Origin of the sequence: Saccharothrix espanaensis DSM 44229, from assembly GCF_000328705.1 — a bacterium.
Lineage (GTDB): Bacteria > Actinomycetota > Actinomycetes > Mycobacteriales > Pseudonocardiaceae > Actinosynnema > Actinosynnema espanaense.
The window spans coordinates 8,925,735-9,360,653 of the sequence record NC_019673.1; the positions used below are offsets into that span (position 1 = coordinate 8,925,735).

A 434,919-nucleotide genomic window follows, 5' to 3' on the forward strand; every position below is an offset into this window, starting at 1 on the left:
ACACGAACGCCTCCACCACGACGGCGTGCCGGCCGACCACCAGCCAGCAGTTGGTCTGCAGCTTCTTCGTCCCCGGCAGCGTGACGAAGAACTTCCCCGGCTCGTCGTGGGTGTAGGTCAGCTCGCGTTCGTCCAAAGCGGACCCGATGACCTCGTCCAGGCTCAAGCGAAGACCTCCTCGCGGAACACGTCCCGTGCCCTGGCGTACCCCGCCAGCAGGGAATCAGTCGTCCGGTCCCAGGAGAACCGGCGGGCGTGCCCGACGGCGTTCACCGCCAGCTCCTCCCGGTGCGCGGGGTGCAGCACGACCGACTCCAGCGCCCGCGCCCACGCCACCGGGTCGTGCCCGTCGACCAGCACGCCGGACACCCCGTCCCGCACGGCCACCGGCAGCCCGCCGACCGCTGCCGCGACCACCGGCGTCCCGCACGCCTGCGCCTCCAGCGCGACCAGGCCGAACGACTCGTTGTGGCTGGGCACGGCGACCACGTCGGCCGCCCGGTACACCCGGGCCAGGTGCTCGCCGCCCTGCGGTGGCAGGAACCGGACCACGTCGGTGATGCCGAGCTCGCCGGCCAGCCGCTTGAGCTCCTCGGGGGTCTTCACGCCGGTCCCGGACGGCCCGCCGACCACCTGCACGACCAGCCGCTCGCGCAGGCCCGGCGCGCGGCGCAGCAGCTCGGCGGCCGAGTGCAGCAGCACGTCCGGGGCCTTCAGCGGCTGGATCCGGCCCACGAACGTGAGCACCAGGTCGTCCGGGCGCAGCCCCAGCGCCGCGCGCGCCGCGTCCCGGTCGCCCGGCGTGAACAGGTCGAGGTCCACGCCCGGCGGCACGACCTGGACCTTCGCCGGGTCGGCGTCGTAGAGCTTGACCAGCTCGGCGGCCTCCACGTCGGTGTTGGCGACCAGCATGTCGGCCTCGGCGACCACCTGCTCCTCGCCGATCACCCGCATCCGGGGCTCGGGGGTGTCGCGCAGCGCGAGGTTCGCGTTCTTCACCTTGGCCAGGGTGTGCGCGGTGTGCACCAGCGGCACGCCCCACCGCTCCCGGGCCAGCCAGCCGACCTGGCCGGACAGCCAGTAGTGCGAGTGCACCACGTCGTAGTGGCCCGGCTCGTGCCGCGCCTCGGCCCGCAGCACGCCCGCCGTGAACGCGCAGAGCTGGCCGGGCAGCTCCTCCTTGCCCAGGCCCTCGAACGGGCCGGCGACCACGTGCCGCACCTTCACGCCCGGCGCCAGCTCCGCCACCGGCGGCAGGTCCGACGACGTGGCCCGGGTGAAGATCTCCACCTCGATGCCGCGCCGGGCCATCCGGGTGGCGGTCTGCACGATGTAGACGTTCATGCCGCCCGCGTCGCCCGTGCCGGGCTGCTCCAGCGGCGAGGTGTGCACCGACAGCACCGCGACCCGCATCACGGCCCGACCTCCGCGACGAACGCGGCCAGGTCGGCGGCGAACCGCTCCGGTCGTTCCCGGAACGGCAGGTGGCCCACTGCCTCGTACCAGCGCATCTCCGCTCCGGGGACGGTCGCCGCGGCGTGCTCGGCCGCGGCCGGGTGGACCACCTCGTCGGCGGTCCCGTGCACCACCAGGGTCGGCCTGTCGACGGCTTTCAGCACCTCGGAGCCGTCCACGTCACGCCGGAACAGCTCGCGGCGCACCCGGGCGGGCACCCGCAGCGCGGTGCCGAGCATCCGCTGCACGTCCACGCCGGGCACCGCCCCGGGCGTCTGGGCGGCGCAGAACCTCAGCAGGGCGGGCACGGCCACCTCCGGGTCGTCGGACAGCGCGTCGGGCAGCGCCTCGCGCATCACCCGTCCGGTGGCACCGCCGGGCCGGTCCGGGCCGATCCCGGTGATCGCGCCCACCAGCACCAGGCCGCGCACCGCGGCCGTGCCGTGGTGGCGCAGGTAGTCGGTGAGCACCAGGCCGCCGTAGGACCAGCCGACCAGCACCGCGGGACCGGTGTGGTCCAGCACGGTGCGCAGGTCGCCGGCCCACGTCGCGGAGTCCCGGTAGCCGTCCGCCAGCACGTCCGACTCGCCGTGCCCGCGCAGGTCCGGCGCGTACGCGTGGAAGGACTCGGCGGGCGGCCACACCTCCCCGGACTGGGCCCAGCCGTGCACCAGCACCACGGCCGGGCCGTGCGCGGGGCCCGACTCGCGGACGGACAGCCGGACGCCCTCGTCGGTGAGGAGAGAAGTCAGCACGACCAGTCCCAACAACCGGACGAGTTCATCGCTTCCCGATGCAAGCCCGGATCACAGCGCCCAACCCGGCTAGCGCAGTGCCGATCCCGGGTTGCGCAGTGCCGATCCCGGGTTGCGCGGTGCCCATCCCGGACCGCGCGGTGCCGACCCCGGGCCCGGACGCGCGGCGGTTCCAGTGCCAAGACGTGCACCAACGCCCGGAAACACGGCGGACCCGGCGCCCGAGGGCGTCACGGGTCCGGTGTCGGGCGTGGTGGGCGACGCCCCGGAAGCGGGGCGGCTCCGGCACCCGAGGCCGGTGCCCGGCGGGATGGCGGGGCCGGTGCCCGGAGGGGTGGCGGTGCCGGTCAGAGGGCCGACATGGTCTGCCACTGCGTCCAGGGGATCTGCCAGTCGTACCAGTCGTACTGCGCCGGCAGGGTGGTGATCGCGCCGGTGACCTCCACCGGGTCGCCCACCATCGCGCTGTCGTAGTACGCCTTGGCGTCGGCTTCCAGCAGGTTCGCGCAACCGTGCGAGGTGTTGTTCTTGCCGATGTTGCCCGCGTTGTCGTTGTTCTCGTGGATGAACTCGCCGTGGTTGGAGAACCGGACGGCCCACTTCTTCAGCACGTTGGTGTAGCCGTAGCGCGGGTTGTCGAAGCTGAACTGCGGGTCCTTCTGCATCACCACGAACGTGCCGTTCGGGGTGGTCAGCTCCGGGTCCTCGTCGCGGCCGAACGAGGCCGGGTAGCTCGCCACGGTCTGCCCGTCGCGCTGCACCACGAGCTGGTGCGACGGGGTGTCGATCTTCACGACCTGGTTGCGGCCGATGGTGAAGTCGCTGGTCACGTCGGCCGTGCCGAACGCGCCGCCGCCGTAGGGCACGCCGTAGAGCTTGGCCTCGACGTGCACCTTGGTGTTGGCGGGCCAGTAGGTCTCCGGGCGGTAGTGCACCTCGCGGGAGTTCAGCCAGCCCCAACTGCCCTTGACGTTCGCGGAGTTGGTCACCGTCAGCGCCTTCTCGGCGCTGGCCCGGTCGGCCACGTCCGCGTCGAACTTGACCATGATCGGGACCGCGACGCCGACCGTCTGGTCGTCGCCGGGGAACAGCGTGGCCCGCACCTGCGCGCCGGCGGCCAGCGTGCTGAAGGCGCCCTTGAGGTCGACCTTCTTGCCGTCCGTGCCGGTGGCCCGGCCCTGGTAGCTGTAGCTCTTGCCGAAGCCCAGGGGCTCGGTGCTCGACCAGGTCCTCTTGTCCTCGGCGACCTTGCCCGCGACGGCCTTGCCCTCCGGGTTGGTCAGCGTGACCTCGTCGATCGTGCCCTCGGCCACGGTCACCTGGACCGGCTGGTTCACCGGGACGTCCTTCGCGCCGTCGGCCGGCGCGGTGGTGAACTTCGCCACGGGCGGGCGGTCACCGCCCTCCGCCTTGGGGGCACCCTGTTCCACCTGGGCGGAGCAACCCGCCAGGAAAACCGCACCGAGCAGCAGGGCCGTGATTCTCTTGCGCACTGTTCGACCTCCCGAACGAAGGACGCGCACTGGGGCTTTCGGTGCGAGTGATCTGCATCACACACCTAGGATCACCCTCGTGACCCGTCCTATCGCAGTCGTCACCGGAGCCAGCGCGGGTATCGGTGAGGCCACCGCCCGCAAGCTCGCCGCCGAGGGATTCCACGTGGTGCTGGGGGCCCGACGGCTCGACCGGCTCCAGACTATCGCGGATGAGCTGGGCGGCACGGCCATCGCGCTCGACGTGACCTCGCCCTCGTCGGTCGAGGCGTTCGTGGCGGCGGTCCCGCACGCCCGCGTCCTGGTGAACAACGCCGGCGGCGCCCGCGGCCTCGACCCGGTGCTCACCGCCGACGAGGACGACTGGCGCTGGATGTGGGAGACCAACGTGCTGGGCACGCTGCGGGTCACCAAGGCCCTGCTGCCCGCGCTGATCGACTCGGGCGACGGGCACGTGGTGACGGTGACCTCCGTGGCCGCGTACGAGGCGTACGACAACGGCTCGGGCTACACCTCGGCGAAGCACGCCCAGTCCGCCCTGCACCGCACGCTGCGCGGCGAACTGCTCGGACAGCCGGTCCGGGTGACCGAGGTCCTGCCGGGGATGGTGGAGACCGACTTCTCGGTCAACCGGTTCGACGGCGACGCCGAGCGGGCGGCGGCGGTCTACGCCGACGTGACCCCGCTCACCGCCGACGACGTGGCGGACGTCATCGCGTTCGCGGTGACCCGCCCGTCCCACGTGAACCTCGACCAGATCGTGCTCAAGCCCCGCGCGCAGGCGTCGGCGACCCGGGTCCACCGGGGCTGAGCCCCGAATCAGGTTCTGTGGCTGAGCCCCGAATCAAGCCCTGCGGCTGAGCCCCGAATCAGGTCCTGCGGCTGAGCCCTGGGTCAGCTTGGCGGCCAGGTCGGCTATCTCGTCGTCGGCAACGGCACGAGTTCCGCCGGCCGCCCAGCCAGTGCGGTGCGCCGGCCGTTGCAGCGCCGGGTCATCCTCCTCGGACCAGTTCGAGGTGGGACTCGTGGTTCGAGTGGGCGCGGGTCACGGTTCCACGGTCAGCAGGTCGACGTCGAGTTGGTCGAGGACGTTCGCGATCGGGTTGGCGAACCCCCGGTCGCGGCTGCCTCCGCAGTACAGGCCGACGACCCGGTTGGCGTCGTCGAGCAGTACCGCGCCCGAGTCGCCGTGGTCGGCGAACGGGCCTTCCACCCGGATCTGGTCGCGCAGCGTCCGCACGCCCAGGCCCGTGCCGAAGTCCAGCGTGATCGCCGCGTCCGTGGACGCCACCACCCCGGCGGTCAGCGCGGTGGTCCGGCCGCGTTTGCGCACGTGCTGCCCGACCAGCGCTTCCCCTTGCCCGGCAACGAGCCCGATCCCCGCCACCTCGGCCCGCGAGCGCGGTGTGGTGAGCAGGATCGCGGCCGCGTCCACGGTCCCGGACAGCGCCGCCCGCGCCAGCACGCCGATCTGGTCCCGGTACGGGTGGCCGCCGTCGACCCGGGACGGGTGCACCATCGGGTCGCCGACGGCCCACGCGTCGTCCACGCACGCGATGTGGAACGCCGTCAGCGCCATCGTCCGGCGCTTGGCGCGTGGTGTGACCAGCGCGCCGAGCGTCCCGGCGACCAGGTAGTCGTCGGCCTCCGGCACGTCCGGCGGCACGAACCGGACCGCGCGGCTCGGCCCGACCCCGATCCCGCCGATCAGCAGCTCGTGCCGCTCCGCGCCGCTCACGCCCTCCGGGGAGGCCAGCGTGTGGTGCGGGAAGAACGTGTCCTCGACCACGTCGGTCGGGATGCCCAGCACGTCCGGCGGGATGGTGAACTGCGCCGCGTTCCCCTTGCGCCGCACGTAGACCACGATCGACGGCACCCCGGTGCACCGCCCGCCGACGGCCTTGTGGCCGATGTCGACGCCGACCACGCCGGGCCGGCCCAGGAAATCGTCCTCCACCAGCCGTTTGATGGGCCGGATCACCGCGCGTCCGTCGCCTGCCATGACGACCTCCAACCACCCCTACCTCAATGAAACGCGAGGAGTGAGATTTCGTCACACGCAGTCACCCGAACGGCCGGTCGCCGGTTTGCGCCGGTCCGGTTCGGACGACCGTCGCGTCAGAACTCGCAGCCCACCAGCACGGGCTCCGGGCGCAGCTCCACGCCGAACGCCGAGCGCACCCCGTCGCGCACCTCGCGCGCGAGGTCGAGCAGGTCCTCCGTGGACGCGCCGCCCCGGTTGGTCAGCGCCAGGGTGTGCTTGCCGGACAACGCGACCCGCCCGCCGGGCCCGCGGTGGCCGCGGCTGAAGCCGGCGCGTTCGATCAGCCACGCGGCGGACAGCTTCCGGTGGCCGGGACCGGCCGGGTAGGTGGGCACCTCGACGTGCCGGCCGAGCCGTTCGGCGATCCGGATCAGCACGCCGGCCAGCGTCGAGTCGGCCAGCAGCGGGTTGGTGAAGAACGAGCCCGCGCTCCACGTGTCGTGGTCGGCCGGGTCGAGCACCATCCCCTTGCCGCGCCGCAGTTCCAGCACCGCCTTGCGGGCCGCGTCGGCGGGCACCCGGTCGCCCTGGGCCACGCCCAGCACCCGGGCCAGCTCGGCGTAGCGGATCGGCGCGGACTGGCCGCCGGAGGTCAGCGCGTACCGGGCACGCAGCACCACGGCCTGGTCGGTGCCCTTGAGCACGCTGGTGCGGTAGGCCAGGCCCAGCGCGTCGGCCGACATCTGGTTGACCCGGCCGGTGCGCCGGTCCAGCACGTCCACCGACGTGAGGACCTGGGAGATCTCGACGCCGTACGCGCCGACGTTCTGCACCGGCGTCGCGCCGACCAGGCCGGGGATGCCGGACAGGCACTCCAGCCCGCCCAGCCCCTGTGACACGGCCTCGGCGACGACGGAGTCCCAGTCCTCGCCCGCCTCGACGGTCAGCTGCACCAGGCCGTCGCCCAGCGGGTCGAGCCGGCGGCCCCGGGTGCCGACCCGCACGACGGTGCCGGCGAAGCCGGTGTCGGCGATCACCAGGTTGGAGCCGCCGCCGAGCAGCAGCACGGGGTCGCCGGCCGCGTCGAGCGCGCGCACGGCGTCGACCAGCTCGGCGGAGGTGGTGGCGCGGACGTACCGCGCGGCCGGGCCACCGAGCCGGAGCGTGGTGCGCTCGGCCAGCGGCACGCGGGAGCGCACCTGGGCACTGGACAGCGGGGTGGTCACGACTGTCAACGGTAGCCTCCGCGACATGGCACGCCGCATCGAGCACCTGACGACGTTCCCCCGGCCCGCGTCCGAGGTGTACGCAGCCCTGGTGGACGAGGGCCACCTGCGCGACCGGCTGGTCGCCCTGGGCGGGACCGACCCCGCGCTGGTCGCCTTCACCACCACCGACGCGACGACGTCGTACCAGCTCAAGCAGGGTGTGCCGGCGGACAAGCTGCCGTCGGTGGCGCGCGGGCTGCTGGGCGGCGACCTGGTGATCGAGCGGGCCGAGGTGTGGACCGAGGCGGGCCGCGCGGGGACGGTCGAGGTGACGCTCGACGGCGTCCCGGGGCGGCTGGACGGCACCTTCACGCTGGCCGACACCGCCGGCGGCGGGAGCGAACTCACCCTCGCGGGTCAGGTCAAGGTGGGCATCCCGCTGATGGGCGGCAAGCTGGAGAAGATGATCGCCGAGCAGGTGGCCGTGCTGCTGGACAAGGAAGCGGAGTTCACCACCGAATGGCTCGCGCGCCGCGCCTAGCGGCGGGCCGGGCCCGCGCGCTCGGCCTGCCGACCAGGGGCACGACCAACCCGAACCGCCTGCGCCGGGTCGACCGGTGGCTGGCGCACGCCTACCGCGACCTGCTGGCGGAGGCCGCCGACCCGCTGGTGGTCGACCTCGGCTACGGCTCGTCGCCGGTCACCACCGTCGAGCTGGCGGACCGGCTGCGCCCGCTCAACCCGGCGCTGCGCGTGCTGGGCCTGGAGCTGGACGCGGACCGGGTCGCGGCGGGCGAGGCCGCGGCCGACCCGCCCCGGCTGGAGTTCCGGCGCGGCGGGTTCGAGCTGGCCGGCCGCCGGCCGCTGCTGCTGCGCGCGTTCAACGTGCTGCGCCAGTACACCGAGGAGCAGGCGACCGGGGCGTGGGCCACCATGACCGGCCGGCTCGCGCCCGGCGGCGTGCTGGTCGAGGGGACGTGCGACGAGATCGGCCGGCGCTGCTCCTGGGTGGCGCTCGACGCCGCGGGACCGCGCACGTTCACCCTGTCCTGCCTGCCCGGCGACCTGGAGGCGCCCGGTGACCTGGCCGAACGCCTGCCCAAGGCGTTGATCCACCGCAACGTGCCCGGCGAGCGGGTGCACGCCCTGCTGGCCGAGCTGGACGGGTGCTGGGCGACCGCCGCGGCGTTCGCGCCGTTCGGGCCGCGCGCCCGCTGGGTGGAGGCGGTGCGGCTGCTGGCCGCGCGGTGGCCGGTGCTGGACGACCGGAAGCGGTGGCGGCTGGGCGAAGTGACCGTGCCGTGGGAGTCCGTGCGGCCGTAGCGCGCCGGTTCGCCACCGGGGAGCGCCGCCTCCCGGCGCACGATGTGCCGGTGGCCACACAGCGGGAACGCCGACGGGGGCTGGGGGCAGGTACCGGTGTGCGAAGCGACGTAGCGCCCATGGCGCCGACGAGGCCACCGGTCCGGGTGGCACTGGACGAGGGGTCGCTGTTGACGCTCTACGAGTCGACAGCGGCGCGGCTGCACCGGTACGTGGCCCGGCGGGTGGGGGCGGACACCGCGCAGGACGTGGTGTCCGAGGCGTTCCTGGCGCTCTGGGAGCAGCGGGCGGGCCAGGTGGTCGAGCAGGACACGCTGCGCGCCTGGCTGTACGGGGTGGCGACGAACCTGCTGCGCCGGCACGTGCGCTCCGAGGACCGCAAGCTGCGGGCGTGGAGCCGGGAGCACGCCGCGCGCACCGACGTGGCCGACGTCGGCGACCGGGCGGGCGACGCGGCCGACGCGGAAGCGCTGGCCGGACCGCTCACCCGGTGGCTGGCCGACCTGCGCCGCGAGGAGCGCGACGTGCTGCTGCTCACCGCGTGGGCCGACCTGGCCCCCGGCGAGATCGCGGTCGCGCTGGACGTTCCGGTCGCCACCGTCCGCACCCGCCTGCACCGGGCCCGCGCCCGGCTGCGCACCCGCCTGGCCGACCACCTCACCGACTCCGACCCGGGGGACGACGATGCGTGAGAACTCTCTTGACCTGCTGCTCGACCGCGCGCTGGACCGCGCCGTCGCCGACGAGCCCGGCCTGACCGGGGAGCAGCTCGACCAGGGCCGGCTCCGGCTGGCCGCCGACCTCCGGCGCACGTCGGACCAGGCCCCGACGGGTAAGGCCCCGGCGGGCCGCACGACGTCGTGGAAGCCGCGCCGGGTGCTCGCCGCGGCGGCGGCGCTGGCCGTGCTGACCGCGACCGGGCTGGTGTGGCAGGGGGTCGTGGACACCTCCGCGACCGCCGCCGCGGCCTCGCTCAACCGCGCGGCCGACCTCGCCGCCTCGGTGGTCGACCAGCCGGTCGGACCGGGTCAGTACCGCTACGTGCGCAGCCGCTACGTCGGCGTGACGGTGGCCCTCGGCGACGACACGGCCACCACGGCCGGGCTGGTCAACGAGCTGTGGATCCCGTCGGACCCGAAGCAGGAGTGGCTGGAGCGGCAGGCCGACGACGGCCCGGCCACCTGGTTCCCGGGCAAGGAGGGCCAGGGCACGCCGCCGGGCAACCCGGCGTCGCGCAACGGCGAGTTCCGCGCGCCCTGCGGCGACTTCTCCTACATGGCCGAGGGCACGCCCGACCGCTGCACCCGGATCGACTGGAGCAACCCGTCGCCCGAGTTCCTGGCGGGCCTGCCGACCGACCCGAAGGCGCTCCACGAACGCCTGGTCCGGGACGGCCGGGACTTCGTGCCGGCCGAGTGGGGCACCGACGCCGGCGTGCTGCGGGCGGTGCAGGCGGCGCTGGCCAGCGGTCGCGTGCCGGCCGCCGTGCGCGCCCAGCTCTACCGGGCCCTGGCGCACGTGCCCGGCCTCCAGGTCACCGACGACCGGGCCAACCTCGACGGCAAGGTCGGCACCGCGCTCGGCGTGCGGGTCGGCGACGAGTTCGTCGAGGTCGTCATCGACCCGGCCAACGGCGAGTTCATCGGGCGGCGCGACGTGACCGCGGTCGACGCGGAGCTGCCCGAGGGCACCGTCCGCCAGTCCAGCTCCACCACGATCGGGGTCGCCGACGCGCTGGGTGTCGCCCCCCGCTGACCCGGCCGGTCCTCCCGGCCCACCAACGGGTGCGGTCCACGCGTTCGGGGCGCGTGGACCGCACCCGGCCGCGTGCCTAGGCTCGACCGGGTGGAACACCAGGACCTCCTCGACCAGGCCCACGTCCAGTACCGCGCCCTGCGCGCGGCGGCGATCACCGCCGGACCCGGGACGCCCGTGCCCACCTGCCCCGGCTGGGACGTGGCCAAGCTGGTCCACCACCTCGCCGGGGTGAACTCGTGGGCGCTGGCCGCGCTGAACACCGCGCCGGACGGCGACCGGCCGGGCGCCGAGCCCCGTCCCGAGGGCTGGGAGGAGCTGCTGGCCTGGTGGGACGACCGGTTCACGGCGATGAACCGGGTGCTCGCCGACGCGGGCCCGGACGCGCCCGCGTGGACGTTCGCCGGCCCCCGGTCCACCGCCTTCTGGATCCGCCGGCAGGCGCACGAGATGGCCATCCACCGGCTGGACGTCGAGCACGCGCTGCACGGCCCGGAAGTGCCGTCGCTGCTGTTCGACCCGGAGTTCGCGGCCGACGGCGTGGACGAGTTCCTCACCGTCCTGCTGCCGCGCGCCGCGCAGCGCGACCCGGTCGACCGGGTCGGCCGGCTGCTGTGGCACGCCGCCGACGCGGGCCGCACCTGGGAGGTGGCCCTCGTGCCCGGCGAGCCGCCGGCGGCCGGACCCGCCGTCGGTGCGGCGACCGACCAGGACACGACCGCGGCGGGCACCGCGGACGCGCTGTACCGGTTGGCGTGGGACCGGCCGAGCGGCGCGATCGTGTCCGGGGACAGGTCGCTGGTGGACGCGCTGCCGCGACCGTAGATACTTCGGACCGTGCCCCAGCCTGAACGACGCTACGTGATCACCTTCGGGTGCCCGGACCGGACCGGCATCGTGGCCGGCATCTCCTCGTTCCTGGCCGAGCACGGCGGCTGGATCGTCGAGGCGGCCTACCACACCGACCCGGCGACCAACTGGTTCTTCACCCGCCAGGAGGTGCGGGCCGACTCGCTGCCGTTCGGCGTGGACGAGCTGCGCGAGCGGTTCGGGCGGGTGGCCCGGGACCTGGGCGCGCACACGAACTGGCGGGTCACCGACACCGGCGAGCGGCGGCGGGTGGTGCTGCTGGTGTCCAAGGAGGGGCACTGCCTCTACGACCTGCTCGGGCGGGTCGCGTCGCGCGAGCTGGACGTGGACGTGTCGGCGGTGATCGGCAACCACACCGACCTGGCGGGCATCACCCGCGCGCACGGCATCCCGTTCCACCACGTGCCGTTCCCGGTGAACGACCCGGAGGGCAGGCAGGCGGCGTGGGCGCAGCTCCGCCAGCTCGTGGACGTGCACCAGCCGCACGCGGTCGTGCTGGCCCGGTTCATGCAGATCCTGCCGACCGAGCTGTGCGCGGCGTGGACCGGGCGGACGCTGAACATCCACCACAGCTTCCTGCCGTCGTTCATCGGGGCGCGGCCGTACCACCAGGCGCACGGCCGGGGCGTGAAGCTGGTCGGCGCGACCTGCCACTACGTGACCGCCGAGCTGGACCAGGGCCCGATCGTCGAGCAGGACGTGATTCGGGTGGACCACACCGACTCGATCCCGGACATGGTGCGCAAGGGCCGGGACATCGAGAAGGTCGTGCTGGCGCGCGGCCTGCGCTGGCACCTGGAAGACCGGGTCCTGGTGCACGGCAACCAGACCGTCATCTTCTAGCCCGTCCCGCGACCGCCCAGGGGACGGTTGCCGGGCGAAACAAGACGCGCGAGAACTCTGGTGAACCGCTTGCGCGAGCGGCACGTGTGGTGGGTGCCGGCCGGTCGGGAAGACCGGCGAAACCACTTACACCACCTGGAGAAATCCCATGCTGCGCAAGCATGTCGTGCCCCTTGCCGCCCTGATGGCCGTCGGTGCCGTCGCGTTGTCCGCCTGCGGGACCGCGGGCTCGGCCCAGCCCGCGCCGCAGCCCGAGCGACAGCAGGAGCAGGCCGACACCGGGTCCGGCGGGACGGGCGGGCTGTCCCTGCTCACCGGCACCGCCCGGTCCAACAAGGCCGACGAGAAGTCCGGCGACCTGGCGCCCGCGAACGCCGCCCAGGACGTGAGGTCCAAGTGGGTGCAGTTGCGCGCCACCACGGCCGGCGACCTCGACCCCGTCGTGGTCAACGGCGCGGGAATGACGCTCTACCGCTTCGACCCGGACACCGCGAACCCGTCCAGGGCCACCTGCGACGGTGACTGCGCCAAGACCTGGCCACCGGTCACCATCGCCAAGGGCGGCAAGGTGTTCGTGGCCGGCGTGAAGAAGTCCGACGTGGGCGTGGTGAAGCGGGACGACGGTCGGTTGCAGGTCACCGTCAAGGGCTGGCCGGTCTACCTGTTCAGCAAGGACACCAAGCCCGGCGACACGCTCGGCCAGGGCGTCGGCGGCACGTGGTTCGGCGTCACCCCGGACGGGCAGAGGGCCGGCACCCCGCAGCCCACCCGACCCCAGCCCACCCGACCCCAGCCGACCCAGCCGACCGCGAAGCCCGCGACCTCGGTGACCCTGTTCACCGGCAAGAACTTCGACGACACCAGCGGCGACAACTTCGCCCGGGGCCTGGCCGGCAAGGGCTGCCAGAACACCGACGGCGACTTCCTGTCGCTGACCGTCGACGGCTCGCTCAAGGTCTGGTCCGAGCCGGACTGCAAGGGCACCGCGAAGGTCGTCACCGACGACGTGGCCGACCTGACCGCGCTCGGCTTCCCCACCGGCCCCAAGTCCGTGTTCTTCGGCTGATCCACCGGCCGGTGCGAGCGTCTGCGGTGAAGTACCGGTGACCACGCGGCGAACTGCGTCCGCGAGCAGGTACCGGAGTCACGCGAAAGGCGGTCCCGGCAGGCCCGTCCGGACGTAGGCTGCGCCGGTGCGTACCGAGATCAGGGACCTGGACCAGGTCCACGCGGCCGACGACCTGCGTGGCGCGGTGCTCATCGGGCTGGACCTCACCGGGGTGGACCTGCGGGTGCCGCTGGACGGCGCGCTGTTCCTGGGGTGCCTGCTGTCGCCCTCGGGCCAGCGCCGCGCCGACGCGGCGGGCGCGCTGGTGTTCCCGAACATCCCCGACGTGCCCTACCGGGTCTACCGGTCCGCGCTCTACACCCCGGCCGAGCTGTTCGCCGGGTTCGACCCGGGCCGGCCCGCGACCTACGCCGACACCCCCGACGCCCGGATCTACCGGCACAGCAAGCGGCAGGGCCACCACCCCGACCCGCTGCACGCGCTGGCCGAGCGGCTGCACGACCACGCGATCACCGAGGCGTTGGACGAGGCGCTGACCGGAACGCCGGTCGCCGTCATGGGCGGGCACGCGCTGGGCCGCGACACCGACGGCTACCGGCGCGCGGTGGCGCTGGGCGCGGCGCTCGGCGCGGCCGGGTTCACCGTGCTGACCGGCGGCGGGCCGGGCGCGATGGAGGCCGTGCCGCTGGGCGTGCGGGTCGGCGTGGACGCGGCCGTGCTGCGCGACCTGGCCAAGGTGCCGAGGTTCGGCGGCGACGCCAAGTCGATCGGCCGGTGGCTGGCGGCGTTCCCGACCGACCTGCCGGCCTCCGGGCGGGCGCGCACGATCGGCATCCCGACCTGGTTCTACGGCCACGAGCCGCCCAACCCGGCGTGCGAGCTGCACGCCAAGTACTTCGCGAACTCGGTGCGCGAGGAGGGCCTGCTCACCGTCGCGACCGGGGGCATCGTCTACACCCCCGGCAGCGCGGGCACCGTGCAGGAGGTGTTCCAGGACTACACCCAGAACCACTACGCCTCGGTCGGCCCGGCCGCGCCGATGGTGTTCCTGGGCAAGGACTTCTGGGTCACCGAGGTGCCCGCCGCGCCGCTGGTGCAGCGGTTGGCGCGCGGCCGGGAGGCCGAGCGCTGGATCCTGGTCACCGACGACGTGGCGGAGGCCGTGGAGTTCCTCGGCGAGTACGCCGCCCAGCTCCAGCCCGCCCAGCTCTAGCCGGCTCGGCTCCGGCCCGCTCGGCTCCGGCCCGCTCAGGTCCGGCCACTCAGGCCGGGCGGGCCAGCCCCTCGACCACCTCGGCGCCGGGCAGCTTGGCCAGCACCTCGCCGGGCACCAGCAGCTTGCTGCCCCGGATGCCGCTGCCGATCACCAGTTCCGGCGCGGCGGCGACCTCGGGAGAGAGCAGCACCGGCCAGTCGGCGGGCAGCCCGACCGGCGTGATGCCGCCGTACTCCATGCCGGTCAGCGCCACGGCGTCGTCCATCGGCGCGAACGACGCGCGCCGGGCGTCCAGCCGGCGGCGCACGACGCCGTTGACGTCGGCGCGGGTGGTCGCGAGCACGACGCACGCGGCGTACCGGATCGTGTCACCGCGCTTGCCGGCCACGATCACGCAGTTCGCGGACGCGTCGAGCGGCGAGCCGTAATGGGCGCAGAACTCGGCGGTGTCCGCCAGGGTCGCGTCGATCTCGGAGACCGCGAGGCGGTTCCCGTCGGGCAGCGCGCGCAGCGCGGCGGCCACCGGCCCGGCCACCAGGTCGAGGTGGTCGAGCACGGGCGCGGGGGTCAGCTTTCCGGCGATGGTCCACACACCGACCATCCTGCCGGCTCGCCTTGACGTTGACGCAGCGTCAACCTCTACCGTGGTGGACGCAGGGGAGGTGACGGGTCATGGCCTGGTCGATCGCGCAGGTCGCGCGGATGTCGAAGGTGACGTCCAGGACGTTGCGGCACTACGACTCGATCGGCCTGCTGCCGCCGGCCTGGATCGGCGGCAACGGCTACCGCTACTACGAGCGGGAGCAGTTGGTGCGGCTCCAGCAGATCCTGCTGCTGCGGGACCTCGGGCTGAACCTGGACACGGTGTCCGAGGTGCTCGACGGCCGGCACCGCACGGTGGACGTGCTGCGCAACCACCAGCGGTGGCTGCGGACCGAGCAGGACCGGCTGTCCCGGCTGGCCGACACCGTCGCCAAGACGATCACCGAACTGGAAGGGGGTGAGCACAACATGAAGATGGAAGAGCTGTTCGACGGCTTCGACGCCGACCGCCAGGCCCGCTACGAGGCGGAGCTGGTGCAGCGCTACGGCGACGGCATGCGGGAGCACGTCGACGCGAGCAAGAGCCGGATGCGCGGCTGGAGCAAGGCCGACGCCGACGGGTTCAAGGCGGAGTGGGCCGCCGTCGCGAAGGCGTACGGCGAGCTGTTCGACGCGGGCGTCGCGCCCGACGCGCCGCAGGCGCTGGAGGTGACCGACCGGCACTACCGGTGGATCTGCCTGAGCTGGACCCCGAACCGGGAGTCCTACACCGGGCTGGGCCGGCTGTACGTCGACGCGCCGGACTTCAAGGTGCAGTTCGACGCCCACGCCGAGGGTTTCGCCGAGTGGGTGCGTGAGGCGATCACGGCCTACGCGGACACCCGGCTCTAGCGGACCGCGGGGAGGTGCACATCCCCGCGGGCTACAACCCGAACGCCTTGATCAGCTCGCGGTCGAACGCGGGCAGGTCGTCGGGGTTGCGGCTGGTCACGAGCGTCCAGCCGTTCATGGTGCAGACCTGCACCTCCAGGTCGTCCCACTGCCCGCCGGCGTTGCGGATGTCGGTGGCCAGGCTCGGGAACGAGGTGAGCATCTTGCCGCGCACCACGTCGGCCTCGACCAGCAGCCACGGCCCGTGGCAGATCGACGCGATCGGCTTGCCGGCGGCGACGTGCGCCTTGACGAACGCCACGGCGTGCCGGTCCATCCGCAGGAAGTCGGCGTTGGCGACCCCGCCCGGGATGACGACGCCGTCGTAGTCCATCGGGTCGGCGTGCGCGAACGGCACGTCGACCTGGAAGGTGTCGGCCGGCGTGAGGTGGTTGAACCCCTGGACCTCGCCCAGCTTCGGCGCGAGCAGCCTTGGCACCGCGCCCGTCTTCTCGACGTGCTGCCACGGGTCGGTGAGCTCGACCTGCTCGATCCCCTCTTCGGCGACCAGGAATGCGATCTTCTTCGGTTCGGCCATGCCCTTCGGCTACCCGCCGAGGAAATCGCCCAACCACCCGCGCACGTCACTCCGATGGGTCAACCAGGAGGGCACGAGTTCGAGCCGGCCGGCGGGGAACGCGCCGGCGGTGGCCTTCGCGATCTCCTCCGGGTGCAGCGGGTCCCGGGTCGCGCCGACGACCAGCACCGGGACCTGCACCGCGGCCAGCAGCGCGCGGTCCGGGACGGCGACCTGGCCGGGCAGTTCGGCCAGCGCCCCGTCCAGCCGGGCGAACGCCCGCCGGCGCTCCGCCAGGTACTCCGGCGGCCCGCCGACGACGGTGATCGCGTACTCGCGGGCCAACAGCCGGCGCGGCTCGTCCAGCACGGCGGGCAGCAGCAGCGCGACCCGTTCGAACGCGTCCGGGTCGTCGGCCAGCAGCGCCATCAGCGCGCCGGCGGTGAGCGAGACGCCGATCGCCCGGGTCGCGCCCACCTCGCGGGCGACCAGGCGCAGGTCGGCGGCGATCCGCCGGTAGTTCCAGTACCCGGCGGGCGCGTCCGGGGCGTCGCCGTGCGACGGGAGGGTGACCACGACCTTCGTGCCGGGCAGCCCGGACGTGGGCAGCCGGGCCTCGCCGGGCGTCGCGCCCAGGCCGTGGCCGACCAGGGTGACCGGCGTCCCGGAGCCGAAGCTCCGGTAGGTCACCACCTCGGGCCGCGCTGCACCTCGATCAGCCGGGGGCGCACGTCCACCAGGTAGACCAGCACGGCGACCAGGCCGGCCAGCCAGAACATCGCGCCGGGGCTGTTGAGGCTGAACAGCAGCAGCGCGAACGTGCCGCCGCCGGTGATGCCCAGCCACGCGGGCTTGGTCAGCCGCTCGGCGGCGGTGTAGGCCTCGGCCTTCTGGGACAGCGCGTGCACGAACGCGAACACGCCGATGACGAGCCCGGCGTAGTACGCCAGGATCATGATCCACTGGTCGAGGTAGATCAGGTCCAAAGGCGGAAACGGGGAGAGCACACCCCCAGACTACGTGCGCGGCGCGTCCGGGGTACAGCCGAAACGGGACGTCCCGGACAGGACGCCCCGTGACGGTGGGCTCACCCGGCGGTGTCGCCGGCCTTCTTCGGGGTGGTCGGACGGGCCGCGGCGGGCTTGCGCGCGGCGGTCGTCTTGGGCGCGGCGGCGGTGCTGCGGGCGGACGCGGTCCGGTTGGCCGCCTTGCGGGCGGTGCTGCGCACGTCGTGCGCCACGTCGTCACCGGCCTCGGTCACCGCGGACGCGAGCTTCTCGCTGGTCTCGTCGACCTCGCGGGCGACCTTCTCGCCGACCGAGCGGGTCCGGCGGGTCACCTTGCCGAGCACGTCGTCGGCCAGGTCGCGGGCGTCGGAGGCGGCGGCGCCGGTGCGCTTCTGCGCGGTCTCGACGGCGGCCTCGACCTCGCTGAGCGCCTTCTGCACCTGCGGCTGGCTCTTGAGCCGGTCCAGCGCCTCCTGGCCGTGCTCGGCGAGGTACTGGTAGAGGTTGAGCGCGGACTGGGTGTAGGCGTCCACGATCTTGCGCAGCTCGGCCGGCTCGAACTTGTCGCGCAGGTCCTGGAGGTCGGCGGACTCGGCGGCGGTCTTGGCGGCCTCGGCGCGCTCCTTGGTCTTGTTCAGCGCGTCGATCACGGCCTTCGCGGCCAGGTCGCCGGCGCCCAGGGCGGCCAGCAGCGGCGTGCGGGCGGCGGCGACGACCTGCTCGCCCGCCTTGCGCAGCTCCTCGGTGGTGGGCAGGTTCGACATGGAGTTCACTCCTCGGGCTTCGGTTGGGACTCGGGCTTCGGGTGGGGCTCAGGCTTCGGTTGGTGCTGGGGCTGCCGGCCGGCGGTGTTCTCCCGCCGGAAGGACTCGTAGACGTCGAGCAGCACCTGCTTCTGCCGCTCGGTCAGGTCGGGGGCGGTGACGATGGCGTCGGCCAGCGCGCCGCCTTCGCGCTGCTCCAGGAACCCGGCCTCGACGTAGAGCGCCTCCGCCGAGATCCGCAGCCCCTTGGCGATCTGCTGGAGGATCTCCGCGCTGGGCTTGCGCAGCCCCCGCTCGATCTGGCTCAGGTAAGGGTTGGACACCCCGGCCAGCTTCGCCAGTTGGCGCAGCGAGATCTTGGCCGTGTTGCGCTGTTCGCGGATGTACTCGCCGAGGTCGGCGACGGCCCGGTCGATGGACTTCTTGTCCGGCACGTCCACTTCCGGCACCTCCTCGATCCGTTTTCGACGGTACGCCGAGGTGCTAGCTCCTGCAAGCGCCCTGCTAGCAATTCGGACGTGGGCTCGCCCACAGCGCTAACGTGGGGTGGGTGGACCTGGCCGCCAACCTGCGCGAAGAGCTGGTCGACTCGCTGGTCGCCGCCGGCGTGCTCGGCGACGACCGGTGGGCGACGGCGTTCCGCGAGGTGCCCCGGCACCTGTTCGTCCAGCGGTTCTTCGTGGCGACCACCGACGGCTGGACCCCGGTGACCGCCGAGCACCCGGACTTCCTGTCGCTGGTCTACCGCAACCAGGTCTGCGTCACCCAGCTCGACAACTCCGACGCCGCCTGGGAGCGGGCGGTCGCCGAAGGGGCCGTGGACGGGGTGCCGACCAGTTCCTCCAGCATGCCGACGATCATGGCGATCATGCTGGAGGCGCTCGACGCCGAGGGCACGGTGCTGGAGATCGGCACCGGCACCGGCTACAACGCCGCGCTGCTCGCGCACGTGCTCGGCGACGACGCGGTCACCTCGATCGACGTCGACCCCGACGTGCACGCCCGCGCGGCGGCGCGGCTCGCGGAAGCCGGCCTGCGGCCGTTCTGCGTGGTCGGCGACGGCGAGCGGGGCTACCCGGCGCGGGCCCCGTACTCGCGGATCCTCGGCACGTGCGCGGTGTCCCGCATCCCACCGGCGTGGCTGGGGCAGGTCGAGGACGGCGGCTTGATCGTCACCACGTTCAACCGGGCGCTGGGCGCGGGCCTGGTGCGGCTGGAGGTGCACGACGGTGTCGCGGCCGGGCGGGTGATGCTGGAGGACGGGCGGTTCATGCCGTTGCGCGCGCACCGGCAGGCGTGGGCGGACGAGGCGCTGCACCACGCGCTGCACGCCAAGGGCACGAGCCGCACCACCACGCTGGCCGCGCGGACCGTGGTCGACCCGGCGTCGGGCTTCGAGTTCTTCGCCGGCCTGGCGCTGCCCGACGTCGCGGTGGGCCTCGACCCGGTGCGCCTGGTGCACCCGGACGGTTCGTGGGCACGGCACCGGGGCGCGCTGGTGGACGAAGGCGGACCGCGCGCCCTGTGGCGCGAAGCCGAAGCCGCCCACCGCGAGTGGCACTCACTGGGCCGTCCCCGCCGCCACCGCTTCACGTTCACCGCGACCGCCGACGACCAGCACTTCGCCCTCGACGACACCGACCTCACCTGGCCGCTGTAACCCGCCGCCGCCACGACCCCGCACTCCGGTTAAGCGGCGCGGTCGGACGCTCCGATCGGAATACGCGGTCCGGCGGCGCGGTCCGGCAGCAAGATCCAGCGGCGCGGGCTCAGTCGAGCAGTTCCTCCAGGAAGCTGCGCCGGCGGTGGTGGCCGTGCGGGGCCTGGCCGTAGTAGCCGGGCGGGTACTGCTGCGGGTAGCCGGGCGCGGGCGTGCCGGGCGGCGGGGTGCCGGGCGGCGGTTGGTACGGCGGCGGCGACCCGGCCGCGGGCTGCGACGTGCCCGGGTAGGGCGGCGGCGCACCCTCCGACGTGCCGGGATAGGCCGGCGGAGCCCCCTCGGACGTGCCGGGGTACGGCGGCGGCGCACCCTCCGACGTGCCCGGGTAGGGCGGCGGAGCGCCGTCCGCCGCGGGCTGCGGGGTGCCGGCGTACGGCGGGGCCTGGGCGTAGTGGTCGCGCTCGGCCGCCAGGATCTGTTCCAGTTCGCCGCCGTCCAGGAAGACGCCCTTGCAGTTGTCGCACTGCTCGATGTGGACGGCTCCGCGCGTGATGGTCCGCATGAGGTCCTGGCACTTGGGGCAGATCACGTACCCGAGAGTACGCACGACACAGGGGTGACCGTGTCACCACCTGGCGTGACCGGTGGGCCATTATGCCCAGGTGTCCCGTTTTCGTCAGCGCGCCGTGCTCGTCGGTTGTGTCCTGGCCGCCCTGCTCGCGGCGGCCGGGTTGTTCGTCACCGACTACGGCATCGAGCCCGACCTGTGGCTGTCCGGCCTGGCAGTCGGCTTCCTGGCGTTCCTCGCCGCCGTCGACCCGTGGTTGCACCGCAGGCGCGCCGCCGGGCTCGCCACGGACGCCAACCTCGACGCGGCCGTGACGGCGCTCGCCACGTCGCTGCACTCGCAGTGGACGGAGGAGTGCCGTGCGCGCGGGCTCGCCGACGACCTCCTCGACCTGCACTGGAGTTCCGACGCCGGACGCCCCGGCCGCGGCGACGCCGTGGTGGGCGCGTTCGAACGCCACCCCCGCCTGGTGTTCCTCGGCGAGGCGGGGGCGGGCAAGAGCACCATCGCCATGCTGCTCACCATCGGCCTGCTCGACCGGCACGACGGCGGCCCGGTGCCGGTGCTGCTGTCGCTGTCGAGCTGGGACCCGGACACCGAGGACGTCCGCACGTGGATGACCCGGCGGCTCTACGAGGAGCACCCGGCGCTGCGCAACACCGAGCTGTACGGCAGCTACGCGGGCGACCTGCTGATCGAGCAGCGCCGGGTGTTCCCGGTGCTCGACGGCCTGGAGCGGATCGCCGAGCACAAGCGCGCGGACGCGCTGGACCGCATCAACCGCGCGTTCCCGGGCTCGTCGCCGCTGGTGCTCACCAGCCGCTCGGACGAGTTCGCGCGGGCGGGCGTGCCGGTCGCGGGCGCGGACGTGGCGCACCTGCACCCGTTGGACCACGAGGAGATCGCGGGCTACCTGCGGGCGCACGCCGACCCGGTGACCGCCGCCCGCTGGGAGCCGATCTTCCTGCACCTGCGCGACGAGCCGGACGGCCGGCTGGCGGACGCGCTGTCCACCCCGCTCGCGGTGTGGCTGGCGGGCCTGGTCTACGGCTACGGCGAGCCCAGCGAACTGCTGGACCGCACCCGGTTCCCGGACCGCCGGGCGATCGAGGACCACCTGGTGGACGAGCTGGTCGACGGCGCGTTCGGCGACCGGGGGGTGGCCAGCCAGGCGCGCGCCAGCCAGGTGTGGCCGCGTGACCGGGCCCGGCGCTGGCTGGCGTTCCTGGCGAGCGGGATGCACGCCCGGGGCATCACCGACCTGGCCTGGTGGGAGCTGCGCCGCTCGGTCGGCAGGCGCTGGCTGGCGGTGCTCGGCGCGCTCGTCCTGGGCACGATCGGCGGTCTGGGCGTGGGCTGGCTGATGGCGTACGCGAGCACGCCGAAACTGGCCCCGGCCACCGGGTTGGCCGCCGGGCTGGCCGTGGCGGTGGCCGCGCTGTTCGCCTCCCGGGACCGCGCGCCGAAGCCGAGGCTGGGCGTCTGGCGGAGCCTGGTGCTGGTCAGCGGGGTGCTCGGGATGGCGGTCGGCCTGGTGTTCGGCGCGCTCTACGGGCTGTCGGCCGGCCTGGTGGTCGGGCTCGGCCTGGCCGTGGCGGTGGCGCTGCGGTTCGCGCTGGGCAGCAGCGCCGAGCTGAGCCACCCGACCAGCCCGAAGTGGACGATGGCCCGCGACCGGATCGCAGTGTGGACCGGGTCGCTGGTGCTCGCGGTGGTGTTCGGCGCGGCGGCGGGGCTGGTGTTCGGTCCCCACCAGACCGGCATGGTCGGGCTGGGCCTGGCGTGCGGGCTGATGCTCGGGTTCACGCTGTCCGTGCTGCACCTGCGCTGGTGGTGGTTCACCGTGGCGCGGATCTGGCTGGCGGCGCGCGGCAAGCTGCCGTGGGAGCTGATGGTGTTCCTGGAGGACGCCCGCAAGCTCGGCGTGCTGCGCCTGTCGGGCGCGTCCTACCAGTTCCGGCACACCCTGGTGCAGGAGCGGCTGGCGGGCGCGCCCGTCCCGGTGCGCTCAGGCGCCTAGCTTCCGCAGCCGCACGATCGCCTCGTCCAGCACCTCGTCCTTCTTGCAGAACGCGAAGCGCACGAGGTGCTGCCACTGCTCGGGGTGGTCGGTGAACACCTGCACCGGCACGCCCGCGACGCCGATCCGCTCCGGCAGCTCGCGGCACAGCTGCGCGCCGTCGGTGAAGCCGAGCGGGCGGACGTCGGCGGTGATGAAGTAGGTGCCCTCGCTGGGCCGCACCGCGAACCCGGCGTCGGTCAGGCCCTCGGCCAGCCGCGAGCGCTTGTCCTGCAACGACGTGCGCAGCTCGGCCACCCAGTCCAGCTCGTGCCGCAGCGCGTGCGCCACGGCCGGCTGGAACGGCGCGCCGCCGACGAAGGTGAGGAACTGCTTGGCCGCGCGCACGGCGGCGACCAGCTCGGCGGGCCCGCACGCCCAGCCGATCTTCCAGCCGGTGCAGTTGAACGTCTTGCCCGCGCCGGAGATCGTCACGGTCCGCTCGGCCATGCCGGGCAGCGTGGCCAGCGGGACGTGGTCGCGGTCGTCGAACACCAGGTGCTCGTAGACCTCGTCGGTGATCGCGATCAGGTCGTGCTCGACGCACAGCCGGGCGACCTCGGTCAGCTCGGCCCGGTCGAGCACGGTCCCGGTCGGGTTGTGCGGCGAGTTCAGCAGCAGCGCCCGGGTCTTCGGCCCGATCGCGGCGCGCAGCGCGGCGACGTCCAGGCCGAGCCGCCCGGTGCCGGGTTCCTCGACCAGCCCCACGGCCTTGCGGGTCGCGCCCGCGAGCGCGACCGAGGCGGCGTACGAGTCGTAGTAGGGCTCGATCAGCACGACCTCGTCACCCGGTTCGACCAGCCCGAGCAGGCTCGCCGCGATGGCCTCGGTGGCGCCGACCGTGACCAGGATCTCGGTGTCCGGGTCGTAGTGCGTGCCGTACCGGGCGCGGTGCTCGGCGATCGCCTGCCGCAGCACCGGCATCCCGGGGCCGGGCGGGTACTGGTTGAGCCCGCCGTCGATGGACTGCTTGGCGACCGCGAGCATCCCGGCGGGCCCGTCGGTGTCCGGGAAGCCCTGCCCGAGGTTCACCGCCCCGGTGCGCGTCGCCAACGCGGTCATCTCCGCGAAGATCGTCGAGGTGAACGGCCGCATCCTGGTGACTAGCGCTGGTACCCGCACAACGCCGAATCTTCACGGACAATGGCGTCGTGGAGCAACTGACCGCCGCTGACCAGCTCAAGCGCCGAGACCTGCGCCGGATGAAGCTGGTCGCCACCGGCTTCTTCCTGGCCGCGACCGTGATCTTCCTGGTGGCGCTGCTGTTCGAGGCGGGCGGCCCCGCCTGGATCGGGTACCTGCGCGCCGCCGCCGAGGCCGGCATGGTCGGCGCGCTGGCCGACTGGTTCGCGGTGACCGCGCTGTTCCGCCGGCCGCTGGGCCTGCCGATCCCGCACACCGCGATCATCCCGACCAGGAAGAACACCTTCGGCGACGCGCTCGGCTCGTTCGTCGGGACGAACTTCCTGTCCGAGGACGTGGTGCGGGACAAGCTGCGCCGGGTCGGCGTGGCGCACCGGGTCGGCGCGTGGCTGAAGCAGCCGGACAACGCCGAACGGGTGACCGGGGAGCTGTCGAACGTCGTCAAGGGCGCGATCAGGGTGCTGCGGGACGAGGACGTGCAGGCGATCGTGGAGCAGGCCGTGGTGCGCCGGCTGACCGACCAGCCGTGGGGGCCGCCGCTGGGCAGGCTGCTGTCCCAGGTGCTCACCGACGGCGCGCACCACAAGCTGGTCGACCTGCTGTGCGACCGCGCCTACGACTGGGTGCGCGACAACTACGACAAGATCACCGGCCTGGTCACCGAGCGCTCGCCGGTGTGGTCGCCGAAGTTCATGGACTCGATGCTCGGCGACAAGGTCTACACCGAGCTGCTCAACTTCGCGTGGGCGGTGAAGACCGACGACAACCACCCGATGCGGCAGGCGCTGGACCAGTTCCTGATCGAGTTCGCCAAGGACCTCCAGACCGACCCGGACACCATGCAGCGGGCCGAGGCGGTCAAGCAGCAGGTCGTGGAGCACCCGGACGTGCAGCGGCTGATCGGGTCGGCCTGGGGCACGGCGAAGGGCATGCTGCTCTCCGCCGCCGAGGACCCGTCGTCCGAGCTGCGCAAGCGCATCCGCGCCGGGCTGGCCTCGTTCGGCGCCCGGCTGGTCTCCGACGACGCGATGCGCGCCAAGGTCGACGGGTGGCTCGAAGACGCGGCGGGGCACGTCGTGGGCAACTACCGCGCCGAGATCACCACGCTGATCACCGACACCGTCGAGCGGTGGGACGCCGAGGAGACCTCCCGCAAGATCGAGCTCCAGGTGGGGCGCGATCTCCAGTTCATCCGGATCAACGGCACGGTGGTGGGGGCCCTGGCGGGCCTGGTGATCTACACGATCGGGCAGCTCGTGGTGTGACCGCCCCGGTGCGCTCGCGCCGGGGCGGCCACCCGCCGGGCACCCGACCCGCTACGACACGCTGAGCGCGCGCCGCTCCCGGAAGTTGCGCGCCTTCTCGCGGTTCCCGCAGACCTGCATCGAGCACCACATCCGCGATCGGTTGCGGGAGCGGTCGAAGAACGCCCACAGGCAGCCGTCCGCCTGGCAGATCTTGAACCGCTCCCACGACCCCAGCACGGCCAGCCGGGCGGCCGCGCCCAGCACCGCGCCCAGCGCGTCCTCGCTGGACATGGTGGGCACGCCGTGGCTGAGGTCGACCCGGATCAGGCCCGCGGCGGGGGTGGGGTCGGGACCGTCGTGGCGTTCGCCCAGCGATGCCCGCAACGAGGTGCGGACGGCGCGGGCCTCGCCCAGGTCGCCGACATCACCCAGACCGCGCTCGGTGACCCACGCCCGCCACGCGGCGGTGTGGTCCAGCACGTCGGTGCCGAGTTCGAGATCTCGGGTGTTGAGGAAAGCGAGCAGCAGCTCCACATCGTGTTCCGCATCGCCGGCTCGACCCTGCGCGAGAGTCGCGTGGTCCCAGCCGGCCGCCAGACCAGTCACCCCACCACTGTAGGCGTCGGAGGGTGACGATGTGACGAAGTAACCGTCAAACCACGGTCACCGGTTAGCCCCGTTGCCCGTTCGGCTGACCGCCGATCGGGCTATGCACCTGGTGTATACCTCGTGTGTATAGTCGGACCCATGTCGATCGGACACACCCTGCTCGGCCTCTTGGAAAAGGGGCCACGGCACGGCTACGACCTCAAGAAGGCCTACGACGAGCGCTTCGGCCAGGACCGGCCGCTGCACTACGGGCAGGTCTACACAACGCTGTCCCGGCTCCTGCGCAACGGCCTGGTGGCCGAAGCCGGCGTCGAGTCCGGTGACGGCCCGGAGCGCAAGCGGTACGCGATCACCGACGCGGGCGTGACGGACGTGGAGCAGTGGCTGGGCACGGCCGAGAAGCCCGAGCCCTACCTGCAGAACACGCTCTACACCAAGGTCGTGCTGGCGCTGCTGTCCGGCCGCAGCGCGGACGACGTGCTCGACGTGCAGCGCGCCGCCCACCTGGCGACGATGCGCGAGCTGACCAGGCGCAAGGCGTCCGGCGAATTGGCCGACCAGCTGATCTGCGACCACGCCCTGTTCCACCTGGAAGCCGACCTGCGCTGGCTGGAGCTCACCGCCGCCCGGCTCGGCCAGCTGTCCGCGCAGCTCGCGGGGGTGCGCTCGTGAACGCCCTGCTGGAAGCGATCGACCTGCACAAGTCGTTCGGGCCGACCCCGGCGCTGGACGGTGCCGGCCTGCGCGTGCGTGCGGGCGAGGTGGTGGCCGTGATGGGGCCGTCGGGTTCGGGCAAGTCGACCCTGCTGCACTGCCTGGCGGGCATCCTCACCCCGGACTCGGGCGTGGTCCGCTACCGCGACGTCGAGCTGAGCGCGATGGGCGACGGCGAGCGCAGCGAACTGCGCCGCACGGAGTTCGGCTTCGTGTTCCAGTTCGGGCAGCTGGTGCCGGAGCTGAGCTGCCTGGAGAACGTGGCGCTGCCGCTGCGGCTGGGCGGCCTGAAGCGGCGCGAGGCGGAGTCTCGCGCCCTGGAGTGGCTGGAGCGGCTGGAGGTCGCCGACGTGGGCGACAAGCGCCCCGGCGAGACCTCCGGCGGCCAGGGCCAACGGGTCGCCGTGGCCCGCGCCCTGGTGACGAACCCGCGCGTGGTGTTCGCCGACGAGCCGACCGGTGCGCTCGACTCCCTCAACGGCGAGCGCGTGATGCAACTGCTCACCACCGCCGCCAGGGAGACCGACGCCGCCGTCGTCCTGGTGACCCACGAGGCCCGGGTGGCGGCCTACTCCGACCGCGAGGTCGTCGTCCGCGACGGCCGTTCCCGCGAGGTGGAACCGGTCCGATGAAGCCCCTGCTCGCCAGCGTGACGCGCTGGGTCCGCCACACCGTGGCCGACCACGCCGTCCGCCTACCCGCACCGCGCCCCCTTCTCGGTCCCCACGCCTCGGTCGACCCCGCCGCCGGCCAGGTGCCCGCCCAGGCTTCGGGCCGGTCCGCCGACCGAGCGCCTGACCTGGCGTTCGGCCCAACGCCCGCACCCCCGCCCCGAACCTTCGGCACCGCGCAGTCCGCCACCCCACCCCACCGCGCGCCCCGGACCCGTGCCACCGACAGCCGTCCTGTCGAAGGCCGTACCGCCGACAGCCATGCCGGCGACAGCGGCGCCGGCGATAGCCACGCCACCGACCGCCGTGCCGGCGAGGGCCATGCCATTGCCGGCCGCGCCCGCCGGGCGGAGCGGGTCCGATGAAGCGCTGGCTGAGCGACCTCGCCCTGGGCGTCCGGCTGGCCCTGGGCGGCGGCCGCACCTCGTGGGTCCGGCTCGCCCTGACCGGCCTGGGCATCGGCTTCGGCGTGGCCGTCCTGCTGGCCGCGTCGTCCGTGCCGAGCATGCTGTCCGGCCGCGCGGAGCGCGCCGCCGCGAGCAAGGGCGTGGTCGCCGGCGACACCAAGCCGACCTCGGACGTGCTCTACGTCGCCGAGTGGATGTCCAGCTATCGCGGCGAGTCGATCGTCGGCGACTTCGTCCTGCCGAGCGGCCCGGCCGCGCCGGTCCCGCCGGGCCTGACCGAGCTGCCCGGCGACGGCGAGATCGCGGTGTCGCCCGCCCTGGCGCGGCTGCTCGACTCCCCGGAGGGCGAGCTGCTCCGCGAGCGCTTCCCGCAGCACCGGGTCGGGCTGATCACCCAGCAGGGCCTCAACTCGCCGGAAGACCTGATGTTCGTGGCCGGCGACGCGACGGTGAAGCGCGACGACAAGGCGGCCGTCGTCTCCTACGGCGGCGAGCGGGAGGAGCGCACCCTCGATCCGGTGCTGTCGCTGCTGATCATGGTCGGCGTGGTGGCCCTGCTGTTCCCGGTCCTGGTGTTCGTCGGGATCAGCACCCGCCTCGCCGGCTCCGAGCGCGACCGGCGGCTGGCCGCGCTCCGGCTGGTCGGCGCGGGCGCGCGCCGGGTGCGCCGGATCGCCGCCGGCGAAGCGCTGCTCGGCGCGGTGACCGGACTGGTGGTCGGCGGGGTCCTGTTCCTGACCGCCCGTCAGTTCGTGGAGCACATCAGCCTGCTGGGCATCACCGTGTTCGTCTCCGACCTGACACCGACACCCTTGCTGACGGTGCTGATCCTGGTGCTGGTGCCGGTGCTGGCCGTGGTGACGTCGCTGATCTCCATGCGCCGCACGGTGATCGAGCCGCTGGGCGTGGTGCGCCGGAGCAAGCCGGTGCACCGGGTCATGTGGTGGCGGACGCTGCCGGTCTTCATCGGCACGGCGGCGCTGTGGAGCCAGTCCGGTCTGCTGGGCGGCTCGGAGAGCCAGGCGTCCGAGCCGATCGTGGTCGGCGGCATCCTGGTGCTGCTGCTCAGCATCCCGCTGCTGCTGCCGTGGGTGGTCGAACGCGCGGTGCGCAAGGTGCGCGGCGGCGCGCCGTCGTGGCAGCTCGCGATCCGCCGGCTGCAGATGGACAGCGGCACGGCGGCCCGGGTGGTCGGCGGCGTGTCGGTCGTGCTGGCCGGTGCCATCGCCGTCCAGTCGGTGCTGGCCAGCGCGGAGGCCAAGATCGTGGACCGCCCGGTCGACACCGCCGATCGCAGCCGCGTGGTGGTGAGCCTGATCGACTGGTCGGAGGAGAACGTCGAGCAGACCGTCGGCCTGCTGCGCCGGGCCGTCGACCCGAGCCGGGTCAACACGCTGCTCGGGTTCCAGTTCGAGTTCGACCCGACGAACCAGTACGGGGCGACGGTCGGCTCCTGCCAGGCGCTCAAGACCCAGGCGGACCTGGGCGACTGCCAGGACGGCGACGTCTTCTACGTCACCGGTCCCGCGGAGCTCGGCGCGGACGAGGCGGCGGAGCAGGCGAAGCTCCGGCCGGGCACGACCGTGACCGTGACCAAGGGGTACGACGACACCAAGGTCGTCGGTCCACAGTGGACCATCCCGCAGTACGAGGTGGTGAAGCAGCCCGAACGGCCCGGTGCCTACACCAACCGGGGCCTGCTGCTGACCCCGGCGGCGATGCGCGGGCTCGACATCGGGTTCAGCTACGGCACGATCATGGTCGACGTCGACCGGGGTGATCCGGACCTGGTCGACCGGGTGGGCAACGCGATCAGCCCGATGACCTGGCGCGCGTACTTCTTCTACTTCGGCCAGACCGACCCGGGCAAGCAGATCGAGCAGTTCCAGAGCATCCGGCAGGGCCTGCTGGCGGGCTCGCTGATCACCCTCCTGCTGGCCGGGGCCAGCCTGCTGATCCTGGCGCTGGAGCAGGTGCGGGAACGCCGCCGCCCGCTGGCGGTGCTGGCCGCGAGCGGCGTCCCGCGCGGAGCGCTGAGCCGGTCGTTGCTGTGGCAGAACGCGGTACCCCTGGTGCTGGCCCTGCTGGTGGCGGTGGCCATCGGCAGCGGTCTGGCGGTGTTGCTGCTGCGGATCATCGAGCAACCGATCGTCATCGACTGGTCGGGCGTCGCGATCCTGAGCACCACCTCCGCCCTCCTGGTGGTCGTCGTGACCGCCCTGACCCTGCCCTCGATGAGACGCGCGACCGGCGCCCTGGGCCTGCGCTCGGAGTGACCACCCCGCCCAGCGCCGCCGCCCCCTCCCCTTGGGCGGCGGCGCACCCTGCTCCACGCGCCGCCCGGTCCCACGCACGACTGCCCAGCCCGACTGCCCAGCCCGACTGCCCAGCCCGACTGCCCAGCCCGACTGCCCACCGTGGGCAGCACGGGGGCAATCGTGCCTGGGCCGCGGGCAGCGCTTCCCGATGCGGGCACCACCCCTGGGCGCGGGGTGGCGGCACACCCGTCGACGCCCGCACCCGGACCGCGCCCGAACCGTCCCCGGTGCGCTTTCCGCAGCCGATTCGGAAGACATGGCCGCCGATTCGGGAGTCGTAGCCACCGAACCGCCACCTGATCCGTCTTCATCAACGTGACCCCTGCATTCCGCTCTCCCCCACCCCGCACCCAGGACCGGGAGGTGCTCCGGTGAGCACCCGGTGGGTGGCGGACCTGGTCCTCGGGGTCCGGCTGGCCGTCGGGGGCAGCCGGACCTCGTGGGCCAGGTTGGCGCTGACCGCGGCCGGCGTCGGCCTGGGTGTCCTGGTGCTGCTGCTGGCCGCGTCGATCGGCCCGGCCCGGGAAGCCAAGTCCGAACGGGTCCAGGCCGCCGCGCTGGACCGGGCGGACACCCGACCGCCGCACGTCGGTCAGGCCACCGCGCCGCTGCGCGCCCGTGACGTGACAGTCTCCTGGCAGGGCCGCCGGATCCTCGGCGTGGAGCTGGCCGCGACCGGTGCCGACCGGCCGACGCCGCCCGGCGTCGGCCGGCTGCCCGCGCCGGGCGAGGTCGTGGTGTCGCCGGAGCTGCTCTACCTGATCCAGACCGACGACTCGGTGCGCGCCCGCTTCCCGGAGCGCGTGATCGGCGTCATCGCCGACGCGGGCCTGCCGAGACCGAAGTCGCTGCTCTTCTACTCGGGCCTGCCCGAGGCGCTCGTCGCGGACGCGACCCCGGCCGCGGGCTTCGGCGTCACCGGCGAGCAGCCCACGCTGCTGCCGGTCCACCGGCTGCTGATGGTCTCCGCGATCGGTGCGCTGCTGGTGCCGCTCGGCATCTTCGTCCTGGTCGCCACCCGGCTCGGCGCGACCGGCCGGGACCGCCGGCTCGCCACGATCCGGCTGGTCGGGGCGAGCCGCGAGCGGATCCGCTGGATCGCCAGCGGCGAGATCCTGACCGGCGCGGTGCTCGGGCTGTTCGTCGGCGTCGCGCTGTTCTTCGCGGCCCGCCCGCTGGCCCGGTTCATCGAGGTCGAGGGGGTCGGGTTCTTCCCCACCGACCTGCTGCCCGACCCGCTGCTCGGGGCGCTGATCGGGGTCGGTGTGCCGGTGGTGGCCGTGGTGGCGGCGCTGGTCGCGCTGCGCACCGTCGAGGTCGGCCCGTTGGGCCTGGTCAAGACGCTCGCCACGGCCGGTGACGTGCCGGTCCGCCGGGCGTGGTGGCGGTTCGCGCTGCTGGGGGCGGGCGCGGTGCTGCTGGTGGTGATCTCGGTCGCGGACAGCTTCCGCGAGGTGGTGGCGGACTCGACGGCGACGATCCTGCTGGGCGTGGGGATCGGCCTGGTGCTGGCCGGCACCGGTGCGGTGCTGCCGTGGCTGGTGGGCCGGGTCACGGCGGTGGTGCGGCCGGAGGGGGTCGCGCCGATGCTCGCGGTGCGCGGGCTGCGATCCGACGCGGGGATGCCGCGCGTGCTGGCCGGGGTGGTCGTGGTGCTGACCGGGTCGCTGGCGTTGCAGGTCCTGCTCGGTGTCGCGGCCCGGGGCACCGCCGAGTCCGCGCCGGCGACCGAGGCGGGCCGCTGGGTGCTGACCGTGTCCGCGCACACCCCGACCCGTTCACTGGAGGAGGCCATCGCGCTGATCGGCGGGGTGCGGCGGGTGAGCGAGGTGCGCACGTACGAGCAGCCCTCCCCGGTGCCGGCGCTAGTCGTGAGCACGGACTGCGCCGAACTGGCGGACCGCTTCGAGGTGACGGACTGCGCGCCGGGTATGGCCTACCGGACCGACGGCGGCCGCGAAGCGCCCGCACCCGGTTCCTCGTTCACCATCGACGGGCGCCCGTGGACGGTGCCGCAGGCGAAGGTGGTGCCCGGCCAGGCGAGCGGGCTGTTCGTCGCGGGCGGCTCGGACCCGGTGCTGACGTCCGCGCCGCCGTCCGAACTGGTCGTGGTCGGCAGCCCGGACCAGGCGTTCGCCGACCGCCTGCTGGCCGCGACCGGCCGTGTCGACCGGGGCGTGGCGCTGTCCACGGCGTACCACGACCTCCAGGTGGAGCTGTTCACGTCGCTGCGCGGCGGCGTGATCGGCGGGTCGGTGCTGCTGGTCCTGCTGGCCGTGGTCGGCCTGGCGGCGGCGGCCGTGGACCAGGTCTGGGAACGCCGTCGGCACACCGCCGTGCTGACCGCGAACGGCGTGCCGCGCCGGGTGCTCGCGGCGGCGGCGCTGTGGCAGTCGGCCATCCCCACCGCGCTGGGCATCTGCCTGGCCGTCCCGGTCGGGCTGGGCACGGCGTGGCTGGTGGTGCCGGCCGATCGCTTCCAGGTCGACTGGGTGGAACTGGCCACCACGGTCGGGCTGGCGGCGTTCGTGGTGCCGGCCGTGTCGCTGTGCACCCTGCCCGCCCTGCGCCACGCGATCCGACCGGAGAACCTGCGCACCGAATAACGCCATGTCGACAAAGCTCCCCCAGAACTCCACACCCCTGCGAAACCCACACACCCCTGCGAAACTCACACACCCCGGCAGAACGCCCATAGACGCACCGTCCACTGAGGACGTTCCGCGAACCACACCTTCGGGCGGCACCGGGATCCGGCCGGGCCGAGGAACCCTCACACCACCATGCAAGATCAACCAAACGCCGAGCTGCTGGCCCTCGCCCACGCCGGCGACCAGCACGCGTGGCAGGAGATCATCGACCGGCACATCCGGCTGGTGTGGGCGGTGGCCCGCTCGCACCGGCTGAGCCCGGAGGACGCGGCGGACGTCAACCAGGCGGTGTGGCTGATCCTGGCCGAGAACCTGACCACGATCCGGAACCCGGAGCGGCTCAGCGCGTGGCTCGCCACGACCGCCCGCCGCGAGTCGCTGGCGGTGCTCCGCCTGCGCGGCCGGGAACAACCGGTGGACCTGTGGGACTCGGTCGACGAGGACCCGACCCCGGAGGACCTGGTGGTCGACCTCGACACCGACTCCCACCTGTGGCGCGCCTACACCGGGCTCACCGACCGCTGCCGGCAGATCCTGCACCTGTTCGCCTTCGCGCCGGAGATGCCGTTCCAGCAGGTGGCGGCGGCCGTCGGCATCCCGTCGAACAGCCTGGGGCCGACCCGCGGCCGCTGCCTGGACGTCCTGCGCCGCCGGCTGGCGCGGATGGAGGTCGTCCGATGACCGACCGGCCCCTGCTGGACGCGCTCGCCGACCTGCTCGACCGCCTCGACCCGCCGCCGCACTCGCTGGCCGCGCTCGCCAGTGCCGCCCTCGCCGAACGCGCCGGAGCGGCCCTGACCCGGCTGATCACCGACTCCGCGCACACCGCCGACACCGGGATGCGCGGCACGTGCCGGGTCCGCACCCTGCGCTTCGCCGACCTCGACCTGCGGCTGGAACCCACCGGGACGGGCCTGCGCGCCACCGGCCTGGCCCGCACCGGCACGCACGCGGTGACCGCGTGGCCGGGCGGCTCGCGCACGACACCGGTCGACCCGACCGGCTGGTTCCACGTCGACCACGTCCCGCCGGGCCCGGTCCGGTTCGTGCTCCGCGACGAGGGCCGGCCCGACCTCTCGACCCGCTGGTTCGTCGCATGACCCCCGCGCCGCACCACGAACGCGCCCTGGCCCTGGTCGAGCAGGGCCGGCTGCGCGCCGCCCACCACCTCACCACCCGGACCCTGGCCGGCGGCGACGACCCGGAGGTCCACCTGACCGCCGCGTGGATCGCCCTCGACCGGGGCGACGCGGAGACCTGCGCCCGGCACCTCGACGCGACCGCGTTCACCGGGTTGGCCCGCGCGAGGGCGCAGTGCCTGCGCGGACTCCTGCTGTGCCAGCAGGAAGCCCCGCGCCGGGCCGCCGCTGGCCTCACCCTGGCGGTGCGCTCCCTGCGCCGCCACGGCGACCGCCGCTGGCTGGCCAACGCCCTGACCGGACGCGGCATCGCCCGAGCCCACGCCGGCGACCCGGTCGGGGCGGACGCCGACTTCACCGCCGCGCACGCCCTGCTGACCGCGCTGGACGAACCGGTGCGGGCCGCGATGTGCCTGCACAACAGGGGTTTCGCCGCGATGCTCGCCGGCCGCACCCCCACCGCGCTGCGGCACTACGAGCAGGCCGCCCGCGAGGGCCTGCGCACGTCGAGCCGCCCGGAGGCGTTGGTGGACCGCGCCCAGGCCCTCCTCGACATCGGCCTGGTCCGCGAGGCCAGGGACGTCCTGCATCCCGCGATCACCCTGCTCACCGGCTGCGACCGGGGCTCCCGACTGCCCGAGGCCCTGCTCTTGGCGGCCCGCTGTGCGGTGCGGGACAACGATTCCCGCGCCGCGCGCGGCTACGCCGACCACGCCGAGGCGCTGTTCACCGCCCAGGGCCGCACCCGGTGGATCCCCGCCGCCCAGGCCGCGGCGCTCCAGGCCGGACGGCCGGGCACGCCCGCCAGGACCGCCCGGACCTGCGCGGAGCAGGGCCACCACGACGAAGCCGCCGAACTGCACCTCACCACCGCACCGGACCGGATCCCCCGGCACCGCGGCACGCCGAGGTCACGCGCGATCGGCTGGCTGGCCCGCGCCCGCACCGCGACGACCAGGCGCGCGGCCGCGGCGGCGTGCCACGCGGGACTGCGCCTGCACACCGCCGACACGTGGCCCGGCACGGAACTCGCCGACACCGCCCTGGACCACGCCCTGAGCTGCCAGGACGCCCGCGCGGTCGTCCGCTGGGCAGAACGCCGGCACACCCAAACCCCCGCCCCGACCACCGACACCGCACGTCCGTTGACCGAGCTGAGATCGGCCAGGACCCGGGGCGACCACGCCCGGATCGTCGCGCTGGAACGGGAGGTCCGCCGGCTCTCCCTGGCCGCGGGCACCACCCAGCGGCCACCCGTTCGGCTCGACGAACTCGCGGACGCGTTGGACGAGAACGCGATGCTCGTGTTCGTCCACCACCGAAGCCGGCTCGTCGCGGTGTCGATCACCGCCGGCCGGTTCCGCCTGCACGACCTCGGCGACGCCCGGACCACCGCCGCCCACGCGACATCGTTGGAGCTGAAGGAGAACCGCCCCGCCGTCGACCACCTGAACGCGCTGCTGACCCCGGCCGGCGAGCGCCCGTTGGTTATCGTGCCCAGCCAGGAGGTGGCCCGGGTGCCGTGGGCCGCGCTGCCCGCCGCGCGCGGCCGCCCGGTCTCGGTCGCCCCGTCGGCGACCGACTGGCTGGCCGCGTCCCGGACACCGCTCGCCGTCGACCGCCGGCTCTGGGTGGCCGGCCCGAACCTCGGCTTCGCCGAACAGGAAATCGACGCGCTCCAGCGCGCACACGGCGGAGAACGGGCCGGGACCGCCGCTTCGGCATTGTCGGAAATGGCCCGCGCGGACGTCGTGCACATTGCCGCGCACGGCGTCCGGCGAACAGATCTGCCGTTGTTCTCGCACCTCGAACTCGAAGGCGGGCCACTGCACGGGTACGACTTCGACCACCTCCGGAACGCGCCTTCGGTGGTCGTGCTGTCGGCGTGCGATTCGGGCCTGGCGAACGCGTTGGTGCGGCGCGGCGTGCGGGCGGTGGTCGCGAGCGTGCGGCCGGTGCCCGACGATCGCGTCGTCGGGCTCATGCTCGACCTCCACGCCCACCTGGACACCCCGGCGCAAACGCTTGCCCAAGCCCAGGAGAAGCACGGCGACCTGGGCTTCACCTGCGTGGGCGCGGGCTAGCCGACCGCCCAGGCCGTTTCACCCAGTCACGGCCTGGGCGCTCACCGCCCGCTCGATGCCGGCCCGGCGGACAGCGTCAACGGCGTCGGCCTGGGAGACCCCTTCGTGCAACAGCCGCGCGAGGTCAGCCGCCACGCGCGGAGCGGCGAACGACGTCCCACTCCACCGCGCACAGCCATACTCCCGCCCCTCCGCACCCCGTCCCTCCGCACCCCGCCGCCTTCCCCCTGCCGTCAACCAGACAAAACTGCTGGTCACATCCACCCCCGGCGCGATCGCGTCGACCCACGGCCCGTGGTTGGAGAACGCCGCGTCCGCACCGACCGCCACCACCTCCGGCAGCGCCGCCGGCCACACCGGGCGCGAGGTGCCGCCGTTGCCCGCAGCGGCCACGACCACCCCGTCCAGCCTCCCGACCTCGTGCCGCAGCACGGGAGGGCAGCGGTCGTCGGCCGTGTGGCAGCCCGCCGTGAGCAGCACGACATCCGCCCCGCGCACCGCGCGCAGGCCGCGCGCGACGGTCAGATCGTCGGTCAGGCCGAGCGACGACAACACCCGCCGGGGCCGCACTTGGACGCCGGGCGCGTGACGCACCAGGACACCGGTCACGAACGTGCCGTGCCCCGCCTGCCGGTCCTGCCCCGGACGACCGTCCGCGTCGAGCACCTCGGGCACGGCGGCGAACCAGCTCCGGTCGGCGAACCACGGGTGCGGGTCCAACCCGGTGTCGAGCACGGCGACGGTGACGGGCCAGGTCTCGTCGGGCGGCGGGGGCGGCGCGTCGGCCGGTGCGGGCAGCGGGCGGGCGGTGCCGATCATGATGGGGCTGCCGACGTGCACGTGGTTGGGCGCGACGTCGAGCCCGCTGTCCGCGGCGATCCGCACCGGGTGCTCGCCGGCCCGCAACCGGATCCGGACGAAGCCCGGCTCCGCAGTTGCGTCCACCCGGTCCACCCAACGGCGCAACCGGTCCACGGCCACCGGAACGCCGTCCGATCGGATCAGCAGTTCACCTGAACGGACCAGGCACTCACCGGGCCCGCCGGGATCGTGCACCGCCAGGTCGGGGTGCTCGGCGCGCCAGGACTCGGCGAGTTCCGGCAGCGAGATGACGTCGGAGCTGTCCACACCGGACAACCTGCCCGCTGTCCACACCGGACGCTCGTTGTGGTCACCCGATGCGCTGAACACGACGGACGGTGTTCACGGACGGGCGCGGTTACCCGGACAGCCGCACGACACCGCCCTTACGGGTGGGTTCCGTGCCAGAACGTTCGAAAACGCGGTGACCAGTGCTAGACATGGCAGAACGTCGACCTCGAACGGTCCGTCCCGTTCGCCGTACCCGGAACGGTGGTGATCCCCAGTGGCAGTCCCCGACGCGGTGCGCCGCAGCGGATCTCTGCTGCTCCGGGCGCTGGCGGTGGGCGGATTGGCCACGACGGCCTGGCTGCTCGGCACGGGTGCCGCAGCGGCCGAGGATCAGAACCACCCGGACGAGGTGTCGACGACGCTCGACGTGGTGAACATCGCGATCGACCCACCGCGCACCGCGACCGCGGAGCTGCTGGACGTGATCTTCACCGAACACCTGGCGCAGCCCGTCGTCCTGGAGCCGTCGATGCTCGCGCCCGTCCCGGTGACGCCGACCGTGGACGCCGGCCAGGCGGTCCACATGGCATCCCCGGTGACGGTGGCGGCGGCGGTTCCCGACGACGAGCCGACCAGTTTCAGCGGCGGCACCGAAGCCCGCGCCGACACGAGGACGGGCACGGTGACCAACACCCTGCCCGCGCCGGTGTACGAGGCGAAGGTCGCCGCGAAGGTCGCGGCCCGCCAAGCCGCGCAACAACCCCAGGACGTCCCGCCCGCACCGGAACCGGCGCCGGCCCCCGTCCAGCCCGTCACCGTCCCGCAGTCCCCGGTGACCGCGATCCCCCAGTACGCACCGCCCCCGGCCCAGGCGACGTCGGACGACGAGCCCGCCGCCGAGCCGCTGGTGACGTGGGAGAACCCGGAACCCGCACCCACCGCCCCGGCACCGCAACAGGCCCCGGCACCGACCGCGCCGACCACGGCGTCGTCCTGTGGGCACGACAGCTCGAACGGCGGCCACCGCGGTGGCGTGATCGCGTCGGCGACCAGCCAGTCCGGCCTGATCCCGCCGTCGGTGTGGTCGGTCGAGCAGCGCGAGGACGGCCGTTCCCCGGGCAGCGTCCAAGGCCTGCCCAGCACGTCACCCGACTGAGCAGAACGGCACAGTCCTGCCCAGAAGCAGGACGAACACCGCCCGCTCCGTCACCTCTCCTCTCCTCGCACCACCCGCGTGACGCACCTTCCACGCACCCCCCGAAAAAGCTTCCCGTTCCTGCCGACCGCGCCCCAGCAGGAACGGGCACGATCCCGTCGCCACACTGCCCCTGTGCCGACGGGGTCCCACGGGAACCTGCGGTCGGGGATGTCCTCCCTGGAACGTCCCCGCCGCAGGTCCACGGACACCATCGGGCTCCGGCCCAACGAGGGGCTGCGCCGGAGCCCGATGGAGTTAATCCCCCTTCACCCGATCGAGCCTCGCGTAGTCAAAATCCACCCGATAGAGCGAACATCAAAGAAATCCCCGTACTCCGGGAACTTTCGAGATAACACATTTCGTTGCCGGACAGAAGGAAGGAGGCACCCACGGCCAAAGGCACACACCACAACCCACCCAGCCCCCGCTCACACCCTCAACGCACACAAGCCCGCGCCGCCGCCCCACCCGCCCAGCGCGCCGCCGCCCCACCCGCGTCACGCACCCGCGCCGCCCGCGCGGCCCGCGCCGGAGCTAGCCGCCCCCAGCCCACCTGCGGCCGCCCTCGGCACTCGCGCCCGCGCCCCGCGCCATCGCGCAACGGCCGCGCACCCACCGCCGCGCACCCACCGCCGCGCACCCACCGCCGCCCCCCGAGCGCCGCGCCGCGCCAGCGGCCCATCCCCTCCGAATCACCGCGCCCACGCGCTGGCCTGCCGGATCAGGTCGAATCGGGCCGGGCCGGGCCGGGTCGGATCCGGTCGGGTTGTGCGTACGGGGGCGGTCAGGCGACGGGCATGGTGGCGTCGGCTTCGCCGGTCAGGGTGGTGCCGTTGACGGACGCGGCTACCAGGCCCAGGCGGCGGACGGCTTCGCGCAGGACGTCGGCCGGCAGGACGTACGGGAGGCGCAGCCAGCGTTCGAAGCCGCCGTGTGCTCCGAAGCGGGCCCCCGGAGCCAGGCGGATCCCGTGGTTCTGGGCCACGACCGCGACTCGCGTGCTGATCGGCGCGTCGAGTTCGCACCACACGCTCAGCCCTCCCGCCGGTCGCCGGAACCGCCACTGTGGACAGTGCTCCCGCAACCCGGCCATCAGCACGTCCCGCTGCGTCGCCAGCAGCGCCCGCCGGCCCGCGAGTGCCGCGTTCGGGTCGGCCATCAGGTCCGCCAGCACCATCTGCTCGACCACCGCCGACCCCAGGTCCAGCGCGGTCCGGGTGGACACCAGGCGGTGCACGACCTCGGGTGTCGCCCGGATCCAGCCGATCCGCAGGCCGCCCCAGTACGCCTTGCTCGCCGAGCCCAGGGTGACCACCAGGTCTTCCGCGTACGACGCCATCGGCGGCGGCCCGTCGAGCGGGTCGCCGTCCAGGTCCAGTTCCACCACGGTCTCGTCGATCACCAGCGGGGTGCGCGCCCGCCGCGCGATGTCGGCCAGTTCCGCGCGGCCTTCCGCGTCGAGCCGGTGCGCGGTGGGGTTGTGGAAGTCGAGCACCAGGTACGCCATCCTCGGCGCGGCCTGGCGGAACGCCGCCGCGATGCCGGCCAGGTCCCACCCGGTCCGGGTCATGGCGACCGGCACCGGGATGGCGGACACGGCCTTGATCGCGTCCAGCGCGTTCGGGTAGCTGGGCTGCTCGACCAGCACCCGGTCGCCGGGTCCGGTGAGCAGCCGCAGCGCGAGGGCGAGGGCGTGCTGCGCCCCGCTGGTGATCACGATCTGGTCCGGTGACGTCGGCAGCCCGCGCGCCTCGTACCGGGCGGCGATCCGGCGGCGCAGTTCGGGCAGGCCGTGTTCGTAGTACCCGTGGTCCACGAGCTGCTCGGGCAGCCGCAGCCGGACCGAGTCGAACGCGGCGAGCATGCCGGGGATGGCGGGCGGCGCGGCGCGGGCGAAGTCGACCATGCTCTGCCCGACCAGCGGGGTGTCCGGCACGATGCCGAGCGACCCGGTGGGCAGGCTGATCCACGACCCGGCGCCGCGCCTGCTGGCGACGAGCCCCTCGGAGCGCAGCTGGTCCAGCGCCGCGGTGATCATGGTCCGGCTGACGGGCAGCGCGTCGGCCATCTCGCGCTCGGCGGGCAGGCGGGTGCCGGCGGGCAGCCGGCCGTCCAGGACGAGCATCCGGATCGCGGCGGCCAGGTCCGCGGAGCCCTGGCGGGCGCCGCGGCGTCGCCACTCGCCGAGCAGGCGGGCGAGCCGGAATCCGGATATACGTCCACCTGGTGGGACGTCGTGGTTCATAAGGCCAATTATTCAACTTTGGCTCTGGAAAACAAAGCCAATCCGGGCGGACGATGGGCCACATGCTCGCAGCGCTCACCCAGGTCCCCGTCTCCGTGTCACCCGTCCGCCGCGTCCCGCAGCTCGTGGCGGGGCTCTGGCTCTACGGCACGAGCATGGCGCTGCAAATCCGCGCGACGCTCGGCCTGGACCCCTGGGACGTGCTGCACGAGGGCCTGACCAAGCGCACCGGCTTGAGCTTCGGCACGATCACGATCCTCGTCGGCGCACTGGTCCTGCTCTGCTGGATCCCGCTCAGACAACGGCCCGGTGTGGGCACGATCGCGAACGTCTTCCTGATCGGCGTCGCCGTGGACGTGACGCTCGCGTTCCTGCCCACCCCGTCGGACCTGGTGGTCCGCATCGTGTTCCTGGTCTCGGGCATCGTGCTCAACGGCCTGGCCGCCGCCGTCTACATCGGCGCGCGCCTCGGTCCCGGCCCGCGCGACGGCCTGACCACGGGTTTCTGCGCGCGGACCGGCACCTCGCTGCGCCTGGTGCGGACGGTGGTGGAACTCACCGTGCTGGCGGGCGGCTGGCTGCTGGGCGGCACGATCGGCGTCGGCACGGTCCTGTACGCGTTGTCGATCGGGCCGCTGACCCAGGCGTTCCTGCCGCTGGTCACCTGGGCGGGTTCGCGACCCGCTTCCTGACCTCCGGGTACCGCACGCCCCGGGCCGCCAGCACCTCGGCCGGCAGCCCGTTCGCCGACAGCAGCGCCAGCACCAGGTGTTCCTTGCCGAGGGTCCCGTGGCCGAGGTCACGGGCTTCGGCGAGGCCGCGCACCAACGTCTGCTTGGCCGCCGCGTTGAACGGCAGGTGCCCCCCGAACGGCCACCGCTTGCGCTTGGCGCCGCCGGCCAGCGCGCCTTCGCCGAACGACCGCTCGACCGACGCGACGATCTCGTCCACGTCGATCCCCAGCCCGCGCAACGCCTCCGCGTCGGCGGAGCTGAGCCCGCCCTTGCGCCGGGCGTCGCGCAACGCGGTCTCGACCGCGTCGCGGGGCACGTCGAACGAGGCGAGAACCGGCGTGTCGAGCAGGGCGAGCAGCAGGTGCTCGGGCCCGATCTCGCCGGCGGACGCGTTCTGCGCCTCCTTGACCGCGTCGTGCACGGCCTGCCGGGCGTCCTTGGTAAACCGTTCGGCGATCATCGGCTTCCCCCGTGCTTCTTGTGGACGGCCTGTCGGCTCACGCCGAGTTCCGCCGCGATCTCCTGCCAGGACCAGCCCCGGACGCGGGCGTTGCGCACCTGGACCGCTTCGAGCTGTTCGAGCAGCCTGCGCAACGCGCTGACCGCCCGCAGCCCGACCCGGGGGTCCTGGTCGCCCGCCGCCGAGGCGAGTTCGGTTGCCTCCGTCATGGCGTCAACTCTGGTTGACAAACCCGAAGTTGTCAACCCACGTTGACGCTAGGCTCGAAGTCGATGCCCGAGATCACCACCGCCGAGCGCGCCGGGGTCGGCTTGGACGGCGCGCCGAGGCCCACCGAAGACCGGATCGTCGTGCTGGAGCACGCGGTCGTCCTCCTCGACGGCGCGACCTCGCCCACCCCGAGGGAGCGCGACGGCGGCTGGCACTCCGCGCACCTCGCCGCGCTGCTGCTCGACGGCGGGCTGCGCGGCGACCTGGCCGACGACCTGGCCGACGCCATCGCCCGGCTCGCCGCCGCGCACGACCTGACCCCCGGCGACGCGCCGTCGTCCACGGTCGCCATCGTGCGCTGGACCGACGACACCGTCGACGCGCTGGTGCTCGCGGACAGTCCAGTGGTCGTGTTCGGGGCGAAGACCGAAGTCGTGTCGGACGACCGGCTGCGGAACCTGCGCGGAAAAGTCACCGAGATCACCCGCTGGCGCAACCGCGAGGGCGGGTTCTGGGTCGCCGAGGCCGACCCGGCCGCCGCGCACCGGGCGGTCCGCCGGTCCTGGCCGCGTGACGAGGTGCACACCGTCCTGATGGCGACCGACGGCGTTTCGTGCGGGGTGGACGACTACGGACTCTTCCCGGATTGGCAGTCAGTGGTGGACATCACGTTCGCAAAAGGACCCGAGGCGGTGCTCGACGCGGTCCGGGAAGCCGAGGCGAATGACCCGGAACGGGTCCGGTGGCGGCGGTCGAAAGTGCACGACGACCAGGCGCTGGCGGTGCTGCGATTCGACCGGTGAAAAGCAGAAAAGCCACACAAGGTTCCTTGTGCGGCTTTTCCGTGAGCTGGTGGCCAGGGGCGGGGTCGAACCGCCGACCTACCGCTTTTCAGGCGGTCGCTCGTACCAACTGAGCTACCTGGCCAGGTAGCGGCCCGGCCGTGCAGCCGAACAGCCTTGCGACCCAGACGGGACTCGAACCCGCGACCTTCGCCGTGACAGGGCGACGCGCTAACCAACTGCGCCACTGGGCCTTGCTTACTGCGGTATTACCGTACTACGTGCCCCCAACGGGATTCGAACCCGCGCTACCGCCTTGAAAGGGCGGGGTCCTAGGCCGCTAGACGATGGGGACCCAGTTCCTCCAGCAGCCTCTCGGGCCACCTTCTTCCCAGGCCCTCCACGCTGTCCGGTGGAAGCATCGTAAGCATAGGGCACGGGTGCCATCTACTCCAAAACGGGGGGTGCCCGACGTTGTTGACCTGCGATTCCTTCCCCGTTCAGGCCGGCCCGCAGCCGCCGGACCGGCCGCGAACGCGCCCCGCGCGGCCTCCGGACCGGCCGTGAACCCGGCCCGCGCGGCCTCCGGCAAGCATGTCGAGCGCCTCAGCGGACCACTCGTCGGACCACTCGTCGGCCGAGGCTTGTCCCGCTGCGCCAGATCGTCCCGCCGCACAGAGCACAGGACGTACCCGAGGCGCGCGGGCCCGGAAGACGCAAATCCTCCGGTCAAACCCGGAGCGGCCGATCAGGGACGCGACGGCGGCGTGCTCACGGGCGGTGAGTTCGGCCGAGACCCGAATCGCCCCACCCGACCGGACCAGGGGTTCTGTTGACGTCGCAGCGGCGGAAACCGTCCCATAACACCGTCATAAAACGTCTGGGGCAGCGAACATCCGCTCTGCGGCGGCGCACCACTCCTCCGTGGTGAGCCCCGGCAGCAAGAACCGCCAGATCTCGCGCATCCGCTCCGGGTAATCCGCGCACCGGGAGGTCGCGGTCGAGATCAACCGGGCTCCCAGGGCCGCGGCGGTCACCGCGCGGGCCGCCGACTCCGGGTCGACGCCGGGCCGCAACTGGCCCTCGTCGCGGGCCGCGAACAGCAGGTCGGCGAGGACCTTCTCCCAGCGCAGGTGCGCGCTCGCCAGGCCCGGGTAGCCCAGTTCGCGGTCGGCGGCCAGCCGCACGCCGGCCCGCAGCACGACGTCGCGGGACAGCAGCACCACGGCCTCGTCGAACATCCCGACCATGGTCCGCAGCGGGTCCAGCCCCCGGCCCAGCCAGGCGCGCGCCAGCACCGGCCACGCGTCGTCCTGCACCTGGACGATGGTGGAGGCCAGCGCCTGCTTGGACGTGAAGTGGAAGTAGAACGCGCCCTTGGTCACGCCGCTGCGGTCCAGGATCACGCTCAGCGGCGCGCCCTCGTACCCCAGTCGGTCGAACTCCTCGGCCGCGGCCCGGAGGATCGCCTCACGGGTGGCCTGCGCGCGGTGCTGCTGCGGCATCACGGCTCCGGGCTGGTGTGCGGTCGATGCGCCGCCCAGCCTTCGCGCCCGCGCGTCGCCGCGCAAGGACCCGGACCGGACGGAAATGTGCCGTCCGGTCATTGCCCCGAAACAGACCGCTCGGTAGGTTCCGAAGTGGCCCACCCGAGACGCGCCTCCGGGGGGTGCGCGTCTCGGATGGGCCGCTCACCTGGCGCTCCTACCGTTGAACGGGTGGTGTGCCCCCGTCCTCACCCGGTGACAGCCCGAGCATGTCGAGCAGCAGCCGGCAGTCCTCGGCGCTGGTCGCGCCGCGGGCCACGGACAGCCGCGCGCGGTGGACCTGGTCGTCCGAGATCCGCGATGGTTCACCGGTCCGCTGCACGGGCACCCCACCGCCCGGCCTGGACATGACGTCGTCCTGGTTCCACAGGAACTGACGTACTTCAAGAGACCCGCTCATGACGCCTCCCCGACTTGAGGTTGGCGCGAGGCTAAGCGAGCCCGTCGAACCACCGCAGCCCCCCGCAGAGTGATTCCAAGGCAACGCAGTGTCACTTTCCGTGTAGACGACCTGGTGTCAAGCAGCCCGTGATGTGCTTGGCGCGAACAACGAGAGGGTGGACCCATGACCGACCCGGACTCCCGTCCGCAGCCCGCCGAGTCCCCCCGGGACGCATCCGCCGACCGCGCCGAGGCGGCACCGGCCGCCGACCCGCGGCCCGGAACCCCGGCCGACGCCACCACCGGCCCGACGGCCGTCCCGCACCCGGACCCCGCGCCCGAACCCGCGCCCGGCGACACCACCGAGCCCGCCGCCGACGCCACCGCCGACGCCACTGCGAGCACGACCGAGGGCACGACCGAGGGCACTGCGGCCGACACGCCGACCGACGCCGCCGACGCTCCCGGGCGGCCCGGCGCGGTCCCCCCGGTCGACCCGCAGCTGCTGTTCGGCAACCTGTCGCTGGCGTCGATCGAGGCGGACATCGACGCGATGATGAACGACAAGATGACCGAGCTGGACGGCATGCTGGCGGGCCTGGAGGAGCTGGTCGTGCGGCTGGAGGGCGAGATCACCTCGCTGGAGGTCCCGCCGGACGATAGCCCTACCCCCTAGGGGTATCATCGGTGGCGGCCGCACCTAGAGGAACGAGGGGCTCATGTCCGTCACCACCACCTACACCGTCAACGGCATGACCTGCGGGCACTGCGCGAGTTCGGTCACCGAGGAGCTGACCGCGGTGGCCGGCGTGACCGGGGTCGACGTGCAGCTCGCGACCGGCGCGGTCACCGTGACCAGCACCCGCGAGCTGACCGCCGACGAGGTCGGCGCGGCGGTCACCGAGGCGGGCTACGAGCTGGTCGGCTGATGCCCGCGGAGACCGCCCGCCGCGTCGAGCTGGCGATCACCGGCATGACGTGCGCGTCGTGCGCGAACCGGGTCGAGCGCAAGCTCAACAAGCTCGACGGCGTGACCGCCTCGGTCAACTACGCGACCGAGCGGGCCAGTGTCGAGTTCCCGGCCGGCACGGCGGTGGCCGACCTGGTCTCGGCGGTGGAGACGGCCGGCTACGGGGCGAGTCCGCAGCGGCCCGAGGAGGACCGCGCGGGCGAACTCGGGGAGCGGGTCGCGATCGCGGCCGCCCTGGGCGCCCCGGTGGTCGTGCTCAGCATGGTCCCGGCGTGGCAGTTCCCCGGCTGGCAGTGGTTCGCGCTGGCGCTGGCGTCCACGGTGGTGTGGGTGTGCGGCTGGCCGTTCCACCGGGCGGCCGCCGTGAACGCCCGGCACGGCGCGAGCACGATGGACACCCTGGTGTCGATGGGCGTGATCGTCTCCTACCTGTGGTCGCTCTACGCGTTGGTGTTCGGCGAGGCCGGCGCGCTGGGCATGCGGCACGAGTTCAGCCTGGTCCCGCGCCCGTCCACGACCGGTGACATCTACCTGGAGGTCGCCGTCGGCGTGACGGTGTTCCTGCTGCTGGGGCGCTGGTTGGAGGCCCGGTCGAAGCGCCGGGCGGGTGCCGCGCTGCGGGCGATGCTGGAGCTGGGCGCGAAGGACGTCGCGGTGGTCGAGGACGGCGTGGAGACGCGCGTCCCGATCAGCCGGCTCAGGTCGGGTCAGCGGTTCGTCATACGTCCGGGTGAGCGGATCGCCACGGACGGCCTAGTGGTCGACGGGTCGTCGGCGGTGGACCGGTCGCTGGTGACCGGTGAGTCGGTGCCGGTCGAGGTCGAACCGGGCGACCAGGTCGTCGGCGGCACGGTCAACGCGGGCGGCCGGCTGGTGGTCGAGGCGACCCGGGTCGGCCGGGACACCCAGCTGGCCCGGATGGCGCGGCTGGTCGAGCGGGCCCAGTCCGGCAAGGCCGAGGTGCAGCGGCTGGCGGACCGGATCTCGGCGGTGTTCGTGCCGGTGGTCCTGGGCGTCGCGGTGCTCACGCTGGCCGGCTGGCTGCTCGCCGGCCGGCCGCTGGAGTTCGCGGTCACCGCGGCGGTGGCGGTGCTGGTGATCGCGTGCCCGTGCGCGCTGGGCCTGGCGACGCCGACCGCGCTGCTGGTCGGCACGGGCCGGGGCGCGCAGCTGGGCATCCTGGTCAAGGGCCCCGAGGTGCTGGAGTCGACCCGGCGGGTGGACACGGTCGTGCTGGACAAGACCGGGACGGTCACCACGGGCCGGCTGGACCTGGTGGAGGTGCTGCCGGCGGCGGGCGTGACCCGCGCGGAGCTGCTGACCGTCGCGGGTGCGGTGGAGCTGGGGTCGGAGCACCCGATCGCTGCGGCCGTGGTGCGCGGCGCGCGGGCCGAGGTGCCGGTGCTGCCCGAGGTGACCGGGTTCGTCAACCGGGAGGGCCTGGGTGTCACCGCGGTCCTGGACGGCCGTCGCGTGACGGCCGGGCGGCCGAGCCTGGTGGCGTTGCCCGAGTCGTTGGACGAGCTGGCGGCGCAGGAGCGGCGCAAGGGCCGCACGGTGGTCGCGGTGGCCGTGGACGACGAGCCGCTGGGTCTGCTGTCGGTGACCGACGCGGTGAAGCCGACCAGCGCGCAGGCGGTCCGCGAGCTGCGCGCGCTCGGGTTGCGCCCGGTGCTGCTGACCGGCGACCACCAGGTGGTGGCCGAGGCGGTGGCGGCCGAGGTCGGCATCGACGAGGTGATCGCGGGCGTGCTGCCGGCGGAGAAGGTGGACGTGGTGCGGCGGCTTCAGGCCGAGGGCCGGGTGGTGGCGATGGTGGGCGACGGGGTGAACGACGCCCCCGCCCTGGCGACCGCCGATCTCGGGCTGGCGATGGGCACCGGGGCGGACGTGGCGATCGAGGCGGGCGACCTGACCCTGGTCCGCGGCGACCTGCGGGTGGCGGCGGACGCCATCCGGCTGGCCCGGCGGACCCTGCGCACCATCAAGGGAAATCTTTTCTGGGCGTTCGCCTACAACGTTATGGGTTTGCCACTGGCCGCCCTCGGATTGCTGAATCCCATGCTGGCGGGTGCCGCGATGGCCTTCTCCAGTGTCTTCGTGGTGACCAACAGCCTGCGCCTGCGCGGGTTCCACCCGTCGACTACCTGAAGATTTCGCGCCAACCCACTCCCCAGGCCCACGTGCACGTGCAACAATCCGAATTGCTGACACACCCCCGGTCAGCACCTGTGGAGATCCCCTCCGGCCCCCGCGTTCCTCCCCCTGGCGCGGGGGCCTCTCCATGCACACAGCTGTGACCCAAGCCACAGTTTGATGCGTTCCGCAACGCAACCGTTATCGTGGCGCGGTGCCTCTTGGATCGCTAGGTCGCAACAAGTCCGGCCGCCACCGCCCGTCCGGCAAGGAGCAGGAAGAATCCCTGCCCGACGAGGAGCTGACCTCGTACCTGGCGGCGCTCGCGCCCGAGACGGTGGACGCCGAGACCACGGCCGGCAACAGCTTCGGCAACGCGCAGGTCTACCAGCTCCGCCTCCAGCTCATGGCCAACGAACAGCTCAAGGAGCTGGCCGCCGAACGGCAGACCTCGCCGCAGGCACTCGCCACGGAGTGGGTCATGCAGCGCTTGGAGTGGGAAGCCCGCCAGCGCGGCTTCTAGACCCACGCCCGCCCGACACCGCCGGGCACGCCACGAGCAGTGCTCGACCGGGGCAGACCGCACTTCCCGCCCCGGGCGGGGCCGCCCTTTCCCACCGATGGGAACGCGCCGGGTCCGCCCGTCGCGCACCGGCCCGGAAACCCCGTGGCACCACTGGTCCCACCCGCGGCAGGCCCCCGACCGCACGCGGTCGGGGGCCTGCCGTCACGAAGGGAAGATCAGACCTTGCGCACGTTCTGGGCCTGCGGACCCTTGGTGCCCTGGCCGATCTCGAACTCGACCCGCTGGTTCTCCTCCAGGGTGCGGAAGCCCTGACCCTGGATCTCCGAGTAGTGGACGAACACGTCCGGCCCGCCGTTCTCCTGGGCGATGAAGCCGAAGCCCTTCTCGGAGTTGAACCACTTGACAGTGCCCAGTGCCATGTACCTGCCTCCATCGCAGGAAAGCTTGGGGCTACACCGTGCAACCCCGGCCGTCCCGCCGGCGTTTCCCCCGCCGCCACCGGCAGGGAACGCACGCCCGCGTGTCGTTCCGCGAGCGTGAGACACGAACACAGAAACCACGGCCTGCGCAGGCGAGCGTATCGGTTGACCACGCCCAGCACTACCACTGAACTACACCCGGGTGAACAACCGGGGCCTCACTTCTCGGTGACCTGCGGCGGGTCCGGCAGCTCGACCCCCGACTGGCCGATGTTGCGCTCCAGCGCCCGCCGCCACTCGCCCGAGGAGACCATCTTCTCGATCGCCGCGCTGACCGCGGACCGCCCCTCGGCGTCGGACTTGGCCAGCCCCACCCCGTACTTCTCGGTGGTGAACGGCTTGCCGACCAGCTTGAGCAGCTCCGGGTTCTCCGCGACGTAGCCCGCCAGGATCGCCTGGTCGGTGGTGACCGCGTCGACCTTGCCCGCGAGCAGCGCGATCACGCAGTCCGAGTACTGGCCGTACTCCACGAGCTGCGCGGCCTGCGCGAACTCGGACTTGACCTTCTGCGCGGAGGTCGAGGCGGTCACCGAGCAGAGCTTCTTGCCGTTCAACGCCTCCGGGCCGCTGATGTCGCCGTCGGTGTAGCGCACCAGCAGCCCCTGGCCGGTCTGGAAGTACGGCCCGGCGAAGGCCACCTGCTCCTTGCGCTTGTCGGTGATGGAGTAGGTGGCGACGACGAAGTCCACCTGGCCGTCGGCGATCAGCCTCTCCCGGTCGGCGGACCTGGCTTCCTTCCAGGTGATGCCGGACTCCGGCACCCCGAACTGCTGGGCCACGTACTTCGCCACGTCCACGTCGAAACCGACGTACTTGCCGTCGAGCCTGCGCTGCGCCATCCCGGGCTGGTCGAACCGGATGCCGATGGTGAGGCGGCCGTCCCCGGCCTTGCCCTCGATGGTGTCGTCGGAAGCGCCACCGCACGCGGCGGCGAAGGTCAGGGCGGCCACCGCCGCGGTCGCGGGCAGCAGTCGTCGGAACAGCATGGCTGCGAACCTCTCGGTGCTTCGGGGAAGCGGTGCGGATCGGCGCACCGGACGTTGCTCATGCTAGGCACCGGCCCGGGGTCCACCGGTGCGACGAACGTCTCATCGGCCCAATACGCTGAGCCGAACAGCCCAGGGGGAGCTGTGATGTCGAACAATCCCCGACCACCCCGCTCGGCCCGACGCTGCCACCCGCGTGGGCGGCGTCCGGCGCGCTGACCGGGCCGTCGTCACGCCGGGACGGCCTTGTCGGCGGTGCCGCGACCGATCGGCCGGCGAGCCCGCGCCCGCACCGGTTGAGATGGTGGAAACCGCGCCGCGTAACGCCTTCAGCGAGCCGAACGATTCCACGTGACCAACTGGGAGTGCCGTCTGGAGCGGGTGCAACGGGATGAGCAGGGTCGGCCGGATCGCGTTCGCCGGGATCACGGGTGTGCTGGCGACGGCGGCCGTCGTCACACTGGCGATCACGGTGAACGAGCCGCGCCCGGTCGACGTGCGCCGGGTCGACCTGAGCCCGGCGCAGCCGGGTGTGCTCAGCGCTACCTACACGACGAACGTGCCGGTCCTCACGTCACCGCCGCCCGTCCTGGTCGCCCCGCCGCCGCAACAGCCCGTGCCGCCGCCGCGCACCACGACCACCGAGGTGCCCGCCGCGCCGCCGCACACCGCGCCGCCCGAGCAGACCACGACGACGCGGCCGTCGCGCGGCCGTCCCGACTTCGAGGACTGCGACTTCGACCGCCTGCCCGACGGCAGCTGCCTGCCGTGGCGGTTCCCCACCTCGACGCGCGAGATGTGCGCGTGGCTGCGCGCGCACGGCATGCCCCGCATCGAGTTCCGGGACGTGCACGGGCGGCAGGTCGACTTCGACCACCGCATCTGCGACGACTAGCGCTCGGCCAGCCGGTCGATCGCGCCGCCCACGCGGTCCGCGAGCAGCCCGACCGCGCCGACGGCCCGGGTCACCGGGTCGTCGTCCGAGCCGCCGAGCGCGCGGGCCCGCAGGAACCCGGCTTTCACCTCGTCCCACCGCCGGCCCTGCTCGGGGGTGAGCGTGCCGCGCAGTTCGGCCAGCTTCAACAGGTTCGCCTCCGCGCCGGAGGTCAACGTCTGCGCCTCGCCCAGGTAGTGGTCGTCGATGACCGCCATCAGCTCGGCGTCGTTCATCACCGGCACGACCTTCTCCGCGAGCTTGTTCATGTTCCGGTAGGAGCCCTGGAGCTGGAACGGCGGCTCGGTGCGCGAGGCGTCGGACTGCGCGGCCGAGGCGATGTAGGTCTGGTTGTTGGCGAGCACGACTTCCTGCACCCGCACCAGTTTGCGCAGCACGCCGAGCACCTGCTCCAGCTCGACCGGCGTGTACGGGTGGACGAGCCGGTCGGCCCGCACCTGTTCGCCGCGGGCCATCCGGACCAGCAGGTCGATGTCGCCGCGGTCACGGGTGGACAGCGGGGCCAGCACGGCGTTGGAGGTCAGCGCGTTCTCGATGTAGCTCAACGCGAACAGGTCCTCGCGGCCGGACAGCACGTCGCCGAGGTTCCACACGTCGGCCCGGTTGGCGAGCATGTCGGGGATCCGGAACCGCTGCCCGGACTCGGTGTACGGGTTGCCCGCCATGCACACCGCGAACCGCTTGCCGCGCAGGTCGTAGGTGCGGGTCCGACCGTCCCACACGCCTTCCATCCGGCGCTGGGCGTCGCACAGCGAGATGAACTTCTGGAGCAGCTCGGGTGAGGTGTGCTGGATGTCGTCCAGGTACAGCAGCACGTTGTTGCCGCTCTCCAGCGCGAACGAGATCTTCTCCACCTCCTGGCGGGCGGTGGCGTTGGGCGCGTCCGCCGGGTCGACGCTGATGACGTCGTGGCCCAGCGACGGGCCGTTGACCTTCACGAACACCAGGCCCAGGCGGTTGGCGACGTACTCCACCAGGGTCGTCTTGCCGTAGCCGGGCGGGGAGATGAGCAGCAGCAGGCCCATCTGGTCGGTGCGCTTCGCGTCGCCGGCCGCACCGAGCTGCTTGGCCAGGTTGTCGCCGATCAGCGGCAGGTAGACCTCGTCCAGCAGCCGGTTGCGGACGAACGCGCTCATCACCTTGGGCTGGTACTCGTCCAGCCGCAGCCTGCGCTTCTCGGCGGCCACCAGCTCGTTGCGCAGCCGCTGGTAGTCGCGGTACGCGGGCACCCGCTCGGTCCGGAACCGCCGGGTGCGGGTCAGCACCTCGTCCAGCCGCAGCAGCAGCGACCGCCCGGTGATCCGGGGGTGGGCGCCCAGCAGTCCGTCTACAGTGGACTCCAGCTGCGCGGAGGACTCGTAGCGCGGCAGGTCGCGGCACAGCTCCAGGGCGATCGCCTCGGGCAGGTCGGGCTCCGCCCGGCCGCCCAGGAACGCCTCGTACCAGCCCTCGACCAGCGCCTTGCGGTCGTCGAGGTCCGGGAACGCGCGCAGGTCGTCCTCGAAGTCCTTGCGGTTGCCCAGCCCGCGGTGAAACTCGTCGGCCAGCGCCCGTGCGGCGGCGCTGGTGACGAACCCGGGCGGTGTGGCGCACAGCTCCTCGAACAGGTACTCCCCGGCCAGCGGATCCCCGGCCCGCTCGGCCAGTTCGGCGCACAGCTCGTCGATCGCCCCGGTGTGGCCGAAGATCGTGCGGGCCCGGCCCAGCGACACGGCCCTCCGCGTCCACCGGGTGCGGTCGTCCTCGTCGGCGCGCGCCCACAACACCTGCGCGGCGGCCCGCGCGGACGGCGGGAAGCGCAGCAGTCCCGCGCCGGCGTGCAGGCGCAGCAACGCGTCCAGGATCTTGGCGGCGTCGTGGTCGTGCACGCCGCGTTCGTAGCCCTCGTCCAGCCGGGTTTCCGCGACCCCGCGGACCACGTCGAGCAGCCGGCCGTCGGTGGCGGCGGCGTGCAGGCCGTCCACCGGCTGCTCGGCCAGCACCGCCGCGGCCAGGTGCTCGGCCCGGTACACCTCGGCGGTCTCGGACACCACGAGCTGGTCCCAGAACGGCCGGGTGGCGGCGAACCGCTCGTCGCGGACCGGCGCGCGGAAGTCGGTGCCGGTGACGGCGAAGGACAGGCCGCCGTCCTTGGGCACCAGGGTGAGGTCCAGCGGCTGGCTGTTGACCGCGAACCGGTGCCGGCCCAGCCGGATCGTGTCGCCGTCGAACAGGTCCAGCCGGTCGCGCAGCGCGCGGCCCGCCTCCTGCCGCGCGGCCAGCACCCGCCCGGCCAGCTCCTCGGCCCGCACCTGGTCGCCGAGCTCGCGCAGCTCGTCGGCGACCGCCCGGATCCGGGTCACCATCGGGTCGGTGGCGAAGTAGGTGTTGACCTCGTCCAGCGAGGCCAGTGACGCGACCCGGCGCACGACGCTGCCCAGGATCCGGTCGGCGGACGCGGCCAGTCGGTCCGCGCGCCGCGCCCGGTCGTCCAGCAGCGCCTGCTTGCGCGAGGAGAACGCCTCGTAGACGTCGGTGCGCTTGGTGCCCAGGCGGGTCAGGAAGTCGTCGAACTCGCCGAACCGGGATTCGAGGTTCTCCAGTTGCAGCAGCAGCTTGCCGAGCTGCTCGTCGCAGCGCTGCGGGGTGTCGGCGACGGCGAGCGCGCCGGTGACGGCCTGGCCGAGCAGCGCGAACTCGGCGGCGAACTCGGCACGTCCCTCCGTGGCCGCGAGGTCGCGCCGCCGACCGTCCACAGTGGCCCGTGCCCGGTTCAGGCCGCCGAGCACCTCGCCGATGCGCTCCAGGATCGACGTGCGCACGGTGGCGTCCGCGATGTCCAGCGAGCCGACGACCTCGGTCAGCACCTCCAGGCCCTGCCGGCGGTCGGCCAGCTCCTCGGTGACCGGGGCCGCCTCGGCGACCGTGCGGATCGCCTCCGCCTTGCCCATCAGGGCCTCGACCTGCTCGTGGAAACCGGCGAACGCGTCGTCGCGGCGCAGGTGCTCCACCGCGCGCTGCGCCGACGAGCCCAGCTCCTCCGACAACGTCGCCACCAGCGCGTCGATCCGGTCCAGGTCGACGTACCGCATCTCCCGCAAGGTGACCAGGTGCCCCTGCGCGGCCCGCAGGTCCGCCAACTGGCGCACCCACGCCTGCGCGCCGCCGGGCACCTCGCCGCGGGCGTGCCGGATCAGCGCCGCGACGTCGGCGTCCGCCTCGGCCAGCGCGGCGGCCGCCTGGTCGGTCAGCGCCTGCACCGTCTCGAACTCGTCGAGCACCTGCTCGGCGGTCGCCCGCACCTCGGTCAACGGGGTGCGCAGGTCGCCCAGGTCCGCCTCGCCCAGCCAGTGGTAGGCGTCGAACACCCTGGTGCAGGAGGCGATCAGGTCCTCGAACACCGGCGCGGACGCAGTCATCTCGCCGACCACCCGGGACACCGACAGGCAGTCGGAGATGCCGCGCACCAGGTCGGCGTTGCCGATCCGTTCCAGCGGACCGGTGCCCACCGGCTGGGCGGCGGCGTAGGTGTCGGACAGGTACGGCGTCTGCCAGACCTGCATCGGGTGCACGCGGGTCGGCTCGTCGTCCTCGGCGCGGAACACGACCATCGTGCCGTCGTCGAACAGCGAGTACCCGTGGCAGGACAGCGGGGTGGAGACTTCCTTGCGGATCACGTTGTAGGGCAGCAGGAGTGAACGGCCCTCGCGACGGGCGTGGAAGACGTAGAGCACGTCCTCGCCGTTGGTCGACCGGATGACCCGCTCGAACTCCAGCTCGTCCACGGCCGTGTCGAACGTCTTGCTGACGCCCGTGGCCAGGTAGTAGCCGCCCGGGAAGATCAGGCCCTGGTCCTCGGGGAGCCGCTGGCACGCCTGGCCGATGCCGTCCAGCCGCACGATGGTCTTGGTGCGGGTGTTGAACACCAGGTGCCGCCACGCGGTCTCGTTGTACGGGCGGATCCGCAGCAGTACCTGCGTGCCCACCCGCGCGTACTCGACGTCCGCGTCGGCCAGCGACTGCAACGGCTCGTCCACCGGTTCGCGGTAGATGCCCTCGCCGGTCTCGGTGTTGTTCTCCACCTTGATGGTGAGGTCGCCGCCGACCGTCTCCACGAAGACCTCGTCCTCGATGGAGATGTGCGGGTGGCGGCCCAGCACGTGGTGCTCGCGCGCGGTCGGCGTCCACTCGAAGTCGTGCGAGGGCGGGAAGACGTGGTCCCGCTCGCCCCGGTTGTCCAGGTACTTGACCGTGCCGTCGAGGCCGATCTGCCAGCGCAGCACCTTCGTGTCGCCGATCCGCGCGCCCGTCTGGAACACCGCGAGCAGCCTGCCCTCGACCCGGCGCAGCTGCACCAGCCTGGTGTCCCGGTAGTACCGGTACAGCTCGGCGAAGTCGCGCTGGAACTGCGGGTCGCGCAGCAGACCGGGCAGCTCGTCGTGGGCGTCCTCGAACCGGAACGCGTCACCGTCGCGGGTGAAGCGGTGCAGCGAGAACACGTCGTCGACCGTGGTCTCCGGCTTGAGGCCGATGAACACGTTGTAGCCGAACAACATCAGCCCGGACACCGCCGTGCCGTGCTCGTCCGCGGCGGACACCGACACGCAGTCGCGCGGCACGCAGTTGTTCCCGGTGCGGATCCGTTCGGTGCCCAGCAGCGTCAGCTCGGCGCTGCCGAACACCTCCAGCCGGCGCGCGTTCAACGCCTCCGCCCGGCGGGCGAGCCCGGCCGCCTGCTCGGCGAGCCGGGCCTTCAGCACCTCGTAGGTGCCCGCGTCCAGCGACGCGGACCCTGGAGCAGACCCTGGAGCAGACCCTGAAGCAGGCACTGTCGCGGACACCTCCGAAGCCGCCGCCACGGGAGGCGTCACGACTGGGCGGCCAGCGCGGCCACCGGCCGTTCGGCGACACCGAGCCGCTGCGCGGCGGCCAGCAGTTCACGCAGCTTGCCCTCGTCCGGGCCGCCCGCGTTGATCAGCTTGAGCAGCACCGCGGACACCGTGAGGTTCTTCAGGTCACCGGTGCCGAACGACCCGAGGATCTTGCCGATGTCCTGGGTGAAGTCCGAGGTTCCGTTGAGCCACGAGCCGCCCAGGGTCTTGGCGACCTCGGAGTGGTCCACGAACCCGTCGAGGCTCTTGCCGACCGAGATCGCGCCCACCACCCGGTCGAAGAACATGCTGTCCCCGCCCACGATGTCGATGTCGGCCTTCTCCAGACCCGCCGCGAGCACCTTGGCCTGCGACTCCGCGACCTGGCGCTGCACGTCGATGTCGGCCAGCCGGATCTCCTTCTCGGCCTCCAGCCGCAGCCGGTACTCCTCGTGCTCGCGGGTCGCGCCGTCCAGCGCGGCCATCGCGTTCGCCTTGTCGGCGAGACCTTCCGCCTCGCCCTTGAGCTTCTCGCGGATCGCCTCGGCGACCACCAGCGCCTTCTCCCGCTCCACCACGGCCTCGGCGCGGCCGATCTTCTCGATCGCCTCCGCGTCGCGCTCGCGCACCTGCACGTCGGCCAGGCCCGACGCGGCGGCCTCGGCCTGCTTGCCCTCGGCCAGCCGGATCATGGCGCGGGTGTCGAGCTCGGCGGCCTGCTGCCGGGCCTCGGCGAGCAGGAGCTCCTCGCGGGCCTTGAACTTCGCCGCCGCCTCGGCCGCCTCGGCCGCCTTGATGTCCTTGACCAGGTGCTCCTGCGCCTCGGCCTCGGCCTGGATGACCAGGGTCTGGCGCAGCCGCTCGGCCTCCTCGACCGCGCGCAGCCGCTTGATGTTCTCCTCCTGCTCGGCCACGGTCCTGTCCACCGCGATCCGCTCCCGGATCACCTCGGCGATGGCCCGCTTCTCGCCCTCGACCTCCTTGTCCTTGGAGATCCGGGACAGCTCGGTCTCCCGCTCGCGGCCGATGACCTCCAGCTGGCGGTCCTTCTCGATGCGCTCGGTCTCGATCGCGATCACCCGCTCGCGGTTCTTCTCCGCCACGGCGATCTCGCGCGTCTTGTTCTCGTGCTGGATGCCGACCTGCTCGTCGGTGCGGATGTTCGCGGCGGTGGCCTTGAGCCGCTCCTCGGCCTGCACCTTGGAGATCTCGGCCTCCTCGCGGGCCCGCATGGTCTCCACCTCGCGCTTCTGCTTGATCTCCGCGTCCGCCTGGCGGCGCTCGAGTTCGAGGATGGTTTCCCGCGCCTCCACGTTCTGGCGGGTGATCTCCTTCTCCTCGCCGCGCTGGAACTCGTTGGTGCGCACGTGCTCGATGGCGGTCAGCTCGGTGATCTTGCGGATGCCCTGCGCGTCCAGGATGTTCGACGGGTTGAGCTGCGCCATCGGCGTCTGCTCCAGGAAGTCGATGGCCGCGTCTTCCAGGCTGTAGCCGTTCAGGTCGGTGCCGATGACGGCGATGATCTGGTCGCGGAACTCGTTGCGCTTGGTGTAGAGGTCGACGAAGTCGAGCTGCTTGCCCACCGTCTTGAGCGCCTCGGAGAACTTGGCGTTGAACAGCTCCTGGAGGGTCGCCTCGTCGGAGGCGCGCGCGGTGCCGATCGCCTGCGCGACCTTGATGACGTCCTCGACGGTCTTGTTCACCCGCACGAAGAACGTGATCCGGATGTCGGCCCGGATGTTGTCCCGGCAGATCAGGCCCTCGGTGCCGGCCCGGCGGATCTCGATCGTCTTCACCGAGATGTCCATGATCTCGGCCCGGTGCAGCACCGGCAGCACGATCGCGCCGGTGAACGTCACGTCCACCTTGCGCACCTTGGAGATGATCAGCGCCTTGCCCTGCTCGATCTTGCGGAACAGCCGGCTGATCATGAACAGCAGCGCGACGACCACGACGAGGGCGACGGCGACCAGAATGCCGAACCCGGTGGTGATGACGTCCATCAGTGCTCCCCCAACGGATAGGTGGGTATCGGGGCGACCCAGAAGAACTCGCCGTCCTGGTCGTAGTCGAAGATCAGCGCGGTGACGCCCGCGGTCAGCGGGTCCTGCCCGGCCTGGCGGACCTGCACGATCGCCGACGAACCGTCGTCGGCGGTCACCTCGGCCTGGCCGAAGCTCGCGGTCACCGTGCCGGTGCGGATCACGCACACCTTGCCGACGAAGTCGTTGCGCGACGCGGATTCGACCGTGGGGTAGAGGTGCCGCAACGGGATCACGGCCAGCCGCGCGACGAGGTAGCCCACCGCGAGCGACCCGGCGAGGATCGCGATGTCGAAGCCGTCGACCAGGGTCGTGCCCGCCAGGCACGCGAACCACGCCACCGGCACCAGCAGGGAGACCACCACGCTGGTCGGCACGCCGCCCAGCCCGTAGGCGAGTTCGACCCCGCCGTCCAGGTCGACCCCGAACGCGGCCAAGAGCCAGAACAGCACCACGACGACGAGCGGGATCGAAAGGACGACGGTCGGGAAGGCGAGCGCGGCCGCGAAGAAGTCCCCCATGCACCCCCCTCTTGTCGCCGGGGACATTAACCCGTTAACTGCGGCTCCGACCGCGGAATGACGGAACGCGGTGGGTCGACTACGCAACCGTCATGAGGGGGTGTTTCCGTGCAGGAGCAGTCCCGACACCCTGGTGTCCGGGTTCCCGGCGAAGCTGACGACCGCGCCCGACTCGTGCGGCATGGACCGGATGCTCAGTCCGGCGAAGCCCTCCTCGGTGACGAACCACCCCCAGTTCGTGAGCCACGGGCGTTCGTCGCCGGGCACGACGTCCAGCGTCGGCCGCACCCGTTCCTGCACCACGTACGGCGCGCCGCGGGTGTCGTCGAGCAGCGCCCGCCACTGCCCGTCGTCGAGCAGCCAGCCGGCGTGCACGCCGGTGCCGGCGAACTCGTCAGACGCCTTGAGGATCAGGGTTTCGCGGTGTTCGCGCAGGTGGTCGAGCGGCACGTCGGCGGCGTAGCGGGTCCACGGCAGCAGCCGGTCGACCAACGCCAGTTCGTCCGGCTCGAACCGGTCGCGGTGCAGCGACAGCAGGGCGAGCGTGGCCTTGTTGCCGTACAGGTAGTTCTCCAGCGGCGTGCACACCTCGGTCTTGGTGGCTTTGAGGAACTCGTCCGCCTTTCCGACCGCTTGACGCGGTGAGAAGAACCGGACCACGGCGTCGAGCCGGGTGCCGTCCAAGTAGAGGTGGCCGTTGCGCTCGCTGATGTTCTCCAATTCGCCCAGGAGGACGTCCACGCCGAGCCGCGCGCACGATTCCTGGAGCGAGGCGAACCCCTTCTCGAACTTCCGCAGCATTCCGCCGGCTTCGAGGAACGCGACCGTACCGGAACCGGTGAGGCGCAACAGTTCCCGCACCGGGTGCACGTACGACAGGTCGTGCTCGCGGGCGAACCCCTGGAACAGCGGCACTTCGAGGGTCGCGCGGGAGATGTCGCCGAAGTCCCGGTTGCCGAGCTGGCTGCCGGAGTTGAGCTCCAGCAACCGGAACTCGTCGCCGACCCGGTAGAGGTCGGCCCGGCCGTGCAGCGCGGGCCGCTGCGCGGACATCAGCGCCACCTGCTCCGGCGGCACGCCCAGAGCGTCGGCGAACCGCGCGAGGCTGCCGTCGAAAAGCCTGTCCGGCAACGAGGTCAGCAGGTCGTAGAACGCCCGGATGTCGGCGGCGACCGTGTCGGCGGTGGTCCGGTCCAGGAAGAACGGGCGCGGCACCAGCCGGTGGCCGTAGTAGGCGTGCAGCGCCGGCGGCAGGTCCAGCCGCGCCATCACCCCGTGCAGGCTCTCGTCGGAGAGGAACGCCTGCGTCACGTGATCGATCACGACAGCTCCCTAGGACTGGTCGCCGCACATGATGTCGAAACCGCCGGCCGGGCACGCTGCGGAACCCCGCTGTCAGCCGTTCGGCGGCGGGAAGACCCCGCGCAGCACGGTCCGCACGGCGTCGGCGGGCGCGAAGTCGGGTTGCGGGTTGGCGAGCTGGTTGGTCAGCAGCCCGTCGATCACGGCGAGGAGCAGCCGCAGGTCCCGGACCGGGTCGTCGGAGCCGAGCGCGGCGAACAGCGGTGCCGCCCACTCCGCGATCCGCCCGTGCGCCTCGGCGATCCGGGCGCGGAGTTCCGGCCGCACGCTCGCCTCCACGAACACGGCGTGCCGCGCCAGCGTGATCAGCCGTTCCCGGGCCAGCTCGTCCACCAGCCGGCCCACGGCGACGGCCAGCGCCTCCGGCGTCGACACGTCGTCGGCGAGCCGGCCCCACAGCCGCGCCTCCAGCTCCAGCAACCGGCCCACCACGCCGTCGACCAGCGCGTCCCGCGTGCGGAAGTGGTTGGAGGTCGAGCCCTGCGGCAGTCCGGCGGCGGCGTCCACGGCCCGGTGGGTGAGGCCGCGCGGCCCGGCCGTGCCCAGCACCCGGATGGCCGCGTCGAGCACCTGCTCCCGCCTCGTCACGTCGTGACACTACACCCGTAGTGCCGGGCACTACATCTGTAGTACGGTCGGGGCATGAGAGCAGCAGTGATCGGCGGTGGGATCGGCGGCCTGACCGCCGCCATCGGCCTGCGCCGGATCGGCTGGGAGGTCACCGTCTTCGAGCGCGCGGACGGCCTCCCGACCACCGGCACCGGCCTCGGGATCTGGCGCGACGCCCTGGCCGCGCTGGACCGGATCGGCCTGGGCGACACCGTCCGCCGCGCCGGCCGCCCGCAACCGGACGGCTACCTGCGCAAACCGGACGGCACGCGGATCGGTGCCCTGCGCGCGGACGTCCACCTCGTGACCCGCCCCGCGCTGCTGGCCGCGCTGGCCGCCGCCCTGCCCGCCGGGACGGTCCGGTACGGCGCGCAGGCCCCGCCGGACCTCGACCACGACCTGGTCATCGGCGCGGACGGCATCAACAGCGCCACGCGGCGGGCGTTGTTCGGGGTGGACGTCCGGCGGTCCGGCGCGATCGGCTGGCGCGGCACCGTCGACCTGCCGGTCGAGGTCGGCGGCGAGACGTGGGGCCGAGGCGTGAAGTTCGGCCTCACCCCGCAGGCCGACGGCCGGACCAACTGGTACGCCATGACCGGCCCGGACGCCGACCTGGAGAGCACCTTCGGCACGTGGCACGACCCGATCCCGCAGGTCCTCGCGGCGTCGACCGACGTCCTGCGGCACTCGCTGGACTACCTGCCCCCGCTGCCGGCGTACTTCCGCGGCAACACCGTCCTGATCGGCGACGCCGCCCACGCGATGACACCCGACCTGGGCCAGGGCGCGTGCCAGGCGATGATCGACGCGGTGACCCTCGCCGACTGCCTGGCCACGACGCCCGACGACGCCCTCCGTGCCTACGACACGGCACGGCGCAAGCGGACCCAGCGCATGGCCAAGCAGTCCCTGACCCTCAACCGCCTGGCCCGTACCCGCCGCCTCACCGGCGTCCGCGACACCCTTCTGAAGACCGCCCTGGCCCTCGCGCCCAAACCCCGTGACAACTGGAGCGCCGACCTGGAACGCGACGAACTGGCCGGCTAACTCTGGGTCGGCCGGCTCTGGATCGGCTGGCTCTGGGTCGGCTAGCTCTGGGTCCGCTAGCTCTGGGGCAGCTTCACCGTCCGACGCGTCCGTGGTGCCGACGGCGGCGGCACCACGGGCCCGATGTCCCCGTCCGGCGCGGTGTCGAGATCCACGATCACCGGCGCGTGATCACTGGGCCCGGTCCCCTTGCGCGCCTTCCGATCCACCCACGCCGCCGCCACCCGCCCGGCCACCGCGTCCGAGGCCAGCACCAGGTCGATCCGCATCCCGAGATCCTGGTGGAACATCCCCGCGCGGTAGTCCCAGTACGTGAAGACCCGCTCCTCCGGCCACCGCTCGCGGACGACGTCGCGAAGCCCCAACGCTTCCACGGCAGCCCTTTCAGGCGCGGTGACGTGCGTGTGCCCCACGTAAGCGGCCGGGTCGAACACATCGGCGTCAGCGGGCGCGACGTTCACGTCCCCGCACACCAACACATTGTCCCCGTCCCCCTTCACCACCTCGCGCAACGCCTCCAGCCAAGCGAGCTTGTACCGGTAGTGGTCCGAATCCGGCTCACGCCCATTGGGCACGTACACGGAGTAGACCCGAACCCCGCCACACGTGGCCGCCACAGCCCGCGCCTCCGGGTGCGGAAACCCAGGCGCCCCAGCCACCCCGGTCACCACGTCCGCCAACCCGACCCGGGAGAGCAACGCGACCCCGTTCCACCGCGACTCGCCACAAGCCGCAACCTGGTACCCGCGTTCGGCGAGGGGCGCGGCCAACAGGGCGTCGAACGCGTCGTCGGTCAACTTCGTCTCCTGAAGGCAGACGACATCAGGAGCCCGCTCATCCAGCCAAGGCAACAACCGAGGCAACCGCTGCTTGACCGAGTTGACGTTCCAAGTAGCCACCCTCATCGCTCCACGGTAGCCCCGGACGACCCACCCCCGCCCGGCCGGCATACCGTGTGCACCAGTACCGCGACCGATGCGGGTACTGATTGCCGCGCTCGTAGGTTCGCTCCGCAACGCCGTCGCGTCCGCGGCGGATCCCGAGAGGAGTGGCTGCGAGATGAGCGAGAACACGAACCCGGTCCCGGACGCCGAACTGGCCGCGTTGGACCGCATGGTCGGCACGTGGAAGGTCACCGGCGGCGCGGAGGGCACCGTCACCTACCGCTGGCTGGAAGGCGGCCACTTCCTGGTCCAGGACATCGACCTGGAGCAGTACGGCGAGCGGATCCTGGGCATGGAGGTCATCGGCCGGGAGCGACCGTTCGGCGCCGAGCAGGCCAGTGTGGACATCAAGAGCCGGTACTACGGCCACAAGGGCGACACGCTGGACTACGTGTACGAGCTGGAGGGCGACGTCCTCACCATCTGGGGCGGGGAGAAGGGATCGCCCGCGTACATGCGGTCGACGTTCAACGAGACCGGCGACGTCCTGTCCGGTGCCTGGGTCTACCCGGGCGGAGGCGGCTACGAGACCACGAGCACGCGCATCACGCCCGCGGACCGCTGACCCCACCGCACAGTGTCGGACCTGCGTGACCACTGATCGGGTGGACCGCCCCGCCCGATCGAACACACAGGTCCGACACCGTGCGGGTTGTTACTCTGCACGGGTGATTTTCGGGCGGTCGGCCGAACGAGCCCGGATCGACGGCCTGCTGGCCGACGCCCGCCGAGGGGCCGGCGGGGCGCTGGTGATCCGGGGCGAGGCGGGGATCGGCAAGACCGCGCTGCTCGACCACGCCGCCGACGCCGGACTCCGGGTGCTGCGCGGCGTGGGGATCGAGTCCGAGGTCGAGGTGCCGTTCGCCGGCCTGCACCTGCTGCTGCACCCGTACCTGGACCACCTCGACGCGCTCCCGGGCCCGCAGGGCAACGCGCTGCGAGCCGCGTTCGGGCTGGTCGACAGCGAGACCGTCGAACGGTTCCTGATCGGTGCCGCCACCCTGTCGCTGCTGTCCGAACTGGCCGGCGACGGCCCGGTGTTGTGCCTGGTCGACGACGCCCAGTGGTTCGACCAGGCGTCCGCCGACGCGCTGCTGTTCGCCGCCCGGCGGCTGCGGCAGGAGCCGGTGGCCGTGCTGTTCGCCGTGCGTGACGGGTCCGCGCACTTCCCCGCGGAGGGCATCGACACGGTCGTGCTGCCGGCGTTGGACCGTGACAGCGCGATCGCCATGCTCAACGAGCGCGCGGGCGGCCTCGCCGACCCGACCAGGGCCCGCGTGCTGGCCGAGGCGAGGGGCAACCCGCTGGCCATCATCGAGTTCACCGCCGCGCTCACCGACCGTCAGCACGGCGGGTGGTCACTGCCCGTCGAACCGCTCCCCGTCGCCAAGCAGGTCCAGGACGCCTTCCGGGCCCGCATCGACGAACTGCCCCCGCCGACCAGGCACCTGCTGCTGCTGGCCGCGGCCGACGACACCGCCGACCTCGCGGTGCTCCTGCGCGCCGCCGAACGGCTCGGTCTGACGGCGGCCGACCTGGAACCGGCGGAGAACGCCCACCTGCTCGAACTGTCCGCGCACACCGTCACGTTCCGGCACCCGCTGATCCGGGCCGCCGCCCACCAAGGCGCGCCGCGCGCCCTGCGCCTGGCCGCGCACCAGGCGCTCGCCGACACCCTGACCGGCGACCAGTACGCCGACCGCCGTGCCTGGCACCTGGCCGCCGCGACCACGGCCCCGGACGAGGAGGTCGCGAACGCACTCGAACAAGCGGCCCGACGTGCGGGCCAACGAGGCGGGCAGGCCGCCGTGGCGAACGCGCTGGACCGTGCCGCCCAACTCAGCACCGACCCCGTCCTGCGCGCGCGCCGTCAGGTGGGTGCGGCGAGAGCCGCGTACGACGTGAGCCGCCTCGACCGTGCCGCCGAACTCGCCGCCGCGGCGGCGGACGTCACCACCGACGAGTCGCTGCTGGCGGAGGCAGCGTGGATCCAGGCGCAGGTCGCGTACGAACGTGACACCCCGGCCACCGCCGCCGCCCTGATGCTGGCCGGCACGGCCCCCATCGTCGGTTCCCACCCAGAACAGGCCGTGTCGATCCTGACCGACGCCATCGGCTGCGCCAAGGACGCCGGCGCCCACGACCTGATCCACCAAGCCGCCCACCTGCTAGCAACCGTGTCACTACCCCAGAACTCCCCCCTGCACCCAGTAGTAACCGGCATGATCGGCCTGAACACCCACCTAACCCCCACCTCTTCGTCCTCCCCCACCCTGTCGCCCTCCTCCTCCGGAATCACCCCCTCCTCCGGAATCTCCGACATGCGACGCCTGATCAGCGCCACCCAACAGGGCCAGATCACCGGCTTGGTGGAACGAGTGCTGGCCGGCTACCTGGCCCTGATCACGGCCGACGACGAGACAGCGCTGGGAATCCTGACCGCCCTGGCCGCCGACGCACGCCGGCAAGGCGCACTGGCCTGGCTCCCGTACGCACAGGAACCCCTCGCCATCGCCCAACTGCTCCAAGGCCGATTCCGCGACGCGGGCACCACCGCGGCCGAAGCGCAGGCCGTGTCCATTGACCTGGGCCAGGAAACGCAGGCGCTGATCATGAACGCCATCCCGGCCTGGCTGGCAGCGGTAGCCGACGACGAGGCCACCTGCCGTGCCCACGCCGAACCCATCCTCCGCAACGAGGCCAAACACCCCACCAACGCCGCACTGGCCACGTGGGCCCTGGGCCTACTGGTACTAGGCCAAGGCCACTTCGAGGTGGCGACCGAAATCCTCGACACGGTGTGCACAGGCCCCGCCCGCCAAGACTTCCTGATCCGAGCCATCCCAGACCACGTAGAAGCAGCAGTACGCAGCGGCAACCTTCCGCATGCCGCCCACCACCTACCCGCCCTGGACACCTGGGCAGACCAAACAGGCCAACCACACGCAGCCGCCCTGTCCCACCGCTGCCACGCCCTACTGGCGACCGGCCCCACCGCCCGTCACCACTACGAAACAGCGCTACGCCTGCACCACAACACAAACCACCCGTACGACCAGGCTCGGACGGCACTCCTATTCGGCTCATGGCTACGCCGCCAACGCCACCGAACCGAAGCGCACACCCACCTGGCGAACGCACTAGCCGATTTCGAACACCTGGAAGCCCACGCCTGGGCCGCAAGATCAAGGGCGGAACTGGCCACCCTGGGCACCCGCCCAACAGCCCGAATCCAAGCGCAAGACCCCGCAGCCCGCCTTACCCCCCAGGAACTCCAAGTAGCCCGCCTGGCAGCCGACGGCCTGAGCAACAGGGACATAGCAGCCCAACTCTTCCTGAGCCCCCGAACCGTAGGCCACCACCTCTACCGCACCTACCCGAAACTCGGCATAACCAAGCGAACCGAACTGACCCAGTTCACCCTCTGACCAACCCCACCCAGCACCCAAGCCAAAGCCACACCCCACCAGCGTCACCAGAAACAACAACTAGCGGCAACGAGGTACCCAGAGTAACTGAGGACGACTTCGACCAAGCGGACGTCGACCGATTCTGGCGCACCGTCGACGCCGCCGGACGGGACCGGAAGCGCCTGCACGCTGCTCTGATGTCGATGCCCAAGGAAGAAGTCCACCAGTTCCAGGACATCTTCATCGAGATGGCGGTGGAACTACGCGGCGAGCCGTACACGTCCCACGTCGCGCCCGACGAGTCCGAAGACGACATCGAAGACTCCTCCAACTGGGTGGTAAGCCAGGGCCGCGAGCAGTACGAGACGGTGCTCGCCGACCCCAGCCTGATGCCCGCCCAAGTCGAGGTGGACGATCCGACGATCCTCTTCCCGGTCGCCTTCGACGTCTACTGGCAGCGCTTCGGCGAGCAACTCGACGTGATGTGACCCAGCGGGTGATGCCGCGACCGGCTCAGCGAGCCGTCGATGACCCAGGACGTCTACATGGGGCGGCGCTCGCCTAGCCGCGCTGGTGCGGACGCGCTGGACACCGTGATCAGCAGAGACGCTGCGAAAAACGGGGACAACCCGGGGATGTGATCTTGAGACGCGGAAGCCCCAGGCCGGTGACCTGGGGCTTTGGTGGGCCGCCAGGGGCTCGAACCCTGAACCCGCGGATTAAAAGTCCGCTGCTCTGCCAGTTGAGCTAGCGGCCCGCTGTCCAGGTTAGTGGAAGACGGGCGGGTGGTTCGACGGTGGTGACATACGTGGTGTGCGCCACAGGGGTGTCAGGGGCGCGACAAGATGTCGGGGTTGGGTGTCAGGAGGGTGTCCGGGGGTGGGGCGCGGGTGGTTTGAGCAGGGGTGTTGTGGGGGCATGACGTTGACGGAGTTGTTGCCCTCGTTGGGGTGTTCGGTGTCCGCCCAGGCCGATCCCCGGTTGTGGCCCGGTGTGTCGGATCGGCGGTTGGGGTGGATCGCCGCCACGTTCGGGACGCCCACGTACGTGCTCGACGAGAACGTCGTGCGGGAGCAGTGCCGGCGCTTCCGGGACGCGTTGCCGGGTGCCCGGGTCGCCTTCGCGAGCAAGGCGCTCAGTTGCAAGGCCGTGGTGCGATGGGTGCTTGAGGAGGGGCTGTCCTTGGACGTGTGCTCCGCCGGGGAGCTCGCGGTGGCTCGGGCGGTCGGGTTTCCGGCGGAGCGGGTTCTGTTGCACGGCAACGCCAAGACGCCCGAGGACCTCAAGGCCGCCCAGGCCTACGGGGTGGGGCGGATCGTGGTCGACTCGCTGCACGAGATCGACCTGCTGACCGACCAGCGCGTGCTGCTCCGGGTGATGCCCGGGATCGCCGCCGACACCCACCCGTCGCTGGCCACCGGTGTCGACGGGCAGAAGTTCGGGCTCTCCGCGAGCGAGGTCGAGGAGGCCGTCCGGCGGATCGACGCACGTCCGGACCTCACCCTGGAGGGTCTGCACTGCCACGTCGGGTCGCAGATCCGGCACGTCGCCACGTTCGAGCAGGCCGCTCGGCGGATGGTGGCGCTGATCGCCCGGTTGGGGCGGTCGATCCGGGAGTTGGACCTCGGGGGTGGGTTCGCTGTCCCGTACACGAGCGCCGAACCCGATTTCGACCTGACGGGGTACGCCGATCGGGTCACGCGGGCGATTCGGTACGAGTGCGCGCGACACCGCGTGCCTGTTCCGGAGCTGATCATCGAGCCCGGTCGGGCGATTGTGGCGCGCGCTGGTGTGACCCTCTACCGGGTTACCAGCGTCAAGCACCCGTTCGTCGCGGTCGACGGCGGGATGAGCGACAACGCACGTCCCGCGCTCTACCAGGCCCGCTACCAGCCACGACTGCTGCGGATCGGGCCCACTGCGCCGATGACTTTGGTCGGGCGGCACTGCGAGGCCGGTGACGTGTTGGCGGCAGACGTCCCGCTTCCGAGGGACGTTCACCCTGGCGACGTGGTCGCGGTCCCGGTGACGGGTGCCTACCACCACTCGCTCGCGTCGAACTACAACCAGGTGGGCCGTCCCGCGCTCGTCGGAGTACGGGACGGCCTTACGCGTGTTCTGGTTCGAGCGGAGACAGAGGAAGATCTGCTTCGCCGGGACGTGGGGTAACGGGTGGGGCTAGCGGGTTACGGTGGGGGCGTCCACGGCCCAGTACCAGTTGTTTCCGGCGTCGTACAGGCGCCAGGACACGACCATGTTCCGTGCGCCGTTGGGCACTGAGACGTTCAATGACACGGTGCCCGCGAGCACATCGGCCGTCCCGGAGCCGTAAGACAACACAGTGCGTTCCGCGCCGCCGTCGAACGCCACGGTCACCGCAGCGCGCTGCGGGTTCTCGTGGCGGTAGTGGGAGCCGAACTTCAGCGTCACCGCTGACGCGCCGTCGACGTCGTAACCGGGCGACACGAGAGTCGAGTCGAACTTGCCGGACGACGACGGCGAGCCCTTGTCGTCCCACTCGTCGGGGTCTGCGACCGCGAACACGCCGCGCGCCCGCACGTTCGCCTCGCGCTGCTGGCCGGGCGCGGCCCTGGTCCAGAAGTCGTCCGTGGTGAACGACCAACCCTGCCATTCGGCCACGCCCTGCGGCGCGGTGGTCCGCACGCTCCACCCCGCCGGGCCCTGGTGGGTCCAGCCGAGCACGGACGCGGGCACGCCCGTCTCGTCCTGGCGCGGCTTCAACGTCACCGAGTCGAACGGGTCGGCCGGTGCGGACCTGAGCGCGTAGCCGTCCAACGACGCCGCGACACCGAGGTGCCGCAGCGCGGTCGCTGCGATGTCCACGATCTTCGGCTGTGCGTTAGGCGTCCCCGTGGGCACACCGCCGCCCGCGGCGATCACGTACGTCATGCGCTCTTCCGGCGTGTCCCCGCCGTGCCCACCGGACGCCGTGTGGCCGTGGTCGGTGGTGAGCATGATGAGCCAGTCTTCGTTGCTGTAAGACGGGCGCGACTCGATCGCGCGCAGCAGACGTCCGATCAGCGCGTCGTCGGTGCGCAGCGTCGCCTGGTACTGCGCGGAGTCCGCGCCGTGGTTGTGGCCCGCGATGTCCGTCTGGCCGAAGTAGACGAACGACGCGTCCGCCGGGTCGTTCGCGAGGTGCTTCTCGGCGTCCACGGCGACCTTCTCGTCCGAACCCTCGTAACCGGCGCTGTCGCCGTCGAGCACGAACTTGCGGTCTTGGCCGTCGCGGAGGATCCGGTCACCGATGGGCTTCCAGTCGACGGCCGCGTACGTGTCGAGTGCGGGCTTCGCGGTCTGGGCGCGCGCCAGCTAGCTCGGGAAGTTCGTGAGGACGTTGCCGGAGAAGGAGTTGTCCTTCACCTTGTGCTTGTCGGGCCACACGCCGGTCAGGATGCTTGACCAGCCGGGGCCGCTGAGCGTGGACGCCATGCCGGAGCCGTAGAGCGCGCTGCGGGACGAGAAACCCCGTTGTGCCAACGCGTGCACGTTAGGCGTGTCAGCGGCGAGCAGTTTGTCGTAACGCGCCCCGTCGAGGCCGATGAGGAGCACCTTCGGCACTATCGGTGCTGCGTTCGCGGCCGGCACGGCCACTACCGCCGCAGCTAGTGCCAGCACCAACGCGAGTTTGCCTCGCACCCTGCCTCCTTTTGGTAACAGGTATAGACCGGTCTACGGTCACATCGAAGGTAGGGGCGGGCGGTGAACTCCACCGGAACGCCCGACGAAGCGAGGTCGGCGATCATCCGGCGAGCTGTCGGCCAATCTCGATGAAATGCGCCCTGAGCTGGGGAAACAGTGCGAATGTCGTACCCCGCCGGCACAGTGCTCCCATGACCGCGAACATCCGCATCGAACCCTGGTCCGACGAGGGCCTGGAGCTGCTGCACCGGCTCAACACGCCGGAGATGACGACCCACCTCGGCGGACCGGAGTCCGAGGAAAAGGTCGCTTCCCGGCACCAGCGCTACCTCACGCTGGGCAACGGGCGGATGTACCGGGTCATGGTGACCGGCGAGGTGGACGGCACGACGGACGGCGGAGACGACGTGGCGGTGGGCTTGGCGGCCGGCGCTGTGGCGGGCAGCGTGGGGTTCTGGGAGAAGGAGTGGCAGGGCGCGACGGTGCACGAGGTCGGCTGGAGCGTGCTGCCGGAGTTCCAGGGCCGAGGGGTGGCCGTTGCGGCGGCTACGGCAGCTGTGGACCAGGCCCGGCGGGCCGCGCCGGACCGGTGGGTACGCGCGTTCCCGTCCGTCGACCACGGGGCGTCCAACGCGGTGTGCCGTCGGATCGGGCTCGTTCTCCAGGGCGAGGTCGAGTTCGAGTACCCGCCCGGCCGCTTCATGCGGTGCAACGACTGGGGGCTGGCGCCGTGACGGCGACGGAGAGGGGGCTGGGAGGACATTAACCGCGTCCAGGGCGAGCGTGAGTACCTACCGGTGCCGGCCCGCGTACCGGTGCCGGCCGGGTAACGGTGCCGGCCGCGTACCGGTGCCAGCCGGCACTACAGCCAGCACAGGCACGCACGCGGCGAGGGGCGGCGTGAGTGGACGGCGGTGGCGGTAGTGCACGGCGTGGCGTCGGTGGGTGTGCGTTCCGTGGGCGTGAGCCGCGGTCGACGTGGATGCCGCAGGTGTGGGTGCCGCAAGTCTGACGCGCCGTGGTTCTGACGCGCCTGGGTGTTGCCTGCGGTAGTCCCTGAGGGCGTGCCGACCGGGTTATCTCGGGTGGGGGGTCAGCGGGTGCTTGCCGCCTGGGTGCGGCGGGACGCTGTCGCGCGGGTGCGGCGGGTGGCCGTCGTGAAGGTGCGGCGGGTGGCTGTCGCGCGCAGCAACCGGAGGACGGTCAGCGCACGTTCTCCGCGCGGGCCGGGTACCAGCACGGCCGCGACACCGGCGACGAGGAACACCACGGCCGAAGGGCCGTACCGCAGCACGACGGCTGCGGTCGCGATCGGCACTGGTGCGTTGAGGAGCAGTTGGACGGCTGTGTGCATGGAGCGCTCTCCTTCGGAGGGCGTGGGAGGGCACGTCCGGCGCTGGGCCGGGCACGTCCTCCTCCGCCGTGCGGAAGAAAGAACGCCTGCGCCTCCACGGCCGGCCGGTCTCCTGGATCGGCCACCGAGTCAGGAGCAGACGAACTCGGACCTCTCCAGCCTGGCACCGGACCGCGGGCCGGCACGAGAGGCCGCTCGGGGGTTGTCCGCTCCCGGCCATCGTGGGCCTGGTCACACCGGCCTGTGACGTGCGCGGCTCGGCGGGTGGCGCCGCCGACGCGGCTGCGGCTTGATCGGAATAACGGCCACCTGGGCGGGCTACCCTGGAGGGCGTGCTCTCGGCAGCCCCCACGTTGAAGATCGGCCCGTACGCGGTCGATCCCGCCGTCGTGCTCGCGCCCATGGCGGGCATCACCAACGTGGCGTTCAGGCAGCTCTGCCGCGAGTTCGGCAGCCCCACCTCGCTCTACGTCTGCGAGATGATCACCGCCCGCGCCATCGTCGAGCGCGACTCCAAGACCATGGAGATGATCACGTTCGGCGAGCACGAGCACCCGCGCTCGTTGCAGCTCTACGGCGTCGAGCCCACCTCGATGAGCGAGGCGACCAAGCTGATCGTCGGCGAGGACCGCGCCGACCACATCGACATGAACTTCGGCTGCCCCGTCCCCAAGGTCACCCGCAAGGGTGGCGGGGCGGCGCTGCCGTACAAGCGGCAGTTGTTCCGGCAGATCGTGCGCGCCGCCGTCCGGGCCGCCGAGCCAGCCGGGGTGCCGGTCACCGTCAAGTTCCGGATCGGGATCGACGACGAGCACCTCACCTACCTGGACGCGGGGCGGATCGCCGAGGACGAGGGCGCGCGGGCCGTCGCGCTGCACGCCCGCACGGCCGCCCAGCGGTACTCGGGGCAGGCCGACTGGACCGCGATCGCCCGGCTCAAGGAGGCCGTGACGAGCGTCCCGGTGCTCGGCAACGGCGACATCTTCAGCGCCCAGGACGCCCTCGACATGGTCGCCCGGACGGGGTGCGACGGCGTCGTCGTCGGGCGCGGGTGCCTGGGTCGGCCCTGGCTGTTCGGGGAGCTCCAGGCGGCGTTCCGGGGCGAACCGGTCCCGGTCGGGCCGTCGCTCGGGCGGGTCGCGGAGATCCTCGGGCGGCACGGGCGGTTGCTCGCGGCGCACCTCGGTGAGGAGAAGGGGCTGCGGGACCTGCGCAAGCACATGGCCTGGTACCTGAAGGGGTTCCCGGTGGGCGCCGAGCTGCGGCGCAGCCTCGCCATGGTCTCGACGCTCACCGAGCTGGACGACCTGCTCGGCGGGCTCGACCCGGAGGCGGCGTTCCCGCCGGACGCCGAGGGGCCGCGCGGCCGGCAGGGGTCGCCCGCGAAGGTCGTGCTGCCGGAGGGCTGGCTGGACGACCCCGAGGACGCGATGACGCCGTCCGCCGAAGACATGCACTCGGGCGGCTGAGCCGGTGACGCGTGTGGTGACGGCGGTGCTCTGTGTCCTCGCGCTGGCCGGGTGCGGCTCGCGGGTGACCGGGACGGCCAAGGCGCTGCAGATCACCGACGTCGAGCACACCCTCGTGACCAGCTACTTCACCGCGCTCAACGAGGCTGGCACGCAGGGCGTGACCCAGCAGCGCGAGCTGCTCGCCGACACCCAGCACCCGGACTTCCGCGAGGGCGACTGCGAGCTGCCCGACGGCACGATCAGGGTGCAGCCGACGATGTCCACGCTCCGGCTGGACCCGGACTGGACGCCGCCCGGCCAGGACGAGCACCCGCGCGGTGTGGTGGTGGTCGTCGCGGTGACGCTGACCGTCGTGCAGGACGGCATCGAGATCGGCAGCCAGATCGGCTCCCAGCACCTCGTCCTGCTCAACGGCAAGACCTACGGCTTCGCGCCGTGCGCGACCTGACGGTCGGGCGCAGACTGGTCGTTCGACGCGGACCGCGGGCCGCCGCGCACTGCCGGCCCGACGACCACGCACGGCGCACGCTCCGGCTTGTTGATCACTGAACGTCACCAGTTCGGAGCAGTGCACGGTCAACCAGACGAGGGAAATCCCCCTCAGACGCGTCCCGCCGGCTCAAGCGCCGCCTCCTACGAGACGACACCTTGGCAAGTAGGGAGGTGAGCGCGATGACCGCACTGCGACCCGAAGTCGCCGATGTCGACAGCGATGGCGGCGCCGAACGGCCCCGGCCCGCGTCGGAGGGCAGCGGCTTGGTGCAGCTGCACGAGTCGATCGCCGCGCTGCTCGCCTCCCGGGGCCAGTGGCGGCAGGCGTACCAGCACCTGCGCTCGGCGTTCGACCTCGTCTACGCGGACCAGGACGAGCAGCCCCAGGTGCCCGAGCAGCTGCGCCGCGAGGTGGACCGGCTGCGCCGCGAGCACGCGGAGGCCCGCGAGCAGAGCCTGCGGGACAGCCTGACCGACAGCTACAACCGCCGCTACCTGGACCAGCGGCTGCTCGGCATGGTCACCGACCACGGCGCGACCGCGGCCGGCCTGGCGATCGCGCTGATCGACCTGGACTGGTTCAAGCAGGTCAACGACACGTTCGGGCACCTGCTCGGCGACCGGGTGTTGCAGCGCGTGGTGGAGCTGTTGCAGGAGGAGCTGCCGGAGGCCGGGTTCTGCGCCCGTTATGGCGGCGAGGAGTTCGTGCTGGTGCTGCCGGGCGTGGACGCGGCGGCGGGCGTGGACATCGCCGAGTCGGCGCGAACGCGTGTCGAGCGTCACGCCTGGGCTTCCCTGGCCCCCGGTTTGCGAGTGACCGTCAGTATCGGGTTGGCTTATGAGCCTCCGGCGGGGGACTCGCCGACGCGCCCTCCGGTCGCACCCGAACAGCAACTGCTCCGCGCGGACAGCCTGCTCTACACCGCCAAGCAGTCAGGACGGAACGCCGTCGCCTATCGGGAGAACGGCCGGGTGCGTCTCGCGGGTGCTGCCGCCGGACGACGTGGAATCGCCGAATCGCGGGTTGCCGGTTACTGAGGCGTAACGGTTGCTCATCCGTTCGGGCGTAGCATGCTGCGCACAATCGAGTATGCGCAACCCCTGTATCACCGGGAGTGGTCGTCAGGACTGGCACTCATCCGTAGTATCGCCAAGGCAAGTGACACGCCGTTGGTGCAACCAATGTGTCCTTGATGTCGTCAACTCGTGATGACGACCCGCTATTGACCAAGGTTGAAGGGAGACCGGGTGCCCGACGAGCCCCGCCGTGGCGGCCCCGGACCCCGAGGTGAGCAGCCCCCCCAGGACGACCAGCCGACCGGGCGTCGGCGCAGGTCCCTGGAGGGCGGCGGCGGACTGAGTGTTTCCGAGCTCCTCGAACAGCACAGCCGCACGAACCTCCCGCGCCCCGTGCCGCCGGACGGCCGCGGCTCCGAGCCGACGGGCCCGCAGCAGCCGACCGGACGCCGGGCCGCGCCACCCGAGGACACCAGCGCACCGTCCCCCGAGGACGGCCACCGGGGACCGGACTACTTCGCACCGTCCACCGACGTTCCGCAGAAGACCGGCCGCCGCGCGCGCCAGGAGTCCCCGGAGGACCCCGGGCGTCGCGCGAGGTCCGCACCCGAGGGCACCGGTCGCCGCGCGCGACCGTCCGCGCCGCCGCAGCCCCCGGTGACGCCGCCCACGGCAGCCCGGCCTCCGGCCACTCCGCCGCCGGTCGCGCCGCACGAGGACACCGGACGTCGAGCCAGGGCCACCCCTGAGGACACCGGACGTCGAGCACGGCCGGCTCCCGAGGAGACCGGACGCCGGGCACGGCCCGCCCCTGAGGACACCGGCCGCCGCGCCAGGTCCGAGGGCTTCGCCCCGGCCGCCGACGACGCCCGACGCGCTCCCGCCCGTGAGGACACCGGGCGGCGCGCGCTGCCCGACGCGTTCGCGCCGTCGTCGGAGAACACCGGCCGCCGCGCCGCGCCGTCCCCCGAGGACGCCGCGCGCCGGGGTGCGCCCGGGACTCCCGACACCCGCCGGCCCGGACCGGATGACCTGGCCCGGCCGGAAGGCACCGGCCGCCGTCCCAGGCCGGAGGCTCCCGGCCGGCGGTACGCGCCCGACGACCCGCGCCGCCCGGAGGCCACCGGCCGCCGCCCGATGCCGACCCCGCCGGTTCCCGGCGCGCCCGGCCCCACTGCTCCCGGCCCACACGGTCCAGGCCCGCACGCCCCCGGCCCACACGCTCCGGGGCCCCATGCTCCGGGCCCCCATGCTCCGGGCCCGAACGGCTCGGCCAACGGTCCGATGCCCGGCGGTCCCGCTCAGGACGTCCGACCGGCCGGTGGTCCCGACGGCAGCGGGCCGCGACGGCTCGCAGGGCCCGAAGGCGGTCGCCGGCCCGCTGACAGCACCGGACCGCGACGGCTGGCCGAAGGTCCACCCGACGGCGCCGCACCTCGACGGCCGGCCGAAGGCGGACCGGACAGTCCCGGGCCCCGCCGGCTCGCGGAAGGTGCTCCGGACGGCTCCGGGCCCCGTCGACTCGCCGAGGGCGGGCCGCGCAGGCTTGCCGATGGGCCCCCCAACGCTCCCCGACGTCCCGAGGGCGGGCCGGACGGTTCCGGGCCTCGCCGCTTGGCCGAAGGTGCGCCCAACGCGCCCCGACGTCCTGAAGGGGCGCCGGAAGGCACTGGTCCGCGCCGACTCGCCGCTGACGGTGGCCCCGGCATCCCGCGTCGCCCCGAGGGCGGTCCGGACGGCAGCGGGCCCCGCCGCTTGGCCGAGGGCGGGCCGGACGGCACCGGGTCGCGACGGCTTCCCGAGGGTGGGCCGGATGGTTCCGGGCCGCGACGGCTCGCTGAAGGTTCGCCTGGTGCCGCGCCCGGTGGTGCGGACATCTCCGGGCGGCTGGGTGTGCCCGGCGGACCCAGCGCGCCCGGCGGGTCCGGTGGGCCCGAGCACCGGGACCAGATCGACCCGGCCAGTCTCACCACCGAGATGGAGGCCATCAGCGACGACGTCAAGAAACGTCGCGAGGTCGACCACACGCTGGCCCGGTTCTCCGCCGTGCACGACGAGCTCGCCGAGCAGGAGCGCCAGCGCAAGGAGCGCCGGCAGAAGCTCATGCCGTGGAAGGTCGAGCACGACGAGGAAGCGACCGTCTACACGTCCTCTGTGGACGGTGACGAGGACTCCGACGCGCCGAGCCGACGGGTCCGCACCGTCAAGCACAGCAAGATCGTCCGCGTCGTCAAGGTGCTGTCGCTGACCGCCGCCGTGCTGGTGTTCGTCGCGACCGGCCTCGGCTGGGGCGCGATGCTCTACGTGGACAGCAAGATGACCGAGATCGACGCCCTCAACACCAACTCGGCCGCGGTGCACGAGGCCGAGAAGCAGTTGGGGGACGAGAACTTCCTCATCGTCGGGTCGGACACCCGGGCCGGCGCGAAGGCCGAGGACGGGGTCGGCGACGCCGACGCCGAGCCCGGCGCGCGCTCGGACGTGCTGATGCTGGCGCACATCCCGGCCGACCGGAAGCGGGTCGTCGTGGTGTCCGTGCCGCGCGACCTGGAGGTCACCCGGCCCGAGTGCGAGGGCTGGAACCCGGAGACCGCCGAGTACTCCGGCCAGAAGCTGGCCCCGGAGAAGGGCGTGAAGGCCAACCAGGTCTACTCCGACGGCGGGCCGCGGTGCGTGTCGACCTTCATGACCGAGCTGACCGGGTTGACCATCAACCACTTCATCTCCGTGGACTTCAACGGGTTCAAGGGGATGGTGGACGCGGTCGGCAAGATCAAGGTCTGCGTGCCGAAGGTGATGGACGACGGTGAGCTGGGCATGATCTTCGACAAGCCCGGCCAGTACGAAGTGGACGGTCAGAAGGCGCTCGACTACGTGCGCGCCCGCAAGGTGAAGAACGAGGACTTCGGCGACTACGACCGGATCACCCGGCAGCAGAAGTTCCTGTCCTCGTTGCTGCGCACGGCCTTGTCCACCGAGATGCTGCTGAACCCGGGCAAGCTCAACGGCTTCCTGAACGCGTTCGCGTCGTCCACCGTGGGCCAGAACGTCGGCGTCAAGGACATGCTGACGCTCGCCCAGTCGTTGCAGGGCATCGAAGCCGGCCGGGTCACGTTCGTGACGGTGCCGCACTACACCGACGAGGGCCCGACGCCGTCGCCCAACGACAACGTCGAGATGCTGAAGATGGACGCCACCAAGGCGTTGTTCCAGGCGATCATCGACGGCACCCCGCTGCCCGACGAGAAGCCGGCCGCCAACCCCGCCGACCAGGCCCAGCAGACCACCACGCCCGCGAAGCCCGCCGGCCCCAAGCAGGGCGCGGTCGTCGACCCCAAGGGCCTCAAGGTCCAGGTGTTCAACGGCGACGAGGACAACGACGGTGCCGCCGCCCGGACCAAGAACGCGTTGATCGAGCTGGGGTTCGACGTGGTCAACAGTGGCAACGGGACCGCGGCCGGCAAGACGGTCATCAAGTACGGCGTGGGCGGCGAGGACACGGCGTTCACGCTCGCGGCCGCGATCCCCGGTGCGACGCTGGAGGTCGACGAGTCCCAGGGCGGCGCGGTGACCCTGGTCATCGGACCCGGCTGGGACGAGAAGGTCGTCGCCCCGCAGGGGGGCGGGACCGCCGAGCCCGGCAAGACCGCTCCGCCGCCTGACCTGGCCGTGGTCAACGCGGGCAAGGACCCGTGCGCGCCGTAGGGTGACCATCTGGACGTCTTGGGTTCACCGCTGGTTCACCGGGGTAGGTCGCTACTGCGACAACCTGCACGTAGGCTGACGGCCATGCGTGAGGCCTACCACGACCAGCTCGGACAACTCGCCGACCAGCTCGCCGACATGTGCGGGATGGCCGGTGACGCCATGGAGCGCGCGACTTCGGCGCTGCTCCAGGCAGACCTCGGCTTGGCCGAGCAGGTGATCGGCGACGACGTCAAGATCGACGACGTGCGCGCCAGCATCGAGGAGCAGGCGTACGCACTGCTCGCACTCCAAGCGCCGGTCGCGACCGACCTGCGGATCGTGCTCGCGGTGATCCACGCCGCGGAGAGCGTCGAGCGCATGGGCGACTTGGCGCTGCACGTGGCGAAGGCCGCGCGCCGCCGGCACCCCAACCACGTGCTGTCGGACACCGTCGAGCCGTACTTCGCCGAGATGGGCCGCATCGCGGTCGAGCTCGCCCGGGAGGCGACCGACATCATCCGCACGCAGGACGTGGAGCGCGCGCGTTCGCTGGAAGACGCGGACGACGCGATGGACGACCTGCACCGGCACCTGTTCACGGTGATCATGGACAAGGACTGGCCGCACGGCGTGCCGTCCGCCGTGGACACCACGCTGCTGGGCCGGTTCTACGAGCGCTTCGCCGACCACGCGGTGTCGGTGGCCAAGCGGACCGTCTTCGTCGTCACCGGCCGGATGCCCGGCTACGGCGACGACATCGACGACTGACCGCTCCGGACGAAGTCGACCCCGGCCGGGTTCTCCTGGCCGGGGTCGATTCTTTTCGTCGGGTGCCGTCGCCGTGCGCTGGGGTTCGGGTTGTGGGTCGGCGTCAGTTGAGCAGGCCGTTCAGCTCCTGGGCGAGCTGGGCGGCGATGCGCGCGTTGTCGGCGGGCGCGTGGGTGAGCCACTTCTGGCCGTCCTGGCCCTGGCGCGTCTGCGACATGTAGCGGCCCTGGTCGTTGTCGAACCAGGCCACCTGCGGTGCGCGCTGTTCACGGCCGTGCCGTCCACGCACCGTGACGCCGAACTGCCCGGCGCGCAGCCGCGGCCGTTCGAACGTCGCCTCCAGCGCGCGGATCTGCGAGGTCGCGGCGGACCTCGGTGCCATGGCGCTGGTGAACATCGAGCCGCCGAAGTCGTCGTCGCGGCGCGGCGCGGGCGGCGGCGCGGCCGACGGCATCGGGACCGTGAGCGACTGGCCCGGACCGGGGCGCGACTGCGGGATCAGGTCCACCACCGCGCGCAGCAGCGCCGACGAGCGCATCGTGTCGATCTTCAGCTGCCGGTCGTCCAGCACCGCGAGGACCGCCAGCTCGCCCTTGGCCCCGGCGCGGGCCAGGAGCTGGCGCTCCACGTTCTTCGGGTCCAGCGACGCGATCGCGTTGAGCGAGTAGTCGAAGCGCACCAACAGGTTCAGCGCCTCCTCGACCTCGGCCGCGACCCGGCCACGCCGGGCCAGGCCACGCGACTCCAGGTCGTTGTAGACGGCGTTGCGGATGCCGCGCCGCTCGTCGAACGTCTGGCCGAGGTACGGGAAGTCGAACGGGTAGGGCCGGCTGCCGAGCTTCAGGTCTTCCCACAGCATGTCAGCGGCCGCGTACGACAGGGCGAACGAGAACACCGTCACCCGCCGATGACCGGGGGCGCGACCATCGTGCCGTCACCGAACACGTCCTCGGTCTCCACCAGGTAGGACGCGGACTTGTGCTCCTTGTCCTCCTCGCCCTGGCCGCCGTGCCCGCCGGCGCCACCCATGCCGCCCATGCCCGCGCCGGCACCGCGACCGCCGGCCGCGCCGGCACCGCCGAGACCACCCGCGCCACCGCCGGACGGCCCGAAGCCGCCCGCGCCCGCGCGTCCGGCCTCGCCGAGCACACCCGCACCGCCACCGGGGCCGAAGCCACCGCCGCGACCGGCCGCGGCCATGCCGCCGGGACCACCGCCCAGGCCACCCGCGCCGCCACCACGACCGCCACCAGCGCCACCGGAACCACCACCGGAACCGCCGCCACCGGGCAGACCACCGCGACCGCCACCGGGTCCGGGGATGCCGGGCGGCCGCTGGCCGGGACCGGGGATACCGGGCGGCCGGTTGCCACCGCCACCACCACCGCCGCCACCGGGTCCGGGGATCCAGCCACCGCCGGGCGGCAGACCTCCACCGCCACCACCACCGGTGCCGCCGCCACCTCCGCCGCCGCCACCACCGCCCGTGCCGCCGCCACCAGGGGTCCAGCCGGACTGGTTGGTGTTGCCGCCGCCGGTGCCACCCGTGCCGCCGGTACCGGGGATGCCGGTCACGCCCGTGCTGCCGCTACCGTTGCCCGGACTGTCCGGAATGGACGGTCGACCGCCGATGCCGGGGTCGTTGGGCTTGCCGGGCTGGCTCGGGTCGCCGCCGGAACCGTCCATGGGCGGCGGCGGGGAGAACGCGGGCATCGTCGAGCCGGACTCCTGGAACGAGGTCGACATGTTCGTCATGACCTCGGCCGCGCGCTCGTGCGCCTGCTGCTTCTCCTCGAACTTCGCCTCGATCTTGTCGATCGTCTCGGCCCACTTGAACGGGTTGGGCTCGGAGAAGAACATCTTGTAGGCGTCGGCCGTGCTGAACTTGACCGGCTCGGGCATGGCCGTCTTGGCCGTGTCGGCGGCCTGGCTCTGCTCGTAGAGCTTGTTGCCGGTCAGCTGCGCGCCCTGCGCCGCGTCGCCCGACCACGTGGCCATGTTCGTGAAGTAGCCCTGCGCGGACGACGCCGCGTTGCCCTGCCACGCGCCCTTGCTCGCCTCGGTCGCCTTGGACAGGTTGTTCTGCAGGTCGACCAGCGTGTTGCCGATCTTGGTCCACGCCTCGCCCTGCTCGTTGGCCGTGCTGGGCGCCATGTTGTCGGTGACCATCGACTTGAGCTCTTCGTGCGAGCGCCCCATGTAGAACGAACCCGACGGCGTCATCGGCGGCCGGTAGTTCTCGACCACCTGCTGCAGGTTGTCCTGCTGGGTCTGCTGGTTCTTGGCCGACTCCGCCTTCCAGCGGACGTAGTCGTCGATCGTGGCGAACGCGCCGAAGAAGCCCGGGTTCTCCCGGACCGCCTTGTCGTACTCCGCGCGCAACTCGGCGTCGGTCTGCCCGGCGTAGACGACCTTGGTCGCGTTGGGGTTCTGCTGCTGCGAGTTGGGCGGTGCCACGGCTGTACTCCTGACTTACTTGGGCAGCTTCGGTTCGACGGCGGTCGCGACCTGGGTGGCTGCGTCGCAGGCTTCGTCCGGCGACGTGGTGGACGCGGCGACGAAGTCGACCCGGGACTTGGCCGTGATCTCCACCGACACGACGCAGTCGGTGTCGGTCAGCGGCGTCTTGACGCGCTTGGCCTTGTGGGCACCGACCGGGATGTCGGAAGGCTGCGCCTTGGGGCCCGCGGACAGGTCGGCGATACCGAGCTGGGGGAACGCCTTGACGGTGACGATCGTGGTCGTCTGGCCGAAGCGCGCCTGACACGCCGTCCCGACGTCCTTCTGGATGCGGGAGAGCGAGAGCTTGCTCGCGACCTCGTTCAACTCCTTGCACGCGTCGAACGCCGCCAAGTCACCCCCACCGGAGGGCTCCGACGTCGTGGTGCCGCCGTCGGAGGTCTCAGTGGTGGAGGTGGCGGCACCGCTGGTCGGCGTCGCACCCCCCGGGGTCTTCGTCGTGCAGCCGGTCAGCACCAGGCCGATCACGGCGATCGGCAGCACCGACCGGACTACCAGGTTCCTGGTCAACTGCATCCCCATCTCAATGGCGCTTGAGGCTGTTGGCGGCAGCGTCGTCGACTTCGCGGTAGTTCTCGACGGCCTTTCGGAGGGCGGCCTTGGCGTCTGCCAGCGCGCTCTTCAGCTGGTTGATCGCGGGAATGATGCCCGTGGTCCCGCCGCCGCCGTTCGCGCTCTCGGAGTTGTAGCGGCTCATCGCCTGCGCGTCGGGGCTCGTGCCGAGCTTGGTCTCCTGCTGGAGCAGGTAGATGGTGTTGTTGAGGCCGTTGATCTCCATCTCGGCCTCTTCGATGGCCTTGATGTAGGCCTCGGCGCCCGACTGCTTGATGGCGAACGAGCCGGACTCCGCCGCCTGCTTGAGCCCCTGCATGTTGGCCGTCATGGCCTGCATGGACTGGGCGCTCCACGCTCCCTCTGCCGGCACCACTACCCCCTGCGATCACGCGATTCCTACCGAGCACGGTACCGCGCACGTCAGAACATGTCTTGACTATGACGAGGCCCGGGGGCGGGCGGTTCCAGGCGTCACACGTCGAGAGCAGTGGACCACCCGGTCGGGTGACGAGGGCCACAACGGCCGAGGGGCCTTCCCGCGGTTGGCGGGAAGGCCCCTCGGCCTGCGGTCGGGTCAGCCGAAGCGGCCCGAGATGTAGTCCTCGGTCGCCTTCTGGCTGGGGTTGGAGAAGATCTTCTCCGTGTCGTCCACCTCGATCAGCCGACCCGGCTGACCGACACCCAGCAGGTTGAAGAACGCGGTCTGGTCGCTGACCCGCGCCGCCTGCTGCATGTTGTGGGTCACGATGACGATCGTGTACTCCTTCTTCAGCTCCGTGATCAGGTCCTCGATCGCCAGCGTGGAGATCGGGTCCAGGGCCGAGCACGGCTCGTCCATCAGCAGCACGTCGGGCTGCACGGCGATCGCCCGCGCGATGCAGAGCCGCTGCTGCTGACCGCCGGACAGGCCGCCGCCGGGCCGGTCGAGGCGGTCCTTGACCTCGTTCCAGAGGTTCGCCCCGCGCAGCGAGCGCTCGGCCACCTCGTTGAGCTTGGTCCGGTTCCGCTCGCCGGCCAGCTTCAGGCCCGCGACCACGTTGTCCCGGATGGACATGGTGGGGAACGGGTTGGGGCGCTGGAACACCATGCCGATGGTGCGCCGCACCTGCACCGGGTCGATGGTCGAGGCGTAGATGTCCTCGCCGTCGAGGAGGACCTTGCCCTCCACCCGCGCGCCGGGGGCCACCTCGTGCATGCGGTTCAGCGACCGCAGCACGGTGGACTTGCCGCAACCGGACGGTCCGATGAACGCGGTCACGTTCTTCGGCGGCACGGCAAGCGAAACTCCGTCCACGGCGTGGAACTTGCCGTAGAAGAGGTTGAGGTCCTTCACGTCGATGCGCTTGGCCATAACCGCCCGCTCACTTGGTCTTCGGGGCCAGCCACCGCGAGATCACGGTCGCCAGCAGGTTGAACAGGGTGATGATCAGCACCAGGGTGATCGCCGCACCCCAGATCCGGTCGAAACCCGCCTGCGTCGGGTTGTTCCGCTCGGAGGCCATCAGCAGCGGCAGCGACGCCATCGGCCCGTCGAACAGGTTGTAGTTGATGAACGGCGCGTACGCGGCCAGCACCAGCACCGGCGCGGTCTCGCCCATGACGCGGGCCAGGGCGAGCATCACGCCGGTCAGGATGCCGGACAGCGCCGTCGGGATGACGATCTTGACGATGGTCTTCCACTTGGGGATGCCCAGCGCGTAGGACGCCTCGCGCAGCTCGTCCGGCACGATCTTGAGCATCTCCTCGGTGGTCCGCACGATCACCGGCACCATGAGCAGCACCAGTGCGAGGGACACCGCGAAGCCGCTGCGGCCGAAGCCGAACGTGGTGATCCACAGCGTGTAGACGAACAGCGCGGCCACGATCGACGGCACACCGGTCAGGATGTCGACCATGAACGTGGTCGCCTTGGCCAGCCGCGACCGGCTGCCGTACTCGACCAGGTAGATCGCCACGAACAGGCCGATCGGGACCGAGATCAGGCCGCAGACCAGCGCCTGCACCAGCGTGCCGTAGATGGCGTGGTAGACACCGCCGCCCTCCTGCCGCGAGAGCAGGCCGGACAGCGACTTCTGCCACCAGTCGAGGTCCAGCACGACCGGCAGGCCGCGCTGGACGACCGTCCACAGCACCCACACCAGGGGCACGATGGCGACCGCGAACGCCAGGTACACCAGCACCGTGGCGAAGCCGTTCTTGAACTTGCGGGCGCCGCTGACGCTCTGGAACGTCGGCGGCGTCGCGAGGCGGTTCAGGTCCGCCGTCTCGGTCGTCATTCGTACTCCTTGTGACCGGCGACGATGGACCGGGCGATGGCGTTGACCACGAAGGTCAGCGCGAACAGCACCAGGCCGGCGGCGATGAAGGCACCGGCGGACAGCGCGTCGTTGAACTCGGGCGCGGCCAGTGCGATCTTGGAGGCGAAGGTCGCGCCGCCGTCGAACAGGCTCCAGCCGAACGCCTCGTTGGTGGCGCTGAGGATGATCATCAGCGCGATGGTCTCGCCGAGCGCGCGGCCCAGGCCCAGCATCGAGGCGCTGACGTAGCCGGCCTTGCCGAACGGCAGGACGGTGGTCCGCACGACCTCCCACTTGGTCGCGCCCAGGGCGATGGCGCCCTCGACGTGGGCGGGCGGGGTGCGGTCGAACACCTCGCGGCTGACCGCCGTGATGATCGGCAGGATCATCACCGCGAGCACGATGCCGGCGGTGAAGATGGTGCCGCCCAGCTCGATGCTGACGTTGCCCTTGGCGAACAGCGGGATGAAGCCGAGCGTGCTGGTCAGCCACTCGCCGATCGGCGTCAGCACCGGTGCGAGCACCAGCAGGCCCCACAGGCCGTAGATGATCGACGGCACGGCGGAGAGCAGGTCGATGACGTACGCGAACGGCCGGGCGAGCCTGCGCGGCGCGTACTGGGTGAGGAACAGCGCGATGCCCAGCGCGATCGGCATCGCGATGACCAGGGCGAACGCGGCGGACACCACGGTGACCAGGAGCAGGTCGAGGATGCCGAACCGCAGGTTCTTGGAGTCGCCGGTGGCCCACTCGCGGCTGGTCAGGAAGTTGACGTGGTCCTGGGCGAGCGACGGGACGGCCTGGATCAGCAGGAACAGGCCGATGGCCCCGATGAGGACCACGATGAAGATGCCCGAACCGGTGGCGAGGCCGCGGAAGATCCGGTCGCCCGGCCGGACGTGGGGAGCGTTCAGTTCGGCTTCCGTGGTCGGGGGAATCGGAGCCTCCGAGTCGGATCGAGCGGCCGGAACGCCCTTGCGGGCACCGGTGTCACCGGTGCCCGCGGGGCGCTTGGCCACAGTGCGGTCGTTCATCGCTATGGCGTGAGCAGGGGGGTTGCCGGCCGGATCAGGCGATGGCCTTGATGGCGGCCAGCACCTTGTCCTGGAAGGCCTTGGGCAGCGGAGCGTAGCCCGCGTCCACGAGGCCCGCCTGACCGTCGGTGGCCGCGACCGTGAGGAAGGCGCGGATGGCCTTCGCGGTGTCGGCGTCGTAGCCCTTCGAGCAGACGATCTCGTAGGTGGCCAGCAGCAGCGGGTACGCGCCCGAGGCGGTGGTGCCGTAGATCGAGTCGAGGTCGAGGACCAGGTCGTTGCCCTCGCCCTTGAGCTTCGCGCCGTCGATGGCCTTGCCCACGGTCTCGTTGGTCAGCTCGACCGCACCCTGACCGGCGTCGATCTTCGCGATGGACAGCTTGTTGTCCTGGGCGAAGGAGAGCTCGACGTAGGTGATCGCGCCGTCGACGGAGCCGGCGGCCTGCGCGACACCGGCGGACTTCTCCTTGCCCTCGCCGACACCGCCCTTGAACTGCTTGCCGTCGCCCTGGGTCCAGGCACCCTTGGAGGCGATCTTCAGGTACTTCTGGAAGTTGTCCGTCGTGCCGGCCTCGTCGGACCGGTAGACGACCTTGATGTCCTTGTCCGGCAGGGTGGCGCCGGAGTTGAGCGCCTTGATCTCCGGGGCGTTCCACTTCTTGACGGTGCCGTTGAAGATCTTGGCGGTCACCTCGCCGTTGAGCACCAGGTCCTTGACGCCCTCGAGCTTGTAGCCCAGGGCGACGGGGCCGAAGACCAGCGGGAGGTGCCACGCCGGGCCGGTCGCGCAGCGCTTGGCGGCGGCCTCGACCTCGCCCTTGTCCTTGGACAGGGCCGAGTCGGAGCCGGCGAAGTCCACCTGGCCCGCGTTGAAGTTCTTCACGCCCGAGCCGGAGCCGGACGGGTTGTAGGCCAGGTCCGCGCCGGAGCACTTCGCCTTGTACGCCTGGATGAACGTGTCGATCGCGTTCTTCTGCGCGGAGGAACCCTCTGCGTTCAGCTTCGCCTTGCCACCGCACTCGACGGCCGTGCCGGACGCCGCAGCGCTCGACGTGCCACCGGTGCCGGCGTTGTTGTCGCTGCCACATGCGGTGAGCAGAAGCGCACCGGCCGCGATCAGGCCGACGACGGCGCCGTGCCGCTTGGTCTTCACCTGGGTCCTCCACCTAACGAAAGCGGAAATGACGCGACGGACCTCGCCGCTCGACACGGACGGTAGGCAGCGATGGTGGACAAGCGCCCAGTAAGAGATGAACGGGAGGTGAACTCCACACGGGAGGTGACCAGTGACACCGCCAATCGGGTGGCAGCGTGACCTGCACGTTTGCGTGACGTGATGGGTTTGTCACTACTTGGCGTATTGGGCGTCGGAATCCCACCGGGTGAATCCCAACCGCTCGTACACGGCCAATGCCGCAGCGTTGTCGGATTCGACGTACAGCATCACCTCGCTCGCCCCGGAACGCCGCAGGTGCGCCAGGCCCGCCAGGGTCAGCGCCTTGCCCAGCCCGCCGCCCTGCGCGTCCGGGTCGACGCCCACCACGTACACCTCGCCGAGGTCCGGCGTGTGGGCCTTGGTCCAGTGGAAGCCGAGCAACCGGTTCTCGCCGTCGACGGCGAGCAGGAACCCGGCCGGGTCGAACCAGCGCTCCTGCTCCTTGTCCCGGACGTCCTCGATGCTCATCGCGCCCTGCTCGGGGTGCCAGGCGAAGGCCCGGTGGTTGACGTACACCACGGCCGCCTCGTCCCGCCCCGGCTCGAACGGGCGCAGCGCCACCCCGTCGGGCAGGGTCGCGTCGGGCAGCGTGTCGTCCAGCGGGCGGCGCAGCCGCAACAGCTCGCGGACCTTCCGGTAGCCCAGCTTCCCGGCCAGCGCCGACGCCCCGGCGTGCCCGCCGTGCGACCAGATCCGCAACGGCTCGGCGCGCGCGGCGGCGGCCTCGACCAGCGCGGTGCCCACGCCCTGCCGCCGGTGCTCGGGGTGGACGGCCAGCTCGGCCACCTTGTTGTCGTCGGCGTCGCCGAGCAGGTCGAGGTGCAGGTAGCCCACCAGGGTGTCGCCGGAGTTGGCCAGCAGGTGGGCGCTGCCCCGCGCGCCGGGCCGCAGCCGCATCAGCACCTGCTCGCCCACGGCGGCCACGCCGTCCGCGCGGGCGGCCGCGTCGAGCAGGTCGGTCACGTCACGGAACTGCTCGGTGGACAGCTCTTCGAACCACGTCGATTCCACACCGGGGGAAACTACCGGGTAGGGACCGCTATTTCAGCGGTGCTGGAACCGCGGCTCCGCGTCGGCGGGCGGGGTGTCCGCGTCGAGCGACCCGACCCGGCGGGCGCTGCCCGGCCGCGGCGGGCGGACGAACTTGTAGCCGACGTTGCGCACGGTGCCGATCAGCGACTCGTGCTCGGGGCCGAGCTTGGCGCGCAGCCGCCGCACGTGGACGTCCACGGTGCGGGTGCCGCCGAAGAAGTCGTAGCCCCACACCTCTTGCAGGAGCTGGGCCCGGGTGAACACCCGGCCGGCGTGCTGTGCCAGGTACTTGAGCAGCTCGAACTCCTTGTAGGTCAGGTCGAGCGGCCGGCCGCGCAGGCGGGCCGTGTAGGTCGCCTCGTCGATGACCAGCTCGCCGAGCTGGATGGCGCCGTCGCCGCCGGGGGCGGTGGCGCCGCGCCGGGACCGCACCAGCCGCAGCCGGGCGTCCACCTCGGCCGGGCCGGAGGTCGGCAGCAGGATCTCGTCCACGCTCCAGTCCGCGTTCACCGCGACCAGGCCGCCCTCGGTGACCACCGCCACCACGGGCACGTCCACGCCGCTGGAGTCCAGCAGCCGGCACAGGCCGCGCGCCCCGGCCAGGTCCGCACGGGCGTCCACCAGCACGACGTCGTGCGGGCCGGCCTCCAGCAGCGCCGAGACCTCCGGGCGCAGCGGGCGCACCGCGTGCGGGAGCAGCGACAGCGCGGGGAGCACCGCCTCGGGGTCGGCGTCGGTGGTCAGCAGCAGCACGTCGATACTCATCGCGGCGCCCTCCTGTTCGGCCGGTGTCCGGTCACGAACCAGACACAGCGCCAAGTACGGTGACCGGGCCCCGTTGCCTGCGGATGACGGAGACGATACCGGTGCACACCACGAAAGACCCAGGTCAGCTGGACAGCGTCACAGTTGTTCCCCCGAACGTCACTCCCGTCACGTCCGTGTCGCACGACGCGGTGACCCTGCACGGACTGCACCTGACCTCGTCACCTTCCGTCACCGACCTCGCATTCGTCGTCGGTCACGGCTTCACCAACCACGTCCGCAAGCCGTTCGTCCTGCGCGTGCTGGAGCGGTTCGCCCGGCACGGCGGCGTCGTCGCGCTGGACTTCCGCGGCCACGGCCGGTCGCACGGGCTGTCCACGGTCGGCAACGACGAGGTGCACGACCTGGCGGCCGGGGTTTCGCTGGCCCGCGACCTCGGGTACCGACGCGTGGTGACCGTCGGGTTCTCCATGGGGGCCTCCATCGCGCTGCGCCACGCCGCCCTGCACGACGAGCGCCCGGCGGCCGTCGCGGCGGTGAGCACCCCGTCGCGCTGGTGGGTGCGCGACACCGTCGCCATGCGCCGGGTGCACTGGCTGCTGGAGCAGCCGCACGGCCGGCTCGCCGCCCGCGCGCTGGGCGTCCGGCTGGGACCGCCGTGGCGGATCACGCCGCCCAGCCCGCTGGAGGTGGTGCACCGGATCGCGCCCACCCCGCTGCTGATCGTGCACGGCGAGGAGGACCACTACTTCGGCCCGGCGCACGCGCGGGCGCTGCACCGGGCGGCGGGCGGCGGGGGCGAGCTGTGGCTGGAGCCGCGGATCCGCCACGCGGAGTCCGCCATGACGCCGGCTCTGGTAGACCGGATCGCGACCTGGCTCGACCACCGTTCGACCGACGAGGGAAGTCGATGACCGCCACACCGACCGCACGCCGCCCGACCAGGGGCCGCAAGCTGATCATCGCCGGACTGGTGCTGGTCGGCCTGCTGGTCGCGGCCGACTACGGGCTCGCCGCGGCGGGTGAGTACCAGGTCGCCCAGCGGATGCGGGACAAGTTCCGGCTGGCCGACGACCCGACCGTGCGGATCAACGGGTTCCCGTTCCTCTACCAGGCGCTGACCGGCGACTACCGGGACATCGAGATCACCGCGTCCGGCGTGCCGGTGCGCGACTCGCTGCGCGACCTGGAGATCCGGGCGAACCTCTACCACACCCGGATCGGCCTGTCGGACCTGTTGTCCGGCAACACCCGGGGCGCCCGGATCGACCAGGTCACGGGCAGCGTCAAGATCAAGGCGCAGGACCTCAACCGGCTGGTCAACAGCGTCACCCCGTTCACCGACATGGCGATCGAGCCGGACACCCGGCCGGAGGCGACGCCGACGCCCGCGCCCGCCAAGCCGGACCCGACCAAGGCCGCGGTCAAGCTCAGCGGCAGCACCACGGTCGCCGGCCGCAAGATCCGGATCACCGCGTACGGCGCGGTCACCCTGGTCGCGGACCACCAGGTCGCGGTGTCGGTGAACGACGTGGAGCTGGACGACACGTCGCTGGCCGGCCTGAACGAGGTGCTGGGCGTGGTGCGGCAGGCGTTGAGCGTGACCATCGACCCCGGTGTGCTGCCGTTCACCGTGACGCCGACCGCCGTCCGGGTGGAGAGCGGGGCGTTCACCGTCGAGGGCACCATCCACGACATCCCGCTCGACCAGGGCTGAGATCGCGATGACCGGGGTGTGGGCCCTGCTCGGCGTGGTCGCGGTGGTCGCCGCGGTCGGCGTGCTGCTGCGCGTGCGCGACGGGCGGGTCCGGACCGGGAAGGAGCAGCGGGTGGACCTGCCGCGAGAGGTGCGGGAACTGCTCGACCCGGGCACCCCGGTCACGCTGGTGCAGATCTCCACGACGTTCTGCGCGCCGTGCCGGCACACCCGCGTGCTGCTGGCCGACCTGGCCGAGCGCACCGAGGGTCTGCGGCACGTCGACCTGGACGTCACGAACCTGCCCGAGGTGGCCGCCGGGCTGGGCGTGCTGCGCACCCCGACGACCCTCGCGCTGGACGCCCGCGGCACCGAGCTGTTGCGGGTCGGCGGCGTGCCGAAACGGGATGCGCTTCTTGCGGCCCTGCGCGACTACCTGCCCCGCCCGAACGGGTGAACCTGGGAACTCCCACGTTGTGGACGCCACTCCCGACAGGAGAAACCAGCGGCTACCCTCGTCGGCATGAACACGCTGCTGACCAAGCGACTCGCGGTCGACCTGTGCCGCGTCCGCAGCAGCCTGTGTCGCGCGATGAGCTGACCGGGCGGGTTCACCCGGCAGTCTGATGCCTTGACCGGCGTGCGCGACTGCCTCTAACACCGCCTGAAGACGGACTGCCCCGTCATGTCACCGTCAGGAGGTCGTCGTGCCCAAGGATGTCCCCGTAGACCCGCGCGGGCCGCGCTTCAGCGCGTGGATCACCACCGCCATCCTCGCCGTCGTGCTCCTGACCGGGTCGTGGCGGCTGCTCGCCGCGCAGACCGTGCTGTTCGGGCTGTGCGCGTTCATCTCGCTCAAGCTCAACCCGTGGGGGCACGTCTACCGGTTCGCCGTCCAGCCGCGGATCAAGCCGACGACGGAACGCGAGGCCCCCGAGCCGCTGCGGTTCGCGCAGGGCGTCGGGTTCGTGTTCGCCCTGGTGGGGACCATCGGGTACGCCTCCGGCCTCACCGCGCTCGGGGTCGTCGCCACGTCCGCCGCGCTGGTCGCCGCGCTGCTCAACGCCGCGCTCGGCCTGTGCCTGGGCTGTGAGATGTTCCTGCTCCTGCGCCGCTACGCCCCAGCCCTCGCCCGCCCCCAGTAAGCCGAGAAACAAGAAACTGGAGCAGCTTCGATGAGCCGTGAAGACGTCCTGGTCTCCGCCGCCTGGTCCGAGGAGAACCTCAACACGCCCGGCGTGGTGTTCGTGGAGGTCGACGAGGACACCACCGCCTACGAGGGTGGCCACATCCCCGGCGCGGTGCGGATCGACTGGAAGACCGAGCTCCAGGACCAGGTCCGCCGCGACTTCGTGGACCGCGCGGGCTTCGAGAAGCTCCTGTCCGCCAAGGGCATCTCCAACGACGACACCGTGGTCCTCTACGGCGGCAACAACAACTGGTTCGCCGCCTACGCCTACTGGTACTTCAAGCTCTACGGCCACGACGCGGTGAAGCTGCTCGACGGCGGCCGCAAGAAGTGGGAGCTCGACGGCCGTCCGCTGGACAAGGACGCCGTCTCCCGCGAGGCCACGAACTACCAGGCGCAGGAGCAGGACCACTCGATCCGCGCGTTCCGCGACGAGGTCGTCGACGCCATCGGCAACAAGAACCTGGTCGACGTGCGCTCGCCCGACGAGTTCTCCGGCAAGCTGCTCGCCCCGGCGCACCTGCCGCAGGAGCAGGCGCAGCGCGGCGGCCACATCCCGTCCGCGATCAACGTGCCGTGGAGCAAGGCGGCCAACGAGGACGGCACCTTCAAGTCCGACGCGGAGCTGGCCGAGATCTACGGCGAGGCCGGGTTCGACGGCTCCCGCAAGACGATCGCGTACTGCCGCATCGGCGAGCGCTCGTCGCACACCTGGTTCGCGCTGCACGAGCTGCTCGGGCACCAGGACGTGAAGAACTACGACGGTTCCTGGACCGAGTACGGCTCGCTGGTCGGCGTGCCGGTGGAGCTCGGCAGCGGCAAGGAGGACTGATGAGCGACACCTGTGGTGCGCCGGTTCAGGGCGTGGACGTCGAGGTCGGCGCGGGCGAGGTCGTGCTGACCGGCAAGGTCAGCACGACGGACGGCCCGGTGGGCGGCGCGTTCGTGCGGCTGCTCGACTCGACCGGCGAGTTCACCGCCGAGGTCGTGTCCTCGCCGGAGGGCGACTTCCGGTTCTACGCGGCACCGGGCACGTGGACGATCCGCGCGCTGCACCGGTCGGGCAACGGCCAGGCGTCGGTGTCCGCCGACGGTCCGGGCGTGCACGCGGTCTCGGTGGCCGTGGCCTGACCCAGGCTCAGGACTCGGGAGTGCACGGGCTCGCGCCCGGCGCTACCCATCGGGATCCCCGGTGCGCACTGGCACCGGGGATCCCGTTTTTGTGTCACGTTGCCCACCGCGCCCGAGCCTCCGCGACGCCCCGGCTATAAACTTGACGGGTGGAACACTTCTTCACAGTCCTGATGATCGTGGTGGCGTTGGCCGTCGTCTGGTTCTCCGCGTACGTGGTCTACCGGCTGTACTCCGACCAGCGCTGATGACGGAGAACTCGCCCGTGCCGGGCAGCGGTGACGCGGCGGTGCGGGCCGCCGCCACGCGCGCCGAGACGACCGGTGCCCGCAACCTGCCGCAGTTCGACGACCTGCCGGTCCCGGCGGACACCGCGAACCTGCGCGAGGGCCCGTCGCTGCACGACGCGTGCCTGGCGCTGCTGCCGCTGGTCGGGATGTGGCGCGGCGAGGGCGAGGTCGTGTACCCGACGATCGACGGCCCGTACCGGTTCGGCCAGCAGGTCACGTTCGCGCACGACGGCCGCCCGTTCCTGTTCTACGAGGCCCGGTCCTGGCTGTTGGACGCCGACGGCGCCGTGATCCGCCAGGCCGCCCGCGAGACGGGTTTCTGGCGTCCGCAGCCGGACGACACGATCGAGGTGCTGCTGGCGCACAACACCGGGATCATGGAGCTGTACTACGGCAAGCCGCGCAGCCAGACGTCGTGGGAGCTGGGCACCGACGCGGTGGTCCGGACGACGACCGCGAAGGACGTCACGGGCGCGCAACGGCTCTACGGCATCGTGAACGGCGGCGACCTCGCGTACGTCGAGGAGCGCGCGATGGTGGGCCAGCCGCTCCAGCCGCACACGTCGGCGCACCTCAAGCGCGTGGTCGGCTGACCGGTCCGCTGTCGGCTCGATCCGAACCAGCCGACCTGGGGGCCGAACGTGCGCGTGCCGGAAAGTCCTCGGTTAGGATTGTTCAACAATCCAACTTGAGGACCTATCGTGGGTGCCATGCGGCTGCGGCGTTGCGGAACCGACGCGGTGCTGGTCGAGGTCGACTCGGCCGGTGAGGTGGAGGCGGTGCGCGCGGCGGTCCAGGCCGCGGCGCTGCCCGAGGTGGTGGAGCTGGTCCCGGCGGCCCGCACGGTCCTGGTGACGGCCCGTCCGGGCGGCCTGCCGGCGGTCCGACGGGTGCTGGCGGCCGTCCGGTCGACCGACCCGGTCGACGTGCCGACCCGCGAGGTGGAGATCCCGGCGGTCTACGACGGGCCGGACCTCGACCTGGTCGCGACCACCGCGGGCCTCACCCCGGACGAGGTCGTCGCCCTGCACACCGAGACCGTCTACTCGGTCGCGTTCTGCGGGTTCGCCCCCGGTTTCGCCTACCTGACCGGCCTGCCCGAACCGCTGCGCCAGCCCCGGCTGGACTCCCCGCGCACGAAGGTGCCGGCGGGCTCGGTGGGCCTGGCGGGCGAGTACACCGCCGCCTACCCGCGGTCCACGCCCGGCGGCTGGCGGCTCATCGGCCGCACCGACGCCCCGCTGTTCGACCCGCGCCACGACCCGCCCGCGCTGCTCTCGCCGGGCGACCGGGTGCGCTTCCGGGCGGTCCGGTGACGGCGCTCGACCAGGCGCGACCCGCCCGGTCCGTCACGGTCCTGCGCACCGGGCCCCAGGCGCTGGTCCAAGACCTCGGCCGGCCCGGCCACGCGCACCTCGGCGTGCCGCCGTCCGGCGCGCTGGACCCGCCGTCGCTGCGCCTGGCGAACCGGCTGGTCGGCAACCCCGAGGACGCCGCCGGGCTGGAACTCCTGCTCGGCGGCCTGGTGCTGCGCGCCGCCGCGTCGTGCACCGTCGCGGTCACCGGCCCGAGCACGCCCACCCTGGTCAACGGCCGGCTGCGGGACTGCCCGACCCACCTGCGCCCCGGCGACGAGCTGACCGTCGGCACCCCGCGCACCGGCCTGCGCTGCTACCTCGCGATCTCCGGGGGCATCGCCGTGCCGGCCGAGCTGGGCAGCCGCGCCGCGGACCTGCTCTCCGGCCTCGGCCCGCCGCCGCTGCGCCCCGGCGACGTGCTGCCGCTCGGCCCGCCGACGGGGGTGCCGACCGGGGCCGACGTGCTGCCGCCGCTGCGCGTCGCGGACGAGGTGGTGGTGCCGATCCTGCTCGGCCCCCGCGACGACTGGTTCGACGACCCGCTCGGACAGCTCCGCACCGGCCGGTGGTCCGCGTCCGAGCGGAGCAACCGGGTGGGGCTGCGCCTGGACGGCACGGCGCTGGCCCGGACCGCCGCCCACCGGGGTCGCGAGCTGCCCAGCGAGGGGCTGGTGACCGGGGCCGTCCAGGTGCCGGCGGACGGCCGACCTGTGGTGTTCCTGGCCGACCACCCGACGACCGGCGGTTACCCGGTGGTAGGCGTGGTGCCGCCGGACGCCCTGCCGCTGCTCGGCCAGGCGCGGCCGGGAACCCGGGTCCGGTTCCGGCCACACGGCTGAACGGACGCAATTGGTCTAGACCCATTGTCATTGGTGTGACGAAGACCTAGTTTCAAGTCTTGGCCGCCGTGGTTCTCGACTGTCCCTGTCAATCGAGAGGCACAACCGAAATGCGCCGACTAGCCATCGCGCTGGTGGCACTAGCCGCCACCGCCACCTTCGCCACGCCGGCAACCGCCGCAGCGGGCCTGACCGCCACGTTCAGCCGAACGGGCACCACAGCCAAGTTCGTGGTCAACAACCCGACCACAGCTGCCATCTCCGGCTGGTCGATCAAGTTCGACCTGCCCGCCGGCGTGACGGTGAGCGGTGCGCAGAACGCGACCACCACCCAGAACGGCACCAAGGTCACGCTCACCCCCGCCTACTACATCAGCACCATCCAGGCGGGCCGCAACACCGACCCGTTCAGCCCGACGTTCACGCTGAGCTCGGCGGTCGACCCGACGTCGTGCACGCTCAACGGCGCGAACTGCGACGGCACCGGCCCCGAGCCGCCACCGCCCGCACCGGTCACGGCCGACTTCAGCCTGACCGGCAGCACCGGCAAGTTCGTGGTCGCGAACAACACCACGACGACGCTGACCGAGTGGTCGATCACGTTCACGCTGCCCGCGGGCGTCACCGCGAGCAACGGGAACAACGCGACCGTCACCCAGAACGGCAACTCGGTCACCGTGGTCCCGGTGCACTACAACAAGTCGGTCGGTCCCAAGAAGACCACCGAGCCGTACAGCCCGACGTTCACGCTGAGCCGCGCGGTGGAACCCGTCACCTGCCGGATCAACAACGTGAACTGCGACGGTTCGCCGGACGTCCCGCCGACCGTCCCCGGTGACCTGCGCTCCCCGGTGAAGACCACGAAGTCCGTGTCGCTGCAGTGGAACGCGTCCAACGCGGGTTCGCTGCCGGTCGCGGGCTACGACGTCTACAACGGAACCGCGCTGGCCACCACGGTCACCGGCACCAGTGCCACGGTAACCGGTCTCACGCCGAACACCGCGTACTCGTTCACCGTGAAGGCCAAGGACACCAAGGGCACCCAGTCCGGGGCCAGCAACGCCATCAGCGTCACCACGAACAACCCGGCCGACGACACCCAGCCGCCGACCACCCCGACCAACCTGCGCAGCACCGCGAAGGACGCGGGCAGCGTCACGCTCGCGTGGAACGCGTCCACGGACAACAACAAGGTCGCGAACTACGACGTCTACCAGGGCGACGCGGTCCGCGCCACGGTCACCGAGACCACGGCGAAGATCGACGGCCTGTCGCCGTCCACCGAGTACACCTTCCAGGTGAAGGCCCGGGACATCTACGACAACGAGTCGGGCCTGAGCAGCGCCGTCAAGGTGACCACTTCGGACATCGTCGGCGGGTACGCGAAGGTCGGCTACTTCGTGCAGTGGGGCATCTACGGTCGCCAGTTCTTCGTGAAGAACCTGGACACCAACGGGTCCGCGGCGAAGCTGACGCACATCAACTACGCGTTCGGCAACATCGACCCGGTCAACCTGACCTGCCTGCACGGCGTCACCAAGGGCACCTCGCCCAACCCGCAGGACCCCAACCAGGGCGACGGCGCGGGTGACGCGGAAGCCGACTACAGCCGGCCGTTCAGCTCGGCGCAGTCGGTCGACGGCGTCGCGGACACCGGCTGGGAGCCGCTGCGCGGCAACTACAACCAGCTCAAGAAGCTCAAGGCGAAGCACCCGCACCTCAAGGTGCTGATCTCGCTGGGCGGCTGGACGTACTCGAAGTACTTCTCCGACGTCGCGGCCACCGACGCGGCGCGCAAGAAGTTCGTCGCGTCGTGCGTCGACATGTACCTGAAGGGCAACCTGCCGACCTACAACGCGGCGGGCGGTCCGGGCACGGCGGCCGGCATCTTCGACGGCATCGACCTCGACTGGGAGTGGCCCGGCGCCGAAGGCCACGCCGGCAACCACATCAGCCCGGACGACAAGCGGAACAACACCCTCCTGATCGAGGAGTTCCGCAAGCAGATGGACGAGCTGACCAAGACCTCCGGCAGGCGCTACCAGCTGACCGCGTTCACCCCGGCCGACCGGGGCAAGATCGACGCCGGCTGGGAGCTGGGCCGGGTGGCGCAGTCCATGGACATCTTCAACGTCCAGGGCTACGACTTCCACGGCTCGGGCAGCGACAACTCGTGGGAGCCGAACCGGACCGGCCACCAGGGCAACCTGTACGCCGACAAGGACGACCCGTACCCGTTCCACTTCAGCGTGGAGGACACGGTCAACGCCTACCTCGAAGCCGGGGTGCACCCGCGCAAGATCACGGTGGGCCTGGCGTTCTACGGCCGGGGCTGGCAGGGCGTCCAGGACGGCGGGAAGAAGGGCGAGTGGCAGTCGGCGACCGGTGCGGCACCGGGCCAGTTCGCCGAGGAGGCCGGCACCCGCGGCTACTCCAACCTGCTGGCCAGCGTCCCGAACTGCACCGTCGTGCACGACGAACCGGCGGTGGCCACCTCCTGCTTCACCGGCAACGGCGGGCAGTGGTGGACCTTCGACGACACGTGGTCGATCCAGAAGAAGACCGCGTGGATGAAGCAGCGCGGCCTGCTCGGCGCGATGATCTGGGAGATGTCCGGCGACACCGGCACGTTGATGAGTGCCGTTGACAACGGGCTGAAGTAATCCCTGCGGGAACGCGGCCCCCGGACTCCCGGGGGCCGCGTTTCCCGTCCCGCCCCGGCGCTCGGAACCTCAGTACTCGGCCTCGTAGAGCTCCACGAGCCGGGCGTGCAGGTCCGCGGAGTCGGGCAGCGGCTTGCCGTCCAGCGTGTGCACGCGGGTGATCTTGCGGACGCTGGACACCAGGAAGACGCCGTCCGCCGCGTGCAGCTCGTCCACCGCGATCGGCGCGACCTTGACCGTCCAACCCTCACGCGTGGCGGACCGGAACAGCGCGGCCTGCGTCGTGCCCGGCAGGATGCCCAAGGTCGAGGGCGGTGTGACCAGGTCCCGGTCGCGGGCCAGGACCAGCGTCGAGGTCGGGCCCTCCAGCACCGAGCCGGACGACGTGGTGAACACGACCTCCGCCGCGCCGCGCCGCTCGGCCTCGCGCAGGGCCGCCATGTTGACCGCGTAGGACAGCGACTTCGCGCCCAGCAGCAGCCACGGCGCGCGCTCGGCCAGCCCCGGCTCGATGCCCCGGTCCAGGGTGATCGCGGCGAGGCCGTCGGCCCGCTGGGCCCGCACCTTCGCCGAGATGTCCATGCCCAGCGTGAAGCCGGTCGCGGTGCCGTCACCGCCCTCGACGCCGCGGGTGTAGATCAGCTTGAGGGCGATCTCCCGGCCGCCGGTCCAGTTGTCCACCACCAGGCTGACCGTCCGCTCGAACGCGGCGCGGTCGGGTTCGGGCAGGTCCAGCAGGGCCGCCGAGCGGGCCAGCCGGTCCAGGTGCGGCCCCAGTTCACGGGGTTTGCCGTCCACGACGAGGACGGTCTCGAAGACGCCGTCGCCGCGCATCAGGCCGAGGTCGTCCACGCGGATCTGCGGGGCGTCGGGGTCGGCGAGGGTTCCATCCAGTAGAGCGAGCACGCGCATACAGTGAGACTACTCACGGCTTAACATCGGTTTCGTGGACACCGCGAGCGGCCCGAAGGCCCTGCGCAAGACGTTGCACGACCGCGGGATGCGGATGACGCCCCAGCGCCAACTGGTGCTGGACGCGGTGCGCGACCTCGGGCACGCGACACCCGAGCAGATCTGCCACCGCGTGCAGGTCACGGCCCCGACGGTGAACATCACCACGATCTACCGGACCCTCGACCTGCTGGAGCGGCTCGGGCTGATCCGGCACACCCACCTGGGCCACGGCGCGCCGAACTACTCGGCGGACGAGCACGAGCACGTCCACCTGGTGTGCCACCGGTGCGGCGGGGTCGACGAGGTGCCGTGTGATCTGCTGTCACCGCTGGGCGGAACACTCCGGGGTGAATTCGGGTTCGAACTGGATGCCAGCCACCTCGCGCTGTCCGGCACCTGCCGCGACTGCCTGAAGGAGAACTCGTGACCTCACCGCTGCTGACCGTGCCGGGCGCCGTCGCGCCGTTCGAGGGGTCCGCCGACCAGGGCGTGCCCTGGCACTTCGGCGACCCGTTCGCGGAGCAGCGCTCGGCGGCCCGGTCGGTCGCGGTGTTCGACCGGTCGAACCGGGCGGTGCTGGCGGTCTCCGGCGACGACCGGCTGACCTGGCTGCACTCGCTGACCAGCCAGCACTTCGAGGCGCTCGGCGAGGACCGGGGCAGCGAGATGCTGGTGCTGGACGTGCAGGGGCGGGTCGAGCACCACGCGGTGGTGGCCAACGTGGGCGGCGTGGTCTACCTCGACACCGAGGCGTCGACGGCGGGCGCGCTGCTGTCGTACCTGACGAAGATGGTGTTCTGGTCGAAGGTCGAGCCCCGCGACGCCACCGCCGAACTGGCCGTGCTGACCGTCGTCGGGCCGGAGCTCCCGGAGCTGTTCACCAGATCGGGTGTGGTGCTGCCCGAGCGGCTCGGTGTCGTGGAACTGCCCGGCGGCGGGTTCGTGCGGCGGATGCCGTGGCCCGGTCAGGACGCCGCCGACCTGGTCGTGCCGCGCGGGTTGCTGACCGACTGGTGGGCGAAGCTGACCGACGCGGGCGCGCGCCCGGCGGGCAGCTGGGCGTTCGAGGCGTTGCGGGTGGAGTCGCTGCGGCCCCGGCTGGGCGTGGACACCGACGAGAAGACCATCCCGCACGAGGTCAACTGGATCGGCTCGGCGGTCCACCTGGACAAGGGCTGCTACCGCGGCCAGGAGACGGTGTCGAAGGTGCACAACGTCGGCCGGCCGCCGCGGCGGATGCTGCTGCTGCACCTGGACGGGACCCGGGAGGTCCAGCCGGAGACCGGCGACCCGGTGGTGGTCGGCGAGAAGGTGGTCGGCCGGGTCGGGTCGGTGGCGCTGCACCACGAGCTGGGCACGATCGCGTTGGCGCTGGTCAAGCGCTCGGTGCCGGTCGAGGCCGAGCTGCTGGTGGGTGTCGACGACCGGGTCGTGCAGGCGTCGGTGGACCCCGATTCGGTGCCGCCGGACACCCCGGGCCTGGGCCGGGAAGCCGCCCGGAACCTGGGGCGGTAGTCGCCGGACGCGCCGGGTTCTGTGCCAGGATCACGGCATGTCCCGACCCGGTTCCCACGGCACGCTGCTCACCGTCGCCCCGACCGGGGCCGAGCACGCCAAGGCCGACGTCCCGCAGCTGCCGGTCACGCTGGACGAGCTGGTCGCCGCCGCGCAGGCGTGCGAGCAGGTCGGGGCCGCGATGGTGCACGTCCACATCCGCGGCGACGACACCCGCCCGACGCTCGACCTCGGGCGGCTCAAGGACACCGTGGGGGCGCTGCGCGAGCGGACGTCGCTGATCGTGCAGCTCTCCACCGGCGGGGCGGTCACCGACCCGGAGGCCGACCGGCTGCGCGTGCTCGACGCCCTGCCGGACTCGGCGTCCTGCACGATGGGGACGGTGAACTTCGGCGAGGACGTCTTCCTCAACCGGTGGGAGTTCGTGGTCTCGCTGCACAAGGCGATGCAGGAACGCGCGATCGTGCCGGAGTACGAGATCTTCGACCTCGGCCAGCTCGCGTCGCTGCGCCGGCTGCTCGACCAGCACGGCCTGCCGGCGGGCGGGAAGGTGCACGTCGACCTGGTGATGGGCGTGCCGGGCGGGATGCCCGGCGACGTGGAGACGCTGGTCGCCGCGCTGCGGCTGCTGCCGGACGGGGCGTCGTTCTCGGCGACCGGGATCGGCCGGACGTCGCTGCCGGTGATGCTCGCCGCGCTGAGCGCGGGCGGGCACCTGCGGGTCGGGATGGAGGACACCACCACCTACGCCAAAGGGCAGCCGGTGCGGGACAACGCCCAACTGGTGGCGCGCGCCGCGGGGCTCGCGAAGATCGCCCAGCGACCGCCGCTGTCACCCGTCGAGGCGCGTGACCTACTCGGCGTGCGCAGTCCGGTACAGGTTTGAAACAACTTTGGAAGCAGGTTTGTGTTGGCGGGTGGGCAGGAACTACCTCAGGATGAGTACGTGATCGAGGTGCGTCCTGGCGGGCGCCGCCGAATCGACCGGGTGCTCGCCCCCGACTACACCGAGGGGGTCGAGCGGCTCCCGCTCGCCGAGGTGCGCGCGCTGCGCGACGAAGCGGCCCAGGAGGAGACCGACCTGTCGTACCTGCGGCGGCTGTTGCACGCGCGGATCGACATCGTGCGGGCCGAGCAGGCGCGCCGGGCCGACGGCGGGTCGGCGGTGGTGGACCAGCTGGCCACGATCCTCGCCTCGAACGCGGTGGGGCCGGCGACCGGGCTGGGGCGCTACCAGACGCAGGAGCCCTCACGGGCGGAGGCGCACCGGCGGCACGTCGAGGCGCTGGTGTCGGACGTGGACCTGTCGGACGTGAGCTCGCTGACCGACGACAAGCTGGACCTGGCGCTGCGGACGTTCGTGAACGAGGAGGCCTCGGTCTCCGGGCGGCGGCGCGAGGTGCAGGTCGTGGTGGACCGGTTGAACGCGGAGATCGCGGGCCGGTACCAGAACGGGAGCGCCTCGGTGGACGAGCTGCTGGCCGCGGAACGCGGCTGGCCGACGAACCCGAACCGCGAGAAGGAATAGCCGACTGATCGCCGGGGTTCACCCTCCGCCACGACCCCCGGCCTTCGGCTCCTTCCGCTCCCTCGCACCTTCCGCTCCTCCGCACCTTCCACGTCTTCCACGTCTTCCGCGCCCCGCTCTCTCGGCGCCCTCCGCTGTCTGCCGGCAGCCCCTCACCTCTCCCACTTCTTCCTCCCTCCGCTCGCTTTTCGCGGCACACACCCTCCTTCCGGGTTCAGATCCCCACCCGATCGTGATCTTGCCCCGCTCGAACTCCTGTTCGAAAATAGACATCACAGGGCAGCGGAACAACGAACCCGGACACGGAGGTGATCAACCCTGGACGTACCAACAACTGGGATGAGTCTCCCAAATCCTGAACGGTCGCCCTAGCGTGCAGGCATGGGGTACCGCTGGGTGGTTCTCGCCGTCGGCGCGCTGGCACAGGGCACGAACGCCGCGGTGTTCCTCGGGCTCCCGGCGATCACCCCGCAGCTGCGCGAGCACTTCGACCTGACGCTGCCCCAGGTCGGGCTGCTGCTCGGCGCGGTGAACCTGGGCACGATGCTCACGCTGGTGCCGTGGGGTGCGGCGGCGGACCGCCGGGGTGAACGCGTCGTGATGACCATCGGCGGCGCGGGTGCCGCGGTGTCCCTGGCGATGGCGGCGGTGGACGGCCCGGTCGTGGCGGGCCTGGCGTTGGTGGTGGCGGGCCTGTTCGGGGCGAGCGTCAACGCGGCGAGCGGCCGCGCCGTGATGACGTGGTTCCCGGCGGACCGCCGCGGCCTGGCCATGGGCATCCGCCAGACGGCGACCCCGCTGGGAGCGGCACTGACGGCCGCAGTGCTCCCGGCGGTGGCGGTGGGCGCGGGCGTGCCCGCGGCGTTCGTGGCACTGGCGGCGTTCACGGGGTTCGTGGCGGTCGCGATCGCCGTCCTGGTCCGCGAACCCCCGTGGGCGTCCCGGGCCACCGACGCCAAGGGCGGCGCTTCCCTCGGGGTGATCCTGAAGGACCCGGCGTTGATCCGTCTCAGCGCCGCCGGCGCGCTCCTGGTGGTGCCCCAGTTCACCGCAGCGGCTCTGATGGTCGAGTTGCTGCACGGCCACCGAGGGGTCGCGGTGGGCACGGCAGCGGCGTTGTTGGCCGTGTCCCAGGTGCTCGGGGGCCTGGGGCGGCTGGGCACGGGGGCGTGGTCGGACCGGACCCAGGACCGGATCACCCCGCTGAAGACCATGAGCGTCGCCATCGCCGCGGGCTTCGCCCTGACCGCGGCCCTGGTCGACCAGGCCCCCACGCCGGTGCTGGCCGTCGCCCTGATCGCAACGGCGGCCCTGGCCCTGGCGTGGAACGGCCTGGCGCTCACCGCCACCGCCGAACTGGCACCCGAGGGCCGGAGCGGCACCGCCCTGGGAATGCAGAACACCGCCAACTACCTGAGCGCGACCATCACCCCACCGGTGGCGAGCTGGCTGGCCGCCACGACCGGCTGGCCCACCGCCCTCCTGCTGGCCGCCCTGGCAGCCGCCACCGCCCGCGTCCTCCTGACCCGAACTCCCACCCCGACCCGCACCTGAACCACCCCGACCACTCCCAGGTCCAGGCGCGAGCGGGCCGGGTTTGTCTGGTTCGGGCGGGTTTGTGGGGTTCGGGGTGGAGTCGAGGCCTAACCGTGACGTTCGCGGCGGGCCAGTTCGCCCCAGAACTCGCGGAGGTGTTCGTAGCGGAGGGCCACCTCTTCGGCGTTGCCCTCTTCCAGGGCGTCGACGATCGCGTTGACGTCCTGCGCCGAGGAGTCCTCCAGCAGGTCCTTGTCCTCGATCAACTGCACGAGGCCGCCGTAGTCCAGCTCCACCGCGGCGTCCGGCGAGAAGTGGTCGAGCCAGCGGGCTGTGTCGGACAACACCTTCGCCGGGCCTTCGTCGCCCAGGGACCTCGACACGACCTTCCGCGCCCGTGCCACCCGGTGCCGGGCGTCGCTCATCGCGACCCGCCACGACACCTGGCGCTCGGGGTCGTCGCGCGGGGCCAGGACGATCCGCCGGGCGTCCGGGTCCACCAGCGCGAACCACGGCAGCGGCACGGTCCACGTCGTGGAGATCACGTGCACCGCCCCGCCGGTCAGCTCGGCCATCACGGACGCGGCCCGCGCCCGGATCGCGTCCGGCCCCACCGACAGCGACAGCGCGGCGTCCTGCAACGGGCCGGTGGAGGTCGCCAGGAACCCGACCAGCGCCGCCGCCGACCTCGCGCGGAGGTCCAGCGGGCACACCAGGGGGCCGGGTCCGACCTCGCCGGGCACTTCGGCGGGGCTGATGGTCATCACGTCGAACGGGGCGTCGGGCGCGACACTCCCGTCCGACCGCTCGCCGGGGAGCAGGCGACGCGGCCGGGACAGTTGTGATCGCAACCACAGCTCCCGCTCGCGGGAACCGACGTCCGCCCGGCTCAGCACCCCGTTTTCCAGGGCTTTCCGCACCTGGTCGACCAGCGGTGCGTCCAGAGCCGACAGCGGTTCGTACACCCTGAGGTAGGCGACGAACGGTCGAGGCACGCGCGCATCCTCCCATGGGGAAGATTGGCGGCACGTGTCACGCCTACCGCGTCGCGAGGAACCCCTTCGACACGGTACGGTAGTTACCAGGAACTAGTTGTCGAGACGAGTGGGGCCGCCGTTCCCCCGGCCGCCCCCGTCCCTGTGCGAGGGGGTCGAGCCATGGGGCGCGGCCGAGCGAAGGCCAAGCAGACGAAGGTGGCGAGGGAGCTGAAGTACAGCTCTCACAACACCGACTTTGACGCCTTGCAACGCGAGCTGTCCGGCGATTCCGACAGCGGCGTACGCCGTAGCGATGAACGCTACGACGACGCCGCTTCGGACGACGAGTACGACGACTACCGTCGCTGACGCATCACACCCGCTGAGAAGGTTGGGCTGCCGGTTCCGCACCGGCAGCCCAACCTTTGACGCGGGCCCTACAACGCCCTGGCGTACTGCCTCGGCGGAGTTACCTGTGCCCCGAGTTCCCTGGCCGCGCGCAGCGGCCAGTTCGGGTCGCGCAGGAGCTCCCGCGCGAGCAGGACCAGGTCGGCCGATCCGTCGGTGACGATCTGCTCAGCCTGCCGGGCCTCGGTGGGCACGTCGGCCTTCCTCCGCACGGCCTCGGCGAACCGCACCTGGTAGCCGGGCCCGAGGGGGATGTCCGCGTGGGGCACGTTGCCGCCGGTGGAGACGTCGACCAGGTCGACGCCCAGGGCGGCGAGGTCGTGCGCGAGTTCGACGCTGTCCTCTTCCGCCCACCCGCCGCCGACCCAGTCGGTGGCCGAGATCCGGACGAACAGGGCCACGTCCTCGCCGACCGCCGCGCGCACCGCCGAGGTCACCTCGCGGGTCAGCCGGGTCCGATTTTCCCGGGAACCTCCGTATTCGTCGGTTCGTTTGTTGCTCAGCGGCGACAGGAACTGGTGCAAGAGGTAACCATGGGCGGCGTGGACCTCGACGACCTCGAAGCCGGCCGCGACGGCCCGGCGCGCGGCGGCGGCGAAGTCCGCCACGACCTGGTCGATGCCGGCCCGGTCGAGCGCCTCGGGCACCCGGTAGCCGGCGGCGAACGGCTCGGTGCCCGGCGCGACCGGGGTCCAGCCGCCGTCCTCGTCGGCCACGCCGCCGTTCCGGTCGTCGAAGGGCGGGTGGGTGGAGCCCTTGCGGCCCGCGTGGGCGAGTTGCACGCCGGGCACGGAGCCGTGCTCGCGGAGGAACCGGGTGATCGGCCGCCACGCCTCGACGTGCCGGTCGTCCCACAATCCGGTATCGGCCGGCGAGATGCGGCCCACCGCCTGGACGGCGGTCGCCTCGGTGAACACCAGCCCGGCGCCACCCAGCGCACGCGCGCCGAGGTGGACCAGGTGCCAATCGTCGGGGAAGCCGTCACGGGCGGAGTACTGGCACATCGGGCTGACCGCGATCCGGTTCTGGAGCGTGACGGAGCGGAGGGTCAGCGGGGTGAACAGCGCACTCACATGCGTCTCCTCGGGTGGTTCCGGTACGACAACGGGTCCTTCGGGGTACCTCGACAGGTCCAAGGTCCCGGATCGGACAGGTTGTTCCCGTCGGACCGGCCGTCCCACCGCACGGGAGCTGCGCAATTCCATTCGATTCGGTATTGCGCGTGCATTAGCACGTGATCTTGAATGGGGGGTCGGTACGCAAAACGCTCTACAGACAGGGCCAGTTACGCCCATTCGGGTGTACTGTCCGCAGCACGTTCGGGGAGACCATCACTTGCCGCCCGACGCAGGTCGGTTCGAATTCCAGTTCCCGCCGGTCACGACAGTAACAGGATCCACATGCTGCCCATGCCGACCACGATGACACAGGATCCAGGGTGGCCCAGCAACAGTCTGCTGGGTCGCCTCCGCGACAACACCCGACAAGAACTGCTGAACATCGGCACGGTCGTGCGGTACACGGCCGACCGGGAGGTCATCGAGCAGGACGCGAAAGACACTCACGTCCTTCTGCTGCTCGACGGCGTGGTGAAGGTGCAGACCACCGACGAGACGGGCGACACCGCCCTGCTCGCGATCCGGGTCGCGGGCGACCTGGTGGGCGAGATGGCGGCCCTGGACCAGAAACCGCGCTCGGCCACCGTCGTGACGTGCGGCGACGTGGTGGCGAAGCTGATCACCAGTGGTGAGCTGATGAGCTTCCTGCACCGGCGCAACGACGTGTTCGTGGAATTGATCGGGATGATCAACGACCGGCTGCGCTGGGCCAACCAGCGCCGCCGCGATTTCCTGTCCCACCCCGCCGCCGAACGGGTGGCCCGAGTGCTCGCCGAATTGGTGCAGACCTACGGCCGGGAAGAGGCCGCGGGCTGGACCCTCGGAATTCCGCTGACCAAGGTCGAGCTCGCCTCCATCGCCGGGATGAAGCCCCGCACGGCGGAGAAGGCGTTCAGCGACTTGCGGAAAGCGGGAGTCGTCGTCAGCCACCTGCGACGTGACGTGCTGGTGCCCGACCTGGAGAGCCTGCGGAAATTCGCGGGCATCTGAGGTCAGGCCGCAGTTTTGCGGTATTCGCCCCGGTGCAGTACTCCAGAGTGACTCTGCACTGCACGGTGACTACGCGCGGCTACACCTGCGCACCACGTCGAAAGGGCGAGTCGATGAGTCCTGCCACCTTCCGGCGCAGTCTGCTGGTCTGCTGTGACCTGAGGCGCTACGGCGCGGCAGACGACCAGCTCCAGCGCGAGCTGCAAGAACTGCTGGTCCGCTGCCTGGACCGGGCCGGTGCGGCGGCCGGTCTGGACCGGTCCACCTGGCACCGCCAGGCCAAGGGCGACGAGGAATGGGCGGTGTTGCCTCCGGAGAGCCCGGAACACGTCGTCGTCGACACCTACGTCCGCGGGCTGAACGCGGAACTGACGTCGGCGAACCGCTACCGGGTGCCGGAGGCGCGCGCCCGGATGCGCCTGGCCATCCACCACGGCGCGGTGGTGGAGGGCGCGAACGGATTCCCCGGCCAGGATTCCGTGCTGGTCTCACGGCTGCTCAACAGCAAACCGGCGCACGTCGCGCTGGAGGAGTTCCCGGACGCGGACCTGGTCGTGGTGCTCTCCGAGATCGTGTACTCCTCGCTGGTGCTGGCCGGGCACACGACCCTGCGCCCGACCGACTTCCGCCGGGTCGAAGTGGTGGAGAAGACCTTCCACGGGCACGGCTGGATGTGGATCCCGAACGGGGACGTCCACGCGTTGGACCTGGCGGACGGGCCGGTCGCGCGGCAGACGCCGGCGGTGAACCAGAACGCCGTCGCGAGCGGCGGTTCGACGGTGATCCAGGCCGGGCGGGACGCGAGCGTGCCGACCTTCCAGCGCGCCGACATGATCCAGAACTTCGACGGCAACGACCAGCGCGGCTCGCACTTCGGCCCGAGCTTCGGCAAGGGCGGGGAGGCCGACCCGACCCGATGAGAGGACGTGAGGTGCGCGAGGAACCGCTGCGCATGCTCGCCGGAGCCGTGGCCAGCGCGTTGGCCAAGGCGGTCGACACCGACCTGTGGGCGGACCTGCGGGCCCGGGTGGCGGCGGTGCTCGCGCCGACGCTGTTCGACCTCGTCAGCGCCCACCTCGACGAGGCCCGTGGCCGGGTGGTCGGCGCGCCGGCCGTGCGGCTGGAACTGGCGCGCGCCGAGTTCACCACGGAGTGGCGCGGCTCGATCCACACCATGCTCTGGCAGCACCCCGAGGCGGCCGGCCCGCTGCGCGCCGTGCTGCACGCGGTCAGCCCGGCGCTGCCGCGAGTGGCCGGCGAGAGCGGCGTCGTCCAACACTCCGGTGCGCACCACTCTGGTGCGCACCACTCTGGGGCGCACCACTCCGGCACGCACCACTCTGGGGCGCGCGACCCTGGGGTGCACCCGGCGGGATGGCCGGCCGGCTTCCGGTAGCGGAGCCAACCAGCTCGCCGTCGTGCTGGTCGCCCGGTCGTTCCTGCTGTCCACAGTGGACACGGCCAACGACGATGCGCTCCGGCGCGTCTCGCTGACCACGATCGACCAGCCGCGCAGCGAGTTCGGCCGGCTCGCCGCCAAGGCGCTGGTGCAACGCGTGCGCGGCGGGCGCGAGGGGGCCGGGGCTCGTGACGAGCCCCGCACCTCACCGGTTGGGCGGGCGGAGGTACGCGACGCCGAAGGCGGCGTCCGCCGGGCCGCCGGCCAGGTCGTGGCACCACACCTCGATCCGCACCTGGCCGGGCGTGGCGTAGGAGTTCAGCGCCGTCGCCCGGCACGTCCGGGGTTCCGCGCCCAACGCTGTGACCTGCACCGAATCGGCCGGCCAGACGATGCGGTTGCCCAGCGACGCGTACTCGACCACGTACCGGCCGGTCGCCGTCCGGGTGACGGTCGGCGCGGGCCCGTGCGCCCGCTCGACCAGCCCGGCCGCGTCGGCGGTCAGGTAGGCCGACGGCACGTCGTCCTCGTGCAGCCCGGTGCCCCGGACGTGGCTCAACTGCCAGCGCACGTCCCGGTCGCAGTGCACCAGGACCTCCGCCGCCAACTCCGCACGGCACCGGGCGAACTCCCCGCCCACGGGCGTGACCTGCACGTACCCGACGTCCGCCGCAGGCACCCGCCACACGCCGACGCCCAGCCGGGTCGCCTGTTCCGAGGTGACCGCGGCCGACCGGGGCACGCCCAGGTAGACGTGGAACGGCAGGTCCTTGGGCGTTCCGGCCGGGCCGAAGCAGTTCACGCCGACCAGGCCGTCCGGCCCGTCCACCCCCTGGTCGCGCACCACGCACGTGTCGGCGGTCTGCGCGATGGGCGTCACGTGGGCGACCGCGCCCGGCGCGCCGAGTCCGGGCATCCGCACGGTGTAGACGCCGGTTCCGGTGCGCAGCAACGCCATCTTGCGCGCCCACCACGGGTCGTTGCCGGGCAGCGTGCCGCCCCACGTCGACCACTGGTGGTTCGGATGCACCTGCACGGGGACGCCGAGCGCGTACCCGTGGTGGTGCACCTGCGCGTAGCCCCAGCCGGGCCGCGCCGGGCCGGGGTCGGCGGGCCGGAGCGGGCCGAGCCGCTCGTCCGGGCCGAGCGGCTTGCGGTAGACGGCGACGCCGAACGGCAGGTCCGCGGCACGGCCCGCGTCGTCGACGCACTGCACGTCCACCCACGCCTCGTTGAGCGGGTGGGCGAACGCGTTCCAGTTCGCGGTGTGGCACGTCCCGGTGCGGCTCGCGCCGGACAGCACGGTCCCGCCCGGCAGGCCGACGCCCTTCACCAGCACCCGGTACTGGCCCAGCCCCAGCCGGTGCAGGGTGAACGCGCCGCCCGTGCTGTTGTACGACCGCGCCGGGTCGATCCGCAGGTCCGGCGCGGTGCCGGTGGTCTGCGCGTACGCGCCGATCGGACCGGCCGGCGCGACGCCTTCGACGTAGGTCGCCGCCCACGTCGAGTCGGCCGTGCAGCGCACCCGCAGCACGCTGCCGTGGATGCCGCCGGACTGGCAGCGGACGTCGTCCGGGCCGTACGGGGTGATCTGCGCGTAGCCGGCCCCGGTCGCCGTGCCCAGGTCGGCTTCGTAGAGGCCGGGGCCGAGCCGCCGCACGGGCGCGTCGGGGCGGACCACGACCACGCCCTCGTCCGGTTCGGCGAGCACCAGGTCGAAGCGGGTGGTGAACGGCGTGCCGCCGTTGTGGCACGCCACCACGACCACCTGGTCCGGACCGACCGCCTGGTTCTCCCGCACCACGCAGCCGACCGGCTGGGCGGCCTGGTGGAACGTGACGGTGGCGTGCGCGACCGACTCGTCCGACGCCTGCCCCGGCACGCGCAGCCGGTACACGCCGACGTCCTGCCTGGTGACGGTGATCGGCTGCGGCGTGCCCCACTGCCACCCGGCGATCAGCTCGGTCTCCACGCCGATCGGCGAGTTCGCCGGTTCGACCCGGGCGTACGCCCACTTCGCCGGTGCCGCGACACCGGGTGGCGGGCTGGTCGGCGGGGTCGTGGGCTCCGATCGGGGCGGCGCGTGGGCGGGCGGGGCGGGTGACGACGGCGGCGCGACGGGCGGGGCCGTGCTCGGCGGGACCGGGACGGTGGTCGGCCGGGCGGTGGTCGGCGGGGCGATGGTCGGCCGGGCGGTGGCGGACTGCCGGGTGGTCGTGGCGACGGCGACGATCGGCACCACCTCCGGGGCCGGCGTGCGGGTCACGGTGGGCGGGAGGTCCGGCGCGGGCGCGTACGTGCCGCCGACCGGCGGGTCCGGCGGCAGCGCGGCGACGCCCGGCGGCTCCGGCTCGGTGGCGATGACGGCGATGATCGCCGCCGCCACCAGGCCCACCGCGCCGACGGCGACCCGCACCACGCCGGGGTTCTCCTGCACCGCGCGGGTCAGCGCGTCCACGCCGGGCAGGCCCGCCACGCGCGCGCCGATCGTGCCCAGCAGCCCGGCCTTCGGCGCGGCCACCTCCGGGCCGCGGCCGAGGAACGCGATCGCGGTGCGTCGGTTCTCGTCGTCGTCGGCGAACCCGACCAGGCCCGGACCGAGCGCCCAGCGCGCGTAGTCGTGGGCGTCCTGCCGGCGTCGGGCGCACTCCGCGCAGGTCTCCGCGTGCGACAGCACCAGGTCGCGCTGCTTGGGGTCGAACGGCTGGTCGGTGAGCGCGGCGAGCGCGGCGCAGTGCTGCCGCCCGATGCGGGCCACCACGTACGCCGCGATCGCCTTGCCGGCGGCCTCACGCGCCCGGCCCAGCTGCCGGTCGGCCTGGCTGCGCCGCACGCCGAGCGCCGCGGCGAGTTCGGCGCCCACCACCAGGTGGCCGGTGCCCACGGTGAGCCGGATGTGCGCGGCCATCACCGGCCGCAGCCCGTCCGGGACGCCGGCCAGCGAGTCGGCCAGCACGGCGAGCACCCGCTCGCGGGCCACCAGGTCGTCCACGTCCTCCGGCTCGGCCGCGAGGTCTTCGGGAACCTCGCGGTCGTCGCGAAATTTGTCCCGGCTGTAGTGGGCCTTGAGCACGTTGCGCGCGATGCCGATCAGCCACGCGTCCAGCTCGCGCGGCTCCTGCCCGTTGCGCAGGCCCTCCAGCGCCCGCACGACGACCTCGCCCGCCAGGTCGTCGGCGTCGTCGGCGTGGTCGACCCGGTTGCGCAGGAACGGTGTGACCTTGCTCTGGCAGCGCGCGAACAGCTCGTGCCGGGCGTCGTGGTCGCCGGCACGGAGTCGGTCCAGGAGGGGTAAGTCCTCGTCGGCCATCACTGACCTCATCTCCCGTCGCGGGGGAACCGTTACGACCCGGCGGACCGGTGGTCCGCCGGGGTGGACACGGTGCTACAGAACGAAGATCGACCAGTCGTCGAACTGGACGAAGGCGTCCCGGCCGTGCGCGACGTAACCCAGGAACGCGGTCACCACGGGGTTCTCGCCGGTGCTGAAGTCCAGCGAGTACTCGGTGTAGCCGTCGGTGCGCCCGAACGGCCGCTCGGTGAGCCAGGTGGTCGTGCCGCGGGCCCCGAAGTAGCCGGTGGGGAAGTCCGCCGTGGTGCGCAGGAAGACCCGCATCCGGTACTGGGTGAAGGGTTTCAGCGTCACCTGCTGGGTGACGGCGTTCCAGTTCCGGCTGTCGGTGCGGATGAACGCGTTGCTCCGACCGGTGTTGGCCAGTCCCAGCCCGATGTCGATCCCCTTGCCGTCCGGGCCCTCCACACCCCACGGCGCGGAGACGCCCCGGTGCGGTTGGTCCTCGAAACCGCTGTCGGACAACAGGTTTCGGTAGACCTTGACACTCACCGTGTAGCCGCCGACGTTGTCGCCGGGGTTCTCGTCGTTGATGCCGAAGTCGATCCGCTCGCCGACCCGGACCACCGGGAGGCGTTCGGGGATCAGGCAGCCGGTGCCGTCACCGACGAAGAACCGCCGGCCGGACTCGCGCAGCTTGCCGTACAGGCCGTACTGCCGGCCGCCCTGCACGGGCCAGCTGCCGCCCCACGTCAGGTCGGGCTTGCCGGCCGGGCCGTGCACGCCGGACCAGCCGCCGGTGCCGACCTGGCCGACGGCGGTCACGCTGACCACGTCACCGGGGCGCAGGTCGAGCGGCGACGGCGCGGCCCACGTCGAGCCGGGCACCCAGTGCGTGGTCGTCTCGGCCGGGGTGCGGTTGGCCAGGCACTGGGTGGTGGCGGTGGTCGGCGCGGGCGCGGCGGCGGCGGGCGCGGCCAGGGTGCCCAGGGCCACCGCCCCCGCGACGACGAGCGTCAGGACTGCCTTCATGTTTCCCTCCCGGGGTTCGGTCTTGCGGGAGGGACGTGGCGGCCGCGTCGGCGATCTCCCCGACAGCGGCCGCGGTTCACTCGTTCAGAGCAGCTTGAGCCCGACGACGCCGGCCACGATCAGCGCCAGGCACAGCAGCCGGGCCGGGGCCGCGCTCTCGCCGAGCGCGAGGATGCCGACCGCCGCGACGCCGGTCGCGCCGAGCCCCACCCACACCGCGTAGGCCGTGCCCAGCGGCAGGTCGCGCAGGGCCATCGTGAGCAGGACGAAGCCGGCGACGGCGGCGGTGATGCCGACGACCGAGGGCCAGGGCCTGCTGAACCCGGCGGAGCGTTCCAGCGCCGCCGCCCACACGACTTCGAGGACGGCCGCGCCGAGCAGCAGCAGCCACGCCACCTAGGCCACCGCCCCCGCGTCGACCAGGAACGCCGCCCCGGTGATGTTGTGCCCGCCGGGGCCGGCGAGGTGCGCGACCATCGCCGCCACGTCCTCCGGGTCGCAGTAGCGGTCCAGCGCGGTGAACGCGCGCTCGCCGGCCGCGTCCGGACCGTCGGCGGGGTTCATCTCGGTGTCGGTGGAGCCGGGGTGCACGAGGTTGACCGTGATGCCGCGCGGTCCGAGGTCGCGGGCCAGGCCCTTGGTCAGGCCGACCAGCGCGGCCTTGCTCATCGAGTACGCGGCCCAGCCGGGCACCGGCACCCGCTCGGCCAGGCTGCTGCCGATCGTGATGATCCGGCCTCCGGTCGGCAGGTGCGGCGACGCGGCCTTGGCCAGCACGAACGCCGCGCGGGCGTGCACCGCGAGGAGCCGGTCCACGTCGTCGTCGGAGGTTTCCTCGAACGGGCCCCAGACCGCGATGCCGGCGTTGTTGACCAGGATGTCGAGGCCGCCGAACGTCTCCACGGTCTCGGCCACGGCGGCGCGCAGGTCGGCGCTGTCGGACGCCTCCGCGCGGATCGCGATGGCGTTGCCGAGCGTGGCGACCACGGCGTCGGCCCGGTCCCGCGCGCTGGCGTAGGTGATGGCGACGTTCGCGCCGTCGTGCGCCAGCCGGGTGGCGACGGCCGCCCCGATCCCCCGGCTGCCACCGGTCACCAGCGCGGTCCTGCCGTCGAGCTGTCCCATCGTGATCTCCCCCAAATCCGGAACTGATTCCGCTTCCAGCCTAAGCGGAACTGGTTCCGTTTGTCCACGGCGGTTTAGGGTGACCGGGTGAGCGAGCGGGCCGACGCCGCCCGGAACCGGGCGAAGATCCTGGCCGCGGCGGCCGACATCGTGGCCACCCGGGGCATCGAGGGCCTCGGCATGGCCGAGGTCGCGGCGGCGTCCGGCGTCGGCGTGGGCACCCTGTACCGCCGCTTCGGCGACCGCTCGGGGCTCGCCCACGCGCTGATCGACGACTCGGAGCGCGAGTTCCAGCAGGCGTTCATCACCGGCCCCGCGCCACTGGGACCGGGCGCGCCGGCCGCCGCCCGGATCCGCGCGTTCCTGCACGGCCTGACCGACCGCACGCTCGCCCAGCTGGACCTGCTGCTGATGGCCGAGACCGCCGGCCCGCTGGCCCGCTTCGGCGGCGCGTACGACGTCTACCACCGGCACCTGACCGTGCTGGTGCACCAGGCCCGGCCCGAACTCGACCCGGCGTTCACCGCGGACGCCCTGCTCGGACCGCTCGCCGCCAACCTGGTGGCCCACCGCCGACTGGCCGGCCCGACGATCAAAGCCGGCCTGGACGCCCTGCTCGACAGCCTGTTCTGACAACGGAAGCCGCCGGCACGAACATCCACAGTGGACACTCCGACCGGCGCGGGAGAGCCCGCCGTCCGGGGGCGCTCACGGCGGACGAGTGCCGCTCCCGGCCCCGTCGGCCCGGCCGCTAGTCCCAGCCGCCGCTGCCGCTGCGGCCCTGCTTGGTCTGCGCGCGCCGCTTCTTCTCGGCGATCCGGCGCTCCTGCGAGCCCCTGGTCGGCTTGGTGGCCCGGCGGACCGGCGGCGGCGCGGCGGCGGCCTCGCGGAGCAGTCGGGCCAGCCGTTCCCGGGCCGCCGCGCGGTTCTGCAACTGCGCGCGGTGCTCGCTCGCGGCGATCGTCACCACGCCCGCCACCACGCGGTTCCCCAGCCGGCCGAGCATCCGGCGGCGCAGCCACTCGGGCACCGACGGCGAGGCGGCCAGGTCGAACGAGAGCTCGACCCGGCTGTCCGCGGTGTTCACGCCCTGCCCGCCGGGACCCGACGACCGGGAGAACCGCTCGCTCAACTCGGCCGCCGGCACCACCAGCGTCCGCGTCACGATCAAGTCCTCGGCCACACCGGACAGGTTAGAACGAGACCCCCGGCAAAGTCGCGACCTTTGCCAGCTCCCCGACCGTCAGCGGCGCGTCCGGCCCGGTGCTTTCGGCCCGGTCGTCGGTGTTCACGGCGGTCACCGAGAACACCGTGCCGTCGACCGCCCTGGTGGACGCCGTGACCGCGTGGGTCGGCCCGTTCCGGAAGTCCACCACCACGACCGCGACGCCGTCGAACCACCGCATCTCGCACGTGACGTGCTCGACGTTGCCCCCGCCGCAGCCGAAGTCCTGGGCGTAGAGGGTCACCAGCACCTGCCCCTTGCGTTCGCCGGTGAGCGCGGTCACCGCCTTGTACCCGCCCTGGCTGACGGCGAACTCCCACGCGCCACCGGGGTTGCCCGGCACTCCGGCGGCGGGCACGTCCGGCAGCACCCCCGACGTCGCCAGCAACTCCGTCAGCTCGGCGGCACGCGCGGCGGTGGCCGGCTTGGGCGGTGCCGGCGGCGTGACCCGGCTGGACGAGCCCGGTCCCGCCGACGGCGAGGTGGTCACCACCGCGCTCGACGGCTGCCCGCCCACCCGGACGTCCCCGCTGGACCCGCTGGACCCGCTGGACCCGAGCATGGCCGGGACGCACACCGCGGTCACCGCGGCGAGTGCGGCCACGGTGGTCAGCGAGCGGCGGACGGCCACCCGGCGGCGACCGGCCTCCCGGATGGCGGCGACGTCCAGGGTCAACGGCGGCTCGTCGTCGAACGCGGTCTCCAGGGTCTGCCTGATGTCGGTCATGTCCGCTCCTCGAATACGTGGCGGCCGAGCAGCTGCCGGAGGGCGGCGAGGCCCTTCGCCGCCTGGCTCTTCACGGTGCCTTCGGTCCGACCGAGGAGGCGGGCGGTCTCGGTGACGCTCAAGTCCTCCCAGTACCGGAGCACCACGACGGCGCGCTGCCCCGGAGGCAGTGCCGCGAGCGCGTCCCGCACGTCGAAGTCGGCGGGCGCGGTGTCCGGCGCGGCGCTGTCCGGCAACGACTCCACGACCGTCTCCCGGCTGCGGAACCCGCGCCGGGAATCGTCAATGGCGGCCCGTACCAGGATCTTGCGCACGTACGCGTCCACCGCACCGTCGCGGCGCACCCTCGGCCACGCGATGTACAGCTTCGTCAACGCGGTCTGCACGAGATCCTGCGCTCGGTGCCAGTCACCGCACAGCAGGTACGCGGTCCGCCTCAGCACCAACGCGCGGGCGTCCACGAACTCGCTGAACTCACGATCACGCTCCACTCACCCTCCCCAGTCGCCGCTTGATACGCGACGACCACCGCGGGAGGTTGCCCCGACCGGGGAACTCAGCCGAACGACACCAGCGGCCGCACGCGCAGGTCCACGTCGCACGTCCCACCGACCCGCTCGGCGTCCAGCACGAACTCGACCCCGCTGCGCACCGGGAACTCGGCGCGGGCCTCCTCCTCGCCGACCACACCGGACGCGGCGACCGCGCCGGCCACGGAGGCCGTCCACCGCACGGAACCGCCGCACCCCTGCGCCCGCAACGTCAACCGGGCTGTGCCGTCCTTCGGCTCCGGCCGCCGCACGCCCTCGTACCGCGCGGACACCTTGGCCCCGTCCGCCGGCAGCGCCCAGTGGTCGTCGAGCACGCACACGCTCGCCTCGCCGGCCGACGAGCAGTCCTGCGTGGTGCGGGGCAGGTCGCCGCCGACCACGCGCGGCTGCCGGGAGTCGGGCAGCAGCGCGAGCAACACGCCCAGCACCGCCCCCGTGGCACTCACCAGGAACGCGACCCCGGCCGTCACGAACACCCCGCGCACCCGCCGCCGCACGACCTCCGCCCGCCGTCGCGCGTCGGCCTCGACGGCTTCCAGCAACTCGGGTTTGTCGGTGGCGACGGACACGATCAGCGCGAGGTCGCGCATGGTCCCGCGGGCGGCGCGGGCGGCCATCCACGCGGCCGCGGCGGCGATCACCGCGCCGACGATCCCGGCCAGCCAGGACAGGCGCTCGATCAGTTCCCACGGCACCGCGCAATCAAAGCAAAAACGCGCGGCACGGAGATCGAGAACGGCGCAACGACCGAGCCCGCCCCACCATCACGCCGAGCCCACGATCACGCCAGACCCGCGCAATCACGCCGGACACCCGAAGACTCCGGACCCCCGAAGACGACGACGGGGGCGAGGCCGGTATCCCGCCCTCGCCCCCGTCGAGCAGGTGTCAGAACCTCGGGTGGTCGCCGACCAGGTGGGTTGTCGCGTCCGAGCGGCCGACCTCGCCCAGCACCCACGCGGGCACGTGGCGGGCGGTCAGCACGGCCAGCGAGCGGTCCACGTCCTCGGGCGAGACCACGGCCACCATGCCGATGCCCATGTTGAACGTCTTCTCCATCTCCTCGCGCTCGACCCGACCGCGCTGGGCGATCAGGGCGAACACCGGAGCCGGGGACCACGTGCCGCGGTCCAGCCGGGCGTGCAGGCCGGCGGGCAGCACCCGGGCCAGGTTCGCCGCCAGGCCGCCGCCGGTGATGTGCGCGAACGTGCGCACCTCGGCCTCGGCGGCCAGCGCCAGGCAGTCCTTGGCGTAGATGCGGGTCGGCTCCAGCAACTCCTCGCCCAGGGTGCGGCCGAACTCCTCGACGTGACCCGACAGCGGCATCCGGTTGATGTCCAGCAGCACGTGCCGGGCCAAGGAGTACCCGTTCGAGTGCAACCCGGACGAGCCCAGGGCGATCACCACGTCGCCGTCGCGCACCCGGTCCGGCCCGAGCATCGCGGCCGCCTCCACGACGCCCACGCCGGTGCCGGAGATGTCGTAGTCGTCGTCGCCCATCAGGCCGGGGTGCTCGGCGGTCTCGCCGCCCAGCAGGGCGCAGCCGGCCAGCACGCAGCCCTCGGCGATGCCCTTGACCAGCGCCGCGACCTTGTCCGGCACGACCCGGCCCACGGCGATGTAGTCCTGCAGGAACAGCGGCTCCGCGCCGCACACCACCAGGTCGTCCACCACCATCGCCACCAGGTCGATGCCGATCGTGTCGTGCTTGTCGAGGGCCTGCGCGACCGCGATCTTGGTGCCCACGCCGTCGGTGGAGGCCGCGAGCACCGGCTCCTTCCAGCGGTCCAGGCGCAGCTTGAACAGGCCCGCGAAGCCGCCGATGCCGCCGAGCACCTCCGGACGCCGCGCCTTCGCCGCCCACGGCTTGAGCTTCTCCACCGCCTCGTCACCTGCGGTGATGCTTACTCCGGCGGCGGCGTAGGTGGCCTTGGCGGTCTCGGTCACGTCACTGGCTTCCATTGTTCTGCGGGCATCCATTTCAGGGCCGTTGTAGGGCGTCCTCGGCACCGTACCCGTTCGCCAGGACGGGAGCGGCCGAGCCCGCGACACCCCGGATGCCCTCCAGCAGGTGCTTGCCGATCAGCGCGTCCTCGGGCAGCGGGATGGGGTACTCGCCGTCGAAGCACGCCGAGCACAGCCGCGTCTTGGGCTGCTCGGTGGCCGCGATCAGCTGCTCCAGCGACACGTAGCCCAGCGAGTCCGACCCGATCGACCGGCGGATGCCGTCGTCGTCCAGGCCGTTGGCGATGAGCTCGGCGCGCGAGGCGAAGTCGATGCCGTAGAAGCACGGCCACTTGACCGGCGGGGACGCGATCCGGACGTGCACCTCGACGGCGCCCGCCTCGCGCAGCATCCGGACCAGGGCGCGCTGGGTGTTGCCGCGCACGATCGAGTCGTCCACGACGACCAGCCGCTTGCCCCGGATCACGTCCTTCAGCGGGTTGAGCTTGAGCCGGATGCCCAGCTGCCGGATGGTCTGCGACGGCTGGATGAACGTCCGGCCCACGTAGGCGTTCTTGACCAGGCCGGACCCGTACGGGATGCCGCTGGCCTGGGCGTAGCCGATGGCGGCGGGCGTGCCGGACTCGGGCACCGGGATCACCAGGTCGGCGTCCACCGGGTGCTCGTGGGCGAGCCGGCGGCCGATCTCGACGCGGGTGGCGTGCACGCCGCGGCCGGCGATCGTGGTGTCCGGGCGGGCCAGGTAGACGTACTCGAAGATGCAGCCCTTGGGCTCGGGGTTGGCGAACCGGCTGGACCGCAGGCCGTTCTCGTCGATCGCGATCAGCTCGCCCGGCTCGACCTCGCGGACGAACGACGCGCCGACGATGTCCAGCGCGGCCGTCTCGCTGGCCACCACCCAGCCGCGTTCCAGCCGGCCCAGCACCAGCGGCCGGACGCCCTGCGGGTCGCGCGCCGCGTACAGCGTGGACTCGTCGGAGAAGGTGAGGCAGAACGCGCCGCGCAGCGTCGGCAGCAGTTCCAGCGCCGCCTGCTCGATGCCGATGTCGGCGGCGGTCACCGCGAGCAGCCCGCACACCAGGTCGGAGTCGGTGGTCGCGCCGTGCCGGGTGTCCACGCCCAGCTCGCGGGCGCGCGCCTGGAGTTCGGCGGTGTTGACCAGGTTGCCGTTGTGGCCCAGCGACAGGCCGGAGCCGGTGGCCGTGGTGCGGAACGTCGGCTGCGCGTTCTCCCAGGTCGTGGACCCGGTGGTGGAGTAGCGGCAGTGGCCGACGGCGACGTGGCCGCGCAGGCTGAGCAGGACCTGCTCGTCGAACACCTGGCTGACCAGACCGAGGTCCTTGAAGACCACCACCTGGCTGCCGTCGCCGACCGAGATGCCGGCGGCCTCCTGGCCGCGGTGCTGCAACGCGTACAGGCCGTAGTAGGTGAGCTTGGCGACCTCTTCACCGGGCGCCCAAACCCCGAAAACCCCGCACTCCTCCCGGGGCTCCCGCTCTTCGGTGTCGGTTCGGCCGGTTGCTGACGGGTCGGTGACCACCCAGATGCTCCCTAGCGACGAGGTCGGGCTGCGCCACCGAGTGTAAGGCGAACGGGGGGTGAACCACCCCCATCAGGCCCCGTCGGGAGTGACGAAACGCACCCCGGCTAGTCCAGCTTGAGCACGTTGAGCACGTTCTGGTCACCGGTTGTCTGCAACGGCAGCCGGCCCCACAGCCCGTAGTGCACGATCTGCGCCTCGCCGGTGATCCGCAGGTCGGTCTCCTCGCCGGGCCAAGCCGCCCGCAGCTCGGGGGCCAGCCCCGGCGCGAGGGTCACCACCCACGCCTCGGGCACGTCGGTCAGCTCGACCAGCGCGGTGCCCTTCGCGGTCGGCGGCACGTCGGCGGCGTACTTGGCGGCGACCAGCGAGCCCAGGGACTCCTCGATGCCGTCCACGGCGAAGTCGGTGTCGCCGACGACGAGCTGCCGCAACGCCGCCTGCGCGTCCCAGCGCCGCAGGTCCAGCTCGTGCGCGATCCTGCGGTGCCACACCCACGCGAGGTCCGGCGTGGCGGGCGAGAACGTCCACGCGGGCCGGTTGCCGGGCACCGCCGGGAGCACCTCGGCGGCCAGCGCGAGCTGCGCGTCCAGGTACTCCAGCGGGGTCACGCCGGCCGGCGGCGGGGGCAGCCGGAGCTGCACGGTGCTGCCGCTGCGCAGGTACTCCAGCGACGTCTGCAGGAACCGCCCGACGTGCAGGACGAGTTCGGTGAACGTCCAGCCGGGGCAGCTGGGCACCCTGGCCGCCGGGTCGGCCCCGCCGACCGCCGCCCGGAACATCGCCGCCTGCTCGGTGAACTTCTCGGTCCACTGCGGGGTGGTCCAACCTCCGGCCACGCTGCTGCCTCCTCAGGTCTGCCCGGCCATGGTGCCGTACTCCGGTGACTGCGGTACTTCGGTGCTCGCGGTACTTCGATGACTGCGGTACTTCGGTATCAGGGCTACTTCGGCGTCAGGGGAACGGGAACCGGTGGTGATCCCGGTGCGTCGCACTGTCCAGCGGCTAGCGGCACGAAGGGTGGGGAACCGTGTTCGGTGTGCGACCAGAGACGTTGCGCGCGGCGTCGAAGGAGTTCCACGACGGCGCGGACGCGGCCGGTGACGGCGCGGAACTCATCTCCATGCTCAGGCTTGACGCGGACGCCCTCGGCCAGGTTCCCGCCGCCGCCGAGTTCGTCGACGCGCTGGCCAGGTGGGCCGGCGAGCAGTCCGACGACCTGCGCCGGGGTGCCGCCTGGTACCGCGACGCCGGCGACGGCCTGACCGAGAACGCCGACGCCTACCAGCGCGCCGACGACGACTCGTCGGTGTCGTTCCGCGGCCTGGAAGGCGGACTCGCGTGAGCTACGTCGACCCGGAAGTCCTGTACGGCCAGTTGGCGTCCGGCGACGCGGGGCGGGTAGCCGCCGCGGCCGACCCGATCAGCGGCGCGATGAGCGCGGTGGGCCGCGCGGGCGACGCGGTGACGTCGGGCGGCGGCACGGCGACGTCGACGTGGAACGGCGGTTCGGCGGAGAAGTTCACCGCCCGCGCCGAGCTGTCCAGCCGGTCCGCGGTCGTCGCGGGCGAGCGGCTGGGCGTGGGCGTGGACGTGGTGCAGGCGGCGTCGCGGGCGTACGGCCAGATGCGCGGCAGCGCCGACCAGCTGATCGACTTCTGGCGCGGCCGGTCGCCGGCGCTGGACGAGGCGCAGACCCGTGATCTGGCGAACCGGGTCAACGAGCAGCTCAACAACGTCAAGACCGGGTACGAGAACGTGCTGCGCTCGTACGCGTCGGCGTTGACGAAGGTCCGCCCGGGTTTCGAGGAGACGGCGGGCAAGGACGCGGGGTGGGCCACCGCGATCCAGCAGATGCGCACCTCGGCGACCGTCCCGGGACCGGGCGCGGACCCGAAGCAGGTCGCGGCGTGGTGGAAGTCGCTGACCAAGGAGCAGCAGGACGAGCTGCTGCGCACCAAGTTCCAGGAACTCGGCCAGTTGCGCGGGCTGCCGTCCGGCGTGCTGGACCAGGCCAACCGGCTGCGCATCCAGGACGACAAGCAGCGCTTCGGCGCGCAGCGCGACCAGTTCCAGGCGGACATGGACGCCCGCGCCCGCGAACTCGGCTTGGACCCGAACAAGTCCGACGACCTGACCAAGCTGCTGAACGACCAGGAGTACGCGTCCCTGGCCGAGGGCCGGCAGGAAGCCGCGACCCGCGCCGACAACGCGGCCAAGGTCGAGAAGAGCATCGCCGAGGCCGAGGCGCTGGCGCTCAAGAACGGCTGGACCAACGCCCAGGGCGACCCGGACGTCCGGGTCATGGCGTGGGACCCGTACGGCCCGCGCGGCGATGGTGCGACCGCCATCGCCTACGGCAACCCGGACACCGCCAAGAACCTGGCGGTCTGCGTGCCGGGCACCGGGTCGACGCTGGACGGCTTCTCCGTGGGGCAGGCCGGCAACCTGCGCGAGGCCATGGGCGCCGAGGGCAGCGCGACGATCCAGTGGCTCGGCTACGACGCGCCTGGCTGGTCTCCCGGCGAGGTCGACAACCCTGCGCAGGCCCGGGAGGGCGGCGCGAACCTGGTGGCCGACGTCGACGGGTACCGCGCGGCGGGTGCGCCCGGCCAGCACCTGACGGTGATCGGCCACTCCTACGGCTCCACGACCGTCGGCTACGCGGGCATGAACGGCCTGGCGGCGGACGACATCGCGTTCGTCGGCTCGCCCGGGGTGGGCGCGTCGAACGCCGGCCAGCTGTCGGTCGGCCCCGGCCACGTCTACGCGGGCGCGACCGAGCACGACCCGGTCGTGCAGGGCACCAGCTCCGACTGGTTCACCCAGGACGGTTCGTCGATCGGTCCGTACGACGACCGGTTCGGGGCCAAGGTGTTCGGCACCTCCGACTCCGCGATGATCCACGAGGCCCACACCGCCTACTACGACAAGGGTTCCGAGTCGATCCAGAACCTGGCCCGGATCGCCAACGGCGACGGCGGCTCGGTGACCGGGCAGGAGTGGCACGAGTCGCCGCTGGGCCCGTCGCTGCCCGGATCGCACGTCCCGGTCGTCGGACCGGTGATCGACAGCGTGGGCGGCACCGTGGTGGGCGCGGTCGACCTGGTCGGCGACCTCGGGGGAGGTCTGTGGGACGCCGGGCGCGAGGCCGTGAACGGCAACTGGTCGGCGGCCGGGACCGAACTGCTCGACACCGGCAAGGAGGTCGTCAGCGACACCGTGGACGTGGTGGTCGGCGGTGTTGGTGACGCGGTCGAACTCGGCCGTGACGCCGTCGAGGGCGTGGGCGGCCTGTGGGACAAGACCGTCGGGTCCTGGTTCTGAGCGGGACGGAACGCTCCGGCGGCGCGGTCCGCCGCCGGGTCAGCGGGACTTGCAGGAGCCGACGTCGGTCCGCACGCCCTTCTGGTCGAACCCGCTCTCGTCGGTCTGGCGCACCTCGCAGGTGACCAGGTCGCCGGCCGCGACACCCTCGGGAAGCTGGTCCAGGTCGGCGACCCGGGTGCTGATCGGCTCGATCGACTTCGGCTCGTCCTGGTCGATCTCCAGGTTCGCGTAGGGCGGCCGGATCTGGCCCATCGACTCGTAGCCGGGGTTGACCTTGGTGACCTTGAAGGCGACGTCGCCCTCCCAGTCCTTGTTGCCGCAGCCGACGAGCAGCGATCCCGACACGGCAACGACCACCACGGCCTTCAGCGCCTTCACCCGGCCGAGCTTAGCCGGCTTCCGATCGGCAGGACGCGGGTTCGGGGTAGGACGCACGGTGGTCGTACCGGCGGTCACGCCCGGCGGCAGGGACCGACCGTCTGCTTCGCCTCGACGCCGTCGAGGCCGTTGTCGTCCGACCGGTGCAGCGTGCAGACCACCACGTCGCCGACCTTGATGTCGGCCGGGAACTGGTCGCTGTCGGCTCCCTCGGTGGTGATCTCCGGGATGCCGTCGGGCTGCTCCTGGTCGAGTTCCAGCACCACGAACGGCTTCTTCGCCTCGCCCATGCTCTCCCGGGCGGGTGCGATGCGGGTGACCTTGAACCGGACGTCCCCGGTCCAGTCGCTGCCGCAGCCGACGAGCAGCGATCCCGACACGGCAACGACCACCACGGCCTTCAGCGCCTTCACCCGGCCGAGCTTAGCCGGCTTCGACCGGCGGGACGCGGGTTCGGCGCGTTACGCGGTGGGTGGTTCGAAGCGCAGGACCGGCAGGTGGGCGGCGAGGTCGGCGCGGCTGCCGGACGCGATGACCCGACCGTCCTCCACCGCCGCCACCCAGGTCAGTCGGCCGGTGGCCAGTTCCAGCCACGTGCGGGGGTCGGTTTCCACGACGTTCGGGGGAGTGCCGCGGGTGTGCCGGGGGCCGGGGACGCACTGGACCGCCGCGAACGGGGGCACGCGCACTTCGACGCTGCGGCCGGGTGCCGCCTGTTCGAGGGTGCGCAGGCTCAGCCGGACCGCCGCCGCCAGGGTCTGCCGCGGCGGCTGGTCGGCGGTGCCCTCCAGCCAGGGCAGGACCTCGGCGACGGCGGCTCGGGTCTCGTGCGGGTCTACCGGTTTCGGCGGCATCCGGTCAGGTTAGCCGCCGACCGGACGCGGCGGTCGCCCTGCCGCTGGGTGTCCGAAGTGGACGGTCCCGTCCACTCGGCGGGCGGGCCGGTGCTAGATCTTGGCCGCCCGGACGGCTTCGGCCAGCAGCTCCTCGACCTGGTGGGTCAGCCGGCGGCCGTCGGTCGGGGTGAAGGTGCTCCACGGGGCGGTGCCGTTGGACGAGCGGCGCTGCTGGAGGTAGCGGCCGTCCTCGGTGTCGAAGAACGCCACCACCCGGTCCGGCCGGCAGCGCTTGCCGTACTTGTCGCGGGCCGCCGCGCCGAAGTTCCCGGTGTGCACCAGGCCGGTGAACATCTTCACCAGGGTCGTCGCGTCCTCCTGGCGCACGCCGTGGTCGCGCAGCGACGCCTCCAGGCTCTTCGGCGAGCCGTCCGAGTTCTTCACCGCCGCTTCCAGGTCGGCGCTGGGCATCGTGACCGAGTGGCCGTTGCCCGCCGGGTGGGCGGGCAGGGTGGCCAGGACGGCCGAGGGCAGGCCGCTGCCCGCCGCCCGCCGGAACGTCAGCTGGTTGTCCGCCAGGGTGGCCACGGCCCCCTGGTCGCCGTTCGCCACGCCGAGCACCCGCACGCTGCGGCCGATCCAGACCCGGCCGTCGACCTCGCGCTCCGGGCGGAAGAAGAGCTTGAGCAGGTAGTCCAGCTCCGGGTGCAGACCGGTCGGGCCGCCGAGCCCGCGCGCGCCGACGTGCTGCCACACCCGGCGTTCGAGGTCGGCCCGCTCCTGGTGGGACTTGCCCGGTGACGGCACCTTGATCACCAACGGCATGGGGCCCAGGTCCAGGCGCTCCCACAGCACGTCGAACTCCTCGCCGGAGAGGGTGATCGGTTCCCTCTCGGCCTGCCCCCCGAAATAGGTCACTGCGTGCTCCAGGTCGTGCCGAGGCGGGCCCCGCCGGCGACGGCGGGGCCTCCAGTGCCAGTCCAGGCCAGGTCCCCGCGCGGGAACCTGGCCTGGGCTCGGAAAACTCGAACCTACTGCGGCGACTCGCCGACCACCGGCGGGGCCACCAGGCGGTCGTCGCCGAACACGTCGTCGGTCTCGACCAGGTAGTCGGCCGACTTGTGCTCGATGTCGTCCTCGCCCTCGCCGGGCCGGCCACCGGGGGCGCCGGCACCGCCGGGCGCGCCGCCCGGACGTCCGCCCTGGGCACCGGGACCGCCCGGACCGCCGACACCGGGGCCGAAGCCGCCGACGCCCGACATGCCGCCGCGACCGGGGGCGTTGCTGCTCGGCGTGCCGCCGGGAACGCCCTGGCCACCGGGGACGCCCTGGCCGGGCAGGCCGCCGGGGCCGAACCCGCCGCGCCCCGGTCCGCCGGGACCACCAGGGCCGCCGGGGATCCGGGTGTTCGGGGGCAGGTTCGGGCGCGAGCCGGGGCCACCCGGGCCGCCGGGACCCCTGGGCGGCACCGGGCCGGGCGTGATCGGGGGCTTCCAGCCGCCACCGGGGGGCGGGTAGCCGCCCGGCGGGGGTGACGGGGGACCGACCGGCGGCGGCATGACCGGCGGCGGCGGCGGGGTCGGCGTGGGCGTCGGCGTGCCCCACGACGGGTGCGTGGTGCCGCCCGGCGGGACGATGGCCGGCGGCGGCGCGACCGGCGGGGTCGGCGTGGGCGGGGCCCAGCTCGTCCTCGTCGTGCCGCTGTCGCCCGGCGGCGTCCACGCGTGCTGCGGGCTGGTGTAGTTGGCGCTGCTCTGGTTGTAGCTGCCCGCGCCGCCCGGCGGCGGGGTGTCGATGACCACCTGCGGCGGCGGGACGAACTCGCCCAGCGTGCCGCTGTTCCACTCGCTGTTGGACTGGTAGGTGTTCATCACCTCGACGGCCTTGGCCTCGGCGTTGTCCTGCGCCGCTTCCTGGGCCTCGTGGTCCTTCTGCTGCTTGATGACGTGCATCATGCCGACCGGGCCGGTCAGCGCGCCGAGGATCTTGTCGCCCGTGGACGGGGCCTCGGTGGTGATCGGGAGCGGCTCGGGCATCGACTTGCGGGCGTCGGCGATGTAGTCGCCCTGCAGCTGCGCGGAGGTCTTCATCGTGTCCGAGCCCTGCTTGGCGTCGCCCGCCCACGCGGCCAGCGGCGACAGCGCGGCCTGCGTCTCCTCGGCGGTGGAGCCCTCCCACTTCGCGCCGAGCTTGCCCAGCGCGGCGTGGATGGTCTCGTCGACCTCCGCCAACGCGTCCGACAGGCCCTTCCAGCCGTCCTCGACCGGACGGGAGGCGGCCACGCCGGGGCCTTCGTTGATCATGCGGTGCAGATCGGGGTGGGCATACCCGCGCCAGCGGTGGTCACCCATCGTGCTCGCCCCCCTCGGGTACGTGGTGGTTCAAGGTCAGTCGTTGTGGATGCGGCCCCAGGCCGCGACGTTGTCACCCTCGACCCGGCGGTAGTCCGCCTCGATCGCGGTCAGCTGGTCCACGCAGCCCTTGAGCTGGTCGCGGTAGGCCAGGATGGCGTTGAGCGCCGCCGCGTCGCCCGCTTCGAACGTGTCGCGGTTGAACGCCTGCGCGGTCTCCTTGCTGACCGGGTCACCGGCCCAGGACCGCGCGCGCACCGCCGACATCGCGTTGTTGATCTCCGGCTCCAGCCGGTTCAGCGCGTCCTGGAACACCTTGCGGGCGTCCGGGATCGCCGTCGGGTCGACGCTGAGCTTCTGCGGCTTGCCGCTGTAGTCCGGCGGCGTGGAGCCCCCACCACCACCATCCGCGATGAACACGACACACCCTCCTCAGTGCTGCACACCTGCCCCTGCGCGTGCAATTGGGACGACTCTAGCTCTGATGCACGGCGCGGGTGCGCGGTTCCAGGGGCAAAGGGAGTAGTTCTACGCGTCTTATTTGGCCATGAGATTCGCCACAACGGCTCCCGCGACCTGCGGGACCAACCGGCACAGCTCCTCGATCGGGGCGTTGCCGAAGCTGCTCACGTTGGCGTCGACCATCTGGCCGTCGGACACGTCGACCGCGATCGTGCACTTGGGCAGCTTGCCCGGCTCCTTGATCAGCACCGCCGGGAAGCCCGCGACCTCGGTCTTCTCCGCCTGGTCGGCCTGGGCGCTGCCGGTGTAGAACCCGATGCCCTCGGTGCCGATCACGGTGGTCCCGACCAGGTACTCGCCGTCGGCCCGGTTGAAGTGGCAGGTGGCCCAGTCGAACCCCGGCACCTTGCCCTTCTGCGGGGGCTGGTCGGTGCCGAACTGGGTGCGCTGCGCCTCGGTGAGCAGCGTGCACGGGTCGACCTCACGCACGTTGATCGTCTTCGGGCGCTTGGCGGGCTCCGCGGTCGTGGAACCCGGCTTGCCGGAGGTGGTCGTGGCCTGCGGACCGCCGGTCTGCGACCCGCCGGTGTCGGACCCGCTCGGCGAGCCTGTCGTGGGCTGCGAGCACGCGGTCAGGACGAGCACGGCGGCGAGGATCGGCACGGCACGGCGCATGGCGACCAACGTATCGGATCAGTGCGCACGCAGCGTCGCGAACGGCGCACCCACGTCACCCGTCAGCGGCATTGCCGGCCGCCCCCGTTGACGGAAACCTCCCTTACCAAGAGCCGCCGCGCCCTCTTCCCTGGGAGGAGCAATGCGCTCACGGGCACTACCGCTCGTGGCGGTGCTGGCGCTCACGCTCGCCGTGCCGGCCGCCGTCGCCGAACCCGTCCCCGGTGGTGGTGCGCGGTTCGAGGTCGCCGCGGCACCCGGTGACGTCTCCACCGTCCCGGACTGGCGGATGCAGTCCGGCGCCCGCGCCACGCAGGGCGGGGCCGCCATCTCGACCACCTCCTACGCCGACACCGGGTGGCTGACCGTGCCCGCCCGGTCCACGGTGCTGGCCGGCCTGATCGCGAACGGCAAGTACCCCGACGTGAACCACGGCGAGAACCTCAAGCAGGTCGACCGGGCCGACTTCACCGTGCCCTGGTGGTACCGGAAGGTGTTCACGGCCTCGCCGCGCGCGGGCTCGCACACGTTCCTGCGGCTCGACGGCGGCGTCATCGCGCGCGGCGAGGTGTGGCTCAACGGCGCGCTGGTCGCCGACTCGAACACGGTCGTCGGCGCGTACCCGACGCACGAGTTCGACGTGACGCGGTTGCTGCGCGAGGGCGACAACGCCCTGGCGATCCGCGCGTCGTCGGCGGACCCGAAGACCGACCTGTCCATCCACTTCATCGACTGGGCCCAACTCCCGCCGGACTTCAACCAGGGCCTGTTCCGGGACGTGCGGTTCGCCACCGGCGGCCCGGTGTCGCTGCGGTTCCCGCGCGCCACCGCCGACCTGCCGCTGCCCAGCCTCGCGTCCGCGACCGTGACGGTGCAGGTGGACGCGCGCAACAACACCGACGCACCGGTGACGGCCGACGTGTCCGCGACCATCGGTCTCACGCCGTTGCGCCAACGGGTTTCGTTGGCGGCGAAGGAGACCAGGACCGTCACCTTCACCCAGGACGTCGACCGGCCGCGGGTGTGGTGGCCGTTCCAGATGGGCGAGCAGCCGCTCTACACCGCGGCGCTGGAGGCCGCGGTCGACGGCGTCGGGTCGGACGCGGCGGCCACTACGTTCGGCGTGCGCGAGGTGACGTCGGCGCTGGTGCAGGGCGCGCGGCAGTTCACCGTCAACGGCAAGCCGTTCCTGGTGCGCGGCGGCGGGTGGGCGTCGGACCTGTTCCTGCGCACCGACGTCCGCAAGATCGAGGACCAGCTCAAGCTCGTGCGCGGCATGGGCATGAACACGATCCGGCTGGAGGGCAAGCCGGAGAACGACGAGCTCTACGACCTCGCCGACCGGTACGGGATCATGCTGCTCACCGGCTGGGAGTGCTGCTCGAAGTGGGAGGACTACGCGTCGTTCGACGCCGAGGACAACCGGGTCGCCGGCGAGTCGGCGCACAGCGAGGCGCGGCGGATCCGCAACCACCCGTCGTTGCTGGGCTTCCTGATCGGCAGTGACGCCGCGCCGCCGGCCGCGCTGGAGAAGGTCTACCTCGACGCGCTGGAGCGGGCCGACTGGAACCTGCCGGTGATCTCGTCGGCCAAGGCGCTCGGATCGCCGAAGCTCGGCCCGCCGGGCCTGAAGATGGACGGGCCGTACTGGTGGGAGCCGCCGGACTACTGGTACACCAAGCGGCTCGGCGGGGCGTTCGGGTTCGCCTCGGAGATCGGACCCGGACCGACCGTGCCGGAGCTGGACGAGCTGAAGAAGTTCCTGCGGCCGGCCGACATCGCGAAGCTGACCGACTACAACGCGCCGCAGTACCACCTGTCCCCGTCGACCACGTTCACCAAGTTCTCGTTCTGGGGCACGGCGTTGGACGGGCGGTACGGCAGGCCGACGTCGCCGGAGCAGTTCGTGCGCAAGGCGCAGTTGGCGAACTACGAGACGAACCGCGCACAGTTCGAGGCGTTCGGGCGCAACTTCTCCGACGCGTCCAAGCCCGCGACGGGCGTCATCTACTGGATGCTCAACGACGCGTGGCCGAAGATGTACTGGCACCTGTACGACTACTACCTGGCCACCGCCGGGTCGTACTTCGGGGCGAAGACGGCGTTGCGGCCGTTGCACGTCCAGTACTCGTACGATGACCGGTCGCTGGCGGTCGTGAACACCGGGCTCTCGGACGTGCCGGGGTTGACGGTGCAGGCGACCGTGTTCAACCTCGACGGCACCGTGAAGGCGGACGAGACGCGCCCGGTCTCGGCGCGCGGCAACGGTTCCGTGCGCGCGGGCACGCTGCCGCAGCCGGGCGGGTTGTCCTCGACCTACTTCGTGCGGCTGTTGTTGAAGGACGCCAACGGTTCCGTGGTGGACCGGAACGTCTACTGGTTGTCCACCAAGGCGGACAAGCTGAACTACAACGCGTCGACCTGGTACCACACGCCGCAGACCGAGTACGCGGACCTGAAGGGGCTCGACAAGCTGCGGGCCGGGCAGGTGGCGGTGACGACGTCGTCGGCCGAGGGGTCGACGGACGTGACGTTGCGCAACACCGGGGCGTCGGTGGCGTTCTTCGTCCGGGCCACGATCCGGAAGGGCGTCGGCGGGCCGGAGGTGCTGCCGACGGACTGGAGCGACAACTACGTGACGCTGTGGCCCGGCGAGTCGCTGACCCTCCAGGCCCGGTACCGGGCGGCGGACCTGGGCGGCGCGACGCCCTCGGTGGAGGTGATCGGGCACAACGTCTCCCGCGTCGTGCGTTGAGCCCTCCCCGTCGTGCGGCGGGGCTTCCGCACCGTGCGGAGGGGGCTTGCACACCGTGCGGTGGGGCTTCCGGTCGTGCGTTGAACGTTCGGAACGTAGCCTCGCCCCGTGGGCGACACGGGGCGGGGCAGGGCGGCGCTGGTGGTTCCGGGCAAGCCGGACCAGGCACGCGTGGTGGATCTGCGGATCGTTGAACAACCCGGCGGCGTGGCCTCGCAGCCACCTTCCGAGGCCACGGCACGCGATCTGACCGCCGTGGACACCGCGCGGAACCTCACCGCCGCGAGGATTGTTGAACAACCCGCGGACCGCTGGGACGACGGGCCGTTCGCCGGCGTCCTCGACAGCCCGTACCACGGCATTGTTGAACGATCCGACGAGGTGCACGTCCAAGGTCTGCTCGCCGGGGTGTGCGGGACGGACGTCGAGATCGTCCGCGACGGGTTCGGCGAGCCGCCGGCCGGGCGGGACGCGCTCGTGCCGTTCCACGAGTCGCTGGGCCGGGTGGTCACCGCGCCCGCCGGGTCCGGGTTCACCCCCGGTGACCTGGTCGTGGGCGTGGTGCGCCGGCCCGACCCCGTGCCGTGCCCGGCGTGCGCGGTCGGCGCGTGGGACTTCTGCCGCAACGGCCGCTACCGGGAGCGCGGCATCAAGGAGCTCGACGGCTACGGGATGCAGCGGTGGAGCGTGCCGCCGGAGTTCGCCGTCCGGCTCGACCCGGCGCTGGGCGACCTCGGCGTGCTCACCGAGCCGGCGTCCGTGGTGGCCAAGGCGTGGACCCAGGCGGAGGCGATGTGCCGACGCGCGCACGTCGTGCCGACGTCGGTCCTGATCACCGGCGCGGGACCGATCGGCCTGCTCGCGGCGTTGCTCGGGGTGCAACGCGGCTTCGAGGTGCACGTCGTGGACCGGGTCACCGACGGCCCCAAACCGGACCTGGTCCGCGCGCTCGGGGCGCACTACCACCGCGAGCCGGGCGAGGTGTCCGCCGACGTCGCGATCGAGTGCACGGGCGTCGCGCCGCTGGTGTGGGAGGCGATCCGCCGCACGTCGGTCACCGTCCTCGCGGGCCTGACCGGCGACCACGACCCGGTGCCCCTGGACCCGGCGGTGTTCGACCAGATCGTGCTCGGCAACAAGGCCGTGGTCGGCACGGTCAACGCCGCCCTGATCGACTACCGCGCCGCCGCCGACGCCCTGGCCCACGCCGACCACTCGTGGCTGGCCGGCCTGATCACCCGCCGGGTCCCGCTGGAGCGCTTCACCGAGGCGTTCGACCGGCAGCAGGACGACGTGAAGGTCGTCGTCGACCTCTCCTGACCACCACCCCGCCGGCCGCACCCCGGTACCGGCCGCGCTCGACCCGCCGGGCCAGCCGCGCTGAGGGGCCGGCGGGCTTGGCCGCCGCCCTCGCCCGGGGTCGCCGGGCTAGCGGCGGAGCATCTCGTCGATGCTCTCGGGCTTCATCGGCTTGGCGAAGAACCAGCCCTGGCCGGTGTCGCAGCCGATCCGGTGCAGGCGCTTGGCCTGCGCGGGCGTCTCCACGCCCTCCGCCGTCACGCCCAGCTGCAACGCGTGCGCCAACTGCACCAGCGTGGACACGATCTGCGCGTCGACCGGGTCCTCCTCGTCGGCCGCGCGCAGCCCTTCCATGAACGACCCGGCGATCTTCAGCTCGTGCACCGGCAGGTGCTTGAGGTAGGCCAGGTTCGAGTAGCCGGTGCCGAAGTCGTCGATCGCGATCCGCACGCCCATGTCCGACAACGCCCGCAGTGCCTCCAGCGGCTCGTCCGCCGTGCCCATGATCGCGCTCTCGGTCAGCTCCAGCTGAAGGTGGTGCGGCGGCAGCGCGCACTCGTCGAGGATCCGCTTCACGTCCCGCACCAGCTCCGGGTCCCGCGACTGGCGGACCGCCAGGTTCACCGACACGAACGGCGCGGCGTCGCCGAACTCCTCCAGCCACCGGCGCCCCTGCTCGCACGCCCGGCGCAGCACCCACCGGCCCAGCGGCACGATCAGCCCGGTCTCCTCGGCCAGCTCGATGAACCGGTCCGGGGCGAGCCTGCCGAACTCGGGGTGCTGCCAGCGCACCAGCGCCTCCACACCCACCACCGTGCTGTCCTCCAACCGCACCAGCGGCTGGTAGTCCACGTAGAACTCGTCGCGCTCCAACGCCGCCGGCATGGTCGCGGACAGCGTGAACCGGGCGACCTCCTTGGCGTTGCGGTCCGGGTCGTACAACGCCCACCGCGACTTGCCGTCCGCCTTCGCCCAGTACAGCGTGATGTCGGCGTCCCGCATCAGGTCGGCCGCCGTCGTCCCGGACAGCGCCCGCTCCACGATCCCGATCGACGCCGACACCGTCAGCTCGTGCCCGCCGATCCGGATCGGCGACTCCAGCTCCCGTAAGACCCGGTCCGCCACGTTCACGATGTCCTGCGTGTCGCGCGAGCCCTCCACCAGGATCACGAACTCGTCGCCGCCCATCCGCGCGACCAGCTTGCCCTCGCCGGACACCGAGTGGTCCAGCCGCCGGCCGACCTCCACCAGCAGCTGGTCGCCGATGTCGTGCCCGAGGCTGTCGTTGATCACCTTGAACCCGTCGAGGTCCAGGTAGCAGAGCCCGGCCCGCCGCCGGTTGCGGTTGTTGAACACCCGGCCCAGCCGCTCCAGGAACAGCGCGCGGTTCGGCAGGCCCGTCAACGGGTCGTGCAACGCCTGGTAGCGCAGCCGGTTCTGCAGCAGGTGCCGGTCGGTGACGTCCTCGATCATCGCCACCTGGTACTGCGGGTCGCCGTGGTCGTCGCGTACCAGCGACAACGTCAGGTGCGTCCACACCTGCTCGCCGTCCGCCCGCCGGAACCGCTTCTCGGCCCGGTAGTGGTCGCACTCGCCCGCGGTGAGCTGGTCGTAGAGCCGCCAGACGCTCGACCCGTCCTCCGGGTGCATCAGGTCGCGGATGTTGTACTGCCGCATCTCCTCGACGCTGAACCCGAGCATGTCCTGCAACGCCTGGTTCACGTCGAGGATGCGGCCCTCGATGTCGGCGATGCCGATGCCGATCGCGGCCTCGGTGAACATCGCGCGGAACCGCGCCTCGGACGCCCGCAGCGCCGCTTCGGCCTGGTCACGGGCGTCCAGCACGGCCGCGCGGATCGCCTCCTGCTCGGCCAGCGTCCGCTCCCGCAGCGCCCGCGCGTACCCGGCGGCCAGTGCGCCCTGCAACGCCGCCAGGCGCGAGCGCATCACCTCGTCCGGGGCGATGCCCAGCTCGCCGAGCAGGTCGTCGCCGAGCAGCTGGACGGTGCGCCCGAGCGTGTCCGTGCCGGTGAAGTGGGCCTCGACCAGCCGCGCGCCGATCTCGTAGCCGGGCGCGGTGCGGAACGGGCTCGCGTGCAGCGCGTGCACCAGGACCTCGGTCAGCGCCTGGAGGTGCTCGGCGACCTCGGCCCGGGTCATCGGCACGTAGCTGCTGCCGATCACCGCCGTGGCCCAGGTCCGCGCGAAGGACTCGGCCCCGGCCAGTACGGCGGGGTCGAGGTTCGATCGGCCCGGTGCTGCCACCCGATGGTCAACCTGTTCCGTCATGTCCGCCGGCCTACCGCCACAACGCAGAGGATACGGCCGGTTGCCCGGCGAGGTCGACCGTCGAGGTGCGGACCATTTCGTACGACACCACCCTCACGGCTTGCGGCCCACCGCGCCGAAGCCCAGGAAGTTGGCCGAGTTCTCGTCCAGGTCGTCGGGGGACTCGGGGTGCCACAGCGGCAGCCGCTCCACCCCCGGCTCGACCAGTTCGAACTGCGCGAACAGCCGCTCGATCTCGCGCTTGCTGCGGTAGGTGATCTCGCTGACGCCCCGGTTGTAGACGCCCTTGGCGTCGTCCCACGCCGGGTCCCACTCGCCTTCCTCGTACCCGGCGTGCGACACGGCCAGGTAGCTGCCGGACGGGATGGCGTCGTGGTAGGCCCCGACGATGCCGTGCGGGTCGTCGCTGTCGGGCACGAAGTGCAGCAGCGCCACCATCAGCACCGCTACCGGCCGGTCGAAGTCCAGCAGGTTCTGCACCTCGGGCGACTTGAGCACGGCGGGCGCGTCCCGCACGTCGGTCTGCAGCACGGCGACCGACTCGTTGCCGGTCAGGATGGCGCGGCTGTGCGCGACGGCCACCGCGTCGATGTCGGCGTAGACGACCTTCGCGCCCGGGTCGACGGCCTGCGCGATCTCGTGCACGTTGCCCACGGTGGGGATGCCGGACCCGAGGTCGAGGAACTGCCGGATGCCCTGGGAGAGCAGGTGGCGCACGGCGCGGCGGAGGAACGACCGGTGGTTGAGGATGATCGTCTTGAGCATCGGCACGTCGGCCAGCACCTTGTCGCCGACGGCCCGGTCGACGGCGAAGTTGTGCGCGCCGCCCAGCCAGTAGTCGTAGACCCGCGCGATGCTCGGACGGCTCAGGTCGATGTCCCCTGGTGCCCAGGTAGGCCGGTCCACGCTGTCCACGGGGTTTCTCCTTCGGTTTCCACACCGTCTTCGCCGGCGAACCGGCCGGCGGTTCACGCCGTCGTCGGCTGCGCACCGTCGCGGTGACCCCCACATCATGGGCCAATCCGGTGAGTTAGCACACCGTCGGTTCGCTGTCCGTCCCGAATCGCCCACCACGGCCCCGCCCACCAGGAAGAATCCCCGGCTTGTGGACTACCTGTGGATCGCGGGCGCGGTGGGCGTGACCGCCGCCGCCGTGCTGTTCGTGGTTCAGCAGCGAAGGGCGAAGAGCCTCCTCGGGCCCACGCTGGTGGGCTCGATCGGCGCGTTCCTGCTGGTCGCGGGCTGGCTGTTCGTCATCGACCCGAACGCGCCGAAGAACGAGGCGATCAAGACCGGCGGACTCGCGGGCGGTGCGCTCGTCGCGCTCTACGCGTTGTGGCTCAACGACCGCCGGCGGCGCACCGACGAGGCCCGGCAGAAGATCGAGACCGCCCGGCACAAAATCGAGACCGCCCGGCAGAAGCTGGAGGACTCGCGGGCCGAACACGACCGGTCGCGGGTCGCCGACGAGCGGTTCGCCCGTTCGGTGGAACTCCTCGGGCACGACGCCGAACAGGTCCGGGTGGGTGCCATGCACGCGCTCGCCGGCCTGGCGCGCTCCCGCGCGGAGTACACCCAGACCGTGCTCGACGTGCTGTGCGCGTACCTGCGCCGGCCGTTCAGGCCGCGGTCGACCGACGACCCGACGCCCGTGCCCACCGAGGAGAGCGAGCGCGAGCTGGAGGTCCGGCTCAGCGCCCAGCGGCTGATCGCGGACCTGCTGCCGGCCGCAGACCAGGCCGACGCCGCGCTCTACGACCTCGACCTGACCCGGGCGTACCTGACCTACTTCGACCTCTCGCACCGCCAGATCGGCCAGTTGACCATGCGCGCGGCCCGGCTGGTCGAGTCGAACTCGTTGCACCACACCGTCGTGCACGGCGGCGCGTGGTTCACCGACTGCGAGAGCCGGGGCCGGCTCCACCTGCACGACGTGGTGTTCCGCGAGAAGGCCTGGTTCAGCCGGTTCGCCGGCGCGGAGAACACCGACTTCTCCCGCACGCGGTTCCTCGGCCCCAACAAGTTCGCGGGCGCCCGGTTCACCGGCCGGGTGAGCTTCGAGGACGCGGAGTTCGCCGAGCCGATCGACTTCGCCGGTGCCGAGTTCCGCGGCGCGTTCGACCTGCGGCTGGGCCGGGCGACGGTGGCCCGGACGCACGGCATGAAGGTGTCCCTGGAGCACGAGACGCTGCTGCCCGAGGGCTGGGTGGTCGACCCCCGCGACTCGGTGACCGGCCTGGTGAGGAGCTGACCCGCGTGCGCGGACGGTTGTTGCTCGCGGCGAGCGTGGTGGCCGCGGTGCTGGTGACGGTGGGGACCACCGCGGCGCTGCTGTGGGTCGAGCCCAAGCAGTCGGTGTCCGAGGCGATCAAGACCGGCGGGCTCGCGGGCGGTGCCGTCGTGGCGCTGTACGCGTTGTGGCTCAACGACCGGCGGCGGCGCACCGACGAGGCGCGGCACGAACTGGAGAGCGACAAGACCGCCGACGAGCGGTTCGCGCGGGCCGTGGAGATGCTGGGCAACGAGGCCGACCAGGTGCGGGTCGGGGCGATGCACGCGCTGGCCGGCCTGGCGCGGGCCACGCCCCGGTACCGGCAGACCGTGCTGGACGTGCTGTGCGCGTACCTGCGCCGGCCGTTCTCCCACCCGGCGTTCAAGCAGCGGCCCGCGGACCCCGACCAGGCGCGCTACCCGGAGGGCGAGGCCGTGGAGATGCCGACGTCGGAGGAGGACGGGGAGCGCACGGTCCGGCTGACCGCGCAACGCCTGATCACCGACCTGCTGCCGTGGGGCCAGAACACCGACCCGACCCTCTACCACCTGGACCTGACCGGCGCGAACATCGAGTACCTGCGCCTGGAGGGCCGGCGAGTCGGCCGGCTGACCGCGCGGCGCACCCGGTTCCACGGGATCACCGCGTTCCGCGAGGTCAGGTTCTCGAAGCCGGCGCTGTTCTCCGGCGCCAAGTTCCACGGCCGCGTCGACTTCCAGCAGGCCCGCTTCGCTGGCGGCTTGTCGTTGCAGGACGCGGAGTTCGGGCGGGAACTGGACGTCCGAGGCGCGGAGGCGGACCTGTTCGTCCACATGCCGCCGACACCGCCGACGCTGGTCGGCTCGCTCAAGGTGCTGCCGGGGACGAGGGTGAAGGAAGACCCGGCGGGCTGGGACCTGACCGGGATCGAGGAAGCCCGCCTGGTCGGCCGCGACGGCTAGCGCACGCCCGCCACGAACACCCGGAACGCCCGAGCCGGGAACACCAACACCGGCCCACCCGGCTGCTTGCTGTCCCGCACGGCCGTTTCCCGGTCCAGACGCGCGAGTTCGACGCACTGCGCGTCGCCGCCACCGTTGGTGTAGCTGCTCTTGCGCCACCGCGCGCCTTCGAGAGACATCGTCGCTCCTAGCCGTTCGCGAGCTCACTGATCCTGTCGTTCAGTATCCCGCTCGACCGTTGCGTGGAAGCAGCCATCTGCCAAGCCTGCTCGAACGCGAGGACGCACGGCTCGGTGGCCTTCCCGGGATTGCTGTTCTCGATCTTCGAGAACCCACTTCCGCTCCACCGCCGTGGCCGAAGGCGTGCCGTGAGAACGATCAGCCACTAGGCCACCTGATCGAGTGAACGTTCGAGCAGATGATCGGTGAGGCCGAGCGGGCGCTCGAAGAGCTGCGCCGAGCGCGCACCTGACCACCCGGCCGCCCTCTGATGGACAGCCCGCCGCACCTGGCGCAGGCTGGTGGACGCATCCAGACGAGAGGTGGGCACAGCATGCGGCAGCGCCGGATTGGGGACGTGCGGGTCAGTGCGATCGGACTGGGCGGGATGCCGATGTCCGGGCAGGGCCGGCCGCCGCGCGAACGGGCCGTCGCGACCGTCCGGGCCGCCGTCGAGGCCGGGGTGACGCTGATCGACACCGCCGACGCGTACTCGGCGGACGAGCACGACTTCGGGCACAACGAGACGTTGATCGCGGACGCCCTGAAAGGCGTCGACGGCGTCCTGGTCGCCACCAAGGGCGGCCACACCCGGACCGCCGGCGGCGGGTGGGGGCTCGACGGGCGGCCCGAGTACCTGAAGGCGGCGTGCGAGGCGTCGCTGCGCCGGCTCGGGGTCGAGGCGATCGACCTCTACCAGTTCCACCGGCCCGACCCGGAGGTGCCGATCGCCGAGTCCGTCGGCGCGCTGGCCGACCTGCTGGACGCGGGCAAGATCCGGCACGCCGGGGTGTCCAACTTCGACCCCGCGCAGATCCTGGAGGCCGACGAGGTGCTGGGCGGGCGGCTCGCCGCGGTGCAGAACCAGTTCTCGCCGGCCTACCGGTCCTCCGAGCCGGAACTGGAGCTGTGCGCGGAGCGCGGCATCGCGTTCCTGCCGTGGAGCCCGCTGGGCGGGATCGGCGCGGCCGGTGAGCTGGGGTCGCGGTTCGCGGTCTTCGCGGACGTGGCGCGGGCGCACGGCGTGAGCCCCCAGCAGGTGTGCCTCGCGTGGCTGCTCGCGAAGTCGCCGGCGGTCGTGCCGATCCCCGGTGCATCCCGGCCGGAGAGCATCCGCGACTCGGCCGCGGCGGTGCACCTGGAGCTGTCCGACGAGGAGCTCAAGCGGCTGGACGGGTGACAGCCCCCGGATGCGGAACCGGACGAAAGGCTCGAAGATCTAGTCCGGATGCACCAATCGCCTAGGCTCATTGGGGGCGTCGATGACCCATCGACTCCGCACCTTGACCGCACAACTCGGCGCGGTGGTGATCACGCTGGTGATCGCACCGGCGGCACACGCGCTGCCGGAAGGCGCCGCGGACCACTACGCCGGCTCGCAGATCGCCAAACACGAGGGGACGACGAGGTCACGCGCGGCGCGCCTGCCCGACGGCCGGGTGCCCGGCATGGACGTGAGCAGCCACCAGGGCGACGTGGACTGGCGGCGCGCCTGGGGTGACGGCGCGCGGTTCGCGTACGTGAAGGCCACCGAGGGCACCGGCTACCGCAACCCGCACTTCAGCCAGCAGTACGACGGCTCCTACCAGGTCGGCATGATCCGCGGCGCGTACCACTTCGCACTGCCCGACCGGTCCGCCGGCTGGGAGCAGGCCGACTTCTTCGTGAACAACGGCGGGGGCTGGTCGGCGGACGGCAAGACCCTGCCCGGTGCGCTGGACATGGAGTACAACCCCTACGGCGACACCTGCTACGGCATGAGCCAGGACTCGATGGGCGCGTGGGTGAAGGGGTTCAGCGACCGCGTCCGGGAGCGGACCGGCCGGTACCCGACGATCTACACGTCCACGAACTGGTGGAACCGGTGCGTCGGCTGGACGGCGACGTTCGGGTCGACCAACCCGCTGTGGGTGGCGCACTACGCCGACCAGCTCGGCGCCCTGCCGAACGGGTGGGACTACGAGACCATCTGGCAGTGGCAGGCCGCGGGCCTGTTCCCGGGTGACCAGAACCTGTTCAACGGCAACTACGACCAGTTGCTCCAGATAGCGCTGGGGTAACCCGTGCCACCCCGCGATGGTGAACAATTAACCGCAACACTGGCTATCCGGTTGGCACAGCGGCACACTGCGGTATCGAGTCGCCACCCTGCACTGACTCGAAAGGTGCCTTGCGATGAAAGCCCTGCTCACCGGAGCGACCGCGGTCGTCGCCGCCCTCGCCCTCGCCACCCCGGCCACCGCCGCGCCCGTCGTCCCCGAAGACCACGCCATGGGTTCGCAGATCGCCAAGCACGAAGGCGGCGGCGACCGGCGGATCGCCCTCGACGCCGACCCGTCGGCCCAGGCCGTCGTCTACGGCATCGACGTCAGCGGCCACCAGGGCAACGTCGACTGGGCCCACTGGTGGGGCCAGGGCAAGCGGTTCGCCTACGTGAAGGCCACCGAGAGCACCACGTACCGGAACCCGTACTTCGCCCAGCAGTACAACGGTTCCTACAACGTCGGCATGATCCGCGGCGCGTACCACTTCGCGCTGCCCGACAAGTCGTCCGGCGCGACCCAGGCGGACTACTTCGTGAACAACGGCGGCGGGTGGTCGCGCGACGGCAAGACCCTGCCCGGGGCGCTGGACATGGAGTACAACCCGTACGGGGCCACCTGCTACGGGTTGTCGAAGGCGTCGATGGTGGCGTGGATCCGCTCGTTCAGCGACCGCTACCAGGCCCGGACCGGGCGCTGGCCGGTCATCTACACGTCCACGAGCTGGTGGAACCAGTGCGCGTCCGGCGATTTCAGCTCGACCAACCCGTTGTGGGTGGCGCGCTACTCGTCCAGTGTCGGCACACTGCCCTACAACTGGGGCTACCACACGTTCTGGCAGTACTCGTCGGCACCGATCGACCAGAACCAGTTCAACGGGGCCGCCGACCGGCTCCGAGCGCTGGCCAACGGCTGAGGCGTCCGCCCGCACCGGAAAGGGGTGGTCGGGGAGCACTCCGCAAGCTCCCCGACCACCCGCCTCCACGTCGGTCGACCAGTGCCCAACCGAACAGGACTCAGTCGAACAAGACTTAGCCGAACAGGACTCGGTCGAACAGAACTCAGTCGAACAGGGCCGGGAGGGTGCCCTCCCAGGCCGCGCGCAGCTCGTCGAGGTCGAGCTGACCCAGCTCCTGGATCTCCAGCGAGCGCGACTCCGGGTCCACCACGCCGACCTTGCGCCACGGCAGACCGCGCGCCGTGCACATGTCGGTGAACCGCAGCTCCTCCGTGCGCGGCACGGCGACCAGCGCCCGGCCCGCGGACTCGCTGAACAGCTCGGTGAACAGGTCGCCCTCCAGGAACACCCGCGCGCCGGTCTCGCCGATCAGGCAGGTCTCCACCAGCGCCTGCGCCAAGCCGCCCTCGGCCAGGTCGTGCGCGGCGGAGAGCATCCCGTCCCGCGACCCGGCCACCAGCACCTCGCCGAGCAGCTTCTCGCGCGCCAGGTCGACCTTCGGCGGCACGCCGCCCAGGTGCCCGTGCACGACGTGCGCCCACTCCGAGCCGCCGAACTCCGCGTGCGTCTCACCGAGCAGGACCAGCGTCTCGCCGGCCTCCGCGCCCACCCCGGTCGGGATGCGGCGGCGCACGTCGTCGATCACGCCGAGCACGCCCACCACCGGCGTCGGCAGGATCGCCGTCGCGCCGGTCTGGTTGTAGAACGAGACGTTGCCGCCGGTCACCGGGATGCCCAGCGCGACGCAGCCGTCCGCGAGGCCCTTCACCGCCCGCTCGAACTGCCACATCACGCCCGGGTCCTCCGGCGAGCCGAAGTTCAGGCAGTTGGTGACCGCGACCGGCGTCGCACCGCTGGTCGCCACGTTCCGGTACGCCTCGGCCAGCGCGAGCTGCGCGCCCGCGTACGGGTCGAGCCGGGTGTAGCGGCCGTTGCAGTCCGTGGACAGCGCCACGCCCCGGTTGGTCTCCTCGTCGATCCGGATCATGCCCGAGTCCGACGGCTGCGCGAGCACCGTGCCGCCCCGCACGTACCGGTCGTACTGCTGGGTGACCCACTTCTTCGACGCCAGGTTCGGCGACGCGGCCATCGTCTTCACCAGGGCCAGCAGGTCCTCGCGGGCCGGCTTGGGCAGCGCGTCCGGGGTGTTCGCGACCAGCTCGTCCTGGTCCGCTGGGCGCTCGATCGGCCGGTTGTAGACCGGGCCCTCGTGCGCGACGGTGCGCGGCGGGACGTCCACCACGACCTCGTCGTGCCAGGTGATCACCAGCCGCTCGCCCTCGGTGACCTCGCCGATCTCGGTGGCGATGACGTCCCACTTGGCGCAGACCGCCATGAACGCGTCCACGTCCTCCGGCCGCACGACCGCGCACATGCGCTCCTGCGACTCGCTGGACAGGATCTCCGCCGGCGTCATGCCGGTGGCGCGCAGCGGGACCCGCTCCAGGTGCACGCGCATCCCGCCGTCACCGGCGGAGGCCAGCTCGCTGGTCGCGCAGGACAGGCCCGCGCCGCCGAGGTCCTGGATGCCGACCACGAGGCGCTCGCGGAACAGCTCCAGCGAGCACTCGATCAGCACCTTCTCCGTGAACGGGTCGCCGACCTGCACGCTGGGCAGCTTCTTGCGCTTGCCGGCCGTGTCGTCGAACGTCTCGCTGGCCAGCACGCTCACGCCGCCGATGCCGTCCAGGCCGGTGCGCGCGCCGTAGAGGATGATCTTGTTGCCGGTGCCCGACGCGTGCGCCAGGTGCAGGTCCTCGACCCGCATCGCGCCGACGCACAGCGCGTTCACCAGCGGGTTGCCCGCGTAGGTGGCGTCGAAGACGACCTCGCCGCCGATGTTGGGCAGGCCCAGGCAGTTGCCGTAGCCGCCGACGCCCGCCACGATCCCCGGCAGCACCCGCCGGGTGTCCGGCGCGTCGGCCGGCCCGAACCGCAGCGGGTCCATCACGGCCAGCGGGCGCGCGCCCATCGCCAGGATGTCCCGCACGATCCCGCCGACACCCGTCGCCGCGCCCTGGTAGGGCTCGACGTAGGACGGGTGGTTGTGCGACTCGGCCTTGAACGTGATCGCCCAGCCGTCGCCGATGTCCACCACGCCGGCGTTCTCGCCGATGCCCGCGAGCATCTTGGCGCGCATCTCGTCGGTGGTGGTGTCGCTGAAGTACTTCAGGTGCACCTTGGACGACTTGTAGGAGCAGTGCTCGCTCCACATCACCGAGTACATCGCCAGCTCGGCGTCCGTCGGGCGGCGGCCCAGGATATCCCGGATGCGGGTGTACTCGTCGTCCTTGAGGCCCAGCTCCTTGTACGGCTGGTCCTGGTCGGGCGTCGCCTCGGCGTTCTTGACGGTGTCGAGGCTCATGCGCCCACCACCGCGTCGAGCAGGGACAGGAACAGGCCCAGGCCGTCGTCGGTCGGACCGGTGAGGGCGTCGATCGCGTGCTCCGGGTGCGGCATGAGGCCGACGACCCGGCCGTTCGCGCTGGAGATGCCCGCGATGTCGTTGCGCGACCCGTTGGGGTTGCCGCCGACGTAGCGGAACACCACGCGGCCCTCGTCCTCCAGCTCGCGCAGCGTGTTCGCGTCGGCCTGGTAGCCGCCCTCGCCGGACTTCAGCGGGACCAGGACCTCGGCGCCCTTGTCGTAGCGCGAGGTCCACGCGGTCCGGTTGTTCTCGACCCGGAGCCACTGGTCGCGGCACACGAAGTGCAGCTTGTCGTTGCGGGTGAGCGCGCCCGGCAGCAGGTGCGCCTCGCACAGGATCTGGAACCCGTTGCAGATGCCCAGGACCGGCATCCCCTTGCGGGCGGCCTCGACCACTTCCTGCATGACGGGCGCGAACCGGGCGATGGCACCGGCCCGCAGGTAGTCCCCGTAGGAGAAACCGCCGGGCACGACGACCGCGTCGACGCCCTTCAGGTCGTGCTCGGCGTGCCAGAGCGGGACGGCCTCGCCGTCCGCGTACTTGACGGCACGGGCGGCGTCGACGTCGTCCAAGGTGCCGGGGAACGTGATGACCCCGACCCTCATGCGTCGAGCCGCCTGACGACGAAGTCCTCGATCACCGGGTTGGCGAGGAAGGTCTCGGCGATCTTGGCGAGAGCGGTGTCGTCGACGTCGTCGGCGACCTCCAACTCGAAGTGCTTGCCCTGGCGGACAGTGGTGATTCCGTCGAAACCCAGACGGGGCAGCGCGTTGGCCACCGCCTGTCCTTGCGGGTCGAGGATTTCGGGCTTCGGCATGACGTCGACGACGACTCGGGCCACGACAGGCTGCTCCCTGGTAGGAGGTGGCTGGCGGTACTGGCAGAGCCTACCTGAGCTGGGTGTTCATCGACTTCACAGGTGGCGGGAGGCACACGTTCACCTGCATTCACCCGATCGTGAAGCCCAGTCCTCCCAGCCCTTCTGCTAGCCTTTGGTCAGCTTCGGCCAGTAGGTCGGGGAAGTGAGCGCGGCACCCCTCCGGACGGTGGGCGGCCGCGCTTCGCGCTTTCCCGGGGCTACTTCACGTCGATCACGGCGCCGAGCACGGGCGCGGCCCGCCGGGCCCAGTCGCCGCCCGCCCCGAAGCACCACGCCGCGAGGTCCGCCGTCCACAGCAGCGGCTCGCTGGTGCTGTCCCAGTGCTCGTAGGCGACCTCGTCCCGGCGCGGCCGGTCGGCCAGGACGCGCTGGATCGTGAGCTGGTCGATCCGGTCGCGGCCGGAGCGGCTGTCCAGCACCAGCCGGCCCATCCTGAGGTCGAGCAGGTCCCCGGTCGCCCGCGCCAGGCACTTCTGCCGCGCTGCCTCCTCGCTCGACCGGCAACCCGACCGGTAGACGTCGACCCGGAAGTCGAACTTCACCACGCTCGCCAGGAGAAGTCGGCGACGCGCCGGCTTCTCCTTGTGGAAGCGCAGTTCCCGCTGCCCCGGCAACAACAGGCCGCGCAGGTGCTTGCGCAGCCGGGTGAGGTCTTGGGGCTGGATCACCGCCACCGCCAGCAGGTACGTGTCGTTGCGGCGGGATTCGTCTACGAACGCGTGCACTGTCACGTCGGTGCATCGGCATCCCACCACCCCTACCGGAGCACGGCCACTCGAACGTGTGTTCGTACGTTGCAGCAACGTCCGGCGCTTCCCGGCAATCCGGTGAGCGGCGTTCGCTGTGGGCGTACGGGCTGGCGGCAGGCGGCGATCCGGCCCACTGTGGGGATCATGCGGATCCTGGTGCTGGGCGGGACGGTGTTCCTCGGCAAGGCGATCGCCGCCGAGGCGGTGCGGCGGGGTCACGACGTGGTGTGCGCGGCGCGCGGCGAGGGCGGGCCGGTGCCCGAGGGCGCGACGCACGTGCCCGTCGACCGGAACGAGGGGCTCGGACCGCTGGTCGGCCAGTCGTTCGACGCGGTGGTCGACGTCGCCACGATGTCGGTCTCCTGGGTCCGCGACGCCTTGCGCAGCCTCGACGCCGGGCACTGGACGTTCGTCTCCAGCTGCTCGGTCTACGCCGACCACGCCACCCCGGGCGGCACCCGCACGCTCCCGCCGCTCGAGGACGACCCGACCGCCGAGAAGACCCCGGACCGGTACGGCTCGGTGAAGGTCGCCAGCGAGAACGCGGTGCGCGACGCCCACGACGGCGCGCTGATCGTCCGCGCGGGCCTGATCACCGGCCCCGGCGACAAGAGCGACCGGTTCGGGTACTGGGCGAACCGGCTGTCCCGGGGCGGCCGGGTGGCCGTGCCGGACGCGCCGGACCAGGCCACCCAGCACGTCGACGTGCGCGACCTGGCCGACTGGATCGTCGGCTGCGCCGAGAACGGCACCGGCGGCACGTTCGACGCGATCGGTCCGGCCAACCCGCTGAGCCTGGTGCTCGGCGAGATCGCGGGCGCGGTCGCGCCGCAGGGCACCGAGCTGGTGCGGGTGCCGGAGGCGGTCCTGCAGGAGCAGGAGATCGTGCCGTGGTCCGGCCCGCGCAGCCTGCCGCTGTGGCTGCCGGACTCGCACAAGGCGCTGATGTTCCGGGACGCCGGGCCGGTGCTGGCCGCGGGCCTGCGGCTGCGCCCGACCGCCGAGACCGCGCTCGCCTCGCTGGAGCACGAACGCGATCTCGGCCTCGACCGGCAGCGCCGGGCGGGCCTCTCCTCGGCCGAGGAGGAGTCCCTGCTCAGCGCCCTGGTCTGACTACCGCGACCTGGTCACAGCGGTCTGATCACAGCGTTTCGACTACCGCGGTCCGGTTGCCGCGGTCTGATCACAGCACCGGGTTGATCTGCGCGGCGATCAGGTCGATCCGGACGCCCTGGTTCGGGCAGCCGCCCCAGTGGTGCAGGCCGACCACCTTGTGGGTCTGCCGGGACAGCACCGGCGAGCCGGACGAGCCGCCCTCGGTGTCGCAGCGGTAGGCGATGTCGGACTGGGCGGAGTCGCCGTTGACCCGGACCGCCGAGACCTTGCAGTAGCCGCCGGCGTTCTGGTCGTCGCGCAGCGACAGCTTCTTGAGCTTGCCCGCCGGGTGGCCGATGACGTACATCTCCTCGCCCACCGCCGGCACCCGTGCGTCCAGCTCCAGGTAGCCGAACGAGCTGATGTCGGCGAAGTTGGTGACGCTGAACAGCGTGTAGTCCAGCGCCGTGCTGGTCTTGAGCACGGACTGCACCAGCACCTTCGTGACGGTCGCGGAGGTGGTGCTGCCGCACGTCGCGCACTGGTAGTTGAACCACACCTCGATGCCCGTGCCGCTGGTGAAGCAGTGGTTGTTGGTGAGCATCTTGTTGTTCGGGCCGACCCGCCACGCCGTGCACAGCGATCCGCCGTTGCGCAGCAGCTTGGCCACGGCCTTGGTGCGGCCGAACTCGGTCGGGTTGCTGGTCTGGTAGCAGACGGCGTCCTTGTAGTCGTTCGCGCCGCAGATGCTCTGCGGACCGACCGACGCCGCCAGCTCGGCCTCCGTGTAACCACGGGTGATCTTGTCGAGCTTCACGCGCGACGCCGGGTGCGCGCGTCCGCCGTCACGGCCCTTGATGGACACGACGGCCTGGTCACCGGTCACCGACATCGCCCAGAACCCGGTGGCGTCCTTGGACGCGGTGCCGGACGCCAGGACGTCCGAGGTGTACCGGTAGGACTCGGTGCCCGCCGGGTTGGCGACGGTCAGCACGTCGCCGCCGACCAGCCGGAGCCCGGTGAAGTGGGCTTTCAGGTACCACGAGCCGGGCCGGACGACGGTGGTCGACGTCGACGGGCCGCCCAGGACGGTCGAGACGACCTCGTCCTGACCGACCTTCTGCGTCTGCTCGAAGTGCTCCGCCGCGGTTGCGGTTCCGGCGAAGACGGGTACAACGAGCAGGGCGGCAGCAAAGAGGCGCAGGGTGCCTCGCACTGGTTCACCTCACGTTGTGAGCTGGGACAGTTACAACCAGTGATGCTCCCGGACGCCACCGGCGGGTGTCTGCCGCCGAACGTCGGAAAAACGCAACAAAGGGGACAAAGGGATGCGGATCGTCCACTTCGGACACTCCTGCCTGCTCGTGGACACCGGGACGGCCCGGCTGCTGTTCGACCCGGGCACCTGGTCGACCGGCTTCGAGGAGGTCACCGGCCTGGACGCGGTGCTCGTCACGCACCACCACCCCGACCACCTGGACACCGGGCGGCTGCCGGACCTGCTCGCGAACAACCCCGGCGCGCAGCTCTACTCGGCCGAGGAGCTGGAGGGCGCGACCCCGGCCCGGCCGGGTGACGTGCTGGCCATCGCCGGGGCGTCCGTGCACGTCGTCGACGCGCCGCACGAGCAGATCCACCCGACCGTCGAGGTGCCGGTGAACGTCGGCTACCTGGTCGACCACGGCGCGTTCTACCACCCCGGCGACTCGCTCACCGTGCCCGAGCAGAAGGTCGACGTGCTGGCCGCGCCCGCCGCCGCGCCGTGGATGAAGCTCTCCGACGCGACCGCGTTCGTGGCCGCCGTGGCACCCCGGGTCGCCGTGCCGATCCACGAGGCGATCCTGGCCCGGACGGACCTGTACTACCGGGTCCTGGCCGGCACCTCGCCCGAGGGCACCGAGTTCCTGGTGCTGCCGCGCGGCGAGTCCGTGGAGCTGTAGGTCACCGCCTCGGCCCCGTGGTGCAGGGCCAGCTCGACCGACTCCAGCACCATGTCCCGGACCCCGATCCGGTCGAGGTCGGCGGCGTCCACCCCGAGCCGCACGAACCCGCCGCGCCGGGCCGCCCGGCCCACGCTGAGCAGGTGGCTCCAGTGCTCACCGACCATCCGCACCCGGCCGGTCCGCACGTCCCCGGTGCGCAGGTCGCGCACGCCGGCCATGTCCGCGCACACCGCGAACCGGTGCCGGCGCAGCGCGACCACCGTGCCGGGCGACGCGAGCCAGCTCGGCGGCGCGAACACGTCCGTGGCCAGCCCGAGCCGGTGCACCGCGGCCCGCGCCGCGACCAGCCGCAACCCGGCCTCGTGCGCGGGGAGGGCGGAGAACTCGGCGCGCCGGCGCAGCGACACGGGCCGGTGGCACGGGTCGGTGCTGTGGTCGAAGCCGTGCAGGACCAGCGCGTCCCGCCCGCGCACGCGTTCCCGGACCCAGTCCAGCGCCGCACCCGGCACGAACTTGCGCGGGGCCAGCAGCAGCGACAACGGCACCGAGCGCCGGTCGAGCTCGGCACCGAGGTCGGCGCACCGGGCGAGCGTGCTCGGCCCGATGCCGGACAGCGAAACCACGAGGGTGGCGACCATGCCACCCAGTGCGCCGCACGGTCATGGCGAAGGCTTGACGGCCAGGTGACGTGCGGTGACCGATCGCGCGAACTTACGCGCCGATCCAGTCCGCGAACGACAGCCCGCTGATCCGCTCGTACGCCTCGACGTAACGGGCGCGCGTCGCCGCCACCACGTCGTCGGGCAGCGGCGGCGGGGGCGTGTCGGACGCCCGGTCCCAGCCGGATTCTGCCGAGGTCAGCCAGTCGCGCACGAACTGCTTGTCGAACGACGGCTGCACCCGGCCCGGCTCGTACCCGTCGACCGGCCAGTACCGCGACGAGTCCGGCGTGAGCACCTCGTCACCGAGCACCAGCGTGCCGGAAGCGTCCAGCCCGAACTCGAACTTGGTGTCGGCCAGGATCACCCCACGCGACCGCGCGAACTCCCGCGCCGCCGAGTAGACCGCCAGCGTCGCGTCCCGCAACCGCCCGGCCAGTTCGGCCCCGACCTCGCCGGCGACGTGCTCGAACGAGACGTTCTCGTCGTGCTCCCCGAGCGCCGCCTTCGTCGCGGGCGTGAAGATCGGCGAGGCCAGCTCCGATGCCTCCACCAGCCCGGCCGGCAGCGGCACACCGCAGACCGACCCCGTCGCCCGGTACTCGACGATCCCCGACCCGGTCAGGTAGCCGCGCGCGACGCACTCCACCTGCACCATGTCCAGCTTGCGCACCAGCAGCGCCCGCCCGCGCACCTCGGCCGGGATGCGCGGGTCGTCCCAGGCCACCACGTGGTGGGGGACCAGGTCGGCGAACTTCTCGAACCAGAACACGCTCATCGCGGTGAGCACGCGCCCCTTGTCGGGGATCTCCGAGCCCAGCACGTGGTCGAACGCGGAGATCCGGTCCGACGCCACCAGCAGCAGCAACTCCGCGTCCACCTCGTACAGGTGGCGGACTTTGCCGGCGGCAACGGGACGGTAGTCAGCAAGCTTCGACACGGCCCGCAGCCTACTGGCCACCCCCACCCGACCCACCCCACGGCCACCACCCACCCACACCCCCGGACCCGCCCCGATCCGCTCACACCCACGCCGCCGCCCCTCCTCCGCCCTCGCGCCGCCAGCGCCGCCGTCGGTCGGAGCCCGCATGGCCGGAGTTCGGTGGCCGGAGTTCGGTGGCCGAGGCCGGGCGGCCGGGGCCGGAGCTTGAGAGGCCATGACGGCAGGACGCGGCGCGGCGGCGGTCGCGCGGCAGGACGCGCCAGCAGGACGCGCCGGGAGGGCGGAGCCCGGGGGGTGCGACACCGGGCCGAAGGTGAGCTGTCCCAGGTCATGGGCGGGTCTTCCCACTTGCGGCAAGATTTCCCCCATGCGTGCACCCGCACTGATACTCACCGTGACCGCCGCCCTGTTCGCGGTCGCCTGCGCCCCTGCCGAGGACACACCGGTGGTACCGACCGCCGTCAACGGCGTCGCCTGCACCAAGGACAAACTGGCGACCCTGACGCCGGGCAAGATCACCTTCGGCACCGACCAACCCGCCTACGCGCCGTGGTTCGTCGACGACGACCCGACCAACGGGAAGGGCTTCGAGTCCGCCGTGGCCTACGCCGTCGCCGAGGAGCTCGGCTACGCCAAGGCCGACGTCGTCTGGACGCGGGTGCCGTTCAACGCGGCCATCCAGCCCGGCAAGAAGACCTACGACGCCGACATCAACGAGTTCTCCATCACCGAGGAGCGCCGGCAGGCCGTCGACTTCTCCGCGCCGTACTACGACGTGGACCAGGTCGCGATCACGTTGAAGTCGTCGAAGGCCGCCGAGGCGAAGACCCTCGCCGACCTGAAGCAGGTCAAGATCGGCGCGCAGGTCGGCACGACCTCGTTCGAGTCCGCCCAGCGGCTGTCCGCCGAGCAGGACGTCGCGGTGTACAACACCAACGACGACGCCAAGGCCGCCCTGCGGGCCGGGCAGATCGACGTGCTGGTGGTGGACCTGCCCACGGCGTTCCACATCACGTCGGCGGAGATGACGGACGGCCGGATCATCGGCCAGATCCCCGGTGCCGACCGGCGGCCCGAGCAGTTCGGCATCGTGCTGGACAAGGGCAGCGCGCTGACCGGGTGCGTGTCCAACGCCGTGGAGTCCCTGCGCTCCAAGGGCAAGCTCACCGCGATCGAGCAGGAGTGGCTCTCGGCGGCGGGCAGTGCACCCGAGCTGAAGTGACGATCAGCAACGTGCAGCGGGAACGCTTGGCGTACAAGCGTTCCCGCTCCCGACGCTCCACCCTGGTCGCCCTGGTCTCGACCCTGGTGTTCGCCGCCGTCGCCTACGTCACGGTCACCCGCGCGCCGGGCTGGCCGCGCGTCCAGGACTCCTTCTTCAACGTGGAGATCGCCTGGCGCTCGCTGCCCGCGGTGCTGGAGGGCCTGTGGCTGAACCTGCGGGTGCTGCTGGTCTGCGGTGCGCTGATCCTGGTGCTCGCGCTGGGCATCGCGGCCGTGCGCACGCTGCGCGGCCCGGTGTGGTTCCCGCTGCGCGTGCTGGCCACGGCGTACGTGGACGTGTTCCGCGGCCTGCCGTTGATCATCCTGCTGTACCTGGTGGGGTTCGGGCTGCCCGCGCTGCGGCTGACCGGCGTGCCCAACGACTACGTGGTCCTGGGGGGTGCCGCGCTGGTCCTGGCCTACACGGCGTACGTGGCGGAGGTGTTCCGGGCCGGGATTGAATCGGTCCACCCGTCCCAGGTGGCGGCGGCGCGGTCGCTCGGGCTCGGGCCGCGCAAGACCATGCGGCTGGTGGTGCTGCCGCAGGCGGTGCGCCGGGTCGCGCCCGCGCTGCTCAACGACTTCGTCGCGTTGCAGAAGGACTGCGGGCTGATCTCCGTGCTGGGCGCGGTCGACGCGGTGCGGGCCGCCCAGATCGAGCAGGCGAAGTCGTTCAACTTCACCCCGTACGTCGTGGCCGGCCTGCTGTTCGTGCTGCTCGCGGTGCCGTCCGCGCGCTTCGCCGACGCCATGGCCCGGCGCGCCGAACAACGTCAGGGGGGCCGATGACCTCGCCCGTCCTCCAGGTGCGCGACATCGTCAAGCGCTACGGGCCCAACACCGTCCTGGCCGGGATCGACCTCGACGTGCACGAGCACGAGGTGGTCGCCCTGATCGGCTCGTCCGGCTCCGGCAAGTCCACGCTGCTGCGCTGCGTGAACCTGCTCGAAGACCTGGACGACGGCCGGATCCTGCTCGACGGCGTGGACGTGTCGGACCCCCGGGTCGACGCCGACGTCGCCCGCCGCCGGATGGGCATCGTGTTCCAGTCGTTCAACCTGTTCCCGCACATGACCGTGCTGGACAACATCACCCTCGCGCCGCGCGAGGTGCACGGCGTCCCGAGGGACCGGGCCGAGGCCCGCGCCCGCGAGCTGCTGGCCAGGGTGGGCCTGGCGGACCGCGCGGGCAGCTACCCGGACCGGCTCTCCGGCGGCCAGCAGCAGCGGGTCGCCATCGCGCGGGCGCTGGCCTACTCGCCGAGGCTGCTGCTGCTCGACGAGATCACCAGCGCCCTGGACCCGGAACTGGTCGGCGAGGTGCTGGCCCTGGTCCGGGAGCTCGCGGCGCAGGGGGCGACCATCCTGATGGCGACCCACGAGATGGGCTTCGCCCGCCAGGTCGCGGACCGGATCTGCTTCCTCGACGGCGGCAGGCTGGTCGAGCAGGGCCCGCCCGAGCAGGTCCTGGGGTCCCCGAAACACGACCGGACCAGGCAGTTCCTGAAGAGGATCATCGACGCCGGCCGGTTGTGAACGGACCACTCTTGGGCATCGCGGGCAGGCCCCCTACCCTGGCTACCCGTGATGGCCCGAAAGGCAGCCTGGGCGACCGCCGCCGCGAGCGTCGGTCTCGGCCTGCTGCTCGGCGGGTGCGGCAAGCCCCAGGCGTCCCCGACCCCGGTACCGATCCCGAGCATCTCGACGTCGCCGGTGCCCAGCTCGATCCCGGCCGTGGCCTCCATCTCGGTGCGGCCGATCCCGACCACCCCGCCGCCGCCGACGGTCGACCCGACCACCGAGGAACCGCCGCCCCCGCCGCCCGCGCCGCCACCCACCCCGGTCCAGCCGACCGAACCGCCGGTCGAGCCGACCGAACCGGAGTTCGAGGACGTGGCGCTGCAGGGCTTCCCGTGCGACGAGGAGGGCGCGACGGCGGTCGACCCCGCCCGCCGCCCGCTGGTGTGCGAGAAGACCCGGCGGGGCCGGCTCGTCTGGGGCAAGCCCTGACCCGCTAGAGGATCGGCTCCGGCACGTACCCGGCCGCGGCCGGGAACTTCGCCACCACGTCCTCGACCTGCGCGACCACCGACGCCACCTGGTCGCCCGCGACCCCGGTGAACGACAGCCGGTCGTCGAGCAGCGCCTGGACCGCGTCCCGGTCGAGCGGGATCCGGGGATCGGCGGCCAACCTCTCGACCAGGTCGTTGCCCGCCCCCTGCTCCCGCATCGCCAGCGCGACGGCGACCGCGTTCTCCTTGATCGCCTCGTGCGCCGTCTCCCGCCCGACACCGCGGCGGACGGCCGCCATCAGCACCTTGGTCGTGGCCAGGAACGGCAGGTACCGGTCCAGCTCCTTGGCCACCACGGCCGGGTAGGCCCCGAACTCGTCCAGCACGGTCAGGAAGGTCTCCAGCAGCCCGTCGAACGCGAAGAACGCGTCCGGCAGCGCCACCCGGCGCACGACCGAGCAGGAGACGTCGCCCTCGTTCCACTGGTCGCCGGCCAGCTCGCCGACCATCGACAGGTAGCCGCGCAGGATCACGGCGAACCCGTTGACCCGCTCGCACGACCGGGTGTTCATCTTGTGCGGCATCGCGCTGGACCCGACCTGGCCGGGCTTGAAGCCCTCGGTCACCAGCTCGTGCCCGGCCATCAGCCGGATCGTCTTGGCCAGGCTCGACGGCCCGGCGGCCAGCTGCACCAGGCTCGACACGACGTCGAAGTCCAGCGAGCGCGGGTAGACCTGGCCGACGCTGGTCAGCACCTTCGAGAACCCGAGGTGCCCGGCGACCGCCCGCTCCAGCTCGGCGAGCTTCGCGTGGTCGCCGTCGACCAGGTCGAGCATGTCCTGGGCGGTCCCCACCGGCCCCTTGATGCCGCGCAGCGGGTAGCGCGCGATCAGCTCGTCGAGGCGGTGGAACGCGGCCAGCGTCTCGTCGGCGGCGGAGGCGAACCGCTTGCCCAGGGTGGTGGCCTGCGCGGCGACGTTGTGCGAGCGGCCGGCCATGACCAGGTCGGTGTGCTCGGCGGCGAGCCTGGCCAGCCGCGCCAGCACCGCCGCGACCTTGCCGCGGACGGCTTCGAGCGAGCGCAGGACCTGGAGCTGCTCGACGTTCTCGGTGAGGTCGCGCGAGGTCATGCCCTTGTGCACGTGCTCGTGCCCGGCGAGGGCGTTGAACTCCTCGATCCGGGCCTTCACGTCGTGCCGGGTGACCCGCTCGCGGGCGGCGATGGACCCCAGGTCGACCTGCTCCAGCACCCGCTCGTAGTCGGCGACGGCCTCGGCCGGGACGGTGATCCCGAGCCCGGCCTGGGCCCGCAGGACAGCGAGCCACAGCTGCCGCTCCAACACGATCTTGTGCTCGGCGGACCACAGGGTGGCCAGTTCGGCGGAGGCATAACGACCTGCGAGGACGTTGGCGATGCGCGGCTTGCTAGTCACCGCGCAAGCCTACCCAGCCGCCGCGCCGCGAGCCCCCGACCAGGCCCCCTGGACGGACGACGGGCGCGGCACGCGATTGCCACGCCCGCCGCCCAGGGGTGGGGGTCGCGATCCGGGTCCGGTCGGGCCGGCCCGGTCAGAACTTGAACAGCCGGGGGTCGGTCGCGAGGGCGATCAGCTGGTCGCGGGTCAGCGGCACGCTCCGGACGGGCCCGTCGTTGCGGCCGGGCTCGGTGTTGTACCCGGCCAGCTGGACGGCCGTGCCGTCCGGCCGGTAGTAGCCCACCGAGTGGCCGCCCAAACTCCGGGTGACCGGGCCCACGGCGGTGCCGTACTCCAGCACGCTGCCGTCCGGCCAGGTCATGTGGTTCACGCAGGTCAGCCCGCGGCAGAAGCTCTCCCGGGTGCCGACCTCGGCGGCCGGGCCCAGGTTCACCATGATCCCGGTGCCGCCCTCCCGGTCGGTGAAGTAGACGTACCCGCTCACCACGCCGTCGGGCGACGTGAGCCGGCCGTCGACCAGTTCCACCCGCACGTTCGACGCGCCCGGCACGATCTCGGGGAACCGCGCGGTCAGGTAGCCGGTCAGCGTCGTCGCCTTCCAGGCCGCGCTGTCCCACGGCGGGGCCACCTGGCTCGGCGGGGTCAGCGTGACCGACGGCTGCCCGTCGGTGGGCTGCCCGTTGGTGGCTGGCGCGGTGGTGTTCAGCAGCCGCTGGTCCAGGGCGTCGACCTCGACCGCGTCCCGGAGGAGCACGTTGGGCAGCGTCAGCACCGCCGCCATCAGCACCACCGTCGCCACACCGACGGCCACCAGCGCGCGCCGCCTTTTCCGGGCGGCCCGCAGCCCGTGCGCCCGTCGGATCAGCGCGTCGGCGTCGAAGTCCAGCGGCGGCTCGCCGTCGACCGCCGCGCGCAGGCCCTCCCTCAAGTCCGCTTCGCTCATGACGCCACCACCACCCTCTCCAACCCCTCGACCGCCGTGCGCAGTGCCACCAGGCCCCGCGCGGTCTGGCTCTTGACCGTCCCCTCGGTGCACCCCATGGCCACCGCGACCTCGCTGACCGGCAGGTCCTCGAAGTACCTCAGCACGAGCACGGCCCGCTGCCGGGGCGGCACGCGCAGCAGCGCCGCGTGCACCAGGTCCCGGGCCCAGAGCCGTTCGCCCGCCAGTTCCGGGTCCGACGACGAGTCGGCGACGTCGGGCAGTTCGCCGTCGCGCTGCTCGGCCCGCCGCCACGGCCTGCGCTTCTCGTCCAGCCAGGTCCGCAGCAGCACCTTGCGCGCGTACGCCGAGGGGTGGTCGCGCCACTCCACCCGGTGCCACGCCTGGTAGAGCTTGAGCAGGCTGGCCTGCATCAGGTCCTCGGCGGTGTGCCAGTCGCCGCAGAACAGGTACGCGGTCCGGCGCAGCGCGGCGGCGTGACTGATCGCGAAATCGCGAAACGCCTGCTCGTCGGCCCCGCGCATGAGCACCCCTTCCGACCCCCACCTGTAACCACGTCCCAGGGGGGCGGGAGGTTGCACCGCCGGCGGAGCTGTTCGCGAAAAAACTTCAGCGCGGCGGCATCGCCTTGGCCAGCATCCGCCGCGCCGAGGCCCGGGGGTCCGGGCTGATCTCGATCAGCGCGTTGACCACCGCGCCGTCCACGAGCGCGATCAGCTCCTCGACCCGCTCCCGCCCCACCGGCAGGCCGGCCCGGGCGAAGATCTCGATCAGCAGCCCGTGCAGCTCGCCGCTGAGCCGGCGCATCAGCGGCCGCAGGTAGGGCCGCCGCCCGGTGGCGACCAGCCGCTCGTAACGCAGCAGCACCGCCTCGGCGTCCCGGTCGCCCGCCGGCGGGCCGAGCAGCAGGTCGAGCACCAGGTCGATGAACGCGTCACCGCCGCACGCCTCGACGTCCAGCTCGGTCAGGCGCGCCTTGCCGTAGGCCAGCTCGCCCTCGCCGTGCAACTCCAGCGCGGCGGTGACCAGGTCGTCCAGCGAGTCGAAGTAGTAGGTGGTGGACGCGAGCGGCAGGCCCGCGCGCTCGGCGACCGCGCGGTGCCGGACCGCGTCGAAGCCGCCGTCGACCAGCAGGCCCGCGGCGGCTTCGACCAGCGCCTGGCGGCGGCGCTCGCCCTTGGGCGTTGCGGCTGTCATTCGGGGAAAGGTACTAGTGCCCGCCACCGGCCAGGTTCAGGCCGATGACGCCGCTGACGATGAGGCCGAGGGACACCAGCTTGATGGTGGACACCCCGTCGCCCAGCCAGAGCATCCCGATCACGGCGGTGAGCGCGGCGCCGATGCCGGTCCACACCGCGTACGCCGGTCCGGCCGGCAGCTGCTTCATCGCCCAGGCCAGCCCGGCGAAGCTGATCAGCGCGCACACCGCGAACGCGACCGTCCACCACAGCCTGCTGAAACCGTCGGACAGCTTCAACGCGACCGCCCAGCCGGCTTCGAAGAACCCGGACACGATGAGCACGGCCCACGCCATGGCAACCTCCTCGGGACGAAACTGGCACGAGCGTACCAAATTACTGGCACACCAGTACCACTCTGCGCCACGGGTCACCACCGGGCACGCCGAGAACGCTGAAGACACCCGTCCGAGCCGGCCAGAACCAGAACATGCCCGGTGCAGCACCCGCCCGGGTCAGAGCCGCCCGGCCACCCGGGAGGCGAGATCGGTCAACACGCCCTCGAACGGCCCCACCGCGGAGCCCTGCGCGGGCTCGCTCAACACGAAGACCGTTCCGCCACGAGCGGGCGCGCGGCCCTCGGAGGGCGACGACGAAGCCAGCGTCTGCACGCCGGGCGGCACCAGCACCACCGAGACCACCCCGTACACGCCCTGCTCGTCGCGCACCAGGTACCCGGCCCCGCGCGCCCCGGTCGGGCAGTTGGCCACCGCGTGCGAGGGCTGGAGCCCTTCGGCGGCCGGGAGCTCGTCGGCGAGGGCGACGGCGAGCTCCCGGTCCACCTCCTGGCACCCGGAGGCACCACCGGTCGTCGGACGACCGGTCGTCCCCGATGTCCCGTCCCCCTGCGTAGACGGATCGTCGGGGATGCTCTTGGGCGGCATTCCGCCGCTCATCTCGGGGACTGCGGCGGTGTCACCGCTCCGCGGCTCGGGAACCGCGAACGGGCTGAGGTTAGGGGACGTGTGGTCTTCAGCGGAACCCGCAGACGTACTGACGTTCTCCCGCGGCACCAGGTTGGCGTACGCCACGACACCGCCGAACGCGAGCACCACCACCATCGCCGAGCCGAGCGCGAGCCGCGTGCGCCGGCGGGCGGTCGCCCGCGCCGACGCCGAGCGGACGTTGCCCACGTCGAAGGACGCGGGCGGGGCTCCGTTCGTCGCGTCGCGGAACAGCTCCGCGATCTTGCGCTCGTCCACCTACCTCCACCTCCCGGTCACTGCGCAGGCCTCAGGTCGTCGATGGTGTCGCCGAGCGCTTCGCGCAGGGCCTCCAGACCCCGTGAGGTCTGGCTCTTCACGGTCCCCTCGGAACACCCGAGCGCCTCGGCCGCCGCCGCCACGTCCAAGCCTTCCAGGAACCGCAGCACGAGCACCGCCCGTTGCCGGGGCGGGACCCGCTTCAAGCCCGCGACCAGAGCCTCCCGCGTGGCGACCGCGTCGGCGATCTCCCCGTCGTGCGAGGGCGTCTCCGGGACCTCGTCCACGAAGCGCTCCCGCCGCCAGGGCCGGCGCGACTCGTCGATCACCGCGCGCACCACGGACCGGCGGACGTAGGCGTCCAGGGCCTGCTTGTCCCGGACCTTGCGCCACCTGCGGTGCAACGCGACGAACGCGGTCTGCGCGAGGTCGTCCGCGCGGTGCCAGTCACCACAGAGCAGGAACGCCGTTCGGCGCACGGCCTCCCGGCGAGCTGCGAAGTACTCCGCGAACTCCTGCTCGTCGCGCTGATCCACGCGGACTCTCTCCGCTCGTCGTGCTTGCACTTACCTGACGGAACCGGGCCGTTCTACGGTTGCACGCCGGTTGCCCGAGACTTGGGTCACCCCCATGGTGGTACGGCAGGCGGTAACCGGTAAGGGCTTGCCCGGTGTGATGTGATCCATTCGTGACCCAGCTCGCGCCCCTGGACTTCCGCTCCGACACCGTCACCCGACCGGACCAGGACATGCGCCTGGCCATGTCGGCCGCCGAGGTGGCCGACGACGTGCTCGAACACGATCCGACGATGAAAGCCCTGGAAGAACGGGTCGCCGACCTGCTCGGCGTGGAGGCCGCCCTCTGGGTGCCGTCCGGCTCGATGGGCAACCTGATCGCGCTGACCGCCCACCTGCGGCGCGGCGACCGGTTCCTGGCCGCGCGCGGCGCGCACGTGCTGGACAACGAGCTGGGCACCGCCGCGTGGATCGCCGGCGGTATGCCGCACCCGCTGGAGTGCGAACTGCCAGGGCGTTTCACGGCGGACTCCGTCCGCGCGGCCGCCGGTTCGGACGGGCCCTACTACACGCTCAGGACCACGCTGCTGTGCCTGGAGAACACGCACAACGCGGCCGGCGGCGCGGTGACCCCGCCCGACGAGCACGCGCTGCTGGTGTCCGCCGCCCGCGAGACCGGGCTGAAGGTGCACCTCGACGGCGCGCGGCTGTGGAACGCCTCGATCGCGCTCGGGGTGCCGCCGGCGGCGCTGACCGTCGGCGTCGACACCGTGCAGGTGTGCCTGAGCAAGGGCCTGGGCGCGCCGGTCGGGTCGGTCGTCGCGGGGACGGCCGCGTTCGTCGTGGAGGCGCGCCGGCTCCGCAAGATGCTCGGCGGCGGCGTGCGGCAGGGCGGCGTGCTGGCCGCGGCCGGGCTGGTCGGGCTGGACCGGATCGACGACCTGGCCGCCGACCACGCCAACGCCCGCACGCTCGCCCGGGGGCTGGGCGAGCTGGGCTGGCAGGTGGCGGAGCCCGCCACCAACATCGTGCTGGCCGGCGTGCCCGACCTCGACGTGACGCTGACCGGGCTGCGGCACCTCGGGGTCTACGCCGGGCCGATGGCGGGCAAGGTCCGCTTCGTGACCCACCGCGACGTGAACGCCGCGGACGTGGCCGAAGCCCTGCGCCGGATCCAGTCGGTGAGCTCGTGACCCGCTGGGTGGTGTTCGACTACGGGAACGTGATCAGCGAGGCCAACGCCAACCTGGACCGGCTGGCCGCGATGCTGGACTCGCCGCCGGAGCGGTTCGCCAACCCCTACTGGGCCTTCCGCAACGCCTACGACCACGGCGCGTCCGAGGTCGAGTACTGGCAGTCGGTGGGCCGTGAGCTGGACCGGCGGGTCTCCGCGGAGCAGGCGCTGGAGCTCACCGCCGTGGACACCGCGGGCTGGCTGGTGACCTCGCCCGCCGCGCTCGCGCTGATCGGGGAACTGGCGGCCGCCGACGTGCCGCTGGCGCTGCTGTCCAACGCGCCGTCGTCGTTCGGCCGGATCGTGGCCGAGCAGCCGTGGACCGAGCCGTTCCGGCACCTGGTGTTCTCCGGCGACCTCGGCGTGATCAAGCCCGCGCCCGCGATCTGGACCGCGCTCGCCGACCGGCTCGGCACCCGCGACTGCGTGTTCTTCGACGACCGCGAGGAGAACACCGACGGCGCGACCGAGGCCGGCCTCATCGGCATCCACTGGCGGGGCGCGGCCCACGCCCGGGACCAGCTCGTCGCGTTGGGCGTGCTGCCGGCCTGAGGGTCAGCCCTTCGCGGCCCTCAGCTCGGCCCGCAGCTCGGCCAGCTCCGCCTTGAGCGACCGCAGCTCGGCCACCGTCGCCTGCTCGGCCTCCACCACCTGCCCCTCGACCCCGCTCAGCCGCTCCACCAGCCACGACGCGATCGTTCCGGTGATCACACCGAGCAGCGCGATCCCGCCGATCATCAGCAGCGCGGCGACCAGCCGCCCCTCCCACGTCACCGGGTAGCGGTCGCCGTAGCCGACGGTCGAGATCGTGGTCAGCGTCCACCAGGCGGCGTCGCCGAAGGTGGTGATGGTCGCGTCCGGGTGGGCGCGCTCGGCGTCCAGCACGGCCAGCGACGCGCACAGCCCGACCAGCGTCGTCACCCCGGCGACGTACACGCCGACCTGGTGCCGGATCTTGCCGGAGAACCGGCGGTTGAGCACCTTCAGCACGGTGAGCAGGCGCAGCACGCGCAACTGCCGGACCACCGGCAGCAGCACCGCGAGCAGGTCGAACAGGTGCGTGACGAAGAACCGGCGCTTGTCGACGGCCAGCACGAACCGCGTGCCGTAGTCGACGGCGAACACCAGCCACACCGCCCACAGCACGACCTCCAGGACCACGTGCAGGCCCGGCGTGGAGCGGTTGTCGAGCACCTCCCAGGCGTAGGCCACCAGGAACACGACGGCCAGCACCGTCAGCGGCCACTCGGCGCGCCGCTCCCAGCCGGCCAAACGGGGCTCATCTGTCTCCAGCACCGCCCCATGGTGACCCCTCCGCCTGCGGTATTCCAGGCCAGGTGACTAGCGCGGCCCCTTGATGCCCTTGCGCCCGCTGCCGCTCTTGATCGCTCCGTACGCGGCCGTCGCGAGGAACAGCACCCCGCCGATGACCGCCAGCCACACCAGCCCCTTGACGACCGCGCCGACCAGCGTCAGCACCAGCCAGGCCGCCAACAGCCACAGGATAATCTTGACCATGTCCCCTCCAACGTACGGCGTGACGTGCGGGTTCCTGATCAGGTCCAGGTCTTGAGCCGCCGCAGTGCCTCGTCGATGTCGGCCGCCGAGCCGGCGAACGACATCCGCACGAACTCGTGCCCGTGCACCGGGTCGAAGTCTATGCCCGGAACGATCGCCACCCCCGTGTCCGCCAGCAGCCGGCGGCAGAACCCCATGGTGTCGTCGGTGAGGTGCGAGACGTCGGCGTAGGCGTAGAACGCCCCGTCGGCCGGCGCGACCCGGTCGATCCCCAGGTCGGCCAGCCCGGCCAGCAGCACGTCCCGGTTGCGCCGGTAGCCGTCGACCAGCCGCGCGGTCTGCTGGTAGGACTCCGGCTCGAACGCCGCCACCGCCGCGTGCTGGGCCAGCGCCGGCGGGCACAGGGTGAAGTTGCCGGTCAGGCAGTCGACCGCGCGGCGCAGCGCCGGCGGCAGCAGCATCCAGCCCAGCCGCCAGCCGGTCATCGCGAACGCCTTGGAGAACGAGTTGACCACGATCGCGTCCCGCGAGGTCTCCCACGCGCACGCGAGCGGCGCGCCGTAGCTGATCCCGTGGTAGATCTCGTCGCTGACCAGCCGGGTGCCGCGCTCGGCGCACCACTCGGCCAGCCCCTTGAGCTCGGCCGGGGTCAGCACCGTGCCGGTCGGGTTCGCCGGGCTCGCGACGACCAGGCCGTCCAGCGGGCCGGCCTCGTCGAGCATCGCCACGGTCGGCTGGAACCGGGTGTCCGGCCCGCACGGCAGCTCGACCACCTCGCAGCCCAGCGCGCGCAGGATGTTGCGGTAGGCCGGGTAGCCGGGCCGGGCCAGCGCGACCCGCGCCCCGGCGTCGAAAGAGGCCAGGAACGCCAACAGGAACGCGCCGGACGAGCCGGTGGTGACCACCACGTCGTCCGGCGTGACGGCGAGCCCGTACTGGCGCTCGTAGTGCCCAGCCAGCGCGGTGCGCAGCTCCACGATCCCGAGCTGCTCGGTGTAGCCCAGCGGCTGCTCGCGCAACGCCCGCGCGGCGGCCCGCAGCACCGGTTCCGGCGCGGGGCTGGACGGTTGGCCCGCCGCCAGCGAGACGACGTCACCGTGCGTCCGCTGCCGGCGCGCGGCGGCGGACACGATGTCCATGACGTGGAACGGCGGCACGTCCGCCCGAGCGGCTACACCCAGCATGCCGCCAGGCTAGTAGCCCGCCCGCGCCCCGCTAGTAGCCCTGGTAGCCGCCGCCGCCCGCCATCGCCTTCAGGCCCGGGTGGCCGTCGAAGCCGCCGTAGCGGGAGAACGTGTAGCGGACGCCGGCGATGATGTTGTCCACCGGGTTCCAGATGTCTTCGTGGCCGGGCAGCTTGTGCGCCTGGAACGTCGGGTCGATGCACTGCATGAGGCCCTTGGACGGGGTGCCCGCGACGGCGTTGGAGTCCCAGTCGTTGAGCGCGTGCGGGTTGCCGCCCGACTCCTTCTCGATGATCGTCCAGATCTGGTTGATGTTCGCCTCGGTGACCGGGATGCCGGCGGCCTGGAGGATCTTGATCGCCTCCCGGATCCACTGCTCGACGTTGCCGGGCGGCGGCCCACCGGCCGGCGGCCCACCACTGGACCCGAGCCCGCTCATACCGCCACCACCACCGCCACCGTGCGAACCGCCAGCGGACCCGCCACCGCCACCACCCGACGGCTGGGACTGTGGCTGGGACTGCGCGGGCGCGGGCGGCGGCTCGGCCGACGACGTCTGCGTCGTGGCCTCCGGCGTCGGGTTCCACACGATCGGCTGCCCCGGAGCCGGCACGAACGCCTGCGTGCCGGGGTCCGGCATGGTGGAGAACGCGGGCGTGACCGAGCCGGGCCGGCCCTTCAGCGCGCCCAGCGCCGTGCCCAGCGCCGCATCGGCCTGCGCGATCACCGGCTGGGCGTCGCCCGCCGCCTCCCCGCACAGCCCGCGGATGGCGTTGTCGACGTCGGCCTGCGGCATCCCCTGGTGCCGGGCGCGCACCTGGCGCACTCGTCCCAGCAGGGTCTCGCAAATGCGCGTGATCGACGCCTTCGCCGATTCCAGCGCGGCCGCGGCCGATTCGAGATCACCCGCCGCCGCGGTGAGCGCGTCGGTCAGCGCGGTGCCGCCCTTGGTGAATTCGCCCATGTACGCCACGAATCCGTCGGCCGACCCGCCTTCCCACGCGTTGTCCAACTTGCCGACCCGCTGCGCGATGTCGTTGCCCGATTCCGCGCTCTTCGCCGCGGCCTGCTTCCACCGGTTCGCGATCTCCCGGACGGCCTCCGGCCGGGCCTGGTCCACCTTGCCCGCGAGCTCGGCCAGCGCCTGCCCGCCGGGCAGCGCCGCGACCTCGTCCACCGCGCTCATCCGCTCACACCACCCGGAACGACGCCGCGTTGGCGTCCTCGACGTCGACCACCGCGCCCTGGATCCGGTCCAGCGCGCGCTCCACCTCGCCCAACAGCGACTCGGCCGCCGCGAACTCCGCGCCGGCCTTGGTGTCGAGCTCGGCGGCGGCCGCGGAAAGGCCGCCCGAATTCGCCAGCTTGCCGAAGATGTCCGGATCGGGGTAATGCCCGGCGAACCCGTCACCCACCGCGCCGAATTGCCCGGCCTGGGCGCCGACCGTGCTCCGGCACTGCTCCATCGCCTCGGCGTTGAACTTCGCGACCGCCATTCCGCACACCTTAGGGTTTTCGACTCGCGGGTACCCCCGCTATGGACGAAGTTCAGCCAGCAGCGCGGCGATCCCGGACCGCAGCACCGCCGGGTCGACCGGCCCGTGGAAGTCGACCACGTCCGCCGCCCGCCGCCGACGCCCGGCGGCGTCGATCACCGCCGCGCCGAACCGGCCGCTCAGGTCGGGACCGCCGACCAGGTCCTCCCCGTGCCGGGGCAACAGCTCCACCAGCGCGCCGGCCAGGTCGGTCGCCGACTCGCGCACCGTCAGCCCGTTCCCGGACAGCACCACCAGCACCACCTCGGCGCCCGCCGACGCGGCCAGCGCCCGCACCGCCGAACTGCCGAACCCCAGCCGCAGGTCGACCGACCTCGGCGGGTTCGCGACGAGCTTGCAGGCCGCGCCCAGCCACGGGTCCAGCTCGCCGCCGCGGGCGAGCCCCCGCTCGGTCAGCTCGTGCCACGGCGCGGGATCGTCCGGCACGTGCAGGACGATCGGCATCGCGCCGAGGTCGAGGTGGTCCCAGGCGGTGCGGAAAGCGCTTGCGCTCAACCTCGCGGTGATCACCAGACGTCACTCCCGGATGACGGCGGGTACTGCTGCGGCCACCGGTGTTGACGCCGCGACCGCCGCCGCGGTTCCCCCGCCACTTCGGTGCCCGAACCACCCGCTAGACCTCGTGGACCAGCTCCCACACGCACGCCGCGAGCCGCGCGTTGTCGATCGGGGTGATCGTGCTCCAGCTCCGGCCGTCCGAACTGGGCCGCACCAGGTGCAGGTAGCGGCCGGACGGGGTGTCGTGCCAGGAGACCACGCGGTCCGCGCGCGCCGGGGGACCGCCGGCCTGCGCGCGTTCGGCCCCGAACTGCCCGCGCGTGCCCATGCCGTCGCACATGCCGGCCAGCTCCTGCGCCTCGTGCAGCGGGAGCCCCTGGCGTTCCAGGGCGAGCACCAGCTTCTCGGCGTCCCGCCCGGCCTCGTCGGAGGCCGCCCGCAGCAGCTCGTTGGGCAGGCTGATCGACCGCCCGTAGCCCGCCGGCACCTCCCCGGTGACCGACACCGCGGCCTCGGCGAGCGCGGAGGCCCGTGCCTCGATCAGCCACACCTCGTCACCGTCGACCACCGCGAGGACCGCCTCCTCGCCGGACGCCGCCGCGAGCCCCTTGATCTTGCGCCGCTCCACCCAGATCCAGAGGTCGACCGACAGCCGCGGGTTGGCCAGCAGCGCGAAGGTGTCGGCCAGTTCCGGCGTCAACCTCCGCCCGGCCGCCAACCCGCGCTGCGCCAACGACTCCCAGGCGCGGTCCACGATCACGGCCCGTTCGGAGTGCGTGATCCCGGGGCTGGGCACGTCGAGCGCGACGTTGCGACGGGTGTGCCGCTCGGCCTCCCACGCGACGTCGAACTCGACCGAGGAGAGGACGACCGTGCCCGCCGAGGTCACTTGGTCTCGGGCTCGTCGCCGATGACGGACTGGACGACCATCCGCTCGTCACCGAAGACGTCGTCGGAGTCCACGCCGTACTTGCGGACGTGCTCGCCGTCCTCCTCGCCCTCACCGCTGCGCGCGGCGGGCTGGAGCATCGACCCACCAGCGGCGCCCTTGACGCCGCCGGCGACGACCCCGCCCTTGCCGGCCACCCCCGCCCGCGCTTCGGCACCAGGCCGCGACGCGACCCGCTCGTCGGGGTCGATCGCCCCGATCGTGGCGGACACCCCGGCCTTCCCGGCCAGCGCACCCGGGACCGCGCCCTTGCCACCGCCCTTCGGCACCGCCTCGCCACCGGGCTTGCCGCCACCCTTGGCCCCGGCAGCGGACGGGTTGCGCTCCACCCGCCCACCCCGAGCCGTGGCCGCCACAGCACCGAGGGCGGCCCCACCGGCCAACCCCAACCCCAACCCGAGCCCGAGGTTCGACCCACCGGCCTTACCCTGCACCACCGGGGCGACCGGAGTACCACCCTGGGCACCGGGCACGAACGGCGAGACCCCCGTCCCCCCACCCCCGGGAAGCTGACCGGGCAACTGACCCGGCAGCTGAGGCGGCAACCCCACCGACCCACCAGGCACCTGCCCCGAACCACCGCCGGGCAACCCACCGGGAAGCCCACCGGTCGTCCCCGGGATGCCCCCACCGAACTGGTGCACCGAGGCAACGGGCGTGGCAACAGCGGCAGACGCCGTGGTCACCTCGAACTCCCGAGGCTTGTTCATGCCCTGGTACTGGTTGAGCGAGTCGCGGCTGACGTCGACGTACTGGTCGAACCCCCGGATCACCTGCTCCCGCGCCGCCTGAGTCTGCTTCACTTCCTTCGCGTGGTCGGTCTCGTAACCGAAGAAACCGCCCGCGTCGTCCCAAAAACTCGTCTCGGTGTCGCCGCGCAACTGCTGCGGGTCCGGCATCCCGTTGCGGGACTGGCTGTAGCTGGCGCCCTGCACGGCGGTCGCCTGCGAGTTCCGCTTGCCCGCCTCGTCGCCCTGCGTCGCCACGTCGGCCGACACGGTGACCGCCTGCCCGGCGTTGTCCCCCGCCGCGCCCTGCCACTCGATGCCCAGCTTGCGCAACTCGGTGCGCAGGGTCTCGTCCACCTCGGCGAGACTGCCCGCCAGGCTGCGCAGCGCGTGCGAGGCGTTGCTGAACTGCTGGGCCGCGTCGCTGGTCGCGAACTTGCCGACCAGGTCGGCCAGCGCGTGGTTGTCGTAGCCTTCGAAGCGGTGATCCTGGATCTGCCTGAAGCCGGTCACAGCTTCCCCCTCACTTCAAGGTCCGCAGTGTCGAAAGGGCGGATTCGGCGCCCTTGGTCGCGTTCTGGCACATCTCGTCCTGGGTGAACGCCTTGGACGTGTACGGCAGGAACTGCACGTGCAGTTGCTGCCCGTCCGCGACGTCGAGGGTGACCGAGCAGTCGAACGACGAAGTCCCCTTCAGGAACACCTGCGAGGCGTCGTAGCCGGCGACCGTCTTGGGAGCCACGTCGAGGTTGCTCGGCCCGTCCCAGAAGTCGATGCCCTCATTGGACACCAGGGTGATGTTGTAGCCGGCGGATTTCGAACCGTTGATCGTGTACGCGCACGAGGGTGAATCCGTGCCCTTCACGACGTCCGCGGTCTCGTTCTTGAACTCGTCGATCTTGAGATCCGACTTCTGCGTGTCCGTGAGCAGCTTGCACGGGTCCACGCCGTCGAGCTTGAGCTCTTTCGGACGTGTCGACGGAGCCTTCGAGGTCGTCGTGGGATCGGACGACCCGGTGCCAGGGGACGCGGTGGGGGTGCCACCGGTCGTTCCGGGCGTGCAGGCTGCCACCGCGACGAGCGCGAACAGTGCCGCGACCACCCCTTTAGTCAGCCGCACGTGCCGACCCCATCGCCGCCTTGACCTCTTCCTCGGTGTGGCCGTACTGCACGGCGGTCGCGCGGAGCTGGGTCACCAGCCCTTCCAGGCTGGTCATGTACTCCATGATCCGCTGCGCGTACGAACCCTCGCTGTCGACCAACCGGTCGTTCCAGGCTGCCGCGATGTCGGAGTTCACGTCGTCCGCGTTCTCCAACCGGACCTTCAGGTCACGGGACGCGTCGCGGTACGAGCGCCTCAAGCTCTCCAACTGGTTCTCGATGACGTGACCGGCCTGGAGGACCGTTTCCTTCGTCACCGCGAATTTCTGTCCCGCGGCCGGCGAGTTGGCCATCGTGTCGTTCAGGCGCTTCTCCGCCGCGAACACCTCGCCGACCGCACGCCCGATGGCCCCACCCACGCCGGCGACGGCTCCCAGTAGGCCGTTCTCCTCTGCCACGACGCCCATCCCCCGTACGGTCGGTAACGGATTGGTCCCGGTCCGCAGGCTACCAACGACCGCGTGAACCGGGTCTGAGGTTGGACGAAAGCGAGGGCGGACAGGTTCCGCCCTCGCTCGGATGTCGTAAGAACGGGTGGCGTGGATCACCACCGATGGGTGACGCTAGGGGACCTCGATCTCACCGTTCGCCGCGCGCAGCGCGATGTCCGTGCGGTGGTGGGAGCCGGTCAGGTGAACGGATTCCACGCGGCGGTACGCCTCCGCGCGGGCCTCGGCCAGGGACGCGCCCGTGCCCACGACGGACAGCACGCGGCCGCCCGTAGAGACCACGGCTCCGTCTTCACGGCGGCGCGTGCCGGCGTGCAGGACGCCCTCGGCGTCACCGCCCGTGATCACGTCGCCGGTTCGCGGCCGGCCCGGGTAGCCCTCGGCGGCGACGACCACGGTCACCGCGTAGCCGTCCGCCCAGTCCAGCGGCTCGACCGAGGCCAGGGACCCCTGCGCCGCCGCCAGGAACAGCCCGGCCAACGGCGTGCGCAGCAGGGCCACGACGGCCTGCGTCTCCGGGTCGCCGAACCGGCAGTTGAACTCGATGACCTGCGGGCCGTCGGACGTCAGCGCCAGCCCCGCGTACAGCAGCCCGCTGAACGGCGTGCCGCGCGCGGCCAGCTCGTCCACCACCGGCTGCACGCACGTGGACACGATGGTCGACACCAGCTCGTCGGACGCCCAGGGCAGCGGCGAGTACGCGCCCATGCCGCCGGTGTTCGGGCCGGAGTCGTTGTCGCCGACGCGCTTGAAGTCCTGCGCGGGCAGCAGCGGCACCACGGTGGAGCCGTCGACCAGGCAGAACAGCGACACCTCGGGCCCGTCGAGGAACGACTCCAGCAGCACCGGGTGGCCGTGGTCGAGCAACGTCATCGCGTGCGCCCGCGCCACCGCCCGGTCGGAGGTGACCACGACGCCCTTGCCGGCGGCGAGCCCGTCGTCCTTCACCACCCAGCGCGGCCCGAAGTGGGTCAGCGCGGCGTCGAGGCGGGCCGGGTTGTCGACCACCTCGGAGGTCGCCGTGGGCACGCCGGCGGCGGCCATCACGTCCTTGGCGAACGCCTTGGAGCCTTCGATCCGGGCCGCCGCGGCGGACGGGCCGAAGCAGGGGATCCCGGCGGCGCGGACGGCGTCGGCCGCGCCCGCCACCAGGGGCTGTTCCGGCCCGACCACGACGAGGTCGGCGTTCCACTCCTTGGCCAGCGCGGTGACCGCGTCCGGGTCGCCCGGGTCGACCCCGTAGATCTCCGCCAAGCCCGCGATCCCGGCGTTGCCGGGTGCGCAGGCGAGCGCGATCACCGAAGGGTCCCGCGACAACGCGAGGGAAAGGGCATGTTCACGGGCGCCAGACCCGATGACCAGGACACGCACGGTGCGGAAGCCTAGATGACCCGACCGGTCAACCGCCGAACGCGTCCAGTGAACCGGCGTGCAAGGGCACCGGATCGGTCAAGGGGGCCTTCTCCTTGACGATGTCCCGCGCGGCCGGGTGGATCTTCTCCAGCTCGGCCTTCTTGTCGAACAGCAGCCGGGTCACGGCGCACGCGTCGGCGTCGGGGAAGTCGGCCCGCACCAGCAGCACGTTGGGCACGACCACGGTGGGCACGTCGGCGGCCTGGCCGTAGGCGGCGGCGGGGATGGTGCCCTTGTCGTAGACCGGGTTGACCTCCTTCAGCTTGGGCAGCAGCGGCGTGATGTCGATGAACTTGACCTGGTCCTTCAACGACGTGGTGAGGTCGGTGATCTGCGCCGTGGGCAGCCCACCGGACCACACCAGCCCGTCGAGGCTGCCGTCCTTCATCCCGTCGGCGGTCTTGGCGAGGTCGAGCCGCTGGGCCTCGACGTCCTGGGCGGGGTCGAGCCCGGCGGCGGTGAGCAACCGGTTGGCGATCACCTCGGTGCCGGACTTGGGCGACCCGGTGGAGATCCGCTTGCCCTTCATGTCGGCGATCGAGTTGATGCCGCTGGACGCGCGCACCAGGACCTGCGTGTAGTTCGGGTAGAGGCGGGTGAGCGCCTGCACCTTCTGCGGCTTGCCGTCGAACGCGCCCTTGCCGTTGACGGCGTCGGCGGCGGTGTCGGCGAGCGAGAACGCCAGGTCGTAGTCCCCGGCAACGAGCTGCTGGACGTTCTGCACGGACGCGCCGGTCTCGGCGGCCGTGGCCTTGAGCTTGGTGTTGTCACTGATCAACTTCGCCAGCCCACCCCCGATGACGTAGTACACGCCGCCGGAGTTGCCGGTGGCGATGGTGACCCGCCCTTCGGACGCCTCACAAGCCGCGCCACCCGACGCGCTCTCGTCGGCCGCGCGCTTACCGCCGCACCCGGCCGCCACCAGAGCGACCGCGAGGACGGCGACAGGGACCTTCCAGCTACGCATCTCGTTCCCTTCCCCGTACGAGGACCTTCGGCAAAAGCAGGTGCACACCGACCGCAGCCAGCAAAAAACCCACCCCCACAACCACAGACCAGCCCTGAAGAAACAGCAGAAGAATCGCCGCAGGCAGACAGAGCAACCGTTCCGGCCACCGCGCAGGCCCGAACATCCACCCCCCGGTGAGAACGGCCAACGCCGCCACCCCTACCACGGAAACGCCAAACGCCCACAGCACATCACCCACGGACGCCCGCAACAACAACCCGGCGCCGCTATCGGTCAACACAAATGCAAGTGGCACCAGGAATGCCGGCAACGTGTACTTCCACGTACGCCACATGGTCTTCATGACATCGCCACCGGTGATCGCCGCAGCAGCCACTGCGGCCAGCGCGGTAGGCGGCGTCACCTCGGACAGCACGGCGTAGTAGAAGATGAACATCGCGGCCTCTTCACGAGCCACCCCCAGCTCGATCAACGCAGGCCCGATCACCACCCACGAAATGATGAAGGAAGCCGTAACCGGAACCGCCAAGCCCAACACGCTGACCGCAACAGCCGCCAACACGACCGTGACGAAAAGAACAACAGCGGGATCCGACGAAGCAAACCCGGCGACCTCGACCAAGGCAGAGGCCAACTCCTGCCCCAACCCGGTCTTGGTGATGGTCGAGGTGATGACCCCCGCCGCCGCACAGACAGCGATCACCGGCAACGCACTGCGCACCCCGAGCGCCAACGAGTCCACCATCGCCCGCGCCCATCCGCGAACGTCCCCCCGCCGCGCCACCAACGCGAAAACCGCAGCCACTCCGGTCGCGTAGACCACGGCCGAATACACCGGAATGTCCAACGCCAGAAAAACCACGATCACCGCAAGCGACAAGAAGTGGTACCCACCCCGCCGGAGCAACACCCAAGGCCCCGGCACGTCGACCTCGACCGGTTTGGCCCCGAACCGACGAGCGTCGACCTCCACCGCCAGCGCGATGCCCAGGTAGTACAAGAGAGTGGGCAGGATCGCCCAGGCCAACACCTGCAGGTAAGAAGTCTCCAGGTACTCCGCGATGATGAACGCCGCCGCCCCCAGCGTCGGCGGCGACAAGATCGCCCCGATCCCCGAAGCCGCCAGCAACCCACCGGCGTTCTCCTTCGGGTACCCGGCCTTCTTCAACATCGGCCAGGTGACGGCACCCAGAGAAACGGTAGTAGCCGTACCCGACCCGGAAACAGTCCCCAACAAGAACCCGGCCGTAGCCGCCGTACGCCCAGGAGCAGTACGCGACTTCCGGAACGCCGAAAAGCTGATATCGACGAAGAACGCCCCCGCTCCCGAAGCGTTCAACACCGACCCGTAGATCGTGAAAAGCACGATATAGGTGGCTGCCACGTCCAACGGCGTCCCGTAGAACCCGGTGGCATCGTTGTAGAACCCATTGATGATCTGCCCAAAATCCACCCCCGCGTGCGAAATCGCCCAGGACGGCGGCAGATACCCCCCATAATAAGCAAACGCGATGAACCCGATGCACACCACCGGCAACACCCACCCGGTAGTACGCCGACAGGCTTCCAGAACCAACAGCAACAACACGGACCCGGCCACCACGTCCAGATCCGTCAACTGCCCCTGACGGTCCAAAAACGCATCAAACCCGCCAAACAACGGATAAGCGCCGACCACAAACGCCAAACCCGCCAAGACCCAATCGACGACATGCGGATCGTTCCCGCCGCGCCACCCCCGATAACACAAAAAGACCAGCGGCAGCGTGACCGCGAGAAAAATAACGAGATAGTACTGACCCCCCTTCGCGAAGGGCCAAAAAACTTGCTTGAGCACCAGCAACGCCACCCCGAGCGTCGCCGCCCAAACACCTGACTCCCACTGCCGGGACAACACCCGGGACGGTCGCTCCTCGTCGTACTCGGCAATCAACTCGGAAACATCAGCCTGCGGTTTGGTCGACACGCGCACCCCTTCGTGCCGCGCGGAAAACCCGATAACCGGAAGCTACTTGTGCCACCCACCACAGCAATAGCCCCACCGTCTAAAGGGACTGTAAAGACCACAACAAGGTCAAACTCCACTCTCAACGGCGACCCCCCTCAGGCCGACCCGCCCCACGCCCTCAGAGTCGTGTTCTCCCCGTATGGCCTGCCCGCAGGGCAACCGCGCTTGGTCAGGGAGTGCAAGCACGCTCTTCGCTTGCGCTCCCTGACCAAGGGTGGTGGTCTTTGACAGGCCATACGGGGAGAACACGACGGTCGCTCTTCTCCCCCGGAGGCCTGCCCAGCGGCGAGCGTCGCCCTAAAACCGCAGCTCAAAGCCTTACCGGCCGACTCACGGCCGGCCTCCGGCCCCCAACACCATCATCCCACGCCCCACCGACAATCAACGCTCCCGCGCCACCACCAGCCTCACAGCAACCCCACGCAGCAACCCCTCGCAGCAGCCCCTCACAGCAGCCCTCCTCCACAGCAATCCCTCGCTGTAGCCCTCCGCAGTCCGCACAGCAGCCCCCTCACCCCCACAGCGGCCTCCGGCAGCCGGCTAACCCCGTCACACCACGCGGCGGTCCTCGTAGCACCAGCGCCAGTCCTCGCCCGGTTCGAACGAGCGCATCACCGGGTGGCCCTCGGCGTGGAAGTGCGCCGTGGCGTGTCGACGGGGGCTGGAGTCGCAGCAGGCCACGTGGCCGCAGACGAGGCACATCCGCAGGTGGGCCCAGTTGTGTTCATCCGCAGCCAGGCAGTCCGTGCAGCCCTCTGCCGTGGACGGCGAGACCGACTCTGGCAACGTGGCGACGTGAGGACAGGTCATACCCGCCATCATCACGCAAGATTGCCGCATGCACGGTCCGGAACTGCTCCTGCTCCTGCTCGTCACCGCGGTCGCCCGGCGCTTGTCCGCGCCCGCTCCGCTGGTCCTGGTGGCCACCGGCCTGGCCGTGTCCTTCATCCCCGGCCTGCCGACCTTCGAACTCGAACCCGAGCTGATCCTGGTGCTCGTCCTGCCGCCGCTGCTCTACTCCGCTGCCCTGGACAGCTCGTACCACAACATCCGCGCCAACATGCGGCCGATCGGGCTGCTCGCGGTGGGGCTGGTCATCGCCACGACCGCCGGGGTCGGCTGGGTCGCGCACCTCGCCCTGCCCTCGCTGTCCCTGCCCGCCGCGCTCGTGCTCGGCGCGGTCGTCGCGCCGCCGGACGCCGTCGCGGCCGTGGCGATCGGTCGCCGGCTCAACCTCCCGCGCCGCACGATGACGCTGCTCACCGGCGAGAGCCTGATCAACGACGCCACCGCGCTCACCGTCTACAAGGTGGCCATCGCCGCCGCACTCGGCACCACCGCCACCTGGCTGGACGGCACCCGCACGTTCGTGATCAGCGCCGGTGGCGGCGTCCTGGTGGGCCTGGTGATCGGCCTCGGCGTGTGCAAGATCCGGGCGCACCTGCACGACGGCGTGATGGAGAGCTCGCTGGGGATGCTGGTCCCGTTCGGCGCGTACCTGTTCGCCGAGGAACTCGGCGCGTCCGGCGTGCTCGCCGTGGTCGTCGCGGGCCTCTACATCGGCCACCAGGCACCGAAGAGCTCCTACTACACCCGACTCCAGGACACCGCGGTCTGGCGCTCGGTGGACGTCCTGCTGGAGTCCTTCGTGTTCGCGCTGATCGGCCTCCAGCTCAAGACCATCGTCCTGGACGTCGAGATCACCTCGGCCCTGGTCGGCGGCGCAGCGGCCGTGCTGGTCGCGACGATCGCCGTCCGCTTCGTCTGGATGTACCCGGCCGCCTACCTGCCCCGCTTCCTGTCCAAGCGGATCCGCGCCCGCGAGAGGGCACCGGGTTGGCGCGGGGTCACCGTGCTGTCCTGGGCCGGGATGCGCGGCGTGGTCTCGCTGGCCGCCGCGAGCGCGCTCCCGCTCGACCTGCCCGGCCGGGACGTGATCGTGTTCTGCGCGTTCGTGACCACCGTCGGCACGCTCCTGCTCCAGGGTCTCACCCTGCCGTGGGTGATCCGCAAGCTCGGCTTCCACGGCGACGAGGAGCAGGCCGACGCGCTCGCCGAGGCCCAGGTGCAGCACGCCGCCGCGCAAGCCGCCGTGGACCGCTTGGACGAGCTGACCGGCGAGGGCGACCAGACCCCCTACCACATCGTGGAGCGGCTGCGGATCATGGCCGAGCACCGCGGCAACGCGGCGTGGGAACGCCTGGGCCGCCAGGAGGACGAGAGCCCCGCCGCCTCCTACCGCCGACTGCGCCGCACCATGCTCGACGCCGAGCGCCAGGTCTTCATCGAAGCCCGCGACAGCGGCCGGATCGACGACGAGGTGCTGTTCCGCGTGCTCCGCGAACTCGACCTCGAAGAAGCCGCCATCGCTCGCGAGTAGCCAGCCACCCTCCCACCACACGACCCACCCACGACCCGCCCACACCGTCACCCACCCACCACCCCACAACACCCACACCCACACCCCACGCGTTCACGATGACGTGGTTTGCACTTCACCCTGACGTGACGAGGGCGTCGCGGTGCGCAACAAGGCTCCGCGGGTCTGGTTCGCGGAACAGGGAGGTCGGCGATGGTGCGCACGAGGATCGTCTGGGCTGCGCTCGCGGCGCTCGCGGTGGCAGGGGCGGTGACCTTGCCCTCGGCGTCGGCGCACGAGGACAGCGCGGCGGGCGTGCACCGCCCCAAGGGCCCGACCGTCATCGGCCACCGGGGCGCGTCGGGCTACCGGCCCGAGCACACCCTGGGCGCCTACGAGCTGGCGGCGCGGATGGGCGCGGACTACGTCGAGCCCGATCTGGTGTCCACAAAGGACGGCCAGCTGGTCGCCCGGCACGAGAACGAGATCGGTGGCACCACCGACGTCTCGGCCAAGCCCGAGTTCGCGGGCCGCAAGACCACCAAGGTGATCGACGGCGCGTCGATCACCGGCTGGTTCACCGAGGACTTCACGCTCGCCGAGCTGAAGACCCTGCGCGCCACCGAGCGCATCCCGGACGTCCGGCCGCGCAACACCCTCTACAACGGCCGCTACGAGATCCCCACGCTCCAGGAGGTGGTCGACCTCTCCCGCCGGCTCTCCCGCGAGCTCGGCCGGGACATCGGCATCTACCCGGAGACCAAGCACCCCACCTACTTCCAGGAGATCGAGCTCCCGCTGGAGCAGAAGCTGGTGGACGTGCTCAACCGCAACGGGCTCAACCGGCCGGGCGCGAAGGTCTACGTGCAGTCCTTCGAGGTGGCCAACCTCAAGGCGCTCAAGAAGAAGCTCCGCGTCCCGCTGGTGCAGCTGGTCAACTCCTCCGGCGCGCCGTACGACTTCGTCAAGGCCGGCGACAAGCGCACCTACCGCGACCTCGTCACGCCGGCCGGCCTGCGCGAGATCCGCACCTACGCCTCGGGCATCGGCGCGGCCAAGGACCTGATCATCCCGCGCAACGCCCAGGGCTCCCTGCTCGCGCCCACCACCCTGGTGAAGGACGCGCACGTGCGTGGCCTGATCGTGCACTCCTGGACGTTCCGCAACGAGAACGCCTTCCTGCCCGCCGACCTCCGCTCCTCCACCGACCCGGCCGCGTACGGCCGGGCCTTCGAGGAGTACGCCAAGTTCTACGCGACCGGCCTCGACGGCGTCTTCGCCGACAACCCCGACACCGCCGTCGAAGCGCGCTCGTCCCGCTGAGAAGCACACCGCTCAACGCAACGCCTATCGCGCTGGACGCAACGCCGACCACCGCTCAACTGGTCGGCGTGAGCACGACCTCCCTCGGCGCGGCCTCCTCCACCCGGAGCAGGCCGCGCCGGGCCAGTTCCGGCCGCACGCCCTCCCCGAACCAGTACGCCTCCTCCAGGTGCGGGTACCCGGACAGCACGAACTCGTCGACGCCCAGCGCGTGGTACTCCTCGATCAGGTCCGCCACCTCCGCGTGGCTGCCGACCAGCGCCGTCCCCGCGCCGCCGCGCACCAAGCCGATGCCGGCCCACAGCCCGGGGTGGATCTCCAGCCCGCGCACGCCCTTCGACAGGTCACCGCCGTGCAGCGCGACCATCCGCTGCTGCCCCACGGACTGGCTGGCCCGCAACTGCTCCTGCGCCCGCTGCACCTGCACGGGGTCCAACGCCTCCAACAACTTCTCCGCCTCACGCCACGCCTCCGCCGACGTGTCGCGCGAGATGGTGTGCAGCCGGATCCCGAACCGGATCGGCCGGTCGCCCGCCAGCGCCCGCACCCGGCCGATCTTCTCGGCCACCGACGCCGGCGGTTCGCCCCACGTCAGGTACACGTCGGCCCGCCGGGCCGCGACCGGCAGCGCCGCCTCCGACGACCCGCCGAAGTAGATCGGCGGCACCGGGTCCGGCGGCACCGACAGCGTCGCGCCGACCACCTGGAAGTGCTCGCCGGCGAAGTCGACCGGCTGCCCGGACCACACCGCCCGCACGACGTGCAGGAACTCGTCGGTCCGCGCGTACCGCTGGTCGTGGTCCAGCCAGTCGCCGAACCGCTGCTGCTCGACCGCGTCGCCGCCGGTCACCACGTTGAGCAGCAGCCGCCCGCGCGAGATCCGCTGGTAGGTGGCGGCCATCTGGGCGGCCAGCGTGGGCGAGATCGCCCCCGGCCGGAACGCCACCAGGAACTTCAGCCGGGCCGTGCGCGAGATCAGCGCCGCGGTCGCCAGCCAGGCGTCCTCGCACCACGTCCCGGTCGGCGTCAGCACGCCCTCGAACCCGTTGCGCTCGGCCGCGACCGCGACCTGCTCCAGGTAGTCGATGTCGGGGTCGCGCAGCGCGGGCCCGCCCAGGGAGCGGTTCGCGTGGAAGCGCTCCACGACCGTCCGCCCGTCGCCCGAGGTGGGCAGGAACCAGTGCAGCACCACGCTCATGACAGCTCTCCTTGGAATCGACCGTCCACGAACTTCCGGAAATCGACCTTGCCCGGCAGCGTCCCGTCCGCCGTGAACGCGTCGGCCAGCCCCTGCTCGGACGCGATCACCGCGTCGTCCAGCTTCACCGGCAGGTCCGCGCCCCGGTTCACGGCGGCGCGCGCGACCTCGGGCTTCAGCCCGGTTTCGGCCGCCCACGCCTTCGCCCACTCCTCGCGGTGCTCGTCGGCCCACCGCTGGGCCTTGCCGATCCGCTTGAGGAACTCCTTGATCGCGGCACTCTTCCCCTCGTCGTCCAACGCCGCCCTGCCGGCCACCTGGAACGTGTACCCGTTGGCCGTCGCCACACCTCCAGCCACACCTCCAGCCACCCCACCAGCTACATCACCAGCCACAGACCCAGCTCCACCCACCGACCCGGCACCGTCCGCCAGCACCCGCGCCGAAGCCTCCAACAACGCCTGCGACGTATAGGGGTCCCAGACCGCCCATGCGTCGACCCGCTTCTGCTGGAACGCCGCGTACGCGTCCGACGGCTGGAGGAAGTTCAGCGTCACGTCCTTGGTCGTCAACCCGGCCGCACCCAACGTCGTGAGCACCTGCCCGTGCGCCGAACTGCCCTTCGACACCGCGATGTTCCTGCCCCGCAGGTCTTTCACGTCCTTGAGCGGCGAGTCCTCCGGCACCAGGATCGCGTCGCTCTCGACGTTCCCCTTGGCGGAGTAGACGATCGCGATCTTGGCGTTGGCCGCCGCGGCGAAGATCGGCGGCGTGTTGCCGACCCCGCCGATGTCGATCGCGCCCGCCGAGGCCGCCTCCAGCAACGGCGGCCCGGAGGTGAACGTGGACCACTCGATCTCGTGCGGGAAGTCGGCCAGCAACCCCGCCGCCGTCAACAACGTCTTGGAGTTGCCCTTCTGGTCCCCCACCTTCAAGACCACCCCACCCGAGCCCGAGCCCGACCCACCGCCCGACCCACAACCAGCCGCAGTCACAACCACAGCCACAGCCAGCAAGAACGCCGGCCCCACCACCGACCCGCTACGCGGCTTCGACATCGTCCACCCCCAAGTCCGCCAGCACTTCCGCCCGAAGGTCCACAAAGGACGCGCGCCGGCGCGGCCGGGGCAGTCCCACCCGGTGCTCCGCGACGATCCGCCCCGATTCCAGCACCACGACCCGGTCGGCCAGCAGCAGCGCCTCGTCCACGTCGTGCGTCACGAACAGCACCGACGGCCGGTGCTCGCGCCAGAGCTGCTCCACCAGCCGGTGCATCGCCAGCCGGGTCAACGCGTCCAGCGCGCCGAACGGCTCATCCAGCAGCAGCAGGTCCGGTTCGCGGACCAGCGCCCGCGCCAGCGACACCCGTTGCGCCTCGCCGCCGGACAGCGTCAACGGCCACGCGTCGGCGTGCGCTTCGAGCCGCACCTCGGCCAGCGCCTTCGCCGCCACCGCGCGGCCGTCGACCGCGCGCCCGTCGACGTCCCGCAGGCCCAGCACGATGTTGCGCCAGACCCGCCGCCACGGCAGCAGCCGGGGCTGCTGGAACGCCACCGAGACCCGTTGCGGCACCGTGACCGAGCCCTCGACCTCCGCGTCCAGCCCGGCCAGGATCCGCAGCAGGGTCGACTTGCCACAGCCGGACCGGCCGAGCAGGGCCACGAACTCGCCAGCGCCGACCTCCAGGTCCAGCCCGTCGAGGACCCGGCGGGACCCGAACTCCTTGACCAGGCCCCGGATGCTCACCTCGCCCGCCACCGCAGCACCCTCCTCTCCAAGCCGCGCACCAGGGCGTCCGTGGTCAGGCCGAGCAGCGCGTACACCACCAGGCCCACGACGACGACGTCCGTGCGCAGGAACTCCCGGGCGTTGTTGATCAGGAAGCCGATGCCCGCGTCCGCGTTGACCTGCTCGCCCACGATCAGCGACAGCCACGCGGTGCCGAGCGAGATCCGCAGTCCCACCAGGGTTTGCGGCACCGCGGACGGCAGCACGACGTGCACGACCCGTTCGAACCGCGAGAAGCCCAGCACCCGTGCGGCTTCCAGCAGCGCCGGGTCGGTCTGCCGGATGCCCGCGTGCAGGTTCAGGTAGAGCGGAAACGCCACGCCCGCCGCGACCAGCGCCAGCTTGGGCTCCTCGCCGATGCCGAACCAGAGGATGAACAGCGGGATCAACCCGAGGTGCGGCAACGTGCGCAGCATCTGCACCGGCGGGTCGACCAGCCGGTCGCCCCACCGGGACAGCCCGGCCGCGAGGCCGAGCGCGCCGCCGAGCAGCGCGCCGAGGACGAAGCCGACCGCGACCCGGCCGAGCGACACCAGGAACGCGTCGACCAGCGAGCCGTCCAGCACCAGCGCGTACCCGGACCCGAGGACGGTCAGCGGTGAAGCGAGCTTGTCCGGCGGCAGCACGCCGGTGCCGCTCGCCGCCTGCCACAGCAGGACCAGGCCCAGCGGGCTGATCCAGCGGGCCAGGTCGGGCCACTTCCGGTTGTTCTTGGCGGGTGTGCGCGAAGCAGTGCCGGATTCTGGGCGCGCGACAACACCCGCGGTGGAAATCGACACGATTTCTCCCGTGGGACACCGAAGAACGAGCAGGGAAGGAGAGTTCGTCAGCGCGCGCGACAGATCGCGCTCGCCTGCCGCCGGAGATCGACGTGCAGGCGGGTCACCAGGAATGCCCGCCCACTCATGCCGCCGAGTTTTCGGCGCGGCCCCTCGGATGTCAACGGGCGGACAGCCCCGTCCCGGATCGTGAAAGTGCCTCCGCACCCGACTACATCGGGACCGGAGGCACTTTTGTCAGAACAGGCCGACCGAACAAGCCGATCAGACAGCGCTACGCCAGCATGTCGTGGCGCACGATCGTCTGGTCACGCCCGGGACCCACGCCGATGGCGGAGATCCGCGCGCCGGAGATGGACTCCAGGTGCTCCACGTACGACCGGGCGTTCGCCGGCAGCTCCTCGAACGTCCGACAGTGGCTGATGTCCTCGAACCAGCCGGGCAGCTCCTCGTACACCGGCACGGCGTGGTGCACGTCGGTCTGCGTCATCGGCATCTCGTCCACGCGCTCGCCGTCGATCGTGTAGCCCACGCAGACCGGGACCTTCTCCAGGCCGGACAGCACGTCCAGCTTGGTCAGGAAGTAGTCGGTGATGCCGTTGACCCGCGACGCGTACCGCGCGATCACCGCGTCGAACCAGCCGGTGCGCCGCGAGCGCCCGGTGGTGACGCCGAACTCGCCGCCGGTCTTGCGCAGGTGCTCGCCCATCTCGTCGTTGAGCTCGGTCGGGAACGGACCGGAGCCGACGCGGGTGGTGTAGGCCTTGAGGATGCCGATCACGGTGGTGATCCGGGTCGGCCCGATGCCCGAGCCCGCGCTCGCGCCGCCCGAGGTCGGGTTGGACGAGGTGACGAACGGGTAGGTGCCGTGGTCGACGTCGAGCAGGGTGCCCTGCGAGCCTTCCAGCAGCACGGTCTCGCCGTTCTCCAGCGCCTGGTTGAGCAGCAGCCGGGTGTCGGCGATCCGCGAGGAGAACTTCTCGCCGTGCTCCAGCACGCTGTCCACGACCTGCTCGGGGTCCAGCGCCTTGCGGTTGTAGACCTTGACCAGCACCTGGTTCTTGAAGTCCAGGGCGGCTTCCACCTTCTGCCGCAGGATCTTCTCGTCCAGCACGTCCTGGGCGCGCACGCCGACGCGGGCGATCTTGTCCTGGTAGCACGGGCCGATGCCGCGGCCGGTGGTGCCGATCTTGGCCTTGCCCAGGTACCGCTCGGTCACCTTATCGATGGCCACGTGGTAGGGCATGATCAAGTGCGCGTCGGCGGAGATGAGCAGGCGGGAGGTGTCCACGCCCTGCTCCTCCAAGCCGGCCAGCTCGTCGAGCAGCACGCCGGGGTCGACCACGACGCCGTTGCCGATCACGCTGGTCACGCCGGGCGTGAGGATGCCGGAGGGGATGAGGTGCAGGGCGAACTTCTGGCCGTCGGGCAGCACGACCGTGTGCCCGGCGTTGTTGCCACCCTGGTAGCGGACCACCCACTGGACGCGCTCACCGAGCAGGTCGGTGGCCTTGCCCTTGCCCTCGTCGCCCCACTGGGCGCCGATCAGCACTACGGCCGGCATGTGAAACTCCAAGCGGTTCGACGGGGTAAGAGCGGAGCCTACGACGGCTGAGCCGTCACCTGCCGGTGCTTGAGGGTAGACCAGGAGATGAACGTGCGCGGAATCGTGTTGGCCTGCGGAAACTCGCAGTCGCCGTTGATCACTGACGGTGACCGGTTCGAGGTGCGCCCGGTACCGGCCAGGCCCGGAAAAGCCGAGGTGGACCCGGTTTTCGCCGATTTGGGTGACGCGCGTCTCATCGTGCACGGCACGGACGCCGATCTGAACGCCGTGGTGCTGCGACTGCTTCGGACCGAACGGCTGTCCGAAGTCGCGCTGGGTTACGTGCCGACCGACGAGGACTCGGCCGTGGCCGGGCTGTGGGGCCTGTCGACGGACCCCGGACGGGCGTTGGATCTCGCCCTGTCGGGTGATCCCGATCGCATCCCGCTGGTCCGCGACGACGTCGGCGGCGTGCTGCTCGGCCTGGGGTCGCTCGGCCCGGTGCGCGGTGTCGGGTACGCCGACGACACCGTGGTGCTGCGCGGCCAGGCGAGCCGCCTCGAGGTGACGCCCGACCCGGACAACGGACTCGGCCTGTTGGTGAGCGTCATCCACAAAAGGGTCTTCATGAAGAAGGTGAAGACGACCGCCGGACGCGCTTTCCAACTGGGCTGCCTGCCCGTGCAGGTGACGGTCGACGGCGTCGCGCACCCGCGTCCGATGGGCAAGTGGACCTGGTACCGCCACACGGAGGATCTCCGACTGGTCCGCGGGTTGCGGTAAACCAAGGGTTAGTGCGCAATCCATTGGTGTGTCACTCAGAGGTGTTGAGCAGGCAGGACGATTAGCCCAAGGTAATTCCGACAGCTTCCAACTAGGAAGGTCGGAATTATGTCAACGGTTGACAAAGCCGCCAAATTCTCGATCCCCCTGCTCCTGGCTGGTGCCCTCACCCTCGGTCTGACCGCACCCGCGCTCGCCACCCCGCCCGGCATCCCGAGCACCGCCACCGCCAACTCCGAGCTCGCGTCGCTGACCGTGGCGACCGAGGGGTCGATGACGGGCTACTCGCGCGAGCAGTTCCCGCACTGGAGCACCGTCTCCGGCGCGTGCAACACGCGGGAGACGGTGCTCAAGCGGGACGGCACGAACGTGGTGACCGACTCGTCCTGCGCGGCCACCTCGGGCCGCTGGTCCAGCCCGTACGACGGCGCGACCTGGTCCGCGGCGTCCGACGTGGACATCGACCACGTCGTGCCGCTGGCCGAGGCGTGGCGGTCCGGCGCGTCCTCGTGGACCACGTCCCGCCGCGAGCAGTTCGCCAACGACCTGGCCGGCCCGCAGCTCATCGCGGTGACCGACAACGTCAACCAGGCCAAGGGCGACCAGGACCCCGGCACCTGGAAGCCGCCGCTGACCTCCTACTGGTGCACGTACGCCAAGATGTGGGTGCACACGAAGTACCGGTGGGGCCTCAAGCTGAACTCCGCCGAGAAGACCGCGTTGCAGTCGATGCTCGGAAGGTGCTGATGGCGGACCACTCGTCTCCGATCGTGGCCGGGCCCGGTGGCGTGATGACCGACGAGGTCGGCGTCGTCACGGGCGACCTGGAACTGCGCACGTCACTCGTGGACGGCGTCGTGCGGGCCAGGGTGCGCTACGAGGGTGCCGACGAGTGGTACGCCGTCACCGGAGCCGCGTGCCGCGTGGCCGACCCGCGCGACCACGCCGGCGTCCACCAGGTGCTCCTCGGGGTCCTGCACCGCCCCCTCGGCTGAGGCCGTTGCCGCCCTCCCAGGGCGGCAACGGCTCCGCCCAACCGCAGCTCCACCACGCCACCCAGCCGGGCCACAGCTTCACCCGCAGAACCCAGCCGGGCTACGGCTCCACCCCACCACCCAGGCGGGCCACGCCACCGCGCCACCCAGCCGGGCTACGGCTCCACCCCATCGGTCGCCACCGGCTCCGCGGCGGGCAGCACGGGCGGCGCGGCGGCGCGGCTGTCGTCGGGGCCCTTGCGGGACAGCGGCGGCAACGACTCGGCGGCTTCCGCCCGGGACAGGCCGGTGGCCTGCAGCAGGTCCACCGCGACCGACCGGACCTGGGCCAGCACCACCCTGGTGGAGAACCCCTCACCGCCGAGCTGGTGGGTGGTCGCCACGGCCACCGCCTCGCGCACCGCCGAGCGGGCCCGCACCGGCTCGTCGCCGCGGGCCAGGTCGACCCGCAGCAGGTCCAGCGCGTCGGAGTACTTGCGCAGCACCTCGGGCAGGTTCGCCGGCATCCGCTCGCCGTCGCCGAGCGCGGCCAGCGCCCGCCGGGCCAGCACGCGGGTGTTGCGCAGCGCGTAGTCGATCGGCGTGGCGGTGGCCTGGTAGCGGCCCAGCTCGTCCTTGCGCCGCCAGCGGATCGGCGCGATGGTCGCGATCTCGCCGCCGGCCTGCAACGCGGCCTTGAAGTCGTCGACGGCCTCCTGGCTGGACCTCAGCCGGGCCAGCACGCCCGCCGCCGCGACCGGGTCCTGGTCGGTCACCGCCTTCGCCACCCCGCGCAGCGCCGTGATCAGCTCGCCGAGGACCACCTTGGCCTGCCGGTGCGCCACGGTCAGCGGGTTCGCGGGCAGCAGCGCGGTGACCGCCAGCCCGACCAGGCCGCCGACCAGCGCGTCGACCATCCGGTCCAGGCCGCCACCGGCGCTGGGCGGCAGCAGGGTGGCCACCAGCACGGCCGACGAACCGGACTGGAGGGCGATCACCGCGCCGCCGTCGAGCAGCACGGCCGCGGACATGGCCAGCGCCACGACCAGCGCGATCTGCCACGGGCCGGAGCCGATCAGCGAGATCAGCACGTCACCGACGCCGACGCCGACGGACACGCCGACGACGAGTTCCACCACCCGCCGCAGCCGCTGCCCGAGCGAGACGCCCAGGCAGACGACGGCGGCGATCGGCGCGAAGAACGGGTGCGCGTGGCCGACGACGGAGGTCGCCACCAGCCACGACAGCCCCGCGGCGAGCGCGGCCTGGCCGATGGGCAGGGCCGTGCCGCGCCAGCGCTGCAGCCGGCGCACCACCTCGTCGCGCACGGCTCCCACGGGTCAGCCCAGGCCGAGCGCGGCGGGTGCGGCCGGGTCGCTGTCGGTGAGGAACTTCCGGCAGCGCTCGTACTCCTCGACCTCGCCGATGCCGTCGGCGGCGCGGGCCAGCGCGGCGAGCGCGCGCAGGAAGCCCTGGTTGCCGCGGTGCGCCCACGGCACCGGGCCGAAGCCCTTCCAGCCGGCGCGGCGCAGCTGGTCCAGGCCGCGGTGGTAGCCGGTGCGGGCGAAGGCGTAGGCGGTCACCGGGTCGCCGGTCTGCAACGCGCGTTCGGCGAGCAGCGCCCACGCCTCGCTGAAGTCCGGGTAGGCCCGGACGATCTTGGCCGGGTCGGTGCCCGCCTCGGCGGCGGACTGCGCCTCCGGCCGGTCGGGCAGCAGCGTCGGTTCGGGGCCGAGCAGGTTGTCCATGCGCTCAGGATAGGAATACCCGGGCCACGGCGGCGACCAGTGCCACTACCAACGCGGTCACCACGATCCCGGCGACGACCTTCTTGCCCATGGCTTCGACACTCCCCGGCTGCTCTCGACCCGATCCGGAGTTCTCAGCGAACTCTCAGGCCAGCACCCTTCCGCGCTGGACCGAACAGAGCAACGCCGATCACCCGTTCGCGCCAGGACACCGCCGAACGTGCTGGTCACCACAGGCCCCTAGGGGACATCTCGGCAAAGACCAGGGGAGCCCTCCCTTCCCGACCGCCGGCGCGGGACGCATCATGTTCGGGTGAAAACGGGGGTTACCGAACGCGTCGCGCAGTTCCGCGACCAGTACTGGGAGCGGGGCGAGCCGGGGCGCGCGACCCCGCCGGCGCTCGTCGCCGGGCTGTACAAGCTGTGGCTGCTCGGGCTGCTGCTCAAGCTGCTCGGCTCGTCCTGGGACGTCGCCTGGCACTTCAAGTGGCTGCGCGACGAGCTCGCGCCGCCCCACCTGATCAACACGGTCGGCACGGTGCTCGTCGTCGGGCTGACCCTGTTCCACACCTACACCGGGTACGGCGCGGACCGGCGGTCGTTGCGCCTGATGCAGTGGGGCACCGGGATCTTCCTGGTGGCGCTGCCCATCGACCTGATCAACCACCGGATCAACGGCCTGGACATCACCTCGTGGAGCGGCTCGCACGCGCTGCTCTACCTCGGCACCGCGATCATGCTGGCGGGCGCGCTGCGCGGCTGGATCGGGCTGTTCCCGCAGTCGCGGTGGCGGCTGCCGGGCCTGGCCGCGCTGTGGTTCTTCTTCCTGGAGAACATGTGGTTCCCCAACCAGCACCAGGAGTACGGGGTGCTGGAGATCGCGTCGTGGGACCGCGGCGACCCGTACGCCGAGCCGATCCTGCTCCAGTTCGCCGCCGACCAGATCGGCCGGCCGGTGGACCGGGAGTCGATCGTGCAGTTCTCGCTGCCGATCCCGGACTGGGTGTACCCGGTGTGGGGCCTGGTCGCGGCGGCGCTGGTGCTCGTCGTGGCGCGGCGGACGATCGGCCGGCGGTGGGCGGCCACGGCGGTCGCCGCCGGGTACGTGGCCTACCGGTGCCTGATCTGGCCGCTGCTCGCGGGCGCGGACTTCCCGCTCTCGGCGGTGCCGGTGTTCCTGGTGCTGGTCGGGCTCGCGGTGGACGCGGCGCACCTGGGCCGGGTGCCCGCGCCGGTCGCGGCGGTGCTCGGCTCCGCCGCGGTGACCGGGCTGGGCTACGGCGGCATCCGGCTCCAGCAGTCGCTGGACGCGGCACCGCCGATCCTCTACGCCTCGGCCGCCGTCACGTTCGTCGTGCTCGCCGCGCTGTGGACGGCCGGCGACGTCGTGGCGCGCCGCCGGCTGCCGGGGGCTGCCCGGCCCGCGGAGGTGGGGACAGGCCCCCGCTGACCACGGGTGGCCGCCGGCCTCCCGAAACTCCCGCCGACGCCCAGGATTGGTCTCGCACTCCCGACCGATCCTGGGGGATTTCCCTGATGACGAAACGATTTCGAGCGCTGACCGCCGCCGTCCTGGCGGTGGCGGTCGCGGTGTCGACGGCCGGCGTGGCGGCTGCCTCGCCGGCGCGCCTCTCCCAAGCGGTGCAACGGTTCTCCGCCGCCGGCGTGCCCGGTGTCGCGGTCCGCGTGGACGACGGGCGCGGCCGGCCGGTCGAGCTCGTGCGGCAGGCGCGGTGGACGCTGGCCGACCACCGACTGAGCCTGGGCGACGAGTTCCGGATGGCGTCCAACACCAAGACGGTGACCGCGACGATCCTGCTGCAACTCGTAGCCGAGGGCCGCGCCGGACTGGACGACCCGGTCGAGCGGTGGCTGCCGGGCGTGGTCCCCAACGGGTCCGCGATCACCCTGCGGATGCTGCTCAACCAGACCAGCGGCCTGTTCGACTTCCTCAACGACGCGGCCACGTTCGGGCTGCTCACCGGCCAAGCTCCGCGCCCATGGCCGCCGAGCGCGCTGCTCGGCGTGGCGTTCGCCCACCCGCCGCTGTTCGCGCCCGGCGTGCGGTGGGGCTACAGCAACACCAACTACATCCTGCTCGGCCTGGTGCTGGAAGAGGTCTCCGGCGCGCGGTACGCCGACCTGGTCCGGGACCGGATCATCAAGCCGTTGCGGCTCAAGGACACCTACCTGCCCACCGACGCCGAGTTCCGCGGCCGGCACGCCGTCGGCTACGAGCCGGACGCCGAGCACCTGGCCCCGCTGTTCCCGCCGGGGGTGCCCATCGGCGACGGGTTCGCCGGGCCGCAGCACCACCAGCACGTGAACACCAGCGCGATCGACCTGAGCGCCGCGTGGGCGGCGGGCGGCCTGGTGTCGACCGCGGCGGACTGGAACCGGTTCCTGACCGCGCTGATGTCCGGGCGGCTGCTGCCCGCCGCGCAGCTCGCGCAGTTGCGCACGGCCGTGCCGCAGGGCGGGACGACCGACGACGGCTACGGCCTGGGCGTCATGCAGATCAACACCCCGTGCGGCACGGTGTGGGGCCACTCCGGCGGCTTCCCCGGCTACCGCAGCCACAACTACGCCGACGCCACCGGACGGCGCACGGTGAACATCCTGGCCACCACGACGTACGCGCTGCTGGCCCCGGAGGCCGCCGCGGCGCAGCGGGAACTCGTAGACGCCGCCGTGTGCCGGATGTTCGGCAAGTCCTGAACCACCCGACAACCCGACCTCACCGCCCGCCGAACCCCGACCACACCGACAACGCACCGACAACGCGGCAGCGCCCGACCGGAACCCCGGTCGGGCGCTGCCCGTCGTTCGTCGTGCGGTGTTCGTCGTGCGGGTGTTCGTCGTGCGGTGTCGCGGAACGTCAGCCGGCGATCATCCGGCCGGAGGACTTCAGGTGCTCGCACGCCTGCGCGATGCGGGCCGCCATGCCCTGCTCGGCCGCCTTGAGGTAGCTGCGCGGGTCGTAGACCTTCTTGTTGCCGACCTCGCCGTCCACCTTCAGCACGCCGTCGTAGTTGGTGAAGAAGTGGCCCACGATCGGGCGGGTGAACGCGTACTGCGTGTCGGTGTCGATGTTCATCTTGATCACGCCGTACGTGAGCGCCTCGTGGATCTCCTCCAGCAGCGAGCCGGAGCCGCCGTGGAACACCAGGTCGAACGGCTTGGAGCCGGCCGCCAGGCCCAGCTTCTCGGCCACCACGTCCTGACCCTGCTTGAGGATCTCCGGGCGCAGCTTCACGTTGCCCGGCTTGTACACGCCGTGCACGTTGCCGAACGTCGCGGCGACCAGGTAGCGGCCCTTCTCACCGGTGCCGAGGGCGTCCACCGTCTTGAGGTAGTCCTCGGGCGTGGTGTAGAGCTTGTCGTTGATCTCGTTGGCGACGCCGTCCTCCTCGCCGCCGACGACGCCGATCTCGATCTCCAGGATGATCCGCGCCTTGGCGGTGGCCTCCAGCAGGTCGGCGGCGATCTTGAGGTTCTCGTCCAGCGGCACCGCCGAGCCGTCCCACATGTGGGACTGGAACAGCGGGTTCAGGCCGCGGTCGACGCGCTCCTGGCTGATCGCGACCAGCGGGCGGACGAAGCCGTCGAGCTTGTCCTTGGGGCAGTGGTCGGTGTGCAGCGCGATGTTCACCGGGTACTTCTCGGCGACCACGTGCGCGAACTCGGCCAGTGCCACCGCTCCGGTGACCATGTCCTTGACCTTGGTGCCGGACGCGAACTCGGCACCACCGGTCGAGACCTGGATGATCCCGTCGCTCTCGGCCTCCGCGAAGCCGCGCAGGGCCGCGTTGAGGGTTTCGGACGAGGTGACGTTGATCGCGGGGTAGGCGAACTCGCTCGCCTTCGCCCGGTCAAGCATCTCGGCGTAGACCTCGGGGGTGGCGATGGGCATCGTGTGGTCCTCCTCGGGTGCCCGGAACGCGGTGTCGCGCAGCATCCTACGGGCACCGTCGGGCGGAGTAAGTTGATCACCTGCATAGTGGAGCCATGGCGATCGCACGGTGGAACGGCGAGATCATCGCCGAGAGCGACAAGACCGAGATGGTCGAGGGGAACCACTACTTCCCGCTGGAGTCGGTGCACGCGCAGTACCTGCGGCCCTCGGACACCACGTCCGTGTGCCCGTGGAAGGGCACCGCGAACTACTACACCCTGCACGTGGACGGCGAGGACAACCCCGACGCCGCGTGGTTCTACGCCGAGCCGAAGGACGCGGCGGCGAACATCAAGGGCCACGTCGCCTTCTGGAAGGGCGTCGAGATCTCCGACTGACCACCCCGGGGGCGGTCCGCCGGGACCGCCCCCGACCACGTCCCCCGGGACCACCGATCCGACCGCGTGGACGGACCCCCGGCTAGCCGGCCAGGGCCGCCGCCAGGTCGCGGAACCGCGCCGAGTCCTCCCGGTGCTCGCCCAGGACCTGCACGGACACGTGGTCCGCCCCCGCCTGGTGGTGCTCGCGCAGCCGGTCCGCGACCCGCTCCACCGGCCCCCACGCGACCAGCGCGTCGACCAGCCGGTCGCTGCCGCCGTCGCGCAGGTCGTCCTCGGTGAAGCCGCCGCGCAGCCAGTTCTTCCGGTAGTTCTCCAGCGTCAGGTAGAGGGCCAGGTTCTCCCGGCCGACCGCGCGCGCCCGCGCCGCGTCCTCCTCCAGCACCACGTGCTGCTCGGGCGCGAGAACGGTCGCCGCGCCGATCTCCTCCCGGGCCCGCGCCGTGTACTCGGGCGTGACCAGGTACGGGTGGGCCACGCTGGTGCGCGCGGCGGCGAGCCGGAGCACGCGCGGGCCGAGCGCGGCCAGGGCCAGCCGGTCGCGGGGGACGTCGAGTTCGTCGAGGTAGTGCACGAGCTTCTGGTAAGGGCTGTGATACACCTCACCCACGCTCTCCCGGTGGCCCGCGCCGACCCCGACCAGGAACCGGTCGGTCCACGCCAGGTCGCGGTAGCCCGCGTTGACCTCCGCCGCCGGGGTGGTCCAGACGTTCAGGATGCCGGTCGCGACGACCAGCCGCTCGGTGACCCCGAGCAGCTCGCCGACCAGGCCCAGGACGCCGCCGTCCGGCGCGCCACCCAGCCACAACGTGCCGAAACCGATTTCCTCCAGCTCCGCCGCGCGGTCCGCGCGCCCCTCCCAGTGCGCCGCGATCGTCCACACCCCGAACCTGCCCAGCTCGACGGTCATTCCGGCCCCTCTCGATGTACGGCGGTCGACCACGGCAACCGGCGGGTCCCACCATTTAGTCCTGGCTGTGACGTTCGGCGCGACCGCCGGCCGTGGGGTTGGCTTCGACCCATGACGAAACTGGGAAGCAGCGATCTCGACGTGGCGCGGCTGTGCCTGGGCGGGAACGTGTTCGGGTGGACCGCGGACGAGGACGCCTCGTTCGCCGTGCTGGACGCCTACCTCGCGGCCGGCGGCAACTTCGTGGACACCGCCGACGTGTACTCGGCCTGGGCCGACGGGCACTCGGGCGGCGAGTCGGAGACGATCATCGGCCGGTGGCTGCGGGCTCGCGGCAACCGGGACCGGGTGATCGTGGCCACCAAGGTCGGGATGCTGGAGGTCGGCGGCCTGGACAACCTGCGCGCGGACACCATCGCCGCGGCGGCGGAGAACTCGCTGCGCCGGCTCGGCGTGGACCACATCGACCTGTACTACGCCCACCAGGACGACCTCGGCACGCCGCAGGAGGAGACGCTCGCGGCGTTCGACGTGCTGGTGCGGGCGGGCAAGGTGCGGCACGTCGCGGCGTCGAACTTCACCGCCGAGCGGCTCACGTCCGCGCTGGCGGTGGCCGAGCGCGAGGGCCTGCCGAAGTACGTGGCCCTCCAGCAGCACTACAACCTGGTGGAGCGGTCCTACGAGGGCGGGCTGGCCGAGGCCGTGGCGGCGGCCGGCCTGTCGTCCGCGCCGTACTGGTCGCTGGCGCGGGGCTTCCTGACCGGCAAGTACCGGCCCGGCGTCACGGTGGACAGCGTCCGCGCGAAGGGTGCGTCGAAGTACCTCGACGAGCGCGGGCTGCGGGTCCTGGGCGTGCTGGACGAGGTGGCGGCGGCGCACGGCACGACCGTGGCGGCGACGGCGCTGGCGTGGCTGGCGGCGCAGCCGACGGTGGCCGCGCCGATCGCGAGCGCGCGCACCACCGGGCAGTTGGCCGACCTGCTGCCGGCGCTCGACCTGGAGCTGGCGGCCGACGAGATCGCCCGGCTCACGGCGGCGAGCGAGGGCTGACATTTACTTGACTCAGCAGTAGCTTACTCGCGGTAAGTTGCGTTACGGTGACCTCCAGGCGAACCCGTTCGAGGAGGTCACCGTGGACGTTGCGGGCAAAGTCGTGCTGATCACCGGCGCGGCGCGGGGGATCGGCGCGGAGGTGGCGCGGCGGCTGGCCGCCAAGGGCGCGAAGCTCGCGCTGGTCGGGTTGGAGGGCGACCACCTCCGGGAGGTCGCCGAGCAGTGCGGCGGCCGGGCCTGGGAGGCCGACGTCACCGACTGGCGGGCGCTGGAGACCGCGGTGGCCGGGGTGGTCGAGCACTTCGGCGGGATCGACGTCGTGGTGGCCAACGCGGGCATCGCGGCGACCGGGTTCGTCCGGTCGATGGACCCGGCGGCGTTCGAGCGGGTGATCGAGGTCAACCTGCTCGGCGTGTGGCGGACCGTGCGGACCTGCCTGCCGCACCTGGTCGCGAGCCGCGGCTACTGCCTGGTGGTGTCCTCGCTGGCGGCCATCGTGCACATCCCCGGCAACGCGGCCTACTCGGCGGCCAAGGCGGGCTGCGAGGCGTTCGCCGACAGCCTGCGCGCCGAGGTCCGGCACCTCGGGGTGGACGTCGGCGTCGCGTACTTCTCGTGGATCTCCACCGACATGGTCGACAGCGCCGACCAGCACCCGGTGTTCGGGCCGCTGCGCAGCGGGATGCCCGGCCTGGCCGGCAAGAAGTACCCGGTCTCCGCCGTCGGCCGCGCGGTCGTGCGCGGGATCGAGAAGCGGTCCAGGGCGCTGCACGTGCCCGGCTGGGTCGGCGGGCTCAAGATCTTCCGCGCGCTCACCCCCCGCGTGGTCGACCGGCAGGCGGCGAGCCAGGTGCCGGCCGCCGACCGCGAGATGGCCGACGGCGGCCGGTCCGGCCTGGTCGGACCAGGAGGACGGGCCGCCGGGACGAAGGGCCGCGCCGAGCAGCGCTAGCCGGACCTCCGACCGCTCAGTCCTTCAGCCAGCTGCCCATCACCGTCTGCCACTCGTGCACGCGCGTCTCGGCCACCACGCCGGCGGGCGTGTACGGGTCGGCGGCCAGCAACTCGCGCAGCTCGGCCTCGTCGGCCACCTCGTACACCAGCACCGCGCCCGACTGGTCGGTGTACGGCCCCGACACCAGGAGCCTGCCCTGGTCGACCAGGGTCGCCAGGTAGTCCCGGTGCGCGGGCCGGGCCGCCAACCGATCGTCCACGTTGTCCCCGAACACCAGCTCGACCACGAACCTGGCCACTGTCCACCTCCGCGAGACGCCTACGCCGGCCCCGAAGCTACCGGTCGACCAGGTACCGTCATTTCCGTGGTCGGTTCGGAGCAGAGCAACGGCGGCATCGCGCGCGTGCAGGACACCCTGACGAACCTGCGCATCCAGGACGGCGTGGCACCACCGCCGTCCGGTCCGCTGACCCTGGAGGACCTCTACCGGCAACACCGGATGCGGCTGGTCCGGCTCGCCCTGCTGCTGGTGGACGAGCCCGCCACGGCCGAGGACGTGGTGCAGGAGGCGTTCACCGGGCTGCACCGCAACTGGGCGAACCTGCGTGACGCCCAGGCGGCCGTCGGCTACCTGCGGACCGCCGTCGTGAACGGGTCGCGCAGCGTGCTGCGCCGCCGGAAGACCGCCCGCGACTACACCCCGCCGCACGTCGCGAACGCGCGTTCCGCGGAAAGCCTCGCGATGCTCACGGCGGAGCACCAGGCCGTCGTCGCGGCGCTGTCCCAGCTGCCGCCGCGACAGCGGGAGGTGCTGGTCCTGCGGTACTACGGCGACCTGTCCGAGGCCGAGATCGCCGAGGCCACGGGCATCTCCAAGGGCACCGTGAAGAGCACCGCGAGCCGTGCGCTGGACGCCCTCCAGAAGATCATGGCCGGCCGCTGACCCACTCCCTCCTCCGGCGCGCGCACCCGTAGCACGGGTCCGCGCGCCTTTTCGCGTACCCGGGTCTTGGGCTGCCGGCGCACCTGGCTACCCGGCACCCGGGGTGGTCGGCGCACAGGGCGGCCGAACGGGAGGTGGCCGACGAACCGGAGGTGGCCGGCGAACCGGAGGCGACCGGCCGGCAGGGCGGCCGATGAACCGAGGGTGGCGGGCGGCCCCGGGGGTCCAACTGCGCCGCTCGGGTGTCCGCTCACCGGACAAATCCCGTAACGGGTGTCTGTCAAGCGGGTGCGAAGGGTGGGCGGACGTGTACCGGGTGGGGGAATCGGGCACTTGGTATAGACCAATGGTGGTTGGATGCCGCACTATCGGACCTCGTGGCGCGCACTAGACACGTGATAGCCGTCGATGTCGGCGGTACGGAGACCAAGGCTGCCCTGGTGGCCGGGACGGCCCTCGACGTCCGGGCGGTCCGGCAACGGCGGCGGGCGACGACCCGCGACGCCGAGGCCGTGGTCGACGATGTGGCCTCGCTGGTCGAGGACCTGCGTGCCGGCGGCGACGCCGAGATCGAGGCCGTGGGCCTGGTGGTGCCCGGTGTCGTCGACGAGGACAACGGCATCGGGGTGTACTCCGCCAACCTCAAGTGGCAGGACTACCCGTTCGTGAAGGAGGTCGAGGCCCGCACCGGGCTCAAGACCGCGTTCGGGCACGACGTGCGGGCCGGAGGGCTCGCCGAACTGCGCATCGGCAACGCCAGGGGCCTGCAGAACGCCGTGATCATGCCGATCGGCACCGGCATCGCGGCGGCCCTGGTCCTGGACGGGCGGATCTACCGCGGCGACGGCAGCGTCGGCGAGGTCGGGCACGTCGACGTCGGGCACGGCGACCCGTGCGGCTGCGGCCAGACGGGTTGTGTCGAAGCGCGGGCCTCCTCGGCGGCCATCGCCCGGCGGTATTCCGAGCGGACCGGCAACCCGGTGAACGGGGCGGCGGAGGTGGCCGGACTGGTCCGAGCGGGCGACCCGGACGCGGTGACCGTGTGGCAGGAGGCGGTGGACGCCCTCGCCCGGGGCATTCTGCTGGTAGCGGCTCTACTGGGGCCCGAGGCGGTGGTGCTCGGCGGCGGACTCGCGCTGGCCGGCCCGCTGCTGGTGGACCCGTTGCGGGACCGGCTGGACGGGTTGATCACGTTCCAGCGGCGTCCGGAACTGCGGCTGGCGGCGCTGGGCGACGAGGCCGGGTGCCTCGGGGCCGCGTTGCTGGCCATCGACATGCTGGAGGAGAGATGAGCACGTGGGGTGGACCGGTGGACGTGGCCCTGACCGGTGGTCGGGTCGTCACGCCCGACGGGGTGCTCGACCACGGCTGGGTAGCGGTGCGCGACGGCCTGATCGTCGCGGTCGGTGAGGGGGCGCCACCGGACGGCCCGACCACCGACCTCGGCGGGGACTGGCTGGTGCCGGGCTTCGTCGACATCCACTGCCACGGTGGCGGTGGGGAGGCGTTCACCAACGCCGATCCGGAACGGGTGCGCAAGGCCGCCGCCGCGCACCGCCGGCACGGCACGACGACGTTGCTCGCGAGCCTGGTGTCCCGCCCGATCCCGGAGCTGGCCGACCAGGTGAAGGCGCTGTCCGAGCTGGTCGAGGACGGCGTCGTGCAGGGCATCCACCTCGAAGGACCGTTCCTGTCCGCGGCCCGCTGCGGCGCACACGACCCCGCCATCCTGTGCGCACCGGACCGCGACTCCGTCGACCAGCTGCTCAGGGCCGGTCGGGGGATGGTCCGGATGGTGACCGTCGCGCCGGAGCTGGAGCACGGTGTGGACGCGGTGCGCCAGTTGGTCGACAACGATGTCCTGGCCGCGATCGGCCACACGGACGCGACCGAAGCCCAGATCCGGCCCGCCGTGGAGGCCGGAGCGAGGGTGGCGACGCACCTGTTCAACGGGATGCGCCCGCTGCACCACCGGGAGCCGGGTCCGATCGGCGCGCTGCTGGACGACGAGCGGGTCACCGTGGAGCTGATCTGCGACCTGGTGCACCTGCACCCGACCGCGGTGCGGCTGGCCGCGCGGCACGCCGGCGTCGGCCGGACCGTGCTGATCACCGACGCCATCGCGGCGGCGGGCGTGGGCGACGGCGTGTACGACGTGGGCGGGCTGGAGGTCCGGGTCGTGGACGGCGTGCCGACGCTCGCGGGCGGCGCGTCGCTGGCCGGCAGCACGCTCACCATGGACACGGCGTTCCGCAACGCCATCACGTCCTGCGGGCTGACCGTCCAGGAGGCCGTGTACGCCGCCTCGACCCGGCCCGCGCAGCTGCTGGGCCTCGACACCGGTGAGGTCCGGGCCGGTCTGGCCGCGGACCTCGTGGTGCTCGACGCGGAGTTCAAGCCGCGCGAGGTGATGAGCCAGGGCGCCTGGGTGAAAGACTGACCGGGTGCCCGACGACCAGGAGCGGCTGGTGGCCGACGCGTTGCGCGCGCAGGCCACCAGCACCGGCGGACTGCCCGTCACCCCGGCCCCGGCGGTGCCCCCGTCCGGGTCGGCCCGGCCGGCGCTGGGCGCGGGGTGGGTGCTGATGATCGCCGTGCTGCTCGGCCTGGCCGCCGGAACGGTCGTGGCGGTAATCACCCTGCGTTAAGCCTGTACCGTGGTTCGGGTGACGGTCGCGATCGCCTCCACCTCGCTCGCCCTCGGCCCGGAGTGGCTGGACCCGCAGAAGCTGCTCGAGAACCTCGGGCCGTACATGCTGGTCGGGCTGTGCTTCATCATCTTCGCCGAGTGCGGGCTGCTGGTCGGGTTCTTCCTGCCCGGCGACTCGCTGCTGTTCACGGCCGGCCTGTTCGTGGCCAACGGGGTGCTCGACTACCCGCTGTGGCTGGTGTGCCTGTTGCTCACCGCGTGCGCCATGCTGGGCAACGTGGTCGGGTACTGGATCGGCCACCGCGCCGGACCGGCGCTGTTCAGCAAGCCGGACTCGAAGATCTTCAAGAAGGAGTACGTCGAGAAGACGCACGGCTTCTTCGAGAAGTACGGCGCGCGGGCGATCGTGATGGCCCGGTTCGTGCCGATCGTGCGGACGTTCATCACCGCGATGGCGGGCGTGGGCCGGATGGACGCGCGCAAGTACTTCACGTACTCGTTCATCGGCGGTGTCGCGTGGGCGGCCGGGCTGACCGTGCTGGGCTACTTCCTGGGCCAGCTCCCGTTCGTGCGCGACAACATCGAGATGATGCTGATCCTGATCGTGCTGATCTCGGTGGTGCCGATCATCATCGAGGTGATCAAGGCCCGGCGGGAGAAGAAGGCGCTCCTCGTGCAGGAGGCCGACGACATCACCCAGCAGTTCAAGCGCATCGACTGACGTCCCCCGGCGACGCCCGACCCGACCACCGGCTCGATCGCGCCGCGGGCGGAGTGCCGCCCCGGTCGCCTCTCGCCCGACCCGCGACCCGGTCCCGCGTCGCTTCGCCCCGGACGCGTCGGCTGAGGCTCTTCGGCGGTTGACCGTCACCCTCATTGGTCTGTACCACTTGAGGGGTGGTTCGCACTGTGTCGGCCGCCTGCGCGGCCTTGCTGCTGCTCCTCGGGGCCGTCGTGCCCGTCTCCGCGACACCGGACCGCGGTTCCCGCGCGGTGATCGGGGCCTACTACGGCAACTGGTTCAGCGCGGCCGAGCCGATCTCCGCGATCCCCTCCGACACCCCCATCACGCACCTGTTCTACGCGTTCTCCACGATCGAGGACGGCCGGTGCGTGCTCAACGCCCCCACCGCGGCGAAGGACTTCGCCGACATCGCCGACCTCAAGCGCCGCAAGCCGGGCCTCAAGGCGCTGATCTCGGTCGGCGGCTGGGGCGCGGGCGGGTTCTCCGACGCCGCCCTGACCCGCGCGTCCCGCTCGGCGTTCGTGGCGTCCTGCGTGGACCGGTTCTTCACCCGCGCGCCGGGCGTGTTCGACGGCGTCGACGTCGACTGGGAGTTCCCCGTCTACGGCGGACCGGCCGAGATCACCGACCGGCCCGAGGACAAGCGGAACATGACCCTGCTGGTCCGCGAGTTCCGCCGGCAGCTCGACCGCGGCGCGCTGGTCACCGCCGCACTGCCCACCGGCCGGTTGCAGACCGACGGCCCGTACGACCCGGCCCGCAGCTTCGAGCTGGGCGCGCTCGGCCGCGAACTCGACTTCATCACCCTGATGACCTACGACATGGGCACCGGCTTCTCGCCCGTGGCCACGTTCAACGCCCCGCTGCGCGAGGTCCGCGAAGACCCGATGCCCGCCGCCGACCGCCGCTGGAACAACGTCACCGGCGCGGTCGACTACTACCTGCGCCACGGCGTGCCCGCGCGCAAGCTGGTGCTCGGCACCCCGTTCTACGGGCGCGGCTTCCAGGTGCGCCAGGAAGGACCGGACCACGGGCTGTACCAGCCGTACGAGAGCGCGTTCTGGGTCGACGGCTGGGACGAGGTGCAGCGGCTCAAGGCGACCCCGGGGTGGCGCGAGCACTGGCACCCGGTGGCCCGCTCGCCGTGGCTCTACAACGCCGCCGAACGCAAGTTCGTCAGCTTCGAGAACCCGAGGTCCATCGGGATCCGGGCGCAGTACGCCAAGCAGCGCGGCCTGCGCGGCACGTTCATGTGGGAGCTGGGCCACGACGACGCCGAGCACAGCCTCCTCGACGCGATGAGCAAGCCGTTCCGCTGAGCACGCCGCTGCGCTGGCGCTGAGCAAGCTGTCCCACCGGGCAGGCTAGGCGCTGAACATCGAGCCCGGGTTGAACAGGTTGTGCGGGTCCAGCGCCTTCTTGATCTCGCGGTGGACCCGCAGGCCGACCGGGCCGATCTCCTTGGCCAGCCACTCCCGCTTGATCTTGCCCACGCCGTGCTCGCCGGTCACCGTGCCGCCGAGCGCGAGCCCCACCGCCAGGATCTCGTCGAACGCCCGGCGGGCGCGGGCGAACTCGTCGGGCGACGACGGGTCATAGACGATCGTCGGGTGCATGTTGCCGTCGCCGGCGTGCCCGACGACCGCGATCCGCAGCCCCACCTCGGCGCTGATCCGCTCGCACCCGGTGATCAGGTCGGTGATCCGCGTCCGGGGCACGCACACGTCGTCGGTCAGCCACGCCCCGTAGACCTCCAGCGCGGTCAGCACGGACCGGCGGGCGGTCAGCAGGTCCCGGCCCTCCGACAGGTCGTCGGTGACGTGGGTGAGGGTCGCGCCGGCGTCCGCGCAGACCTGCTCGATGGCCGCCAGCTCGCCGCGGGCCGCCTCGCCGCCCGAGTCGGACTGGCAGATCAGCAGCGCCTCGTCGGCGTTCAGGTCGGTCTTGAGGTACTGCTCGACGGCCTTGATGGACGTCCGGTCCATGATCTCCATCAGCGACGGCACCACGCCCTCGCGCACCACCCGGGCCACCGCCGCGCCCGCGTCGGCGGTGCGGTCGAACGTGGCGACCAGCGTCCACGGGGCCTGCGGCAGCGGGCGCAGGGCGAGGGTGGCCTTCGTGATGACGCCCAGCGTGCCCTCGCTGCCCACGAACAGCCGGGCCAGGTCGTAGCCGGCGACGCCCTTCACGGTCCGCCGCCCGGTCCGCAGCAGCTCGCCGGAGGCCAGCACGACCTCCAGGCCGAGCACGGAGTCCGTGGTCACGCCGTACTTCACGCAGCACAGCCCGCCCGCGTTGGTGGCCAGGTTGCCGCCGATCGTGCACCAGTCGTAGCTCGACGGGTCCGGTGGGTAGAACAGCCCGTGCTTCTCCACCGCGCCGCGCAGGTCGAGGTTCACCACGCCCGGCTCCACCACGGCCAGCCGGTTGTCCGCGTCGATCTCCACGATGCTGTTCATCTTGGTGGTGACCAGCACCACACAGCCGTCGATCGCGTTGGCCGCGCCGGACAGCCCGCTGCCCGCGCCGCGCGGCACGATCGGCACCCCGGCCGACGCGCACGCCCGCACCACCGCCTGCACCTGTTCGGTGGACGTCGGCAGCACCACGGCCAACGGCTGCCCGTAAGGCGCGAGCGGCATCATGTCGCGCTGGTAGGAGGCCGTGACGTCGGCATCGGTCAGCACACCACCGGTTCCGAGGGCCGCGCGCAGTTCCGTGAGCAGGACCATATTCACACGCTAACTCCCGCGCTCCGCTCGATCGAGAGGGTGCAGACCGGGCCCGGAGGCGTGCACCCGGTCGCCGGCGAAGGTGAGCCGGTAGCGGGCGGGCATCGGCATGGCGCGGCACAACGGCCAGTCCACCGCGACGCCGAAGCCGGCCGGCGCCCGCGCGATGAACGTCCCGTGGCTGCCGACCACCACCGTCCCCCCGGCGAAACGGAGGGCCAGCGCCCGCAACGCGCCCACCGCCCGTGCGGACAGTTCCGCGAGGCTCTCCCCGCCGGGACGGGTGAAATCCGGGTCCGCCCAGCTCAGGGCGTAGTGGTCGGCGTAGTCCGGGCGTGCCTCCAGGCCCGAGTCCCACTCCCGCAGCAGCGGGTCCGAAAGCACCGCGAGGTCGAGGGTCCGCGCGGTCGGCGCCACGGTCTGCACCGCCCGCAGGTACGGGCTGGACACCACCGCCGCCGGTCGCGGGTCCACCAGGTCGACCACGAGCGCCTGGGCCTGTTCGTGGCCGCGCGCGGTCAGCCCGCGCCCGTAGTCGTCCGGCCCGCCGGGCCGGGGCAGGTACGGCTCCGCGTGCCGGACCAGCACCACGTCTGCGCGCACGCCCACCAGTGTGCGCCGGGTCACGGTGAAACCCGGCCCCGTACGCCCGGTTGTCAAGCTTTCGGCAAGCGTTCGCCCGGAGTGGGCATGCGGACCGCACTCGTGCACGTAGGGTGGCACCCGTGGTGTTGTCCGCATCGTCCGAAGTCATGGCGTTCGACCAGTTGGATTCCGCCGGCCCGTTGGCCGTGTGGCTCATCACGCTGAGCTTCGTCTTCTTCGAGTGCGCGTTCATCTTCGGCCTGTTCCTGCCCGGCGACTCGCTGCTGTTCGCGGCCGGCGTGGTGCTCGCGCAGCACGACGGTGAGCTCAGCGCGTGGCTGCTGTCGATCGCCGCGATGGTGGTGGCCGTGGTCGGCAACCAGATCGGCTACTACATCGGCCGGCACACCGGGACGAGACTGCTCGCCCGGCGCGGCGGCAAGGTGCTCAACAAGGAGAACCTGGCCAAGGCCCGCGACTTCCTCGACCGCCGCGGCTTCTGGGCGATCGTGCTGGCCCGGTGGATCCCGTGGGTGCGCACGCTGGCCCCGATGATCGCCGGCGCGGCCCGGATGGACCCCCGCCGGTTCATGCTGGCCACCACGATCGGCGCGCTCGCCTGGGTGCCCACCCTGGTGCTGGCCGGCTACTACGGCGCGGGCCTGCTGACCTCGATCCCGTGGCTGCAGACGGCGGCCGTGATCGCCAGCGTGGCCTTCTTCGTGGTCGGCACCGGCTACGGCCTGGTCCGCTACCGGCAGGAGATGCGCAAGCCGGTCGAGGAAGAGCTGAACACCACCGGCAACTGACGGGGCCGGTGCGGCGGGCCCTCAGAGGACGTCGGTGATCAGCAGGTCGGCGGTGGACGTCGAGGCGTTCACCAGCAGCGCGTTGACGTGGTCGGTGCCGTTGAGCACCCGGTCGCGGGCTTCCTCCACCGGGCGGCCGTACCGGACGTGGCGGTCGATCAGGCGGGCCACCCGCAGGTCCTCGTCGATCAGCAGGAACCACGCCTCGTCCAGCACGATCCGGACGCGCTTCCACCTGTCGTACTGCAGCAGCAGGTAGTTGCCCTCGGTCACCACCAGCGGCACGTCGGGCGGCACGGGGACCGCGCAGGCCACCGGTTCCTCGATCTCCCGGCGGAACTCCGGGGCGTAGACGACGTCCGGGCCGCACGCCTTGAGCCGGCCGAGCAGGTCGACGTAGCCCGGGACGTCGAACGTGTCGGGCGCGCCCTTGCGGTCGGCGATGCCGAGCCGGTCCAGCTCGCGCTGCGCCAGGTGGAAGCCGTCCATCCCGACCAGGGCCGCCGTGCCGTCCAGCGCGTCGACCAGCCGGCGCGCGAGCGTCGACTTGCCCGAGCCCGGCGCGCCGCCGATCCCGAGCAGGCTGCGCTCGCCGGACCCGGCCAACCGCCGCGCCCGGTCGACCAGCTCCTCGAACCTCATCCCCGCCACCGCACCAGCTCCTCCACCCAGTCCCACGCGGTGTGCCGCACCCGCACGGCGGCGACCGCGTTGGCCCACCGCACGGCCTGCGCCACCGGCAGGCCGCGCGCCACCGCGACCGCCAACGCCCCGTGCCACACGTCGCCCGCGCCGTTGGTGTCCCGCACGTCGTCCACCGGGGACACCGGCTCCTCCCCGGTCACGCCGTCGTGCGACCACGTGACGGGGGCGGCCCCGTTCGTGCGGATCACCAGCGGCACGCCGCGGGCGTGCAACCCCGAGGGGAGCGCGCCGCGTCCGGGCAACGCGAAGGAGGCCGAGCACGCGGCGACGTCCACGAGGGGCAGCAGGTCGTCCAGCACAGGCTTCCAGCTCCCCGCGTCCAACACCACCGGCACGCCGCGGCGTCGCGCCGAGCGGGCGGCGGCCAGGGCGGCGGGGCCGAGGTGACCGTCGACCAGGACGACGTCGGACTCCGCCACCAGCCCGTCGTCCACTGTGGTCCGCGGCTCGAACGCGGGCGCGTTGCGGGAGACCACGGTCCGCTCGCCGTCGCGCTCGCGCACCACGACCATGCTCAGCGCCGGGCCGCCGGGCCCGAGGTCGTGCACCTCGACACCGGCCAGCAGCCCCCGGGCGAACCCGCCGAGCTCGTCGCCCAGCGCGGTGAGCAGCACGGCCCGGTGCCCCAGCGCGGCCACGGCGCGCGCGGCGTTCGCGGCGGGTCCGCCGGGTGCCGAGTGGACACCCAGCGACTGGACCTTCTGCCCCGCCAACGGGAACTCGGCGACCTGCTGGGTCACGTCCACCGTCGTGAGGCCGACACACAGCACCGTTGCCACGCCCGCGCACCTCCGAGCCGGTATCGTCGCCCGCAATCGCTTGCGCATGGCCGAACGGGGACGTGTCCATGGTCACCATGAAGGAGGTCGCCGCGCTGGCCGGCGTCTCCATCACCACGGTCTCACACGTGATCAACGAGACCAGGTCGGTCGCGTCGGACACCCGGCAGCGGGTGCTCAAGGCGATCGACGAGACCGGGTACACCGGGGACGCGATCGCCCGCTCGCTGGTCACCGGCGGCACGAAGTCGCTGGGCCTGGCCGTGTCGCTGGTGTCGCACCCGTACTTCGCCGAGCTGATCGCGGCGATCGAGAGCGAGGCGACCCGCGCCGGGTACTCGCTGGTGCTGATCGACACCCGCGGCAAGGCCGAGTCCGAGCAGGCCGCGGTGCGGATGCTGCGCTCCCGGCGGGTCGACGGCGTGCTGCTGACGCCCACCTCGGGGTCGGCGGCGCTGCCCGAGCTGCGCCGGCTGGGCGTGCCGACGGTGCTGGTCGACCGGCTGACCGTGGCCCAGGACCTGGACCAGGTGGGCCCGGAGAACGTGCAGGCCACGTCCACGCTGGCGCGGCACCTCGCGGAGCTGGGCCACCGCCGGATCGGGCTGGTCACCGGCACGCCGGGGCTGGCCACCACCGACGAGCGGGTGCTCGGCTACCGGCTGGGGCTCGGCCGGGCCGGGCTCCAGTGGGACGAGGACCTGGTGGCGGGCGGGCTGGAACCGCTGCTGGGCCGGACCACGGCGGTCGTGGTGGGCGACCACCAGGTGCTGGTGGACGTGCTGCGGACGGCCCGCGCGCGCGGCGTGCGGATCGGGACCGACCTGGCGCTGGTCGCCTACGACGAGGTGGAGTGGGCCGAACTGGTCGACCCGCCGCTGACCACCATGGCGCAGCCGGTCGAGGAGATCGGCCGGACCGCGGTGCGGCTCCTGCTGGCCCGGATCGCGGACCCGGCGCGCGCGCCCGAGACGATCCGGCTGCCGCCGGCGTTGAAACACCGCCATTCCTGCGGGTGCCACTAGTACGGTGGGGCGGTGCTGGTACCCGGCCTGGTTTCGGTGACCTTCCGCGCGCTCTCCGTTGCCGAGGTGGTCGACCTGGCGCGGTCGTGCGGGTTGTGGACCGTCGAGTGGGGTGGCGACGTGCACGTGCCGATGCACGACCTGGCGGGTGCGCGGGACGCGCGGAACCGTTGCGCGGACGCGGGTCTGAGCGTGTCGGCGTACGGCTCGTACTACCGGGCGGGCAGCACGGACCCCGCCGAGTGGCCGGCCGCGGTGGCCGCGGCGGCCGAGCTGGGCGCGCCCCGGATCCGGCTGTGGGCCGGGACGACCGGGTCGGCCGGCACCTCCGCCGGGCAGCGCTCCCGGGTGGTGGCGGCGATCCGGGACGCGGCGGAGTTCGCCGAGGACTACGGGATCCGGATCGCGGTGGAGCACCACCGCGACACGCTGACCGACACGCTGGAGTCGGCGAACCGGCTCTACGCCGAGGTCGGCCACGGCTCGGTGGTGCCGTACTGGCAACCGCGCGGCGCGCAGGACGTGGCGAGCGCGGTCGAGGAGGTGCGCACCCTGCTGCCCAGGCTCACCACGGCGCACGTGTTCTCGTGGGGCGCGGGCGGCGGGTGCGACCGGCTGCCGCTGGCCGCGCGGGAGGACCTGTGGCGGCCGGTGCTGGCGGAGCTGGCGCGCGACGGCGTGGACCGGCACGTGCTGCTGGCGTTCGTGGCCGACGACTCGCCGGAGCGGTTCCGGGCGGACGCGGCCGTGCTGCTGGAGTGGGTCAACGCCGCGGCGGCGTGACGGGGTCGCGCGGCGGCGTGCCGCCCTCGCGTTCCAGCAGGGCCGCGGCTTCCAGCGCCATCCACCCGCCCAGCTGCACGGACAGGTCGCGTTCGGCGCTGCCCGCAACGGCTCTGCCGGTGGCCTCCGTCCACTCCGGACCGAACAGCGGGCCGCTGACGACCATGGACCGGTTGTCCCACACCGCATCCGCCGACCGGAACACCAGGTCGGCGGCCTTCGCGGCCTCCGGGCGGTCCAGCCGGAGCGCGGCCTGCGCGAGGTAGCGCACCAGGATGCCGCTGAACAGGCCGCCGTCACCGCCGCCGTGGCCGCGCAGGACCCCTTGCGCGGCAAGGTGCTTGTCGACCGAGGCGATCACCTCGGCGGCGAGGTCCTGGTACGGCGGCCCGAGTTCGACGCACGCGCCGAGCACCACGCCCTGGCAGTAGGTGTAGAAGTTCTTCTCGACCTCGCGCACCGAGCCGTCCGGGTGGACGTGCAGGCCGTCCCAGAACAGCCCGGTGTCCGGGTCGCGCAGGCAGTCCCGCATCCAGTCCACGATGGACCGCGCGCGGGTCAGGTCCTCGCGCTCGCCGCCGGTCCCGGCGAGCCGGGCGAAGAAGATCGCGGCCGGCCCGTTCGCCGGGACGTTCTTGAAGTCGTCGTTGCGCTTCCACCAGATCCCGCCGCCGCCGTGGTCGGTCCACCCGGACCGCAGCCGGCGCGCGATGACGTCCACGGCGTGCGGGTTGCCCACCCCGGCCCGGTCGGCGCGTTGCAGGGCGAGGCCCAGCCAGGCGACGTCGTCGTAGAAGTCGTTGGTCCAGCCGACCAGGTTGCGCACCCGGATCCCGCGGACGAGCCGGCGGACCAGCTTCAGCCGGGCTTCCGACGGCGCGCGCAGTTGCGCGTCCAGCACGCAGTCCAGCAGGTGCGCCTGCCACCAGTAGTTGAACCGGACGTGCACCCGGCCGGGCCAGTCCACCGGCCACCCGGCGGAACCCAGGACGGTGCCCGGCAGCCCCCAGACCCGGCGCAGGTGGCGCGACTCGACTGCACGTTCGGCCACGCCGGCGCGGGCGCCCGAGAGCTGGGGGGTGGTCACGGCTCAAGCTTGCGGACTGGATCGGTCCAGAAGCTCGCCGGAACCGCTTCCCGGAGCGCTCGTCGGGGGCGCTGCCCGGAACAGTTCCCAGTGGTAGAGCGCCATCGCCACGCTCGTGGTCAGGTTGTAGCTGGACACCAGCGGGCGCATCGGCAGCGAAACCACCCGATCGGCGCGCTCCCGGACCGCGGCGGACAGCCCGTGCCGCTCCGAGCCGAACGCCAGCACGGCGTCGTCCGGGATGCGCGCGGAGCGCAGGTCCTCGCCGTCGGCGTCGAACGCGATCACCTCGCCGGGCACCTCGCCGAGCCCGCCCAGCCGCGCCACCGGGAGCGCGAAGTGCAGCCCGGCACTGCCCCGCACGACGGTCGGGTGCCACGGGTCGACGTCGCCGAGCGACACCACACCCCGTGCGCCCAACCCGGCGGCGACCCGCACGACCGCGCCGAGGTTGCCCAGGTTGCGCGGGTTGTCCAACAGCACCAGCGGGGCAGACGGCACGACCGCGGCCCAGTCCACCGCGGGCCGCCGCGCCACCCCGGCCACCCCGGTCGGGTGCGCGCGACCGGCCACCCGGACGAACCCGGCGGCGTCGACCTCGGTCGCCCGCTCGAACGCATCGACCAGGTCAGGCGCGTGCGACCGGGCGAACGCGACCGCCGCGCCCCGGTCCAGCACGACCAGCGGCTCGACCACCGCGCCGAACCGCAGCGCGTGCTTGACCGCGTGGAACCCCTCCAGCACGACACCCATGGAGAACCCCGCCCACCCCCACGCTCCGAGCAGGGCCGCTGCCGCTACTTCCGGGCCGCCGCTACTTCTTGTCGGTGTCCCCACCGCTGCCGGTCTCGCCGCCACCGTGGGCCATGCCTGCCGGGGTCGAATTGATCACCGGCGGAGACTACTACGCCACATCGAGCTTGACGCCCACCTTCCGGTACGCCGGAAGGTCGCGGACGACCAACGTCAGCCGGGGCCGGCCCGCGTCGTTCACCGACTGGGTGAGCTCGTAGACGTCCCGACCCGGCACGAGCCCCAGCTTGTCCACCCGGACGTGGTACCCGGCGGGCAGCGTGATCACGTACCGCGCACACGCGATCGTGTTGCCGAACGACACCAGCAGCTCGTCGGGCAGGTAGCCCTTCACGAACGGCGCGCACTTCGCGGGCCAGTCGACGTCCACCACGAAGCTCACCTCGGCGTCGCGCGGCGCGGGCTCGTCGAGGTGGATCATCGTCTTGAGCCGCTGGTGGTCCAGCCAGGCGGCGCTCACGCCGAACCGCGTGCCGCCTTCCCCGCCCACCTCGACGCTGCGCACCTTCACCCTCACCCGCCGCTTGAGCCGGACCGGCCAATCCCAGTTCACGCGATCGGTGAAACTACAGAAGTCCAGCTCGTCGCAGCACACCACAATGGTGAACGCGATGCGTTGTCGGACGTCGCCGTTGGACTTGATGTCGACTTCCTGGAGCCAGTCCCGCACTGCCCATTTCCGGCCGTGTCGCTTTTCCAGCGCGTCGCCGTACCGGAGCAGCAACTCGCGCCCCGACCGGTCCCGCCGACGCCATTCCACCCGGTTGAGCACGAGCAGCGCCAGCAGCACCGCGGCACCGCCCGCGACCAGTCCGAGCCCGGCGGTGCGCGGGTACCCGGAACCGAACCCGGCCAGCGCCACGCCACCCACCAGGAGCGCCGCCGCCACCACCTCCACCGGGCCCAGGACGCCCGAGTGCACCACGTAGTCGCGCCACCGCGAACCGATCGCCGAACCCGGCGTGCGCCGCCTCGCGCGCCGCGCGGGTTCCTGAACGTCAAGACGTGCCCGAGCCACCCCCATCGCCGACCGCCTCTCCCCGACCCATGCTCGAAGGGTAAAGCACCGGCGAGGGCTTTCTTTGACATTCGTACGGTCGGGTCGGCGGATTGGTCCACTCCGGTGAGCGGTGAATGGCCGTTCTATCGCCGATTGGTGAACTGCACCGAATTACACGTTTGTTCAGCCCGCCGCTTCAGGAGGTAGCCGACCCACGAACCGACCACCGCGAGCGCCACCAGGAGCTGCACGGTGCCGGCCGCCGACTCGGGGTAGAGCACCCCGTCGAGGTAGGTGTCGATGAAGCCGTCGACCAGCGCCGGCTGCCCGGCGGCGGTGCGGAAGGTGTTCTCCAGCCAGGTCAGCGGGCAGTCCAGCGGGAACGCGACGATCAGCACGCCCCACGCGGCCATCGCCAGGTGCGGGTAGATCAGCCGCGGCCGGTGCCACGCGAGGAAGCCGCCCACCAGCAGGAAGAGCAGCACCCCGAAGTGGAGAACCATGACCAGTTCGGCGAGTGCCAGCGCGACCATAGCGACCTCCCTGGATCCCAGGGTAGGACGGCCCCTCACCTCGCGCGCGGCATATGACCCCCGTCACCCGCGGGGCAGCGCCTGCCAGGGGACCCGGGAGGCGACGTCGAGCAGCAGGTCCGCCAGGTGCCCGAGCGGGGCCTGCACGATCGGGCCGGGCACCGCGGCGGCCAGGTTGTGCTCGTCGAACGCGATCGCCACCCCGGCGGCCCGGGGGTCCTGGAGCAGCGCCTGCGGCAGGCCGGAGGCCAGCAGCGCGGTCGCGAACGCCGGGTTCTTGCGGCGCACCTCGTACCGGGCGTCGAACACCGGGTCGCCGGTGGCCACGAACTGCTCGAACAGCCCCCACACGCTGTCGGTGCGGGGGCTGATCAGCACCCACGGACCCGGCATCGGCCGGGGCACGACGACGACGGAGTACGAGCGGTACTCCGACGCCACCACGTTGTCCGTGCGGAACACCACCTCGACGGCCAGCACGGGCACCCCGCGCCAGTGGCCGACGAGCTGGAACCTCACCCTGCTGCGATCGGCCTCCAACATCCGGCCGATCTGGGGCACGCGCTCCTGGAAGCCCTGGTCCTCGGCGACGAACCGCCACCCCAGACCGGCCTCCAGCGCGCGCATCTGCTGCTCCCACTGGTTCACGAACCGCTGGTCCGTGAACGGGTTGCGCTTGCGGCGCGCCAACCCCACGGCGACCCCCACACCGAGGATCGCCACGATCACCAGTAGCAGGACGAGGGCGGTCACGTCAGGCCAGGCCGAGGTCGGCGAGGTCGAGGAGGTAGCGGTAGGGCAGGCCCTCGGCCTCGATCACCTCGCGGGCCACGGTGCCGCGGTCCACGACGGTCGCCACGCCGACGACCGTCGCGCCCGCGTCGCGCAGCGCTTCGACCGCGGTCAGCACGCTGCCGCCGGTGGTCGAGGTGTCCTCGACGGCCAGCACCCGCTGCCCGGCGACCTCGATGCCCTCGATCCGCCGCTGCATCCCGTGCTGCTTGGTGGCTTTGCGCACCACGAACGCGTCGAGCACGTCACCGGCGGACGCCGCGGCGTGCATCATCGCGCACGCCACCGGGTCCGCGCCGAGGGTCAGCCCGCCGGCCGCGACGTAGTCCCAGTCGGCGGTGAGCTGCCGCAGGAGCTTGCCGATCAGCGGGGCGGCGGCGTGGTGCAGCGTCGCGCGGCGCAGGTCGATGTAGTAGTCGGCCTCGGCGCCCGAGGACAACGTCACCTTGCCGTGCACGACGGCCAACTCGCTCACCAGCCGGGCCAGTTCGGCCTTCGCACCGGAGTCCAGAACCACTTCTGTTCGCACGGCTCCCAAGACTGTCATACGCGCCCGTACGCTGGCACACCGTGAACCTGTTCGGCACCGACACGCTGGTCATCGAGCAGCCCTGGGGCCCCGGCCGGCACCTCTTCGGCACCCGCTACCGGGTGCGGGCCTACACCGAGCACGACGTCCCGGTCGCCGACGCGACCGACCGGAAGGGACTCGGCCCGGTCCGCAAGCTGCTGCGCACCACCGGTTTCTCCGGCCGCACGACGTTCGACCTGGTCGTGGCGCAGCACGGGCAGCCGCTGCTGCTGATCCACAAGGGCCCCGGCCGGCCGCCGGTGCGGGTGTCCCGGCCGGACGGCACGCCGGTCGGCGCGCTGCACCGGGAGAGCCACACCCACTTCGCGCTGCTCGACCCGGCGGGCACGCGGCTGTGCTACTTCGGCGACGCCGCCGGCTTCAGCCAGGGCGCGATCGCCAAGCGCGACGGCCGGCGGGTGCGGCGGGACGTGCTGCGGTTGCGGCCGGGCACGCCCGAGCCGGTGCGCACGCTCGCCGTCGCGGTCGGCCTGGCGTTCGACGTGGTGCGCGGCAAGGGCACCGCGCACACCGGCGGCGGCGGGTTCGACCTCCCCGCCGCCTGACCTGCCGGCCTGACCTGCCGGCCTGACCTGCCGGCCTGACCTGTTGACCTGACCTACCGACCTGACCTACCGACCTGACCTGCCGACCTGACCTGTTGACCTGGACCTGCCCGCCGCTCGAGCTGCCGTCCCGTGGCCGGCGCGCCGGCCGGGTCGCGCCGGCTACCAGGCGTCCTGGGTGAACTGGCCCGGCTCGTCGTCGTCATCGCCCCGGCGGGCCGAGCGCGGCTGACCGGCGGCGACGACGTCCTGCGGGTCGTCGCCCTCCTCCAGCGCGTTGTAGGCGCGCTGGAGCTCCGGCACGCCGGACTGCAACGCGCGCTGCACGCTCTCGTCGCCGGCGCGCTCGCCGGACGCGATGTCCTGCCAGGTCATCTCGCCCGCGTCGATCCGCCGGGCGAGGTCGCGCAGCTCACGCGGCGCGGCGGCGCTGTTGGCGAACCGCGAGATCTCGGCGTAGTCGGCCTCGGACAGCCCCTTGGACCGCAACTGCACCTGCGAGGCTTCGCGGGAGACCCGCTCGGCGGCGGCCATCCGGGCGTCCACGTCGGCGACCAGCGCGTCGAGCCGGGCCTTGTCGTAGGGGAAGGTCACGGCGCACCGCCGCCCGTGCCGCTGGGAGCGGGCGCGGGAGCCCCGCCACCACCGGCCCCGCCACCGGTCCCACCGCCTCCGCCGCCACCCGCGCCGGCGCTGTAGCGCCCGGTGCCGCCGACCGCGCTCTTGAGCCCGTACCCGTCCAGCGCCAGGCTGAACGCGCCGGACTTCACGGCGGACTTGCCGTTGTCGAACTTCTGCTTGCCGTCCTGCACGCCGTCCACGACGTCGAGCAGGTCGTTGACGTCGCGCACGTCCTTGAGCTTGGCCAGCGCCGTGCCCATGGCGACGATCCCGTCGACCATGCCCTGGACGCCCTCGATGATCGCCTGGATGGACAGGATGATCTTGCGGATGGCGTCGACGATCTGGATCGCGTCGTAGACCATCCACACCGCGCGACCCCAGCCGACCACCGGGATGGGTGCCATCAGGACGGCTTCCATCAGCTTGGTGACCAGCTTGTCCAGCAGGGTCAGCGCGAGGCCGGTGGCGGTGCGGCAGGTCGCGGCCATGGACTGGAACTTGTTGCCGATGATCCGGGCCACCTGCGAGTCCGCCTCGATGGCGAGCACCCACATGGTGTTCATCCGGACCTGGAACGCCTGCGAGGCGTCGCCCTCCCAGTGCGGCGCGAGCTGCTCGACGCCCTGGCCCACGTTGTGCCGGACGGAGTCGAGCGCCTTGGCGACCTGGTCCCACGCGTTGGCGTTGGCGTCGATCTTCTCGAAGTCGCCGATCAGCGGGCTGATCAGCGACTCGACCAGGTTCTCGCCGGTGACCTTCTGGTAGATCCAGTTGACGCCCTGGATCTTCCAGCCGGCCTTCTCGACCAACTCCTTGGTCGTCTGCCGGCCGGGCCGGTCCTCGGCGGCCGCGCGCAGGGCGACGGCGGGGTCCTCGACGTCGGCGTACGCGGTCACCGGCCACCTCCGAGCGTGGGCGCCTGCGCGGCCTCGGCGAGCTTGGCCAGCACCTGGTCGAGGATGCTCATCGCCATCTCGTCGCCCTGGGCGTACATGTCGGCGGCCTTGGTGAGCGCGCCGGCTTCCTTGGTCATCATCTGGTTGGCGAAGTCGAGCGTCTCGCCGTAGAGGCCCGCCACCCCGGTGACGACCGGCTGGAGCAGCGTGAGCAGCCCGGTGAAGCCGGAGGTGTCACCGCCCTTGGTGACCGCGTGGTCCTTGATGGTCAGGAAGTGCTGCGCGTTGCGGGTCAGCAGCTCGCCGTACCCGTGCAACTCCGCAGGCTCGACCTTGAAGCCTTCACCCATGGACGGATCCCTCCTCCTCCAAGTCGGGGAGTGGGACGATCCGGAGTCCGCTCAGGTTCCCTCGTCCGAGTGATCAGACCCCCGAACGGTCTCATTACGCCTGGACCACGAGGCCCATTCACGTTCGGCCGGCCCGATTGCCCCGACCCTGCGACTGCCGGCCACCCCCGCCGGCCGACCCGGCGTCGGACAGCGCACAGGGACCGACGTCCGCTCGGGAACGGCCACCCGAAGTGCGCCGCCCGGCCCGCCTCCGCCCGAGCAGTGGCTCAGGTGCGGTTGCGGCCGCCGGCGGCTCGGGAGGCGAGGCGGCGCAGGAGGGCGCGGGGCACCAGGCGGGCGGCGGTGATGATCGCCTTGTACTGGGCGCCCGGGATGGAGAGTTGGCGGCCGGCGCGGAGGTCGGCCAGGCAGTCGTGCACCACGCGGTCGGCGTCGAGCCAGAGGAACTCGGGGTTGTTCGACATGTCGATCCGCGCGCGGGCGTGGAACTCGGTGCGGACGAAACCCGGGCACAGCGCCAGCACGCGGACGCCGGTGCCGGCGGTGGCCTGGGCCATGCCCTCGGAGAACGCCGTCACCCACGCCTTGTCGGCGCTGTAGGTCGACCCGCGCCCCGGCAGGAAGCCGGCCACGCTGGACACGTTGACCACGTCGCCCCGGCCGCGCGCGACCATGCCGGGCAGCGCGGCCCTGGTCAGCCGGAGCACGCTGGTCACGTTCACGTCGAGCTGGGTCTGCAGCTCGTCGGCGTCCGCCGCGACGAACTCGCCCGAGATGGCGAAGCCCGCGTTGTTGACCAGCAGGTCGAACGTGCGGTCGGCCAGCACGGCCTCGACCCGCGCCCGGCCGTCGGCGGTGGACAGGTCGGCGGGCAGCACCTCGACCCGCACGCCGTGCCGGGACCGGAGCTGCTCGGCCTCGGACTCCAGGCGGTCGACGGTCCGCGCGACCAGCACCAGGTCGTGGCCCTCGGCGGCCAGCCGGCGGGCGAAGGCCGCGCCGATGCCCGCGGTCGCCCCGGTGACCAGGGCCAGCGGCGGGGTCACGGCTTGCGGCCGAACTGCGGGCGGTGGACCTCGCCACCGGTGTCGGCCTCCGGATCGGCGTCGAACGGGTCGACCACGTCAGCCAGCTCCCCGAGATCGCGCAGCAGTCGTTCCAGGCGGGCGGGTGTCGAGTTCGGCGGCGCGGCCGCCAGCACCCAGTCGTTCTCCAGCCAGACCACGGTGACGTCCGCGCCGATCTCCTCGGCGGCGTCGACCAGGTCCGGGGTGATCAGCTTGCGGGCGGCGGGCAGTTCGCTGACGAACGCGTACCGCGAGCCGACCGGGCCGAGCAGGTCGGGCATCTGGTCGCGCTGGAACGGGACGCTGGGCAGCCACAGCTCCACGACCACGCTGATCGCCCGCCGGCAGCGCACGCCGACCAGCACCGAGTTGACCTTGCCGCCGGTCTCGTGGTCGAGCACGTACACCTGGCGGCGGCCGTCCGCGGTGAAGGTCGAGCCCGCCACCACGTCCTTGGCCACGCCGGTGCCGTAGTACGCGATCGCGCCGCTCTCCCAGCGGGTGGGCAGCACGTGGTCGGTCTCCTCGAACTGCCACCCGCGCAACGCCGCCCACCGACGCCGTTCGCGGTTACGCGCGGTTCGCTGCGCCCGGTCGGTCGCCAGCAGAGCGAACCCCGCCACGCCCGCGACCGCGGCGACGGTGAACCAGACCCACGCCGGTATGCCCACGAGTGCGAGGGTAGCGGGCGCCGGCGACCAAACGAAGATCACTTGGCGGCTCGTTCGCATGATCGGCCCAACCCGTTACCCGGGACGCCGCTACGACGGCTTTCTCGATACACCCCGGGTGTGTCGGGACACGCCGGTGGTCGCGGCCGGTCACGCCACCGTCCCGGGACGCGCGGGGCTTCCCGGGACGGTGGCGGACCTCCGATCGGACCCGCCGACGATCGAACCCGCCGACGGTCAGACCCTGCCGACGATCAGGCCCGTCTGGTCGTCGAGCACGTCGACCCGGACCGCGTCGCCGTCGCGCACCTCGCCGGCCAGCAGTTCCTTGGCCAGCTGGTCGCCGATGGACGACTGGATCAGCCGGCGCAGCGGGCGCGCGCCGTAGACCGGGTCGAAGCCGTTGATGGCCAGCCAGTCGCGGGCGCTCGGGGTGACCTCCAGCGTCAGCCGGCGCTGCCCGAGCCGCCGGGCCAGCCGGTCGACCTGGATGTCCACGATCGAGGTCAGCTCCTCGGTGGCCAGCGACCGGAACACCACCACGTCGTCCAGCCGGTTGAGGAACTCCGGCTTGAAGTGGGTGCGGACCACGGCCATCACCGCGTCGGTGCGCTGCCGCTCGTCCAGGTTGGCGTCCGCGATGACCTGCGAGCCCAGGTTCGAGGTGAGCACCAGGATCGTGTTGCGGAAGTCGACCGTGCGGCCCTGGCCGTCGGTGAGCCGGCCGTCGTCCAGGACCTGGAGCAGCACGTCGAACACGTCCGGGTGGGCCTTCTCCACCTCGTCCAGCAGCACCACGCTGTACGGCCGGCGGCGGACGCTCTCGGTGAGCTGGCCGCCCTGGTCGTAGCCGACGTACCCGGGCGGCGCGCCGACCAGCCGGGCCACCGAGTGCTTCTCGGAGTACTCCGACATGTCGATCCGGATCATCGCCCGCTCGTCGTCGAACAGGAACTCGGCCAGCGCCTTGGCCAGCTCGGTCTTGCCGACGCCGGTCGGGCCGAGGAACAGGAAGCTGCCGGTCGGGCGGTCCGGGTCGGCGACGCCGGCCCTGGTCCGGCGCACCGCGTCGGACACCACCCGCACCGCTTCGGCCTGGCCGACGACCCGCCGGCCGAGCTCGTCCTCCATCCGCAGCAGCTTGGTCGTCTCGCCCTCCAGCAGCCGGCCCGCCGGGATGCCGGTCCACGCGCTGACCACGTCCGCGACGTCGTCCGGGCCGACCTCCTCCTTGAGCATCACGGCGGCGTCCTGGGTGCTGCGGGTCGCCTCCTCCAGCTCCTTCTCCAACGCCGGGATGCGGCCGTAGCGCAGCTCGGCGGCGCGGCCCAGGTCGCCGTCGCGCTCGGCCCGCTCGGACTCGCCGCGCAGCCCCTCAAGCTGCTCCTTGAGGTCGCGGACCTTCTCGATGGAGCCCTTCTCGTTCTGCCAGCGGGCGGTCAGCGCGGCCAGGTCCTCGCGCTTCTCCGCCAGCTCCGCGCGCAGTGCGGCCAGCCGCTCGCGGGAGGCCGCGTCGGACTCCTTGGCCAGCGCCATCTCCTCGATCTCCAGCCGGCGCACGGCCCGCTCGACCTCGTCGATCTCGACCGGGCGGGAGTCGATCTCCATCCGCAGCCGGGACGCCGACTCGTCCACCAGGTCGATCGCCTTGTCCGGCAGGAACCGGGCGGTGATGTAGCGGTCGGACAGGGTGGCGGCGGCGACCAGCGCGGCGTCGGTGATGCGCACGCCGTGGTGCACCTCGTAGCGGTCCTTGAGGCCGCGCAGGATGCCGATCGTGTCCTCCACGGACGGCTCGCCGACCAGCACCTGCTGGAAGCGCCGCTCCAGCGCGGCGTCCTTCTCGATGTGCTCGCGGTACTCGTCCAGGGTGGTCGCGCCGACCATCCGCAGCTCGCCGCGGGCCAGCATCGGCTTGATCATGTTGCCCGCGTCCATCGCGGACTCGCCGGTCGCGCCCGCGCCGACGATGGTGTGCAGCTCGTCGATGAAGGTGATGACCTGGCCGGCCGAGTCGGTGATCTCCTTGAGCACGGCCTTGAGCCGCTCCTCGAACTCGCCGCGGTACTTCGCGCCGGCGACCATCGCGCCCAGGTCGAGGGCGACCACCCGCTTGCCGCGCAGCGACTCGGGCACGTCGCCCGCGATGATCCGCTGGGCCAGGCCCTCCACGATCGCGGTCTTGCCGACGCCGGGCTCGCCGATCAGCACCGGGTTGTTCTTGGTCCGCCGGGACAGCACCTGCACCACCCGGCGGATCTCGGTGTTGCGGCCGATCACCGGATCGAGCTCGCCCTTGCGGGCGCGTGCGGTCAGGTCGACGCCGAACTTCTCCAGCGCCTTGTAGGTGCCCTCCGGGTCCGGGCTGGTGACCCGGGCCGAGCCGCGGACCTTGCCGAACGCCTCCTTCAGCGCGTCCGGGGTGGCCCCGTGCCGGCCGAGCAGGTCGGCGACGTGGCCGCCGTGCTGGGCGAGGCCGACCAGCAGGTGCTCGGTGGAGACGTACTCGTCGCCCATCTCGGTGGCCAGCTCCTGGGCCTTGCCGAGCACCCGGACGGCGTCGCGGGACAGCTGCGGCGCGGACACCGAGGAGCCGCTGGCCGCCGGGAGGGCGCGGGCGAGCTGCTCCAGCTCCTTGTGCACGAGCTTGGGGTCCGCGCCGACGGCGGACAGCAGCGGGGCGGTCAGGCCGTCGCCCTGGGCGAGCAGCGCGCCGAGGAGGTGGACCGAGGTCACGTCGGGGTTGCCCGCGATCGTGGCGGCCTGCACCGCCGCGGACACGGCCTGCTGCGTCTTCGTGGTCGGGTTGAAAGCGTCCATTCCTCACCTCGGTCGGTGGTTCCCTGCCTGCGGTCAGCCTGGCAAACCGGCCGCCATCCCGCTCAACGTCAGAAAAGTTGAGCCGGTTCCGCTCAACCTAGCCGATCCGGTGTGTCGTAGGCCACGCCTTGACCTCCACCTTGCTCGAAGTCTTACCGTGCGTGACATGACCGTGAAGCTGAACCACACCATCGTTTCCGCTCACGACGCCCGCGCGACCGCGGACTTCCTGGTGGAGGTCTTCGGGTTCGCCCCCGCCGTCCCGTTCGGGCCCTTCCTGTGCGTGGAGACCGCCAACGAGGTCTCCCTGGACGTCATGGCCGCCGAGGAGGAGATCACGCCCCAGCACTACGCGTTCCTGGTCTCCGACGCCGAGTTCGACCAGATCTTCGGCCGGGTCCGCGAGCGCGGCCTGACCTACTGGGCCGACCCCTACCAGCGGCGGGCCGGTGAGATCAACACCAACGACGGCGGCCGGGGCGTCTACTTCGAGGACCCGAACGGTCACCGGCTGGAGATCCTGACCGTGCCCTACGGCGGCTGAGCCCGAAACTCCGGTGCGCCAGGGTGTCCGGATCACGATCATTCGGGGCATGAGCTCACTCGTGCACAGCATCACCTTCCACTGCCGCGACCCCTACGCCCTGGCGACGTTCTGGAGCCAGGTCACCGGGCGGCCCATGGCCGACGAGGACCTGCCGGGCGACCCGGAGACGCACGTCTGGCTGCCGGCCGGCCCGAGCCTGCTGTTCACCCGGGTCCCGGGGGAGAAGGTGGTCAGGAACCGGGTGCACCTCGACGTCCAACCCGACTCCACCCGGGACGAGGAGGTGCGGCGGCTGCTGGGCATCGGCGCCACCCTGGTGGACGACCAGCGCCGCCCGGACGGCACCGGCTGGGTCGTGCTGGGCGACCCGGAGGGCAACGAGTTCTGCGTGGAGCGCAGCGCGGCCGAGCGGGCCGCGACCTCCTGAGCCGGGTCACCCACATGTCGCAACCGGTTGTCCACACGACGGGGGCAGTTGTCCACAATCCCCAGGTGTGAATCCACAGGCGATCGCGGCCCACCGCACCGGTGCGGAAGACCAGCCGCCGGCCGGGTGAGACCCCCGTCCCGCCGCCGCGGCGGGGCGGGGGCCGTTCCGCCGAAACACCAGGTCTGCGGACTGATCGCCGCACAGTGGAGAGCATTCGGCCAACTCGGTACCGGTCGCCTGGAATGTTCATCCGAAGGTCGGAACGTATGGTGACCTTGGGTAACCCCACTGCACTCGAAGGTGGCATCAAGGAGTCAACCGGCCAGTTGACGGGTTAGCCTCCCCTCGTCGGGGATGGAAGCTTGACGAGGACGTAGCGCCTTGCTGGCGCCGCCAGAAACGTGGAGACTGCGCCCGGACCATGACTGCGAACGCTGTGTTGAGCCCCATCCCGAGCCCTCCTCACCGAGAACCTCCTCCGGGTGTCACCGCAATGGTGCGGATGATCCGGGAGAGCTTCGCGGTCGTGGAGCCGCGCTCCGAAGAGGTCGCCAAGTTCTTCTACGGAATGCTGTTCAGCCTCGCACCGGCCACCCGCGAGATGTTCCCCGCGAACATGGAGGTGCAGCGGAGCAGGCTGCTGCGGGCGCTGGTCCACGTCGTGCAGATGGTGGACCGGCCGGACGACCTGATCCCGTTCCTCCGCCAACTGGGCCGTGACCACCGGAAGTTCGGCGTGGTCAACGTCCACTACGAGTCGGTCGGCACCGCGCTGCTCGCGGCCGTGAAGAAGTTCGCCGGCACCGCCTGGACGCCGCAGGTCGAACTGGCCTGGGCCGAGGCGTACACGATCATGGCGCGCGCCATGCAGGAGGCGGCGGCCGCCGACGACGGCCCGGCCTACTGGCACGCGACCGTGCTGGAGCACCAGCGGGTGAGCTGGGACCTGGCGGTCGTGCGCCTCCAGCCGGATCACCCGGTCGGGTACCGCGCGGGCCAGTACGTGAGCGTCGAGACGCCGCAACGGGCCCGGCTGTGGCGGTACTTCTCGCCCGCCAACGCCCCGCGCGACGACGGCATCATCGAGTTCCACATCCGGTCCGTCGAAGGCGGCTGGGTCAGCCGGTCGGTGGTCGGACACACCCAACCGGGTGACGTGTGGCGGATCGGGCCGCCGATGGGCCGGCTGCACGTCGACCGCAAGTCCGGCAACGACGTGCTCATGGTCGCCGGCGGCACGGGCGTCGCGCCGATGCACGCGATCATCGACGAGATGGCGCAGTGGGGCGAGAACCCCCGCGTGCACCTGTTCGTCGGCGGGCGCACCCGCGAGGACCTCTACGACCTGGACAACCTCCAGCGCGTCGCGGCGAGCAACCCGTGGCTGACCGTCGTGCCGGTGCTGGAGTCCGACCCCGGCGCGCGCGGCGTGGAGCAGGGCACCCTGGCCGACGTCGTCACCCGCTACGGGGCGTGGGAGGAGCGGGACGTGCTGGTCTGCGGCTCCCCGTCGATGATCCGGGCCACCGTGTCCCGGATGCTCGTCGCCGGCACGCCGCTGGACCGGATCAAGTACGACCCGTTCACCCTGGACTGACCCCGACTCCGCCGACCGGCGTGCGGGCCGGGGGCGGAGGGGGTCGGCGCGGTGTGGCAGACCGAGCGGGCGGCAGGCAGTACTCGAAGCGGTCCGCGCGGCCGGGCACGTGCCCGGAACGACGAAGGCACCGGCCGGCGGGTGCCGGGACGGTGCCAGGTGTCTCGTGGGCGCGCTCAGCGCTGCCGGTTGGGCTTCCAGACCACCAGGGCGGTCTCGTGGCGCACCGGGACCAGGTCGCGGCGCAGCGAGGCGTGCACCGACGCGGCCGCGTGCTCGGCGGCGGCCAGCGCGGAGGCCAGCTGCTCGGTCAGCTCGGCCACGTGCGAGCGCAGCGCGCCGACCTCGTTCTCCAGCTCGATGATCCGCTTGATGCCCGCCAGGTTGACGCCCTCCTCCTGGGAGAGCCGCTGCACCTCGCGCAGCACCACGATGTCGCGCATCGAGTACCGCCGGCCGCCGCCGGACGTGCGGCCCGGCGACACCAGGCCCATCCGGTCGTAGGCCCGCAAGGTCTGCGCGTGCAGACCGGACAGCTGCGCCGCCACCGAGATGACGAAGAACGGGGTGTCCTCGTCAGTGCCCGGTGGGAACGGGAACGTCATGTCGACCTCTTCTCCACCAAGGCGTTGAGGTCCGCCCTCGGGTCGTGCTGGGCGGTTGCCGACGCGTACGCCTCCAGCGCCTCGCGCGCGGCGGCGTCCATGTTGTTCGGCACCGCCACCTGCAACGTGATCAGCAGGTCGCCGACCTGCCCGTCCCGCTTGGCGATGCCCTTGCCCTTGGCGCGCAGCACCTGACCCGACGCCGTGCCCGCGGCCACCTTCAGAGTCACCTTGCCCTCCAGCGTGGGCACGGTCAACGTGGTGCCCAGCGCCAGTTCGGGGAAGGTCACCGGCACGGTCACGGTCAGGTTGTTGCCCGACCGGCCGAACAGCGGGTCCGGGTTGACGTGCACGCGCACGTAGAGGTCGCCGTGCGGCCCCTTGTTGCGCCCCGGCTCGCCCTGCCCGGCCAGCCGGATCCGCTGGCCGTCGTCCACGCCCGCCGGGATCCGGATGGTCAGCGTGCGGGTCTTGGTGCTGACCCCCTCGCCGCCGCAGTCCGGGCACGGGTCGTCGATGATCCGGCCGGTGCCCCGGCAGTCCGCGCACGGCTCGGAGAACGCGAACGCGCCCTGGTTGCGGGTGACCAGGCCGGCCCCGCCGCAGTTCGGGCAGGTGCGCGGCGAGGTGCCCGGCCGCGCGCCGGACCCCGAGCACGTCGAGCAGGTCGCCGGGCTGGACAGCCGCATCGGCACCGTCGCGCCCTTGACCGCCTCGGTGAAGTCGATCCGGACGTCGGTCTCGACGTCCTCGCCGCGGCGCGGCCGGGTGGCCGACGCCGTCGGGCCGCCGCCGCGCCGGTTGAACAGGCCGCCGAGCAGGTCGCCGAGCCCACCGCCCGCGCCGCCGGCCTGCTGCTGGCGGTTGAACAGGTCGCCGACGTCGAAGCCGCCGCCCTGGCCGAACCCGCCGGGAAAGCCCCCGCCGCCCGAGAACAGGCGGCGGGCCTCGTCGTACTGCTTGCGCTTCGCGGCGTCCGAGAGCACGCCGTAGGCCTCGGACACCGCTTTGAAGCGCGCCTCGGCCTTGGCGTCACCGGGGTTGGCGTCGGGGTGCAGCTCCCGGGCCAGCTTCCGGTACGACTTCTTGATCTCGTCGGCCGAGGCGTCGGAGGAGACGCCCAGCTCCCGGTAGAAGTCCTTGTCGATCCAATCCCGTGCACTCACCGGACGCCCCCTCCCCTTCAGTCCTGCTGCTGCTGTTCGGACGCCGCTTCGGCGGCCGGCTCGTAGTCGGTCACCGCGACCAGCGCGGGCCGCAGCACGCGCTCGCCGAACCGGTAGCCGCGCCGGAGCACGGCGGTCACCGTCGGGCCGGTCACGTCCGGGGACGTGCCGTGCTGGACGGCCTCGTGCACCGACGGGTCGAAGGCCTCGCCCTCGTGCCCGAACGGCTCCAGGCCGGTGCCGCTCAGAGCGCCGACCAGCTTGTCGGCCACCGCCTTGAACGCGCCGGTCAGGTCGCCGTGCGCTCCCGCCCGCTCGATGTCGTCCAGCACGCCCAGCAGTTCGCCAGCGACGTTCGCCTTGGCCGTGTTGACCACCAGTTCCCGGTCGCGCTCGACGCGCTTGCGGTAGTTGGCGTACTCGGCGGTCAACCGCTGGAGGTCGGCGGTGCGCTCGTCGAGCTGGGCCTTGAGCTCGGCGGCCTGGTCGCCGCCGGGCTCACCGGGCCCGGGGTCGATCTCGGCGTCGACCACCTCGGCCTCGGGGGCGGCGTGCCGGCCACCCTCCTCGGCCTCGGCGGTGTCGGAAGCGGGAGCCGGGGCGTCCTCCGCCGCGGGAGGACGCACCTCGCCCGTCTCCGGGTCGATGCGGCGGCGGTCGTTGACCACCACGTGCGGCTGCTCTTCCGACTGGGTCACTTCTTCTTGTCCTCGTCCTCGTCCACGATCTCGGCGTCCACCACGTCGTCGGCCTTCGGGCCGGCCGCGCCCGGCGCGTCACCCGTCGGGGCGTCGGCGGTCGGGGCGGAACCGGTGTTGGCGTAGAGGGACTGGCCGATGGCCTGCGACTCGGTGGCGAGCTTCTCCACCGCGGAGCGGACCTTGGCGATGTCGGTGCCCTTCAGGGCCTCGGTGGTCTCGTCCAGCGCGGCCTTGACCTTGTCCTTGACCTCGGCCGGGATCTTCTCGTCGTTCTCCTTGAGCACCTTGTCGGTCTGGTAGACCAGCGTCTCGGCCTGGTTGCGGACCTCGGCCTCGTCGCGGCGGCGCTTGTCCTCCTCGGCGTGCGCCTCGGCGTCCTTGATCATCCGGTCGATGTCGTCCTTCGGCAGCGCCGAGCCGCCGGTGATCGTCATCCGCTGTTCCTTGCCGGTGCCCATGTCCTTCGCGGACACGTGCACGATGCCGTTCGCGTCGATGTCGAAGGTGACCTCGATCTGCGGGACGCCGCGCGGGGCGGGCGGCAGGCCGGTCAGCTCGAACATGCCGAGCTTCTTGTTGTCCGAGGCGAAGTCGCGCTCGCCCTGGAACACCTGGATCTGCACCGACGGCTGGTTGTCGTCGGCCGTGGTGAAGATCTCGGACCGCTTGGTCGGGATGGTCGTGTTGCGCTCGATGAGCTTGGTCATCACGCCGCCCTTGGTCTCGATGCCCAGGGACAGCGGGGTGACGTCGAGCAGCAGGACGTCCTTGACCTCGCCCTTGAGGACACCGGCCTGGAGCGCCGCGCCGACCGCGACGACCTCGTCCGGGTTCACGCCCTTGTTCGGCTCGCGCCCGCCGGTCAGCTCCTTGACCAGCTCGGCCACCGCCGGCATCCGGGTGGAACCGCCGACCAGCACCACGTGGTCGATGTCGCCGACCGAGATGTTGGCGTCCTTGATCACGTTGTTGAACGGCGCGCGGGTGCGCTCCAGCAGGTCGTTGGTGATCCGCTGGAACTCGGCGCGGGACAGCGTCTCGTCGAGGAACAGCGGGTTCTTGTCCGCGTCGACGGTGATGTAGGGCAGGTTGATGGTGGCGTTGTTCGAGCTGGACAGCTCGATCTTGGCCTTCTCGGCGGCCTCGCGGATCCGCTGCAGCGCCATCTTGTCCTTGGTCAGGTCGATGCCGCTGGACTGCTTGAAGCGCTCGACCAGCCAGTCGACGATCCGCTGGTCCCAGTCGTCGCCGCCCAGGTGGTTGTCACCCGAGGTCGCGCGCACCTCGACCACGCCGTCGCCCAGCTCCAGCAGCGAGACGTCGAACGTGCCGCCACCGAGGTCGAAGACCAGGATGGTCTGCTCCTTCTCGCCCTTGTCCAGGCCGTAGGCCAGGGCGGCGGAGGTGGGCTCGTTGACGATCCGCAGCACGTTGAGGCCCGCGATCTGGCCGGCCTCCTTGGTGGCCTGCCGCTGCGCGTCCTCGAAGTAGGCCGGGACGGTGATCACCGCGTCGGTGATCTCCTCGCCCAGGTACGCCTCGGCGTCGCGCTTGAGCTTCATCAGGACACGCGCGCTGATCTCCTGCGGCGTGTACTTCTTGCCGTCGATCTCCTCGGTCGCCCAGTTCGTGCCGATGTGCCGCTTGACCGACCGGATGGTCCGGTCGACGTTGGTCACCGCCTGGTTCTTGGCGGGCTGACCGGTGAGCACCTCGCCGTTCTTGGCGAAGGCGACGATGGACGGGGTGGTCCGCGACCCCTCGGAGTTGGCGATCACCGTCGGCTCGCCACCTTCGAGAACCGCGACGACGGAGTTGGTCGTCCCCAGGTCGATGCCGACCGCTCGCGCCATTGGGATTCCTCCTGGTAGTACGTGTGTGTGAGCCCCGCATTGAGCGGCGTCGGCTCAAGTTTGCCAGGTTCGGCGGACTTGAGTCCAATCGACTCAACCTTTCTGCTCGTCCAACGAGCGGCGAGCGTCCGGTGTTCCCGTCGGGGCGTGATCCGGGACACTGCGGACATGGACTCGCCAGGCGACATGACGGCCGCCGTGACCGGCTCGGTGCTCGACCGCACCGGCCGCACGCTGGAGGAGTGGCTCGACCTCGTGACCGCGTCGGAGGTGGACCCGCTCGACCGGAAGGCCGTCCGCGCGTGGCTGCGCGACACCCACGGCGTGAAGCAGAACACGCAGTGGGTGATCGCCGACGCCGCCGCCCGGCGGGCGGGCTGGGTGGAGCCGACGATCGCCGAGTACGTCGACTCCCAGTACACGGGACGCAAGCAGGACCTACGACCCGTGTACGACCGGGTCGCGGTGCTCGCGCTCGCACTGGGCGAGGACGTGCGCGTGGAGGGCCGCGCGACCTACGTGCCGTTCGTCCGGGGCCGGCAGTTCGCGGCGGTCCAGGCGCTGGCCGGCCGGGTCGACCTGGGCCTGCGGTTCACCGAACCGCCCGTCTCCGACCGCCTCACGCCCGGCGGCCCCGGCCAGTCGACGCACAAGGTGTCGATGACCGGGGCCGACCAGGTGGACGGTGCGGTGGAGGCGCTGCTGCGCGCCGCGTACGAGCAGAACGCCTAGGCGGTGCGCAGCGTCAGGTCGCCGCTGTCCGTGCGGAGCACCAGCTCCACCGACGCGCCCGGGTCGTTCTTGACGCCGTTGAGGTTCTTGTCGCCGGTGCCCGCGTCCGCGTCGACCTTGTAGGAGCCCTGCGGCACCCGGACGGTGAGGTTGCCGGAGCCCGCACTCGCGTTCACCGACTGCGGGGAGGCCAGCTCGATGTCGACGTCGCCGGAGCCGTCGTCGACCACCACCGGGCCGCGCATCTTCGACAGCCGCGTGTTGCCCGAGCCGAGCTTGCCGGTGAACGCGCCGCCGATGTCCGAGGCGACCAGGTCGCCCGAGCTGTTCTTCACGTTCACCGCGCCGGCGACGTCGCGCAGGGTCGTGTTGCCCGACCCGAAGGTGGCGTCCACGCTCGCGACACCCTCCAGGGCCACGTCGCCGGAGCTGTTCTCGCCGGTGACCTTGACGTCCTTGGACGGGACGGTGACCTCGTAGCTGGCCGTGCACCGGCTGCCGCAGCCGTCGAGGACGAGCACGTCGCCCTCCAGGCGGTGCGTCGCACCGGTCGGCTTGTCGGCGTCCTTCGGGTACTCCAGCTTCCGGACGACCTGGGTGCCCGACGCGCCCTCGGCGCTGCGCACCCGGACGTTGCCCGCGCCGTTCTGGATGCGGACGGTGGCGACCCCGTCGGTGATGTCCGACGTGTCACTGGAGCTGTTCTCGACGAGCCGCACACAGGACGACAGCGTTCCCGCGACGAGTACCGCCGCGACGGACGCCAACGCGAGCCGCTTCACCACCACTGCCCCCTCAGGCATCAAGGTCATTGACCTAAAGCTAGGGGCTCAGGGGCTACCAAGCCCACGGGGGAAGCCCCCGAGCGGATACGGGGGTTGTCCCTACCCCGTTTGTCAGCGGACCCGGCGCGCGCGGCCCGTCCGGCGGGTCAGGCCAGGTCCTCCACGACGGCGCGCAGCGCGGGCGCGCACCGGGCCGGGTCGTTGAGGAACCGGTCCGAGGCGATGACGTGCGTCCCGGTCATCCGCTCCCACACCAGGCCCTGCACCGGGACCACCGTGATGGTGAGCCGGAACGGCTTGACGTACCGCCCGATCCGGTTCTCCACGCCGCGCACCACCTCGCCGATCGGCAGCGCGCCCGGCGACCGGCCGGTGTGCAGCCGCTCGTACTCCGCGGCGGGGCCGCGCAGCGCGATCACCGCCGCCCGCAGGCACGGCCGGACGGTCAGCGACGGCCCGTCCGGGTCGGCCGGCGTCGGCGTGGCCTGCTCGGTCCGGGCGTGGTCGAGCACGTCGGCCCACCACCCGAGCCACTCCTCGGCCGCGCCCGCCCGGTCCACGCCGGGTGGCACCGACACCGGGACCGACGGGTCCAGTCCAGGCAGCTCCGGCACGGTGTCGACCGAGAGCGCCAGCGTGTCCCGGAGGAACAGCGCGGTGTTGACCGACTGATTCGTCCCGTGCGACACCTGCCACGACTCACGTCCGGCGAACCTCATGCGCCCAGTGTCCCGCGCAAAGGTCATCGCGGAGGCATCAGAAGGGACACGACCGGCTCCAACTGTTCGGCCGTTGGGGGGAAATCCGCGATCAACCCCTGGATCAGCAGCCCGTCCAACGCCGCCACGAACCCGAGGAACGCGGCCGGCTGCATGGTGCCGAACACCGACGACAGCAACGTGATCCACCGCCGGGCCGCGGGCCGCAGCTCCGGGCGCCGGGCGGCGAGCAGGTAGAGCTCGTACTCGGCGAGCGTGCGGCCGCGGTGCGGCCCGACCGCCTCGGCCAGGAACCGGGCCACCGAGCCCGGCGTGGGCTTCACCGCGCCGAAGCCGAGCGCCATCTCGCGCGCGGACCACGTGAGGGTCGCGATCAGCAGGTCGTCCAGGGTCGCGTAGTAGTAGGTGGACGACGACACCGGCACGCCGGCTTCCCGTGCCACGGACCGGTGCGAGACGCCCGAGACGCCCTCGCGCTCGATCACCCGCAGCGTGGCCGCGAGCAGTTCCCGCCGCCGGCGCTCGCCGCGCGCCCGCCGCCCGTCAGCCGGTGGTCTGGCCACTGCCCAGCTCGATCGCCACGACACCCAGGACGACCAGCACCAGGCCGCCGACCATCAGCGGGTTGAGCTGCTCGCCGAACAGCACCACGCCGATGGTCGCGACGGCGGCGATCCCGAACGCGCACCAGATCGCGTAGGCGACGCCGATCGGCATGCCGAGCTTGAGCACGAACCCGAGCGAGGTGAACGCGACGAGGTAGCCGACGACCACCACGACGACCGGCCACGGCTTGGTGAACCCCTCGGAGAGCTTGAGCGACACCGTCGCCGCGACCTCGCCGACGATCGCCAGCGCGAGCAGCAGGTAGACCACCGGTGAGCCTCCAACTAGTTGTACAGGTGTCCCACTAGTTTATGTGATCGGCCACGCTCAGGTGGTTACCCGCGAGTAGTCGGGCGTAATGTGCCCACCCAGGAGACCGGACGAGAAAGGCCGCCACCACATGGGAGCCCTCCAGCTCACCCTCGGCGCCGTCGGCGTCGCCGTCAGCGTGTACGCCTGGGGTCTGTTCGTGGCCGGCGTGGTCCGGATGATCAAGATCATCCGACTGGGCCAGCCGGACGCGACGCGCAACGGCCCGTTCTGGCCGCGGCTGCGCACCTTGGTCGTGGAGTTCGTCGCGCACACCCGGATGGCCAAGCTCCGCAAGGTCGCGCCCTGGCACTGGATGGTGATGTGGGGCTTCCTGATCGGCTCCGCGGCGCTGTTCGAGGCCTACGGCGAGGTCTTCCAGCCGTCGTTCCACTGGCCGGTCATCGGCTCGTGGCCGGTGTGGGGCCTGGTGGTCGAGCTGCTCGGCCTCGGCACGGTGGTCGGCGGCGTGGCCCTCGCGGTCATCCGCCAGCTCAACCACCCGCGCCGCGCCGACCGGGTGTCCCGGTTCGCGGGCTCGAGCTTCAAGGCCGCCTACTTCGTGGAAGCGGTCGTGATCATCGAGGGTCTGGGCATCCTCGGCGTGAAGGCGTTCAAGCTGTCCTCCGGCCTGGAGGAGATGCCGCTGTGGTCGTCGTTCGTGACGCTGCCGCTGAGCCACCTGCTGCCGGCGAACCCGGACTGGGTCTCGATCATGGCGATCGTCAAGCTGCTGTCGGCCATGGCCTGGCTGGTGGTCGTCGCCCGGAACCTGACCATGGGCGTGGCCTGGCACCGCTTCAGCGCGTTCTTCAACATCTACTTCAAGCGCGAGGACGACGGCGGCGTCGCCCTCGGCGCGCTGCGGCCGATGATGAGCGGCGGCAAGGTCCTCGACCTCGAAGAGGCCGACCCGGACGAGGACACGTTCGGCGTCGGCAAGGTGGAGGACTTCACCTGGAAGGGCTGGCTGGACTTCAGCACCTGCACCGAGTGCGGCCGCTGCCAGTCCCAGTGCCCGGCGTGGAACACCGGCAAGCCGCTGTCGCCCAAGCTGGTCATCACCCAGCTGCGCGACCACGCCTTCGCCAAGGCCCCCTACCTGCTCGCCGGCGGCAGCAAGGACATGGCGGGCGACGAGGTCGGCCTGACCGAGGACAAGTACGCGGACTACCAGAAGCGCCTGGAGTCCGTCGACGTGCTGGCGATGGCCGAGGCCGAGCGCCCGCTGGTCGCCGGCGCGGCGGAGCTGGGCGTCATCGACCCCGAGGTGCTGTGGTCCTGCACCACGTGCGGCGCGTGCGTCGAGCAGTGCCCGGTGGACATCGAGCACGTCGACCACATCGTCGACATGCGCCGCTACCAGGTGCTGATCGAGTCGAACTTCCCGTCCGAGCTGGGCGGCATGTTCAAGAACCTGGAGAACAAGGGCAACCCGTGGGGCCAGAACGCCAAGGACCGCCTCGCGTGGACCGACGGCCTGGGCTTCGACGTGCCGGTGTTCGACGGCGAGCTGGGCGACACCGAGTACCTGTTCTGGGTCGGCTGCGCGGGCGCGTTCGAGGACCGGGCCAAGAAGACCACCCGCGCGGTGGCCGAGCTGCTGCACACCGCGGGCGTCTCCTACACCGTGCTCGGCCCGGAGGAGACCTGCACCGGCGACCCGGCGCGGCGCGCGGGCAACGAGTTCCTGTTCCAGATGCTCGCCCAGCAGAACGTCGAGGTGCTCAACACCGTCTTCGAGGGCCGGGAAGCCGGCCGCCGCAAGATCGTGGTGACCTGCGCGCACTGCTTCAACACCCTGGCCAACGAGTACCCGCAGGTGGGCGGCCAGTTCGAGGTCGTGCACCACACCCAGCTGCTCAACCGCCTGGTGCGCGAGCGCCGGCTGGTGCCGGTCGCCGAGGTCACCGAGGACGTGACCTACCACGACCCGTGCTACCTGGGCCGGCACAACAAGGTCTACGAGGCACCGCGCGAGCTGGTCGGCGCGTCCGGCGCGAACCTGCGCGAGATGCCCCGGCACGGCGACCAGTCCATGTGCTGCGGCGCGGGCGGCGCGCGGATGTGGATGGAGGAGCGGATCGGCAAGCGCATCAACGTCGACCGCGTGGACGAGGCCCTGGGCACCGCGCCGTCGAAGATCGCCACCGGCTGCCCGTTCTGCCGCGTGATGCTCACCGACGGCGTGACCGCCCGGCAGAACGAGGGCCAGGCGGGCGCGCACGTCGAGGTCGTGGACGTGGCGCAGCTCCTGCTCACCGCCGTGCGCCGCGGCCAGGACTCGCCGGCCGCCGAGCCGGAGGCCGCCGACGCGTGACCGGCTGAAAGACCACCGAGGCCCCTCCGCCGTCGCGGAGGGGCCTCGGTCGTTGCACGGCCCGGTCGCGCGGGTCAGTCGTGCGGGTCAGTCGTGCACGGCCCGGTCGCGCGGGTCAGTCGTTGTCCGCGATCCGGTCGTAGACCAGGTTGAGCACCCAGCTGGTCAGGGCCACGATGATCGCGCCCCAGAACGCCGGCCAGAAGCCGGTGACCTGGAACGGCAGCCCGAGACGCTCGGCCATCCAGCCTGTGAGCCAGAACATCAGGCCGTTGACCACGAGCCCGATCAGGCCGAGCGTGACGATGTAGAACACGCAGCCGAAGAACTTCACCACCGGCTTGACGACCGCGTTGACGAGCCCGAACAGCAGCGCCACGCCGAGCAGCGTGCCGACCTTGGCCGGTGTCGAGCCGTCACCCAGGTCGATGCCGGGGATGATCGTGGAGACCCAGACCGCCACCGCGGTCAGCAACACCTGCACCAGAAAGCCCATGCCGCGCAGGCTAGTCGCTGACCGTGCTCCGACCGGGTCAGGCGCGACGCCTGCGCGCCGCGAACCAGGCCACCCCGCCGCCACCCACCAGCAGCCCGCCGATCAGCAGGAACGGCCCCGGCGACGCACCGGTCCCGGCCAGACCGCCCGGCGACGGCACGACCACCGCCGTCGCGCTCGTCGTGGTGGTTCCCGCTGTCGTGGTCGTCGGCGTCGTGGTCGCCGGCGGCGGCGTCGTGGGCGTCGTCGTCGGCGTGATCACGACTACCTTCGCGGCCGACTCGTCGTTCGCCCGGTCCGCGTCGGGCTCCTCGGTGACCACCCGGAAGCGCACCTCGTCCAGCGGCTCGGTCAGCTTCACCGTGACCGTCACCTCGACCCGGCCACCGGCTGGCACGGCGTCGGCGGTCCGCCAGACCCCCTGCCACGGCACCGCGCCCACGACACCCGAGACCGCCAGCCGCGACACCGGCGCCAGCCCGATCCGCACCGGCACGGTGCCCCGGTTCTCCAGCGGCACCACGACTTCCAGCAGGTCACCGACCCGCGCCGGGCCGTCCGGCGTGACGGTGAGCGGACCGGCCGCCGCGTCGTGCACCGCCTCGAAGTAACGCGCGTCGACCCGCACGTCCTGCCCGCCCGCGACGGTGATCCGGCGGTCCGCGGGGACGTCGTGCCCGGTCGTCGGGTCGACCAGGAGCAGGTTTTCGGCCGCGCCGGGCGTGCCCGGGGAGAAGGTGAACTCGCCGTCCGGGACGTCGTGCACGCGCTGCACCCCGTCCGGGCCGGGGTGGTCGGCGGTGAGCGTGACGGGACCGCTCACGGCGTAGGTCCGGCCGGTGCCGGGTTGCGGGAGGGCGCGCTCGCCGTCCTGCTTCACGCCGTCGCCGTCGACGTCCCAGAAGCTGTAGCCCCAGACCGTCGCGCCCTTGATCCCGAAGTCGAACGTGCCGCCGGCCTCCTCCGGGAAGAACGAGGAGGTCGTGGTCGCCCGGTACACGTCGGTGTTGTGGTTGTAGATCGCCAGCGGGACGTCGGGCAGGTCCGCCCGGTAGCGGCCGGTGCCGTCGGTGCCGAACTCGCCGATGAACTCCTTGGTGGCAGCGTTGAACACGCGCACCGCGCGACCGTTCGCCAGCGGCGGCTCACCGGCGTCCACCACGCCGTTCTCGTTGCGGTCGAACCACACCAGACCGGTGATCGAGGTCGTGTCGTCCTGCGCCTGGGCCAGGCCCGGCAGCAGCACCGCGAGGGCGGCCGCGCAGCCGGCCGCCCAACGTGCGTTCTTCACTTGTCGTCCCCCGGAAATCGCCGTATGCGGGGCTATCGGCCACCCATCAGGTGATGTTTCGAGATCTGGATCACACGCGTGGCGCGCGCCCGGCGGTCGGTGGTCCTACGGTCGGACCATGACATCCACGGGCGCTGCGGAGACGTCCGCGGCCGAGACGGCCAAGGGCGGCGAGAGCACGCTCACCGTGCTGCTGGCCCTGGCGGTGAACCTGGCCATCGCGATCATGAAGGCGATCGCCGGCGTGATCACCGGATCGGCCGCGATGCTCGCCGAAGCCGGGCACTCCGTGGCCGACACGTTCACCGAGGGCCTGCTGCTCACCGCGCTGCGGAGGTCCGAACGGCCGGCGGACCGCCGGCACCCGTTCGGCTACGGCAAGGACCGGTTCTTCTGGTCGCTGCTCGCTGCGGTGTCGATCTTCGTCTCGGGCGCGGTGTTCGCGTTCTACGAGGGCGTGCACACGGTGTTCGGCGAGCCGACCGAGCAGACCAGCCCCGGCGTCGGCTACCTGGTGCTGGCGATCGCGTTCGCGCTGGAGTCGGTGTCGTTCACCCAGGCGTTCCGGCAGGTCCGGCGCGGCGCCCGGGAGGAGGGCCGGTCGGTCGTGGCGTTCCTGCGGATGTCCGACGACCCGACCGTGAAGACGGTGTTCTTCGAGGACTCGGCCGCGCTGGTCGGCCTGCTGCTCGCGTTCGGCGGGCTGGGCCTGCACGACCTGACGGGGTCGTCGGTGTGGGACGGCGTGGCGTCGCTGCTGATCGGCGTGCTGCTGGCGTTCTGCGCGTACGTCCTCGCGGGCACCAACCGGGGCCTGCTGATCGGCCGTCAGGCGGACCCGAAGCTGGTCAAGGCGGTGTGGGACTACCTGCGCGAGGTGCCCGAGGTGGAGCAGGTGGTGGACCTGCTGACGATGGCCGTGGGCACCGACCGGGTGCTGCTGTGCGCGCGGCTGGACTTCGACGACGCCCTGTCCGCGGCCGACCTGGAGCGGGCGTGCGTGCGGATCGACGGCGAACTGCGGGCCAGGTGGTCGGACTTGGACGAGGTCTTCCTGGAGCCGGTGCCCAGGACGGACCCGCACCTGCGCGAACGCGTCCTGGCCAGGTACGGCGACGTCTTCCGGTCCTCGGACGCGCCAGCCCCGGACGGGCGCTAGCGCCGGGTGTCGCTGCGGTGGAAGTTGAGGTGGGCGCGCGAGGGCGTCGGCCCGCGCTGCCCCTGGTAGCGCGACCCGGCCTGCGCCGAGCCGTACGGGAACTCGGCGGCGGAGCTGAGCCGGAACAGGCACAGCTGCCCGATCTTCATGCCGGGCCAGAGCGTGATCGGCAGGTTGGCCACGTTCGACAGTTCCAGCGTGATGTGCCCGGAGAACCCGGGGTCGATGAACCCGGCCGTCGAGTGCGTGAGCAACCCGAGCCGCCCCAACGACGACTTGCCCTCCAACCGACCCGCCAGGTCGTCGGGCAACGTGACCAGCTCGAACGTCGACCCGAGCACGAACTCGCCGGGGTGCAGCACGAACGGCTCGCCGTCCTGCGGCTCCACGAGGGAGGTCAGGTCGTCCTGCTGGATCGACGGGTCGATGTGCGTGTACCGGGTGTTGTTGAACACCCGGAAGAACCGGTCGAGTCGGACGTCGATGCTGGACGGCTGCACCATGACGTCGTCGAACGGCTCCAGCACGAGGCGGCCCGAGTCGACCTCTTTGCGTAGATCGCGGTCACTCAACAACACGACCACAGCCTATGTGTATGATCGGACCCGCACCGCACGCGGGTGTAGTTCATTGGTAGAACGACAGCTTCCCAAGCTGTAGAGGCGGGTTCGATTCCCGTCACCCGCTCGTAGCGCGAAGGCCCAGGTCAGAGTCGACGACCTGGGCCTTTGTCATGTCCCGCGCGCGAGCCGAGAGCGCTCCGCGTCCTGGTACCCGGCGAAACCCCCGCGCACTGCGGCAACCCCGGAAGGTCGCGGACCGGAAGCGAGATCGCCGCCCCGATGACGACAGCGTCGCGCGCACATCGCACGACTCCGGACCCCGGACTGGGATACGGTTGTGCACAGTCTTCCCCGCGCGAGCGGGGGTGATCCGCCCTGATGACGGAGTCGAGCGGGATACGCCGTCCCGCCGGAGCGGGACCTGCTCGGTATGATCCACAACGCAGGTCAACGGGTCCTCCTCAACGCGCGTCGCCCAGTTGTTCCGGAGGCCGAGACCATGACCAGTGCACGCCGCTTGGCCGGCTACACGTTGGACGATTGGGAGCGCCTTGAGCCTGCGGAAGGCCACCGCGTCGAACTGGTCGACGGGCGGTTCGTGGTGAACGCCGCCCCAGCCGTGGCCCACCAACGTGTCGCGGATCGGCTGTGCCGACTGCTGGATGACGCAGTCGCGGACGGCGGCATGGAGGCTGTGACAGCGGTCGGCGTGCGCATCGCACCAGGGCTGGGCTACATCCCGGACCTGGTTGTCTGCACGGAGTTGGTGGAGACCCCCACGGTCGCCGTGGAATTGGTCGCGCTCGCGGTCGAGGTGGTCAGCCCGTCCACGGCACGTCGCGATCGGCTGGAGAAGCCCGCCGCGTTCGCCGCAGCGGGGGTCCCTGCCTTCTGGCGGGTCGAAATCGGAGGCGTAGATGGTCCGATCATCTACTGCTACCGGTTGGACCAAGACGTGTACGTGGAGGTGGCGACGCTCCGAGCCGGTGCCACCGGGACGGCGGACGTCCCCGGTGGGATGACCGTGACGGTCGACCCCGCCGACCTGATCGGCTCACGCCGCCCCGGTTCGTAATCGCGACAGAACTCTGTGGTGACACCCCCCAGGCTTCCTGGGCTGTAACGGCGGGTTCGATTCCGTCACCCGCTCGTAGCGCGAAGGCCCAGGTCAGAGTCAACGATCTGGGCCTTCGTCGTGATCCGGGTCCCGATCCCCGCTCCGGCACTCGCCACCCCGGCGGGTGTCCCGGGCCCATCGTGGCACGAGCCCCACCGCCCGGTATCGCGCCCAGGCCGGCGGTCGACGGGCCGTTGGCTATGTCGTCCTGGACTCCGCGCGGTCCGTCATGGACGGCCGGTGCGCCTATGCCACAGGCGAGTGGAATGGGTCCATGGCGGCAGGGGTGACACGGCGCTCTTGGTGCGCCAAGATGCGGGCCTCATTTCGCGCGATCAAGCCGAGGACAGAATGCCACTGCGCCGCAGGACCGGGGTAGACACCACGTGGTTGGACGAGACGGCGAGCCCCAACGGCAAGCCGCTTCCGCCGAGCGTCGTCAGGACGTGGGCGGCGTACGTGGACGCCGCGAAGCGGGCCCGTCGCCGGCACGGCTTACTGGAGGTCACGTCGATCCTTGCGGCAGCGGCGATTCCGCCGGTGGCCCTGCTGACCGAACTGGACCTGGCGACTGCGCTGCTCGGGGCGACGGTGGTCGCGTCGAGCGCGCTGCGCCCGCTGTTCCAGTGGAAGGAGAACTGGCTGGCCAGAACGAATGTGCGTTACACGATCGAGCGCGAGGTGAATCTTTACACCATCGGGGCCGCCCCTTACGACGACCCCGATTCGGACCGGAAGCTCGTGCAAACTGTCGAACAAATCGCATTCGACGAACGTCAGAAGTGGGTGGCGCGCCGAGAGGTGACCACTGACGCCCCACGCTCGCCCGAGTCCTCGTGATCGGGTACCGGAGCGGCGGACTTCTCGATCGTCGCCCCAAGTTCAGAGCGCGGGCAGCAGAGCGGCTCCCCAGAGCTTCAGCCAGGTGTACGCGCCGGCGGTGAACCGGTCGAACGGGCCGCGCGGCTCCTCACGCTTGAGCACCACCCTGCCCCGGGCCAGGACGGCGATCACCACCACCACAACCCCGACCGTCACGACCGGCGCGGTGGTCAGGCCCCACCAGAGCAGCAGACCGACGGCCAGGAGTTGTGCCCACGCGAACAGCACGACGGCCAGGTCACCGAAGACCTCCACGAGGAACCCGCCGACCGCACGCCCCGCGACCAGCGGAGCCCGCACGACTGCCGTCAGCGCACGCTTGACCCACCACGGACGGTCCGACGCACGGCGCGCGGCGTGGACCGCCTTACGTGCGGCAGCCAACTTCGACTCACGGGTCACGTCCCCATGATCGTCCGGCTCGCCCGCCGCACCAAGGCCGGCTACGACAGGCGATCGCGCACGAACCCGGCCATCGCCGCCTGGTCCGCGTCACCCCTGGCCGCGAGCACGATCAGCGCCACCAGCTCCGACTGGGTGATCATCGGGACGAAGCCGTTGACGTAGCAGAACGTCAGCATGCCGATGGCCGCCGTGCGCTTGTTCCCGTCCATGAACGGGTGGTGCACCTTCACGACCCCGTAGGCCAGGGCCGCGGCCTTGTCTGCGACGTCCGGGTACAGCTCGTCGCCGCCGAACGTCCGGGCGGGCGCGGCGACGGCGGACTCCAACCCTTCCGGCTTGATCACCGGGCCGGCGCCGTGGGGGCGTGACAGCTCGATGAGCTCGGCGGAGGTCAGGTACCTCCAGTCGGCCATCAGATCTCGCCCAGGAGCTTCAAGGCCGCGCGGTACTCGGCGTCGATCTTCGCGGCGGCTTCGGCCAGGGACAGCGGAGCCGGGCCGGGGCGGGTCAGGTCGCGGGCGGGCAGCAGGTCGCGGGCGGCACGGCGGTCCGCGGCGGGCACGATCGCGGGCTCGGTCATCGGTCCCTCCTTCGCGGACCGCGAGAGCTTCGCAGGTCGACAGGGTCGCCGAAAGTCGTTTCCCGACCTCACTCGCCGCTGCGCCACGCCTCGTTGTAGCGGCGTTCGCGTTCCTGGTCGGACTCGGTGTTGCGGGCTTTTCGGAACGTGCTGGCCGACGCTCTGGGGTAGCCGTACTTGGTCATGCGGTGGTCGGTGGACTCGATCGCGTACGAGACCGCGAAGTACACGCCGACCACCAGGCCCAGGGAGCCGCAGGCCACGGCCAGGGGCAGGGGGGAGTCCAGGCCCCACACCAGGGCCAGGGCGATGACCACCGTCAGCGGGAGGACCTGGAGGAACGCCCGCACCACGAACCACGCCAGCCACGTCCGCTTGGTGGCCTGGTGGAAGACCCACTCGCGGTACTTCAGCGGCAGGCGGCCGCCGACCAGGTACCAGGCCCGCAGCGGGATCGGGGGGCTGGTCATGAGGTCGCCGCGATCACTCGGGTCAGCACTCGGTGCAGGTCTTCCAGTTCGGCCAGTGTCATCCCGAGCCGCTCGACCACGGCCGGGGGGATGGCCAACGCCTGTTCGCGCAACGCCGCGCCCTCCTCGGTCAACGCCACGGCCAGTTGCCGCTCGTCCGACGACGCCCGGCCGCGGGTCACGTACCCGATCGACTCCAGCCGCTTGAGCAGCGGCGACAGGGTCGCGGGCTCCAGCGCGAGCAGTCCGGCCAGCTCTTTCACCGACAGCGGTTCGCTGCCCCACAGCGCCAGCATCACCAGGTACTGGGGGTGGGTGAGCCCCATGGGCTCCAGCAGCGGCCGGTAGAGGGCCACCACGTTCCGGGACGCGATGGAGAGCGCGAAGCAGACCTGCCGGTCCAGGGCCAGCGGATCGCCCTCGAAAGTTTGTGTACTAATCATTAGTGCACACAGTACTACCGCGACTCCAGCTCCGCCCAGCCCCCACCCGACGCCAGCACGGCCCGCACGCCTGCGGCGTGCTCGACGACACCCGCCAGGTCACCGTGCAGCAGGGCCGCGCGGTCCGCGTCGACCGGCTCCCGGTCGTCCCGCCACAGCTCCAGCGGCAGGCTCACCACGAACACCACCGAGTCGACCAGCCGCGACACCGGCGCGTCAGCGGGGCACGCCGACCGGATCGCGTTGCACGCCCGCACGACCTCCTGCAACCTGGCCACGGCGGACGCGGGCGTGCCGTCCCACTCCCCGTCCGGCCACACCCGCGTGCTCAACGCCAGCCACAGGCGCCACCCGGCGGCCGACTCGGTCTCGTCCCGCGGCACCCAGGAACCCATGCCCTCCACTGTGCGGCGACCGGGCCGGACAAGCCCCATGACGCTGCACACACGGATCGGGCGGCGCATTCGGCCTCGGCAGGCCGAAGTCCACCCGGCTGTCGTCGGTGCCGAAGACGTCCCGTGCGGCCCGGTCGAGGGCCCCCGGCGTGCGCGGGCGACGCATACCCAAAGTTTTTCCGCGAAACTCCGTCATGTCCTCGCGTTTCGCGACTCCTACCCACATGCGAACCGGTGTCAACGCGCGTCCGTCGTCCGCGGCGGGCGCAGGTCGGCATGTCTCGGGGCCGGGAATCGCGCTGGTGGACCCCATACCGCTGTTCCGCGAGGGCCTCTCGGCCGTCGTGCGACGAACACCGGGGCTGCACTGGCTCGGCTCGACCGGGCACCTGCACACGGCCGTCCGCCTGCACGAACGGCTGCGGCCGGACGTGCTGCTGATCGATTCGGTGCTCGACCCGCAGGGCCACCTGGCGACCCTGCTGGTCGGCAACGACCCGCAGCTGCTGGTGATCTCGCTGGTCCGCGAGCCGCACCGGACGGCGAAGTACGTGCGCGCCGCGCTGGCCGCCGGCGTGCGCGGGATGGTGCCCCGGGCCGGCGAGATCGGCGAGGTGCTCCAGGCGATCGTGCGCGGCCACCAGGAGCGGATGTACCTGGACCCGACGCTCGCGCCGCTGGCCGCCGGCTTCACGCCGACCGCCGAGGCCGGGTCGCGCCGCGCGCTGTCCCGGCGCGAGTACGAGGTGCTCCAGCTCATCGCCGACGGCTTGGAGAACCAGGCGGTGGCCAACGAGCTGTACGTCTCGGTGGAGACCGTCCGCACGCACGTGAAGAACATCTTGCGCAAACTCCGCGCGCGGGACCGGACGCACGCCGTCTCGCTCGCCTACCAGGCGGGACTGCTCAGCAGCAACATGAAGTGACCTCGTCTCGTGCGCCACAACCGGGTGGTCGGCCTTGCCGGGGTTACTGACAGGTAATACCCTGTTGTTACCGGTCAGTAGGGGACAGCCCCGACCTTCATGGAGTGAGACGAGATGGGTCACTACAAGAGCAACGTCCGGGACCTCGAATTCAACCTGTTCGAGGTCTTCAACGTGCAGGACCACCTCGGCACGGGGCCGTTCGAGCAGGCGGACGAGGACACCGCGCGCGGCGTGCTCGCCGAGCTGAACAACCTCGCCGTGGGTCCGCTGGCGGAGTCCTTCGCCGACGCCGACCGCAACCCGCCGGTGTTCGACCCGAAGACGCACTCGGCCACGCTGCCCGAGTCCTTCAAGCGGTCCTACCAGGCCCTCTGGGACGGCGAGTGGTACCGCCTGTCGCTGCCCAACGACCTGGGCGGCTTCGGCATCCCGCCGTCGGTGCAGTGGGCGGCGTCGGAGCTGATCCTGGGCGCGAACCCGGCCGTCTACATGTACCTGGCGGGCCCCAACTTCGCGACGGTCGTGCACCGCAACGGCACCGAGGCGCAGCAGAAGTGGGCCGAGCTGATGATCGAGCGCGGCTGGGGCGCCACCATGGTGCTCACCGAGCCCGACGCCGGCTCCGACGTGGGCGCGGGCCGCACCAGGGCCGTGCTCCAGGAGGACGGCTCGTGGCACCTCGACGGCGTCAAGCGGTTCATCACCTCGGGTGACCAGGACCTGACCGAGAACATCATGCACCTGGTGCTGGCGCGGCCCGAGGGCCCCGGCATCGAGGCGAAGGCCGGCACCAAGGGCCTGTCGCTGTTCCTGGTGCCCAAGTGGCACTTCGACCCGGAGACCGGCGAGTCGACCGGCGAGCGCAACGGCGCCTTCGTGACCAACGTCGAGCACAAGATGGGCCTCAAGGTCTCCACGACCTGCGAGCTCACCTTCGGCCAGCACGGCACACCCGCCAGGGGCTGGCTGCTGGGCGAGGTGCACGACGGCATCGCGCAGATGTTCCAGGTCATCGAGTACGCCCGGATGATGGTCGGCACCAAGGCCATCGGCACGCTGTCCACCGGCTACCTGAACGCGCTGTCCTACGCCAAGGAGCGGGTGCAGAGCGCCGACCTGACCCGGATGACGGACAAGACCGCGCCCCGCGTGCCCATCACGCACCACCCGGACGTGCGGCGTTCGCTGATGTTGCAGAAGGCGTACGCCGAGGGCCTGCGCGCGGTGTACCTGTACACGGCGACGTTCCAGGACCGGATCGCCCTGGGCGGCGAGGGCAAGGAACTGGCCGAGAAGGTCAACGACCTGCTGCTGCCGATCGTCAAGGGCGTCGGCTCGGAGCGGGCCTACGAGCAGCTCGCGCAGTCGTTGCAGACGCTGGGCGGTTCGGGCTTCCTGCAGGAGTACCCGATCGAGCAGTACATCCGGGACTCCAAGATCGACTCGCTGTACGAGGGCACCACCGCGATCCAGTCGCTGGACTTCTTCTTCCGCAAGATCATCCGGGACAAGGGCCAGGCGCTCGGGTTCCTCAACGGCGAGATCCAGAAGTTCCTCGACAACGAGGGCGGCAACGGCCGGCTCAAGGAGGAGCGGGCGCTGCTCAAGCAGGGCCTGGAAGACCTCCAGGGGATGCTCGGCGCGCTGGTCGGCTACCTGACCACGTCGCAGGAGGACGTCCGCAACCTGTACAAGGTCGGCCAGAACACCGTCCGGCTGCTGATGACCGCCGGCGACGTGCTGGTGGGCTGGCTGCTGCTGCGCCAGGCCGAGGTGGCGCTGGCCAAGCTCGACGGCCAGGTCTCCGCCCGGGACAAGGCGTTCTACGAGGGCAAGGTCGCGGTGGCGTCGTTCTTCGCCAGGTCCGTGCTGCCGGAGCTCTCCGCCCGCCGCAAGATCGCGGAGACCACCGACAACTCGCTGATGGACGTGGACGAAGCCGCGTTCTGATCCGGACGCGACGACCCGGTTCACGGCGGAAGGGCGGCACCCCCGGTGGGTGCCGCCCTTCCTCGTGTCACGACCCGGGTGCGCCCCACGACATTCGTGGGCGTCGGACCCGCTGCGGTCAGACCTTGTGCGCCTTGGCGGCGGCGAAGCAGTACGCGCCGAAACCGAGGAAGCCGAACGCGATCACGGCCAGCAGGAACACGCCGTAAGGCTGCGCGGCCAACGTGTGCAGCGCCTTGTCCAGGCCGCCGGACTCCGACGGGTCGGCGTTGATCGCCGCGAACCCGACCAGGATCCCGATCAGGCCGTACGAGATGCCCTTGCCGACCCAGCCGATCCGGCCCAGCCGCTCGACCCAGGTCCGGGTGCCGGCGGGCAGGTCGGACATGTCGAGGTCGTCCTCGAACTTCTTCTTGACGCCCTTGCGCGCGATGGCCACGCCGAGCGCGATCACGGCCAGCGCCACGATCCCGACCAGGACCTGGCCCAGCGGCAGCGCGAGCACCTTGGCCGTCCACGACTGCGGCTGCTCGTTCGAGCCGGACTGCGACTGCCCGGCCGCGTACCCGACGGCCGCGACGCCGATCGCGACGCCGGTGATCGCGCGGCCCGCCGACCCCAGCCGGCGGACGATCCGCTTGCGCCCCGCCGGCACCCACTGGTAGCCGGACACGGCCATCACCAGCTGCCACGCGGCGAACGCGAACAGCCCGATCCCCACGACCCACAGCAGCACCGGCCCGAAGCCGGTCTGCGCGAGGGTCGCGACCGCGCCCTTCTGGTCGGCCCGCTCGCCGCTGTCACCGAGCACGACCTGCGCGGTCAACACCGCCAGCAGCACGTGCACCAGCCCGTAGCACACCATTCCCGCCCGGCCGAAGACCTGCACGGCCGGGTGGCGTCTCACCTCATGCACGTTCACGATCGGGTGACTACCCGCTCGTGACCAGCCCCAACCGGAGCCGGCGGGAAACCCCGGACTAGCCGGCGGGCGGCGGGGCCTCGCAGACGATCTTCGGCGACGGGTCGTAGCGCACCGTGTTGGACTCCGAGCGGGACTGGCCGGTGCGGCGGTCCTTGATCGTCCGGGTGTCGGTGACCGTGAAGCCCCGCGCGCCGGCGCTGGCCACGCACGGCGTGGTGCTCTTCTTGATCTCCTGCGGGTCGGTGAAGTTCGACTGCTCGCTGGTGGAGCCGCTGACGTCGTAGTTCTTGGTGCCCCACAGGACGATCTTGATCGTGGACGGCGTCCAGATGGTCTGGATCGCGATGCCCGTGTCGTCCGGGTTGGTGAACTTGATGTCGATCAGGCTGTTGCCCGCGCCGTCCATGAACACCGTGGCCTCGCGGCCGGCCGGGTAGCGCGAGATCCAGTAGCTGTGCTCCTTGTGGCCCGCGTCCTTCATGCCCGCGTGGTAGCCCGCGTTGTACAGCGTGGTGGCGAACTGCGAGATGCCGCCGCCGACCGCCCGGCCCGGCGCGCCGTTCTCGATGATGCCCGCCTCGACGTAGCCCTGCGCGGTGCCGCGCGGGCCGGTGTACTCGTTGAGCGAGAAGGTCTCGCCGGGCTTCACGATCGCGCCGTTCACCTTCTCCGCGACGACCCGGATGTTGGTGCCCGAGTCGCCGGCGAAGCCGCCGGTCTGGAACTCGCCGACGACCTCCTTGATGCCCATCTTGTTCGCCTGCTCGGTGGTGACCTTGGCGGGCGTGTGCTTGTACTCCGCCTTGATCTCGCGCTTGTCCGCGCTCTTGAGCACGTCGAGGAAGGTCGCCAGGGACTTCTCCCAGTCCACGCCCAGGCCGTCCACCGACTCCTTCACGGTGGGCCGGCCGCCGTCGAACACGATCTCGGCGTCCTTGCCCTCCTTCTCGGTGGCCTTGAGCTGCGGGCCGGCGGCCTCGACCACCTTGTTGTTGTCCACCTTGGCGGTCAGCCCGCCGTCCTCGGCGGGCTCGAACGCCAGGGTGGTGGCCAGCTGCTCGGGCGTCAGGGTCGCGTCCTTGCCCTCGCCCTTGATCACCACCGGCGCGGCGACGGCCGGCTTGCCGACCTCGTCGAGCGCCTTCGCGACGCCTTCCTTGGTGGTCTTCACCGGGGTGGTGCCGACCGGCAGGTCGATCGTCCCGCCGTCGGCCCAGGACGCCAGCAGCTTCTCCGACGCGGCCGGCACGTCGAGCTTCTGGCCCTGCTTCGGGTCGACCGCGACGGCGTTCGCGCCCTCGAAGCGGATGGTGCCCTCGGCCGGGTCGTGGTCGGTCTTGGCGCGCAGCGCCTCCAGCGCGGCGGTCAGCTTGGCGCTGTCGCTGCTGGTCGCGATGCCGACCTCGCGGGAGGTGAAGAACGAGGTCACCCGGGTGACCGGGGACAGCGGCTGGTCGCCGGCGCGGTCCAGGGTGGCGTTCCAGTCCAGTTCCAGCCCGGCGGACTTCGGGTCGAACTCGGTGGCCACGTCGCCGGCCTGGGTCTTCACCGGCTGGGCCAGCCGCGGGCCGATCTGGTCGCGCAGCTTCTGCTCGGCGGCGCTGTGGCTGAGCCCGCCGACGTCCACGCCGGCCACGCTCACGCCGCGCGGCACGTTCCCGCTGGACAGCGCGATGTCGGCGCCGTAGAGCACGGCCAGGAAGCCGAGCACGCTCGCCGCGACGATGATCAGCTTGCGGCGGCTCTTGCGGCGCTGGTCGGTCTCCTCGGCGTCGGTCTGCTCGTCAACCATCACCGGGCCGAGCACGGTCGCCTCGGGCTCGGACACCGGCGTGGCGAAGACCGTGGTCTCCTCCGACGGCTTCGGGTTGCGCGGGTTGCCGACCGGCGACCTCTCGGCGGGCACCTGGCCGGCCGGGGCCTGACTTGCGGGGCCTTGACCTGCGGGGTTCTGGCCGGTGGGGCCCTGATTTGCGGGGTTCTGACCTGCGGGGATCTGGCCGGCGGCGAACGCGCGGGTGGCGTCGACCGCCGGGATCGCGCGGGTCTCCTCGGCGGGCGGGACCGCGGGCCGGGCCGGCTCGGCCAGGCGCGCGGGCTCGGCGGGCGGGGTCGGCTGGTGCGCGCTCGTCTCGGCCGGCGGCGTGAGGTTGCGGGTCGACTCGTCGGACAGGATCCGGGTCGCGTCCGACGGCGGCACGGTGCGGACCGTCGGCGCGGCCGACGGCCCGGTGGGCTCGTCCGGCTCCTCCTGCGGCCAGGCGTCCTCGGTCGGCCAGGCGGCCTCCTGCACCGAGGACGCGGCGATCTGCGTCGTGCGCTCCGAAGCGGTGCCCGACGGGCGGACGGGCTCGAAGGCCCTCGTCCGCTCAGCGTCGTACTCCGGTCGCTGGTTCTCCGGCACCGCTCCCCCTCTTGCCTATCCGCAAGTTCCCGGGACTGCTTACCCGACCGGCGTCACGCGTCGATCACTTCTGGGTCGATCAGAGGTAAAGGCCGGTTCCGTGGTCCGACCGCTCGCTCGCGATCGCGTGCACGTCCCGCTCCCGCAGCACGAGGTAGGTCGAACCCTGCACCTCGACCTCGTACTGGTCCTCCGGGTTGAACAGCACCCGGTCGCCGACCTTCACGTGCCGCACGTTCGTACCGACGCCGTGGACGTCGCCCCAGGCCAGACGCTTGGCCATCTGCGCGGTCGCCGGGATCACGATGCCGCCGCTGCTGCGGCGCTCACCGTCCTCCGGCGAGATCCGCACCATGACGCGGTCGTGCAGCATCTGGATCTCAAGCTTGACATCGGGCACCAGCAGAGTCTACGTGCCGCGTCAGACACCCTCGTCCAGACCGCCCATCATCAGGGGCAGCCGGTGGGGGCCGGCCGCACTGATGCGGATCGGCACGCCCCAGTCCTGGCGGGTGAGCTTGCACACCGGGTGCTCCACGGACGGGTCGTCGGTGCAGCTCGCGGCCTGCGCGACGACGTGCAGCACGCCCTCGGTGAAGCCCTCCGCGATGCGCAGCGACCGGGTCAGGTCGGTGCCCACGCCCGCGCCGCCGACCAGCAGCTCCGGCGGCGAGCTGGTGACCTCCAGGCGGGTCGACGGGCCGTAGCGGTCGTCGAGCTTGGTGCCGGCCGGCGGCGTGAACACCACGCTGAGCTCCAGGTCGCCGGGGGCGAGCACGGTCGGCGGGCGGCGCACCTTGTGGGCCTCGCCGAGCACCTGCGTGCCGGGGGCGACCGGCCGGTCCAGGCGGTGCGCGGCGGAGGCCACGACGACCAGTTCGCCGTCCAGGAAGAGCACGTCGGACGGCTCGGCCAGGTCGGTCGCGAGCGTGCCGACCTCGCCGGTGGCCGGGTCGTAGCGGCGGACCGCGCCGTTGTAGGTGTCCGCGATCGCGACCGAGCCGTCCGGCAGCACGGCCACGCCCAGCGGGTGCTGGAGGAGCGCCTGGTCGGCGTCGCCGTCCCGGTGGCCGAAGTCGAACAGGCCCTTGCCCACGGCGGTGCGCACCTGTCCGTCTTCCAGGTAGCGCAGGGCGGAGGTCTCGGAGTCGACCAGCCACAGCCGGTCGCCGGCCGCCGCCAGGCCCGAGGTCTGGGCGAAGAACGCCTCGGCGAACGGCCCGTCGCTCAACCCTTCGACCGTGGTACCCGCGAACCGTTCCAGCCGGTCCTCGGCGGGGTTGAACAGGCCGAGCGTGTGGTTGCCGGCCAGCGCGATGACGACCCCGCCCGCCGGCTCCCACCAGGCGACGTCCCACGGGCTGGTGAGCGGGATGTCGAGCGCGGGGCCGTCGGTCTCCCCACCCCGCCACTGCTCGCCGGTGCCCGCAACGGTGGTGACCTCGCCGGTGTCGAGGTTCAGGCCGCGCAGCAGGTGGTTGACGGTGTCGGCGACGACCACGTGGTAGCCGACGCGCGCGGCGACCTCCGCGGGCAGCAGCGCGAGCCCGGCAGGCTCCGAGAAGCTGGGGTTCAGCCCGTCGCGGCGCCCCCGCTCGCCGGTGCCGATCCGGCGCAGGGCGGTCTCGCCGTCGGTGTCCAGCTCGACCAGGCGGTGGTGGGCGGAGTCGCTGACCAGGATCGTGCCGGAGGGCGTGAGCAGCGCCTTGGCCGGGAAGCGCAACTCGGTGTCGGCCGGGGCGGGCGGCACGTACGGGCCGTCGCCGCGGTGCAGCGTGCCCTTGGCGTCGTGCTCCTCGACCAGTTCGGCGACGATCTGGCGCAGCGCGTCGACGTGCCCCTCGCCGGCGGCGACGTGCACGACGTAGCCCTCGGGGTCGACCAGGACGAGCGTCGGCCAGGCTTTGACGGCGTAGTTCTGCCAGGTGGTGAGCTCCGGGTCGTCCAGGACGGGGTGGTGCACCCCGTAGCGCTCGACGGCGTCCGCGAGCGCCTCGGCGTCCGCTTCGTGCACGAACTTCGGCGAGTGGACGCCGATCGTGACCAGGACGTCGGCGAACTCGGCTTCCAGCGGGCGCAGCTCGTCCAGGACGTGCAGGCAGTTGATGCAGCAGAAGGTCCAAAAGTCCAACAGGACGACCTTGCCCCGCAACTCCTTGAGGCTGATGTCTCGCCCACCGGTGTTCAACCAGCTCCGACCGACCAGTTCGGGGGCGCGGACACGGGCACGGCGTCGATGAGCGGTCGTCACGTCCGGAGTCAACAACAGTTCAAGGGATCGGTGTTCCGAGGTCCACCATGTGGGCGAAACCATCGTTCGTTTCGTTCGTTTCGAGCTACGATCGCGGTATGACGACAAGCGTTGAGGAACGGACGGTGCTGCCACCCGCGCATCCGGAGAGCCTGTCGCCGTGGGTCACGGCGCTGTCCCGGACGGGCGATGACGCCGCAGTGCTCGTCGGCCCCGACGGAACGCGGTTGGCCCTGCCCCTTGAGGTGTTCGAAGTGTTGCGCGACGTCGTGACGGCCATGTCCCAAGGGTTGGCCATCACTGTCGCACCCCAGCACACCGTGCTCACGACGAGCGAAGCCGCGCACCTGCTCGGGGTCTCCCGGCCGACCCTGGTGCGCCTGCTCGAAGCGGGGGAGATCCCCCACGACAAGCCCAACCGCCACCGCCGGGTCAGGCTCGCGGACCTGCTCGCTTATCAGGCACGTACGCGCCGAGCCCGCTCTGCCGACCTGGACCAAATGGTGCGGGACGGCGAAGAGGGTGGGCTCTACGATCTCCCGCTCGACGCACCGGTCGAGCGACTGCCGGTAGACAAGTGAGCCTTGTTCTCAGCGTTCTTCGACACCTGCGTGCTGTTCAAGCCCTACCTGCGCGACACGATCCTGAGCATCGCCGAAGCCGGTCTCTACCGCCCGCTGTGGTCGACGGGCGTCCTGGAAGAACTCGAACGCAACCTGCTTGAGCGCGGAGTGACCGGACCCCAGGTCCGGCACCTCCGCAACCAGTTGGGAGTCGTGTTCCCGGGAGCAGAAGTGACCGGCTACACCGACTTGATCGACGCGATGACCAACGACCCGAAGGACCGGCACGTGCTCGCGGCTGCGATTCGTGGTGGCGCAGAGGTCTTGGTGACGGAGAACCTCAAGGACTTCCCTGCGTCGTCGATGCAGCGCTACGACATCGAAGCCGTTCACCCGGACGTCTTCTTGCTGGACCAGTTGGACCTCGCCCCACGAACTGTGCACAAGGCGTTGCGGACCCAGGTGTCGCGCTACCGGCACTCGCCGCGGTCCGTCGGCGAACTGCTCGACATCCTGACGAACGACAGCCATGCCTGCAGGGAGTTCGCGGCTGCCTGTCGCCGAGACACCATGTGGAGAAGTTGACGTACTGGCAGCACACGATTCGGAGAACCAGCAGGACGACCTCGCCGCGCACCTCCCCGCAACAGGTGGTCGGGAGCCGGGTTGCCGATGAACTCCCACACCACGCGTGCGCGTCCTGCGTGGACGACCAGGCGGTTGACGTCGTCCGCTGGGTCGGCCACCCACTTCCGGTCCTCGGGGACGTCTTCCGGGTCGTGGATCTTCCCAGTCGCGGGGGAAGCCCATCGGCTCCTTCGGCGGCGCTGCGCGGGTTGGGCTGCGTTGGGCCGAAGCGATTGCGGTGGCCGAAGGGTTCGGGGTTGCGGGATTCGCGTCCTGAACGGCCGGTGCGAAGCACGGGTGTGCGGGGGCCGGCGGGCGACGTGTGAACGAGCTTGGCGACGCGGCGGGTGAAAGCGGCGGCGTGGCGGGGAAAGGGACGGGTGCGACGGTCAGCGGACCGAGCGGGGGCCCAGGACTGACGCGCCCAGGTCGGTGACGCGGCGGCGGAGTTCGCGGTCGGCGGTGACGACTGCGGTGGGGCGGCCGGGGGCTTCGGCGCGGACCACGTCGACTATCGCGTCGTCGCCGGAGGACGTGGCGGAGACCACACGGACGCCGGGTATCGACTGCACGTGGCGGGCTTTGCCCTCCACCACCAGGACCACCTCCAGCGGTCCTTCGGCGAACCCGGACAGGCCCTGCTCACCCACTCCCACCAGGGAGTTCCGCAGTCTTTCGGCCGCTGCGGCACGGTCGCGCCACCAGCCGTCGGGCACCGATCCGATGACATTTGCGGCGTCAACCACCAAGAGCGGGAGGCTCATCCGCCCATGCTCTCAGCAAACCCTCAAAAAACTGTCGTACCCCGGTGGCACCATGGATGGTGTCCATGGGGGACAAGACACATTCAGGGGGATAGTGATGATGAGGCGTGCCCGTAGACAGGACGACACCTGGACCGGCTCTGCCACGTCCAAGTAGTCCGGACATGTCCTAGCGAGAAGCAGTTCGGGGGAGATATGGGAAACCCCGCGGTGCTGCCAGGTCGGGGGTCCGACAGCACCGCGGGGTCACCAGGAACATCGAGACACGATCGTGGACTGTTACACCCCCTACCGAGTGTGACACAGATCACGTTTCAGAACGTCTCGACAATGGTCGAAGGCCCTGCCGCGCGGGAGGTGCGACAGGGCCTTCGACGTTCCCCCTTCGCCCACACGCGCGAGACGGCGGGGCGTGTACCCGGTGTCGATCGGGTTGCCGTCTCAGCGCGGAGGTCTCAGCGGAGGGTGGTCACCTGGGACTGCGCGATCGCCATCAACTCGTGACGCATCGCCGGGGTCGGCGCCATCTCGATCGCGCGGGCGACAGCCTTGCGGTTGCGAGCCTCGACACGACGAGCGCGGAGCTTCGCAGTGAAGTTCATCGGGGGTTCATCCCTCTCAACGGTGTCTCTCGGTGGTGTGCCTCAAGTATGCACCCTGCGCACACAGAAAGCACCCGATTATCCGGTGAGGTGGGGCACATACCGATGAATCTCCGGCCGCCACCTGAAGAGCCCCTACGATTCGCCTGGCAGACACCTACCCGCACAGGACAGCTCGACGATCAACACCCAGCGTGACCGCAGGACCGCGCCGGAGAGTCGGGAATCAGTCCTCGCGCCCCAGCAGGAAGCGCCCGAAGTGCGGCACGGTGAACGCGATCTGGCCCCGCTCCGCGCTGTAGACCAGGCCTTTCTTGATGAGGCTGTCCCGCGCCGGCGACAGCGACGACGGCTTGCGGCCCAGCTGCTCGGCGACCTGCGCGGTGTTCACGCCCGCGTCCTTGCCGTCGGTCAGCTCCGCCATCGACCGCAGGTACTCCCGCTCGGCGGGCGTGGCCCGCTCGTAGCGCGACCCGAAGAACCCGACCGCGAGTTCCGCGTCCGCCTCCGGCGCGGCCACCGCCACGTCCAGCGGCGTGATCGGGTCGGCGGGCGCGGCGTCCCACGCGGCCTTGCCGTAGGCCTGGATGAAGTACGGGTAGCCGCCGGAGGCGTCGAACAGGGCGTCCAGCGCCTCCTCCGCGATCCCCGCCTCCTCGCGCTCCACCGGCGCGAGCACCGCCCGGTCGGCGTCCTCGCGTGACAGCCGGTCGATCCGCACGTACCGGAACAGCCGCTCCGAGTACGACTTCGAGGCCGACAGCACCGCCGGCAGGTGCGGCAGCCCGGCACCGACCACGACCAGCGGCGCGCCCGACTGGGACAGCTCGTGACAGGCCGCGCACAGCGCCGAGATGTCGTCCGGCGGCACGTCCTGCATCTCGTCGATGAGCAGCGCCACCCCGGTGCCCACGTCCTGCGCCAGCTCCGCGACCTCGGTGAACAGCTCCACCAGGTCGATCTCGATGTCCCCGGAGTCGGCCCGGCCCTGCGCGGCCGGCACGTCGATGCCCGGCTGCCACCGGTCGCGCAGCTTCGCGTCGTCCGGGTTGGCGCGCAGCGCGAACGCCTTGAGCACCCCCAGCACGGACTCCACCCGGTCCGGCGCGCGGTGCCGCACGGCCAAGTCCCGGATCGCCCGGTGCAGCGCGGCCGACAGCGGACGCCGCAGCCCGGCCTCCGGTCGCGCCTCGATCTTGCCCGCGCCCCACCCACGCTTGACCGCCATCGACCGCAGTTCGCCGAGCAGCACGGTCTTGCCCACGCCGCGCAGCCCGGTCAGCACGAGGCTGCGCTCCGGCCGGCCGCGCGCCACCCGTTCCAGGACGACGTCGAACGCGCCGAGTTCCTTGTCCCGTCCGGCGAGTTCGGGCGGGCGCTGCCCCGCGCCGGGGGCGAAGGGATTGCGGACCGGGTCCATCCTCGGACGGTATCGAGGTGTCTAGGGCAGATCCAATACTCAGCGCGTGTCACGGCGTATCGGCGAGTCTAGTGAATTGGCTAGACGTGCTTATCGTTGCGCATGGACCGGTGGGCGGGTTGGCTGGGTCACGTGGCTGAAGTCGTGACCAAGGGCACCGGCAAGGTCGAGCGCACCGCCGACCGGGCCGAGGTGCAGGTGAACTTCGAGACCGTGGGAACGACGCGCAACGAGGCGGTGGAACTGCTGACCGGCCGCGTCGCCTCGATCGAGCCGGCGCTGGGACGGCCGGGCGTCGAGGTGCGGTCGCGGCAGCTCACCGTGCACGACAACTGGGACGGCCAGCAGCGGGCGGGCAGTCGCGCGGCGCAGCAGTACGTGCTGCGCGTGGACGACCTGACCCAGCTGGACGACCTGCTGGCCGCGCTGGTCGCCGCCGAGCCCACCTGGCTCAACGGCCCGAGCTGGCAGTTGGCCGACGACGCCGACGCGATCCGCGAGGCCCAGCGCGAGGCCGTGGCGGACAACCGCCGGCGGGCGGAGGGGTACGCGGAGGCGTTGGGCGGCCGGCTCGGGTCGCTGCTCCGGCTCTCCGACGGCGACGGCGAGACGTGGGCCGCGGAGGCGTCGGCGGGCCGGGCGATGGCGGCCTACGGCGGCTCGGTCGGCGACGCGCCCCGGATGGACGAGCTCAACCTGGAGGCGCAGCAGATCGTCGTGACGGTCCGCTGCACGGCGACCTGGGTGCTGCTGAGCTAGGCCCAGACCACCACGTGACCGGTGATCGTCCGGTCGGCCAGGCCCAGGACTTCGATCCGGAAGATCCGACCACCGGGCGTTCTCCCGCACACCTTGCTGCCGACGACCAGGTTCGTCGCGTCCCGGCGGACCTCCGCGGCGAGGTGACCGGCGCAGTCGGCGCGCTCGGGCAGCGAGTCGGCGAGCCATTCCTTCACGTCGTACGCGTCGCCGTACAACCGGGTGGGTGAAATCCGCCAGACGTTGAGACCTTCGACGTCGCGGGGTTCGGTCAAGTCGAGGTTGTAACCGCCGAAGACGAGCGATCCGCTGAACCGCACGTCCCCCGTCCCGGGATTCGGCGGCGCGAGGGCGAACGTCGATGCGGTCGTCGTGCCCGGGACGGACGCGGGCGCGACCGACCGCGGCGGCTCGACCCCGGCGGGCGTGGGCGTGGCACCGGTCGTGGGACGGAACGGCGCGCCGACCTGGACGGGCGGCGGGACGGCTTCGATCGACCTGACCTCGGTGGACGGTTCCGCCGAGGTCGAAACGGGTCCCGCTGCCGCAGGAGCGGAACTCGGCTCGCCGCCACCGTCGCGCGGCATGAGCGTCAGGACCGTGGCGACTACGCCGAGCACGGTGGCGATCGCCGTGGTCCGGTTCGACCCGTTGTGAAATCCGAAACTTCTTCCGGGATGGCCAGGTGGTCAGCGTTCCACGATCGCCGTCACGCCCTGGCCGCCGGCGGCGCAGAGGGAGATCAGGCCGCGGCCCGAGCCGCGTTCGGACAGGAGTTTCGCCAGCGTTGCCACGATCCGCGCGCCGGTCGCCGCGAACGGGTGGCCGGTGGCCAGCGAGGAGCCGTTGACGTTGAGCTTCGCGCGGTCGATCGGGCCCAGTGGCGCGTCGAGGCCGAGGCGGCTCTTGCAGAACTCCGCGTCCTCCCACGCCTTGAGCGTCGCCAGGACCTGCGACGCGAATGCCTCGTGGATCTCGTAGAAGTCGAAGTCCCCCAAGGACAAACCGGCGCGCGCGAGCATCCTCGGCACGGCGTGGACGGGTGCCATCAGCAGGCCCTCGCCGCCGTGGATGTAGTCGACCGCGGCCGTCTCGGTGAACGTCAAGTACGCCAGCACGGGCAGGTTGCGGGCCGCCGCCCACTCCTCGCTCGCCAGCAGCACCGTGGACGCGCCGTCGCTGAGCGGGGTGGAGTTGCCCGCCGTCATGGTCGCGTCCGCGCCCCGCCCGAACACCGGCTTGAGCGTGGCCAGCTTCTCCACCGACGAGTCCGGCCGCAGGTTCTGGTCCCGGGTCAGGCCCTGGAACGGGGTCACCAGGTCGTCGAAGAAGCCCCGGTCGTAGGCCGCGGCCAGGTTGTGGTGACTGGCGGCGGCCAGTTCGTCCTGGGCCTCGCGGGTGATGTCCCACTCGCGGGCGGTGATGGCGGCGTGCTCGCCCATGGACAGGCCGGTGCGGGGTTCGCCGTTGCGCGGGACGTCCGGCACGACGTGCTTGGGCCGCAGCTTGGCCACGGCCTTGAGCCTGGCCCCGACCGTGCGGGCCCGGTTGAACTCCAGCAGCACGCCGCGCAGGTCTTCGTTCACGCCGATGGGCGCGTCGCTCGTGGTGTCGACGCCGCCCGCCACGCCCGACTCGATCTGGCCGAGCGCGATCTTGTTCGCCACCGCGATGACCGCCTGCAACCCGGTGCCGCACGCCTGCTGGAGGTCGTGGGCGGGCGTCTCGGCGGACAGCCCGCTGCCCAGCACGCACTCGCGCACCAGGTTGAAGTCCCGGCTGTGCTTGAGCACCGCGCCCGCGACCACCTCGCCGAGCCGTTCGCCGTGCAGCGCGAACCGGCTGACCAGGCCGTCCAGCGCGGCGGTGAACATGTCCTGGTTCGACGCGGCGGCGTACGGGCCGTTCGAGCGGGCGAAGGGGATTCGGTTGCCACCCAGGATGGCAACCCTGCGGATGTCGGCCATGGCGTCCTCCCGTGCGGGCGTGTGACCACCATCTTACCTACTCGCCAGTAGACTTACTATTGAGTAGGGGGTGTGATGTGGAGATGGATCGCTACCAGTCGTTCGCCAGGTCCGGGATCGGGCGGTTCGTCGTCGGCAAGCTCGGCCTGCCCGATCCCCACCCGCTGCGCCGGCACTCGCCCGGCCGGCCCCCGCTCGACGGCCCGGTGCTGCTCGGCGGCCGGGGACGGCTGGTCGAGCCGGTCCGCGCGACCCTGGGGTCCATCGGCCTCGACGTCACGACCGACCCCACCGAACGGACCGACACCGCCGGACGAACCGACACCACCCAACGGACCGAGGCCGCCGAACGGCCCGCCGCCCTGGTCTTCGACGCGACCGGCATCGAGAAGGTCGAGGACCTGCGCGACCTGCACACCTTCTTCCACCCCTCGATCCGCTCACTCGGCCCGTGCGGACGGGTCGTGGTGCTCGGCACGCCGCCCGCGTCCGCCGTGTCCCGGATCGCGCAGCGCGCGCTGGAGGGCTTCACCCGCAGCGTGGGCAAGGAGCTCAAGCGCGGCGGCACGGCGCAGCTCGTCTACGTCGCCGAGGGCGCGGAGGGCAACGTCGAGTCGACCCTGCGCTTCCTGCTGTCCGGGCGGTCGGCGTACGTGTCCGGCCAGGTGATCCGGATCGGCGCGGGCCCGGTCGAGGCCCCCGACGACTGGGACGCCCCGCTCGCGGGCAAGGTCGCGCTGGTCACCGGCGCGTCGCGGGGCATCGGCGCGGCCATCGCCGAGGTGCTCGCCCGCGACGGCGCGCACGTCGTGTGCCTGGACGTCCCCGGCCAGGGCGAGGAGCTGTCCGCCGTCGCCAACCGGGTGAAGGGCTCCACGATCCAGCTCGACATCACCGCGCCCGACGCGCCCGCGCGGATCGTCGAGCACGTCGACCAGCGGCACGGCGGCGTCGACGTCGTCGTGCACAACGCGGGCATCACCCGGGACCGGACGCTGGGGCGGATGGACGAAGGCCGCTGGGACGCCGTGCTCCAGGTGAACCTGGCCTGCCAGGAACGCGTCAACCAGGCGCTGTTCGACTCCGGCGCGCTCCGGCCGAACGGGCGGGTCGTCGGCGTCTCGTCCATCGCGGGCATCGCCGGCAACGTCGGCCAGACCAACTACGCGACCACCAAAGCGGGCGTGATCGGCCTGGTCGACGCGCTGTCCGAGCAGGTCGACGGCACCGGCACGACGGTGAACGCGGTCGCGCCCGGCTTCATCGAGACGAGGATGACCGCCGCCGTGCCGCTGGTGATCCGCGAGGCGGGCCGGCGGATGAACAGCCTGTCGCAGGGCGGGCTGCCGGTGGACGTCGCGGAGACCGTCGCGTGGTTCGCCCACCCTGCTTCGGCGGGCGTGAACGGCAACGTCGTGCGGGTCTGCGGGCAGAGCCTGCTGGGGGCGTGATGGCGAACCTGACCTGGCTGTACGCCAAGGCCGCGCTGACCGGGTTCACCCGGCGCGGCTCGGAGCTGCCGACCGCCGAGAAGTCGTTCCGGGTCGACGTCGACCGCGCGCACCTGGCCGCGTACGGCCGGGTCTGCGGGTTCGGGGTGGGCGACGGGCTGCCGCTGACCTACCCGCACGTGCTCGCGTTCCCGGCGCAGGTCGAGCTGATGACCGGGCGCGGGTTCCCGTTCCCGCTGCCCGGCCTGGTGCACGTGGCCAACCGGATCACCCGGACCCGGCCGCTGCACGCCGGCGAACCGCTGGACGTGCACGTGTCGCTGGCGAACCTGCGGCCACACGAGCGCGGGCAGCAGTTCGACGTGCGCTCGACGGCGTCGGTCGACGGCGAGGAGGTCTGGGTCGACGTGTCGACATATCTCCGCCGGGGCGACGGGAGCGGCGAACCGGCCGGGAAGGACCGCGCCGAGCCGCCGACGCCGACCGGGCGGTGGCGGGTGCCGGGCGACACCGGCCGGCGGTACGCGCAGGTGTCCGGCGACCGCAACCCGATCCACCTGCACGCGCTGACCGCGCGCGCGTTCGGCTTCCCCCGGGCGATCGCGCACGGGATGTGGTCGAAGGCGCGCTGCGTGGCGGCGTTCGAGGGCCGGCTGCCGGACGCGTGCACGGTGGACGTGCGCTTCAAGGCCCCGATCCCGCTGCCCGGCGCGGTCGACTTCTCCGCCACCCCGACCGGTGCCGGGTGGCGGTTCGCGCTGTGGTCGGACCGCCCCCACCTGGAGGGCGTGCTGCACGCCTAGTCTTCCTCGGGCGCCTGATCCTCCGGCACCCGATCCTCCGGCACCCGATCCTCGGGCGCTTGATCCGCTGGGGCCCGGTCCTCGGCGGGCTCGGGCGACCGGCGGGACGGCGGGTGCCAGACGTGGCCCGCGACCAGGTCGCCGAAGCCCATCCAGACCAGGTTCATCAGCCGGGCGGCGACCACGCCGGCCGGCTCCTCGGGGTTGTCCAGCCACCAGTCGGCCAGCGACTCGCCCGCGCCGACCAGGGCGGCGGCCAGTGCCTCGGCCTCCTTGTCACCCGGTCTGGGCACGTCGGGGAACTCGCCCGAGTGCACCAGCAGCGCCGCCACCAGGCTGATCGCCCGGCCGCGCAGGTCGGCCAGCTCCTCGGCGAACGGGCCGCCCTGCGAGGACGCCTGGCGGTGCAGGACCTGCCAGCTCGGCCGGTTGCCGCCGACGAACCCGAAGAACGCCCGCAGGCCGCTCCACAGCTGGACGTCCGGTGGCTGGTCGGCCTCCACGCCGGTCGCGATGGCCTCCATCATGCGGGTGGCCTCGCGCCGGATGCAGGTGGCGAACAGCTCCTCCTTGGAGCCCAGGTAGGCGTAGAGCATGGGTTTGGAGATGCCCGCGACGTCGGAGATCTCGTCCATCGACGCGGCGTGGAAACCCAGGCGCGAGAAGACGTCCACGGCCGCGTCCAGGATCTGCCGCTCGCGCACCGCGCGCGGCAGTCGCTTGGCCCGACCGGTGCGGACCGGTTGTTCTGCGTGCATCACACCCTCCAAGGCTGGGACAAGATTATCGGACCCCCTTGCCGCCTTACCTACTGGCCAGTAGGCTTACCTGCGAGTAGGTAGCGGAGGTGCCACCATGACCGTCGACCTCACCACCGAGGCGATCGCGAGGCTCAGCCCCCAGGAGCTGATCTCAACGCTCAAGCAGGTCGATCCCGCGGACCCCGCGCTCAAGGACGTCGACATCGACGTCATCGCGCGCGGCATCGACCCGAAGAAGCTCGGCGAGGACGAGTTCGCCGACCTGCTGGGCGCGCTCGGCGACCTGGCCGATGGGGGCGCGGACCTCGACCTGGCCACGATGGACCCGCAGAACTTCGCCCGGATCATCTCGCGCGCGTCCAAGGACCAGATCGACGCCGTGACCAACCGTCCCGGTCTGCGCGAACGGGTCCTCGACGAGGTGTTCCGGCGCATGGAGGTCCACTTCCGCGGCGACCGCGCGGGCGCCACTCGTGCCGTGGTGCACTTCCGGCTGTCCGGCGGCTTCGGCGACGGCGGACACGACGTGTACGAGGCGATCATCGAGGACGCGGCCTGCACCATCAACAACGGTGCCACCCGCGAGTCGCGCGCGACGATCACCCTGGGCCCGGTCGAGTTCCTCAAGCTGGCCACCGGCAACGCGTCCGCGCCGGTGCTGTTCATGACCGGCAAGCTCAAGGTCAAGGGGGACCTCGGCTTCGCGGCGGGGTTCATGAGCCTGTTCGACATCCCGAAGGCGTGAGGATCACATGGGCGGCTTTTCGCTGGAGCTGAACGAGGACCAGGAAGACCTCCGGGAGTGGGTGCACGGCTTCGCCAAGGAGGTCATCCGCCCGGCGGCGGCCGAGTGGGACGAACGGGAGGAGACCCCGTGGCCGGTGATCCAGGAGGCGGCGAAGATCGGCCTGTACGGGTTCGAGGCGCTGGCCACCTGGTTCGCCGACCCGATCGGGCTGTCCCTGCCGATCGCCACCGAGGAGCTGTTCTGGGGTGACGCCGGCATCGCGCTGGCGCTGATGGGCACCGGTCTCGCGGCGGCGGGCATCTTCGCCTCCGGCGAGCCCGAGCAGCTCGCCGAGTGGGTGCCGGAGTGCTTCGGCACCGAGGACGAGCCGAAGCTGGCCGCGTTCTGCGCGTCCGAGCCGCAGGCGGGCTCCGACGTCGCCGGCTACCGCACCCGCGCGGTGTACGACGAGGCCACCGACGAGTGGGTGCTCAACGGCCAGAAGGCGTGGGCCACCAACGGCGGCATCGCGAACGTCCATGTGGTTACCGCCGTGGTCGACCCCGCGCTCGGCTCGCGCGGCCAGGCCGGGTTCGTCGTGCCGCCGGGCACGAAGGGCCTGTCGTCGCCCGGCAAGATCAAGAAGCACGGCATGCGGGCGTCGCACACTGCCGACGTGTTCCTCGACGACGTGCGCGTACCCGGCCGCTGCCTGCTGGGCGGCAAGGAGAAGCTGGACGCGCGGCTGGCGCGGGCCCGCGAGGGGCGCAAGGCCGGCGGCCAGGCGGCCATGGCCACCTTCGAGACCACCCGGCCGACGGTCGGCGCGATGGCGGTCGGCGTGGCGCGGGCGGCCTACGAGTACTCGCTGGAGTACGCCAAGGACCGCGAGGCGTTCGGGCGCAAGATCATCGAGAACCAGTCCATCGCGTTCGACCTGGCGAACATGAGGATGGAGATCGACGCGGCCCGGCTGCTGGTGTGGCGGGCGGCGTGGATGGGCCGCAACAACGTGCCGTTCACCGCGGGCGAGGGCTCGATGTCCAAGCTCAAGGCGGGCGAGGTGTCGGTCTGGGCGACCGAGCGCGCCATCCACATCCTCGGCGGCGCGGGCTACACCCGTGAGCACCCGGTCGAGCGGATGCACCGGGACGCCAAGATCTTCACCATCTTCGAGGGGACGAGCGAGATCCAGCGGTTGGTGGTGGCCAGGGCCATTTCGGGCATCCACATCAAGTGAGTTGATCACCCCAGGCCGTCCTCAGGCCGTCCGGGAAGTGGACCGGGTCTTGCGGGCGCGGAAGACCCGGTCGACGGCCTTCCGGGCGCGCTCGTGGCTGGACGGCATCAGGTGCGTGTAGGTGCGGAGCGTGAAGCCGGGGTCTTCGTGTCCCAGGTACTCCGCAAGCTCCTTAATGGACACTCCCTGCGACAGCAGCACCGTTCTCCGGGATCGAGGCTTGCCGCCTTCGGCGAGGCGACCCGAGTCGCATGCGGCACCAGGCCGTGACTATCGCCCGGCCACGCGGGTGGATCATGCCGGGCACGGCGATCGACGTCCGCCGATGCTCCGCGCCAGCGCCAACGTGGAGGCCGGTCGAGACGGCGAAGGGCCTCTCTCAGCCCGTCTGGCGTCGGAGAACGTTGGTCACCAACGATCAATGTTGAGACGTCATGGGCAGGTCGCACCGCGATTCCATATGACATCGTCAGATCAGGTCACCCTGGTGGGATCTTCACCCCCTCCGAAGGACGAGCGAGATCCAGCGGTTGGTGGTGGCCAGGGCCATTTCGGGCGTCCACATCAAGTGAGCTGATCACGTCGGGGTGGAAAGGGACGGGGTCTTCCGGGCGCGGACGGCCCCGTCCCTTTCGCCTGCGAACGGCCGTGCGGTGTCAGCCGACCGCTGCGGCCAGCCAGGTGCGCTGGGCCGACGTGTCGGGGACCGGGGGCCAGCCGTTGATGACGGCCAGCAGGATCCAGTAGCGCTCCGACCTCGGGTCGCCGAACTCGCCCAGCCAGCGGGCCAGTTCGGGGCCCGTCGGCAGGTTCGGGACGTCCTGCCACTTCGCGTCGATGCGGGCCACGAACCGTGCCGCGTCGGGCGACCCCGGGTCGACGCCGGCCGCCAGTGCCTCGGCGGCCTGGTCCATCGCGTACTGGAACGCCGCCATCTGCTCCGGACCCGGGCCGGACATGTCCACGCCCTCCGCGCGCAGCTCCTGGTGCCGCTCGGACATCCGCCGGATCGACGCGCGGAAGTCCGGGTCGCGCACCAGGTTCGCCAGCTCCACCCACGCCTCCAGCTGCTCCGCCGTCGGGTCGTCGGGCAGCTCCACCTTCACCGACCGCATCCGGTCGCGGAACGCCGGGTCCATCTCCAGACCGCCGAAGACCTCGTCGAAGAAGTCGTCCAGGATCGCCTGGCGCTCCTGCTCGGACAGCCTCGCCAACTCGTGCACCGCCTCCACCTCCCCGTTCCGGGCCACGACGCGCAGCACGGCCCGGCGCAGCCGGAGCGTGCGCATTTGCGCGTCGATGGCCTCCGCGTGCGTCCGGGCCACCTCGGCCACGGACACCTCCCGCGCGAGCACCCGTTGCGCGGTGGGCAGGTCGACGCCCAGGTCGCGCAGTGTCCGCACGAGCTTGAGACGCGCCAACCCGTCGAGGTCGTAGGTGCGGAAACCGCCCGACGTCCGCCCCGCGACGGGGATCAGCCCGGAGTCGGAGTAGAACCGGATCGTCCGGGTGGACAGGCCGGTCAGCCGCGCCAGTTGGCCGATCGAGTAGTGCGTCACGGGGACCACCTTGAACTCTCCAGTTACTGGAACTTCAACCTCTTTTCGCCGATGATCCGGCAGCATCTCCCCCCGTGCACGACGCGCTGAGGCTGTTCGACGCGTACTGGCCGGCCCTGCTGGCGTTCCTGACCCTGCTCGTGGTCTGGCGGCTGGGCCGCGCCGCGTTCCGGGTGTGGTCGGGCCAGGACGGGCGCGCAGACCCGGGGGAACGGGTCCGGGCCGACGGCGCTCGCGGCTCGATGGCGTGGGCCGTGATCAAGTGGTTGCTGCTGGCCGTCGTCCTCGCGGGCGTGACCGGGTTCGGGTTGTTCTGGCTGCTCGGTCGGCCCGCGCTGCCCTCGGCGGCCAGTTTCACCACCGCCGAGCTGCTCGACCTGCTCAAGATCGGGCTCGCGGTGGTGGGCGGGCTGGGTGCGGTCGTCGCGCTGGCGGTCGCCTACCGCAAGCAGCAGGTGTCGGAGGCCGCGCACACCATCGCGACGCGCCAGGACGAGCGCGAGTCCACCAAGTTCTTCAACGAGCGCTACGGGAAGGCCGCCGAGCAGCTCGGGCACGAGAGCTTCGCGGTGCGGTTGGCGGGCGTCTACGCGATGGCGGGCCTGGCGAACGACTGGCCGCAACAGCGCCAGACCTGCGTCGACGTGCTGTGCGGCTACCTGCGCACGCCCTACCCCCGTGACGACCGCACCGAGCGCGAGGTGCGCCAGGCGATCATCACCACCCTGCTCGGCCAGGACTGGCGCTCACGCGCCCTGCGGATGGACTTCCGGGGCGTGGAGTTCGAGAACCTGGACCTCGCGGGCCAGTCCTTCACCGGCGACCACATGTTCGACAACGCCACGTTCCACGGCGACCTGACCGACTTCCGGAACGCGACCTTCAGGGGCACCGTGACGTTCCGGGGTGCGCGGTTCACGGCCGCCGACACGTCGTTCGTCGGGATCACCGCCCGCCAGGCCACGCTGGCGTTCACCGGCGCGGAGTTCACCGGCGACCTGGTCGACTTCGGCGGCGCGCGGCTCACCGAGTCCGAGCTCGACTTGTCCGGCTGCACGTTCCGCGGGACGACCCTCGACTTCTCCGGGCTGGACGCCGTGCCGGTCGACCCGGTGACCGGCCGGGAGTCGTCACTGGTGCTGCGCTCCGCGGACGCCGAGCGCTGCACGATCCGGTTCGCCGGCAGCAGGGTGAACCACCTCCGGCTGCACCTCGACGGTGCCCGGTTCGCGGACTGCGTGCTGGAGGCGGACGGCGTGGTCGCCGCCGAGGCCGACCTGAGCGTGGTCGGCGTCGAGCCCGAGGAGTTCGCGCAGGCGTTGCGCCGCATGAAGGAACGCCGGGCGCCCGAAGGTGCCCGGCGTTCCGGTGGAGCCACTGCGGTCGATCAGTAGGTCAGGACTTCAGCAGGTCAGGACTTCAGTAGGTCAGGGCGATGCCCGGGTCGGCGAGCAGGGCGCCCACGTCGGCGAGGAACTGCGAGCCCTGCTGGCCGTCGACCACGCGGTGGTCGAAGCTGAGGGCCAGTTGGCAGACCTTGCGCGGCACGACCTGGCCGTCGACCACCCACGGCATGTCGCGGATCGCGCCGAACGCGAGGATCGCGGACTCGCCGGGGTTGATGATCGGGGTGCCGGTGTCGACGCCGAACACGCCGACGTTGGTGATGGTGATGGTCCCGTTCATCATGTCCGCCGGTGACGTCTTGCCGTCCCGGGCCACCGTCGCCAGCCCGTCCAGCGCGATCGCCAGTTCCCGCAACGACATCCGGTCCGCGTCCCGGACCTTGGGCACGACCAGGCCGCGCGGCGTGGCGGCCGCGATGCCCAGGTGCACGTAGTCCTTGTAGACGATCTCGCCGGCCGCCGCGTCCCACGTCGCGTTCACGTCGGGCGTGCGGCGGGTCGCCAGCACCACGGCCTTGGCCGCGAACGCCAGCGGGGTGAGCTTGACGTCGCGGAACTCGGCCGTGCCCTTGAGCCGGGCGCGCAGCTCCATCATCGGCGTCACGTCGATGGTCAGGAACTCGGTGACGTGCGGCGCGGTGAACGCGCTGTCGACCATCGCCTGCGCGGTCGCCTTGCGGACGCCCTTGATCGGCACCCGGCGTTCCCGCGAGCCTGCGGCGTAGCCATTGTCCACAGTGGACGCCACAGTGGACGCCAGAGTGGACGCCGCAGCGGATGTCGTGGGTGCCGGTGCGGTGAGCGCCTGCTCCACGTCCTCGCGGGTGATCACGCCACCGGGGCCGCTGCCGGCCAGCACCTGGAGGTCCACGCCCAGGTCCTTGGCGAGCTTGCGGACCGGCGGCTTGGCCAGCGGGACGTACCCGCCCGGCTGCGCGACCGGGGCCGGAGCCGCGACCGCCACCGGAGTCGGGGCCGCGACCGGAGTCGCGACCGGAGTCGCGACCGGAGTCGCGACCGGAGTCGGGGCCGGAGCCGGAGTCGCGACCGGAGTCGGTGCGGGGGGCGGCGGCGGGGCGACCGCGACCGACGAGGCCGCCGGCGCGGGGGCGTCCCGGCGGGCGCGGCGCTTGGCCGGCCCGGACTTCGGCCCGTACCCGACCAGGTTGGCCACCCGGCCCTCGCCCTCGGCGGGGGTCGCGGCCACGCCGTTGGTCTCCGGCGCGGCGGGCGCGGCGGGCGCGGCGGTGCCGGACGGGTCCACGTCGATGGTGATGATCGGGACGCCGACCTCGACCGTCTGGCCCACCTCCACCAGCAGCTCGGTCACCACGCCGTCCCACGGGCACGGCAGCTCGACCGCCGCCTTGGCGGTCTCGATCTCCACGATGATGTCGTTGACCTTGACCGTGTCGCCCGGACCCACGTGCCAGGTCAGGATCTCGGCCTCGGTCAGCCCTTCCGCCGTGTCCGGCAGGGGGAATCGCTTGAACTGCGGCATGTCCTGCGGTCCCCTTACCAGGCCAGTGAGCGGTCTACGGCGTGCAGCACCCGGTCGAGGTCGGGGAGGAACTCCTCCTCCAACTTCGCCGGCGGGTACGGCGTGTCGAAACCGGTCACCCGCAGCACGGGCGCTTCCAGCGAGTAGAAGCACTCCTGCTGCACCTTGGCCGCGATCTCGCTGGCGATGGACGACTCGCCGGGCGCCTCGGACACCACGACCAGCCGGCCGGTCCGCCGCACCGAGTCGTAGACCGGGGCGAGGTCCAGCGGGGACAGCGTGCGCAGGTCGACGACCTCCAGCGAGCGCCCCTCCTCGGCGGCCGCGGCGGCGGCGTCGAGCGAGACGCGGACCATCGGGCCGTACGCGACGAGCGTGGCGTCCGTGCCGGTGCGCAGCACGCGGGACGAGTGCAGCGGCACGGGGGCTGCGGTCGTGTCGACCTCGCCCTTCTCGTAGTAGCGCCGCTTGGGCTCGAAGAACAGCACCGGGTCGTCGGAGTCGATCGCCTGCTGGATCATCCAGTAGGCGTCGGCCGGGTTCGAGCACGCCACGACCCGCAGGCCGGCGGTGTGCGCGAAGTACGACTCGGGCGACTCCGAGTGGTGCTCGACCGCGCCGATGCCGCCGCCGAACGGCACCCGGATCACCATCGGCAGCTTGAGCTTGCCCTGGGTGCGGGCGTGCAGCTTGGCGACCTGGCTGACGATCTGGTCGAAGCCGGGGAAAATGAAGCCCTCGAACTGGATCTCGCACACCGGCCGGTAGCCCCGGATCGCGAGGCCGACGGCGGTGCCGATGATGCCGGACTCGGACAGCGGGGTGTCCAGCACCCGCTGCTCGCCGAAGTCCTTCTGGAGACCGTCGGTGATGCGGAAGACGCCGCCGAGCTTGCCGACGTCCTCGCCCATGACGAGGACCTTCGGGTTGGCTTCCATCGCCGCGCGCAGGCCGTTGTTGATCGCCTTGGCGATGGTCAGCGTCTGCACCGCGGCGGGCGCGCCGGAGGTGGGTCGGTTCATCGTCGGAGCAGCCATTTCAGTGCTCACCTCCCGCGAAGCCGGCGTGGTAGGCCAGGAACTCGTCGCGCTGGGCGTCCAGCACGGGGTTCTCCTCGGCGTAGACGTTGCTGAAGATCCGCTCGGCCGGCGGGGTCTCCAGGGCGACGCAGTGCTCGCGCATGGTGATGGCGAGCTCCTCGGCGTCGGCTTCGACCGAGTCGAAGAAGTCCTGGTCGGCCCACTGCTGCTTGACCAGGTGGACCTTGACCCGCTCGATCGGGTCCTTGAGCTTCCACAGCTCCAGCTCGTCGGAGAGCCGGTAGCGGGACGGGTCGTCGGACGTGGTGTGCGCGTCCATCCGGTAGGTGAAGGCCTCGATGAGGATCGGGCCGTTGCCCTGCCGGCACTCCTCCAGCGCCCAGCGCGAGACGGCGAGCGTGGCCAGCACGTCGTTGCCGTCGACCCGGATGCCGGGGAAGCCGTAGCCGCGGGCCCGCTGGTAGAGGGGCAGCCGCGACTGGCGCTCGGTGGGCTCGGAGATGGCCCACTGGTTGTTCTGGCAGAAGAAGACGAGGGGCGCGTCGTACACGGCGGCCCAGACGAAGCCCTCGTGCACGTCGCCCTGGCTGGTCGCGCCGTCGCCGAAGAAGCACATGGTGGCCTCGCTGTCGGCGTCGTCGCCGACCTTGCCGTCGAACTTCTGCCCCATGGCGTAGCCGGCGGCGTTGAGGACCTGGTTGCCGATGACGATCGTGTACGGGTGGAAGCGGTGCTCCACCGGGTCCCACGAGCCGTTGTCGGTGCCCCGGAACATGCCCAGGATCTCGTGCGGCTGGATGCCCCGGCACCAGGCCACGCCGTGCTCGCGGTAGCTCGGGAAGGCCATGTCGACCGGCTTCAGCGCGCGGCCCGCGCCGATCTGCGCCGCCTCCTGGCCGAGCAGCGGCACCCAGAGACCCAGCTCGCCCTTGCGCTGGAGCGCGTTCGCCTCGCGGTCCGCGCGGCGCACCAGCACCATGTCGCGGTACAGGCCGCGCAGCTCCTCGGCGGAGATGTCGATGTCGAAGTCCGGGTGCGTGACCCGCTCACCCTCGGGGGTGAGCAGCTGCACCAGGTCGGCACCGCCCTCGTCTGTCGCTCGCAAGCCGGCGATCACCTGTTCCGCGGTCGGGGTGGCGGCCGTGGCCGGCGGGCTGTCCGGCCCCGGTTGCGTCCATTTCTCTGGGGACGACATTGCGCCTTACTCCTCGTCTACGAGGCCGCCAAGTCGCTCGTGACGACCATGCGCGGCGGCACCGCCAGTCGCCGCCCCCTGGTGAGGGTGGTCGGGCAACCGTCGGCGCTGACGGTGTTTCTCATCCACATCCTGACACGCGTTCACCCAGGATGGTGAGCCCCGTCCCAGTTTGTGATGGTGCCCGCACGCTCCTGAACAGGGACAACGGTAGGAAGGCCAATCTTCGGCAGTCCGAGTAGGCCGTTCGTACAACGGACGGCGGTGTCCCGGTTACCGATCGTTAACGACAGTCCGTACGCCGGCGGACACACCCGGTTGGCGCAATCGCGCACTCACGACCTCGGGGGTTGGCCCGGCCGGCGGGGCGGGCACCCGTGGACGTCCGACCATCGGTGGCCCGGGGCTTGTCCACCAACCGGTACCGCCGCGACGCGTGCGAGTATCGGGACGTGGACCGTTCAGTGCTGACCCGTACCGTCCGTGGCCTCTGGGACGACGACATCCTCCCGAGCCTGTCCGACTTGGTCGCGGTGCCCGCGATCTCACCCGCGTTCGACCCCGCGTGGGCCGAGCACGGGCACCTGGCCGCCGCGATCGAGCACGTCCGCGGCTGGCTCGCCGGGCGCGACCTGCCGGGCGCGACCATCGAGGTGGTCGAGCTGCCCGAGCGCACGCCGCTGCTGGTGGTCGACGTGCCCGCCACCGGCGACGCGACCGACACCGTGCTCCTGTACGGGCACCTGGACAAGCAACCGCCGGTGGCCAACTGGTCCGAGGGCCTGGGACCGTGGACGCCGGTCGTGCGGGACGGCCGGCTCTACGGCCGGGGCGCGGCCGACGACGGCTACTCCGGGTACGCCGCGATCGGCGCGATCGAGGCCGTCCGGGCGGCCGGCGGGGCGCACGCGCGGTGCGTGGTGCTGCTGGAGACCGGCGAGGAGTCCGGCAGCCCGGACCTGCCCGCCTACCTGGAGCACCTCAAGCCGGCGCTGGGCGAGGTGTCGCTGGTGGTCTGCCTGGACTCCGGCGGCAGCGACTACGACCGGATGTGGCTGACCACGTCGCTGCGCGGGCTCGCGCAGGCCACGCTGACCGTGCGGGTGCTGGAGAGCGGCCTGCACTCGGGCATGGCCAGCGGGATCGTGCCCAGCTCGTTCCGGGTCGCCCGGCAGCTGCTGGACCGGCTGGAGGACTCGGCCACCGGCGAGGTGCTGATCCGCGAGATGCACGTCGAGGTGCCGGCCAACCGGGTCGCCGAGGTGCGCGAGGCGATCGCCAGCGCGCCGGGCGTGCAGGTGTCGTCGGTGCCGTGGGCGCCGGGCGTGCGGCCGGTGACCACCGACGAGGTCGAGCTGGGCCTCAACGCGGGCTGGCGGCCGACGCTGTCCATCACCGGCGCGGACGGCCTGCCCGCCCCGGAGGACGCCGGCAACGTGCTGCGCCCGTTCACCACGCTGGTGCTGAGCTTCCGGCTGCCGCCGACGGCCGACGCGAAGGCGTCGGTCGAGGCGGTCGAGCGGCTGCTGACCCAGGACGTGCCGTACGGGGCCGTCGTGGAGCTGTCCCGGGTCGAGCACGCCGACGGCTGGAACGCGCCGGAGCTCGCGCCGTGGCTGCGCAAGACGCTGGACGTGGTCGGCGAGGAGGTGTTCGACGCGCCGTGGCGGACGGTGTCGCTGGGCGGCTCGATCCCGTTCATGGGCCTGCTGCACGACGCGTACCCGGACGCGCAGTTCCTGGTGACCGGCGCGGTCGGCCCGGACAGCAACTGCCACGTGCCCGACGAGTGGCTGCACCTGGGCCACGCGGCCCGGATCACCGAGGCCGTCGCCGTGGTGCTGGACGCGCACACCCGCCGCTGATCCCGCAGCACTGAACCCCCGGCGCTGAACCCCCGGCGCTGAACCCCCGGCGCTGAACCCCCGGCGCCGACCCTCGGCGTTGATCCTCGGCGTTGATCCCGCGCGCGGACCCGGCTCACCGGGCCGGGTCCGCGCGGAGGTCGTCGAGCAGGGCGAGGGCGGCGGCCGGGTTGCCGCCGACGTGCCGGCGGGCCAGTGCCAGCCGGTCGAAGTCGGTGGCGCGGGTGCGGGCCTCGTCCAAGTCCGCGGTGAACACCCCGCGCACGGTCTCCAGGAACCGGATGCGCGCGGCGAGCGCGTCGCGCAGCTCGCCGACCTGCGTGGAAAGGCCCTGGTAGGCGTTCAGGACGCGTTCGGCGGACAGTGCCGGGCCCTGGTCCAGCAGGAGCAGGAACGCGGTCGCGCCGGCGCGGTCGTCCACCGCGGTCAGGGCTTCGGCGGTGGACCGGCGGGCCCGGTGCAGCTCGGTGTCGGCCAGGACGCGGACCACCTCCTCGATCGACCGGTCCGGCTGATCGCGGCCGAGGTCCACGATCGCGCGGGTGGCGCGGAACAGCTGCCGCGCCAGGCCGCCGGAGAGCACGTGGGCCAGCGCCAGGTATTGCTCGGGCAGGCCCACGACGTACCGGCGGACCAGCTTCTTGGCGTGGTCGAGGTCGAGGTGGCCGACCCGCACGACCTCGTCGAACGAGCCGTCGAACACGCTGAGCGGGCCGATGCCGGACCGGTAGGAACCGAGCTGCGCCTCGGTGGACACCGAGACCAGGTAGTGGCAGCCGGGGACGTCGAAGACCGCCTTGAGTTCGGCCAGGAACCGCCGCGCGGGCTCGCCGGTGCCGATCCGGTCCAGCTCGTCCACGGCGATGATCACCCGACCGGGTGTGCGGTCGGCGCGCTCGCCCAGCGCCGTCTGCTCGGCGACGGCCAGCGCCAGGAAGTCGCGGAAGCGCGTGACCAGCTCGGGGTGGCGCAACACCCGGTCGGTCGACCGGACGTGGGCGAGCACCAGCAGGTTCTCCTTCGCGGCGGCCACCAGCCGGGGCGGGGCGACCCGCCGGCGGAGCTTGGCCAGGCCGCGCGGCGGTTCGCCGGCGGGCAGGTGCGCGATGGCCGCCTCGCACGTCCGGGCGAACAGGTCCACCAGGAACTCCCGAGGCAGGTAGTCGACCGGCGCGGCGACCAGGACGGCGAGGTCGGGCAGGCGGTCCGGCTCGCGGTAGTGGCCCGCGCAGACCGCCCGCAGCAGGTCCGTCTTGCCCACGCCGCGCGCGCCGGTGACGGCGAAGGTGCCTCCGGTGCGCCGGTCGAGCAGCCCGGCCAGCTCGACGGCGGCCGGCGTGGGGACGTGCGCGCGCACGTCGTCCAGCGCGGACGCGTCGCGCACCGTCAGCGAGGTCGAGCAGACCGCCTCGGTGGCCTCGTCGAGCCGGGCGCGGAGCACCGGCAGGACCCCGTCCCGGCGCAGCGCCCGCGCCCAGTCCCGGAAGGCGGCGGCCAGGTCGTCCCGCCGCTGCGAGCGCAGGCCGAGGGTGAGCCGGGCGAACGCCGCGAACACCGCGCCCACACCGATCAGGGTCAAGGGCACGACCGGTAATCGGGCCACCGTGTCCAGCCCCTCCAGCGCGACCGCCACCAGCGGGAACGGCACGAAGGCCGCCGCGACGCCCCGGGAGTGCCGGGTGACCGACGAGCCCGACACCTCGACCGCGAGGGCCACGACCAGCGCCAGCGCGCCGAGCACGGCCATCCCCGCGAGGCCCAGCGCCCGGTCGGCCGCCTTCACCACCAGCCCGGCGGCCAGCACCAGGTGCAGGCCGACGGCGACGGCCACCGCCACCGCGAACCCGGCCCGCGCCCCGGACCCCGCCGGTCCCGGCGCGAGCAGCCGCCAGTAGCGGGCCTCCTCCTCGTGGGCGGCGGCGAACACCGGCAGCCGGGCCGCGCGCACCGCCTCCACCAGGTCGTGCCTGGACAGACCGGCCGCGGCGAAGGACTCGCGCAGCTCGCCGCGGGCCACCTCGTCGTCCACGAGCCCATCCAGGAACTGCTCGCGGTCCTCGTCGTCACGCCCGCGCTCGGCCATGCCCCGATGGTGCCCGAACCCACCCGTCCGGTGGGTCGGCGAGCGTCGGCGACCAGACCTCTGGATCGATGCCGCACACTGGTCCGGTGGACGAGCAACGGGAGCGGGCGAGGCTGGCGGCGTCGGACGCGCCCACCTCGCCGTGGCGGCTGTGGGGCCCCTACCTGGCCGGGCGGCAGTGGGGCACGGTCCGGGAGGACTACTCGGCGGGCGGCGACGCGTGGACGTCGTTCCCGTTCGAGCACGCGCGCTCGCGCGCCTACCGCTGGGGTGAGGACGGCATCGCGGGCATCTGCGACGTGCACGGCTTCCTCAACTTCGGGCTGGCGCTGTGGAACGGCCGGGACCCGATCCTCAAGGAGCGCTACTTCGGGCTGACCAACGTCGAGGGCAACCACGGCGAGGACGTCAAAGAGCACTGGTGGGTCACCGACGGCACGCCCACGCACTCGTGGATGCAGGTCGTCTACCGCTACCCGCAGGCCGAGTTCCCGTACCGGGAGCTGCGCGAGATGGCGTCGAACGCGGGCCGCCAGGAGCGCGAGCCCGAGCTGGCCGACACCGGCGTGCTGGACGAGAACCGGTTCTTCGACGTGCTGGTCACCTACGCCAAGGCGGCGCCGACGGACATCTGCGTCGAGATCACCGCGACCAACCACGGGCCGGACCCCGCGCCGCTGCACCTGCTGCCGCAGCTGTGGTTCCGCAACACGTGGGCGTGGGGTCGCGACGACCGGCGGCCGGCCCTGGTGGCCTCGACCCGGGACGGGTGGCGGCGGGTCGGCGCCGAGCACGGCGCGCTGGGCCGCTACACCCTGCACGTCGAGGGCACGCCGACGCTGCTGGTCACCGACAACGAGACCAACGAGGTCGAGCTGTTCGACGCGGCCGACAACCCGGCCCAGCGCACCAAGGACGGCATCGACCGGTACGTGGTGCGCGGCGACTCCAAGGCGTGCCTGGTGACCGGGCCGGACGACGACACCGAGACCGGCACGAAGGCCGCCGCCTGGTACTCGTTCGACCCGGTCGAGCCCGGCGAGTCGGTGACCGTCCGGCTGCGCCTGGTCGCGGGCGACGGCCACCTCGACGCGTTCGGCCCGTCGTTCCAGTCCACTCTGGACGCCCGCCGGGCGGACGCCGACGGGTTCCACCGCACGGACCTGGACCCGTTGCGCGCCAAGGTGGTCCGCCGCGCGCTGGCCGGGCTGATGTGGACCAAGCAGCACTACCGGTTCCGCACCCGGGAGTGGCTGGACGGCGACCCGGCGCAGCCCGCCGCACCGCGGTCGCGGCAGTCCCCGCACGCCCGCAACGCGCACTGGCGGCACGTCGACGTGGCGGACGTGATCTCCATGCCGGACGAGTGGGAGTACCCCTGGTTCGCGGCGTGGGACCTGGCGTTCCACACCGTGCCGCTGGCCCGGGTCGACCCGGCGTTCGCCAAGGAGCAGCTGCTCCTGCTGTGCCGCGAGTGGCTGATGCACCCCAACGGCCAGCTGCCCGCGTACGAGTGGGAGTTCGGCGACGTGAACCCACCGGTGCACGCCTGGGCGGCGCTCCAGGTGTTCGCGATCGACCCGGACCGGAAGTTCCTGGCCAAGGTCTTCCACAAGCTGCTGCTGAACTTCTCCTGGTGGGTGAACCGGAAGGACGCGGACGGCAGCCACCTGTTCGAGGGCGGGTTCCTCGGCATGGACAACATCGGGCCGGTCAACCGGTCCGAGCCGATGCTCGGCCAGTGGCGGCTGGAGCAGTCCGACGCGACCTCGTGGATGGCCGCCTACAGCCTGCACCTGATGCGGATGGCGCTGGAACTGGCGCGGCACGACGACTCGTACGAGGACGTGGCCACCAAGTTCGTGGAGCACTTCCTGAGCATCGCCGAGGCGTCCACCCGGTTCGGCTCCGGCGGGCGCGGGATCTGGGACGAGGAGGACGGCTTCTGCTACGACGTGGCGTCGCGCCGGCTGCCCGACGGCGCGGTGGAGTCCAAGCCGCTGCGGGTGCGGTCGATGGTCGGCCTGATCCCGGTGCTGGCGTGCGCGGTGCTGGAGCCCTGGGTGTTCGCCGAGCTGCCGGGGTTCGCGCGCCGGCTGGAGCACCTGCTGGCCCGCCGGCCCGAGCTGGGCAGCTTCCTGACCAGCCGGGACGGCCGGGTGCTGCTGTCGCTGCTGGACGAGGACAAGCTGCGCCGGGTCCTCGGCCGGATGCTCGACGAGGGCGAGTTCCTCTCGCCGCACGGCATCCGCAGCCTGTCCGCCGCGCACCGGGAGGGCCTGGAGGTGCAGGTCGCGGACCAGGAGCACCGGATGGGCTACGAACCGGGCGAGTCCCGCACGCCGATGTTCGGCGGCAACTCGAACTGGCGCGGCCCGGTCTGGTTCCCGACCAACGCCCTGCTGGTCGAGGCCCTGCGCACGGTCGAGTCGTTCCACGGCGGCTTGTTCCACGTGGAACTTCCCACCCGCTCGCAGCGGTACGTGACGGCGGGCCAGGCGGCGGACGAGCTGGTCCGCCGGCTGGTGTCGCTGTTCCTGCCCGACCACGACGGCCGCCGCCCGGCCGACGGCAAGCGGGTGGAGTCGACGGATTCGGCGCTGTGGCGCGACCACGTCACCTTCAGCGAGTACTTCGACGGCGACACCGGCGAGGGCCTGGGCGCCACGCACCAGACCGGGTGGACGGCCCTGGTCGCCGACCTGCTGACGGATCGTCGCCAAACGGGCACCATCGGTGCATCTATTGTGTGATTTGAGCCAACCGCCTGAACATATTGCGGCCTGGTAGCCCGTGTGACGCAAGATTCGTGCGTCACTTCGGGCTGTAACACGGGCGTGCTGTGCACCAAGTCACCCAAGTGGCAGTATGCCGAACACTCGACCGACACAGTTACGAGGAGTGACGCCGTGGCCCGTCGTACCAGGCACGCTGTGCTCGCCATGCTGCCCGTCCTAGCGCTCGCCGCGACGGCGTGCGCGACCAAGGTCGACACCGGCACCCCTCAGGACAGCGGGTCGGGAATCACCCTGGTCAAGAGCGGCAAGCTGGTGACCTGCACGCACCTGTCCTACAAGCCGTTCCAGTACACCGACGGCGACAAGACGGTCGGCTTCGACGTGGACCTGGTCGACTTGGTGGCCAAGGAGCTCAAGGTCGACCAGGAGATCTTCGACACGCCGTTCGAGAACATCACCTCGGGCACGGTCTTCACGACCAACGAGTGCGACCTCGCCGCCGCCGGCATGACCATCAACGACGAGCGGAAGGCGGCGATCGACTTCTCCGAGCCGTACTTCGACGCCTCGCAGGCGCTGCTGGTCAAGAAGGACTCCGGGCTCAAGGACCTGCCCGACCTCAAGGGCAAGCGGCTCGGCGTCCAGCAGGGCACGACCGGTGAGGCGTACGCCAACGCCAACTCCGCGACCCACGGCTACACCGTCGTGCAGTTCGAGGACCTGCCGCTGATGGAGACCGCCGTGCGGACCGGCGCGGTGGACGCGGCGATCAACGACAACGGCGTGCTCTACGACTACGTCAAGGAGTACCCGGACACCTCGGTGACCAAGGAGTTCGCCACCGGCGAGTCCTACGGCATCGGGATGAAGAAGGGCAACACCGCCCTGAAGACCAAGGTCGACGAAGTCCTGAAGAAGGCCAAGGACAACGGCGACTACGACCGGATCTACGAGAAGTGGTTCGGCAAGAAGCCGGAGAAGAAGTGACCGGTTGACCGCGGGGCCGGTGTCCACCCGACACCGGCCCCGCCCCCTGTCCGAACCGGCCCGAACCCTCCCGCGAGAGGCCCTGAACATGGCCATGTCCAAACGGCGACGGGCGATCGTCTTCCGCCGTGCGCAGTACGCGTTGCTGATCGTGCTCGTCCTGCTGATCGCGTTCCTCGCGGACTGGGGCGAGATCAAGCAGGCCTTCTTCGACGTGGACACCGCGAAGAAGATGTTCCCGCAGGTCATCACGACCGCGCTGGTCAACACGATCGTCTACAGCGCCTTCGGGTTCGCCATCGGCCTGGGGCTGGGCCTGCTGCTGGCGCTGATGAAGCTCTCGCCGGTCGCGCCGTGGCGCTGGATCGCCACCATCTACATCGAGTTCTTCCGCGGCGTGCCGGCCCTGCTGGTGTTCGTCGCGCTCAGCGTGGCCGTGCCGCTGGCGTTCGGCCTGAAGTTCGAGATCAACTCGACGGCCGGCCTCGCGCTCGGCATCGTCGGCAGCGCCTACATCGGCGAGACGATCCGGGCGGGCATCCAGGCCGTGCCGAAGGGCCAGATCGAGGCCGCCCGGTCGCTGGGCATGTCGCACGGGCGCACGCTGGTCACCGTGGTCATCCCGCAGGCGTTCCGGATCATCCTGCCGCCGCTGACCAACGAGCTGATCATGCTGATCAAGGACTCGTCGCTGATCTCGGTGGTCGGCCTGACCGCCGCGGAGTACGAGCTGACCAAGCTCGGCCGGGAGACGCTGAGCCGGTCGCCGTCGCTGACCCCGCTGCTCATCGCGGGCCTGTGCTACCTGATCATCACGTTGCCGCTGGGCCACCTCTCGCGGTACCTGGAGCGGCAGACCGGCGGCAAGAAGCTGCGCACGCCGGAATCGACGGGGGTGTAGGGCGATGTCCGAACAAGTCGTGGGCTCGGCCGAGCCGGACCTGGCCGTCGAGATCACCGGGCTGAAGAAGTCGTTCGGGCCGCTGGAGGTGCTCAAGGACATCGACCTGTCGGTCCGCCGGGGTGATGTCGTGTGCATCATCGGGCCGTCCGGCTCGGGCAAGTCGACGCTGCTGCGGTGCGTGAACCTGCTGGAGGAGCCGACCGCGGGCCGGATCGTGGTCAACGGCCAGGAGCTGACCGACCCGGACGTCGACATCGACGCCGCGCGGACCCGGATCGGCATGGTGTTCCAGGGGTTCAACCTGTTCGCGCACCTCAGCGTGCTCAACAACCTGACCGTGGCGCAGCGCAAGGTGCTGGGGCGCTCGCCGGAGGAGGCGCAGCGGACCGCGCTGCGCAACCTCGAGCGGGTCGGGCTGTCGGACAAGGTCAACGCCATGCCGGCGCAGCTCTCCGGCGGGCAGCAGCAGCGGGCGGCGATCGCGCGGGCGCTGTCGATGGACCCGTCGGTGATGCTGTTCGACGAGCCGACCTCGGCGCTGGACCCGGAGCTGGTGGGCGACGTGCTGGGCGTGATGCGCCAGCTCGCCGACGAGGGCATGACCATGCTGGTCGTCACGCACGAGATGCAGTTCGCCCGCGAGGTCGCCGATCGGGTGCTCTTCATGGACGGCGGCTACGTGGTGGAGGAGGGGCCGGCGGCGCAGGTCATCGGCGACCCGCAGCACGAGCGCACCCAGTCGTTCCTGGCCCGGGTGCTGGACCCGACCCACCAGGGGCCGGGCGACTGACCGCCGCGCCGGCCGGCCGGTGGGAAGTTCCCGGCGGGCATCCGGCCCATTTGGGCTGATCTGCTTGCGGGCGCGACCGCCGAACCCGCATTGTCGATCACATGACCGAGACGGGGGCGCGCGGGCTGGACGTGTTCGACCCCAGCCCGCCGCGCACCCTGCGGATGCCGGCCGCGGACGTGCTGCGCGGGCTGGGCGAGGAGAACGGGGGGCGGCGGCTGCCCCGGCGCAAGCCGAACGTGCCGCCGGTCATCCGGGTGGTCGACCGGTACCTGACCGGGCCGCTGGACCTGCGCGGCGTGGAGCTGAGCTACCTGCTGGAGTTCGTCCGCTGCCGGTTCGAGGAGCCGCCGGACCTGCGGCAGGGTCGGCTCGCCGGGGTCGAGTTCGCCGACTGCTGGCTGCCCGGCCTGCGCGCCCGCAACCTGAGCAGCGCCAACGAGGTGTCGCTGGCGGGCAGCACGGTCGAGGGCCTGGTGGACCTGACCGACGCCGACATCGCCGCGTCGGTCTCGCTGCGCGGCAGCTCGCTGCGGGTGCCGGGCGGCGTGGCGGTGCAGGCCGACCGGGTGAAGCTGGCCGGCGCGCTGCTCGCGCAACGGGTGGTGGTGGCGGGCGAGCTGCGGATGGCCAGCGCCCAGATCGGCGGCTACTGCAACTTCGCGGGCGCCGTGCTGACCAACCCGCACGCCTACGCGGTGCGCGCCACCAACGCCCACGTCGGCGGCAGCCTGCTGCTGAACAACACCACGATCCGCGGCACGGTCCTGCTGGCCAGCGCCCGGGTCGACTCGGAGCTGACCCTGCGCGGCGCGACCGTGGCCGACGGGCGGGACGAGGACGAGGCCGCGCTGGACCCGCACGCCGACCCGACGTCGACCGTCGTGCTGGACCGGATCACCGTCGACGGCGACGTGCACCTGGACCGGGGCTTCACCGGCGCGGGCACGGTCCGGATGGTCAACGCCGCGCTCGGCGGCACGCTGTCGCTGTCCGGCGGCCGGTTCGACGCGCTGAGCCCGCCGGAGGGCACCGACCCGACCGGCCACGGCCGGGCGCTGCACCTCGACGGCGCGCGGATCGGCGGTGACGTGATCGCCCGGCAGGCGCACGTGCGCGGCCAGGTCCGGATGGTCGACGTGCAGGTGAAGGGCAGCCTCACCCTGGACGGGTCCACGGTGGACAACCCCCGGGCGGACGCCCTGCTGGGCAACCGGTCGCACATCGGCAGCAACCTCACCCTGCGCGAGGTCGAGGTGGCGGGCGGGCTGGAGCTGCGCGGCGTGCAGATCGGCGCGAACCTCGACCTGCGCGGCAGCCGCATCACCGCGCCCGGCCGCTACCGGCACATGGCCGCGGGCAAGCCGTCGCTCGACGTCGGCGGCGCGGTGATCGGCCGCGACCTGATCTGCGCGCGCGGCGCGAAGGAGTTCGTGGCGCACGGCGGCGTGCGGGCCCGGCGGGCGCAGATCGGCCGGATGGCGAACTTCGCGGGCGCGGTGCTCGGCGACAAGCTCGACAGCCACGCGCTGAACCTGCTCGGCATGCAGGTGCAGGAACTCGTGCTGACCCCGATCAGCCCGCCGCGCGGCGACGTCACGCTGCGCCAGGTGCGCTGCACGTCGTTGGACGACAACGAGACCTTCTGGTCGGCCACCGGGTGGATCGACCTGGAGGAGTTCCGCTACGACTCGCTGCGCAACCCGATCGACCTGCGCGACGACCCGGAGGTCGAGCGCCGGCTGCGCTGGCTGCGGCAGTCCATGCGGCGCACGTACCGGCCCGGCCCGTACGACCAGTTCGCCGAGATGCTGCGGGCGAGCGGCAACGACGAGCACGCGGCGACCGTGCAGGTGGAGAAGCAGCGGTTGCGCTACCGGGCGGTGGCCGAGGGCAGGCGGTGGCTGGGCCCGCTGGTGCTGCTGTGGAGCTGGTTGCAGCGGTCGATGGTGGGCTACGGGTACCGGCCGGCGCGCGCGTTGGCGTGGCTCGTGGTGTCCTGGGTGCTGGGCAGCATCTGGTTCTCCTTCGGCACACCGCTGGAGGTCATCAACTCCGACGACCGGATGCACTTCGACGCGTGGCTGTACACGATCGACCTGGTGGTGCCGATCGTCGACCTGGGCAACAAGAACCGGTGGCAGACCCAGGGCCTGTCGCAGTGGATAGCGGCCGGGCTGATCGTCACCGGGTGGGTGCTGGCCACGACGGTCGCGGCGGGTCTCACGCGGATGCTCAAGCGCTGACCGCCGGATTGCGGGCGTGCGGTGCCGGTTCGGGGGGTTCCACATCGGACGACCGGGTGCTGAGGTCGAGGACGTGCTCATCGTCGAGTCCACCGACCGGTTCGTCGGTTCCCACCAGGTGCTGTCCGTGGGCGTCCCGGGGTGGGGGCCGGTGTCCGCGCGGGTCGAGGGCGACGGGATCGGCGACGTCCGGTCCGAGCTGCACGGCACCTTCGGCTGGGAGGTGCTGGTCGACGTCTCGGCGCACCCGCCCGGCGCGGTGCTGCCCGCGCGGGCGTCGGCGCGGGTCGGCGACCGGACCTACGACACCGCCTTCGACTTGACGGTCACCGCGCCGGGCCGGACCGCGCACCTGGTGGGCCACGTGTCGCCGCTCGCGTTCGACGCCGTGCGGGCGCACCTGGAACTCGCGCTGGCCGACCCGGAGCACCGGTTCGCGGTGCGCGGCGGCGAGCACCTGCGGCCGTACCTCGAAACCCGGCCCGAGGACCGGGAACCGTTGCGCCGCCTGGTGTCGCAGGGTCAGGTCGAACTGGTCGACGAGCCGGCGGGGGCCGGGTGGCCGATCCGGGCGAGGACGCCGGCGGAGGCCGAGCGGGCCGTGTACGGGCGGTACCTCGAACTGCGCGACGCTGCGGCGCGGGACGTGGTGATCGCCGTCGGGACGGGCGTGGACGCGCCTGGCGAGTGGGTCGCCGGGCTGCCGCGGAGCTGGAACTCCCGTTACACGTCACCGAGGTTCGTCTGCTCGCTGCCCCGGGACGTGCCGGCCGGGGCGGTCCCGCGCGCGCAGCCCCGGCGGGAGGGCATCGACGTGCGGCAGGCCCGGCGGGCGGCGGCGGACGCCGTCGCCGACGCCGAGCGGTTCGCGCCGCACGCGGTGGCCCTCGTGGGCGTCGACCCGCCGGACGCCGCGCTGGCCAAGGCGCGCGGCCAGTTGGCGCACTGGGCGGGCGAGCCGCCGGACCTCGACCTGCTGGCCGGGCTGCGCGAGGCGTACTCGCTGGGCGTGCTGGCCCGGGACGGGGCGCTGCACGCGTTGACGTCCGTTGTGGACACTTCCGGGCCGGGGGTCCCGCTGGTGGTGTGGAACCCGGCGGAGCACGACCGGCCGGGCGTGGTGGAGGCGCGGCTGCCGGAGGCCCTGCCCGGGGTGCGGGTGGTGTCGGCGGCCGGCGAGCACCCGTGCGTTCACGAGGGGCGCACGGTGGTGTTCCACGCCGGTGTCGTGCCGGCGTCGGGGTGGAAGGTGTTCCACCTGCTGCCCGGCGCGGCGGTGGGGTGGGTGCCCGGTGGCGGCGCGCAGATCGCGAACTCGTCGCTGCTGCTGACCCTGGACCCGGCGCGCGGGGGCGGGGTGTCCGGGCTGGTGCGGCTGGTGGACGAGGTGGAGCTGATCGCGCCGGGCGGGCTGGGCAACGAGCTGGTGCTGCCGGACGGCACGGCGTCCGGGGCGACCCGGGCCGACGTCTCGGTGTGGCACAGCGCGGTGGGCGAGCGGGCGGTGGTGCGCGGGCGGCTCGGAAACCTGCGGTACACCCAGATCCTGACCCTCTGGGAGGGCGTCGACCGGGTGGAGTGCGTGACCTCGCTGGACGACTTCGCGACGGCAGGCGGTGGCGCGGGGCCGGGCGAAGGCGCGGGGCCGGGCGGTGGCGCGGGGCCGGGCGGTGGGGCGGGGTCGGGTGGTGGGGCGCTGGGGGACGCGCCGACCGTGCGGTGGGAGTGGGGTCCGGCGGACATCCCCGACGGGGAGTTCGGGCACCCGCTGCTCGCGGTGTGCGACGTGGCCGGGTCGGGACGGCTGCCCGCGTCCGGGACGCTGGTCGGCGCGCGGCTGACGGCCGATCGCGGGTACGGGCCGATCGCACCGGAAACCGAAGTGGCGCAACCGGTCTGCTCGTCGTTCTGGCGGCACCGGCAGGGCGCGGCCCCGCTCGGCGGACTGCCGGTGACGGTCTCGCTCACGGTGTCGCCGGACCGCGCGGACCTGGTCGTGCCGGCCGACCTGCTCGTGGTGGCCGACCGGGAGCCGGTGGCCGGGAAGGTGCGGCTGGCCGTGCCGCCGGGCTGGACCGCGACGCCCGACGAGGTCCCGTTCGACCTGCCGCCGCAGGGGTTCCTGCGCGCCCGGGTCGAGTTGGAGCAGCCGCTGGGGGCCGCGCCTGGGCGGTACCCGGTGCGGGCCCGGGTGGCCGGTGTCGAGGACGTGGCGCTGGTGGACGTGCCGCCGTGGGGTTCAGGGCCGTGGGGACAAGAGCCGTGGGGTGCGGGGCTGTGGGACGACGGCCCGGTGGCGGAGCTGTGGTTCGCCTGGCCGCCGGAGCCGGTGCGGGTCGCGGTGGGCGGCCGGGTGGAGGTGCCGGTCGTGGTGGCGAGTTCGCTGTGCGGGCCGGTCACCGCGGAGGTGCGGCTGGTCAGCCCGTGGGGGACGTGGGACGCCGTGGAACCGTGGGCGCTGGGGGGCGTGGTGCCGGCGCGGGGGCGTGCGGCGTTCGTGTTCGTGGTCATGCCGCCGCCGTGGGCCGCGCCGGGGCGGTGGTGGGTGGCGGCGAAGGTCGTCGGCGCGGGTCTGGTTCGCTACTCCCCCGCCGTCGCGGTGGAGATCGTGGAATAGGGGGCAGTCGATGGCCACACCGGTGCACCGCGCGTTGCTCGCGGTCGACCTGGAGGGTTCCGGGAAGCGCGACAACCACGCGGTGGTGGAGTCGCGTCGGGTGCTGTTCGGCGAGTTGCGGCAGGCGTTCGAGGCGAGCGGCATCCCGTGGTCGCTGTGCGCCACCGAGACCGCGGGCGACGAGATGGTGGTGATCGTGCCGCCGGAGTTCCCGAAGCGGAACCTGATCCACCCGCTGCTCGGGCACCTCGCCGACGGTCTGCGGCACCACAACCGGCAGGCGGCGGCGAGCGTGCTGCTGCGGGTGCGGGTCGCCGTGCACGCCGGCGACCTGCTGGTGGACGACTACGGCACGACCGGCCGGCCCCAGACGCACCTGGCGCGGCTGCTCGGGTCGACGCCGCTGCGGGCGGCGCTGGCCGCCGCGCCGCCCACCGCGACCGTCGCCCTGCTGGTGTCCGACCACTTCTACGAGGACGTGGTCGGCCAGGGCCACCGGGGCATCGACCCGGACCTGTTCACCCCGGTCGAGGTGCGTGAGAAGGAAACCGAAACGCGCGCCTGGCTGCACGTGCCGGGCCATACCGCAACCCATTCCGCACAATCCCGCAATTCTGCGGATAAATCGTCCCCTACTGACCGGGTCGGCGGTGTTCGGATCTCCGGATCGGACGTGAAAATCGGCGGAGACCTGTTCGGCGGCGACAAGTACAATTACCCTCCCCCTTCGTGACACCCGGCTCGCAGGGACAGAACGAGACCTACATCGGCCAACGGCTGCTGTTCCAGCGCACCGGCGAGGTCGAGGTGGGCCTCGCGGACGCGACGAGCGGCGCGGACGCCCGGCGCATCCTCAAGGCGGCCGTGATCGGCGCGATGCTGATCGGCTTCCCCACCTTCCTGCTGTCGGTGGTGATCAGCCTGGCCGCCGGTCGCGGCGGGTCCGATTTCGCCGGCTTCCTGCTGGTCATGGCCTTCCTCGCCCCCTGGCTGTGGATCGCGCTGGTGCTGTTCGTGCCCCGGGTCGACGTGCTCAGCGACTGGCACCTGCTTCTCGACGGCAAGGCCGACATCGCCGACACCGCGTACGGCGTGGTGTGGCGCTCGCTGACCGTCGACCGGCAGACCCCGGTGACGGTGTCGCCGCGCCGGGTCCGGGTCGGCCCGCCGGTTGCCGGCGTGCGCAACCTGCTGCACGTCTCACTGGGCCGGTATTACTCCTACGTGTCCGTTTTCGGGTTCGGCCGGGACCTTTACCTGGGCTGGACGCTCTGGCGCCGGCGACTTCCGGTGATGGTGGTGCTGCGCTGGATCGGATCGGTGTTCGGCGGCGACCCGGGTTATTCCGGCGTGATCGAGATGGAACCGGTCAAGGCCATGCGGGAGTCGGTGCACAACGCGCTGCGGCAGGCCATCGAGGCCGCCGTGATCGGGCGCGAGATCCCGCTGGTGGAGACGTTCGGCCACGACCTGCCGGTGGAGACCCACGGCACCGGGCCGCGGCCCCGGCTGGTGACCGTGCTCTACCGGACCGAGGTGTTCTCCGCCGACGGCCAACCGCTCGGCCACGTCGAGCCGGGCGTCACCTACGAGGTGGTGGCCGACGAGCCGGCCGGCGTGACCGTGCGGGACAACGCCGGCAGCACCGCGTTGCTCAAGGACCGCGCGGCGGTCCAGTGGTAGCTCTCACCAGCACCCCGGACGGCTGGACCGCGCGGTTCGGCATCCGGATCACCGCCACCGTCGACCTGGACCGGTTGGTCGGGTACGTGGGCGGCTCGGCCGGGCAGCGGCTGCACCGGGCGCGCGAGGAGGACGCCGCCTACCTGGCGCGGCTGTGCACGGGCGACCCGAGCATCGTGCACGAGGTCCGCCGGCGCGGGGCCGAGGTGACCCTCGCGGGCACCGTGCGGCGGCCCGAGCGTGAGCGGGCGGGCGAGGCGGCCGAGGCCGGGCTGGCCCGGCTGCTGGACGTGCCGACGCACGTCACGGCCGAGGAGTTCGAGCCGCCGGTGGTCCTGGCCGAGGCCGTGCTGCGCAAGCGGGCGGTGGTCGGCGTGCCCGCCCGGCCGGACGCCGGCGTGCGGTACTACCTGGCCGTGCCGCCGCTGTGGTCGGACCCGGCGACGTGGCCCGGCCTGCTCGGCGACGCGGAACTGGTCGTGGAGCTGCGCCCGCACTGGGTGCGACCGGACTTCGGGGCGATGCTGGAGGGGATCGCCGTGCAGTACGAGCGGCTGGCCGCGCCGACCGTGTTCCGCACCGGCGGCCTGTACTCGGCACCGGCCGCGCTGCCCGCCGAGCCGTTCGCGGTGCGGGCCGCGCCGCTCTACCGGGAGGCCGCCGCGCGCTACCGGGGCTGGGTCTTCCGGGTGCGGATCGGTGTCACGGGCGCGGACCCGGAGCACCTCGACCGGCTCGCCGCCGCGCTGAACGCCGACCACCGGCCGCCCGCGCGGGACCTGCCGCCGGCGCTGGACCTGGTGCGGGAGCTGGCCGACCCGGGCGAGGCGGCGCACGCGGTGTGGCTGCCCGCCGGGCGGGTGGCGGGTCTGCCGCTGGTCGAGCCGCCGCCGGAGCGGACCGGGACGCACGGCGTGATCATCACCGACTCCACCGTGCGGGTGGACGGCGACCTGTTCGGCGGCCACAGGTTCGGCGTCACCTAGGGTTGGCGGTGTGACGGACCTGGTGCTGGCACTGGACGTGGGCGGCACCAAGATCGCCGGTGGGCTGGTGGACCGGGCCGGCGCGGTGCGCCGGGCGGTGCGGGTGGCCACGCCGACCGACGACGCCGAGCAGACCTGGCGTGCGGTCGCCGACGTGGTCGAGCAGGTGCTCGACGGCGAGCTGGTCGCGGGCGTCGGCATCGCGTGCGCCGGGCCGGTGGACGCCGCGCTGGGCACCGCGAGCCCGATCAACGTGACCGCGTGGCAGGCGTTCCCGCTGCGCGACCGGGTCGCTGAGCTGGTGCCGGGCGTGCCGGTGGAACTGGCCGGCGACGGGCCGTGCATGGCGCTGGGCGAGCACTGGCAGGGCGCGGGCCGGGACAGCCGGTTCCTGCTCGGGCTGGTGGTGTCGACCGGGGTCGGCGGCGGGCTGGTGCTGGGCGGGCGGCCGTTCGGCGGGCGGACCGGCAACGCCGGGCACGTCGGGCACGTCGTGGTGGAGCCGGACGGCGAGCCGTGCACGTGTGGCGGGCGCGGCTGCGCGGAGACCGTCGCGGGCGGGCCCCGGATGGTCGCGTGGGCGCGCCGGCAGGGCTGGCAGGGCCCGGACGAGGCGGACGCGGCGCACCTCGCGGCGGCGGCGATGGCCGGTCACGAGCTGCCCCGGGCGGCGTTCGAGCGGGCCGGGCGCGCGGTCGGGCTCGCCATCGCGGCGACGGCGGCCGTCTGCGACCTGGACCTGGCCGTCGTCGGCGGTGGCGTGGCGCAGGCCGGGGACCTGCTGTTCGACCCGATCCGACGGACCGTGGCAGACCACTGTGGACTGTCCTACTTGGACGGACTGCGGGTGGAGCCCGCCCGGCTGGGCGGCCAGGCGGGACTCGTCGGCGCGGCGGCCCTGGTACTGCGACCCTGACCCACCGCGCCGGAACCGTTCAGCGCGGCCAGAGTCGGTGCGCGGCCGGGTTCAGTGCGCGACCGGGTTCAGTGCGCGGCCACTGGCTTGACCCGGTGGCTGTCCTCGTCCACGTGGTAGTCGTCGGCGTTGGTCTGGTCGGTGCCGTTGAACACCCGCAGTTGCTTGGCGACCAGCGTGACGACCACGGCGACCACCAGGTTGGCGATGACGGCGACGATGCCGACGTAGATCTGGACGGTCGCCCCCGCGAACGGGTGCCAGCCGAGCAGCGACAGCTCGTCCAGCGCCAGCGCGGAGCCACCGAAGTACGGGCGCTTGCCGTCCGCGCTGGGGATGCCGTAGAGCAGGGCCATGCCCCAGCCCATGCCGACCACCCACCCGGCGACCAGCCCGTAGACGTGGAACCACCTGGTGTACAGGGCGATCGCCACGGCGGGCAGCGTTTGCAGGATCATCACCCCGCCGATGAGCTGCAGGTCGATGGAGAACTGCGGGTCGATGAACACGATGAACGCGACCGCGCCGAACTTCACCACCAGCGACGCGAGCTTGGCCTGCTTGGCCTCCTGCGCCGGCGTGGCGCTCTTCTTCAGGTACTCCTTGTAGATGTTGCGGGTCCACAGGTTCGCCGCCGCGATGGACATGATGGCCGCGGGCACCAGCGCGCCGATGCCGATGGCGGCGAACGCGATCCCGGCGAACCAGGACGGGAACTGCTCGCCGAACAGCACCGGGACGATGGTGTTGGTGTCCGGGCGGCCGGTGGCCTGGTTGGTGATCGGCGTGACGCCCGCGCTGATCGCCACGAACCCGAGCATCGCCAGCAGGCCCAGCAGCAGCGAGTACGCGGGCAGCGCCACCATGTTGCGCCTGATGACGTTGCGCCCGCGCGAGGCCAGGATGCCGGTCAGCGAGTGCGGGTAGAGGAACAGCGCCAGCGCGGAGCCCAGCGCGAGGGTCGCGTACTGGAGCTGGTTGCCGCCGCTGAGCAGGATGCCGTCGGTCTTGGCGGGCGTGGCGTCGTACTTGGCCTGCGCGGTGTCGAAGATCGCGCCCCAGCCGCCGAACTTGCTCGGCAGGTAGATCACCGCCACCAGGATCACGATGTAGATCAACGTGTCCTTGACGAACGCGATCAGCGCGGGCGCGCGCAGCCCGGACTGGTAGGTGTACAGCGCGAGGATGAGGAACGCGATCAGCAGCGGCGCGTGGCCCGCGATGCCGGAACCGTTGAGCCCCATGGTCCGCAGCACCGCTTCGAGGCCGACGAGCTGCAACGCGATGTACGGCATGGTCGCGACGATGCCGGTGATGGCGACGATCAGCGCCAGCCAGTGCGAGCCGTACCGGCCGCGCACGAAGTCGGCCGGCGTGACGTAGCCGTGCACCCGCGACACCGACCACATGCGGACCAGCGGCAGGAAGACCAGCGGGTAGAGGATCACCGTGTAGGGCAGGGCGAAGAACCCGGTCGCGCCCGCGCCGAACACCAGCGCCGGGACCGCGACGAACGTGTAGGCGGTGTAGAGGTCGCCGCCGACCAGGAACCAGGTGATCCACGAGCCGAACTTGCGGCCGCCCAGCCCCCACTCGTCGAGGTGGTCGAGCGTGTCGCCCGCCCGCCACTTCGCCGCGACGAAACCCAGGACCGTCACCAGCAGGAACAACGCGCTGAACACGACCAGCTCGGTCCACTGCATCTACTTCGCCCCCTCGTCCAGGTCGTCCACGCCGAGCAGGTCGGGCTTGTCCCGCACGACCGGTTCCCCCCTGGTCATGACGTGGACGAGGCCGACGCAGACCACGCCGACCGGCACCCAGGCGAACTGGTACCAGTAGAAGAACGGCAGACCGAACAGCCGCGGGCCGTCGAAGTTGAACCACGGCGTGACGAGCATGAGCAGCGGGACCAGCAGCAGCAGGTTCCAGTTGCTCCAGCGCAGGCTGGACTTTCCAGGCATGTGGCCCTCCGTGCGGTCCTGATGACCGGGTGTCGCAGGATGCTAGGCCCGCGAGGGGACGGCCGTCACGGTGTCCGGCGGGTTGCCGACCGGTTGCGTAGTGGAATCGTGACCGTTCCTCACTGTCCGCGCAGGCCGGTCACCAAGTGCTCTTCCGCCCGGTCGAAGTAGTCGGCCAGGGCCGCCTCCGCGCTGTCCAGGTCGCCGCCCCGCAGGTGGGCGCTGATCTGCTGGTTGAGCGGGAGGTAGTCCTGGTGGAAGCCGCGCGGGTCGCCCATCACGTGGAAGGCGAGCCGGAGTTCGGCCAGCAGGCGCTTGACCTCCTCGTCCAGCCGGGCGCTGCCGGCGAGCGCGGTGATGGCCTGGTGGAAGCGGATGTTCGCGGTGCCGACGCTCGTCCAGTCCTTCTGCTCGGCACCGGCCAGGCCGAGGTCGACGGCGTCCCCGACGGCGCGCCGGCGCTGGTCGTCGGCGGCCGGCCAGCGGCGCAGCGCGCCGATCTCGATGACCCGGCGGGCGGCGTAGAGGTCGACGATGTCGTGCCAGTCGGGCTTGCGGACGAAAACGCCCTTGCTGTACTCGTGCACCAGCAGGCGCTCGTGGGTGAGCAGGCGGAACGCCTCGCGCAGGGTGTTGCGGGAAACCCGCAGGACGTCACCGAGGGCCTTCTCGTTGAGCTGCCGGCCCGGTTTGATGTCGCCGTCCAGGACGTTGGTCCGCAGCTTGTCGGCGACCCGTTCGGCGGTGCTGGAGCGGTCGATGTCACCGCGGTCCTTGGCCAGTGCCCGGAGCCAGTCCTCAGCCTCAACGCTCGTCATGCGACCTGAGTCTAGAGCCCTACAAGTCAAACGAAGTATTGAGGGATTGTTGAACAACAACTCGGTTGAACGTGTGGGGAGGTGCGCCGCGTGCCGCCGGCCTGCCGGTCCGCTTCGAGGCTTTCGCGGACCGCGCACAACCGGGCGCGGGACGTCGGTGGCCGGCGGCGTCCGCCAGATCCCTGACCCCGGCTCGGGCGGGGGTGTGACTGGTGACGGGCTCGGCCGGTCGGCGGATGTCGGGCGGGGCGGGGTGTTCGACAGGATCGGTGCGTGATCATGAGGCTGCGGTGGGTGACCGCGTTGGTGGCGGGGCTGGTGTTGGGCGGGCTGCCTGGGGTGGCGTCCGCCGAGGTGGAGCCGTGTTTCGACGGCCGGTTGCCGGTGACCGTCGAGGAGCGGCGGTTGGACGACGCGCCGACTCCGGGGCTGCCCGCCGTGGGGCCGGAACTGGTCCGGGTGGGCGGGTTGGCCGACGAGGTCGGCCGGGTCGTCGGGGAGCTGTGCGCCGCGCCCGCCGGGCGGGCCGAGCAGGTGGTCTCGGCCGGCGGACGGGCGTTGTGGCGGGCCGCCGTGGAGCGCGCTCGTCGTGACACCGCTTGGGATTCCTACGACGACCGGCCGCTGTACTGGGCCCGGCTCCAGCTGACCAGGGCCGTGCGGCAGTGGGCCGTCGCGCTTGCTCCGGGGAAGCGGGAGCGGTTGGTGCGACGGCTCGACCTCGCCGCCCGCGGGGTGGCGGACGTCGGGTTCCGGGCGCCCGGACGACGGGTGCTGGTGACCGGGTTCGACCCGTTCCAGCTCACCGGCACCTCGGTCCGGCGGTCCAACCCGGCCGGGGCCGCCGCGCTCCGGCTCGACGGGCGGGTGATCGACACGGCGGCCGGGAAGGTCGTGGTGGAGGCCGCCGTGCTGCCCGTGCTGTGGGGGGCGTTCGACGAGGGGATCGTCGAGCGCGTCTACGGTCCCGCGTTCGCGGAGCAGCGGCCGGCCGCCGTCGTGACGATCAGCCAGGGCCGGCCGGGGCGGTTCGACGTCGAGCGGTGGGCGGCGCGGTGGCGGGGCGGGTCCCCGGACAACAACGACGTCGGGGCGAGGGGCCCGGTGCCGGACGCGCGGGGCTGGCCGCAGCCGGCGCTGGAGTTCATCGAGACGTCCCTGCCCGTGCGGAAGATGGTCGACGCGGGCACCGCGCCCTACCCTGTGCACTTCAACCGGTCGTTCTGCGAGTGGCCGGTGGGCACGCCCGGCGCGGGCACGCCGAGTTGCCGCACCGACGAGCCCACGCCCGGCGCGGCGGCGGCCGTCGGCAGCGGGGGGGACTACCTGTCCAACGAGTCGATGTACCGCGCGAACCGGGTCCGGCTCGGGCTGGGCGCGACCGGCGTCCTCGGCGGTCACCTGCACACGCCCGTGCTCGGCCAACCCGCCGACCCGACCGCGCTGACCGACGCCGCGTTCGAGGCCGAACGACGCCGGATCGTCGACCAGGTGACCGCGCTGGTCGCAGTAGTCTGATCAGGTGCGGCTGAGGCGGGCGATGATCGGACTGCTCGCGCTGTCGCTCGCCTCGACCACCGCGTGCACCTCGCAGGTCTCCGGGTCCCCCGACGGCGAGGTGGTCCGCCCCTCCCTGACGCCGGCCGCGACGGACCTGCCCCGGGCCGGCCAGTGCACGGACGGCGCGCTCGCCGTCGTGGACTGCGCCAAGCCGCACGAGGGCGAGACGGTCGACATCGGCCAGTTCACCGGGATGGGCGCCGACTACCCGAGTGAACGCGATCTCCGCCGGCAGGGCGTGGCCGGGTGCCGCCAGGCGGTCGCCGGCTACCTGGGCAGCCCCGACCACGACGCGACCCGGCTCCAGGCGCACGTCCTGTGGCCCAGCCGCGACGGGTGGGCGATGGGCCACCGGTGGCGGCTGTGCTCGGTGGTCGAACTGGGCCCGGACGGGCAGCGCCGCAAGCGCACCGGCGCGCTGCGGGACCTGCTCAAGGGTGCCGGGTTCGGTCAGGTCCAGCTCTGCGCGCAGGGCTCGCCGAGCAAGGACGCGGACCCGAAGGTCACCCTCTGCGACGGCCCGCACCTGGCCGAGGCGGTGCCGGGCGTGCTGGACCTGGGCGAGCCGGGCGACCCCGCGCCGTCCCGGGAGCAGGTGGACGAGAAGGCGAAGGACCACTGCGCCACGGCGGTCGCCGGGTACGTCGGCGCACAGCGGTCGGACGTGGCCGCGTCGTGGCGCTCGTTCGGCAGCCAGGCGTGGTCGGAGGGGTTCACCGCGGTGGTCTGCTACGCCGAGGCGACCCGCCCGTTCACCGGCCGGCTGTGGGGGCTGGGCACGAACCCGCTGCCCGCGTGAACCCGTGGGCGACGGGACGGTGAAGCACCACCCACGAACCGGTGAAGTCCACAGCCTGTGCACAGCTTCATCCACAACCTGTGGACAACTAGCGGCGGCGGAGGGCGAGCACGAGCAGCAGGACGCCGAACCCGAGCGGCACCCCGCTCTCGAACACCGGCCTGAGCACCGGCAAGACCGGCAGGAAGCCCAGTTCGCGAGCCACCGAAGCACTCACCGCGAGCACGCCGGCGGTCAGCGGGGCGGCTGGGGACAGCCGTCCCGAGGTCATCAGGCCCATCACCAGTCCCGCGAGTCCCAGCGCCACCAGCCCGCGCAGCCGGACCTCGTCGAACTGGTCGAGCCCGTAGCCCCACGCGAACGCCGCCACGACGACCCCCACCGCACCGAGCAGCACGCCCAGCGCGTGCCACCACGGCGACGGGCGCCGGGTGGGCGGCTGTCCCGACGGGGGCTCGACCGGGTAGTACCGCACGATCCCGGTCTGCGGTCCGACCTGCACGTCGCGGTGCCCGTCGAACTGAAGGCCGCCGAGGAAGTCGTCCTGCTGGCTCACTCCTCCTTGGTACCTGCGGACCACCCGGAAGTCACCGCGGGTGATCAAAAAGAGACCCGGTGGACGTCTCCTCCACCGGGTCCCCCTGACGATCCGCGACTAGCCGGCGCTCAGCCGAGGCGGAGCTTGAGCGCCTCCAGCTCGTCGCGCAGCGAGGTCGGCACCTTGTCGCCGATCTTGGCGAACCACTCCTCGATCATCGGGATCTCGGCGCGCCACTCGTCGGCGTCGAAGTCCAGCGCCGCCGCGATGTCCTCGCGGGGGGCGTCGAGGTCGGAGAGGTCCAGCTCGTCGGCGGTCGGCACGTGGCCGATCGGGGTCTCGCGCGCGGCGGCCTTGCCCTCGATGCGCTCGATGGCCCACTTCAGCACGCGCGAGTTCTCGCCGAACCCGGGCCACAGGAAGCGCTTGTCCTCGCCCCGGCGGAACCAGTTGACGTAGAAGATCTTGGGCAGCTTGTCCGCGTCGGCCGACTTGCCGGTGTCGATCCAGTGCTGGAAGTAGTCACCGGCGTGGTAGCCGATGAACGGCAGCATCGCCATCGGGTCGCGGCGCACGACGCCGACCTGGCCGACGGCCGCGGCGGTCGTCTCGCTGGACAGGGTGGCGCCCATGAACACGCCGTGCTGCCAGTCGCGCGACTCGGTGATCAGCGGGATCGTGGTCGCCCGGCGGCCGCCGAAGAAGATCGCCGAGATCGGGACGCCGTTCGGGTCCTCCCACTCGGGGGCCTTGATGTCGCACTGGGCGATCGGCGTGCAGTAGCGCGAGTTCGGGTGCGAAGACAGCTCCTCGCTGTCCGGCGTCCAGTCCTGCTTCTTCCACGAGGTGAGGTGCGCGGGCGGCTCGCCCATGCCCTCCCACCACACGTCGCCGTCGTCGGTCAGCGCCACGTTCGTGAAGAGCGAGTTGCCCTTCTCGATGGTGCGCATGGCGTTGGGGTTGGTGTGGTAGTCCGTGCCGGGCGCGACGCCGAAGAAGCCGTTCTCCGGGTTGACCGCGTAGAGCCGGCCGTCCTTGCCGAAGCGCATCCAGGCGATGTCGTCGCCGAGGGTCTCGACCTTCCAGCCCGGGATGGTCGGCTCCAGCATGGCGAGGTTGGTCTTGCCGCACGCGCTGGGGAACGCCGCCGCGATGTAGTAGACCTTGGCCTCGGGCGAGGTCAGCTTGAGGATGAGCATGTGCTCGGCCAGCCAGCCCTCGTCGCGCGCCATCACCGAGGCGATGCGCAGCGAGTAGCACTTCTTGCCCAGCAGGGCGTTGCCGCCGTAGCCCGAGCCGTAGGACCAGATGGTCCGCTCCTCGGGGAACTGGGTGATGTACTTGGTGTCGTTGCACGGCCACGGCACGTCGTCCTGGCCGGGCTCCAGCGGCGCGCCGATCGAGTGCAGCGCCTTGACGAAGTCGCCGTCCTCGCCGAAGCGGGCCAGCGCCTTCGCGCCCATCCGGGTCATGATGTGCATCGAGACCACGACGTACTCGGAGTCGGTGATCTCCACGCCCAGCATGGGCTTCTCGGCGTCCAGCGGGCCCATGCAGAACGGGATCACGTACATCGTGCGACCGCGCATCGAGCCGCGGTACAGCTCGGTCATGATCCCCTTCATCTCGGCGGGGTCCATCCAGTTGTTCGTGGGGCCGCAGTCGGCCTCGTCCACGGAACAGATGAACGTGCGCTCCTCCACCCGCGCCACGTCGGTGGGGTCCGAGGCGGCCCAGAACGAGTTGGGCTTCTTCTTGAGCGGGACGAAGGTGCCGGCGTCCACGAGTTTGGCCGTGAGGCGGTCCCACTCGTCCTGGGAGCCGTCGGCCCAGACCACCTCGTCGGGGCAGGTGAGCTCGGCAACCTCGCGCACCCAGGAGAGCAGCCGCGCGTGGTTGGTCGGTGCCTGGTCGAGACCGGGAATGGTCACTGCCGTCATCTCGTCTCGTCTCCTAGGTGCGCCGGCCCACGGTGGACGCCGTTGTCCGGGTGGGACGTCCTCGTCGAATGGCTCCGCCCGCCCCGGTGGAGGGCGTGTCGGTGAAGGGATAGACGGAGGTTAGCCGGGTTAATCCTCGGTAACGCCCATCTGTCCTGTCGGCTCCCTCACAAAACCGATTCTGGAATCGATTCAGCACCCGATCATCACAAACCCCGCTGTGACCTGCGCTTTAGTTGCCAAAATGCAAGAGCTGAGCCGTGCGTCGGCCGCCACACGACGAGGTTGCGATCCCGTGACGTGGCCGAACCGCTGTGAGAGCGCTCCCACCTTGCCGCGCAAGAATTGCACGGAAATAGTCCGCGTCGTGCTCAGTCCGGCCAGGCCGCGTGGACGGCCGCCACCGCGGCGATCCGGCCCGCTCCGAGCGCACGGACTTCGGCGACAAATCGGGCGGCGGCTTCGGCGAGCGGGTCGGGCGGCGGTGCGGGCGGGTCGGCGGACGGCGGCAGGTCGGCGACCACCGTGCCCCGGCGGCCGGCGGTGACCAGCAGGCCGGAGGCTTCCAGGTCGCGGTAGACCCGGGCCACGGTGCCGGCCGACAACCCCAGGTCACGGGCCAGCTGGCGGATCGGCGGGACGGCCGCGCCGGGCGTCAGCGCGCCCGAGCGGATCAGGTGCACCAGCCGGTCGCGGACCTGCCGCCACGGCGGCACCCCGTTGTCCGGGTCGACCACGACCCACAGCGACCCGGTCACGCCGACCGCACCTCCCGGACGTACGCGGCGGAGCCGGAAAGCCTGGCCACCAGCACCCAGCCGACCAGCGCCACCGGGATCGCCGGCAGGACGAGGAGCTGTGAGCCCACGAGGATCGGCCCCCACACGTCAGCGTGCGCCGCCCACGTGAACGCGAGGAACACCAGGTAGGCCATCAACGCCATGCCGGCCCCCACGGCGATCCGCGCACCGCGCGCCCGCAGGGCGGCGTCGACCAGCGGATCGGCCACCACCGGGCGGCGGACCGCGAGCCGGACCGCCCCGAACACCGCGGCCAGGCCCACCGCCACGGCGGTGATCACGAGACCGCTCTCCGAGTGGACCGAGCGCGTGCGCCAGGCGAGCAGGCCGAGCAACGACATCAGCACAGCCGACGCGGCGAGCGCCAAGAGCACGACCACGGCCCACTTGGGCACCAGGTCCCGCCAACCGCGCCGCGTCAGCGCGGCGGCCCGAGGTCCTCGGACACCGCGCAGCGCGCCGAGTGCTTCGGCGATCACCAGTGCCACCACGACGGGCAGGAGGTAGCGGAGGTAACCGATCGGCGCGAGGTGCGGAGCGACGTCGAGCACCAGGAAATCGGTCGGCACGAGGAGGAACGTCACGGGGTAGAGCAGGCGGCGTTCGCGCAGGTGGCGGGCAGCGTGCCGGGACTGCGCCTCGTCGGCGTCCGGCACACCCCACCGGGCGAGGAACCGGCGGCCGGCCTTCGCGGTCGGCAACAGCACGAACAGGAGCACCGCGCCGGCGGCCAGGTACGTCACGAGCAGCATCAGCTCTCCTTCCGACGCGAGCCTGCGGCGCCCACGGCCTTCGGGACGCGGTTCGGGACGCGGTTCGGGACGCGGTTCGCCGGGAAGGCGACCCACAGCCAGCCCACCAGCGAGGCGATCACCATGGCGATGCCGAGCCCTTGCGTCATCGGCACGACCTCCAGCCAGGCGGGCGCGCTCTCCGGGGCGTGCTGACGCAGGCCGTGCACGACAGCGAGCCGACTGCCGGCGACGGTCACCAGCCAGGCCGCCCACCAGATCCCGATCCCCACCACGACCCGCGCGCTCCGGGTGCGCAGCGCCCCGTCGGTCTCGGGATCGCCGATCGGCGCGCGCCGGACCGCCAACCGCACCACGCCGAGCACCACCGCCGTGCCGAGCACCACGCCGACCAGCACCAGAACTCCGGACGGGCGCAGGATCTCGTCCCGGTACGGGGGTGGGGCGACCTCGTGCGCCCACGGCCGGGCGACCAGGTCCGCGACCGCCAGCACCGCCGCGATGGCGGCGATCAGCAGCAGGAGGCCGACCGCCCACCGGGGGACCAGGTCGTGCCACCGGCGCGGGGTCAACGCCGCGACCCGCACCCCGCGCACCGGCCGCAGCGCCGCGACCGCTTCGGCGACGAGGAGCGCGACGGCCACGGGTGCCAGGTTGTGCAGCGGCCCGGCGGCCGGGGGCGGGAGGGTGAGCGAGTCGGACACGCCGGCCGTCGCCAGCGACGTGAGGAAGAACAGCGGCGGGTAGAGCAGCAGCCGGGCGCGCAGGTGGCGGATGGCCTCCTCTTCCTGCCGCACGGTCGGTTCCGCGACGCCCCAGCGGCGCAGGAACCGGGTGGCCCGGGGCCGCCGTGGCCACAGGGCGATCAGGACGGCCGAGCCGACCAGGCCGTGGACGAGCGCGGTCTCCACCACGGTCAGACCGCGCCGGCGACGGCGGGGGCGGCGGCGGGCTTGGCCGGGTTCGCCACCCACATCCAGCCGCCCAGCGAGACGATGAGCACGATCATGCCGAGCCAACCGGTGGCCGGCACGACCGCGAACCAGGCGGGAGCCGTGTCCGGGGAGTCGAAGCGCAGGCCGTACAGGGTCGACAGCCGGGCGTTGGCGGCGGACGCCATCGCGCCCGCCCACCCCAGCCCGATGCCGACCACGACCCGCGCGCTCCGGGTGCGCAGCGCCGCGTCCGACTCGGGATCGCCGATCGGCGCGCGCCGGACCGCCAGCGCGACCACGCCGAACACCGCCACCGCGCCGAGCAGCACGCCCAGCAGCACCAGGACACCGGACGGGCGGAGCATCTCGTCCCGGTACCACGGGGAAAGGCCCTCGGCCGTCGTCGCGACGTGCTGCGCCCACGGCCGCGCGGTCAGGTCCGCGACGGCGAAGACAACAGCGGTGCCGAACAGTGCGAGCAGGAGGACCACGGCCGAGCGGGGAACCAGGTCGTGCCACCGGCGCGGGGTCAGCGCCGCGACCCGCACCCCGCGAACCGGCCGCAGCGCCACCACGGTTTCGGCCAGCAGCAGCGCGACGATCAGGGCCGCGAAGTCGTAAGGCGGGCCCCAGGTCGGGCTTGCGAGGTGGAGCGGGCCGGCGAGCGCGGTCGCGGCGGCGGGGACCAGGACGAACAGCGGCGGGTAGAGCAGCCGACGGGTGCGCAGGTAGCGGATGGCGGCCGTTTCCTGCTCCTGGGTCGGCTCCGGCACGCCCCAGCGGCGCAGGAACCGGGTGGCGCCGGCGCGCGTGGGCCACAGGACGAGAAGTACTGCCAGGCCGACCAAGCCGTGTAAGAGCACGATCTCCACTACACCCGCCCCCTTTGTATCAACCCCTTGTTACAAAGGATGGCACGGGAGGTCACCCCAGGGGAAGGTCCGCCTCGGCGCGGGCGAGCGCCGCGTCCAGGGACGCGCGGAAGTCGGCGACCAGGTCGGGGTCGAGGGCGAACGCGAACCGGTCGTCCGGCCCGAAGACCTCGACCACGCCCCGGGACGCCTCGATCGAGCAGCGGGCGGCCGCGCCCCGGTCGGTGGTGCAGCGGACCCGCCATTCACGGCGCTCGGACACCTCGTCGGCCATCACGATCTCCCTACCTGGTTGTATGTGATCGAACACCCAGCGTACAAGCCTCACGTTAGCCTAAAGTTAGGCTCGACGAGATATATCGATCGAGTGAAGGAATCGCGGCATGGGCATGGCAGAGCAGACAGTGGAACGTCGCCAACTGGGACTCGCCCTGGCCCGCCTCCGCGACGAAGCCGGAAAGTCACAACTCGAAGCCGGCAGGGCGATCAACCGCAGCGCGGGCCGGATCAGCCAGGTCGAGCACGGCAAGGGAACACTCGCCGAAGACGAGCTGATCAGGCTGCTCGACTTCTACGACGTGCGCGGCGAGGAGCGTCGAACCATCCTCGCCCTCGGCACCGCGAGCCGGAAGCGGGTCAAACCACGCGGCTACCTCGATGTGCTCCCTCAGCCCTTCCAACGACTCGCTGAACTCCAAGCCGCCGCCGAAGTGATCAACTGGTACGAGTGCGGCGTACTTCCGGGCCTGCTCCAGTCACCGAACTACATCCGCGCACTCCTCGGCAGCGCGGATTCGATCTTCTGGGAGGCGTCCGCGGAAGAGACGGGTCAACGGATCGACTTCCGCCTGGGGCAGCAGCGGAAGGTGCTGGAGTCCACGTCCGCCAAGGCGATCAACCTGGTCTTCACCGAGGACTCCCTGCAGCACGTCGTCGGCGGGCCGTCCGTGATGCGAGGCCAGGTGCTGCACCTGCTCCAGATGATGGAGGAACACCCGGCGCTCGACGTGCGAGTGGTGCCGAACGGGGTACCGGACAACCCAGCACTCGGTGGTGGGCTTGTAGTGCTCGACTTCGTGGACGGAACGCCAGTGGCGTTCGTCTCCACCCTGTACGGCCCGTACACCTATTACCATCAGCCGGCGGACACCGAGCCGATGCGTCGGATCTTCAAGCGGGTACACGAATTGGCGTTGAACGCCGACGACACCCGTTCCCTGCTGGTGGGCATGTTGTGAGGAGTCAGGCCGTGAAGCACGACACCGGGTGGTTCAAGAGCAGCCGCAGCACCGCCGGCAGCAACGGCTGCGTCGAAGTGCGGTTCACCGACGCCGTCGTGCTGGTGCGGGACTCCAAGAACGCCGACGGGCCGCACTTCCGGTTCGCAACGCGCGCGTGGCGGGCGTTCGTCAAGCGCTAGACAGCCGAAGGAGAGCCGATGACCCGCGACACCGGATGGTTCAAGAGCAGCCGAAGCTCCGGCGGCAGCAACGGCTGCGTCGAGGTGCGGATCACCGACGTCGTGCGGGTGCGGGACTCCAAGAACGTCGACGGGCCCCGGTTCTCGTTCACCGGGAGTGCCTGGCGGGCGTTTGTGAGCGGCCTGCGCGGGTAACCACGCGAACAGCCAGCCAGCTCTGCGTCGAACATCTGTTCGAGTTCTCCACAGGTGTGGACAGCCCTGTGGATGGAGCAGCCGGCAGCAGTGGCCGCGCATCCGCATGGTGAGCGCGCAGGCCTACGCGGTGACCCAGAACGCCGACGGCACGGTGACCGTGATCATCAACGACATCGAGGCAATCGGGCCGGCGAACGAGACGTTATGAGAACTGGGCCGGCCGGGTGTGCCGCCGGCGCATCCGGCCGGCCCGGTGCACCGCTACCGGGGCCAGAGCTGGATCTTCCAGTGCTCCACGCCGTCGGTCTCGTCCAACGGGTTCGCTTCATAGCGACGACGTGCCTCAGCACGTCCGGTGCACCGCACGCGGAGGTGCTGTTGACCGGGGCGTGCCAGCGGGATGTTCGGGAGTTCGTCGTCGAACGGTCCCCGCAGCGTGAACGTGGGCATGCTCAGCACCGCCTCGACGTCCGCCTGCTCTTCGTACTTCCCGGACTCCGGCGGCGGCCCGGACCAGGACTCCACCACGCAGTCGACGTACTGCGTTCCCGGGCAGCTGAGCAGGAAGACCGTGTCCACCACCGCGCCGCACAGCGGCAGCGGGCGGTCGAAGAACTCCGGCAGGGGTTCCCCGATCGGGCCTCCGTCCGCCGTGATCAGGAAGAACCCGTGCTCGGACAGGACGTCCGCACGTGCCCGGTGGATCAGTTCGGGCTGATCCACTGGCCTGTCACGGAGTCGATGCGCACGACGCCGGACACGGTCACCTTCTCGCCGCCGCCCGCGCCGCCGGTCCACACCGAGTCGCTGTCCAGGCCGTTGGTCGAGTCCGGCACGTACTTGCCGGTCGAGTCGATCTTGCCGTGCTCGACCTGGGTCCACTCGTCGTCGCCGGTGTGCTTGGACATGGTGACCTCGCCGGCGGCGGTGATCTCGGTGGCGATGTCGGCCTTGCCGTCGCCGTCGGAGTCGGTGAACAGCCAGGTGTCGCCCTCGCCGTCCTTCACCACGGCGGTGTCCGCGCGGCCGTCGTTGTCGGTGTCCTCGGTGGCCGGGCCGACGTTCTGGTCCGGGCCGCCCTCGACGTCGACCGTGATCGTCCGGCCGGCGTTCGAGTTGGTCTGCTGGGTGTGGTCGTCACCCGGGTCGACGGCGACCCACTCGCCGGACCGCTCGTCGAACCGCGCCTGGCCGACCAGGTCGCCGTCCTTGTCGAACGTGCTCATCAGGTCCGCGTCGCCATCGCCGTCGGTGTCGCTGAACGCGAGGTGCCCACCGTCGTCGGTCTCGACCACCGCGCTCTCGTCGATACCGTCGTCGTTGAGGTCGTAGGTCGCCTCGGCGGTGTACTCCTCGTCCTCGACGGTGACCTTCAGCTCGCCGTCGGTCGCGCCTGTCTCGTCGACGTACACCCGGAACCCCACCCTCCTGCGCTCAAGTACCGGTACGACTCACGTTATGCCGATTCGGTTCCGCGGGGGAACCCGCGTCACCCGTTGTCAGGGACCGGTCACGCGAACCCTTGACCGGTAAAGGGCCTCAGACCCGGTCGCGCAGGGCGCGGATCCGACCCAGCAGCTCGTCCACCTTGACCCGGCCCGCGCGCAGCTCGGCGAGCTGCCGGGTGGCGGCCCCGAGCGCCTTGGCCCGCTCGCCGGCCTCCATCCGCAGCGCCTTGTCGACCTCGCGCAGCTCCGCCTCGATCGCGTCGACCCGCCTGCCCAGCGCGTCGTCCAGCGCCAGCGACAACTGCTGCTCGGCCTCGATCAGCTGCTCGGCCACCAGCTGGTCCACGGTGGACCGGGCGTCGGCGATGGCGTCCGACAGCCACTGCTTGAGGTGCTGCTTGTCCGCGGAGTGCTTCCTGGTCCGGGCCATCCACCAGCCCGCGCCCAGGCCCAGCACGATGGTCACCGGCAGGACGATCGGGTTCAGCGCGGCGACGCCCAGCCCGGCCAGCGGCATCGCGGCCAGCCGGCCCGCGCCCAGCCCGCCGGACACGCCCATGAACACCAGCAGCTTGTCCTCGGCGGTCGGCGCGCGCTTCTCCGGCGGGCGCAGCACCACCGGCGGCGTGACGCCCCGGGCGAACTGGCCGCGGATCACCGCCAGCTCCTCCGGCGAGAACAGGTCGGCCAGCGCCGAGTCCGCGACCCGGGACAGCCGCACGCCCAGACCGCCGCTGATCCGCCCGGACACCATCTGAAGCGCGGTGTCCACCTGCTGCGGCAGCCCGGCCAGCTGCTCGCGCGACGCCGTGTCGATCGCCGTCCGGAACCACGTCTGCACGTCGCGCATCTGCCGGCTGACCTCGTGGCTGCCCTCGACGCGCGCCCGCTGCACCTCGCCGCGCAGCCGCACCTGCCAGCTCCGGGTGGACGACCGGCGCTGCGAGTTCAGCTCGTCGCGCCGCTCGCGCAGCGTCTCGGCCTCCTCCTCGCCCGAGGACAGCGCCCGCTTGTCCGCCTCGCCCCGGGCGACCAGCTCGTCCAGCACGGTCGCCAGCGCGCGCAGGCCGTTGGCCTCGCCGAGCATCGCCGCCCGGCCGACCACCAGCTCCTGCAACGCCCCCTGCAGGTCGCCGATCCCGGACCGCTCGCGCAGCATCCCCGCCGCGTCCGGGTTGGGCGCCTTGGCCGCCAGCTCGAACATCCGCGACGACACCGGGTGGAAGGTCGCGCCGGCGAACCTCGGCGCGTGCTCGGCCAGCAGCGCCTGGTCGGCCTCCAGCACGGTCCGCCAACCCCGGTACTGGTCCACCTTGGTCAGCGCGAACACCACGGTCTCGACGCGTTCCCCGACCGTGCGCAGGAACTCCAGCTCGCCGCGGGTGAACGGCGCGGACGCGTCGACCACGAACAGCAGCGCGGTCGCCGTCGCCGCCGCCTCGGCCGCCAGCTCGCCGTGCACCGACTCCAGCCCGCCGACCCCCGGGGTGTCCACAACGGACAGTCGTTCGAGCAGCGGGATCGGCGCCTCCACCTCCACGTACCGGGGCGGCAGCATGCCCTCCGGCAGCTCGTGCGCCGCCGAGACCCAGTTCACCAGCTCCGCGCGGTCGAACGGCACCGGCGACATCGAACCCGGGTAGCAGGCCCGCGCCGACCACTGCGCGCCGTGCCGGAACACCAGGTAGGTCGCGGTCGCCACCTCGGCGTCCACCGGCGACAGGCCCGGCGTCGCCAGCAGGGCGTTGACCAGTGAGCTCTTGCCCCGGTTCGTCTCGCCGACCACCACTACCGACGCCGCGCCGGCGGGCCTGGTCTCCACGAACGCCGCCGCCCGCGGGTCGATGCCGCGGACCAGCGCGGTGAGGCGCTCGCGGGTCTGCCGGACCGTCTGCGGGAGGGTGCTCATCGCGTCGTGTAGACGGTCACGATCGGCGCGCGCAGCGGCCGACCCCGGTCCACGAACCCGACCAGCTCGGTCTCCGCGACGACCCCGACCAGCGCCGTGTCGTCGGTCGGCACCGTGCCGCCGGCCTCGTGCACCGACGGGTCGAAGCGCTCGCCGTCCGGGCGCAGCGCGGTCACCCCGATCCCGGCCAGGCCCTCCTCCAGCCGCTCGACCACCCCCGAACTGCGGGCGCGGTCCAACGCGTACACGCACAGCTGCACCAGGGCGCGCCGCTCCGCCAGCGCCTGGTCCAGCAGCTCGCCGGCGATGGTCGTCTCCACGTCGGGGTCGGACGCGTCCGCCGGGTATTCCGTTCCGCCTGTCATCGCCGCCCCCGCAGTTGTTGCCAGATCAGGAAGTACGCCCGGTGCACCACGTGCGCCACCCGGCTCTGCGCGGGCGTCGCGCCGAACGACGCGAACGACCGCCACCAGCCCGCCCGTTCCAGGGCGTGGGCGACCAGCTCCGGGTGCGGCCGGCCGCGCAGCCCGAGCTGCTCGGCCACGTCCGGCGAGGTGCCGAACCGCAGCACCTCCTCGGCCAGGTCCGCCGGCATCGCCACCGCACCGGACGCGACCAGCGTCAACGCCTCCAGCAGGCGCAACTGGTGCGCCTCGGGCTTGGCCAGCAGCACCTCGATGGCGTCGTGCACGCGCTGCCGCTCGTTCGGGTCGCCGGACGCGCCGGCCAGCGCGGTGATCGACGCCAGCGCGGCGGCGGCCTTGATGCCGTCGGCGCGCGAGCGGAACACGGCGTTGAGCTTGCCGCGCACGCCGTCCAGGCCGGACGAGTCGAGCAGCCTGCGGCGCAGCGCGCCCGCCGTGATCGCGGGCTCCGCGTCCAAGGCGGTCAGCGCGCAGCGGATCCCGTACAGGTCGAGCTTCTCCAGCAGCCGGGTGCGCACGCCCACCGGCACGTCGCACTCCCACGTCACGAACAGGTCGGCGGAGATCAGCATCGTCTCGCGGGTCGCGTCGTCCAGCTCGGCGAGCTTGCGCAGCGCGTCGGCGTCCGCGGAGGTGAACCCGCCGGTCTCGGCCGACTCGGCGACCAGGCCGATCACCGGGATCACGTCCGCGACCCGGGGCTTGAGCGTGTGCGCCTGCCGCTCGGCGAGCAGCACGGCGGCCTTCCACGTGTCGCCGTCCGAGCCCTCGACCGTCTCGGCGGCGATGGTGTCGGCCTTGTTGAGCACGGCGATCGCGTTCACCGGGCCCGCCTCGCGGCCGGCGGTGGCGGCGGTGAACGCGGCCAGCGCCTGGTGGTCGTCGTTGCGCACGCCCTGCGTGACCACGTAGAGCACGGCCTCCGCGCCGGCCACCGCGTTGCGCGACACCGGGTCCAGCTCGCCGCCCAGCAGCGCCTCGGTGCGGGCGACCGACGCGGCGTCCAGCGAGCCCAGGCCGGGCGTGTCGATCACGGTCAGGTCCCGCAGCACGGCGTTGGTCAGGTACGCCTCGATGTGCGAGACGGCCCCGACGTCCACGCCGAGGTCGGCCGGGATGGCGCCGTTCGCGTCGAACGGGAGCACCTGCTTGCGGCCGTCGGTGAACACCACCTCGATGCGGTCCACCGTGCCGTACTGGAACCGGGTCACCAGCCGGGTGCACTCGCCCACGTCGGTGGGCGCGACCCGACGCCCGATCAGGGCGTTGACCAGCGTCGACTTGCCGGACTTGATGCGCCCCGCGACGGCGACCTGGAGCGGCGCGGAGAGCCGGCGAAGCACCTCGCGGAACCCGGCGGCGGTGTTCGGCGACACCTGGGGCCGCAGCCCCGCGCACAGGTTCGCCACGGCGGCCGACAGTGGGCCGGCGAGCTGCTGCGCCTGGGCGGTCACGCGCAGATCGTGCCACGACCGGGTGAGGTGCGGTTTGTGAACCGGGCACCGGGGGTATTCGTCGAGCCGAGAGGGAGGTCACGTCATGGGACAGGATTACGCGGTGTTCCTGCTGCTCGGCGTGGTGCTGGTGCTGATCGACGGCCAGCTCATCTACCGCAGCGGGCGGGCGTACATGCGCCGCGCGTACGGCGACCCCGAGGCCGCCAAGTCGATGACCGCGCTCGCCACCGTGCTGTTCCACCTCGTGGTGCTCGGGCTGCTTGCGCTGGTCTCCATCATCAACGTCGACACCGGCGACCCGGCGAAGAACGTCGTGGTGAAGCTCGGCATCGTGCTGCTCCTGCTGGCACTGGTGCACGGCGTCACCATGATGATCCTCGGCCGCATCCGCGACCGGCAGATCCAGCAGCAGATGGCCGACGAGATGGCCCGCGACCACCAGCAGTACGAGCAGGAGCACAAGGTGCCGTCGCAGTCGCCGCGGGTGCAGCCGGTCAAGCCCGCCGAAACCGATCCGCTGCAGATCAAGACGACCCGCTAGGACGTCATCCGCCTGGAGGATTAGGCGAGGTCAGCCCGTGGCGCGACGCGAACCGGACGAGGCGCTGCCTACCCTGGTCACGTGCGTCGGCTGAGCCTCTGGATGCGAGCTCACCCGGTGTTCGGGGATTCCCTGATCGCCGGGTTCCTCGCGTTGTTCGACCTGGGCGCGATGACCGCCGCCGGCGCCGTGCCCGTGCCGGCGCTGCTGCTCGTCGGCCTGCTCCTGCTCGTCCCGGTGGCCTTCCGGCGCAAGTACCCCAAGGGCAGCAGCTACACGATCCTGGCCGGCGGCATCCTCCAGCTGCTCACCCACGGCGGCCACGCCGACGGCCTGGCGGTGCGACCGGCCGACTTCGCGCTGGCGTTCGCGCTCTACACGATGGTCGCGTTCGTCGGGCGCAAGCCGGCCCTGGTCTACGCGGTCTGGCTGGCCGCCGGCACGTTCGTCTGGGCGACGTGGCGGGTCGGGGAGGCCCTCGAAGCCGCGTTCCTGGTGTTCATGATCGCGGTCGTCTTCGGGTTCAGCTGGGCGCTGGGCGAGTTCGTCGGCGCGCGCCGGGCGTACAACCTGGAGCTGGAAAAACGGCTCAAGATGCTGGAGACCGAACGCGACCAGCAGGCCCGCATCGCGGTGGGCGAGGAGCGGTCGCGGATCGCGCGCGAGCTGCACGACGTGGTCGCGCACGCGGTGTCGGTGATGGTCGTGCAGGCCGACGGGGCCGGGTACGCGATCAAGACGAACCCCGACCTGGCCGAGGCGGCGATGCGGACCATCGCCGACACCGGGCGGCAGGCGCTGACCGAACTGCGCCGGCTGCTCGGCGTGCTGCGGTCGGAGGACCAGTCGGGCACCCAGTGGGCGCCGCAGCCGGGCGCGGGCGACCTCGCCGAGCTGACCGAGAGCCTGCGCACGTCCGGCCTGCCGGTGCGGCTGGAGACGACCGGCGACCTCGCGGCCCTGCCCACCGGGCTCGGGCTGGGGATCTACCGGATCGTGCAGGAGGCGCTGACCAACACGCTCAAGCACGCGGGCTCCGGCGCGACGGCCGTGGTCCGGGTCGCCCAGGAGGGTGATCAGGTGGAGCTGGAGGTCGCCGATGACGGGTTCGGGACGCCGCACGACATCGTCGCGGTGTCGGGTGGGAACGGGTTGATCGGGATGCGCGAGCGGGCCGGCGTGCTCGGCGGCACGCTGGAGGCCGGGCCGAACCCCGGCGGCGGGTGGCGGGTGCGCGCGGTGTTGCCACTGGTGCCGTCATAGGGTGGGGAACGTGATCCGAGTACTGCTGGTGGACGACCAGGAACTCATGCGAATGGGTTTCCGGATGGTGCTCGGCGCCCAGGAGGACATCGACGTCGTCGGCGAGGCCGGTGACGGGCTCGACGCCGTGCACCTGGCCGCGTCGCTGCGCCCGGACGTGGTGCTGATGGACGTGCGGATGCCGGTGCTCGACGGGGTCGAGGCGACCAAGCGGATCGCCGAGGCGGGCACGGCGAAGGTGCTGGTCATGACGACGTTCGACATGGACGAGTACGCGCTGTCGGCGTTGCGCAACGGGGCGTCGGGCTTCCTGCTCAAGGACACGCCGCCGGGCGACCTGGTCTCGGCGCTGCGCGCGGTGGCCTCCGGGGACGCGGTGGTCTCGCCCTCGGTGACCAAGCGCCTGCTCAGCCGGTTCCTCGGGGAGAGCGGCGGCGAGTTGCGCGACGCCTCGGTGCTGGAGGCGCTGACCGAGCGGGAGCGCGAGGTCCTGGTGCTGATCGCCAAGGGGCTGTCGAACACCGAGATCGCGCGCAAGCTGTTCCTGTCCGAGGCGACGGTGAAGACGCACGTCGGCCGGATCCTGGCGAAGCTGGAACTGCGCGACCGGGTGCAGGCCGTCGTGCTGGCCTACGAGACCGGCCTGGTCCGACCCGGCGACGTCTGACCGCCGGGCCGGAGCAGGACGCGGGTCGTCAGCGGTACTTCTCGGCGTCGACGGTCGCGAGGTCGAGGTCCGGCTTCACGACCTCCTCGTACCACCGGCCCCAGTCCGGCCGCGACCCGTCGACGTCGGTGAAGCCGTACTCGCGCATCAGGGTCCACGACGCCAGCGCCTTGCCGGCGTGCCGCGCCCGGTCCGGGTCCGCCGCGAGCGCGGCGATCCCGCGCCCGACGTACCGGGGCGTCTCGGACATCGCGTAGTGCGGCGACTGCGCGATCGCGTCCCGCCAGTTCTCCTCGGTCACGCCGAAGTGGTCCAGCATCTGCTCCGAGCGCAGGAACCCCGGCGTGACCGCGACCGACGTCGTCCCGAACTTGCCGATGTCCTGCGCCAGCACCACCCCGAACCGCCGGATCGCGACCTTGACCGAGTCGTAGGCCAGCATCCCCGAGTAGTACTCGTCGCTGTCGCCGTCGGTCACCTCGACCAGCAGGCCGCCCGGCCGCGCGGTCAGCAGCGGGATCAACCGGTGCAGGGTGACCAGGTGCGCCTCCACGCTGTTGCGCCACATGCGCAGCTGCGCGTCCAGGTCCTGCTCCCAGAACGGCTTGAAGTCGGTGTCCGCCTCGCCGCCCCACACGTCGTCGACCAGGACGTCGAGCCGGCCGTCCCCCTCGGCCTCGATCCGCGCCCGGAACGCGTCGACGTCCTGCGCGACGGTGAAGTCGCACCGCACCGCGATGCCCCGACCACCCGCCGCGTCGACCAGTTCGGCGGTCTCCTCGATCGTCTCGTCCCGCCCGATCGGCGACTTGGCCGCCCGCGTCGAGCGGCCGCCGACGAAGACCGTCGCACCCGCCGCGCCCAATTCCACCGCGATGGCCCGCCCCGCGCCCCGCGTCGCCCCCGTGACCGCGGCCACCTTGCCCCGCAACGACATTCAGCTCCCCTTCCGCCACGCGGCCAACACCGCGTCCACGTCCTGCGCCAACCGGTCCGCCAGCGCGCCGCGCGGCCGGACGGACCAGTCCATCGACACCCCGAAGAGCAACCCGGTGAGCACCCGTGCCGCACGCTCGGGCGGTGGCCCGTTGGGCAGGTCCACCGCCCGGGTGAGCACGAGCACGGTCCGCTCGGTCACCGCGTACAGCTCGGCGAGCAGCGCCCGCAGCTCCGGGTCGACCAGGTCGATCCCGAGCTGCGCCAGGTGGTTGCCCGCCTCGACCGGGTCCGTCATGCCCTCGAACCAGGTCAGCAGCCCCGCGCGCAGCCCCGTCAGCGGGTCCGCGCCCTCGGCGGCGGCCAGCATCCGCCGCTCGACGTCCGCGGTCGTCTGCCTGGTCAGCGCCTGGAGCAGCCCGCTCTTCGAGCCGAACCGCTGCGCCACCGTGCCCACCGAGACGCCTGCCTCGGCGGCCACGTCGGCGACGGTGAACCCCGGCCCCCTGCGCCCGATCACCGCGGCGGTCGCGCTCAGCAGGCGCTCGTCGGTGATGGTCTTCGGTCGTGCCACCCCATCAGTAAAGCACAGTTATTGAACCACGATTCACTAATGTCGTCCATTAGGGTGATGCCAGTGAGCTGGAGACCGCGCCTCGTCGCCCTGGACATCGACGGCACCATCACCCCGGTCGGCAAGGAGGAGGTCGCGCCCGCCGTGCGCGCCGCCATCCACCGCGCGGTCGACGCGGGCGCGCACGTGGTCCTCGCCACCGGCCGCAGCCTGATCGGCACCCGCCCGATCGCCGACGACCTGACCCTGCGCGACACCACCGCGATCTGCTCCAACGGCGCGGTCTGGTGGGACACGAACTCGCGCGAGGTGGTCCGCAAGCTCGGCTTCGACGCCGGCCCCACCGTCGACGCGCTGCGCGACCTGTTCCCCGGCGCGGTGTTCGCCACCGAGCTGACCGGCGTCGGCAACCTGTCCCTGGGCCGCTTCCCGGACGGCGACCTGTGGGGCGAGGTGCGCGAGGTCTCCGCCGCCGAACTCACCGCCGACCCCACCTCGCGGCTGGTCATGCGCTGGATCGACCACACGCCGGACGAGGTGGCGCTGCGGATGCTCGACGTCGAGCTGCCCGGCGTCACCTGGTGGGTCGACAACACCGAGCCGTGGGTGACCGTGTCGCCGGCGGGCGTGACCAAGGGATCGGCGCTGGAAGACCTGCGGGTGCGGCTCGGCGTGTCCGAAGAGGACACCCTCGCCCTCGGCGACGGCCACAACGACGTGGAGATGCTCGGGTGGGCCGCGCGCGGCGTCGCGATGGGCCAGGCCCCGGCGACCGTGCAGGAGGCCGCGAACGCCGTCACGGCAACCGTGCTGGAAGACGGCGCGGCCACCGAACTCGACCGCTGGTTCGCCTAGCCTGGCGCCGGAAAGCCCTGCGACAGCGCGAAATCACCGTCGCCCCCGAAACTCTGTCAGCCGTGGGTGAGCCTTGCCGGCCGGGCGTCAGCCGCCGTGGTGGTGGTGGCCCTCGCCAGTGAGCTGGAGGGTGCGCGGGGTCTGGTCCTCGGTGCCCGGCGGGACGATGACGAACTGGCCCATCATGCCCTTGTCCTCGTGCTTGAGGATGTGGCAGTGGTACATGTACGGCACCTTCGGGTCGGTGTGCGGGCCGAACTCGACGGCCAGCCGCACCTTCGCGCCGCCCGGCACGAACACCGTGTCCTTCGGGCCGCGCAGGTGTTCCGGCGGTTCCTCGCCGTCGACGGTCAGCACCCGGAACGCCACCTCGTGGATGTGGAAGTTGTGCTCGTAGGTGATGTTGTCCAGCTCCCACACCTCGCGCGCCCCAGCCGCCACCACCTCGTCGATGCGCGCCAGGTCCATCTCGTTGCCGTTGATGTTCGAACCGCCGAGCCGGAACTTCCGCACCCGCTCGCCGGGCTCCACCGGGGACCGGCCGGCGAGCGTGCGGGGCAGCTCCGGTGAGGCCGCCAACTGTTGGGCCGCAACGAACTTCAGCAGGTCGTAGTCGCCCTTCTCCACCGCGCTGTCGCCGGCGAACCCGCGCAGCACGACCTGCTCGCCGGGCCGGAACTCCACCACGACCTCGAACCGCTCGCCCGGACTGATCCGCACCCGGTCGACCGTGGCGGGGGCGCGGAGCAGCCCCGCGTCGGAGGCGATCACCTGGAACCGGCGGTCGTCGGCGAAACCGACGGTGAAGACGTGCGCGTTGGAGCCGTTGAGGATGCGGAACCGGACGCGGGTCGTGGTCACCTCGAAGAACGGGTCGTGCGTGCCGTTGACCAGGACCTGGTCGCCCAGCAGCCCGAACGTCCCGGCGAACGCCTCCTCCAACTGGCCGTCCTCGTCGAACACCTTGTCCTGCACGATCAGCGGCACGTCGTCCACGCCGTAGGTGTGCGGCAGTTCCGCCGAGTGCTCGTCGTCGACGATGAACATCCCGGCCAGCCCGCGGTACACGTGCTCGGACGTCTCGCCGTGCGGGTGCGGGTGGTACCAGGTCGTCGCGGCGGGCTGGTCGACCGTCCACGCCGGGTTCCACGTGCCGCCGGACGCGATCAGCTGGTGCGGCCCGCCGTCCATCGCCGCCGGCAGCCGCATCCCGTGCCAGTGCAGCGTGCTCGCCTCGGGCAGCAGGTTCGTCACCGCCATCGCCACCTTGTCACCGCGCCGCACCCGCAGCGTCGGCCCGAGGTAGTCGCCGTTGATCCCCCACGTCCGCGCCGGCCTGCCGGGCAGGAACTCGGCCTGCCCGGGGCGCATCAGCAACGGGAACCGCTTGACGCCGTCGGCCCCGGGTCGCGGGTCCAGCACGGGCGGGATGCGCAGCCGGTTGGCGAACCCGAGACTGCCCCGGTTGCCGTTCGCGCCGCCGCAGCCCGCCAGCGCCAGTCCCACCAGGCCCGTCAAGGCGAAGAAACCGCGTCGTCTCATGGCGACGACTCTGCTGATCAGGACCGGGTCGCCGCATCGGCCCGGGACGGTAACCGGCGGAGTACGACCCCGGCGGTAGCGTCATACCCACGCGGTACGCCCGAGGTGTCCGCACCGGGCCGACGCGGTGAGGGGCACCCGGCGACGAGAGTCGCCGCCATGAAGCCACTGCTCCTCACCGCCGCCCTGCTCACCTGCACCGCCCTGCTCCCACCCACCGCCACCGCTGAAGCCGCGTCGGCCACTGAGGGCGCGTCGGTGAACATGGTCGACATCGCGGTCTCGCCGGCCGGGTTCACCGCACCGGACCGGCTCACGGCGGGCGTGGTGACGTTCCGGGTGTCGTCCACCGACCCGGACGGCGCGTGGCTCGGGCTCGTGCGGCCACGGCCGGGGGTCACCCTGGAGCAGTACCTCGGTGATCTGGAACGGGCCATGGGCGCGGATCCGGTCGGGGGCGGGCAGGCCGTGGCGCGCGACGTCGAGATGCTCGGCGGCGTCGCCGTCGCGCACGTGCCGGCGTCGGCCACGCTGCCGGTCGCGCCCGGCTCGTACTACCTGGTGGACTTCCGCGACGTCGGGAAGCCCGACCTGGCCTCGCGGGTCCGCCCGGTGCGGGTCGCGCCGGGGCGCGCGAGCACCGACGTCCGCGCGGAGTCGACCGTCGTGGCGCTGGACGGGCGCTACCTGACGCCGGGCGTCCTGCGCGGCCCGGTGCGGTTCGTGAACCTGTCGCCGCAGGCCAACGAGGCGATGCTGATGCCCGTCCGACCCGGCGCGACGCTCACCGACCTCGACGCGTTCTTCGCCCACCGCGCCCCCGCGCCGTTCACCGGCGGCCCGACCGGCGTCGTTCCGCTGTCGCAGGGGCGGTCCGCGGTGCTCGCCCACGGCCTGCCCGCCGGTCGGTACGCGCTGGTCACGTGGGTCACCGACGTGCGAACGGGCAAGATGTTCGCAGCGGGCGGCATGCGCGCGCTGGTCACGGTGGAGGACTGACGTGTCACGGGTACCGCTCGCCGACGTCGCGCTGGGCGGTGGTCTGGCCGTGCTCGTGCTGGCGCTCAACCTGCTGGAGGTCGGCCCGCCCGGCCCGGACGGGTCCTCGGGCTGGGGCGCGGTGGCCCTCGCGGTCGCCCTCGGGGTCGTCCTCACCGTCCGCCGACAGGCCCCCGTGGTGACGTTGGCGCTGGTCAACGCGATCGTCATCACCTGGTACGCGCTCGACTTCCACGGCCGCACGATCACCGTCGGCGCGCTCGTCGCCTGCTACACGCTCGCCGCGCACCGGGGCTGGAAGGCGGGCGTGGTCGGCGGGGTGGCTACGGCGCTGGCCACCGTGGTGACCGTCCGGTTCACGCTCGGCGGGACGTGGTTCGGCGACCAGGTGCTCAACGCCATCCCGCTGGAGGCCGCCGCGACCGCGCTCGGCGTGGCGGTGTTCTCGCACCGGGCGTTCGCCGCCGGCGCGCGGGACCGGGCGGAGCAGATCGCGCAGGCCAGGTCCGAGCAGGCCAAGGCGCAGGCCGCCGAGGAACGGCTGGAGGTCGCCCGCGAGCTGCACGACGTGTTCGGGCACACCATGGCCGCGATCAGCGTGCAGGCGGGCGTGGCCGTGCACGTGATGCGGCGCAAGCCCGAGCAGGTGGTGGAGGCGTTGAACGCGATCAAGCGGATCAGCGACGACGGGCTGGCGGAGGTGCGCGTGCTGCTGGGCGTGATGCGGTCGCCGAACCTGCGCGCGCTCACCGCGTCCGGCGGGTTGGCACACCTGGACAAGCTGCTCGACGTGGCCGGCGTCGCGGTCGAGCACTCCGCGGTCGGCACCCGTCCGGTGCCGGTCGCCGTCGACCTGGCGGCGTTCCGGGTCGTGCAGGAGTCGCTGACCAACGTGCGGCGGCACGCGCGGGCGAGCCGGGTCCGGCTGGAGCTGGTCTACCGGGCGGACGCGCTGGAGATCATCGTCCGCGACAACGGCACCGGCACCGGGGACGGTGCCGGCGGGTCGGCGCCGGTCGCCGGGCACGGCATTGAGGGGATGCGGGCGCGGGCCGAGTCGTTGGGCGGCACGCTGGACGCGGGTCCGGTGCCGGGCGGTTTCGAGGTGCGGTGCGTGCTGCCGATCGAGGAGGTCACCACGTGATCAGGGTGCTCGTCGCCGACGACCAGGCGCTGGTCCGCGGCGGCTTCCGGGTGCTGGTGGACAGTGAGCCGGACATGACCGTGGTGGGCGAGGCGGGCGACGGCGGCACGGCCGCGGCGCTGGCCCGCGAGCTGCGGCCGGACGTGGTGCTGATGGACGTGCAGATGCCGGGCGTGGACGGGCTGGAGGCGATCCGGCGGATCGCGGCCGACCCCGAGCTGGGCGGCGTGCGGATCCTGATCCTGACCACGTTCGACGAGGACGACTACGTGATCGAGGGCCTGGCGGCGGGCGCGAGCGGCTTCCTGCTCAAGAACACCGACCCGGGCCAGCTGCTGCACGGCATCCGGGTGGTCGCGGGCGGCGAGGAGCTGCTCAGCCCCGGCCTGACCCGGCGGCTGATCGCCCGGACGACCACCCGCGCGGCCGTGGACCACGACGTGTTCGCGCAGCTCACGGCCCGGGAGCGGGAGGTGGTGGCGCTGGTCGCGCAGGGGTTGGGCAACGACGAGATCACCCGCGAGCTGGTGATCAGCCCGGCCACCACCAAGACCCACGTCAGCCGCGCCCTGGCGAAGCTGGGCGCCCGCGACCGCGCCCAGCTCGTCGCCCTGGCCTACCGGCACGGCCTGGTCCGGCCGGGCTGACCCACCACCCGACGCCTACTCCCCGATGACCGGCGGCGCGGCCGCGCAGTCGAAGTCGAAGTCGAAGCAGGAGTCGACGTCCGGCTCCAAGTACGCGGCGAAGTCGTCCGTCGCCGCTGCGGCCACGGCGTAGTCGTTCGTCGCCGCTGCGGCCGGCTCCCCGCCGCACGCCAAGGCCAAGGGGTTGAGCACCCTGCCACTCACCACCGCACCCGCGCCCCGGACGGTTCCCGGGCCCGGCTCGGGGCCGAGGCGGCCGTTCGCCCCGAGCGGGACGACCCGGCGCTTCACCGCGGCGAGTGCCCGCTCGACGTCGACGGAGGCCGCCACGGACTCGGTCAGCGCCTGGTCGGCCCGGCTCAGTCGACCGTCTACGCCTTCCACCGCGAATCCCCCCTTCCGACGCCCGTGACCAGCCCGGCCAACCCGGGATGAGCCCGCAACCGCTCGCGGGCGCGGCGCAGGTGCGACCGCACGGTCGCCGGCGTGACGGCGAGGTGCACCGCGATCTCGGCGGAGGTGAAGCCCTCCATCGACATGACCACCACGTCCCGTTCTCGCGGTCTCAGGTCCGCGAGGACCTCGGCCAGCCACAGCACGTCCTCGACCTCGGGCCCCTGGTCGTCCACCGGGCCGTCGGCGCGGCGGGCGAGCACCTCGCGCACGGCCCGCTGGACGTCGCGCCGGGCGAACCGGAGCGCCTGCCGCTTGGCTACCAGCCGCACCCACGCCGCTGGGTGCTCGACTCGGTCCCAGGCGGCGCAGAGCCCGGCCATCGCCTCGCCGGCGGCGTCCTCCGCGTCCTCGGGCCGGTACCCGAGCTTGACCAGGAAGGCGATGAGCCGGGCGAAGTCGGCCCGGAAGAACTCGTCGAACGCCTCATCGGTCACGTCCCCCTCCGCAGCACACCCACCGTGATCACACCCACCGTGATCACACCCGCCCTGATCACGAACGCCATCACGACCGCCGCCACGAGCGCCGTCATCGCCGCCGCCACAGCACGGCGGCGCTGAGCACCGCGGACGACCCGGCGGCCACCAGCGTGACCGCCACCGACCCGGTTGTCACGTACAGCCCGCCGAGGCCGGCGACGACGGTGTTCACGACGAGCACCGCCGCGCCGACGTCCGGTGCGGGCGGTGTGCGCTCCGGGGACTTCTCCTTCGCCATGACGGGTAAGTGCGCCGGGCGCGGGGGAACGTGCAACGGCTACTCGGCCACGTCGACCTTCGCGACGATCTTCGCGTCCCGGATCCGGACGACGACCTCGCCGGGGCCGCCGTTGCGCTCGGCGTACTCGTTGGCCCGCTCGGCGCCCATGTAGCGCCCGCCGATCCGGCCGGTCCAGTAGCGGACCTGCTCGGGATCGTCCACGATCTCCGCACGACCGGTGATCGTGACGAAGGCGAACGGGGGTGTCTCGTCGTCCAGGCACAGCGAGATCCGGCCGTCGCGGACGATGGCCCGGCCCTTCACGGACTCCAGGTGGGTGGTGAACACGATGGTGCTGCCGTCCAGGTCGACCCAGACGGGCGACACGTGCGGTGAGCCGTCCTTCCGGACGACGGCGAGCTTGCCGGTTCGGGCCGGGGTGGCCGAGACGAACTCGCGCCACCAGCCGCTCGGGGCGTCGGTGTAACCCATGGAGCCACCGTAGGACCATCGCCAACCCTGAGAACCATCGGGCAACACCCCTGGGTGGCACTCAGGGTGAGCACGGATTACTACAACCGAGGTAGTGCGGACGGTAAGACTGAAGTCGCACCGACGTGTCAACTACAGACCGATGTGTCAACCCCGGGGACCGGGCAGAGTTCACCCGAGATCGGGGATGTGCCGTCCAGGGGAGAAACCATGATCGAGGCTGTCGGCCTCACCAAGCGCTACGGGAACACGGTGGCGGTGGACAACTTGTCGTTCACCATCGCGCCGGGTCGGGTCACCGGCTTCCTGGGCCCGAACGGCGCGGGCAAGTCCACCACCATGCGGATGATCCTCGGGCTGGACCGCCCGACGTCCGGCAAGGTCCTGATCGACGGGACGCCGTACGCCAAGCTGGACCGCCCGCTGCGCACCGTCGGCGCGCTGCTGGACGCCAAGTGGGTGCACCCCAACCGCTCCGCGCGCGCCCACCTCCAGTGGCTGGCCAAGTCCAACGGGCTGCCCACCCGCCGGGTGGACGAGGTGCTGGACCTGGTCGGCCTGTCCAAGGTGGCCAAGCGCCGCGCCGGTGGCTTCTCGCTGGGCATGTCGCAGCGGCTGGGCATCGCCGGGGCCCTGCTGGGCGACCCGAAGGTGCTGCTGTTCGACGAGCCGGTCAACGGCCTGGACCCCGAGGGCATCCTCTGGATCCGCCAGTTCATGCAGGGCCTGGCCGCCGAGGGGCGCACCGTCCTGGTGTCCAGCCACCTGCTCTCCGAGATGGCCCTGACCGCCACCGACCTGGTGGTCATCGGGCGGGGCAAGCTCATCTCGCAGTCCTCCACCGAGGAGTTCGTGGAGCGGTCCACCGAGAACACCGTCAAGGTGCGCAGCCCGCACGCCGACAAGCTCGGCGCGCTGCTGGTGGACAAGGGCTTCACGGTCCGCGAGGACGCCGACACGTCGTTGACCGTGTCGGGTGCCTCCAGTGACCAGATCGGTGACATCGCGGCGTCCGCCGGCGTGGTGCTGCACGAGCTGAGCCCCCATCGCGGTTCGCTGGAAGAGGCCTTCATGCAGCTCACCGGTGATTCGGTCGAGTACCACGCGGTCGAGACGGGAAAGTGACATGACTCTGCTCGCTGTTGAACGGATCAAGCTCTTCACCACGCGGTCGCCGTGGTGGTGCATGCTGCTCGCGCTCGGCCTGACCGTCGGGCTCACCTCGATCATCGCGGCGAACTGGGACAACGCGCCCATGCCGGTGATCGGCTCGGTGTTCACCCACACGTTCGGCCTCTACGTGATCATGGTGATGGCCGCGCTGGCGGTGACCACCGAGTACCGGTTCGGGACGATCAAGGCGACGTTCCAGGCCGTGCCGGACCGCATCTCGCCGCTGGTGGCCAAGGCCGTCGTGGTCTCGCTGCTGGCGGGCCTGGTCGGCGAGGCCGTCGCGTTCGGCTCGTGGGGCATGAGCTGGGTGCTCGCCCAGGACAACTCGCAGCTCGCGCTGAACTCCGCCAACGACTGGCGGCACGTGGCCGGCATCGGCCTGGTCTACGCGGCCGGCGCGATCCTGGCGCTGGGCGTCGGCGCGCTGGTCCGGCAGACCGCCGGCGCGGTGTCGATCATCCTGGTGTTCGCGCTGGTGCTGGAGAGCGTGGTCGGGTTCATCCCGAACATCGGCGACGACATCCAGAAGTGGATGCCGTTCACCGTGGTCAGCAAGTTCATCTTCGGCGACCCGGACGCGAGCTCGCTGCCGGAGGGGGCCGGCCCGCCGGTGGTCGGCGAGCTCCCGCCGTGGGGTTCGTTCGCCTACTTCGCGGGTATCGCGCTGGTGATCTACATCATCTCGCTGGTCGTCGTGAAGCGGCGGGACGCCTAAAGACCAACCACCCCGCCTCGGCCGGGATCGGGGCCGGCCGAGGCGGGACGCGGGGAAGGGGGGAGAGCTCGGGTCACCTTCGGGGGGTGACCCGAGCTCTCGTCGTTCGACGGAAGTGGCACGTTCGGCAGTGGCGGATCGAACAGGAGCAGCCATGATCGAGGCGACCGGACTGACCAAGCGCTACGGCACCACCGTGGCCGTGGACAACCTCTCGTTCGCGGTCGAGGCGGGTCGGGTCACCGGCTTCCTCGGCCCGAACGGCGCGGGCAAGTCGACCACCATGCGGATGATCCTCGGGCTGGACCGCCCGACCTCCGGCCAGGTCCTGATCGACGGCAAGAGCTACCTGGGCCTGCACCACCCGCTGCGCACCGTCGGCGCGCTGCTGGACGCCAAGTGGGTGCACCCCAACCGCTCGGCGCGGGCCCACCTGCAGTGGCTGGCGAAGTCGAACGGCATCCCGGACCGGCGGGTGGACGAGGTCCTCGACCTGGTCGGCCTGACCCAGGTGGCCAAGCGCCGCGCCGGCGGCTTCTCGCTGGGCATGTCGCAGCGGCTGGGCATCGCGGGCACCCTGCTCGGCGACCCCCGGGTGCTGCTGTTCGACGAGCCGGTCAACGGCCTGGACCCGGAGGGCATCCTCTGGATCCGCCAGTTCATGCACCGGCTGGCCGAGGAGGGCCGGACGGTGTTCGTCTCCAGCCACCTGCTCTCCGAGATGGCGCAGACCGCGCAGGACCTGATCGTCATCGGCCGGGGCCGGCTGATCGCGCAGACCAGCACCGCCCAGTTCATCAAGGACGCCACCGAGGACACGGTGAAGGTCCGCTCGCCGCAGCTGGACCGGCTGCGCCCGCTGCTGGCCCAACGCGGCCGCGTGGTGGACAGCGCGACCGACCAGGCGCTGGTCGTGCACGGCGTGGAGGCGGCGGTGATCGGCGAGCTGGCCGGCGAGCACGGCATCACCCTGCACGAGCTCAGCCCGCAGCTCGGGTCGCTGGAGGAAGCGTTCATGCAGCTCACCCGCGAGTCCGTCGAGTACCACGCGCACGAGTGACGCTCAGGGCGCGTGCCGCCAGAACTCGTCGGACGGCGGCGGCAGCGCGGAGACCTCCGGGCGGGCCGCGCGCGGTCGCCGGGACAGCAGCACCGCGACCACCACGACGGCGAGCACGACCAGCAGCGACCCGCCGAGCAGGACCAGCACCCGCACGCCGCGGGTGGGCCCCGGTCCGCCGGCCGCGTCCGGCCGCGGCACGTCGGACGGCTCGGCCGCGTCGGTCGAGCCCGCCGGGGGCGGTGCCGGGGTGGTGCGCGGCGGCGGGGCCAGCGGGTTGCGGTCCACCGGCGCGACCTGCGCGGACAGCGCCGCGACCAGGTCGACCAGGCCGAACCCGGTCGGGTCGTCGCGGCCGGGTTCGCCCAGGTCGAGGGCGGTCGTGACGAGCCGGTTCACCACGTTCCCGGCGTCCAGGTCGGGGTACCGGGAGCGGACCAGGGCCGCCGCGCCGGAGACCAGGGCGGTGGCCGCCGAGGTCCCGTCGACCGACGCGTACCCGGTCGAGGAGACCGCGACCGGCACCGCCGTGACGATGCCCGCGGCCGGTGCGGCCAGCACCGTCTCCGGACCGGTGTTGGACGACGCCCAGACCGCATTCCCCTGCTCGGTGCCGGCCACCGCGATCACGCCGCGGATGTTCGCGGGCGCGCCGACGTGCCGCTGCCCGGCATTCCCGGTGCCCGCGACCACCACGACGTCGTGATCGAACGCGTAGTTGACGGCACGCAACAAATCCGGCGTGAGGGTGGCTTCCGAAGTGAGCGACAGGTTGATCACATCGGCTCCGTTGTCCACCGCCCAGGTAATCCCCGAGGCGACCGAGGCAGTGGTGAACCGACCGCCGTCGGACCCGACCGAAACCGGCAGAATGCGCGCGGCCGGCGCCACTCCCAACGCTCCGCCGTCGATCGCGCGACCGGCGATCAGGGTGGCCATCGCGGTGCCGTGGCCGTCCTCGTCCGCGGTGCCGTCGGTGCCCGCCGCGCTGCCGAACCCGGTGCCCGGCAGCAGCGCCCCGGCCAGGTCAGGGGTCGTGTCGTCAACGCCGGAGTCGACCACGGCGACCACCACGCCGTCGCCGCGCGACTGCTCGTGGGCCCGGTGCGCGCCCATCGCGGCCAAGTGCCACTGCTGTTCCTCGATGCTCTGCGCCCGCCACCGGGAAGGCCCCGCCGCGGTTCCCCAGGCCGCCCCCGGCAGGAATAGCAGGATCGCGCCGACGAGAGCGATCACCCGGCCCCTCATCGCCCGAATTCCCCCTGTGGTCGAGATCACAAATATTCCACTTCGGTTATGTTTCGACGACCGCCGGTCAGGCAATCGGAGTAAGAGCGCTGTTAAGACCGAGTGAACTCCCGCACAGCGCGGTGACAGATCCGTCTGAACAAGGTCAGATGGAAAGTAATGAATCGTGAGGCGGCACCAAGCCGCACACGAATTCGGCGAACCCCGTCCAGGAACTCCCCGGAGGTGAACCCGTGACGGTGCTTGACCCAGATGTGGACGCCCAGACCCCGACCGGCGCGAAGAGGCTGCCGCGCCAACGTGACCACGCCCTTCGCGTCGAGCCGATGATGGCCCTCGAATGGTCGCACGCGATCGAACCCGCCGGCGGCGCCGGCATCTGCACCGCACCCGCGCAGAGCCGACGAGCCTGGATCCACCGGGCCGACGAGCAGCAGGTGCTCGCCCTCTACCGGGCCGTCGGCGGCACGGCACCCGCACCCTGGTGGCTGCGCGCCCTCGACCGCGGGAAGCTGCCCTCGCGCGCGGCCGGCTTCGCCGTCGAGGACGAGGTCACCGCGCTGCTCGCGGCCCGACCGGGCTGGGTCTTCGTGCCCTGGGCGACCGAGGGCGAGGTCGGGTACTGGGAGTTCGTGCCGTCCGAGAGCGGCGTGTACGGCCCCGCCGAACCGACCACCGTGCAGTTCACCGACCGGCACGCCGGCTGGGTGGACCTGCTCCCCGCGCACCGGGGTCCCGGTCCGCGCCACCCCATCGAGTTCACCACCGCCGGGCTGCGCGAGCAGATCGACGACCTGGAGAACATCGCCTGAGACAGCGCCGCCCGTTCCACCGCTTAGGCTGTACGCCCGTGACGACGTCCAGCCAGCGCCCACCGCACCACCGCTCCATCGTCAGCTACGTGCAACGCGGTGAGCGGATGACCGTCGGGCAGGAGCGGGCCTGGGACCGCCACTGGGAGCGCTTGGGCCGCGAGGTCAAGGCGCTCCCGGCCGGTCCCGTCGACTTCGCCGGCTGGTTCGACCGGGACGCCCCGGTGCTGCTGGAGATCGGCTCCGGCATGGGTGAGACGACCTCGCAGCTGGTCGCCGCCGCGCCGGAGCTCAACTACGTGGCCGTCGAGGTCTACAAGCCGGGCCTGGCCCAGCTGCTGATGCGCGCCGAAGCGCTCGACGTGACGAACCTGCGCGTGCTGCGCGGTGACGCCGTCGACCTGCTCACCGAGCACGTCGCACCGGACTCGCTGGCCGGCGTCCGGATCTTCTTCCCGGACCCGTGGCCGAAGAAGAAGCACCACAAGCGCCGGCTCGTGCAGCCGGAGTTCGTGCGCCTGCTCGCCACCCGGCTGCGGCCCGGCGGCACGCTGCACCTGGCGACCGACTGGGAGAACTACGCCGAGCAGATGCTGGCGGTCTGCTCCGCCGAGCCGCTGCTGCGCAACCGGCACGCCGACTGGTCCCCGCGGCCGGACTGGCGACCGGTCACGAAGTTCGAGCAGCGGGCCGTCGAGGAGGACCGGATCAGCCACGATCTGATGTTCGACCGGATCGAACTCACCTGACCGTGGCATAAAGCCACGTCATCGAGTGGTCGAGACAGCGACTCACCGTCGTTTCGTCACTCCATCGAGCGAGCCGGTTCGATCACTTCGTGTGCCCCATCTGGCAGTGACGAGTCACTCCGTCCCGCAACTACGGTTGCCGCCCGTGACCGCCATCGACAACGAACCGGTAACGCTCGACCTGGACGCCGCGGAGGGGTTCCTCCGGATGTTCCACATCGCCCACCCCGAAGCCGGGCCGGTGGGGCCGCGCCTGTCGCGGATCCGCGACGAGATCGCCGAGACCGGCACCTACCGGCACACCCCGCAGGAGCTGTCCTACGGCGCGCGGATCGCCCTGCGCGACAGCGGCTGGTGCACCAGCGGCGTCCCGTGGCGCCGGCTCAAGGTCCGCGACCTGCGCGGCTTCCGCAACGCCGCGGCCGTGGCCGGCGAGTGCGTGGAGCACCTGCGGCTGGCCACCAACGGCGGCGAGATCCGCCCCCTGATCACCGTGTTCGCCCCGGACTCCCCCGCCGCGCCCGGCCCGGTGATCTGGAACGAGCAGCTGGTCCGGTACGCGGGCCACCCGGACGGCAGCGGCGACCTGCGCTACCGCGACCTCACCGACGTGGTGCGCGACCTGGGCTGGAACCCGCCCGGCCCGCCCGGCCCGTTCGACGTGCTGCCGCTGGTCGTGGAAACCGTGCACGAGGGGCCCAGGCTGTTCGCGATCCCGCCCGACGTGGTGCACGAGGTCCGCCTGGAGCACCCCGACCTGCCGTGGTTCGGCTCGCTCGGGCTGCGCTGGCACGCGGTGCCGCTGATCACCAACCTGCGGCTGTCCATCGGCGGCGTCGACTACCCCGCCGCGCCGTTCAACACCTGGTTCGTCGGCTCCGAGATCGGCTCCCGCAGCCTCGCCGACGAGAACGCCTACGGGGCGGCCCGCCAGGTGGCCGAGGCCCTCGGCCTGGACACCTCCGCCGAGCGCTCGCTGTGGCGCGACCGCGCCGTGGTCGAGCTCAACCGGGCCGTGCTGCACTCGTTCGACCTGGCCCAGGTCACCATCACCGACCACCACGCCGAGTCGCTGCACCGGCTGTCCTGGCTGCGCTCGCGGCAGCGGCCCGCGGGCAACCGACCGGCGTTCCGACTGGACCCGGCCGCCGCCCGCCGGGCGCGCTCCGGCGCACCGGCGCGGTTTTCCCCCGGCCCGGCGGAAACCACCCGGCCGCATTCCCCCGGGCGTCTCGCCGAACTTCTCCGGCGACGCTGAACAACCGCGGTCGAATCACCGCTGCGAATCGACCAGCACACCGGCCAGCGCCATCAGGACCAGCACCAACAGCCCGAGCACCGCGCCCGCCCAAGTAGCCACCACACTCAACACGACGTTCCTCCGTTCCCCGACTGCCTCCCCAGAGTCGCTGCCGAAATGCTGCGCCGGCATCGGCCAGCGGGGTATTTCCCGGCGCGTTCGGGTCAGTCCTGCGGATGACCCGGCACACACCCCCGGACGGACGCGCCCTCAGCCTCGAAGACATACCGTGACGTGCTGTGGAGAGCTCACACCTCGGCTGGCGCGTCCTGGCCCGCCGACAATGGCCGTTGGCGGGCGCGCTGCTCCTGTTCGTGGTCACCGAGAAGCTCGGCGACGGCAGCTGGTGGCAACTGCCCGGCACGCTCGTCGTCTCCGCCCTGGCGGTGCTGGCCCCGCGCCGGCCGTTCGACGCCGCGCTGGCCGCCGCGACCGCCGTCCTGGTCACCTCGGTGCTCATCCGGCTGGTGGACGAGCCGCCGACCGGGTCGTTCGTCGACGGGCTGGCGCTGTCCGAGACCGCCGCGGTGATGGCGATCATCGCCGTCGTGGTGCGGCAGGCCACCGCGGTCAAGGCGCTGGTGGGCACCGCCGTGCTGGTCGGCACCGGAGTCGTGGCGCAGTGGGTCCGGCCGTCGTTCTGGGACAAGTACGGCGCGGAACTGGACTTCCGCGGGCCGACGCTGGTGCAGCAGGTCGTCGTCGCCGCGGTGCTGCTCGTGCTGTCGCTGGGCACCGGGCTGTACTTCCGGGCGCGCGACCGCGAACGGGCCACGCTCGTGCGGTCCGAGGTGACCGCCGCGCAGCACGCCGAGCGGATCGCGCTGGCGCGTGAGCTGCACGACGTCGTGGCGCACTACGTGACCGCGATCGTGGTGCACGCGCAGGCGGCCCAGGCCGTGCCGGCGGCGGCGCAGGAGGTGCTGCCGATCATCGCGCAGAGCGGGAACGAGGCGCTGACCGCGATGCGCCGGCTCGTCGGGACGTTGCGCGAGGCGGAGGACGGCGCGGGAACCGGCGCGCCCGCCGCGACCAGCGACCTGGCCGACGACGTGCGCAAGGTCGTGGCGCAGTCCGGCCAGCCGGTGCGGCTGAGCCTGGACCTGCCCTCCGACGTGCCGCCGTCGCTGGCCCGCTCGGTGCTGCGGCTGGTGCAGGAGTCCCTGACCAACGCCCGCAAGCACGCCGAAGGGGTGTCCGCCGTGGACGTCTCGGTGGCGGTCGTGGCGGACGCGGTGCTGGTCGTGGTGTCCGACGACGGCCGCGCCCCGAAGGCCGCGCCGGTCGGCGGGTCCGGCGGCTTCGGCCTGGTCGGGATGCGCGAGCGGGTCGAACTGCTCGGCGGCACGTTCACCGCCGGCCGCCGCGACACCGGCGGCTGGCAGGTCCGCGCCGAACTCCCCCTCGCCGAAACCCGCTGACCCACGCCCCCTGTCGCCCGTACGCCGGTCCGTTCCGGGCCGCTTGGGTCCGCTCTGGGTCCGCTTAAGTCCGCTTAAGTCCGCTTAAGTCCGCTTGGGTCCGCTTGGGTCCGCTTGGGTCCGCTTGGGTCCGCTTGGGTCCGCTTGGGTCCGCTCTGGGTCGCTCCGGACCGCTCGGAGCCTAGGGGTCGCTCGGGGTCATTTCGCGTCGCCGTGAGGTGCGTCGCGGGGGTGCCGGGTGCGCAGGGGGTGTGCGGCAGGATCGTGGGCATGTCGCTGCGCCTGCACGCCCCCGTGGTCCTGCCGTGTGATCCGTCCTGCACCGTGCTGCGGGACGCGGTCGTCGACGTCGTGGACGGCCGGATCGCCCACGTCGGCCCCGCCGCCGACGCGCCCGCGTTCGACGGCGAGGTCCGCCGGCTGACCGGGATCCTGATCCCCGGGCTGGTCAACACCCACGCGCACAGCCCGATGGTGGTGCTGCGCGGGCTCGGCGGCGACCTGCCGCTGCTGCGCTGGCTGCGCGAGGCGATGTGGCCGGCCGAGGCGAAGATGACCGCGTCCGACATCGGCGCGGGCATGCTGCTGGGCGCGGTGGAGATGCTGCGCAACGGCGTGACCACGAGTTCCGAGATGTACTTCCACGGCCCCGAGCTCACCGACGCGGTGCTGCGGGCGGGCTCGCGGGTGATCTTCGGCGCGGCGATCATGGACCTGCCCGGGATGCCGTGGCGGCCGATGACCGACGAGATCAGCCGGTGGGTCGACGCCGACGGGCTGCGGTTCGGGCCGCACGAGCGGGTCGAGCTGTCCTACGGGCCGCACTCGGCGTACCTGCTCAAGCCCGAGGCGCTCGGCGAGATCGCCGGCGAGGCCCGGGAGCGCGGCGCGCTGCTGCAACTGCACGTCGCCGAGTCGACCGAGGAGGACGTGGAGCAGCGCGCGAGCCACGGCTCCGTGCCGCGACTGCTGGAGCAGGCGGGCGTGCTCGGCGGGCGGGTGCTGTCGGCGCACTCGGTGCACCTGTCGCCGGAGGACATCGCGATCTACGCGGAGCACCGGGTCGGCGTCGCGCACTGCCCCGGCTCGAACACCAAGCTGGCGTCCGGGATCGCGCCGCTGCGCGAGTACCTGGACGCGGGCGTGCCGATCGGCCTGGGCACCGACGGCCCGGCGTCCAACGACGACCTGGACCTGTTCGAGGAGGCCCGGCTGGCGGCGCTGCTGGCCCGCGTCACGTCGATGGACGCCACCGCGATGCGCGCCGCCGACGCGCTCCTGCTGGCCACCCGGGGCGGTGCGGCGGCACTGGGTCGGGACGACCTGGGCGCGCTGGAGGCCGGGCGGTGGGGCGACGTCGTGCACGTCGACGTGGACGACCCGGCCTTCGCGACCGGCCTCGACAGCCCCGACGAGCAGGTGCTGGCGAACCTCGTCTGGGCGTCGGGCACCCGCCGGGTCAAGGACGTGTGGGTGGCCGGCGAGCAGGTGGTCGCGGACGGCGAGACCACCCGCGTGGACCGGCGTGAGGCCCAGGCGGGGGTCGCGACCGTGTCCCGGCGGCTGCGCTAGCCGTCCTGGGCCAGGAGTCGACTAGCGGGCGCGCGGGCGGACGACGATCTCGGGGAACTGCGCGTCCTCGCCGGCGTGGACGGCGGTGAGGACGGCCCGCGCGACCGAGTCGGCCGTGAGGTACTTGCCGGGCTCGTAGTCGCCGGACTCCTGCGCGCGGACCTCGCGCTGCATGTCCGTGTCGACCCGGCCGGGGTGCACCGAGGTGACCCGGAGGTCGGTCTCCTCGGCGCGCAGCACGTCGGCGTAGGCGCGCAGGGCGAACTTGCTGGCGGCGTAGACGCCCCAGTTGGCGTCCGCGCGCTTGCCCGCGCCGGAGTTGATCAGCACCACGTGCCCCTTGGCGGCGCGGAGCAGCGGGAGCGTCAGCCGGGTCAGCTCGGCCACCGCGAACAGGTTCAGCTCGAAGGTCCGGTGCCACGTGCCGGCGGTCGCCTCGGCGAGCGGGCCCACCTCGGCGACGCCCGCGCTGTGCACCAGGACGTCGAGCCGGGTGAGGTCCGCGGTGGCCTCGGCGAGCGCCTCGGCGTCGGTCAGGTCGACGGCCCACGGACGGGCGTTCGGCAGGTCGGTCTCCACCTTGCGCCCACCGAGCAGCAGGTCGTGGGTGGCGGCGAGGCCACGCGCGACGGCGAGCCCGATACCGCGGGACGCACCGGTGATCAGGGCGACGGGACGATCGGTCATGCCCCGACCCTAAGGCTTCGCAGCCAGTCGGCCAGTGCGGCGTGGTCGACGTCGGCGAGCCCCCGACGCGGGTCCACCCGGTGCAACAGCGCCGGTGCCGGGTGGTGCGCGGCGACGTGCGCGCGGTCGGCGTCGGAGATCTCGTCGTCCACCCACGCGAACGACCGACCGCCGGCGTGGGCGAGCAGGGCGCGGGTCTTCCAGTGCAGGCCGCCCGGCGCGGGCTCGCCGTCGTCCGGCCACTCGACCACGGGCAGCGGCGGCAGCCCGAGCAACGGGGCGATGTCGGCGTTGGCGTCGGCACCCCACGTCGTGGCCCACACCAGGTCGCACGGGAGAGCCGCGAGCCGTGCCCCGTGCGCCGGATCGACCCGCTCCAGCAACGGGTTGCCACCGTCCACCGACCGGAACGCCGGGTACGCCCCGCCGCCGCCGAACGGGATCAGCGGACCGTCGACGTCGAGGAAGAGCAAGGGCCGCTGACCCGGCTCGGCGGTTGTCGTGGAGTACCCCGAGGAATGCCACTCGGTCCTGCTGATGGTCGCCGGAGTGGGCACCGGCGGTGTGGCACCGTCGAGCGCGGTCACGTCGTCCCCGATCAACGCTCCGGTCTCCTGGTCGAACACCAAGAGGTGCCGCCGGCCTTCGGCGACGTGACCGATCGCCACAGCGGGCCGGTCGGCGAAAGCCCCGGGCACGCTGTCCACCGACAGGCCGGGGTGATCGGCGAGATCGAGCAGGAGCAAGCGCTGCAACGTGGACGGGACGACCTGGTGCTTCCAGATCCCGACGAACGACCTGAACGCCGCCGGCGTCGACCCCTGCGGGTTCCGCTTCCGCAGCTCGGCGGCGACGGCGGCGGAATCCGTGGCGGTGATGAAGGCGGCCGCCAGGCGCCCTGGCGCGTAGTCGCCGGTGGGTTGCACGCTCTGGCCGCCCTGGGTCACCAGCAGGCGGCCGGACCCGTCGGCGGCGATCCACTGCCGGCGTTCCGAGTGCTCGATGCCGCCCTTGATCTCCGGGCTGCCCAGCGTGCGGATCTTGCGCAGGTAGGTGCTGGAGGTGTGCACGTAGTGGTACTTCCCGGTGCCACGCGGCTCCGGTCCGCGGGCCGTCCTTCCGGCGAGGGTTCGCAGCAGGGCGGACGCCGCAGCACCGCCGATCGGGTCCGGCATGGGAGCCACCTCCTGGTCGGCACGGCAGTTCTGCCCACCATCGTCCCGTCCTGCCCGGAAAGCCGGACGGGGTGTGGCCCGTCCGGCTCCCGCGTCCCGCCGAAGCGGTCAGCCGCAGATGCGGCCCTTGTCCTTCTTCCACGCCACCACGACGGCCGGGCGCGGCTGGCTGGTGCCGCCGTCGGGCCAGTGGGAGAGCGGGTTGTTCGCCGACGCGCCGTCGATCTCGCCCGGGTGCTGGACGCTGACCAGGACGAAGTCGTCCTCGACGACCGGGCCGCAGGTCTCGGCGCCCTTCGGGACGGTGAGGAACTGCTTGACGCGGCCCCGGTAGCGGCCCTCGACCGGGACGGCGAACAGGCCGTCGTTGGACTTGAGGGCGTTGCCGTCGGTGGAGATCCACAGGTTGCCGTGGCTGTCGAAGGCCACGTTGTCCGGGCACGAGATCGGCGAGACCTGGGTCTTGTCGTAGCCGCCGAAGTAGGTGTCCGCCGACGTCGGGTCGCCGCACACCAGCAGCAGCTTCCAGGAGAACGTGAGCGCGGTGTTGTCGCCGCGGCGCTCCTCGACCTCCAGGACGTGGCCGTGCTTGTTGTTGACGCGCGGGTTGATCTCCGTCGCGCCTTCCTTGCCGGCCTTGCCGCGGTCGGTGTTGTTGGTCAGCGCCGCGTAGATCCGGCGGTTGCGCGGGTTGGGCTCGACGTCCTCGGGGCGGTCCATCTTGGTGGCACCGGCCTTGTCCGCCGCGAGGCGGGTGAAGACGTAGACCTCCTCGGCGGTGAAGCCCTCGACGAACGACTTGTTCCCGGCCGCGAGCGGGATCCACTTGCCCGAGCCGTCGAACTCGCCGTCGGACGGGAGCTTGCCGGAGCCGTCGAACTCCTCCGCGGGGCTGTCGCCGGTGAACTTGGCGACGTAGAGCGTGCCCTTGTCGAGCAGCTTCTTGTTGTGCTCACGGGCGTAGCGGCTGTTGCCCGGCTTGTACCGCTCGTCGGAGACGAACTTGTACATGTAGTCGAAGCGCTCGTCGTCGCCCATGTACGCGACCACGCGGCCGTCGCGCGCGATGATGACGTTCGCGCCCTCGTGCTTGAAGCGGCCGAGCGCGGTGTGCTTGACCGGGGTCGAGTTCGGGTCGAGCGGGTCGATCTCGACGACCCAGCCGAACCGGTTGACCTCGTTGGGCTCCTGTGCCACGTCGAAGCGCTTGTCGAACCGCTCCCACTTGCGGGTGGTGGCCGCGCCGGCCAGGCCGTAGCGGGTCAGCCGCTCCTTGACCTTCGGGTCGGTGACCGCGCCCGCGTTGGCGAAGTACTGGTTGAAGTTCTCCTCGCCGGACAGGATCGTGCCCCACGGCGTCACGCCGCCGGCGCAGTTGTTCAGCGTGCCGAACACCTTCGTGCCGGTCGGGTCGGCGGAGGTCTTGAGGAACTGCGAGCCGGCGGCCGGGCCGGTGACCTTGAACTCGGAGGTCACCGTGATCCGGCGGTTGTAGGTGCGGTCCACCTTCGGCACGAGCTTGCCGCTGCGGTGGTCGCGCTCGACCAGCACCACGGACAGGCCGTGCGCGGCCCACGCGATCTCGGTCTGCTCACGCGTCGGGTTGGCGGCGTCCCAGTTCTTGAACAGGAACTCCTCGGTGGTGTACTCGTGGTTGCTGACCATGAGCCACCGGTTCCAGTGGTTCAGCGGGACCAGGCCGCAGAAGTCGTTGTTGTAGCCGAACTGCTTGGCCTGCGCGGCGGGCGTCTGCCGGTCGAAGTCGAACTTCGGCGCGCCGGGCAGCACCGGGTCGCCCCAGCGGATGACGACCGCGGACTCGTAGCCCTCCGGCGTGACGATCCGGTCCTCGGTGTTCGGCGCGACGGGCTTGAAGTTCAGGCCGTCGCGGCGCCGGCCACCGCCGAGGTCGCGGTCCGCCTCCGCCTCGACCTCGGGCGCGGCGGCCGCCGTGCCCGCACCGACGAGCCCGACGCCCGCGCCCGCGACGGCGAGCACCGCACCGGCCTTGAGCAGCCCGCGCCGGCGCACGACCTCGCCGACGACGTCGCCGAAGTAGCTGTTGTCGGACGTGTTGGGAGCCTCGTGCGCGCAAGCGTCGCCGCAGCGGTACTTGCAGGTGATCGCCGACCGCCCGAGGGGGTGGTTGGGCAGCAGGGGCAGCAGGTTGCGGCCCCGATCGGTGGTGGATGAGGACACACGGACCTCCGCGATCGCACAGTGGGAACGGGGCGACCGTAGGTTGGTAATCACTCATCCAACGGACTTCAAGGTGAACGCCAGGCGAACACCTCGACCGCTTGCCGACCGGAACCGCCTGCTCACCGCACGTGTCGTGGTCGTTCAGCCACCGATGAACCCCTCGCGCCACACCGCTACGACGGACGGCCGCGGCTGGGCGTCGCCGCCGTCGGGCCAGTGCGACGCCGGCCGGTCGGCGCTCGCCCCGTCGAGTTCGCCGGGGTGCTGCACGCACACCGTCACGACCCGCTCCCCGATCACCGGCCCGCACGTCTCCGCGCCGCGCGGCACGGTGAGGAACAGCTTGAGGTGGCCGCGTTCCGGGCCCTGCACGGGCACCGCGTACAGCCCGTCGTTGAGGCCGGCCAACGCGCCCGCCGAGTCGGTGGAGATCCACAGGTTGCCGTGCCGGTCGAACGCCACGTTGTCGGGGCTGGAGATCGGCGAGACGCGCGACTTGTCGTAGCCCGCGAAGTAGGTGTCCGGATCCTCCGGGTCGCCGCACACCAGCAGCAGGTTCCAGCGGAACCGCAGGGCGAGCGGGTCGCCGCCGCGTTCGGTGAGCTCCAGCACCTGGCCGTGCTTGTTGAGCACGCGCGGGTTCGGCTCGGTCGCGCCTTCCTTGCCGGGCTTGCCGCGGTCGACGTTGTTGCTCAGCGCGCAGTAGACGGTGCCGGTGTGCGGGTGGGTCTGGATGTCCTCCGGCCGGTCCATCTTCGTCGCGCCGACCCGGTCGCCGGCGAGCCTGGTGAACACGTAGACCTCTTCGGCGGTCATGCCGGGCACGAAGCTGCGGTCGCCGCGGGCCAGCGGGACCCACTCGCCGCGGCCGTCGAACGCCTTGTCGCGCGGGAGCTTCCCGGTGCCGTCGATCTCCTCGGGCGGGCTGTCGCCGGTGAACCTGGCGACGTAGAGCGTGCCGTCGTCGAGCAGCGTCATGTTGTGCCGGCGGGCGGACCTGCTGCCACCGCGCCGGATCCGGCCGCTGGAGACGAACTTGTAGATGTACTCGAAGCGCTCGTCGTCGCCGGAGTAGGCGACCACGCGGCCGTCGCGCGCGACGCGGACGTTCGCGCACTCGTGCTTGAAGCGGCCCAGCGCGGTGTGCTTGACGGGCGTGGAGTCCGGGTCGTCCGGGTCGAGTTCGACCACCCAGCCGAACCTGTTGACCTCGTTGGGTTCCCGTGCGAGGTCGAACCGGTCGTCGAACCGCTCCCACTTGCGGGTCGTGGTGCCGGGGGTGATGCCGTAGCGGGCGCGGCGCGGGTCCGTGCCGGCGTTGGCGAAGTACTGGTTGAAGTTCTCCTCGCCGGACAGGATCGTGCCCCACGGCGTCACGCCGCCGGCGCAGTTGTTCAGCGTTCCCAGCACCTTCCGGCCGGTCGGGTCGGCGGAGGTCCTGAGGTGCTCGGACCCGGCGGCCGGGCCGCGCACCTCGAACTCGGTGGTCAGCGTGATCCGGCGGTTGTAGCGGGAGAACCGCGGCGTGAGCCCGTCGCGCCCCTGCCGGACCAGGACGACGGACAGGCCGTGCGCGGCCCAGGCGATCTCCACCTGCTCGCGGGTGGGGTTGGCCGGGTCGTAGCCGCGGAACATGAACGGCTCGCTGGTGTACTCGTGGTTGGTGACCAGGAGGTTGTCGCGCCCCAACGTGTCCAGCGGCAGCAGCGCGGCGAAGTCGCAGTTGAACCCGAACTGGCGGGCCTGCGCGGCGGCGCTCTGGTGGTCGAAGTCGAACTCCGGCGCGTCCGGGAACAGCGGGTCGCCCCAGCGGATCACGATCGCCTGGCGGTAGCCGTCCGGGACGACGACGGCGTCCCGGGTGTTCGGCTGGACGGGCGTGAAGTCGAGCCCGCGCGCATTGCCCAAGGCGGCGGGCTCGGCGGCGGCGGGCTCGGCGGCGGCCTGGGACGTGGTGGTGGCCCCGAGGGCGGCGACGACCACGCCGGCCTTGATCGCGGTGCGGCGGGTGAGCAGGTCACCGAAGTACGGGTTGGCCGAGGTGTTGGGGGCGTCGTGGAAGCACGCGTCACCGCAGCGGTACTCGCACGTGACGGCGGCGCGGCCGGGTGAGTGGTTGGCCAGCAGGGGAAGGTGTCGCACTGCCACGCCTCCTACGGTCAGTTCGGATCAACTGACCGTAGGCCGGCGTTCACTCCTTGTTAACCCACTGCCGGGGCTAACCCACGACCTCTTCGCCGACGAGCACGTCGGCAGGTGTGATCGGCTGCTCCCTGGTGCGCCCGACGGCCAGCAGGCCGGCGGCCAGCACGCAGCACACCGCGGCGACCACGAACGGCTGGGCGAGGTGGCTGACGAACGTCGCGGCGACCGCGCCGCCCATCCACCGCAGGAAGTTGTAGCCCGCGCTGGCCACCGGCCGGGGTGCCGGGCTGACGCTCATCGCGGTGCCGGTGAACAGCGTGTTCAGCAGGCCGCTCACCACGCCGCTGACGATCACCGCGGCCACCAGCAGCGGCTTGCCCGGCACCGCCATGACCAGCATGAGCAGCGCGAACGCCAGGACGGCCACGATGGTCGTGCGGCGTTCGCCGAACCGCGCGGCGAGCTTGGGCGCGAGCCAGACGCCGGCCACCGCGACGCACACGCCCCAGCCGAAGAAGATCAGCCCGATCTCGACCGCACCCCACTGGAACACGAACGGCGACCACGCCAGCACCGCGAAGAACGCGGCGGTGTAGAGGGCTGAGCCGAGCGCGGTGCGCAGCAGACCCGGGTGCTTGAGCGCCCGCAACGGGTCGAGCAGGCGGATCGAGTGCTGCGGCTTGTCGTTGGCCAGGAAGACCGAGCAGAGCACGAAGGCGACCGCCATCAGCACGGCGGTGCCGATGAACGGGCCGCGCCAGGAGAAGCTGCCCAGCAGCGCGCCGAGCAGCGGGCCGACCGAGAGGCCCAGGCCGAGCGCGGCCTCGTAGAGCAGGATCGCCTTGCCCTGGCCGCCGGCGGCCGCGCCGACGATGACGCTCAGCGCGGTGGCGATGAAGAAGGCGTTGCCCAGGCCCCAGACGGCCCGCAGGCCCACCAACTGGGTGATGTTCGAGGCGAGCGAGCACAGCACGGTCGCGACCACGATCAGCGCGAGGCCGGCGACCAGCGTGCGCTTGGCCCCGAACCGGGCGCTGGCGGCGCCGGTGAACAGCATGGCGAGGACCTGGACGCCCAGGTAGGAGGAGAACAGCAGGGTGACTTGCGAAGGAGTGGCGTGCAGGCCCTCCGCGATGGACAGCAGGATCGGGTCGACGAGACCGATACCCATGAACGCGATCACCGCGGCGAACGCCGTGACCCACACCTGACGGGGTTGGTCGAGGAAATTCACTTAGCTACCCTAACATTATTTGGTTAGGGTAGCTAAGTAAGTGCCCTCACACTACGGTGCCGGGTGTGGATGCGGTGGTGTTCGACCTCGACGGCGTACTTGTCGACTCCGAGACCGTGTGGGACGAGGTGCGGCAGGCGTTCGCCCGCCGGCACGGCGGCACCTGGCTGCCCGACTCGACCCGCGCGATGCAGGGGATGAGCACCCCGGAGTGGGCCGACTACCTGGTCACCGCCGTCGGGGTGAAGCTGACCCCGGCCGAGGCCGCGACCGGCGTCGTCGCCGAGATGGCCCGCCGCTACGAAACCGGCCCCCCCGTCCTGCCCGGCGCGGTCGACGTGGTCCGCGCGGTGGCCGCCCGCCACCCGGTCGCCATCGCCAGCTCCTCCCCGCCGGTGCTCATCACCTCGTTCCTCGCCGCGACCGGCCTGGCCGACGTCGTGCCGGTGGCCGTCTCCAGCGAACAGGCGGGCGCGGGCAAACCCGCTCCGGACGTCTACCTGCTGGCGACCGCGGAACTCGGCGTCGAGGCGTCCCGCTGCGCGGCCGTCGAGGACTCCACCAACGGGCTGCGCTCGGCCCTGGCCGCCGGGATGACCGTCTACGCCGTCCCGAACCCGCACTTCCCCCCGGACCCGGAGGTGTTGGCGCAGGTCACCGTCCTGCACTCGATCACCGACCTGCCGGCGGCCCTGGCCGGCTGACCCGCCCGCCCCCGTCTCGCACCCCGCTGCTCCACCCCCGCGACCTAGCCTCACGGGCATGGAGCAGCGAGTTGCGGTGGTCACCGGGGCGGCGCAGGGGATCGGGGAGCGGATCTGCGAGGTGTTGCGCGCGGACGGGTACGCCGTCGTCGGGTTCGACCTCCAGCAGACGCCCGGCGGTGTGGTCGGGGACGTGTCGTCGGAGGCGGACGTCGCCCGGCTGGCCGCGGGGCTGGAGCGGGTCGACGTGGTGGTCAACAACGCCGGCATCGCCGGGATCCGGGCGTTCGAGGACACCTCGGTCGAGCAGTGGCAGCGGATGCTCGCGGTCAACCTGACCGGGCCGTTCCTGGTCACCCGGGCGCTCGGCCGGACGATGCTGGCCCGCGGCTCGGGATCGGTGGTCAACATCGCGTCCGTCGCCGGCCTGCGCGGGGTCGCCGACCGCGCCGCCTACAACACCACCAAGCACGGGCTGATCGGGTTGACCCGCACGCTCGCCGTCGAGTGGGGCGCGCGCGGGGTGCGGGTCAACGCCGTGTGCCCCGGCTGGGTGAAGACCGGGATGGACGTCGAGTCGCAGGCCGGCGGGCACTACGCCGACGCCGACATCACCGACCACGTGCCGCTCGGCCGGTTCGCCCACCCCGACGACATCGCGCAGGCCGTGGCCTTCCTCGCCGACCCCGCCAAGAGCGGGTTCGTCAACGGGGTCGCGCTGCCCGTGGACGGCGGGTGGACCGCCGACGGGTCGTGGCAGTCCCTGCGCCTGTCCAAGCGCCAGGAGCCGCAGACCTGACGCACCGGGCGGCTGGCTCGGGCCTCACCAGGGCATTCCGGCCAGGGCGTTCCGTCCCGGGCGTTCTCTTCGGGACGTTCTGTTCAGGCGTTCAGGGCGTGCACACGGTGTACAACTGCGCGGACACCTGCGTCGCGGCCTCGGCGCACGCGCGGTACCTGTCGCTCTCCGAGCGCGCGGGATCGGTCGTGGTCTCCAGCGCACAGCCTGGTCGGGTCGGTCGGGCTCGCCGGCAGGCACGTCGGACCAGCCTGCCCGGTGGGCACCAGAGCTCCTGCCGCCAGCACGGCGACGAACAGCAAGGTCATGACGAAACCCCCTCGGTTCGCAGGCCAGGGCCGTCGAACCGAGGGGGTGAGCACCCGAACGAGGGGTCAGCGCTCCACGTCGCCGCGGATGAACGCCTCGACCGCCTCGTGCGCCGCCGAGTCCGAGTACTGCACCGGCGGGGACTTCATGAAGTACGAGGACGCCGACAGGATCGGGCCGCCGATGCCCCGGTCGAGGGCGATCTTCGCCGCGCGCACCGCGTCGATGATGATGCCCGCGGAGTTCGGGGAGTCCCAGACCTCCAGCTTGTACTCCAGGTTCAGCGGCACGTCGCCGAACGCCCGGCCCTCCAGCCGCACGTAGGCCCACTTGCGGTCGTCCAACCAGGCCACGTAGTCCGACGGCCCGATGTGCACGTTGCGCTTGCCCAGCTCGCGGTCCACCTGCGAGGTGACGGCCTGGGTCTTGGAGACCTTCTTGGACTCCAGGCGCTCCAGTTCCTTCATGTTCAGGAAGTCCATGTTGCCGCCCACGTTGAGCTGCATGGTGCGGTCGAGCTGGACGCCCCGGTCCTCGAACAGCTTGGCCAGCACGCGGTGCGTGATGGTCGCGCCGACCTGGGACTTGATGTCGTCGCCGACGATCGGGACGCCGGCCTCCTCGAACTTGCGGGCCCACTCGGGGTCGGAGGCGATGAACACCGGCAGCGCGTTCACGAACGCCACCCGCGCGTCGATCGCCGCCTGCGCGTAGTAGCGGTCGGCCTCCTCCGAGCCGACCGGCAGGTACGAGACCAGCACGTCGACCTCGGCGTCGCGCAGCGCCTGCGCCACGTCCACCGGCTGCTCGTCGGACTCCTCGATGGTCTCCCGGTAGAACCGGCCGAGCCCGTCGAAGGTGTGCCCGCGCTGCACGGTGACGCCCAGCGGCGGCACGTCGGCGATCTTGATCGTGTTGTTCTCGCTGGCGCCGATCGCCTCGGACAGGTCGGTGCCGACCTTCTTGGCGTCCACGTCGAACGCGGCCACGAACTCCACGTCGCGGACGTGGTAGGGGCCGAACTCGACGTGCATCAGACCGGGGACCCGCGTGCCCGGCTCGGCATCGCGGTAGTAGTGGACACCCTGCACCAGCGACGCCGCGCAGTTGCCGACCCCGACAATGGCCACTCGAACGGTGCGGCGGTTGTCGCCCATGCCGAGTCCTCCTTCTTGTTCTACGTCAATGCCCATTGGGCTTTTCGTCCTGTTCGCGCTGTTCGGCCTGCTCGTGCGCGATCAGCTCGTTGAGCCACCGCACTTCGCGCTCGGTGCTGTCCAACCCCATGCGGTGCAGTTCGCGCGTGTAGCGGTCGATCCGCTCGCTCGCGCCCGCTAACGCCGTGCGCAGGCCCTCCCGCCGCTCCTCGACCCGCCGCCGGCGGCCTTCGAGGATCCGCATCCTTATTTCGGCGGGCGTGCGGGAGAAGAAGGCCAGGTGGACGCCGAAGGAGTCGTCGTCCCACGTCTGCGGGCCCGCGTTGGCGAGCAGGTCGGCGAACCGCTCCTTGCCCTCCGCGGTGAGCTGGTAGACCTTGCGCGCGCGGCGGCCCCAGGACCGGACCTCCTCCGGCGCCTCCTCGACGATCCACCCGTCGCGTTGCAGCCTGCGCAGCGTGGGGTACAGCGTCCCGTAGGAGAACGCCCGGAACGCTCCCAACAGCTCGTGCAAACGCTTGCGCAGCTCGTAGCCGTGCATGGGCGCCTCATGCAGCAGTCCGAGGATGGCGAACTCCAGCAAGCGACACCTCCTCGCACCTAGCGCCGATGGGTGCGGCCAGTATATCGGCTCGATACATCCGCCCACGACTTGAGAAGTGACGTGCCGCACCAGGTCACACCGTGATCACGGCCACTGCCCTGAACGGCTCAACGAAGGGGTTGGGCCGCCACGTACTCTGGTCCCGTGCTGACCCAACGTCAGGTCGTGGACTACGCGCTACAGCGCCGTGCGCTGCTGGCGGAGGTCTACGCGGGCCGGACGGGCACGATGGAGGTCTGCGACGCGAGCCCGTACCTGTTGCGAGCAGCGAAGTTCCACGGCCGGCCGAGCGACGTGACCTGCCCGGTGTGCCGCAAGGAGCCGCTGACCCTCGTGTCGTGGGTGTACGGCGACGAGCTCAAGCACGCGGCCGGGTCCGCGCGCACCGTCGAGGAGCTCACCCGCATGGCGAACCTCTTCGAGGAGTTCACCGTGTACGTGGTGGAAGTTTGCCGCACGTGTAGTTGGAACCACCTGGTGCAGTCATACGTCCTGGGAACACGTGGCCTGAACTCTGGAAAGCCACGGAGGAGGACCGCGGCGGAGTGAACGACCTCCGACCACGGGCGTCGCTCACCCGAGCGACGGCGTACGACCACCGAACCGCGTGCGACGGCACGCCGGTCTGGGAGGCTTTTTCGTGAACGACCAGCATGACGACAGGCACCGTGGTGGAGAGCCGCAGTGGCCGACCGGGGAGGACCCGGACGGCGCGCAGCCCCCACGCCACGGCGCAGGAGATCAGCCGGAGCGTCCGAACACCCCACCAGGTGGTGTCGCGCGCCAGCCGGGCGGCCCTCGCCAGGGCACGCCCCCGGGCGGCTTCACCCGCCCGCCGGCCGGCGGCCCGCCGCCGGGTCGTCCGCCCCTGGGCACGCCTCCCGGCGGCTTCCCCCAAGGCGGTGGCACCCCTCCGGGTGGAATTCCCCAGGGTGGGATGCCCCCAGGTGGAATGCCCCCAGGTGGAATGCCCCTGGGTGGCCCCGGCACGCCCCCGGGCGGAGTCCCGCAGGGCGGTCGCCGACGCGCGCCCGAGCCAGGCCGCGGCCCGAACGGTCCCAACGCGCCCGGTCCCAACGCACCCGGTACGCCCCCCGGCGGCGCGCCCCGACCGGGCGTGCCCGGCGCGGCCAACGCCGACCCGAACGCCACCCGGCAGGTCCCGCGCGCGGCCCGGCCGAGCACGCCGCCCGGCGGCGTCCGCCGACCCGGCCCGAACGGCCCGGTGCCGCCCGGCCGCCCGCCCGCGGGCGGTCCGCCGCGCCGGCCCGGCGAGGAGCCGACCGACCTGCTGCCCCCGGTGCACCAGACCGTGGCGCGCGAACCCGAGCTGCTGACCCACCGCGAGGACGAGGTCGACCTCGAACCGTTCGACGACGAGTACGACTACGACGACGAGCCCTCTCCCGAGGAGGCGAAGGCGGTGCGCCGCAAGAAGATCTGGCGACGCGTGCGCCGCGTCACCTACGTCGGCCTGTTCCTGATGATCCTCGGCCCGATCGTCGCGTTCGGCGTCGCCTACCAGCTGGTCGACGTGCCGAACCCGGAAGAGCTCGCGTTCAAGCAGTCCAAGGTCGTCACGCTGCTCTACTCCGACGGCTCGGAGATGGCCAAGATCGCGCCCTCCGGGTCGAACCGGACCCTGATCAAGTACGAGGACCTGCCCGACGTCCTGAAGCAGGCGGTGTTCGCGGCCGAGGACCCGACGTTCGAGACGAACCCCGGCTTCGACTTCACCGCCATCGCCCGCGCGGTCTTCTACCAGGCCACCGGCCGGGACAGCGGTGGCTCGGGCCTGACCCAGCAGTACGTGAAGCAGGCCACCGAGGACGACCAGGGCACGCTGAGCCGCAAGTTCACCGAGGTCGTCAAGGCGTACAAGATGTCCGAGCAGCAGGACAAGAAGGACATCCTGACCGCCTACCTCAACACGATCTACCTGGGCCGCTCCGCGTACGGCGTGAAGGAGGCCGCGAAGGTCTACTTCGGCCGCGACGACCTCAAGGAACTGACCCAGCCGGAGGCCGCGCTGCTCGCGGGCATGATCCAGAGCCCCGGCCGGTCCGAGGAGCCCCCCTACGTCGCCGAGCGCTGGAACTACGTGATGGACCAGCTGGTCAAGGGCGGCTGGATCGACCAGGCGTACCGGTCCCAGCAGCAGCAGCCCCCGCTCCGGCCGCTGGCCGAGACGCAGGCGGGCGGCCTGGAGGGCCCCCGGCTGCTGATCCAGAACCAGGTCCTGGCCGAGCTCGACGACCTGAACTGGACGATGAAGCGGGCGCACGAGTCGGGCGCGACGATCCACACCACGATCGACCCGAAGATGCAGGGCGCGGCCGAGGCCGCCATCGCGGAGGTCATGGCGGGCGAGCCCGACGGCCTGCGCCAGTCGCTGACCGCGATCGAGCCGAACTCGGGCGCGGTGAAGGCGTACTACGCCGGCAGTGACGGCAACGGCATCGACTACGCGCGCGGCACCATCCAGGAGGCCGGTTCGTCGTTCAAGCCGTTCGACCTGGTCGCCGCGCTGCACCGGGGCAAGGGGCTCGGCTCCACCTACGACGGGGTCTCGCCGAAGACCTTCCCCGGCGGCCCCGGGACGGCCGACGACATCGTCATCCGCAACGCCTCCGACACCGGCAACACCTGCGGCAAGCAGTGCAGCCTGCGCAAGGCGATGGAGATGTCGCTCAACACCGTGTTCTACGACCTGGTGGCCAACGACATCGGCCCGCAGGCCGTGGCCGACGCGGCGTGGGAGGCGGGTATCCCGAAGTCCGTGCCGCTTGAAGGCAAGGAGCAGAAGCTGCTGGTCGGCGAGGGCGACACCCCGCCCGGCACGGGTATCTCCATCGGTGGTGGCGAGGCGCAGGTCCGCCCGTTCGACATGGCGTCGGCCTACGGTTCGTTCGCCTCCGGCGGCACGTACCACAAGCCGTACTTCATCACGAAGATCACCTCGCCGAACGACCAGATCCTGGCCCAGCACATCGACGAGTCGCGGGTCGCGTTCGGCGCCGACGCGGAGAAGAGCCGGGACATCGCGGACAACGTGACCGAGTCGCTCAAGCCGGTGCTGACCTACTCGAAGCTGCCCTGCGCGGGCGGTCGCGAGTGCGCGGGCAAGACCGGCACGCACGAGCTCCCCGGCAGCGTCAGCCAGAACTCGAAGGCGTGGATGGTCGGGTACACCCCGTCGCTGTCGGTCTCGGTCTGGATGGGCCGCAACCGGGGTGACGAGGCGCTCACCAACGCGGCGGGCAAGGCGATCTTCGGTGGCGGCCTGCCGGGTGAGATCTGGAAGAAGTTCATGGACCAGGCGCTCGCCGGCACGCCGCTGGAGAAGTTCCCCAAGGCCAAGCCGATGGGTCAGTACACCGAGGCGCCCAAGGCACCGCCGACGACGACCACCACGCCCAAGAACGACGACGACAACAAGACGACCACCCAGCAGCCGACGCAGCCGACGCGGCCGACGCAGGTCGAGCCGCCGCCGACGACGACCACGAGGCCCTGCGTCGGCCCCACCTGCACGACCAAGCCGACCCTCCCGACCAGCGACCCGAACTCCCCCGACCCGATCGGGAACGGCGGGCCACCGGCGACCCGGCGGTCCGGCGGGTAGCAGTTCGTCGACGACGGCGGGGCGCGCACCACGCGCGCCCCGCCGTCGTCGTCTTCGCGGGAGCCGACCGGACGCCGGCGGACCGGCCCGACCAGGGCGTGGTTGGGAAAACCCGGTCCGGCTTCGGTCCGGGCGGCCCTACTTCACCACGACTTCGGACCGCTGCCCGTAGCATCCGGCACGTGGCCAGCCCTTCACAGCACACACCGGCGAGCGCCGACGACACCGACTCGCTCGGCCCGGACGAGCGGGTGTACCCCACGTGGACCGAACCGCTGGCGAAGGCGGCCTCCAGACCGTTCGGCGGACCGGTCGGCCGGCACGCCTCGGTGGGCAGGCAGTGGTTCTGGACGCCGCTGCGCGTGGTGCTGCTGCTGGCCGTCGTGACGCTGTCGTTCGCGTGGATCGCGAAGTCGCCGTGCGTGCAGCAGTACACCGACCAGAACGGCGTCGCGCAGCTGGACTGGCGCGGCAGCAGGCAGTTCACCGCGATGTGCTACTCCGACACCGTGCCGCTCTACACCGCGGAGCGGCTCGACCAGCCGGGCATGTTCCCCTACCGGACGTCCTGGGTGGACGACGAGGGCAAGCCGACCGAGCACGTCCGGTACATGGAGTACCCGGTGCTGACCGGCGTCTTCCAGTGGCTCAACGCGAAGATGGCGCAGGGCTGGACGGTCATCGCGCAGAGCGGCTGGCTGCCCAACCCGATGACGGTGATCGTCTACTTCAACATCACCGCGCTGTGGCTGGCGCTGGCGTGGCTGGTGACCGCGTGGGCGGTTGCGCGGTTGGCCCGGCGGCGGGTGTGGGACGCGGCGATCGTCGCGGTGTCGCCGTTGGTGGTGGTGCACGCGTTCACCAACTTCGACACGCTGGCCACGGCGTTCGCGACGGCGGGGATGCTGGCATGGGCGCGCAAGCGGCCGGTGCTGGCGGGCGTGCTGCTCGGGTTGGGCGGTGCGGCGAAGCTGTACCCGCTGTTCCTGCTCGGGCCGTTGCTGCTGCTGTGCTGGCGCACCGGGAAGCTGAAGGCCGGCCTGTCCACCCTGATCGCCACGCTGGCGACCTGGGCGGCGGTGAACGCGCCGATCGCGCTGCTCTACCCAGCGGGCTGGCGGGAGTTCTTCCGGCTCAACACCGAGCGCGGCGTGGACCCGGACTCGCTGTACAACGTGGTCGCGCAGTGGACGAACTGGCCGGGCTTCGACCCGGGCCTGGCGCACGGGCAGGCGCCGGAGGTGCTGAACACGGTCAGCGCGGTGCTGTTCCTGTTGTGCTGCTTGGCGATCGGGTACGTGACGCTGTCCGCGCCGACCCGGCCGCGGCTGGCGCAGCTGGCGTTCCTGGTGGTGGCGGCGTTCCTGCTGACCAACAAGGTGTGGAGCCCGCAGTACTCGCTGTGGCTGGTGCCGCTGGCGGTGCTGGCGCTGCCGCGCTGGCGGCTGCTGCTGGCGTGGATGGCGGTGGACGCGCTGGTCTGGGCCCCCCGGATGTACTTCTACCTGGGCACCGACAACAAGGGGCTGCCGATCGACTGGTTCCTGGGCGCGGTGGTGCTCCGGGACGTCGCGGTGGTCGCGCTGTGCGTGATCATCCTGAAGGAGATCTACCGACCGGCGCGCGACCTGGTCCGCCGGGCCGGCGACGACGACCCGTGCGGCGGCTTCCTGGACGGCGCGCCGGACGTCCGGGTGCTGCGGTTCGGCCGGCGCGCGGACCCGGTCCCGGTGGCCTGACCGCCGTACCCCACGTCCTCGCGGCGAAGGACTCATTTCCGACATTTCACCGGGGCGCTCGGACTTCCGGCTACAGAGCGCGATCGGCGGTTGACTTTGCGCGGCCGGCTCGTTTAACTGGATTCACCGGCAGAGGGCCGGGATCAGGGGGAGCTGATGAAGTTCACATCGCGCGGAGCCGCGCTCCGACAACGGAGCGCCCACATTCCGGATTGACGCGTTCGCGTCGTCCTGTTCGCCGTTTTCGGCGCTAGTCACCTTTCCTTGCACACCCTCGCGCAGTAGCCGACGGGTGTCCCAGGCACGCCTTTCCCAGGGCACGGTCTCACTTTTCCCAGGGCACGGTCACGCCTGTGCACCGCCGCGCGGAAACGCGCCGCGGCACTGGCGCGCGCCGTCGACCACCCGAAAGGAAACCATGTTCAGCACGTGGTCCCGGGCTGCGCTGTGCGCGGTCTCGCTCATGGTGCTCGCCCCTCTCGCGGGCGTGGCACAGGCTGATCCCGCACCTCCACCAGGTTCCGTCCAGGCCGCCCCGGAGGCGGCCCCTCCGGTGAGACCGGCGTCGGTCGAGGCCGACCGACGCGACGAGCTGCTCGGCAAGGGCTGGCAGAAGTCCGGTGACCTGCTGTGGACGACCTCCGGCGACGCCGAGGGCTTCCACGTGCTGGTCGCCGAGGCCAGGGCCGGGTACGCCTGGCGCACGGCGGCGACGCTGCGCCAGGCGGGCCTGGCCGCCGACCAGTGGATCGGCAACGCCTGCCTGACCGGCTCCGGCAAGCGGGTGGCCGTCGTCTACGCGCCCCGCACGTTCGTCAACGACGCCAAGCTGTTCGACCGCGGCGGCTACACGGCCGTGGTCGACCTGGGCACCGGCCAGGTCGCGGACGTGCCGGTGAAGACCACGCTCGCGCACTACAACCCCGGTTGCGGCACCGGCGAGGTCGTCGCGCTCACCCAGGCGGCGGACACCGACCTGGGCCGAACCGGCGTGTTCACCCTCGACACCGCCACCGGCGGGCTGAGCGGCCGCACCGAGCTGAACGGCCAGTTCACCTCCGCGGTGCCCACCGCCAAGGGTGTCGTGGTGGCGGGCGCGAACGCGTTGGCGCTGGTCGAGCCCACCGGCAAGCTCCAGGCCCTCAACCGCACCAGGGGCGTCGCGTACCACCTGACCCCGGACGCGGACGGCGGCGTGGTCTACGCCGACAACACCAAGGACGACGACGTCGAGGTCCGGTACGTCGCCGAGATCGGCGAGGACTCGACGCCGCTGGCCGGCGGGCACGCGGGCAAGGTCGGCATCAGCCGGGGCAGCGCGGGCCGGGTGTTCCTGACCGGCGCGCCCGACCGGGTCCAGGCGCTGCCGCGCACCGTGCGGGCGCTGGACGTCGACGCCGACGCGCAGGTCTCCACCACCGGTGACGCGGCGGTCACCGACGCGCGGTCATCGGGCAAGACGGCCGTGCTCAGCGCGCAGCCGGTGCACATCGCCGCCAAGAGCACGAAGACCGGTCGCGACCTCGGCTTCACCGTCGACCCGGCGAACGACCCGGTCCGGCCCACCGAGCTGGGCCGGGAGGACCTCGCGGCGCAGGCGCCGCCGGCCGGCTCCGGTTCGGTGGGCGTCACCGCCGACGACCCGGACTCGGTGTGCTCGGTGCCGCGCAACGACCCGGCGATCCAGGTCTACCAGCCCAAGCCCAAGCAGGTGGAGTGGGCGGCGGACCTCGCGGTCTTCGGCAAGCTGGACATCGCCCGGCCCGCGAACTGGCACAGCAACGGGCTGACCGGCTACCGGCCGCAGGTCAGCTTCCCGCCGCGGGTGCTCCAGGGCGGCGGTCGGGTGCCGGCGCAGGTGCTGCTCGGCGTCCTGGGCCAGGAGTCCAACCTGTGGCAGGCGAGCAAGCACACCATGCCCGGCGACTACGGCAACCCGCTGATCGGCAACTACTACGGCCTGGAGAGCTACGACGACGACCCGGCCAACGACTGGATCATCCGGCCGACCGAGTCCGACTGCGGGTATGGCGTGTCCCAGATGACCGACGGGATGCGGCGCGGCGGCAGCCTGCCGCCCGCGCAGCAGAAGGCCATCGCGACCGACTACACCGCGGCCATCGCGGCCGGTCTCCAGCTGCTCCAGGAGAAGTGGAACCAGTTGCAGACCGCGGGCGTGCGGATCAACGACAACGACCCGGCCAAGATCGAGAACTGGTTCGCCGCGGTCTGGTCGTACAACTCCGGGTACCACTTCCCGGGCGAGGCGGGCTCCCACGGCGCGTACGGGCTGGGCTGGACCAACAACCCCGCCAACCCGCGCTACCCCGGTGACCGCCAGGCGTTCGGCACCAGCCCGCGGGACTTCGCCACCCCGCAGCGCTGGCCCTACCCGGAGCGGGTGATGGGCTTCGCGGCCAACCCGCCCTCCGGGTACGAGGCACCCGGCGTCGAGGTGCCCTTCTTCCGCGCCGCGTGGTGGAACACCGACGCGCAGCGGGCCGCCGTCAAGCCGGACAAGTACACCTTCTGCGTGCAGGCGAAGAACTTCTGCGCGCCGGGACAGCTCTACACGCCGGACGACCCGTCCGTGGTCGGCGAGCCGGCCGGCCCCTGCGGGCACACCTCGGAGGCCGGGTACTTCGACCTGAAGTGCTGGTGGCACGACTCGGTGACGTGGAAGGCCGACTGCGCCACGTCGTGCGGCAACGAGTTCGTCCGCTACGACTGGGAGGACTACCAGTACTCCGAGCCCGCCGACGGCACCAGCTACCCGCCGGTCTGCGGCGCGGCCGGGCTGCCCGCCGACGCGCTGGTCGTGGACGACCTGCCCCGGGAGACGCCGCCGGTGCGCGACGTCAACTGCAAGCGCAGCAACTTCTCCAACGGCGCGTTCGAGCTGAGCTACGGGACCAACGCGCAGGGCCAGCAGTCCGGGAAGATCGCGCTCCAGCAGTCCGGCGGCGGCTACGGCTCGCACTTCTGGTTCACCGACGTCGGCGCGGACAACGCCGTCGGCCGCGCCCTGCGGGTCTCGGCGCGGTGGACGCTCCACACCGTGCTGACCACGCCCGCCGAGGTGTGGGTGAGCAGGCCCAAGGCGCTGGAGAGCAGCAAGTCACCGGTGAACTACGTGGTCGACACGGCCAACGGGCCGCTGACGGTCACCGCCACCTGGCCGGGCACCGACGACAAGTGGGTGAACCTCGGGGCGTTCCCGTTCAACGGCAGGCCGTCGGTGTCGGTCAGCTCGGTCAACCTGGCCAACGACAACGGCAACAAGATCGCGTTCGACGCGGTGGCGTTCGTGCCGCAGACCGGCATGACGTTCAACCAGGTCGTGAAGATGGCCAGCAACCACAGCGGCCAGTGCCTGGCGATCCAGGGCGGTTCGACGGCGGCCGGCGCGCCGGCCGTGCAGCGCCCGTGCGACGGCGGGTTCGCGGAGAACTGGGGCCTGAGCCTGATCTCCACGTACGTGGCCAACGACGCGGGCGGCAACCCGCACAAGTACTACAACTACCGGATCGTCAACCGCAACAGTGGCAGGTGCCTGGTGGTTCCGGACAACCGGACCGACGTGGGCGCACCGGTGCAGCAGGCCGACTGCGCGCTCAACGCGTGGAACCAGTCGTGGGTCAGCTACAACGAGGTCGCCAACCAGCCCGGGGCCAGCCCCAAGAACCACTTCTTCAACCGGAACAGCAATTTGTACCTGGGCATCGCGGACTGCAACCTGACCGCCGGCGCGCCGGTTCAGCAAATCCAGTCGGGCACCGTGTGCAGCACTGACGGGAACGCCAACACGCTCCGGCTGAGCTTCATCAACAACTGATCGGCACGACTCCGCCGGACCTCGGTGGGGAAACGCCCGCTGCGACCGGGTCCACACCCGGCCGCGGTGCGGCGTGCCCGAAATACCGACGCACCCGCGGCATTCCGCCGCGCGAATCACGCGAAGCCCGACGAAGAGGAGATCGGAAATGAAGCTGAAGGCACTCTCCCGGGTGGCGGCGGCCGCCGCGCTGACACTGGCCTCGCTCACGGTCGGTACCGGCACCGCCAACGCCTCGGTGTGGTGGTGCGGCGACGGCTACTGCACCACCGCGGCCTACGACGTCGGCGTCTACACGCGGACCGACCACGAGCGCGAGTACAAGTACACCCTCCCGGCCGGCGAGACCTTCCGGATCACCTGCTACGGCAACGGTGACGGCGGCTCCATCTGGTACACGGGCCACCGGCCGGGCTGGGCGAACGGCTGGGTCCCGGGCGACGCCCTGACCACCGGCCACGACCCCAACCCGAACATCGGCTACTGCTGGTGAGCGCGCTCGTGCCGACCAGGTCCCACCGGAACGGAAGGGGAGCGCACCGATGAGACGCCGGAGAGGGTTGTCGCACGTCCTCAATTTGGCGCTGTTCACCGCGAGCGCGTTGCTGGTCCCGGCGGTGAGCGCGTCGGCGGAGCCGGCCGCTCCCGCGCCACCTCCGGCGCGGGAGCCGGGGCACGCGGCCAACACCACCGACCCGGCCGAGCGCGACCGGGTGCTGGGCCGGGGCTGGCGGCAGTCGACGGACCGGGCGTGGACCACCAGCGGTGACGGGGACGGGTTCCACGTCCTGGTCGCCGACGCCGCGACGGGCTACACGTGGCGGACCGCGGCGACGCTGTCGGAGCCCGGTTTCGACGCCGACCTGTGGGTCGGCAACGCCTGCGTCACGGAGTCCGGCAAGCGCGCGGTCGTGGTGTACGCGCCGCGGCTGTTCACCAACCGGGACGAGCTGGCCGGGCGGGGCGGCTTCAGCGCGACGGTGGACCTGGACACCGGCGAGGTGACCAAGCTGCCGGTGCGGTCGAGCCTGGCCTACTTCAACCCCGGCTGCGGCACCGGTGAGCGCGCGGTGTTCACCGAGGAGGGGTCCGACCTCGGGCGGACGCGGCTGACCGCGCTCGACGTGAACGCGGGCGAGCCGGCCAAGCCGGTCGAGGTCGAGGGGCAGGTCACCTCGGCCGTGCCCACGGCGGCGGGCCTGGTGGCAGCCGCCGGGTCGACCCTGGTCCGGATCGGCGAGAACGGCGAGCGCACGCGCCTGGCGAACGCCACCGGGTCGCCGTTCATGCTGCGGCCGGACGCGGACGGCGGTGTCGTCTTCCTGGAACGGCTGGGCGAGGACGTGCGCGTGCGGCGCGCGCTGCCCACCGACCCGAAGGCGGCCGTCGCGACGCTGGCCACCGGCCGGGTCAAGGAACTGGGCGTCACGGCCGGGCGCGCCGGTTCGGTGTTCCTGACCGGCAAGGCGGAGAAGGTCGGCGCGCTGCCGCCGTCCGTGTCCACAGTGGACGTTCCCCGGGACGCGCAGCTGTCCACCGAGGGCCGCGCCGCGGTGGAGACCTCCGGCTACGCCGACGCGCCCGGCGAGGACCCGGCCGCCGCCCGCCGCGCGAAGCTGGAGCTGAAGGTCCTGGGCACCGGGGAGAAGGTCGGCTTCACCGTCGACCCGGCCGAGGTGCTCGGCGAGCGGTCGGCCGGCGGGCGCGCGCCGCACCCGAAGTCCGGCGCGCCGCGCGGCGAGGTGTCCGCGACCACCGACCTGACCGACCCGGTCGACGCGGAGCGCACCTGCGCCATCCCGCGCGGCGACGCGGCCGGCATGGCGACCCAGCCGACCCCCCTCCAGGCGGAGTGGGCGGCGGACCGCGCGGTGCTCGGCACGCTGGAGAACACCGACGGCGCGCAGGCGATGTTCCCGTCGCTGCCGTTGCTGGGCGGGGAGAAGGTGCCGCCGCAGATCCTGCTCGGCGTCATGGCGCAGGAGTCCAACCTGTGGCAGGCCGCGCGCTACGCGCTGCCCGGCGTGACCTCGAACCCGTTGATCGGCAACTACTTCGGGCTGGCGATCTACAACAAGGACGGCAGCGACGACTGGGCCATCCACTGGGACAAGGCCGACTGCGGCTACGGCATCACCCAGGTCACCGACGGGATGCGGATGGCCGGCCGGGAGGGCGAGCACGCGGGCGCGCTGCCCGCGAACCAGCAGCGCGCCATCGCGCTGGACCACAAGACGAACATCGCCCACGGCCTGAACATCCTGCAGAAGAAGTGGAACGAGACCCGCGCGGCCGGCATGACGGTCAACAACGGCAGCCCGCGCCGGATCGAGAACTGGTTCTTCGCGGTGTGGGCCTACAACTCCGGCTTCAACGCGAAGAAGGACGACACCTCGCCGTGGGGCGTGGGCTGGACCAACAACCCGATCAACCCCCGCTACCCGGCCAACCGCCTGCCGTTCCTGGAATTCACCCAGGCCGACGCGAAGTACCCGCAGCGCTGGCCGTACCCGGAGAAGGTGATGGGCTGGGCGGCCCACTCGATCGCCACCACCACCGGTGCGGGCTTCGCGCCCGCCTGGTGGAACCGGGCCGGTGACAACGGCAACCTCAACCGGGAGAACGTGAAGCCGCCGATCGACCTGTTCTGCAAGCCGCAGAACGACTGCTACCCCGGCCAGACGTGGGTGCCCGACGACCCGTCCGTGCTGCCCCAGCCCGGCGACGACCCGGAGCCGCCCGGCCCGTGCGACCACAAGAACCCGCTGACCGGCAAGCGCGACCTGAAGTGCTGGTGGCACCAGCCCGCGACGTGGAAGCCGGACTGCGACGAGACGTGCGGCTACTGGAACTTCACCTTCGACGTGGAGCCGCCGCCGATGTGGGGCGGCAACTACCCGCCGCGCTGCGCGCAGGACACACTGCCCGCGAACGCGCTGATCATCGACGACCTCCCGCAGACGCCCACCTCGCTGCCCACGAAGTGGGCCGACCCGGTCCGCCGGTGCGCGCGGGACTGGACCAACCAGGGCACCTTCGGGCTGGAGTTCGCCAACCCGGCGGCGAAGATCGACTTCCACCAGATCGGAGCCGGGTTCGACAACCACTTCTGGTTCGGCCACACCCGCAGGAACGACCCGGCGGGCAACCTGAGCAAGGTCACCGGCACCTGGACGCTCAACCGGCCGCTCACCGGCTGGGCGCGGGTCCTCGTGCACATCCCCGACCACGGCGCGCACACCCGCCAGGCCCGGTACGAGGTCGAGACCGGGTCGGGCGTCAAGCACCGGGTGATCCTGCAGCGGACCGAGCGGAACAAGTGGGTGTCGCTGGGCGTGATGCAGTTCTCCGGCACGCCGAAGGTCCGGCTGTCCAGCACCACGCTCGACGGCGAGGGCACCGAGGACATCGCCTGGGACGCGGTCGCCTTCCAGCCGATGGCGCAGAAGCCGGCGAACGTCATCGTCTCGCTCGGTGACTCGTTCTCCTCCGGCGAGGGCTCGGGCGGCAACGACGCGTACTACCGGGAGAGCAACATCGACGGCAGCGTGCCGGGCCTGCGCAACGCCTGCCACCGCTCACCCCACACGTGGTCGCGCCAGGGCAGGCTGGCCATGCACAGCGGCAACACCATCGGGCAGATCGCGGACTTCTACAACGACCCGACGACCGACCACCAGTTGCTCGCGTGCAGTGGTGCCAGGGCGTACAACATCCTGCCGAACGCCTCCGTCCCACCGGGCGTGCCCAAGCCCGGGGACGCGTGGCAGAACCAGGGCAGCGGGCAGTACAACGAGGTGCCGCAGCTCGACCGGGGTTTCGTCGACGAGGCGACCACCCTGGTGACGCTGTCCATCGGCGGCAACGACGCGCGGTTCGCCACGATCCTCGGGGCCTGCCTCAAGTTCATCGCGCAGTGCCCGGACAAGGTGCTGGACGAGGACAACGGCGTGCCGCTCAAGGACGCGCAGCCTGCCCTGATCCGGGACAAGGTGGTCCCGTCGGTGGCCACGACGATCCGGGAAGTGCACCGGATGGCACCGAACGCCAAGATCGTGCTGATGGGTTACCCGAAGCTGATGGAGTACGGGGGGCAGTGCCTCACCCTGTTCGGGGCGCGGACGATCGACTGGTTCGCCGAGGTTGCCAACGTCCTCACGGTCGGGTACACCAGCATGACGATCGATCTTCGGGCGGAAGGCATCCCGATGGTGTTCGCCGACCCGTACACGGCGTTCAACGGCAAGGGCGCGTGCGGCAGCCCGGAGCTCATCAACCCCATCGTCGCCGGCAGGACCGATGGTGATCCGCCGATCACCGAGTCGCCGGTCTCGGCGGAGAGCTTCCACCCGAAGAGGGAGGGCTACCAGGTATACGGCGACGTGTTCACCGACGCCTTGCGGCGGCTCGGCCTGTGATCCGTGGAGCAGCAGCGGTGGTCGTGCTGGCCGTGATCGCGGCCGGCACGACCGCCTGCGGCGCGCGGGACCGCGCCGGCGAGCTCGCCGCCCAGGACGCGCGCGACGAGGTCGCGCGGGGCCGTGACCAGGTGGAGGCCGCCGCCCGCAGGTCCGGCGGCCGGGGCGCGGAGGCGGCGCTGGCCGACAGCGTCGCCGCGGGCGACCCGGACCGGGTGTTCGACAAGCGGACCTCGGCGGACGGGTTCGAGGTCGACGCCGTCTTCTACGGCAAGGGGGAGGCCGGCGGCGGCTGGGGCTACCAGTCCACCGCGGTGCGGCTGTGCGTCCGGTTCGCGGCCCGGCTGGGCGGGTCCCCGACCGTCGAGGCGCGGGACGTCGACTGCCCGGACCCGCTGCCGCCCGTGCCACCGCACTACGGCACCGTCGAGCGGACCATCCGGCTCGCGGACTGAGGCCCGCCGGAGGCACCGCGGAGCCGGTCCGCGCGGCGTGCCGCGCTAGCGGTCCTTGAGGCGGCGGACCAGTTCCAGGCCCGACCACACCTCGTCCACGGCGCACACCTTCACGTCGACCAGGCCGTGGGCGAGGGCGTGGTCGCGGACCGCGTCCTCGCCCAGGTCGGTCGCCACCCCGGAGGACTTCTTCGGCCACGCGATCCACACCGCGCCGGCGACGGTCATCAGCGCCACGGCCGCGTCCCACCGCCGGACGAGCGCGGCCAGGTCAGCGCAGAACACCAGTTGCACGTCGTAGGGCTCGCGGCCCGCGCGCCGGTGGAGGTCGCAGTCCAGGGCGAACCCGGCGGGCGCGGCGGTGAGCAAGGTCCGGCACCCGGGCCGGACGCCGAGCTTCACGTGCAGCGGCTTGCCCGAGTACCCGGCGGTCATCCCGGCTTCCGCGCGATCAGGTACGCCTGCTGCACCTTCTCGTTCGGCGGCTCGGGCGCGCGGACCACCGTCGTGCGCAGCTCGAAGCCGGCGTCGACCACCTGCGCCGCGATCCGCTCCGGCGGCAGCCGGTAGGCCACCAGGTCGACCTGGTGGCCGTAGCCCTCGGTGATGTGGCGGCGCTCGTCGCCCGCCTGGAACGCCAGCAGCAGGTGCCCGCCGGGAGCCAGCACCCGGAAGAACCCGGCGAACACTTCGGGGTGCAGTTCCGGCGGCACGTGGATCACCGAGTACCAGGCGACCACGCCGCCCAGCGCGCCGTCCGGCAGGTCCAGCCCGGTCATCGAGCCGACCTCGAAGCGCAGGCCCCGGTGCCGTTCGCGGGCCACCTCGACCATGCCCGGCGACAGGTCGACGCCGAACGCGTCCAGCCCCAGCGACGCCAGGTGCGCGGTGATCCGGCCCGGTCCGCAGCCGACGTCGGCCACCTGCCCGGTCGTGTACTCGGCGAACATCCCGAGCACGGCCCGGTCCGCCGCGTTGGTCGCCAGGTGGTCCCGCAGCAGCTCCTCGTAGGACACCGCGACCTTGTCGTAGGACGTGCGGGTGGCGTCCAGGAAGTCGGTCAAGGTTTCGCTCTCGCCTTCGACACCGCCAGGAACCGGTCCAGCGGCCGGTCGCGGAAGCTCACCTGGGATTTCAGGAACACGAAGAACAGGGCGACCAGCAGCGCGGCCCGACCCCACACGCCGATCACCACGGCCTGCGCGGCGAACCCGTCGTAGATGCCCGACGGCTGGCCGAACTCGATCGCGTAGTACCAGCGGAAGATCCCGATGCCCATCGCGATGTCGGCCGCGAAGTAGGCGAACGCCCAGCCCAGCGGCACCCGCAGCAGCACGAACATCGGCACCAGCCACAGCGTGTACTGCGGCGAGTGGACCTTGTGCAGCAGCAGGAACCCGCACAGCATGGCCGCCGACACCGGCACCCACGGGTAGACGCCCTCGCGCAGGAACCGCCGCCAGCCGATCCAGCAGGCCAGCGCGAACGACGCCAGGATGCCCACCGGCGAGAGCACGCCGACGATCGCCTGCATGGTCTCGTCCGGCATGAACGGCCGCATCGCCCAGAACCAGATCGAGTTCGTGGTGATGTCGACCCGGCGCAGCTGCTGGAACGTGAACGACGCCTGCCAGCCCGCGAAGCCGGCCACCGCGAACGGCAGGTTCACCAGCACGACCGTGACCGCGGCCGCGAGCGCGACCTTCACCGCGCCCGGCCAGTCGAGCTTGCGCCCGTCGGTCAGCCCCTCGCGGCCGCCGGTCAGCACGTACAGGCACAGCGGCAGCACGAACGCCGCCGGGTAGATCTTGAACGCGAACCCGAGGCCGAGCAGCACCGACGCGACCACCGCGCGGTCCACCAGCGGGCGCGGTGTGCGCCCCCAACCCCGGTGCACGACGAACACCGCCGCCACCGCGCAGAACACGACCGGCAGGTCCCAGTTGTGGAACGCGTAGAGCACCATCGGCGGGCCCATCGCCCACAGCAGCGCGCGCCAGCGGCTCAGCTTGCCCAGCAGCCACGCCGTGGCCAGCCCGAACGGGGCCATCAGCAGCGCCGAGAACAGCAGGAACGTGGCGTCGTCGTGCGCGAAGATCGCGCCGGCCCAGATCAGCAGGCCGGTGAGCACCGGGTACTCGACCGTGCCGCCGACCAGCACGCCGTTGGTGCTGATGCTGCCGTCGACGTACGGGAACACGTGCCGGTCGACGTCGCGGCCGATCCACAGGTGCTGGATGTCGGAGTAGCAGACGTCCTCTTTGTTGCGCTTCTCGTAGTCCGGCTGGGTGCGGCCCCACTGGTCGAAGGCCGGGCCGGTGCAGCGGTCCTTGTTCGCGAACCCCGCGAGCAGCGTCAGCCCGCACAGGAGGACCAGCGCGGCCAGCGCGGCCCGGCCGAACCGGTGCGACCGTCGCCCGGCCACCCGTTCGGGCACCGCGGCCACCTCCCGTGTCACGCTCATCGGCCCAGGTGCTCGCGGAGGAACGCGATGTCCGCCGCCTGCCCCTCGTCCGGTGTCTCGACCAGTGCGGGCGCGTCGGCCGCGGCGACCACCGCGACCAACTGCTCCGGGTCGATCGTGCCCGACGCGATGTTGGCGTGCCGGTCGCGCGCCGAGCCGAACTCGTCGCGCGAGCTGTTGAGGTGCACCAGGTCGATCCGGCCGGTGATGGCCTTCACCCGGTCGACGATGCCGACCAGGTCCTCGCCGGAGGCGAACGCGTGGCAGGTGTCCAGGCAGAACCCGGCGCCGAACTCGCCGACGGCGTCCCACAGCCGGGCCAGCATGTCGAACGTGCGGGCCATGGCGTTGTCGCCGCCCGCGGTGTTCTCGATCAGGATCGGGACCGCGAAGCCGCCGTCCCGCGCCTGCCGCTCGAACATCTTGCGCCAGTTCGCGATGCCGTCGGCCGGGTCCTCGCCCTTGGTGACGTGGCCGCCGTGCACGATCAGGCCCTTCGCGCCGACCTTGGCCGCGCCGTCGGCGTGCTGGAGGACCATCTTGCGGGACGGGATGCGGATCCGGTTGTTCAGCGACGCGACGTTGACCAGGTACGGCGCGTGGACGAAGACGTCCAGGTCGGCGGCGAGCAGCTCGTCGGTCTGCGGGTGCGGCGCGGGCGCCTTCCACCCCTGGGGATCGGCGAGGAAGAACTGGACGACTTCGGCGTCGCGGGCAGCCGCGGCGCCCACTGGGTCGTCGTCGCGGACGTGAGCCCCGATGCGCATGACTGTGCAGAGTAGTCGGGTCCTGCGGCGAGTCGGCCGCGACCGCCGGTAGGAAAATTGTCAGATCGGAACATGACTCGCGTCACCACGAGGCCTTACGCTCGTTACTTGTAAGTAGGAAACGGCGCGGAGGCAGGCCAGGGAGGCTGGACATGCGGACCCGACTCACCCGGCTGTCGGTGGCGGTGGCCGTGGTGTTCGCGGTCGGTGCGCTCGGCGCGGGAACGGCCCAGGCGGCCGAACCCGTGGTCGTGGGCAGTTGTGCCACCACCATCCAGGCAGCGCCGGGCACGCCCGTGTCGCTGAGCCCCGGCGCGGTCGTCCAGCCGGTGTTCGACCTGGTCAGGGCCATCCCGCTGCTCGGTCCGCCGCTCGCCGAGCCGTTCAGGAAGGCGTTCACCGCGCTGCCGCCGATCCCGATCGGCGCGATCCCCACCGGGTCCGGCGTGATCACCGGCGGCGAGATCGCGGACAAGGTCGTGGCGGAGTTGAACAAGATTCCACTGCTCGGGCCGATCCTGACCACCCTGACCACCGGCGTGCGGACCACGTTGACGCAGCTCTGCGGAGTGACGGTGACCGGCGTGAACGCCGCCGTCGCCCCCGTGCAGGAGGGCACCAAGGGCCTCGCGGACGCCTCGCAGGAGGCCGTCGGCCAACTGCCCGGCGTGCCCGGCACCAAGCCCACCCCGAACCCGGGCACCCCGCCGCCCGGCACCGGTCAGCCCGGCACCCCGCCCGGTGGCACGCCGGGGACCGGTCAGCCCGGCGGCCTGCCCGGCGGGTTCGCCCCGGTCGGCGGCGTCGGCGGGCTCGACCTGCCGCTGTACGGCGCGAACCCGTTCAGCGGGAACTTCGGCCGGGTGCCGCTGTTCAGCTACGGCTCGCTGCCGTTCGCGATGCCCGGCCAGTTCACGCCGTCGCCGGGGGTCCGGTACGGCGGCAACGTCCCCGGCTACCGGCCCGGCTTCGGGCTGCCGGGCGCGGACACCGACGGCGTGCAGACCGCCGGGCGCGCGCAGGCGCTGCCGGGCACCGGGCGGATGGGCGGCGGTGTCGCGGCACCCGTGATGCTGGCCGTGCTCCTGCTCTCGTGCGTGACCGGAGCGCTCGTGCGCACCTGGGTGCTGCGCCGCGCGACCGCCTCGCCGTGACCTCCTTCACCCCCGCGAAGACCAGCGGAAACCGGCCCCCGGCGGCAGCGCCCCGGGGGCCGGTTGCTACCCTCTGCGAGTTGCTGACGCGACGACCCTCCTGCCACGGAAAGTCCGTGGCCGCCGAGTCCACAGGAGGTGAGTGGTCTTCATGCGTCATTACGAAGTGATGGTCATCCTCGACCCCAGTCTCGACGAGCGCACGATCGCGCCGTCCCTTGACACGTTCCTCAACGTCATCCGCACCACGGGCGGGAACGTCGAGAAGGTCGAGGTGTGGGGCAAGCGCCGGTTGAGCTTCGAGATCAGCAAGAACACCGAGGGCATCTACGCCGTCCTCGACCTGATCTCGTCCCCCGACGCGGTGAAGGAGCTGGACCGCCAGCTCGGTCTGCAGGAGACGGTGCTCCGGACCAAGGTCCTGCGCCGCGAGCCCTCGAAGGCCCCGCGGCAGAAGCCCCGCAAGCCCGCGGCAGCCAAGGCTTAGGAGCCCTCCCGACATGGCCGGCGAGACGACGATCACGGTGGTCGGGAACCTGACCGCCGATCCCGAGCTGCGCTTCACCCAGTCCGGGGCGGCGGTGGCGAGCTTCACGGTCGCCTCCACCCCGCGCACCTTCGACAAGGCGTCGGGGGAGTGGAAGGACGGGGAAGCCCTGTTCCTGCGGTGCAACGTGTGGCGGCAGGTCGCGGAGAACGTGGCCGAGTCCCTCACCCGGGGTTCGCGGGTGCTCGTGACCGGGCGCCTGCGCCAGCGTTCCTTCGAGACGAAGGAAGGCGAGAAGCGCACCGTCATCGAGCTGGAGGTCGACGAGATCGGCCCCTCGCTGCGGTACGCGACCGCGAAGGTCAACAAGGTGAGCCGTGGAGACGGCGGTGGCGGCGGCTTCGGCGGCGGCGGCGGTCAGTCTCGCGGCGGTGGCGGCGGCGGCGGTGCCCCGGCCGACGACCCGTGGGGCTCCGCGCCCCCGGCGGGTTCCGGCGGCGGTTTCTCCGACGAGCCCCCCTTCTAGACCGCACCCCACACTTCACTGCGTCACACCAGGAGTAACCACATGGCCAAGCCGCCTGTGCGCAAGCCCAAGAAGAAGGTCTGCGCGTTCTGCAAGGACCGCAACGCGCACGCCATCGACTACAAGGACACCACCCTGCTCCGGAAGTACATCTCGGACCGGGGCAAGATCCGCGCCCGCCGGGTGACCGGCAACTGCTCGCAGCACCAGCGCGACGTCGCCGTCGCGGTCAAGAACGCCCGCGAGATGGCGCTGCTGCCCTACACCTCGACCGCTCGCTGAGAAGGGGGAACACCGTGAAGCTCATCCTCACCGCTGACGTCAGCGGCCTCGGTGGCCCCGGCGACATCGTCGAGGTCAAGGACGGCTACGGCCGCAACTACCTGCTGCCCCGCGGCCTGGCGATCCTCGCCACCAAGGGCGCGGCCAAGCAGGTCGAGGTCATCCGCCGCGCGCAGGAGACCCGCCGGGTGCGCGACCTGGACCACGCCAAGGAGATCAAGTCCTCGCTGGAGGGCCTGGGTTCCGTGACGCTCAAGGCGAAGGCCGCCGTCGGCTCGAAGAAGCTGTTCGGCTCGGTCACCTCGTCCGACATCGTCTCGGCGGTCCGCACCGCGGGCGGCCCGACGCTGGACAAGCGGTCGATCGACATCGCCGGCCACATCAAGACCCTGGGCAAGCACACCGTGTCGGTGCGCCTGCACCCGGAGGTCACGGTGGCGCTGGCCGTCGAGGTCGCCGCGACGGTCTGAGACCGCGCGTTCCACCACCGCAAGGGCCGCTCGGCCGGGTACTCCGGTCGGGCGGCCCTTGCGCACGTCCGGCTGTGGACAACTCGATGTGACACAGTGGCCGCGACACGCCGTGCAGGCGGTCACACGCGACACGCCGAGGGTGTGAGCAAGGACTTTTCCACACACTTGTCCACAGGCATTGACCTGCTGAAACTTCTGTCACAGCCGGAGTTGTACCCAGGTTGTCCACAGCTTTGCCCGACGTTGTGGGTCAACCCGGCAAAGCCATCCCCAAGCTGTCCACCGGCTGTCCACAGGCTCGTTTGCCTGCGCCATCCGGGGGGCTCTAGCGTCCGCCAGGTCGCTGAGCGTGCCTCGCCGAGATTGTCGTACCCGCGGGGTAGAACTTGGGGTCACGAACAGATTGGGGTGAGTTCGCGGTGGCGCTGGTGGACGACCGGGGGATGGCCGAGCCCGGTTTCGAACGGCAGCCGCCGCAGGACCTCGCCGCGGAGCAGTCCGTGCTCGGCGGGATGCTGCTGAGCAAGGACGCGATCGCCGACGTGGTCGAGGTGCTCGCCCCCAACGACTTCTACCGGCCCGCGCACCAGGCCGTGTACGACTGCGTGCTCGACCTGTACGGGCGCGGCGAGCCGGCCGACCCGATCACCGTGTCGGCGGAGCTGGAGCGCCGGGGCGAGCTGCTGCGCGTCGGCGGCGCGCCGTACCTGCACACCCTGATCGCCACCGTGCCGACGGCCGCGAACGCGTCGTACTACGCGGAGATCGTGGCCGAGAAGGCCGTGCTGCGGCGGCTGGTCGAGGCGGGCACCCGGATCGTCCAGCTCGGCTACAACGGCGCCGAGGGCGCGGACGTGGACGAGGTGGTCGACCGCGCGCAGGCCGCCATCTACGAGGTGACCGAGCGCCGCACCACCGAGGACTACGTGGTGCTGGAAGAGCTCCTCCAGCCGACCATGGACGAGATCGACGCCATCGCCTCGCGCGGCGGCTCGTCGCTGGGCATCCCGACCGGCTTCGCCGACCTGGACGAGCTGACCAACGGCCTGCACCCCGGCCAGATGATCATCGTCGCGGCCCGCCCCGGTGTCGGCAAGTCGACCCTGGGCCTGGACTTCGCCCGGTCGTGCTCGGTGAAGCACGGCCTGACCAGCGCCATCTTCTCGCTGGAGATGAGCAAGACCGAGATCGTCATGAGGATGCTCTCCGCCGAGGCGAAGATCCGGCTCGGCGACATGCGCGGTGGCCGGATGAGCGACGACGACTGGACCAGGCTGGCCCGCCGGATGAGCGAGATCAGCGAGGCGCCGATGTTCGTGGACGACTCGCCGAACCTGACCATGATGGAGATCCGGGCCAAGGCCCGGCGGTTGAAGCAGCGGCACGACCTGCGCCTGGTGATCGTCGACTACCTCCAGCTGATGTCCTCGGGCAAGCGCAGCGAGTCGCGCCAGCAGGAGGTCTCGGAGTTCTCCCGGAACCTGAAGCTGATCGCCAAGGAGCTGGAGGTCCCGGTGATCGCGATCAGCCAGCTGAACCGAGGCCCGGAACAACGCACCGACAAGCGCCCGCAGCTGTCCGACCTGCGTGAGTCCGGCTCGCTGGAGCAGGACGCGGACATGGTGATCCTGATCAACCGCCCGGACGCCTGGGAGCGCGACGACCCCCGCGCCGGCGAGGCCGACCTGATCATCGCCAAGCACCGCGCCGGCCCCACCGCGACCATCACCGTCGCCCACCAACTCCACTACAGCCGCTTCGCCGACCTCGCCCAGTCCTGACCCGCGCGCGGACCGAAGGCCACCGCCGGCCGCTGCGGCGCGGCACGGCCCAGGGGAGCGCGCAGCGGTGCGGTGGCTGCTCGACGGACTGCTCATCCAGCCGGTGATCGACCCGTCGACCGAGGTGGCCGGGCCGAACTCCGCAGCTGAACCGCCGACGGCCCGTCATGCGGCGAGGAACGTGAAAGCGGGGGACCCGGTCGGGCTTGATCGCTAGGGTCGGGGTGGTGAGCGCTCCTCTGGTCCGACGGTCCGCGATCCCCACCTACCTGGTCGAGAACACCTCTGAGCCGGTCGACGCCGGGTCGCGCGACACGGTCGGGGGGTGGGCGGTGCTGCCGGCGGGCGAGTCCTGGCCGGTGTGCTTCTGCGGTGCGCGGATGGTCCTGTTCTTCCAGCTCGACGTCCCGGCGGACGTCCCCGCGTTCGGTGGCGACCACCTGCTGGTGTTCCAGTGCCCCGTGCACACCGACCCGGTCATCCCCGAGGGCGTGGACGAGCGGCTTCCCGAGCGGTTCTGGGACCGGCCGCCGATCGCCGAACCCGGTCCGTTCTGGCGGATCCTGCTGCACCGCGACGACACCGGGCCGACCGACGAGCCGGAGCCCTACCTCCGGGCGGGCCGGCTCGACCTCGTGCGGGGCACCGAGGAGCTCACGATCTGGCGGGCCGAGCAGAAGCTCACCGATGGCCAGGTGGTCGACGGGCAGGCGACCGACGAGGCGTTCGCCGAGCACGGCACCGGTGTCCGCCAGTTCAAGGTCGGGGGTGTCCCGTCCTGGATCCAGGAGCCCGAGAGCTACCGCTGCGCCTGCGGCACCGAGCTGGTCCACCTGTGCCAGGTCGCCGAGAACACCGGGTTCGCCCGGCAGCCCGGCCAGCCCGAGCAGACCTACGCGGCCGACCCGGACGAGTACCTGCTCTTCCTCGGCAACGAGCTGTACGTCCTGGCCTGCCCGGCGCACTGCCACCCCGCCGCCGCCTGGCCGGTGCTGCACAACTGACCGTTCAGGGGCACGGCCTGTAGCGGGTGGCGACGGCGGTCGCGCGGTCGTGCAGGGCGGTGCGCAGCCACGGCGGGGCCAGGGCTTCCGCGTTCGTGGAGAGCTGCCACAGCGCCCACTCCGCGTGCCGCCGGTCCTGGAAGGACACCTCCAGCCGCAGCCGGCCGTCCGGGTCGACCCCTTCGGCGAGGACGGCCACCGCCGTGCCCACCAGGTCCTCCCGGCGCACCGGGTGCACCCGGACCAGCGCGGTGACCTGGTCGCCGCCGGCGCGGAAGCGGGTGCCGCGTTCCTGCCAGGCCCGGTCGAGGTCGACCCGGTCCGGGCGCTGCGCGGGTTCGGCCAGCTCCTCGGCGGCCAGCACCCGGGACAGCCGGTAGGTGCGGTCGGCACCGGCCCTCGTGGCCAGCAGGTAGCCCTGGTCCCGCACGGTGACCAGGCCGATCGGGTCCACCGTGCGCCAGGTCGGGGGCCGGCCCACCGCCGCGTAGCGGATGCGCAGCCTGTGCCCGGCGAACACCGCGCGCCGGATCTCGGCCGCCACCGGGTCGGGCACCTCGTCGACGACCTGCCGGCGGGAGAGCAGGTCGGTCTCCGGGTCGATGAGCAGCCGCTCGGCCACGCCGGCCGCCGTGTGCCGCTGGCTCTCCGGCAGCGCGTCGACCACCTTCAGCATCGCCGACGCGAGCGCCGAGCCCAGGCCGAACGCCTGCGCGCCGCGCCGCGACCCGGCGACCAGCAGGGCGAGCGCCTCCTCGTGGTTCAGGCCGGTCAGCTCGGTGCGGAACCCCGGCAGCAGCGCGAAACCGCCGTGCCGGCCGCGTTCGGCGTAGACCGGGACGCCGGCCGCCGACAGCGCCTCGACGTCGCGCAGCACCGTGCGGGTGGACACCTCCAGCTCGCGGGCCAGCGCGGTCGCCGAGAGCCGGCCGCGCTGGCGCAGCAGGAGGACCAGGGAGACCAGCCGGTCGGCGCGCACGGCGAAAACTCTAAGACAATAGGCGACACAGGGTGTCGTGATTAGCCGCCAGGCTGGCACCCATGACGAGCAAGACTCCGGCCGCCGAGCCGAACGACCTGGGGAAGTACTTCATCGAACGCGCCAACGCGGGCGATGTCGACGGACTGGTGGCGCTGTACGAACCCGACGCCGTGCTGGCGTTCCCGCCGGGCAACCTGGCGACCGGCCACGCGGAGATCCGCGAGGTGTACGAGCAGTTCCTGGCCGCCGCGCCGGTGCTCACGCCGGGCCGGCAGCACCCGGTGCTGGTGAGCAACGACCTGGCGCTCACGGCGTCCACGCTGACCACCGGCGAGGTGGCCGTCGAGATCGCCCGCCGCCAGCCGGACGGGACCTGGCTGTGGACGTTGGACCAGCCGGTCCTCATTCCGTAACGGGGGGTGCGGCGGTGGGCGCGACCGCGCCCACCGCTGGGCCGGGAGGGAACTGCGATGAGGCGCATCGCGACGATCGGCGTCTACGGCTTCACCGCCGCGACCTTCGTCGAGAAGCTCACCGGCGGCGGCGTGGGGCTGCTGCTCGACCTCCGGCAACGTCGCGGCGTCCGGGGCCCCGACTACTCGTGGGCGAACTCCGCGCGGTTGCAGGACCTGCTGGACGCGACGGACGTCGGCTACCGGCACGTGAAGGGCCTGGCACCAACGACCGAACTGCGTGCGCTCCAGTACCGCGAGGACGACCGGCAGGGCGTCGGCAAGCGCAACCGCGTCACGCTCGCGGCCGAGTACACCGGGCGCTACACCCGGGAGGTCCTCGAACCGTTCGACCTCGACGCGCTCGTGGCGGACCTGCCGCTGGACTCGGTGACCGCCCTGCTCTGCGTCGAGCGCGACCCGCGGGCGTGCCACCGCTCGCTGGTGGCCGGCCGCCTGCGCGACCGGCACGGCACGTCGGTCACCGCGCTGCTCCCGGACTGACGTCGCAGCCGATGACGTCGGTGACCCGGACGTAGCCCAGCCGCTGGTAGAGGGCGTTGCTGGTGGCGTTGGCCGGGTCCGCGAACAGGACCACGTCCGTCGCGCCCGCGTCCAGCGCGGCCCGGCCCACCTCGACCGTGACGGCCGCCCCGTAGCCGCGTCCGCGCAGGTGCGCCGGGGTGTGGACGGGGTCGACGCGGACCATGCCGGCGACCATCGACGTCCAGCCCGCGAACGAGACCGGAGTGCCGTCCGGGTCCTCCCAGAACGTGTAGTGCTTGTCGCCGAAGCGCGAGGCGGCCCAGGCGGCGGCGTCCGGGGACGGGTCCTCGCCGACGGCGGCGCAGAAGTCGGCGCACCAGCGGATGACCTGCTCGCGGTCCGACCCGTCCGCGACGCGTCCCCGGCCCGACGGCACGGGTTCCGGCGGGGTGAGCGTGCCCAGGCGGTAGAGGCGGACCCGCAGGGTGGGCACGTGCGTGGCGCCCGTGTGCCGTTGCCACGCTTCGGTGAACGCGGTGGCCGTGTCCTCCTCGGCGGTGACACCCGCCAGGGGCCGGCCCAGCTCGGCCAGGTGGGCGGCGAGGGTGTCCGCCTGCTCCGGGGCCAGGGCGGTGACGCTCAGCCGGCCGGTCGGGCGCAGGAAGTAGGTGGCCCGCACCTCGCCCCCGCGCTCCAGCCGGCCGAACGCGGTGCCCCCTGCCCCCTCGGCCCGCAGCTTCTCGATTGCCGTCAGCGCCATGGTGTGCCGGGCGGGCCGGGAGCGCAGGAAGCCGCCTGCCCGGGAGTGGAAGTCCTCGACGTCCTCGGTGCTGTGCCAGTCGTTCGAGCGCATGCTCCATGATCTCCGGCGCACCCGCCCGCGCGGGCCCGAACGCGCGCACCCGAACGCGCGGGCCCGAACGAGCGGGCCCGGACGCCGGTGTCCGGCTGGTGTCAGGTGCGTGTCAGGCCCCGGGGCGACCGTGGTGGCACACCCACCACGGAAGGCGATCCGATGACCGACACCACCGCGCAGGGCCTGTCCACCGACCGCGACGCCGGCCCGTTCGACCCGCCGAGCCAGATCACCCGGCTGCGCGAGACCCGCCCGGTCAGCCCGCTGGAGTTCCCCGACGGCCACCAGGGCTGGATCGTCACCGGCTACGACGAGGCGCGCCAACTGCTGGCCGACACCCGGTTCAGCTCCCGCCAGGACATCGGCGTCCTCCACGTGCCCTATGAGACGCCTGGGATGCCCACGCCCACCGAGCCGTCCCCGCAGGTGCCGGGCCTGTTCATCGCCATGGACCCGCCGGAGCACACCCGGCTGCGGCGGATGCTCACCGGCGCGTTCACCGTCAAGCGGATGAAGGCGCTCGAAGAGCACATCGTCGAGATCGTGGAGCGGCAACTGGACGGGCTCGCGGCCCTCACCCCGCCGGTCGACCTCGTCAAGGAGTTCGCGCTGCCGGTGCCGTCGCTGGTGATCTGCGAACTGCTCGGCGTCCCGTACGAGGACCGCGACACCTTCCAGAGCAACACCGCCAAGTTCATGGAGAAGGACGTGGCGCTGGAGGACAAGATGGCCGCCTACGGGGCGATGATGGCCTTCCTGTCCGGCCTGGTCGCCGGCAAGCGCGCCGAGCCCGGCGACGACCTGCTGTCCGACCTGGCCCGCAACGACGACCTCTCCTCCGACGAGCTGACCGGCATCGCCTTCCTGCTGCTGCTCGCGGGCCACGAGACCACGGCGAACATGTTGTCGCTGGGCACTTTCGCGCTCCTGGAGCACCCCGAGCAGGCCGCCGAACTGCGCGCCGACCCGGACCTGGTGGTCGGTGCCGTCGAGGAGCTCATGCGCTACCTGTCCATCGCCGACATCTTCTACCGCTACGCCGTGGAGGACATCGAGCTCGGCGGCGAGACCATCCCGGCGGGGTCGACCGTCATCGTCTCGCTGCTGGCGGCCAACCGCGACCCGCGGCGCTTCGAGGACCCCGACACCCTCGACATCCACCGCAAGGCGCGCGGGCACCTGTCGTTCGGCCACGGCGTCCACCAGTGCCTCGGCCAGCAGCTGGCCCGCATCGAGATGCGCGCCGGTTTCCAGGGCCTGCTGCGCCGCTTCCCGACGCTCGCCCTGGCCATCCCCGCCGACGAGGTGAGGCTGCGGACCGACATGAACATCTACGGCGTCCACGAACTGCCGGTCACCTGGTCGCCCGAGACCCGTTGAATCCGCCGCCTACCAGCGGGAACACCGTGTCAGGGGTCGTGTCAGGTGCGGAGCAGGGCGGTGTCAGGGCAGCCGATGAGAGTAGGTCCCATGACGAGTTCAGCGATTGTGGCTTCGGGACTGCGGAAGTCCTACGGGGGCAAGACCGTGCTCGACGGCATCGACCTCGACGTCCGGGCCGGCGCGGTGTTCGCCCTGCTCGGCCCGAACGGGGCGGGCAAGACGACGACGGTGAACGTGCTCACCACGCTGGTGAAGGCCGACGCCGGCGTGGTGCGGGTCGCCGGGCACGACATCGAGACCGAGACCAGGGCGGTGCGCGCGGCGATCGGGGTCACCGGCCAGTTCGCGTCGGTGGACGACCTGCTCACCGGCGAGGAGAACCTGCGCCTGATGGCGGACCTGCACCACCTGGGCGCCCGCGACGGCAAGCGGGTGGTCGGCGAGCTGCTGGCGCGGTTCGACCTGGTGGAGGCGGCCCGCAAGCAGGCGGTGACCTACTCCGGCGGCATGCGCCGCAAGCTCGACCTGGCCATGACGCTGGTCGGCCGGCCGCGGATCATCTTCCTGGACGAGCCGACGACCGGGCTGGACCCGCGCAGCCGGCGCACCGTGTGGGACATCGTCCGCGGGCTGGTCGCCGACGGGATGACGATCTTCCTCACCACCCAGTACCTGGAGGAGGCCGACCAGCTCGCCGACCGGATCGCGGTGCTCGACCAGGGCCGGCTGGTGGCCCAGGGCACCGCCGCCGAGCTCAAGCGCCAGGTCCCCGGCAGCCACGTCCGGCTCCGGTTCGCCGACGCCGGCGGGCTGGGCTCGGCGGCCCGGCTGCTGGCCGGCTCCACCCGCGACGACGACGCGCTGGTCCTGCGGGTCCCCGGCGACGGCGGGGTGAAGTCGGTGCGGACCCTGCTGGGCCGGCTGGACGAGCACTCGATCGAGGTCGAGGAGTTCTCCGTGCACACGCCGGACCTCGACGACGTTTTTCTTGCCCTGACCGGACACGCGAGCACGGAGGCGATCGCACGATGAGCACCACCACGGCACCCTGGACCGACTCGGCGACCATGGTCCGCCGCAACTTCAAGCACACCGTGCGCAACCCGGTCACGGTGTTCAACGCGATCCTGCTGCCGATCGTGCTGATGCTGATGTTCGTCTACGTGTTCGGCGACGCGTTCAGCGTCGGCGTCGACTACATCGACTACGCGACACCGGGCCTGATCCTGATGGCCATCACCTACGGGCTCAGCGCCACCTCGACGGCGGTGAACTCGGACATGACGAAGGGGATCATCAACCGGTTCCGGGTCATGGACGTCTCCCGCGGCGCGGTGCTGACCGGCCACGTCGTGGCCACGGTGCTGCGCACGACGGTGGCCGTCGCCGCGATCATCGGCGTGGCCTTCCTGATGGGGTTCAGCCCCGCCGGCACGTTCCTGCACTGGCTGGCCGCCCTGGGCGTCATCCTGCTGACGATCTTCGCCGTCACCTGGCTCACCATCGCCCTGGGCCTGGCCGCGAAGACCGTGGAGTCGGCCGGGTTCGCCACCGTGCCGCTGATCATGCTGCCGTTCTTCAGCAGCGCGATCGTGCCGGCCGAGAAGATGGGGCCCGGCGTCCGGCAGTTCGCGCAGTACCAGCCGTTCACGCCGATCATCGAGAGCCTGCGCGGTTTCATCGCGGGCACGCCGTCCGCCGGCGACACGATCGCCGCGATCGCCTGGTGCGTCGGGATCTCCGCGGTCGGCTACGTGTGGGCGCGGGCGACGTTCAGCCGCCGAGCGTGACCTCGGCCAGCTCGCGCCAGTCGGCCCGGCCGCCCTCCCGCGTCGCCTCGGTGAACCGCTCGTCACCGAGGCGGCGGCGCACGGCCCGCTCGATCCGGGCCGCGTCCGGTTGGGAGTGGTCGGTCAGGCCGAGCACGCCGGCGCCGGCCGCGAGCAGCCGCGCCGCCTGCTCGTCCTGGTCGCGGCGCAGCGCCAGGTCCGCGAGCCCGACGAGCACCTGCCCGATCGCCGGAGTCAGCCCCGCCTCGCCCGCCGCCCGGTACGCCTCGGCGCGGTGGTCACGGGCCTCGTCCAGCCCTTCGGCGAGGTAGCCGAGGAAGTCGTGGGTCAACGCGCGGATGTAGGGCTGCCCGGCGGCGGCCCCGAGCGTGGTGGTGGCGGTCGCGAGGTGCCGGCGGGCCTGCTCGGCGTCGCCCCGCCAGCGGGCCAGGTCCGCCTTCGCCAGGGCCAGCTCGGACAGCGACTCCGGCCAGGCCACCCGCAGCGCGGACCGCTGCGCCTGCGCCAGCGCCGTCGCGCTCGACCCCTCGTCGCCCGCCAGCCAGTACAGCTGGGCCTGCCGGGACCGCATCCGCACCACGTCCTCGGTGGCGCCGACCTCGGTGACGACCCCGATCGCCTGCTCGTAGAGCTCGCACGCGCGGACGAACTCGCCCCGCATGGCGATCCGGTTGGCCAGTTCGGTCAGCGCGAACGAGATCCCCCACCGCTCGCCGATGGCCAGGAACTCGGCCAGGCCCCGCTCCAGGTAGGCGTCGGCGTCCCGGCCGCCGTGGCCGTGCATGATCCGCATCCGGCCGAGCTGGACCAGGGCGACCGCGCGGACCCAGGCGTCCGGCGAGGTGAGCAGCGGTTCGAACGCGGGCAGGAACGCGTCCGGCTCCCGCAGCAGGCGTTCCAGCGGGACGATCAGGCTGACCGCCGGGTGCAGGCCCGGCGCGCGCCGGCTGATCTCGGCGACCTCGCGGATCCACTCCTGCGCCTGGCGCTCGCCGCTGCCCCGGCCGGAGGTCAGGAACGTCGTGACGAACGTGTAGACCATGGCCCGGACGTCGTCGGTCACCGCGCCGGGCAGGGCGGCGGCGGCCAGGGTCAGCTCGCTGCCCTCGACCTTGCGCCCGCACAGCCACCAGTACCAGCCGGCCGCCGCCGCGAGCCGCATCGCCGACTGCGCCTCCCCGGCCGCGAGCGCGCCGCGCAGCGCGGCGGTGATGTTGTCGTGCTCGACCGCCAGCACGCCCAGCCACTCCAGCTGCTCGGCGCGCAGCAGGTGCGGCTCGGCGGCCTCGGCCAGGGCGGTGAAGTGCTCCAGGTGCGCGAGGCGCGCCGACTCCGACTCGCCCGCCTCGGCGAGCCGGTCCCCGGCGTACTCCTTGATCGTGCCCAGCATCCGGTAGCGCGGGGCGCCCTCGCCGACGGTGACCACCAGCGACTTCTCGGTCAGCGCGGTCAGCAGTTCCAACACCTGCCACGCCTCGACCGCCGCGCCCGCGCAGACCCGCTCGGCCGCTTCCAGGCTCGCCCCGCCGGAGAACACCGCGAGCCGGCGCAGGACGGTCCGCTCGGCCTGGTTGAGCAGCTCCCAGCTCCAGTCGATCACCGCGCGCAGCGTCCGGTGCCGGGGCAGCGCGGTGCGGCTGCCGCCGGTCAGCAGCCGGAACCGGTCGTCCAGGCGGGTGGCGAGCTGCTCGGGCGACATGGTGCGCAGCCGGGCCGCGGCCAGCTCGATCGCCAGCGGCATCCCGTCCAGCGCCCGGCACAGGCGGGCCATCGTCGCGAGCATGGGCGCGTCGACCACCAAATCCTTGCGCACAGCGGCGGCCCGGTCCCGCAGCAGCCGCACGGCGGGCGACGATTCGACCTCGTCCGCAGACGCGTCCACCGGCGGCAGCGCCAGCGGCTCGACCAGCCACAACGCCTCGCCGGTGATGCCCAGCGGCTCCCGGCTGGTGGCCAGGATCCGCACCCGGCGGCACTCCCCGAGCACCCGGTGGGCGAACTCGGCCGCCGCCTCCACCACGTGCTCGCAGTTGTCCAGGATCAGCAGCACCTCCCGGTCGCGCAGCGCCGCGACGACCCGCTCGACCGGCTCGGCGTCCGACACCGCGCCGAGCAGCCCGTCCCGCAGGCCGAGCACGGCGAGCGTCGCCTGCGCCACGTCGCTGCCCACCCCGAGCGGGGCCAGCTCCACCAGCCACGCGCCGTCCGGCAGCGCGTCGACCGCGGTCCGCGCGGTTTCCGACGCCAGCCGGGTCTTGCCCGAGCCACCCGGCCCGACCAGGGTGGTCAGCCGGTGCCCGGTGACCAGGTCGCGCACGGCGACGAGGTCGGCGTCCTTGCCGACGAAGCTGGTCAGCTCGGCGCGCAGGTTGGTCCGCCGCCCCTCCTCCCTGCGGCCCACCTCGCCGCGCAGCAGCGCGACGTGCAGCGCGGACAGCTCCGGCGACGGGTCCACGCCCAGCGCGTCGGCCAGGGCTTCCCGGGCGCGCTGGTAGACCTCCAGCGCCTCGGTGCTGCGGCCGGCCGCGCCCAGGGCGCGCATCAGCGCGGCGACCAACCGCTCCCGCACCGGGTGCGCGGCCACCAGCGCGGTCAGCTCGGCGACCACCTCCGCGCCGCGGCCGAGCTGGACCTCCGCCTCGAACCGGTCCTCCAGCGCGGCCAGCCGCAGCCCTTCGAGCCGGGTAACCGCCGCGTCGAACGCCTCGCTGTCGGCCAGGCCGACGTCCTGCATGGCCGCGCCGCGCCACAGGCCGAGGGCCGCCCGCAGCAGCTCCGCCCGCTGGGGCCGCTCGGCGGCGCGGGCCTGCCCGACCAGCCGCTCGAACCGCACCGCGTCGACGGCGTCGGGCGCCACCACCAGCCGGTAGCCGCCCGCCTGCCCGTCGACCACCCCGGCCGGCAGCACCCGGCGCAACCGGGACGCCAACCGTTGCAGGGCGTTGGCCGCGTCCGTCGGGGGGTGCTCGCCCCAGATCCAGTCGATCAGCGTCGCCTTCGGGACGACCCGGCCGGGGTCGAGCGCGAGGGCGATCAGCAGCGCGCGCAACCGGGCGCCCGGCACCCCCGCCGGGGCGCCGTCGTCCGCGTGGACCTCGAAAGGGCCGAGCATCCCGATCTGCACCCGGTCGATTCTGCCCTGGGCGGTCGGGGCAGCCGGGGGACGGCCCGGCCAGGTGCCGAAACCGCGCGGTCCGGCGCGGTCGGGCAGCGCCCGCGTACCCGAATGCCTCGCCGCAAGAGATGTGAACGTCCGCAAAACCGCGCATACGATCAAGGGATGGCACCCGACGCGGCGCGGCGGAGCGACCGTTCGAGGCGGGCCATCCTCGCCGCCGCCCTGGAGCTGGTCGAGACCGTGGGCTACGCGAAGCTGACCATCGAGGCGGTGGCCGCCCGAGCCGGGGTCGGCAAGCAGACCATCTACCGGTGGTGGCCGTCCAAGGGACCGCTGCTGTTCGACGCGTTCGTGGAGCTCAGCGCGGTGGGACGGGCGGTGCGGCCGTGGGGCGACCTGGGCGACGACCTCAAGGCCGAACTGCGCGACGCCATCGGCGAACTGGTCGAGCGGCGGTTCGACCAGGTGTGCCGGGTCCTGGTGCACGAGGCCCGCACCGACCTCGTCACGCTCCTGCTCACCCCCCGGCGGGTGGTCATGGAGCAGCGCCTGGCCACCGCGCAGCGGGCCGGCGAGATCCGCGGCGACGTGGACGTGCCGGCCGCCGTCGAACTGCTGCTGGGGCCGGTGTACCACCGGTGGCTGCTGCGCACCGGGCCGTTGACCGGGACGTTCTCCGACACGGTCGTGGACCTCACGCTCCGGGCGCTGCGCGGGTGAGCGTGATCGATAAGCTCTGTCGATCATGGGATACGCCGTCGTCGACGTCGAGACGACCGGGTTCGCGGCAGGGCGGTCGGACCGGGTCGTGGAGATCGCGGTCGTGCTGCTGGACGACCTCGGCCGGCCCGCCGGCGAGTGGTGCACGCTGCTGAACCCCGGCCGCGACCTGGGGCCGCAGCACGTCCACCGGATCAGCGCCGCCGACGTGTGGGACGCGCCGACGTTCGCACAGGTCGCCGGGACGCTGGCCCGGCTGCTCGCCGACCGGGTGCTGGTGGCGCACAACCTGGCGTTCGACGCCCGGTTCCTGGCCGCCGAGTTCGGCCGGCTGGGCGTCGACCTGGCCGTGGACGGCCTGTGCACGATGCGGCTCGCACCCCGCTTCCTACCGGGCGCGAAGCGCTCGTTGCAGGCGTGCTGCGACGCGGCGGGGATCGTCCTGGAGGACGCGCACTCCGCCCTGCACGACGCGCGCGCCACCGGGCGGCTGCTCGCGCACTACCTGCGCGACGGGGTGCCGGCCGCGCCGACCGTGCCGTGGCCCCGGCTGCCCGGCGACGACGTGGCCGAGGTCCGCCGCGGGCACGCGACCGTCGTGCGGGCCGTCGCGGACGTCCCGCTGGGCCAGGGCGACCTGGTGGTGTTCACCGGGCAGATGGCCGAGCCCCGCGACGTGTGGATCTCCCGCGCGCACGCCGCCGGTCTGGTCAGCCAGGGCTACGTCACCCGGGCGACCCGGGTGCTGGTGGCGGCCGACCCGTTCACGCTGTCGGGCAAGGCCCGGCGCGCGCGGGCCTACCGGGTGCCGATCGTGACGGAAGATCACTTCCAGTCGATGGTGGTTTCGTTACACGGCTGAGCAAAGATCACCGGACCGAGTGGTATCGGCGCTATTGAAAACGCCGCGACCTGCGGGGAGGCTCTTGACGAACAGCCTCCAGCCGGCGGAAGGCACGAGTCCTATGAGCACCGTGCAGACCACGACTTCCCGTGCCGTGTGGGACGAACTCGTCTCCGGGCTCCCGTTCGGGGTGCTGCTGCTGGACGACACCGGCGCGGTGCTCGCGGGCAACCGGGCCGCGGGCTCGATGATGGGCGTGCCGTGCGCCGCCCTGCCCGGTTCCCGCCGGACCGAAGCCTGGGACACCTCCGGCGCGCCGCTGCCGTCGTGCGCCGACCTGGCCGGGCAGGTGCTGCGCACCGGAGCCCCGCTGGTCATCCCGGTGGTGCTGCCGCACGCCCGGGTGTGGGCCGAGTACCAGCCGCTGGAACTGCGCGGCCAGGTCCTGGTGGTGCTGCGGCCGGTGCAGGCGGACGTGCCGCACTCGGCCCGGATGCTCGACGCGCTGACCGGGCTGCCCGGCCGGGCGCTGCTGCTCGACCGGCTGGACCAGGCGCTGACCAGGGCCCGGACCCACGGCACCCTGGCGTCGCTGGTGCTGGTCGACGTCTGCCGGCTCGCGGCGGTGAACCGGGAGCACGGCTTCCAGCGCGGTGACGAGGTCCTGTCGGTGATCGCGGGCCGGCTGCGGGAGGGCCTGCGCGACGACTACACCGTGGCCCGGTTCGGCGGGGACGAGTTCGCGGTGGTCGCCGAGCACCCGAACGGCAGCGGCGAAGCGGTCGCGGCCAGGGCGCGCGAGCTGGCCGGGCGGGCGGTGCGGGTCGCCGGGCGGCGGGTCCGGCCCGGCGTCCGGGTGTGCTGGGTGACCAGCGACGGCGACGCGCCCACCCACGCCGTCGTCACCCACGTCGAGGAACGCCTCCGGCACTGATCCCGACCACCACCGGCCCCGTGGGCCGATCCGAACAGACCCGAGCCCCGGCACTGGTCCCAAACAGGGCCGAGCCCCTGGCGCCGGAGTGCGCCAGGGGCTCGGTCGTCGGGTGAAGCGGGTCGGTCAGAAGCGCGGCAGGATCGCCGTGTCCTCCAGCATGTCGAACGCGGCCTGCGCGTCCAGCCCGGCCAGCGCCGGGGCGTAGGCGCGGTCCGGCGCCGTCCGCTCGGGGGCCAGCGGGTTCGGCACGCCGACCCCGCTCACCCGGTTGAACTGCGGCTTGGTTACCGACAGCGGGGGCAGGTCCGGGGTGATCTGGCGCGGCTGGGCGAAACCGGGCAGCGGCAGCACGATCGGCAGACCGGCCGGCGCGCCGAGCTGCGGCGTGGGCAGGCGGCGCTGCCCGCGCGAACCGGGCAGCGGGAGGCTGGGCAGGCCCGCGAGCCCGGCGGCGTCGTTGACCAGCGGCAGCGTGCCGGAGAACGAGCGCTCCTCGACCAGCGACGGAACCGGCACGCCGCGCTTCAACTGCGGCAGCTCGGCGGTCGCGGCGGTGTGGAACAACCGGTCGGCCATGCCGTTGACGAACTCACGGGCACCCGCGCGCTCAAGGCGGTCCAGGCGCTTGATGCCCTCCGGGCCCTGCGCCCGCGCCAAGCCCTCGTCGGCTCGCTTGAGAGCCTCCGCCTGCACCCGGCCGAGTCCCTGGACGCGGCCGAGACCTTCGGGGCCGCGGGCGTAGTCGAGGTACGGCGTGGCGTCCAAGCGGCCGAGACCTTCCTGGCCCCGCAGGTGGTTCACGCCGGCCTGCACGCGCCCCAGGCCCTCCGGCCCCTGCACGGCGGCCAACTGCTGGTTGACGGTGTTGGTCACCCGCCGCACACCCCGCACGTCCACCACCGAGGACACGTCGGGCACGCCGAGCCTGGTCACGTCCGGCACACCCGGGACGGCCGGGACTGCCGGCGGCGCGGGCTTCGCGAACGCGGGCACCGCGAACTCGGTGGTCACGTCCTCGGGCGTGGAGAACCCGGTCGCGGGCAGCGAGTCGAACCGGGTCGGGTCGGGCAGCTGGTTGAGCGGCAGCTGGTTGAGCGGGAGCTGGTTCAGCGGCAGGTCGACCGGCAGCTTCGGCAGCTGGACGGTGTCGGTCAGCGACCCCTGGTCGAGCACGCCGCCGACGTTGCCGAGACCGGGGAGCTGCGGCAGCGCGCCGCGCGGCTCGGGCACCGCCGACGGCAGGCCGAGCGACGGCAGGCCGGACGTGGGCAGGCCCAGCTCGTCCAGCCGGGGCAGCACCAGGGTGTCGCCCAGCGCCGCCGGGTCGGCCAGGGCCGCCGGGTTGGCCAGTGCGGCCGGGTCGAGCAGGCCGGCCGGGTCCACCGGCCCGCGGCCGACGCCCAGGTCGGACAGCCGGTCCAGGCTCCCGTACGAGCGCAGGGTGTCCAGGCTGCTCAAGGTCGGCACATCGGTCGACTCCATCAGGCTGTCGATGCTCTTGGGCAGGTCGATGCCCAGGACCTCGGCAGCGCGGGCGGCCTCCTCGGCGGCCTCGTCGCCGGTCAGCCGCGCCACGTGGTCGAGCGCCGCGGCGGTCGCGCTGTCCACCACGGCCGGCGGCACGTCGTGGATCGTCGGCAGGTTCGCCGGGTCCGGCACGGCGACCGGGCTCTTCTCGACGAGGTCGGCGGCGGTCCCGGTGGCGTCGGCGGTCGACGCCTCGTCCAGCGCGGCCGGCTGGAACTGGTCGGGCACCGTGGCCAGCACGCTGGTCGTCTCCGCGTCGGGCAGCAGGTCGGGAGTGCCGGGCACCACGTCGGTGACCGACTGGAGCGGGACGGCACCGAGCGCGCCGGGGGTCGCCAGGCCGCGCTCGCCGGTGGTGTTGGTGATGGTCGTGCCGCCGGCCACGGACCGGGACTGGCTGTCCACGACGTCGGTGGCGGTCTCGGTCCGACCGCCCGTGCCGCCGGCGGCGGCGGGTGCCTCGGGCGGCGCGACCAGGCTGCGCGCGAACGCGTCCGGACCGCCGGGTGCGGGGACGCCTGCCTGCGGGACGAACCCGCCGGTCACGTCCGACACGCCGCCGCCGAGCAGGGCGGCGGTCTCGCCGGAGGTCTGGCCCGGAGTGGTGGTCGCGACCTCGAAGATGTCGCCCACCACCGAGCCGACCGCGCTGGGCGCCCCGACCTGGCCGAACGGCCCGGTGGGTGCCTGGCGGCCGCGCGCGGTGGGCGCGAGGACCGCGTTGCGCGGGGCCTTGCGGTAGTCGTCCCGTGTGGTGGGACCGCCGGTTGTGATCACCTTGTCCTCTGAGGTGTTCTTGGACGCGGCGATCTCGGCGCGGACCTCGTCGCCGTAGTCCGCGGTGGACTTGCGCACCTGGGACCGGTCGACGTTGCTGGCCGAGGCTCCTCGGTCCTCGGTGGAGCCGCCGCGGTTGGCACCGCGGCCGCTGGGGAGGGGGTTCCCGTCGTGCCCGCAGCCCAGGGGGGCGTGGGCGGCGGCGATGCCGTGGTCGCACACGTCGACCACACCCGCGTCGGGGAGGTTCACGTTGTGTCCGGACACCAGGTGGGGGCCGACCCCGGTCACCGACTCGGCCTGCGGCCAGGGGTCGGTGGCGGCCAGCGACTCGGCCTGGGCCCACGGGTCGGTGGCGGCCAGCGCCTGGGCCTCGCCGAGGACGTCCGTGCCGGTCACCGACTCGGCTTCGGCCCACGGATCGGTGCGGGTCACCGACTCGGCGGCGGCCGCGGCGTCCGTGCCGGTGATCGACTCGGTCTCGGCCAAGGTCGCCGAACCGGTCACCGAGTCGGTGCGGGGCAGGAGATCGGCACCGGTCACCGACTCGGTGCCCGGCAGGGAACCGGTGCCGGGCAGGGAGTCCGTGCCGAGCAAGGAGCCCGTGCCGAGCAAGGAGCCCGTGTCGGGCAGGGAGCCCGTTCCGGGTAGCGAGCCGGTGCCGGGCAGCGAGCCCGTGTCGGGCAGGGAACCGGTGCCGGGCAGGGAACCGGTGCCGGGCAGCGAGCCGGTGCCGGGCAGGGCGTCGAGCGAACGGCCCTTCGGCGTGCCCGGGAGGCCGGGGAGTCCGCCGGTGACCGGCAGGTCCACCGGGAGGGCGGCCGGGTCGCCGGGCGCGGTCGGCTTGTCGATGGTCAGCGCGTCACCCGCGGCCGGGGTGGTCCCGGTCGTGGTCGGGGTGGGCTGGTCCGCGCCGGCGGCGGGCTTGGCGTCCTCCGCCGGGGTGGCGTCGCCCGCCTCGGGCGCGGTCTGCGCGTCGCCGACGGTCGGGGCGGGGGTGTCCGGGATGGCGGGCTTCTGGGTCAGCGGGAGGCCGGCGACGTTGCCGGGCAGCGAGCCGGACGCGCCGGGCAGCGACCGCTGACCGGCCGGGACGCCGTTGATCGGCAGCGCGCCCTGGCCGGGGAGCGCGACGCCGCCGGTCAGGGCGCGCAGCTTCGCGATGGTCTCCTCGACGGCGCCACCCGGGACCGCGGCACCGGTGTGCGGAACGTCGAACTGGCCCAGTTCGGGCCCGGTGACCTCACGGCCCGCGAACGAACCGGACGTGGTGACCGCGGAAGTGCTCTTGGTGGTCTGGTCGCACGTGCCGGTCGCCGCGGCGTCGCCACCGGGCGTGAACGCGCCGGAGCAGAGCCGGGCGGGCGGGGCGACGTCGGCGCCGACCTGGTGGCCGCGGGTCAGCGGCGTGGTGTCGAGCGAGTTCATCCGGTGCTGCGTGTCGCGGACCAGGGGGTTGGTCGGCGCGAAGGTGGTGCTCCGGGCACCGATCTCCCGGTCGATCTCCGGCGCACGAGTGCCGGTCGGCGTGCCCAGGTTGGTGTCGTCGACCTTCAGCGGCATCTGGAGCAGCGCGTCCAGCGGCGGCGGCGGAGCATCGGGGTTGACGTTCTCCTGGGCTGAAGCGATGCCCGTACCGAGCATCAGCAAACCACCCGTGACAAGTGCGGATTGGATACCGCGCTTGGCCCAGGTTTGCATGGGTTCTCCTTCTGCCAATGTCCCTTGCGGGAGGTGAAGGGTGGTCGGACGCGGACACCGCGTCAGGAGGCGACCACCCGGATCTGGGGGGGTGGTGGCGCGGCTGGTCGACCGGTGCTTCAGCGGTGCGCGAGAACGCGCGACGGTCGACTACCGGGACGGCTGGAGAGCCGTCGCGGACCGCGCGCGGAAATCAGTCAGGGGTGATGCCGGGCGACTTGCCGGGCATCACGGTGTTCCGCTCGGTGGCGGGCAGCAGTGCCCGAGCCACAGCGGAATCGGTGGTGGTGGCGGACTCGGCCGTGAACGGGCCGCTGTTGCCACCTGCGGAGCCGGAACCGTCGCCGACGCACGAACACTGCGCCGGCACCCCAAGTGGCGGCGCGAACGGGACGAACGGCGGTCCGGCGGGGACTCCCGGCTGGGAGTGGTCCTGCGATTCGTCGGGCAGCACGTCGAGCGGCTGCACCGGCGTCGACGCCCAGGTCTCGCTGAACTTCTCGAACGGCCCCCGCACCACCGGGGTGCCGACGGAGATCGGCACGGCGGTGGCGGCGGGGGCGGTCTCGACGCGCCGGCTCTCGGTCTCGACCGGGAGGCCCACGGGGGCTCCGGTGCGGACCGGCGCGCTCAGCGCGGGCAGGTTCGGCTCGAACCGGACGCCCACCTGGTCGAAGGTGCCGCGGAGACCGTCCGCGACGTCGACCAGGTCGGGTGGTGCGGCCTCGGTCGCCCGTTGGGCGAGCACCGAGGCGTCGAGGCCCTGCACGATCTCGCCGACCGGTGCGAGGACCTCGGGTACTGGTCGGTCCGCCACGACCTGCGTGACGGCGGCGACCACGTCGTCGGGATCGGCCACCTGTGCGGAGGCCGGTGCGGTGGACAGCGCCCACGCGGCGGCAGTGCCAGCCAGCGTGCCGCCGGCGACGAGCAGCGCACGGGTGAGCAGCCGCTTGACGCGACGCACCCCCGACTCCGCTCGACCGGCCGACGACAACACTGGTACCTCCACCTGAACGCCATGGGTGTGTCGGCACGGTGGATCGAAACGATCATGTCGATCGAAGACGATCAAGCCGACGCCGTCGAGCGTGCCGGCAGGCGAGGGCGGCTCGCACCCCTTCGCCGGCGGGTTCCCCGGATCGTGTGATCGACACAGCGTGTTGTCGGGCTTAACCCTGCGTGTTCACCACTGGTCAGACCCGCTTCAGCACCCGGGCCGCGCCCGCCGCCGCCGTCGAGGCGAGGATCCAGCCGACCGCGATCAGCGCACTGGCCAACCACTGCGACGCCCCGCTGAACTTCCACTTGCCGTCCTGCCCCAGGTCCACGATCGGGATCAGCAGGTCCATCGACAGCAGCCACGGGTTCCAGGTGGGCGACTCGTCCTTGTTCAGGTTCGGCATCTCGTGGCCGACGAACCACAACGCCCCCACCAGCCAGAACGCCATGATCCAGGCGATCGCCAGCCACGGCCGGTAGCCGTAGCCCACGGTCCAGCGCTGGAGGGAGCCCCACACCCGCCCGGCCCGGCCCAGCTCGGAGTACCGCCGGTGCTGCTTCTCCAGCTGGACGTCCTGCGCGAGTTCCTCTTCACCACCGTCGCGGTAGACGTTCGCCAGCTGCTCGTAAGGCCCCGGCGCGAAGTCCGGCTGCACCTCGCGCAGCCAACGCAACCGCGTGTGCACGTCCACGGGCGGCGTGGACGAGATCGAGCTGAACGTGAAGTCCTCCACGTCCACGCCACCGGTCGCCGCCCACAACCCCGGACCGTCGTGCACGGCCGTCGCGTTCACCCGCCGCAGCACCACGCGACCGACGGGGATGGTGTCCTCCGACAGCCGCAGCACCAGTTGCTGCACGGTCAGCCCGTACGCGTTCAGCGCGATCTCGGACTTCGGACCGCCCAACCGCGCCCCGGTGAACGTGGCCATCTTGCCGACCTCCGCCAACCGGATCCGCACGCCGCCCGCAGCGGTGAACCCGTGGCTGCACAGGAAGTCCTTGCCGATCGTGGCCACCCGCGCGTCCAACGACGGCTTCAGCGTCCCGTTCACGCGCAGGCGCGGGGACAGCAGCAACGCCCCGGAGCAGTCGAGCGTGGAGCCGATCTCCGCGTTCTGGAGCCGCAGCGACCCCTTCGCGCGCAGATCGCGCAAGAACAAGGTGCCGCCCACGCGCAGCCTGTCGGCGAACAGGACGTCGATGCCCGGCCCGTGCAGTTGCACGCCGGAAAGGCTCGCGCTGCCTTTGACATACGCGTCCACGAGCCGCACCTGCCCGTAGGCGCGCAACGCCGACTCGCTCGCCCCGCCGCCCTGGAACCCGCCGTTGACCGCACCGCGGGCTTCGAGGTCGCCGCGCACCTGGATGCCGTCGGCGTGCAACGCCACCGGGATGCGGTCCACGATCTCGCGGGCCTCCAGCTCCTCGACCACCTCCTGCTGCCCGATGGCCGCGCCGGACAGCCGGAGGTAGCCGCCGATCTCGGCGTTGGGCAGGCGGACCGTGCCGCTGGAGGTGAACCCGTCGTCCAGCTCGACGTTGCCCTCCACCCGGATGCGGTCGGCCACCAGCGCGGCGGCCTCGTCGGCGGTGCCGCGCGGGATCACCAGCACCGGGCGGTCGACCACGCTGGCCCGCAGCCGCGCGCCGGAGAACACCACGTTGCCGCCGACCCGCGCGCCGTCGAGCAGGATCCGGCCCTCGGCGGTGAACCGGCCGCCCTCGGCGTCGCAGAACAGGTTGCCGGCGATGGTGATGCCGGAGCCGTCGAGCGCGTTCTGGCCGGGGTTGACCAGCCGCGCGCCGCCCAGGTGCACCGAGCCGCCGACGTTCGCGCCGCGCAGCCGCACCTCGCCGCCCGCGCGCAGGGCGATGGCCTGCAACGAGCCGGACAGCCGGATCCGCGCGGCGAGCAGCGCGTGGTCGCCCTTGCTCCGCAGCACCGCGCCGGCCAGCCGGAACGTGCCGTCGACGGTGGCGTCGGTCAGGTCGACCACGCCGTCGCTGGTGAACCCGGCCTCCAGCACCAGGTCGCTGCCGACGCGGAGGTTGCGCCCCCACAGGCCGGGCACCTTGCAGCCGCGCATCCGCAGCCCGACCAGGTGCGCCATCCGCAGGTCCGGCGGCTGCTCGAAGGTGCAGTCGAGGAAGTCCACGACGTGCTCGACCCGCACGCCCTCCAGCGCGAACAGGCCGACCACGTGCGCGCCGACCAGCCGCAGCGCCGCGCCGGGGATCCGCTCGACCAGCAGCGCCGAGAGCACCTCGCCGCGCACCGTCCGGTCGCGCCGGGGCGCCTTGGTGTCGAACCGGATCCGGCGACCCGCCGCGAAGGCGGCGCGGAGCAACTCCTCGGCGTCGGTCATCGGCCGATCCGATCATCCCGGCGACCTCCGTGACCAGGCTTTGGGTCAACTCACAGCCGTGTTGCCGGTTTGTTCGGCCTGCGGAAAGCAAACGCGGGCTACGGTGATCGTGTGACGGGGAGCGAGTCGGAGATCAGTGGGCGGGTGCCGCGGCTGCTGAGGATCAGCGCGGCGTTGAGCTGGCGGTTCGTGGCGGTCGTGGCCGCGCTGTACGTGGTCGGCGTGGTGGTCGGGTACCTGACCACGATCGTGATCCCGGCCGGGATCGCGCTGCTGCTCGCGGCGCTGCTGTCGCCGGCCGTGGCGGCGCTGGCCCGGGTCGGCGTGCCGCGCGGGCTGGCCACCGGGCTGGTGCTGATCGGCGGGATAGCCGTGGTGGGCGGGGTGCTGACGTTCGTCATCACCGAGTTCTCCAACGGCCTGCCGGAGCTGCAGAAGCAGATCAGCGCGAGCATCGACACCATCCGCGGCTGGCTGCACGACGACCTGCACCTGAGCGACCTGCAGCTCCAGCAGTACCTGGACAAGGCGCTGCAAACGGTGAAGGACAACCAGGCGCAGATCACCTCCAGCGCGCTGACCACCGCGGCGACCGTGGGCGAGCTGCTGACCGGGCTGCTGCTGGCGCTGTTCACGCTGATCTTCTTCCTGCACGACGGCGACGGGATCTGGCGGTTCCTGGTCCGCGCCGTGCCGACCGACGTGCGCGACCGGGCGGACGTGGCCGGTCGGCGCGGGTTCGCCTCGCTGGTCTCCTACGTGCGGGCGACCGCGCTGGTGGCGGTGGTGGACGCGGTCGGCGTCGGCATCGGCCTGTGGATCGTGGGCGTGCCGCTGGTGGTGCCGCTGTCCGCGCTGGTGTTCCTGGGCGCGTTCATCCCGATCATCGGCGCGGTGATCACCGGCGCGGTGTCGGTCCTGGTGGCGCTGGTCGCCGTGGGCCCGGTGGCGGCGCTGGTCGTGCTGGCCATCCTGATCGGCGTGATGCAGCTGGAGAGCCACGTGCTCCAGCCGCTGCTGCTGGGCCGCGCGGTCAAGCTGCACCCGCTGGCCGTGGTGCTGGCGATCACCGCCGGGTTGGTCGTGGGCGGGATCGCCGGCGCGCTGCTGTCCGTCCCGCTGCTGGCGGTGCTGAACTCGGGCATCCGGTCGCTGATGTCCGATTCGGACAAGAGCGTCGCGCCGAAGAGCGTGGACGTCCTCGAACCCCAGGAGAGCGGCCCGCCGGACACCGGCGGCGAGCGCGTCGACGAACTGGGTGAGGACGAGACGAGCCCCGAAGGCACGCAGGAAGGCGCGCAGAAGGACGAAGAGAAGAAGGGCTGATGGCCGGCCCGGAGGACGGCTTAGGCCATCACCACCAGGTTGCGGCCGTAGCCCTTGGCGGCCAGCAGCGCGGAGTCGGCGGCGACCAGCAGGTCGGGCAGCTCGTAGCCGAACCGCTGGGTGGTCGCCACGCCGATGCTCACCGTCAGCCCGGTCAGCAGGTGCTCGCGGCCGTCCGTGCCGACCGTGGTCACGGCCAGGTCCGCCACGGCGTGCCGGACGCGCTGCGCCACGGACCGGGCGATCGCGGGTTCGGCGTCGGGCAGCAGCACCACGAACTCCTCGCCGCCGAAGCGCCCCACCAGGTCGCCGCGCCGGACCGTGCCGGACAGCAGCACGGCGATCGCGCTCAGCGCCGCGTCGCCCGCCAGGTGCCCGATCCGGTCGTTGACCCGCTTGAAGTGGTCCAGGTCGAGCAGCATCACGGCCATCGGCCGGCTGCGGGAGCGCGCCTTGGCCAGCTCGTAGCGCGCGCGGCCGTCCCAGTGCACGGCGTTGGCCAGGCCGGTCTTCGCGTCCCGTTGCGCGGACCGGCGCCACTGCGGGAGCTGGGCGGCGCGTTCCAGCAGGGCCATCGGCGCGGCGGCCATCAGGGCGTGCACCGGGGTGGTCGTGGCGACGAACCCCATCAGGCCGCCGATGCTCACCGCGACGATTCCCAGCACGGCGTCGATCGGTTCGCCGACGACCTCCTCGGCGGTGGCGCGCGGGCTGCGCAGCTTCAGGCCGAGCGCGATCAGCGCCGCGCGCACCACCAGCAGGGCCGTCGCGCCGAGCACCATCACCGGCAGGTCCTGGGTCGGGTCGGTCCAGCCGAGCAGGTACCGGGTGCCGAACACGGCCAGGGCGGTCGCGGACAGCGTGAACACCCAGCGGTGCGACTCGGGGCGCTGCCCCAGCACGCCGTGCAGCGCGGGCCCGAACAGCAGCAGGACCAGCAGGTTGCACGGCAGCGCGATGACGCCGGCGGTGAGGTAGCACAGGTGCGCGGCCCACGGGTTGCGCTCCGACTCGTCCACCCGGTGGCTGTAGATCGAGCTGCCGATGATCACCGCCCCGGCGGTGCCGGCGATCACGCCGAACCGGGCGACCTCGGCGGGGTCGGGCTGCGGCGACGAGGCGATCACGTACACGACGACCGCGAGGGCGAGGGCGTCCACGAGCAGCCAGTAGGCCAGGGCGGCACGCTTCAGCGTCCACAGTGGCCACGCTCGCACGCTCAGCCCACCCCCGGCGTCGTAGGAGTCGAATGGCGCGGTGTTCCCGGGAAGTCACACCCAGTGATGACGGCAAGCCTTCCACACGTGGTCGTCGCGGAACAGACGGCCACCTGGGGGTTAGCCACACCACTCCGACACGGCAAAATCAGGGGTGAAGGGAGCACACCGTGCACACAAATGCCGCCCAGGCGGGTCCATCGGTGACCGAGGACCCCGTCGCGCACCTCTGGCGGGGAACCGTAGCGCTACGCATCGTGACGTTCCTGTTCGCTCTGGGCAACGCGATCGTGCACCACACGATGTACGCCCGCCCGTGGCTCGCCTGGACGGCGATCGGGGCGATGGCGGCCTGGTCGCTGTTCACGATCCACGCCTACAGCCGGGAGAGCGGCCGGCGGCCGTGGGTGGTGGCCGCGGACCTGGCCGTCGTGTGCGGGTTGATGTCCCTGTCGCCGTTGATCATGACCGACACCCAGTTCCTCTACAACGTCCCGCTGATCACGACCATCTGGGCGTGCATCCCGGCGGTGGCCGCCGGCGCGCTCGGCGGGCAGGCCGCAGGCGCGCTGGCGGGCCTGGTGGTCGGCCTGAGCACCTACCTGAACCGGGGCGCGAGCTCCGTCGACCTGGTGCGCGACGTCGTCCTGCTGGCGGGCGCCGGCCTGGTCGTCGGCATGGCGTCGAGCACCGCCCGGCGGGCGTCGGCGCGGCTGTCGCAGGCGTTGCGGACCGAGGCGGCGACGGCCGAGCGCGAGCGCCTCGCCCGGTCGATCCACGACGGCGTGCTCCAGGTCCTGGCCCGGGTCCGCAAGCGCGGATTGGAACTGGGCGGCGAAGCGGCGGAACTGGCCGAGCTGGCGGGCGAGCAGGAGGTCGCGCTGCGCTCGCTGGTGGCCGCCGCGCCGACCGAGTCGACAGTGGACGGTGACGCGGACCTGCGGCCGGCGTTGCAACTGCTGGCCACGCCGAGGGTGCAGGTGTCCACACCGGCCACTCAGGTGATGCTGCCCGCCGCGACCGCGTTCGAGCTCACCGCGGTGGTGCGCGAGGCGCTGTCCAACGTGGACAAGCACGCCGACGGGGCGAAGGCGTGGGTGCTGCTGGAGGATCTGGGGGAAGAGGTCGTGCTCAGCGTGCGTGACGACGGACCCGGCATCCCGGACGGGCGGTTGGCGTCGGCCGAGGCCGAGGGTCGGATGGGCATCGCCCAGTCGATCCGCGGCCGGGTCGAGGCGCTGCGTGGCACGCTGGAGCTGCAGACCGGCCCGGGGGAGGGCACGGAGTGGGAGGTGCGGGTCTACCGATGAGCGTGTCCGTGATGGTGGTCGACGACCACCCGCTGTGGCGTGACGGTGTCGCGCGGGACCTGGCCGAACGCGGGTTCGAGGTGGTCGCGACCGCGGGCGACGCGGCGTCGGCGGTGCGCATCGCGCGCGCCGTGCGGCCCGACGTGGTGCTGATGGACCTCAACCTGGGCGAGCAGTCCGGGGTCGAGGCGACCACGATGATCACCGGGTCGCTGAGCGACACCAGGGTGCTGGTGCTGTCCGCGAGCGGTGAGCACGACGACGTGCTGGAGGCCGTGAAGGCCGGCGCGTCGGGGTACCTGGTCAAGTCGGCGTCGGCCGACGAGCTGGTCGAGGCGGTGAACCGGACGGCCGCCGGCGACGCGGTGTTCACCGCGGGCCTGGCCGGTCTGGTGCTCGGCGAGTACCGGCGGATGGCGGCGACGCCGGACGAGGACAAACCGCAGCTCACCGACCGGGAGACCGAGGTGCTCCGGCTGGTCGCGAAGGGCCTGACCGCCCGCCAGATCGCGAACCGCCTGGTCATCTCGCACCGCACCGTGGAGAACCACGTGCAGTCCACCCTGCGGAAGCTGCAACTGCACAACCGTGTCGAGCTGGCGCGCTACGCCATCGAGCACGGACTCGACGTCGAACCGGAGGGGACATGACGGATCCGAGGCAGTGGCGGGTGTCCGACGCCGAGCGCGAGCACGTGGTGGAGCTGTTGCAGAAGGCGGTCGGGCGCGGGCTGATCACGCTGGACGAGTTCACCGAGCGGTCCGACACGGCGCTGGCGGCCAAGACCCGCGAGGAGCTCAACGTCGTGCTGCTCGACCTGACCGGGCTGGTCAGCACCGAGCAGCAGCAGTTCGCGGCGGTGCAGGGGCTGGCCGCCGGGCACGCGCCGGGCGCGGTGGCGGGTTTCGGGCAGGACCGGCAGGTGGAGCTGAAGTCCACCTTCTCGTCGGTGCGCCGCAAGGGCTCGTGGGTCGTGCCGCGCACGATGGTCGTGCGCAGCCGGATGGGGTCGACGGACCTCGACTTCCGCGAGGCGACCATCGCGCACGCGGTGGTGGACATCGAGCTGGACGTGATGGCCGGGTCGGTGAAGCTGGTGCTGCCGGAGGGCGCCTCGGTGGACGCGGACGGCGTGCAGCTGGCGGCGGGGTCGTTGAAGGACAAGGTCGGCGGGGCCGGCGGCCGGCCGCACTTCGTGCTGCGCGGGAACGTGACCGGCGGGTCGCTGGAGATCAAGACGAAGGGCAGGTGGTTCGGCAACGCCTGACGCGGTGCCGCGCCGATCGCCTCGCGACCGGGTCGACGGGTCTGCTTCGATCGCGGGATGTGGACGGGGGAGAAGGTCCGGCTGCGGGCGGTCGAGCCGGAGGACTGGACGGCGTTCCGGCGGTTCGACGCGCTGTCCACGTCGGGCGTACGTGCGGGCCGGGCGGTTCTCGTACGGGATCGGGATCGGGCGGGAGCACCAGCGGCGCGGGTACGCGGCGGAGGTCGTGGTGCTGCCGCTGACCTACATGTTCGGCGAGCGCCGGCTGCACAAGTGCGCGGTGTCGGTGCACGCGTTCAACTCGGCGTCCGTCGCGCTGCACGAGAAGCTCGGCTTCCGGCACGAGGGCCTGCTGCGCGACCACGAGTTCTTCGCCGGACGGCACCACGACGTCGTGCTGATGGGCCTGACCGCACCGGAGTTCGCGACCACCCACCCGTTCCCGCCGGTGCGGTGACCGCGCCGGTTCACCGGGTGCCGGCCGCCCGCTCCCGCATCGCGTCCAACGCCTCCTGACCGGCACTGATCATCTTGACCAGCGCCGCCGTGCTGAAGGTCAGTTCGACCTGTCCGCCGGGGAAGGTGAACTTGGCCCAGTCCGCGCCGGTCTGGTGCGTGATGCGCACGTCGTCGTCGAAGTCGGCGGCGGTCCAGAGTTCGGGCTTCGACACGTCGATCATGGCGGCACTCCCAGAGAATTGAGTAAGTTACTCGTTTGATTACCTCAGCGTGGTCGATGCTAGCGAGTAAGTTGCCGAATACCCGGTAACCAAACGGGTGAAAGTGCTGCTGCGGGTGCGGGCCCGTCGAGGCGGCAGGATGTAGCGGATCCCCCGCCGACACGTGAGGACCACGGCATGACGTCACCGGCAGCGACGACCTACCGCGTCGTGCTCGGCATCTTCCTGCGCAGCCTCCGCGAGCGCGCCGGACTGTCCCCGACCGAGATCGCGCAGCGGTTCGGCTGGTACGGCGTCGGCAAGGTCAGCAAGCTCGAAGCCGGGACCGTGCGGCTGACCGAGGAAGAGCTGACCGGACTCCTCGACGCGTACGGCGTCACCGAACCCGAAGCCGCCAAGCTCCACGAGTTCGGCGCGGTCGCCCGCACCCGCACCGGCGGCGGGCGCACACCGGCTTGGGGCGACACCTACAAGGTCCTCGAAGCCCACGCGTCCGAGATCAAGACTTATCGGGAGACCGTGCTGCCCGGCACAGTCCAGACCGAGGACTACGCACGGGCCCTGTTGTCCATGTCGCTCACGACGCCGCCCTCCGAGGTCGCGGGGGCCGCGCGCGAACGTGCCACCCGCCAAGCCCTTCTCACGTCCGACAACCCGCCGGGCTTCTGGCTCGTCGTCGCGGAACCCGCGCTGCTACGCCCGATCGGTGGCACCGAAGCATTCCGCGCCCAGTTGGAACGACTGCGCGAACTGGTCGACCTGCCGCACGTCACGTTCCAGGTGCTGCCGTTGGAGCAGGGCGAGCACCACGCCGTCGGCACGCCGTTCACCTTGCTGCGCTTGAACGTCCCGGCGCTGTCGATCGCGTACCTCGAAGGTCTGACCGACGCCAACTACCTGGACCACCCCAAGGAGACCGACGTCTACACGCTGGCGTTCGACCGGCTCCGGGTGACGGCCTTGGACGACCGGACATCGGCGAAGATGTTGGATCGTCGGATCAGCGAACTCAAGTAGCGAAAGGGGCACCCACATGCCGGCCCCGGACTTCCCCACCGCACGCTGGCGCAAGGCCAGTTACACCGAGGGCAACGACAACTGCGTCGAAGTGGCGCGCGTGACAGGCGTCGTGGCCTTGCGGGACTCGAAGAACCGCACCGGTCCCGTGCTGGCGTTCCCGGCGGCGAGCTTCGCCGGACTGCTGGACGGGCTCAAGACCGGACGGGTCTGACGTCACGTGGGCGGGACGCGCGTCCCGCCCACCCGTCACACCCGGTCGTACACCGTCACCACGACCACGACCACGACCACCGACAAAACCGGTCCCTGTCCTGCGCGATCGGGCCCGCACCCCGAGGATCGGGGGATGCGTTGCCTTGTCACCGGAGCGACCGGGTACCTCGGCGGGCGGCTGGTGCCGCGCCTGCTCGCCGAGGGCCACGAAGTCCGTTGTCTCGTGCGGGACCCCGGGAAGCTCCGGGACGTGCCGTGGGCGTCCGAGGTGGAGGTGGTGCGGGGTGACGTGCTGGACGCCTCGACGTTGTCCGCCGCAGTGGACGGCATCGACGTCGTGCACTACCTCGTCCACTCGCTGAACAACTCCGACTTCGCCGACGCCGACCGCAAGGCCGCCGAGAACACCGCGCGGGCCGCCGAACGGGCCCGGGTCAAGCGGATCGTCTACCTGGGCGGGCTGCACCCGGAGGGGGGCCACCTCTCGCCGCACCTGGCCTCCCGCAAGGAGGTCGGGGACATCTTCCTGGCCTCCGGGGTGCCGGCGGTGGTGTTCCAGGCGGCGGTGATCATCGGGTCCGGGTCGGCCAGCTTCGAGATGCTGCGCTACCTGTCCGAGCGCCTGCCGGTGATGGTCGCCCCGCGCTGGGTGCACAACCGGATCCAGCCGATCGCGGTCCGGGACGTGCTCCGCTACCTGGTGGAGGCGGTGAGCCTGCCGGACGGGATCAACCGGACGTTCGACATCGGCGGCCCGGACGTCCTGACCTACGAGGACATGATGGTGCGGTACGCGCGGGTGGCCCGGCTGCTCCCGCGCAAAGTCGTCGGGGTGCCGTTCCTGACGCCGAAGTTGTCATCACATTGGGTGAACCTGATAACGCCTGTGCCGCGTTCGATCGCCGCGCCGCTGATCGAGTCCCTGGTGCACGAGGTGGTGTGCCGCGAGGACGACGTCCTGCGCCTGCTGCCCGGACCGACCACCGGCTACGACCGGGCCGTGGAACTCGCGCTGGCCAAGATCATGGACGCCGACGTGGAGACCCGGTGGTCGAACGCCTCGCTGCCGGGCGCGCCGTCCGACCCGCTGCCGACCGACCCGGACTGGTCCGGCGGCTCGTCCTACGCCGACGTCCGCGAGCAGCCGACGAAAGCCTCGCCGCAGCAGCTCTGGGCGGTCGTCGAGGGCATCGGCGGCGAGCACGGCTGGTACTCGTTCCCGCTGGCCTGGGCCGTGCGGGGGTGGCTGGACCGGCTGGCCGGCGGGGTCGGGCTGCGGCGCGGCCGGCGCGACCCCCGCCGGCTGCACGTGGGCGAGGCGCTGGACTGGTGGCGGGTCGAGGAGATCGAGCGCGGCCGGCTGCTGCGGCTGCGCGCGGAGATGCGGGTGCCCGGCCTGGCGTGGCTGGAGCTCCAGGTGTCCGACGACGGCGAGGGCGGCTCCACCTACCGCCAGCGCGCGGTCTTCGTGCCGCGCGGACTGGCCGGGCACCTCTACTGGTGGGCCGTCTGGCCGTTCCACGGCCTGGTGTTCGGCGGCATGGTCCGCAACATCACCAGTGAAGCGGAGCTTACAAGCGAGTTCAGAAAGTCCTGATGGACTGCACAAGCGCGACGGGAGCACACTGCCGGCATGAAGGCACTGGTCAAGGCGACCGCCGGGCCGGGACTGTCGCTGACCGACGTCCCCGACCCCACCCCCGGCCCCACCGACGTGGTCGTCCGCGTGCTGCGCACCGGGATCTGCGGCACCGACCTGCACATCGACTCGTGGGACGACTGGGCGGCGCACAACATCAAGGCCCCCCTCGTCCTGGGCCACGAGTTCGTCGGCGAGGTGGTCGAGACCGGGCCTTCGGTGACCGGCGTCAAGGTCGGCGACCTGGTCAGCGGCGAGGGCCACCTGGTCTGCGGCACGTGCCGCAACTGCAAGGCCGGCCGCCGCCACCTCTGCGCGCACACCAGGGGCCTGGGCGTGCACAGCGACGGCGCGTTCGCCGCGTACGTCGTGCTGCCAGAGGAGAACGCGTGGGTCCACCGCGCGCCCGTCGACCTCGACGTGGCCGCGATCTTCGACCCGTTCGGCAACGCCGTGCACACCGCGCTGTCCTTCCCGGTGATCGGCGAGGACGTGCTGATCACCGGCGCGGGCCCGATCGGCATCATGGCCGCCGCCGTCGCCAAGCACGCGGGCGCGCGCAACGTCGTGATCACCGACGTCAGCGACCACCGGCTGGACATCGCCCGCAAGGTCGGCGTCGACCTGGCGCTCAACGTCGCCGAGCACACCATCGCCGACGCGCAGCGCGAACTGGGCATGTCCGAGGGCTTCGACGTCGGCATGGAGATGTCCGGCAAGCCCGTCGCCCTCCAGGACATGATCGGCAACATGGCGCACGGCGGCCGCATCGCGATCCTGGGCCTGCCCGCCGAGCAGTTCCCCGTCGACTGGAGCAGCGTCGTGCTGAAGATGCTGCACATCAAGGGGATCTACGGCCGGGAGATGTTCGAGACCTGGTACTCGATGTCCGTGCTGCTGCAACGCGACCTCGACCTGACACCGGTGATCACGCACCGGTTCGACTACACGGCGCACGAAGAGGCCTTCGCCACCGCACGCGAAGGCAAGTGCGGCAAGGTCATCCTCGACTGGACGGGAGCCAACTGAATGTACGGCGCGATGCGCGACGACCTGCGTACCGGCTTGGACGAGATCCGCGCGGCGGGCCTGTACAAGGCGGAACGGGTGATCGGCACCCCGCAGAGCGCGGCGGTCCGGGTCGGCGCGGGCGACGAGGTGCTGAACTTCTGCGCCAACAACTACCTGGGCCTGGCCGACCACCCGAAGCTCGTGCAGGCGGCCAAGGACGCCCTGGACCGGTGGGGCTTCGGCATGGCGTCCGTGCGGTTCATCTGCGGCACGCAGGAACCGCACAAGGAGCTGGAGCGCCGCCTGTCGGAGTTCCTGGGCACCGAGGACACCATCCTCTACAGCTCGTGCTTCGACGCCAACGGCGGCCTGTTCGAGACGCTGACCGGCGCGCAGGACGCGATCATCTCCGACGAGCTCAACCACGCGTCGATCATCGACGGCGTGCGGCTGTCGAAGGCCAAGCGCCTGCGCTACAAGAACCGCGACCTCGACGACCTGGAACGGCAGCTCAAGGACGCCGCCGACGCCCGGTACCGGCTGATCGCGACCGACGGCGTGTTCTCCATGGACGGCTACCTGGCCCCGTTGGACGGGATCTGCGAGCTGGCCGACCGCTACGACGCGCTGGTCATGGTGGACGACTCGCACGCCGTCGGCTTCACCGGGCCGACCGGGCGCGGCACGCCCGAGCTGTTCGGCGTGCAGGACCGGGTGGACGTCGTCACCGGCACGCTCGGCAAGGCGCTCGGCGGCGCCAGCGGCGGGTACACCTCCGGGCGCGCGGAGATCGTGGAGATGCTGCGGCAGCGGTCGCGGCCGTACCTGTTCTCGAACTCGCTCGCGCCGTCGATCACCGCCGCCGCGATCGCCACCCTGGACCTGCTCGACTCGTCCAGCGAGCTGCTGACCCGCCTGCGGGAGAACACGAAGCTGTTCCGGGACCGGATGACCGCCGAGGGCTTCGACCTGCTGCCCGGCGAGCACCCGATCATCCCGGTGATGATCGGCGACGCCGCCGAGGCGTCCCGGATGGCGGACCTGCTGCTGGAGCAGGGCGTCTACGTCATCGGCTTCTCGTACCCGGTGGTGCCGCACGGCAAGGCGCGCATCCGCACCCAGCTGTCGGCGGCGCACTCGACCGACGACGTGAACCGGGCCGTGGACGCGTTCGTCGCGGCGCGCGCGATCATGCGGGGAACAGCCTGACCCGTGGAGCGGATCGGGTAACGCCCGCCCGTGGACCGTGCCCGGCTGCCCGGCGAAAGGTAGCCGCGTGGTGCTCGGCACGCCGGCCGGTTCGTACGGCGCGATGGCCGCCTGGCCGGTCGACTCGGCGGTCGACTCGGCGGTCGACTCGGGCCAGGGTGAGCGGACCGGACCCCGGGGCTGACCAGACAATGGGCCGATGATCGATCCTCGACGGCTGCGCGTGCTCCGGGCACTGGCCGACCACGGCACGGTGACCGCCGCGGCCCAGGCGCTGCACCTGACACCTTCGGCGGTGTCGCAGCAGTTGGCGGCGCTGGAGTCCGAGGTCGGGCAGGACCTGCTGCGCCGACGTGGCCGGCGGGTGTCGCTGACCTCCGCCGGTGAGCTGCTGGTGCGCCACGCGAACGCGGTGGCGGCCGAGCTGGAACGCGCCCAGGCGACGTTGGCCGGGCTCGCGACGGGCACGTCCGGCCTGGTCGACGTGGGCAGCTTCGCGTCGGCGATCACGCTGGTGGTCGCGCCCGCGCTGGCGGCCTTGCGCGGGTCGGTGCCAAACGTGGTGGTGCGGGTCCGGGACGTCGAGGGGGACGCGTCGGTGCCGCTGCTGCTCGACGGCGAGATCGACCTGGCGATCACCGAGGAGTACCGGCCCCGGCGCGACGACGGCCGGCTGACCCGGTTCCCGCTCTACACCGAGCCGTTCGACGCGGTGCTGCCGCCCGGCCACCGGCTGGCCGACGGCGGGCCGGTGGACCTGCGCCGGCTGGCCGAGGACGACTGGGTGGCCACGCCGCCCGGCAACCCGGTGCGCGACGTGCTGGAACTGGCCTGCGGCGAGGCCGGGTTCGCGCCGCGGATCACCCAGACGTCCAACGACTTCAGCGCGATCGGCGCGCTGGTCGCGGCGGGCGCGGGCGTGGCCCTGGTGCCCCGGCACGCGCTGCGGGGCGTGCCGGTGGTGGGCGTGCCGGTGGTGGGCACGGCCCCGTTGCGCCGGGTGTTCGCGGCGGTCCGGAAGGGCTCCGAGGACCACCCGGTGGTCCGGTCGGTCTGCGAGGCCCTGACCTCCGCTGCCCAGCCCGGCCGTCCGGAATCCGACCCCATCGGGTGACGTCCGCTCCTGCCGGGAGGAGCACACATCACGCGCCCGTGTGAAGCCCCTGGCATCCCACCGCCGGACCGTCCATGGTGGACGTCATCACCACGACGACAGAAGGCGGCCCCCGATGCCAACCCACCCCACCCGAAACGCCGGCGCTGTGCGCACCACAGGGCCTGCCGCAGTACTCGCTGCCGCAGTACTCGCTGCCGCCGTCAGTGCGGAGCGCGGGCCGCGAGCTTCGCGGTGGCCGGGTCCGCCGCCGCGAGCGCGCCCCGGGCCGCGAGCTGGCAGAGGTCGTAGCTGGTGCCGGCCAGTTTCGCGCCGACCCCGGCCAGCGCCGTGTGGTTCATCGACAGGCTGGTCACCCCCAGCCCGATCAGCACGCAGGCGAGCAGCGGGTCGGCCGCCGCCTCGCCGCACACGCCGACCGGCTTGCCGAGCTCCGTGCCGGCCTCGCCGACGAGCCTGATCAACCGGAGCAGCGCGGGCTGCCACGGGTCGTTGAGCGCGGCCACCGCACCCACCTGGCGGTCGGCGGCGAACAGGTACTGGGCGAGGTCGTTCGTGCCCAGCGACACGAAGTCCACAGCCGCCAGGATCTCCCGGGCGGCCAGGACCGCCGCCGGGATCTCGATCATCACCCCGGCCCGCTCGATGCCGGCCTTGCGGGCGCGCTCGACGAACCAGGCGGCCTCGGCGGCGGTCGCGACCATCGGGGCCATCACCGAGACGTCCGCGCCGCTGTCGGCGGCGGCGAGGGCGATGGCCTCCAGCTGCCGGTCCAGCACCTCGGGTCGGTCGAAGGCGACCCGCAGCCCACGCACGCCCAGCGCCGGGTTGGGCTCGGGGTCGGGCTCCAGGAACGCCAGCGGCTTGTCCGCGCCCGCGTCCAGCGTGCGCACCACGACGGGCTTGCCGGCGAACGGCGCGAGCACGGCCGCGTAGGCCTTGCGCTGCTCCTCGACGGTCGGTTCGGCGGTCGAGGAGAGGAAGCAGAACTCGGTGCGGAAGAGTCCGACCCCCTCCGCGCCGCCGGCCGCGGCGGCTTCGGCGTCGCCGGGCGAGCCGACGTTGCCCAGGACCTTCACCCGCAGGCCGTCGCGCAGCACGCCGACGCCGTTCCACTCGACCTTCTCACCGGTGTTGGCGGCGAGGACGGTGCCGTCGGACTCCTGCACGGCGCCCGTGTCGCCGTCGACGGAGAGCGCGGCGGCGTCCAGCGCGAGGACGCCGCGGCAGGCCACGACGGCCGGGATGCCGAGCGAGCGGGCCAGGATCGCGGTGTGCGAGGTGGGGCCGCCCTCCTCGGTGACCAGGGCCAGCACCTTGGCCGGGTCGAGGCCGGCGGTGTCGGCGGGTGCGAGGTCGCGGGCGACCAGGACGCTCGGGGAGGTCAGCTCCGGCACACCGGGCGCGGGCACGCCGAGCAGTTCGGCGACCAGTCGGTCACGGACGTCCTGCACGTCGCGGGCGCGTTCGGCCATGTACCCGCCGGCGGCTTCCAGCGCGGTGATGAAGCCGGCCGCGGCCTGGTGCACCGCGCGTGCGGCGGGCAGCGACTTGTCGGCGACGAGCTTCTCCGCCTGGGAGAGCAGTGCGGGGTCGGCGGCCATCGCGGCGGTGGTCTCCAGCACGGCCTTGGCGTCGCCGGTCACCTGGGCGGCGCGGGCGAAGAGCCGTTCGGCGACCAGGTCGGCGGCCGGGCGGAGGCGCGCGGCCTCCGCCGCCAGGTCGTCGGGGGCCGGTGTGGACGGTGGCTCGCCCAGCGCCTCGGCCACTCGCACCACGGGCCCGGAAGCCCGACCGGAACTGACACCGACACCGCTCAGCCGCGCGCTCGACATGGTCTAGACCATACCCTCCGGGTCGACGGGACGTGAACAGCCAACGCCACTTCAGCCCACTCCGCTACCGCAGGAAACCTGCCCGAGACCCGGCCTCAGCCGGCCAACCCGACGACCGGCGACAGTCCCGTCCCGCTCAGCACCACCGAGCCAGCCGCGGCGACGATCCACGACCGGTGCCCGCCACCCACCTCGAACCGCTCCAAAGGGACCACTGAGGCGGTCCTTCGGCCAGGTCCTGGGTGACCACCGCCGGGCCCGCGCCCGGAAGTCGCAGACCCGAAAGAACGTGCGGCGCTGGTGGCCGCCGGTGATCGCGTCGGCCGGCAGACCGCCGCCGGTCATCGCCACCACTGCGGTCGAGCCGTCCGAGGTCGCCCGCCCGTCGACGTGGCGAGTTGGCGCGGCCGGGCCACGCGGTGACCGGCACGTCGTGCCGCCACCGCTCCTCGCCGCGCTCGTCCACGCCGACGGCGGCCAGCCGGTCGCGGCAGTTCAGCACGAGCGACACCCGGCCGGGCCCGGCTCCGCCCAGCGACGGGCGGCACCCGTCCTGCTCGGTCCGCTGCCGGCGCGGCGGCGGCCCGGCCCGGCCTCGGCGACCACCAGATACCGCAGCATCCCCGTGCGACGCTCCGAGTCCCGCAGCCGCGCCGACCCCGGGCAACGACCGTGCGGACGCCGTCGCGGGGGCTCAGTTCGCGAACCCGACGACCGGCGACGGGTCGGTCCACGACGACGACCCGGTCATCACCACCGCGCCCGGTCCGACGACGATCCGCGAGTCGATCCCGCCGGCCGGGCCGAAGCGCTCCAGCGGGATCACCGACGGTGGGCCGCCCGTGAGGTCCTGGGTGACCACGGTCAGCCCCGTATCGCGGCCGTAGCAGATCCGCAGGTAGGTGGCGGCGGTCGTGGCCTCGGCGCGGTGGGTCTCGCAGATCCCGGCGTCCAGCGCGGTGGTCGCGCCGGTGGCCGGGTCCACCGACCACACGTTCGTCACCCGGGCCGAATCCCGGTCCCTGATCAGCGGCACCGGGCCGGCGGTCACGACGACCGACGTCGCCGGGCCGGCCAGCCGCACCACCCGGCCGGTCGCGGCGTCCACCAGGCCGTTGGTGATGGCGTCGGCCGGCAGCTTCTCGCCGACCATCCGCACGGCGACGACCGAACCGTCCGTGGTCGCCTCGGCTTCGACCCTGCGCCGCACCGAGCCGCGCTCGGCGACCAGCGGCACCTCGGTGCGCCAGCGCTCCTCGCCGGTGGCCTCGTCCAGGCCCACCACGGCCAACCGGTCGCCGCAGTTGAGCGTGAGCGACACCCGGTCGCGGCCGACACCGGCGACGTCCGCCTCCGGCCCGCCGCAGCCGTCCACCCCGGTCCACCGCCAGCGCGGCTCGCCGGTCACCAGGTCGTGGGCGGTGATCGTGGAACTGCCGTCGACCAGGTAGACGGTCGTGCCGGCCTTCAGGTTGTCGGTGCTGAGCGTGCCGACCACCCGCTCGGACCGGACCGCTCCGGTCACCGCGTCGAGCACCACGAGCAGCCGCTTCGGGGCGCGGTGGTCGCGTTGGAACGTCGCCAGCACCGTGCGCCCGTCCGCCGACCCAACCAGCCCGCCGATCGTGTTGCCGCGCCGCTCGTAGCGCCACACCTCGGCTCCGCTCGTCCCGTCCAGGCCGACGATCACGCCGTTCGCCATGGCCACGGCGACCCCGCGCCCGGCCGCGACGAGTTCGGTGACCGGCGAGGACGGTCTCCAGTCCCACCGCCGCCCACCGGGCCGCTGGACCGGGTCCGCCGGCGACTGCGCCGCACCGACCACGGACCGCACCGCCGCCGCGTCGGCCACGCCCGGCGCGACCACCGCCGCACCCGCCACGACCACGCCCGCGACTACGCCGACCACTTGCCCGCACCACGGCACCCCGGGCCCTGCCGCCACCCCGCCGACCGCGACCGCCAGCGCACCCAACGCCAGAACCGGCAGGTCGACCCCAGGCAGACCACTCTTCACGTCCATCACGACGGCCGCCGACACCGCGACCAGCACCATCACCGCCGCGACGACGGACAAGACCTTCCACCCGCGCAACGCACCGACCGCCGCCGCGACGACCACACCCACCGGCACGATCAGCGGGTAGTCGATCGCCTCCGGCCGGCCGTAGGGCAGAGGCAGGAACAGCGCGACGACCGCGCACCCCGCACCGACGACCACCAGGAAGCGCAGCACACCCCTGCGACGCGCCGCCGACTACGAGCGTTCCACCGCGGCATCCCGCCGACCTTGGACATTCCGGGTCAGCCCGTGATGAGGTCGAGCACCTCGGACGTCGGCCGCACGTCGCCGAACGACCGGTACACGGTGTGCAGAGTGGCGTTGTGGTCCTGGTCGCGGCGGGCCGCGTTGGCGTCGGCGACCATCACCACCCGCAGCCCCAACGTGCTCGCATCCCGCGCCGACGACTCGCAGCACACGTTCGTCACCGTCCCGGTGATCAGGACCGTGTCCACGTCCAGCGCGCGCAACCGGTCCGGCAACGGGCAGTGGCCGGGGAAGAACGCGCTCGGTGCGGTCTTCTCCACGACCAGGTCTTCGTCCCGCACGGGCAGTTCGGGCCACAACCGGTCCTCGGGACGCCCGGTTCCACCCGCCGCCGCGAACACCGCCGCCACCGCGGGGCCGTAGAACCCGACCGCCCAGTCCGACGGCCCGACCGCCGCCGGGAGCACCCAGGCCACCACCCCGCCCGCCGCGCGCACCCCGCCCGCGAGCCGGGCGATGTTGGGCACCACGCCCCGGCAGTACGGGTTGGCCTCCACGAAGAACGGCACCATGTCGATCACGACCAGGGCGGTGCGCCGGGCGGTCAGCTCGCGGTAGGCGTGCCGGCTGCCGCGCCGGCTCTCCTGACGGGCGTACTCGCGCGGCTCGATCCGCCAGTCGTGCAGCACAACCCACCCCCGTCCGCGAGCAGTGGACCCGGATCCGCGAGCGGTAGACCCGAATCCGCGAGCGGTGGACCCGGATCCGCCGGCAGCGCACTCAGAATGGCACGCCGCACCGCAGCAGGACGTTGGCGTACGGCGTCGCCTCGCCCGTCCGGATGACCAACCGGGCCTGGGCCACCCGTCCCTTGAACCCGTCGTGGTCGACCCGGTCGATCAGCGGCAGCCGCCCCGCCAGCGCCGCCGCGCACGACGGGTTGCGCTCGTCGAGTTCGGTGGCCACCAGCGCCCGTTCCACCACCAGTTCGCCCAGCACGCCGTCGAGCACCTGGAGGAAGGTCGGCACGCCGAAGGTGAACGCCAGGTCCACCACGGCCGGGCCGGGCGGGATCGGCAGGCCGCAGTCGGCGACTACGACCTCGTCGGTGTGCCCGAGCCGGGCCAGTTCGGCGTTCAGCCCGGGGTGCAGGATGCCCGCCCGCTTCATTCGAGCACCTCGTCCGGCCCGGGGTAGGACGGCTGCGCGCCCGGCCTGGTCACCGAGGTCGCCGCGACCCGCGCCGCGTACCGGGCGGCCTCGACCAGCGACTGGCCCGCCGCCAGCCCGGCGGCCAGGGCACCGGCGAACGCGTCGCCCGCGCCGGTGGTGTCGACCGGCGTCACGGCCGGCGCGGGCACCTCGACCACGCCGGACGCGGTGACCACGGCCGCGCCGCGCGCGCCCAACGTCACCACGACCGAGCGCGGGCCGAGGTCGAGCAGGCCCTCGAACGTGTCGGCCAGTTCCCGCGCCTCGTGCTCGTTGACGATCAGCGGGTCCAGCAGCGCCAGCGTCGCCGCCGGCACCTCGGTCACCGGGGACAGGTTGAGCACCGGCCTCGCCCCACGAGAGGCCGCTACCGAGATCCCGTGCACCACGGTTGCCAACGGGACTTCCAGCGAGCACACCAGGACCGTCACGCCGTCCCACGCCAGAGCGTCCACATCGGACTCCGACACGTCCGAGTTCGCGCCCGGTGCGACGACGATCGAGTTCTCGCCGTCCGGCGTCACGGTGATGTAGGCCAGCCCCGTCGGCCGGTCCGAGGTGCGGACCAGGTCGGTCCGCACCCCCGCCTCGGCCAGCGACCGCACCAGCAGGTCCCCGTACTGGTCCGGCCCGACCGCGCCGACCAGCGCGACGGCGCAGCCCAGCCGCCCGGCGGCGGCCGCGGTGTTGGCCCCCTTGCCGCCGGGCATCACCACCGTGTCGCCGCCGAGCACCGTCTCGCCGCCGCCGGGGCGGCGGGGGACCGCGACGACGAGGTCCGCGTTGGCCGAGCCGAGCACCAGTACCGTCACGTCAGCGACACCGTCATTTCTTGAACTCGGCGAGGTTCTTCTTGGTGACAACCTTGACCTCGACGTCGACGACCTCCTGCACCGGCTCCTTCTTCGCCGCCTTGACCGCCTGCTCGACGGCCTTGCGGCCGAGCACGTCGGGCTGCTGCGCGATGGTGGCGGCCAGGGTGCCCTCCTCGATCGCCTTCAGGCCGTCCGGGGTGCCGTCGAACCCGACCACCTGGACGTCCTTGCCGGCGCGGTCGCCGAGCGCCTTGATCGCGCCGAGCGCCATCTCGTCGTTGTCGGCGAACACGCCCTTGATGCCGGGGTTGGCCTGCGCCAGGTTGGTCATCACGTCGAGCCCCTTGGCGCGGTTGAAGTCCGCGGGCTGGCTGGCGACGACCTTGATGCCGCCGGAGTTCAGGCCCTGCTCGAAGCCCCGGCCGCGGTCGCGCGAGGCGGACGCGCCGGGGATGCCCTGCAGGTGCACGACCTCGCCGGTGGTGGCGCGGCCGAGCTCGATCGCGGCGAGCGTGCCGCCCTGCACGTTGTCCGAGGCCACCTCGGAGGCGACCTTGCCGTCGTCCACCGAGCGGTCCACCGCGACCAGCGGGATGGTGGCGTTCTCGGCGGCCTTGGCGGCGGGCCCGGCCTGCTTGGAGTCGACCGGGTTGATGATGATCGCCCGGACGCCCTGGGTGGTGAACGTCTGCACCTGGTTGACCTGGTTGGTGGCGTCGTTCTGCGCGTCCACCACGGTCAGCCGCACGCCCAGTTCGGCGGCGGCCTTCTCCGCGCCCTGCTTGAGGGCCACGAAGTACGGGTTGTCCAGGGTCGAGACGGCCAGCCCGATGGTGATGTCCCCACCACCGCCGCCGGCCTCGGTCCCCGAACCGCACGCGGCCAGCCCGAGGGCGAGGGCGGACAGCGCGGCGACACCGCGGAGCTTCATCTTGGGGGTTCCTCTCATCGGGTTCATCGGGTGCGGCGGCGAAGGGTGTCCAGCAGCACGGCCAGCGCGATCACCGAACCGATCACGACCTGCTGCCAGAACGGCGACACCTGCAACTGGTTGAGGCCGTTGCGGAGCACGGCCAGGACGAGCGCGCCGACCAGCGTGCCGGTGGCCCGGCCGACGCCGCCGGACAGCGACGCGCCCCCGATCACCACGGCCGCGATCGCGTCGAGCTCGTAGCCGACGGCGGCCTGCGGGCCCGCGGAGGACAGCCGGCCGGCCAGCAGCATCCCGGCGACCGCGGCGAACAGCCCGGACAGCGCGTAGACGACCAGCTTCTGCCGGCGGGTGTCGATGCCGGACAGCCGCGCGGCCTCCTCGTTGCCGCCGATGGCGTACATCGCGCGGCCGGAGTAGGTGCGGGACAGCACGAACCCGGTGATGCCGAAGAACACCAGCATCACCAGCAGCGGCATCGGCAGGTACGGCGTCAGGTTGGAGCCCAGGAAGCCGACCACGTCCGGGGTCTCGGTGGGGCTGCCCTGCGACACCACGAGGGTCAGGCCGCGCGCGACGCTGAGCATGGCCAGCGTGGCGATGAACGCGGGCAACCTCCCGTAGGCCACCAGCACCCCGTTGACCAGGCCCGCGACCACGCCGGTCAGCAGGCCGACCAGCAGCGCGAGCGGTCCGGGCAGGCCCGCCTCGGCCGACGACCACGCGCCGACCATCGCCGAGAGCGCGGCCACGCTGCCCACCGACAGGTCGATGCCGCCGGAGACGATGACGAACGTCGAGCCGAACGCCAGCACCGCGACCACGGCGGCCTGCACGCCGACGTTGAGCAGGTTCTGGGTGCTCAGGAACGACGGCGCGAGGATCGACAGCGCCACCACCATCACCAGCAGGCCCGCGAGCGCGCCGTTGTCCGCCAGGACACCGCGCACCGACGGGGTCGGACGACCGTCCACAGTGGAACTCATGCCTGGAACTCCTGAACCGCCAACGCCATCACCTTGTCCTGGGTCGTGCCGGCGGGCAGCTCGCCCGCCACCCGGCCGTGCGCCATCACCACGATCCGGTCGCTCATCCCGATCACCTCGGGCAGGTCGGAGGAGACCAGCAGCACGGCGCGGCCGGCCGCGGTCATCCGGTTGACCAGCTCGTAGATCTCGACCTTCGCGCCGACGTCCACGCCGCGCGTCGGCTCGTCGAGCACCAGCACCTTCGGGTCGGCCATCAGCCACTTGCCGATGACGACCTTCTGCTGGTTGCCGCCGGAGAGTTCGCCGACCGGCCGGTCCAGCCCGGCGGTGCGCACGCGCAGCGCGGCGGCCATCTCCCGGGCCCGCCGGCGCTGGCCGACCCGGTCCACCAGGCCCGACCGGGCGGTGGTGCGCAGGGTGACCAGGCCGAGGTTGTCGCCGACGGTCGAGGTGAGCACCAGGCCCTGGCCCTTGCGGTCCTCGGGGACCAGGCCGAGCCCGGCCCGCAGCGCCGCGCCCACGTCGTGGCCGGGCAGCGGGCGGCCGGCGACCTCGACCCGGCCCGAGTCGTAGCGGTCGACGCCGAACGCCGCGCGCACCACCTCGGTGCGGCCGGCGCCGACCAGGCCCGCGATGCCGACCACCTCACCGGCGCGGACCTGGAACGACACGTCGTGGAACGCGCCGGCGCGGGTCAGGCCCTCGACCGAGAGCAAGACCTCGCCGGGCCGCTCGCGGCGGCGCGGGTACTGCTCGGCGATGGTCCGGCCGACCATCAGCTCGATCATCCGCTCGACGGTCGCGCCGCGCGGCAGGGTGCCGACGCTGCGGCCGTCGCGCAGGACGGTGATCCGGTCGGCGACGCGCCGGATCTCGTCGAGGTGGTGGGTGATGAACACCAGGCCGACGCCCTGCTCGCGCAGGCCGGCCACGATGCCCAGCAGCCGGTCGGTCTCGGTGTCGGTGAGCACGGCGGTCGGCTCGTCCAGCACCAGCACCTGGGCGTCGAGGTCGAGGGCGCGGGCGATCTCGACCATCTGCTGCCCGGCGATGCCGAGGTCGCCGACCGGGGTGTCCGGGTCCACCGCGAGGCCGACCCGGTCCAGCAGGCGCCGGGCGTCGTGTCGCATTCGCGCTTTGTCGACAAATCCCCACCGGCGCGGCGGGCGGCCGAGGAACAGGTTCTCCGCGACCGAGAGCCGGGGGACCAGGGCGAGTTCCTGGTGGATCACCGCGAGCCGGGTGCCCGGTGCGCGGTGCACCGTTCCACGGTCCGGGGCGTGGACGCCCGCGAGGATCTTGACCAGCGTGGACTTGCCCGCGCCGTTCTCGCCGAGCAGGACGTGCACCTCGCCCGGCCGCACGTCGAAGTCCACCCCGTCGAGGGCCTTGACCCCGGTGAAGCTCTTGGTGATGCCCCGGGCGCTAAGCAGCACCGGTCGCCTCCCCGCAGGAGCCGCGCACCACCAGGCGCGCGCTGAGCCGGACGTCGGCCGGCTGCTCGCCCGCGATCAGCGCGAGCAGGCTGCGCGCGGCGGCCCGGCCCATCTCCACGGTCGGCTGGGCGACGACCGTGATCGGCGGGTCGAGCAGCGGGAACCACGGCTGGTCGTCGTAGACGGCCAGGCCCACGTCGGCCGGGACCTTCAGCTCGCGGCGGCGCAGCTCTTCGAGCGCGCCCAGGCCCATCAGGTTGTCCATCGCGACCAGGGCGGTCGGCCGGTCGGGCAGGTCGAGCAGCTCGGCGGCGGCACGGGCCCCGCTCTCCCGGCGGAAGTCGCCGTGCACGACCGCCAGGTCCAGCCCGCCGCGGCCGAACTGCTCCAGCCGCTCCCGGCCGGTGCTGGTGTCGGCGGGGCCGGCGATCACGCCGACCCGGCGGTGGCCGGCGGCCCGCAGCGCGTCGGCGAGGTCCGCGAGCGCTTGCGCGCCGTCCGCGCGGACCACCGGGCAGGCCGCGCCCTCCACCGTGCGGTCCAGCAGGACCAGCGGCACGTCCGCGGCCTCGACCTCGGCGATCCACGACGGGTCGTCGGTCGCCGGGCACACCAGCAGGCCGTCCACCCGGCGGTCGAGCAGGGTGCGGACGTAGGTGGCCTGCTGGTCGGCGGACTCGTCGGCGTTGGCGACGATCACGCAGTAGCCGTGCGCGCGGGCCTCCTCCTCGACCGCGCGGGCGATCTCGGCGAAGAACGGGTTCACCAGGTCGCTGATCACCAGGCCGAGCGTCGTGGTGGCGGTGGTGCGCAGGCTGCGCGCCAGCGCGTTCGGCCGGTAGCCGAGCTCGTCGACGGCGGCCAGGACGCGGCTCCGGGTCTCCTCGGTGGGCGCGGCGTGGCCGTTGAGGACGCGGGACACGGTCGCGGTCGAGACGCCGGCGTGCTGCGCGACGTCCTTGATCGTGGTCACGCTGCGCACCTCCTCGGTCACGTGGTATCGATTACAGGGGTTAGTTAATCGGTTACACAGGGGGCGTTGTCAAGTGTTTCGATTCAGCGCCCGTGACCTGTTCGGTACGCCCGGTTGAGTAGAGGTACGGATCCGGATACCCCCGATCGAGGCGAACCTGGTCACATGACCGGACCGGACCCCTTGCTCAAGCTGGCGGAAGAACTCGGCCACCTCGGTCGCCGACTGGAAGCGGTGGGCGTGGAGCTGCGGGCCGTCCGCACCCCGACGACCACCACCCCACCCGAGCCCGCCGCCACCCCGGTCCCGACTCCCGCACCCGCCGCGCCCGCACCCACCGCGCCCGCCCCGACTCCGGTGATGGCCGCGCCACAGTGGGCCGGGGCGACCGGGTCCGGCTACGGGCAGCCCGCGTACCCGCCGCCGGCGTGGCCCCACCCGATGCAGCACCCGACCCCCCAGCACCCCGCCCCCCAGCAGCCGATGCCGCAACCGCTTCAACCGCCGTTCCCGCAGGCCGGGCCGGCGCCGTGGAGCGGTGTGCCGGTGGCCCCGCGCCCGCCGCGCACCACGCTGTTCGACCGGCTGAGCAAGCCCGGCGCGGGCAGCAGGCTGCTGGCCTGGGTCGGTGGCGCGGTCACCCTGCTCGGCGTGGTGATGCTGCTGGTCCTGGCCGTGCAGCGGGGCTACCTGGGCCCGGTGCCGCGCGTGGTCGGCGGCGCGCTGCTCGGCGCGGCGCTGATCGGGATCGCGCTGCGGCTGCACCGCACCGAGACCGCGCGCACCGGCGCGTTCGCCGTCGCCGCCACCGGGTTCGCGGTGCTCTACCTCGACGTCGTCGCCGCCACCTCGATCTACGACTACCTGCCGGAGGGCGCGGGCCTGGCGGCCGGGCTGGCCGTCGCGGCCGGCGGTCTGCTGCTGGCGATGCGTTGGGACTCGGTCGCGTTCGCGGTCGGCGTGGTCGGCGCGGGCGCGGTCTGCGCGCCGGTCCTGACCGCCGGGTTCACCCCGCTGCTGGTGGCGTTCCTGCTGGTGCTGAAGATGGCCGCGAGCCCGGTGCACCTCAAGCGGAACTGGCCGGCGCTCGCCGTCACGGCCGGTGTCCCGCCGCTGGTCGCCACCGTGCTCGCCCTCGGCCGGACCGAGGACCAGGTGGTGCTCTCGGTGATCGCGCTGGCCGCCGCGGTGGTCGGCGTGGCCGCGGCGGTGCTGACCGCCCGGGTCCGCCCCGACGACCGGACTGCCCTGGGCCTGGCGATCGGCTCGCCGCTGCCCGCGCTGCTCACCACCGCCGTGCTGGACCGGACCTGGGCCGCCGGCCTGGCGGGCGTGATCGCCGCGCTGATGCTGGCGCTGTGGCTGTTCGGCCGCAAGTCGCTGCCCGCGCCGTTCGCCGCCGGAGTCGCCGGCGTCGGGGTGTTCGCGCTGTTCGTCACCACGACGGTGGCGCTCGACGCGAGCCCGCGCGCGGCGGTCGTGCTGGGGGAGGCGCTGGTGCTGGCGGTGCTGGCGACCCGGCTGCAATCGCGCGGGTCGCTGCTCGGCGCGGCGCTGTTCGGCGGGGTCGGGCTGGTGCTGACCACCGCGCACGTGGTGCCGCTGCGACTGCTGCTCGTCCAGCAGGCCGAGCAGATCGGCACCGGCCGGCTGCTCACCGGGCTGCTGACCTCGGTCGTGCTGCTGGTGCTGGCGGTCGTCCTGGCCTGGGCGGCGGCCCGGCTCGGGGTGCTCGCGCGGCACCCCGCGCCGTGGATCGGGATCGGGCTGGTCGTGCTGTACGCGGCGGCCGGCGTGGTGATGTGCGGTGCGCTGTCGGTGTCGCAGAGCGTGACCGGATTCCTGTTCGGCCACACGGTCGTCACCGTGTCGTGGACGGTGGCCGCGCTGGTGCTGCTGGTCCGGGGCATCGACGTCCGGTCGCTGCGGGTCGCGGGGCTGGTCCTGGTCGGTGCGGCGGTGGCGAAACTGCTGCTCTTCGACCTGTCCGCACTCGACGGGATCGCCCGGGTGCTGGCCTTCATCGGGGCCGGCCTGGTCCTGCTGACGGCGGGCACCCGTTACGCCAAGCTGGTGGCAACGCGACGAATTTCGGCCAATTCGTAGCACTCGGGATCCAAAACGCCCCACCTTGCGTCAACCTGGTGGTAGTTCTACGTCGTCGGGGGAACAGGCCACCGGTGCACAGCACCGGCAGGAGTCCGGCGTCGGTCGTTTCGCCCCCCGAGCGACCGGCGCCGGACGCACTTGTGGGGGCGGGCGCTGCCGCCCGCCCCGCCGTCGCGGGCGGCAGTCGACTCGACGCGCCGCAGGTGTCACCCGTTCCAGCGAGAAAGTCACTCGACGGTAGGACCACGCTCGCCGGTCCCGTCGACAGGTGTTCCGATTTGTGCATGGCCATCCGACGAGCGGTCCTCGGCATCGCGGTCCTCGTCTGCTGCACGCTCGCCTTCCAGATCCCCGCACCCACCATCGTCACGGTGGCCGGCGCGCAGGTGCAGAAGGCGTACGTGATCGCCCGCGGCGGTCTGGTCCAGGTGCTGGACACCCACACCGGCGCGGTCCTCACGCACGACGACACGGGCGCGTGGACGACGGGCGCGGCCGTGTCGGCGGAAGGCCGCCGGGTCTACGTGGTCAACGGCTGGGCCGGCGCCGTCACGGCCCTCGAACCCGGTGCGGGCGTGGTGGACCGCATCGACACGGGTGTCCAGCTGGCGCAGGCGGTGCTGAGCCCGGACGGGGAACGCCTGTACGTCACCGGGAGCGGGATGGTCGCCGTGCTCCGGCCGGAGCCGCTGGGGGTGCTGGCGGTGACGCGGGTGGGCCGGCAGCCGCAGGGCATCGCGATCGCGCCGGACGGCGAGGAGCTGTACGTGGCCAACGCGCAGGACGGCACGGTCAGCGTCGTGGACACCAAGTCCGCCTCGGTGATCACCACCGTCGAGCTGGGCGGCCTGCCGCAGCAGGTCGCCTTCGCGCCGGACGGCGGCCTGGTCTACGTCAGCTCGCTGCACCTGGGCGACAAGCCCGGCACGATCACCGCGATCGACGCCAGGACGCGCAAGGCGGTGTGGTCCATGCCGGTGGGGCAGGGCGCGGGCAGCGTCGCGGTGACCCCGGACAGCCGGCACGTCTACGTGGCGCTGGACCGGACCGTGGCGGTGCTCGACACCGCCACCGGGACCACGTCCACGTTGGACCTCGCCGTGAAGGGCCTGGCCATCGCCCCCGGCGACCGCCGGGTCTTCCTGGCCGCGGGCAAGACCACGACCCTGTTGGACAGCGCGGACAACTCGGTGCTGGCGACCTTCCACCTCAGCGGCCTCAACGACGACGGCCGCGGCGTCGAAGCCACGGCCGTCGCGTTCGAACCCCCGCCGGGCTAGCACCCCCACCCGGCAGCCCTGCCCGGCAGCCCCGTCCGGCAGCCCCGTCCGGCAGCCCCGTCCGGCCGGACAGAGCCGCCCGGCTGGACCCGGGCGGCTAGACCCGGGCGGGCACCCGCTCCTCCTCGACCGGCGGCGCGTCCTCGTGGATCGCGAGCCGCTCCTGGATCCGGCGCAACGGCCCGGGAGCCCACCACGCGGCGTCGCCGAGCAGCTTGAGCACGGCCGGCACGAGCAGCATCCGGACCACCGTGGCGTCCAGCGCCAGGGCCAGGATCATCCCGACGCCGACGAACCGCATCATCGTGATCTGGGAGAACGCGAACGCCCCGGTCACCACGATCAGCAGCAGCGCGGCGGCGGTGATCACCCGCCCGGTCTTGGCCAGGCCCGCCGTCACCGCCTCCTCGGTGGACGCGCCGCGACCGCGCGCCTCGACCATGCGGGACAGCAGGAACACCTCGTAGTCGGTGGACAGGCCGAACACCATGGCGGCCATCAGCACCACGATCCCGGATTCCAGCGGCGCGGGCGTGACGCCGAGCAGCGACGCCCCGTGGCCGTCCTGGAACACCCAGACCAGCACGCCGAAGGTGGCCGAGAGCGACAGCGCCGACACCACGACCGCCTTGATCGGCAGCAGGACCGAGCCGAACGCCAGGAACATCAGCACGAACGTCGCGCCGACCAGCAGCAGCACCATCCACGGCAGCTTGTCCTTGATGGCGTCCAGGCTGTCGGACACCATCGCCGTGCTGCCGCCGACGAGCACCTCGCCGGAGCCGGGCGGGGCGAGCGCGCGGACGTCCTTGAGCGCCTGCTTGGACTCGTCGGAGAGCTGGTCGTGCTCCAGCCCGGCGTTGAGCAGCCACACCCCGTTGTTCGGCTCGGCCCCGATCCGGACCTCGCCGACGCCGGGCACGTCCCCGACCTCGGCGATGAACGCCTGCACGTCGGCCTGCGCCGGGTCGCCGGTGAGCACGACCTTCATCCCGCCGGACGCGAGCCCGGCGAAGTCCCGGTTCACCGTCTCGGCGGCGACCCGCGCGGCGTTGCCCTCGGGCAGCACCTTCTCGCTGACCTCGCCGAACTGCACGCCCAGGAACGGCGCGCCGAGCGCCACCAGCACGCCGACGATCGGCAGCGCGAACAGCACGGGCCGCTTCATCACCCGGCCGGCGAGCTTGCGCCAGCCCTGCTCCGAGGGCACCTTGTCGCGCCGCCACGGCACGGACAGCTTGTCGACCCGGTGGCCGAGGATGCCCAGCAGCGCGGGCAGCAGGGTCAGCGACACCAGCGCGGCGATCGCGACCGCGGACATGCCGCCGTAGCTGAGCGACTTGAGGAACCCGTGCGGGAACAGCAGCAGCCCGGACAGCGCGATCACCAGCAGGGTGGCCGAGAAGGCGACCGTGCGGCCGGCCGACAGCACGGTCCGCTTGACGGCGTCCTCGGTGCTGCGCCCGGCGGCCAGTTCCTCCCGGAACCGGCCGACCATGAACAACCCGTAGTCGATCGCCATGCCCAGGCCGAGCAGGCTGGCGACGTTGACGGCGAACGAGTTCACCTCCGTGCCCAGCGACACCGCGTGCAGCACGCCGAGCGAGCCCATGATGGACAGGCCGCCGACGGCGACCGGCAGCGACGCGGCGACCAGGCCGCCGAAGATGATCACCAGCAGGATCAGCACGATCGGCAGCGACACGGCCTCCGCCTTGGCCATGTCCGACGCCGACATGTCGTTGATCGCCTTCTGGGTCGGCACCAGCCCACCGACCTGCTGGGTCACCCCGTCGACCGCCAGCCGGTCGGCGATCTGCTCGTACTGCTTGACGTGCGTGTTGGAGTCGCTGCCGCGCAACGTGATCGCAACCAGCGACTTGCCGGCCTCGGCGGAGGGCAGCGGCGGCTGCACCTGGAGCACGGCGTCCTGCGGCAGCCCGGACAGGTGTTCGGAGATCCGGCCGAGCTGGGCCGGGTCGACCGTGTCGTAGACCACGACCACGTCGCCGCCCTGCCGGCCGAACGCGTCCTGGGCCACCTGGTTGGCGCGCGCGGACTCGCTCGACGGGGCGTCGTAGCCGCCCTGGCTGAGCTTGTCGAAGACGCCGAGCCCCCACACGCCGCCGGCCACCGCCAGCACCACCGTCGCGATCAGCACCACCCAGCGGCGGCGGTACGCCAGCGATCCCCAGTTCGCGAACACGCGTCCTCCCAGGCTGATGCGTTACGGTGGCGTGAATGGCGTCAACTTTGTTAACGCCGTTCACTGAAGTCCAGGCCGAACGTACAACCGGTGAACACCGTTCACAACCCGATGGGGTGACATATGACCGAGGCCACCCGCCGAGAGCGCCTCCGGGCCGAGACGGAGCGTGACATCCGCCGCCAGGCGCGTGCCCTGCTCGTGGCACACGGCCGGGACGCCGTCACCCTGCGCGCGATCGCCCGCGAGCTGGGCATCACCGCCCCCGCGCTCTACCGGTACTACGACTCGCGCGAGGACCTGCTGCACCACCTGGCCGACGACATCTGCACCGACCTCGCCCTGGAGCTCAACACCGGCCTCGCCCGGATCCCCGAGGACGACGTGACCGCGCAGGTCTACGCGGTGTGCCGGGGCTTCCGCCGCTGGGCGCTCGCGCACCCGCAGGAGTTCGCGCTGGTGTTCGCCTCCACCGAGACCACGCTCGGCGCGTGCGGCCCGGACGAGCGCCGCCAGGTCGGCGACCAGTTCGGCCGGGTCTTCCTGGAGGTGGCCGGGCGGCTGATCGCGAGCCACTCCGCGCACCACGACCAGGGCGGCGACGTGCCCGAGTCACTGCACGCCGACCTCACGGTGTTCCAGCAGGTCCTGATCGACACCGTCGGCGCGCGCGGCGTGCCGGCCGACACCGACCTGCTGCCGTTGAGCGCGGTCTACCACATCACCCAGTCCTGGGTCCGGCTCTACGGGCACGTCGCGCTGGAGGTGTTCGGCCGCTTCCCGTTCGCGGTGGCCAACCCGGAGCCGATGTTCGACTCGATGCTCGCCCAGATCCTCGGCGAGATGGGCTTCACCGACGCGTAACGGGGTCATCGCACACGACCGACAGAGCCGCCTCGGCCGCCGTTGTGGCCGCTTGCCTGGCCTTCGCCGCCGCGTCGTCGGCCACGTCCATCGCCTCCGACGCGATCCGCACCGCAGCCTGGGCGCGTCCGGCGGCGTCGTCGGCGTTCCTGGCCGCCTCCCGCGCCGCGTCGGCCTGCTCGTGCGCACCGGCCCGGCCGGCGACCTCGGCCTGGCGCGCGGCCGACTCACCGGCGGTCCGCGCCTGGGCACCGGCGTGGTAGGCGTCCTCCAGCACCCGCCCCGCCCGTTCGAGCTGCCCGATGTCGCCCAGCACGTCCGCCGCCTGCTCGAACAGCGTCCGCACGTGCGACGTGCTCAACGTGATCTCGATGCCGTTGCCGATGGTCAGGAACGCCGACGACTCCTGACCGGCCCTCAGGTCGACACTCGTGCTGTCGTCCAGGTGGAGCCCCAAGCTCGTCACGATCCGGGTTTGCGCCCACGTCATGGTTCCACCACCGGTCCCGCCTCGCCGTGCACCTTCACGATCACGTCGGCTCCTCTCGATTCACCACCGGCCACCTGGTGCCCCCGACCCGCCACCAGATCCGGAACGCGGCGCCCCGGCCCTTCTCGATCGGGGAATCGGCCCCGTGGGAACGTGTGCCCGGCCGTCGTGGATGTAACCTTGCTCGTAGTATCAGATTACGACGTAATCGGTTACTGGGCTAGGTATCCGATCGGGTGAAGAGGTGTCCCATGGCGTTAACGACCACGCCCACCGTGCTGCGCCGCTACATCGCGTTCGAGCTGCGGCGTCTGCGCGAGTCCGTCGTCCTGGCCGGCGGGACCGTCGGCCTGAGCCAGGCCGACGCCGCGAAGCGGCTGGACAACTCCAAGGCGCGCATCGCCCACTTCGAGTCCGGCCGCAACCTACCGAAGCTCACCGACGTCGAGATCCTGCTGCCGTTCTACGGTGCCGCCGACCTGGTCGAGGGCTTCAAGGAACTGATCGTCCAGGCCAGGACGACAACCCCGGTGTTCGAGCCCGACGAGTCGATGACGCTGCCGCCCGGCTTCGACCTCTACCTCGGTCTGGAGCAGGGTGCGAGCCGCATCCTGACCTACGACGCCATGGCCTCGATCGGCCTGTTGCAGTGCGAGTCCTACGCCGAGGCGTTGCTCCGGGGCCACGACACGACGCTCTCCGACGACGAGCTCCGCCGGCGGCTCGACCTGCGGATACGACGACAGGACGTCCTCGACCGCGCGGAATCCCCGCTGGAGCTGGTCGCGGTGGTGGACGAAGCCGTTCTCCGCCGGCAGATCGGCGGCCCGCTGGTGCTCGGCCGCCAACTGGATCACCTGCTCACCGCAGCGCAACGGCCCAACGTCTCGATCAGAGTGCTGCCCTACACCGCAGGCGTGCACCCGGCGCTGCACGGACCGTTCACCATCATGGAGTTCCCCATCGCCCGCGATCCCGGAGTCGTCTACGTGGAGGACCGGATCGGCGGCCGGTACCGCGATAATGTCGAGGACATAGACGAGTACGCCGCCGTGGCGGGGCGGCTGCTGGAGTTGGCGCTCCCCGAACCGGACTCGGCGTCGATGATCGGCAGCATCCGCGAGGAGTTGAAGAGATGACCACCACGTGGTCCTGGCGCAAGTCGACTCGATCAGCCACCAACGGTCAGTGCGTCGAGATCGGCACCCGTGCCGACGAGACGACCGTAGGCGTACGCGACAGCAAGCTCGGCGACGCGAGCGCCATCCTGCTATTCCCGGCACGCGCGTTCGCCGCGTTCACCGGAACCCACCAGCACAAGTCCGACAACCGAGGCTGACCCAGGCACCCCGGCCCAGTCGCGAACAGTCGCCGGGACCCAGTCGCACCAAAGGCGGCATACGCACCGACTGCGGGGCACTCCCACTACCGCGAGGTAGCCGGGGTGCCCCGCAGTCGGCTCACAGCACCACGTTCACCAGCCGGCCCGGCACCACGATCACCTTGCGCGGCTCACCGGTCAGCAGCTCGGCCACCTTCGGGTCGCCCAGCGCCGCCGCCTTGACCTCGTCCGGCGACGCCGACGCGGCCACCACCACGCGGGCCTTGACCTTGCCGTTGACCTGGATCGGGTACTCCACGGTGTCCTCGACCAGGAACTTCTCCTCGGCGCGCGGGAACGGCCCGTGCGCCAACGACTCCGCGTGCCCCAGCTTCGCCCACAGCTCCTCGGCCACGTGCGGGCACAGCGGGGCCAGCAGCAGCACCATCGGCTCGGCCAACGCCCTCGGCGCGCCGCCCGGGAAGTGCTTGGTGACGAAGTTGTTCAGCTCGATCAGCTTCGCGCCCGCCGTGTTGTAGCGCAGGTTCGCGTAGTCGTCGTGCACGCCCGCGATCGTCTTGTGCAGCAGCCGCAGCGCGTCCTCGGCCGGCTCCTCGTCGGTGACCCGCAGCGCGCCGGTCTCCTCGTCAACCAGGTTGCGCCACAGGCGTTGCAGGAACCGCTGCGCGCCCACGACGTCCTTGGTCGCCCACGGGCGGGAGACGTCCATCGGCCCCATCGACATCTCGTAGAGCCGGAACGTGTCCACGCCGTACCGGTCGCACATGTCGTCCGGCGTCACGACGTTCTTCAGGCTCTTGCCCATCTTGCCGTACTCGCGCTTGACCTCGGCGCCCTCGAAGAAGTACTTGCCGTCGCGCTCCTCGACCTGCTCGGCCGGCACCGGCGTGCCGCGCTCGTCGCGGTAGGCGTACGCCTCGATGTAGCCCTGGTTGAACAGCCGCCGGTACGGCTCGTCACCGGACACGTGGCCCAGGTCGAACAGCACCTTCTGCCAGAACCGGGAGTACAGCAGGTGCAGCACCGCGTGCTCGACGCCGCCGATGTACAGGTCGACGCCGCCCGGGTCGTTCGCGCCGTGCTCGGCCCGGGGCCCCAGCCAGTAGCGCTCGTTCTCGGCGTTGACGAACCGCTCGGTCTCCGTCGGGTCGACGTACCGCAGCTGGTACCAGCACGACCCCGCCCAGTTGGGCATGGTGTTGGTCTCCCGGCGGTACTTCTTCGGCCCGTCGCCCAGGTCCAGCTCGACCTCGACCCACTCGCCCGCACGGGACAGCGGCGGCGACGGCTCGGAGTTCGCGTCGTCCGGCTCGAAGGTCCGCGGCGAGTAGTCGTCCACGTCGGGCAGCTCGATCGGCAGCATCGACTCGGGCACCGCGATCGGCGTGCCGGCCTCGTCGTAGACGATCGGGAACGGCTCGCCCCAGTACCGCTGCCGGGAGAACAGCCAGTCGCGCAGCTTGAACTGCACGGTGCCCTCGCCCCGGTCGTGCTCCTCCAGCCAGGCGATGATCGTCTTCTTGGCCTCGGCGACGTCCAGCCCGTCCAGGAACCCGCTGTTCACCGCCGGTCCGGTACCGGTGTACGCCTCGCCCTCGAACCCGTCGGGCGGCCGCACGGTCCGGATGATCGGCAGGTCGAACGCCGTGGCGAAGTCCCAGTCGCGCTGGTCCTGGCCGGGCACCGCCATGATCGCGCCGGTGCCGTAGCCCATCAGCACGTAGTCGGCGACGTAGACCGGGATCTCCGCGCCGGTCACCGGGTTCACCGCGTGCGCGCCGGTGAAGACGCCGGTCTTCTCCTTGTTCTCCTGCCGGTCCAGGTCCGACTTGCGGGCCACCGCGCGGCGGTACTCGGCGATCGCGCCCACCCGGTCGGCGGCGGCGATCTCGTCCACCAGCGGGTGTTCCGGGGCCAGCACCACGTAGGTCGCGCCGAACAGCGTGTCCGGGCGGGTGGTGAACACCTCGATGTCGTGCCCGCCCACCGCGAACCGCACCCGCGCGCCGTGCGAGCGGCCGATCCAGTTGCGCTGCATGGACTTGACCTTCTCCGGCCAGTCCAGCCGGTCCAGGTCGTCGATCAGCCGGTCGGAGTAGGCGGTGATCCGCATCATCCACTGCCGCAGCGACCGCCGGAACACCGGGAAGTTGCCGCGCTCGCTGCGGCCGTCGGCGGTGACCTCCTCGTTGGCCAGCACGGTGCCCAGCCCGGGGCACCAGTTCACCGGGGCCTCGGACAGGTAGGCCAGCCGGTAGCCGCCCAGCACCTGCTCCCGCTGCGCGCCGGTCAGCTCGGCCCACGGCCGGCCGTCCGGCGTGGGGCGCGTGCCGTCGGCGAACCGCGCCTCCAGCTCGGCGATCGGGCGGGCCTTCTTCGCCTCGTCGTCGAACCAGGAGTTGAAGATCTGCAGGAAGATCCACTGGGTCCACTTGTAGTAGCCCGGGTCGATCGTGGAGATCCGGCGGCGCTCGTCGTGGCCCAGGCCGACCCGGCGGATCTGCCGCAGGTAGGTCTGGATGTTGGCCTCGGTGGTGGCGCGCGGGTGCTGCCCGGTCTGCACGGCGTACTGCTCGGCGGGCAGGCCGAACGCGTCGAAGCCCATGGTGTGCAGCACGTTGCGGCCGGTCATCCGGTGGTACCGGGCGAACACGTCGGTGCCGATGAAGCCCAGCGGGTGCCCGACGTGCAGGCCCGCGCCCGACGGGTACGGGAACATGTCCTGCACGAACAGCTTGTCGGCCGGCACCTCGCCCCGCAGCGGCCCGACCGGGTTGGGCGCGTGGAACGTCCCGCGCTCCTCCCACTCCCGCTGCCACCGCCGCTCGATGCCGCCGGCCAGCTCGGCGGTGTAGCGGAAGGCGGGCGTCTCGGACGCGTCGGTGCTCATCTCGGGTCTTCCCTTCGGTTGCCGGCCCCTGACATGACGAAACCCCCCAGCCCAGGACAGGCATGAGGGGTTGCCGCGCTGACCCGTGGGGGTCGGCGCGGCTAGCTAAGGAGCAGGCGGGCCGTGCTCATGGCAGCAACGGTATCAGCGCAGCGCGAGCACGATGAACTGGGTGACCTGCGCGGGCGAGAAGTTGTCGTCGGAGACCAGCAGCAGCGTGCCGCCCGGTCCCCAGGCCATGCCCTCGACGTTGTCCACCCGGCTGAGCGGGAAGTCGGCGAGGTCCGCGAGCAGCTTCTTGCGCATCGGCTTCGCCCCGTCCAACGGCTTGTCCTTGACGTTCGCAGCGCCGTGCGCGGTGGCCTCGAACAGCCGGACCTTGTTGCCCACGCCCGGGACGAACGAGCGCTCCAGCACCAGCAGGCCGTCCCGGTGGGGGAGCACCGCGGCGACACCGGTGCCGCCGCCCGGCGCGAACACCGGCTCCTGCCGGTAGACGTACTGGGCCAGCACCCGGTCCGGGGTCTGCACGGTGAGCCGGGAGACCGCGCCGCGGGTGTGGTCGGCGGGCGGGCCGTCCTGGAGCAGCGGCCCCTCGACGGCCGTGATCACCCGTCCGTGTGACAGGGCCAGTCCCTCCAACGCCTCGTTGCGGCGCGGGCCGGAGTCCGGGCGCATCTTCAGGTTGTCGGCCAGGACGTGCTCGCGGACGAACCCGCCGTCCCGGGTCGCCTCCCGCACGGACGGGTCGATGAGCGTGCCGCCGTTGCGCTCGCCCTCCTGCACCCAGAGGTAGTGCCCGGTGCGCGGGTCGACCCGGACGTCCTCCGGGTCGACGGTGTTCGCCGGGTACGGCACGCCCTCGGCGTTGCGCAGGCGGTGCACGGCGGTGAACGTCGGCACGCCCCGCGCCGAGATCTTCGCGGTGTAGAACCGGGCGGCCGCGCGGTCGTCGCTGATCAGGACGTACTGGCCGGTCCACGGGTCGCGGTCGAGCCCGGACAGGCCGCCGACCGTCGTGCCCCCGACCGTCGTGCCGGGGGCGAGGACGTGCTCGGCCACGAACCGCACCCCCGGCGCGGCGTCGGCCTGCGCCGGGAGCAGCGCGAGGATCAGGGCGGGGACGAGCGCGGTCCGCAGCATGCGTCCAGCAGACCAGACCAGGGTGTCCGGCCGGTGAACCCGGAGGTGGGTGAGCCGCCCGCTGGTGGTTCGACGGGCGGCTCACGCGGTCGGGCCTGGGATCACTCGTCGTCGGGCGGCCCTTCCGCCACCGGGCGCGGTTCCGCGAGGTGGTCGGACGCTGTCGGCCCGGACCTCACCGGATCGCCAGCGCGATGAACCGGGTGACCTCCTCGGCGGCGAAGTTGTCGTCGCTGACCAGCACCAGCGTGCGCTCGCCGGAGGGCAGGCGCGGGCCCCAGGCCAGGCCCTCGACGTTGTCGATCAGCGGCAGCGGGAAGTCGTCCAGGTCGGCGACGAGCTTCTTGCGCACCGGCTTGGCGTCCGCGCCCTGGAGGCTGCGCACGCCCTTCACGTCGGTCGAGCCCCAGAGGTCGATCTCGTAGAGCCGCACCTTGTAGTCCGAGCCGGGCACCCAGCTCCGCTCCAGGGTGAAGTAGTGGCCGGGGCGCTGCGGGTCGGCCAGGATCGCGGGCACCCCGGTGTCCGGGCCCCAGGGGCCGGGCTCGGGCGCGGCGAACAGCGGCTCCAGCGGGTACACGTGCTGGGAGAGCACATGCCCGAGCCGGCTCTGCACGGTGATCCGGGCCACCGAGCCGCGCTCGGTCGTGGACTCCTCGCCGTCCTCCAGCAGCGGACCCTCCACGATCGAGGTCAGCAGCAGGCCGGCCGCGTCGAACGTGATCGCCTCCAGCGCGCGGTTGCCGCGCGGGCCCGCGTCCGGGGTGATCGCGTAGTTCGCGGGCAGCGGGAGGGTGGAGCGGTGCGCGCCGGCGCGGGACGAGCGCTCGATCGACGGCTGGATCGGCGTCGCGGACCGGTTGCCCTCCTGGGACCACCAGTAGTCGCCGGTCAGCGGGTCGACCCGGACGTCCTCGGGGTCGACGGCGTTGGCCGGGTAGGTGCTGCCGTCCGGGCGGCGCAGCGGGGTGGTGCCGGTGAGCGCGAGGTCGTGCACGCCGGTCGCGTCGACGTCCAGCCGCGCGGTGTAGGTCCGGACCGGGTTGATGTTCGAGCGGTCGTCGCTGATCAGGACGTACTCGCCGGTGCGGGGGTCGCGGTCGACGCCGGACAGGCCACCCACGGTGGTGCCCTGGAAGGCGACCTTGTGCGGGAGCGTGGCGAAGCCGAGGTAACGGGCCTGCGGGGCGGCCGCGGCGGCCGGCGCGGCGGCCACGACCGCGGTGACGACCAGCGCGGCGGCGGTCAGACAAGATCGAAATCTCATGGGGCCGAGCCTGCCGGGGTGGTGATCCACGCGATAGCGCTCAGTCGGGTGACCCCGTTCGGCGGACCTGGTGCGTTCCCGGCCGGCGGCCGCGCTTACCCTCGACGGTGTGAACATCGTGCTGCTTGTCGTCCTGGGGCTGGTCGGTGCCGCACTCGGGGTCGTCGGCGTCCTCGGGCTGCGCGGTCGGCTCCGGCGCAACCGGTTCTTCGGGGTGCGCACCAAGGCCACGCTGCGTGACGACGAGGCGTTCACCCTCGCCAACAAGGTCGCCGCGGTGCCCACCGCGGTGGCCGGCGCGATCGCCCTGGTCACAGCGGCGGCGGTGGCGGTCAACCCGTCGACCGCGCTGGTCGTGGGCCTGATCGGGCTGGTCGGCTCGCTGGTGATCGCGGCGGCCGGCGGCGTGCTGGGCCACCGCGCGGCCGAGGCGCTGCCCGAGCCCGAGACCTCCGGCTGCGGCGGCTGCGCGTGCGCCGGCGCGTGCGGCGTGCTCCAGCGCGCCTGACCAGGAGGTCGCCGGCGGGCCGCTGATCGCTAGTTGCGGCGGACGTCCACCGGGAACGTGGCCAGCAGCGCCGTCGGCATCCCCTGGCGGCGCAGCACCCGGCCCCACAGGTCGACGTTCGGCGGGGTCAGCACGTCGTCGGGCAGGCCGGGCACCACGATCCAGTCGCCGCGCTCGATCTCGCCCGCCAGCTGGCCCTCGCCCCACCCCGAGTAGCCCGCGAACACCCGCAGCCCACGCACCTTCTCGACCAGCGCGTCCGGGTCCGAGTCCAGGTCGATCAGGGCCACCGGGCCGTGCACGTTCACCACGCCCTCCAGCGCCCCGTGGTCCTCGCCGGTGCGCAGGGCCGCCAGGCACAGGGCCGTCTTCTGCTGCACCGGGCCGCCGATGTAGACCGCCTGCGGCCGGGTCGCGTGCGGGCCCCACGCCGGCAGCACGTCGTGCACGGCGACCTCGCTGGGCCGGTTGAGCACGACACCCAGGGTGCCCTCGCCGCGGTGGTCGATGATGTAGACCACCGTGCGGCGGAAGTTCGAGTCGGTCAGGCTCGGTGCCGCGACCAGCAGGGAACCCGGTTCGACTTCCGCATCAGGACGCACGGGCACCATGATCCCAGACGACGCACATCACACCGGGAGCGGAACATCCGGGTTACCGTTGTCGTTGTACGAACCGTCAGGCGCCATCGAGTCCCCCGGGCCCAACATAAACTGCCTTCGCGGAATACCGTCCGGCTGGAGCCGCGTAGCGCAACCCGCCGAGAGGCGACCGGGCGCCTGGCCCGAGGAGGCCGGACCCACGCGGGTCCGGCCTTCTGGGTTGTCAAGGCATAGGCTCGCGAGGTGACGACTGCCGGTCCCGCCACGGCGAAGCACCACCTCGGCGCCCGCAGGCTGCTGGCGACGGCGGACTTCCGCAGGCTCTTCGCGACCCGGCTGGTCGGCCAGTGGGGCGACGGGGTGTTCCAGGCGGGGCTGGCCGGGGCCGTCCTGTTCAACCCCGAGCGGCACGCCGACCCGCTGGCGGTGGCGGCCGGGTTCGCGGTGCTGCTGCTCCCGTACTCGGTGGTCGGCCCGTTCGCGGGCGCGCTGCTCGACCGCTGGGACCGCCGCCGGGTGCTCCTCGTGGCCAACCTCACCCGCGCGGTGTTCATCCTGCTCACGGCCGGTGCGGTCGGGTTCGGGCTGGACGGTGTGCCGCTCTACGCGGCGGCGCTGTTCGTGACCGGGGTGAGCCGGTTCGTCGGCTCCGGCCTGTCCGCGTCGCTGCCGCACGTCGTCGAGCCGGACCACCTGGTCGAGGCGAACGCGTTCGTCACCACGCTCGGGTCGCTGACCACCGTGCTCGGCGCGGGCTGCGCGGTCGGCCTGCGCGAGCTGTTCGGCGCGGGCGACGGCGGGTCGGCGTGGACGACGGCGTGCGCGGTGGCGGGCCCGCTGGTCGCGGCGTTCCTGGCGGCCCGGTTCCGCCGGGGCGCGCTGGGCCCGGACGAGGTGGACGAGCCGAGCCGCACGATGACCGCCGTGGCCCGGGGCCTGCTCGACGGCGGCCGGGCCGCCTGGCGCGCGCCCTCGGTGGCCGCGTCGCTGGCCGCGCTGCTCGCCCACCGGGCCGCGTTCGGGGCGTCCCTGCTGCTCACCCTGCTGCTGATGCGCAACGGGCTGGAGGACTTCGGCCCGCTCAGGGCCGGGATGGCCGGTCTCGGCGAGGTCGCCCTGGCCGGTGGCGCGGGCCTGCTGGTCGCGGGCCTGGTGACCGACCGGCTGGTGGACGTGTTCGGCCGCACGGGTGCGATCTGCGGCGCGCTCGGCCTGGCCGCCGCCGCGCAGCTCGCGCTGGGCCTGCCGATGGTGCTGCCGACGATCCTGGGCGCGTCGTTCTTCCTGACCTTCGCGGGCCAGGTGGTCAAGCTGTGCGTGGACGCGTCGGTGCAGGGCGACATCGGCGACGAGGTCCGCGGCCGGGTGTTCGCCCTCTACGACACGCTGTTCAACATCATGCAGGTGGTGGCGATCTCGGCCGCCGCGGCCGTCGTCCCCCTGGACGGCCGCTCGCCCGGCCTGATCGTCGCCGCGGCGTTCGCCTACCTGCTCGGCGCGGTCGCCTACCTGCTGCTCCACCGCCGGTCGCGCTGACCGGCCGCGCCAACCGGCCGCGCCAACCGGTCGCGCTAACCGGGGCCGCCGGGCACGGGCAGCCGGATGATCCCGGTCTCGTGCGCGAAGACCACCGCGGCCATCCGGTCGCGCAGGTCGAGGGCCCGCAAGATCTCGGTGACGACCGCCCCGACCTGGCGCTGGCTGACCGCCAGCACCCGCGCGATCTCGTGGTCGGCCAGGCCCCGCGCCAGGCAGCGCAGCACCGCCCGCTGCTGGTCGCTCAGCGCGGCCAGCCCCTGTTCCCGCGTGCATCCCTCGGCCGACAAACCCCACGTGTTCATCCGAAACCACCCCCAGTGTGCGTCCGACGCACACAGTCATGGTCCCGCAACTGCGTGTCACTTGGCTAACGGAAAGCGGGTGATTCAGCCATCAGTCACGCCGGCGGTTCGATTCCCTCCGAGCGCGCCCACGCGATCAGCTCCGCCACGGCTTCGTCGTGCTCCAGCGGCCCGCGGTCCAGCCGCAGCTCCTTGAGGAACTTCCAGGCCCGCCCGACCTGCGGTCCCGGCGGCAGGCCGAGCAGCCGCATGATCTCGTTGCCGTCCAGGTCCGGCCGCACCCGGCGCAGGTCCTCCTCGGCGGCGATCCGGTCGATCCGGCGCTCCAGCTCGTCGTAGGTGCGTTGCAGGGCGTTGGCCTTGCGCCGGTTGCGGGTAGTGCAGTCGGCCCGCACCAGCTTGTGCAGCCGGGACAGCAGGTGGTCGGCGTCGGTCACGTACCGGCGCACCGCCGAGTCCGTCCACCCGCCAGTGCCGTAGCCGTGGAACCGCAGGTGGAGGTACACGAGCTGGGCGACGTCCTCGACCACCTCCTTGGAGTACCGCAACGCCCGCAAGCGCTTGCGGACCATCTTCGCACCGACCACCTCGTGGTGGTGGAACGAGACGCCGCCGCCCTCCTCGAACCGCCGGGTGTCCGGCTTGCCGATGTCGTGCAGCAGCGCGGCCAGCCGCAGCACCAGGTCCGGCTCGGGGGTCTCCTCCAGGTCGATCGCCTGGTCCAGCACGACCAGCGAGTGGTGGAAGACGTCCTTGTGCTGGTGGTGCTCGTCGATCTCCAGCTTCATCGCGGGCAGCTCCGGCAGCACCACGTCGGCCAGCCCGGTGGCCACCATCAGCTCGATGCCCGCGCGCGGGCGCGCGCCGGTGAGCAGCTTGGACAACTCCGCCTGCACCCGCTCGGGGGTGATCCGGGCCAGCTCGCCCGCCATCGACGTCATCGCCTCGACCACCCGGGGCGCGGGGGTGAACCCGAGCTGCGAGACGAACCGGGTGGCGCGCAGCATCCGCAGCGGGTCGTCGCCGAAGGACTCCTGCGGCGTCGCCGGGGTGTCCAGCACCCCCGCGGCCAGCGCCGCCCGACCGCCGGTCGGGTCCACCAGCTCGCGGGCGACCAGGTCGAACGCCATCGCGTTGACGGTGAAGTCGCGGCGCACCAGGTCGCCCTCGACGGTGTCGCCGAAGGTCACCTCGGGGTTGCGGGTCACGCCGTCGTAGGCGTCCGCGCGGAACGTGGTGATCTCGACGGTCTGGCCGTGCTTGGTCGCGCCGACCGTGCCGAACGCGATGCCGGTGTCCCAGATCGCCTCGGCCCACCCGGACAGCAGCTTCTGCACCGCGGCCGGCCGGGCGTCGGTGGTGAAGTCCAGGTCGAACGCGCCGGCCAGCCGCCCCAGCAGGGCGTCCCGCACGCTGCCGCCGACCAGGTACAGCCGGTGGCCCGCGGCGGCGAACCGCCCGGCCAGTTCATCGGCCACGGGGAAGGCGCTCAGCAGCTCCACCACGTCGGTGGACACGTTCGATTCGGACACGAAGAGCCAGCGTACTGGTAAGGCGCACTTGATCCGTCACGCAATGAACAGCACCCGCTCCGCGGGGGTCACCGAGTTGATCACGGTTGGCAACAGGGCGGCCACGCCCCGTAACCGCTGCTCACCACTACCATCAGGACCATGCCCCACTCGTCCGGTCGCTCCGGCGGTCCCAAGCCGAGGCGCCGGAACCGGCGTCGCGGTCGCCGGCTGAAGACGGTGGACGAGACCTCGGCGGGCGGGCTCGTGCTGGACGACCTCCACCGGGCCGCCGCGATCATCGGCAGGCTGGACCGGCGTGGCAGGCTGCTCTGGTCACTGCCCAAGGGTCACATCGAGGCCGGCGAGACCGCGGAACAGACCGCGGTGCGCGAGGTCGCGGAGGAGACCGGTATCCATAGCAGGGTGCTGCGGCCCCTCGGCTCGATCGACTACTGGTTCGTCGCCGAGGACCGCCGGGTGCACAAGACCGTCCACCACTTCCTCCTCGAAGCGCTGGGCGGCGAGCTTTCCGACGAAGACGTGGAGGTCACCGAGGTGGCGTGGGTGCCTCTTGGCGAACTGGACGAACGGCTCGCGTACGCGGACGAACGGCGCCTGGTGCGCCGCGCCGTGGAGCTGCTCGACTCGGCCCCGACCGGCCCCGGCCTGGCCGAGGCCAACGCGGACGGGGCGGAGTCGGCGTGAAACGGCTGCTGTCCGCGCTCGCGGCGGCCGGGCTGCTGGTGGTCGGCTCGCCGGCCGTCGCCGCTCCGGCCGACGGCGGGCGGCTCCCGGTCAAGCCCGCGCCCGCCACCCAGGTGTGGGCCACCCGCCCGGCGTCCTACCAGCCCGGCAGCACCGCCCAGCCGCTGCTGCGGCTGGACATCGAGGACCTGTCGCCGCGGCTGGTCACCGCCGGCGCGAACTCGGTCACGATCAGTGGCAAGATCGTCAACGTCGGGGACCGCGACATCGCCGACCTGGAGCTCCGGCTGGAGCGCGGCGACGCGCTGACCAGCGAGGAAGCCGTCCGGCAGGCGTTGCGCGAGCCGACCGACGCGGAGACCGTGCAGCCCTGGTTCACCCGCATCGCCGACGAGCTGAAGATGGGCCAGAGCAAGCCGTTCAGCCTGACCGTGCCGGTGCGCGGGCCGGAGAACACCTCGCTGCGCATCGACCAGCCCGGCGTCTACCCGGTCCTGGCCAACATCAACGGCAGCCTGGACCGCGGCTACCGCGCCCGGCTGGCCGCGCTGAGCACCCTGCTGCCGGTGCTCGCGGTGCCCGACGGCGACGCGCTGCCGACCCCACCCGACCCGGCCAAGATCACCCTGCTGTGGCCGCTGGCCGACCGGCCCCGGATGGTCTCCGGCGGCTTGGAGCCGGTGCTCACCGACGACGAGCTGGCGTCCTCGCTGGCCCTGGGCGGCCGGCTGTACGGCCTGCTCAAGGCCTACGAGTCGGCGCTGGAGGGTCCGCTGGGCGGCGCGGTCTGCCTGGCCGTGGACCCGGACCTGCTGCGCACCGTGCAGGCCATGGGCAAGGGCTACCAGGTGCAGGGCCAGGGCGCGGGCAAGGGCCGCAACGAGGCCGAGCTGTGGCTGGCCCAGCTGCGGCTGCTGGCCGGCGGCCGGTGCGTGGTCTCGCTGCCCGACGCGGACGCCGACCTGGTCGCGCTGTCCCGGGCCCGGCTGACCGACCTGGTCGCGCTCGCGGCCAAGGGCGCCGACGAGGTCCGCGCCGTGCTGGAGGTGCAGGCGCAGCCCGGCCTGGCCTGGCCCGAGGACGGCGTGCTGGACCAGCAGACCCTCACCGACCTGGCCGACCAGGGCGTCACCGCGGTGGTCGTGGACCAGTCCGCGGTCGCGGGCACGCCGGGCAGCGGCCCGGTCACCCTCGACGCGAACGGCAAGCCGGTCACCGCGGTCCGGATCGACGGCATGGTCTCCGACGCGCTGCGCGGCACGGCGGTGGCCCGGCCGCCGGCCGGCGGCATCACCACGCCCACCGAGACCCGCCCGGTGTCGGTGCAGAACGCGCTCGCCGCGCTCGCCTACCGGACCGGCTTCCAGGCCGCCGGCCGGCACGTGGTGATCAGCCCGCCGCGCCGGTGGAACGCGCCGACCGGCGAGGTCAACACGTTCCTCCAGATCACCAAGTCGCTGGTCGGCGCCGGCTTCGCGACCCCGGTCGGGCTCCAGTCGCTGATCGGCGCGACGCCCGAGCGGGCGGCGGCGCTGAGCTACCCGGTGGAGTCGGGCGCGCAGGAGGTGCCGCCCGCGGTGACCGCCGACGTGGCCGCGTCCTGGCGGCAGCTCCAGGAGCTGGCCGGCGCGATGAGCCAGCAGGACCGGGAGTCCGCCAAGCCCGAGGAGCTGGTCGCGCCGCTGCGGCTGAGCCTGCTGCGGTCGGTGTCCGGCGCGTGGCGCGGCAGCGAGGCGGGCGCGCGCGCCGCGCTGGGCGTCGCCGACGGCCAGATCGCCGGCCTGCGCGGCAAGGTCTCGGTGACCGAGCCGAACAGCCCGATCCTGCTCGCCTCGGGCGACAGCCCGATCCCGGTGACCATCCGCAACCGGCTCAACGTGCGGATCACGGTCCGGATCGTGGTCGAGGAGACCCCCGGCATCGTCACCCAGCAGCTGCCCGACCAGCTCCTGCCGGCGGGCGGCGACCGGCAGCTCACCGTCCCGGTGGAGGTGCAGCGGTCCGGCCGGTTCCCGGTGCACATCAGGCTGACCACGCCGGAGGGCGTGGAACTCGGGGAACGGGCCCGGCTGGAGGTCTCCTCCTCCGCGTACGGGACCATCACCATCGTCATCACCGTCCTCGCCGGCGCCCTGCTGGTGCTGCTGTCCGCCCGGCGCATCTACCGGCGGGCGAAGGCCTCGCGGGCCGCCGCGGCGGCGGTGCCGAACGACGCCTCGGGCGTCACGCCGGAGAAGTCGAGCGCGAGTTGAGCGGAACCCCCACGGTGGCCGAGCAGGCGAAGCCCCCCTCGGTGGCACGGGCCTCGGGCTCGATGGCCATCGCCACGATCGTCAGCCGGGCGTCCGGGCTGCTGTCCAAGCTGCTGCTGATCACCATCATCGGCGGCAAGGTTCTCAACGACTCCTACCAGGCGGCCACCACGCTGCCGACGATGATCAACGAGCTGCTCCTGGGCGGCGTGCTGACCAGCGTGGCGATCCCGCTGCTGGTCCGCGCCGAGAAGGAGGACGCGGATCGCGGCGAGTCGTACGCGCAGTGGCTGATCACCATGTCGGTCGTGATCCTGGGCATCGGCACCGCGATCGCGATCGCCTGCGCGCCGCTGCTCACCTCGCTGTTCATCGACAGCAACTCTCAGGCCAACCCGGCGCTGGTGACCGCGTTCGCCTACCTGGTGCTGCCCGGCATCGTGTTCTACGGCCTGTCCGCGCTGCTCGGCGCGATCCTGAACACCCGGCACGTGTTCGGCCTGCCCACCTGGGCACCGGTGATGAACAACGTCGTGGTGATCCTGACGTTGGCCGTCTACTGGCTGCTGCCGGGGGAGATCAGCCTCGACCCGGTGCGGATGGGCGAGCCGAAGCTGTTGGTGCTGGGCCTGGGCACGATGCTCGGCGTGGCGATCCAGGCGGCTGTGCTGCTGCCCGCGATGAAGCGCTCCGGCTTCCGGTTCCGCTGGCGGTGGGGTTGGGACCGGCGGCTGGCCGAGTTCGGCGGGCTGGCCTTCTGGGTGCTGATCTACGTGGGCCTCGGGTTCGTCAGCATGATCGTGCTGACCCGGGTCGCTTTGAACGCCGAGGGCGCGCTGACCGCGTACAACTACCAGTGGCTGGTCGCGCAGGTGCCCTACGGCGTGCTGGGCGTCTCGCTGCTCACGGCGTTGATGCCGAAGATGTCCCGCGCCGCAGCGGCGGACGACACCCCGGCGCTGGTCGGCGACCTGTCGTTCGGCAACCGGATGTCGTCGATCCTGCTGATGCCGTTCAGCGCGCTGCTGACGATCGCGGGCCTCCCGATCGGGCTGGCGATCTTCTCGCACGGCGAGGCCGGCGAGGCGACCGGCCAGCGGATCGGCATGGCGCTGGCGCTGTCCGCGTTCGGCCTGGTGCCCTACGCGATCACGCTGCTCCAGCTGCGGGTGTTCTACGCGTTGAAGGACGCGCGCACGCCGACGTTGATCCAGGGGATCATCGTCGTGGTCCGGATCGCCCTGCTCTACGCGTTCCTCGCGTTCTCCCCGCCGGAGAAGCTCGCGGTGGGCGTGTCCATCGCCATGTCGCTGAGCTTCGTGGTCGGCTGCCTGGTCGGCCAGTTGTGGCTGCGGATCCGGTTGGGGCGGCTGCGCACCGGGTACACGGCGTGGACGATCTGCTTGACCGTGGTGGCCTCGGCCATCGGTTTCGCGGTGGCGGCGGGCGCGGCGTGGCTCGCCGTCCGGCTGCTGGGGACCGAGAGCCCGGTGGCCACCGCCTGGGTGGAGATGGTGGTGCTCACGATCGTGGGGCTGCCGCTGAGTTTCGCGCTGCTGGCCGTGTTCCGGGTACCCGAGGTGAAGCCGGTGATGGACAAGATCAGCCGACTGGTGCGGCGGCGATGACCGCGCCCTTCCTGCCGATTCCCGTACCCTCGGGCGCGTGAGCAGCGGCCCGATCCAGAACACCTCGCTGGTGCCCGGCGGGGTGATCGGCGACGGCCGCTACCGGCTGCTCGCCCAGTCGGGCACGGACCAGAGGTGCGACGCGCACCTGTGGCGCGCCCGCGACGGCCAGCTCAACCGGGACGTGGCGCTGACCATCCTGGTGGGCAACCCGGCCGACCACGCGGCGCTGGCGCGGGCCAAGCGGACGGTCGAGCGCGCGATGCACGCGGCGAGCTTCACCCACCCCGGCGTCTCCCGGGTGATCGACGTGCTCACGCCCGGCACCGGCATCCGGTTCGACGAGGGCATCCTCGGCATGGTCGTGGCCGAGTGGACCCAGGGCACCGACCTGATGGACCTGATCGCCGAGGGCCCGCTGCCCGCGGGCGCGGCGACCCGGCTGCTGGAGCCGCTGGGCGCGGCCATCGAGGGCGCGCACCACGCCGGCCTGGTGCTCGGGGCGGACCACCCGCAGCGGATCCGGGTGACCTCGGACGGCCGGCTGCGGCTGGCGTTCCCCGGCCCCCGCCCGGATGCGATCGCCCGCGACGACGTGAAGGGCCTGGGCGCGATCCTCTACCTGCTGCTCACCGGCCGGTGGGCGCTGCCCGGCGGGCCGGAGGGCGTGCCGGTGGCCCCGACCGGCCCGGACGGGGCGGTGGTCGCGCCGAGCGCGCTGCACCCGTACGTGCCGCACGAGCTGTCGTCGGTGGCGGTGCGCTCGCTGGAGGACACCAGCGTGGGCGGCATCCGCACGTCGGCGGCGATCCTCCAGGTGCTGGACCAGATCTCCGAGTCCGAGGCGCAGACCGCGCTGATCGAACCGGTGCCCGAGCCGGGTGACGACGGCGCGGTGTGGACCACCCAGCGACCGCCGCGCGGCAAGGACCACAAGCGCAAGCTGATGATCAGCGTGGCCGTGCTGGCGGTCGCCACCCTGGCGGTCGTGGTGTGGCTGGGCTTCCAGATCGTGAACTTCTTCAGCGACTCGCCGACCAAGGGCGGCGGCCCGACGGTGGTGATCGGCCAGTCCACGCCCGCGGGCTCCGGCCAGCCGGCCCCGCCCGCCGCGCCGACCCCGGCCGGGCCGGTGCAGCCGGCGGCGGTGGGCGTGTACGACGTGACCAACCAGCCGGACAACGCGAACCGGGCCAACCGCGCGGTGGACAACAACCCGACGACGGTCTGGCAGACCGAGAACTACTTCGAGCCGTTCCCGTCGCTCAAGCCGGGGATCGGGCTGATGGCGAGCTTCGCCGAGCAGGTCAAGCTCGCGTCGGTGACGGTGACCTCGCCCAGCGAGGGCACCCTGGTGGAGATCCGGGTGGCCGCGTCGGAGGGCGCGCCGCTGGAGGAGACCAAGGTCATCGCGACCGCGACGCTGTCCGCCGGGCAGACCCAGATCCAGCTCAACGAGCACGACGCGACCCAGCACGTGCTGGTGTGGATCACCAAGCTGGGCGGCAGCGGGCGCAACAACAAGTCCGACATCGCCGAGCTGGTCTACACCCGGGCCCAGTAGCCCGGCCCCGAGAGGACCCCCGGATGCCCCGAAGCGCACGAGCCTGTACCTGCCGCTGGCCGCGTTCCTGCTGGCCGGGTCCGTGCTGACGGTCGACGGCGAGGCACCCCGGTGGGTGAGGGTCGTCCTGCTGGCCCTGGCCGGCTGCGCACTCGTGGTGTGGGCGGTGGCCCGCCTGCGCGCCCGGCACCGGCCCACTCCCGCCACCGGTTCCGACACCGGATCCGACACCGGATCGGACACCGCACCCGGTGTGGTGTCCGGCCCGCGACCGGACACCGCACCCACCGCGTCCGGTACTGCGCTGAACGGGTGACCGGAGCAACACGGGCGAGGGCCGATACCCTCTGACCTGTGACCGCCGCAGCCAGCTCGGACGCAGACCTCATCGCGGCACATGCCGCAGGCGACCCGCACGCGTTCTCGGAGTTGGTGAAACGGCACCGAGATCGGATGTGGGCGGTCGCGCTGCGCACGCTGCGCGACCCCGAAGAGGCCGCGGACGCGTTGCAGGAGGCGTTCATCTCCGCCTTCCGGGCCGCCGCCAGCTTCCGGGCCGAGTCGCAGGTGACCACCTGGCTGCACCGAATAGTGGTCAACGCCTGCCTGGACCGGATGCGCCGGCGGCAGACCCGGCCGACCGTGCCGCTGCCCGAGGCCGGGCCCGGGGAGCCGGTCGCCCCCCGCGACGCGATGGCCGAGCGGGAGACCCGGCTGGTGGTCCAGGCGGCGCTCGCGGAGCTGCCGGAGGAGCAACGCGCCCCGATCGTGCTGGTCGACGTCGAGGGGTACTCGGTGGCCGAGACGGCCCAGCTCCTGGGGATCGCGGAGGGCACCGTGAAGTCGCGGTGCGCCCGCGGCCGGGCGAAGCTGGCCAAAGTTCTGGGGCACCTCCGGAACCAGAGTGCAGATGCGAACGTCCCAGTGACCGATGTGCAGGTGCAACAGGGACGTCAGTTGGAGGAACGATGACCGGCAATGTGCGGCGCTCCGGGCCGCCGTGGTCCGTCGACCTGCTGGCCGATCTGCACGCCGGGGTGCTCGACCCGGGTAGCGAAGCCGAACTGCGGTCGGCGGTGGCCCGGGACCCCGAGGCCCAAGCCGTGCTGGACGCGCTCGACGCCACGCTGGAGGACCTGCGCGGCCTGCCGCCGATCCCGATGCCGAGGCACGTGGCCGACCGGATCGACGCCGCCCTCGCCGACGAGGCCAGGCCCGTCGCGCCGGTGGTCGACCTGGCCGCCAAGCGCCGCAAGAAGCAGGTCGGCTGGGGTGCGGGCCTGCTCGCGGCCGCCGCCGTGGCGGTCGGTGTCGTGGTGGTCTCCACCCAGGCCAACAACGCCGCGCCGCCGCCCGGCGACCAGGTGGCGCTGCCCAAGACCCAGCCGAACACGCCCGTCACCAACCCCGGGAACAGCGCTCCGCTCGCGGTCAAGGGCAACGACTTCGGCCCGGTCTTCGGCGACGTGCTCAAGGCGCAGAACTACGGCCCGCTGGAGAACCAGGACAAGCTCGCGGGCTGCCTCAAGGGCGGCGACATCGTCGGCTCGAAGCCGCTCGGCGTCAGCCCGATCACCCTCGACGGCCGGTCCGCGGTGATGGCGATCCTGCCCGGCGGCAAGCCGGGAGCGTTCCAGATCGTGGTGCTCGACCCCGAGACGTGTGGTCCGGACAACCCCGAGGGCGTGCTCGCCAAGAGCAACATAACGCCGTAGTAGTGCACCTCACCACCTGGGCAAGGAATCACGGCACCCTACGATCCGTTGAAGGCAGTGCAGGCCATGCCTGTCACGACTAACGGAGGTCGAGGGTGTCGGAAGTTCGGAACCTGATCGTCGTGGGATCGGGACCCGCCGGGTACACCGCCGCGGTCTACGCGGCGCGCGCGCAGCTCGAACCACTGGTGTTCGAGGGCTCGCAGTACGGCGGCGCCCTGATGACCACGACCGAAGTCGAGAACTACCCCGGCTTCCGGGACGGCATCATGGGCCCCGACCTCATGGAGCAGATGCGCGAGCAGGCCAAGCGCTTCGGCGCGGAGCTGCGCGCCGAGGACGTGGAGTCGGTGGAGCTGGCGGGCGAGGTCAAGTACGTCACCGCCAACGGCACCCGCTACGCGGCCAAGACCGTGGTGCTGGCCATGGGCGCGGCGGCCCGCTACCTGCACGTCCCCGGCGAGCAGGAGCTGCTCGGCCGCGGCGTGTCGGCGTGCGCGACCTGCGACGGCTTCTTCTTCCGCGACCAGGACATCGCCGTGGTCGGCGGCGGCGACTCCGCGATGGAGGAGGCGACGTTCCTGACCCGGTTCGCCCGGTCGGTGACGATCATCCACCGCCGCGAGGAGTTCCGGTCGTCCCGGATCATGCTGGAGCGCGCGCGGAGCAACGAGAAGATCAAGTGGCTGCTCAACGCCGAGGTCGCCGAGGTGCTCGGCGAGGGCACCGTGTCCGGCGTGAAGGTCAAGGACACCCGGACGGGCGAGGTCACCGAGCACCCGTTCACCGGCTTCTTCGTCGCCATCGGCCACGACCCGCGCAGTGAGCTCGTGCGCGGCCAGGTCGACGTGGACGACGCCGGCTACGTCAAGGTCGAGGGCCAGACGACCTACACGAACCTCCCCGGCGTGTTCGCCGCCGGGGACCTGGTGGACCACACCTACCGGCAGGCGATCACCGCCGCCGGTTCGGGCTGCTCCGCCGCGATCGACGCCGAGCGCTGGCTCGCCGAGCACGGCACCCCGGAGGCCGCGCTGGCCGCCGAGCACGTCGGCGGCGGCTACAGCGAGCCCGTCCCCACCAGCTAGACCCCTTCCGGACAGAGGAGAACAACATGGCAGGCGCCACCGTGCCGGTGACGAAGGACACGTTCTTCGAGAACGTGCTCCAGAGCGAGAAGCCGGTCCTGGTCGACTTCTGGGCCACCTGGTGCGGCCCGTGCAAGATGGTCGCCCCGGTGCTGGAGGAGATCGCGGCCGAGCACGCCGAGAAGATCACCGTGGCGAAGCTCGACATCGACGCCAACCCGTCGATCGCGCGGGACTACCAGATCATGTCGGTGCCGACCATGATCCTGTTCCAGGGCGGCAAGCCGGTGAAGCAGATCGTGGGCGCGAAGCCGAAGGCGGCGCTGCTCAACGACCTGTCCGACGTTCTCGCCTGAGTGCAACCCGGAGCGTGACCCGTCCGTCCAACGAAGGACGGACGGGTCACGCTTTTTCGTGCGGGTAACCACTCCCCGTAGCCCAACGTGGGTCATCCGTTCAGGCAAGGCACAATGAGGCGTCAACCGGCGCGTCGACGGACGTCGGCGCCATAGTGAACGAGGGGTACATGCCGCTACTCCGCCGCGGGGATTTCGGTCCGGACGTCGCCGAGGTCAGGGCCACGCTGACCGGGCTCGGGTTGCTGTCCGATCCGCAGCCGTCGCAGGTGTTCGACCTCCCGGTCGAGCACGCCGTGCGCGCGTTCCAGCAGCGGCGGGGTCTCATCACCGACGGCATCGTCGGCCCGGCCACGTACCGCGCGCTGCGCGACGCCACGTTCCGCCTGGGCGACCGCCCACTGGCGTTCCTGATGTCCCAGCCGGTCACCGGTGACGACGTGTTCGCGCTCCAGGAGCGCCTGCTGGAGCTGGGGTACGACGCCGGGCGCGCGAACGGCGAGTTCGGCCAGCAGACCGAGCAGGCCCTGCGGAGCTTCCAGCGGGACTACGGGCTCATCAGCGACGGGATGTGCGGTCCCGACACGGTGCGGGCGCTGCGCCAGCTCCAGCCCAAGGTGCGCGGCGGCAGACCGGTGTTCCTGCGCGAGCAGGAGCGGGTCCGCAAGGCCGGCCCGAGGCTGTCGGGCAAGCGGATCATCATCGACCCGGGCCACGGCGGACCGGACCGCGGTGTCGTGGTCGACGGCGTGTCCGAGGCCGACGTGATGCTCGACCTGGCCAGGCTGCTGGAAGGCAAGATGGCCGCGACCGGCATGGAGGCCCTGCTCACCCGGGGCCCCAACAACTGCCCGGACGAGGGCCAGCGGGCGAAGTTCGCCAACGAGGCCGGCGCCGACCTGATCCTGTCGCTGCACAGCGACGCGAACCCGTCCACGGTGGCCGCGGGCGTGGCGAGCTTCCACTTCGGGACCGGCAACGGCACGTCGTCCACGGTCGGCGAGGCCCTGGCGGGCTTCATCCAGCGCGAGATCGTGGCCCGGACGGGCATGCACGACTGCCGGACGCACCCGAAGACGTGGGACATGCTGCGGATGACGAGGTGCACGGCGGTGCGCGTTGAAGTCGGCTACCTGACCAACCCGGAAGACCGGGCGAGGCTCGCGAACCCGTCGTTCCGGGACGTGGTGGCCGAGGGCATCCTGGTCGCCGTGAAGCGGCTGTACCTGCTGGGCAAGGACGACCAGCCGACCGGCACGTTCACCCTGGACGACCTGATGCGCCACGAGTTGACCACCGGGCAAGCCCGCTGACCACCCGATCCGTTGGGGTGGATTCCCCCTCTGATCAGGCATAACGCGCTGGTGGACCCACTAGCGTCGACCGCCATGGCAACGGAACGCACCACCACCGTCCGCAGTCGTGAGCTGGGTGCGGAACTCCGCGACGCCCGCACCCGGGTCGAGTTGAGGGCGGACAAGCTGTCGAAGTCGCTGGGCTGGTCGGCGAGCAAGGTCAGCAGGCTCGAACACGGCCAACGAGGAGCCAGCGACTTCGACCTCGGCGCCCTCCTCGGCCGCCTGGAAGTAGACGCCGCCAGCCGCACCCGCATCCACAAGCTGATCGGGGAGCAGGACCTCGGGTACTTCCTCCGCGCGCACGACGGGCGGATAGCGGACAGCCTGACCTGCTTGATCATCCACGAGCGGGCGGCGCTCACCATGTCCAAGTACGAGCCGATGCTGGTGCCCGGCCTCCTCCAGACCGAGTCCTACGCCCGCACCATCCTCGAAATGAACCAGCACCCGCCGGAGGTCGTCCGGGAGCAGGTGCCGGCGCGGCTCACCCGCCAGTCGGTGCTGACCGGTCCGGACGCCCCCGCCGCCGAGTTCTTCATCCACGAGAACTGCCTGCGCGACCGGATCGGCACCAACCAGGTCATGCACGACCAGGTGATGCGGCTGTACTTCATGTGCAACTGGACGAGGCTCGCGCTCCGCGTGATCCCGCTGTCCGCAGGCGGCCACCCGGCGCTGTCCCACTCGTTCAACCTGATGACCTTCAAGCCGCCGGTGGGCCCGGTGGCGTACTGCGAGACTGACGTCGCCACGGTGTTCGTCGAAGAACCGACGGCGGTCAAGACCTACCAGCGCAAGCAGCAGGTCCTCGCCGGGCTGGCGCTCGATGCGGAACAATCACGGTCGGTGTTCGCCCGGTGGGCGGACTTCTACGACCGTCGAGAGGACCGCGATGCCGAGGGCGCTGGCTTGGCGTAAGAGCAGCTACAGCGGTGGCGCGAACACCGACTGCGTGGAGATCGCCTCCACGGGGTCCCGCATGGCCGTCCGCGACTCCAAGAACCCCACCGGTCCGGTGATCGCTTTCCCCGTGGTCAAGTGGCAGGCGTTCGTGGCCGCCCGACGCGCCTGACAGCGTCCAAGCAGTCGACAACTGGCCGTTCTCGTCCATACTTGACGAGAATGAGCCTCTGACTGCGCTCGTGATGGAGAGGACCGCCGTGCTGATCCGGTTCGAGGTGGCGAACTTCCGCTCGATCCTGGACCCGGTCGAACTCTCCATGGTCGCCGTCGACCGCGACCGCCCGGAAGCACGCCCGGTGTCGAACCTCGGCGAGAGCCTGCTCCCGGTGGCCGCGATCTTCGGCCCCAACGCCTCGGGCAAGTCCAACGTCATCGCCGCGCTGCACTGGCTCACGACCGCCGTCGCTGACTCACTGCGGTTCTGGGACGACGGCATTCCGGTCGAGCCCTTCGCCTTCGCCGACGGCCCCGAACGCACGTCCGAGTTCACCATCGAGTTGGTCATCTCCGGGGTCCGGTTCGAGTACGTGGTCGAGATCGACCGTGAACGGGTGCACTACGAGGGCCTGTTCCACTACCCGGAGAAGAAGCGCAGACGGATCTTCGAGCGCGTGGGAGACGAACTCAAGCTCCAACGCGGCCTCGGGGCCTTGTCCGGAACGCGTGAGCTCCTGACGCCTCGCACGCTGGCGCTCTCCATCGCCCGCAGATTCGACGAATCACCGGTATATGACTTCGTTGTCGCGCTGCTCGGTATCCAGGCCCGTGGACTCCGACGACATGACCGACGATTCGTCGCGCGCGGGCACCATCCGACCTCCTTGTGGTTCGACGGGGAGTCCACCTCTGATGAGGACCGCACACAGGCTCTGGCCATGCTGCGAATGGCCGACCTGGGTATCGATGACGTGGTGATCGAAACCTCGGTCCACCGGCCGTTCCCTGACAGCGGGAGGGGCACCGCCACGGTCCGACAGCAGACTCGGCTGGTGCACCGCACCCGACACGGGAGTTTGCCGTTCGAACTGCACGACGAGTCCGAAGGCACCCGAACCTGGTACAGCCTCATCGGCCCTGTCCTGACGACCCTCCGCCACGGCTCGCTGCTGCTGTTCGATGAGCTGGACGCGAGCCTGCACCCCACCCTCTCCGCTCAGCTCATCGACCTCTTCCACGACCCGGCGACCAACCCGAAGGGCGCGCAGTTGGTCTTCACCTCGCACGACACCAGCCTGCTCAACCACCTGAACCGCGACGAGGTGTGGCTGACCGAGAAGTCCACCACCGGCGCTACCAGGCTGGGGGCGCTGGCCGAGTTCGCCGGTGAGCGCGTCCGCAAGTCACAGAACCTCGAAACCGCCTACCTGCACGGACGCTTCGGCGCGCTGCCGGACGTCGACCGCACCGAGGTGCTCCGCGCACTGGGACTGATCGGCTGACCATGAGCCCCAGGAGGACCGGCGGCAAGGACCTGCGCCGCAAGATCGCCACCCGCCCGGAACGCAAGACCATCGTCGTCTTCTGCGAGGGCATCGCGTCCGAGCCCGACTACATCAACGGCCTCAAGCGCTTGTCCGAGGTCAAGGGCAACACGGCGATCAACGTCGAGATCGACCCCGACTCCGGGGTGCCGCTCACACTGGTGAACCTGGCCATCGCACGGTCCGCCGACAGAGAAGTCGACGAGTGCTGGTGCGTCTTCGACGTCGAGTGGCCCCAGCACCACCCCAACCTCCGCCAGGCGATCAGCTTGGCGCGGGAGCACGGCATTCGGCTGGCGATCTCCAACCCGTGCTTCGAACTGTGGCTGGCCCTGCACTTCCAGGACTGCACGGCCCACCAGAACACCGACGTCGCCGAGCGGCACAGCCGGAGGCTCGACGGCCGCAGCGGCAAGCGGATCGACGCCGCCAAGTACATGCCGCTGCGCGGAAAGGCTGCCGAACGGGCTGCGGCCCTGGCTCAACGCCATGAGCGCGACGAGACCGAATGCCCGCACGACAACCCGTCTTCCGGCATGTACGAGCTGCTGGCGGCGATCGAGCCCAAGGCTCAGACGAGCACCACGAACAGGTAGAGGCCGACCACCACGGCGCACACCAGGACGTGCGGGATCGGGCGTTTGGCCAGGATCGCGACGAACTCGCGCAGGAAGGCGCTCGGCCAGAAGTACGAGGCCGTTCGTGAGCCGATGACCTCGGTCTTCATCCGCAGGCGGCGGGCGAGCACGGCCGTCCGGAACACGTGGTAGTTGTTCGTGACCGCCACGGTCCGGCCGGTGTGCCCGCGTTCGTCCAACAACGCCCTGCTGTACTTCAGGTTCTCCTCGGTCGTGGTGGCCCGGTCCTCCAGCACGATCACGTCGTCGGGCACGCCGCGCCCGATCAGGTAGCCGCGCATCGCCGCCGCCTCCGACGTGTCCTCGTCCGCGCCCTGGCCACCCGACACGACGATCACCGGCGCGTGGCCGGCCGCCACCTCGCGGCGGTAGAGCTTCGTCGCGCGGTCCAGGCGGCCGGCCAGCAGGGGTGGTACCCGGTCGCCTACCAGGCCCGCGCCGAGCACGATCACGGCGGCGAAGCCCGTGCGCCGGCCGGTCTTGCCGTAGATGATCGAGTACAGCAGCAGGCTGACGAACAGGAACGCCACGTACGCCGCGACCAGCACCAACGACCCCACGACGGCGTGCACCCAGGTCCGGCCGGAGGTCAGGGCGAACACGAACACCGCCCCCAGTGCGATGATCGCCAGGCCGGTGAGCAGCGACAGCAGGTTACCCAGCGACCGGCCTTCGCGCCGCAGCATCATCACGCCGTTGATGATCAGCGCGATCGGCAGGACCAGCACGGCACCGATCACGGCCACCGCGACCGCATAGCCGAGGGCGGAGTCGAGCCACTCCGGCAGGTCGTCGCGCGAGACCAGCCACAGGAAGCCGAACACCAGGGTCAGCCCGAGCCACACCGCGTTCGCCACCCGACGGCGGTCGCGACGCACGCCGAGGACGAAGAACACGGCCGTCATCACGGCGAGGATCGCGTACAGCACGCGGTCAAGGTAATCGGATCACCGCGCGCCTGTCGCAGGCGTTACCCGACCGGCACCTCCCACGGCGCGGTGGGCAGCGCGCTGCCGGTCTCCAGGAACGACTTCAGGTTGGACAGCACCGCCGGCCAGCCCTGGGAGATCTCGGAGAACGCCGTCTCGTCGGCCAGGCCGACGTGGGTCACGGTGAGCCGGACGACGCCGTCGTGGGACTTGATGGCGTAGGTGACGGTGGAGACGTCGCCCCCGCCCTCCGGGAAGCGCCACGTGGTCACCAGGCGGTGCGGCGGCTCGCTGGTCACGACCTCGCCCACCACGTCGGCGATCCCGGAACCGTCGGCGCGGCGGTGCTCCCAGGTCGAGCCCTCCTGCCAGTCGGACACGTTGGAGTGGGCCCAGTAGGCGGCGGTGAGGTCGGCGTCGGTGAGCGCCTCCCAGACCTTCTCCGGCGTGCTCTGGATGTAGGTCACGTACACGAATTCGGGCTTCATCGAGGCCTCCGCCTGTCGTTTGATCTCACTCAGCACCCGCAGCCGCGGTTGCTCGAACCGGTCGATCCACCGTTGCTGGATGTCGTGCAGCGGCACCGGGTTGAGGTAGTGCAACTTCTCCCGGCCGCGGCGGACGGTGGTGATCAGGTTCGCGGCCTCCAGCACGCCCAGGTGCTGCGTCACGGACTGCCGGGCCATGCCCAGCCGCGCGCACAGCTCACCGAGCGTCTGCCCGTTCTCCTCGCGCAACCGGTCGAGCAGGTAGCGACGGGTCTCGTCGGCCAGCGCCTTGAACACCTTGTCCACACCGGAACGTTATGCAGGCAAACACCTGCATGTCAACCGCAAGGACACAAAGCCCAGGTCAGAGCACAGGTGATCAGGCGATCAACGGACACACCGGGGGCGTTCAGCCACACTTGTCCACAACGACCAAGCCGGGAGTGCGCTCACGCCGCCGGGGTCGCGGCGCGCGATGGACGGCCGTCCGGCACGACGAAAGGCACCGAGCCGGGGTCAAACGAGCCGGGGTCGGACGCGGGGGTCGGACGCGGGCGGTCAGACGGGGCGGAAGCTCGGTTCGGCGGTCGCTGTCGACACGCTCACGCTGCTGAGCAGGCGCTCCAGCGCCGCCTCGACGTCTTCCTTCCAGGAGGACGCGCTGCGCAGTTCCAGCCGCAGCCGCGGCCACTTGGGGTGCGGGCGGACGGTCTTGAAGCCCACCTGGAGCAGGAAGTCGGCCGGGGTCACGCACGACCGCTCGCCGTCGGTGGGCTGGTTGTCGCCGAAGGCCTCGATCGCCTTCACGCCGCGCCGGGTCAGGTCCTTCGCCACGGTCTGCACCAGTACCCGGCCGAGCCCGCCACCGCGGAACTCCGGCAGCACCTCCAGCCCGGTCATCAGCACCGCGTCGGGGCTGGCGGGGGAGGTGGGGAAGGCCAACGAGCGGGGCACGGCCGCCGGCGGCGCGTAGAACACCGAGCCCGCCGGGATGCCGTCGAGGGAGATGATCCGGCCGCACGAACCCCATTCGAGCAGGACGCTGGAGACCCAGGCCTCCTTCTCGAACTCCGTGTCGCCGTACTCCTCGGCCTGATCCTTGAGGTGCGGCGCCAGTTCCCAGAACACGCACGTCCGGCTGTGCTTGGAGAGGTGCTCCAGGTTGTCCAGAGTGACGCCCACAACGCGTCGCGACACCCCGACCTCCCAAGCCCCCGATTACTACCCTCAAGAAGGATAGGCGGATGTGACCCCGGTCTGGAAGACGGATGCCCCGAACGGGACGGCGGTTACACTCAGCCGGGAACAAACCCGTCGGTAACCACTACTGCGTCGGAGTTCCCCGTGAACCTACCCGGACAGCCCGCCAAGCAGGGCGCCAGAAGCCTCGACCCCCACCTGCGCCGGTACGCGGCGCGCACGGCGGGGATGACGGCATCGGAGATCCGGGCGCTGTTCGCGGTGGCGAGCCGACCCGAGGTGGTGTCCCTGGCGGGGGGGATGCCCCACCTCGCGGCACTTCCGCTCGACTCCCTCTCGGTCGAGATCGGCGACCTGATCGCGCAGGACGGCCTCGTCGCGCTCCAGTACGGCTCCGCGCACGGCGTGCCCGAGCTGCGCGAGCAGATCTGCGACGTGATGGCGCTGGAGGGCATCAACGGCCACCCGGACGACGTCGTGGTCACCGTCGGTTCCCAGATGGGCCTCGACATGGTCACCCGCATCTTCTGCGACCCCGGCGACGTCGTGCTGGCCGAGGGGCCCTCCTACGTGGGCGCGCTCGGCTCGTTCTCCGCCTACCAGGCTCAGGTCGTGCACGTGGCGATGGACGCGGACGGCCTGGTGCCCGCCGCGCTCCAGGAGGCCGTCCTGGCGGTCGAGAAGGCCGGTCAGCGGGTCAAGTTCCTCTACACGATCCCGAACTTCCACAACCCGGCCGGCGTGACGCTGGCCGTGCGGCGGCGGGCCGAGGTGCTGGAGATCTGCCGCCGGCACGGCATCCTCGTGGTCGAGGACAACCCGTACGGGCTGCTCGGCTTCGACGGCACCACCTACCCCGCGCTGCGGTCCACCGACCCGGACAACGTGGTCTACCTCGGGTCGTTCTCCAAGACGTTCGCGGCCGGGCTGCGGGTGGGCTGGGTGCTCGCGCCGCACGCCGTGCGCGAGAAGCTCGTTTTGGCCGCCGAGTCGGCCACGCTGTGCCCGCCGACCCTCAACCAGCTGATCGTGTCGCGCTACCTGTCGACGCACGACTGGAAGGGTCAGATCAAGACCTACCGCGAGGCGTACCGGGAACGCCGGGACGCGGCCATCTCGGCGCTGGAGCAGCACATGCCGGTTGGTTCCACGTGGAACAAGCCGAACGGCGGGTTCTACGTGTGGCTGACCGTCCCGGAGGGCGTGGACACCAAGGCGATGCTGCCGCGCGCGATCACGCAGCGCGTGGCGTACGCGTCCGGCACCGGCTTCTACGCGGACGGGCTGGGCAGCCGCCAGTTGCGCATCTCGTACTGCTACCCGACGCCGGAGCGGATCCGCGAGGGCGTGCGCCGGCTCGCGAACGTGATCAAGGACGAGATGGAGCTGCACGAGACGTTCGGTCCGACGACCGCGCGTGCCATCTCCGGGCCGCAGAACCCGTCGCCCGACACCGCCTGAGCCTCCAGACAACCGCCTGAGCCTCTGACACCGCCGAGTGCGGCCACACCCGGGATCGGCGTGGCCGCGCTCGACCCAGCCCGGCACCCGCCGGGCTCCACACCGCAGGAGAAGAACGTTGTCTGACCGTTGGGTAGCCGTGCTGTCCGGTGGTCTGTCGCACGAGCGCGAGGTGAGCCTGCGATCCGGTCGCCGGCTCTCCGCCGCGCTGCGTTCGGTGGGCCTGGTCGTGGAGGAGTGGGACGCCGACGCCCAGCTCCTGACCCGGTTGCGCGACCACCGGCCCGATGCCGTCGTCGTCGCCCTGCACGGCGGCGAGGGCGAGAACGGGTCGGTGCAGACGATCCTCGAACTGGTCGGGGTGCCGTTCGTCGGCACGGACTCGCGGGCGTGCCGCCGGGCGTGGGACAAGCCGACCGCCAAGGGCGAGATCGCGCGCGCCGGGTTGGCCACGCCGGAGTGGGCGGTCCTGCCGCACGCGACGTTCCGCGAACTCGGCGCCAAGCCGGTGCTGGACGCGATGGTCGAGCAGTTCGGTCTTCCGCTGATGCTCAAGCCGGACCAGGGCGGGTCGGCACTCGGCGCCCAGGTGGTGCGCGAGGCGGCGGACCTGCCGGCCGCGATGGTCGGCTGCCTGGCGTACGGCGACACCGTGCTGGCCGAGCGGTACGTGGCAGGCGTCGAGGTGGCCGTGACGGTCGTGGACGGGCCGGACGGTCCCTACGCCCTGCCGCCGGTCGAGATCGTGCCGGAGAACGGCATCTACGACTACACCGCCCGGTACACCGCCGGCCTCACCGATTTCCACGCGCCGGCGCGGCTGGACGAGAAGGCGGCGCAGGCGGTCGGCGAACTCGCCGTGGCCGCGCACCGGCTGCTCGGTCTGCGCGACGTGTCGCGGACGGACGCGGTCGTCGCGGCGGACGGCACGGTCCACTTCCTCGAAGTGAACGTCTCGCCCGGACTGACCGAGACCTCGCTGCTGCCGATGGCGGTCGAGGCGGCTGGCGCGTCACTGGGGGAGATCTACGCGGGGCTCATCGAGCGCGCTGTTTCACGTTGAACATTGCTTAGCAGTAAGGTGACGGCCCGTATCCAACTGGATGCGGGCCGTCATCGTCACCGTGACATAAGTCCCGTGGGTGATCACACGTCCGACGAACGTGTCCGATTTGTCGCTTCTGGCGACATGAGTTCGATGATCCGTTCAAGATCGTCAACGGACCCGAATTCGACCACGATCCGGCCCTTCCGCTGACCCAGCTCGACCTTCACCCGGGTGTCGAAGTTGTCCGACAGCCGCTCCGCGAGCTCCTGCAACCCCGGCGCCTGGATCGGCTTGCGCCGGACCTGCTTCGCCTTCGCAGGCTCCGCCGACTTCGCCAGCGTCACCGCTTCCTCGGTCGCGCGGACCGACATGCCCTCGGCCACGATCCGAGTCGCCAGCTCCTCCTGGACGCCCGGGTCCTCCAAGCCGAGCAACGCCCGCGCGTGACCGGCCGACAGCACGCCCGCCGCCACCCGCCGCTGCACGGGGAGGGGGAGCTTCAGCAGCCGGATCGTGTTGGTCACGACCGGGCGGCTGCGGCCGATCCGGTCGGCCAGCTCCTCGTGCGTGACGCCGAACTCCTCCAGCAACTGCTGGTACGCCGCCGCCTCTTCCAACGGGTTGAGCTGCACCCGGTGGATGTTCTCCAGCAGCGCATCCCGCAGCATCACGTCGTCGGCGGTGTGCCGGACGATCGCCGGGATCGTCTTCAGGCCGGCCAGCTGGGTGGCGCGCCAGCGGCGCTCACCCATCACCAGTTCGTACGTGTCCGCCCCGGTCGCCCGCACCACGATCGGCTGCATCAGGCCGAACTCGCGGATGGAGTGCTCCAGCTCGCGGAGCGCCTCCTCGTCGAACACCTGCCGCGGCTGCTTCGGGTTCGTGCGGATCGACGTGACCGACAGCTCCTGGTACACCGCGCCGGCGACCTCACCCGAGGGCGAGGCGTCGGCGGGGGAGGGCGCAGGGGTGGTGCCGTTCCCGTTCGGGACGGCCCTGGCCGGTGTCGGCGCACCAACCGGTGGACCGCTCGGGATCAGGGCCGCGAGACCGCGACCCAGTCCACCCTTGCGCTGCTCCGTCATGCCGACCCCATCTCCGCGCCGTATTCGGCGATCTCGCGTGCCGCGTCCAGGTAGCTCATCGCGCCCCGCGAACCGGGGTCGTAGGTGAGCACCGTCTGACCGAACCCTGGTGCTTCCGACACCTTCACGCTGCGCGGAATCACCGTCCTGAGGACCGTATCGCCGAAGTGCCCGCGAACCTCGCTGGTGACCTGGTCGGCGAGTTTCGTCCTCCCGTCGTACATCGTCAGCAGAATTGTGCTGACCAGCAGCGTCGGGTTGAGGTGCGCCTGGACGAGCTCGATGTTCCGCAGGAGCTGCCCCAGACCCTCCAGCGCGTAGTACTCGCACTGGATCGGGATCAGGACTTCCTGCGCCGCCACCATCGCGTTGACGGTGAGCAGGCCCAGCGACGGCGGGCAGTCGATGAACACGTAGTCCGGCCGGATCGGGTCCAGCGCCTCGGGGCTCAGCGCCTCCTTGAGGCGCGACTCGCGGGCCACCATCGAGACGAGTTCGATCTCCGCGCCCGCCAGGTCGATCGTGGCGGGCACGCAGTAGAGGTTGGGGGACGTCGGGCTGACCTGAGCGGCCTCGGCGACGGACATCTCACCGATCAGCACCTCGTACACGGAAGGGGTGCCGGACCGGTGCTCGACGGCCAGCGCCGTGCTCGCGTTGCCCTGCGGGTCGAGGTCGATCACCAAGACCTTCAGGCCGTGGATCGCGAGGGCGGCGGCCACGTTGACCGTGCTGGTCGTCTTGCCCACGCCGCCCTTCTGGTTCGCGACGGTGAGGACGCGGCGGCGGGCGGGGCGGGGGAGTTGGAGGGAGTCGGGGTGCAGAACACGGGTAGCGCGCGCTGCTTCCTCCGCGATCGGGGTCCACACGGTGCTGTCTCCTGCGTTGTCGTCCGAGCCGTGGGCAGTCGGTCCGCTGACACTCGGGGCGGTGTCCGGGCGGAGTACTTCCCCCGCACCTACCGCACCCGCGGCTTCGGTTTCACGTGAAACACCGGCCGCTTGGAACACCGGTTGCAGGGGGTCGGGGTACACGGTCACCGATCCTTCCTCTTACGACGCGAGCCGTCACGGCGGCTCGCCTGCTCGTCGCGCTCCATCAGCACGACGGTCGTCGGCAGTTCGAGTACATCGCCACCGCAGACAACGACCCGGGGCCGGATCCCACCGGCCCGGCGCACCGCCTCGGCGTCGCGTTCCAGTTCCTCTGCGGCGCTCTCGCCCTTGAGCGCGACGAGTTGGCCGCCCGGCCGCACCAGCGGGAGGCACCACTGGGTGAGCCGTTCCAGCGGAGCCACGGCGCGGGCCGTCACGACATCGCTGCCGGCCAGCCGTTCCCGCACCGCCGCCTCCTCGGCTCGCCCGCGGAGGACCACGGTCTTCAGCCCCAGCGCATCGACCACTTCGGTCAGCCACGCCACCCGACGCGCCATGGGCTCCAGCAGCGTGAGGTCGAGGTCGGGGCGGGCGATCGCCAGGGGGATCCCCGGCAAGCCCGCGCCCGAGCCTACGTCCACCACCCGGCACCCTTCGGGAAGCAACTCCGCGACGACCGCCGAATTGAGGATGTGCCGTTCCCAGAGGCGGTCGACCTCGCGCGGGCCGATGAGCCCGCGCTCGAACCCGTGCTCCACGAGCAGGTTCCAGAAGGCAACCGCCTGGGGGTAGTGGTCGCCAAAAACCCGCTTCGCGCGGTCCTCCAGAGCTACGGCCATGTCTCCGTCGTTTCACGTGAAACCACACGGCGGTACTGAGCCGGTGGGTTGATGGGGGGCGTCCACGGGGGCGGTGAGTGCCCTCAGATGTGCCGACGCCCACTATGACGGATCACCCCGCCGACACGCCAAACCGACGTGATCAGAACGACGAGGTTTCACGTGAAACGGGGGAGAAGCTAGCCCAGACCGGTCGGCCGCCCGTTCGCCGGCCGGTTCCGGTACAACTCCAGCCCGGCGTCCACCGACTCGACGTGGTCGAGAGCGGGCACGTCGGCGAGCGGCACCCAGGCCGCCCGGTCCGTCGAACCACCGACCTCGAACGTCAACTCGCCGCCGACCACCTTCGCCTCGTACAGGACTCGGAGCCGGTGGTAGTCCAGATCGTCGCCGTCGAGGTTGAGCGGACCGCGCGCGCTCTGGATGCCGAGCAGCCGTTGAACCTCGGCCCGGTACCCGGTCTCCTCGAACACCTCACGGATCACGGCGTCGTACGGATCCTCCCCGTGGTCGATCCCGCCGCCGGGCAGGATCCACCGCGGGCGCTCCGGCCCCAGCCACCGGGAGAGCAAGATGCGGTCGTCATCGACGATCACTGCGTAGGCCGCAACCCGGAGCTTCCGGATGATCTCAGTCATCCTCGGACCGTTTCACGTGAAACTCGGCGATGGGAAGTGTTTGGGTGAACCAGCCCCCGCAGTTCTAGGACGACCCAGGCCGACACGTTCGACGACGAGCCGGATCACGGACTGCGCGCGCATAGCCGCTCGCGCCGCCCGGCCCGGCCCGGTTCGGTTCGGTCCGGCTCGGCATGGCCAGCAGCGGACAGGTCTGGGCACAAAGAAAGCGGCCCCCGGTTTCACGTGAAACCGGGGGCCGCTCCGCACTCCGTGCTCAGGGCTTGGGCAGCACCACGACTCGGCGCTGCGGCTCCTCGCCCTCGCTCTCGCTGTGCACGCCCGCCACCGTCGCGACGGCGTCGTGCACGACCTTGCGCTCGAACGGGGTCATCGGGTGCAGCCGCACCTTCTCCCCGCTCGCCACCACCTTCTCGGCGGTCGACTTGCCGAGCTCGGCCAGCTCGGCCCGACGCCCGGCCCGCCACCCCGCGACGTCCAGCATGAGCCGGCTGCGCACGCCGGTCTCCTGCTGGACGGCCAGCCGGGTGAGCTCCTGCAGCGACTCCAGGACCGTGCCGCGCGGACCGACCAGCTTCTCCAGGTCGTCGCCACCGTCGATGCTCACGATGGCCCGACCCGCCTCGACGTCGAGGTCGATGTCACCGTCGTAGTCGAGCAGGTCGAGCAGCCGCTCCAGGTAGTCACCGGCGATGTCGCCCTCCTGGACGAGCAGGTCCTCCGGACTCCCCGACCGCGCCTGCGGGGCCTCGGCCTCGGGCACGTCCACGTCGGTCGCCTGCAACGTCTCCGACACGATGTCTCCTCTCCAGGGTCAACGACGCTTCTTGTTGCCCTGCTTCTTGCCTGGGGAACGGTCTGGGCTCAGACCGGGAATCTCGGTGGACGGCGTGCCGTTCGTGGCGGGCTCTTCGGCTTCGACCACGTCGGACGGCGGCGTGTCCTGCTTCTTCGCGACGGGCTTGGCGCTGCCCGGCTTCGCACCGGCAGCGGGCTTGGCACCGGCCGCGGGCTTCGCGCCGGCGACGGGCCTGGCTCCCGGCTTCGGCTTCACGCCGGGCTTCGGGGCGAGCGCCTGGCGCTGCTGCGTCGCGACTTCCTTCTTCTCGGCTTCCTCGCGGTCGATGCGGTGGTACACGAGGTACTGCTGGGCCAGCGTCCACGCGTTGTTGCTCAGCCAGTAGAGCAGGATCGCGATCGGGAAGAAGAAGCCACCGACCAGGACGCCGAGCGGGAAGATGTAGAGCGTCAGCTTGTTCATGATGGCGGTCTGCGGGTTCTCCGCCGCCACCTGCGTCTGCCGGGCCACCGAGTGCCGCGCGGTGAAGTGCGTGGCGATCGAGGCGACGATCATCAACGGGATCGCGACGAACAGGACCGCGTTGCGGTCGGTCGCGAACTTCTCCAGCTCCTCGGCCGGCATGGTGATGAAGGTCGACAGGTTCGCGCCGAACAGCTTGGCCTCGACGAACGACTTCACGCCGTCGGCGTCGAAGAAGTACACCTCGCCCCAGCCGGGCTTGAACGAGCGCAGCACGTGGAACAGACCGATGAACACCGGGATCTGCACCAGCATCGGCAGGCAGCCGCCGAGCGGGTTGACCCCGTGCTCGGACTGGAGCTTCTGCATCTCCTGCGCTTGGCGCTGCTTGTCGTTCGCGTACTTCTTCTTGATCTTCTGGAGCTCGGGGGCGAACTCCTGCATCTTGCGCATCGAGCGCACCTGGCCGACGAACGGCTTGAACAGCAGCGCGCGCAGCGTGAAGACCAGGAACACCACGGACAGAGCCCACGCGATCCCGCTCGACTCGCCGAAGACGTGGCCGAACACCCAGTGCCAACACCACAGGATGAAGGACACCGGGTAGTAGATGAAGTTGAGCACTAGCTACTCCTCGGCAGGAAGGTCGGGGACCGTGGTTCGCCTCGGCGGAACGGGGTCCAAGCCACCAGGGTGCCAGGGTCCGCAGCGACCCAGCCGGCGGATGGCCAACCAGGAACCGCGCAACGGACCGTGGACGGTCAGCGCCTCCACCGCGTAGGTGCTGCAACTCGGGTGGAAACGGCAGGTCGGGGGCAACGCGGGGGAGATGAACCGCCGGTAGAAGTTGATCGGCAGCAGCAGCACCCGGGTCACGGGGCTCACCCGGTCGGTCATCGCAGCAGCCTGCGCAGCGCGGCGTCGAAGTCGTCGCCCAGCTCGGCGCTGCTCGCCGCGGCGGCCGGCGCGAGCGCGCGCACGACCAGGGACGCGCCGGCGGGCAGCCCGGCCAGCCGGTCCCGCACCACGTGCCGCAGCTTGCGGCTGACCCGGTGCCGGACGACGGAGTTGCCCACGGCCTTGCTCACGACGAAGCCCACCTTGGACTGGTCCAAGGTGGGCTGCGCCGAGGTACGCGGTCGCCCCCCGGTGTCCGCGGAGTCCTGGACTCCCGACATCAGGGCGTGCACGACCAGCCGGGGCCGGCCGGCCCGGCGGCCTCGGCGGACCACCAGGCCGAAGTCCTGGCTGCGGGTCAGCCGATTGGCCGCGGGAAGCACGGCTCTACGGCGATCAGGCGGACAGCTGCTGGCGGCCCTTGCTGCGGCGCGCGGCCAGAATGGCGCGACCGGCACGGGTGCGCATACGCAGCCGGAAGCCGTGCGTCTTCGCGCGGCGGCGGTTGTTGGGCTGGAAAGTGCGCTTACCCTTGCTCACGGTCGGACTCCCGGGTGCTTAACGTCTGTGGTCGTCCCCAGCGGGTCCATGGGCGCGCGCAAAGAGCACGCCTCGCAAGCGGAGACCGCTCCAGGGTACGCAGCCCCGGGTGCGGGACTCAAATCGGGGTCCCCGGTAGGGTGTGCGCGGCCACGGTCGGCGACCCGCCGGGCACGTAAAAGGCTTGCGACGACCTACGTCTTGTGGCATGGCCCGCACCTTGTTAGCGTGCTGCCTTCGCGGGCAGCCGTGGGCCGACGGGACGTCGTGACGCGCACCGCATGGGTGTTCGGCAAGCACCGGGGGGACCGCTGCTACCCGACGCGCGTTCGTGCACAGTTGTGGATAACTCTGTGGATGCCTCTATTCTCCGTGTCCACGTCGTGTCGGCACCCGGGGCCGACCGCAGGGCAGTCACACCGAGGGGAGGGGCGCGGAG

Annotated in this window: 429 protein-coding genes, 5 tRNA genes and 2 pseudogenes (1 of these 436 cut by a window edge); 207 read left to right on the forward strand and 229 right to left on the reverse strand. The window is 72.1% G+C overall.

Going from position 1 to position 434,919, the window contains the following annotated elements:
- The 4 genes from BN6_RS39285 to BN6_RS39300 form a co-directional block, all read right to left on the reverse strand.
- Positions 1-166 carry the start of a type III secretion system chaperone family protein gene (locus BN6_RS39285; protein WP_015105441.1) on the reverse strand. Its footprint begins 317 nt before the window's first position, so 166 of the gene's 483 nt are visible here — the first part of the coding sequence; the start codon lies at positions 164-166; its stop codon lies beyond the left edge, outside the window.
- The gene (gene mshA, locus BN6_RS39290) at positions 163-1,413 is read right to left on the reverse strand and encodes a D-inositol-3-phosphate glycosyltransferase (protein WP_051075897.1); all 1,251 of its coding nucleotides are present in this window, start codon (positions 1,411-1,413) and stop codon (positions 163-165) included. Before mshA ends, BN6_RS39285 begins: the two co-directional genes overlap by 4 nt.
- Positions 1,413-2,210, reverse strand: coding sequence for an alpha/beta fold hydrolase (locus tag BN6_RS39295; RefSeq protein ID WP_015105443.1), 798 nt, complete (start codon positions 2,208-2,210; stop codon positions 1,413-1,415). The genes mshA and BN6_RS39295 overlap by 1 nt, the downstream gene beginning before the upstream one ends.
- A gap of 347 nt (positions 2,211-2,557) precedes the next feature.
- Positions 2,558-3,703 carry a L,D-transpeptidase gene (locus tag BN6_RS39300; protein ID WP_015105444.1) on the reverse strand — a complete coding sequence of 382 codons (1,146 nt, stop codon included), beginning with the start codon at positions 3,701-3,703 and terminating at the stop codon, positions 2,558-2,560.
- Between the two features lie 79 nt (positions 3,704-3,782).
- Here BN6_RS39300 and BN6_RS39305 point away from each other — a divergent pair, with 79 nt between their 5' ends.
- Positions 3,783-4,514 (forward strand): SDR family NAD(P)-dependent oxidoreductase, encoded by a 732-nt coding sequence (locus tag BN6_RS39305; RefSeq protein ID WP_015105445.1) that lies wholly within the window; start codon positions 3,783-3,785, stop codon positions 4,512-4,514.
- A gap of 234 nt (positions 4,515-4,748) precedes the next feature.
- On the opposite strand, the gene BN6_RS39310 is transcribed toward BN6_RS39305, so the two are convergent.
- Together BN6_RS39310 and BN6_RS39315 are read right to left on the reverse strand one after the other, a co-directional pair.
- Entirely contained in the window at positions 4,749-5,705 is a 957-nt protein-coding gene (locus BN6_RS39310) for a chymotrypsin family serine protease (RefSeq protein ID WP_015105446.1), read from the reverse strand.
- Between the two features lie 116 nt (positions 5,706-5,821).
- Positions 5,822-6,952, reverse strand: coding sequence for a UDP-N-acetylmuramate dehydrogenase (locus BN6_RS39315; RefSeq protein ID WP_015105447.1), 1,131 nt, complete (start codon positions 6,950-6,952; stop codon positions 5,822-5,824).
- Here BN6_RS39315 and BN6_RS39320 point away from each other — a divergent pair.
- From BN6_RS39320 to BN6_RS39355, 8 genes are all read left to right on the forward strand, one after another.
- Positions 6,939-7,436, forward strand: coding sequence for a DUF2505 domain-containing protein (locus tag BN6_RS39320; RefSeq protein WP_041315626.1), 498 nt, complete (start codon positions 6,939-6,941; stop codon positions 7,434-7,436). The two genes, BN6_RS39315 and BN6_RS39320, sit on opposite strands and share 14 nt — an antisense overlap.
- A complete protein-coding gene (locus tag BN6_RS39325) occupies positions 7,415-8,218 on the forward strand; it encodes a class I SAM-dependent methyltransferase (RefSeq protein WP_015105449.1) in 804 nt (267 codons plus the stop codon). Before BN6_RS39320 ends, BN6_RS39325 begins: the two co-directional genes overlap by 22 nt.
- A gap of 146 nt (positions 8,219-8,364) precedes the next feature.
- Entirely contained in the window at positions 8,365-8,910 is a 546-nt protein-coding gene (locus BN6_RS39330; RefSeq protein WP_051075898.1) for an RNA polymerase sigma factor, read from the forward strand.
- Entirely contained in the window at positions 8,903-9,973 is a 1,071-nt protein-coding gene (locus BN6_RS39335) for a CU044_5270 family protein (protein WP_015105451.1), read from the forward strand. The genes BN6_RS39330 and BN6_RS39335 overlap by 8 nt, the downstream gene beginning before the upstream one ends.
- Positions 9,974-10,063: 90 nt before the next feature.
- Complete coding sequence (locus BN6_RS39340) at positions 10,064-10,798, forward strand: maleylpyruvate isomerase N-terminal domain-containing protein (protein WP_148303179.1); 735 nt, start codon at positions 10,064-10,066, stop codon at positions 10,796-10,798.
- Positions 10,799-10,810: 12 nt separating this feature from the next.
- A complete protein-coding gene (gene purU, locus BN6_RS39345; RefSeq protein ID WP_015105453.1) occupies positions 10,811-11,686 on the forward strand; it encodes a formyltetrahydrofolate deformylase in 876 nt (291 codons plus the stop codon).
- 148 nt (positions 11,687-11,834) lie between these two features.
- Positions 11,835-12,752 (forward strand): COG4315 family predicted lipoprotein, encoded by a 918-nt coding sequence (locus tag BN6_RS39350; protein WP_015105454.1) that lies wholly within the window; start codon positions 11,835-11,837, stop codon positions 12,750-12,752.
- Between the two features lie 127 nt (positions 12,753-12,879).
- Complete coding sequence (locus tag BN6_RS39355; RefSeq protein ID WP_015105455.1) at positions 12,880-13,968, forward strand: LOG family protein; 1,089 nt, start codon at positions 12,880-12,882, stop codon at positions 13,966-13,968.
- A gap of 49 nt (positions 13,969-14,017) precedes the next feature.
- Here the strand turns inward: BN6_RS39355 and BN6_RS39360 are convergent, their stop codons facing one another.
- A complete protein-coding gene (locus tag BN6_RS39360) occupies positions 14,018-14,572 on the reverse strand; it encodes a YbaK/EbsC family protein (protein WP_041315629.1) in 555 nt (184 codons plus the stop codon).
- 71 nt (positions 14,573-14,643) lie between these two features.
- Here BN6_RS39360 and BN6_RS39365 point away from each other — a divergent pair, with 71 nt between their 5' ends.
- On the forward strand, positions 14,644-15,405 hold the full coding sequence (locus BN6_RS39365) for a MerR family transcriptional regulator (protein WP_015105457.1): 762 nt from the start codon (positions 14,644-14,646) through the stop codon (positions 15,403-15,405).
- A gap of 31 nt (positions 15,406-15,436) precedes the next feature.
- Here BN6_RS39365 and BN6_RS39370 read toward each other — a convergent pair whose 3' ends face one another.
- From BN6_RS39370 to BN6_RS39390, 5 genes are all read right to left on the reverse strand, one after another.
- Positions 15,437-15,982: a type 1 glutamine amidotransferase domain-containing protein gene (locus tag BN6_RS39370; protein ID WP_015105458.1), complete on the reverse strand. Its 546-nt coding sequence runs from the start codon at positions 15,980-15,982 to the stop codon at positions 15,437-15,439.
- 9 nt (positions 15,983-15,991) lie between these two features.
- Entirely contained in the window at positions 15,992-16,654 is a 663-nt protein-coding gene (locus tag BN6_RS39375; protein WP_041315631.1) for an alpha/beta fold hydrolase, read from the reverse strand.
- Complete coding sequence (locus BN6_RS39380; RefSeq protein ID WP_015105460.1) at positions 16,648-16,968, reverse strand: DUF2516 family protein; 321 nt, start codon at positions 16,966-16,968, stop codon at positions 16,648-16,650. Before BN6_RS39380 ends, BN6_RS39375 begins: the two co-directional genes overlap by 7 nt.
- Positions 16,969-17,048: 80 nt before the next feature.
- Positions 17,049-17,732: a hypothetical protein gene (locus tag BN6_RS39385; RefSeq protein ID WP_015105461.1), complete on the reverse strand. Its 684-nt coding sequence runs from the start codon at positions 17,730-17,732 to the stop codon at positions 17,049-17,051.
- 5 nt (positions 17,733-17,737) lie between these two features.
- Entirely contained in the window at positions 17,738-18,172 is a 435-nt protein-coding gene (locus BN6_RS39390) for a helix-turn-helix domain-containing protein (protein ID WP_015105462.1), read from the reverse strand.
- A gap of 110 nt (positions 18,173-18,282) precedes the next feature.
- Between BN6_RS39390 and BN6_RS39395 the strand changes: the two genes are divergently transcribed.
- On the forward strand, positions 18,283-19,392 hold the full coding sequence (locus BN6_RS39395; protein WP_041319482.1) for a methyltransferase domain-containing protein: 1,110 nt from the start codon (positions 18,283-18,285) through the stop codon (positions 19,390-19,392).
- A gap of 109 nt (positions 19,393-19,501) precedes the next feature.
- On the opposite strand, the gene BN6_RS39400 is transcribed toward BN6_RS39395, so the two are convergent.
- Entirely contained in the window at positions 19,502-19,981 is a 480-nt protein-coding gene (locus tag BN6_RS39400; RefSeq protein ID WP_085983565.1) for a TFIIB-type zinc ribbon-containing protein, read from the reverse strand.
- Between the two features lie 73 nt (positions 19,982-20,054).
- On the opposite strand from BN6_RS39400, the gene BN6_RS39405 reads away from it, so the two are divergent.
- Entirely contained in the window at positions 20,055-21,980 is a 1,926-nt protein-coding gene (locus tag BN6_RS39405) for an NACHT domain-containing protein (protein ID WP_231904861.1), read from the forward strand.
- On the opposite strand, the gene BN6_RS39410 is transcribed toward BN6_RS39405, so the two are convergent.
- Positions 21,969-23,141, reverse strand: a complete 1,173-nt coding sequence (locus tag BN6_RS39410) for a pyridoxal phosphate-dependent aminotransferase (protein ID WP_015105466.1) — start codon at positions 23,139-23,141, stop codon at positions 21,969-21,971. The genes BN6_RS39405 and BN6_RS39410 overlap by 12 nt on opposite strands.
- An 80-nt stretch (positions 23,142-23,221) precedes the next feature.
- Between BN6_RS39410 and BN6_RS39415 the strand changes: the two genes are divergently transcribed.
- Positions 23,222-24,427, forward strand: a complete 1,206-nt coding sequence (locus tag BN6_RS39415) for a DUF445 domain-containing protein (protein WP_084672978.1) — start codon at positions 23,222-23,224, stop codon at positions 24,425-24,427.
- 51 nt (positions 24,428-24,478) lie between these two features.
- On the opposite strand, the gene BN6_RS39420 is transcribed toward BN6_RS39415, so the two are convergent.
- Positions 24,479-25,015: a CGNR zinc finger domain-containing protein gene (locus BN6_RS39420; protein WP_015105468.1), complete on the reverse strand. Its 537-nt coding sequence runs from the start codon at positions 25,013-25,015 to the stop codon at positions 24,479-24,481.
- Between the two features lie 141 nt (positions 25,016-25,156).
- On the opposite strand from BN6_RS39420, the gene BN6_RS39425 reads away from it, so the two are divergent.
- The 7 genes from BN6_RS39425 to BN6_RS39460 all read left to right on the forward strand — a co-directional run bounded on the left by BN6_RS39425 (position 25,157) and on the right by BN6_RS39460 (position 35,002).
- On the forward strand, positions 25,157-25,690 hold the full coding sequence (locus BN6_RS39425; protein WP_015105469.1) for a PadR family transcriptional regulator: 534 nt from the start codon (positions 25,157-25,159) through the stop codon (positions 25,688-25,690).
- Positions 25,687-26,364 (forward strand): ABC transporter ATP-binding protein, encoded by a 678-nt coding sequence (locus BN6_RS39430; protein WP_015105470.1) that lies wholly within the window; start codon positions 25,687-25,689, stop codon positions 26,362-26,364. Before BN6_RS39425 ends, BN6_RS39430 begins: the two co-directional genes overlap by 4 nt.
- Positions 26,365-26,764: 400 nt before the next feature.
- Positions 26,765-29,086: an FtsX-like permease family protein gene (locus tag BN6_RS39435; protein ID WP_015105471.1), complete on the forward strand. Its 2,322-nt coding sequence runs from the start codon at positions 26,765-26,767 to the stop codon at positions 29,084-29,086.
- A gap of 413 nt (positions 29,087-29,499) precedes the next feature.
- On the forward strand, positions 29,500-31,734 hold the full coding sequence (locus BN6_RS39445) for an FtsX-like permease family protein (protein ID WP_015105472.1): 2,235 nt from the start codon (positions 29,500-29,502) through the stop codon (positions 31,732-31,734).
- Positions 31,735-31,911: 177 nt separating this feature from the next.
- Positions 31,912-32,460, forward strand: coding sequence for an RNA polymerase sigma factor (locus tag BN6_RS39450; RefSeq protein WP_015105473.1), 549 nt, complete (start codon positions 31,912-31,914; stop codon positions 32,458-32,460).
- The gene (locus BN6_RS39455) at positions 32,457-32,879 is read left to right on the forward strand and encodes a hypothetical protein (protein ID WP_015105474.1); all 423 of its coding nucleotides are present in this window, start codon (positions 32,457-32,459) and stop codon (positions 32,877-32,879) included. Before BN6_RS39450 ends, BN6_RS39455 begins: the two co-directional genes overlap by 4 nt.
- Entirely contained in the window at positions 32,876-35,002 is a 2,127-nt protein-coding gene (locus BN6_RS39460; RefSeq protein WP_015105475.1) for a CHAT domain-containing protein, read from the forward strand. Before BN6_RS39455 ends, BN6_RS39460 begins: the two co-directional genes overlap by 4 nt.
- An 18-nt stretch (positions 35,003-35,020) precedes the next feature.
- Here BN6_RS39460 and BN6_RS39465 read toward each other — a convergent pair whose 3' ends face one another.
- The gene (locus BN6_RS39465; RefSeq protein ID WP_231904862.1) at positions 35,021-36,130 is read right to left on the reverse strand and encodes a S8 family peptidase; all 1,110 of its coding nucleotides are present in this window, start codon (positions 36,128-36,130) and stop codon (positions 35,021-35,023) included.
- 238 nt (positions 36,131-36,368) lie between these two features.
- Between BN6_RS39465 and BN6_RS39470 the strand changes: the two genes are divergently transcribed.
- Positions 36,369-37,250, forward strand: coding sequence for a hypothetical protein (locus BN6_RS39470; RefSeq protein ID WP_015105477.1), 882 nt, complete (start codon positions 36,369-36,371; stop codon positions 37,248-37,250).
- A gap of 826 nt (positions 37,251-38,076) precedes the next feature.
- Here BN6_RS39470 and yczR read toward each other — a convergent pair.
- Positions 38,077-39,537, reverse strand: coding sequence for a MocR-like transcription factor YczR (gene yczR, locus BN6_RS39475; protein WP_015105478.1), 1,461 nt, complete (start codon positions 39,535-39,537; stop codon positions 38,077-38,079).
- A gap of 53 nt (positions 39,538-39,590) precedes the next feature.
- Between yczR and yczE the strand changes: the two genes are divergently transcribed.
- Positions 39,591-40,229 carry a membrane protein YczE gene (gene yczE, locus BN6_RS39480; RefSeq protein WP_015105479.1) on the forward strand — a complete coding sequence of 213 codons (639 nt, stop codon included), beginning with the start codon at positions 39,591-39,593 and terminating at the stop codon, positions 40,227-40,229.
- Here yczE and BN6_RS39485 read toward each other — a convergent pair.
- Both BN6_RS39485 and BN6_RS39490 read right to left on the reverse strand, forming a co-directional pair.
- Complete coding sequence (locus BN6_RS39485) at positions 40,198-40,731, reverse strand: Clp protease N-terminal domain-containing protein (RefSeq protein WP_015105480.1); 534 nt, start codon at positions 40,729-40,731, stop codon at positions 40,198-40,200. The genes yczE and BN6_RS39485 overlap by 32 nt on opposite strands.
- Entirely contained in the window at positions 40,728-40,940 is a 213-nt protein-coding gene (locus BN6_RS39490) for a helix-turn-helix domain-containing protein (protein ID WP_041315643.1), read from the reverse strand. Before BN6_RS39490 ends, BN6_RS39485 begins: the two co-directional genes overlap by 4 nt.
- Positions 40,941-41,003: 63 nt before the next feature.
- Between BN6_RS39490 and BN6_RS39495 the strand changes: the two genes are divergently transcribed.
- The gene (locus BN6_RS39495) at positions 41,004-41,744 is read left to right on the forward strand and encodes a protein phosphatase 2C domain-containing protein (protein WP_015105482.1); all 741 of its coding nucleotides are present in this window, start codon (positions 41,004-41,006) and stop codon (positions 41,742-41,744) included.
- A 47-nt stretch (positions 41,745-41,791) separates the two neighbouring features.
- On the opposite strand, the gene BN6_RS39500 is transcribed toward BN6_RS39495, so the two are convergent.
- The 5 genes from BN6_RS39500 to BN6_RS39520 form a co-directional block, all read right to left on the reverse strand.
- Positions 41,792-41,868, reverse strand: a tRNA-Phe gene (locus tag BN6_RS39500).
- Positions 41,869-41,903: 35 nt separating this feature from the next.
- A tRNA-Asp gene (locus BN6_RS39505) sits at positions 41,904-41,977 on the reverse strand.
- A gap of 28 nt (positions 41,978-42,005) precedes the next feature.
- Positions 42,006-42,078 (reverse strand) — tRNA-Glu (locus tag BN6_RS39510).
- A 514-nt stretch (positions 42,079-42,592) separates the two neighbouring features.
- A complete protein-coding gene (locus BN6_RS39515) occupies positions 42,593-43,228 on the reverse strand; it encodes a ScbR family autoregulator-binding transcription factor (RefSeq protein WP_015105483.1) in 636 nt (211 codons plus the stop codon).
- A 199-nt stretch (positions 43,229-43,427) separates the two neighbouring features.
- Positions 43,428-43,670 (reverse strand): hypothetical protein, encoded by a 243-nt coding sequence (locus BN6_RS39520; RefSeq protein WP_015105484.1) that lies wholly within the window; start codon positions 43,668-43,670, stop codon positions 43,428-43,430.
- Between the two features lie 165 nt (positions 43,671-43,835).
- Here BN6_RS39520 and BN6_RS47200 point away from each other — a divergent pair, with 165 nt between their 5' ends.
- The 4 genes from BN6_RS47200 (at position 43,836) to BN6_RS39540 (ending at position 47,280) form a co-directional block, all read left to right on the forward strand.
- Entirely contained in the window at positions 43,836-44,327 is a 492-nt protein-coding gene (locus BN6_RS47200) for a hypothetical protein (protein WP_015105485.1), read from the forward strand.
- 43 nt (positions 44,328-44,370) lie between these two features.
- Positions 44,371-44,580, forward strand: coding sequence for a heavy-metal-associated domain-containing protein (locus BN6_RS39530; protein WP_015105486.1), 210 nt, complete (start codon positions 44,371-44,373; stop codon positions 44,578-44,580).
- Positions 44,580-46,772 (forward strand): heavy metal translocating P-type ATPase, encoded by a 2,193-nt coding sequence (locus BN6_RS39535; protein WP_015105487.1) that lies wholly within the window; start codon positions 44,580-44,582, stop codon positions 46,770-46,772. The genes BN6_RS39530 and BN6_RS39535 overlap by 1 nt, the downstream gene beginning before the upstream one ends.
- 199 nt (positions 46,773-46,971) lie before the next feature.
- On the forward strand, positions 46,972-47,280 hold the full coding sequence (locus tag BN6_RS39540) for a hypothetical protein (RefSeq protein ID WP_015105488.1): 309 nt from the start codon (positions 46,972-46,974) through the stop codon (positions 47,278-47,280).
- Between the two features lie 218 nt (positions 47,281-47,498).
- Here BN6_RS39540 and BN6_RS39545 read toward each other — a convergent pair whose 3' ends face one another.
- Together BN6_RS39545 and BN6_RS39550 are read right to left on the reverse strand one after the other, a co-directional pair.
- Entirely contained in the window at positions 47,499-47,702 is a 204-nt protein-coding gene (locus tag BN6_RS39545; protein WP_015105489.1) for a cold-shock protein, read from the reverse strand.
- Positions 47,703-47,920: 218 nt separating this feature from the next.
- Positions 47,921-48,748 (reverse strand): glutamate ABC transporter substrate-binding protein, encoded by an 828-nt coding sequence (locus BN6_RS39550; RefSeq protein WP_015105490.1) that lies wholly within the window; start codon positions 48,746-48,748, stop codon positions 47,921-47,923.
- A 391-nt stretch (positions 48,749-49,139) separates the two neighbouring features.
- On the opposite strand from BN6_RS39550, the gene BN6_RS39555 reads away from it, so the two are divergent.
- Positions 49,140-49,643, forward strand: coding sequence for a hypothetical protein (locus BN6_RS39555; protein ID WP_015105491.1), 504 nt, complete (start codon positions 49,140-49,142; stop codon positions 49,641-49,643).
- Here BN6_RS39555 and BN6_RS49895 read toward each other — a convergent pair.
- The 5 genes from BN6_RS49895 to BN6_RS39580 all read right to left on the reverse strand — a co-directional run bounded on the left by BN6_RS49895 (position 49,640) and on the right by BN6_RS39580 (position 59,066).
- Positions 49,640-54,511 carry a DNA repair ATPase gene (locus BN6_RS49895; RefSeq protein ID WP_015105492.1) on the reverse strand — a complete coding sequence of 1,624 codons (4,872 nt, stop codon included), beginning with the start codon at positions 54,509-54,511 and terminating at the stop codon, positions 49,640-49,642. The genes BN6_RS39555 and BN6_RS49895 overlap by 4 nt on opposite strands.
- A gap of 38 nt (positions 54,512-54,549) precedes the next feature.
- The gene (locus BN6_RS39565; protein ID WP_015105493.1) at positions 54,550-56,556 is read right to left on the reverse strand and encodes an SPFH domain-containing protein; all 2,007 of its coding nucleotides are present in this window, start codon (positions 56,554-56,556) and stop codon (positions 54,550-54,552) included.
- Positions 56,556-57,116 carry a hypothetical protein gene (locus BN6_RS39570; RefSeq protein WP_015105494.1) on the reverse strand — a complete coding sequence of 187 codons (561 nt, stop codon included), beginning with the start codon at positions 57,114-57,116 and terminating at the stop codon, positions 56,556-56,558. Before BN6_RS39570 ends, BN6_RS39565 begins: the two co-directional genes overlap by 1 nt.
- 90 nt (positions 57,117-57,206) lie before the next feature.
- On the reverse strand, positions 57,207-58,439 hold the full coding sequence (locus BN6_RS39575; protein ID WP_015105495.1) for a hypothetical protein: 1,233 nt from the start codon (positions 58,437-58,439) through the stop codon (positions 57,207-57,209).
- A gap of 72 nt (positions 58,440-58,511) precedes the next feature.
- Positions 58,512-59,066, reverse strand: a complete 555-nt coding sequence (locus BN6_RS39580) for a TetR/AcrR family transcriptional regulator (protein ID WP_015105496.1) — start codon at positions 59,064-59,066, stop codon at positions 58,512-58,514.
- Positions 59,067-59,120: 54 nt separating this feature from the next.
- On the opposite strand from BN6_RS39580, the gene BN6_RS39585 reads away from it, so the two are divergent.
- Positions 59,121-60,134, forward strand: a complete 1,014-nt coding sequence (locus tag BN6_RS39585; RefSeq protein ID WP_015105497.1) for an FAD-dependent monooxygenase — start codon at positions 59,121-59,123, stop codon at positions 60,132-60,134.
- Between the two features lie 56 nt (positions 60,135-60,190).
- Here BN6_RS39585 and BN6_RS39590 read toward each other — a convergent pair whose 3' ends face one another.
- On the reverse strand, positions 60,191-61,039 hold the full coding sequence (locus BN6_RS39590; RefSeq protein ID WP_041315646.1) for an exodeoxyribonuclease III: 849 nt from the start codon (positions 61,037-61,039) through the stop codon (positions 60,191-60,193).
- Between the two features lie 154 nt (positions 61,040-61,193).
- On the opposite strand from BN6_RS39590, the gene BN6_RS39595 reads away from it, so the two are divergent.
- From BN6_RS39595 to BN6_RS49900, 3 genes are all read left to right on the forward strand, one after another.
- Entirely contained in the window at positions 61,194-61,643 is a 450-nt protein-coding gene (locus BN6_RS39595; RefSeq protein ID WP_015105499.1) for a hypothetical protein, read from the forward strand.
- 103 nt (positions 61,644-61,746) lie between these two features.
- Complete coding sequence (locus BN6_RS39600; protein ID WP_041315648.1) at positions 61,747-64,506, forward strand: helix-turn-helix transcriptional regulator; 2,760 nt, start codon at positions 61,747-61,749, stop codon at positions 64,504-64,506.
- On the forward strand, positions 64,503-64,976 hold the full coding sequence (locus tag BN6_RS49900) for a DUF4240 domain-containing protein (protein ID WP_084672979.1): 474 nt from the start codon (positions 64,503-64,505) through the stop codon (positions 64,974-64,976). Before BN6_RS39600 ends, BN6_RS49900 begins: the two co-directional genes overlap by 4 nt.
- A gap of 193 nt (positions 64,977-65,169) precedes the next feature.
- Here the strand turns inward: BN6_RS49900 and BN6_RS39610 are convergent.
- A tRNA-Lys gene (locus BN6_RS39610) sits at positions 65,170-65,245 on the reverse strand.
- Positions 65,246-65,406: 161 nt separating this feature from the next.
- Here BN6_RS39610 and lysA point away from each other — a divergent pair.
- On the forward strand, positions 65,407-66,657 hold the full coding sequence (gene lysA, locus BN6_RS39615; protein WP_015105502.1) for a diaminopimelate decarboxylase: 1,251 nt from the start codon (positions 65,407-65,409) through the stop codon (positions 66,655-66,657).
- Between the two features lie 9 nt (positions 66,658-66,666).
- Here lysA and BN6_RS39620 read toward each other — a convergent pair whose 3' ends face one another.
- Positions 66,667-67,716 carry an alkaline phosphatase family protein gene (locus BN6_RS39620; protein WP_015105503.1) on the reverse strand — a complete coding sequence of 350 codons (1,050 nt, stop codon included), beginning with the start codon at positions 67,714-67,716 and terminating at the stop codon, positions 66,667-66,669.
- Positions 67,717-67,821: 105 nt separating this feature from the next.
- A complete protein-coding gene (locus BN6_RS49415; RefSeq protein ID WP_015105504.1) occupies positions 67,822-68,148 on the reverse strand; it encodes an alkaline phosphatase family protein in 327 nt (108 codons plus the stop codon).
- 194 nt (positions 68,149-68,342) lie between these two features.
- On the opposite strand from BN6_RS49415, the gene BN6_RS39625 reads away from it, so the two are divergent.
- Positions 68,343-68,885, forward strand: coding sequence for a GNAT family N-acetyltransferase (locus tag BN6_RS39625; protein ID WP_041315650.1), 543 nt, complete (start codon positions 68,343-68,345; stop codon positions 68,883-68,885).
- Between the two features lie 359 nt (positions 68,886-69,244).
- Here the strand turns inward: BN6_RS39625 and BN6_RS39630 are convergent, their stop codons facing one another.
- Positions 69,245-69,505 (reverse strand): hypothetical protein, encoded by a 261-nt coding sequence (locus BN6_RS39630; RefSeq protein WP_015105506.1) that lies wholly within the window; start codon positions 69,503-69,505, stop codon positions 69,245-69,247.
- Positions 69,506-69,837: 332 nt separating this feature from the next.
- On the opposite strand from BN6_RS39630, the gene dusB reads away from it, so the two are divergent.
- From dusB to phoU, 5 genes are all read left to right on the forward strand, one after another.
- The gene (dusB, locus tag BN6_RS39635; protein ID WP_015105507.1) at positions 69,838-70,974 is read left to right on the forward strand and encodes a tRNA dihydrouridine synthase DusB; all 1,137 of its coding nucleotides are present in this window, start codon (positions 69,838-69,840) and stop codon (positions 70,972-70,974) included.
- Positions 70,975-70,999: 25 nt separating this feature from the next.
- Positions 71,000-71,425 carry a hypothetical protein gene (locus tag BN6_RS39640; protein WP_231904863.1) on the forward strand — a complete coding sequence of 142 codons (426 nt, stop codon included), beginning with the start codon at positions 71,000-71,002 and terminating at the stop codon, positions 71,423-71,425.
- Positions 71,426-71,649: 224 nt separating this feature from the next.
- The gene (locus BN6_RS39645; protein ID WP_015105509.1) at positions 71,650-72,507 is read left to right on the forward strand and encodes a GGDEF domain-containing protein; all 858 of its coding nucleotides are present in this window, start codon (positions 71,650-71,652) and stop codon (positions 72,505-72,507) included.
- Between the two features lie 1,872 nt (positions 72,508-74,379).
- Positions 74,380-76,191: an LCP family protein gene (locus BN6_RS44690; RefSeq protein ID WP_051075899.1), complete on the forward strand. Its 1,812-nt coding sequence runs from the start codon at positions 74,380-74,382 to the stop codon at positions 76,189-76,191.
- Positions 76,192-76,275: 84 nt separating this feature from the next.
- The gene (gene phoU / locus BN6_RS39655; RefSeq protein WP_015105511.1) at positions 76,276-76,941 is read left to right on the forward strand and encodes a phosphate signaling complex protein PhoU; all 666 of its coding nucleotides are present in this window, start codon (positions 76,276-76,278) and stop codon (positions 76,939-76,941) included.
- Positions 76,942-77,044: 103 nt separating this feature from the next.
- Here the strand turns inward: phoU and BN6_RS39660 are convergent, their stop codons facing one another.
- From BN6_RS39660 to BN6_RS39705, 10 genes are all read right to left on the reverse strand, one after another.
- Entirely contained in the window at positions 77,045-77,842 is a 798-nt protein-coding gene (locus tag BN6_RS39660) for an ESX secretion-associated protein EspG (protein ID WP_015105512.1), read from the reverse strand.
- Positions 77,839-79,398 carry a hypothetical protein gene (locus BN6_RS47210; RefSeq protein ID WP_015105513.1) on the reverse strand — a complete coding sequence of 520 codons (1,560 nt, stop codon included), beginning with the start codon at positions 79,396-79,398 and terminating at the stop codon, positions 77,839-77,841. Before BN6_RS47210 ends, BN6_RS39660 begins: the two co-directional genes overlap by 4 nt.
- A 15-nt stretch (positions 79,399-79,413) precedes the next feature.
- Positions 79,414-79,977: a DUF3558 domain-containing protein gene (locus BN6_RS39670; RefSeq protein ID WP_148303182.1), complete on the reverse strand. Its 564-nt coding sequence runs from the start codon at positions 79,975-79,977 to the stop codon at positions 79,414-79,416.
- Positions 79,978-79,984: 7 nt separating this feature from the next.
- A complete protein-coding gene (locus BN6_RS39675) occupies positions 79,985-80,353 on the reverse strand; it encodes a hypothetical protein (RefSeq protein WP_041315656.1) in 369 nt (122 codons plus the stop codon).
- A gap of 237 nt (positions 80,354-80,590) precedes the next feature.
- On the reverse strand, positions 80,591-81,367 hold the full coding sequence (gene pstB / locus BN6_RS39680; RefSeq protein ID WP_015105516.1) for a phosphate ABC transporter ATP-binding protein PstB: 777 nt from the start codon (positions 81,365-81,367) through the stop codon (positions 80,591-80,593).
- A gap of 10 nt (positions 81,368-81,377) precedes the next feature.
- Positions 81,378-82,292 (reverse strand): phosphate ABC transporter permease PstA, encoded by a 915-nt coding sequence (pstA, locus tag BN6_RS39685; protein ID WP_015105517.1) that lies wholly within the window; start codon positions 82,290-82,292, stop codon positions 81,378-81,380.
- Complete coding sequence (gene pstC / locus BN6_RS39690; RefSeq protein WP_015105518.1) at positions 82,289-83,347, reverse strand: phosphate ABC transporter permease subunit PstC; 1,059 nt, start codon at positions 83,345-83,347, stop codon at positions 82,289-82,291. Before pstC ends, pstA begins: the two co-directional genes overlap by 4 nt.
- 34 nt (positions 83,348-83,381) lie before the next feature.
- Complete coding sequence (gene pstS / locus BN6_RS39695) at positions 83,382-84,500, reverse strand: phosphate ABC transporter substrate-binding protein PstS (RefSeq protein ID WP_015105519.1); 1,119 nt, start codon at positions 84,498-84,500, stop codon at positions 83,382-83,384.
- Between the two features lie 195 nt (positions 84,501-84,695).
- Positions 84,696-85,574, reverse strand: coding sequence for a mycothiol synthase (gene mshD / locus BN6_RS39700; RefSeq protein ID WP_015105520.1), 879 nt, complete (start codon positions 85,572-85,574; stop codon positions 84,696-84,698).
- A 33-nt stretch (positions 85,575-85,607) separates the two neighbouring features.
- A complete protein-coding gene (locus BN6_RS39705; RefSeq protein ID WP_015105521.1) occupies positions 85,608-86,360 on the reverse strand; it encodes a response regulator transcription factor in 753 nt (250 codons plus the stop codon).
- Between the two features lie 176 nt (positions 86,361-86,536).
- Here BN6_RS39705 and BN6_RS39710 point away from each other — a divergent pair, with 176 nt between their 5' ends.
- From BN6_RS39710 to BN6_RS39755, 11 genes are all read left to right on the forward strand, one after another.
- Entirely contained in the window at positions 86,537-87,274 is a 738-nt protein-coding gene (locus tag BN6_RS39710) for an alpha/beta hydrolase family protein (RefSeq protein ID WP_231904864.1), read from the forward strand.
- Positions 87,271-88,077, forward strand: coding sequence for an LmeA family phospholipid-binding protein (locus BN6_RS39715; protein WP_015105523.1), 807 nt, complete (start codon positions 87,271-87,273; stop codon positions 88,075-88,077). The genes BN6_RS39710 and BN6_RS39715 overlap by 4 nt, the downstream gene beginning before the upstream one ends.
- Positions 88,078-88,084: 7 nt before the next feature.
- Positions 88,085-88,513 (forward strand): TlpA family protein disulfide reductase, encoded by a 429-nt coding sequence (locus BN6_RS39720; protein WP_015105524.1) that lies wholly within the window; start codon positions 88,085-88,087, stop codon positions 88,511-88,513.
- Between the two features lie 66 nt (positions 88,514-88,579).
- Positions 88,580-88,657 (forward strand): putative leader peptide, encoded by a 78-nt coding sequence (locus BN6_RS50350; RefSeq protein ID WP_408005351.1) that lies wholly within the window; start codon positions 88,580-88,582, stop codon positions 88,655-88,657.
- A 106-nt stretch (positions 88,658-88,763) separates the two neighbouring features.
- Positions 88,764-89,201, forward strand: a complete 438-nt coding sequence (locus BN6_RS39725) for a DUF4395 domain-containing protein (RefSeq protein ID WP_015105525.1) — start codon at positions 88,764-88,766, stop codon at positions 89,199-89,201.
- Between the two features lie 30 nt (positions 89,202-89,231).
- Positions 89,232-90,077, forward strand: coding sequence for a sulfurtransferase (locus tag BN6_RS39730; protein WP_015105526.1), 846 nt, complete (start codon positions 89,232-89,234; stop codon positions 90,075-90,077).
- Entirely contained in the window at positions 90,077-90,376 is a 300-nt protein-coding gene (locus BN6_RS39735; RefSeq protein WP_015105527.1) for a DUF1416 domain-containing protein, read from the forward strand. Before BN6_RS39730 ends, BN6_RS39735 begins: the two co-directional genes overlap by 1 nt.
- A 247-nt stretch (positions 90,377-90,623) precedes the next feature.
- Positions 90,624-91,259 (forward strand): FABP family protein, encoded by a 636-nt coding sequence (locus BN6_RS39740; RefSeq protein WP_041315659.1) that lies wholly within the window; start codon positions 90,624-90,626, stop codon positions 91,257-91,259.
- Between the two features lie 117 nt (positions 91,260-91,376).
- Complete coding sequence (gene pxpB / locus BN6_RS39745) at positions 91,377-91,982, forward strand: 5-oxoprolinase subunit PxpB (RefSeq protein WP_041315661.1); 606 nt, start codon at positions 91,377-91,379, stop codon at positions 91,980-91,982.
- Positions 91,979-92,863: a 5-oxoprolinase subunit C family protein gene (locus tag BN6_RS39750; protein ID WP_015105530.1), complete on the forward strand. Its 885-nt coding sequence runs from the start codon at positions 91,979-91,981 to the stop codon at positions 92,861-92,863. Before pxpB ends, BN6_RS39750 begins: the two co-directional genes overlap by 4 nt.
- Positions 92,864-92,973: 110 nt before the next feature.
- A complete protein-coding gene (locus tag BN6_RS39755; protein WP_015105531.1) occupies positions 92,974-95,526 on the forward strand; it encodes a glycosyl hydrolase family 18 protein in 2,553 nt (850 codons plus the stop codon).
- 69 nt (positions 95,527-95,595) lie between these two features.
- On the opposite strand, the gene BN6_RS39760 is transcribed toward BN6_RS39755, so the two are convergent.
- Positions 95,596-96,438, reverse strand: a complete 843-nt coding sequence (locus BN6_RS39760; protein WP_015105532.1) for an aminodeoxychorismate lyase — start codon at positions 96,436-96,438, stop codon at positions 95,596-95,598.
- A 34-nt stretch (positions 96,439-96,472) separates the two neighbouring features.
- On the opposite strand from BN6_RS39760, the gene BN6_RS39765 reads away from it, so the two are divergent.
- The 5 genes from BN6_RS39765 (at position 96,473) to BN6_RS39785 (ending at position 101,077) form a co-directional block, all read left to right on the forward strand.
- Positions 96,473-96,907, forward strand: coding sequence for a Fur family transcriptional regulator (locus BN6_RS39765; RefSeq protein WP_015105533.1), 435 nt, complete (start codon positions 96,473-96,475; stop codon positions 96,905-96,907).
- A complete protein-coding gene (gene ygfZ / locus BN6_RS39770; protein ID WP_015105534.1) occupies positions 96,904-97,995 on the forward strand; it encodes a CAF17-like 4Fe-4S cluster assembly/insertion protein YgfZ in 1,092 nt (363 codons plus the stop codon). Before BN6_RS39765 ends, ygfZ begins: the two co-directional genes overlap by 4 nt.
- 37 nt (positions 97,996-98,032) lie before the next feature.
- The gene (locus BN6_RS39775; RefSeq protein WP_015105535.1) at positions 98,033-98,881 is read left to right on the forward strand and encodes a BKACE family enzyme; all 849 of its coding nucleotides are present in this window, start codon (positions 98,033-98,035) and stop codon (positions 98,879-98,881) included.
- Between the two features lie 60 nt (positions 98,882-98,941).
- Positions 98,942-99,523 carry an RsiG family protein gene (locus BN6_RS39780; protein WP_015105536.1) on the forward strand — a complete coding sequence of 194 codons (582 nt, stop codon included), beginning with the start codon at positions 98,942-98,944 and terminating at the stop codon, positions 99,521-99,523.
- 381 nt (positions 99,524-99,904) lie between these two features.
- On the forward strand, positions 99,905-101,077 hold the full coding sequence (locus tag BN6_RS39785) for an MFS transporter (protein ID WP_041315663.1): 1,173 nt from the start codon (positions 99,905-99,907) through the stop codon (positions 101,075-101,077).
- An 89-nt stretch (positions 101,078-101,166) separates the two neighbouring features.
- Here the strand turns inward: BN6_RS39785 and BN6_RS39790 are convergent, their stop codons facing one another.
- Complete coding sequence (locus BN6_RS39790) at positions 101,167-102,054, reverse strand: hypothetical protein (RefSeq protein WP_015105538.1); 888 nt, start codon at positions 102,052-102,054, stop codon at positions 101,167-101,169.
- Positions 102,055-102,216: 162 nt separating this feature from the next.
- Between BN6_RS39790 and BN6_RS39795 the strand changes: the two genes are divergently transcribed.
- Positions 102,217-102,405, forward strand: coding sequence for a DUF3073 domain-containing protein (locus BN6_RS39795; protein ID WP_015105539.1), 189 nt, complete (start codon positions 102,217-102,219; stop codon positions 102,403-102,405).
- 68 nt (positions 102,406-102,473) lie between these two features.
- Here BN6_RS39795 and BN6_RS39800 read toward each other — a convergent pair whose 3' ends face one another.
- Positions 102,474-103,517: an NADH:flavin oxidoreductase/NADH oxidase gene (locus BN6_RS39800; protein ID WP_015105540.1), complete on the reverse strand. Its 1,044-nt coding sequence runs from the start codon at positions 103,515-103,517 to the stop codon at positions 102,474-102,476.
- Positions 103,518-103,865: 348 nt separating this feature from the next.
- On the opposite strand from BN6_RS39800, the gene BN6_RS39805 reads away from it, so the two are divergent.
- The 4 genes and pseudogenes from BN6_RS39805 to BN6_RS49420 all read left to right on the forward strand — a co-directional run.
- Positions 103,866-104,552 carry a Crp/Fnr family transcriptional regulator gene (locus tag BN6_RS39805; protein WP_231904865.1) on the forward strand — a complete coding sequence of 229 codons (687 nt, stop codon included), beginning with the start codon at positions 103,866-103,868 and terminating at the stop codon, positions 104,550-104,552.
- A 113-nt stretch (positions 104,553-104,665) separates the two neighbouring features.
- A complete protein-coding gene (locus BN6_RS39810) occupies positions 104,666-105,472 on the forward strand; it encodes a hypothetical protein (protein WP_015105542.1) in 807 nt (268 codons plus the stop codon).
- A gap of 11 nt (positions 105,473-105,483) precedes the next feature.
- Positions 105,484-105,948, forward strand: a complete 465-nt coding sequence (locus BN6_RS47215; RefSeq protein WP_041315665.1) for a hypothetical protein — start codon at positions 105,484-105,486, stop codon at positions 105,946-105,948.
- Positions 105,949-106,021: 73 nt separating this feature from the next.
- Positions 106,022-106,123: pseudogene (locus BN6_RS49420) on the forward strand (LacI family transcriptional regulator); the annotation flags it as partial.
- Between the two features lie 33 nt (positions 106,124-106,156).
- Here BN6_RS49420 and BN6_RS39820 read toward each other — a convergent pair.
- The 4 genes from BN6_RS39820 to BN6_RS39835 all read right to left on the reverse strand — a co-directional run bounded on the left by BN6_RS39820 (position 106,157) and on the right by BN6_RS39835 (position 111,400).
- Positions 106,157-109,261, reverse strand: coding sequence for an RNA polymerase sigma factor (locus BN6_RS39820; RefSeq protein WP_015105544.1), 3,105 nt, complete (start codon positions 109,259-109,261; stop codon positions 106,157-106,159).
- A gap of 75 nt (positions 109,262-109,336) precedes the next feature.
- Positions 109,337-110,275 carry a hypothetical protein gene (locus tag BN6_RS42800; protein ID WP_015105545.1) on the reverse strand — a complete coding sequence of 313 codons (939 nt, stop codon included), beginning with the start codon at positions 110,273-110,275 and terminating at the stop codon, positions 109,337-109,339.
- An 84-nt stretch (positions 110,276-110,359) separates the two neighbouring features.
- Positions 110,360-110,671 carry a DMT family transporter gene (locus BN6_RS39830; RefSeq protein ID WP_015105546.1) on the reverse strand — a complete coding sequence of 104 codons (312 nt, stop codon included), beginning with the start codon at positions 110,669-110,671 and terminating at the stop codon, positions 110,360-110,362.
- Positions 110,672-111,400, reverse strand: coding sequence for an SDR family NAD(P)-dependent oxidoreductase (locus BN6_RS39835; protein WP_015105547.1), 729 nt, complete (start codon positions 111,398-111,400; stop codon positions 110,672-110,674). It abuts the gene before it with no gap.
- Between the two features lie 87 nt (positions 111,401-111,487).
- Here BN6_RS39835 and BN6_RS39840 point away from each other — a divergent pair, with 87 nt between their 5' ends.
- Positions 111,488-112,033 carry a TetR/AcrR family transcriptional regulator gene (locus tag BN6_RS39840; protein ID WP_015105548.1) on the forward strand — a complete coding sequence of 182 codons (546 nt, stop codon included), beginning with the start codon at positions 111,488-111,490 and terminating at the stop codon, positions 112,031-112,033.
- Positions 112,034-112,151: 118 nt separating this feature from the next.
- Here BN6_RS39840 and arfB read toward each other — a convergent pair whose 3' ends face one another.
- The 7 genes from arfB to BN6_RS39875 all read right to left on the reverse strand — a co-directional run bounded on the left by arfB (position 112,152) and on the right by BN6_RS39875 (position 118,247).
- Complete coding sequence (gene arfB, locus BN6_RS39845) at positions 112,152-112,583, reverse strand: alternative ribosome rescue aminoacyl-tRNA hydrolase ArfB (RefSeq protein ID WP_041315667.1); 432 nt, start codon at positions 112,581-112,583, stop codon at positions 112,152-112,154.
- 10 nt (positions 112,584-112,593) lie between these two features.
- Positions 112,594-113,352, reverse strand: a complete 759-nt coding sequence (locus BN6_RS39850; RefSeq protein ID WP_015105550.1) for a hypothetical protein — start codon at positions 113,350-113,352, stop codon at positions 112,594-112,596.
- Entirely contained in the window at positions 113,349-113,843 is a 495-nt protein-coding gene (locus BN6_RS39855; protein WP_015105551.1) for a SigE family RNA polymerase sigma factor, read from the reverse strand. The genes BN6_RS39850 and BN6_RS39855 overlap by 4 nt, the downstream gene beginning before the upstream one ends.
- Before the next feature lie 65 nt (positions 113,844-113,908).
- A complete protein-coding gene (locus BN6_RS39860) occupies positions 113,909-114,598 on the reverse strand; it encodes a hypothetical protein (RefSeq protein WP_015105552.1) in 690 nt (229 codons plus the stop codon).
- 193 nt (positions 114,599-114,791) lie between these two features.
- On the reverse strand, positions 114,792-115,865 hold the full coding sequence (purM, locus tag BN6_RS39865; RefSeq protein ID WP_408005273.1) for a phosphoribosylformylglycinamidine cyclo-ligase: 1,074 nt from the start codon (positions 115,863-115,865) through the stop codon (positions 114,792-114,794).
- A 19-nt stretch (positions 115,866-115,884) separates the two neighbouring features.
- Positions 115,885-117,408, reverse strand: coding sequence for an amidophosphoribosyltransferase (purF, locus tag BN6_RS39870; protein WP_015105554.1), 1,524 nt, complete (start codon positions 117,406-117,408; stop codon positions 115,885-115,887).
- A gap of 107 nt (positions 117,409-117,515) precedes the next feature.
- Positions 117,516-118,247, reverse strand: coding sequence for a maleylpyruvate isomerase N-terminal domain-containing protein (locus tag BN6_RS39875; RefSeq protein WP_015105555.1), 732 nt, complete (start codon positions 118,245-118,247; stop codon positions 117,516-117,518).
- Between the two features lie 200 nt (positions 118,248-118,447).
- Here BN6_RS39875 and BN6_RS39880 point away from each other — a divergent pair, with 200 nt between their 5' ends.
- Both BN6_RS39880 and BN6_RS39885 read left to right on the forward strand, forming a co-directional pair.
- Positions 118,448-118,753, forward strand: coding sequence for a hypothetical protein (locus BN6_RS39880; RefSeq protein ID WP_231904866.1), 306 nt, complete (start codon positions 118,448-118,450; stop codon positions 118,751-118,753).
- On the forward strand, positions 118,750-120,735 hold the full coding sequence (locus BN6_RS39885; RefSeq protein WP_015105557.1) for an alpha/beta hydrolase: 1,986 nt from the start codon (positions 118,750-118,752) through the stop codon (positions 120,733-120,735). Before BN6_RS39880 ends, BN6_RS39885 begins: the two co-directional genes overlap by 4 nt.
- A gap of 39 nt (positions 120,736-120,774) precedes the next feature.
- Here the strand turns inward: BN6_RS39885 and BN6_RS39890 are convergent, their stop codons facing one another.
- The 7 genes from BN6_RS39890 to BN6_RS39920 form a co-directional block, all read right to left on the reverse strand.
- A complete protein-coding gene (locus BN6_RS39890) occupies positions 120,775-121,116 on the reverse strand; it encodes a hypothetical protein (protein WP_041315670.1) in 342 nt (113 codons plus the stop codon).
- 74 nt (positions 121,117-121,190) lie between these two features.
- On the reverse strand, positions 121,191-121,529 hold the full coding sequence (locus BN6_RS39895; RefSeq protein ID WP_015105559.1) for a hypothetical protein: 339 nt from the start codon (positions 121,527-121,529) through the stop codon (positions 121,191-121,193).
- Positions 121,530-121,577: 48 nt separating this feature from the next.
- Positions 121,578-121,970, reverse strand: coding sequence for a sterol carrier family protein (locus tag BN6_RS39900; protein ID WP_015105560.1), 393 nt, complete (start codon positions 121,968-121,970; stop codon positions 121,578-121,580).
- Positions 121,971-122,063: 93 nt separating this feature from the next.
- The gene (locus BN6_RS39905; RefSeq protein ID WP_015105561.1) at positions 122,064-122,870 is read right to left on the reverse strand and encodes an ESX secretion-associated protein EspG; all 807 of its coding nucleotides are present in this window, start codon (positions 122,868-122,870) and stop codon (positions 122,064-122,066) included.
- A gap of 113 nt (positions 122,871-122,983) precedes the next feature.
- Positions 122,984-124,255 carry a PPE domain-containing protein gene (locus BN6_RS47220; RefSeq protein ID WP_051075900.1) on the reverse strand — a complete coding sequence of 424 codons (1,272 nt, stop codon included), beginning with the start codon at positions 124,253-124,255 and terminating at the stop codon, positions 122,984-122,986.
- 84 nt (positions 124,256-124,339) lie between these two features.
- Positions 124,340-124,723 carry a hypothetical protein gene (locus tag BN6_RS39915; RefSeq protein ID WP_015105563.1) on the reverse strand — a complete coding sequence of 128 codons (384 nt, stop codon included), beginning with the start codon at positions 124,721-124,723 and terminating at the stop codon, positions 124,340-124,342.
- A 117-nt stretch (positions 124,724-124,840) separates the two neighbouring features.
- Positions 124,841-125,440, reverse strand: coding sequence for a DUF3558 domain-containing protein (locus BN6_RS39920; protein ID WP_015105564.1), 600 nt, complete (start codon positions 125,438-125,440; stop codon positions 124,841-124,843).
- A 142-nt stretch (positions 125,441-125,582) separates the two neighbouring features.
- Between BN6_RS39920 and BN6_RS39925 the strand changes: the two genes are divergently transcribed.
- Together BN6_RS39925 and BN6_RS39930 are read left to right on the forward strand one after the other, a co-directional pair.
- Positions 125,583-128,195 (forward strand): glycosyl hydrolase 2 galactose-binding domain-containing protein, encoded by a 2,613-nt coding sequence (locus BN6_RS39925; RefSeq protein ID WP_015105565.1) that lies wholly within the window; start codon positions 125,583-125,585, stop codon positions 128,193-128,195.
- Between the two features lie 108 nt (positions 128,196-128,303).
- The gene (locus tag BN6_RS39930) at positions 128,304-129,515 is read left to right on the forward strand and encodes an alcohol dehydrogenase catalytic domain-containing protein (RefSeq protein ID WP_231904867.1); all 1,212 of its coding nucleotides are present in this window, start codon (positions 128,304-128,306) and stop codon (positions 129,513-129,515) included.
- Positions 129,516-129,623: 108 nt separating this feature from the next.
- Here the strand turns inward: BN6_RS39930 and BN6_RS39935 are convergent, their stop codons facing one another.
- Both BN6_RS39935 and BN6_RS39940 read right to left on the reverse strand, forming a co-directional pair.
- On the reverse strand, positions 129,624-131,783 hold the full coding sequence (locus BN6_RS39935) for a putative bifunctional diguanylate cyclase/phosphodiesterase (protein ID WP_197540228.1): 2,160 nt from the start codon (positions 131,781-131,783) through the stop codon (positions 129,624-129,626).
- Between the two features lie 93 nt (positions 131,784-131,876).
- Positions 131,877-132,698: an SAM-dependent methyltransferase gene (locus tag BN6_RS39940; RefSeq protein ID WP_015105568.1), complete on the reverse strand. Its 822-nt coding sequence runs from the start codon at positions 132,696-132,698 to the stop codon at positions 131,877-131,879.
- A gap of 190 nt (positions 132,699-132,888) precedes the next feature.
- Between BN6_RS39940 and BN6_RS39945 the strand changes: the two genes are divergently transcribed.
- Both BN6_RS39945 and BN6_RS39950 read left to right on the forward strand, forming a co-directional pair.
- Positions 132,889-134,034 (forward strand): pentapeptide repeat-containing protein, encoded by a 1,146-nt coding sequence (locus BN6_RS39945; RefSeq protein WP_231904868.1) that lies wholly within the window; start codon positions 132,889-132,891, stop codon positions 134,032-134,034.
- Between the two features lie 5 nt (positions 134,035-134,039).
- Entirely contained in the window at positions 134,040-134,996 is a 957-nt protein-coding gene (locus tag BN6_RS39950; protein ID WP_015105570.1) for a pentapeptide repeat-containing protein, read from the forward strand.
- Here the strand turns inward: BN6_RS39950 and BN6_RS39955 are convergent.
- Positions 134,993-135,175 (reverse strand): DUF397 domain-containing protein, encoded by a 183-nt coding sequence (locus BN6_RS39955; RefSeq protein WP_015105571.1) that lies wholly within the window; start codon positions 135,173-135,175, stop codon positions 134,993-134,995. The two genes, BN6_RS39950 and BN6_RS39955, sit on opposite strands and share 4 nt — an antisense overlap.
- Before the next feature lie 398 nt (positions 135,176-135,573).
- Here BN6_RS39955 and BN6_RS39960 point away from each other — a divergent pair, with 398 nt between their 5' ends.
- From BN6_RS39960 to BN6_RS39970, 3 genes are all read left to right on the forward strand, one after another.
- Complete coding sequence (locus BN6_RS39960) at positions 135,574-136,395, forward strand: aldo/keto reductase (protein ID WP_231904869.1); 822 nt, start codon at positions 135,574-135,576, stop codon at positions 136,393-136,395.
- Positions 136,396-136,477: 82 nt separating this feature from the next.
- Positions 136,478-137,275, forward strand: a complete 798-nt coding sequence (locus BN6_RS39965; RefSeq protein WP_015105573.1) for a lysozyme — start codon at positions 136,478-136,480, stop codon at positions 137,273-137,275.
- A 115-nt stretch (positions 137,276-137,390) separates the two neighbouring features.
- Complete coding sequence (locus tag BN6_RS39970; RefSeq protein WP_015105574.1) at positions 137,391-138,173, forward strand: lysozyme; 783 nt, start codon at positions 137,391-137,393, stop codon at positions 138,171-138,173.
- Between the two features lie 145 nt (positions 138,174-138,318).
- Here the strand turns inward: BN6_RS39970 and purL are convergent, their stop codons facing one another.
- The 4 genes from purL to BN6_RS39990 form a co-directional block, all read right to left on the reverse strand.
- Positions 138,319-140,580 carry a phosphoribosylformylglycinamidine synthase subunit PurL gene (gene purL / locus BN6_RS39975; RefSeq protein ID WP_015105575.1) on the reverse strand — a complete coding sequence of 754 codons (2,262 nt, stop codon included), beginning with the start codon at positions 140,578-140,580 and terminating at the stop codon, positions 138,319-138,321.
- Entirely contained in the window at positions 140,577-141,248 is a 672-nt protein-coding gene (gene purQ, locus BN6_RS39980) for a phosphoribosylformylglycinamidine synthase subunit PurQ (protein ID WP_015105576.1), read from the reverse strand. Before purQ ends, purL begins: the two co-directional genes overlap by 4 nt.
- The gene (gene purS, locus BN6_RS39985) at positions 141,245-141,484 is read right to left on the reverse strand and encodes a phosphoribosylformylglycinamidine synthase subunit PurS (protein WP_015105577.1); all 240 of its coding nucleotides are present in this window, start codon (positions 141,482-141,484) and stop codon (positions 141,245-141,247) included. Before purS ends, purQ begins: the two co-directional genes overlap by 4 nt.
- 236 nt (positions 141,485-141,720) lie before the next feature.
- Positions 141,721-142,248 (reverse strand): hypothetical protein, encoded by a 528-nt coding sequence (locus BN6_RS39990; RefSeq protein WP_231904870.1) that lies wholly within the window; start codon positions 142,246-142,248, stop codon positions 141,721-141,723.
- 168 nt (positions 142,249-142,416) lie between these two features.
- Here BN6_RS39990 and BN6_RS39995 point away from each other — a divergent pair, with 168 nt between their 5' ends.
- Positions 142,417-143,385: an NAD-dependent epimerase/dehydratase family protein gene (locus tag BN6_RS39995; RefSeq protein ID WP_015105579.1), complete on the forward strand. Its 969-nt coding sequence runs from the start codon at positions 142,417-142,419 to the stop codon at positions 143,383-143,385.
- A 70-nt stretch (positions 143,386-143,455) separates the two neighbouring features.
- Here the strand turns inward: BN6_RS39995 and BN6_RS40000 are convergent, their stop codons facing one another.
- Complete coding sequence (locus BN6_RS40000) at positions 143,456-144,583, reverse strand: trypsin-like serine peptidase (protein ID WP_015105580.1); 1,128 nt, start codon at positions 144,581-144,583, stop codon at positions 143,456-143,458.
- 112 nt (positions 144,584-144,695) lie between these two features.
- Between BN6_RS40000 and BN6_RS40005 the strand changes: the two genes are divergently transcribed.
- Entirely contained in the window at positions 144,696-145,307 is a 612-nt protein-coding gene (locus BN6_RS40005) for an MBL fold metallo-hydrolase (protein ID WP_015105581.1), read from the forward strand.
- Here BN6_RS40005 and BN6_RS40010 read toward each other — a convergent pair.
- Together BN6_RS40010 and BN6_RS40015 are read right to left on the reverse strand one after the other, a co-directional pair.
- A complete protein-coding gene (locus BN6_RS40010) occupies positions 145,229-145,948 on the reverse strand; it encodes a DUF2334 domain-containing protein (RefSeq protein WP_015105582.1) in 720 nt (239 codons plus the stop codon). The two genes, BN6_RS40005 and BN6_RS40010, sit on opposite strands and share 79 nt — an antisense overlap.
- A 73-nt stretch (positions 145,949-146,021) precedes the next feature.
- Entirely contained in the window at positions 146,022-146,909 is an 888-nt protein-coding gene (locus BN6_RS40015) for a phosphoribosylaminoimidazolesuccinocarboxamide synthase (RefSeq protein WP_041315673.1), read from the reverse strand.
- Positions 146,910-147,279: 370 nt separating this feature from the next.
- On the opposite strand from BN6_RS40015, the gene BN6_RS40020 reads away from it, so the two are divergent.
- From BN6_RS40020 to BN6_RS40035, 4 genes are read left to right on the forward strand one after another with little or no spacing between them, the layout of a single operon-like run.
- A complete protein-coding gene (locus BN6_RS40020) occupies positions 147,280-148,134 on the forward strand; it encodes an ABC transporter substrate-binding protein (RefSeq protein ID WP_015105584.1) in 855 nt (284 codons plus the stop codon).
- A complete protein-coding gene (locus BN6_RS40025) occupies positions 148,131-148,964 on the forward strand; it encodes an amino acid ABC transporter permease (protein ID WP_015105585.1) in 834 nt (277 codons plus the stop codon). Before BN6_RS40020 ends, BN6_RS40025 begins: the two co-directional genes overlap by 4 nt.
- Positions 148,961-149,710: an amino acid ABC transporter ATP-binding protein gene (locus tag BN6_RS40030; RefSeq protein WP_015105586.1), complete on the forward strand. Its 750-nt coding sequence runs from the start codon at positions 148,961-148,963 to the stop codon at positions 149,708-149,710. The genes BN6_RS40025 and BN6_RS40030 overlap by 4 nt, the downstream gene beginning before the upstream one ends.
- A gap of 51 nt (positions 149,711-149,761) precedes the next feature.
- Positions 149,762-150,184: a hypothetical protein gene (locus tag BN6_RS40035; protein WP_015105587.1), complete on the forward strand. Its 423-nt coding sequence runs from the start codon at positions 149,762-149,764 to the stop codon at positions 150,182-150,184.
- Between the two features lie 4 nt (positions 150,185-150,188).
- Here the strand turns inward: BN6_RS40035 and purB are convergent, their stop codons facing one another.
- From purB to BN6_RS40070, 7 genes are all read right to left on the reverse strand, one after another.
- Positions 150,189-151,619, reverse strand: a complete 1,431-nt coding sequence (purB, locus tag BN6_RS40040) for an adenylosuccinate lyase (RefSeq protein ID WP_015105588.1) — start codon at positions 151,617-151,619, stop codon at positions 150,189-150,191.
- A gap of 136 nt (positions 151,620-151,755) precedes the next feature.
- Entirely contained in the window at positions 151,756-152,565 is an 810-nt protein-coding gene (locus BN6_RS40045) for a hypothetical protein (protein ID WP_015105589.1), read from the reverse strand.
- Positions 152,562-153,089, reverse strand: a complete 528-nt coding sequence (locus BN6_RS40050; protein WP_041315676.1) for an RNA polymerase sigma factor — start codon at positions 153,087-153,089, stop codon at positions 152,562-152,564. The genes BN6_RS40045 and BN6_RS40050 overlap by 4 nt, the downstream gene beginning before the upstream one ends.
- A gap of 85 nt (positions 153,090-153,174) precedes the next feature.
- A complete protein-coding gene (locus BN6_RS40055; RefSeq protein ID WP_015105591.1) occupies positions 153,175-153,762 on the reverse strand; it encodes a TetR/AcrR family transcriptional regulator in 588 nt (195 codons plus the stop codon).
- 13 nt (positions 153,763-153,775) lie between these two features.
- Positions 153,776-154,099: a DMT family transporter gene (locus BN6_RS40060; protein ID WP_015105592.1), complete on the reverse strand. Its 324-nt coding sequence runs from the start codon at positions 154,097-154,099 to the stop codon at positions 153,776-153,778.
- Positions 154,100-154,258: 159 nt separating this feature from the next.
- A complete protein-coding gene (locus BN6_RS40065) occupies positions 154,259-155,005 on the reverse strand; it encodes a hypothetical protein (RefSeq protein ID WP_015105593.1) in 747 nt (248 codons plus the stop codon).
- A gap of 17 nt (positions 155,006-155,022) precedes the next feature.
- A complete protein-coding gene (locus tag BN6_RS40070) occupies positions 155,023-155,541 on the reverse strand; it encodes a SigE family RNA polymerase sigma factor (RefSeq protein WP_015105594.1) in 519 nt (172 codons plus the stop codon).
- Positions 155,542-155,693: 152 nt separating this feature from the next.
- Between BN6_RS40070 and BN6_RS40075 the strand changes: the two genes are divergently transcribed.
- Positions 155,694-156,713 carry a threonine aldolase family protein gene (locus BN6_RS40075; RefSeq protein ID WP_015105595.1) on the forward strand — a complete coding sequence of 340 codons (1,020 nt, stop codon included), beginning with the start codon at positions 155,694-155,696 and terminating at the stop codon, positions 156,711-156,713.
- Positions 156,710-157,306, forward strand: a complete 597-nt coding sequence (locus BN6_RS40080) for an HAD-IA family hydrolase (RefSeq protein WP_015105596.1) — start codon at positions 156,710-156,712, stop codon at positions 157,304-157,306. The genes BN6_RS40075 and BN6_RS40080 overlap by 4 nt, the downstream gene beginning before the upstream one ends.
- 3 nt (positions 157,307-157,309) lie before the next feature.
- Here the strand turns inward: BN6_RS40080 and BN6_RS40085 are convergent, their stop codons facing one another.
- From BN6_RS40085 to BN6_RS40150, 14 genes are all read right to left on the reverse strand, one after another.
- Positions 157,310-158,050: a potassium channel family protein gene (locus BN6_RS40085; protein WP_015105597.1), complete on the reverse strand. Its 741-nt coding sequence runs from the start codon at positions 158,048-158,050 to the stop codon at positions 157,310-157,312.
- Between the two features lie 45 nt (positions 158,051-158,095).
- A complete protein-coding gene (locus BN6_RS47570) occupies positions 158,096-158,272 on the reverse strand; it encodes a hypothetical protein (protein ID WP_015105598.1) in 177 nt (58 codons plus the stop codon).
- Positions 158,273-158,310: 38 nt separating this feature from the next.
- Entirely contained in the window at positions 158,311-159,456 is a 1,146-nt protein-coding gene (locus tag BN6_RS40095; protein WP_015105599.1) for a pyridoxal phosphate-dependent aminotransferase, read from the reverse strand.
- A gap of 31 nt (positions 159,457-159,487) precedes the next feature.
- Positions 159,488-160,642, reverse strand: coding sequence for a transglycosylase SLT domain-containing protein (locus BN6_RS40100; RefSeq protein WP_015105600.1), 1,155 nt, complete (start codon positions 160,640-160,642; stop codon positions 159,488-159,490).
- Positions 160,643-160,646: 4 nt separating this feature from the next.
- On the reverse strand, positions 160,647-160,952 hold the full coding sequence (locus tag BN6_RS40105; RefSeq protein ID WP_015105601.1) for a hypothetical protein: 306 nt from the start codon (positions 160,950-160,952) through the stop codon (positions 160,647-160,649).
- Between the two features lie 39 nt (positions 160,953-160,991).
- The gene (locus BN6_RS40110) at positions 160,992-161,507 is read right to left on the reverse strand and encodes an ESX secretion-associated protein EspG (RefSeq protein WP_231904871.1); all 516 of its coding nucleotides are present in this window, start codon (positions 161,505-161,507) and stop codon (positions 160,992-160,994) included.
- A 118-nt stretch (positions 161,508-161,625) separates the two neighbouring features.
- The gene (locus BN6_RS40115; protein ID WP_015105603.1) at positions 161,626-162,399 is read right to left on the reverse strand and encodes an ESX secretion-associated protein EspG; all 774 of its coding nucleotides are present in this window, start codon (positions 162,397-162,399) and stop codon (positions 161,626-161,628) included.
- The gene (locus tag BN6_RS40120) at positions 162,396-163,700 is read right to left on the reverse strand and encodes a PPE domain-containing protein (RefSeq protein ID WP_015105604.1); all 1,305 of its coding nucleotides are present in this window, start codon (positions 163,698-163,700) and stop codon (positions 162,396-162,398) included. Before BN6_RS40120 ends, BN6_RS40115 begins: the two co-directional genes overlap by 4 nt.
- A gap of 10 nt (positions 163,701-163,710) precedes the next feature.
- Positions 163,711-164,307: a DUF3558 domain-containing protein gene (locus tag BN6_RS40125; RefSeq protein ID WP_015105605.1), complete on the reverse strand. Its 597-nt coding sequence runs from the start codon at positions 164,305-164,307 to the stop codon at positions 163,711-163,713.
- Positions 164,294-164,755, reverse strand: coding sequence for a hypothetical protein (locus BN6_RS40130; RefSeq protein WP_041315681.1), 462 nt, complete (start codon positions 164,753-164,755; stop codon positions 164,294-164,296). The genes BN6_RS40125 and BN6_RS40130 overlap by 14 nt, the downstream gene beginning before the upstream one ends.
- A gap of 156 nt (positions 164,756-164,911) precedes the next feature.
- A complete protein-coding gene (gene purD / locus BN6_RS40135; protein WP_015105607.1) occupies positions 164,912-166,168 on the reverse strand; it encodes a phosphoribosylamine--glycine ligase in 1,257 nt (418 codons plus the stop codon).
- 28 nt (positions 166,169-166,196) lie between these two features.
- On the reverse strand, positions 166,197-167,177 hold the full coding sequence (locus BN6_RS40140; protein ID WP_015105608.1) for a TAXI family TRAP transporter solute-binding subunit: 981 nt from the start codon (positions 167,175-167,177) through the stop codon (positions 166,197-166,199).
- A complete protein-coding gene (locus BN6_RS40145) occupies positions 167,170-169,146 on the reverse strand; it encodes a TRAP transporter permease (protein WP_015105609.1) in 1,977 nt (658 codons plus the stop codon). Before BN6_RS40145 ends, BN6_RS40140 begins: the two co-directional genes overlap by 8 nt.
- A gap of 591 nt (positions 169,147-169,737) precedes the next feature.
- A complete protein-coding gene (locus BN6_RS40150) occupies positions 169,738-169,998 on the reverse strand; it encodes a UBP-type zinc finger domain-containing protein (RefSeq protein WP_015105610.1) in 261 nt (86 codons plus the stop codon).
- Between the two features lie 28 nt (positions 169,999-170,026).
- Between BN6_RS40150 and BN6_RS40155 the strand changes: the two genes are divergently transcribed.
- Together BN6_RS40155 and BN6_RS40160 are read left to right on the forward strand one after the other, a co-directional pair.
- A complete protein-coding gene (locus BN6_RS40155; RefSeq protein WP_015105611.1) occupies positions 170,027-171,568 on the forward strand; it encodes a Na+/H+ antiporter in 1,542 nt (513 codons plus the stop codon).
- A 192-nt stretch (positions 171,569-171,760) separates the two neighbouring features.
- Positions 171,761-172,870, forward strand: coding sequence for a glycerophosphodiester phosphodiesterase (locus tag BN6_RS40160; protein ID WP_015105612.1), 1,110 nt, complete (start codon positions 171,761-171,763; stop codon positions 172,868-172,870).
- A gap of 55 nt (positions 172,871-172,925) precedes the next feature.
- Here the strand turns inward: BN6_RS40160 and BN6_RS40165 are convergent, their stop codons facing one another.
- The 6 genes from BN6_RS40165 to BN6_RS40185 all read right to left on the reverse strand — a co-directional run bounded on the left by BN6_RS40165 (position 172,926) and on the right by BN6_RS40185 (position 178,199).
- Entirely contained in the window at positions 172,926-174,068 is a 1,143-nt protein-coding gene (locus tag BN6_RS40165) for an LLM class flavin-dependent oxidoreductase (protein ID WP_015105613.1), read from the reverse strand.
- Entirely contained in the window at positions 174,065-174,997 is a 933-nt protein-coding gene (locus tag BN6_RS40170; RefSeq protein WP_331712619.1) for an ABC transporter substrate-binding protein, read from the reverse strand. The genes BN6_RS40165 and BN6_RS40170 overlap by 4 nt, the downstream gene beginning before the upstream one ends.
- A 112-nt stretch (positions 174,998-175,109) precedes the next feature.
- On the reverse strand, positions 175,110-175,826 hold the full coding sequence (locus BN6_RS40175) for an ABC transporter ATP-binding protein (RefSeq protein ID WP_015105615.1): 717 nt from the start codon (positions 175,824-175,826) through the stop codon (positions 175,110-175,112).
- A complete protein-coding gene (locus BN6_RS40180) occupies positions 175,811-176,635 on the reverse strand; it encodes an ABC transporter permease (RefSeq protein WP_015105616.1) in 825 nt (274 codons plus the stop codon). Before BN6_RS40180 ends, BN6_RS40175 begins: the two co-directional genes overlap by 16 nt.
- A 47-nt stretch (positions 176,636-176,682) precedes the next feature.
- Positions 176,683-176,763, reverse strand: coding sequence for a putative leader peptide (locus BN6_RS50355; RefSeq protein ID WP_148303519.1), 81 nt, complete (start codon positions 176,761-176,763; stop codon positions 176,683-176,685).
- A gap of 146 nt (positions 176,764-176,909) precedes the next feature.
- Positions 176,910-178,199, reverse strand: a complete 1,290-nt coding sequence (locus BN6_RS40185) for an adenylosuccinate synthase (RefSeq protein WP_015105617.1) — start codon at positions 178,197-178,199, stop codon at positions 176,910-176,912.
- Between the two features lie 87 nt (positions 178,200-178,286).
- On the opposite strand from BN6_RS40185, the gene BN6_RS40190 reads away from it, so the two are divergent.
- The 3 genes from BN6_RS40190 to BN6_RS40200 all read left to right on the forward strand — a co-directional run bounded on the left by BN6_RS40190 (position 178,287) and on the right by BN6_RS40200 (position 179,959).
- A complete protein-coding gene (locus tag BN6_RS40190) occupies positions 178,287-178,964 on the forward strand; it encodes a hypothetical protein (RefSeq protein WP_015105618.1) in 678 nt (225 codons plus the stop codon).
- Between the two features lie 108 nt (positions 178,965-179,072).
- A complete protein-coding gene (locus tag BN6_RS40195; RefSeq protein ID WP_015105619.1) occupies positions 179,073-179,711 on the forward strand; it encodes an HNH endonuclease family protein in 639 nt (212 codons plus the stop codon).
- Entirely contained in the window at positions 179,711-179,959 is a 249-nt protein-coding gene (locus BN6_RS40200) for a hypothetical protein (protein WP_015105620.1), read from the forward strand. The genes BN6_RS40195 and BN6_RS40200 overlap by 1 nt, the downstream gene beginning before the upstream one ends.
- Before the next feature lie 155 nt (positions 179,960-180,114).
- Here BN6_RS40200 and BN6_RS40205 read toward each other — a convergent pair whose 3' ends face one another.
- Together BN6_RS40205 and BN6_RS40210 are read right to left on the reverse strand one after the other, a co-directional pair.
- On the reverse strand, positions 180,115-181,266 hold the full coding sequence (locus BN6_RS40205) for an FUSC family protein (RefSeq protein WP_231904872.1): 1,152 nt from the start codon (positions 181,264-181,266) through the stop codon (positions 180,115-180,117).
- 12 nt (positions 181,267-181,278) lie between these two features.
- Entirely contained in the window at positions 181,279-181,686 is a 408-nt protein-coding gene (locus BN6_RS40210; protein ID WP_015105622.1) for a DUF3151 domain-containing protein, read from the reverse strand.
- 313 nt (positions 181,687-181,999) lie between these two features.
- On the opposite strand from BN6_RS40210, the gene BN6_RS40215 reads away from it, so the two are divergent.
- Both BN6_RS40215 and BN6_RS40220 read left to right on the forward strand, forming a co-directional pair.
- Positions 182,000-183,136, forward strand: a complete 1,137-nt coding sequence (locus BN6_RS40215) for a hypothetical protein (protein WP_015105623.1) — start codon at positions 182,000-182,002, stop codon at positions 183,134-183,136.
- Positions 183,137-183,222: 86 nt separating this feature from the next.
- Positions 183,223-184,404 (forward strand): serine hydrolase domain-containing protein, encoded by a 1,182-nt coding sequence (locus BN6_RS40220; RefSeq protein WP_015105624.1) that lies wholly within the window; start codon positions 183,223-183,225, stop codon positions 184,402-184,404.
- 160 nt (positions 184,405-184,564) lie between these two features.
- Here BN6_RS40220 and fbaA read toward each other — a convergent pair whose 3' ends face one another.
- The gene (gene fbaA, locus BN6_RS40225; protein WP_041319527.1) at positions 184,565-185,599 is read right to left on the reverse strand and encodes a class II fructose-bisphosphate aldolase; all 1,035 of its coding nucleotides are present in this window, start codon (positions 185,597-185,599) and stop codon (positions 184,565-184,567) included.
- Positions 185,600-185,694: 95 nt separating this feature from the next.
- Between fbaA and BN6_RS40230 the strand changes: the two genes are divergently transcribed.
- Positions 185,695-185,979 carry a DUF427 domain-containing protein gene (locus BN6_RS40230; protein WP_015105626.1) on the forward strand — a complete coding sequence of 95 codons (285 nt, stop codon included), beginning with the start codon at positions 185,695-185,697 and terminating at the stop codon, positions 185,977-185,979.
- An 82-nt stretch (positions 185,980-186,061) separates the two neighbouring features.
- On the opposite strand, the gene BN6_RS40235 is transcribed toward BN6_RS40230, so the two are convergent.
- Positions 186,062-186,889, reverse strand: a complete 828-nt coding sequence (locus BN6_RS40235; protein WP_015105627.1) for a TIGR03620 family F420-dependent LLM class oxidoreductase — start codon at positions 186,887-186,889, stop codon at positions 186,062-186,064.
- Between the two features lie 111 nt (positions 186,890-187,000).
- Here BN6_RS40235 and BN6_RS40240 point away from each other — a divergent pair, with 111 nt between their 5' ends.
- Positions 187,001-187,939 carry an aldo/keto reductase gene (locus BN6_RS40240; protein ID WP_015105628.1) on the forward strand — a complete coding sequence of 313 codons (939 nt, stop codon included), beginning with the start codon at positions 187,001-187,003 and terminating at the stop codon, positions 187,937-187,939.
- Positions 187,940-187,976: 37 nt separating this feature from the next.
- Complete coding sequence (locus BN6_RS40245; protein ID WP_015105629.1) at positions 187,977-188,894, forward strand: SDR family oxidoreductase; 918 nt, start codon at positions 187,977-187,979, stop codon at positions 188,892-188,894.
- A 16-nt stretch (positions 188,895-188,910) separates the two neighbouring features.
- Here BN6_RS40245 and BN6_RS40250 read toward each other — a convergent pair whose 3' ends face one another.
- The gene (locus tag BN6_RS40250; protein ID WP_015105630.1) at positions 188,911-189,195 is read right to left on the reverse strand and encodes a YciI family protein; all 285 of its coding nucleotides are present in this window, start codon (positions 189,193-189,195) and stop codon (positions 188,911-188,913) included.
- A gap of 66 nt (positions 189,196-189,261) precedes the next feature.
- Between BN6_RS40250 and BN6_RS40255 the strand changes: the two genes are divergently transcribed.
- The 6 genes from BN6_RS40255 (at position 189,262) to BN6_RS40280 (ending at position 194,554) form a co-directional block, all read left to right on the forward strand.
- On the forward strand, positions 189,262-189,840 hold the full coding sequence (locus tag BN6_RS40255; protein ID WP_015105631.1) for a SigE family RNA polymerase sigma factor: 579 nt from the start codon (positions 189,262-189,264) through the stop codon (positions 189,838-189,840).
- Between the two features lie 395 nt (positions 189,841-190,235).
- Positions 190,236-191,132, forward strand: coding sequence for an ROK family protein (locus tag BN6_RS40260; protein WP_041315687.1), 897 nt, complete (start codon positions 190,236-190,238; stop codon positions 191,130-191,132).
- Complete coding sequence (gene nagA, locus BN6_RS40265; RefSeq protein WP_015105633.1) at positions 191,129-192,280, forward strand: N-acetylglucosamine-6-phosphate deacetylase; 1,152 nt, start codon at positions 191,129-191,131, stop codon at positions 192,278-192,280. The genes BN6_RS40260 and nagA overlap by 4 nt, the downstream gene beginning before the upstream one ends.
- Before the next feature lie 4 nt (positions 192,281-192,284).
- A complete protein-coding gene (locus tag BN6_RS40270) occupies positions 192,285-192,488 on the forward strand; it encodes a hypothetical protein (protein WP_015105634.1) in 204 nt (67 codons plus the stop codon).
- Positions 192,489-192,497: 9 nt separating this feature from the next.
- Positions 192,498-193,211, forward strand: coding sequence for a DedA family protein (locus BN6_RS40275; protein ID WP_015105635.1), 714 nt, complete (start codon positions 192,498-192,500; stop codon positions 193,209-193,211).
- 176 nt (positions 193,212-193,387) lie between these two features.
- Entirely contained in the window at positions 193,388-194,554 is a 1,167-nt protein-coding gene (locus tag BN6_RS40280) for a glycoside hydrolase family 18 protein (protein WP_197540229.1), read from the forward strand.
- 45 nt (positions 194,555-194,599) lie between these two features.
- On the opposite strand, the gene BN6_RS40285 is transcribed toward BN6_RS40280, so the two are convergent.
- Positions 194,600-195,970: an FAD-binding oxidoreductase gene (locus BN6_RS40285; RefSeq protein WP_041315692.1), complete on the reverse strand. Its 1,371-nt coding sequence runs from the start codon at positions 195,968-195,970 to the stop codon at positions 194,600-194,602.
- A gap of 9 nt (positions 195,971-195,979) precedes the next feature.
- Positions 195,980-196,573 (reverse strand): histidine phosphatase family protein, encoded by a 594-nt coding sequence (locus tag BN6_RS40290; protein WP_148303185.1) that lies wholly within the window; start codon positions 196,571-196,573, stop codon positions 195,980-195,982.
- Between the two features lie 149 nt (positions 196,574-196,722).
- Here BN6_RS40290 and BN6_RS40295 point away from each other — a divergent pair, with 149 nt between their 5' ends.
- Complete coding sequence (locus BN6_RS40295) at positions 196,723-197,364, forward strand: DedA family protein (RefSeq protein WP_041319533.1); 642 nt, start codon at positions 196,723-196,725, stop codon at positions 197,362-197,364.
- Positions 197,365-197,385: 21 nt separating this feature from the next.
- On the opposite strand, the gene BN6_RS40300 is transcribed toward BN6_RS40295, so the two are convergent.
- The gene (locus BN6_RS40300; RefSeq protein WP_015105640.1) at positions 197,386-198,006 is read right to left on the reverse strand and encodes a nucleoside/nucleotide kinase family protein; all 621 of its coding nucleotides are present in this window, start codon (positions 198,004-198,006) and stop codon (positions 197,386-197,388) included.
- Positions 198,003-198,848 (reverse strand): PfkB family carbohydrate kinase, encoded by an 846-nt coding sequence (locus BN6_RS40305; protein WP_015105641.1) that lies wholly within the window; start codon positions 198,846-198,848, stop codon positions 198,003-198,005. Before BN6_RS40305 ends, BN6_RS40300 begins: the two co-directional genes overlap by 4 nt.
- 68 nt (positions 198,849-198,916) lie before the next feature.
- Here BN6_RS40305 and BN6_RS40310 point away from each other — a divergent pair, with 68 nt between their 5' ends.
- Positions 198,917-199,873 (forward strand): LacI family DNA-binding transcriptional regulator, encoded by a 957-nt coding sequence (locus BN6_RS40310; protein ID WP_015105642.1) that lies wholly within the window; start codon positions 198,917-198,919, stop codon positions 199,871-199,873.
- 12 nt (positions 199,874-199,885) lie between these two features.
- On the forward strand, positions 199,886-200,656 hold the full coding sequence (locus BN6_RS40315) for a sugar phosphate isomerase/epimerase family protein (protein ID WP_015105643.1): 771 nt from the start codon (positions 199,886-199,888) through the stop codon (positions 200,654-200,656).
- Here the strand turns inward: BN6_RS40315 and BN6_RS40320 are convergent.
- The 6 genes from BN6_RS40320 to pyrE form a co-directional block, all read right to left on the reverse strand.
- Positions 200,637-201,743 (reverse strand): glycoside hydrolase family 76 protein, encoded by a 1,107-nt coding sequence (locus BN6_RS40320; RefSeq protein ID WP_015105644.1) that lies wholly within the window; start codon positions 201,741-201,743, stop codon positions 200,637-200,639. The two genes, BN6_RS40315 and BN6_RS40320, sit on opposite strands and share 20 nt — an antisense overlap.
- Positions 201,744-201,746: 3 nt before the next feature.
- Complete coding sequence (locus tag BN6_RS40325; RefSeq protein WP_015105645.1) at positions 201,747-202,496, reverse strand: TrmH family RNA methyltransferase; 750 nt, start codon at positions 202,494-202,496, stop codon at positions 201,747-201,749.
- A 151-nt stretch (positions 202,497-202,647) separates the two neighbouring features.
- On the reverse strand, positions 202,648-203,481 hold the full coding sequence (locus BN6_RS40330; RefSeq protein WP_041315695.1) for a hypothetical protein: 834 nt from the start codon (positions 203,479-203,481) through the stop codon (positions 202,648-202,650).
- Positions 203,482-203,699: 218 nt separating this feature from the next.
- Entirely contained in the window at positions 203,700-204,089 is a 390-nt protein-coding gene (locus BN6_RS40335) for a DUF2784 domain-containing protein (protein WP_015105647.1), read from the reverse strand.
- A gap of 63 nt (positions 204,090-204,152) precedes the next feature.
- A complete protein-coding gene (locus tag BN6_RS40340) occupies positions 204,153-204,842 on the reverse strand; it encodes a hypothetical protein (RefSeq protein ID WP_015105648.1) in 690 nt (229 codons plus the stop codon).
- Position 204,843: 1 nt separating this feature from the next.
- Complete coding sequence (gene pyrE, locus BN6_RS40345) at positions 204,844-205,398, reverse strand: orotate phosphoribosyltransferase (protein ID WP_015105649.1); 555 nt, start codon at positions 205,396-205,398, stop codon at positions 204,844-204,846.
- 53 nt (positions 205,399-205,451) lie between these two features.
- Here pyrE and BN6_RS40350 point away from each other — a divergent pair, with 53 nt between their 5' ends.
- Positions 205,452-206,018, forward strand: a complete 567-nt coding sequence (locus BN6_RS40350; RefSeq protein ID WP_015105650.1) for a hypothetical protein — start codon at positions 205,452-205,454, stop codon at positions 206,016-206,018.
- 162 nt (positions 206,019-206,180) lie between these two features.
- Here BN6_RS40350 and BN6_RS40355 read toward each other — a convergent pair whose 3' ends face one another.
- The 6 genes from BN6_RS40355 to clpB all read right to left on the reverse strand — a co-directional run bounded on the left by BN6_RS40355 (position 206,181) and on the right by clpB (position 212,449).
- Entirely contained in the window at positions 206,181-206,612 is a 432-nt protein-coding gene (locus tag BN6_RS40355; RefSeq protein WP_015105651.1) for a hypothetical protein, read from the reverse strand.
- Positions 206,609-207,538 carry a WXG100 family type VII secretion target gene (locus tag BN6_RS40360; protein ID WP_015105652.1) on the reverse strand — a complete coding sequence of 310 codons (930 nt, stop codon included), beginning with the start codon at positions 207,536-207,538 and terminating at the stop codon, positions 206,609-206,611. Before BN6_RS40360 ends, BN6_RS40355 begins: the two co-directional genes overlap by 4 nt.
- Complete coding sequence (locus BN6_RS40365; protein ID WP_015105653.1) at positions 207,535-207,888, reverse strand: hypothetical protein; 354 nt, start codon at positions 207,886-207,888, stop codon at positions 207,535-207,537. The genes BN6_RS40360 and BN6_RS40365 overlap by 4 nt, the downstream gene beginning before the upstream one ends.
- A gap of 269 nt (positions 207,889-208,157) precedes the next feature.
- On the reverse strand, positions 208,158-208,937 hold the full coding sequence (locus BN6_RS40370; RefSeq protein ID WP_015105654.1) for an SDR family NAD(P)-dependent oxidoreductase: 780 nt from the start codon (positions 208,935-208,937) through the stop codon (positions 208,158-208,160).
- Positions 208,934-209,629 carry a type III secretion system chaperone family protein gene (locus tag BN6_RS40375; RefSeq protein ID WP_041315696.1) on the reverse strand — a complete coding sequence of 232 codons (696 nt, stop codon included), beginning with the start codon at positions 209,627-209,629 and terminating at the stop codon, positions 208,934-208,936. The genes BN6_RS40370 and BN6_RS40375 overlap by 4 nt, the downstream gene beginning before the upstream one ends.
- A gap of 237 nt (positions 209,630-209,866) precedes the next feature.
- Positions 209,867-212,449 carry an ATP-dependent chaperone ClpB gene (clpB, locus tag BN6_RS40380; RefSeq protein ID WP_015105656.1) on the reverse strand — a complete coding sequence of 861 codons (2,583 nt, stop codon included), beginning with the start codon at positions 212,447-212,449 and terminating at the stop codon, positions 209,867-209,869.
- A gap of 166 nt (positions 212,450-212,615) precedes the next feature.
- On the opposite strand from clpB, the gene BN6_RS40385 reads away from it, so the two are divergent.
- From BN6_RS40385 to BN6_RS40395, 3 genes are all read left to right on the forward strand, one after another.
- Positions 212,616-212,993, forward strand: a complete 378-nt coding sequence (locus BN6_RS40385; RefSeq protein ID WP_041315697.1) for a VOC family protein — start codon at positions 212,616-212,618, stop codon at positions 212,991-212,993.
- A gap of 49 nt (positions 212,994-213,042) precedes the next feature.
- On the forward strand, positions 213,043-213,423 hold the full coding sequence (locus BN6_RS47225) for a VOC family protein (protein ID WP_015105658.1): 381 nt from the start codon (positions 213,043-213,045) through the stop codon (positions 213,421-213,423).
- Positions 213,424-213,919: 496 nt separating this feature from the next.
- Complete coding sequence (locus BN6_RS40395) at positions 213,920-215,023, forward strand: FAD-binding oxidoreductase (RefSeq protein WP_015105659.1); 1,104 nt, start codon at positions 213,920-213,922, stop codon at positions 215,021-215,023.
- A 176-nt stretch (positions 215,024-215,199) separates the two neighbouring features.
- On the opposite strand, the gene BN6_RS40400 is transcribed toward BN6_RS40395, so the two are convergent.
- From BN6_RS40400 to dnaK, 4 genes are read right to left on the reverse strand one after another with little or no spacing between them, the layout of a single operon-like run.
- The gene (locus BN6_RS40400) at positions 215,200-215,628 is read right to left on the reverse strand and encodes a heat shock protein transcriptional repressor HspR (protein ID WP_015105660.1); all 429 of its coding nucleotides are present in this window, start codon (positions 215,626-215,628) and stop codon (positions 215,200-215,202) included.
- Positions 215,625-216,794: a molecular chaperone DnaJ gene (dnaJ, locus tag BN6_RS40405; RefSeq protein ID WP_015105661.1), complete on the reverse strand. Its 1,170-nt coding sequence runs from the start codon at positions 216,792-216,794 to the stop codon at positions 215,625-215,627. The genes BN6_RS40400 and dnaJ overlap by 4 nt, the downstream gene beginning before the upstream one ends.
- 17 nt (positions 216,795-216,811) lie before the next feature.
- Positions 216,812-217,492, reverse strand: coding sequence for a nucleotide exchange factor GrpE (gene grpE, locus BN6_RS40410; RefSeq protein WP_015105662.1), 681 nt, complete (start codon positions 217,490-217,492; stop codon positions 216,812-216,814).
- Positions 217,489-219,348 (reverse strand): molecular chaperone DnaK, encoded by a 1,860-nt coding sequence (gene dnaK, locus BN6_RS40415; protein ID WP_015105663.1) that lies wholly within the window; start codon positions 219,346-219,348, stop codon positions 217,489-217,491. The genes grpE (BN6_RS40410) and dnaK overlap by 4 nt, the downstream gene beginning before the upstream one ends.
- Positions 219,349-219,516: 168 nt before the next feature.
- Here dnaK and BN6_RS40420 point away from each other — a divergent pair, with 168 nt between their 5' ends.
- The gene (locus BN6_RS40420) at positions 219,517-220,080 is read left to right on the forward strand and encodes a DUF5655 domain-containing protein (RefSeq protein WP_015105664.1); all 564 of its coding nucleotides are present in this window, start codon (positions 219,517-219,519) and stop codon (positions 220,078-220,080) included.
- On the opposite strand, the gene BN6_RS40425 is transcribed toward BN6_RS40420, so the two are convergent.
- From BN6_RS40425 to BN6_RS40440, 4 genes are all read right to left on the reverse strand, one after another.
- Complete coding sequence (locus BN6_RS40425) at positions 220,077-220,892, reverse strand: DUF4097 family beta strand repeat-containing protein (protein ID WP_084672858.1); 816 nt, start codon at positions 220,890-220,892, stop codon at positions 220,077-220,079. The genes BN6_RS40420 and BN6_RS40425 overlap by 4 nt on opposite strands.
- A 119-nt stretch (positions 220,893-221,011) precedes the next feature.
- Entirely contained in the window at positions 221,012-221,584 is a 573-nt protein-coding gene (locus BN6_RS40430) for a hypothetical protein (RefSeq protein WP_015105666.1), read from the reverse strand.
- A 23-nt stretch (positions 221,585-221,607) separates the two neighbouring features.
- Entirely contained in the window at positions 221,608-222,147 is a 540-nt protein-coding gene (locus BN6_RS40435; RefSeq protein ID WP_041315698.1) for a TetR/AcrR family transcriptional regulator, read from the reverse strand.
- On the reverse strand, positions 222,128-222,460 hold the full coding sequence (locus BN6_RS40440; RefSeq protein WP_015105668.1) for a DMT family transporter: 333 nt from the start codon (positions 222,458-222,460) through the stop codon (positions 222,128-222,130). Before BN6_RS40440 ends, BN6_RS40435 begins: the two co-directional genes overlap by 20 nt.
- Before the next feature lie 130 nt (positions 222,461-222,590).
- Between BN6_RS40440 and BN6_RS40445 the strand changes: the two genes are divergently transcribed.
- On the forward strand, positions 222,591-224,819 hold the full coding sequence (locus BN6_RS40445) for a (Fe-S)-binding protein (RefSeq protein WP_041319543.1): 2,229 nt from the start codon (positions 222,591-222,593) through the stop codon (positions 224,817-224,819).
- Positions 224,820-224,934: 115 nt separating this feature from the next.
- Here the strand turns inward: BN6_RS40445 and BN6_RS40450 are convergent, their stop codons facing one another.
- Together BN6_RS40450 and BN6_RS40455 are read right to left on the reverse strand one after the other, a co-directional pair.
- Entirely contained in the window at positions 224,935-225,315 is a 381-nt protein-coding gene (locus BN6_RS40450; RefSeq protein WP_041315699.1) for a phage holin family protein, read from the reverse strand.
- Between the two features lie 37 nt (positions 225,316-225,352).
- A complete protein-coding gene (locus tag BN6_RS40455; protein ID WP_041315700.1) occupies positions 225,353-226,606 on the reverse strand; it encodes a hypothetical protein in 1,254 nt (417 codons plus the stop codon).
- A gap of 118 nt (positions 226,607-226,724) precedes the next feature.
- Between BN6_RS40455 and BN6_RS40460 the strand changes: the two genes are divergently transcribed.
- Positions 226,725-227,765: a cation diffusion facilitator family transporter gene (locus BN6_RS40460; protein WP_041315701.1), complete on the forward strand. Its 1,041-nt coding sequence runs from the start codon at positions 226,725-226,727 to the stop codon at positions 227,763-227,765.
- On the opposite strand, the gene dcd is transcribed toward BN6_RS40460, so the two are convergent.
- On the reverse strand, positions 227,762-228,343 hold the full coding sequence (dcd, locus tag BN6_RS40465; protein ID WP_041319545.1) for a dCTP deaminase: 582 nt from the start codon (positions 228,341-228,343) through the stop codon (positions 227,762-227,764). The two genes, BN6_RS40460 and dcd, sit on opposite strands and share 4 nt — an antisense overlap.
- 38 nt (positions 228,344-228,381) lie before the next feature.
- On the opposite strand from dcd, the gene BN6_RS40470 reads away from it, so the two are divergent.
- The 3 genes from BN6_RS40470 to BN6_RS42810 all read left to right on the forward strand — a co-directional run bounded on the left by BN6_RS40470 (position 228,382) and on the right by BN6_RS42810 (position 230,285).
- Positions 228,382-228,452: transfer RNA gene (locus tag BN6_RS40470), tRNA-Gly, on the forward strand.
- 375 nt (positions 228,453-228,827) lie between these two features.
- Complete coding sequence (locus BN6_RS40475) at positions 228,828-229,403, forward strand: Uma2 family endonuclease (protein ID WP_158509491.1); 576 nt, start codon at positions 228,828-228,830, stop codon at positions 229,401-229,403.
- Between the two features lie 432 nt (positions 229,404-229,835).
- On the forward strand, positions 229,836-230,285 hold the full coding sequence (locus BN6_RS42810) for a DUF4231 domain-containing protein (protein WP_158509492.1): 450 nt from the start codon (positions 229,836-229,838) through the stop codon (positions 230,283-230,285).
- A gap of 42 nt (positions 230,286-230,327) precedes the next feature.
- Here BN6_RS42810 and BN6_RS40485 read toward each other — a convergent pair whose 3' ends face one another.
- The 6 genes from BN6_RS40485 to BN6_RS40505 form a co-directional block, all read right to left on the reverse strand.
- The gene (locus BN6_RS40485; RefSeq protein WP_148303188.1) at positions 230,328-230,729 is read right to left on the reverse strand and encodes a hypothetical protein; all 402 of its coding nucleotides are present in this window, start codon (positions 230,727-230,729) and stop codon (positions 230,328-230,330) included.
- Positions 230,730-230,770: 41 nt separating this feature from the next.
- Positions 230,771-231,145 (reverse strand): type II toxin-antitoxin system death-on-curing family toxin, encoded by a 375-nt coding sequence (locus BN6_RS40490; RefSeq protein WP_015105676.1) that lies wholly within the window; start codon positions 231,143-231,145, stop codon positions 230,771-230,773.
- Positions 231,145-231,312 (reverse strand): hypothetical protein, encoded by a 168-nt coding sequence (locus BN6_RS47230; protein WP_015105677.1) that lies wholly within the window; start codon positions 231,310-231,312, stop codon positions 231,145-231,147. The genes BN6_RS40490 and BN6_RS47230 overlap by 1 nt, the downstream gene beginning before the upstream one ends.
- A 68-nt stretch (positions 231,313-231,380) precedes the next feature.
- Positions 231,381-231,782: a DUF5313 family protein gene (locus BN6_RS40495; protein ID WP_015105678.1), complete on the reverse strand. Its 402-nt coding sequence runs from the start codon at positions 231,780-231,782 to the stop codon at positions 231,381-231,383.
- A complete protein-coding gene (locus tag BN6_RS40500) occupies positions 231,779-232,225 on the reverse strand; it encodes a MarR family winged helix-turn-helix transcriptional regulator (protein ID WP_015105679.1) in 447 nt (148 codons plus the stop codon). Before BN6_RS40500 ends, BN6_RS40495 begins: the two co-directional genes overlap by 4 nt.
- 14 nt (positions 232,226-232,239) lie before the next feature.
- Positions 232,240-232,620: a hypothetical protein gene (locus BN6_RS40505; RefSeq protein ID WP_041315703.1), complete on the reverse strand. Its 381-nt coding sequence runs from the start codon at positions 232,618-232,620 to the stop codon at positions 232,240-232,242.
- Between the two features lie 302 nt (positions 232,621-232,922).
- Here BN6_RS40505 and BN6_RS40510 point away from each other — a divergent pair, with 302 nt between their 5' ends.
- Positions 232,923-233,546: a response regulator transcription factor gene (locus BN6_RS40510; RefSeq protein ID WP_231904873.1), complete on the forward strand. Its 624-nt coding sequence runs from the start codon at positions 232,923-232,925 to the stop codon at positions 233,544-233,546.
- Between the two features lie 114 nt (positions 233,547-233,660).
- Positions 233,661-235,499 carry an acyl-CoA dehydrogenase gene (locus BN6_RS40515; protein ID WP_015105682.1) on the forward strand — a complete coding sequence of 613 codons (1,839 nt, stop codon included), beginning with the start codon at positions 233,661-233,663 and terminating at the stop codon, positions 235,497-235,499.
- Between the two features lie 118 nt (positions 235,500-235,617).
- Here the strand turns inward: BN6_RS40515 and BN6_RS40520 are convergent, their stop codons facing one another.
- From BN6_RS40520 to BN6_RS40535, 4 genes are all read right to left on the reverse strand, one after another.
- Positions 235,618-236,406 carry a DUF1206 domain-containing protein gene (locus BN6_RS40520; protein ID WP_231904875.1) on the reverse strand — a complete coding sequence of 263 codons (789 nt, stop codon included), beginning with the start codon at positions 236,404-236,406 and terminating at the stop codon, positions 235,618-235,620.
- Positions 236,407-236,479: 73 nt separating this feature from the next.
- Positions 236,480-238,828, reverse strand: a complete 2,349-nt coding sequence (locus BN6_RS40525; RefSeq protein ID WP_015105684.1) for a VanW family protein — start codon at positions 238,826-238,828, stop codon at positions 236,480-236,482.
- Between the two features lie 79 nt (positions 238,829-238,907).
- The gene (locus BN6_RS40530) at positions 238,908-239,201 is read right to left on the reverse strand and encodes a GroES family chaperonin (protein WP_051076112.1); all 294 of its coding nucleotides are present in this window, start codon (positions 239,199-239,201) and stop codon (positions 238,908-238,910) included.
- A gap of 48 nt (positions 239,202-239,249) precedes the next feature.
- Positions 239,250-241,142, reverse strand: coding sequence for an NHL domain-containing thioredoxin family protein (locus BN6_RS40535; RefSeq protein WP_015105686.1), 1,893 nt, complete (start codon positions 241,140-241,142; stop codon positions 239,250-239,252).
- A gap of 35 nt (positions 241,143-241,177) precedes the next feature.
- Between BN6_RS40535 and BN6_RS46390 the strand changes: the two genes are divergently transcribed.
- Positions 241,178-241,660 carry a helix-turn-helix domain-containing protein gene (locus BN6_RS46390; RefSeq protein WP_041315706.1) on the forward strand — a complete coding sequence of 161 codons (483 nt, stop codon included), beginning with the start codon at positions 241,178-241,180 and terminating at the stop codon, positions 241,658-241,660.
- 3 nt (positions 241,661-241,663) lie between these two features.
- Positions 241,664-242,227, forward strand: a complete 564-nt coding sequence (locus tag BN6_RS40545; protein ID WP_015105688.1) for a PIN domain-containing protein — start codon at positions 241,664-241,666, stop codon at positions 242,225-242,227.
- 431 nt (positions 242,228-242,658) lie between these two features.
- Here the strand turns inward: BN6_RS40545 and BN6_RS40550 are convergent, their stop codons facing one another.
- The 3 genes from BN6_RS40550 to BN6_RS40555 form a co-directional block, all read right to left on the reverse strand.
- Positions 242,659-242,925, reverse strand: a complete 267-nt coding sequence (locus BN6_RS40550; protein WP_231904878.1) for a PIN domain-containing protein — start codon at positions 242,923-242,925, stop codon at positions 242,659-242,661.
- Between the two features lie 563 nt (positions 242,926-243,488).
- Positions 243,489-243,635 carry a hypothetical protein gene (locus BN6_RS47575; RefSeq protein WP_015105690.1) on the reverse strand — a complete coding sequence of 49 codons (147 nt, stop codon included), beginning with the start codon at positions 243,633-243,635 and terminating at the stop codon, positions 243,489-243,491.
- A 226-nt stretch (positions 243,636-243,861) separates the two neighbouring features.
- Positions 243,862-245,055, reverse strand: a complete 1,194-nt coding sequence (locus tag BN6_RS40555) for an ATP-binding protein (RefSeq protein ID WP_015105691.1) — start codon at positions 245,053-245,055, stop codon at positions 243,862-243,864.
- 132 nt (positions 245,056-245,187) lie between these two features.
- Here BN6_RS40555 and BN6_RS40560 point away from each other — a divergent pair, with 132 nt between their 5' ends.
- Positions 245,188-245,814, forward strand: coding sequence for an SIMPL domain-containing protein (locus BN6_RS40560; protein ID WP_015105692.1), 627 nt, complete (start codon positions 245,188-245,190; stop codon positions 245,812-245,814).
- On the opposite strand, the gene BN6_RS40565 is transcribed toward BN6_RS40560, so the two are convergent.
- A complete protein-coding gene (locus BN6_RS40565; protein ID WP_148303189.1) occupies positions 245,811-246,089 on the reverse strand; it encodes a hypothetical protein in 279 nt (92 codons plus the stop codon). The two genes, BN6_RS40560 and BN6_RS40565, sit on opposite strands and share 4 nt — an antisense overlap.
- Before the next feature lie 97 nt (positions 246,090-246,186).
- On the opposite strand from BN6_RS40565, the gene BN6_RS40570 reads away from it, so the two are divergent.
- Entirely contained in the window at positions 246,187-246,471 is a 285-nt protein-coding gene (locus BN6_RS40570) for a hypothetical protein (protein WP_041315707.1), read from the forward strand.
- Between the two features lie 32 nt (positions 246,472-246,503).
- Here BN6_RS40570 and BN6_RS40575 read toward each other — a convergent pair whose 3' ends face one another.
- Positions 246,504-247,781, reverse strand: a complete 1,278-nt coding sequence (locus BN6_RS40575) for an acetyl-CoA C-acetyltransferase (RefSeq protein ID WP_015105694.1) — start codon at positions 247,779-247,781, stop codon at positions 246,504-246,506.
- 83 nt (positions 247,782-247,864) lie between these two features.
- Between BN6_RS40575 and BN6_RS40580 the strand changes: the two genes are divergently transcribed.
- Together BN6_RS40580 and BN6_RS40585 are read left to right on the forward strand one after the other, a co-directional pair.
- Positions 247,865-249,232 carry a 3-oxoacyl-ACP reductase gene (locus BN6_RS40580; protein WP_015105695.1) on the forward strand — a complete coding sequence of 456 codons (1,368 nt, stop codon included), beginning with the start codon at positions 247,865-247,867 and terminating at the stop codon, positions 249,230-249,232.
- On the forward strand, positions 249,232-250,035 hold the full coding sequence (locus BN6_RS40585; protein WP_015105696.1) for a MaoC/PaaZ C-terminal domain-containing protein: 804 nt from the start codon (positions 249,232-249,234) through the stop codon (positions 250,033-250,035). The genes BN6_RS40580 and BN6_RS40585 overlap by 1 nt, the downstream gene beginning before the upstream one ends.
- On the opposite strand, the gene BN6_RS40590 is transcribed toward BN6_RS40585, so the two are convergent.
- Positions 250,032-250,793, reverse strand: coding sequence for a TetR/AcrR family transcriptional regulator (locus BN6_RS40590; protein ID WP_015105697.1), 762 nt, complete (start codon positions 250,791-250,793; stop codon positions 250,032-250,034). The genes BN6_RS40585 and BN6_RS40590 overlap by 4 nt on opposite strands.
- A 97-nt stretch (positions 250,794-250,890) precedes the next feature.
- On the opposite strand from BN6_RS40590, the gene BN6_RS40595 reads away from it, so the two are divergent.
- Both BN6_RS40595 and BN6_RS40600 read left to right on the forward strand, forming a co-directional pair.
- On the forward strand, positions 250,891-251,541 hold the full coding sequence (locus tag BN6_RS40595; protein ID WP_015105698.1) for an SCP2 sterol-binding domain-containing protein: 651 nt from the start codon (positions 250,891-250,893) through the stop codon (positions 251,539-251,541).
- Between the two features lie 7 nt (positions 251,542-251,548).
- The gene (locus tag BN6_RS40600; protein ID WP_015105699.1) at positions 251,549-252,763 is read left to right on the forward strand and encodes an acyl-CoA dehydrogenase family protein; all 1,215 of its coding nucleotides are present in this window, start codon (positions 251,549-251,551) and stop codon (positions 252,761-252,763) included.
- A 21-nt stretch (positions 252,764-252,784) separates the two neighbouring features.
- On the opposite strand, the pseudogene BN6_RS40605 reads toward BN6_RS40600, so the two are convergent.
- A pseudogene (locus BN6_RS40605) lies at positions 252,785-252,967 on the reverse strand (tyrosine-type recombinase/integrase); the annotation flags it as partial.
- Between the two features lie 452 nt (positions 252,968-253,419).
- Positions 253,420-254,322: a helix-turn-helix domain-containing protein gene (locus tag BN6_RS40610; RefSeq protein WP_063641996.1), complete on the reverse strand. Its 903-nt coding sequence runs from the start codon at positions 254,320-254,322 to the stop codon at positions 253,420-253,422.
- Between the two features lie 74 nt (positions 254,323-254,396).
- On the opposite strand from BN6_RS40610, the gene BN6_RS42815 reads away from it, so the two are divergent.
- Positions 254,397-255,716, forward strand: a complete 1,320-nt coding sequence (locus BN6_RS42815; RefSeq protein WP_015105702.1) for a pentapeptide repeat-containing protein — start codon at positions 254,397-254,399, stop codon at positions 255,714-255,716.
- A gap of 25 nt (positions 255,717-255,741) precedes the next feature.
- Here the strand turns inward: BN6_RS42815 and BN6_RS40620 are convergent, their stop codons facing one another.
- Genes BN6_RS40620 through pdhA form a run of 3 tightly spaced genes read right to left on the reverse strand, consistent with a single transcriptional unit; the run spans position 255,742 to position 259,464 of the window.
- Complete coding sequence (locus BN6_RS40620; RefSeq protein ID WP_015105703.1) at positions 255,742-257,229, reverse strand: dihydrolipoamide acetyltransferase family protein; 1,488 nt, start codon at positions 257,227-257,229, stop codon at positions 255,742-255,744.
- Positions 257,230-257,243: 14 nt separating this feature from the next.
- Positions 257,244-258,266 (reverse strand): alpha-ketoacid dehydrogenase subunit beta, encoded by a 1,023-nt coding sequence (locus BN6_RS40625; protein ID WP_015105704.1) that lies wholly within the window; start codon positions 258,264-258,266, stop codon positions 257,244-257,246.
- Position 258,267: 1 nt separating this feature from the next.
- A complete protein-coding gene (pdhA, locus tag BN6_RS40630) occupies positions 258,268-259,464 on the reverse strand; it encodes a pyruvate dehydrogenase (acetyl-transferring) E1 component subunit alpha (RefSeq protein WP_015105705.1) in 1,197 nt (398 codons plus the stop codon).
- A gap of 452 nt (positions 259,465-259,916) precedes the next feature.
- Here pdhA and BN6_RS40635 point away from each other — a divergent pair, with 452 nt between their 5' ends.
- Positions 259,917-261,329, forward strand: a complete 1,413-nt coding sequence (locus BN6_RS40635) for a M20/M25/M40 family metallo-hydrolase (RefSeq protein WP_041319575.1) — start codon at positions 259,917-259,919, stop codon at positions 261,327-261,329.
- Positions 261,330-261,444: 115 nt separating this feature from the next.
- On the opposite strand, the gene BN6_RS40640 is transcribed toward BN6_RS40635, so the two are convergent.
- Positions 261,445-263,412 (reverse strand): hypothetical protein, encoded by a 1,968-nt coding sequence (locus BN6_RS40640; RefSeq protein ID WP_015105707.1) that lies wholly within the window; start codon positions 263,410-263,412, stop codon positions 261,445-261,447.
- A gap of 86 nt (positions 263,413-263,498) precedes the next feature.
- Between BN6_RS40640 and BN6_RS40645 the strand changes: the two genes are divergently transcribed.
- The 10 genes from BN6_RS40645 (at position 263,499) to BN6_RS40690 (ending at position 277,279) form a co-directional block, all read left to right on the forward strand.
- Entirely contained in the window at positions 263,499-266,165 is a 2,667-nt protein-coding gene (locus tag BN6_RS40645; protein WP_231904880.1) for an MGH1-like glycoside hydrolase domain-containing protein, read from the forward strand.
- Positions 266,166-266,321: 156 nt separating this feature from the next.
- Entirely contained in the window at positions 266,322-267,137 is an 816-nt protein-coding gene (locus BN6_RS40650) for an ABC transporter substrate-binding protein (RefSeq protein ID WP_015105709.1), read from the forward strand.
- Positions 267,138-267,225: 88 nt separating this feature from the next.
- Entirely contained in the window at positions 267,226-268,038 is an 813-nt protein-coding gene (locus tag BN6_RS40655) for an amino acid ABC transporter permease (RefSeq protein ID WP_015105710.1), read from the forward strand.
- A 4-nt stretch (positions 268,039-268,042) separates the two neighbouring features.
- Positions 268,043-268,831, forward strand: a complete 789-nt coding sequence (locus tag BN6_RS40660) for an amino acid ABC transporter ATP-binding protein (protein ID WP_015105711.1) — start codon at positions 268,043-268,045, stop codon at positions 268,829-268,831.
- A 101-nt stretch (positions 268,832-268,932) separates the two neighbouring features.
- Positions 268,933-271,077 carry a translocation/assembly module TamB domain-containing protein gene (locus tag BN6_RS40665; protein WP_015105712.1) on the forward strand — a complete coding sequence of 715 codons (2,145 nt, stop codon included), beginning with the start codon at positions 268,933-268,935 and terminating at the stop codon, positions 271,075-271,077.
- A 73-nt stretch (positions 271,078-271,150) separates the two neighbouring features.
- Complete coding sequence (locus BN6_RS40670) at positions 271,151-273,694, forward strand: NEW3 domain-containing protein (RefSeq protein ID WP_015105713.1); 2,544 nt, start codon at positions 271,151-271,153, stop codon at positions 273,692-273,694.
- Positions 273,695-273,704: 10 nt separating this feature from the next.
- On the forward strand, positions 273,705-274,427 hold the full coding sequence (locus BN6_RS40675; protein WP_015105714.1) for a hypothetical protein: 723 nt from the start codon (positions 273,705-273,707) through the stop codon (positions 274,425-274,427).
- The gene (locus BN6_RS40680) at positions 274,424-275,377 is read left to right on the forward strand and encodes a hypothetical protein (RefSeq protein WP_015105715.1); all 954 of its coding nucleotides are present in this window, start codon (positions 274,424-274,426) and stop codon (positions 275,375-275,377) included. The genes BN6_RS40675 and BN6_RS40680 overlap by 4 nt, the downstream gene beginning before the upstream one ends.
- Positions 275,371-276,363 carry a hypothetical protein gene (locus BN6_RS47235; RefSeq protein WP_015105716.1) on the forward strand — a complete coding sequence of 331 codons (993 nt, stop codon included), beginning with the start codon at positions 275,371-275,373 and terminating at the stop codon, positions 276,361-276,363. The genes BN6_RS40680 and BN6_RS47235 overlap by 7 nt, the downstream gene beginning before the upstream one ends.
- Before the next feature lie 10 nt (positions 276,364-276,373).
- Positions 276,374-277,279, forward strand: coding sequence for an ROK family protein (locus tag BN6_RS40690; protein WP_015105717.1), 906 nt, complete (start codon positions 276,374-276,376; stop codon positions 277,277-277,279).
- Positions 277,280-277,347: 68 nt separating this feature from the next.
- On the opposite strand, the gene mctP is transcribed toward BN6_RS40690, so the two are convergent.
- From mctP to BN6_RS40705, 3 genes are all read right to left on the reverse strand, one after another.
- On the reverse strand, positions 277,348-278,982 hold the full coding sequence (mctP, locus tag BN6_RS40695; protein WP_015105718.1) for a monocarboxylate uptake permease MctP: 1,635 nt from the start codon (positions 278,980-278,982) through the stop codon (positions 277,348-277,350).
- A complete protein-coding gene (locus tag BN6_RS40700) occupies positions 278,983-279,243 on the reverse strand; it encodes a DUF3311 domain-containing protein (RefSeq protein ID WP_015105719.1) in 261 nt (86 codons plus the stop codon).
- A gap of 119 nt (positions 279,244-279,362) precedes the next feature.
- A complete protein-coding gene (locus BN6_RS40705) occupies positions 279,363-280,061 on the reverse strand; it encodes a GntR family transcriptional regulator (protein WP_041315713.1) in 699 nt (232 codons plus the stop codon).
- Between the two features lie 279 nt (positions 280,062-280,340).
- Here BN6_RS40705 and BN6_RS40710 point away from each other — a divergent pair, with 279 nt between their 5' ends.
- Together BN6_RS40710 and BN6_RS40715 are read left to right on the forward strand one after the other, a co-directional pair.
- Positions 280,341-281,579, forward strand: coding sequence for a pyroglutamyl-peptidase I family protein (locus BN6_RS40710; protein WP_015105721.1), 1,239 nt, complete (start codon positions 280,341-280,343; stop codon positions 281,577-281,579).
- 4 nt (positions 281,580-281,583) lie between these two features.
- Positions 281,584-282,420, forward strand: coding sequence for a septum formation family protein (locus BN6_RS40715; RefSeq protein WP_148303190.1), 837 nt, complete (start codon positions 281,584-281,586; stop codon positions 282,418-282,420).
- An 88-nt stretch (positions 282,421-282,508) separates the two neighbouring features.
- Here the strand turns inward: BN6_RS40715 and BN6_RS40720 are convergent, their stop codons facing one another.
- The 7 genes from BN6_RS40720 to BN6_RS40750 all read right to left on the reverse strand — a co-directional run bounded on the left by BN6_RS40720 (position 282,509) and on the right by BN6_RS40750 (position 288,531).
- The gene (locus BN6_RS40720) at positions 282,509-282,976 is read right to left on the reverse strand and encodes a hypothetical protein (protein WP_041315715.1); all 468 of its coding nucleotides are present in this window, start codon (positions 282,974-282,976) and stop codon (positions 282,509-282,511) included.
- 110 nt (positions 282,977-283,086) lie between these two features.
- Positions 283,087-284,898, reverse strand: coding sequence for a phosphoenolpyruvate carboxykinase (GTP) (locus BN6_RS40725; protein ID WP_015105724.1), 1,812 nt, complete (start codon positions 284,896-284,898; stop codon positions 283,087-283,089).
- Positions 284,899-285,269: 371 nt separating this feature from the next.
- Complete coding sequence (locus BN6_RS40730) at positions 285,270-285,656, reverse strand: GntR family transcriptional regulator (RefSeq protein ID WP_015105725.1); 387 nt, start codon at positions 285,654-285,656, stop codon at positions 285,270-285,272.
- On the reverse strand, positions 285,653-286,450 hold the full coding sequence (locus tag BN6_RS40735; protein WP_015105726.1) for a hypothetical protein: 798 nt from the start codon (positions 286,448-286,450) through the stop codon (positions 285,653-285,655). The genes BN6_RS40730 and BN6_RS40735 overlap by 4 nt, the downstream gene beginning before the upstream one ends.
- Positions 286,450-287,364, reverse strand: a complete 915-nt coding sequence (locus BN6_RS40740) for a hypothetical protein (RefSeq protein ID WP_015105727.1) — start codon at positions 287,362-287,364, stop codon at positions 286,450-286,452. The genes BN6_RS40735 and BN6_RS40740 overlap by 1 nt, the downstream gene beginning before the upstream one ends.
- A gap of 2 nt (positions 287,365-287,366) precedes the next feature.
- Positions 287,367-288,248, reverse strand: a complete 882-nt coding sequence (locus BN6_RS42820) for a hypothetical protein (RefSeq protein WP_148303191.1) — start codon at positions 288,246-288,248, stop codon at positions 287,367-287,369.
- 61 nt (positions 288,249-288,309) lie between these two features.
- Positions 288,310-288,531: a hypothetical protein gene (locus BN6_RS40750; protein ID WP_015105729.1), complete on the reverse strand. Its 222-nt coding sequence runs from the start codon at positions 288,529-288,531 to the stop codon at positions 288,310-288,312.
- 109 nt (positions 288,532-288,640) lie between these two features.
- Here BN6_RS40750 and BN6_RS40755 point away from each other — a divergent pair, with 109 nt between their 5' ends.
- From BN6_RS40755 to BN6_RS43120, 3 genes are read left to right on the forward strand one after another with little or no spacing between them, the layout of a single operon-like run.
- Positions 288,641-289,495 carry a helix-turn-helix domain-containing protein gene (locus BN6_RS40755; RefSeq protein WP_015105730.1) on the forward strand — a complete coding sequence of 285 codons (855 nt, stop codon included), beginning with the start codon at positions 288,641-288,643 and terminating at the stop codon, positions 289,493-289,495.
- 11 nt (positions 289,496-289,506) lie between these two features.
- The gene (locus BN6_RS43115; protein ID WP_063641860.1) at positions 289,507-289,677 is read left to right on the forward strand and encodes a DUF397 domain-containing protein; all 171 of its coding nucleotides are present in this window, start codon (positions 289,507-289,509) and stop codon (positions 289,675-289,677) included.
- Positions 289,678-289,695: 18 nt separating this feature from the next.
- A complete protein-coding gene (locus BN6_RS43120; protein WP_015105732.1) occupies positions 289,696-289,872 on the forward strand; it encodes a DUF397 domain-containing protein in 177 nt (58 codons plus the stop codon).
- Positions 289,873-290,136: 264 nt separating this feature from the next.
- On the opposite strand, the gene BN6_RS40760 is transcribed toward BN6_RS43120, so the two are convergent.
- The 5 genes from BN6_RS40760 to BN6_RS40780 form a co-directional block, all read right to left on the reverse strand.
- Entirely contained in the window at positions 290,137-290,598 is a 462-nt protein-coding gene (locus BN6_RS40760) for a hypothetical protein (protein WP_015105733.1), read from the reverse strand.
- On the reverse strand, positions 290,580-291,287 hold the full coding sequence (locus tag BN6_RS40765; protein WP_015105734.1) for a hypothetical protein: 708 nt from the start codon (positions 291,285-291,287) through the stop codon (positions 290,580-290,582). The genes BN6_RS40760 and BN6_RS40765 overlap by 19 nt, the downstream gene beginning before the upstream one ends.
- A 127-nt stretch (positions 291,288-291,414) precedes the next feature.
- The gene (locus BN6_RS40770) at positions 291,415-293,232 is read right to left on the reverse strand and encodes a dynamin family protein (RefSeq protein WP_015105735.1); all 1,818 of its coding nucleotides are present in this window, start codon (positions 293,230-293,232) and stop codon (positions 291,415-291,417) included.
- Complete coding sequence (grpE, locus tag BN6_RS40775) at positions 293,229-293,597, reverse strand: nucleotide exchange factor GrpE (protein WP_015105736.1); 369 nt, start codon at positions 293,595-293,597, stop codon at positions 293,229-293,231. Before grpE (BN6_RS40775) ends, BN6_RS40770 begins: the two co-directional genes overlap by 4 nt.
- A complete protein-coding gene (locus BN6_RS40780; protein WP_015105737.1) occupies positions 293,594-295,111 on the reverse strand; it encodes a dynamin family protein in 1,518 nt (505 codons plus the stop codon). Before BN6_RS40780 ends, grpE (BN6_RS40775) begins: the two co-directional genes overlap by 4 nt.
- Before the next feature lie 85 nt (positions 295,112-295,196).
- Between BN6_RS40780 and BN6_RS40785 the strand changes: the two genes are divergently transcribed.
- From BN6_RS40785 to BN6_RS40795, 3 genes are all read left to right on the forward strand, one after another.
- Entirely contained in the window at positions 295,197-295,655 is a 459-nt protein-coding gene (locus tag BN6_RS40785; protein WP_015105738.1) for a hypothetical protein, read from the forward strand.
- Between the two features lie 102 nt (positions 295,656-295,757).
- Complete coding sequence (locus tag BN6_RS40790) at positions 295,758-296,918, forward strand: sensor histidine kinase (RefSeq protein WP_084672982.1); 1,161 nt, start codon at positions 295,758-295,760, stop codon at positions 296,916-296,918.
- A 10-nt stretch (positions 296,919-296,928) separates the two neighbouring features.
- Positions 296,929-297,585 (forward strand): response regulator, encoded by a 657-nt coding sequence (locus tag BN6_RS40795; protein WP_015105740.1) that lies wholly within the window; start codon positions 296,929-296,931, stop codon positions 297,583-297,585.
- Positions 297,586-297,613: 28 nt separating this feature from the next.
- Here the strand turns inward: BN6_RS40795 and BN6_RS40800 are convergent, their stop codons facing one another.
- Together BN6_RS40800 and BN6_RS40805 are read right to left on the reverse strand one after the other, a co-directional pair.
- Positions 297,614-298,522, reverse strand: coding sequence for an SDR family oxidoreductase (locus tag BN6_RS40800; RefSeq protein ID WP_015105741.1), 909 nt, complete (start codon positions 298,520-298,522; stop codon positions 297,614-297,616).
- Positions 298,523-299,095: a TetR/AcrR family transcriptional regulator gene (locus tag BN6_RS40805; RefSeq protein ID WP_015105742.1), complete on the reverse strand. Its 573-nt coding sequence runs from the start codon at positions 299,093-299,095 to the stop codon at positions 298,523-298,525. It abuts the gene before it with no gap.
- Between the two features lie 57 nt (positions 299,096-299,152).
- On the opposite strand from BN6_RS40805, the gene BN6_RS40810 reads away from it, so the two are divergent.
- Positions 299,153-299,950 carry an HAD family hydrolase gene (locus BN6_RS40810; RefSeq protein WP_041315723.1) on the forward strand — a complete coding sequence of 266 codons (798 nt, stop codon included), beginning with the start codon at positions 299,153-299,155 and terminating at the stop codon, positions 299,948-299,950.
- Between the two features lie 87 nt (positions 299,951-300,037).
- Here the strand turns inward: BN6_RS40810 and BN6_RS40815 are convergent, their stop codons facing one another.
- Positions 300,038-301,492, reverse strand: coding sequence for a multicopper oxidase family protein (locus BN6_RS40815; protein WP_015105744.1), 1,455 nt, complete (start codon positions 301,490-301,492; stop codon positions 300,038-300,040).
- 159 nt (positions 301,493-301,651) lie between these two features.
- On the opposite strand from BN6_RS40815, the gene BN6_RS40820 reads away from it, so the two are divergent.
- The 3 genes from BN6_RS40820 to BN6_RS40830 are packed head-to-tail and all read left to right on the forward strand — an operon-like array spanning position 301,652 to position 304,282.
- The gene (locus tag BN6_RS40820) at positions 301,652-302,491 is read left to right on the forward strand and encodes a hypothetical protein (protein WP_041315724.1); all 840 of its coding nucleotides are present in this window, start codon (positions 301,652-301,654) and stop codon (positions 302,489-302,491) included.
- Position 302,492: 1 nt separating this feature from the next.
- On the forward strand, positions 302,493-303,635 hold the full coding sequence (locus BN6_RS42825; protein WP_015105746.1) for a sensor histidine kinase: 1,143 nt from the start codon (positions 302,493-302,495) through the stop codon (positions 303,633-303,635).
- Entirely contained in the window at positions 303,632-304,282 is a 651-nt protein-coding gene (locus BN6_RS40830) for a response regulator (protein WP_015105747.1), read from the forward strand. The genes BN6_RS42825 and BN6_RS40830 overlap by 4 nt, the downstream gene beginning before the upstream one ends.
- 15 nt (positions 304,283-304,297) lie before the next feature.
- On the opposite strand, the gene BN6_RS40835 is transcribed toward BN6_RS40830, so the two are convergent.
- From BN6_RS40835 to BN6_RS40850, 4 genes are all read right to left on the reverse strand, one after another.
- A complete protein-coding gene (locus BN6_RS40835; RefSeq protein ID WP_015105748.1) occupies positions 304,298-304,666 on the reverse strand; it encodes a hypothetical protein in 369 nt (122 codons plus the stop codon).
- Entirely contained in the window at positions 304,654-305,172 is a 519-nt protein-coding gene (locus tag BN6_RS40840) for a sigma-70 family RNA polymerase sigma factor (protein WP_015105749.1), read from the reverse strand. The genes BN6_RS40835 and BN6_RS40840 overlap by 13 nt, the downstream gene beginning before the upstream one ends.
- A gap of 94 nt (positions 305,173-305,266) precedes the next feature.
- The gene (locus BN6_RS40845; protein WP_015105750.1) at positions 305,267-305,455 is read right to left on the reverse strand and encodes a hypothetical protein; all 189 of its coding nucleotides are present in this window, start codon (positions 305,453-305,455) and stop codon (positions 305,267-305,269) included.
- Positions 305,456-305,494: 39 nt separating this feature from the next.
- On the reverse strand, positions 305,495-305,929 hold the full coding sequence (locus BN6_RS40850; protein WP_015105751.1) for a PPOX class F420-dependent oxidoreductase: 435 nt from the start codon (positions 305,927-305,929) through the stop codon (positions 305,495-305,497).
- Between the two features lie 210 nt (positions 305,930-306,139).
- Between BN6_RS40850 and BN6_RS40855 the strand changes: the two genes are divergently transcribed.
- The 3 genes from BN6_RS40855 (at position 306,140) to BN6_RS40865 (ending at position 308,877) form a co-directional block, all read left to right on the forward strand.
- Positions 306,140-307,054: an ABC transporter ATP-binding protein gene (locus BN6_RS40855; RefSeq protein WP_015105752.1), complete on the forward strand. Its 915-nt coding sequence runs from the start codon at positions 306,140-306,142 to the stop codon at positions 307,052-307,054.
- Between the two features lies 1 nt (position 307,055).
- Complete coding sequence (locus BN6_RS40860) at positions 307,056-307,817, forward strand: ABC transporter permease (RefSeq protein WP_015105753.1); 762 nt, start codon at positions 307,056-307,058, stop codon at positions 307,815-307,817.
- A gap of 154 nt (positions 307,818-307,971) precedes the next feature.
- Positions 307,972-308,877, forward strand: a complete 906-nt coding sequence (locus tag BN6_RS40865) for an ABC transporter ATP-binding protein (RefSeq protein WP_015105754.1) — start codon at positions 307,972-307,974, stop codon at positions 308,875-308,877.
- A 3-nt stretch (positions 308,878-308,880) separates the two neighbouring features.
- Here the strand turns inward: BN6_RS40865 and BN6_RS40870 are convergent, their stop codons facing one another.
- Positions 308,881-310,113: a S8 family serine peptidase gene (locus BN6_RS40870; protein ID WP_231904888.1), complete on the reverse strand. Its 1,233-nt coding sequence runs from the start codon at positions 310,111-310,113 to the stop codon at positions 308,881-308,883.
- Between the two features lie 245 nt (positions 310,114-310,358).
- Between BN6_RS40870 and BN6_RS40875 the strand changes: the two genes are divergently transcribed.
- The 5 genes from BN6_RS40875 (at position 310,359) to BN6_RS40895 (ending at position 315,979) form a co-directional block, all read left to right on the forward strand.
- Positions 310,359-310,937: a hypothetical protein gene (locus BN6_RS40875; RefSeq protein ID WP_015105756.1), complete on the forward strand. Its 579-nt coding sequence runs from the start codon at positions 310,359-310,361 to the stop codon at positions 310,935-310,937.
- A 107-nt stretch (positions 310,938-311,044) separates the two neighbouring features.
- Entirely contained in the window at positions 311,045-311,686 is a 642-nt protein-coding gene (gene trmB / locus BN6_RS40880) for a tRNA (guanosine(46)-N7)-methyltransferase TrmB (RefSeq protein WP_231905489.1), read from the forward strand.
- A 145-nt stretch (positions 311,687-311,831) separates the two neighbouring features.
- Positions 311,832-312,944, forward strand: coding sequence for a nitric oxide synthase oxygenase (locus tag BN6_RS40885; protein ID WP_231904890.1), 1,113 nt, complete (start codon positions 311,832-311,834; stop codon positions 312,942-312,944).
- Positions 312,945-313,225: 281 nt separating this feature from the next.
- Entirely contained in the window at positions 313,226-314,407 is a 1,182-nt protein-coding gene (locus BN6_RS40890; RefSeq protein WP_015105760.1) for a sensor histidine kinase, read from the forward strand.
- Between the two features lie 270 nt (positions 314,408-314,677).
- A complete protein-coding gene (locus tag BN6_RS40895; RefSeq protein ID WP_041315727.1) occupies positions 314,678-315,979 on the forward strand; it encodes an amidohydrolase family protein in 1,302 nt (433 codons plus the stop codon).
- Between the two features lie 21 nt (positions 315,980-316,000).
- Here BN6_RS40895 and BN6_RS40900 read toward each other — a convergent pair whose 3' ends face one another.
- From BN6_RS40900 to BN6_RS40920, 5 genes are all read right to left on the reverse strand, one after another.
- Complete coding sequence (locus BN6_RS40900) at positions 316,001-316,666, reverse strand: SDR family oxidoreductase (RefSeq protein ID WP_015105762.1); 666 nt, start codon at positions 316,664-316,666, stop codon at positions 316,001-316,003.
- Positions 316,663-317,841 (reverse strand): hypothetical protein, encoded by a 1,179-nt coding sequence (locus tag BN6_RS49425; protein WP_015105763.1) that lies wholly within the window; start codon positions 317,839-317,841, stop codon positions 316,663-316,665. Before BN6_RS49425 ends, BN6_RS40900 begins: the two co-directional genes overlap by 4 nt.
- Positions 317,842-317,949: 108 nt before the next feature.
- Positions 317,950-320,040, reverse strand: coding sequence for a PhoX family protein (locus BN6_RS40910; RefSeq protein ID WP_015105764.1), 2,091 nt, complete (start codon positions 320,038-320,040; stop codon positions 317,950-317,952).
- A gap of 144 nt (positions 320,041-320,184) precedes the next feature.
- A complete protein-coding gene (locus tag BN6_RS40915) occupies positions 320,185-322,185 on the reverse strand; it encodes a PhoX family protein (protein ID WP_015105765.1) in 2,001 nt (666 codons plus the stop codon).
- A gap of 76 nt (positions 322,186-322,261) precedes the next feature.
- A complete protein-coding gene (locus BN6_RS40920; RefSeq protein WP_015105766.1) occupies positions 322,262-323,422 on the reverse strand; it encodes an MFS transporter in 1,161 nt (386 codons plus the stop codon).
- A gap of 65 nt (positions 323,423-323,487) precedes the next feature.
- Between BN6_RS40920 and BN6_RS40925 the strand changes: the two genes are divergently transcribed.
- Positions 323,488-324,126, forward strand: coding sequence for an HAD family hydrolase (locus BN6_RS40925; protein WP_041315729.1), 639 nt, complete (start codon positions 323,488-323,490; stop codon positions 324,124-324,126).
- 58 nt (positions 324,127-324,184) lie between these two features.
- On the forward strand, positions 324,185-324,925 hold the full coding sequence (locus BN6_RS40930; RefSeq protein ID WP_015105768.1) for an SDR family NAD(P)-dependent oxidoreductase: 741 nt from the start codon (positions 324,185-324,187) through the stop codon (positions 324,923-324,925).
- 374 nt (positions 324,926-325,299) lie between these two features.
- On the opposite strand, the gene BN6_RS40935 is transcribed toward BN6_RS40930, so the two are convergent.
- A complete protein-coding gene (locus BN6_RS40935; protein WP_015105769.1) occupies positions 325,300-326,391 on the reverse strand; it encodes an inositol-3-phosphate synthase in 1,092 nt (363 codons plus the stop codon).
- 25 nt (positions 326,392-326,416) lie between these two features.
- Positions 326,417-326,974: a PadR family transcriptional regulator gene (locus BN6_RS40940; RefSeq protein ID WP_015105770.1), complete on the reverse strand. Its 558-nt coding sequence runs from the start codon at positions 326,972-326,974 to the stop codon at positions 326,417-326,419.
- 165 nt (positions 326,975-327,139) lie between these two features.
- Here BN6_RS40940 and BN6_RS40945 point away from each other — a divergent pair, with 165 nt between their 5' ends.
- The 7 genes from BN6_RS40945 to BN6_RS40975 all read left to right on the forward strand — a co-directional run bounded on the left by BN6_RS40945 (position 327,140) and on the right by BN6_RS40975 (position 341,067).
- A complete protein-coding gene (locus BN6_RS40945) occupies positions 327,140-327,544 on the forward strand; it encodes a DUF5318 domain-containing protein (RefSeq protein ID WP_015105771.1) in 405 nt (134 codons plus the stop codon).
- A gap of 568 nt (positions 327,545-328,112) precedes the next feature.
- Positions 328,113-330,620 carry a transglycosylase domain-containing protein gene (locus BN6_RS40950; RefSeq protein WP_015105772.1) on the forward strand — a complete coding sequence of 836 codons (2,508 nt, stop codon included), beginning with the start codon at positions 328,113-328,115 and terminating at the stop codon, positions 330,618-330,620.
- 182 nt (positions 330,621-330,802) lie between these two features.
- Positions 330,803-332,359: a glycosyltransferase family 87 protein gene (locus BN6_RS40955; RefSeq protein WP_015105773.1), complete on the forward strand. Its 1,557-nt coding sequence runs from the start codon at positions 330,803-330,805 to the stop codon at positions 332,357-332,359.
- Positions 332,360-332,912: 553 nt separating this feature from the next.
- Positions 332,913-336,194 carry an RICIN domain-containing protein gene (locus BN6_RS40960; protein ID WP_051075906.1) on the forward strand — a complete coding sequence of 1,094 codons (3,282 nt, stop codon included), beginning with the start codon at positions 332,913-332,915 and terminating at the stop codon, positions 336,192-336,194.
- 148 nt (positions 336,195-336,342) lie between these two features.
- A complete protein-coding gene (locus BN6_RS40965) occupies positions 336,343-336,687 on the forward strand; it encodes a hypothetical protein (protein WP_015105776.1) in 345 nt (114 codons plus the stop codon).
- A 49-nt stretch (positions 336,688-336,736) separates the two neighbouring features.
- Complete coding sequence (locus BN6_RS40970; RefSeq protein WP_015105777.1) at positions 336,737-340,612, forward strand: golvesin C-terminal-like domain-containing protein; 3,876 nt, start codon at positions 336,737-336,739, stop codon at positions 340,610-340,612.
- A gap of 17 nt (positions 340,613-340,629) precedes the next feature.
- Entirely contained in the window at positions 340,630-341,067 is a 438-nt protein-coding gene (locus BN6_RS40975; protein WP_015105778.1) for a hypothetical protein, read from the forward strand.
- 45 nt (positions 341,068-341,112) lie between these two features.
- Here BN6_RS40975 and BN6_RS40980 read toward each other — a convergent pair whose 3' ends face one another.
- Genes BN6_RS40980 through BN6_RS40995 form a run of 4 tightly spaced genes read right to left on the reverse strand, consistent with a single transcriptional unit; the run spans position 341,113 to position 344,298 of the window.
- Positions 341,113-341,502, reverse strand: a complete 390-nt coding sequence (locus tag BN6_RS40980; RefSeq protein ID WP_015105779.1) for a hypothetical protein — start codon at positions 341,500-341,502, stop codon at positions 341,113-341,115.
- Positions 341,499-342,131, reverse strand: coding sequence for a class I SAM-dependent DNA methyltransferase (locus tag BN6_RS40985; protein ID WP_015105780.1), 633 nt, complete (start codon positions 342,129-342,131; stop codon positions 341,499-341,501). Before BN6_RS40985 ends, BN6_RS40980 begins: the two co-directional genes overlap by 4 nt.
- Complete coding sequence (locus tag BN6_RS40990; protein WP_015105781.1) at positions 342,128-343,531, reverse strand: glycosyltransferase family 87 protein; 1,404 nt, start codon at positions 343,529-343,531, stop codon at positions 342,128-342,130. The genes BN6_RS40985 and BN6_RS40990 overlap by 4 nt, the downstream gene beginning before the upstream one ends.
- On the reverse strand, positions 343,528-344,298 hold the full coding sequence (locus tag BN6_RS40995) for a deoxyribonuclease IV (RefSeq protein WP_015105782.1): 771 nt from the start codon (positions 344,296-344,298) through the stop codon (positions 343,528-343,530). Before BN6_RS40995 ends, BN6_RS40990 begins: the two co-directional genes overlap by 4 nt.
- 152 nt (positions 344,299-344,450) lie before the next feature.
- Here BN6_RS40995 and BN6_RS41000 point away from each other — a divergent pair, with 152 nt between their 5' ends.
- The 7 genes from BN6_RS41000 (at position 344,451) to BN6_RS41030 (ending at position 350,005) form a co-directional block, all read left to right on the forward strand.
- Positions 344,451-345,452, forward strand: coding sequence for a TAF4A RNA polymerase II, TATA box-binding protein (TBP)-associated factor (locus BN6_RS41000; protein ID WP_015105783.1), 1,002 nt, complete (start codon positions 344,451-344,453; stop codon positions 345,450-345,452).
- A gap of 151 nt (positions 345,453-345,603) precedes the next feature.
- Positions 345,604-345,939: a 30S ribosomal protein S6 gene (gene rpsF / locus BN6_RS41005; RefSeq protein ID WP_015105784.1), complete on the forward strand. Its 336-nt coding sequence runs from the start codon at positions 345,604-345,606 to the stop codon at positions 345,937-345,939.
- A 13-nt stretch (positions 345,940-345,952) separates the two neighbouring features.
- A complete protein-coding gene (locus tag BN6_RS41010; RefSeq protein WP_015105785.1) occupies positions 345,953-346,465 on the forward strand; it encodes a single-stranded DNA-binding protein in 513 nt (170 codons plus the stop codon).
- Positions 346,466-346,507: 42 nt separating this feature from the next.
- Entirely contained in the window at positions 346,508-346,747 is a 240-nt protein-coding gene (gene rpsR / locus BN6_RS41015) for a 30S ribosomal protein S18 (RefSeq protein WP_015105786.1), read from the forward strand.
- A 14-nt stretch (positions 346,748-346,761) separates the two neighbouring features.
- On the forward strand, positions 346,762-347,217 hold the full coding sequence (gene rplI / locus BN6_RS41020; RefSeq protein ID WP_015105787.1) for a 50S ribosomal protein L9: 456 nt from the start codon (positions 346,762-346,764) through the stop codon (positions 347,215-347,217).
- Between the two features lie 422 nt (positions 347,218-347,639).
- Positions 347,640-349,001, forward strand: coding sequence for a replicative DNA helicase (gene dnaB / locus BN6_RS41025; protein WP_041315734.1), 1,362 nt, complete (start codon positions 347,640-347,642; stop codon positions 348,999-349,001).
- A gap of 227 nt (positions 349,002-349,228) precedes the next feature.
- The gene (locus tag BN6_RS41030) at positions 349,229-350,005 is read left to right on the forward strand and encodes a hypothetical protein (protein ID WP_231904892.1); all 777 of its coding nucleotides are present in this window, start codon (positions 349,229-349,231) and stop codon (positions 350,003-350,005) included.
- A gap of 4 nt (positions 350,006-350,009) precedes the next feature.
- On the opposite strand, the gene BN6_RS41035 is transcribed toward BN6_RS41030, so the two are convergent.
- A complete protein-coding gene (locus BN6_RS41035; RefSeq protein ID WP_041315736.1) occupies positions 350,010-350,984 on the reverse strand; it encodes a helix-turn-helix transcriptional regulator in 975 nt (324 codons plus the stop codon).
- Between the two features lie 62 nt (positions 350,985-351,046).
- Here BN6_RS41035 and BN6_RS41040 point away from each other — a divergent pair, with 62 nt between their 5' ends.
- Positions 351,047-351,400: a YybH family protein gene (locus BN6_RS41040; RefSeq protein WP_015105791.1), complete on the forward strand. Its 354-nt coding sequence runs from the start codon at positions 351,047-351,049 to the stop codon at positions 351,398-351,400.
- A 57-nt stretch (positions 351,401-351,457) separates the two neighbouring features.
- Complete coding sequence (locus BN6_RS41045; protein WP_015105792.1) at positions 351,458-351,943, forward strand: DUF488 domain-containing protein; 486 nt, start codon at positions 351,458-351,460, stop codon at positions 351,941-351,943.
- On the opposite strand, the gene BN6_RS41050 is transcribed toward BN6_RS41045, so the two are convergent.
- Positions 351,921-352,778, reverse strand: coding sequence for a GNAT family N-acetyltransferase (locus tag BN6_RS41050; RefSeq protein ID WP_015105793.1), 858 nt, complete (start codon positions 352,776-352,778; stop codon positions 351,921-351,923). The two genes, BN6_RS41045 and BN6_RS41050, sit on opposite strands and share 23 nt — an antisense overlap.
- A 162-nt stretch (positions 352,779-352,940) precedes the next feature.
- On the opposite strand from BN6_RS41050, the gene BN6_RS41055 reads away from it, so the two are divergent.
- The 3 genes from BN6_RS41055 to BN6_RS41065 all read left to right on the forward strand — a co-directional run bounded on the left by BN6_RS41055 (position 352,941) and on the right by BN6_RS41065 (position 355,954).
- Positions 352,941-354,161, forward strand: coding sequence for a cytochrome P450 (locus BN6_RS41055; protein WP_041315738.1), 1,221 nt, complete (start codon positions 352,941-352,943; stop codon positions 354,159-354,161).
- Positions 354,162-354,251: 90 nt separating this feature from the next.
- Positions 354,252-355,196 carry a daunorubicin resistance protein DrrA family ABC transporter ATP-binding protein gene (locus BN6_RS41060; protein WP_041315739.1) on the forward strand — a complete coding sequence of 315 codons (945 nt, stop codon included), beginning with the start codon at positions 354,252-354,254 and terminating at the stop codon, positions 355,194-355,196.
- Positions 355,193-355,954 carry an ABC transporter permease gene (locus tag BN6_RS41065; protein ID WP_015105796.1) on the forward strand — a complete coding sequence of 254 codons (762 nt, stop codon included), beginning with the start codon at positions 355,193-355,195 and terminating at the stop codon, positions 355,952-355,954. The genes BN6_RS41060 and BN6_RS41065 overlap by 4 nt, the downstream gene beginning before the upstream one ends.
- Here BN6_RS41065 and BN6_RS41070 read toward each other — a convergent pair.
- Positions 355,938-359,078 (reverse strand): BTAD domain-containing putative transcriptional regulator, encoded by a 3,141-nt coding sequence (locus tag BN6_RS41070; RefSeq protein ID WP_015105797.1) that lies wholly within the window; start codon positions 359,076-359,078, stop codon positions 355,938-355,940. The two genes, BN6_RS41065 and BN6_RS41070, sit on opposite strands and share 17 nt — an antisense overlap.
- A gap of 156 nt (positions 359,079-359,234) precedes the next feature.
- Here BN6_RS41070 and BN6_RS41075 point away from each other — a divergent pair, with 156 nt between their 5' ends.
- The 3 genes from BN6_RS41075 to BN6_RS41085 all read left to right on the forward strand — a co-directional run bounded on the left by BN6_RS41075 (position 359,235) and on the right by BN6_RS41085 (position 361,570).
- The gene (locus BN6_RS41075) at positions 359,235-359,792 is read left to right on the forward strand and encodes a TetR/AcrR family transcriptional regulator (RefSeq protein ID WP_015105798.1); all 558 of its coding nucleotides are present in this window, start codon (positions 359,235-359,237) and stop codon (positions 359,790-359,792) included.
- Positions 359,793-359,817: 25 nt separating this feature from the next.
- On the forward strand, positions 359,818-360,654 hold the full coding sequence (locus BN6_RS42830) for an exonuclease domain-containing protein (RefSeq protein ID WP_015105799.1): 837 nt from the start codon (positions 359,818-359,820) through the stop codon (positions 360,652-360,654).
- Between the two features lie 103 nt (positions 360,655-360,757).
- A complete protein-coding gene (locus tag BN6_RS41085; RefSeq protein ID WP_041315741.1) occupies positions 360,758-361,570 on the forward strand; it encodes a sensor domain-containing diguanylate cyclase in 813 nt (270 codons plus the stop codon).
- A gap of 126 nt (positions 361,571-361,696) precedes the next feature.
- Here BN6_RS41085 and BN6_RS41090 read toward each other — a convergent pair whose 3' ends face one another.
- The 3 genes from BN6_RS41090 to BN6_RS41100 form a co-directional block, all read right to left on the reverse strand.
- Complete coding sequence (locus tag BN6_RS41090; RefSeq protein WP_041315743.1) at positions 361,697-365,521, reverse strand: hypothetical protein; 3,825 nt, start codon at positions 365,519-365,521, stop codon at positions 361,697-361,699.
- A gap of 250 nt (positions 365,522-365,771) precedes the next feature.
- Positions 365,772-366,545, reverse strand: coding sequence for a hypothetical protein (locus BN6_RS41095; protein ID WP_148303192.1), 774 nt, complete (start codon positions 366,543-366,545; stop codon positions 365,772-365,774).
- A 229-nt stretch (positions 366,546-366,774) separates the two neighbouring features.
- Entirely contained in the window at positions 366,775-368,949 is a 2,175-nt protein-coding gene (locus tag BN6_RS41100; protein ID WP_015105803.1) for a translocation/assembly module TamB domain-containing protein, read from the reverse strand.
- A gap of 111 nt (positions 368,950-369,060) precedes the next feature.
- Here BN6_RS41100 and BN6_RS41105 point away from each other — a divergent pair, with 111 nt between their 5' ends.
- The gene (locus tag BN6_RS41105; protein WP_015105804.1) at positions 369,061-370,275 is read left to right on the forward strand and encodes an AI-2E family transporter; all 1,215 of its coding nucleotides are present in this window, start codon (positions 369,061-369,063) and stop codon (positions 370,273-370,275) included.
- A gap of 20 nt (positions 370,276-370,295) precedes the next feature.
- Here BN6_RS41105 and BN6_RS41110 read toward each other — a convergent pair whose 3' ends face one another.
- Positions 370,296-371,492 carry a GGDEF domain-containing protein gene (locus BN6_RS41110; RefSeq protein ID WP_015105805.1) on the reverse strand — a complete coding sequence of 399 codons (1,197 nt, stop codon included), beginning with the start codon at positions 371,490-371,492 and terminating at the stop codon, positions 370,296-370,298.
- A gap of 170 nt (positions 371,493-371,662) precedes the next feature.
- Here BN6_RS41110 and macS point away from each other — a divergent pair, with 170 nt between their 5' ends.
- From macS to BN6_RS41130, 4 genes are all read left to right on the forward strand, one after another.
- A complete protein-coding gene (gene macS / locus BN6_RS41115) occupies positions 371,663-372,802 on the forward strand; it encodes a MacS family sensor histidine kinase (RefSeq protein ID WP_015105806.1) in 1,140 nt (379 codons plus the stop codon).
- Complete coding sequence (locus BN6_RS41120; RefSeq protein ID WP_015105807.1) at positions 372,799-373,452, forward strand: response regulator; 654 nt, start codon at positions 372,799-372,801, stop codon at positions 373,450-373,452. Before macS ends, BN6_RS41120 begins: the two co-directional genes overlap by 4 nt.
- Positions 373,449-374,069 carry a DUF1707 SHOCT-like domain-containing protein gene (locus BN6_RS41125; RefSeq protein WP_015105808.1) on the forward strand — a complete coding sequence of 207 codons (621 nt, stop codon included), beginning with the start codon at positions 373,449-373,451 and terminating at the stop codon, positions 374,067-374,069. The genes BN6_RS41120 and BN6_RS41125 overlap by 4 nt, the downstream gene beginning before the upstream one ends.
- Positions 374,070-374,220: 151 nt before the next feature.
- A complete protein-coding gene (locus BN6_RS41130; protein WP_051075908.1) occupies positions 374,221-374,526 on the forward strand; it encodes a GNAT family N-acetyltransferase in 306 nt (101 codons plus the stop codon).
- Positions 374,527-374,536: 10 nt separating this feature from the next.
- Here the strand turns inward: BN6_RS41130 and BN6_RS41135 are convergent, their stop codons facing one another.
- A complete protein-coding gene (locus BN6_RS41135) occupies positions 374,537-374,749 on the reverse strand; it encodes a hypothetical protein (protein WP_015105810.1) in 213 nt (70 codons plus the stop codon).
- Positions 374,750-374,926: 177 nt separating this feature from the next.
- On the opposite strand from BN6_RS41135, the gene BN6_RS41140 reads away from it, so the two are divergent.
- The 6 genes from BN6_RS41140 (at position 374,927) to BN6_RS41165 (ending at position 380,955) form a co-directional block, all read left to right on the forward strand.
- Positions 374,927-375,766, forward strand: a complete 840-nt coding sequence (locus BN6_RS41140) for a helix-turn-helix domain-containing protein (protein WP_015105811.1) — start codon at positions 374,927-374,929, stop codon at positions 375,764-375,766.
- Between the two features lie 16 nt (positions 375,767-375,782).
- Positions 375,783-375,980, forward strand: a complete 198-nt coding sequence (locus BN6_RS41145) for a DUF397 domain-containing protein (RefSeq protein ID WP_015105812.1) — start codon at positions 375,783-375,785, stop codon at positions 375,978-375,980.
- A gap of 135 nt (positions 375,981-376,115) precedes the next feature.
- Positions 376,116-377,579, forward strand: coding sequence for an SDR family oxidoreductase (locus BN6_RS41150; RefSeq protein WP_015105813.1), 1,464 nt, complete (start codon positions 376,116-376,118; stop codon positions 377,577-377,579).
- Between the two features lie 36 nt (positions 377,580-377,615).
- Entirely contained in the window at positions 377,616-378,650 is a 1,035-nt protein-coding gene (gene tdh, locus BN6_RS41155) for an L-threonine 3-dehydrogenase (RefSeq protein ID WP_015105814.1), read from the forward strand.
- The gene (locus BN6_RS41160) at positions 378,651-379,841 is read left to right on the forward strand and encodes a glycine C-acetyltransferase (protein ID WP_015105815.1); all 1,191 of its coding nucleotides are present in this window, start codon (positions 378,651-378,653) and stop codon (positions 379,839-379,841) included.
- A gap of 199 nt (positions 379,842-380,040) precedes the next feature.
- Complete coding sequence (locus BN6_RS41165) at positions 380,041-380,955, forward strand: LysR family transcriptional regulator (RefSeq protein ID WP_015105816.1); 915 nt, start codon at positions 380,041-380,043, stop codon at positions 380,953-380,955.
- A gap of 203 nt (positions 380,956-381,158) precedes the next feature.
- On the opposite strand, the gene ptsP is transcribed toward BN6_RS41165, so the two are convergent.
- From ptsP to BN6_RS41210, 9 genes are all read right to left on the reverse strand, one after another.
- Positions 381,159-382,790 (reverse strand): phosphoenolpyruvate--protein phosphotransferase, encoded by a 1,632-nt coding sequence (gene ptsP / locus BN6_RS41170; RefSeq protein ID WP_015105817.1) that lies wholly within the window; start codon positions 382,788-382,790, stop codon positions 381,159-381,161.
- Positions 382,791-383,484: 694 nt separating this feature from the next.
- Entirely contained in the window at positions 383,485-385,026 is a 1,542-nt protein-coding gene (locus BN6_RS41175) for an outer membrane protein assembly factor BamB family protein (RefSeq protein ID WP_015105818.1), read from the reverse strand.
- Positions 385,027-385,094: 68 nt separating this feature from the next.
- Positions 385,095-385,748 carry an isochorismatase family cysteine hydrolase gene (locus tag BN6_RS41180; RefSeq protein ID WP_015105819.1) on the reverse strand — a complete coding sequence of 218 codons (654 nt, stop codon included), beginning with the start codon at positions 385,746-385,748 and terminating at the stop codon, positions 385,095-385,097.
- A gap of 91 nt (positions 385,749-385,839) precedes the next feature.
- Positions 385,840-386,229: a D-ribose pyranase gene (gene rbsD, locus BN6_RS41185; protein ID WP_015105820.1), complete on the reverse strand. Its 390-nt coding sequence runs from the start codon at positions 386,227-386,229 to the stop codon at positions 385,840-385,842.
- On the reverse strand, positions 386,226-387,083 hold the full coding sequence (locus BN6_RS41190; protein ID WP_041315746.1) for a ribokinase: 858 nt from the start codon (positions 387,081-387,083) through the stop codon (positions 386,226-386,228). The genes rbsD and BN6_RS41190 overlap by 4 nt, the downstream gene beginning before the upstream one ends.
- A 13-nt stretch (positions 387,084-387,096) precedes the next feature.
- Positions 387,097-388,017 carry a substrate-binding domain-containing protein gene (locus BN6_RS49430; RefSeq protein ID WP_015105822.1) on the reverse strand — a complete coding sequence of 307 codons (921 nt, stop codon included), beginning with the start codon at positions 388,015-388,017 and terminating at the stop codon, positions 387,097-387,099.
- 23 nt (positions 388,018-388,040) lie between these two features.
- Positions 388,041-389,003 carry an ABC transporter permease gene (locus BN6_RS49435; protein WP_015105823.1) on the reverse strand — a complete coding sequence of 321 codons (963 nt, stop codon included), beginning with the start codon at positions 389,001-389,003 and terminating at the stop codon, positions 388,041-388,043.
- A complete protein-coding gene (locus BN6_RS41205; RefSeq protein WP_015105824.1) occupies positions 389,000-390,442 on the reverse strand; it encodes a sugar ABC transporter ATP-binding protein in 1,443 nt (480 codons plus the stop codon). Before BN6_RS41205 ends, BN6_RS49435 begins: the two co-directional genes overlap by 4 nt.
- A complete protein-coding gene (locus BN6_RS41210) occupies positions 390,432-391,436 on the reverse strand; it encodes a LacI family DNA-binding transcriptional regulator (protein ID WP_231904896.1) in 1,005 nt (334 codons plus the stop codon). The genes BN6_RS41205 and BN6_RS41210 overlap by 11 nt, the downstream gene beginning before the upstream one ends.
- A 144-nt stretch (positions 391,437-391,580) precedes the next feature.
- Here BN6_RS41210 and BN6_RS41215 point away from each other — a divergent pair, with 144 nt between their 5' ends.
- Together BN6_RS41215 and BN6_RS42835 are read left to right on the forward strand one after the other, a co-directional pair.
- Positions 391,581-393,521, forward strand: coding sequence for a DUF2339 domain-containing protein (locus BN6_RS41215; RefSeq protein WP_015105826.1), 1,941 nt, complete (start codon positions 391,581-391,583; stop codon positions 393,519-393,521).
- Positions 393,522-393,808: 287 nt separating this feature from the next.
- A complete protein-coding gene (locus BN6_RS42835; protein ID WP_051075910.1) occupies positions 393,809-394,804 on the forward strand; it encodes a YncE family protein in 996 nt (331 codons plus the stop codon).
- A gap of 97 nt (positions 394,805-394,901) precedes the next feature.
- On the opposite strand, the gene BN6_RS41225 is transcribed toward BN6_RS42835, so the two are convergent.
- Positions 394,902-397,010, reverse strand: a complete 2,109-nt coding sequence (locus BN6_RS41225) for an MMPL family transporter (RefSeq protein ID WP_015105828.1) — start codon at positions 397,008-397,010, stop codon at positions 394,902-394,904.
- A 123-nt stretch (positions 397,011-397,133) separates the two neighbouring features.
- On the opposite strand from BN6_RS41225, the gene BN6_RS41230 reads away from it, so the two are divergent.
- Positions 397,134-397,874, forward strand: a complete 741-nt coding sequence (locus tag BN6_RS41230) for a TetR/AcrR family transcriptional regulator (protein ID WP_015105829.1) — start codon at positions 397,134-397,136, stop codon at positions 397,872-397,874.
- On the opposite strand, the gene BN6_RS41235 is transcribed toward BN6_RS41230, so the two are convergent.
- Positions 397,861-398,364, reverse strand: a complete 504-nt coding sequence (locus tag BN6_RS41235) for a hypothetical protein (RefSeq protein ID WP_015105830.1) — start codon at positions 398,362-398,364, stop codon at positions 397,861-397,863. The two genes, BN6_RS41230 and BN6_RS41235, sit on opposite strands and share 14 nt — an antisense overlap.
- 251 nt (positions 398,365-398,615) lie before the next feature.
- Between BN6_RS41235 and BN6_RS41240 the strand changes: the two genes are divergently transcribed.
- Positions 398,616-399,503, forward strand: coding sequence for a helix-turn-helix domain-containing protein (locus tag BN6_RS41240; protein ID WP_015105831.1), 888 nt, complete (start codon positions 398,616-398,618; stop codon positions 399,501-399,503).
- Positions 399,500-399,703 (forward strand): DUF397 domain-containing protein, encoded by a 204-nt coding sequence (locus BN6_RS41245; protein ID WP_015105832.1) that lies wholly within the window; start codon positions 399,500-399,502, stop codon positions 399,701-399,703. The genes BN6_RS41240 and BN6_RS41245 overlap by 4 nt, the downstream gene beginning before the upstream one ends.
- A gap of 121 nt (positions 399,704-399,824) precedes the next feature.
- On the opposite strand, the gene leuS is transcribed toward BN6_RS41245, so the two are convergent.
- The 3 genes from leuS to BN6_RS41260 all read right to left on the reverse strand — a co-directional run bounded on the left by leuS (position 399,825) and on the right by BN6_RS41260 (position 405,006).
- Positions 399,825-402,596, reverse strand: coding sequence for a leucine--tRNA ligase (gene leuS / locus BN6_RS41250; protein ID WP_015105833.1), 2,772 nt, complete (start codon positions 402,594-402,596; stop codon positions 399,825-399,827).
- Positions 402,597-402,740: 144 nt separating this feature from the next.
- Positions 402,741-403,739 (reverse strand): esterase-like activity of phytase family protein, encoded by a 999-nt coding sequence (locus BN6_RS41255; protein WP_015105834.1) that lies wholly within the window; start codon positions 403,737-403,739, stop codon positions 402,741-402,743.
- 175 nt (positions 403,740-403,914) lie between these two features.
- Positions 403,915-405,006 (reverse strand): esterase-like activity of phytase family protein, encoded by a 1,092-nt coding sequence (locus BN6_RS41260; protein ID WP_041315750.1) that lies wholly within the window; start codon positions 405,004-405,006, stop codon positions 403,915-403,917.
- 109 nt (positions 405,007-405,115) lie between these two features.
- On the opposite strand from BN6_RS41260, the gene BN6_RS41265 reads away from it, so the two are divergent.
- Positions 405,116-405,514 (forward strand): SdpI family protein, encoded by a 399-nt coding sequence (locus tag BN6_RS41265; protein ID WP_231904898.1) that lies wholly within the window; start codon positions 405,116-405,118, stop codon positions 405,512-405,514.
- Positions 405,515-405,543: 29 nt separating this feature from the next.
- Here BN6_RS41265 and BN6_RS41270 read toward each other — a convergent pair whose 3' ends face one another.
- Entirely contained in the window at positions 405,544-406,125 is a 582-nt protein-coding gene (locus BN6_RS41270) for a YqgE/AlgH family protein (protein ID WP_041315751.1), read from the reverse strand.
- Between the two features lie 234 nt (positions 406,126-406,359).
- On the opposite strand from BN6_RS41270, the gene BN6_RS41275 reads away from it, so the two are divergent.
- Positions 406,360-407,652 carry an MFS transporter gene (locus tag BN6_RS41275; RefSeq protein ID WP_015105838.1) on the forward strand — a complete coding sequence of 431 codons (1,293 nt, stop codon included), beginning with the start codon at positions 406,360-406,362 and terminating at the stop codon, positions 407,650-407,652.
- Between the two features lie 35 nt (positions 407,653-407,687).
- Here BN6_RS41275 and BN6_RS41280 read toward each other — a convergent pair whose 3' ends face one another.
- Positions 407,688-407,957: a helix-turn-helix domain-containing protein gene (locus BN6_RS41280; protein WP_015105839.1), complete on the reverse strand. Its 270-nt coding sequence runs from the start codon at positions 407,955-407,957 to the stop codon at positions 407,688-407,690.
- A 95-nt stretch (positions 407,958-408,052) separates the two neighbouring features.
- Positions 408,053-409,489: a CCA tRNA nucleotidyltransferase gene (locus BN6_RS41285; RefSeq protein ID WP_015105840.1), complete on the reverse strand. Its 1,437-nt coding sequence runs from the start codon at positions 409,487-409,489 to the stop codon at positions 408,053-408,055.
- Positions 409,490-409,630: 141 nt separating this feature from the next.
- Here BN6_RS41285 and BN6_RS41290 point away from each other — a divergent pair, with 141 nt between their 5' ends.
- From BN6_RS41290 to BN6_RS41355, 14 genes are all read left to right on the forward strand, one after another.
- A complete protein-coding gene (locus BN6_RS41290) occupies positions 409,631-410,176 on the forward strand; it encodes an NUDIX hydrolase (protein WP_015105841.1) in 546 nt (181 codons plus the stop codon).
- Positions 410,173-412,428 carry a DUF6049 family protein gene (locus BN6_RS41295; RefSeq protein ID WP_015105842.1) on the forward strand — a complete coding sequence of 752 codons (2,256 nt, stop codon included), beginning with the start codon at positions 410,173-410,175 and terminating at the stop codon, positions 412,426-412,428. The genes BN6_RS41290 and BN6_RS41295 overlap by 4 nt, the downstream gene beginning before the upstream one ends.
- Complete coding sequence (gene murJ, locus BN6_RS41300; RefSeq protein WP_015105843.1) at positions 412,425-414,056, forward strand: murein biosynthesis integral membrane protein MurJ; 1,632 nt, start codon at positions 412,425-412,427, stop codon at positions 414,054-414,056. Before BN6_RS41295 ends, murJ begins: the two co-directional genes overlap by 4 nt.
- A 37-nt stretch (positions 414,057-414,093) precedes the next feature.
- Complete coding sequence (locus tag BN6_RS41305) at positions 414,094-415,620, forward strand: protein kinase family protein (RefSeq protein WP_015105844.1); 1,527 nt, start codon at positions 414,094-414,096, stop codon at positions 415,618-415,620.
- Between the two features lie 115 nt (positions 415,621-415,735).
- Positions 415,736-415,936, forward strand: coding sequence for a hypothetical protein (locus tag BN6_RS41310; RefSeq protein ID WP_148303193.1), 201 nt, complete (start codon positions 415,736-415,738; stop codon positions 415,934-415,936).
- A 38-nt stretch (positions 415,937-415,974) separates the two neighbouring features.
- A complete protein-coding gene (gene sigM, locus BN6_RS41315) occupies positions 415,975-416,592 on the forward strand; it encodes an RNA polymerase sigma factor SigM (RefSeq protein WP_015105846.1) in 618 nt (205 codons plus the stop codon).
- Positions 416,589-417,335, forward strand: coding sequence for an anti-sigma factor family protein (locus tag BN6_RS41320; protein ID WP_015105847.1), 747 nt, complete (start codon positions 416,589-416,591; stop codon positions 417,333-417,335). Before sigM ends, BN6_RS41320 begins: the two co-directional genes overlap by 4 nt.
- A 95-nt stretch (positions 417,336-417,430) precedes the next feature.
- Positions 417,431-418,423, forward strand: a complete 993-nt coding sequence (gene trxB, locus BN6_RS41325; protein ID WP_015105848.1) for a thioredoxin-disulfide reductase — start codon at positions 417,431-417,433, stop codon at positions 418,421-418,423.
- 26 nt (positions 418,424-418,449) lie between these two features.
- Entirely contained in the window at positions 418,450-418,779 is a 330-nt protein-coding gene (trxA, locus tag BN6_RS41330; protein WP_015105849.1) for a thioredoxin, read from the forward strand.
- A 170-nt stretch (positions 418,780-418,949) separates the two neighbouring features.
- Complete coding sequence (locus BN6_RS41335) at positions 418,950-420,092, forward strand: N-acetylmuramoyl-L-alanine amidase (RefSeq protein WP_015105850.1); 1,143 nt, start codon at positions 418,950-418,952, stop codon at positions 420,090-420,092.
- A 75-nt stretch (positions 420,093-420,167) separates the two neighbouring features.
- Entirely contained in the window at positions 420,168-421,055 is an 888-nt protein-coding gene (locus BN6_RS41340; protein ID WP_015105851.1) for a helix-turn-helix domain-containing protein, read from the forward strand.
- Positions 421,030-421,209, forward strand: a complete 180-nt coding sequence (locus tag BN6_RS41345) for a DUF397 domain-containing protein (protein WP_015105852.1) — start codon at positions 421,030-421,032, stop codon at positions 421,207-421,209. Before BN6_RS41340 ends, BN6_RS41345 begins: the two co-directional genes overlap by 26 nt.
- 88 nt (positions 421,210-421,297) lie before the next feature.
- Positions 421,298-422,539: an AAA family ATPase gene (locus BN6_RS41350; RefSeq protein WP_041319616.1), complete on the forward strand. Its 1,242-nt coding sequence runs from the start codon at positions 421,298-421,300 to the stop codon at positions 422,537-422,539.
- Positions 422,540-422,541: 2 nt separating this feature from the next.
- Complete coding sequence (locus BN6_RS41355) at positions 422,542-423,177, forward strand: RloB family protein (protein ID WP_015105854.1); 636 nt, start codon at positions 422,542-422,544, stop codon at positions 423,175-423,177.
- Here BN6_RS41355 and BN6_RS41360 read toward each other — a convergent pair.
- The 3 genes from BN6_RS41360 to BN6_RS41370 form a co-directional block, all read right to left on the reverse strand.
- Positions 423,153-424,148 (reverse strand): YdcF family protein, encoded by a 996-nt coding sequence (locus tag BN6_RS41360; protein WP_015105855.1) that lies wholly within the window; start codon positions 424,146-424,148, stop codon positions 423,153-423,155. The two genes, BN6_RS41355 and BN6_RS41360, sit on opposite strands and share 25 nt — an antisense overlap.
- Positions 424,149-424,189: 41 nt before the next feature.
- Positions 424,190-424,942 carry an ArsR/SmtB family transcription factor gene (locus BN6_RS41365; protein WP_015105856.1) on the reverse strand — a complete coding sequence of 251 codons (753 nt, stop codon included), beginning with the start codon at positions 424,940-424,942 and terminating at the stop codon, positions 424,190-424,192.
- Between the two features lie 252 nt (positions 424,943-425,194).
- Positions 425,195-425,833 carry a GNAT family N-acetyltransferase gene (locus tag BN6_RS41370; protein WP_015105857.1) on the reverse strand — a complete coding sequence of 213 codons (639 nt, stop codon included), beginning with the start codon at positions 425,831-425,833 and terminating at the stop codon, positions 425,195-425,197.
- Between the two features lie 147 nt (positions 425,834-425,980).
- On the opposite strand from BN6_RS41370, the gene BN6_RS41375 reads away from it, so the two are divergent.
- A complete protein-coding gene (locus BN6_RS41375; protein ID WP_015105858.1) occupies positions 425,981-427,297 on the forward strand; it encodes an aminotransferase-like domain-containing protein in 1,317 nt (438 codons plus the stop codon).
- A gap of 118 nt (positions 427,298-427,415) precedes the next feature.
- Positions 427,416-428,360: a D-alanine--D-alanine ligase family protein gene (locus BN6_RS41380; RefSeq protein ID WP_015105859.1), complete on the forward strand. Its 945-nt coding sequence runs from the start codon at positions 427,416-427,418 to the stop codon at positions 428,358-428,360.
- A gap of 83 nt (positions 428,361-428,443) precedes the next feature.
- On the opposite strand, the gene BN6_RS41385 is transcribed toward BN6_RS41380, so the two are convergent.
- From BN6_RS41385 to rpmH, 9 genes are all read right to left on the reverse strand, one after another.
- Positions 428,444-429,430, reverse strand: a complete 987-nt coding sequence (locus tag BN6_RS41385) for a ParB/RepB/Spo0J family partition protein (protein WP_015105860.1) — start codon at positions 429,428-429,430, stop codon at positions 428,444-428,446.
- The gene (locus BN6_RS41390; RefSeq protein WP_041315757.1) at positions 429,427-430,299 is read right to left on the reverse strand and encodes a ParA family protein; all 873 of its coding nucleotides are present in this window, start codon (positions 430,297-430,299) and stop codon (positions 429,427-429,429) included. The genes BN6_RS41385 and BN6_RS41390 overlap by 4 nt, the downstream gene beginning before the upstream one ends.
- 167 nt (positions 430,300-430,466) lie before the next feature.
- Positions 430,467-431,144: a 16S rRNA (guanine(527)-N(7))-methyltransferase RsmG gene (rsmG, locus tag BN6_RS41395; RefSeq protein WP_015105862.1), complete on the reverse strand. Its 678-nt coding sequence runs from the start codon at positions 431,142-431,144 to the stop codon at positions 430,467-430,469.
- Between the two features lie 179 nt (positions 431,145-431,323).
- Positions 431,324-431,782: an NUDIX hydrolase gene (locus BN6_RS41400; protein WP_015105863.1), complete on the reverse strand. Its 459-nt coding sequence runs from the start codon at positions 431,780-431,782 to the stop codon at positions 431,324-431,326.
- A gap of 256 nt (positions 431,783-432,038) precedes the next feature.
- Positions 432,039-432,578 (reverse strand): Jag family protein, encoded by a 540-nt coding sequence (locus BN6_RS41405; protein ID WP_015105864.1) that lies wholly within the window; start codon positions 432,576-432,578, stop codon positions 432,039-432,041.
- Positions 432,579-432,596: 18 nt separating this feature from the next.
- Positions 432,597-433,667, reverse strand: a complete 1,071-nt coding sequence (yidC, locus tag BN6_RS41410) for a membrane protein insertase YidC (protein ID WP_015105865.1) — start codon at positions 433,665-433,667, stop codon at positions 432,597-432,599.
- Positions 433,668-433,670: 3 nt separating this feature from the next.
- A complete protein-coding gene (gene yidD / locus BN6_RS41415) occupies positions 433,671-433,940 on the reverse strand; it encodes a membrane protein insertion efficiency factor YidD (protein ID WP_015105866.1) in 270 nt (89 codons plus the stop codon).
- Positions 433,937-434,323 carry a ribonuclease P protein component gene (gene rnpA, locus BN6_RS41420; protein WP_041315759.1) on the reverse strand — a complete coding sequence of 129 codons (387 nt, stop codon included), beginning with the start codon at positions 434,321-434,323 and terminating at the stop codon, positions 433,937-433,939. Before rnpA ends, yidD begins: the two co-directional genes overlap by 4 nt.
- A gap of 13 nt (positions 434,324-434,336) precedes the next feature.
- Entirely contained in the window at positions 434,337-434,480 is a 144-nt protein-coding gene (gene rpmH / locus BN6_RS44700) for a 50S ribosomal protein L34 (RefSeq protein WP_015105868.1), read from the reverse strand.
- Positions 434,481-434,919: the final 439 nt, after the last annotated feature.

Coding starts and splice junctions, on each gene's coding strand:
- BN6_RS40735 (WP_015105726.1), bottom strand. CDS start 286,450: ATGCTGCTCGTGACGTACCTGGCCGCCGGCGCGGTGCTCCTGTTCGTG.
- pstC (WP_015105518.1), bottom strand. CDS start 83,347: ATGAACGACCGCACTGTGGCCAAGCGCCCCGCGGGCACCGGTGACACC.
- BN6_RS40095 (WP_015105599.1), bottom strand. CDS start 159,456: ATGCTGGGTGTAGCCGCTCGGGCGGACGTGCCGCCGTTCCACGTCATG.
- BN6_RS39935 (WP_197540228.1), bottom strand. CDS start 131,783: ATGACGGAACAGGTTGACCATCGGGTGGCAGCACCGGGCCGATCGAAC.
- mctP (WP_015105718.1), bottom strand. CDS start 278,982: ATGCAGTGGACCGAGCTGGTCGTGTTCAGCGCGTTGTTCCTGCTGGTG.
- BN6_RS41165 (WP_015105816.1), top strand. CDS start 380,041: ATGATCGATCCTCGACGGCTGCGCGTGCTCCGGGCACTGGCCGACCAC.
- trxA (WP_015105849.1), top strand. CDS start 418,450: ATGGCAGGCGCCACCGTGCCGGTGACGAAGGACACGTTCTTCGAGAAC.
- BN6_RS47570 (WP_015105598.1), bottom strand. CDS start 158,272: ATGGTCAAGATTATCCTGTGGCTGTTGGCGGCCTGGCTGGTGCTGACG.
- BN6_RS41230 (WP_015105829.1), top strand. CDS start 397,134: ATGACCGAGGCCACCCGCCGAGAGCGCCTCCGGGCCGAGACGGAGCGT.
- BN6_RS40575 (WP_015105694.1), bottom strand. CDS start 247,781: ATGGCCGACATCCGCAGGGTTGCCATCCTGGGTGGCAACCGAATCCCC.
- BN6_RS40475 (WP_158509491.1), top strand. CDS start 228,828: ATGACCAGTGCACGCCGCTTGGCCGGCTACACGTTGGACGATTGGGAG.
- BN6_RS40970 (WP_015105777.1), top strand. CDS start 336,737: ATGAGACGCCGGAGAGGGTTGTCGCACGTCCTCAATTTGGCGCTGTTC.
- BN6_RS39450 (WP_015105473.1), top strand. CDS start 31,912: ATGCAAGATCAACCAAACGCCGAGCTGCTGGCCCTCGCCCACGCCGGC.
- purM (WP_408005273.1), bottom strand. CDS start 115,865: ATGGAAGCCAGTGACGTGACCGAGACCGCCAAGGCCACCTACGCCGCC.
- BN6_RS41040 (WP_015105791.1), top strand. CDS start 351,047: ATGACGAGCAAGACTCCGGCCGCCGAGCCGAACGACCTGGGGAAGTAC.
- BN6_RS40535 (WP_015105686.1), bottom strand. CDS start 241,142: ATGGTTTCGCCCACATGGTGGACCTCGGAACACCGATCCCTTGAACTG.
- BN6_RS40980 (WP_015105779.1), bottom strand. CDS start 341,502: ATGACCGCCGGGTACTCGGGCAAGCCGCTGCACGTGAAGCTCGGCGTC.
- BN6_RS39310 (WP_015105446.1), bottom strand. CDS start 5,705: ATGGCAGGCGACGGACGCGCGGTGATCCGGCCCATCAAACGGCTGGTG.
- BN6_RS40295 (WP_041319533.1), top strand. CDS start 196,723: ATGGCGTTCGACCAGTTGGATTCCGCCGGCCCGTTGGCCGTGTGGCTC.
- BN6_RS41065 (WP_015105796.1), top strand. CDS start 355,193: ATGAGCACCACCACGGCACCCTGGACCGACTCGGCGACCATGGTCCGC.
- pxpB (WP_041315661.1), top strand. CDS start 91,377: ATGCGGCTGCGGCGTTGCGGAACCGACGCGGTGCTGGTCGAGGTCGAC.
- BN6_RS40190 (WP_015105618.1), top strand. CDS start 178,287: ATGAACGTGCGCGGAATCGTGTTGGCCTGCGGAAACTCGCAGTCGCCG.
- BN6_RS40400 (WP_015105660.1), bottom strand. CDS start 215,628: ATGACGTTCCCGTTCCCACCGGGCACTGACGAGGACACCCCGTTCTTC.
- BN6_RS41280 (WP_015105839.1), bottom strand. CDS start 407,957: ATGAACACGTGGGGTTTGTCGGCCGAGGGATGCACGCGGGAACAGGGG.
- BN6_RS40395 (WP_015105659.1), top strand. CDS start 213,920: ATGGTGCGGATGATCCGGGAGAGCTTCGCGGTCGTGGAGCCGCGCTCC.
- BN6_RS39585 (WP_015105497.1), top strand. CDS start 59,121: ATGAGAGCAGCAGTGATCGGCGGTGGGATCGGCGGCCTGACCGCCGCC.
- BN6_RS41090 (WP_041315743.1), bottom strand. CDS start 365,521: ATGCTCGGTACGGGCATCGCTTCAGCCCAGGAGAACGTCAACCCCGAT.
- BN6_RS41100 (WP_015105803.1), bottom strand. CDS start 368,949: ATGACCGACGCCGAGGAGTTGCTCCGCGCCGCCTTCGCGGCGGGTCGC.
- BN6_RS40425 (WP_084672858.1), bottom strand. CDS start 220,892: ATGACCTTGATGCCTGAGGGGGCAGTGGTGGTGAAGCGGCTCGCGTTG.
- BN6_RS40450 (WP_041315699.1), bottom strand. CDS start 225,315: ATGGGCTTTCTGGTGCAGGTGTTGCTGACCGCGGTGGCGGTCTGGGTC.
- BN6_RS40105 (WP_015105601.1), bottom strand. CDS start 160,952: ATGGCGGTCGCGAAGTTCAACGCCGAGGCGATGGAGCAGTGCCGGAGC.
- BN6_RS41215 (WP_015105826.1), top strand. CDS start 391,581: ATGACCGGACCGGACCCCTTGCTCAAGCTGGCGGAAGAACTCGGCCAC.
- trmB (WP_231905489.1), top strand. CDS start 311,045: ATGACCGTCGGGCAGGAGCGGGCCTGGGACCGCCACTGGGAGCGCTTG.
- BN6_RS40300 (WP_015105640.1), bottom strand. CDS start 198,006: ATGAGGTTCGAGGAGCTGGTCGACCGGGCGCGGCGGTTGGCCGGGTCC.
- BN6_RS40580 (WP_015105695.1), top strand. CDS start 247,865: ATGGATCGCTACCAGTCGTTCGCCAGGTCCGGGATCGGGCGGTTCGTC.
- BN6_RS40705 (WP_041315713.1), bottom strand. CDS start 280,061: ATGACGAGCGTTGAGGCTGAGGACTGGCTCCGGGCACTGGCCAAGGAC.
- BN6_RS39625 (WP_041315650.1), top strand. CDS start 68,343: ATGACCGCGAACATCCGCATCGAACCCTGGTCCGACGAGGGCCTGGAG.
- BN6_RS49430 (WP_015105822.1), bottom strand. CDS start 388,017: ATGAAGCTCCGCGGTGTCGCCGCGCTGTCCGCCCTCGCCCTCGGGCTG.
- rsmG (WP_015105862.1), bottom strand. CDS start 431,144: ATGGCCGTAGCTCTGGAGGACCGCGCGAAGCGGGTTTTTGGCGACCAC.
- BN6_RS41145 (WP_015105812.1), top strand. CDS start 375,783: ATGCCGGCCCCGGACTTCCCCACCGCACGCTGGCGCAAGGCCAGTTAC.
- BN6_RS41320 (WP_015105847.1), top strand. CDS start 416,589: ATGACCGGCAATGTGCGGCGCTCCGGGCCGCCGTGGTCCGTCGACCTG.
- BN6_RS41060 (WP_041315739.1), top strand. CDS start 354,252: ATGACGAGTTCAGCGATTGTGGCTTCGGGACTGCGGAAGTCCTACGGG.
- purL (WP_015105575.1), bottom strand. CDS start 140,580: ATGAGCCTCGACACCGTCAAGAACGCCGAGGCGACGCCCGACCAGGAC.
- BN6_RS40600 (WP_015105699.1), top strand. CDS start 251,549: ATGGGCGGCTTTTCGCTGGAGCTGAACGAGGACCAGGAAGACCTCCGG.
- BN6_RS40710 (WP_015105721.1), top strand. CDS start 280,341: ATGAGGCTGCGGTGGGTGACCGCGTTGGTGGCGGGGCTGGTGTTGGGC.
- BN6_RS47575 (WP_015105690.1), bottom strand. CDS start 243,635: ATGAACTTCACTGCGAAGCTCCGCGCTCGTCGTGTCGAGGCTCGCAAC.
- BN6_RS41000 (WP_015105783.1), top strand. CDS start 344,451: ATGCGGACCCGACTCACCCGGCTGTCGGTGGCGGTGGCCGTGGTGTTC.
- BN6_RS40665 (WP_015105712.1), top strand. CDS start 268,933: ATGACCGAGACGGGGGCGCGCGGGCTGGACGTGTTCGACCCCAGCCCG.
- BN6_RS40490 (WP_015105676.1), bottom strand. CDS start 231,145: ATGGCCGACTGGAGGTACCTGACCTCCGCCGAGCTCATCGAGCTGTCA.
- BN6_RS40675 (WP_015105714.1), top strand. CDS start 273,705: ATGGCCACACCGGTGCACCGCGCGTTGCTCGCGGTCGACCTGGAGGGT.
- BN6_RS40965 (WP_015105776.1), top strand. CDS start 336,343: ATGAAGCTGAAGGCACTCTCCCGGGTGGCGGCGGCCGCCGCGCTGACA.
- BN6_RS39485 (WP_015105480.1), bottom strand. CDS start 40,731: ATGATCGCCGAACGGTTTACCAAGGACGCCCGGCAGGCCGTGCACGAC.
- BN6_RS40010 (WP_015105582.1), bottom strand. CDS start 145,948: ATGGTCGCCACCCTCGTGGTTTCGCTGTCCGGCATCGGGCCGAGCACG.
- BN6_RS41240 (WP_015105831.1), top strand. CDS start 398,616: ATGGCGTTAACGACCACGCCCACCGTGCTGCGCCGCTACATCGCGTTC.
- rbsD (WP_015105820.1), bottom strand. CDS start 386,229: ATGAAGCGGGCGGGCATCCTGCACCCCGGGCTGAACGCCGAACTGGCC.
- leuS (WP_015105833.1), bottom strand. CDS start 402,596: ATGAGCACCGACGCGTCCGAGACGCCCGCCTTCCGCTACACCGCCGAG.
- BN6_RS46390 (WP_041315706.1), top strand. CDS start 241,178: ATGACGACAAGCGTTGAGGAACGGACGGTGCTGCCACCCGCGCATCCG.
- BN6_RS39435 (WP_015105471.1), top strand. CDS start 26,765: ATGAAGCGCTGGCTGAGCGACCTCGCCCTGGGCGTCCGGCTGGCCCTG.
- BN6_RS41340 (WP_015105851.1), top strand. CDS start 420,168: ATGGCAACGGAACGCACCACCACCGTCCGCAGTCGTGAGCTGGGTGCG.
- BN6_RS42830 (WP_015105799.1), top strand. CDS start 359,818: ATGGGATACGCCGTCGTCGACGTCGAGACGACCGGGTTCGCGGCAGGG.
- BN6_RS39460 (WP_015105475.1), top strand. CDS start 32,876: ATGACCCCCGCGCCGCACCACGAACGCGCCCTGGCCCTGGTCGAGCAG.
- BN6_RS41150 (WP_015105813.1), top strand. CDS start 376,116: ATGCGTTGCCTTGTCACCGGAGCGACCGGGTACCTCGGCGGGCGGCTG.
- BN6_RS39545 (WP_015105489.1), bottom strand. CDS start 47,702: ATGGCACTGGGCACTGTCAAGTGGTTCAACTCCGAGAAGGGCTTCGGC.
- BN6_RS39970 (WP_015105574.1), top strand. CDS start 137,391: ATGAAAGCCCTGCTCACCGGAGCGACCGCGGTCGTCGCCGCCCTCGCC.
- BN6_RS40810 (WP_041315723.1), top strand. CDS start 299,153: ATGCCAGTGAGCTGGAGACCGCGCCTCGTCGCCCTGGACATCGACGGC.
- BN6_RS40005 (WP_015105581.1), top strand. CDS start 144,696: ATGCGGATCGTCCACTTCGGACACTCCTGCCTGCTCGTGGACACCGGG.
- mshA (WP_051075897.1), bottom strand. CDS start 1,413: ATGCGGGTCGCGGTGCTGTCGGTGCACACCTCGCCGCTGGAGCAGCCC.
- BN6_RS39965 (WP_015105573.1), top strand. CDS start 136,478: ATGACCCATCGACTCCGCACCTTGACCGCACAACTCGGCGCGGTGGTG.
- BN6_RS40020 (WP_015105584.1), top strand. CDS start 147,280: ATGCGTGCACCCGCACTGATACTCACCGTGACCGCCGCCCTGTTCGCG.
- BN6_RS40860 (WP_015105753.1), top strand. CDS start 307,056: ATGACTCTGCTCGCTGTTGAACGGATCAAGCTCTTCACCACGCGGTCG.
- BN6_RS39645 (WP_015105509.1), top strand. CDS start 71,650: ATGACCGCACTGCGACCCGAAGTCGCCGATGTCGACAGCGATGGCGGC.
- BN6_RS41260 (WP_041315750.1), bottom strand. CDS start 405,006: ATGAGATTTCGATCTTGTCTGACCGCCGCCGCGCTGGTCGTCACCGCG.
- BN6_RS40845 (WP_015105750.1), bottom strand. CDS start 305,455: ATGGCGAAGGAGAAGTCCCCGGAGCGCACACCGCCCGCACCGGACGTC.
- BN6_RS39850 (WP_015105550.1), bottom strand. CDS start 113,352: ATGACCGACATCAGGCAGACCCTGGAGACCGCGTTCGACGACGAGCCG.
- BN6_RS40595 (WP_015105698.1), top strand. CDS start 250,891: ATGACCGTCGACCTCACCACCGAGGCGATCGCGAGGCTCAGCCCCCAG.
- BN6_RS40620 (WP_015105703.1), bottom strand. CDS start 257,229: ATGCCGCAGTTCAAGCGATTCCCCCTGCCGGACACGGCGGAAGGGCTG.
- BN6_RS39385 (WP_015105461.1), bottom strand. CDS start 17,732: ATGTCGAACCTGCCCACCACCGAGGAGCTGCGCAAGGCGGGCGAGCAG.
- BN6_RS40460 (WP_041315701.1), top strand. CDS start 226,725: ATGACATCCACGGGCGCTGCGGAGACGTCCGCGGCCGAGACGGCCAAG.
- BN6_RS40055 (WP_015105591.1), bottom strand. CDS start 153,762: ATGACAGCCGCAACGCCCAAGGGCGAGCGCCGCCGCCAGGCGCTGGTC.
- BN6_RS39565 (WP_015105493.1), bottom strand. CDS start 56,556: ATGGACGTCATCACCACCGGGTTCGGCATTCTGGTCGCCGTCGCCCTC.
- BN6_RS39955 (WP_015105571.1), bottom strand. CDS start 135,175: ATGTCTCTCGAAGGCGCGCGGTGGCGCAAGAGCAGCTACACCAACGGT.
- BN6_RS39455 (WP_015105474.1), top strand. CDS start 32,457: ATGACCGACCGGCCCCTGCTGGACGCGCTCGCCGACCTGCTCGACCGC.
- BN6_RS50355 (WP_148303519.1), bottom strand. CDS start 176,763: ATGAGTGGGCGGGCATTCCTGGTGACCCGCCTGCACGTCGATCTCCGG.
- BN6_RS39320 (WP_041315626.1), top strand. CDS start 6,939: ATGGCACGCCGCATCGAGCACCTGACGACGTTCCCCCGGCCCGCGTCC.
- BN6_RS39775 (WP_015105535.1), top strand. CDS start 98,033: ATGTCCCGACCCGGTTCCCACGGCACGCTGCTCACCGTCGCCCCGACC.
- BN6_RS40640 (WP_015105707.1), bottom strand. CDS start 263,412: ATGGCCGAGCGCGGGCGTGACGACGAGGACCGCGAGCAGTTCCTGGAT.
- BN6_RS39760 (WP_015105532.1), bottom strand. CDS start 96,438: ATGCGCGTGCTCGCTCTACTGGATGGAACCCTCGCCGACCCCGACGCC.
- BN6_RS40820 (WP_041315724.1), top strand. CDS start 301,652: ATGAAGCCACTGCTCCTCACCGCCGCCCTGCTCACCTGCACCGCCCTG.
- BN6_RS47225 (WP_015105658.1), top strand. CDS start 213,043: ATGAGCTCACTCGTGCACAGCATCACCTTCCACTGCCGCGACCCCTAC.
- BN6_RS41355 (WP_015105854.1), top strand. CDS start 422,542: ATGAGCCCCAGGAGGACCGGCGGCAAGGACCTGCGCCGCAAGATCGCC.
- BN6_RS40235 (WP_015105627.1), bottom strand. CDS start 186,889: ATGACCGTCGAGCTGGGCAGGTTCGGGGTGTGGACGATCGCGGCGCAC.
- BN6_RS40785 (WP_015105738.1), top strand. CDS start 295,197: ATGGGACAGGATTACGCGGTGTTCCTGCTGCTCGGCGTGGTGCTGGTG.
- BN6_RS41385 (WP_015105860.1), bottom strand. CDS start 429,430: ATGACGGAGCAGCGCAAGGGTGGACTGGGTCGCGGTCTCGCGGCCCTG.
- BN6_RS40790 (WP_084672982.1), top strand. CDS start 295,758: ATGCGAGCTCACCCGGTGTTCGGGGATTCCCTGATCGCCGGGTTCCTC.
- BN6_RS50350 (WP_408005351.1), top strand. CDS start 88,580: ATGAACACGCTGCTGACCAAGCGACTCGCGGTCGACCTGTGCCGCGTC.
- BN6_RS39350 (WP_015105454.1), top strand. CDS start 11,835: ATGCTGCGCAAGCATGTCGTGCCCCTTGCCGCCCTGATGGCCGTCGGT.
- BN6_RS40285 (WP_041315692.1), bottom strand. CDS start 195,970: ATGGTCCTGCTCACGGAACTGCGCGCGGCCCTCGGAACCGGTGGTGTG.
- BN6_RS40995 (WP_015105782.1), bottom strand. CDS start 344,298: ATGCGCATCGGGGCTCACGTCCGCGACGACGACCCAGTGGGCGCCGCG.
- BN6_RS39740 (WP_041315659.1), top strand. CDS start 90,624: ATGACGGAGAACTCGCCCGTGCCGGGCAGCGGTGACGCGGCGGTGCGG.
- BN6_RS47220 (WP_051075900.1), bottom strand. CDS start 124,255: ATGATCAACGAAGGCCCCGGCGTGGCCGCCTCCCGTCCGGTCGAGGAC.
- BN6_RS39335 (WP_015105451.1), top strand. CDS start 8,903: ATGCGTGAGAACTCTCTTGACCTGCTGCTCGACCGCGCGCTGGACCGC.
- pstA (WP_015105517.1), bottom strand. CDS start 82,292: ATGACGACCGAGACGGCGGACCTGAACCGCCTCGCGACGCCGCCGACG.
- BN6_RS39515 (WP_015105483.1), bottom strand. CDS start 43,228: ATGCCGCAGCAGCACCGCGCGCAGGCCACCCGTGAGGCGATCCTCCGG.
- yidD (WP_015105866.1), bottom strand. CDS start 433,940: ATGACCGACCGGGTGAGCCCCGTGACCCGGGTGCTGCTGCTGCCGATC.
- phoU (WP_015105511.1), top strand. CDS start 76,276: ATGCGTGAGGCCTACCACGACCAGCTCGGACAACTCGCCGACCAGCTC.
- BN6_RS40155 (WP_015105611.1), top strand. CDS start 170,027: ATGCACGGTCCGGAACTGCTCCTGCTCCTGCTCGTCACCGCGGTCGCC.
- BN6_RS40555 (WP_015105691.1), bottom strand. CDS start 245,055: ATGGACCCGGTCCGCAATCCCTTCGCCCCCGGCGCGGGGCAGCGCCCG.
- BN6_RS40200 (WP_015105620.1), top strand. CDS start 179,711: ATGGCGGACCACTCGTCTCCGATCGTGGCCGGGCCCGGTGGCGTGATG.
- ptsP (WP_015105817.1), bottom strand. CDS start 382,790: ATGTCGAGCGCGCGGCTGAGCGGTGTCGGTGTCAGTTCCGGTCGGGCT.
- BN6_RS40230 (WP_015105626.1), top strand. CDS start 185,695: ATGGCGATCGCACGGTGGAACGGCGAGATCATCGCCGAGAGCGACAAG.
- BN6_RS41140 (WP_015105811.1), top strand. CDS start 374,927: ATGACGTCACCGGCAGCGACGACCTACCGCGTCGTGCTCGGCATCTTC.
- purQ (WP_015105576.1), bottom strand. CDS start 141,248: ATGAGGGTCGGGGTCATCACGTTCCCCGGCACCTTGGACGACGTCGAC.
- pstB (WP_015105516.1), bottom strand. CDS start 81,367: ATGGCCAAGCGCATCGACGTGAAGGACCTCAACCTCTTCTACGGCAAG.
- BN6_RS40150 (WP_015105610.1), bottom strand. CDS start 169,998: ATGACCTGTCCTCACGTCGCCACGTTGCCAGAGTCGGTCTCGCCGTCC.
- BN6_RS41085 (WP_041315741.1), top strand. CDS start 360,758: ATGAGCACCGTGCAGACCACGACTTCCCGTGCCGTGTGGGACGAACTC.
- BN6_RS40590 (WP_015105697.1), bottom strand. CDS start 250,793: ATGCACGCAGAACAACCGGTCCGCACCGGTCGGGCCAAGCGACTGCCG.
- BN6_RS39365 (WP_015105457.1), top strand. CDS start 14,644: ATGGCCTGGTCGATCGCGCAGGTCGCGCGGATGTCGAAGGTGACGTCC.
- BN6_RS40045 (WP_015105589.1), bottom strand. CDS start 152,565: ATGAGCGAAGCGGACTTGAGGGAGGGCCTGCGCGCGGCGGTCGACGGC.
- BN6_RS40310 (WP_015105642.1), top strand. CDS start 198,917: ATGGTCACCATGAAGGAGGTCGCCGCGCTGGCCGGCGTCTCCATCACC.
- BN6_RS40430 (WP_015105666.1), bottom strand. CDS start 221,584: ATGAGGTTCGCCGGACGTGAGTCGTGGCAGGTGTCGCACGGGACGAAT.
- BN6_RS39490 (WP_041315643.1), bottom strand. CDS start 40,940: ATGACGGAGGCAACCGAACTCGCCTCGGCGGCGGGCGACCAGGACCCC.
- BN6_RS39495 (WP_015105482.1), top strand. CDS start 41,004: ATGCCCGAGATCACCACCGCCGAGCGCGCCGGGGTCGGCTTGGACGGC.
- BN6_RS39735 (WP_015105527.1), top strand. CDS start 90,077: ATGAGCGACACCTGTGGTGCGCCGGTTCAGGGCGTGGACGTCGAGGTC.
- BN6_RS40755 (WP_015105730.1), top strand. CDS start 288,641: ATGGGCATGGCAGAGCAGACAGTGGAACGTCGCCAACTGGGACTCGCC.
- lysA (WP_015105502.1), top strand. CDS start 65,407: ATGACGTTGACGGAGTTGTTGCCCTCGTTGGGGTGTTCGGTGTCCGCC.
- rpsR (WP_015105786.1), top strand. CDS start 346,508: ATGGCCAAGCCGCCTGTGCGCAAGCCCAAGAAGAAGGTCTGCGCGTTC.
- BN6_RS49425 (WP_015105763.1), bottom strand. CDS start 317,841: ATGCCGGACCCGATCGGCGGTGCTGCGGCGTCCGCCCTGCTGCGAACC.
- BN6_RS40030 (WP_015105586.1), top strand. CDS start 148,961: ATGACCTCGCCCGTCCTCCAGGTGCGCGACATCGTCAAGCGCTACGGG.
- BN6_RS40800 (WP_015105741.1), bottom strand. CDS start 298,522: ATGTCGTTGCGGGGCAAGGTGGCCGCGGTCACGGGGGCGACGCGGGGC.
- BN6_RS40990 (WP_015105781.1), bottom strand. CDS start 343,531: ATGAGCGTGACACGGGAGGTGGCCGCGGTGCCCGAACGGGTGGCCGGG.
- BN6_RS40325 (WP_015105645.1), bottom strand. CDS start 202,496: ATGGGTGTCGTGCTGGAGGGGTTCCACGCGGTCAAGCACGCGCTGCGG.
- BN6_RS40930 (WP_015105768.1), top strand. CDS start 324,185: ATGGAGCAGCGAGTTGCGGTGGTCACCGGGGCGGCGCAGGGGATCGGG.
- pdhA (WP_015105705.1), bottom strand. CDS start 259,464: ATGTCGTCCCCAGAGAAATGGACGCAACCGGGGCCGGACAGCCCGCCG.
- BN6_RS39315 (WP_015105447.1), bottom strand. CDS start 6,952: ATGCGGCGTGCCATGTCGCGGAGGCTACCGTTGACAGTCGTGACCACC.
- BN6_RS39555 (WP_015105491.1), top strand. CDS start 49,140: ATGAGCAGGGTCGGCCGGATCGCGTTCGCCGGGATCACGGGTGTGCTG.
- tdh (WP_015105814.1), top strand. CDS start 377,616: ATGAAGGCACTGGTCAAGGCGACCGCCGGGCCGGGACTGTCGCTGACC.
- BN6_RS40625 (WP_015105704.1), bottom strand. CDS start 258,266: ATGGCTGCTCCGACGATGAACCGACCCACCTCCGGCGCGCCCGCCGCG.
- BN6_RS39785 (WP_041315663.1), top strand. CDS start 99,905: ATGGGGTACCGCTGGGTGGTTCTCGCCGTCGGCGCGCTGGCACAGGGC.
- BN6_RS40585 (WP_015105696.1), top strand. CDS start 249,232: ATGGCGAACCTGACCTGGCTGTACGCCAAGGCCGCGCTGACCGGGTTC.
- BN6_RS40365 (WP_015105653.1), bottom strand. CDS start 207,888: ATGGGTGAAGGCTTCAAGGTCGAGCCTGCGGAGTTGCACGGGTACGGC.
- BN6_RS41135 (WP_015105810.1), bottom strand. CDS start 374,749: ATGATCGACGTGTCGAAGCCCGAACTCTGGACCGCCGCCGACTTCGAC.
- BN6_RS40750 (WP_015105729.1), bottom strand. CDS start 288,531: ATGGCCGACGAGGTGTCCGAGCGCCGTGAATGGCGGGTCCGCTGCACC.
- BN6_RS39520 (WP_015105484.1), bottom strand. CDS start 43,670: ATGAGCGGGTCTCTTGAAGTACGTCAGTTCCTGTGGAACCAGGACGAC.
- rpsF (WP_015105784.1), top strand. CDS start 345,604: ATGCGTCATTACGAAGTGATGGTCATCCTCGACCCCAGTCTCGACGAG.
- BN6_RS39920 (WP_015105564.1), bottom strand. CDS start 125,440: ATGCGCCGTGCCGTGCCGATCCTCGCCGCCGTGCTCGTCCTGACCGCG.
- BN6_RS40700 (WP_015105719.1), bottom strand. CDS start 279,243: ATGCCTGGAAAGTCCAGCCTGCGCTGGAGCAACTGGAACCTGCTGCTG.
- BN6_RS39550 (WP_015105490.1), bottom strand. CDS start 48,748: ATGCTGTTCCGACGACTGCTGCCCGCGACCGCGGCGGTGGCCGCCCTG.
- BN6_RS40420 (WP_015105664.1), top strand. CDS start 219,517: ATGGACTCGCCAGGCGACATGACGGCCGCCGTGACCGGCTCGGTGCTC.
- BN6_RS40725 (WP_015105724.1), bottom strand. CDS start 284,898: ATGACGGCAGTGACCATTCCCGGTCTCGACCAGGCACCGACCAACCAC.
- BN6_RS39670 (WP_148303182.1), bottom strand. CDS start 79,977: ATGCAGTTGACCAGGAACCTGGTAGTCCGGTCGGTGCTGCCGATCGCC.
- yczE (WP_015105479.1), top strand. CDS start 39,591: ATGGGCCACATGCTCGCAGCGCTCACCCAGGTCCCCGTCTCCGTGTCA.
- yczR (WP_015105478.1), bottom strand. CDS start 39,537: ATGAACCACGACGTCCCACCAGGTGGACGTATATCCGGATTCCGGCTC.
- BN6_RS41290 (WP_015105841.1), top strand. CDS start 409,631: ATGCCCCACTCGTCCGGTCGCTCCGGCGGTCCCAAGCCGAGGCGCCGG.
- BN6_RS41345 (WP_015105852.1), top strand. CDS start 421,030: ATGCCGAGGGCGCTGGCTTGGCGTAAGAGCAGCTACAGCGGTGGCGCG.
- BN6_RS39325 (WP_015105449.1), top strand. CDS start 7,415: ATGGCTCGCGCGCCGCGCCTAGCGGCGGGCCGGGCCCGCGCGCTCGGC.
- BN6_RS41125 (WP_015105808.1), top strand. CDS start 373,449: ATGACGGATCCGAGGCAGTGGCGGGTGTCCGACGCCGAGCGCGAGCAC.
- BN6_RS40900 (WP_015105762.1), bottom strand. CDS start 316,666: ATGACCGATCGTCCCGTCGCCCTGATCACCGGTGCGTCCCGCGGTATC.
- BN6_RS39900 (WP_015105560.1), bottom strand. CDS start 121,970: ATGCCGCCGAAACCGGTAGACCCGCACGAGACCCGAGCCGCCGTCGCC.
- BN6_RS42835 (WP_051075910.1), top strand. CDS start 393,809: ATGGCCATCCGACGAGCGGTCCTCGGCATCGCGGTCCTCGTCTGCTGC.
- BN6_RS40195 (WP_015105619.1), top strand. CDS start 179,073: ATGTCAACGGTTGACAAAGCCGCCAAATTCTCGATCCCCCTGCTCCTG.
- BN6_RS40515 (WP_015105682.1), top strand. CDS start 233,661: ATGGGTCACTACAAGAGCAACGTCCGGGACCTCGAATTCAACCTGTTC.
- BN6_RS39995 (WP_015105579.1), top strand. CDS start 142,417: ATGCGGATCCTGGTGCTGGGCGGGACGGTGTTCCTCGGCAAGGCGATC.
- BN6_RS41245 (WP_015105832.1), top strand. CDS start 399,500: ATGACCACCACGTGGTCCTGGCGCAAGTCGACTCGATCAGCCACCAAC.
- BN6_RS40770 (WP_015105735.1), bottom strand. CDS start 293,232: ATGAGCACCCTCCCGCAGACGGTCCGGCAGACCCGCGAGCGCCTCACC.
- BN6_RS40100 (WP_015105600.1), bottom strand. CDS start 160,642: ATGAGCGCGGTGGACGAGGTCGCGGCGCTGCCCGGCGGGCAGGCGCTG.
- BN6_RS39730 (WP_015105526.1), top strand. CDS start 89,232: ATGAGCCGTGAAGACGTCCTGGTCTCCGCCGCCTGGTCCGAGGAGAAC.
- BN6_RS39630 (WP_015105506.1), bottom strand. CDS start 69,505: ATGCACACAGCCGTCCAACTGCTCCTCAACGCACCAGTGCCGATCGCG.
- BN6_RS39590 (WP_041315646.1), bottom strand. CDS start 61,039: ATGAGGGTGGCTACTTGGAACGTCAACTCGGTCAAGCAGCGGTTGCCT.
- BN6_RS39530 (WP_015105486.1), top strand. CDS start 44,371: ATGTCCGTCACCACCACCTACACCGTCAACGGCATGACCTGCGGGCAC.
- BN6_RS41335 (WP_015105850.1), top strand. CDS start 418,950: ATGCCGCTACTCCGCCGCGGGGATTTCGGTCCGGACGTCGCCGAGGTC.
- BN6_RS41010 (WP_015105785.1), top strand. CDS start 345,953: ATGGCCGGCGAGACGACGATCACGGTGGTCGGGAACCTGACCGCCGAT.
- BN6_RS39415 (WP_084672978.1), top strand. CDS start 23,222: ATGAAGCTGGTCGCCACCGGCTTCTTCCTGGCCGCGACCGTGATCTTC.
- BN6_RS40495 (WP_015105678.1), bottom strand. CDS start 231,782: ATGACCAGCCCCCCGATCCCGCTGCGGGCCTGGTACCTGGTCGGCGGC.
- BN6_RS40210 (WP_015105622.1), bottom strand. CDS start 181,686: ATGGACAACCTGCTCGGCCCCGAACCGACGCTGCTGCCCGACCGGCCG.
- BN6_RS41055 (WP_041315738.1), top strand. CDS start 352,941: ATGACCGACACCACCGCGCAGGGCCTGTCCACCGACCGCGACGCCGGC.
- BN6_RS39795 (WP_015105539.1), top strand. CDS start 102,217: ATGGGGCGCGGCCGAGCGAAGGCCAAGCAGACGAAGGTGGCGAGGGAG.
- BN6_RS39370 (WP_015105458.1), bottom strand. CDS start 15,982: ATGGCCGAACCGAAGAAGATCGCATTCCTGGTCGCCGAAGAGGGGATC.
- BN6_RS39925 (WP_015105565.1), top strand. CDS start 125,583: ATGCGCTCACGGGCACTACCGCTCGTGGCGGTGCTGGCGCTCACGCTC.
- BN6_RS40655 (WP_015105710.1), top strand. CDS start 267,226: ATGGCCATGTCCAAACGGCGACGGGCGATCGTCTTCCGCCGTGCGCAG.
- clpB (WP_015105656.1), bottom strand. CDS start 212,449: ATGGACGCTTTCAACCCGACCACGAAGACGCAGCAGGCCGTGTCCGCG.
- BN6_RS47200 (WP_015105485.1), top strand. CDS start 43,836: ATGACCGACCCGGACTCCCGTCCGCAGCCCGCCGAGTCCCCCCGGGAC.
- BN6_RS40240 (WP_015105628.1), top strand. CDS start 187,001: ATGACGAAACTGGGAAGCAGCGATCTCGACGTGGCGCGGCTGTGCCTG.
- BN6_RS40445 (WP_041319543.1), top strand. CDS start 222,591: ATGGGAGCCCTCCAGCTCACCCTCGGCGCCGTCGGCGTCGCCGTCAGC.
- BN6_RS40385 (WP_041315697.1), top strand. CDS start 212,616: ATGACCGTGAAGCTGAACCACACCATCGTTTCCGCTCACGACGCCCGC.
- BN6_RS49435 (WP_015105823.1), bottom strand. CDS start 389,003: ATGAGTTCCACTGTGGACGGTCGTCCGACCCCGTCGGTGCGCGGTGTC.
- BN6_RS39820 (WP_015105544.1), bottom strand. CDS start 109,261: ATGGCCGACGAGGACTTACCCCTCCTGGACCGACTCCGTGCCGGCGAC.
- BN6_RS47230 (WP_015105677.1), bottom strand. CDS start 231,312: ATGACCGAGCCCGCGATCGTGCCCGCCGCGGACCGCCGTGCCGCCCGC.
- BN6_RS40130 (WP_041315681.1), bottom strand. CDS start 164,755: ATGGGCGTCGTGGCAGAGGAGAACGGCCTACTGGGAGCCGTCGCCGGC.
- BN6_RS40140 (WP_015105608.1), bottom strand. CDS start 167,177: ATGCGTAGCTGGAAGGTCCCTGTCGCCGTCCTCGCGGTCGCTCTGGTG.
- BN6_RS39425 (WP_015105469.1), top strand. CDS start 25,157: ATGTCGATCGGACACACCCTGCTCGGCCTCTTGGAAAAGGGGCCACGG.
- BN6_RS39705 (WP_015105521.1), bottom strand. CDS start 86,360: ATGAGTATCGACGTGCTGCTGCTGACCACCGACGCCGACCCCGAGGCG.
- BN6_RS39595 (WP_015105499.1), top strand. CDS start 61,194: ATGAGCGAGAACACGAACCCGGTCCCGGACGCCGAACTGGCCGCGTTG.
- BN6_RS40505 (WP_041315703.1), bottom strand. CDS start 232,620: ATGGGTTCCTGGGTGCCGCGGGACGAGACCGAGTCGGCCGCCGGGTGG.
- BN6_RS40855 (WP_015105752.1), top strand. CDS start 306,140: ATGATCGAGGCTGTCGGCCTCACCAAGCGCTACGGGAACACGGTGGCG.
- BN6_RS40530 (WP_051076112.1), bottom strand. CDS start 239,201: ATGCTGCACGACCGCGTCATGGTGCGGATCTCGCCGGAGGACGGTGAG.
- grpE (WP_015105736.1), bottom strand. CDS start 293,597: ATGACAGGCGGAACGGAATACCCGGCGGACGCGTCCGACCCCGACGTG.
- fbaA (WP_041319527.1), bottom strand. CDS start 185,599: ATGCCCATCGCCACCCCCGAGGTCTACGCCGAGATGCTTGACCGGGCG.
- BN6_RS40850 (WP_015105751.1), bottom strand. CDS start 305,929: ATGGGTTACACCGACGCCCCGAGCGGCTGGTGGCGCGAGTTCGTCTCG.
- BN6_RS39570 (WP_015105494.1), bottom strand. CDS start 57,116: ATGGGGGACTTCTTCGCGGCCGCGCTCGCCTTCCCGACCGTCGTCCTT.
- dnaK (WP_015105663.1), bottom strand. CDS start 219,348: ATGGCGCGAGCGGTCGGCATCGACCTGGGGACGACCAACTCCGTCGTC.
- BN6_RS41270 (WP_041315751.1), bottom strand. CDS start 406,125: ATGGTGCCCGTGCGTCCTGATGCGGAAGTCGAACCGGGTTCCCTGCTG.
- BN6_RS41235 (WP_015105830.1), bottom strand. CDS start 398,364: ATGACGTGGGCGCAAACCCGGATCGTGACGAGCTTGGGGCTCCACCTG.
- BN6_RS39755 (WP_015105531.1), top strand. CDS start 92,974: ATGCGCCGACTAGCCATCGCGCTGGTGGCACTAGCCGCCACCGCCACC.
- BN6_RS43120 (WP_015105732.1), top strand. CDS start 289,696: ATGACCCGCGACACCGGATGGTTCAAGAGCAGCCGAAGCTCCGGCGGC.
- BN6_RS40815 (WP_015105744.1), bottom strand. CDS start 301,492: ATGAGACGACGCGGTTTCTTCGCCTTGACGGGCCTGGTGGGACTGGCG.
- BN6_RS39810 (WP_015105542.1), top strand. CDS start 104,666: ATGAGTCCTGCCACCTTCCGGCGCAGTCTGCTGGTCTGCTGTGACCTG.
- BN6_RS39835 (WP_015105547.1), bottom strand. CDS start 111,400: ATGGGACAGCTCGACGGCAGGACCGCGCTGGTGACCGGTGGCAGCCGG.
- BN6_RS40660 (WP_015105711.1), top strand. CDS start 268,043: ATGTCCGAACAAGTCGTGGGCTCGGCCGAGCCGGACCTGGCCGTCGAG.
- BN6_RS40895 (WP_041315727.1), top strand. CDS start 314,678: ATGTCGCTGCGCCTGCACGCCCCCGTGGTCCTGCCGTGTGATCCGTCC.
- BN6_RS39535 (WP_015105487.1), top strand. CDS start 44,580: ATGCCCGCGGAGACCGCCCGCCGCGTCGAGCTGGCGATCACCGGCATG.
- BN6_RS41075 (WP_015105798.1), top strand. CDS start 359,235: ATGGCACCCGACGCGGCGCGGCGGAGCGACCGTTCGAGGCGGGCCATC.
- BN6_RS41045 (WP_015105792.1), top strand. CDS start 351,458: ATGAGGCGCATCGCGACGATCGGCGTCTACGGCTTCACCGCCGCGACC.
- BN6_RS40185 (WP_015105617.1), bottom strand. CDS start 178,199: ATGCCGGCCGTAGTGCTGATCGGCGCCCAGTGGGGCGACGAGGGCAAG.
- BN6_RS40220 (WP_015105624.1), top strand. CDS start 183,223: ATGACGAAACGATTTCGAGCGCTGACCGCCGCCGTCCTGGCGGTGGCG.
- BN6_RS40060 (WP_015105592.1), bottom strand. CDS start 154,099: ATGGCGTGGGCCGTGCTCATCGTGTCCGGGTTCTTCGAAGCCGGCTGG.
- BN6_RS40050 (WP_041315676.1), bottom strand. CDS start 153,089: ATGCGCGGGGCCGACGAGCAGGCGTTTCGCGATTTCGCGATCAGTCAC.
- BN6_RS39805 (WP_231904865.1), top strand. CDS start 103,866: ATGACACAGGATCCAGGGTGGCCCAGCAACAGTCTGCTGGGTCGCCTC.
- BN6_RS39675 (WP_041315656.1), bottom strand. CDS start 80,353: ATGCAGGCCATGACGGCCAACATGCAGGGGCTCAAGCAGGCGGCGGAG.
- BN6_RS41050 (WP_015105793.1), bottom strand. CDS start 352,778: ATGCGCTCGAACGACTGGCACAGCACCGAGGACGTCGAGGACTTCCAC.
- BN6_RS41160 (WP_015105815.1), top strand. CDS start 378,651: ATGTACGGCGCGATGCGCGACGACCTGCGTACCGGCTTGGACGAGATC.
- BN6_RS39360 (WP_041315629.1), bottom strand. CDS start 14,572: ATGGTCGGTGTGTGGACCATCGCCGGAAAGCTGACCCCCGCGCCCGTG.
- BN6_RS40035 (WP_015105587.1), top strand. CDS start 149,762: ATGGCCCGAAAGGCAGCCTGGGCGACCGCCGCCGCGAGCGTCGGTCTC.
- BN6_RS39720 (WP_015105524.1), top strand. CDS start 88,085: ATGACCGGGGTGTGGGCCCTGCTCGGCGTGGTCGCGGTGGTCGCCGCG.
- BN6_RS40335 (WP_015105647.1), bottom strand. CDS start 204,089: ATGGTCGCGCTGGCACTCGCCGAACTGGTCATGGTTCTCCACTTCGGG.
- BN6_RS41120 (WP_015105807.1), top strand. CDS start 372,799: ATGAGCGTGTCCGTGATGGTGGTCGACGACCACCCGCTGTGGCGTGAC.
- BN6_RS41400 (WP_015105863.1), bottom strand. CDS start 431,782: ATGACTGAGATCATCCGGAAGCTCCGGGTTGCGGCCTACGCAGTGATC.
- BN6_RS41255 (WP_015105834.1), bottom strand. CDS start 403,739: ATGCTGCGGACCGCGCTCGTCCCCGCCCTGATCCTCGCGCTGCTCCCG.
- BN6_RS40865 (WP_015105754.1), top strand. CDS start 307,972: ATGATCGAGGCGACCGGACTGACCAAGCGCTACGGCACCACCGTGGCC.
- nagA (WP_015105633.1), top strand. CDS start 191,129: ATGAGCACGTGGGGTGGACCGGTGGACGTGGCCCTGACCGGTGGTCGG.
- BN6_RS40935 (WP_015105769.1), bottom strand. CDS start 326,391: ATGGGCGACAACCGCCGCACCGTTCGAGTGGCCATTGTCGGGGTCGGC.
- BN6_RS39715 (WP_015105523.1), top strand. CDS start 87,271: ATGACCGCCACACCGACCGCACGCCGCCCGACCAGGGGCCGCAAGCTG.
- BN6_RS40500 (WP_015105679.1), bottom strand. CDS start 232,225: ATGATTAGTACACAAACTTTCGAGGGCGATCCGCTGGCCCTGGACCGG.
- BN6_RS42800 (WP_015105545.1), bottom strand. CDS start 110,275: ATGAAGGCAGTCCTGACGCTCGTCGTCGCGGGGGCGGTGGCCCTGGGC.
- BN6_RS40165 (WP_015105613.1), bottom strand. CDS start 174,068: ATGAGCGTGGTGCTGCACTGGTTCCTGCCCACCTCGGGCGACGGGCGG.
- BN6_RS40160 (WP_015105612.1), top strand. CDS start 171,761: ATGGTGCGCACGAGGATCGTCTGGGCTGCGCTCGCGGCGCTCGCGGTG.